The organism is Bradyrhizobium glycinis, assembly GCF_016031655.1.
Lineage (GTDB): Bacteria > Pseudomonadota > Alphaproteobacteria > Rhizobiales > Xanthobacteraceae > Bradyrhizobium > Bradyrhizobium glycinis.
This window is the reverse complement of sequence record NZ_JACCHQ010000001.1, coordinates 57,173-510,944: the sequence shown is the minus strand read 5'-3', so window position 1 is coordinate 510,944 and position 453,772 is coordinate 57,173. Positions and strand designations below refer to the sequence as shown.

The following is a 453,772-nucleotide window of genomic DNA, read 5'->3' as shown; positions in this document are numbered from 1 at the left end:
GACCCTCTTGACCTCATCTTTGCCGCGCCTAGGTCGATTTTGCCGGCGGCCGGTTCCGCCCCGGTTTTTATGACATCGCTGAATTGTAGGGGAGGATGTGCATGCATTTCCGTCCATTGCATGATCGCGTGCTGGTGCGACGCATCGATGCCGAGGAGAGGACTGCTGGCGGCATCATCATTCCGGACACCGCCAAGGAAAAGCCGCAGGAGGGCGAGGTGATCGCCGCCGGGCCCGGTGGCCGCAACGAACAGGGCCAGCTGGTGCCGCTCGATGTGAAGGTCGGCGACCGGGTGCTGTTCGGCAATGGTCCGGCACGGAGGTGAAGATCGACGGCAAAGAACTTCTCATCATGAAGGAGAGCGATTTGCTGGGCGTGGTCGAGAAGACCGCCGCGACGAAGAAGGCCGCGTGAAGCGCTGACACTCATTGAAGGGGAAAGGAGAGAACGTCATGGCTGCCAAGGACGTCAAATTCTCGACGGAAGCCCGCGACCGCATGCTGCGCGGCGTCGATACGCTGGCAAACGCCGTCAAGGTGACACTCGGACCGAAAGGCCGCAACGTGGTGCTGGAGAAATCGTTCGGGGCGCCGCGCATCACCAAGGACGGTGTCACCGTGGCCAAGGAGATCGAGCTCGAAGACAAGTTCGAGAACATGGGCGCACAGATGGTGCGCGAGGTGGCGTCCAAGACCAGCGACATCGCCGGCGATGGCACGACGACTGCGACCGTGCTGGCGCAATCGATCGTCAAGGAAGGCGCCAAGTCGGTTGCCGCGGGCATGAATCCGATGGACCTCAAGCGCGGCATCGACCTCGCAGTCGAGGCGATCGTCAATGACCTCAAATCGCACGCCAAGAAGGTCACGGCGAACGACGAGATCGCCCAGGTCGCGACGATCTCCGCGAATGGCGACACCGAGATCGGCCGCTTCCTCGCCGAGGCTATGAAGAAGGTCGGCAACGAAGGCGTCATCACGGTGGAGGAGGCAAAGAGCCTCAACACGGAGTTGGAGGTGGTCGAGGGCATGCAGTTCGATCGCGGCTATGTGTCGCCCTATTTCGTCACCAATGCCGAAAAGATGCGGGCGGAACTCGAAGACCCCTACATCCTGATTCACGAGAAAAAGCTGTCCGCACTGCAATCGATGCTGCCGCTGCTCGAATCGGTGGTGCAGTCGGGCAAGCCGCTGCTGATCATCGCCGAAGACATCGAAGGCGAGGCGCTGGCGACACTGGTCGTGAACAAGCTGCGCGGCGGGCTGAAGATCGCGGCCGTCAAGGCGCCGGGCTTCGGCGATCGCCGCAAGGCGATGCTGGAGGACATCGCGATCCTCACCGGCGGCACGATGATCGCCGAAGATCTCGGCATCAAGCTCGAGAACGTCACGCTCAACATGCTCGGCCGGGCCAAGAAGGTGGTAATCGACAAGGAGAACACGACCATCGTCAATGGCGCCGGCGCCAAGAAGGACATCGAGGCGCGCGTTGCCCAGATCAAGCTGCAGATCGAGGAGACCACCTCGGACTACGATCGCGAGAAGTTGCAGGAGCGGCTTGCCAAGCTCGCCGGCGGCGTGGCCGTAATCCGGGTCGGCGGCGCCACTGAAGTCGAGGTCAAGGAGCGCAAGGATCGTGTCGACGACGCGATGCATGCGACCCGCGCCGCGGTGGAAGAAGGCATCCTGCCGGGCGGCGGGGTGGCGCTGTTGCGTGCGCTCAAGGCGCTTGAACACGTCAAGACCGCCAACGCCGACCAAAAGGCGGGGGTCGATATCGTGCGCCGGGCGATCCAGATGCCGGCCCGCCAGATCGTCGAGAATGCCGGCGAGGACGGTTCGTTGGTGGTCGGCAAGCTGATCGAGAAGAGCGACTACAATTGGGGCTTTAACGCCGCGACTGGCGAGTACCAGGATCTGGTGCGGGCCGGCGTGATCGACCCGGCCAAGGTGGTTCGCACAGCCTTGCAGGATGCCGCGTCTATCGCCGCCCTTCTGATCACCACCGAAGCGCTCGTCGCCGAGAAACCGAAGAAGGCAGAAGCCCCAGCCGCGCCGCAGATGGATTTTTAGCCTGGCAAGTAACGGACCAACGCCACGAACCAGGAAAGGACAGATCGACGTTACCAGGAGCTGTCAGATGAGCAGAGATCGTCAGCAAAGGCTGCGTAGAAACGGAGCGGCGGCCGTGCACAGGCTGATGTTCACCCTCAGCTGCGCCACGATCGCCTGGATCAGTCTTTTTCGAACGATAGGAGGATGAGATGGTCACCGATCAAATCATCATCTCCGCTCGGGCGGAGAAATCCCGGGTAATGCTCGCGCAACGCCTAGTCCGCCGGATACTCGAGACGTCCATCGCTGCGATCCTCCTGCTGCCGTCGCTGGCAACCTGGGGAATGGATCGTGTGCCGGGCAAACTCCTTCCGGCCGACGCGTTCGAAAAGAAGATCGCGCTCCCACCGATTCCTCATCTTGAGTCGATGCCATGGATGAACTGGAACGATAGCGTGAATGCCAAGGTCGATACCTTGATGCCGGCGCATACGCCTTCATACTGGTTCATGGTGGCACCGCGCGAGCTTCCAGCGTCGTCGTTTGGCTCTTGAACCCGAAGATCCCCGGCGTTGGTGAACTCCGCGGCCGGGATTGCTTGCAGCCTCGACGCTATGATCACTGGCTGCAGCGGCCCTGAAACGCCCGCCTGCGGAATGAGATCGCATGCTTGCCTTGAGCCCCGCCGAGAACTCACGGGGACGGCTCGGGCGACTGCCGGCGCCCCCGCCAATTGCGTCCGTGTAGCAGGCCGACAACCCTCCTTGGCCGCGATTGGAATTAAATACTAGACTAAATTCTAGGACAGAGCTGCGTCTGGAGGAACCCGATGTCGTATTTTCCACCCGGACAGGACCGGGACTTTCGCATCTGCAAGGTCCTCGCGGACGTTTTTTGCGCGATCTTGCTCGGGACCTTCGCCGTCGTCTTTTTCGGCTGGCTCGGCGGCATTGCCGCCTTCGTCATCCTCGAAGCTGGCCTGGTCGGAGTCGATTGGCTCATTCAGAGCAGCGATGACGCGGCCGGCGTCGTTCGCTAACGGTTTAGACCAACCCCGGCCGCCGTCAGCCCGGCTTGATCCAGTGCTCCCGAAAGGCCGTTCTCAATTCGCCAGCTGGTCGCTCGTCACTCCCAGCTCTGCGTCGGCCTGACTTGCAGGTAAATCCATGTAAGCGATCAGCCGATCGAACTGGCTCGCCGTGAAGTCGTACCTCCGCCCCTCGATCCGATTGTAGAAATGATCGCCGGCCGGCAGCGGTGTCTTCAGCAGCTCGCCGCCGAAGAGCTCGTGGATCAGCAACGCCGTGACGTTGCATTGTCCCGCGGCCGGATTGTCCGCCACCAGCTGGCTGTTGTCCGTGCTCCCAGTCGCGCTATCTTCTCCGGTCTAGCCATTGGTCGAGCTGTTCCAACCATCCCCACATCGCCAGCGTCCGCGGTCGGTTTTTGGCTGACCACTCCAGGACGGCCTGGAGCGAACGCTCAGCACCCTCCGGGTCAGATTCCATCAGGATCTTCAGCAATCGCTTGCCCAGCTCGGTGTATCGTTCGGACACCAGAGCATAAAAGATCACCAATATCGCCGGGACAATCAACGCCAGAGGACCTGGCCACGAGACGTTCTGAACAAGGAATATCGAGCACGCGACCAAGGCCAAGGCGAAGCCCGAAACGATCAGGCCCTCAACCTGCTTGCCGTGGTGTCTGATCGCCAGGGTCGTATAGTAATCGAGATCGGCGAATCCCTGGGTCCTGACGTCGGCACGCATCATGGCGAAAATCATACTTCTGGTTTCTTGAAGGTGCTTGGGCAACGCATTGTCCAGGCCCTGCAGGGGACCGTCGTCGTAGACCGGCCCGACATTGTCGGCAGTTCGAAAGAAGCCGGCCCTGGCCAGGTCGTGCGTTGCCTCCAGGGCGAAATGATCGGCTGCGACTTCGGCTTGAAGGGTTTCCTCATGATAGCAGAACATTGAGGCCCAACAGGCGAATGCGATGATCAACGGCAAAAGCAGCCAGTGCACCGGATGCGCAAACGCCACGACCAGGGCGGCGGTCGAGATGTAACCGAAGGAATTGCGGGGAGCGAACGCAATTGCTCGCGTGTGAAGGCCGCCGACATGACCGAATTCATGCAGCAATGGGTAGTACCGATATGGATTCCCGAGCATTTGATCGGGGCCGGAATGGAATGCAATGATCGCGCGATCTTTCCTCACCGGCACGGCAACCGGCACGCCCAGTGTGGGGACGACGATGAGCGATACCGAGACCGACTCGCCGTTCGACCAGATATCCTCTGTCTGCGATCCGGGAAAATAGTCCGTCGGTTCACACACCCGAATTTGGGACTCGCGCTCAATCCGCCCGATCAACCAATTTACGAGGTGATATGCAGCGCTCGCGTTCGCGGTCTCGCGAACGAGCCACCACATGCAAACGCAGGACACTGCAACGAGCGCCGCCAAGCTCCATTGAGCGTTGAGAGCTGCAGCTGGCAGAAGGATCAGCAGCGCCGGCTGCCTGACCAGCGGTCGAATCCAATTCAGGACGTGGTATGCTCTACCGTTGATCGATTGAAGAACGCGCCGGAGCGACATTGCTAAGGCAGAGCAAGCTTGACCGCGTTCTCAATCGCAGCGCGATCGTATGTCACCACTATGTTCTCTTGAACGAGGCGCTCCACGACTGCATCGGCAATCTCCGTAACGCTTGGTTTCTTCTCGGGAGTCAACGCCTTCTTGATATTCAGCGTATTGCTTACAACTGATACGACTGCCGAAACGACGGGTAGCCATTTCACCACTTCTTCCACCAGAGGCCACAAGTTCAGCTCCAGTGCAGGACCGCCGCTTCCTGACGTCGGGTTGTTTCCTTTGACGAGGTCGTTGATCGTCGCATCACTCAACGCTGCAGCATCCGGCCGCGTCCGCAGAAGCAGTTCTCTCACCGCCAGTTCGTGCTCTGAAAGGCTCGCCATGAATTCGTCCTCAGGTTGTAAAGCCATAGCATACCCGATCTCCGGGTCGGTCTACTACCCAGAGATTTTGCTTGCCAGGTCATTTTGATGTCACGGACGACAACGTTCGACGTGACGCGCCTTCGCTTCGAAGAGGATTTATTTCCCAACTGTCGCCACTGGCAGGCGATTGATCGCGACCTGCCGGTCAAACCGATCCCTGGCGCGCCGTGAAGTCGTATCTCTTGCCTTCGATCCGATTTGTAATAATGGTCGCTGGCCGGCAGGGCGTCTTCAGGCGGTCGCCGCCGAAGAGCTCATGAATGAGCAGCAATGAGCAGCGCAGTGACGTTGCACTGCCCGGCCGCGGGATTGTCCGCCGTCCATTGACTGGCTGTCGCCAGCGACCAAGCCTGGCGCAATGCGCTCTGAATTCGATCGGGATCGAAGCTCATCGGATCCCCTAGGCCGGGCATCGAGCCGAAATTCGGATTATGCGATCATAGGCTTCTACCACTGTTTTGCCCGACGCAACAAGTGAGTTCGGCAATTCAGCAAAGCTCGCGCTAGGCCGCCAAGTCATTGATAAACCTGTCCCCGTCTACTGTGCATGGGGTTGTTTTCCAGGTTTTTGTTTGGACGCGGTCCCGCATGTCAACGACAGCGCCCCGGAGCCTTCGCTCCGGGGCGCTGCATGCGATGGACCGGGCGATCAGCTCTGCGAGCGCCGCGCCATGAAGATGTCGTAGCCGACCTCGGCGACCTGGAACCAGGAGTAGCCGTCGCTCGTGAACTTGGCGAGCGAGTCGTGCACCTTCTTGAAGTTCGGGTTGGTCGCAGCGACTTCGGCGTGCAGCTCCTTGGCGGCCTTGTAGCAGGCATCCATGATCGCGGGCGAGAAGGCGTGCAGCTTGGTGCCGCCCGCCAGCAGCTTCTTCAGCGCCAGCGGATTGGCGTTGTCGTAGCGCGCCATCATGTAATTGTTGGCGTAGTGGCCGGCCTGCTCCAGCACGCTCTGGTAATATTTCGGCAGCGCGTTCCATTTGTCGAGGTTGACGAATGCCATCAGCATCGGTCCGCCTTCCCACCAGCCGGGATAATAATAGTGCGGCGCGATCTTGTAGAAGCCGAGCTTCTCGTCGTCATAGGGCCCGACCCATTCGGCGGCGTCGATCGTGCCCTTCTCCAGCGCCGGATAGATATCGCCGCCGGCAAGCTGCTGCGGCACCACGCCGAGCTTCTGGAGCACGCGGCCGGTGAAGCCGCCGATGCGGAACTTCATGCCTTTGAGATCGTCGGGCGTGTTGACCTCTTTCCTGAACCAGCCGCCCATCTGGCAGCCAGTGTTGCCCGCGAGCAGCGAGACGACGTTGTAGCCCTTGTAGAACTCGTTGAGCACGTCGCGGCCGCCGCCCAGCATGTACCAGGCCTGGTTGATGCGCATGTTGGGACCGAACGGCACGGCCGAGCCGAAGGTGAAGGTCGGGTCCTTGCCGAAATAATAATAGGACGCGGTGTGGCCGATCTCGCAGGTGCCGTTCTGCACGGCGTCGAGCACCTGCAGGCCCGGCACGATTTCGCCGGCCGCGAAGATCTGGATCTGGAATTTGTTGTCGGTGGCCTCGGCGACCATCTTGCACATCATCTCGGCGCCGCCAAACAGCGTGTCGAGCGATTTCGGCCAGCTCGTCGGCATGCGCCATTTGATTTCCGGCATCGACTGCGCGATCGCGGGCGCCGCGAGCGTGGCGGCGCCGGCCGCACCAAGTCCTGTGACCTTGATGAAGTCTCTTCTCTTCATGATTTCCTACCCTGATGGATCTGATTGTGGAGCCTTTCTTGCCGAGGCTTGCCGACAGAATGGAACATCACGGGACCGAATGCCATCCCGATCGCACTGCGGCAAAGAAAAAGCCCAGCCTCGCGAGCGAGGCCGGGCTTTCCGGTCTTCCGACTTCAGCCGTAGATCAGCCGCGGGTGCGCGCGCGGATCATGAAGGTGTCGTAGGTGTATTCGGCGACCTGCCACCAGAGGTATTCGTCGGAGCGGTAGGCCTGCATGGCGTCGATCGACTTCTTGAAGTCGGCGTTCTTGGCCGAGACCTCAGCCCACAATTCGTTGGTCGCCTTGAGGCAGGCTTCCAGCACCTCGTTGGTGAACGGACGAAGCTGGGTGCCGCCGGCGACCAGGCGCTTCAGCGCCGCCGGGTTCTGCATGTCGTAGCGCGCGGCCATCCAGCTGTTGGCGTTCGCCGTCGCATTGGTGAGGATCGCCTGGTAGCTCTTCGGCAGCGAATTGAACTTTTCCAGGTTGGCGAAGGCGTGGACGGTCGGACCGCCCTCCCAGAAGCCCGGATAATAGTAGTACTTGGCAACCTTGGCGAAGCCGAGCTTCTCGTCATCGTAGGGGCCGACCCACTCGGCCGCGTCGATGGTGCCCTTCTCCAGCGCGGGATAGATGTCGCCGCCGGCGAGCTGCTGGGGCACGACGCCGACCTTCTGCAGCACCTGGCCGGCGATGCCTCCGATGCGCATCTTGAGGCCGGAGAGGTCGGCAACAGTCTTGATCTCCTTGCGGAACCAGCCGCCCATCTGGGTACCGGTGTTGCCGCAGGGGAAGCCGATCACGTTCGACTTCTTGAAGAACTCGTTGGCGAGTTCGTTGCCGCCGCCCTGATACAGCCACGAATTCTGCTGGCGCGCATTGAGGCCGAACGGCACCGAGGCGAAGATCGCGAACGTGGGGTCCTTGCCGACGTAATAGTACGAGACGGTGTGGCACATATCGACCGTGCCGTTCGAGGTCGCATCGAGCGCCTGGAGGCCGGGGACGATTTCGCCGGCGGCGAACACCTGAATCTGGAACTTGTTGTCAGTCATCTCGGCGACGTACTTCGCCACCTGCTCGGCGCCGCCATAGATGGTGTCGAGCGACTTCGGGAAGCTCGAAGTCAGGCGCCACTTCACCTCGGGCGAGGATTGTGCGATCGCCGGCGAGGCCACCGCGGTCGCCGCCGCGCCTGCTGCCGACACTTTGAGAAAATCACGACGCTTCATCTTCAGGTCTCTCCTTGCTGGGGCGTTTCCCCTTGGCTTCTCTTATGCCGCCGCGCTTTCCGGCGACGCGTTGAGGTCGCGTCGAACCGAAGGGGCTTGACTGCCGTGGGCCTTTAACACGGCCAGCCCGGTTTCGGAACGCGACAATGGCATAACGGGACTCTACGAAAGTCGCATGTCCCCGGAGCTTGCTGCGGCGACCGGTCAGGCCGCGCCAATGACGCCCTTGAGCTGGTCCCGGACCTGGCCGGCGATGGCGCGGTAGATCGCCGCATGAGGGCCGTCCGGCTCGCTGTCGACCACGGGATTGCCGGCGTCCGAGGTGGCGCGAATCGCCATGTGCAGGGGGACCTCGCCGAGGAATGGCACCCCGAGCTTCTCGGCCTCATGTCGGGCGCCGCCATGGCCGAAAATGTCGGACCGCGTGCCGCAATGCGGACATTGGAAGTAGCTCATGTTCTCCACAATCCCGAGCACAGGCACATTGACCTTCTTGAACATGACAAGCCCCCGCCGCGCGTCGATCAGGGACAGGTCCTGCGGGGTCGAGACGATCACGGCGCCCTTGAGCGGCACGTTCTGCGCCAGCGTGAGCTGGGCATCGCCGGTGCCCGGGGGCATGTCGACGACCAGCACGTCGAGCTTGCCCCATTCAACGTCGCGCAGCATCTGCGTCACGGCCGACATCACCATCGGGCCGCGCCAGATCATCGCGGTCTCCTCCTCGACCAGGAAGCCGATCGACATGATGGCGAGCCCGAAGCGCCGAAGCGGAATCATCTTGCGCTCGTCGTTCAGCTCCGGCTTGTCGCGCAGGCCCGTCAGGCGCGGCACCGAGGGGCCGTAGATATCGGCATCGAGCAGCCCGACCTTGAGGCCGAGGTCGCGCAGGCCGAGCGCCAGATTGAGCGCCGTGGTCGACTTGCCGACGCCGCCCTTGCCGGAGGCGACCGCGATCACGGCGGCTACGCCGGGAATTTCCGATTGCCGCGCCATCGGCGACCCAGCGCCCTGCGGCGGTTTGTGGGCATGGGCAGGCTGCACGCCGGGCGCGCCGCGGCTCGGCTGCGGGGGTGGCGGCGGCGCGGAGCCCGGCTTGCGCTCGGCGGTCAGCGCCACCATGACGGTGGTGACGCCGGGAATGCTGCGCACGGCGGCCTCCGCTTCGGCCCGGACGGATTCCCAGGCCCTTGCCTCGGCGGCGTCGACATTGATCGAGAAGAACACCTTGCCATCAGACGCGCTGATCGCGCTCAGCACATTGGCCTGGGGAAGCGCGACCCCGCGGGGCGACTTGACCCCCTTGAGGCTGTCGAGAACCTGTTGCTGCGTCACGCTCAAAGCGCATCTCCTGGAGTTGAGGATGCCCCATTAGAGCGGAAACGCCCAAAAGGCTACTGTCTGCCGATATCGTCCGCCTTTTCGGCCGGCGCCGCCCCCTGCTCCCGGGCGGCCTCGTAGTTCAGCTCGATCATGACCCCGTTGGGGTCGTGGACGAAGATCTGCCAGAGATCGCCGCCGGGCACCTGGCGGGACTCGAACTTCATCCCCTTTGACGCCAGCCGCTGTTTCATGCCGTCAAAGCCGCGGCTGATGAAGGCCACGTGGTGGACAACGCCGGAATCCGGCTTTTGTGGCTCGTCGGTCGGAGAAATGTCGACGAGATGCACCACCGGCCTCCCCTCGCTGTACATCCAGGCGCCCGGGAAGGCGAAGTTCGGCCGCGCGCCTTTTTCCAGGCCCAGCACGTCTTCGTAGAAGCGGACGGTCTCGGCCAGATTCCGGGTCCGGATGTTGAAGTGATCGAGGACGCCCACGCTCACGCCGCCCATGCTTCTCGCTCCCTTGTTTTGAAGTCCTTGGGTCGCCAGCCTAGCACAGGAGCCCGCCAAACGAAGCCGTTGCCCTCTGGCCTCAAGGGTTTATGGTGCGCCTCCGGTCCGCCCTCACCGCGGAACCCAGGCGTCCCCCGCCTGGCAAGAACCGTAAACCCGAACTACGGACAAGGTACCACAATGGCTAAAGTCGCTTTCCTCGGTCTTGGCGTGATGGGCTTCCCCATGGCCGGACACCTCGTGAAAAAAGGGGGCCATGAGGTCACCGTCTACAACCGCACCGCGGCCAAGGCGAAGGAATGGGCGGACAAGTTCGGCGGCAAGACCGCACCGACGCCGAAGGCCGCCGCCGAGGGTCAGGATTTCGTGATGTGCTGCGTCGGCAACGACAACGATCTGCGCGCGGTCACGATCGGCCCCGACGGCGCCTTCGCCGGCATGAAGAAGGGTGCGACCTTCGTCGACCACACCACCGCCTCTGCCGAGGTCGCCCGTGAGCTCGATGCCGCTGCCACCAAGGCCGGCTTCAAATTCGTCGACGCCCCTGTCTCCGGCGGCCAGGCCGGCGCCGAGAACGGCGTGCTGACGGTGATGTGCGGCGGCGCACAGGAGGCCTATTCCGGCGCCGAGCCGATCATCACGGGCGCCTATGCCCGGATGTGCAAGCTGCTCGGGCCCGCCGGAAGCGGCCAGCTGACCAAGATGGTCAATCAGATCTGTATCGCCGGTCTGGTGCAGGGCCTCTCCGAGGGCATCCATTTCGCCAAGAAGAGCGGCCTCGACGTCGCCGCGGTGATCGAGACCATCTCGAAAGGGGCGGCGCAGTCCTGGCAAATGGAAAACCGCTACAAGACCATGAACGAGGGCAAGTACGATTTCGGCTTCGCCGTCGAATGGATGCGCAAGGACCTCTCGATCTCGCTGGCCGAAGCCCGCCGCAACGGCGCCAATCTGCCGGTGACCGCGCTGGTCGATCAGTTCTATTCGGAGGTCGAGAAGATGGGCGGCAAGCGCTGGGATACGTCGAGCCTGCTTGCGCGCCTGCAGCGCTGAGGAACGCCTCGACGGTCGCGGCCGGGCAGTGCGACCGTCACCAGCCTCTGCACGGTGCCTGCGCCGCGACGAGGCCGCATCGAGCTGAAGAACGAATTCCGGGGGATTGATTTGCTGAGCGTGATAGCCGCCGTTTTCATCGTCGCGTATGCCGCCATCGCGCTCGAACATCCGCTCGGCATCAACAAGAGCGCTTCGGCCCTGCTGGGAGCAGGCCTGCTCTGGACCATCTACGCGCTATCCGTCGGCGACGCCTCGCTCGTCAACCACCAGCTCGACGAATCCGTCGCCTCGACCGCGCAGATCGTCTTCTTCCTGATCGGCGCCATGACGATCGTCGAGGTCATCGACGCCCATAACGGCTTCGAGGTCATCACCTCGGTCATCCGCACCACGAAGCAGACCACGTTGATGTGGATCATCGGCTTCGTGACGTTCTTCCTGAGTGCGATCCTCGACAATCTCACGACCACGATCGTCATGATCTCGCTGATCCAGAAGTTGATCGGCAGCAAGAGCGATCGCCTGCTGTTTGCATCCATCATCGTGATTGCCGCCAATGCCGGCGGTGCCTGGACCGTGATCGGCGACGTCACGACGACCATGCTCTGGATCGGAGGCCAGATCACTCCCGTCAACATCATGAAGTCGGTGTTCCTGCCGTCACTGCTGAACTTGTTGATACCGCTGCTCATCATCGGCTTTTCGCTCAAGGGCAAGGACATCGTCCCGCCGCCGCAAGGGTCGGTGCAGGCGCTCAAGGTCGAGCTGTTCGAACGCAATCTGATGTTCTATCTCGGCCTCGGCACCTTGGTTGCCGTTCCAGTCTTCAAGGCCTTAACCCACCTCGCCCCTTTCATGGGCGTCCTGTTCGGGCTTGGCATTCTCTGGCTGGTCGGCGAGATCGTCCACCGCCACAAGGACGAGGATGTGCGCCGTCCCCTCACCCTCGTCCATGCGCTGACGCGCATCGACATGAGTTCGATCGTGTTCTTCGTCGGCATCCTCATGGCCGTGGCGTGCCTGGAACATGCCCGTGTCCTGGAACTGCTGGCAAAGTGGCTCGGCGCCACCGTCGGCCGTCTCGACATCATCGTCATCCTGCTCGGGCTCCTGAGCGCCGTTATCGACAACGTGCCGCTCGTCGCGGCGACGATGGGCATGTACAATCTGGTGCAGTACCCCCCGGATAGCTTCATCTGGGAGTTCATCGCCTATTGCGCCGGCACCGGCGGCTCAATCCTGATCATCGGCTCGGCCGCGGGCGTCGCCGCTATGGGCCTCGAGAAGATCGAGTTCTTCTGGTACGCCCGCCGCATCGCAGGCCCCGCGCTCGTGGGCTATCTGGCGGGAGCGATGGTCTACATCGCGCAGCACGCAGCGCTGCATTGAACGGAACCGGCGAGGTCTAAATTAACGCCGCGTTAACGTAATTCTTTAGCTCCTTAAGTCAGCTCTTAAGGATTTCTTGCCAGAGATAGACAATGCAGAAAGCCCGCGTCCGGCGTGGGCAGGAATCCGTGTTGCTTGATGAGTAACCCCGCTGAAAAGCCCGAGGTCGTGCAGCTGCCGGCCGAGCCGGTGAGCGCGCCATCGGCGAGCAGCCGAAGGGCTGCGGCGCAGCGGGTGCGCGAGGCGCGCGACAAGTTAACGTCGACCAGTGGAACCCGGCCGGCGTTCGACGCCGAGATGCTGGGGCAATACGCCCAGACGCGGTTGTCGGCCTCCTATGTCGTGATGCTCCTCGTGGTGGCGACCGGGCTGCTGTTCGGGTTATGGATGCAGCCGATCCCGGCCGCGGCCTGGACGGTTGGCATGCTCTGCATCCACAGCGCCATGATCCGCAGCTGCCGGCGCTTCCTGACCGAGCCCGCCTCGCCCGCGGCGACGCGCGCATGGCGGACACGCTTCGTCGTGCTCGACCTGCTCTATGGCCTGTGCTGGATGGCGATTCTGATCCATCCCGTGCTCGACATGGTCACGGAAACGCTGATGATGTTCTTGATGCTGCTTGTGATCGCAGTATCGAGCATGCTCGCGGCCAATCTGCCGATCGCAGCCCTTGCCGCCACCGCACCGGTCGCGGTTGCGATGGCGCTGAGCTTCGTGACGACCGGATCGCTGGACAATTACATCCTGGCAGCGCTGGCGCTCGCCGCCGAAGGCTATTTCGTCCTGCTGGCGCACCGCCTGCACTCCTCCACCTTCGCCACGCTGGAAGCGCGTGCGGAAAAGGACGCGCTGATCGGCGAGCTGGAGCAGGCCAAGGCAATCTCGGACGAAGCGCGCCACCGCGCCGAAGCCGCCAACGTCGCCAAGTCGCGCTTCCTCGCGCAGATGAGCCATGAGCTGCGGACGCCGCTGAACGCCATCCTCGGCTTCTCAGAGGTGATGAAGAGCGAGATTTTCGGCGCGCATGCGGTGCCGGTCTACAAGGAATATTCCGCCGACATCCATAATTCCGGCGTGCACCTGCTCAACCTCATCAACGAGATCCTCGATCTGTCGCGGATCGAAGCCGGCCGTTACGAGCTCAACGAGGAAGCGGTATCCCTGGTCGGCATCGTCGCCGATTGCCATCATCTGATGAAGCTGCGTGCCTCGAGCCGCGGCATCACCATCCGCGAAGTGTTCGAGCAGGCCATGCCGCGGCTCTGGGCCGACGAGCGCGCGATCCGCCAGGTCGTGCTCAACCTGCTCTCCAACTCCATCAAGTTCACCCCACAGGGCGGCGAGATCTGGCTCAAGGCCGGCTGGACAGCCTCCGGCGGACAATATCTCTCGGTGAGGGATTCCGGCTCCGGCATTCCCGAGGACGAGATCCCGGTCGTGCTCGCCTCGTTCGGCCAAGGCTCCAGTTCGATCAAGTCGGCTGAACAGGGCGCCGGCCTCGGCCTGCCGATCGCCAAGAACCTGATCGACCTGCACGGCGGCACGTTCACGCTGAAATCGAAGCTGCGCATCGGCACCGAGGTGATCGTCACGTTCCCGCCGGAGCGGGTGATGAGCGCGCTTGCCCCACTCTCGGACGATTCTCCGCCGCTCCAGCCGGAGAGCTCCGTTGTGCCGGACGAGAAACGCCGGCCGCGGCACAAGCCGATCATGAGTGCTGGCACAGGCTCTTAACGAGATGCTTGCAGACATGCCCGATCATCCCTCACTATGTCCGTATGAGCAAAGAAACGCCGTGCGTCGCCGTGTGCATGATCGATCCCAAGACCAAGCTGTGCTTCGGCTGCGGCCGCACCTTGCCCGAGATCGCACGCTGGCACGCCATGGAGAGCGCGGACCGGCGCGCGATCATGGCCCTCTTGCCGGAGCGCATGACGGAAGCTGGACTGGTGCCGATCGTGGGATCCCCAAAGCACGTCTGATCCGCCTGCGTACCCTTGGAGGCGCGCGATGATCCGCTTCCTGCTCGTCCTGATCATGCTCGCCGGCACGGCAGGTGCCGTCGTCGCCTATGGCGATCCCGACCAGATCGCGCGCGCCAGCCACAAGGTCTCGCATATTTTTCGTGCACAAGCCGCCTCCCCGGCGCCGGCCGTGCAAATCCCGCGCGGCCAGGGCGGCGAATTCACGCTGCGCGCGAAGATCAACGGCGTCACTGCGCCGATGGTAATCGATACCGGCGCGACATCGGTGGTGCTGACCTGGGAAACCGCCAAGGCGATCGGGCTGCCGCTCGAGATGCTTGAATACGACGTCGATCTCGAGACCGCGGGCGGCCACACCAAGGCGGCCCGGCTCACGCTCGACCGTCTCGCCGTCGGCAAGCTGGTCGAGAAGTCGGTGCCAGCCCTCGTCGTGCAGCGCGGCCAGATGAAGACCAATCTGCTCGGCATGAGCTTCCTTGACCGCCTGGAAAGCTGGGGCGTCCGCGCCGACACGCTGATGCTGACAGGGTATCCGGAGCTGCAGGCCAACCACCGTCGCGCGCGTACGGCGGTCGACTAGCTCACTTAGGCCGCCTCAGCCGGCGCGCGGGGGGCTCCGACAAACGTGATCGCCTCGCGTAGCACGTCGAGACCGGCGCCGGGCTTCACACCCTGCTCAGCCAGATGCCGACGGAACGCGCGCGCGCCGGGCACAGCGTGAAATGCGCCGACGAAATGCCGCGTGATCGCGTGCAGCCGCGTGCCGTGCGCGAGTTGCTCTTCGATGTAGGACATCATCGCCTCGAGCGCGTCCTGCATGGTGGCGTGCGGCACCGGCCCGCCGAAGATTTCGCGATCGACCGTGAGCAGCCGCCACGGTTCCTGATAGGCGGCGCGGCCGAGCATCACGCCGTCGACATGGGCAAGATGCGCCTTTGCCTCGTCGACGCTCCGAACACCGCCATTGATGATGACGGGCACATCGGGCATCGCGCGCTTGAGCCGGTAGACGCGATCATAGTCGAGGGGCGGGATGTCGCGGTTCTCCTTCGGCGACAGGCCGTTGAGCCAGGCCTTGCGGGCGTGTACGATCAACGCATCGCAGCCTGCGGCGACCACCGCCCGCGCGAGCGCATCGAGCGCGACCTCCGGATCCTGATCGTCGATACCGATGCGGCACTTCACCGTGACGGGAACGGCGACCACGCGCTTCATCGCGTCGACGCACCTCGCCACCAGCTCCGGCTCGGCCATCAGGCAGGCGCCGAAACGGCCATCCTTCACACGATCGGACGGGCAGCCGACATTGAGATTGATCTCGTCATAACCAAAGTCCTCGCCGATCCGTGCCGCCGCCGCGAGCTCGCGCGGATCCGATCCGCCGAGCTGAAGCGCAACGGGGTGCTCGACCGCGTCGAACCCAAGCAGCCGCTCCCGGTCGCCATGAATCACGGCGCCGGTCGTCAGCATCTCGGTATAGAGCAATCCCCGCCGCGTCAGGTGACGATGGAACACCCGGCAATGCCGGTCGGTCCAATCCATCATGGGCGCACAAGAGAATTTCCAGTGTAAAGCATTCATTTCGTTAATCTATTCCGCCTCTACCCAATCCCATAGCGGACTGGTCCGATGGGAAATCCGGCGCGACCGAGCCTTGATATATTGTGTTTCTTTCTGGGATCCTATCCCCCGGTTGGAAGCCGAAACGCGCAATCGGCATCCTAAGTGCACACATAGTGCACACGAAAACCCGAGTGCACACGGACGGCGGCGTCCATTCAGTCGCCTCAGAAAATTGGCCGCCTTGTCGCCGGAGCCATTTCTTTCTCCATTCTCGTTGCAACGCGAGCGACACAAAGAAAACGCCAAGAACGACGCACGTTCAACCGAAACCAAGAATCGGCTTTGGCAAGGAAGTCAACGTTGATCCAACGCTGCGAGCGTAAGTCACATGCACCCCAACGTGCACGCAATTGAGGAAAAGCCTCAACAAAGCGTGACGGACATGATGAACCTGGATCACACACCCGGCCAATCCGACGGCGTCACATAATGGGCTCGTCCGAGCCGGCGCCTGGGACGGACAGGAAAATAGCCGCCTAACGCCTCATAAAAGAAGCCGTGTCCGAGGACACGGCAAGTTTCAGGGAGGGTGAACCGGGAAAACTCCCGATGCATGCGTGAGGCGGGGCCCCCGGCCGATCATCCGCCGGAGCGCGATCGAAAAACTCAGCAGCCGTTCGCAGCCGCCTTCACCATTTCAACGCAGCCGTGCGCACGGGATGGTCCCACAGCGCGGTTGTCTCAGCATCGAGCAGGCTGACAGTGAGCGAGCACCCGGCCATGTCCAGAGAGGTTACGAAGCTGCCGACCAGCGAGCGAGCGATGCGCAAACCGCGCTTCTCAAGCCTCCGACGCGCCGCATTGTACATCAGGTAGAGCTCGATTGTGGGCGTGCCGCCAAATCCATTGACGAGCAGGAGCGCCTCGGCCCCGTCGCGCGCGTCGAGATCCTGTGTGATGGCCGTCGTCATCTCCTCCGCGATCGCATCAGCCCGCTCCAGCTTGACGCGGCGGCGTCCCGGTTCGCCGTGAATACCGACGCCCATCTCCATCTCGTCCTCGCCAAGCGAAAAGGTTGGCGTGCCCGCGGCCGGCACCGTGCAGCTCGTCAGCGCCACGCCCATCGAGCGCGTGCACGTATTGACGCGCTCGCCGAGTGCAACGCAGGTCTTGAGGTCGGCGCCCGTCTCGGCGGCCGCGCCGACGATCTTCTCGACGATCAGGGTGCCGGCCACGCCGCGGCGGCCGATGCTGTGGATCGAATTCTCGACCGCGACGTCGTCATCCGTGACGATGGTCGCCGTGCGGCCCTCGGCAATCTCGGCCGCCATCTCGAAGTTCATGCGATCGCCCGCGTAGTTCTTCACGATGAAGAGCACGCCGGCGTCTCCGGCGACGCCTTGCGCCGCCTCCACGATCTGATCCGGCGTCGGGGAGGTGAAGACCTGTCCCGGGCAGGCCGCATCCAGCATGCCGTAGCCGACGAAGCCCGCATGCAGCGGCTCATGCCCGCTGCCTCCGCCCGAAACGAGGGCGACCTTGCGCGGATTGAGGTCGCGGCGCCTCACGAATTTGCGCCGCGCCCCGAGCGTCACGAGATCTGCATGCGCAGCCGCAAAGCCGTCCAGGCTCTCCGCGAGCACGCCGTCGACCGAGTTGATGAACTTTTTCATTGTCTCCTCCCCCCTCCGTCCCTTTGCGCCTCGCGGCTATTTTTCTCGCATGATGGCAACGAGACGCCGCGCGAACTCCTGCAGCAGCGCGTCCAGCTCGGCGTTCTGCTTGGCACTGCCGAGGTCCGGCAAATGCAGCGTCAAAGTCCGTTCATGCGAGCCTTCTGTCAGCCGCCCGATCCGGCGCGGGTGCGCGCGCGCATAGGCGCGCAGGAAGGCGGCCTTGGCCGGCGGCGGGAAATGGCAGACATCGAAGATCGTGTTGAGATGCTGCACGGGGATCGGCACTGGATAGGCCGGATTGCTGATCTGGCTGACGAAGCTGCGGTTCTTCCCCATCGCGTGTGCAAGGCGTAGCCGCATGCCCGACGGACGGCTCTCCAGCACCTCCTTGAAGATGCGCTTGTAGACCGCGACAGCGCCGGCCTCGGCCGGCTCTTCGATCGCCGTGTCAGCCAAGTGCGCCTCCACTGCTCAACCGGTCGATGGTCTGCTTGATCTGCGCAAGCGCCGCGGCGTTCACGGACAGCTCGCGCAGGCCGCAGTTCAGGAGCGCAGGGACGCAGCGCGGATCGCTGGCCATGTCGCCGCACAGGCTGACGCTGGGGCCGGCGCGCCGGCCATGCTCGGCGGTCCGCGCGATCAATTCGAGCACAGCCGGATGCAGAGGATCCATCAAGGGGGCCAGAGCTCCGTTCGAACGATCGCAGGCCAGGACATATTGCGCCAGGTCGTTCGAGCCGATCGAGAAGAAGGCTGCCTTGAACGTCGCAATCGCCAGGGCCGCTGCGGGGACCTCGACCATGATTCCCAACTCGGGCAGCATTGCGGCTATGCCCTCGGCCCGCAAGCGCTGCACGATGTCAGCAAACAGCTTCCGCCCGGCCTCCAGCTCGTCCGCCGAGGTGACCATCGGGAACATGACCTTGAGGTTGCCGCGCACGGCCGCGCGCGCCAGGGCGCGGAGCTGGACCGCGAAGATCTCGGGGCGAGCCAGGCAGAGCCGCAAGCCGCGGAGCCCGAGGAAGGGATTGGCCTCGCCTTCGATCGTGAATCCCGCCACCGGCTTGTCGCCGCCGGCATCGAAAGTGCGAATCGTCACTGGGCGCGGACCGGCCCAGCGCATGACGGCATCATAGGCTCGAAACTGCGTCTCCTCGTCAGGCAGGCCGCCCCGCTCGCTGAGCAGGAACTCGGTTCTCATCAACCCGATGCCGTCGGCATATTGCGCATCGGCGTGGTCGAGATCCTCGACGCGCTGGATGTTGATCAAGAGCTTAATCCGCTCGCCGCGCCAGAACGCCGTCGGCCGCCGCAGGATCGCTCGGGCCGACGCCCTGCTCTTGCGGTGCATCTCCCGCCGCTTCTCGAACAGGCGGAGCTGCTCGCCACTGGGATCAAGCTCAAGGGTCGCCCCTTCGCCGTCGAGCAGCGCCATGGTTCCGGCGTGAGGGATGGCGCCGAGCTGCACGACCATGGGAATGCCACGCGCACGGGCCAGCATGGCGACGTGGCTCGTGGGACTGCCGCGCAAGAGCGCCAGACCGCCGCCGTCGGACCAGTCGATCTCCAGAAATCGCGAGGGCGGAAGATCATCGGCGCAAACGATCGCACCGCCCGGAACCTTCAGGGGCAGGCCCGCGCCTCCGCGCAGGACATTGATCACGCGGTCGCGGAGGTCAGCGAGGTCGGAAGAGCGCGCCTTGAGATATTCGTCCTCTGCCGAATTGTAGTCCGCGATCTGCGCGTCGAGCGCCGAACGCCAGGCGACATCCGCCGCATTTCCCTCGCCGATGGATGCGAAAATGGTCTCGATGAAATCCTCGTCGTCCAGGAGCGCGACTTGGAATTCGAGAATCTGCGCGGCTTCGCCGCCGGCGACCCCGGCCAAATCAGCGATCTGCCCGCTTGCCGTCTCAATCGCAGCACGAAGAGCAAGCGCTTCTTCAGCCAGGTTACCCGCGACACGCTCGCCACCGGCATCAGCGTCGACCCGGACGAACGGACCATGGGCAAAGCCAATCGAGGCGGTCCTGCCGCGGTAGGCCAGTCCGTTAGCGCCGCCCTGCATGCTATGACGCCTCGTCGGAAAAGTCGGTTGCGATCAGGTTGACCAGCGCCTCGACCGCAGCCTCTGCATCGCTGCCGGAAGCCTTGATCTCGATCGTGCTGCCGTGCGCCGCGCGCATCGCCATGATTTTGGCCACGCTCTTGGCATTGATCCAATCCGGAGCACCCGCGACCCGGACCGAAATGTGCGCCTGGAACCTCTTGGCGAGCTTGGTCAGCTTGACCGCCGGGCGCGCATGCATGCCGACCGCGTGCACCAGCCGCACACTGCCGTTGAAGATCTGTTCGTCCGCTTTATCCAGCATCGTCATATTCCGTCATCGCTTCGCCGGCATCTCAGTCGGCAGAGAGTTCCTCGGCCACGGCCTTCACCTGGGCCAGCGAGCTGCCGCCTGCCGCCTCGGTCGCCGCCATCACGGCGCCCTCCACGATCGGCGCGTTGCATACGACAACGAGATCGCGCCGTGCGGGCTCCAGCATTTCGACCGCCATCTCGCTGTTGGTTTCGGCGCCGCCAAGATCGACGAGGATCGCGACGCCCTTTGTGGACCAGGCATTATTGATGGCGTCGATGATCAGGGAGACGCTGGTGCCCAATCCGCCGTCCGGATTGCCGCCACAGAAGGCCACCTTGACCTCGCTGCCGACCATCTGCCGCACCATGTCGGCGGTGCCCTTGGCGATATCCTTTGAATGCGAGACGATCACGATACCCACAGTGTCGGTCATTGTTGTCCCTCCAAGCTCGCGCAGACCGCCTGCACGAGTACGCAGCTCGAACGTGCCCCGGGATCGACATGTCCGACGCTGCGCGGTCCGAGGAACGACGCTCGCCCCTTGGTGGCCTGCATCGGTGCGGTCCGCTCGACCGCTTCGGCCGCGGTGGTGCGGACCCGCGCGATCAGATCCGGTTGGCCGGCCGCCATCCTCAACGTTTCCAGGACTGGAACAAGCACGTCGAGCATTGTCTTCTCGCCGGCCTGCGAGCGCCCCCGCGCGCTCACCGCATTCACGCCGCTACCAAAGACATCCGCAAGATCGTCCGGCAAGTGCCTGTCATGCGAGAGCGCTTCGCCCGCGGCAAGAAAGAAACTGCCGTAAAGCGGCCCGGAGGCGCCTCCCACGGTCATCACCAGGGTCTTGCCGATCATCTTCAGCGCCTCGTCCAGCGGTTGCGCCGAGATGGCATCAAGCTTGCCGAGCACTGCCTCGAAACCGCGCTTCATATTTGTCCCATGGTCACCGTCGCCGATCGCCTGATCCAGGGTCGTGAGTTCCGGCGCGCTCGCGATGACCTGCTCTGCGGCCACCTTGACCAGGGTCTTGATCGTCTCGGGTTGTAGCGACATCGAGTTGATCCTCTAGTGAACCATTGCAGGGATGCGTTGTCCCGCGCGATCGAAACAGAGCGGATGCACCAGGTGCAGTTCGACTTCCTGGCCGGACTGAAGTGGCTGGCGCGGATCCGCAAGCGTCACCAGCATCTCGCCCTTATAATCCAGGTGAACGTGATTCTGCTCACCGAGGTGCTCGACGCGGTGCACCCGGCCGACCATCCGTCCTCCATTGCGCGCAGCGATTTGCAGATGCTCGGTTCGGATGCCGACCGTCTCCGTTCCCGGCGGCACCGGCACGTCAGACAACAGATGGGCCGGAAGGAAGTTGATCTGGGGCGAGCCGAGGCGCGAGGCGACGTAGCTGCTCGACGGGCTTTCGTAGATCTCCCGCGGCGTGCCGCACTGAAGAAGCTGGCCGTCCCTGATCACGCCGATCCGGGATGCCATGGTCATGGCCTCGACCTGATCGTGGGTCACGTAGAGAATAGTTGCGCCAAGTTCGAGCTGGATCCGCTTGAGCTCAAGACGAAGCTCCGCTCGGAGCTTCGCATCCAGCGACGACAGCGGCTCGTCCATCAGGTAGATCGAGGGATCGCGAACCAGCGCGCGGCCGATGGCCACCCGCTGCATTTCGCCGCCGGACAGGCGGGTTGCACGGTTGTTCAGCTTGCTTGCGATATGCAACAGCTCCGCTGTCTGCTCGACGCGCTTGCGGATAATTGGCTCGGGTACGCGCCGCGCGGGGGAGCGCAACGGAAACGCCAGATTGTCATAGACCGTGAGGTGCGGATACAGCGAATATTGCTGGAAGACAAAGGCTATATCGCGTGATCCTGGCGGATCGTGCGTCACATCGCGGCCGTCGATCATGACCGAGCCGGCGTCGGGGGTCTCGAGCCCGGTGATCAGCCGCAACGTCGTGGTTTTTCCGGCACCGCTCGGCCCGAGCAGGACCAGGAATTCCCCATCATTCACCGCCAGCGATAGTTCGCGCACGGCCTCAACCGTGCCGAAGCGCTTGCTGATGTTGCGCAGGATGACGTCAGCCACGGCGCGCGCTCCGTTCATTGGCGGTCCGAATAGCCAAACCGCTGCCGACATCGAACAGCGCGAGCCTCTCGGAGTGGAATTCAAGACCTACCGTCTCGCCGATCCGCACCGACGCGCTGGAGGGCAGCCGCGCCGCGACGCGTCCATGCGCCGTGTCGACGGTGACGATCTGCGTGGTGCCGAGATATTCGGCGCCGAACACCTCGCCGCGGACGGGTGCCGCGTCGGCAAAGCGAATGTGCTCCGGACGTATCCCGAGCGCCAGCGGTGCGCTCGCACGATCCTCGCGGATCTCTGGGACTTCGACGCTGACGCTATGGAAGGCGACAGCCCGATCCCCCGACCGCAGGCCGCTTTCAAACCGGAGGAAATTCATCGGGGGCGAGCCGATGAAATCGGCTACGAACATGCTGGCGGGCCGGTCATAGACCTCTTGCGGCGAGCCGATCTGTTCGATGCACCCCTTATTCATGACCGCGATCCGATCCGCCATCGACATCGCCTCGAGCTGGTCGTGCGTCACGTAGACCGTAGTTGCACCGATGCGATCATGGAGGTCACGGAGCTCGCCGCACATCAGATGCCGAAACTCGGCGTCGAGCGCCCCGAGCGGCTCGTCCATCAGAAAAGCCTTCGGCCGCCTGACCATGGCACGCCCCAGCGCGACCCGCTGCCGGTCGCCACCCGACAGCTTTGACGTCTTGCTCGACAAGAGATGCTCGATCCGCAAAAGCCGCGCCGTCTCCTGCACGCACTCGCGAATCTCGCGCCTCGCCATGCCCTGGCACTTCAGCGGAAAGCCGATGTTTTCGGCGACGTTCATGTGCGGATAGAGCGCGAAGAGCTGGAAGACGAAGGCGATGTCGCGCGCGGCGGCGCGCCGGAACGTCACGTCCTCGCCGTTGAGCATGATCTTTCCATCGGTCGGCAACTCGAGGCCGGCGATCATGCGCAACGTGGTGGTCTTGCCGCAGCCCGACGGGCCGAGCAGCGCAAAGAAGGCGCCGTCGTCGATGGTGAAGTTCGAGCCTTCGACGGCCGTGAACTGATCGAACGACTTGCGCAAGTTTTCGACGCGGATTTGTGCCATAGCTGCCGCCCTATTCCGGAAAATGGCTGACGATGACATAGCCAACCGTGCCGGCGAGGATCGTCACGAAGGAATAGCTGTACAGATCGATCGACCACGGCTGCACCAGCATGATGATGCCGCCCCCGATCAGGGTCATCGCGCCGGCCTCCCAAGGCCCACGAAGGAACCAGCGACACATTCCGCTTTTGGCAACCGCAGAACCGCTCATTTGCGCACAGCTCCGAAGGTGATGCCGCGCAATAGATGCTTGCGCAACAGCACGGTGAACAAGACGATCGGTATGACGAACAGCGTGGTCGCCGCAGCAACCGCCGGCCAGTCTTGCCCGCCCTCGCCGATGATGAAGGGAATGAAGGGCGGCATGGTCTGCGCCTCGCCGCTCGTCAGGAGAACTGCGAAAGCATACTCGTTCCACGAGAAGATCAGACAGAAGATTGCGGTTGCCGCAATTCCCGTGACGGCCTGCGGCAATACGACCTTGCGCAGCGCCTGCAGCCGCGTATAGCCATCGACAAGGGCGGCCTCCTCGTATTCGCGCGGGATCTCGTCGATGAACCCCTTGAGCAGCCAGACCGCGAGCGAGACGTTCACGGCGGTATAGAGCAGGATCATTCCGAGCCTGGTGTCGGTCAGGTTGAGCTGCCGGTACATCAGATAGATCGGGATCGCCACGGCAACGGGCGGCATCATGCGCGTCGACAGGATGAAGAACAGGAGATCGTCTGCCAGGGGAATGCGGAAGCGCGAGAAGGCGTAGGCTGCGAGCGTGCCGAGAAAGACGGCCAGGAAGGTCGAGCCGAACCCGATGATCAGCGAGTTGACGAAGCGCGGCACGACCTTCGACGGTCCGGCAATGACCATGTCGCGCTGTCGCACGAGCTTGTCGTACCACGTCTCCGGCGGCGGCAGCTTGGCGATGAAATCCGGCGTCTGGCGGGTGCGCACCGTAAAGAGGTTCACGTAGCCTTCGAGGGTCGGCTCGAAGATCACCTTGGGTGGATAGGCGATGGCGTCGCTCTGCGACTTGAATGCGGTGGCGACGATCCAGAGCAGCGGCAGGATCGTGATCACCGCATACAGGATGACGAGACCGCCAGCTACAATCTTTGCGCGCGGCGAGGCTTCGACGATGGAGTGAGCGGAAGACTTGGTGAGGACAGCGGTCATCGTTGCTTCACCTTGTTGAGCGCTTTGACATAAATGTTGGCGGCACCGAACACGGTGACGAACAGGATGATGGCGAGCGCGGAGGAATAGCCGGTGCGCCATTTCTCGAACGCCGCGCGCTTCAGCGTGATCGATACGAGCTCCGTGGTAGATCCCGGCCCTCCCGACGTCAGGAGATTCACCATGTCGAACATCTTGAAGTTCTCGATCGCGCGGAACAGCACCGCGAGCATCAGGAACGGCACCGTCATCGGCAGCGTGATCGACCAGAACTGCCGCCAGGCCGAGGCGCGATCGACTTCGGCCGCCTCATAGATGTAGTCGGGAATGGAGCGAAGCCCGGCGAGGCAGATCAGCATGACGTAGGGCGCCCACATCCAGGTGTCGACGAGCACGATGGTCCAGGGTGCGAGCGAGACCTGGCCGGTCATGCTGAACGAACTCGGCGGCACACCCGTGAACAGGCTGATCAGGTAGTTGAACGGACCGATCTGCGGCTGCAACAGCAGCGTCCAGAAGTTGCCGACCACCGCGGGCGACAGCATCATCGGCAGCAGGATGATCCTGGTCCAGAAGCTGTGGCCGCGGAACTGGCGGTTGATCAGCAGCGCGAGGCCAAACCCGATGATCACCTGCAGCGTCACTGACCAGATCACGAATTGCGCCGTGGTCTGGAGCCGGAACCAGACGTCCTCGTCGGTGAGGATGTCGGTGAAATTGTCGAGCCCGACGAACCGCAGCGGCAGATAAGACATGCTGAGGTTGAGGCTGGTGAAGGACAACCGGATCATCCACACCAGCGGAAAGATGTTGATCGCCAGCAACAGCGCGATCGTCGGCGCAACGAACAGCCAAGCGATGGTCCGGTCCGACAGGCCGCGGACGCGCCGCGTGGCACGAGATTTGGCGGGCTCGCTCACGCCGGGGATCATAGTATCATCGGGTTGAAGGATCGTCGTCATCTGGTCCATCGGCTGGCTGGTTCGGCTTCCCCGGGATACACCCGGGGAAACCGGTTCAGTTGATGCGAGCGCCGCGCCTATTGCGACGCGACCTGCTTGCCCTGCTCCTTGAAGACCTTGGTCCAGTCCTTGACCAAGAGATCGAGCGCCTGCTGCGCCGTGCCCTTGTCGGCAACGACGTAGTCATGCACCCGCTTCTGCATGTCGAGCAGCAGTTGCGCGTAGGACGGCTCGGCCCAGAAGTCCTTGACGATGCCCATCGACTCCAGGAATTGTGGTGCGAATGCCGCGCTCTTCGGGAAGTCGGGCGCATCGACCACCGCCTTCAGGGCCGAATAGCCACCGAGCTGCCACCATTTCTGCTGCACGGCAGGCTGCGCGAACCACTTGATGTAGGCGAGCGCGTCGTCCTTGCGGTCGGAGGTCGCCACCACCGAGATGCCCTGTCCTCCGAGCTGGGTGAAGTGTCCGTTCGGACCGGCCGGGTTGACGAAGAAACCGATCTTGTCGCCACCGACATTCGGATCCTTGTACAGGCCGGGGAAGAAGGCGAACCAGTTCATCTGCATCGCCACCTGCCCGGACTTGAAGGCGTCCAGCCCCTCCTGCATGTAGGCATTGGTCATGCCCGGCGCGGTGCAGCACTTGTAGAGCTCCTTGTAGAACTCGAGCCCCTTGGCCGCTTCCGATGAATTGACGACGCTCTGCATCTGGTACGGCTTCTTGGGATTGTCGTAGCTGAAGCCGTAATTGTAGAGCACGTTGGTCACGCCCATGGTGATGCCTTCGGAGCCGCGCTCGGTGAAGATGTAGGCACCGTAGACCTTCTTGCCGTCGATCTCGCGGCCCTGGAAGAACTCAGCAACCTGCTTCAGCTCGTCATAGGTCTTCGGCGGCGCCAGGTCGCGGCCATACTTGGCCTTGAACGCGGATTGAATTTCGGGCCGCGAGAACCAGTCCTTGCGATAAGCCCAGCCTACCGCATCGGCCATAGCTGGCAGCGCCCAATAGTTCGGCGAGTTCTTCGGCCACTGCGAGTAGCCGACGACCGTCGCCGGGACGAAGTCGTCCATCGATATCTTCTCCTTGTCGAAGAAATCGTTGAGCTTGACGTACCACTTGTTCTCGGCGGCGCCACCGATCCACTGGCTATCGCCGATGATCAGGTCGCAGAGCTTGCCGTGGGAGTTGAGCTCGTTGAGGAAGCGATCGGCATAGCTCGTCCACGGGACGAACTCGTATTTCATCTCAATGCCGGATTGCTTGGTAAAGTCCTTGCCGAGCTCGACCAGCGCATTGGCCGGATCCCATGCCGCCCAGCACAGCGTGAGCTGCTTCCCCTGAGCTGCGGCTTCGCCTCCGCCAAATATCCCCAGCAGCGCCGTCCCGAGGACCGTGGTTGCCGTCGAGCTTCTTAGCCAATTGAATGTCCGCATATCCGTTTCCTCTCTCGTTGAAGCATCTAACCCGCTCGGCGCTCCCTGCCGGAAAGACGCCAAGATCCTGAAACCGAGTTTGAGGAGCGATGAGTGGAGAACGAGACTGACCATTTCCGGAAACGGGTCCGGAAGGGCTTGGGCTCCTCCCACACATCGGCTCGATGCGTGATGTTTAGGTTTTTTGTAGAACTAAACGTATTACTAAATTTTGGAAGCCGTCAAGCCGGCTTGTCGTTAGCCTGGCGAAAAGATTCGCGACGTTCGCGCGCGCAAGCGGGATGTTCGCAGCGCAGCAAAATGCCTGGCTTTTGTCGGAAGCTTCGATTGCCGATCTGACGCCGCGGAGCAATCCAGCTGCCCGGATAACCGGCGAGCCAGAAGTTGGCCATCGCCAAGCATGTTTAGCAAATGGCTTTACTGAACGTTCAACAAAGCGATCAAGAGCGTGAGCGGTCTCCTCATCGGCCGAAACCTGCTGTCGCCGCGGACCACACCTGTTTCGCCCCAGAAACGACCTCGCCAAAGCGCAGCTAACCCAATCGAACTCAAGCAATGGGCGCAGCAAGTTCGACCAGCGGGGCTGCACGGAGCGGGATGAGAGGGTGGCGCCTCATGTTTCCGCCAACTGATGCTGATCGTCAGCACTCACCTATCTCGCTGCCCTCGGAAACAATGGACGTGCTCTTTCCGCTGACCCGAGGCAGCCCAATCTCATCTCACGAGGTCTGCTCACATTGGCTGTGACGAGATTTTTCTTGATCTCCCGGTGCACACGTCGTGCACACGCCGTCTCTTAACCACCTGAAAATATTGAACTCTCGTTCCAGTCCATCATCGGAGCCACAGAAAAGCGATAGTCTTGCGATTTCAAGCTTTTACCATGTCTTCTTTGCATTCGCTCCCGTTACTATTTCCGCGAAAATAGTATAGCAGCAGGGTGGCGCGCGTGATCGCAGGCGCCCACTACCAGAACGAGCTATCGCCTCTGGGGTCAGTACATCACGCCGTCGAGCCGAATTGATAGAGCGCCGAAAAAACGTGCGTCAGTCTCGCCGCGGGCCTGCGGCCGACGCCTTCGTCAGCGCGGGACGACGGCCGTCGCTTCGATCTCGATACGCGAGGATGGCTCGACGAGACGCACGATCTGCACCAGCGCCATGCTGGGGTAATGGGTGCCAATGACCTCGCGATAGACTTTGCCGAGCGCTTTCAGGTTCGACACATATTCGTCCATGTCCACGACGTACCAGGTCAGGCGCACGAGATGGTCCGGCCGCGCGCCACCCTCTGCCAGGATCGCGACGATGTTTTCGAGCGTCTGGCGGACCTGCGCAACGAGTCCGTCGGCAAATCGCCCGGCGACGTCCCAACCGACCACACCACCCGTCACGATGAGTCGTCCTTCAGCCATGACGCCGTTCGCATACCCCTTCGGCTGCGGCCAGCCGCTGGGCTGAAGCAGTTGCAGACCACGCGTCGCGGGGACTTCCGGCTTTCTGCTCGTATTCATGCCTAGTTCTCAATCCCTTCAGCGCGGCTTCAACAACTCGCGGGCGACAATCAATTTCTGGACCTCGGTCGCGCCCTCGTAGATGCGCAGCGCACGGATTTCGCGGTAGAGACTTTCGACGACCTCTCCCTTGCGCACGCCGCGGCCGCCGAACATCTGGACGGCACGGTCGATGACGCGCTGCGCGGTCTCGGTGGCGGTCAGCTTCGCCATGGCAGCTTCGCGCGTCGTCTGAAGCTTCTGCACATCGCGGCGCCAGGCCGCGCGGTAGGTCAGCAGCGCCGCGGCGTCGGTGTCGGTCGCCATGTCGCCGAGCGCGGCTTGTGTCAGTTGAAGATCCCCCAGCGTCGCACCGAACATGTTTCGGCTGCGCGCATGCGACAATGCCTCGTCGAGCGCGCGACGGGCAAAGCCGAGGGCTGCGGCGGCGACCGATGCGCGGAAAATATCCAGCGTCTGCATCGCAAGCTTGAACCCGCCGCCGGGCGCGCCGAGCCGACGGCTCGCGGAAACCCGGCAATTGGTGAAGCGCAACGTCGCTAGCGGGTGCGGCGCGATGACGTCGATGCGCTCGGCGATGCTAAAGCCGGGATCATCCGGAAAGACGACGAAGGCCGAAATGCCGCGGGCGCCCGGCGCCTCGCCCGTTCGCGCAAACAGCGTATAGACGTCGGCAATGCCGCCGTTCGAGATCCAGGTCTTCTCGCCGTCGATGACGTAGTTGTCGCCGTCGGCCCGCGCCGTGCAGGACATCGCCGCGACGTCCGATCCCGCCTCCTTCTCGGACAGCGCGAAGGCTGCGAGCCATTCGCCGGAACGCACTTTCGGCAGCACGGCCTTGCGCAGCTCCGCCGAGCCACCTAGTGCAATCGCTCCGGAGCCGAGCCCCTGCATAGCGAAAGCGAAATCGGCGAGGCCGTCGGCATAGGCAAGCGACTCGCGCGACAGGCAGATCGAGCGGGAATCGATCGACGTCGCATCGCCATCGGGCGCTGCGACCGCGCAATCGAGCAACCCCGCCTCACCCATCGCGCGCACAAGCTTGCGACAGGCACCATCCACATCATTGTGATCGATCTTGTCGAGGGCTCCCGACTGCACGAAGCGGTCGAGCGCCTCGCCGATCGCATGATGGCGGGGCTCGAAGAACGGCCAGTCCAGCCATTCGCGCCGGATCATCTTTACCACCGAGTTCATCCGATCCCTCCTCCGCTCACTGCGCGGCCACAGCAGCGGCGCGCGCCAGATTGGTTTCGTATTGTCCCTTGGCGGACAGATATTGCTTCGGCCAGTTGACCGCCGTGATGCCGATGCGCGCGGCTTCGTGCAGCGTCCAGGCCGGGTCGGCGAGATGCGGCCGCGCAATCGCGCAGAGGTCCGCGCGGCCGGCCGCGAGAATTGAGTTGGCGTGATCGGCCTCGGAGATCGCGCCGACTGCAATCGTCTCGATGCCGACTTCGTTGCGGATCAGATCCGCGAATGGCGTCTGGAACAGGCGGCCGTAGATCGGTCGTTCCTCCTTCCAGACCTGTCCCGAGGAGCAATCGATCACGTCTGCTCCCGCCTCCTTGAACATCACAGCGAAGATCGCAGCGTCCGCCGGCGTGTTGCTGCCTTCGGTCCAGTCATGGCAGGACAGCCGCACCGACATCGGCCGATCTGATGGCCACGCCGCGCGCGTCGCCCTGAACACCTCCAGCGGAAAGCGCGCACGATTTTCGTGGTTACCGCCATATTCGTCAGTCCGCCGGTTGGTCAGCGGCGAGAGGAAGCTCGACAGCAAATAGCCATGGGCGCAATGAAGCTCGAGCCAATCGACACCGGCGTCGGCAGCACGGCGCGTTGCGGCGACGAAATCGTCGCGGACGCGGTCCATGTCGCTGCGGTTCATTTGCCGCGGCACCTGGCTGTGCGGCAGATAGGGCAGCGCGGAAGCCGAGATCAGCGGCCAATTGCCTGAAGCCAGCGGCTGGTCAATCCCCTCCCAAGCGAGCCGGGTCGATCCCTTCCGCCCGGCATGGCCGAGCTGGATGCCCACCTTGGCGTGTCCGAGGCTATGGATCAGATCGACCAGCCGGCGCCATTGCGCCGCTTGCTCATCGTTCCAGAGCCCGAGACAGCCCGGCGTGATCCTGGCGTCCGGTGAGACGCAAGTCATCTCGGCAAAGATCAACGCGGCGCCACCCATCGCGCGCGCTCCGAGGTGGGCGATGTGGAAATCGTTGATGAGCCCGTCCTTCGCCGAATACATCGCCATCGGCGAGACCATGATGCGGTTGGCCAGCGTGAGGCCGCGCACGCGGTGCGGCGTCAGCATCGGCGGCGGTACCCGTTCGCCGTCCTCGACGGCGATGCCCGAGCGCGCGGCAAACCATCGCTCGAATCCTTCCAACCAGGTACGGTCGCGCAGGCGCAGGTTTTCATGGCTGATGCGCTGCGAACGCGTCAGCATCGAATAGAAGAATTGCGGCGGCTCGAGCGTATCAGCATAGCGCCGGCCGACCACCTCGAACCATTCCATGGCATTACGCGCGGCGTTCTGGATGCGCGCCACGTCGACGCGGCGCACTTCCTCGTAGGCCTCCAGCACGGTCGGGATGCCGTCTCGACCGTGACCATGGCGATCGAACTGGTTGGCGAGCTCGATGGCGTCGTCGAGCGCGAGCTTGGTGCCCGACCCGATGGCGAAATGCGCGGTGTGCGCGGCGTCTCCCATCAGCACGACATGGGAGCGTCCGTTGAACACGCTCCATTTGCCGCAGATCAGACGGCTGAAATTGAGCCAGGCCGAGCCGCGCAGATGGCGGGCATTGGTCAAAAGCTTCGCACCGTCGAGCGTCTCGGCAAAGATCTTTTCGCAGAAATCGATCGACCCCAGCTGATCGAGCTCGCCCAGCCCGTGAGCATTGTAGGCTTCTTCCGTGGTCTCGACGATGAAGGTCGAGGTCTCCGCATCGAACTTGTAGATATGTGCCTGGAACCAGCCGTGCTCGGTCCTCTGGAAATCGAACGTGAAGGCGTCGAACGCTTTCTTGGTGCCGAGCCAGATGTAGCGGTTCGGCCGGATCACCATGTCCGGCTGGAACTGTTCGGCATGGCGGGCGCGAATCCTGGAGTTGACACCGTCGCAGGCGACGATCAGGTCGGCGTCGGGGAATTCGAGATCGGACTCCACCTCACGCTCGAACGCGAGCTCGACACCCAGAGCCTCGCAGCGCCTCTGGAGAATGTTGAGCAGATGCTTGCGACCAATGCCGATGAAGCCGTGACCGGTCGTGCGCTGGCGCGTCCCCTTGAAGACCAGCTCGATGTCGTCCCAGTGATTGAAGGCGTTCTCGATCTCGGCCGCGCTCTCGGGGTCGGCAAGGCGCATCGCAGACATCATGGCATCGGAGAACACCACCCCCCAGCCAAACGTATCGTAGGGCTTGTTGCGCTCGACGACCGTGATGACATCTTCTGGATGTCGACGCTTCATCAGGAGGCCCAGATAGAGGCCGGCCGGCCCGCCGCCGATACAGACTATGCGCATGATCCCTCGCTTTCGCGCGTCGCGCCGAGCTCTCACCCAAATCATTTTAAGTATAAAATATTTCCTCGACGCGTGCCTTGTCAAGGCGGTTCTGCAAAGCCCCGGAGGGCATGCCCCTCAGCGCGGCACCAGTCCTGAAATTCAGTGTAAATCGGACAGACGGCGGCGCCGGTTCCGGATCCCTCGGACCCAGCCTTGAATTTACTTTTGGCACGAACTATCTTGCCAATGTTCACGAGAGCTGCGCCAGCTTTCACAAGCCACGAAGCCCGGGAGATTCGATTGGCACTCGCGAAGGAGTCCACGCCTGTTTCGACCAGGAATGAGACGGATCAGGAGGCTGAGTACAGGGCTCAAACACGCCTTTGGCTCCGACTGCTCGCCTGCACGACCCTAATCGAAGGCGAGTTGCGGCGCCGGTTTCGCGAAGAGTTCGACTTCACGATGCCCCGCTTCGACGTTCTCGCCCAGCTCGACCGCGAACCAAGCGGACTTGTGCTGGGAGAGCTGCCCAAGCGCCTGATGGTCTCGGCCGGGAACCTCACGCCAATCGTCGACCGCCTCGTCGCAGATGGATACATCACCCGCACGGCGTCGAACCTCGACCGGCGCGTGCAGATCGTCTGTATGACGGTCGAAGGTCGCAAGATCTTCAGGCGAATGGCCAAGAGCCACGGCGCATGGCTTGCCGAGCTGCTGGCGGATTTCCCGGCAGATCGGTTCGATGGATTGATCGGCGAGCTCGACGAACTCAAGGCCGCCGTCAGGGACGCCTTGCAAAAACCTTAAGCGAATACAACCTCAGCGTCGTATCTTCACTCCGGCCGCTTCGCGATCCCATGTATCCGTAGTGATGCCGGCATCGCGCAGCACGCCCTTCTTGACCTTGCCGTTCTCCGTCAGCGGCATCTGACTGAGGATTCGCACATAGCGCGGAATGGCGAAATAGGCGATCTGCCCTTCGCAATGCCTGACGATGTCGACGGGCTGTAGCACGTGGCCCGGTTCCAGCAGAATTGCAGCAGCAACTTCGTCCTCACCCAACTCCGACGGCAGCGGGTAGATCGCGCAGGCAGCGACCGCGGGATGCGACTGGATGGCCTGCTCGACCTCCCACGAGGACACGTTCTCGCCACGCCTGCGGATGGAATCCTTCATGCGATCGATAAAGCGATAATGCGCGTCGGAATCGCGAACGACCCGATCGCCTGAGTGGAACCACAGATTTCGCCAGGCCTCCACTGTCTTCTCCGGCATGCCGAAATAGCCGGACGCGAACGCAAAGGGTTCTCTCGCGCGAAGCACGAGCTCGCCGGCCTCTCCGTCAGCCAGCGCGGAATCATTCTCGTCGACGATCCGCGCCTCGATGCCTTCGGCCAGATAGCCCATCGTCCCCGGCCGATCGGAGGGAATCGTGCCGGCGAACACAAAATTCGTCTCGGTCGAGCCGTAGCCGTCGACCAGTGGCACGCCAAATCGCTCGCGGAACGGGCCGTGGATTTGCGGCGGCACGCCGCCGCCAAGCGCGACACGAAGACGATGCATGGACTCGTCTGCGCTCTTCGGCTGCGCCAGGAGCATCGACGCCATCGCACCGAGCAGATAGCCGACCGTCGCATTGTGCTGTCGCGCGGCAGCCCAAAAGCCGGAAGCAGAGAATTTCGGCTCGAGCACGTACGTGCATCCGTTCAGCAGCGCCTGATAGAACGCATTCAGCGCGTTGGTGTGGAACAGCGGCAGCGTCGTGAACAGCACATCGCCCTCGCGGATTCCGAGCGCCCGCGCCGAATAGATACCCCACCAGAACAGCTGCGCCTGCGGACAGCACACACCTTTCGCAGGTCCCGTGGTGCCCGACGTATAGAGGATCGCAACGGTATCACCGGGACGCACGGCGCCCGCCGGGACTGCGGCGCCAAGAGGCGGCAGCGAGACCGCGGAAAGCCTGGCATCAATTGCGTCGGCGGCAGCTCCGATGATCCAGGTCCGAGGCGGCAGCTCGACACCCGCCTCGACACTCTCGACCGCGCTAACGAACTGAGCCTCGACGACGAGAAGCGCGGGACGCGAGTTGCGGAAGATGTGGGACAGCTGGAAGCCGCGCAACGCCGTATTGATCGGGACCGCAATCGCCCCTAGCCACCCACAGCCGAGATAGACCTGCAAGAACTCCGGACGGTTCGAGCACATCAGCGCGACCCGATCGCCCGGCTTGATCCCGGCATCAACCAGCGCCTGGGCCGACGCGGCCGCGATCGCCGCCGCCTGTGCAAAGCTCCAGCGCGCCTCTCCGGCAACGAGCAGAAGGCGATCGTGGTAGCGCTCCGCCTGCCGCGTGAGCATCGTCGAGAGGATGCGCTCAGACGGCGGAAAGGACGCCATCGCGCGCTCCCAGGCAGGCGTCACGTTCTCACCGCCGATCACGTCGGTGATGTTCGCTGGCTCCATTGCGACCATGCTCGCACCTCAAGGCAACAACTTGTACTTGCCATCCTCGATCTGGACCATGATGCGCGAGCGATCGTCGACTCCATGCCGGTCCGCCGGCGTGTAGGTGTAGATGCCCTGCGTCCCGACGACCTCCTTGGTGGTGAACAGCGCCTGGCGAATCGCGGTACGGAACTCAGGTGAGCCTGGCTTGGCACCGGTCGCCATCGCACGCTTGGCGGCGTCGGCGAAGATCAACCAACCGTCGAAGGAATAGGACGAGAATGAATCCGTCGGCGCCTCGCCGTTGGCCTTTTCAAAGGCCAAGCGGAAATCCAGGGCGACCTTCTGGATCGGATTGCTGGCCGGAAGCTGCTCAGCCGCGGTCACAGGTCCCGTCGGGCACATGATGCCGTTGGCGGCTTTGCCAGCCAGACGAAGGAAATCGGCGCTGATCAGCCCGTGATTGCCATAGAGCGGTCCCTTATATCCACGCTCGGACAGAGCGATGACCGGCAGCGCGCCTGGCGTGCCCGTGCCGCCGAGCATGATGGCGTCGGGACGCGCGGAGAGCGCGCGCAGCACCTGGGCCGTCACCGAGGAGTCCGACCGGGCGTAGCGTTCGTTGGCGATGACCTTGATGCCGGCGGCCTTCGCACTCTGCTCGAGCGAATTGTACATGAGATCGCCGAACGCATCGGAGAAACCGATGAAGGCGACGGTCGTCAGGCCCTTCGCCTTCATGTGGTCGACGATTCCTTGCACCAGAAGCGGCGTCGGCTGCGGCGTCTGCACGACCCAGGGACCGCCGTCGCCTGATGGCACCGGTGCGATCGGCGACACCGCGATCATCGGAACCTTCATCTCGATGGCTGCGGTCGCCATCGCGAGCGTCTGGGGAGCGCCGGACGTGCCGATCAGGATATCGACCTTCTCCTGCTCGACCAGCTTGCGCGCATTGCGTGCCGACGCGGTCGGATCAGAGCCGTCGTCGAGCTGGATGACCCGCAGCTTCTCGCCGCCGATTTCGCCGATATAGGCCTGACCTGCCGCGATCCCCTTCGCGTTGGGAATACCGATCGATGACACCGGCCCGCTGAGGCCGGTAACGAATCCCACGAGAATCTCGGCCTGCGCGAATTGCGGACCGGCAAGCAGCAATGCCGTGGAAGCCACCAGGCTCTTGATCAAGTTCATGGCACCTCTCTTTCGGGAAAATTTCTTGTTCTGATTGGCAAGCGCCATGGACTGGGCTCAGGTCGACGACACCAGAGCGATGACTCGAAGCGGGCTGCCGGAGCCGTTCTGGATCTTCAGTGGCGAAGCCACGATGACGACGCCGGTGGCCGGAAGCTGATCCAGGTTACACAGGCATTGCAAGCCGTAGCGGCCCGCGCCGTGCAGGAAGTGATGCGCCGGATAAGGCGGCTCGAAGTGTCCGGCCTGCCCCGCATCCGTGCCGATGGTTTCGGTGCCGAAACCGATGACACCGCGCTCCTCCACCAGCCACTTCATCACCGCCGGGTTCGGGCCCGGCGTATGCGCGCCGTCGTCCCCGAGATTGGAGTAGTCGCGCCAGCCCTTCTTCGACCAGTCGGTCCTGAGCAACACCCAATTCCGCTGGGGGATACGGCCGTGCCTGGCTTCCCAGGCTTCGACAATCGGGACGGTCAGCAGGAAATCGGGATCCTGCGCCGCCTGCACCGAGCAGTCGATGACACAGGCCGGTGCGATCATGTCCTTGGCCGGCATCGTGTCGACGGCATTGTTCGGCAGGTTCTTGCCGGTGAACCAGTGAATCGGCGCGTCGAAATGCGTGCCGGTGTGTTCGCCGAACGTAACGTTGTTCCAGTACCAGGCCGGACCGCGACCATCGTATCGCGATATCTCCTGGATGCGGACAGGCGCGGCCTGGCCGAACTCCGGCGGGAGGACGATGACCGGAAAGTCCGGACTGAGTGTAAAGGTCAGATCGACGACGCGCACCGCGCCGGAAGAGATCGCACTCGCCAGCTCCAGGAGACCTTTGCTTTGCATCGTCACGTCCTCCAGCTCGGTTGAAATCCGCTTGTTATCTGTCGAGCTCGCGCTCGAGCGCTTTCGGATTGGCCGCGAGACGTTGCCGGATCTCCTCGGCGACATCTCCGACATACATCTCTTCGAGCCCGTTCCTGAGGCCCGACACGATTGCCTGCGCGATCACGCGCGGCGCGACTTTCGGCGGCGGCACGGTCTGGAACCATTCGGTGTCGGCAGGGCCGGTGAACAGGTTCATCACCCGGACCCCGCCGGGCCGCAGCTCCGCGCGCAAGCAATGCGACAACGACAGACAGGCGGCCTGCGAGGCCGAGTAGGCGCCGAAGGCAGGCCAGTTCGCCAGTGCATAGACCGAGAGAATATTGACCCACGCCGCGCTGCTGTTGATACCGTCGGCACCGCGCGTCCGCATGGCCGGGCCAAAGGCTTGAGCGAGATTGATGAAGCCGAGATAGGCCTGATCGATCTCGTCGCGTGCAATGCTCGTGCCCCTGCGGTCGAGCAGGCCGCCCGGCCGGACATATTCCGTCGTGTTGACGAGAATATCGACCTTGCCGCCGATGTCAGCCGCAACATCGGTAGCCGATTTTTCGTCAGCCGCATCAAGAGTCACGATCTCGATCCCGTCCTGACCGCGCAGCCGCTCCTCGCCGGCGAACGGTCGCCATGGTTCGGCAATGCCGACGAACACCGTCTTGGCGCCCGCCGCTTTCAAAGCGGCGACGGCTTCCTGACCGATGACGCTGCGGCCGTTGGTGACGAGCGCGCGACGGAATTTCGGATCGGCCGTCATTTCCCGCCACTGCCTGTCGTCTGCCATGTTGGGAGTCTCCGCTTCGGGATGGGCAAAGGCCACCGCCTGGCCGCTCTTGTCGAGTTGCAACGACATCCTGACGGCCGCACCCTCTGCGCAGTCGGCATGGAGATGTGCGACGATCGTCGGACCGCAATCCATCTTGATGAGGCCGATCCGCCACGGCGCCCGTTCGCGGAAATAGACGTCGCTCGGCACCCGTGCCGTTGTCTCGGCAAGCAGTACACCTCGCCGCGGCGCATCGACGAAAGCGAGGCCGGCCGAAAGACAGGACGGGCAGGCTTCGCGCGCCGGATAGGCAAAGGCGCCGCAAGCCTCGCAGCGCTGCAGCATAAAGCGGCCTTCGGCGGCTGCGCGCGTGAACCCGTGCGACATCCTGCTGCGCGGTCGCGGTGGCGAGGCCGGTAGCCGCGTCCGCAGCAGCGGGTTCTTGCGCCGGGACGGCTTGATCGGCTCAATCATCGCGAAGGTCCAGCAAGGATCGCGGCACCCGAGGCGAGACCACGATCATAGTTGATCATACCGAACCCCGAGGCCAGAGCGAGGCTCGCATTCCTAACCTGCGTGGGACCGGCAATGCCTAGAACCTGCCGCAGCCCTTCAACGAGACCGAGATAGGCGCCGGCGGCACCGGCCTGCCCGACCGAGAGCTGTCCGCCCGAAGTGTTGTGCGGGAAGTCGCCGTCGATTGTGAGATCGTGTTGGCGCACGAACTCAGCGCCCTCGCCCTTGTTGCAGAAGCCGAGATCCTCGAACTGCATCATCGTGATGACGGGATAGTCGTCATAGGTCTGCACGATATCAAGATCTTCGGGCTTCACGCCGGCCATCGCATAGAGCTCGCCGACGTCCATCGCCCAGCCGCCGCGCACCTGCATCGGATCGTCGGCAAAAGCGTTATGCCGCTCGATCGTCGACAGCAGTCGTGCGGCTGACAGCCCCAGCGAGGCTGCGGTCTCGTCCCGCATCACGAGGAAAGCCTCGGCGCCAGCGCATGGCATCACGCAATCAAACAGATGGATGGGATCGGAGATTGGCCGAGCCGAGAGATACTGCTCCATCGTCAGCGGCGCTTTCATCAGCGCGTGCGGATTGCGCAGAGCATTGGCGCGCTGGGCAACTGCGATCCTGCCGACATCCTCACGAGTCACGCCGAACGTCCGCATATAGTTGCGCGCAATCAGGGCAAAGCTGGCATTGGCGCCGCCCGCGCCGTAAGGATAGACGGCGTCCTGATTGAACCGCGAGAAATTCTCCAGCGTCAGCCTGAACGAGTCGACGTGATTGGTGTCGCCAGCGACGCACGCCACGATGTCGGCATCGCGCGCCTGAACCGCGCGCGCCGCCTTGCGCAGCGCCGCGATGGCGCTGGCACCGCCGAGCGGGATCGTGTCCAACCACCGGACGCAGATCCCGAAATGCTGCGTCAATCCGATGCCACTGTCCGTGCCCATGGTGAAACTGGAGACGCACAGGCCGTCGATGTCGGAGGCCTTGATGCCGGCCTGCGCAACGAGCGCGCTCAGCGCCCGCCCGATCCACCACTGCGCGCTCTCGATGGAGTAGCGCACATAGGGAATCGTGACGGGAGCCGCGATCACGACGTCGTCGTACGGTCTGCGCAAACTAATGGTCACCGACCGCCCTCGTTCATCCGCCTCAGACCACCGTCAGTTTCACGTCAATATTGCCGCGGGTTGCGTTCGAATAGGGGCAACGCTCATGCGCGCCGGCAACGACCTCTTCGGCCACAGCCTTCTCGACACCGGGCAGGTTGACCTTCAGCTCGACAGCGATCGCATATCCGACGGGCACCGGCCCCATCGCAACCTTCGCGGTCACGGACGGCTCGGCAGAGGGCACCACCTTCCGCGTGCGCGCAACGAGCTTGACCGCGCCGAGAAAGCAAGCGGCATAGCCGGCAGCAAAGAGCTGCTCGGGATTGGTGCCTTCGCCACCGGGACCACCCATCGATTTCGGCAAGGACAGGGACACCGACAATAGACCGTCAGCGCTGGCGGCCTTGCCATCCCGACCACCGGTCGCCGTCACCTCGGTCTCGTACAGGATCTTTTCGGGGATCATCACGACTTGTTCTCCAGGAACGGGGTTTCGAGGACTAGCGGCCGTTACGGGCAAGGAGCGCGCGGAAATCATCGCGGGCCTGGGCGCTGGCCCGCCTGAAGCTCGGCCCGCGGCTGGGCTCGGTGCCATTGAGCTTGCGGAGCTGCACCCACATCTCGGCACTCTTGAGCGCCACGGCCGCGCAGTTGACCACCGGAGCGTGGCCGACCTTCAGGCCATGCTCCCGCCCGATCAAAAGGCCTGGCAACACGCCGGCCGGGATCACGACATCCGCGCCGCGTTCCACCAGCGGGAGCGCGCAGGCGACGAAGTCCTTGATCATGCGGGCTTGCGCAGCAGCGTTTCCGGCGAACGCATCGGCAAAATCCTCCGGCCTGCAGCCGAGGCCGGTCACATGGACGAGGCGATCGCCGAGGCCGTAACGCTCGGCCTGCTCATAGTGCCAGACCTCGAAGACGGGATCGAGCGTCACAAGACCCAGCCGCCGCCCGAGTTGTGAAGCCGCCAGCAACGTCGCCTCGCCGGTCCCGATCACGGGAATGTCGAGCGCCGAGCGCAGCTCGTAGAGTCCGGGATCCTGAAAATGCCCCATGACGAAGGCGTCGAACCCACCCTCCTCCGCTGCGATGCCGTTATCGATTGCCTGGACCGCACAGCGCAATTCCGCGAGCCGTCCGAACTCCCGGTCCGGCGGACTGATGCCCTGGACTTGAACCGTCGTGCCTGGCGCCGCGATGTCGTTCAGGTATTCCGACAGCCGCGCCATGTAGGGCGCATTCACGCTCGCATCAACAAAGCTCTGCCAGAAGATGCGCATCGGTCCTTCTCCTCAAGCGGTGATCGGAGGATCGGTCGTCGGCTGCCGATGAATATATTTCAATCATAAACTAATTCACACGTCAAATGCGCGCGGCGGCGACCGCGACCAGTGCCGTCTGGGCCAAGGCGAGCACGGCGTTTTCGATCGGTTGGGTAGCGCAGAAGCGCCGCACACTGACGAAATTGTATGCAACAACATTTTTTCTGACAACCCCGTGACACGTGTTGACGACGACGCCGGAGATACTTTAGGCTTTAAGTAATTCCTCGCCGGTCAAGGACCGGTGGCCATGACAATGATGTTGCAGGGCACCGATTTTGAGAGACTCGATCGTGTGGACAGTCGCCGTGCTCGAACAGCCGGCCTTAGCAGCAGCATCGCCGGCCGCGCATCGCGGCCGCACCGACGACCTTTCATCGCTCCGGAAAAGGCCCGCTTGCATGTGCCGGTGGGCCTATCGTTCGCGCGGCACGCAACATCATGGCTGCTGAGCGTCCGGGCGAGCACACTCTCTTCGGTCGCGCCCAGCATTTGGCGCCGCAGCAATGTTTTCAAGGGGTCGGTTCGTCGTTCGGGGAGCCCGCGCGGCAGCATCGAAGCATTCCTATCCAGCATCAACGGAGGAGAACGCATATGCGCAAGACTCTGAGCTTACTTGCACTTGCCGCCGGCATCGTCACAGCCCCCGCCGCGCAGGCCGATATCACCATCGGCTTCGTCACCTCGCTCAGCGGCAACGGCTCATCGATCGGCATCCCCTACGGGCGCGGCATCAACGCGGCCTATGAATACAAGAAGACCGTCAACGGCGAGACCATCCGCCTGATCCAGCTCGATGACGGCTCCGACCCGTCGGCCGCGACCCGCAACGCGCGCAAGCTGGTGGAAGAAGAGAAGGTCGACCTCCTGATAGGCACCGCGACGGCGCCCTCGACCATCGCCATGGCGGCGGTGGCGAGCGAATTGAAAGTGCCGATGATCGCGGTCTCGCCGATCGGCAAACTGCCGGAAACACCCGAGCAGTGGGTGGTCTCGGTGCCGCAGCCTGCATCCCTCCTCGTCAAGATCATCGCCGATCGCATGAAGCGCGATGGCATGAAGAACATCGGCTATATCGGCTTCTCCGACGCGTGGGGGGATCTCGTCTACAACGGCGCCAAGGCGGCGGAGGCCGCCGGCGACGTCAAGATCCAGACCAACGAGCGCTATGCGCGCACCGACACTTCGGTCACCGCGCAGATCCTCAAAGTGCTAGCGGCGCGGCCGGACGCCGTTCTGGACGGCGGCTCGGGGACGCAAGGCGCGCTGCCTCTCCTCAGCCTCGCGGAGCGCGGCTTCAAGGGAAACACCTACGGCACGGTGGCGCTTGTCAATCCGGACTTCGTCAACGTCGGCGGCAAGGCGGCCGAAGGCATCCAGGTCTCCGCAGGCCCCGTCATCGTGGCCGAGCAGCTGCCCGACGAACACTTCGCCAAGAAGATCGCGCTGGATTTCCGTAGCGTCTACCAGAAGGTCCATAACATCCCTACCACCGACGGCTTCTCCGCCTACTCCTTCGACGCCTGGTTGATCTTCGCCAACGCAGCGGAGCGCGCGCTCAAGACGGCGAAACCCGGCACGGCGGAATTCCGCACCGCCCTGCGGGACGCGATCCTCAGCACCAAGGAACTGCCGGGCGTGCATGCCATCTACAACTTCAAGCCCGGCTCGGTGACCGGCGTCGATGAGCGCGCGCTGGTCGTGGTGCGCCTGACGGGCGGCGCCTGGAAATACGCGCCGTAGTCGGACGGCAGCAGGCCACCAGAACAAGGGGGACGGCGTTCTCAATGACGAGCGACATCGCAGCCATTCTTGCGATCGACGGGATCGCCACCGGCGCAGTCTACGCGCTAGTGGCGATCGGGACCGTCCTCATCTTCACCGTGACACGGGTCATCTTCATTCCCTTTGGCGACATCGCGGCCTTCACGGCCCTGACGCTGGCGGCGCTCGACGCGAAGCGCTTTCCGGGCACGGGCGCGCTGGTCGTCATCCTTGCGTGCATCGCAACCCTGATCGAAATCATCTCGCTGCTGCGCAACGGCGAGCTTCGGCTGCTTCCGCGCGCTCTCTTCTTCTACCTCGCATTGCCGCTGGCCGTGGTTGGCCTCGCCTGGCTGACCATGCGCGCCGAGCCGCCGCTCGCCATAAGGCTCGTGCTGGCCCTGATGCTGATCACCCCCATCGCCCCGCTGCTGGACCGGATCGTCTTCCGTCCCATTGCCGACGGAACGGTGCTGCTGCTCCTGACCGTCTCCGTCGCCCTGCACTTCGCGCTGGTCGGCCTTGGGCTGCTCTTCTTCGGTCCCGAGGGTGTCAGGACCGAGCCGCTGACGTCATTGTCGACCGAGTTTGCCGGCGTGCTGATCTCGGGCCAGACCATGCTGATCGTGATCGCAGCCCTCGTCTTCTCTGGCCTGCTCTATCTCTTCTTCGACTTCACGCTGGTCGGTAAATCGCTCCGCGCCACGGCCGTGAACCGGACTGGCTCCCGCCTGATGGGCATACGTCCCGCCCGCGCCGGCACCATTGCTTATCTCCTGGGTTCACTGATGGCCGGCGTCTCCGGCATCCTGATCGCGCCCGTCAACACCGTATTCTATGATTCCGGCTTCCTGATCGGCCTCAAGGCCTTCGTCGGCGCCATCGTCGGCGGCATGACCAGCTACCCCGGCGCAGCTATCGGCGCCGTCGGCGTCGGTATCCTCGAAAGCTTCGCATCCTTCGAGAGCAGTGCGCTGAAGGATGTCATCGTGTTCTCGCTTCTGATCCCGATCCTGATCTGGCGATCCCTCGCGTCACTGCATTCCGAGGAGGAGATCGAGGAATGACGCGCCTTCACGTTCAGCTCGCGGCGGTGGCGGCGGTAGCGTGCCTCGCGCTCGCGCCACTCGTCCTCAACCCCTTCAGCATCACGCTGATGAACTATATCGGCATCTATTCGCTGGTCGCGATCGGCCTTGCCCTGCTCACCGGCGTCGGCGGCATCGTCTCCTTCGGACAGGCTGCCTTCGTCGGCGTCGCGGCCTATGCTACCGCCTGGGTCTCTGCTCTGAATGGATATTCCCCGTGGCTCGGCCTCGTGTTCGGGGTGGCGCTGACCTGCGGTGTCGCGACCGTCCTCGGCGTCGTCACCTTGCGGCTCCAGGGCCATTTCCTGTCGCTCTCGACCGTGGCCTGGGGGCTCGCCATCGGCTTCCTGTTCGGCAATGTCGAGGGGCTCGGGCGCTTCAACGGCATCTCGTCGATCCCGCCGATCAGTATCGGATCGTTCGCGCTCGTCTCGAGCGCCCAGATCTATTTCCTGATCTGGGGCATCGTCGTCGTGGTGCTTTTCCTCGGCTACAATCTCCTGGACTCCCGGCTCGGCCGCGCCATGCGCGCGCTGCGCGGCGGCAACATCCTGGTCGAAAGCCTCGGCATCAATGCCTTCCGGATCAAGCTCGTGACCTTCGTGATCGCGGCCTTCCTCGCCTCGCTCTCCGGCTGGCTCTACGCCCATATGAGCCGCTTCATCAGCCCGGGCCCGTTCGATGCCGGCATGGGCATCGAATATCTGATGATGTCGATGGTCGGCGGCGCAGGCAGCCTGCTCGGCGGGGTCGTGGGCGCCGCTATCGTCACCTTGCTCAAGAACAGCGTGCAGGACTATCTGCCGCTGATCGCCAAGGGCGCGTCAGGCCAGCTCGAGATCGTCGCCTTCTCCGCGCTGTTCATCCTGTTCCTGCAATGGGCGCGGCAGGGCATCGTGCCGTTCGTCGCGCGCTACTTACCGAAGATCAAGCGCGAACGGCCGCAAGCCGCCCCGCCCCTGCCCCGCCGTCCGCAGCCGACACCGGGCGAACTGCTTCTGAAGGTCGACGGCGCGGAGCGGCGGTTCGGCGGGCTCGTCGCGGTCAACAATGTCAGCTTCGAGGTCCGCTCCGGCGAGATCCTTGCCGTGATCGGCCCCAACGGCGCCGGCAAGAGCACGATGTTCAACTGCCTGACGGGTGCGCTCAGGGTCAACAAGGGCGAGATCGTCTTTGCCGGACGCGCCATCACGCGCGATCCCCAATCCCGCATCGCCAAGGACGGAATCGCCAGGACCTTCCAACATGTGAAGCTGCGGCCGCGCATGAGCCTGCTCGAAAACGTCATGCTCGGCACCTACGCGCGCACCAGCACGGGCCTGTTCGCCGGCGCCTTCCGCCTCAATCAGCGCGAGGAAGCCAGCACCCGGCACGAGGCCTTGACGCAGCTCGAACGCGTCGGGCTCGGCGACAAGCCATTCGAGCTCGCGGGCAATCTGCCGCTCGGCAACCAGCGCATCCTGGAGATCGCGCGCGCGCTCGCCGCAGACCCGGCGCTGCTGGTGCTGGACGAGCCGGCCGCGGGCCTGCGCCGCCAGGAGAAGCTCAGGCTTGCGGAGCTGCTCCGCTCGCTGCGGTCGGACCATCTAACCATCCTGATCGTCGAACATGACATGGAGTTCGTGATGTCGCTGGTCGACCGCATCGTCGTGCTCGACTTCGGCTCCAAGCTCTGCGAGGGCGCGCCCGCCGCGATCCGCAGCGACGAACGGGTTCAAGAGGCCTATCTCGGAGGCGTCGCGTGAGCGAGATGTTTTCCATGACGGATGTGACCGTCTGCTACGACAATGTCGAAGCGGTCCGCAACGTCTCGCTGTCGGTCGAGGAAGGCCAGATCGTCACCGTGATCGGCCCGAACGGCGCCGGCAAGACCACGCTGCTGATGGCCGCCATCGGGCTGCTCGCCTCCCGCGGCCGTCTCGTGTTTCAGGGCAACGACATCGGCAGGATGTCCGTCGAGGACCGCGTCGAGCGCCGGCTGTGCCTCGTGCCGGAGAAGCGCGAGCTGTTCTCCGACATGTCGGTCGCCGACAATCTCCTGCTCGGCTCCTACAGCCTGCGCGACCGCTCGGGCATCCAGAAGACGCTGGACGAGGTCTATGATCGCTTTCCGCGCCTGAAGGAGCGGCAGCGCCAGGCCGCCGGCACCCTCTCCGGCGGCGAGCGCCAGATGCTGGCGCTCGGGCGCGCGCTGATGGCCAAGCCAAAGCTGCTCATGCTCGACGAGCCGAGCCTCGGCCTCGCGCCGCTGATCGTGCGCGAGATCTTCCGCACCATCGCCTCGCTGCGCGATCTCGGCGTCTCGATCCTGCTGGTCGAGCAGAACGCCCGCGCTGCGCTGGAGACGGCCGACTACGGCTATGTGCTCGAGACGGGCGAGATCGTGCAGTCCGGCCCCGCCAAGGATCTCATCCACGATAAGAGGCTGATCACGGCCTATCTCGGCGGACACTAGCGCCGGCCAGGATCAGGCCGGCTCGCTGCAAAACAAAAACGCCGAAAACAACCCCATGCACAGTAGCCGGTGACAGCGATTTCAACGACTTGGCGGCTTCAATGACTTGGCGGCCAGTCTTACGGATTTTACGAAACCGGGTTGATCCGTCGGGCAAAACAGGGGCATAATGCCATCATCGCCTCTCGCCTATCTAGGACCTCGCCCCCACCACTCTTGTCAGCATCGGAAAATGCTTGTTGCCGCCTGCGAATGGTGGGAATTTCACGAAGTCCGCACGCATGTGCTTGATCACGTCGGAGCCGAGTGCGTGCGCGAGGGCTTGCGGGCTGTCGAACACCAGCTTGTTGCGTTGCATATGCTCGACGCGCTGCGATGGCAGCCGGTCGACCCAGTCGATGCGGGTGTAGATCTCGATCTGTCGGACGTCTGGGAAGGTCCGCATGATCGACGGGTGGTGCTCCAGATAATGCAGGTTCCAGGCGTTCATATCCTCGGCTGGGCCGGGATAGTGCACGAGGTAGCTGCACGGAGTCGTCGTTCCTGCCGGATGCTCCGCGACATCGACGGGATACGCGCGCGTCAGCATCACCTGGTGTGTGACATCGAGTCCGGTGAGGCCGGATAGCCCGGCCCCTGTTGCGAGGCTGGCAAGGACGCCGCCGCGGTCCATCGCCGCCTCGCAGGCGAACAGGTCGGGAAACCGGAGTTGAAGTGCAAAGGCGGGGCCGGCGCCGTCGGCCTTGTAAGGATGGTCGACCGACCGTTCGAGCGGCGTGAACAGCAGGGCCTCGGTCATGTCGGGGATCGATCCGACGAGCTCCGCCACAGTGCCAACCTCATCAGGACGAACTCGCCGTTCGCCTGTGGAATCGGAGAATGTCATGAACAGCGAGATCATGCGGGCGCTGCCTCGGTCCCCTCGCCCACGCTCACATGCGCAATCAGTGCGAAGCGAATGTCATCGGGCCACGGGATCGCATGATGATCGACCAGCGAGGTCGCAGCAAGGACCTGGCGCGCGCGCCATCGCGGGCCATTCGCGCCGGAGATAACATGCTCGAGATGGAGAGACGATCCACCGACCCTGATGATGCGCAGGTTGAACGTCAGCAGATCGCCGAACATCGACGGCCGGGAGAAATCGCAATTCAGGTGCACCGTGGGCGTTCCGATCTTCCGGACCGTGATCAGCTCCGGCCATGGAAAACCGATCCGCGCCCAAAAATCTTCGACGACACCGTTGAGAATGTTCAAATAGGACGGGAAGTACGCGATCCCCGAGGGATCGCAGTCTCCGAACCTGAGCTCGCGATCGAACGAAAAATTCGTCATCAGATCGCAACGACGGGGTGGCGGATGACACCGACGCCGTCGACGCCGGCCTCGACCACGTCGCCCGGCCAAAGCCATTCCTGCGGGCTCATGCCGGCGCCGACGCCCTCAGGCGTACCCGTGGCGATGATGTCGCCCGGCTCGAGCGTCATGCCCGACGAAATGTCCGATATCAGCACCGGAATGTCGAAGATCATGTATTTGGTGTTGGAGTCCTGCTTCATGACCCCGTTCTTGGTCAGCCACAGCCGCAGATCGTGTGGATCGGGAATCTCGTCCGCGGTCACGATGCAGGGGCCGAACGGCGCATAAGTGTCCATGCCCTTGGAGAAAATCCACTGTCCGGCGCGGCGATTGTCGCGCGCGGAAATGTCGATCATCACCGAATAGCCGAAGACGTGGTCCATCGCCTTGTCGGTCGCGATGCGCGTTGCGGTCTTGCCGATGATGACGGCGAGCTCGACCTCCCAGTCGAGCTGCTGCGTCATCTTCGCATTGTGCTGGATCGCCGCGCCCGGGCCGATCACGGAGGTCGGCGGCTTGGAGAAGACGACCGGCTGCTTCGGCAGGTCCTTGTCCGTATCCAGGCTCTTGGCGGATTCCGCCACATGCGCCCGGTAGTTCAGCCCGATGCCGAAGATGTTTTTCCGAGGCCGCGGGATCGGCGCCTGCAGCTTTACATCCTCGACCGCAACCGCCGAGCCGGCCGGGAAGCGGCCATGGGCGTCCGCCAGTGCATCCTTAAGCGCAGGCAGCAGGGTCACGCTGTTGTCGATGAACGACAGCATATCACTCGGCCATGTCACGCCGCTGGACGCACCAAGGTGCTCGACATCGACGACCAGTCCATTGACCAGGGCTCCAAGACGGGCACCGCTGGAGCCCAAGGTGTAGGTGACGAGACGCATGAAAGCTTCTATCCGGCTGTTCTGGTTGAATTCTGCAAGGGCATGTCAGGCGGCAACCGACTGGTAACCGCCATTGTCGCCATAGGCCTCTTCCCGATAGAGCCCGAGGCCTTCGATGACAGGCAGGTCGTTGAAGCAGAACAGGCAGGCATCCTCGCTCGCTGAGGCATTGCCATGCTCGTGCCAGGCCCAGGAGGGAACGCAGAAGATGTCGCGCTCTTCCCATTCGAGCCGCTTGCCGCCGATGATCGAATAGCCGCGGCCCTTGGCGACCTGGTAGATGAAGCTGCCGGTGTGCCGGTGCGACTTGGTCTTCTCGCTGGGGCGCAGCAGCTGCATGCTGGCACCGATCGTCTGCATCACGTGCCCGCCGGTGATCGGGTTGACGTAGTTCATGAGAATGCCGTCATAGGGCGAGCCATCGGTCGCGGCCGCATATTTCTGCAAGGACTCGTAGGTCGGCTCCCACTCATATTTGAACATCGGCGAATAGCCCTTCGACCAGCGCGAGTCCGCCGGCCGAAGACCGGGATTGCCCCAGGTCCGGGTCATGTCGTCCACGGGATAGCCGGACGGCTCCTGCTGGATCTTCGGATGCACGACGAAGAAATTGGCTTCCAGCGCGTTGACGAGCGGGATGTCCAAGCCGTCCTGCCAGATGCAGACCGAGCCGTCGCCTTCGACGCCATGCTCGTGCCAGGTGCCGTTCGGCGTCAGCACGAAATCCCGCGCGCCCAGCGTCATCTTGTGACCATCGACGATGGTGTAGGCGCCCGCGCCCTCCATGATGAAGCGCAGCGCCGAGGCCGAGTGGGCGTGGGCCGTGGCGACCTCGCCGGGATGCATCACCTGCAATCCCGAATAGAGCCAGCCGACCGCGGCCGACACGTCGCGCCGTCCGGGATTGTTGAGATAGATCACCCGCCGGCCGGCTTTCTCGGGCGAGACCAGCTCGACTGAGCGCAGCACGTGCTCGCGCAGATCCTTGTAGCGCCAGAGCACGGGAACTGAGGCCGATTGCGGCGCCCAAGGCTCGATCTTGTTGGCGACGGTCCAGAGCGCTCCGGCTTCGTACTTTTCGAGATCCTTGTAATAGGCCTTGAGCTCGGGGGTGTCCTCGACATTGGCCCGGCCGATCACGTTCTTGCGCATCCTATCCTCCAAGTCTCGTGTCGCCTCTTTCCTAGGGCATGATGAAGTGCGGCCGCTTCCTCGCCGTCATGGCCGGGCTTGTCCCGGCCATCCACGACCTTTCCCGCAGCACGAAGAACGTGGATGCCCGGGACAAGCCCGGGCATGACGAGTTTGTGGTACGACCATTCGCAACAACCATTCCCATCATTCCGATCGCAGCGGGACCGGGGTGAAGCTCTGCTCCGCGGCATCGCCCTCGCCTGCGAGGCCCAGCGGCGCTAGGGGACGTCGATTGATGCGCAAGTCAAACACGTCGAACCGGTTATAGTGCCCGACGATGTCGTGCATCTGCTTCGGCTGGATGCAGCGCTCGAGGTCGATGTCGGCATAGACGATGCCCTCGTCGTCGATCAAGGGATCGCCGACCACGCGCCCGTCCGGCCCGATGATACCGGAGAATGCGCTCGACTTCCGCTGCAAACGTGCGCGTGCGTCGGGGACGACAGTCTCCATCGCCGCGATGATCTCCTCCGACACGGTCGAGCAGGAGACGATCGTAAAGATCTTGCCTTCGAAGGAGTGGGCAATCGCGCGCAATTTGATCGCCTCCGCCATGTCATAGTCGGGGGGCGCGACAGGAAGCGAGATGTAGCTGGCGACGTGCACGAGTTCGCCCTGCCCGAGCAGCGCAAAGCGCGCGAGCGTGTTGGTGTTCTCGCCGCAGGCCAGGCCTCCGAGACGCCCGATCTCGGTATCATAGACGCGCAGGCTCGACCCGTCACCGCCGGTCCAGGTCAGCTTCTCTGCCCAGGTCGGCACCAGCTTGCGATGCTTGCCGAGCAACGCGCCGTCAGGCCCGATGAAAACCAGCGTATTGTAGATCGCGCCAAGCGAGACCGGGCTGCGCTCGTTCACGCCGAGCACGACGTGGCATCCCGTATCGCGCGCGGCTTTTCGGACGACGTCGACCTCCGGCCCCGGCACCAGCACCGACGCCTTGGCGAGCTTCTCGAACCATGCACTGCCCGTGACGGGATCGGTGATCCAGTTCCAATAGGGATAGCCGGGAACGAACACTTCGGGGAACGCGACGAGCTTCGCCCCATTGGCTGCGGCCTCACGGACCAGTGAAGCCGCCTTCTCCGCGGTCGCGCTCGCGTTCAGATAGACTGGTGAAGCCTGGACGGAGGCAGCTTTAAAGCGAGGCAGCTTCAGCATCAGCCCTACCCTGTCGCTGGCTCATGACCGCCTTGGCGGAGGAAGGATCCGCAAGCGTGATAGCATGGCGCGGCGTTGACTTACTTCACATGTAAACGTATGCTATCGCATATTTCTGGAGGGTGCAATGGCTGAACGGTCTTTTGCTCGCGAGGTCGAGGATCTCAGGCTCGGCAATGGCGACACGTTCCGCGGCGAAGGCATCCTCGCCATCACCAAGGCGCTGCTGCAATCGGGCGTGGCCTATGTCGGCGGCTACCAGGGCTCGCCGATCTCGCACCTGATGGACGTGCTGGCCGACGCCAAGGACGTGCTCGACGATCTCGGCGTCGTATTCCAGAGCTCGGCCAACGAAGCCGCCGCCGCGGCGATGCTCTCGGCATCGGTGATGTATCCCCTGCGCGGCGCGGTTGCGTGGAAGTCGACCGTCGGTACCAACGTCGCCTCCGACGCTCTTGCCAACCTCGCCTCGGGCGGTGTCACCGGCGGCACCATGATCATCGTCGGCGAGGACTATGGCGAAGGCTCCTCCATCATGCAGGAGCGTACCCACGCCTTCGCGATGAAGTCACAGATGTGGCTGCTCGATCCCCGCCCCGAGCATGAATGCATCGTCAATCTGATCGAGAAAGGCTTCGAGCTCTCCGAGGTCTCCAACACGCCGGTCATGCTGGAGGTACGCGTGCGCGCCTGCCACATGCACGGCAGCTTCGCCTGCAAGGACAATGTCAGGCCGGCGCACACCATCAAGGATGCGCTCAATAATCCCAAGCGTGACGTTGGCCGCATCGTGCTGCCGCCGGCGGCCTATGAGCACGAGCAGGAGAAGATCAAGACGCGAATGCCCGCGGCTGTCGGATTCATTCGGGACAACAAGCTGAACGAGCGGATGGGGCCGAAGCAGGGCAAGGTCGGCATCATCATGCAGGGCGGCATGTACAACAACGTGATCCGCGCGCTGCAATATCTCGGGCTGTCGGATGCCTATGGCAACACGCAGATCCCGCTCTACATCATGAACGTGACCTACCCCGTGATCGACACCGAGGTTGCGGAATTTTGCGTCGACAAGGACGCCGTGCTCGTCGTCGAGGAAGGCCAGCCGGAATATCTGGAGCAGGCGATCAATACGGTCTTGCGCCGCAAGGACATCCAGGCGCGCGTGCACGGCAAGGACGTGCTGCCGATGGGCGGCGACTACACCGCGCAGGTGCTGCTCGGCGGCGTCAGGGAATTCCTGGAAAAGACCGAGCCGCGGCTGCTCGGCAACCGGCCGCCGGCGCCGGACGCAGCGCCCGTGCTCAATCACCCCGCGGTCGAGAAGCTCAAGCAGGTGGTGCCGGCGCGCCCGCCCGGGCTTTGCACCGGCTGCCCGGAACGGCCGATCTTCGCCGCCATGAAGCTGGTCGAGGAAGAGCTCGGCCAGCACCACGTCTCCGCGGACATCGGCTGCCATCTGTTCTCGATCCTGCCGCCGTTCAACATCGGCGCGACCACGATGGGCTTCGGCCTCGGCCCGGCCTCGACCTCGGCCTTCAACGTCAAGGCCGACAAGCGCTCGATCGCGGTGATGGGCGACGGCGGCTTCTGGCACAACGGACTGACCAGCGGCATCGGCAATGCCGTGTTCAACAAGCATGACGGCGTGTTCGTCATCGTCGACAATTACTATACCTCGGCGACGGGCGGTCAGGACATCCTGTCCTCGCGCGCGGTCAACAAGCGCCGCAAGACCAACAATTCGATCGTGCAGGCGGTGAAGGGCATCGGCGGCCAGTGGGTGCGCCAGCTCGACCGCACCTACGACGTCGGCAAGATGCGCGACACGCTGAAGGAAGCGCTGACGACGAAAGAGGAAGGCCCAAAGGTCATCGTCGCTTCCTCCGAATGCATGCTGAACAAGCAGCGGCGCGTGAAGCCGCAGATCAACAAGGCGATCAAGGACGGGACCCGCGTCGTCAAGGAGCGCTTTGGCGTGGACGAAGACGTCTGCACTGGCGACCATGCCTGCATCCGCCTCTCCGGCTGCCCGTCACTGTCGGTGAAGCAGCTCGACGACCCCTTGCGCGACGATCCGGTCGCGGCAATCGACAATTCTTGCGTCGGCTGCGGCAATTGCGGCGAGGTCTCCGAGGCCGCCGTGCTCTGCCCTTCGTTCTATCGAGCCGACGTCATCCACAATCCGACCCGCTGGGACATGTTCAAATCCAAGGTCGCCATGAGCGTGATCGGCTGGCTGCAGCGTCGGCGCGACCGCCGGCGGCCGGCACTCGAGGCACTGGCATGAGAGACGAGACGGTCCGGCTGGCTCTCCCCGCCGCAGGCGAAGCGACCGAGCGGCCGATCTCGATCGCGATTGTCGCGATGGGCGGCCAGGGCGGCGGCGTCCTGACCGACTGGATCGTTCAGCTCGCCGAGAATCATGGCTGGGTCGCGCAGTCCACCTCGGTGCCCGGCGTCGCCCAGCGCACCGGCGCCACCATCTACTATATCGAGGCGATGCCGCCGCTCGACGGCCGCAAGCCGATCCTGTCGCTGATGCCCACCCCGGGCGACGTCGACGTGGTGATGGCGGCGGAATTCATGGAAGCCGGGCGATCGATCCTGCGCGGCCTCGTGACGCCGGATCGCACCACGCTGATCGCGTCCAGCCACCGGTCGTTTGCGATCGGCGAGAAGATCGCACCGGGCAACGGCATTGCCGACGGCGGCGCCGTGACCGGCGCCATCGGAATTGCGGCGAAGACCGAGATCATCTTCGATCTGAACGCGCTGGCGATCGCGCATGGCAGCGTCATCTCGGCCGCGATGTTCGGCGCGCTCGCAGGCGCAGGCGTGCTGCCGTTCAGCCGCGACAGCTATCTCGACGTCATCCGCGCCGGCGGCAAAGGCGCGAAGGCCAGCGTCGAGACTTTCGAGGCCGCCTTCGAGCGGGTCAAGGCCGGCCCGACCGAAGTTGCAGCGCCCGCGCAAGCCAAACCGGCCGACAATATCCCCCCTTCCGCCACGCCCGATCCGCAGCTCGGCGAGCTTGTCGCAAGATTGAATCAGGAGCTGCCCGAGCCTGCACTCGGCATGGCTCGTGCCGGTTTGCGAAAGGTCATCGACTTCCAGGACATCGCCTATGGCGGCGAATATCTCGACATCCTCAAGACGTTGCACGCAGCCGACCGAAACGCCGGCGGTGGCGCACATGCCTATGCCTTCACGGAAGCCGCGGCAAAGTACCTCGCCAACGCCATGACCTATGACGACGTCATCCGCGTCGCCGACCTCAAGACGCGCGCCGGCCGCCGCGCGCGCATCGAGCGCGAGCTCGAGATGTCGAACGGACAGGTGCTCCAGACCACCGAGTTCATGCATCCCCGCATGGAGGAAGTGATGGGCATGCTGCCGGCAGGCTTCGGCCGCTGGCTCGGCACGCGGCGGCGCCTGCTCGGCTGGCTCGATCGCCGCATCAATCGGGGACGCCGGGTGCGAACCTACTCGCTGCCCTGGTTCCTGGCCCTCTATGTCATCGGTGGGTTGCGCGGCCTGCGCCGCCGCTCGCTGCGTCACGCTGTCGAGACGGCGCACCGCGATTCATGGCTCAATGCCGCAACCGAGGCGGTCGGCACCAATTACCAGCTCGGCATCGAGATCCTGCAATGCCGACGCCTCGTCAAAGGCTATTCAGATACCCACAGCCGGGGGCTGTCGAAATTCGACAGGACGCTCGCGGCGATCAAGCTGGTGGAGCGCCGCGAGGATGCCGCCGACTGGGCGCGCCGCCTGCGGGAGGCCGCGCTGAAGGACAGCGCCGGAACGGCGCTCGACGGGGTGATCCAGACCATCAAGACTTTCGCATGATTCCACGGGCGCCGGACGCGGGATTAGATTGCCGTTCGCCCCGCATGAGGTCAGGATCAGATCGCTTGACTACGATTCTCAGGTTGTTAATCGGAGCGAAAGACCCGCGGTAATTCCCCTCACTCGACGAGACATTCTGTACTCGATGGTCATGCGATGCCGGCAGCACTCAAAGAGAACATTGTTCCCGTCCCTGGGCAAATCGAAACCCGGCTCTGGCTCCAATTGCTGTCGCTGCATGGTGAGCTGTTCGCGTCGCTCAATTCGATGCTCAATTCGGAGTTCGGCCTGTCGCTGGCAAAATTCGACGTGCTGGCCCAGCTCGATCGTTACCGGGACGGCCTCGCGCTCGGGCAATTGTCGCAAAATCTGAAGGTGACCGGCGGCAATGTCTCGGGGCTCGTGCAACGTCTTCTCGCCGACGACCTCATCAGCAGGGAGATGTCGAGCGAGGACCGGCGGTCCTTCATCGTGCGCCTGACGCCGAAAGGCGAAGCGCTGTTCCGGAAGGCGGCCGAGATCCACAAGAAGCATCTCGCCAAACGGCTCGAGAACGTCTCGGCCCGGGAGCTGGACACCGCGCTGTCCGTGCTGAAATCGCTTTCCTCAAAACTTGATACCGAGAGCAAGAAGCAAAGTCGCAAGAGATAATGGCCAGAGAATCCAAGAGCAGATGGAAGTCGGGTCCGCCGAGGACGAGGGACCAGCTGCAAACCTATATTCCGTATCTGTTCAACCGGCTCGCCAATCGCTGGAACCTCGACCAGAACCGCGATTTGAGCGAACACGGCATCAACAATGTCGTGTTCCGGACGCTGTCGGTGCTGTTCATCTACAAGACTCTCACCGTCAACGAGATCGCGGTTCTCGCGGTAACCGAGCAGTCGACCGCGAGCCGCATGGTCGAGTCCATGGTGTCGTCGGGCCTCGTCAAGCGCGAGATCGCCGAGGAGGACCAGCGCCGCCGCGTCGTCGGCCTGACGCCGGATGGCGAGGCGCTGCTGCGCAAGATCTGGCCGATCATGGCGAACAATTACGACAAGCTGGTCGAGGGCATCGAGCCCGAGGACATCGAGGTCTGCGCGCGCGTGCTGGCCAAGATGGTCGAGAATATCCGCCAGAACCAGATCTGATGAGCTCTTGTTTGGAGCATGATCTCTTCGGAAAACTGCTTCGTACTTTGCGCTAACGCAGCCCTCCGGATCATGCTCTACGGCCCAAGGCCGACGAGGCTGGTACCGCCGCAGACATAAAGCACCTGGCCTGTGACGAAATCGGAGTGCTCGTCGAGGAAGAACGAGATGGCGTGCGCGACATCCTCGCGCGAGCCGAGCCGCCCGATCGGAACGTTGCGCGCCATCCGCTCCTGCTGCTCGGAGCCCTTCGGGATGATGCCCCAGAAATTGTCGGTCAGGATCGGCCCCGGCGCGACGACATTCACGGTGATGCCGCTCGCGGCAAGCTCGAGCGCCCAGGTCCTTGCCATGCCGTGCACGCCGGCCTTGGTGGCCGAATAGGCCGAGCGCATCGCCGCGCCCATCGCGGCGCGCGAAGACACGAACACGATGCGCCCGAAGCGGCGCGCACGCATCCCTTCCAGCGCCGCCTGGGTCAGGAGCATCGGCGCGCCCAGATGCAACTGCGCCAGCATCAATATGTCTTCCGGCTTGGCGTCGGTCAGCAGGTTCGGCAGGATGATCCCGGCATTGTGGACCAGGCTGTCGACGGCGTGATCCCGGCAGATCTCCTGCGCGATCGCACGAGTCTCCTCGATATTGGTGAGGTCGGCGCAATAGGCCGCGAGCAGATCATGCGTCCAGTCGGGCTTCTCCAGTCCGACCGAGACTACGCGCTGCCCGCGCTCGACGAGCTTCTTCGCCAGGGCCTCGCCGATCCCTGAATTGCCGCCGGTGATGAGGGTGGTGCGGATCTCGCTCATGATCAGACCTTCTTGATCAGACTTGCCGCATCAGACTTGCCGCTTCTTGAGGTCACGCAGATCGAAGAACGCGCCCTCGCGCATCAGCTTGCCGACAAAATCCTTCAGCCCGCCGCGCTGGATCTTCTCGGTCGCGGTCAGCGGCAGGCTGTCGGCGAAGCAGATCCACCCCGGCGCCTTGTAATAGGCCATCTGCCCAAGACTCCAGCGCACGATCTCTTCGGCGAGCGCACGGTCCGCGCCGGCCTTCTCGGTGATGATGACCGCGGCAACCTCGTCGCCGCGCACCGGATCCGGCGTCGCCGCGACCGCGGCCTGCCGGATCGCGGGATGGCGGTTGAGCACGGATTCGACCTCGACCGCGGCAATGTTCTCGCCGGAGCGACGGATCACGTTCTTCTTGCGATCGACGAAGTGCAGGTCGCCGTCCGCATCGCGCGACACGATATCGCCGGTGTGCAGCCAGCCGCCGGCCCACGCCTCGGTGGTGGCAGCCTCGTTCTTGAGATATTCGCGGAAGAATCCGTAGCGCGGATCGGCGCCGGCGCGCCGCACCAACAGCTCGCCGGGCACATCCACCGGCGCATCATTGCCGCCGTCGTCCACGATCCGAATCTCGATCTCGGGGGCCGGGCGACCAAAACAGCTGGTGCCGACCTTGCGCGGCTCGACATTGGCGGCGATGACGCCGCCGCTGCCGGTCTCGGTCATCGCCCAGGCTTCCAGCAGCGGAAAGCCGAAGCGCTGCTCGAACGTGGCATGCAGCAGCTTGTCGACGCCGGCGCCGAAGCCGAAGCGCACGCTGTGCGCGCGGTCCAGCTCCGATGGCGGCGCGCTCATCAGCATCGAGGGCATCACTCCGAGATAATGCAGGCAGGTGGCACGGCTGTCGCGCACCGAGGCCCACCAGCTGCGCGGGTGGAAGCGATCGAGCATGGTCAGGCTGCCGCCGACCGACAGCATCGCCATCAGAGACACCGCCATCGCGTTCATGTGGAACAGCGGCAGCGGCGTGATCATGCGCTCGCCGTCTGGCTTGAGGTCGATCAGCCCGCCGACGTCGCGATACCAGTTCCCGCAATGCAGGAAATAGGTGTTGGTGAGGACGCAGCCCTTGGGCTGGCCCGTCGTCCCCGACGTATAGAGCAGCGCGCATTCGCTCCCCTCGCTTGCCGAGCTCGAGGGCCGCGCACCGCCGAAGGGTGCGGGAACCTCGTCCTGATCGTCCACGACAGGGATCGGGCGGCCGGCCTGACGCGCGGCCAGCTCCACCTCCCCGCGCCGGTCAGCGAGGACGAACGCAGCATTCATCTCGGAATGCGAGATGATGTATTCGAGCTCGCTGAGACGGAGGTCCGGATTGATCGGCACCACCGAGACGCCGAGCGCATTGAGCGCGAACCACAGCTCGATGAAGACGGGCCTGTTCTGGAGCAGCAGCCCGACCCGGTGGCCTTCGCCGTAACCGCGGCGCGCAAACGCCCCGCGCCAGCGCTCGACCCGCTCGAGCATCGCCCGGTAGGAAATCTCGCCCGCCGCAGTGCCGTAGATGCCTGCCGTCTCCGGCAGCACATTGAGGAAGGCCGCTTCGCCACGGCGGAGCGCGGTTTCTTGAAAACGAGCATGGACAGTGGGCGCAGCGATCAAGGCAGTCTCACATGAAAAGCTGGATGTTGCCGAACGGCGCATCGAAATTGACGAGATCGACGCGCTTGAGCTTGATTTTCAGGGCATCGCCGACCTGCACGAGCTCGTGCGAGGCCCATCCCGAATATCGCTCCAGCATATCGCCACGCGTCTCGGTGTAGATGTAGGCGGTCCGTGCCTTGAACACGCCGGCAGCAGGATCGCACGTGACGATCCGCGGGGCCTGGAGCAGATGATGGCAACGGCTCTTCGGCTTCTGGCTGAAGGTGCGCTCGCCGGCGAGCCGCTCGACCCGCACCTTCAGCAGCAGCAGGTCCTCGTACATCAGTGACGGCTGCAGCACCGGGTCCTGCTGCTGCCATTCGAGCGGCATCCAGTAACGCCCTTCGGGGTGAAACAGATCGAGCCAGGTCTGCCACTCCATCGTGTCGAGCAGCTCGGCCTCGCGATAGATGAAGTCCGTGATGGTCTTCTCGCCGATCATTCCGCGGCCTCGATGCGCTTGTCCATGCCCATGGTGATGAATTTCGCCCAGGCGTGAAACTGGTTTCGCATCTGCCGCTCGGACGTGCCGTTGATCACCGCCGTGACGTCCTGCTCTTCATGGCCGTCGTAGAGCCGCCGCAGATTGACCCATTGATTGCCGTTGGACTTCAGTCCCTCCTGCGCCCGCTCATACATCTCGAGATCGTCGTGGCCGACGATCGAGGTCGGCGCGTTGATGAAGCGGTTGTACATCAATGCGCGCTCGTAGAGCTTGTCGGGCGCGCCGACCAGGCGATAGACCCAGCTCTCGACCAGCGTCTTGTCGACCGCGATCGGGATGAAATTGCGCAGGATCTGGACAGCGCCCTTCACCATGATGTTCGGGAAGTAGACGGTGTTATGCCTGATTTCGCCAAGGATCTCATGCGCGCGCTGCTCGCCATAGGCCGCGACCATCTGGTCGAGATAGCCCGGGATATCCGAATAGTTCGAATGGATGGAGTTGGCGACGCCGGTGTGGCCGTGACCGTTCGGCCAGATCCGGATGCCGCTCTGCTCGTAGAACTCGTAGGGGCTCATGAAGGGACCGTAGAGCTGCACCGCCATCGGTGTTTCCGTGGAATCGCCCTGCTCGCGCTTCCAGACCTTGACGGCGGTGCCGGCCGAGCTTTCGTGCGCCACCATCGGATGGCAGGTGTCGGTCTGGTTCTCGACCAGCATCTTCCAATTGCAGGTGTGCATGTAGCGGATCGGCGTCGCCTGGACTGCGAGCTTCCCTTCGGGCGAGCGATCGACCATGTTGTCGATGGTCGAAAGACTTTCGCCGAAATAATCCTCGAAGGAGACGCCGTTAGCGCTCAGGCGAGCGAAGATGAAATCGCGGTAGATGACGACGTTCCTGACCTTCGACAGCCCCTCATTCGCCTGGGTGTCGCCGAAGCCAGTGCCCTCGTAGCCCTTCTTCAACGGGATCGCGAGCAGGGAACCGTCGGTCTTGAAAGACCAGGCGTGATAAGGGCAGCGGAAGAACTTACCGGTGTTGCCGCAGGGCTCGGACGCGATCTTCACGCCCTTGTGCGGGCAGCGATTGTAGAACACATGGATGGAGCCGTCGGTATGGCGGCTGGCCATGACCGGCTGCCGGCCGATATTGGCCGTGATGAAATCGCCGGGCTTTGCAAGTTGACTCGCATGGCCGACATAGACCCAGCTGTTGGGAAACAGGTGCGCCATCTCGAGCTCGAAGATCTCGGGGTCGACATAGACGTCGCGATGCACCTCGGCCTCGCGCACCAGCGCCGCAATCGCGCGGGCATTCCCGCCGTATCTTTTCATGGCGTCCCTCGTCTCCCCTAGAGATCCAGCACCAGACGTTCCGACTTCGCGCGTGACACGCAGATCTGCATGACCTTGTTGGACGCCCTCTCCTCGTCGCTGAGGATGACGTCGCGATGATCGGGGACTCCCGCGATCACGCCGCACTGGCAGATGCCGCAATCGCCGCGCCGGCAGTCGTAGAGCACGTCGAAACCAGCCGCCTCCAGCGCCTCGATGATGGTCTGCCCCGCCGCAACGCCGACGACCTGCCCGGTCGACTTGATCTCGACCTCGAACGGGCGGTCAGGCGACAACGGCTTCTCGGACTTGAAGAGCTCGTAATGAACGCGATCGGCTGACGCGCCGGCGGCGGCCGCAGCGGCCTTCACCGCGTCGATCATGCCCGAGGGGCCGCAGACATAGACGTGGGCGTTTGCTGCGGCATCGCCGAGCGCCGCGACAATGTCGAGGCGGGATTCATCGCTGTCGTAGTGGATGGACAGCCTTCCGGCGCAGATCTCCTGCAATTGCGGCAGGAACGCCAGCAATCCTTGCGTGCGCCCGGCATAGTGCAGGCGATATGAGCTTCCTCGCGCCGCGAGCTCCGCCGCCATCGACAGAACAGGCGTGATGCCGATGCCACCGGCAAACAGCAGCGCCGGCGCTGCTCCCTCGTGCAGTCGAAAATTGTTGACCGGCGCGCTCGCCTTCACGACGTCGCCGACCTTGAGCGCGTGCATGAACTGCGAGCCGCCGCTCGAAGCCTCCTCCCGCAGGACACCAAGCGCCAGCGCATCTTCGGGAAGACCCGGCAACGCCATCAGCGAGTACGGCCGGTCTCCGCCATTCGGGAGCGCCACGCGGAGATGCGCGCCTGCCTGCCATTGCGGCACGACGCCGTCCTCCACACCAAACACAAGGCTCCGTATGAACGGCGTCTCCGCGACACACGACCTGACCTTGAGCTTGAGCGGATGCACGTCCATTCAGGCATCTCACGGAATGTATGAATTTGCATATTTTTAGACGTGTAATAATTCGCTGTCAATCGTCAGCGCGGGGGCAGGTCCGGATGATGCAATCAATGGACCGCCAGCGGGTTCTCAGGGTCGCTCCCGCTGGGCAACGTCGGTGGTGCCAGCCTCGGGGGCTACTACCGTTTTTTTGCTCCCGGCCGCCAGGTCCGGCGCATCAAGCGCTGTCCTGCGTTCGGCAGCGGCTTAGAGTACGCCGGCAGTTCGCAGTGCCAGCTCGAGCCTCTTTAGCTCGGCCGGCGTCGCCGCCGGCTGCGGCGGCCGCGCCGCATCGCATGACAGGCGTCCGAGCAATTTCAGGCACGCCTTGAGCCGCACGGTCGCCCGCCCTCCGGGTGCCTCACGATAGATCGCGACCGCCAGCGGATACAGCTTCTCATGGGCGGCGCGCGCCCGCTCCCAATCGCCGGCCTCCGCCGCAGCCCAGAGGTTCACGACCAGCTCCGGAACGACGCAGGCAAGGCTGACCTGGCTGCCGGCCGAGCCGACGAGATAGCTCGTCAGCAGATGCTCGTCACCCGAGCCAAGCACGACGAATTCTGGTCGCAGTTTCCGGATCAACCTGAGGTTCTGCTCGTACGTCGCGACCTCCCAGCTGCCCTCCTTGATCGCAACGAAGCGAGGGTCCGCCACGAGCCGTTCCAGCAGCGATGGCGCATAAGACATGGCTCCCGCGCCGACGGGCGCAGCATAGAGCATCAACGGCGCGGCCGTCGCATCGCGGATGCGGCGGTGATGCTCGATCACGCACTCATCGGCGTGGCCTAGCGCCCAGCTGTTGGGGGGAAACACCAGCAGCCCGTCCGCGCCGGCCTGCTCCAGCGCAGCCGCCTCGCGCGCGGCCTCCAGGCTCGATTCATGGTTGACCCCGGACACGATCAGGCAGTCCTTCGGTGCGTGCCAACGCGCCAGCTCCACCACGCGTCGCTTCTCGGCCAGCGACAGCACGAAATTCTCGCCGGCGTGACCGTTGACCAGGAGCCCGTTGATGCCGGATGTGGATGCCACCGCGGTGAAATGGGCTGCGAGCTGCGCCTCATCGATCTCGAAATCGGCCGTCATCGGCACGATGGTGGCGGCATGGATGCCGCGCAGGCGATCGCTGAATGTCCGCATCTCCACGGGCATCTAGTGAATGATCTGGTCGAGGAACGTCCGCGCCCGCTCGGACTTCGGATGCTTGAAGAACTCCTCCGGCGCGGCCTGCTCGACCACCCTGCCCTCGTTCATGAATACGATGCGGTCGGCGACCTCGCGGGCAAAGCCCATCTCGTGAGTCACGCACAACATGGTCATGCCCTCCTCCGCAAGCTTCTTCATGGTCTCCAGCACTTCCTTGACCATCTCGGGGTCGAGCGCGGAGGTCGGCTCGTCGAACAGCATGATCTTGGGACGCATGCACAGCGCACGTGCGATGGCGACGCGCTGCTGCTGGCCGCCCGAGAGCTGCCCGGGGAATTTCTCGGCCTGATCCGGGATCCGGACTTTTGTCAGGAAATGCATGGCGAGATCCTTGGCCTCGGCCTCGCTCATGCCGTTCGCGGTCATCGGCGCCAGAGTGCAGTTCTCCAGCACCGTCATGTGCGGGAACAGATTAAAGCTCTGGAACACCATGCCGGTGTCCCGCCTGACCGCATCGATATTCTTACGCTGATGATCGAGCTCGACGCCGTTGACGTAGATCAGCCCTTCATCGTGCTTCTCGATGTGGTTGATGCAGCGAATGAGCGTCGATTTGCCCGAGCCGGAGGGACCGCAGACCACGATCTTCTCGCCCTTGGCGACCTTGAGATCGACCTCGTTCAACGCGGTGAAGTCGCCATAGTGCTTGTAGACCGCCTCCATGCGGACCGCAGGCACCTCGCGGAGCTGCGGCTGCACTGTTGCACCTTCGGCCCTAGCCATCGATCTCTCGCTCATGCACGGGCCTCCACACTCGCCTGCGCAACCGGCGCGCTCGCTGCGACCCGCCTGGTTTTCGCGGCACTCGATCGACCGAAATGCTTCTCGAGCCGGCGCTGAACCGCATCCCATACAGAGGTGAGGATCAGGTAATACGCGGTCGCAGCCGCATAGACCTCCAAGATCTGGAAATGCTCCTGCATCAGCATGTCGCTGCGGCGCATCAGCTCCTCAACCGAGATTACGGAAGCGAGCGATGTTGCCTTCAACAGCGAGTTGATGGAGTTGCCGAGCGGCGGGATCATCAGCCGGAACGCTTGCGGCAGGGTCACGCGGCGGAACGTGACCCAGGGTGACAGGCTGAGCGCCCAGGCCGCCTCACGCTGCCCTGCCGACACCGCCATGAAGCCGCTGCGCACGATCTCGGCGAGATAGGCGGCTTCGTTGAGGATGAGGCCGACGAGCGCACAGGTGATTACGCTGAACTTGATGCCGAGCTGCGGCAAGCCGCTGTAGATCACCACGAGCTGGATCAGGAGGGGCGTGCCGCGAAAGAACCAGATGTAGAAGCGTGCGGCACCCGCGAGCACCGGATTGGACGACATGCGCAACAACGCGATGCCCATGCCGAGGATCAGTCCGCCGACGACCGCCGCCACCGTCAAGCCGATGGTGACGAGCACTCCCTTCATCAGGAAGTAGTTGAAGAAGTAGCTGACGGCGGCCGTCGGACTGAAGAGGCTCATCGGCTCGTCTCCGTAGGTTTCAGGCCGGACCGGGGCCGGCGATCGCGAGCGGCTGATCGGCCGGCATGGCGGTCAGGCCGAACTTGTCGAACAGCGCCTGATAAAAGCCGTCGGCGCGCATCGCGTTGAGCGCCTTGACCACGGTCTCGGCGACCGTCTTGTTGCGGAAACCAAGCGTGGTCCTGGCGGTGCCGAGCCCGCTCAGGACTTCCTTCACGCGACCACGGCCGACGAGATCGCGTGCGACGCTGTCGACCAGCAGCGCATTGTCGACCTGGCCCGCAAGCAGCGCGGCGACGACGTTGGTCGCAGTCGGGAACGTCCGCATCTCGACGGCCGCTCCGCCTTTCGCCACGCTGGCATCGCTGAGCTTCTTGAGCCAGTTCATCTGATAGCTGCTGACCTCGACGGCGGATGATTTTCCGATCAGATCATTTTCGGTAGCAATTTTTGTGCCGCTGTCGGGTGCGACCACGACCGAGATCGCCTGAATGGCATAGGGCACCATGTACATCAGCTTCGAGCGTTCCTCGGTCCAGAACATGCCGGTATTAACGCCGTCGATGCGCGCTGCGCCCAAGGCGGGAATCATGGCCGGAAAATCCATCCGGACGAGTTCTACGGGAAGACACAACCGCTTGCCGAGCTCGGCGGCGAGCTCGACGTTGAGGCCCTGCAGCTGACCATCCTTGTCAACGAATTGCTGCGGCGGATTGGTCGGGTTGATGGAGAGCTGCAATTTGCCCGGCGCGATCAGATTGTCGTCGGTGATTGCGGGCGTGCAGGCGGCATGCACCGCCGTGGATGCGAGAACGAGTGCGGCAGCCGCACCCAAGCGAAACAATGTCGAGACCATGGATACCTCCAGTAAGACGCCAATGACCGATGCAGTTCCTCGCGCGGGATTCCCTCGATGCTTGTTGGATGCGGCCGGCCGGATCTCGCGACACGGCAGGCAGCATCGTCTTCGATCTGCTCAAGCCGGTCCCGACATCGGCCTGAGCTGGATGCGCATGAAATTCTTCACCAGGGATTCGAACGGACCAAAGCCCTTCACCTTCAGGAATTCCGGCGTCTCGAACGCCCACCTGCCCGCGACCTCGTACATTGCGGCATATTTCGGCCCGTCATTGACGGAGACGAAGCGCTTCGCAGAAAGCCAGCCGGGACAGGCGAGCAGATCGGGGAAATGCGTCTGCTCGTACCAGGCGTTGAACGCAGCCTCATGCTCGGGGTCGATGTCGACCCGCACGATATGGATGAAGGCTTCGTCCGCCATCGGCGCGTTCCTCACGCTAAGTGCGGATGTCGCCGGCCGCGCGCGCCGCGCCGACGGTCGTTGCGATGGCATCGCACAGCGCCGGCAGAACCGGCAGCAGCGGCGGCCGCGGATCGGCGTTGCGGATCAGGCCGAGCGCCTTCAGCCCGACCTTCATGCGGGTGTGCATGTCCATGATCGGCGCAGGCCCGTAGATGGCGCGGACGATCGGATAGAGCCGTTCGTTGACGGCGCGCATCGCCTTGAGGTCATCGGCGAGCGAGGCCTGCCAAAGCGCGACGAACAAATCCGGCGCGAGGCTGACGAGGCCGGAGAGAATGCCGTCGCCGCCAACGGCGAGCTGCGGCAGGAACCAGTTGAAGTTCGACGGCAGGATCGCGACGGAAGCGTCGGCCTGCTTCACCGCCCGCCGGTTCTCGTCATAGGCCAGCATGGTATCGCTGCCTTCTTTGACGGCGATCACGCTGTCGAGCGCTGCGATCTTCGCCAGAGTCTCCGGCGAGTAGCCGAAGCCGGATGTCAGCGGATACTGGAAGATCGAGACGGGAATTCCGATCGCGGAGCTGACCGCCTGCACGAAAGCCAGTGGCGCGCGTGAGGTCGCCGACGCACCGCCGCCGAGCGGCGCGGGCGGGAACAACACGGCGCAATCGGCGCCGGCAGCTTCCGCGAGTTGGGCCTGGTGGATCGCTTCCGCCGTCGAATGCGCGATGATGCCTGAAAGCAGCGGCTTGGCGCCGATCTGCCGGCGCGTCCGCTCGATCACGGCCTGACGCTCGTCATCCGAGAGCGATCCGCCCTCGCCGGCATGGCCATTGACGAACACCGCCGCGACTCCATCCGGGCACGCGCAGTAGTCCAGCACGCGGGCATAGCCGTCCCAGTCGATTGAGCTGTCGTCCTTGAAGGGCAGCACGGTGGCGACCGTGACGCCGCGCAGATCCGGTTTCTTCATCGCCTTGTTCATGACGGTTTCGGTCGCGGAAATTTCAGGCTCGCGCGCGCCTTCAGCACTTCGAGGCCGCCCTCGTTGCGCGCGCTCGCCTCCCAGATGATCGTGCGGGTCTCGTCGTGCTGCTCGGCGATCCAGACGTCGAAGGTGAGCGTGTCGCCGTAGAACACGGGACCTGTGAACCAGAATCGGTCCTCCACCGAGACGCCGATGGTGCCCACCAGCTCAGAGGTGAGGATGCTGGTGCAGAGCCCCGCGACCATGATCCCCGGCGCCAGTCGGCGGCCGAAGCGCGTCGCGCCGGCATAGACCTCGTCGACATGAACGGGGCCGAAATCGCCGGTCGCGGCGATATAGAGCGCACCATCGGCCTCGGTGATGGTCTTGCTCAGGCTGACCCTGTCATTCACCTTGAGATCGTCGAAGGACTTTGGCTCGTACATGGCTCAGGCCTTCGTGAAGGGAACCAGCGTTGCGGTGCCGTCCACCACCGTCACGCCTGAGGGCGACAGCGTGCAGGTGACCCGGCAGACCGCCTCCTCCCCCGCAACCGAGACGATCTCGGCCCTGGCTTCGACGGACTCGCCGACGATCACGGGCGCGGTAAAATTCAGCGCGATGCTTCCGATCCGCCGCGTCGGTCCGCCGAGCTGGCTGAGGCACGTCGTGGCGAGCCCGCCGACCGCGAGTTCGAACGCGACCATGTTCGACGCGCCAGCTTTCCTGGCGCGGACGGCATCGACGTAGAGGCCGCCGATATTGCCGCTGATGCCGGTGAACATCGCCTGCTCGGCGACCGTCATGGTCTTGCGGAAGGCGAAGGCAGCGCCGGGCTTGAGAGGTGCGTGAGCCATCGATCGCTTCCCTAGAGCTGCAAGCCGTTCTTGATGGTGCTGCGCGCGACCAGCATGCGGTGGATTTCGGAGGTGCCGTCATAGATGCGGGTGACGCGGGCATCGCGATACATCCGCTCCAGCGGCAGGTCCTTGCTGAAGCCCATGCCGCCGAACACCTGGATGGCGCGGTCGACGACGCGGCCCTGCATCTCGGATGCCGCAACCTTGATCATCGAGACCTTGTCGCGCGCATCCTTGCCCTGATCGATGTCCCAGGCGGCGTTCATCACCATCATCTTCACGCCAAAGAGCTCGGTGGCGGAATCGGCGATCAGCTTCTGCACCATCTGGAAATCGCCGATCAGCTGGCCGAACTGGCGCCGCTCGCCGGCGTGCCTGCGCATCATCTCCAACGCGCGCTGCGCCATGCCGACGGCGCGCGCACCGATATGGGCGAGACGGATCTGGAGCACGCTCTGCATGATCAGCTTGAAGCCGCCGCCAACCTCGCCGAGCACGGCCGCTTTCGGGATGCGGCAGTCCTCGAAGGTCAGCTCGGCATGGCCGTAGCCGCGATGGCCCATCATCGGCTGGGTGCGCGCGACCTTGAAGCCGGGCGTGCCGCGATCGACCAGGAACAGGGTGATGCCGCCGCGGGCACGCTTCTCCTTGTCGGTCAGTGCCATCAGGATCACATAGTCGGCGATGTCGCCGTCGCTGATGAAATGCTTGGTGCCGTTAAGGACCCACTGGTCGCCATCGAGCTGAGCCGTCGTGCTGATCGACGCAGCATCCGAGCCGGCGCCCGGCTCGGTGATCGCCATGGCGCAGATCTTGTCGCCCTTCACCGTCGGTAGCAGATAGCGCTCGACCTGGTCGCCCTTGCAGGCCATCAGCATCGGATAGACCTGGCCGAATACACGGCGGATCAGCGCATCCGAGGTCTTGCCAAATTCTTCCTCGACCAGGCAATGCTCGACGCAAGTTAGGCCGCCGCCGCCGACATCCGCCGGCATGTTCATGGCGTAGAGGCCGAGCTTCTGTGCCTTGGCCTTGGTGACCGCAAGCGCCTCGGCCGGCACCGTGGCCGTCTGCTCTACGACGTCTTCGAGCGGCTGCACCTCCGTCTCGACAAAGCGGCGGACGGTGTCGACCAAGAGGCGCGTCTCTTCGGGGATTGAAAAATCGATCATCGCGCCACTCCGACGGCCTTACCGGCGACCATCGCGTCGATCTCCACTGCGTCGTAGCCGATCTCGCCGAGCACCTCGCGCGTCTGTGCACCAAGGCGCTGCGGCACCAGCCGCACCTCGGGCGTCTGCCCGTCGTAGCGCGCGGGATGCGCAACCATGCGGATCGGCGCGCCGCCTGCACTCTCCGCGCTCTTGAACACGCCGAGATGGTTGAGCTGGGGATCGGACTCGAGATCGCGATAGTCTTGTACCGGCGCATGCCAGATGCGCGCCGCTTCCAGCGCCGGCAGCCAATCGGCCGTCGGCTTCTGTTTCAGCCTGACAGCAACGATCCGCGTGATCTCCTCGCGCTTCGAAAAACTGTCGGTGTCGCCGAACTGCTTCAGCTCCTCGGTGTCCAGCGCGACCGCGAGCGCCTTGGGGGACGCCATCGAGATCGCCATATGGCCGTCCGCCGTCGCGTGAACGCCGTAAGGCCCCGGGCTGAACCAGGCCGCGATGCCGGCCGGACCGCGCGACGTCGGCGACGGCGCCCCGTTCAGCCAGGCCGTCAGCGGCTCGACCTGAAGATCGAGCGCGGCCTGATAGAGGTTGACCTCGACGAGCTGGCCCTTGCCCGTCTTCGTTCGTGCGAACAATGCCGCCAAAATGCTCATGGCATAGAGCGAGGCGGCGTGCTGATCCACGATCACCGCGCCTACCGCCGTCGGCTCGCCATCGGCGCGCCCGGTCCGCATCGCAAGGCCGGACATCGCCTGGAGCAGAAGATCCTGGCCGGGGCGATCCTTGTACGGCCCGTCCGATCCGAAGCCGGTGGCGACCGCATAGATCAGGCCGGGGTTGATCGCTTTCAGCGTGTCGTAGCCCAGGCCGAGCTTGGCCATGGTGCCGGGGCGAAAGTTCTCCATCACGACATCGGCGGTCGCGACCAGCTTCTTCACCGCGGCGATGCCGTCCGGATGCTTGAGATCGACGGCGAGGCTGCGCTTGTTGCGCCCGGTCGCCAGATGATTGACGCTGTCGCCTGCGACGAAGTGGTTCGCGACTGCCCAGTTGCGCTGGAACGCGCCCTCGATCGGCTCGACCGCGATGACGTCGGCGCCGAGATCGGCGAGCGTTTGCGCGGCCAGCGGGCCCGCGAGGTAATGATTGAAGCTGAGGATCTTGACGCCGTCGAGCAGATTCACCGGGGTACTCCTGACCTAAGCAGCCTGATTGGACGCACCGCGCCACGTCAGACCGAAGGTTTCGACCAGATTGCGGGCGGCCGCATCCTGTGCTGCAGGGAGCGGCAGGCGCGGAGGACGCGGATGGCCGGCTGCAAAGCCCATATGGCCGAGCAGCGCCTTGCTGCCGGCGACATAGGCCTGGCCGCCGACGAATTCGATCACCGGCAAATATTTCAGATAGAGCTCGCGCGCTTCCTTGATCGCGCCGTGGTCAGCGACGAGGCTGAAGATGCGGGCCATCTCCGCCGGGACCACGTTGGAGGCCACGGCCACCCAGCCCTGCGCACCCTCAACGAAGGACTCGAAGCCGAGGATGCCGCCGAACACGGTGATCCTGTCGCCGCAGAGGCGGATGATGTCGCGCACCCGCGTCACCTCCAGCGTCGACTCCTTGATATAGAGACAATTGTCGATCTCGGCGATCCGCGCCACGAGCTGCGGCTTGAGATCGACATTGGCGGTCGCCGGATTGTTGTAGACCATGATCGGCAACGCGATTGCGTCGGCTATGGTCCTGTAATGATGGACGAGCTCGTCATCGGTCGGCGTCGAATAGAACGGCGGGATGATCATCACGCCGTCAGCGCCCAGTTTTTCGGCACGGCGGCTGAGACGCACCACCTCGCGCGTGTCCTCCGCGCCGGTGCCGATCAGCACCGGCACGCGGCCTGCGGCCTGGCGAATGACGACTTCCGCGACGAGCGCCTTCTCGTCGTCGTCCATGGACAGGAACTCGCCGGTCGAGCCGAGCGGGATCAGCCCGTGAATGCCTTCCGCGATCTGCCAGTCGACGAAGGCGCGCAAGGCCGCAACATCGACTTCGCCCGCCGCCGTGAACGGGGTGATCATGACGGTGTAGGTGCCGCGGAACGACTTCATCAAGGTACTACCGGGCGCTCGGGTGAATTCGGACGACGGGCGCCGCCTGCGGAATATCCGCAAGCTCTATGCAATCGTTTGCATAAATGGCTCTGCATTGGGCAACACCATCCATTTTTTGAGCTTGATCAGTGTGAAAGAAGCTCTTAGCGTTTCTGCAATCGTTTGCAGTTTATCGGCAGGTTTGATGAGCGTCACGCTCAAAGATGTGGCACAGGCGGCCCGCGTTTCAGTCAGCACAGCTTCGCGGGCGCTGACGGGAACCGGCCTGACCAGCGAACGTACGCAGCAGCGCCTGGTGCGCATCGCGCGCGAGCTCGGCTATCGGCCGAACCCGATCGCGCGCGGATTGAAGACCGGCCAGTCGCGGCTCGTGGCTCTTCTCGTCCACAATCTCACCAACGCCTCGTTCCAGGTGATGGCAGAAGTGGTGCAGGCGCGGCTGAAGGCGCTGGGCTATCAGATGCTTCTATGCATCGGCGGCGACGATCCGCAAGCCGAGAGCGACACCCTCACCACGCTGGTCGACCACCGCATCGATGGGCTGATCGTGGTGCCCACAGGCAAGAACGGCGCGCAGCTCGAGACGCTCTCCAAGGACGTGCCCATCGTCTGCCTGGTGCGGCGCGACGACGCGACCGATCTCGAGACCGTGCTCGCCGACGATCCGCAAGGCGCATATCTCGGCACGCGTCATTTGATCGAGCTCGGGCACAAGCGCATCGGACTGATCGTCGGCCGCCAGGACACCACGTCCGGCCGCGAACGGTTGTCCGGCTATGTCCGCGCGCTGCGCGAGGCCGGCATCGCCAGGGACGACGCGCTGATCCATGCCGGCCACTACGTACCCGAGACCGGCGCGACCTGCGCGCGCAAGCTGCTCGACCTCCGCCGCCCGCCGAGCGCGATCTTCGTCGCCAATCACGAGGCAACGCTCGGGGTGTTGCGCGTCACCGCGGAACGGAACATCGCCATTCCCGGTGATCTCTCGCTGCTCTGCTACGAGGACATGCCGTGGTTTGAATGGCATCGCCCGGCGATCAGCATCGTCGACAACGGTGCACGTGATCTCGCCAACCTCGCCGTCGACCGGCTGCTGCATCGCATGGATGCCAAGGGAAATAGCAAGGGCAATGGCAGTGACGGCGTGCGCGAATATCGCGTCGGCGCCCGGCTGATCCAGCGCGACTCCTGCCGCCGGATAGACGCCACGGCCCCCGCGAGATCCGCGAAATCCAAACCGTCTTCATCCAAATCGTCTGCGGCCAAATCCGCGAAGGTCTGATCAATGCCCTATGTCGAAGTGCTCGCCCCGCAAGCTCCAGCCCAGCGCAAGGCCGCACTGGCGCGGTCGGTGACCGACGGCCTGATGTCGGCGTTCGGCGTGACAGCTGACACGGTCACGCTCTATTTCCTGAACATTGCGCCGGATGACTACGCCCATGCCGGCAGGTTTGGCGCCGAGGCCACCGGCCAGCGCATCCTGCTGAAGGTCCACGCCTTCCGCCGCAGCGAGGCCGAGCGGCGCGCCGCCGCCATCGCGTTAACCCGCGCCGTATGCAGCGCCTATGGCGTGCCGGGCGACGACGTCGCGGTCTACTTCTGCGATCGCGACCGCAGCGAAGTCTCCCACGATTCCAAGCTCGCCAGCGACTGACGGGAGCACGCCATGGACCGCTTCTACAGCCAAGACCAGAAGGCCCTGCGCGAGACCGCCCGCCGCTTCGCCGAGGCAGAGATTTTGCCGCGCGCCGCCGCGATCGATCGCGAGGACCGGTTCGATCGTGCCCTCTACAAGGGCATGGCCGATCTCGGCCTGTTCGGCATCTGCCTGCGCGAGGGCGCTGGCGGCGCCGGCCTCGATGCGGTCGCGGCCTGCATTGCCATGGAGGAGCTGGCACGCTGCTCCGGCGCGGTCGCCAACGCCTTCGCAATCCCGGTCGAGGCCGTGCTGTTCTTCGATCATCACGGCACCGAGGCACACAAGGCGCTGATCCCAAAAATCCTGAGCGGCGACATCATTCCCGCGACCGCCGTCTCCGAGCCCGATCACGGCTCCGACGTCGCTGGCATCCGCACCAATGCGGTGCGCGAGGGCAATGGCTGGCGGCTCAACGGCACCAAGGCCTGGGTGACGCTCGGCGGCGTCGCCGACCGCATCATGGTGTTCGCGCGCACCGGCGCGGATGCGGGCCACCGCGCCATCTCCTGTCTTCTCGTCGACGGCGCCCTGCCCGGCATCGCGCGCGGCAAGAACGAAGAGCTGCTCGGCATGCACGGCCTCGATGACTGCCAGATCACCTTCTCCGACGTGCGCCTGCCCTCCGACAGCGTGATGGGCCCGGAGAACCAGGCCTTCAAGATGGCCATGAGCAATTTCAACTTCAGCCGACTGATGATGGCGTCCATGGCGCTCGGCATGGCGCAGGCCGCGTTCGAGGACGCGACGGCCTATGCCAGGGACCGCAAGCAGTTCGGTCAGGCCATCATCGGCTTCCAGGCGGTGCAGTTCATGCTTGCGGACATGTCGACCGACATCGCGGCTGCACGCCTCCTGATCCACCACGCCGCGCGCTTGCACGATGCTGGCGAACCGATCGCCAAGGAAGCGGCACAGGCCAAGCTGTTCACCACCGACATGGCGATGAAGCACGTCTCCAACGCGCTGCAGATCCACGGCGGCAACGGCTATTCGCGCGAATACCGCATCGAGCGGATCTTCCGCGACGTCCGCCTTGCCCAGATCTACGAGGGCACCAACCAGATCCAGCGGCTGATCATCGCCCGCCAGGTCGAGAAGGAGGCCGCGTGATGCGGGAAGTGCGCTCATGCTGAGCATCATCACGGCGAAAGAGGCCGCAGGCCTCATCCGGGACACCGACACGCTGATCGTCGGCGGCAATGGCGGCACCGGCGCCGCCGAAGCCATTCTCGAGGCGCTGGAGCAGCGTTTCCTTGGCGGCCAGGGCCCGCACAATCTGACGCTGATCAACATCACCGGCGTCGGCGCCGTGACCGAGAAGGGCCTCTGCCATCTCGCCCATGAAGGCCTGATCGCGCGCGTCATCGGCGGCAATTTCGGGCTCCAGGTGCCGTTCATGCGCCTCGTCCGCGACGAGCTGATCGACGCCTACAATTTTCCGCAAGGCGTGATGAGCCAGCTCTGCCGCGCCATGGCCGCCAAGCATCCGGGCGTGCTCACCCATGTCGGCCTCAACACCTACATGGACCCGCGCCAGGACGGCGGGCGCATGAACAAGCGCACTACCGCGCCGCTGGTCGACCTGCTCGAGTTGCACGGCCAGTCCTGGCTGCTCTACCGCGTCCCCAACCCGCCCGACGTCGCTATCATCCGCGGCACCTCGGCCGATGAGGACGGCTATATCAGCATGGAGCACGAGGGCACGACGCGCGAGGATCTCTCGATCGCGCAGGCCGTGCACAATGCCGGCGGAACCGTGATCTGCCAGGTCAAGCGCATCGTGAAGCGCGGCTCGATCCATCCGCAGATGGTTAAGATCCCCGGCTTCCTGATCGACCACGTCGTGCTCGAGCCCGAGCAGATGCAGACCTACGGCACGACTTACGACCCCGCGCGCTGCGGCGAGACGCGGGTTCCTGTCGCGATGATCACACCCGACCCGCTCACCGAACGACGGGTGATCGCGCGCCGGGCCGCCTTCGAGCTGCGCCCGCGCGACGTCGTCAATCTCGGCGTCGGCATTTCCGCGATGATCCCGAATGTCGCGGCCGAGGAAGGCATCTCCGACCTGATCACGCTGACGGTGGAGTCCGGCGTCGTCGGCGGCGTGCCCGGGCACGCCCGCGAATTCGGCACCGCGATCAATCCGCGCGTCATCCTCGACCAGGCCTATCAGTTCGACTTCTACGACGGCGGCGGCCTCTCCTGCGCCTTCCTCTCCTTCGCCGAGGTGGACGCAACAGGCAACGTCAACGTCACCCGTTTCGGCGAGCGCCGCGACGGCTCCGGCGGCTTCATCGATATCACCCAGAACGCCAAGCGGCTGATCTTCAGCGGCACCATGACCGGCGGCAAGTTCGACATCGGCGTCGAGAACGGGCGCCTCGCGATCCGGCGCGACGGCGCCTTCCGCAAGTTCGTGCCTGAGGTCGGCCAGATCAGCTTCAGCGCCTCGCTTGCCGCGCAGCGCGGCCAGCATGTCAGCTACATCACCGAGCGCGCCGTGTTCGAACTGGAGAGCGGCCACGTGACGCTGACCGAGATCGCGCCCGGCGTGCGGCTGGAAGAGGACATCCTCGCCCATATGGGTTTCAAGCCGCGCATCAGCCCGCATTTGAAGGACATGGACCCGCGCATCTTCCGCTCCGGGCCGATGGGAATCGCGCAGAGCTTCAAGGCGCTGCCGGCGCGGCCGCGCAAGGTCGCCTGAGGATCAACATGGACACGAGCACCCCGATCAATCTCCGCTTCGAGGACATCGCGCTCGGCGCGGAGTTCGAGACCGCCGTGCACACCGTGACGGAGGCCGATATCGCGGCCTTCGCCGACGTCACGCGCGACCATCATCCGCTCCATGTCGATGGCACCTATGCGCGCTCCCGCGGCTTTCCTGCGGTGATCGGCCACGGGCTGTACGGCCTGTCGCTGATGGAGGGGCTGAAGTCGGAGCTGAAGCTGTATGAGGAGACCTCGGTCGCCTCGCTCGGCTGGGACGAGGTGAAGTTCAAGGGCCCCATCGTCGCCGGCGACAGCTTGCGCGTCCGCTTCCGCTTCGTCGAGAAGCGGCCGACCAAAAACCCCGCGCGCGGCATTGTCGTCGAGACGCTCGACCTCCTCAACCAGCGCGACGAGGTGGTGACCGCAGCGCGCCACATCTCGCTGATCCTGACCCGGCAAGCCGGTGCTGCGGCGGCCACATGACGAGACAATGAAGAAGACTTGGACCGGAGAACGGCTCCTCTGCCACCCACGATTTTGATCGGAGTATTCGGATGCGATTTCCCAAAACCTTCTCCGCCCTCGCCGTTCTGGCCGGCCTGACGCAGGCCGCCGGTGCCCAGACCTGCACGCCGAAAGTGCCGGCCTCCAGCCTGATCGAGCCGCCAAAATGGCAGATGTCGATCAACCCGACGCTGCCGCCGCAGCAATTCGTCGACGACAAGGGCGAGCTGCAGGGCCTCAACGTCGAGCTCGCCCGCGAGATCGCCAAGCGCATCTGCGTCGAGGCGGTGTTCCTGCGCATGGACTTCCCGCCGATGATCCCGGCGCTGCGCTCCGGCCGGTTCGATGCCATCAACACCGGCCTGTTCTGGACCGAGGAACGCTCGAAGATGATGTACCTCGTGCCTTACGCGCAGCAGGCGATCAGCATCTACACCGACCCCTCCTCCAGCCTGAAGCTGGAGAAGTTCGAGGACCTCGCCGGCCGCGTGGTCGGCGTGGAATCTGCGACCTACACCGAGCGCAAGGCGCGCGAGTTCAGCACGGCGATGGAAGCCAAGGGCCTCAAGCCGGTCGAGCTGCGCACCTTCACCACCGTCACCGCCACCTCCGCGGCGCTGCGCGCCGGTCAGCTCGAGGCCGCGCTCAACATCAACGAGACCGCCAACTCGCTCGAACAGAAGGGGATCGCCAAGATCTGGGTCCGCGATATCGCCGGCACCGACATCACCTTCGCCTTCCGCGACAAGCAGCTCGCCCAGGCGGTGGCCGATGCCCTCACCGCGATCCGCGCCGACGGCACCTATGACAAGCTGTTCGACAAGTTCGGCATGACCAGGCTCAAGGCGACGACATTCGCGATCCGCGGGGATGGGCCGACGAACTGACAGGGCTGCATCGCCTTGATAGCATCGGGTATTCCAGGGATTTATCACATACTTACGGGGGACTAGAGCGGGACCAGGTGCACACATGTGGGCTCCAACCGGGATGCGCGTTCAGATCGCAGGGCCGGGCACTGCCGCTCGGCGGCCAGTAGCACGGAACTTGCATAAAATCTGGGCGACATGGACGCCGCATGAACCTCATCAGCCTCGACATCCGCATGCTCCGGTCGCTGATCTCGGTGGTGGAGACCGGCAGCATCACCGAGACCGCGCGCCGGCTGGGCCGCACCCAGCCGGCGATCACGCTGCAATTGCAGCGATTGGAGGAGCTCACCGGCAAGCAATTGTTCGAGCATGGCGGCCGCAGGCTGACGCTGACCGATGACGGCACCACCGTTCTCACCTACGCCAAGTCCATCCTGCGGTTGCATGACGAGCTGATCTCGCAATTGGCGTCGCAGGAGATCGAGGGCCAGGTCGTGCTCGGCACGCCCGACCTCTATGCGGCGTTCATGCTGCCGTCGATCCTCAGCGTGTTCCGAAAATCCTTTCCGCGCGTGCAGGTCGAGCTCAACTGCGCGCTGTCGACGCCGCTGGTCGGCCTCGTCAAGCGCGGCGATGTCGACATCGCGCTCGTCACCCGTATGAATGATTTCACCGGCGGCCAGGTGGTGCGGCGCGAGCAACTGGTGTGGATGACCGGCGAGCAGTCCGCCGCGCATCAGGAGCGTCCAATTCCGCTGGCGCTCCTGCCGCCCGGCAACATCTATCGCGACTACGCCATCGACACGCTGGAGCGGGCGAATTTGCGCTGGCGCATTGCCTGCGTCAGCGAAAGCGTCGGCGGCCTACAGGCCGCAGCCTTCGCCGGCATGGCCGTCACCGTGCTCGGCCGCAGCGCGCTGGTGCCGGCGATGCGCGAGATCGGGCCGAAAGAGGGGCTGCCGCCGCTGCCGAAGATCGAGCTCTTGCTCTACAAGTCGAGCGGCGCGACCTCGAAAGCAGCGACCGCGCTGCACGATTATCTCGCGCACTATCTGCGGCTCGATGAAGAGCTGAGCGGCCGCGGCGCGCCGATCGAGCTGTCCTAAAGTGCGATGAGACTAGGATAAATCGTCATCGCGCTTTAGGTTATTGCTTGAGCATGATCTTCTCGGAAAACCGCCACACACTTTTCCGGATCATGCTCTAGCTCACGCTTTCCGGCGCAGCGCCAGCTGCGGCCAGAACTTCGCCCAGGGTTGTGCCGCTTCGAACGCGGCGGCGATGCGGAAGATGGTGGGCTCGTCGAGCCATGGCGCGACGATTTGAAGCCCGATCGGCATTCCGTCGCGGTCGAATCCGCACGGCAGCGTTGCCGCCGGAAGGCCGGCGAGATTGATCGGCCAAGTGAAGGGCGACCAGCCGAGATGCGGATCGACCTCGCGCCCATCGATCTTGCCGACGCCGATCTGGCCGGCCTCGAACGCAGTCACCGCGACAGTCGGCGTCACCAGGGCATCGACGCGCTCGAACAGTTTGACAAAGGCGTTGCGCGCCTGCCCGCGGCGATAGCCTGCCTCGACGTAGTCCGTGCCGCTGTAGCGCCGGCCGATGCCGACGACATCGCGATAGGCGGCCTCGGAGCCGGCGAGATCGGCCGTGGTCCTGCCCGCGACGGCCGCCGCCTGCTCGGTGAAGGCGATCGGCTTCAGCGTATGCTCCAGAATGCCGGGATCGAGACCGGGGCCATCCATGGTGACCTGCGCACCGCAGGAATCGAGAATGGCGAGCGCCTTGCCGAATGCGGCCGTCACGTCGGGACTGACGGCGGCATAACCGAGATCGACGCTGGCGGCGACGCGAACGCCGTTCAATGCTGCGGCGCCGGTATCGAAGCGGCGGGATGGCACGGGAAGGCTTGCGGCATCGCGCATATCGTAGCCGGCGATGATCTCCAGCGTCAGCGCAGCGTCTGCCACCGTACGTGTGATCGGCCCGGTATGCGCGAGCGAGGCCCAGGACGGCGGCGAGAAGCCGGGCGAGCGTGGGACGAGCCCGAAGGTCGGCTTCAGGCCGAAGACGCCGCAGAACGACGACGGCACGCGGATCGAGCCGACGCCGTCGGTTCCGATCGCGATCGGGCCGCAGCCGGCCGCAACGCCTGCCGCCGCGCCGCCGCTCGATCCGCCGCTGGTGCGGCCGAGATTCCAGGGGTTTCGCGTGGTGCCGGTGACCGGGCTGTCCGCCGTGAGCTTGTAGCCGGACTCGCAGGTCGTGGTCTTGCAGGTGATGATGGCGCCGGATGCTTTCAACGCGGAAACCACGGCGGCATCGACCTCGGGCACGAACGCCGTATTCATGGGCGAGCCGGCATAGGCCGGCACGCCTGCGACAAAGACCAGATCCTTGATCGTGACGGGCACGCCGGCCAGCGGCCCCATGACTTCGCCCGCGCGCATCTCCTTGGTGAGACGATCCGCCTCCGCCCTCGCCTGCACGTACATCGGGGTGACGATTGCGTTGCAGGCTTCGTTTGTCACCTCCAGTGCGGCGATGGTGTCGTCGACGACATCGCGCGGCGTGAATGCCTTGCGCCGATAACCGGCTACGATCTCGGTTGCAGAGAGCGCGCCAAGGCCAGTCGGCGCCGGCGGGAAGGCCGTTCGGCCGGAAGCATCAGTCATCATGAACCCTAAGAGAGCTAGCTGAGCGCCGCTTCGACGGCGCGTTTGGCCATGACCGTAACGAGATGCGCACGGTAGTCGGCTTCGGCATGGATGTCGGAGGCGAGGCCGTCGGTGTCGATCTTGATCGCCGCGATCGCGGACGGATCGAAATGACCCGACAGCGCTGCCTCCATCGGCGGCACGCGGAACACGCCGGGCCCGGCGCCAGTGACTGCGACGCGAACGCCATCGGGAAATTTCGCGACGAACACACCGACCAGTGCGTAACGCGATGCAGGGGCCTTGAACTTCGCATACCCCGCTTTGACCGGCACGGGAAAGCGGATCGCGGTGATGATCTCTCCAAGCTCAAGCGCGGTCTCGAACAGGCCGAGGAAGAACTTGTCGGCCGCGATCTCGCGCTTGCTGGTGATAATGGTGGCGCCCAGGCCGAGTACGCCCGCGGGATAATCCGCGGCCGGATCATTGTTGGCAACGGAACCGCCTATGGTGCCGCGACTGCGCACGGCGGGATCGCCGATCATCGAGGCGAGCGCTGCGAGCCCTGGGATCTTTGTCTGTATCAACTTGGACGCTGCGACCACCGCGTGCGGCGTCATCGCGCCAATCGTGATCGTCGCGGCGTCGTCTGTGATGCCCTTCAGCGACCCGAGTTTCGACAGATCGACGAGCGCGGTTGGACTGGCCAGCCGCTGCTTCAGCGTCGGGATCAGCGTCATGCCGCCGGCAACGAGCTTGCTGTCCTCGATGGAGGTCAGGAGCTTGGCCGCATCCGGAATCTGGTCCGGCTGATGATAGGCAAATGGCTTCATTGTTGTCCTCCCTATTCCGCGGCGACCGGCAGCGACGCGTTCTGCAGCAGGCGCCAGATCCGGTTCGGAGTCGCCGGCATGTCGACATGGGTGACGCCGAGATGCGACAGCGCATCGACCACCGCATTGATGACGGCGGCGGGCGAACCGATGGTGCCGACCTCGCCGCAACCTTTCACGCCCATCGGCGTGTGCGTGCATAGCGTCGAGTGGGTCGCAACCTTCATCATCGGCAGATGGTCCGCGCGCGGCATGCAGTAATCCATCAGCGAGCCCGACAACAACTGGCCGGAGCCTTCGTCATAGACTGCGTTCTCGAACAGCGCCTGGCCGACGCCCTGCACGATGCCGCCGTGCAGCTGACCCTCGACGATCATCGGGTTGATGACCGTGCCGACGTCGTCCACCGCCGTATAATTCACCAAGGTCACTGTGCCGGTCTCGGGATCGACCTCGACCTCGGCGATATGGCAGCCGCCGGGATAGGTGAAGTTGACGGGGTCGTAATAGGCCTGCTCCTCGAGCCCCGGCTCCAGCACCTCGAGCGGATAATTGTGCGGAACGTAAGCTGCGCCCGCGATCTCCTCGAACGTCTTGATGCGGTCCGTGCCGGCAACGGAAAACTTGCCGGCCTCGAATTGGATATCGGCTTCAGACGCTTCGAGCAGATGCGCGGCGATCTTCTTGCCCTTGACAATCACCTTGTCGGTCGCCTTCGAGAGCGCGGCACCGCCGACGACCAGCGAGCGCGAGCCATAGGTGCCCATGCCGAACTGGACGCGATCGGTATCGCCGAACACGATGTCGACATTCTCGAACGCGACGCCGAGCTTGTCCGAGACGATCTGCGCGAAGGTGGTCTCGTGGCCCTGGCCGTGATTGTGCGTGCCGATCATGACCGTGACCTGGCCGGTCGGATGCACCCGCACCGTGGCGCTCTCATAGAGGCCGCCGCGCGCCCCTAACCGTCCTGCGAAGCGCGACGGGGCAAGGCCGCAGGCCTCGACATAGGTGGAGTAGCCGAGCCCGCGGAACTTGCCTTTGCGGGCGGATGCCGCCTTGCGCGCGCCGAAATTCTTGACGTCGGCCGCGACCAGCGCGCCGTCGAGACAGCCCATGGGATCGCCGGAATCGTACTGCACCAGCACCGGCGTCTGATACGGATAAGCCTCCTTCGGGATCATGTTGCGGCGGCGGATCTCGACGCGGTCGATCCCCATCTCGCTGGCTGCGACATCGACGATGCGCTCCAGTACGAAGGTCGCCTCAGGCCGGCCCGCGCCACGATAGGCGTCGACCGGGACGGTGTTGGTGAAGACCACCTTCACGTTGCAGTAGATCGCCGGCGTGGTGTAGACGCCGCCGAGCAGCGGCCCATAGAGATTGGTCGGGATGTTCGGTCCGAAGGTCGAGAGATAGCCGCCCATATTGGCCAGCGTGTTGACGCGGAAGGCGAGGAATTTTCCGGTCTCGTCGAGCGCGAGTTCGGCCTCTGTGACATGATCGCGACCGTGGCGATCGGAGACATAGCCTTCTGAGCGGCTCGCCACCCATTTCACCGGCCGCCGCACGCGCTTGGCGGCCCAGGTGATCACGGCTTCCTCGCCGTAATGGAACTGTTTGACACCGAAGCCACCGCCGACATCGGGCGCGACCACGCGCAGCTTGTGCTGGGGAATGTTCAGCACCAGCGCGCCCATCAGGAAGCGCACGACGTGCGGGAACTGGCTGGTGGTCCACAGCGTGTAGCGGTCGGTGCCCGGCTCGTATTCGGCGATGGCCGCGCGCGGCTCCATCGGGTTGCCGATCAGGCGGTTGTTGACGAGGCTGAGCCTGGCGACATGCGCCGCCTTCTTGAATGCAGTTTCGACCGCGGCCTTGTCGCCGAGCTCCCAGTCGCAGCAAATGTTATTCGGCACGTCCTCGAACAATTGCGGCGCGTCGGGTCTGACGGCTTCCAGCACACCGACCACGGAGGGCAGCACCTTGTAGTCGATCTTCAGCAGGTCGGCCGCCGCATTGGCCTGCTCCGGAGTTTCTGCGATGACGAAGGCCACCATGTCGCCGACGAACCGCACCTTGTCCTGCGCCAGCATCGGGAACGGCGGCTCCTTCATCGGCATGCCCTTGGCGTCGGTGATGCCCCAGCCGCAGGGCAGCGACCCCAATCCATCATCGGCGACATCGTCCCCGGTCAAGACCGCGATAACGCCGGGCGACGCCAGCGCATCGCTCTTGTCGATGCCGCGCAGCACCGCATGGCCGTGCGGCGAGCGCACGAACACGCCGGCGGCCATGCCGGGGCGCTTGATGTCGGAGACGTAATTGCCACGGCCGGTGAGGAAACGTTGGTCCTCTTTCCGTTTCGGTGCGGCGCCGATGCCGATCACATTGCCCATGGTCACTCTCCCTTGGCGGCGTGCATGGCGGCAGCGCCGGCCATGACCGAGATGACGATGTTCTGGTAGCCGGTGCAGCGGCAGATATTGCCTTCTAGGCCATGACGGACATCGGCCTCCGTCAGGTCCGGCTTTTCGGTCGCAAGCGCGACCGCTGTCATCAGCATGCCGGGCGTGCAGAAGCCGCACTGCAGCCCGTGGTGCTCGCGGAAGGCCTCCTGCATCGGATGCATCTGGTTCGAGCCGGGTGCGCCTGTCAGGCCCTCGATCGTGAGTAAGGTCGCACCGTCGAGCGCGGGCGCGAGCAGCGTGCAGCTCTTCACCGGCAGGCCGTTCAGATGCACGACACAGGCACCGCACTGGCTGGTGTCGCACCCGATATGGGTCCCCGTGAGATGGAGCTGCTCGCGCAAGAGCTCGGCGACGAGCGTTGCCGGCTCGACCTCGACAGTGGTTGGCCGTCGGTTGAGGGTGAAGGATATCTGCACGGTCATGCTCCTGTGCGCGGCGGGTCTTTAGGCGAGTGGAAGTGCGCTGCCGGTGGCCCATGTGGCCATCACGACGTCGCCGACGGTGAAGGGATCCGCGAAGAAGGCCTTTTCCGGCACATAGGCGACGAATTCGTCGTCCGGCACGGTATCCAGCATGACCTTGACGAAATAGCCCTGGTATTCGATCGCCAGCACGCGGCTCGGCAGCGACGTGGTGCAGCCCGGCGGCAGCTCCTTGCCGGGCCGCACCAGCGCGACGTCGTCGCGTCGCACCGCGATATCGACCTTGTCGCCGACGCTGACGGTCGGGCGGGCCTGAAGCGGCACCTCGATGCCATCAGGCGCGGCCTGCGCGAGCGTGAAGCTCGCACCGTTCACCTTCTCCACCCTGCCCGACAGCACGTTCTGGCCGCCCATGAACTCGGCGACATAGCGGTCGCGCGGATGGGCGTAGACCTCGCGTGCCGGCCCGGCCTGCTTGATCCTGCCCTGCTCCATCACCACGACGAGATCCGCAAGCGCGATCGCCTCGAGCTGGGTGTGGGTGACGTGAATGAAGGTGATGCCGAGCTCCTGCTGCATCCGCCTGAGCTCCTGGCGCATCTGGACCCGGAGCTGCTCGTCGAGCGCCGACAGCGGCTCGTCGAGCAAGAGCACGCGCGGCTCGGTGATCGCCGCGCGCGCCAGCGCCACGCGCTGCTGCTGGCCGCCGGAAAGCTGGGCCGGCAGGCGGTCGGCGAAGCTCGTCAGCCGGACCTTTTCGATCATGGCATCCGCGGCGCGCAAACGATCCGCCTTGGACTGGCCGCGCACGCGCAGCGCAAAGGCGATGTTCTCTCGGACCGTCAGATGCGGAAACAACGCGTAGGACTGGAACATCATCGCGGTGCGGCGCTGCACCGGCGCGAGCCCGACGACGTTCTGCCCACCGATCACGATCTCGCCCGCCGTCGGGTCCTCATGCCCGGCGATCATGCGCAATATCGTGGTCTTGCCGCAGCCGGAGGGGCCGATGAAGCAGCAATAGGCGCCATCGGCGATCTCGAGATTGACGCCGTCAACGACGTTCGTGACGCCGTCAAAGCTCTTGCAGACGCCTGCCAATTCGATATCGCCGCGATCGTTCTTCATTCCTATCTCTTTGCCCGGCTGCCGCGCTTCTTCTGGATCAGCACGATGGTGCCGAGGCTGGCACCGATCACAATGAAAGAGACGATGGTGGTCACCGTGCCGAGCGCGTAGAGCGAGGGCGAGGTGACGTTCAGCGTCATGCTCCAGATTTCCAGCGGCAGGGTGTTCAGCGAGCCCGCGGTCTGGAGGCTGCGGGCGAACTCGTCATAGGACAGCGTGAAGCCGAACAGCGCCACCGCGATGAGGCCGGGGGCCAGGACCGGGATCATCACCAACCAAATTGATTGCCAGCGGCTTGCGCCGAGATCGTAAGCCGCCTCCTCCCAGGCATGATTGAAGCGCGACATCACCGCGAACATCACGAGCACGCCGAACGGCAGCGTCCAGGACAGCTGCGCGCCGAGCGCCGAGGTGTACCAGCTGGCATTCAGCCCGAGCGCCTGAAACAACAGGCCAGTACCGAGGCCGAGCACGAGGCCGGGCGCGACGAGGCTGCCGATCATCATGTAGAAGACGATCGTGTCGCCGCGAAAGCGGCGGCGGAAGCCGAGCCCTGCGAGGAACGACACCACCACCGTAATGATGGTGACGATCACGGCGAGCTTGATGGAGCGGTCGAACGAGCCCTTGACGTCGCCGGTGCGCACCTGGGTGAAGAGATCGACGAACCAGTGCAGCGAATGGCCCTTCATCGGGAAAACGAGGCCGCCGCGGATGTCTTGGAACGACAGGATGTAGATGCAGAACATCGGGCCGTAGAGCGCGAGCACGTAAGCCACGAACAGCGCCGCCAGCACATAGAACGTCCAGGGCCGCCCACCCTTGCTCGGCGCGATCGCCTTGCTGGTTGCAGGAGCAATCGTCTTGGACGTTTCGGTCTTGGCCCTTTCGGTCTTGGACATATCGGCGAGAACCGCGCTCATCGCGTGATCTCCTGCCTGATATCGACCGTGCGCAGGATCAGCGAGACGATCGCAACCAGCACCAGCGTCAGCAGCACGGCGCTCGCCGCGGCGGTCGGATATTGCAGCACGCCGACGTCCTCGTAGAAGGCGCTGACCACCGAGGCGGAACCGCCGCCGGACATCACCTTGACCACAAAGAAATCGCCCATGACGATCGAGACCACGAAGATGGTGCCGAGCGCGATGCCGCTCTTGGACATCGGCACCACGATCAGGCGCATGATGTCGAAACGGCTGGCGCCGGCATCGATTGCGGCCTCGATCAGCTTCTTGTCGATCCGCGCCATGGAATTGAAGATCGGCACGATCATGAAGATCGTGAGCTGGTGGACATAGGCGATGACTACCGCAAGATCTGAGAACAGGAGTACCTCCAGCGGCTGCCGGATCACACCGAGCGCGAGCAGCGCCTGGTTGATCAGGCCTTCCTTGCCGAGCAGCGGGATCCACGAGATCATCCGGATGATGTTCGAGGTCCAGAACGGCACCGTGCAGAGCAGGAACAGGCCGATCGCCAGCAACTGGTTGCGAACGTGAAAGACCAGGAAATAGGCAACGAAGAAGCCAATGATCAGGGTGAAGATCCAGGTCAGCACCGTGAACTTGATCGTCGCCAGATACAGCTTCAACGTCAGCGCCGAGTGCAGCACCTCGACGTAGCTCGCCAATGTGAAGCCCGGCGTCAGGCCGCCGAAACCGTCGGTGGCGAAGAAGCTCGCCGCCAGCACCACCAGGATCGGCGCCACGAAGAACGGCACGAGCACCAGGACCAGCGGCGAGACGTAGAGCCAGCCGGCCAGATTGGATCGCGATGGCGTTGGACTTTGAGCTGGACTTTGAGCTGGAATTGGCTGCATGTCGGCGAATGCCTCGACGTCGATCTCGTCCGCCGGCGCGTCGCCGCGCCGGCGCCTTTCGTCAGGGAAAGCAGGTTTCAGGCCACCTTGAAGTCGTTCCAGCGCTTGTTCATGTAGGCGGCCTCGTCCATCAGCGTATTCCAGCAGGAGATGTTCTTGACGCGGTCGAGGAACGAGCCGCCGTCACGCTTGGTGCCGGCCTTCTCCATCGCAACGCCATAGGGATCGTTGACCACCTCGGGCGCGGGCTGGCCCTCGTACCAGAACGCCCATTCCGCCGGGGTGAGGAATTTCTTCGCGGTCGAGGGCACCGGGCTGTAATAGCCGTAGCGCGCGACAAAGCCGCCCTGCCAGCCCGAGAGGTACCAGTTGAGATACTCGTAGGCAGCGTCCAGCTTCTTGCCGGAGAGATGCTTCATCAGGCCCATGCCGTTGCACCAGCCGCGATAGCCTTCCTTGCCGTTCTTGACGTTGACGGGGGCGTAGACGCAAGGAATTTCCTTGACGCGGACGGCGGCCACCGCCGGCGACCACATCGACTGGATGATCACCTCGCCCGCCGCCATCAGCTGCACCGACTGATCGAAGGTGGTCCAGGTCGCGCGGAACTGGCCCTGCTTCTTCAGCTCGATCAGCTTGTTGCAGGTGAAGTCGATCTCCTCCTTGGTCATGTTGCCCTTGTTGCCGTACTTGATCAGCCCGGCGCTCTCGAAGCAGAGCGCGGCATCCATGATGCCGATGGCGGGCACGTCGAGGATGGCGGCCTTGCCCTTGAACTTGGGATCGATCAGGTCCTTCCACTCGGTCACTTCATGGCCGACGAGATCCGGGCGATAGCCGATCGAGTCGGCGTTGTAGACCTGCGGCAGAAAGGTCGCCCATTCGGTGACGCCGTCGTTGAGGTCGGTCGCATCGGGCTTGGCGATGTACATGGCCTCATAGGGCGAGATGCCTTGGCGCGGGATCTTGTGGCCGTCGATCTCGCCCTTGGTGAAGATCGGCAGGATGTTGTCGAACTCCTTGATCTTCTTGACCTCGATGCCCTGGATCACGCCGCGCTTCGCCGCCAGCTTGGCCTGCCAGCCCTCGAGGTCGGCGATGTCGACCGTATTTGGCTGGCTTATGAAGCGGTTGATGGACGCGGAGGTGTCGAGGTTCTGCATCGTCACCTTGAAGCCGAGGTCCTTGGCGGCCTGGTCGCCGATCGCCTTCACCACCGAATAGGACACGCCGACATGGCGCAGCTCGATGTCCTTGATCTCCTGTGCCCAGATGGTCGGGAATCCGCGGATCGCATCTGCCCCGGCGGCCGCGCCGGCAATTGCTGCGGCACCCTTCAACAGCGTACGGCGGCTCAGCTTTTTTGCTTCCCCCGGCTTCGTTCCGGCGTGGCCGGCAACAGCATTCCCCTTATCCCTGTCAAGCATGGCAACCCTCGTTGGTTACGATGAGCGGCCGCAACGACCTTCAGCGATCCCTGCGGATGTGATCAGTTGCGCTTGAGGCTATTGGCAGGATTTTGCGAAGTAAAATTGGAAGTAAAAATTCGCGACATAAGCGCGACTAATGACCCATCTCTCTGCATTTCATCTCGGCACGCAGCTTAGGAAGGCGGCAGGCGGTATACCGGGCGCGACGAATGCAAACTTCGTGGACTCAATAATTCGGCACGCCCGAAACTTACAGGCGAGACACGCCTGACAGCGCCGCTCGTCCGCACGTGAGGGCAACCAAGATCAAGCAGCAGCCGCCTGATATAGACACTCGCGAAGCCAAGCGTGGCCCTTGTCCTCCTGATTGCGCGGATGCCACAGCGCGACGATGCGAGCGGGCGGCAGATCGAGCGGAGGAAGGGTGAGATCGAGCTCGTGGGCGAAGCGGATCAGGAAACGCCGCGGAAGAGTGCAGATGCAGTCACTGTGCGCAAGGATGACCGGCGCCAGCGCATAGGTCTGGATCGAGACGGCGACGCGCCGGGAGCGGCCGAGCGCCGCCAGCGCATCGTCGACGAGGCCCGAGAAGCCGCCGCCGTCGGCGGAGATCAGCAGATGATCGAGCGCGCAGAAGCTGTCGAGATCGAGCGGGCCGTTGCCGCGGGGGTGACCTTTGCGCTGTGCAGACAGGAAGCCGTCCTCGAACAGCGGCCGCTGCATCAGCTCGCCATGCGCGCGGTCGGCTCCCGTCACCAGGATGTCGATCTCACCCCTTTCGAGCTGATCCACGACATCGCGCGCGGGGTGAACGAGAGCGAGCCGCGCCCGCTCCGCCATCGCGGTCAAGCGCGCGACCAGGCCGGGCGCCAGTGTCACGGCCGGATTCTCGTGGATGGCGACGACGAAGGTGCGCTGGCTGCGGGCGGGGTCGAACACAGCCGGCCCCTCCACCATGCGACGGAGCTTGCCAAGCACATCCGCAAGCTCCGTCTGCAGCTCCACCGCCCGCGTCGTCGGCACCACACCGCGCCCGCTCGCCGCGGGCACGAATAGCGGATCGGAAAAGATCTGCCGCAGCCGGTTCAGCCGCGCTGAGAGCGCAGGCTGCCCGATATTGAGCCGGGAGGCCGCGCGCGTCACGTTCCGCTCACGCAGGAGAGCCTCCAGAGCCAGCAACAGACCGAGGTCGATCTCGGCGAGATCGTTATCGTCGGCCGGCCGACCCCGACCGTGTTCCGCATCCTGCATCGGTGCCACCTCCGTTTAGGGCACATCGCGACTCCGGTGAGCCCCGATACGAGGGTTAGGGCCAAAACGGCCGCGTGAAAAGCTGGGCGAGGGTGCCTTCCGATATCGACAATGTCGATGGGACCTATCGAGCCCGCGGCTCTCCCGAAGGCACGGCGCGCTTCGTACCTCACGGTGACCGCAGCGCGGGCTGTCACCCCTCAGCCGCGCCCAGTGGAGGAGATCTTGATGATTCAATCGGCCAAAACCTATCACGTCGGCGAAGCATCCATCACGCGGATCGACGAGTTGCGGCTTGCCGCATTCAAGTTCGACGCGCTCTACCCGGGAAGCGAGCCGCAGGCGCTGGAGCGCCATCGCGACCGCCTGGAGGCGGGCTCGTTCGATGCTGCGACCGGGACCTTCATCCAAAGCATTCACAGCTGGCTGGTCAGGACGCCGCACCACACGATCCTGATCGACACGGCCACCGGCAATGACAAGAACCGGCCGGAGATTCCGCCGCTGCACCGGCTCAACGAGCCGTTCCTGGCGCGGCTGGCGGCAGCGGGTGTGACGCCGGAGCAGGTCGATTACGTGCTGCTCACCCACGTGCATGCCGATCACGTCGGCTGGAACACCCGCCTCGTCGACGACCGCTGGGTCCCGACCTTCCCGAATGCGACCTACATCTTCTCCGCGATCGAGCAGGCCTATGGCGAGAGCCTCGCGACGGGCACAGAGCCGAGCGGAGCGGCCCGCCCTGCCCCGGCCCTCGGCCCCGCACTGCGCAAGCCGGCCGACCGCGTCTATGACGATAGCGTCCGGCCGGTGATCGAGGCCGGGCTTGCCAGGCTCATCGCGGTGGACGGAAACGAGGCTATCGAGGGCATCTCCTTCATTCCGACGCCCGGCCACAGCGTCGATCACGCCTCCATCCGGCTCGTCTCGCGTGGCGAGGAGGCGCTCTTCGCCGGAGACGTGATGCACCACCCGCTCCAGGTCTATGAGCCTTCGCTCAATTCCTGCTTCTGCGAATTCCCGGAAGCCGCGTTGCGCTCGCGCGGCTTCGTGCTGGAGGACGCTGCCGAGCGGGGCGCAACCATCTTCACCACCCATTTCGCACAGTCATCGGTCGGCCGCGTCAGCCGCACCGGAGGACGCTTTACCTGGCAATTCATCTGAACGGAGAACGATCATGAACCAGCACGCCAGCGCGCGCGCCGACAGGTCCGAGATCGTGGTCGAGGATCTCATGATTCCGAGCGACACGGCCGGGATTTCGCTTCACTTACGCAACAAGCGACCCGCGGCGCTCGAGACCTTCTCCGCCGAGCGAACCATCCTGATGATGCACGGCGCGACCTATTCATCGGAAAGCCTGTTCGATCCGCCGCTCGGCGGCGTCTCGTTCATGGATTATCTCGCCGGCCATGGGTACGACGTCTTCGCGCTCGACGTGCGCGGCTATGGCCAATCGACCCGCCCGCCCGAGATGGACGCGCCCCCGGAGCAGTCCGAACCACTCGTGCGCACCGAGACCGGCGTTCGCGACCTCGCCAGCGCCGTCGCGCACATCCTGAAGCTACGCAAGATCGCGCGTCTCAATCTGGTTGCCATGTCCTGGGGCGGCTCGGTGGCCGGCGCTTACACCGCGGGCAACAACGACAAGGTCGTCAAACTCGCGCTGGTCGCGCCGCTCTGGTTGCTGCAGGGTCCGGCCCCGATCGATGCAGGCGGGCGCCTCGGCGGCTATCGCAAGGTTCCAGTGCTGGACTTCAGGACGCGCTGGCTTTCTGCTGCGCCGGAAGCGGCACGATCGAGCTTGATCCCGGCAGGCGGCTTCGAGCTCTGGGCCAACATCTCGCTCGCAACCGACCCGCAGGGCAGCGCGCAGGCGCCTGCCGTCATGCGAGCGGTCAACGGCCCGATCCTGGACATTCGCGAATACTGGGCCGCCGGCAAGACGCTGTATGATGCCGGCGACATTCGCGTGCCCGTGCTCCTGGTCCACGCGGAATGGGATCAGGACGTGCCCATCGCCTCGGCGCAGGACTTATTCCTTTCGCTGAAGCATGCGCCGTACCGGCGATGGGTCGAGATCCGCGAAGGCACGCACATGGTGCTGCTGGAGAAGAACCGTCCGCAGGCGTTCGACGCGATCAATCAGTTTCTCGCCGAAGATTACGGCTAGCGCGGGCGCCCTGCTGCACCGCGAAAATTACTCGCGCCGCAACATTCAAAAATGAGACTGCCAGTCAAGCCGAGCGAGGCCGCGATGGGTGCAGCGCATGCGACTTCGGCTAGCTTTCCTCCAAAGCCGCGGGCTTCGAGAGCCACGGGCATCGCACGGTTCGTCGCGGCAACAAGCGATGACACAGGGGAGGAGCACATGTCGAAATGCAGCATCGGACTGCTCGCGTTGAGCAGCCTGTTTCTTTCGGGCGCGGCGATCGCCCAGGAAAAGATCAAGGTGGGCGTCACCGCAACCCTCGAGGGCACCTACACGGTGCTCGGCGAGGACGGCATGCGCGGCCATCAGACCGCGCTCAACGTGCTGGGCAAGAAGATCGGCGACAAGGAACTCGAATTCATCGTCGCTTCGACCGATGCAACGCCGGACTCCGCCGTGCGCGCCGTGCGCAAGCTGATCGAGCAGGACAAGGTGCAGATCCTGCTGTCGCCGCTCTCCGGCGACGAAGGCATCGCGGTCAAGAATTTCGCCAAGACCCATCCCGAACTGACGTTCATCAATGCCGCATCCGGTGCGCAGGAAACGACCTATGTCGACCCCGCTCCGAACTTCTTCCGCTTCAACATGGACGGCGCGCAGTGGCAGGTCGGCCTCGGCAAATACGCCTATGAGGAGAAGAAGTACCGCAAGATCGCGACCGTCGGCGAGGACTATTCCTTCATCTACACCCAGGTGTTCGGGCTGGTACTCGAGTTCTGCGGCATGGGCGGACAGGTCACCAACCGGCAATGGGTGCCGCTGGGAACGAAGGACTTCGCCTCCGTCATCGCCGCCCTGCCCGACGACGTCGATGCCATCTATCTCGGGCTCGGCGGCGCCGATGCCGTCAACTTCCTCAACCAGTATCAGCAGGCCGGCGGCAAGGCGCATCTGATGGGCGGTTCCATCATGATCGACCAGACCATCCTGTCGTCGAAGGGCAACGCCAAGAACGCGCTGATCGGAACCATCGCGGCGAGCGGCCAGGCCGACACTTGGGAAGATCCGGGCTGGCAGAAGTTCGTGAAGGCCTATCAAGACGCCTTCCCGCCCAACAAGCGCTTCCCGAGCCCATCGCTGCTCGCCACCAACTACTACAATTCAACCATGGCGCTGATCCTCGCACTGCGTCAGGTCAACGGCGATCTCTCCAACAACCAGGCCAAGTACAAGGAAGCACTGGCGAAGATCGAGCTCGACGCACCGAACGGCAAGATCAAGCTCGACTCCAACCGCCAGGCGATCGGCACCAACTTCGTCACTGAAGTCGTCGACGACGGCAAGGGCGCGCTGTTCAGCAAGGTCGTGAAGGTCATCCCGAACGTGAACCAGACGCTCGGCTATGACCCGGCGGTGTTCTCCAAGATCGGGCTGCCGAGCCGCACCGTGCCGGAATGTAAGAAGTACTGACGCATCACATCAGGCAGACGCAACCGGGGGAGCGACTCGCTGACGCGGTCGCTCTCTCCTCTTGCAATCTCCGCGGCGTTGTTGAACGCTGGCCGAAAAGACAAGAACATTCGGGAGGGGAAGGCATGAGCCGTGCGCTCGCCGTCTTCCACGGCCGCTTCGGCCGGGCGACGGTTTATCAGTTGAACCGCCCTTTCAATATCCACGCCCATCGGGAAGGTCATCTGATCTTCCATGTCGGCGGCATGCCGGCATGCATCGATGTATCCGACGGACATTACGATCTCACCGAGACGTCGGTCGTCGCCGTCAATCCCTGGGAACCGCACAACTTCCTGCCGACCGATCTCGACGGCGGCGCCATCTTCTTCGTGCTCTACGTCAACGCCGAATGGTTTGCACCGGATGCCTCCGGCTCCGACCGGTTGCGCTTCGGCCGCACCCAGTTCAAGCGTACGCCTGCCCTCGACAAGCACATCAGGCGGACCGCCGCGCTCGTGTGCGGCGCACCATCGCTCTCCAGCCTCGATTCCGAGCTGAGGCGGCTGATCGACATCTGCTACGACGAAAGCTGGCAGCAAGCCGAGATCGCGCGCGATCCGCGCGCAGGCGTTGCCGTCACCGACTTTCGCGTGCGCAAGTGCATCAAGATGATGTCGGAGAGCCCCGGCGCTGAAATCGAGCTCGACACAATCGCGCGTGAATCCGGCCTGTCGCGACCGCATTTCTACCGGCTCTTCCGCGTGCAGACCGGCGTCACGCCGAACCTCTATCTCAACACGCTGATCATGGAACAGGCGCTCGAAGCGCTGGTGGCGAGCGAGACGCCGATCGCCGATATCGGCTTCGATCTCGGCTTCTCCTCGCAGAGCGGTTTCACGCGTTTCTTCGCCGCCAATGTCGGGATGGCCCCGACCGATTATCGTCGCGCCGCCAAGGTTTTGCGCGCCTGAGCGCAGGCCACGAAAAGATACTCACGATCAAACGTCGCCCTCGCTGCCTGGCTAGGATGCCAGCAACGCGATCCCGAAAGAGGATCGCTAGTCCAGGGAGGACGTTCGTCCATGGCAGCGCCAGCAGCCGGCAACGGCTTGCATGCCCCCTCGCCCCACTTGCAGGGAGAGGGTTGGGGTGAGGAGGAGTCTCCGCAAGCGCGGTTGCAATTTGACTCGCGGGGAATCCCTCTCACCCGGCGCTACGCGCCGACCTCTCCCCACAAGCGGCAGGGCAATCGCATATGGTGCGCACGGTGCGGCGGCATCGGCACTGGGCTCCCTCCCCCGCTTGCGGGGGAGGGTTGGGGAGAGGGTGTTTCCGCGTCGGGATTGTTGAGGATTGCGGAAGATTTCCCTGCGCGGCGAGAGCCCTCACCCGCCGCGCTCTGCGAGCGCGTCGGCCTCTCCCGCAAGCGGGAGAGGCGGAGCAAACCCGCGGACAATCCCCGTGATGTCCATATGCGATTGCCCTGCCGCGAGCGGGGCGAGGTGAAGCCATGAACCGCTTCGTCGAACGCCATCCGGCCTGGGCGCTGATTGCGATCATCGCGATCGCGGTCGCGCTCTGGCTGATCTTCGCGGTGTGGCCGCCGGGGCTGGAAGAGGCGATCGGCCGCAAGCGCGTTTTCCTCAACGCGGTGTTCAATGGCATCACGCTCGGAGGTCTCTACTTCCTGGTTGCCAGCGGCTTCACGCTGATCTTCGGCCTGATGCGCAACGTCAACCTCGCGCACGGCTCGCTCTATCTGTTCGGCGGCTATATCGGTTACGCCATCAGCACATCGACCGGCTCGTGGATTCTCGGCTTCATCGTGGCATTCGTCCTGACCGCTGTCGTCGGCGTGCTGCTGCAGGTGATCGTGTTCCGCCGGATGGAGGGCCAGGATCTCAGGCAGACCATGGTGACGATCGGATTGTCGATCGTGTTTGCCGATCTCATGCTGTGGGCCTGCGGCGGGGACTTCTACCAGATCCAGACCCCAAACTGGCTGATCGGGCCCATCGAGCTGCCGCTGGTGACGGCGATCAAATCCTCGGGCGAGCCGGTCTATCTCAGATATCCGCTGGTCAGGCTCGTGATCTTCGTGGCCTCCGTCGTCATCGGCATCGCCATGTGGCTCGCGCTCAACCGCACCAGGATCGGCATGATCATCCGCGCTGGCGTCGACGATCGCGATATTCTCGCCGCGACCGGCGTGCGCATCCAGCTCGTCTTCGTCGCCGTGTTCGCCTTCGGCGCGGGGCTTGCGGGCATCGCCGGCGTGGTCGGCGGCACCTTCCAGTCATTGTCGCCCGGCGAAGACATCCGTTTCCTGCTGGCGTCCCTCGTCGTCGTGATCGTGGGCGGCATGGGTTCGATCCCGGGCGCCGCGCTCGGCGCGCTGATCATCGGCCTCGCCGAGCAGCTCGGCTCGGTCTACATCCCGACTTACGCCATCGTCGTGACCTTCCTGATCATGGTGCTGGTGCTGGCGATCCGGCCGCAAGGCCTGTTGGCGAGGCGCTGAGATGTCGCTCGCCCACGATGCCCAGCTCACCGTCGGCCGCGCCACCAAGGCGCAGCGCCCGGCCCGGACCTGGCCCGAGATCAACAACCCCGCGGCCTGGGCCGTCGCGGCCATCCTCCTGATCATGCCGCTGATCGCGAGCGGCTTCTTCCTGATCGAGATCTTCGCGACCACGTTGATCCTCGGCACCATGGCGCTGAGCCTGATGTTCCTCGCCGGCTATGGCGGCATGGTCAGCCTGATGCAGCTCACCATTGCGGGCTTCTCGGCTTACATGGTCGCCGTGTTCGGCGTCAGCGGCAACGCCAATATCAGCCTGGGCTGGCCGTGGTGGCTCGCAGTGCCGATGGCGCTGGCGCTGGCGACCGCCTTCGGCACGCTCGGCGGCGCGCTCGCGGTGCGCACCGAAGGCATCTACACCATCATGATCACGCTCGCCATTGGAGCTGCCTTCTACTATTTCACCAACCAGAACTGGGCAATCTTCAACGGCCATACCGGCATCAACAACGTGGCCACGCCGCACTTCTGGGGCGTGAACTGGCGCGCCGACATTCCCTTCTACTATGTCGTGCTCGCGGTCGCCGCACTCTGTTACTTTGCCGTCGAGTATCTCTCGCGCGCCCCGTTCGGGCTCGCCCTCCAGGGTGTGCGCGACAATCCGCGGCGCATGGCGGCGCTCGGCTTCAACGTCAATGCGCACCGTGTCGCGGCCTATGCCTTCGCGTCTTTCGTCGCTGCGCTGGCCGGCGTGCTCCAGGTCTGGAACTATCGCCAGATCTCGCCGGGCTCGGTCAGCGTCGGCGCCTGCATCGACGTGCTGATCATCGCCGTCGTCGGCGGCATCACCCGTCCGATTGGTCCGTTCATCGGCGCGCTGATCTTCGTGCTGCTGCGTACCTTCGCGCTCGACTTCCTGGTCCGGCTCGGACTCGACGGCAACCGCTTCCGCCTGCTGATCGGGCTCGGCTTCCTCGCCATCGTGTTCTGGTCCTCGGACGGCGTCATCGGCCTGTGGCAGCGCTGGCGTCAGCATCAACGGCGCGAGGTGAGCCGCTCCGGCGGAGGGCGCGGCCATGGATAGCGTCGCCCAACGCCTCTCCGCCGTCGGTGCCGGCGCGGCGCTGGAGCTGCGCGGGGTGACGCGGCTGTTCGGCGCGTTGGCCGCGCTGACCGACGTCACCATCACCGTCCGGCCGGGCGAGCGGCGCGCCGTGCTCGGCTCGAACGGTGCCGGCAAGACCACGCTGTTCAACTGCATCACGGGCGACTTCCCGCCCTCCTCCGGCACCATCCGCTTCTTCGGCGAGGACGTCACGCATTTCCCGCCCTATGAGCGCATCCGCCGCGGGCTGCGCCGCACCTACCAGATTTCGGCGCTGTTCCCCGGCCTCACCGTGCAGGACAACGTCTATCTCGCCTGCCGCGGCGTCTCGCGCGGACGCTTCTCGTTCCTGCGTCCGGGACAGAACGATGCGCTGATGCATGCGGCCGACAATCTCGTGCAGGCTGTGCACCTATTCGCCGTGAAGGACCAGCGCGTGGCCGAGCTCGCCCACGGCCAGCAGCGTCAGCTCGAGATTGCGCTCGCGCTCGCCGGCGCGCCGCGCTTCGTATTGTTCGACGAGCCGGCGGCGGGCCTGTCGCCGACGGAGCGGGCCGAGCTGATCGAGATCCTGACCTCCCTGCCCGCCCATATCGGCTACATCATCATCGAGCACGACATGGACGTTGCCCTGCGCGTCGTCGAGAGCGTCACGATGATGCACAACGGGCGCATCTTCAAGGAAGGCCTGCCGCAGGAGATTCAGTCCGACCCCGAGGTGCAGGAGCTCTATCTCGGAGGCGGCCATGAATGAGGTCCGCCGCAGCGGTGCCGCGCTCGAGGTCCGCGGCCTCGACGTCTATTACGGCCACTCGCACGCGCTGCAGGGCGTCGATCTCACGTTGGAGAGCGGCGTGTTCTCCGTCGTCGGCCGCAACGGCATGGGCAAGACCACGCTGTGCAAGGCAATCATGGGGCTCGTCGGCGTGAGCGGCGGCTCGATCCGCGTCCGCGGCGAGGATGTCACGCGGCGGCCGCCGGCCCAGATCGCCCGGCTCGGCGTCGGCTACGTGCCGCAGGGCCGCCGGCTGTGGCGCTCACTCAGCGTCGACGAGCATCTGCGGCTCGCCGGCGGCCTGCGTTCGGGCGCCTGGACGGTCGAGCGCATCTACGACACCTTTCCTCGACTCGCCGAGCGTCGGGATCACGGCGGCGGCCAGCTGTCCGGCGGCGAACAGCAGATGTTGGCGATCTCGCGCGCGCTGCTCACCAATCCGCATTTGCTCATCATGGACGAGCCGACCGAAGGGCTCGCGCCCGTCATCGTCGCGCAGGTCGAGGAGATGTTGCTGCGGCTGGGCGACGACGGCGACATGTCCGTGCTCGTGATCGAGCAGAACATTGGCGTCGCCACCGCGATCTCGCGCAACGTCGCGATCATGGTCAACGGCCGCATCAACCGCATCATCGATTCCGCGCGCCTGGCCGCGGACCGCGAGCTCCAGCAGCGCCTGCTCGGCGTCGGGCTTCATGCGGAGCTCGAACCGGATATCGACGCCGCCGCATCCGGCGTCGACACGAAACCGGCGCCGGCGCCACGGCGCGACGGGCCGGTGCGCATCTACATCTCCAACCCGACGCTGCCGACGCGATGGTCGCAACCGGTGCCGATCGCGCGCATCGAGGCCGCGGCGCGGACGCTCTCGACGCAGGTCGCGCGGCTCGACGAGACGGCGCGGCGCAAGCGCGAGCCGGCGACGCAAGCCTCGGGCCCGCCGGTGGTGCTGGTCGTCGGCACGCTCGACACCAAGGGCCAGGAGCTGCGCTACATCCGCGACATCATCGCCGAAAGCGGCCTGCGAACGCGGCTGGTCGACGTCTCGACCAGCGGCAAGCATTCATCCTGCGATGTCTCCGCGCAGGAGATCGCCCTGAACCACGGCCGCGGCGGCTCCGCCGTGTTCGGCACCGACCGCGGTGCCGCCGTCACCGCAATGGCAGATGCGTTTGCCAACTGGCTGCGGCGTCAAGGCAATGTCGCCGGCGTGATCTCGGCGGGCGGCTCCGGCGCGGCCTCGCTGGTCGCCCCGGGCATGCGCGCCCTGCCCGTCGGCGTGCCCAAGCTGATCATTTCCTCGGTCGCCTCCGGCGATGTCGGGCCCTATGTCGGCCCGGCCGACATCACCATGATGTACTCGGTCACCGACGTGCAGGGGCTGAACTCGATCTCGCGCACGGTACTCGCCAACGGGGCCAATGCGCTCGCCGGCATGGTCAAGGCGCGGCTCGACGCGCGTGCCGCAACGACGCGCGAGGCCGGCGGACTGCCCGCAATCGGCATCACCATGTTCGGCGTCACCACGCCGGCCGTGCAGAAGATCGCGGCCGAGCTGCGCGAGGATTTCGAATGCCTGGTCTTCCACGCCACCGGCGTCGGTGGGCGCTCGATGGAGAAGCTCGTGGAGTCCGGCCAGCTCGCCGGCGTGATCGACCTCACCACGACTGAAGTCTGCGACCTCTTGATGGGCGGCGTGTTTCCGGCGACCGAGGACCGCTTTGGCGCGATCATCCGCAGCCGCCTGCCCTATGTCGGCTCGGTCGGCGCGCTCGACATGGTCAATTTCGGCGCGCCCGACACCATTCCCGAACGCTATCGCGGCCGCAAGTTCCACGTCCACAATCCGCAGGTGACGTTGATGCGGACGACAGTGGAAGAGAACGAGCGCATGGGCCGCTGGATCGGCGAGCGGCTGAATCAGATGGATGGCCCGGTGCGTTTCTTCCTGCCTGAGGGCGGCGTCTCTGCCCTCGACGCAAGAGGCCAGCCGTTCTGGGATCCGGATGCCGACGCTGCGCTGTTCCGCACGCTGGAGCGGACCGTGCGGCAGACCGGAAATCGCCAGCTCGTTCGCATCCCTAAGAACATCAACGATCCCGATTTCGCCGCCGCCATCGTCACTGCGTTCCGAACCCTGTTCGGGCGCACCGGCGCGCGCCGGAGAGTAGCGAGGTGACCGATGGCCAGGTTTGAACGCGCGGCGCTGCTGAAAAGGTTTCGCGACATGGCAAGGCGCGGCGAGCCGATCGTCGGCGGCGGGGCCGGCACGGGGCTGTCAGCCAAATGCGAGGAAGCCGGCGGCGTCGACCTCATCGTCATCTACAATTCCGGCCGCTACCGCATGGCCGGGCGCGGCTCGCTCGCGGGCCTGATGGCGTATGGCGATGCCAATGCCATCGTGCTGGAAATGGCGAACGAAGTACTCCCCGTGGTCGGCCAGACCCCGGTGCTTGCGGGCGTCAACGGCACCGATCCGTTCCGAGACATGGACGTCTTTCTCGACCAGCTGAAGGCGCTCGGCTTTGCCGGCGTCCAGAATTTTCCGACCGTCGGCCTGATCGACGGTACCTTCCGCGCCAATCTCGAAGAGACCGGCATGTCCTATGCGCTCGAGATCGACATGATCGCCAAGGCGCACGACAAGGACATGCTGACCACGCCCTACGTGTTCAGCGAAAAGGAAGCCGCGGCGATGGCGATCGCCGGCGCCGACATCATCGTCTGCCACATGGGCCTGACGACCGGCGGCACGATCGGCGCGCAGACCGCGCCAAAGCTCAAGGACTGCCCGGCGCGGATCGACACCTGGGCCACCGCCGCGCTCAGCGTCAATCCGGACATCCTGGTGTTGGCGCATGGCGGTCCGATCGCCGATCCCGCCGACGCCGATTTCATCATGAAGAACACCCGTCATTGCCACGGCTTCTACGGGGCGTCCTCGATGGAGCGGCTGCCGGTGGAGCGGGCGCTGACGGAACAGGTGCGGCAATTCAAGGCGATCGGCGCGCGATAATGCCTGAGAGGTTCGAGGGAGGGAAAGATGTCAGGGATGTTGGTCGGTGAATTGATCCTCTGGCTGATCGTCGCGATCATCGTGATCGTGGTTGGCGTCTATATCGTGAACTGGCTCTACCACCGCTCCTCCAAGGAGACATCGTTCGTCCGCACCGGCTTTCTCGGCGAACGCGTGGTGATCAATGGCGGCGCCTTCGTGCTGCCGTTCATCCACGACTACACGCCCGTCAACATGAACGTGCTGCCGATGGGCATCGTGCGTTCGAAGCAGGATGCCGTGATCACGCGCGACCGCATGCGCGTCGACATCGAGGCCGACTTCTACGTCCGCGTGCAGCCGACCCGGGAGGCCGTCTCGATCGCCGCGGCGACGCTCGGCCGCCGCACCATGGAGCCGGAGCAGCTGCACACGCTGCTGGCCGGCAAGTTCATCTCGGCGATCCGCTCGGTCGCCTCCGAAATGACCATGGAGGAGATGCACGAGCGGCGCGGCGACTATGTCGCGCGGGTCAAGACCAATGCGGCCGAGGCGCTCGCGCAGAACGGACTCGAGCTGGAATCGGTCGCGATCACGGATCTCGACCAGACCGATCTGGAGTTCTTCAACCCCTCGAACCGCTTCGACGCCGAAGGCTTGACGCGCCTGATGGAGGACATCGAGGCGAAGCGGAAGCTGCGCAACGACATCGAGCAGGATTCGATGATCAAGATCCGCTCCCGCAACCTGGAGGCCGAGCGGCAGGCGCTGGAGATCGAGCGCGAGAGCGAGACCGCGCGGCTGGAGCAGGAACGCGATATCGAGGTGCGCCGTGCACTTCAGCGCACCGAAGTCGCCCGCGAGCGGGCGCTGCGCGAGACCGAGGCCGAACAGGCGCAGATTTCCGCCCGCGAGGCCATCGAGCGCGCCCGCATCGCCAATGAGCAGGCGATCGCCGAGGCCCGCATCGCCTCCGAGCGCGAGACCCGCCAGAAGGAGATCGAGCGGACCCGCACCATCGAGGAAAAGGAGCTGCTGGCGCGCGAGGAGATCGAGAAGACCCGGATCGCCAACCAGCGCTCGATCGACACCACCCGCATCGCCTCCGAACGCGAAGTCCGCCAGCGCGAGATCGAGCGGATGCGGACGGTCGAGGAAGCCGAGATCGCCGCGCGCGAGGCCATCGAAAAGGCCAGGATCCAGCAGGACCGCGTCGTCACCGACGCCCGCATCGCTAACGAAGAGGAGACGCGCCGCCGCGAGATCGAACGGACGCGCGCGGTGGACGAGGCCGAGATTGCCGCACGCGAGGCCACTGAAAAGGCCCGCATCGCTCAGATGTTGATCGTCAATGTCGAGCGCATCTCCTCCGACGAGCGGACCCGCGCGCTGGAGATCCAGCAGGTGCGGACCATCCAGGAGGCCGAGATCGAGGCGCAGCGCGCGGTTGAGGCCGCCCGCATCGCCCGGGAGCGGACGCTGGCTGCCGAGCGCATCGCCGCCGAGCAGAACACGCGGCAGCTGGAGATCGAGCGCAACCAGGCCCTCGACGTCGCCGGCATCGCCGCGCGCGAGACCACGGAAGCCTCGCGCATCGCGCAGGAGGAGCGCGTGCGCTCGCTGGAGATCGCCCGCAACCGCGCCGTCGAGGAAGCCGACATCGCCTCGCGCGAGGCGATCGAGGCGGCCCGCATCGCCCAGGAGAAGGCGGTTGCGGCCGAGCGCATCCAGGCCGAACGCGAGACGCGCGCGCTGGAGATCGAGCGGACCGGCATCCTGGAGGCGGCCGAGCTGAAGCGGCGCGACGCCATCGAGCGGCAGCGCATCACGGTCGACCTGGCGCTCGAGGCCGAGCGCATCAATTCCTCCAAGAAGCGTGAAGTGCTTAACATCGAGCAGAAGAAGGCGATCGAGATCGCTGACGAGGACCGCGTCATCGCGCTGTCGACCAAGAAGTCCGAGCGGATCGACGCCGACCGCCAGGTCCGGCAGGCCGAGATCGTCGCGCGCAAGGAGGTCGAGACCACCGACGTCTCGCGCGAGCAGGCACTGGAAGCGGCGCGGATTGAGCGCCGCCGTGCGATCGAGCAGCTCGAGGTCGCCCGCGTGCAGTCGCTCCAGGAGGCCGAGATCGCCGCGCGCGAAGAGGTCGAGCGTGCCCGCATCGCCTCCGACCGTGGCCTCGACGAGGCCCGCATCGGCCGCGAGCGCGAGCTGCGCAAGCTCGAGGTTATCAGAGAGAAGGACGTCGAGACGGTGCTGATGGAGAAGGCCATCGCGATCCATCAGAAGTCGCTGGAGGAGTCGGCCGCGCGCGCCGCCGCCGAGGAGGCACGGATCCGGGCGACCGAAGCCGCCGAGCGCGTCGTCACCGCACGAGAGAGCGAGATCGCCAGGCGGCGCAAGACTGTCGAGGTTCTGCTGGCGGAAAAACAGGCGGAGGAGACCCGCATTGCCGCCGAAGCCGAGCGTGTGCGCGCCGCGGTCGAGGCGGAGGCGCAGCGCATGCTGAACGAGGCCGAGAACGTGCTGACCGACCAGGCACGCTACTCGCTGTTCCGCAGAAAACTGCTCGACCGCATCGAGGGCATCGTGCGCGAGAGCGTCAAGCCGATGGAGAAAATCGAGGGCATCCGCATCCTCCAGGTCGACGGTCTAAACGGCAACGGCCACGGCAACGGCAACGGCAATGGGGGTCGCAGCGCCACCGACGAGGTGATCGATTCGGCGCTGCGCTACCGCGTTCAGGCGCCACTGATCGACTCCATCCTGTCCGACATCGGCGTCGAGGGCGGCAGCCTCGCCAAGATGCCGGGCCTGATCCGCGAGGCCCGCGACATGCAGGGCATCAAGGATGCCGCGCGCAAGGGTAGCGGCGGAGGTGGTGGCGGTGGCGGCGACAAAACCGCGGCCTCTCCGCCTGCGACCGAGGGCGGCGAGCCCGCGGCCGAACGCGGGCCGCGGAAGAAGAGCTGAGGTTTGAGCGATGGCCCGCGTCTACGTCTCTACCGTCGTCAACGCCCGCAACGACCGCGTCTGGGCCCGGGTACGCGATTTCAATGGCCTGCCGAACTGGCATCCGGCCATCGCCGAAAGCCGGATCGAGGGCGGCGAGCCCTCCGACAAGATCGGCTGCGTCAGGGATTTCCGTCTGCGCAACGGCGACCGCATCCGCGAGAAGCTGCTCGGCCTCTCCGACTACGACATGTTCTGCACCTACTCGATCCTGGAATCCCCGATGGGCGTCGAGAACTACGTCGCGACCCTGCGGCTGACGCCCGTCACCGACGGCGACCAGACATTTGTGGAATGGACCGCCGAATTCGACTGCGCCCCGGAACGGGAGACCGAGCTCGTCAACAACATCGGCGGCGGCGTGTTCCAGGGCGGCTTCGACGCCCTGAAGCGCGTGTTTGGAGGCTAGCCGTGCCGCATATCGTCAAGAGCACGATCCTGAACGCACCGACCGACGCGGTGTGGGACGTGCTGCGCGATTTCAACGGACACGACCGCTGGCACCCGGCTATTGCGACCTCCGCGATCGAGCGCGCGCAGTCCGCCGACAAGATCGGCTGCGTCCGGCGGTTCAAGCTGAAGGACGGCTCCGAGCTGCGCGAGCAGCTGCTGGCTCTGTCCGACCTCGAGCAGACCTTCAGCTATTGCCTGCTCGATACGCCGATCCCGATGTTCAACTACGTCGCCCATGTCCGGCTGCTGCCGGTGACCGACGGCGATCGCACCTTCTGGCACTGGGAATCGCGATTCACGACGAAGCCGGAGGACAAGGACCGCATCACCCACATGGTCGCCGAAGACATCTATCAGGCCGGATTCGAAGCGATCCGCCGCCATCTGAGGGAGGCAGCTTAAGCCATGGCCGTGACGGTAAAGACTTTTGCGAATGCGAGCGAGGCGGCTGGCGCGCTGTCGTCGGACCGTAGCGCGCGCTATCTGGGCGGCGGCACGCTGGTGATGCGTGCGCTGAACGAAGGCGACGTCTCGATCTCGACGATCGTGCGGGCGCAGGACCAGGCGCTGACCCGGATCGAGGCGTCCGGTCCGCGCATCACGATCGGCGCCGGCGTCACCTTCGCGCGCGTGCTCGCCGAGCGCGACCTCGCCTTCCTGCATGCCCCTGCGCGCTCGATCGGCGGTCCCGCCGTGCGCAACATGGGCACGGTCGGCGGCAATCTGTTCGCGCCTAACCCTTACGGCGATTTCACCGTGGCGCTGCTGGCGCTGGATGCCACTATTGCCGTGCAAGGCGGCTTCGGCTCGCGCGATATTCCGATCGAGGAGTTCTTGCAGGGGCGCGAGCGCCAGGCCGGGACTTTGGTGCTGTCGGTGTCCTGCACGCGGCCGGCCAGCAGCGAGGCGTTCCGATATCGCAAGATCGCGCGTATCAAGCCGAAGGGCGGCTCGGTGATCACGGTCGCGGCGCATCTGCCGGTCAGCGGTGGACGGATCGCGGGTGCGCGGATTGCGCTGGGCTCGATGGCGCCGACGCAAATCCGTGCTCGCGCCGCCGAACGCGCACTGGAGGGCCGCTCGCTGGATGCGGCGACCATCGCAGCCGCAGCCGCTGCGGCAACGGAAGGAACATCGCCATCCGACAACGCGCTCGGCAGCGCCTGGTATCGCCGCGAGATCGTCGGCGTGCATTTGCGGCGCCTGCTGTCGGGACAGGAATAGCCATGACAAAAATTCCCCTGCAGTTTCGTCACAACGGCCGCGACGTTGCTATCTTCGTCGACGGCGGCACCAATCTGCTCGTCGCGCTGCGTGAATTGATCGGCGACATGACGCCGAAATTCGGCTGCGGCCAGGGTGGTTGCGGCACCTGCAGCGTGCTGATCGATGGCGAGCTTCACCTCTCCTGCCTGACGCTCGCCGAGACCGTCGCGGGCCGCTCGGTCGAGACGCTCGACGGCATGAAGCAGGGTCCGAACCTGCATCCGCTGCAACGCGCCTTTGCCGACAATTTCGCCGCCCAGTGCGGTTATTGCACGCCGGGCATGCTGATGGCCGCAAAGGCGCTGCTCGACCGCAATCCGTCCCCGAGCCGGACTGAGGTGATCGAGGCGATTTCCGGCAACATCTGCCGTTGCACCGGCTACGAGCCGATCATCAATGCCATCCTCGCCGCCGCAGGCGGCCGGGCCAGCGCCTGAGGTCAGACCATGCTGGAACTGCGCAAGGACATCTTCGCCGACGAGCGCGACGATAACCTGAAGGAAATCGGCAAGGGCACGCAGCGGCAGGACATGCTCGGCCACATCACGGGCACGTCCAGCTATTTCAACGACCACAAGCTGCAGGGCATGCTGCACCTGAAGGTCGTGCGCTCGACCCAGGCCCATGCAAGGCTGCGCCGCATCGATACCAACGAGGCCGAGCGCTCGGCCGGCGTCCGCCGGATCATCCGCGGCGCGGACGTACCGCGCAACCTCAACACGCTGCTCAGCCTGATCAACTTCGGCAAGGACGACGAGCCGTCGCTGGCCGTCGACAAGGTCCGCTACAAGGGCGAGCCGATCCTCGCCATCGTCGCCGACAGCGAGCGCGAGGCATTCGAGGCGATCGCAAAGGTCAAGATCGACTACGAGCCGCTGCCAACCGTGTTCGACGTCGAGGATGCGCTGAAGCCGGGTGCGCCTGTCGTCAATGAGACCTATCCGAAGAACGCCTTCATCTACCACGACGTCTACGATCACCAGCGCCTGCGCTTTGGCGACGCCGATGCCGCGCTCGCGACCGCCGACCACGTGCTCGAGCAGCGCTATCAGATGTCGCCGATCGAGCATGCACCGACCGAGACCAACGGTGCGATCGCCGCGCCCGACACCAACGGCCGCTACGTCGTCTACACCTCGACGCAGGCGCTGTTCTTCTCGGTCGACACCTGCGCCAAGATCCTGGACGTGCCCTCCAACACCTTCCACTTCATCGGCGGCACCGTCGGCGGCGGCTTTGGCGGCAAGGTGGATACCCTGACCGAACCGCTCGCGATCCTCGGCGCCATGCTGACGGGGCGTCCCGTCCGCTACATGTTCGGCCGCGAGGAGGAGATGCAATACGGCCCGCCGCGCGGCGCCGAGCGCATCTACATCAAGGACGGCGTGATGCGCGATGGCCGCATCGTCGCGCGCAAGATCCGCGCCTATTTCGACAGCGGCGCCTATACGCGGCTGTCGAGCTACGCCGCCGTGAAATGCGCCGCGCACCTGCCGGGGCCCTACACCATTCCGAACGTCTATGGCGACGTCTATTGCGTCTTCACCAACCGCACGCCGGCGACCGCCATGCGCGGCTTCGGCGTCACCGCGATGGATTTTGCCATCGAATGCCAGATGGACAAGCTGGCCAACCTCGTCGGCATGGACCCGATGGAGTTCCGGATCCTGAACGCCTATCGCGACGGCGACATGAAGGCGCACCGGCGCGAGGCCAAGAACACCGCGCTGATCGAATGCGTGCAGGTCGCGGCCGAGAAGGCCAAATGGCCAATCCGCGACGAGTTCAGGCGCGCCTCCTCGCGCAAGGACGGCGGCGGCAGCCGCGCCGTGATCCCGCCGACGCCGACGGATCACCGGGCGCGGCCGACCGCGCCCGCGCAGCAGCGCACGACCTATGACCGCACGCCGATGACCGCGACGCGGGAGCCGCCGCGCGAGCCACCGCCGCCGGCGCCGCCTCCTCCCCCGCCGCGCCCGGCCGCGCCATCGCACGGCGCCACCCGGTTCTCATCCGTGTTCGGCACCAGGAGACGCTGAGATGACCAGGCATCGCGGACGCGGCATGGCGTCGATCAATTATCCCATCGGCATGAATCTCGGCGGCGATCCGAGCCAGGCGCTGGTGCATTCCAACCCCAGCGGCAAGTTCACCGTGGCGCTATCGTCGATCGACCTCGGCCAGGGCATGAAATCGGTGACGCGGCAGATCTGCGCGGAGACGCTGGGCGTGCCGGTCGAGGACGTCTATGTCGACACAGCGGATTCCGACACCGGTCCGCACTGCATGGGCTCGTTCGCTTCGCGCGGCACCCATCGCGTCGGCAACGCCGTGATGGCCGCGGCCCGGGAGGCGCGCGGCGTGATGATGGAGGCGGCCGCCGAGGAGCTCGAGGTCAACGCCGCCGATCTCGAGACCGACGGCCGCGGCAACATCCATGTCAAAGGCGCGCCGCACCGTTCGATCTCGACCAAGGACGTCGCCATCGCCGCGCAGTTCAAGCAGGGCAAGACCATCTCCGGCCGCGGCATCTTCCTCGTGCCGCTGTCGGACGTCGATCCCGAAACCGGCGAGATGTCACCGGCGACCTGCTATGCCCATGCCTGCCTCGTCGCCGAGGTCGAGGTCGATGATGAGACCGGCGAGGTCGCAATGGTCAGGATGGATTCCGCCTATGAGCTCGGCCGCGCGCTCAACCCGCGGCTGGTCGAGCAGCAGCTCGTCGGCGGCGCCTGGATGGGCGTCAGCCACGCGCTCTACGAGACGCCTGAGCCATACTATCCCGATCCCGTCCACGGGCCCCGCGACTTCGTCGAATATCTGATGCCCGGTCCCGGCGACATCTGCCCGCACGATATTGCCGTGCTGGAGCGTCCCGCCCCTGATGGTCCGTTCGGGGGAAAAGGCCCTGGCGAGATGTGCGCCAATCCGGTGCTGCCGGCGGTGGCGAATGCGATCTTCAACGCCGTCGGCGTGCGCATCGACGATCTGCCGATCACGCCGGAAAAGGTGCTGCGCGCGATCAAGGCCCAGGGCGGCGCGCGGCCGCAGGCGCGGCGCTAGAGGATCGGCCGTGGCAGTCCGCAGCAACATCGTCGGCATCGACAGCCCCGAGGCGCTGGAGAAGGCGCTTCGGGCAGCCTATTACCTCGCCGACGAGGGACTGGCGACCGCCGCCTATCTCGGACTCGCGCTCGGCAAGCCGCTGCTGCTGGAAGGCGCGCCCGGTGTCGGCAAGACGGAGGCGGCAAAGGCAATAGCTGCCGTGCTCGGCCGCCGCCTGATCCGCCTGCAATGCTACGAGGGCATCGACGCGTCTGCCGCGCTCTATGAGTGGAACTATCCGCGCCAGATGCTTGCGATCCGTCAGGCCGGCGATGAGAGCATCGACATCTATGGCGAGACATTCCTGATCGAGCGGCCGATGCTGGCCGCGCTGCGCGCACCCGATTCCACCGTGCTCCTGATCGACGAAATCGACCGCGCCGACCAGGAGTTCGAGGCGTTCCTGCTCGAATTCCTCTCCGACTTTCAGATCTCCATTCCCGAGCGCGGCACGGTCCGCGCGGCCGAGCGGCCGGTCGTCGTGCTCACCTCGAACCGGACCCGCGATCTGCACGAAGCTTTGCGCCGCCGCTGCGTCTATCACTGGATCGACTATCCCAGCGCCGAGCGGGAGGCCCGAATCATCATGATGCGCGCATCCAGCGTCGCCGAAGCCACGGCGCGCGCCGTCGTCGCGGCCGTCGAGAGATTGCGGCGCGAACCGCTGAGCAAGGCTCCCGGGATCGCGGAAGCCGTCGATTGGGCCGAGGCCGCGACCCTCCTCAACAAGGGCGGCGCGCGCTGGCCGGATGCCTTTAAGCGTTCGATCGGCATGGCGCTGAAGGACGAAGAGGACCTGCACTTCATCGCGCCGCGGCTCGATGCCATGCTCACGGAGGCGACCGCATGAGCACCGAGCTGCAGCTTCCGCGCGCTGCCCGCACCTTTGTTTCGTTCGTCGCGCTGCTGCGCGCCAACGGCTTCGCGGTTGCGCCGGAGCAAACCACCGCCTTCCTCGCCGCGATCGCGCTGCTCGGACCGCGCAAGCTCGAGGACATCAAGCAATCTGCGCTCGCCACCCTCGCCCCGCCGCCCGAGCGCCGCGCCACCTTCGACCGGCTGTTCGACCTGCATTTCCGCGGCAGCGAAGCGATCGAGCATGCCGACGGCGAGGACGACGAGACCGTCCGTCTGCAGGATGAAGGTCGCGGCGACGAGGAGCCCCTGCTCTCCGACGACGCCAACGAGTCCGGCCTGACCGCATCGCGCACCGAGGCTCTGGTCGAGCGCCGCTTCGCGCAACTCTCCACGACCGATGCCCTCCGACGCCTGGCCCGCGAGGCCCCGCGGCGCCTGCCGCGGCGGCGCGGCCACCGCCGCATGCGGGCGCGCCGCGGCCCCTTCGCCGACCTCCGCCGCACCTTGCGCGACAGCGTCCGCAGCGACGGCGAGATCCTGCGCCTCGGCCACATGAAGCGGCGGCAACGGCCGCGCAAGATCTTGCTGCTGATCGACGTCTCCGGCTCGATGAAGGGCCGCACCGAGGAGAACATGAAGCTCGCGCATGCGCTGGTGCAGGCGGCACCCAATGTCGAGGTCTTCACCTTCGGCACGCGTCTGACCCGTGTCACCCGCGCGCTGCGGCTGAAACGCCGCGAGCAGGCGCTGAGCGCCGCGGCACATCTGGTCAGCGACTGGGACGGCGGCACCCGGATCGGCGACGCGCTGCAAGCCTTCCTGGCGGTCCCGCGGTTCGGCGGCTACGCCCGCGGCGCCGCCGTGGTCATCCTATCCGACGGGCTCGAGCGCGGTGAGCCGGACGCCCTTCGCGACGCCATCGCGAAATTATCGCGGCGGGCCTGGCGCCTGAGCTGGCTGACGCCGCTCGCGACAGGCCCCGGCTTCCGTCCGCAGACCGAAGCGCTGGTCGCGATCGAACGCTTCGTCGACGATCTCGTGGACGGCGGGTCGAGCGCCTCGATCGTCGCCCACGTCCTGGCACTGGGAAGGAGAGCTGCGTGAACGGTATTGTCGACGGCCATCATCACATCTGGCAGCAGGCCGACCTGCCCTGGCTGACCGGCCCCATGCAGCCCCGCATCTTCGGACCGTACGAGCCGATCCGGCGCGATTATCCGATCCAGGAATATCTGGACGATCTCAAGGACAGCGGCGTCACCCGTTCCGTCTATGTGCAGACCAACTGGGCGCCTGAGCATTTCGAGGAGGAGGCAGCCTGGGTGCAGCGCACGGCCGACGAACACGATTGGCCGCACGCCATCGTCGCCTACGCCAATTTCGCGGTCGACGACGTCCGCCCGCAGCTCGACCGCCTCAAGCGTTATCCGCTGCTGCGCGGCGTGCGCATGCAGCTGCACTGGCACGAGAACCCGCTCTATCGCTTCGCAACGCGTCCGGATCTCTGCGCCGATCCCGTGATCCGTCGCAACGTCGCGCGTCTTTCCGATTACGGCTGGAGTTTCGACCTGCAGGTTTTCACGCCCCAGATGCCGGATGCCGCCCAGCTCGCCGAATCCTGTCCCGGCGTGACCTTCGTCCTCCAGCACGCCGGCATGCTCGAGGATCTCTCGCCGGCGGGACGGGCGGCCTGGCGTGCCGGGATGGCCCGGCTCGCGACCTGTCCGAACTTGGTCTCGAAACTGTCCGGGCTCGGCACCTTCATCCATCGCAACGATCCCGCGCATATCGCCGCCGTGCTCACTGATACCGTCGCGATCTTCGGCGCCGAGCGCTGCCTGTTCGGCTCCAATTTTCCGATCGAGAAATTGTGGACCACTTATCGCGAGCTCGTCGCAGCCTTTCGCGCAGCCGCTGCCCCGTTCAGTGCGGAGCAGCAGGATGCGATCTTCAGGACGACGGCGAGGCGCGTCTATCGGCTTTGACGGACAAGAAACGAGACAGGAGGAGAACGAATGGCGCTGGAGATCAAGATCCTGGACTACGGCGATATCGAGCTGGAATCGAGCTTCCTGGTGCTCGGCCGAGACTGCGGCCGCACCCGCCGCGTCCTCACCCTCGGCTTCCTGATCCTCGGCGGCCCATATCCGGTCGTGGTCGACACTGGCTATCGCTCCAACCAGATCATGGAGACGCTGGGCATGCGCGGGCTCCAGTATCATGAGAACATGATCGAGAACCAGCTTGCGCGTCACGGCGTCCGCATGGGCGATGTTCGCTTCGTCTGCCACACCCATCTGCACATCGACCATGCCGGCAAGGACGATCTTTTCCCGATGAACACGACCGTCGTCGTCAACCGCCGGGAGCTCGAATATTCCGTCTCCGGGCTGATGCATCCGCAATATCCGGCGCCCGACATCAAGCACCTGATCGATCGCCTGCACACCAAGAGCGCGTTGCGCTTCCTCGACCTCGAAATCACCGGACCGATCGAGCTGATGCCCGGCGTCTATTGCGATGCCGCCAACGCTCACACCGAGGGCTCGATGAACATCATCGTCCACACCGCCGACGGCATCGCGACCATCTGCGGCGATGTCATCTACGACTTCAACGACCAGATCGTCACGCCCTTCCATGAAATCCAGGATTGGGAGCCGCGCACCACCGGCAATCATGGCACCAGCAAGCGCGCAGAAAAGGCGGCGATCAAGAAGCTGCTCAGCAATTCGCGCTACCTGCTCCCGGTTCACGACCGGCCCGCCAAGATCGAAGGCGGCAACGTCGTGGGGCGACTACATGATCAGGTCCCCGGCCCGATCGTGCAGTCGCTGCCCGCACGCAACTGGTTCCCGGCTTGAGGTCGAGGACGGACCAATGACCCATGTGACGTTGCGAAGCGAGTTCGAGACCCTGATCGACCCCTATGCACCGGTCGCACAGATCGGCACCGGCTTCGACTTCACGGAAGGACCGATCTGGCACCCGGTCGATCATTATCTGCTGTTCTCCGACATGCCGGCCGACGTGCGGCGGCGTTGGGATGCGCGGCGCGGCGTCGTCGAGGTCAAACGTCCGTCGAACAAGTGCAATGGCATGACCTATGACGCCGAGCTCAATTTGATCGTTTGCGAGCACGCGACCTCGTCGCTGGTGCGCGAACGCACCGACGGACGGCGCGAGGTGCTGGCTTCGCATTTCGGCGGCCAGGAGCTCAACAGCCCGAACGACGTCTGCGTGCACTCATCCGGCGCGATCTATTTCTCCGATCCCTGGTATGGCCGCATGCCGGTCTATGGTGTCGAGCGGCCGCGCCAGCTCGGCTTCCAGGGCGTCTACCGCCTCGTGCCGGGCGGCGAGCCGAAGCTCGTGGTCGAGCGCAACCTGTTCGACCAGCCGAACGGGCTGTGCTTCGCTCCGGACGAGAAGCGGCTTTATATCAACGACACTGTGCAAGCCCTGATCCGCGTGTTCGACGTCAACAGCGACGGCTCGCTGTCCAATGCACGCGTGTTTGCGAGCGGCATCAAGTCTGAGCTCGAGCCCGGCCTACCCGACGGCATGAAGTGCGATCAGCACGGCAATGTCTGGGTCACCGCACCCGGCGGCGTCTGGGTCTATTCGCCGCGCGGAGAGCTGCTCGGCAAGGTCCGTGTGCCCGAGCTGGTCGCCAACCTCGCCTGGGGCGGGCCGGATTTCCGCACGCTCTATCTCACCTCGACACACTCGGTGTACGCGATCCCGACCAGGGTCGGCCCGCGGCATGAGCCCTATATGAGCGGTCGGCGCGCCGGCGGCGGAACAAGCTCGAGCTCATCGCCAGCTTCGCCTATTCTGACCGAGGGCGAGATGCGGCTCGATCCGCAGCGCTGCGCCATGATCATCCAGGATCTGCAGAACGACGTCATCATGGACGGCGGCGCCTTCGCCGAGTCCGGCGCGCCCGGTCACGCCAAGCAACAGCATGTCGTGGAGAATGTACGGCGCCTGGCGGAAGCCGCACGCGCCCGCGGCGTCACCATCATCCATGTCTGGTTCGTGGTCGAGCCCGGCGCGCCCGGCGTCACGCTGAACGCTCCGCTATTCGAAGGTCTCGTCGACAGCAAGGCGATGGTGCGCGGGAGCTGGGGCGCGGCCCCGGTTTCAGGCCTCGAGCCACGGCCCGGCGATTTCGTCGTCGAGAAGATGCGGATGAGCGCCTGGGAAGGCACGCGGCTGGAGACGATCCTCAAGGCGACCGGCCGCGACATGATCATCAATACCGGGGCCTGGACCAACATGTCGGTCGAGCATACGGCGCGGACCGGTGCCGACAAGGGCTATTTCATGATCGTGCCAGAGGATTGCTGCTCGACCATGAATGCCGACTGGCACAACGCCTCGATCAACTTCGCCATGCAGAACGTCGCGGTCGTGACCAGGGCCGATGCCGTGATCAGAGCGCTGGGATGAGTTGTGGCAAAGCTCCTGCACTTGTCCTGCTCGCCGCGCGCCGAGTCCGAATCGACAGCCGGCGCGCGCGTTTTCCTCGACGGCTTCCGTCAGACTCGACCGGATTGGGACATCGATGTCGTGGACATCTGGCGTGAGCGGATGCCGGAGTTCATCGGTCCGATCGTCGAGGCCAAATATGCGCGCATGAAGGCTCAGGCCTTCACCGACGCGCAGCGCGACAGCTTTGCCGAGGCCGAGCGAATGGCGCTGCGCTTCTCGCTCGCCGATCGCGTGCTGATCTCGACGCCGATGTGGAACTTCGGCCTTCCTTACAAGCTGAAGCAGTGGTTCGACATCGTCGTCCAGCCCGGTCTCACCTTTCGGTTCGATCCGTCGCAGGGATATCTCCCGCTGCTCAAGGACCGGCCGACGCTGGTGATCATCGCCAGCGGCAGCGATTTTGGCACCGGCATGAACCGCGGCCGCATCGATATGGCAACGCCCTACTTGCGGGAAATCCTGCGCTTCATCGGGATCAGCAATGTCCGCTTCGTCCTGATCGGTCCAACCACGGGACCGCAGCAGCCGATCGATGCCGCCCGCGAACGGGCCCATCAACGGCTCGCTGCAATGGCCACGACCTTCTGAGGCGTGATGAGATGGGGATCAGATCAGGCTCGATTTGCCTCGGCTCAGCACTTGGCCTGCACCTTTGGTGCCGACGATCCGACCCTGGCTGCAGACCACCTCTCCCCTGGCGATTGTCGTCACCGGCCATCCCGTGACCTCGAAACCTTCCCAGGGCGTGTAGTCCGCGCCGTGATGCAGATCGGCCTGCCGGATCGGCTTCTTCAACTTGGGATCCCAGAGAACGATGTCGGCATCGAAACCGACGCCGATCGAGCCCTTGCGCGGATAGAGGCCATAGATGCGGGCGTGGCTGGTCGCCGTCAGCTCGACGAACTTCTGCAGGGTGATGCGTCCCTTCGAGACGCCCTCGGAGAACAGGATCGGCAGCCGCGTCTCGACGCCGGGGATGCCGTTCGGTACCCAGCGGAAGGAGGTACGGGCGTTCGGCGTCAGCTTGCCCTGGGGATCGTCGTAGCGGAACGGGCAGTGATCGGACGAGAAGGTCTGGAACACGCCTGATGTGATGCCTTCCCAGATCGCCTGCTGGCTCTCGACGTCGCGTGGCGGCGGCGAGCAGACATATTTCGCGCCCGTAATGTCCATGTTGAGGCCCTTCATGTCGTCGGCCGTCAGCGTGATGTATTGCGGGCAGGTCTCGGCATGAACGGGCAGGCCGCGCTGCTGCGCCCAGCGCACCTGCTCCATCGCCTCACGTCCGGAGACGTGCACGATCATGATGGGAACGCCGATCACCTCGGCATGGCTGATGGCCCGGTGCGTCGCTTCGCGCTCGACCGCTTGCGGCCGCGAGGTGCCGTGATAGTACGGCGCGATATGACCTTCGCGCTCCAGCTTGCTGGTGAGGAAGCGGATGGCGTCGTAGCCCTCGCAATGGACCATCACCAGCGCCTCCTCGCGGCGCGCGACGTCGAACACTTCGAGCAGCTGCTTGTCGCTGAGCACGAGGTCGTCATAGGTCATGAACACCTTGAACGAGGTGTAGCCGTCCTTGACGAGGGCCGGCAGCTCCTGCCCGAGCACCACAGCAGTCGGGTCGGAGATGATGAGGTGGAAGGCGGTGTCGATGTAGCACTCGCCTTCGGCGAGCTTGCGATAGTTCTCGACACAGGTGCGCAGCGAGGTGCCCTTCTCCTGCAACGCGAAGGGCAGCACCATGGTGTTGCCGCCGGCCGCCGCCGCGCGTGTCGCCGAGGCAAAATCGTCGGCCATCACCACGTCGGGGCCCGAGGGCTGGGAGATATGGACGTGGCTATCGATGCCGCCCGGCAGCGCCAATAGGCCCGTCGCATCGATCTCGCGCGCCGCCCCCTCGATGCGATCGGCGATGCTGACGATGCGGCCTTCGCGAATTCCGATGTCGGCGCGAAACTCGTCGCTGGCCGTCACGATGGTGCCGCCGCGGATGGCGAGGTCGAGCTGCGTCACTGATGTCTCCGTCACCTGATATTTGGCATGGTCTGGAAGATCCGCCCCCATTGCGCAAGGGCCGTCACATCGCCGCCGGCGAGACCCAAGGTCCGCCACAGCGTCACCGCGACCGAGTCGAGCACGGCGATGTCCAGCTCCCGCTCCAACGTGGCCGCAAGCGCCGCACCATCGAGATTGGTGCAGAGGATGACGATCGCGTCAGCCCCCTCCGCCGCTACGGCCCGGATCATGTCCGTGATCGTCGCCGGCGCGACCTCGCCAAAGGAAAAGTTGTCACGCAAGCCGAGATGCCGCTCTGCATACGGGGCAACGCCCTCCTCGGCCCAGACGTCGGCGATGCGCCGCTGCACATCATCGGTATAGGGCGAGACCAGGCCGACGCGCCTCGCGCCGAGCGCGCGGGCGGCATCGATGCAGGCGAGCGTCGACGTCGTCGCCGGCACATTTGTGCGGGCCGTGATCGCCTCGCACAGAGCGCGGTCGCGGCCAATGCCGAGCCAGCTTGCGGACGTGCCATTCCAGGCGATTGCGTCGACCCTGGCATCCGCCAGTAGATCGGCCGCCGGCAACATCACCGAGGCATCGAACTGGCTCAGCGCGGCGGCATCGAGCGCAATCTCGGTGACGCGGAAGCGCGCGAAATGCGCGGTGATGCCGGAGACATCGGCCAGCATGGCGCTGGTGACGGGCTCGAGCACCGAGTTGGAGGACGGCGTGATCATGCCGAGGCGTTTGCGCATGGCGATACCTTACGACGCCTGCGCAAGCCGCGTCGACTCCTCCCGGATCAAAGCCAGGATGTGGCGCTTGGCGTCGTTGAATTCTGGGCTGGTGATGTCGCGCGGGCGCGGCAGGTCGAAATTGACCGCCTCGCGGATCCGGCCCGGCCGCCTGGTCATCACCACGATCTTGTTGCCGAGCACCAGCGCCTCGTCGACGCTGTGGGTGACGAACACGATGGTGCAGCGGCGCTTCTGCCAGATCGCAACCAGCTCCTCCTGCATTTCGAGCTTGGTCTGGGCGTCCAGCGCCGCGAACGGCTCGTCCATCAGGATCACGCTGGGGTTCATCAGCAGCGCGCGAGCGATGCCGACGCGCTGGTTCATGCCGCCCGACATTTCGGAGGGATGATGGTGCTCGAAGCCGCGCAGGCCGACGAGCTCGATGAACTCCATCGCCCTGTCGTAGCGCTCGGCCTTGGCGATGCCCTTGAGCTTGAGGTGGAAGGCGATGTTGTCGATCGCGGTCAGCCACGGCATCAAGGTCGCCTGCTGGAACACCACGCCGCGGTCCGAGCCCGGCCGCTCCACCTGCTTGCCGTCGACCAGCGTGCGGCCGGACGTCGCCTGCTCGAAACCGGCGATGATGTTGAGCAAGGTCGACTTGCCGCAGCCGGACGGGCCGAGCAGGCAGACGAAGTCGTTGGCCTCGATGTCCAGATTGATGTTGTCCAGCGTCAGGAGGTCGCGGCCGCGCCGCTTGTCGGAGAACACTTTGACGATGTTACGAAGCTCGATTGCCGCCATCAGCCCACCCTGCCCTGCACCGTGGTGGTCTGCTGCCAGCGCAGCGTACGCGCCATGATTGCCTTGAGACCGAGGTCGGAGAGATAGCCGAGCAGCCCGATCGAGATCATCGCAGCCAGCACGATGTCGTAGCGCAGGAAGTAATAGGAATCCCAAAGCACGTAGCCGAGGCCGCTCTTCACCGCGACCATCTCCGCCGTGACCGTCAGCATCCAGGCCGAGCCGACCGCGATGCGAAGCCCCGCAAAGATCGCGGGTAGCGCCGCCGGCAGCACGATGTCGGTCAGCATCTGCCGCCCATTGGCACCCATCATCGCGCCGGCGCGGACCAGATTGTGGTCCACGGTCTTCACGCCATGGATGCTGTTCATCAGCACGGGAAAGAAGGCGCCGAGGAAAACCAGGAAGATCGCCGGCTTGTCGGCGATGCCGAACCAGATGATGGCGAGCGGAATCCAGGACACCGGCGGGATCGGCCGCAGCATCTGCAGGGTCGGCTCAAGCGTCTTCTCGAACAGGCGCGACCAGCCGATCGCGACGCCGGCGAGGACACCGAAGAAGCTTGCGAGTGCAAAGCCGCCGAAGACGCGAAGCGCGCTGGCGAGCGCGTCGCGCAGCCAGTGCCCGGAATAGGTCTGCGTGGTCTCATCAAAGCCGAACACCCAGTCTCCGAGCGCATGCAGCACCGCGCTCGGCGCCGGCAGCAGCGCCGGCGGCAGCATGCCGCTGCAGGCAAAGGCCTCCCAACCGGCGACCAGCAGCGCCGGCACGACCAGGCGTTCGAGCCCCTGGAATGCCCGCGTCAGCCGAAACGCCGGCCTGGCGGGCGAGACGTCAGTAACCGAGGTCATTCTTGGTTTTTCCGGTGGCCTGCTCCAGGAACGAATAGTCCATGTTCTTCGCCGCCTCGGTGGAGACGTCCTTCGAGATGTATTTGAGGTCGCGCATCATCGCGGCGATCGCCAGCGTCTGCGAGCGATGGATCGCGGGATCTGGCGATGCATTCTGCAGCGCCTCAGTCGCCACGTTCTTGTCGAGGCCGGTCAGTTTGTTGATGACCTCGATCCAGGGCGCCTTGTCCGCGATCAGCTTGTTGTCAAGCTCGACCACGGCGCTGACGACGCCCTGGACGCCGGCGCGCTGGCTCGCGATCACGTCGGAACGGGTGACGATCAAATTAGTAAGGTTGCCCGCGGCCTGCTCGTACGGCAGCACGAAATGCTTGCCGGCGCCGGCGAGCCGGATCTGCGAGGCGAACGGCTCGACCGAACAGATCATGTCGACCTCGCCGCGCTGGAGCGCTGCGAGATGGTCGGACGGATTGGGAATGTTGATGAACTGGATGTCCTTGTTGGGATCGACGCCCTGCTTGAGGAACGCGCCGCGCATGTGGATGTCCTGCGCATTGCCGCGGGAGGCCGCGACCTTAAGCGGCTGACCGTCGCTCTTCGCCTTCGCAACGGTCGCCTTGAACGTGGCCCAATCTTCCGGGGGAAGGCTCAGCTTCGCAGAGGAGAGGCATTCCGAGCCGCCATTGATCTGCCCGGAGACCGCAACGACGTCAAAACCTTTGTCGAGCGCGGTGATGTAGTGGAGATAGGTGACCTGTGCGACGTCGATGCTCTTCGACACCAAAGCGGTGAGCACGTCATTGCCCGAGTTGAAGCCTGTGGCCTCGACCTCGACGCCCTTCGCGATCCCGGGGATGAGCGACATCGGCAGGCAGTGCGCACATTTGGCGTAGCCGAGCTTGATCTTCGCGGCTTGCGCCGAGACGAGATCGCTTCCGCCAAGCACCAAAGCCATCACCACGAGGCCCAGTCGCACACTCGTCCGCATCGCTCACTCCGTTTCGAAACCGCGGCATCCCGCGCGTCGGGAGCGATCATCCGCCGGCCTTTGGCGCAGCGCAATCCAGTTTTTGCATGCTGCATACAATTTGCGCGGTATGCCATTGTTTTCAGCCGGATGCGTCGGTATTTTGGGCAAGCAGACGGGCCGGAAATGGCTAGGATCGACGTGAGAAATGAGGCACGCGTGCAGGCAAGATCGGAAGCGCCAAAGGGACGAAAGTCGCCCAAGCTCAAGCGGATGGGCCTGCATGAGCGCGCCGCCGCGCGGATGCGGACGATGATCATTCGCGGCGAGCTGCCGCCGGGCTCGCAGACTCAGGAGACCAAGCTGTCGAAGGAGCTCGGCGTGTCGCGCACCCCCCTGCGCGAGGCGATGAAGGTGCTCGCGGCGGAGGGCTTGATCGAGCTCCGTCCGAACCGCAGCCCGCGCATTGCCGATATCGCGGTCGACGGCATCTCGGAATTGTTCGAGGCCCTCGCCGGCATCGAGCGGCTCGCCGCAGAACTCGCCGCGGAGCGCGCCACCGAGCGCGATCTCGCCCGCCTGCGCACGCTGCAGACCCGGATGGAGGGTCATCACCGCAGCGGCAAGCTCGACGATTATTTCGCCATCAACGGCGAGATCCACAGCACCATCGTCCGCATGGCGCGCAACACGCCGCTGCGCGAGGCGCACGAGACGCTGATCTCGCGCGCCGAGCGTGCGCGTTATCTCGCGCTCGGCGCCGACAGGCGCTGGAGCAATTCGGTCGACGAGCACGCCGACATCCTGGCCGCGCTCGAAGCGCGCGACGGCGAAGCGGCCGGCCGCCTGCTCGGCGCGCATGTCGCGCGGACCGGCACGGCGCTGCTGGAAGTCCTCGCCGCCTCTCAGGCCAAGCGGCCGGCGGCATGATCATGAAGCTGCTGCTGCTCAACCCCAACACCAGCACCGAGGTCACGCAGCTGATGCTGGGCGTCGGGCAGCGCGCCGCCTCAGAAGGCACCGAGCTGATCCCGTGCACCGCGACCCGCGGTGTGCCCTATATCGCCACGCGCACCGAGGCGCAGATCGGCGGCGCCATCGCGCTGGAGATGCTTGCCGAGCAGCACGAGAAGGTCGACGCCGCGATCATCGCGGCCTTCGGCGATCCCGGCTTGTTCGCCGCGCGCGAGACCTTCGACATTCCCGTGATCGGCATGGCGGAGGCGGCGATGCTGACCGCGTGCATGGCCGGACGCCGCTTTGCCATCGTCACTTTCGCGCAGGCGCTGGGGCCCTGGTACGAGGAATGCGTCCGCTCCCACGGACTGTGGGAGCGCTGCGCCGGCATCCGCATGCTGGATACGCCGTTTCAGGCGATCTCCGAGGTCGGCAACGAGAAGGAGGACATGCTGGTCGAGCTCGCCCGGCGCGCCATCGTCGAGGACGAGGCCGATGTGCTGATCTTTGCCGGCGCCCCGCTCTCGGGCCTTGCCGAGCGCGTCTCCGACCGGATCCCCGTCCCCGTGGTCGATCAGGTCATAGCGTCAGTGAAGCAAGCCGAGACGCTGCACGCGCTGCGTTTGCGCAAGGCCATTGCCGGCACGTTCCGCCGTCCCGCCGCCAAACCGACCATCGGCCTTGCCGATGCGCTCGCCGCCCGGCTCGAGCATCGCGACAGCTGATCAGAGAGGCGGCCGGCGATGCGAAAAACCCAGTTCGTTCTCGAGCATGCGGCCGAAGGCAAACAAGCGGGATTCGCATCCCGGCGGCGCGATGATCTGGATGCCGAAGGGCAGCTCATGCTCCCCGCGTGGCACCGGGAGGGTCAACACCGGGAGGCCGACCAGCGACACAATGAAGGTCACGGCGAGGTAGTCGATCGGCGTCTCCAGCGCAGCCCCGTCGATGGCAGTGACATCGGCGATCTCATTCGGCCAGGGCAAGACGGACGCGGCCGGTGCGACCAGGACATCGGCGTGAGTGAACAGCTCGCGAAAGCTGCGGTAGATCGCGGTGCGGCGCCGCTCGGCGTTGAGGTAGTCCTGCGCGGACAGGTTTGCGCCGGCTTCGATATTCCAGATCACCGTCGGCGTGAGCTCCGCACGCCGCGTCCTCAGCAGTTCGCCATAGCTGCTCGCGATGTTCGCGGCGCGGAGCGTGCGGAAGGCTTCGATCGCCCCGCCGCAGTCGGGCGAGGATGGCACGAGATCGGCAACACGCGCGAGCGCCTCGCAAGCCGCAGCGAGGCGCGCACGAACCTCGCGCGCGACGGGCGCGACGCCGAAATCGGGCGTGACGGCGATCCGGGGGCGGCCAGCGATGGAGTGATCATCACCGACGCTGCCGAGCGAGAGCGGATCATTCGCATCGCCTCCGGCGCAGACCGACAACGCGAATTCGAGATCGTCGACGTTGCGTGCGAGGAAACCGTGGGTCGCCAGCATGTCCCAGCCGAACGGCCGGCGCGGCGACGGGATGCGGCCGGGTGTCGGCCGGATCGAAGCGACGTCGCAGAAGCTGGCGGGCGTGCGTACCGAGCCGCCGAAATCAGTGCCATGCGCCAGCGGCACCATGCCGGATGCGACCGCGACGGCAGAGCCGCCGGACGATCCGCCGGAGGTCAGCGCGGAATCGAACGGATTGCGTGTCGGTCCGCACAATCTGTTGGTGCAGACCGCCCCGAAGCCGAACTCCGGCGTGTTGGTCTTGCCGAGAATGATCGCGCCGGCGCGCCGCAGTCGCGCCACCACGAGATCGTCCTCGCGCGGGACGTGATCACGGAACAGCACCGATCCGTAGGTGGTCGTAAGTCCCGCAGTGTCGGTGAGGTCCTTGATTCCAACGGGCACGCCATGCAGCGGTCCGATCGGCGCAGATGCCGCGTCGCACATCTGCGCGGCGCGGCGGGCGCCGTCCGCATCGACCGTCACGAACGCCGCCAATCGGGTGTCGCGGTCTGCAATCCGCGCGAGATGCGCTTCAACGGCGTCACGGGAGGACAGCTCGCCCCTCACAATGGCGCGCGCAAGCTCGGTGGCGGTGAGGTCGCATATCGATCGATCCGATGTCATGGGACCACCATGCCAAAACACACGCCGAAAAGCGACAGGCGCGGGCACGAGACTTGCTTTCTCCTCTGGGGCAACGGGAGGCAACACCATGGTTGATGCGCCAAGCGGCCGATCGCTCGTCGTCGACGCGGTCACCCACCGGTATCCGAGTGGCGCGCTTGCGGTCGAGAACATCAATCTCGACATCAAGGGCGGCGAGATCATCGCCCTGCTCGGTCCGTCCGGCTGCGGCAAGACAACGCTGCTGCGCATCATCGCCGGCTTCATCGCGCAGACGCAAGGCAGGATCATCATCGGCGACGACATCGTCGATGCGTTGCCGCCGAACAAGCGCGCCGTCGGCATCGTGTTCCAGAACTACGCGCTGTTCCCGCACCTGTCGATCAGCGAGAACGTCGCCTATGGCCTTGCCGCCCGCGGCATCGACAAGGCGACGCGCCAGCGCGAGGCGCAACGCCTGCTGGAGCTGGTGCAGCTGCCGGCCATGGCCGAGCGGCTGCCGCGGCAGCTCTCCGGCGGCCAGCAGCAGCGCGTTGCGCTCGCCCGCGCGCTCGCGATCAAGCCGTCGATCCTGCTGCTCGACGAGCCCTTCGCCGCGCTCGACAAGAATTTGCGGCTGGACATGCAGATCGAGGTCAAGCGGCTGCAGCGCGTCTCCGGCATCACCACGCTGATCGTCACGCACGACCAGGAAGAAGCGCTGTCGATGGCCGATCGCGTCGCCGTGCTGAGCCATGGCAAGCTCGAGCAGTTCGGCTCGCCATCGGACGTCTATGACCGTCCGCAGACGCTGTTCGTCAACACCTTCGTCGGCTCCACCAACCGCTTGCCCGGTGTCGTGGTCTCGGCGGATCGCACGGAGGCGAAGGTGCGCCTCGATGCCGGCGCGGAGATCATCGCGCGTCCCGCAGGCGGTGCGCTCAGCGAGGGCGGCCGCGTCACTGTCTGCATCCGGCCCGAGCATCTGCAATTCGTCGGCGACGAGACCGGCTTTGCCGGTGTGGTCGGCATGTCGCTGCCGCTGGGCGCCACTGTCGTGCATGAAGTCACCACCGCCGATGGCTCCGGCGTCAAGGTTTCTCAGGCGCGCATCGGCGAGACGCGCGCCTTGGAGAACGGTGCTGCGGTGCGCCTCGCGCCGCTCGCCCCATCGCTCGCCAACGCCTTTCCCGCAACGCTTTAGATCCAATCTTTGTCCAGAGGGGAGTTTGATATGATCATGAACCGCAGAAGCCTGCTGACCACGGCGCTCACGCTCGGCGCCATGAAGGCGTTTCCAGGCCTGAGCTACGCCCAGGCGCGCCCGCTGGTGTTTGCGACCTTTACCGGCAGCTGGGAGGAAGCGCACAAGGCCGTGCTGGTGCCGGCGTTCCGCAAAGCCAATGCGGACGCCGCGATGGTGCTCGATCCCATGCTCTCGGTCGACCAGATCGCCAAGGTCAACGCAGCGAAAGCAAATCCGCCGATCGACGTCATGCTGCACGATCCGGGCCCTGCCCTCGTCGCCGTCGGCCAGGATCTGGTCGAGCCCTATCCGGTCGAGAAGAGCGCGTACTACAAGGACCTGATCGCTGAGGCACAGGAGCCGATGGGCCCCGCCCCGTTCTTCCAGGTCGTCGGCCTCACCTACAATCCGGAAGCGGTCAAGACGCCGCCCACGTCATGGGCCGACCTCTGGAAGCCGGAGTTCAAGGGCCGCGTCGGCATCACCAACCTCAACTCGACGCTCGGCACCGGCTGGCTGGTCGAGATCGCCAAGATGCGCGGCGGCTCGGAGGCCAATGTCGATCCGGGCTTCAAGGCGCTGGAGGAGCTCAAGCCCAACCTCGCCGCCGTCGCCGCCAATCCCGGCGCGCTCGCGACCCTGTTCCAGCAGGGCCAGATCGACATCTCGCCCGGCAATTTCAACGCCATCCAGATCCTGAAGGCGCGTGGCGTGCCGGTCGAGTTCGTGGCGCCGAAGGAAGGCGCCATTGCCTTCAAGACCACGATCCACATCGTCAAGAACTCGCCGAACCGCGAGCTCGCCTTCAAGCTGATCGAGGCGGCCTTGATGCCGGAGGTGCAGACCACGCTGATGAACCCGCCCTATCTGATCGTGCCGACCAATTCCAAGGTGGCGATGGGTGGCGAGATCGCACGCGTGCTGGCCAAGGACACCGCCGAGCTGAAGAAGAAGTTCGTGTTCCAGGACTGGAAGAAGATCAACGAGCAGCGCTCGGCCTGGATCGAGCGCTTCAACCGCGAGATCAAGATCTAAACCATGGGCGCAGCACCGGCAGCACGGGACGTGACGTCCTACGGAATGGGATTGGCTGCGCCGCTGGCGCTGTTCTTCCTGGTCTTCTTCGTCGCGCCGCTGCTGCAATTGTTCTGGCTCTCGCTGCACAATGACACGGCCGGGCTCCATTGGGGGCTCGGCCAATACCTTCACTTCCTCACTGATCCGTTCAGCCTCGGCGTGCTCGGCTCGACGCTGCTGCTGGGCGCCGAGGTGACGGCCGTCTGCCTCGTGCTCGGCTTTCCCATCGCCTGGCTGTACCAGCGGGTCGGGCCAAAGCTTCAGACCGTCATCATCCTGATCGTGCTACTGCCGCTTCTGACCAGCGTCGTGGTCCGGACCTTCGCCTGGATCGTCATCCTCGGGCGTCAGGGCATCATCAATGCGACGCTGCAATCACTCGGCCTAATCGATACCCCGCTAAAACTGCTCTACACCCAGTTCGGCGTGGTGATCGCGCTGGCACAGGTGCAGATGCCCTTGATGACGCTGCCGCTGATCACCGCGCTCGGCCGCATCGATCCCAATCTCGACGATGCCTCCTGCTCGCTCGGCGCCGGAAGCTGGCGCACCTTCTTCCGAATCGTGCTGCCGCTGTCGCTGCCGGGCGTCATCGCCGGCTGCACGCTGACCTATGCCGCCTCGATCACCGCCTTCATCACCCAGTCGCTGATCGGCGGCGGGCAGATGCTGTTCATGCCGATGTATCTCTACCAGCAGGCCTCGACGCTGCAGAACTGGCCGTTTGCGGCCGCGATCTCGATCATCTTCCTGCTTGCCGTGCTCGCGGTCGTCTCGGTCTTCACCACGCTCGGCCGCATGTCGCGCGGCTATGGAGGCGCATGATGAGCGGCCGCAAGCGCACGCTCGAGGCGATCAGCTTCGAGCTCGTCATGACCGTGATCGCGGTGATCGCGCTTCTTATCATCATCGCCCCCTCGCTCGTGGTGCTGATCGTCTCCTTCACCAGCGGCTTCTCGCTGCGCTTTCCGCCACCCGGCTATTCGCTGCGTTGGTACGTCGAGCTGTGGAATGCGTGGCAGCTGCACTTCGCCGCCAAGAACAGCCTGATCGTCGCGCTGTGGGCGACCGGCTTGTCCGTCGTGCTCGGCGTCGCCGCAGCGCTCGCGATCTCGCGGTCACGGACGCTGTCGGCGCGGCTGCTCGATTCCCTCTTCATGTCGCCGCTGGTGCTGCCCGCGCTCGCCTTCGGCCTCGCTGCGCTGATGCTGTTCTCGCTGGTCGGCCTGCCGGTGTCGCCGCTGACGCTGGTGATCGGGCATACCGTGGTCTGCGTGCCCTATGTGGTGCGCAACACGGTTGCAGCGCTGGCCCAGCTCGAGCCGACCCTGCTCGAAAGCTCGGCCGTGCTCGGCGCGAGCCGCCTCTACACGTTCCGGCGCATTGTGCTGCCGCTGATCCGGCCGGGCATCATCGCCGGCGCCTTCATCGCCTTCATGTCGTCGTTCGACAACGTGCCGGTGTCGCTGTTCCTGCGCGATGCCGCCACCGACATGCTGCCGATCCGGATGTGGCAGGATCTCGAAGGCAAGCTGGATGTCACCATCGCGGCACTCTCGGGCGTGCTGATCATCGCCACCATCGCGCTGGTCGCGGTCATGGAGCGCGTCACCGGCCTGTCGCGGCGGCTGACCAACTGATCAGGCGCCGCGGAACAGCGAATAGCCCCAGCGCGTGAATTTCAGCGGCAGATGAAAATGCTCATCAACGTTCTTGATGCGAAAGCGGAACGGCGTCACGGTGAGGAAGCCGTCGCGCTCGCCAAAGAACTCGCCGAGATGAAACAGCACCTCGTACTCGCCTTCCGTCACACCGGCACCCTGCGCGACGGCATGATCAAGCACGCCGCTCGCGCCGAGCCGCCCGTCGGCGATGCGCTGGGAATCCGGATCGATCCGCCAGATCTCGACGCGCAGCCCCTGCGCGGGCCGTCCGCTCGCGACGTCGACTGCGTGAATGGAAATACCGCCTGCCACAATGTTCCTCCCATGAGCACGCCGCCATGGTAGACGGAAACACGGCCGCTCGGCCAGCACCGGCATTGCTGCCGGCCCTGTTGCCTGCTTTGGGGGCGATGACCGCGCTGCAGGCCCTGGTCGCGCTGGCCTTGTTCGCGCCCGGCGTGGTCGCCCCGCGCGCCCATATCGAGGTCTGGCAGCTCTCGATGTTCTCCGCCGCCGTATTCGCGGTCGGCATCCCCGCCTCGTTCTGGGGCGGCGGCTTCATCGCGCGCCTTGGCTCGCTGCGGATCGCGAGCCTGTGCGCGGCGGCCATCGTCGTCGGCATGGCCCTGGCTTCGCTCGGAACGAGCGCCGCGCTGCTGGCCGCGGGCGTCTGCATCGGCCTTGCCATGGGGCCGGAGACGCCGGCGAGCGCAGCGCTGCTGGCGCGCCTCGTGACCGCCGAGCGGCGCGCCTTCGTGTTCTCGGTGCGCCAGACCGGCAACCAGATCGGTGCGGTCTGCGGCTCGCTGGCCCTGCCCGCGATCGCCATCGCGCTCGGACCGGTCTGGTGCTATGCGGCCGTTGCTGCCTTGGCGCTACTGGCGATCGCGCTGTTCGAACGGTTGCGGCCGGCCTATGCCGGCAAAGTCGCCCCGCCGCCGAAGCTCGATCTCCAAGCGCGGCTGGCGCTGGTGATCGCAGACCGTCGGATCGCGATGCTGGCGCTGGCCTCGATGCCGTTCAGCGCGATGCAGGTGTCGCTCAACACGGTCTTCGTCACGCTCGGCACACGCGAGCTCGGCCTCAGCCATATCGAAGCCGGCATGGCGCTCGCCTGCGCACAAGCCGGCGGCCTCGTCGGCCGTCTCGGCTGGGGCTATGTCGCCATGCGGCTCGATGCCTCGCGCGCCGTTCTCGTCGTCATCGGCCTCGGCATGGCCTTCTGCGCCGCGCTGCTCGGCCTGAATGGCGCTTCACTCGGGCGCAGCGGACAATTCATCATTGCCGCATTGTTCGGCCTGACGGCGTCCGGCTGGAACGGCGTCTTCGTCGCCGAGATCGCGCGCCTCGCCCCGCAAGAGCGGATCGGCGAGACCACCGGCGCGGTGCTGACCGCGTCCTATGCCGGCCTCCTTGCCGCACCCGCGCTGGTGTCGGTCCTGGATGGCGTGGCGAGCCTTGGCGCGGGCTTCTTCGCCCTGGCGTGCCTTGCCCTCGGCGGCACATTGGCATTGATGTGGGGAGGCCATGACGACGCGGACAAATAGCGCGCGCGAGATCGCTGCCGACGTCAGCGCCGGGCGGACCAGTGCTGTCGAGATCGCGAAGGCCGCGCTCGGCCGCATCGAGGCCGCCGAGGCCTTGAACGCGGTCGTCACGATCGCTCCGGCGCGCACGCTGGCGGATGCTGCGGAGGTCGATGACCGCCTGCGCATGGGCGAGACCATGCCCCTCGCCGGCGTGCCGGTGATCGTCAAGGACAACATCTGGATCGGCGGCTGGCGCGTGACGCAGGGCTCGCGCCTGTTCTGCGAGTTCATCGCACCGCGCGATGCCATCGCGGTCGAGCGGCTGCGCAAGGCCGGTGCGGTCGTCGTCGGGATCGGCGCGACCTCGGAGTTCGCCTGCAAGGGCGTCACGACCTCGCAGCTGTATGGGCCAACCCGGCATCCGCTCGATCCCACTTTGACGCCCGGCGGTTCATCGGGCGGCCCGGCCGCAGCGGTTGCGGCCGGCCTGGTGCCGCTCGCGATCGGCACCGATGCAGGCGGCTCCAGCCGCAGGCCGCCGGCCCATGTCGGCGTCGCCGGCTTCAAGCCGTCCTACGGCGCGATCCCCTATGGGCCCGGCTTCGCCGAACCGTTCTTCGGCCTCTCCGTGGTCGCGCCGATCGCAACTGATACGGCCGACATCGCGCTGGCGTTTGAAGCCATGGTCGGCGCCGATCCGCGCGATCCGGAGTCTGCCGTCGTTACGCAGCAGGCCAAAGACATCGGCAGTCAGCGCATCGCGTTCTCGCCGCGCCTTGGTCTCGACGTCGCGGTCGACGACGTCGTCGCGAATGGCCTCGCCGCCGCCGTCGACCGGCTCTCCGCAGCAGGTCTGCGCATCACACGACGCGATCCCCTCTGGCCGGCAGGCGCCACGGAGGATGCGATCATGCCGCTGCAGCATGCGGGTCTTGCGGCACTCCACGGCGATACCTTTCGCAAGGATCCGACTGTCTTCGATCCTGACATCGCCAAGCAGATCGAGCGAGGTCTCACCTGGTCGGGTGCGGAGGTCGCTGCAGCGCTGCTTGCGAGCACCGCGATCGCCAACGCCTTCGCCGCCTTCTTCACCGAAATTGACCTGCTGCTGGCGCCGACCGTCCCGTGCGTCGCCTGGCCGCTGATGCAGCTCGGCCCTGATATGATCGGTGGAAAACCCGCAAGCCCGCGTGCCCATGCGGTGTTCACGCCCTTCGTCAATCATGCCCGCCTGCCGGCGATTTCGATTCCGTGCGGAACGGATCGGCGCGGGCTTCCCTTCGGCCTTCAGATCATCGCGGCGCGCGGACAAGACCGCTCGCTCCTCGCAGCAGCGCAAGAGATCGAAGCGATCTTGAGAGCGTAGTGCCTGACGCAAACGGAGACTCCTATGGTTGAGAACGCTCATTCGACAATTCGGCCGCTCGACCCCCGCGATCGCTGGACCGAGCTGTCCCGGGCGGAGCGTAGTGCGGCCTATGACAACAACGCGGCGGTCAAGAACAGCCCGGCCCTGATCGCCGAGCGCAACGAAGCCTCAAGCCGGCTGCGGGGCACGCTCAAGTCTCATCTCGACTTGCCCTATGGCGAGCGGCCCAACAACAAGATTGACCTCTACCCGGCCGCGGAGCCTGAAGCGCCCTGCCTGGTGTTCCTGCATGGCGGCTACTGGCAGCGCAATTCGCGCGAGCTGTTCGCCATGCTGGTCGAAGGCGTCGCCGCGCATGGCTGGTCGGTTGCGATCCCCGGCTATTCGCTGGCACCCGAGGTGTCCCTCAGCGACATCGTCGCCGAGATCCCGCGCGCGCTCGACTGGCTCGCGGCGCATGGCGCGTCCTACGGCGTTGCCGGACCGGTCGTGCTGTCGGGCTGGTCCGCCGGCGCCCATCTTGCTGCGATGGCGCTGGATCATCCGCGTGTCCATGCGGGGCTCGCGCTCTCCGGCGTCTACGATCTCGCGCCGATCCGCGATACGGGATTGAACGACGCGCTGAAGCTGACGGACGAGGAGATCGCCACGCTGTCGCCGCTGCGCCTGCCCGTCACCCGGAAGCGCCTCGACATCGCCTATGGCAGCAGCGAACTGCCGGCGCTCGTTTGCGATTCAATCAATCTCTCCGACAAGCGCGAGGCGGCGGGAGCGCCGGGCAAGCTCATCTCGGTCGAGGGCGCCGACCATTTCACCATTCTCGAGGCTCTGCGCCGACCGGACGGAGTCCTGGTGGAGGCCGCGCGGCGGCTGCTGGACTAAAAGCGCGAAAACAACCCCATGCACAGTAGCGATGCCGTTGTTTCCAAAGACGAATTTTTTTGAGGATCAATCGACATAGCCGCCACCGCTTTGACTCGTCGGGCAAAACAGGGGCATGATGTCATCATCGCCCAGGCTGCCGCTCCTGCAGCTCGATCCAGATTCGCTCGCCCATGATCCGAGCTGGATAAAGCCGCAGCGGCCGGCTCGGCCAGCCCGCACTGATCGCGCCGTCGCGCAAATCGAATGATGCCGCATGGCGGGGACAACGGAGCCGCCCTGCCGTCACCTGCCCCAACGCCAGATCCGCCTGTTCGTGCGGGCACGCCCGTTCGCAGGCGACGACGTCGCCCTCGTTCCAGATCACGAGCAGGTCGCGCCCGGCGACGCAGACGATCGCCTCCGCCTTCAGCCGGTCGAGATCGCAGACCGGAATCCACCCGGCGTCGTCACCCACCGAGATAGGCCTTGCGCACATGCTCGTTCGCGATCAGCTCGGTCCCGGCGCCCGACAGCACGATGCGGCCGTTCTCGAGCAGATAGGCATGATCGCACATTTCGAGCGCGGCAAACGCGTTCTGCTCGACCAGCAGCACCGTGGTGCCGGCATCGCGAATGCCGCGGATGATCGCAAAGGTGCGCTCGACGATATTGGGGGCGAGCCCGAGCGACGGCTCGTCGAACATGATCAGGCGCGGCCGCGACATCAGCGCGCGGCCGATCGCAAGCATCTGCTGCTCGCCGCCCGACAGCGTGCCCGCTGCCTGCCGGCGCCGCTCGGCGAGCCGCGGAAATTCCGAGTAGATGCGGTCGCGATCGGCAACGATCTCGCCGGAACCGCGACGGAGGTAAGCCCCCATGTCGAGATTTTCCTCGACGCTCATATGCGGAAACACGCGCCGCCCTTCCGGGCAGTGCGCGATGCCGCTCGCCAGCACGCGCGGCGGCCTCGCGCCGGTGATGTCGATGCCCTCGAACTTCATCTGGCCCGAGCGCGGCGGCACCAGGCCGGAAATCGCGCGCAGCGTCGTGCTCTTGCCGGCGCCGTTGGCGCCGATCAGGGCGACCAGCTGGCCGGCTTTCACGTCGAGCGAGATGCCGCGCAGCGCGGTGACGCCACCGTAGCCGCAGACCATGTCGCGGATCTCAAGCACGTCCTGCTCCATGTCCAAGATAGGCTTCGATCACCGCAGGATCGTTGCGGATCACCTCCGGCGTCCCTTCCGCGATGATGCGGCCATAGTTGAGCACCACGATGCGATCCGAGACTGTCATCACCATCGGCATGTCGTGCTCGACCAGCAAAATTGTGATGCCGCGGTCGCGGATGCCACGGATCAGCTCGACGAAACGGTGCGTCTCCGAGGCGTTCATGCCGGAGACGGGCTCGTCGAGCAGCAGCATCGACGGCTCCGCCGCCAGCGCCAGCGCGACACCGACCAGGCGCTGCTCGCCGTAGGAGAGCGAACCCGCCGCATCGTGGGCGCGGCGTTCGAGCCCGACCCATTCGAGCAGCTCGCCTGCCCGCTGCCGCAGCTTGCGCTCCGAGGCGCGGGCGCCTGGCAGGCTGAGGATCGCGTCGAGCAGCCGCACCCGGCCCTGCCGGTGCAGGCCGATCAGGAGGTTGTCGTAGACGGTGTCGTTCGGGAATACGCTGGTGCGCTGGAAGGTGCGGATCAGGCCGAGATCGGCGATCTCGTGCGGCTTCAATCCGGCGAGCGCAGTGTTGCGATAGGCAACGCGGCCCGCGCTCGGTGTCAGGAAGCCCGTCATGACATTGAAGGCGGTGGTCTTGCCGGCGCCGTTCGGCCCGATCAAACTGACGATCTCGCCCTCGCCGACCTCAAAGCTCATGTCGGAGATCGCGACCAGCCCGCCGAAGCGGACCGCGACCTGATCGATGGTCATGGCGATGCTGCGCGCCGTCATCACGCCGGCTCCTTGGCGCCGGTTTCAGTGAGCGTCACCGGCGCCAGCGCTGTCGTCCCGCTCCGTCGCCGGGTCAACCGCTGCGCCAGAGACGGCACGATGCCGCGCGGCAACACGAACAGGATGGCGATCAGCACACCGCCATAGGCGATCCATTGCGCCTCCGGCGCCATCACCGGACGTAGCGCCACCGGCAGCAGGCCGAAGATCAGGCCGCCGACGACGGGCCCCGCCAGCGAGCCCTTGCCGCCGCTGATGACCATGATCACCATGGTGACGGTGTTGATGAAGGCGAACACTTCGGGATCGATGATCCGGATGTAGTGCGCATAGAGGCTTCCGGCCGCACCGGCGATCGCGGCCGAGATCACTGCGGCAATCGTCAGCGTCCTGGTCACGTCGATGCCGACGGAGACGGCGAGCGTTTCATTCTCCATCAGGCCACGCATGGAGCGGCCGAAATGGGAATGAACGAGGCGCGCGATCAGGAGATAGGCGATGAGCGCGACGACCAGGACGAGATAGTAGTTCTGCATCTTCGTGCGGAGCGTCAGCTCGCCAAGGCCGGGCAACGGCAGCGCGATGAACGGGATGTTGGTCAGCGCCAACGGGCCCTGCGTCAGCTCGACCCAGTTCAGCGCGACCAGCCGGACCACCTCGGCAAAGGAGATCGTCACGATGACGAAATAGGCACCGCGGACACGGAACGACAACAGACCGACGAAATAGCCGCACAATCCTGCAATCAGGATCGCCAGCACGAAGCCTAGGATCGGCGGCCAGGGCGTGTGAACCAGCCGAAAGCCTCCGGGCAGGCCGATGTCGAAGCCGAGCGATGTCAGTGCGCTGACATAGGCGCCGATGCCGAAGAAGGCGATATGACCGAGGCTGAGCTGGCCAGTGAAGCCGAGCAATAGGTTGAGGCTCATCGCGCCGATGACGAAGATGCCGGTCGTGATCAGCGCGTTGAGCAGATAGGGATCGCGCAGCCAGAGCGGCACCGAGGCCAGCGCCGCGACGGCGAGAATGGTGACAGCGGCCCTCATCCGACGCGCTCCGCGCGCGCGAACAGGCCGGTCGGCCGGAAGATCAGGACCGCGATGATGATCACGAAACCCATGGCATCGCGGTAGCCTGACGAGACGTAGCCGGCGCCGAGCTCCTCTGCCAGCGCCAGGATGAAGCCGCCGATCACCGCGCCCGTGATGTTGCCGAGGCCGCCGAGGATGACGATGGCGAAGGCCTTGACCGCGGCGAGATCGCCCATCTGCGGGAAGATCACGTAGACCGGCCCGAGCAGCGCGCCCGCGGCGGCGGCCAGGCTGGAGCCGATCGCGAAGGTCGAGGTGTAGATCATGTCGACATTGACGCCCATCAGGGATGCCGTGTCGTGATCCTGGAAGGTCGCCCGCATCGCGCGGCCGAGGCTGGTCTTGTTGATGAGCAGATACGTCACCAGGATCAACATGGCCGCCGCGGCGAGCACGAACAGGCGCAGCCATGAAACGGAGACCGGCCCGAGCACCAGCGGCGCCTCCGGGAATGGTGTTGCCACAGATTTGGCGACTCCGCCCCAGATCCACAGCGTGCCCGACTGCATCGCGATCCAGGCGCCGATCATCACCAGCATGGTGGTGTCGATGTCGGAGCCGCGCAGCGGGCGCAGCAAGGTCAATTCGATGGCCGCACCCAGCAGCCATCCGGCCAGCACGGCCACGGGGAGCGCGAGAAAGAAGTTCAGCCCGAGCTGCTGCACCACGATGAACATGATGTAGGCGCCGAACGTGTAGAGCACGCCATGCGTGAAGTTCACGACGTTCATGATGCCGAAGATCAAGGTCAGCCCGATGCCCAGCAGCGCATAGGTGCCGCCGAGCACGAGCATGTTGATCAGATGCTGGAGGAATTCGCTCAAGGCTGTTCCTGGATATTCTGGATGCCGGCGAGGGCCGCAACGTGCCGCCCTCGCCCGGGATTGACTGAGGCTAAAGCGGAATGGCTTTAGGTTGGATCGATTGCCACAGGCTCGGTGCAACCTCTCCCGCTTGCGGGAGAGGTCGCGCCGAAGGCGCGGGTGAGGGCTTTTTCCTCTTGGGGATGGTCCCGTTGCGGAGACACCCTCTCCCCAGCCCTCTCCCGCAAGCGGGCGAGGGAGCGCACCTCCTTCGTTGCTGCATCGAACCTGATCTCATCGCGCTTTAAAGGGTCTTCATCTCGATCTTGCCGTCGTTGATCTCGATGAGATAGACGTTCGGCTGGCTCTGACCGCTCTCCTTGCCCTCGGGGCCCGACTTGCGGAATACGATGTCGCCGTTCAGCCCCTTGATGTTGATGTTCCAGAGCGCCGCCTTGATCGCGGCGGGCTCGGCCTTGCCGGCCTTCTCGATCGCGGCAGCCACGGTGCGGATGCCGTCATAGCCGCGGAAACTCTCGGTGCAGCCCGCGAACTCGAAGCCGCGCTTCTTCCATTCCGCGATGAAATAATTGGTGGCTTCCGGGTTCGGCGTCTTGTCCGGGAACCAGGGCAGGAAGGTCGTCAGATGCATGGTGCCGTTGGCGGCCGCTCCCGCCTGAGCGATGATCTGGTCCGGGTTCTGCGAGCCGCCGGTGGTGATGATGCGCTTCTTCAGGCCGAGCGCGGCGGCTTGCTTGAAGATCAGGGTCAGCTGATCGACTGCGGTCGTCACGATGACCGTCTCGGAATCCGAGCTCTTGATCTTGGAAAGCTGCGCGCTCATGTCCTGCGCGCCCTGATCCATGGTTTCGACGAGGCCGATGGTGATGCCCTTGTCCTTCATCATCTTGCTGAAGTCCTCGGCGGTGCCGCGCCCCCAGTCGTTGTTGATGACGAGGAAGTCGACCTTCTTGAGCGCGAGCTTGTCGACGATGTTCTTGAACGCGGCCGCCTCGACCGCCGAGGGCGGCGAGATGCGGAAGATGAAGGGATTACCCGTCGTCGTGATCTTGCCGGAGGACGAGGTCTCCACCACCATCGGCGTCTCGTATTCCATCAGCTTGGGCATCACCGCGAGCGTCAGGCTCGAGCCCCAGGCGCCCATCAGGACCGGCACCTTGTCGCTGGTGATGAGCTTCTCGGCAACGGCGGCGGCCTCCGTCGGGTTGCTCTTGTTGTCCTCGATGACGAGCTCGATCTTCTTGCCGAGGACGCCGCCCTTGGCGTTGATCTCGTCGGCGGCGATCTTGGCGCCGTTGACCACATAGGTCCCGGAGGCCGCGAACGCGCCGGTGAGCGGCTCGTTGATGCCGATCTTGATCGTCTGCGCCCCTGCCGTGCCGCCGAACAAGGCCGTCGCAAGCGCGATGGCCGGAACCAGTCCGAGTGCTCGTGTCATGTTGTCTCTCCAAATCCCACGCTGTTGATATCCACGGTCGTCCAAAGCTTCGTCACTCCAAGGCTTCGTCACTCCGCGGCGCCGGCGCGCCGATCATTCCGCGCCACCTCTTCCGAAGGCGCGGCGAAATATTTGAGCGAGCCGGGCTCGCAAGACGTCCGATGCAATCGACCGGAAGCTGAGCTCCGCCGGAGCTGCCTGCCCCGACGAGGCGCCGGACATGTGGCGATCGAGATTGGCGGCGAACTCCGCGACGAGACGTTTTGCAAGGTCTCGCACTAGGCCGGGACGACCGACCTGAGCCAGCATTCCCGTGAGCGTGTAGCCGATCGACAATTCGACCGCGGTCGCCGCACCGCCTTCGAGCGGCAGCAGGCGGTAACGGATCTCGCCCTGCGTCGCCGAATGGCTGCGCTGGTCGGTGCCGATGCCGACGATGCGCCCCGAGAGTGTCGCGGAATCTCGCTCGACGCGTGCGGCGCCCTCGAAGCTCGCGGCGATCGGCCCGAGCCTGACGCGGATTGATCCTTCGACGCGCTCCGGCCTTGGCGGCGACTTCAGTGACACGCCGGGAAGGCAGGCGGCGATGCCTGCGATATCCTCGAACATCGCGAACACCTTTGCCGGCGGATGCGGCAGGGTGAAGCGCTGATCGAGCATTGTTGCCGGTATGAAGTCGGGGATGCTGCTTGGGGTGGCACCTTCCGATGCCGGAGCTGGCGCGTGCCGCGCAGGCCGCACCTCGTTCCGGGCGGTCGCCGCTCGCCCCGAGCCGGCAGGACCAAGGACGGTCCGACCGCCATCGGACTGCGGGGCGACGTTGCGCGCGCGCCTTGCCTCGATCACGGACTGCACCGCGCGCACGATGCCGACATAGCCGGTGCAGCGGCAGAGATTGCCGCTGAGGCCGACGCGGATGCGGCGCTCGTCGGCGACGGGCAGACGCAGCACCAGGTCGCGCGCCGAAACCAGCATGCCCGGCGTGCAATACCCGCATTGCAACGCGTGTTCGCGGGTGAAGGCAGCGCGCAGCTCGGTGGTGATCTCGTCCTCGTCGAGGCCTTCGATGGTGGTAACATCGGCACCCTCGCAGGCTGCCGCATAGGTGATGCAGGAGCGTGCCGGCACGCCATCGAGCAGCACGGTGCAGGCGCCGCAGACCCCATGCTCGCAGCCGAGATGCGTGCCGGTGAGATCGAGCTTGTCGCGGACGAAATCGGCAAGGCTGGTGCGCGGCTCGGCGGGCAACTCCACCGCGCGGCGATTGACCTGAAGCGCGATCGTGGTCATGCCGAGGCCTCCTGGACGGCGCGCTTCAGCACGCTGACATGGATGTGGCGCTGCGCGGCATCGCCGATGCCCGCTTTCGCCAGGAGCGCATTAGCGGCGCCTGCATCGAAACGCTGCTTGTAGTCGGCGGTGATCCGGCCACCGAATAGCGCTGCGGCATCGGTGACGACGATCGGCGCGGTATCGATCGCACCGATCACGACACGCGCCGAAGCGGCGGCGGGATCGATCAGCACCGCGCCGAGGGCATGGGCGAATTCGCCGGTCTTGCGGCAGCTCTTGGCGTAGCCCCAATGCCCCGACGCCGAGCGTGCCGGCACGTGGACCGCCTCGACGATTTCGCCGGCACGCAGCGCGGATTCCAGCGCACCGACGATGAAGGCTTCGATCGCCAGGGTGCGCGCACCGGCAAGGCTGCGCAGCGTCACGCGCGCGCCCAGGGCCGCCAGCGCCGAAATCCAGTCCGCGGCGGGATCGGCATGACTGAGCGAGCCGCCGATCGTGCCGCGGTTGCGCACCGCGCGATAGGCGATGTTGGCCGCGACGCCGCGCATGGCGCCGCGGGTGACGTCTGCGGTGCGGCCGTCCTCGATATCGGCATGGGTGACGAGAGCGCCCAGCACGAGTTCGCTGCCAGAAACCTCTGCGCGCTTGAGCTCGGCAAGGCCCGAGATGTCGACGATTAGCTCCGGCTGCACCAGACGCAGATTGAGCATGGGGCCGAGCGACTGTCCGCCGGCGATGATCTTGGCCGATCCATTGCTTGCGGCCAGCATCGACAGGGCCGCATTGAGGTCGCGCGGGCGCTCGTAAGCGAAGGGCGCCGGTTTCATGCCGCGCTCCTCTCAGCCGCACGCGCGGCCAGCACCGCCGCGACGATCCGATGCGGCGTGATCGGCGACTGCATCAGCTCGACGCCGAGCGGTCGCAGCGCGTCGTTGACCGCGTTGGCAATCGCGGCGGGCGGTGCGATGGCTCCGCCCTCGCCGATGCCTTTCACGCCGAATTGCGTATAGGGCGACGGCGTCTCCATGTGGTCGAGGCGCGCGGCCGGGACCTCGGTCGGTCCGGGCAGCAGGTAATCCGCAAGCGTCGTCGCCAGCGGCTGGCCGGAGGCGTCGAACGGCATTTCCTCGTAGAGCACGGTGCCGATGCCTTGCGCGAGGCCGCCATAGATCTGGCCGTCGACGACGAGCGGATTGACCAGCACGCCGCCGTCCTCGACGATGACGTAGTCGAGGATCTCGACCTCGCCGATATCGGGATCGACCGCGACGATGGCTGCATGCGCGGCGTAGCTGAAGGTGCCGCTGTCCCGCAACGGCTTGTAGCCCTGCGTGACCTCGAGCCCGCCGGGATCGACGTCTGGCGGCAAATCCTGCGGGCGGCGGTACCAGGTGTGGGCGATCGCCTTCAGGCTGACGCTGCCGTTGACGCCGCGCACCTCGCCGTTCTGCAACACCACGGAGGCCGGATCGTGCTGCAAGAGTTTCGCGCCGATGCGGCGCGCACGTTCGCCGAGCTCGCGGCAGGCGGTCGCGACCGCACCACCCGCCATCACCATCGAGCGCGAGCCCCAGGTGCCGGTCGAATAGGGCGTCATCGCGGTGTCGCCGAGCACGATGCGGATGTTCGCGACATCCACGCCGAGGATTTCGTGCGCGACCTGGGCGAGCGTCGTCTCCATGCCCTGCCCGTGCGAGTGCACGCCGACGCGGAGTTCGAGGCCGCCGTCCGGCGTCAGGCGCGCCGAGGCCTGTTCATGGCCCGGCACCATGGGGATGCCCCAGCCGGAATAGACCGAGGTGCCGTGCGCGGCCTGCTCGCAATAGATTGAAACGCCGACGCCGATGCGACGGCCGTCGGTCTCGCCCTGCTTTTGCCTGGCGCGGATGGCGTCGATGTCGATGGCCGCGAGCGCGCGGCGCATCGCTTCCGGATAATCGCCACTGTCAAAATGCTTCCTGGTGATGTTGTCGAACGGCATCTGCTCGGGGCGCACCAGATTGCGCAGCCGCACCTCTCCGGGCTCAAGCCCGGCTTCGGCCGCCACGAGGTCCAGCATCAATTCCAGCGCAAAGCAGACGCCGGTGCGCGCGACGCCGCGATAGGGCAGGATCGGGCATTTGTTGGTGGCGACCGAGAAGGTGCGGCAACGATAGGCCGGCATCTTGTAGGGACCGGGCAGGATGCTGGCGACCTGCGCGGCTTCGAGACAGGCGGAGAACGGATAGGACGAATAGGCGCCGGAATCCACCGTCGCTTCGCAGTCGATGCCGCGCAAGCCGCCGTCGCGGTCGGCATAAACCGTGATCTTGTAATGATGCTCGCGGCAATTGGAGCTGGCGACGAGATGCTCGCGGCGGTCTTCGAGCCAGCGCACGGGATGGCCGCAGCGCATCGTCAGCCAGGACAGGCAGACCTCTTCGGGCAGCAGAATGCCCTTGTGGCCGAAACCGCCGCCGACGTCGGGCGAGATGACGCGGATCTGGCCCTCCTCCATGCCGAGGCATTCGGCAAGGCCGCTGCGCGTGATGTGCGGCATCTGCGCCGCCGAATGCAGCGTGAGCTGGTCGAGTCTCCTGTCGAAGGTCGCGACCACGCCGCGGCCTTCCAGCGGCGACATGCATTGCCGCGCCGTCGAGATCTCGCGCGTCACCTTGATCGGCGCGTCGAGCGCGGCGGAGATGTCGACCTCGTAATTGGTCTCCAGGAAGACGTTGTCGCCCCAATGCTCATGCACCAGCGCCGAGCCGGGCTCGCGCGCCTTCAGCATGTCATACACCGCAGGCAGCTCCTCCAGATCGAGCGTCACGGAGGACGCGATGTCCTCGGCCTCGGCGCGCGTCGGCGCAAGGCACATCGCAACGAGCTCGCCGACCTGGCGCACCTTGCCGGTGGCGAGCACCGGTTGTTCGGATATCTTGAAGCCCGGCAGCCCCGACACCGCCCGGATCGGCTTGATGCCAACGAGATCGGCCGCCGTGAACACGCTGCCGCGATGACATTCGGGCACATGGATGCCGTGGATGCGTGCATGCGCCAGCGGGCTGCGCACGAAGGCGACGTCCTGAAGACCGGCGAGCCTGACGTCCCCGACATATTGGCCGCGGCCGCGCATCAGGCGGTCGTCTTCCTTGCGCGGCAGCCGCGCGCCAACGCCTTGCCCCGCCTTTCCGTGCGGAAATTCTCGCTCGTTGCGCAACGCGGCGTTCTCCTGCACTGCCGGGCCTTATGCCGCGACGGCCTGCGGCAGGATCGGCGCGACCGCGTCGAAGCGGGTGCCGGCGCGCAGGCAGAAGGCCGGCTGCAGCAGGCGCTCGGCAATCACCTCATTCTTCTCGTTGTCCTTGAGGACGAAGCGGCCATTCTGCTCCGTGAGCACGGAGACGTCGGCGTCCATGCCGATCTTGAGCGCACCGATCACCTCGCTGCGGCCGAGCATCTTTGCGGGATTGGAGGTGACCATCGGCACCACCTGCTCCAGCGACAGGCCGAGTGCCATCATCGAGCTCATCGCCTGGACCAGGCTGAACTTGGCCTGGCCGGCGAAGGGATGGTTCTCGTCGTCTTCGTGCTGGTCGGGCGTTCCGGCCGGCGCGGGCACATGGGTGTTGTAGCCGTGAATGTCGGCGCCGAGCGTGGTCGGGATGATGCCGGCAGCGATCGCTTTTTTCGCGAGCCGATAGGAGAAATGGCTGCCGTGGCCGACATCGACCTTCAGGCCGCGGTCGAGTGCGGCCTGGATCACCGGATGCACCTCGCCCTCGCGATTGACGAAGCCGCCGGGATGTCGCGTGAAGGGATGAGCGAGGATGTCGTCCTCGCGCAAGAGCGGAATCACCCGGGTGAGGATGGTGTCGGCGTCCTCGCCATTGGCCCCGCTCTCGGGCAGGCCCCAGAGCTGGCCGAAATGCACATAGACCGGCAGGTCGGCACGCTTGCCGATCTCGGCCGCCATCTCGATGACGCGAATGCCCCAGCGCGCGAAGCCGCCGATCTCGGCATGAGCCTTGATGCCGCGCACGAGATCGAGATTGGCGGTCGCGGCCTTGACGGTCGCATCGATGTCGACGCCGTCGGGGCTGTAGAGCTGCGGATAGAAATGACCCTCGAGGCCGCCGACGAGATAGGCGGAGAGAAACGCATAGACGCGCGAGGCCGAGGCTTCCGCGATGAAATGGCGGAAGCCCGGCAGCGTCATGCAGGACGGACCACCCTGATCGACCAGCGTCGTCACGCCGGACTGCACGCCCACCATGTCGGGGTTCATGCCGAAGCGGCCCGAGACATATTGATAGACATGGGCGTGGGTGTCGATCAGCCCGGGCAGCACGAGCTTGCCGCCGACATCGACGACCTCCTTCGCGCTGGTCGGCAGAATGTCGGATGCAACCGCCGCGATCTTGCCGTTGCGAATGGCGACGTCCTTGACGCCATCGACGCCGGAGGCCGGACAGATCACGCGGCCACCTCGCAGCAGAAGATCGAAGCTGGCAGTGACGGACATGGCGCTCTCCTTGACTCTTGCGCAGGCGGTTGCCCCGCTCTCGAATTACGAAGCATGCTTCGCATTTGGATAAAAGCAAGCTTCGTGCCATGATCCTGTTGTGGCGAGCGCGTTCGAATCGAGCTAAGCGCGAACGGTCTGGGGTTGGGAGAGCGTGCATTGCGGCAAGCCAGGAAAAGTCGCAGCGGGGGCAAGCACCGCCCCTGGCCATTGTCGGAACGGCCCGGCTATTTGATCCGCCGGCTGCACCAGATTCACGTCGCGCTGTTTCAGGAAGCCTGCGGCGAATTCGAGGTCACGCCGCTGCAATACAGCCTGCTCTCGGCGCTGGCGGTGCGCGAAACCGCCGATCAGACCACTTTGGCGGCCGATATCGCGCTCGATCGCACCACGACGACCGGCGCATTGAAACGCCTCGCTGCGCGCAACCTGGTCGAGCGCGCGGTGAACAAGGACGATCGGCGCGCGCGATTGTGTCGCCTGACGCCCGCCGGCGCCGCGCTGCTGGTTAAAATCGAGGGCGCGGCACGGCGGGCGCATCGCGCAACGCTCGGCGATTTGAGCCAGCGGGAACAGGCGCTCTTCATCGAGATGATGCAGCGCATCGTGGCCGGCAATCCCAGTCGCGACAGCGCCGCTGCCCTATTCGACTAGAGGCGAGTGCTGCGCTTTTGAGTTGGGCTGCTCAATTTATCATCGTACCGCTGCCCGGCCGTGCATCGATCGCCACCATCCGGCGGCAGATCCGGTGTGCCGCGGCAGGCCGGCGCGTCAGCATGGCCCGGGCTTGAAAACGCAGTCGCATCCGGGAGGAGCCTCACTACGTTCGACATCGAAACGCGCCCTGCCCGGCCGCTCCGCAACCCATGGCACGATTTATGCTGCGATGATGCGAAGCGTGCTTCGTATTGGGGGATGTCATGACGGATACCGAACTTCGCGCTGATATTCACAGCATCGAGCCAATTCCCGACGCGGACCGGGACTCCAGCGGGCCGCAGCAGATGTGGATCTGGGCCGGCGCCAACATCGCGCCGGTGAACTGGGCGCTCGGCGCGCTCGGCATCATCCTCAAGCTCGGCCTGATGGAGACGATCGCGGTCATCGTGTTCGGCAACATCGTGGGCTGCGCGATCTTCGCGACCTTCACGGTGATGGGACACAAGACCGGCGTCAATCAGATGGTGCTGAGCCGGTCCGCCTTCGGCGTCCGCGGCGCCTACCTGCCGAGCATCCTGATGTTCCTGATGACGCTGGGCTGGATCGGCGTGAACACCTATTTCCCGGTCAAGGTCTCGATGGGCATCCTCGGCCAGTTCGGCGTACCCGACACCTGGCTGGTCGAGATGATCGTCATCACGCTGGTGATGGCAGTGCAGGTGCTGATCGGCGTCTACGGCTTCTACGCGATCCGCACCTTCGAGAAGTACACGGTGCCGCCGACCATCGCCATCATGGTGCTGATGAGCGTGCTGGCCTGGACGCGGCCCGGCGTCGTCAACTGGGGCCTGACCACCTCGCTGCCGCCCGGCGCGCATCTGGCGATGCTGACGATGCTGATGACCGCAATCGGCGTCGGCTGGGGGATTTCCTGGGTCACCTGGGCGTCCGACTATTCGCGCTTCGTGCCGCGCTCCACGCCGTCGAAAGCCGTGTTCTGGTACAGCTATGTCGGCATGTTCGTGCCGACGGTCTGGCTCGGCATTCTCGGCGCGACCATTGCCTCGACGACGCTGGACACGGACCCCGCCAAGATGGTCAGCGCGGTGTTCGGCGGTCCGGTCAGCATCCTTGTCCTCCTGATGGTGCTGCACGGCCCGATCGCCACCAACATCCTCAACGTCTATTCGGCGGCGCTGGCGGCCCTGAGCGCGGGGCTGAAACTGTCGCGCTTGTGGCTCACCGTCATCGTCGGCGTCGCCGGCTATCTGGTTACCCTCTACTTCATCTTCGCGCCGTCGTTCGCGAAGGCGTTCGACCATTGGATGATCAGCCTGCTGTTGTGGATGAGCCCGTGGGCCGGCGTGGTGCTCGCCGACTTCTTCATCAAGCGCAAGGGCACGATCGAGGTGGCCGAGCTCTATCGCTCGCCGGAGAGCAGCGCCTATGGCGACATCAACTGGGCCGGCATGATCGCGTTCTTCGCCGGCCTCGTTGCCGGATGGCTGGTGCAGGACGGGCTCGTCAGCGCGCTGCAGGGGCCGATCTCGATCTATCTGCTCGGCGGTGCCGATCTGAGCTGGTTGTTCGGAATCGGCGTGGCGGGCCTCGTCTACCTCGGGCTCGGCAAGTTCGCGACCTCCCCCACACCGGCCGTCGCGAGCCGTGCCGGCAGCTAGCCGCAGAGCGCTGACCTCGTCTCTCGTCAGCGCTTCCGGCCAAGACTCACGATCATGTCGCCGGGCCCAAGTCCTCCGGCGACATCACGGTGCAATCGCCACAGGCTCTCCCCATCGACCAGCGAGGGCATCGGGAGTTCGTGGTCGGCGAAATTGGCGACGATCTGCAGAACGTCGCCCTGTTCGGTCTGCCAGCGTACATCCACGCCGCCCATGCGGGAATCCGCGCCCAGCAGCTGTCGCTGCGCCGAAACGAACCCACGTTTGATCAGCGGCACGATCTTCTCGCGCCGCATCTTCAACAACTGCGCCGTTAGCGCTCGGAATCTGGTGCCCGAAGGCGATTGCTCGATGCTGGTCCAGTCCAGCCTGGAGGCGAGGAAGGTTCTTTCGTCGCACGGGTCGGGGATACCAGCGCGCGTTTCGGGCGTCGCGAACGCCTTGAAGTGCGAAAACTCCCTGCGGCGGCCCTCGCGTGTCAGTTCGGCAGCTTCGCCCGTCCAGTCGGCGAAGAACAGGAAGGGCGTTTCGACTGCCGCTTCCTCGCCCATGAACAGCATTGGAATGTGCGGGCTGAGCAGAACCAGCGCGAGGGCCAACTCCAGCTTGTCCGGACCGACCAACCGCGACAGCCGTTCCCCGAAGGCGCGGTTGCCGACCTGATCGTGGTTCTGGGCGAAGAAGATGGTCGCTTCGGGCGGCAGATGAGCACTCGGCTCGCCGCGCGGCGCCTCGTGCAGAGGAAACACCTCGCCCTGATAGGCAAAGCCCTCGGTCAAGGAACGCGCCAGATGTTCGAGCGGCTTGTCCGCAAACGCCCGGTAATAACCTTCGTCCTCGCCCGTGAGCAGGACGCGGAGCGCATTGTGGAAATCGTCGCCCCATTGCGCATCGTAGTACGTCGCTCGTCCCTGTGAACGCGCGAGCAGGTGCGCCTGATTGGCCTCGTTCTCCAGCATCAGATGGATGCGCCGGCCCGCCAGCTGACTGCGCAGGGTCTCGGCGAGCTCGACCAGGAAATGCCGGTTCGAGTCGTCCTTCAGCGCATGAACGGCATCGAAGCGCAGGCCGTCGAACCCATAATCGCGCAGCCACATCAGGGCATTCTCGATCAGAAACCCACGCACGAACGCGCCGTCGGCTCCTTCGAGGTTGACGGCCGGCCCCCAGCCCGTGGTGTGGCGTGGGTTGAAGAAATTCTCCGCATAGACATGCAGATAGTTCAGCTGCGGCCCGAAATGGTTATAGACGACGTCGAGATAGACCATGATGTCGAGGGCATGCGCGGCGCGCAGCAGCCGCTTGAGATCCTCCGGCCGGCCGTAGCGGGCATTCGGCGCGTTCAGGAGCACGCCGTCGTAGCCCCAATTGTGCCGGCCGGGCACGTCGTTGAGCGGCATCAGTTCGATGGCGGTGATGCCCAGATCGCGAAGATAAGACAGCCTCTTCTCGACGCCGGCATAGGTCCCCTCTTCGCTGAACGTGCCGACATGCAGCTCGTAGATCACGGCCTCCGCCCAGGGACGGCCCGGATAGAGCACCGGGTCCCGCAACGCGGCCGTATCGACCACCTCGCTCGGCGCGCCGACGTCGTCCGGCTGGAAGCACGAGGCGGGATCGGGCACGACGAGATCGTCGTTGATCCTGAACTGATAGTGCGTGCCGGCGCGCGCGGTTTGGCTGAGCAGCTGATACCAGCCGTCCGCATCGCGCGACATCTTCCGTGGCGGCTGGCCGATTTCGAGCAGCTCGACGAAGCGCGCCGTCGGCGCCCACAAGTTGAACGAGACCCCATGATCGACGATCTGAGGACCATGGCGCCGACCTTGCTCGGCCATTCCCAGTCTTTGGCTCAAGCCCGTCCCCTTTCGCCGCATGCTCCGCCTCGGCATGCTTCAAGATCGCTTGCGCGTCGGGACGACAAAGCGGAGCCGTGTGCGTTCGTTCCTCCATGGCGCCGACACGGGACATTTGCAGCGCGACGGGAACGGAATCAGCGGCACGACGGTTAGGGTCCCACACAGGAGCTGCCGCCATGCGCCGCCCGAAGCCGCAACCGATCCGTAACAAGCTCGACCTGACCGACCGCACCCAGGTGCGCCTCATCAAGAAACGGCTCGGACTTTCGGACGCTGAGCTGATCACGATCGTCGGACGGATCGGCAACTCCATTCCCGCCATCGGCAAGGAGGCCGCCTTGCAGAGAGCCAGCGCGCTATCCAAGCCGGCCGATGTGGCGCCTGTCCCCGCGACGGCGCCGACGTCCTGACGGGCACCTCGGGGGCAGAGATGGACCAACCAGCACATTCAGACGACGCCCTGACGCGGGCAGCCTCGAGCCTGCGCCGCACCCGGATCACCGAGGGCAGACCATTCCCGCTCGGCGCCACCTGGGACGGCCTCGGCGCTAATTTCGCGCTGTTCTCGGCCCATGCCACCAAGGTCGAGCTCTGCCTGTTCGACGATGCCGGCGAAACTGAGCTCGAGCGCATCGAGCTTCCCGAATATACCGACGAGGTCTGGCACGGCTATCTGCCCTCCGCCCGCCCCGGCACCGTCTACGCCTATCGCGTCCATGGCCCTTACCAACCCGACGCCGGCCACCGCTTCAATCCCAACAAGCTCGTGCTCGATCCCTATGCCAGGCAGCTGGTCGGCCAGCTCCGCTGGGGACCTGAGCTATTCGGCTACCAACTCAACCATGCCGACAAGGACCTCTCTTACGACGACCGCGACAGCGCGCCGTTGATGCAGAAATGCCGCGTCATCGATCCCGCCTTTACCTGGGGCGCGGCGCGGAAGCCGGAAGTGCCGTGGGAACGCACGATCGTCTACGAGATGCACGTCAAGGGCTTCACCCAGCTGCATCCGCTGGTGCCGGAAGCCGACCGCGGCACGTTCTCAGGCCTGGCACATTCGGAAATCCCGGCTTACTTGCGCTCGCTCGGCATCACCAGCGTCGAGCTGCTGCCGATCCATGCCTTCGTCGACGACAGCTATCTGATCGAGAAAGGCCTGCGCAATTACTGGGGCTATAATTCCATCGCCTTCTTCGCTCCTGATCCGCGCTACCTGAAGGCGACGTCTGCGAACGAATTCAAGGCCATGGTCAACCAGTTTCATGCCCATGGCATCGAGGTCATTCTCGACGTCGTCTACAATCACACCGCCGAAGGCAACGAGCTCGGCCCGACCCTGTCGTTCAAGGGCATCGACAATGCCAGCTACTACCGCCTGCTGCCGGACAAAAAGCGCTACTACATCAACGACACCGGCACGGGGAATACCGTCAATCTCTCGCATCAACGTGTGCTGCAACTCGTCGCAGATTCCTTGCGCTACTGGGCGACCGAGATGCGGGTCGACGGCTTCCGTTTCGATCTCGCCACCATCCTGGCGCGCGAACCCTATGGCTTCGATGAAGGCGGCGGCTTTCTCGACGCCTGCCGCCAGGATCCCGTGCTCTCCAGCGTCAAGCTGATCGCAGAACCCTGGGATATCGGCCCCGGTGGCTACCAGGTCGGTCAGTTTCCGCCGGGCTGGGCCGAGTGGAACGACAAGTTCAGGGACACGGTACGCGCTTTCTGGAAGGGCGATCCGGGCACGCTGGCCGACTTCGCCAAGCGCGTCTCGGGCTCCGGCGACCTCTTCAACAAGCGCGGACGCCGGCCCTGGGCCAGCGTCAATTTCGTCACCGCCCATGACGGCTTCAACCTCAACGATCTCGTCTCCTACAACGACAAGCACAATGAGGCGAATGGCGAGGATAATCGCGACGGCCACAGCAACAATCATTCCTGGAATTGCGGCGTCGAAGGGCCGACCAACGACCCGGAGATCACCGCCTTGCGCGAGCGCCAGAAGCGGAACCTGCTGGCCACGATGCTGCTGTCCCACGGCACACCGATGCTGCTCGCGGGCGACGAGTTCGGGCACACCCAGAACGGCAACAACAATGCTTACGCCCAAGACAACGAGACCACCTGGCTCAACTGGATGGGCATCACCGCGAACGGCCGCAGCCTGCGCGAGTTCGTGCGCAAGCTGATCGCCACCCGCAAGGCGTTTCCCATCCTCTACCGCAGCCGCTTCCTGGTCGGCTCGCACAACGAGGAGCTCGACGTCAAGGACGTCACCTGGCTGTCGCCATCCGGCGAGGAGATGGCGACCGAGCAATGGCAGGACGGCAATGCCAAATGCTTCGGCATGCTGCTCGACGGCCGCGCGCAGGAGACCGGGATCAAGCGCCGCGGCTCGGATGCGACCATGCTGCTGGTCTACAACGCGCACCACGACGTCGTGAACTTCACCTTGCCGGAGGTCACCGAGGGACGCAGCTGGCTCGGCCTGATCGACACCAATCGGCCCGACGCGCCGATGGCCGAATTCGAGTTCGGACATGCTTACGCGGTGACCGCGCGCTCGCTCGTGGTGTTTGGCCTTGCGAACGACAGCATCGCGACGCGGCGCCTCCGTCAAGGCCTCGGCGCGCTGATGGACATCGCCGACACGCCTCTGCCCGAGTAGCCGCGTCCCGCCCGTTCGCGATCAGCGATCGACTTCGCCGAACACGATGTCCAGCGAGCCCGGGATGCTGAGACGTCCGCCAGCAAATGCCCCTTGCAGAGAAATCCATCGCAACCCGGGCGACCTGATCTTGCACCGATAGGCGGTGTTGGTCCCATCGGCTATGCGCCGCGAGAGCCTTAGGAACACCGCATCAAGAGCTGCGTTCAATGTCGAGATTGGAGGTTTGAGAGGAGATATCGATTGCTCCCCGCCGCTCTTGTGATCAATCCCCGCTGCCGCTATGCGCGCCGTTACAGGGGCACCCTGACCACCCGACCGGCAACTGGCGCCCGTCTTGACGGACCGTGCAGCTGAGCCAGGCGGCGCGACCGCAGTCGAGCGTGCTCTCACGGCCGTCGTGTTCTCCGGCGGTCTCGGTCTCGGCGCCTATCATGGCGGTGTGTTCGAAGCACTCACTTCGCTTCGGCTGCCAATCGACTGGGTGACCGGTTCGTCGGCAGGAGCCATCACGGCCGCGCTGATCGCGGGGAGCGCGCGCGACGACCGGCTGCGGAATTTGCGCCGCTATTGGCATGCGCCAAGCAGTCCAGCCGAAGTGCCGAACGCGGGCCGCCATGCGTTTGCGTGGCTGAGCTCGATCAATACGCGCCTGCTGGGTCATTCGGGTTTCTTCCACCCCCGCCTCCCCATTCCGTCTTCTCGTTACGGCGGCCTCTACGATCTCGGCCCGACCCGCCAACGCCTGCAGCGCTTGATCGATTTCGGACGTCTGAACGGTGGCCATGTGCGGATCACGATCTGCGCCACCGATGTCGAGAGCGGCGATGCCGTGTTGTTCGACTCCGCATCGGAGCGGATCGAGATGGACCATATCCTGGCCAGCTGTGGCTTTCTCCCCGAATTCGCTCCGGTGCAGATCGCCGGCCGCTGGCTCGTCGACGGCGGGTTCTCGCTGAACGCGCCGTTCGATCCGATCCTCGAAACTGCAGGCCCGCTCCGCCTCTATGTGATCGATCTATTTCCGCGCGACGGCAAGGTCCCCAATGGGCTCGAGGCCGCGTCCGAACGCAAGAGCGACCTGACCTTCGGCAACCAGACCTTCCAGCGCCTTGGCTACGCGCTGGAGGCCCGTCAGCTCCGCGCCGAGCTTCAGGACCTCCACTACGAGGACAAGGTCTATCTCCTGAGCTACCGCCCGGGCCGCGAGGAGGCCGGGCCGGAAAAATCCTTCGACCTGTCGGAGACGGCCATGGCGCAGCGCTGGCGCGCCGGCTTTCTGGACATGCAATATGCCGCAAGCCTCACGCCGGCCCCGAACGAGATCTGCAGCGTGCGGCGGCCCTAGCGATGTCTCTTTGTGTCAGGACCCGCGCTAGGCGCGGTCTTGCCTCCCAGCCGCTCGCGAATGTCGCGCAGCAGCCGCTTGAGACCGTCATCGGCAGTCATGCCGTCGGGCGGGGCGATGGTGGTAATGCCCCAGTTCGCGAGTACGGCCTCCTGCACCGGATTGCGCTGCGCGACGAACACGAAGGATCGCGGCCGATCCTGGCTGTGCCCGGACTCGTCCCAGATCTGCCAGATCCGGTGCAGCAGCAGCCGGATGTTCGGATCGGACATGCTGTATCCGACGAACAGCAGCGTGCTTCCCAGCGCATCGGCGCGAAAGCGGATATCGAGCGGGGAATTGAAGGCGAGCCGGTTGAGAAAGTCGGTCTCGGTCAGAACCAGCGAGGCATCGTCGTCGAAGTCGCCGTGGAATTTGATGATGTGGGTGACACCGGCACGAGCGCTCGCGATCTCCTTCGCGTTGCTGATCTTCGCAAAGGGCTTCTTCAGCACGTCGAACGCGGTTTCGAGGTTGCGATCGTAATTGGTGGTGTAGATGACCGGAAAATCCAGCTCGACGATCATCCGGTGTAGCTCTGAAGCGGCGATCTTCTCAGGATCGACACGCCAATTGCGGTCGAGCCAGCTGCGCAGCGGGCCGATCCCGCCGCGCTTGATCCGATAATATTCCGCGAGCATCTGATAGCCGCCGTGCATTCCGTCGATGACGTCCTGTTCGAGGCCGAGATCGTCCAAGAGATGATCGATCAGAGACTGCCAGGACGGCAAGCCGACCGCCATCGAAATACCGGCGCCCACGAACAGGACCGCGCGGCGTCGCTCGATCGCTGCTGCCAGGATTTCGTGAGGCGGCCGCTCCTCCGATATGAGGCCTGTCGTTTGTTGGTCCATCACGCTTGAATGATCGGGCGAGCGGCGGGTTCCTAATCCTGGCCCGAACCTCAAGGGGTCAGCGGCGAGGATGCCTCGCGGGCCGTCTGTGCCGCGAACCGGGCGATCAGGCGCCGAAGCTGCGCCTTGTGCACCAGGCGCGCCGCCGTCTTGGGCGAGACCCAGATCGCTTCCCGCTCTCCCTTCTCGGGCCACCAGCGCTCCCGCCCGTGTACCTTCATCGCGAAGACGGCAACGTTCATGGTCCGCTTGCGATCGCCTTTTCGCTTGCGGTGCTTGAAGCTGCCCAGTGCGCGCGTGGCCACGACGCCGACCAGGCCCGCCTCCTCATACGCTTCGAGCGCAGCCGTCAGGTGCGGCTCCTTGTTGCGCATCGACGAGCCCTTCGGGACGCTCCACCTGCGCTTGCGCCTGGTCGTGATCAGCATCACCCGCAGCTCAGACTTGTCCAGACGAAACGGCAGAGCGGCAAATTGTTTCTTTCCCATCAGGCGCCTCCAACTCGCGTCTGATAAGCGGGCGCCGCAACCATGGTTCCTGTTTTGCGCAGTGGCGCGTTAAGGCGAGCGAGCCATTCGTCGGCACGGGTGCGCGTTTGGGTGTTGAATTCATTCACCCCTAGGAACGTTCGACATCACGCTGCGTCTGTCGTCCACATGTTGGAGCTGCACATGCTGAGAAGATTGTTCTTGCTTGCTTTGGGTGGCCTCGGATTGTCGACCCTGAGCAACCTCCGCGAAATCGCGTAAAGCGTGGCGACGAAAGCCAGAGAGGCGATCATGGCATACGCCCTGTTCAAGGACGGAGAGAAGGTGAGCCGCACGTTTCCGACCAGGGAGGAAACGTGGGAAAAAGCCGATGAGGCGGGGCTGATCGAACATACCGAGGGCCAGCGGGTGCTCGAGGACGAGTTGAAGATCAGGCCTTGCCCTGCCGACCCCGAGCCTTGCGACGATGCGGACCTGGACTGGGCGCCGGACAAGCCGACGTCCTGATCATGGGTTCAGCATCATAGGCTCAGCATCCCCTGCAGATGCCTTTGATCTTTCGATCCGCCTCGGAGTCGCGGGAGCTCTCCGAGCGAATCTGGTCGTCGCCCTGCAGCGAAGGTCCGGACGTGACCGTCCCGTCGATGCGTCCGATATTCGTGCCGCCTGCCGGATTGCCGGGGCGCCCGACCGTCGTCGATCCCCGGGGGGCCGCGCCGCCACTCGACTGAGCCGTTCCAGCCGAATTCGTGCCCGGAGCCGACGACGTGCTGCCCCCCGCGCCGCCGCCGGCGCTTCCGCCCCCACCACCGCCACCGGACTGTGCCAATGCCGGTCCGGCGGAGGCAGCCGCCAGCACGGCGACGAGCACGAGACCCGTCACGCGCATCGAACGTCTCTCACTGCATCCGCGTAAGTCCATCATCGATCCTGCTGATAGCCCTGATTGGTCGTGTTCTGCTTGATGTTGCCGTGGCGGCCCTGGGTGTCGAAGTTCTCGCGGTCGGGCACACGTTCTTCCACTTCGGTCGCCGGCTCTGCGCCGGGCCCCTTGTTGCTTCGCTGCTCTTCGGGGACGGGAGGCATTTTTGACATGTCCTGCTCCTGTATCGCTTCGCGATTCTGACATGGAGCAATGCACTGGCTCCCGGCGTCGTTCCTGAGCCGATCGCCGCAGCCGGAACCATGACGAAGCCGCTGGAACGAGCGGATGCTGCTGGGGTTGTTGCCCTATCGGCACCGCGCAAGTCCCGGGAGGAACACATGCCAAAGGCGACCGAACCTGCAACCGATCCGCGAGAGACTCCGCTTGATGATCCGCGCCGGCAGACGGACATGCCGACGCACCGGCAGACGAACAAGCCTTGGCAGGGCAATCCCGAGAAGGACCAGATCGATCCGGACCGGCCGCCGGTGGATCTGGAGCGCTGGCAGAAATCGAAGACACACTAGGCAGCGGTCGCTGGCTTGGCGTCAGATCCTGTCGAGATCATGAATGACGGGCCGCAGCGGCCCGCCGGAATCGAGCTCCAACGTTGCGAGCGTAATCGGCAGCTTGAAGCGTCGTTTCCCTGCGCCGCCTGGATTCAGATAAAGCACGCCGTTGACGGTTTCGATCCGCGCGCGGTGGGAATGCCCTGAGACCACGACATCGATCCCGAGCTCGGCAGGATCGATCGTCAGCTCGTTGAGGTCGTGCAGGACGTAGAAGTTGCGGCCGCCAAGGCGCAGCGTTTGTGTTTCAGGAAAGCGTTCAGCCCACGTGCCCCGATCGACATTTCCCCTGATCGCGGTGACGGGTGCGATGCGGCAAAGCCCGTCCATCACCACCTGGGCGCCGATGTCGCCGGCGTGGATGATGTGCGAGACGCCGGCGAGGCAGCGCTCCGCCTCGGGCCTCAGCAGTCCATGCGTGTCGGCGATCACCCCAATCGTGAACGTCATGTCAGATCACGGCTTCAGTGCACTACATCCAGCGGCATCCGGCCGATTTCCTCACCGTCCTCGTTCGTGACGAGGATCGAGAAGTGGCGGCCCTTGAGCTCGGGTCGCTCCTCGAGCAGGCGCCGCGCAATCTCTTCGGCGACATCCAGAGCCTTGATGTCGTCCGGCAAATCGGCACCTCCTTCGTCGGCTACGGTTTCAGAATCCACCAAATCAAAATGATAGCGCGGCAACGTCTGGTCCTCGTGTGTTCCCGCAGGAACGCGCCGCCTCGAGGCTTCGTTCCGGCGTGGGAGCCATCTGCGGTCCGGCGGGCGGCGGCGCCTCCGATCCTTGGCGCGAGATTGCGATGGACTCACGCGCGGCGCCGCCGCGTCCGCGCGCGCGGGCGCGACGAACGGCCGGTCCTCGATGCGGCGAATGCCAGGCCCGCAGCGATCCCAAGCACCACCAGCCCCTTGCTCAGCACAGCGGCTGGCGGAACCTGCTTCCGCACCAGCCAACTGCCGTCGACCGACGTACCCTGCGGACCCGCTTCGAGCAAGGTGCCTGCGTTCCTCGCTGCGGGACGCGCGCGCGACAGCAGCCAGCGGAATGCTGCTCCGAGGACACTCTCGGTGATCTCAGGGGCAATCGCATAGGCCAGTTGGCCGGCGCGCGCCGGCCACCCGACGGCCACCTCGTCACGCGGCGCGCGGACGAGGCTGACGAAGGTCTGGGCCACGTCCTCGGATTGATATAGCAGCGGACCAGGATCGAGCCTTCGTCCGGAGGTGTTGGCGCCGTGGACGAAGCCCGGCGTATCGACCATGGACGGGAAGACGCCGCAGACGTGAATGTCGGGACGAGCACGGAGCTCCTGACGCAAGCTTGCGGTGAAGCCGCGCAGGCCGAACTTGCTGGCAGTATACGCTGCGGCAAAGGGCGTCGGCGCCCAGCCGCCCAGCGAGATGTTGTTGATCAAGACACCGCGGTTCTGGCGAAGGAAAATCGGGAGCACCGCGAACGCGCCATGCATGGTGCCGAGCAGATTGACCTCAATGGTCCGGCGATGAAACGCGATATCTGCATCCTGATAGGCTCCGAACACGCCTGTACCCGCGTTGTTGATCCAGACGTCGATGCCGCCGAAGGCCTCGTCCGCCGCACCGGCCAGACGCTGCACCGCCTCCGCATCAGTGACGTCGGTCGGCACGGCCAGGGCACGGCCTCCAAGCGCCTCACACTCGGCAGCAAGCCGCATCAAGACCTCGCCGCGGCGTGCCGCGAGAACGACGCTGGCGCCCTTGCGGGCGAAGGCCAGCGCCGCGGCACGTCCGATTCCACTGGAGGCCCCGGTGATGACGACGCGCGTGCCGACTATCTGCCCGTGCTCGCGGCCCGAGACGTCCGCCGGAAGCAGCCAACGCAGGGATCGCCGCAGCCGCGCCGTTCCCTGCGTTTCGAACCAGTCGCCATGCGCAAAGATCACCCGTTCCGGAGCCAGCTTCACGAGCCGCTCGGCCGCAGCCCGCGCCGAACGGCCGCCGAGGCGCAGCAGCAGCCGCAGATAGACCGGGGCCTTTCCGTCCGGCTTGGCAATGCCGAGCAGGTTCGCCGCAGCCGCATTCGAGGCGCTGAGGTGGTGGGGATCGAGGTTCTGCACGATATCGGTCAGAACCAGCGTCCGGCTCCGCCTGTCGAACAGCTCGACCTCCGAGAACGTCGGAGCGTTCACCGACACCGTTTCGAGATCGGCGGCCCATTCCTCCGGCGTCGTGTCTCCAAGCTCGCAATCGATGCGGAGGCCGGCCGCCCGCACCTGCTGGCGCGCCGCAAGGCCGCGCGCGGCAAAGATCGCGGCCTGCGGCAGCTGCCTTTGCCATTCGGGCAGGAACATCCAATGGGCAATATTTGGCGCCAGCAGGTATCTGATCGTACCCAGCCGCTCCAGCTCCTGTCGCAGACCCGGCGAATATCTCACCGGCGAATGCAGCACGAGATCGCCATTCGACAGGCGGATGACAGTCATCCGCACGGGCAGTTGCAGGCCGGCGGCGCTGATCGGCTTGTCGTCCAGGATCCAGATATCGTCTGTCACCCGCGACAGGCTGGCGGTCGACACACCGGCGTCGGAACTTTGCATGAGCGTCTTTCCCTTGCGCGGGCGTTGCACCAAAGCGCGTGGGCGGCGCTCGTTCCTCATCAATGTCTTGGAAGAACGTTCTGGAAATCACACCGCCGCGGTCATTCGACCTGCTTCGAGGCGTGCCTGTAGCGCGTTGCCGACGTCGGCGACGACATCGCCCCAATCGCCCGGCCGTCTTTGGTGAAACAGCCGTAGGCTCGGATACCAGAACGAGCGCGCACCGGATGGAGGCCAGCGCCAGTCGCAATCGGCATGCAGCAGGACCCAGGCCCCGCATCCGAGCGCGCCCGCAAGGTGCGCGACCATGGTGTCGACACAGATGATGAGATCGAGCTGCCGCAGGCGATGGCCGAGAGCGACGATGTCGGGCGTGCTGATGTCCCGCGCCCCGATCGCCGCGAGCTCTTCGGTGCTGACGCCACGCTGGAGCGAATGGAGCGTCACGCCGGGTCCTGCGAGACTGCGCAGCAAGGCGGCCGGAACTTCCCGGCGCTTGTCCCATTCACCGACTTTCCAGACCAGGCCGACGGCCAGCCCTTGTTCTTGCCGAAGCGGCTGAACGGCAACAGGAGGGAGCGCCAGGTAGGGAACGTGCATCTCGACCTGATCGCGGCGCGCTCTGATGGCGTGCGGCACTTCCATGATCTCGATGTCGACCTCGAAAGCGATCTCGGGCGCACCATCGTGCAGCGGAATCGCGCGATCGACGCCGGCGGCGCCCTCGACCAGCGGCAGCAGCTCGGGTTGACACCACAGGGTCACGCTGCGCGCGATCGCGCGAAGCGGCTTCATGAAGCGCAGGAACTGGATGGTGTCGCCGAGTCCGTGATAGCAGCGCACCAGCACGTGCTTATCCTTGAGGTCCTCGCCGCGCCAGATCCGCTGCAGATGGCGCGGTCCGGTGTGCTTGGGCGGATGCGCGATCTCCAGCAGATCAAGATCGTTGATCATCCAGGCGCGCGCAAAATCGCCCGCCCTGATCGCTTCCGCCCAGCCGCCAGCCATGTCGCGGTCGCTAGTGTCGCACGAACTTGTGGAATCGACTGAGCTTGCCGTCCTTGGTTCGATCCTGATGCAGGAACGCAATGCCGGATTCATCGAACTTTTCGAAGAACTCGTCCCAGCTGATGCGGTCCAGCGCTTCGTCCGGCGGATCGAAATCAATGCGCAGGATTCCGGCGTGGCCACCCTCCTCCGTCGCCTTCACGGTCGCCGGTTTCCCGCCGCGCTCTTCGGCCCATTTCCGGATGATGTTATGATCGGTGGTCTCGTGGGCTTCGCTGCTTTGCGTCTTGGACGTCATGTTACACCTCGTTGACTAGTCGGGCTATGAGCCCGGCACATCGAACCCTCCGCCGACAAACGCTGGGCGGAGTGATTTGTTCTTTCGCGCAGATGCGAAGCGGTCGCGCGAGGCGAGCATCATCTTCTTCATCTTCATCATCAAAGCCGTTCGTTCCCGGCTGGCGGTTCGGGATTTTATCCCATGTTAAGCTCGTCGCATTTTGTCGCGATGAATCGCCCATGGCCTGCCGCTCGCATCTCCTTTCCAGGAACGAACATACCTTTCACACGTTCGCCGACGTACTTACACCGACTCTTGCACCGACGCCGCCGCGCGTTTTCCGGAGGGCTTCATTCCATGCATTCTCGTCTCCAAGACAGGCGCCGCGTGCGCGTCGGACTCGTCGGCGTCGGCAATTGCGCGAGCTCCTTCGTCCAGGGCCTCACCTACTACCGCAACGCCGAGTCGAACGAGCCGGTGCCGGGACTGATGAATGCGGACCTCGGCGGTTACCACATCAGCGACATCCAGATCGCTTCGGCGTTCGACGTCAACGCCAACAAGGTCGGCCGCGACGTCGCCGATGCGATCTTCGCCCCGCCCAACAACACGCACCGCTTCTCCGACGTCGCTCCGACAGGCGTGATCGTGCAGCGCGGACCGGTCCTGGACGGCATCGGACATTACCTCACCGACGACGTTCCGATTGCGGAGGTGCCGGAGGCCGACGTGGCCGAAGTGCTGGCGACCTCCCGCACCGACGTTCTGGTCTCCTATCTTCCGGTCGGCTCGCAGCGCGCCAGCGAGTGGTATGCGGCGCGCGCCATCGAGGCCGGCTGCGGCTACGTCAATTGCATTCCGGTCTTCATCGCCTCCAATCCGGAGTGGCGGCGCCGCTTCGAGGAGGCCGGCCTGCCAATCGTCGGCGACGACATCAAGAGCCAGGTCGGTGCCACCATCCTGCATCGCGTGCTCGCCAATCTGTTCCGCGAGCGCGGGGTGCGGCTCGACCGCACCTACCAGCTCAATGTCGGCGGCAACACCGATTTCAAGAACATGCTCGAACGAGAGCGGCTGGCCTCGAAGAAGATCTCCAAGACCCAGGCCGTGACCAGCCAGTTCGACGTCCCCATGGACCCCGACAACATCCATGTCGGACCGAGCGACCACGTGCCGTGGCTCACCGATCGCAAGCTCGCCTTCATCCGCCTGGAGGGAACGACGTTCGGCGGTGTTCCCCTGAGCGCCGAGGTCAAGCTCGAGGTCTGGGACTCCCCGAACTCGGCAGGCGTTGTGATCGACGCAGTGCGCTGTGCCAAGCTCGCCATGGACCGCGGCCAGGCCGGAGCGCTGACGGGCCCTTCCAGCTATTTCATGAAATCCCCGCCACAGCAGTTCACCGACGAAGAGGCCGGACGGCGGACACGCGCCTTCATCGACGACAAGGCGTTTGCGTGATGGCTGGGATCATCCATCTCGTCCGGCACGGTCATCATGCCCTGCTCGGCCGCGTCCTGTGCGGCCGGATGAAAGGCGTCGAGCTCGACGATCTCGGCTGCGAGGAGATGGCGCGCTGTGCGGGGACCATCGCGCGGCGGCCGTCACTCATTCAGTCCAGCCCGCAACGGCGCTGCATGCAGTCGGCCTGCATCCTCGCGGCGCATTTCAGGCTGCCGGTCGAGATCGTCCCCGCACTCGACGAGATCGATTATGGCGAGTGGACCGGGCGATCGTTCGACGACCTGGCGCCGGATCCCCGATGGTCGCGCTGGAATGGGCGACGCGGCACCAGCCGCCCACCCGGCGGCGAGAGCATGCGGTCGCTTCAGAATCGGGTGGTTGCTCATCTGGAGCAGCTGCGCGGCGATCGCAATCTCGACGCCGTCGTCGTCGTCAGCCACGCCGAGCCGATCCGCGCCGCGCTGCTGCACTATTCGCGCAAGTCGCTCGACCAGTTTCTCTCGATCGAGATCGATCCTGCCAGCATCAGCACGCTCCGCGCCGACAGAAGCGGCATGAAGATCACCGGAATCAACCAGCGGGTGCCGGCGTGAAGATCGTCATCTTCGGCCTGACAATCTCCTCGTCCTGGGGCAACGGTCACGCCACCTTGTGGCGCGGCCTCTGCAAGCATCTCGCGCGTTCGGGACACAGCGTCGCCTTCTTCGAGCGCGACGTGCCCTATTATGCTGGTGCCCGCGATCTCTACGAATTGCCGGGCGGCGCGCTTCGGCTGTTCGCGAACTGGGACGATGTGCGGCAGGCGGCAAGCACTGAGGTCCGTGACGCCGACGTCGCGATCGTGACCTCCTATTGTCCCGATGCGATCGCCGCGACCGAGCTGATCCTCGCCGAGGGTCGTGCTGTTCCCGTGTTCTACGACCTTGATACTCCGGTCACGCTGGCAAGGCTCATCGGCGGCGAAACCGTCCCCTATATCGGCCCGCGCGGCCTGCGGGACTTCGCGCTGGTGCTCAGTTTTACCGGCGGACCTCACGTTGCGGACGAATTCCGCAACAGGCTCGGGGCGGGGGACACCCGGCCGCTTTATGGGCACGTCGACACAGACATCCACCATCCGGCCACACCGCAGCCGCATTATCGCGCCGACTTGTCCTATCTCGGCACCTATTCCGAAGACCGCCAGCGCACGCTCGAGGCGCTTTTCGTCGCGCCGGCGCGGGCGCGCAAGGATCTCCGCTTCCTGATCGGCGGCGCGCAATATCCGGACGATTTCCCGTGGTCGCCCAACATCTATTTCGTGCGGCACCTGCCGCCGTCCGAGCATGCGCCGTTCTTTGCCTCGTCGCGGCTGACGCTCAACGTCACCCGGCGGGCCATGGCGGAGATGGGCTGGTGCCCGTCCGGCCGGCTGTTCGAGGCCGCGGCCTGCGGTGCCCCGCTGCTGAGCGACGACTGGCCCGGAATAGCGGACTTCTTCGCGCCTGGAGAGGAGATCCTGATCGCACGCGACGAGCACGATGCGCTCGCCGCGCTTGCGATGCCGGATGCCGAGCTCAGGCGCATGGCCCGGCGCGCTTATGAGCGCACCATGGACCAGCACACATCCGACAAGCGCGCCCGCGAACTGATCGCGATGCTCGAGCAGATAACCTCGAGCCGGATCAGCCGGCAACAAATCGAGGAGGCCTGATCATGTGGGGCATCGTTCCGGCCGCGGGCCGCGGCAGCCGTATCCAGCCGCTCGCCTTCTCGAAGGAACTGCTGCCGGTCGGGAGCCGGCATGACGACGGTACCGACCGTCCCTGCGCCGTCTCCGAATATCTGCTGGAGCGCCTCATTCTCGGCGGCGCCGACAAAATCTGTTTCGTGATCTCGCCCGGCAAGTCCGACATCCTCGAATATTTCGGCGACCATTACGGCAGCGCCGAGCTCGCTTATGTCGTGCAGCCCGAAGCCTCCGGCCTGTGCGATGCCGTGTTCAGGGCAAGCACCGTCGTCGGGCAGCACGAGGATGTCATGGTCGGCCTGCCCGACACGGTCTGGTTTCCCAAGGCGGCCCTGCAATCCCTGCCCGAGGCAGACCTCTCGTTCCTGCTATTCCCGGTCGAGCACCCCGAATTCTTCGATGCGGTCGTGCTGGACGGCGAGCAGGTGACGGAGATCCAAGTCAAGCAGCCGAATGCAAGCTCGCGCTGGATCTGGGGTGCTTTCAAGATGTCGGCACATGGCTTCCGCCAGCTCCAGTCGCTGTGGCACGCACGCGAACGCCGCGACGAATATTTCGGGACGCTGGTCAACGCCTATCTTTCAGCCGGCGGCAACGGCATCGGCGTCAAGGCCGGCGAATCCTACGTCGATGTCGGCACCATCGACGGCTATCGCACGGCAATGGCCCTGCTCGCCGAGGGCGTCGAGGGCCGTTCCAAGCTGCGGGCCCGCGCCTCATCGGACGGGGCCCGTCCGGTTCCAGTGAACAACGGAGCGATTGCATGACCAGAGGGGTCCTCTCCCGCGAGGAAATCCGCCAGCGCGTCGATGCGCTGGGGCCATGGTTCCACAATCTCGACCTCAAGGGCGTGCCGACGGCGCCGTCGCACTTTCTCGGCGACTACCCCAATGTGAAGTGGCAGCGCTTCTCCGGCATCATCCCGGACCGGCTCGAAGGCAAGACCGTGCTCGATATCGGCTGCAATGCCGGCTTCTACGCCATGGAGATGAAGCGGCGCGGCGCCGAACGCGTGCTCGGCCTCGACACCGACGAGGAATATCTGGCCCAGGCCCGCTTCGCGGCCGAGGTGAACGGGCTCAGAATCGAATTCCGCAAGATGTCGGCCTATGATGTCGGGCAGCTCCGTGAGAAGTTCGACCTCGTGATCTTCATGGGCGTGCTCTATCACCTGCGACACCCACTGCTGGCGCTGGACCTGATCCATGAGCACGTCGCCGGCGATCTCCTGCTGTTCCAGTCGATGCTGCGCGGCGACAGCCGGGTTGATGCGATCGAGAAGAATTACGACTTCTGGACCACCGATCAGTTCGATTCCTCCGGCTACCCGAAGCTGCACTTCATCGAGCACAAATATGCCGACGACCCCACCAATTGGTGGGTGCCCAATCGCGCCTGCGTCGAAGCCATGCTGCGCAGCGCCGGCTTTGCCATCGCAGCCCATCCGGAAGAAGAGGTCTATCTGTGCAAGCGCACGGCGCGGCCGCAGACTGACGGGCCAGTCTATCCGTCCCGGGAGGCGAGCCGATGATCGAGGCTGCCAAGATCTGGAACGAGCCCAACAACAAGTCGCATTGGGACCTGCTGATCGACCCGGACTGGACGATGTTCGCAGACCTCGCGCTCGCAGCCGGCAAGGCCATCCGCAGCGCGCACCCGACCTTGCCGCGCGTGCTCGGCGGCATCTCGCCGATCGACCCGTCCTTCATGCGCAATATGCAGGCGCGCGGCGTGCTCGATCACGTCGACGCCGTCGCCGTGCACGGCTTTCCGCTCGACTGGAATCTATGGCAGATCGGAGAATGGCCGGCCAAGATCGAGGAGATCAGGGCCGTCACCTCGCTCCCGGTCTGGGTGACCGAGGTCGGCGTCTCCTCGTTCGGCGCCGAGGAGGTGCAGGCCTGGGGCCTGTCGCGCACCGCTGATCTTCTGATCGGCCGCGCGCCGCGGATCCACTGGTACAGCCTCTATGATCTCCCTTCGGCCTGGGAGGCGACCACCCGGCACAAGGAGGCGGAAGGGTCCTCCTACTACCGGCATTTTCACATGGGCCTGCTGCGCGAGGATGGAACGCCGAAAGCCGCGGCGGAGTTGTTCGGGCAATATGCCGCCGACATGGGCCTCTGCCAGTGGTTTCACTTCGAGGACCATCGTCTCGATGATGCCGTGCGCTGGATGCGCCGCTTCGGCGTGCGGCACTTGCGGACCGGCCTGTCCTGGGCCGACAGCTTCCGCCCAAACGCTCTGGACTGGTTCGATCGCCAGATGGATGCGCTGGCCGAGTTCGAGGTCACCGTGACGTTCTGCTTCACGCCGGAACACCGCGGTCTCGAACCGCATCACACCAGCCCGCCGCTCGACGTGAACGAGTTCGCCGATTTCTGCGCGCAGATGGTCGAGCGCTATTGCACGAAGACCGGTCTCGCCTCCTCTATTGGCGCCTCCCCGCCGATCAGGGAGCCGACATGCGTGCCCTGATCCTGGTGATGGACTCCGTCGGAATCGGCGCGGCGCCTGACGCTGCCAAATACGGCGACGAAGGTGCCGACACCGTCGGCCACATCGCGGATCGGTGCATGGCCGGGCGTGGCAATAGTCCGCAACGGGAGGGCCCGCTGCGCCTGCCCAATCTCGTGGCGCTCGGCCTCGGCGAGGCCTGCCGCCTCTCCACAGGCCGGATCCCGCCCGGGCTCGACGGCCGCACTCAACATGCCCGCTATGGCTGCGCCAGTGAGATATCGAGGGGCAAGGACACGCCGTCCGGCCATTGGGAGATCGCCGGCGTGCCTGTCGCGTTCGACTGGGGTTATTTTCCCAAGGTCCAACCCTGCTTCCCGCGCGCTCTGGTCGAGAAGCTGTGCGAACGAGCCGGACTGCCCGGCATCCTCGGCAATTGCCACGCTTCCGGCACCGACATCATCGCCGAATTCGGCGAGCGCCACATGCGCAGCGGCGAGCCGATCTGCTACACCTCGGCCGACAGTGTGTTCCAGATCGCGGCGCACGAGGAGACGTTCGGGCTCGAGCGGCTCTACGACGTCTGCACGATCGCGAGGCGGCTGGTCGATCCCCTGAACATCGGCCGCGTCATCGCGCGTCCGTTCGTCGGAACGAACGCGGACAACTTCAAGCGCAGCTCGCACCGGCGCGATTTCTCCGTGCCGCCGCCCGAGCGAACCATCCTGGACCTTGCAGAAGCTGCCGGCCGCGACATCGTGACGATCGGAAAGATCGACGACATCTTCGCTCATCGCGGCACGGGGCGAAACCTGCGCGGGGACGGCAATGCGGCGCTTTTCGATGCCACGCTCGATGGGCTGAGAGGCCTTGCAGAAGGAGGATTTCTATTCGCCAACTTCATCGATTTCGACACGCTCTACGGCCACCGCCGCGACGTCGCCGGCTACGCAGCGGCGCTCGAAGCCTTCGACGCTCGCCTCCCCGAGCTGCTGGGCCGGCTCCGAAGCGACGATCTCCTCATCATCACCGCCGATCATGGCTGCGATCCGACCTGGAGTGGCACCGATCACACGCGCGAGCAGGTCCCGATTCTGGCGTGGACCGCGCAGTCAACGGCTCCGATCGGCCGGCGCGCCGGCTTTGCCGACATCGGTGCGACCATTGCACGACATCTCGACCTGCCGGCGCCGCTTCACGGCGCTCATTTCTAGCCGGGATTCACCTGGGTTATTGATCCAGGTTAGAGAAACTTTCGTTTGTAGGTTTCGTAGGAACGAACATTCCTTGCACCGCTTCTAACTTCCAGACGTGACTGGCGCGCAGGTCGCCCGACCAAGCAAAGGCGCGCTTCAACTCTCATCATCGACCGGTCCCGCACGGATCGGTTCCATGCGGCACGGAGCGGTGAATGACGCGAGTATTGATGACTGGGGGCGCGGGATTCATCGGTTCGCACACGGCCGACGTGCTGCTTGCGGCCGGTTACGATGTCCGACTTCTCGACAATCTCTCTCCGCAGGTGCATGGCGGTAACCGTCAGCGGCCTGCCTATCTCGCCGATGACGCCGAGCTCGTGGTCGGCGACGTCACTGATGCCGCGGCCGTCGAACAGGCCTTGCGTGGGGCCGACATGGTCCTGCATCTCGCCTCCGCCGTCGGCGTCGGCCAGAGCATGTACGACATCGAGCCCTATGTCCGGACGAACGAGCTCGGCACCGCCGTGCTGTTGCAGGCGCTGGCCAAGCGTCCGGTCGCACGGCTGGTGGTGGCGTCCTCGATGAGCATCTATGGCGAAGGCCTCTATCGCGATGCCGTCGGCAGCGTCGTCGCTTGCGACGAACGACCGATCGCGCAGCTTCGCCAAGGAGAGTGGGAATTGCGGGATCATGCAGGCCATGCGCTCGATCCCGTGCCCACGCCTGAGACCAAGCAGCCGTCTCTGAGCTCGATCTACGCGCTGAACAAATATGCGCAGGAGCGCATGTGCCTGATCACGGGCAAGGCCTACGGCATTCCGACCGTCGGATTGCGCTTCTTCAACGTGTTCGGTCCGCGGCAAGCGCTGTCGAATCCGTATACCGGCGTGCTGGCCATCTTCGCCGCCCGACTGCTCAACGGTCGGCCGCCGCTCGTCTTCGAAGACGGCCTGCAGCGGCGCGATTTCGTCCACGTGCACGACGTCGCGCGCGCCTGCCGCATGGCGCTCGAATCCGACCATAGCCAGGACGTCTTCAACGTCGGCTCGGGCCAAAGCCGCACCATTCTGTCGGTGGCCGAGGATTTGGCCCAGGTGATGGGACGGCGCGAGATCGCCCCCGAGATCACGCGGAAATACCGTGCCGGCGACATCCGCCACTGCTTTGCCGACATCGGCAAATCGCGCGACCTGCTCGGCTTCGAGCCGCATGTCGCGTTCAAGGACGGCCTTGAAGAGCTCGCCGGGTACCTCGCCGACCAGATCGCCGACGATCAGGCGGAGCGGGCGACCCGTGAGCTGTTGCAACGAGGGTTGGTCGCGTGATGAGTGAACAAGACAACAGACCCGTCCTGGTCACCGGCGGCTGCGGCTTCATCGGCTGCAATCTCGCCGACCGTCTCGCCGAGCGCGGCGACCGCGTGCTGGTGCTGGACAATCTCGCCCGCGCCGGCGTGCGCGAGAACGCGCAATGGCTGAAATCCCGTCACGGCGACCGCGTCACCATCACATTGGCCGATGTCCGCGACCCCATTCCGGTGATCGACGCCGTGCGCGAGGCGCGGGCCGTGCTGCACCTCGCGGCCCAGGTCGCCGTCACCGACAGCGTCAGCGACCCCTCGTCCGATTTCGAGATCAATGCGCGCGGCACGCTGAACGTGCTCGAAGCCGTCCGCCTGCACAACGCCTCGGCTCCGGTGATCTTCGCCTCGACCAACAAGGTCTACGGGCGCCTGATCGAGGACAGCGAGATCGCACTCACCGGCCGCCGCTACACGCCGGTCAATGATCTGCTCGCTGGCGGCATTTCGGAGAACGCCCCGCTGGATTTCTACAGCCCCTATGGTTGCTCCAAGGGCACCGCCGATCAATACGTCCACGATTATGCCAGGGTGTTCGGGCTGCAGACCGTGGTGATGCGCATGAGCTGCATCTACGGGCCGCGGCAATTCGGCACCGAGGACCAGGGCTGGATCGCACACTTCCTGCGCAGCGCCATAAGCGGCAATCCGCTGACGATCTATGGCGACGGCAAGCAGGTCCGCGACGCGCTGCACGTGTCGGACGCGGCGAGCGCCTGGCTCGCGGCGCTCGACCACATCGCCCTGGCGCGCGGTCGCGTCTTCAATCTCGGCGGCGGTCCGGCGAATGCGGTCAGCCTGCTGGAGTTGATCGACCAGATCACCGAGCTGACGGGCCGCAAGGTCAGCTATCGCTTTGCGGACTGGCGACCCGGCGATCAGCCCTGGTACGTGACCGACACGCGGGCGCTCGCCACCGCGCTCGGCTGGACGCCGCAAATGCCCCTCGCCGACGGCCTGCGCTCGCTCCACACCTGGCTCGACAGCCGCTTCGGATCACAGAACAGAAGCGAGGCCCTGGCATGACGCGAGTCGCCCTCATCAATCCGAACTGGGATTTTTCGGGCAGCATCTATTTCGGGTGCCGCTCGCCTCACTTGCCGCTCGAGCTCGGTATCTCCGAGCACTATCTGAAGGCGGCCGGCCACAACACGCTGCTGCTCGATGCGCATATGTTCGATCTCTCCCTGCGCGACATCGAGGCCGAGCTGCGCGCCTTTCGTCCCGACCAGATCGTCTTCACCACCGCACCGACCTATCTGTTCTGGCGCTGCGCGCCGCCCGAGCTGCGCGTGCCGCAGCAGCTCGCGATCGCGGTGCGGGACCTTGCGCCGACGCTGACCGCGGTGGGCCCGCACGGCTCGACCACGCCGAAGACCGCTTTGAAGAAGCTCGGCGTCGACATAATCGTGATGGGCGAGTGCGAGGCGTCCCTGCTGCGTCTCGCCAATGGCGAGCGGGACTTTCCCGGCCTGTGCTTCGCCGACGGCGCGTCGCTCCGGGTCAATGGCGGCCCGCAGGCAGTCGCGTTCAACGATCAGCCCGCGCTCGATTGGCCCGACGAGATGATCCGGCGTCACCATCACCACCATCACCGCTTCGAGGCCGAGCCGACGGCGCCGGGCGCGGAGGTGGAGGCCTCACGCGGCTGTCCGTACAATTGCACGTTCTGCGCCAAGGAGAATTTCCGCAACGCCTATCGCAAACGGCCCCCCGCCGTCATTCTTGACGAGATCGATCGTCTGCGCCGTCACAGCATCGAGTACGTCTACTTCATCGACGAGATCTTCCTTCCCAATCGCGAGCTCCTCGAGGGCTTGACGACGCGCGGGCTGAAGTTCGGCGTGCAGACGCGGATCGATCTGTGGAAGCCGGACATGCTCGCCCTGCTCGGCCGCGCCGGCTGCGTCTCGATCGAAGCCGGCATCGAGAGCCTCACGGTGGAAGGGCGCGCGGCCCTCGCCAAGAACTGCAAGATGACGACGGATCAGCTCGCCGACCGGCTGGTCGAGGCTCGCCGCCACGTCCCCTTCGTGCAGGCCAATCTGATCGAGGTGCCCGAGGACGACGATCCCATCGTGCAGCGCTGGCGCCGCACGATGCAGGATGCCGGCGTCTGGGCCAACGATCCGGTGCCGCTCTATCCCTATCCCGGCTCTCCCGACTACCGCAAGCTCTGGGGCGAGCCCGACGATGTCGCCTGGGAGCGCGCACACCGGCACTATCTCGCGATGTTCGACCAGTTCAGCGACGTGCAGAACGATCGCCCGGTCCCGCTCGACAGCCTCGAACTGCAGGTGGCCTCATGAACCGTGGCGCCGACATCAGGATCATGATGACGACCGACACGGTTGGAGGCGTATGGACCTATTCCTGCGCCCTCGCTACGAGTCTCGCTGCGTCCGGTGCCGACGTCACGCTCGTGACGCTGGGCCCGCAGGCACGCGCCGACCAGCGTCAGATGCTGCACGAAACCAGCGTGCACCTGGTCGAGACGGACCTCGCACTCGAATGGCAGGACCCTGAGGGGCGAAACGTTTCCGACGCAAGGCGCGTGCTTGCGAAGCTCGAAGCCAGCTTGATGCCCGAAATCGTGCATCTGAACAGCTTTCGCGAAGCGACCTTTGCCTGGCAGGCCCCGACGGTGCTGGTGGCGCATTCCTGCGTGAACTCCTGGGCCCACGCCTGCCACGATACAGCCTGGCTTGGCGAGCCGAGATGGCGCCGCTACAGCGAGCAGGTCGCCGCGGCGCTCGACATAGCGCAGGCCTGGGTCTGCCCGAGCCGGGCCTTCCACGACGACATCACGGCGATCTACCAGCCGCGATCGCGCGGCGCGGTGATCTGGAACGGAATGACGCCGCGCGCCCCTTCTGGACGGAAGCAGGATCTGATTTTCGCGGCAGGACGGCTGTGGGATCGTGCCAAGAACATCGAGGCGCTCGCCGCCGCCGCGCCCGGGCTGGATTGGCCGGTCGAGGTGGCCGGTCCCATCGACGCACGTCTGCCAGCGGGTATCAACTGGCTCGGAGAGCTGCCGCACGAGGCCCTGGAGACGCGGTTACAGCATGCCGCGATCTTCGTCAGCCCCGCGCTCTACGAACCGTTCGGCCTCTCGGTGCTGGAAGCAGCCGCCGCGGGCTGCGCGCTGGTCCTCTCCGACATCCCGACGTTCCAGGAATTGTGGCGTGGCGCCGCCTTGTTCGTCGATCCGGCCGACAGCGAGGCACTGCATCGGACTCTCGCAGAGCTTTGCGCTGACGATACGGGGCGAGCAAAGCTGCAGCGCGCCGCCTATGAGCAATCCCTGACGTATTCGTTGACGCGCATGACGAGCGCCTATCTCGGTCTCTACCAGGACCTGATCGCATCGCACAGGACGCGCGCGGCGGCCAGCCAGATCGAGGTGCGCGCATGAAATGCGTCCTGTTCTATCATGCCTTCACCTCCTGCTGGAACAACGGCAACGCGCATTTCCTGCGTGGCTACGCGCGCGAGCTCCATGCGCTCGGGCACGAGGTCGTCGTGTTCGAACCCATCGACGGCTGGAGCCGTCTGAACGCGATCCGAGAAGGCGGCGGCCATGCCATGGACGACATTCCGGCGCTCTTTTCCGGTATCGACATCCGCCGCTACGATACCAACCTCGATCTCGCGCGTGCGGTTGATGGTGCGGATCTCGTCATCGTGCATGAATGGAATTCGCCCGATCTGATCGCGCAGATCGGGCGCAAGCGGGCGCAAGGCGGGTCCTTCACCCTGCTGTTTCACGACACCCATCACCGCGCGGTCAGCGCACCTGACGAGCTTGCGCAATTCGACCTCGACGGATTCGACGGCGTGCTCGCCTTCGGCGAGGTGCTTCGGCAGATCTATTTGAAGCTCGGCTGGGCCGACCGGGTCTTCACCTGGCACGAGGCCGCCGATGTCGCGCTGTATCATCCGCTACCGCAGGTCGAGCGGACCGACGATCTGGTCTGGATCGGCAATTGGGGCGACGGCGAGCGCAGCGCCGAGCTGAACGAGTTCCTGGTCAAGCCCGTGGCGGAGCTGAAGCTCCGCGCCAGCGTCCATGGCGTCCGTTACTCCGATGACGCACTCCACACCATCAGGAGCGCAGGCATCCGTTATGGCGGCTGGCTGCCGGCGCACTGGGCCCCCGTCGCCTTCGCCGGCGCGCGCGCGACCATCCATGTGCCGCGCGGGCCTTACGTGGCCCTGCTGCCGGGCATCCCGACGATCCGCGTGTTCGAGGCGCTGGCCTGCGGCATTCCCCTGATTTCAGCACCCTGGTCGGATGAGGAAGGCCTGTTCCCCGAGGGGGCCTATATCAGCGTTGGCGATGGCGAACAGATGAAGCAGGCGCTTCGCGCCGTCATCGACGAACCGGAATTCTCTGCCGCGATGGTGGAGACCGGCCTCAAGGTCATCAGGGATCGTCATACCTGCCGCCACCGCGCCGAGCAGCTCATCGACATCGTCACCGACCTCAGGGATTCGGGCCGTTCGGCACGGCCTCAGCACGACATCGGAGCCGTTGCATGAAGATCTGCTTCTTCGGATCCAGCCTGGTCTCGTCCTATTGGAATGGCGCCGCCACCTACTACCGCGGCATGCTGAAGGAGATCGCGGCGCTCGGCCACGAGGTCACCTTCTACGAGCCCGACGCCTTCGAGCGCCAGTCGCATCGCGATATCGACGAGCCGGATTGGGCCAGGGTGGTCGTCTACCCCGCAACCTCGGACGGCTGGCGCCGCTCCCTCGACGAGGCCGCACAATCGGCCGACATGCTGGTCAAGGCCAGCGGCGTCGGCGTCTTTGATCTCGAGCTGGAGAACGCCGTCGCCGCGCTGACGTCGCGGCTGACTCGGATCTATTGGGACGTCGATGCTCCCGCCACGCTCGAGGCGATGGATGGCTATCCGCAGCATCATCTGCATCGCGCGATCCCGTGCTACGATATGGTCCTGACCTATGGCGGCGGCGAGCCCGTCGTATCCGCATATCGATCGGTGGGCGCGCGGGACTGCGTGCCGATCTACAACGCGCTCGATCCGGCCACGCATTTTCCCTCGCCGCCCAATCCGCGCTTCGCCTGCGATCTCAGCCTGCTGGCGAACCGCCTGCCTGACCGCGAGAAACGTGTCGAGCATTTCTTTCTCGACGTTGCACGCCGCCTGCCCAAGAAGTCCTTCGTGCTCGGCGGCTCCGGCTGGGACGACAAGGACGCCTCCGCCAATCTGCGCAAGGTCGGCCATGTCGGCACCGCCGATCACAACGCGTTCTTCGGCTCCGGGCTCGCCACGCTCAACGTCAATCGCGACAGCATGGCGCGCTACGGTTTCTCGCCGCCAACACGGGTGTTTGAAGCGATCGGTGCCGGCGCCTGCCTGATCACCGACCAATGGGCCGGGATCGATCATTTCCTCGAACCCGGCCGCGAGGTGCTGGTTGCCGCTGACGGGGCCGAGGTGGCAGAGCACCTCGCCGCGCTCAACCCGGAGCGGGCCCGGTCGATCGCCCGCCGCGCCCGCGCACGCATCCTCAGCCAGCACACCTACCGGCAGCGCGCCCGCCAGTTCAACGATCTCTTCGTCGCCAACAGCTCCCGAATCGAGGCAGCAGAATGAATCTCTCCATCGTCGTCATCGGTCTTTCGGTCACTTCGTCCTGGGGCAACGGTCATGCCACGACCTACCGCGCCCTGATCGAAGCCTTGGCGCGACGAGGTCACCGCGTCACGTTCCTGGAACGGGACGTGCCCTGGTATCGGGATCACCGTGACCTGACCAAGCCCTCTGCCTGGACTGTCGAGCTGTACCAATCGCCGAAGGATGTTCCGCGCCAGTTCGGCAAGCTGATCCGCGATGCCGATCTGGTGATCATCGGCTCCTATGTCCCCGACGGCATCGCGCTCGCCGAATGGACGACGACCCATGCGAGGGGCGTCACGGCGTTCTACGACATCGACACGCCGGTCACTTTGGCGCGGCTGGAGCAAGGCCTCGACTATCTCTCGGCGGCAATGATTCCGCGCTTCGATCTCTATCTGTCGTTCAGCGGCGGACCGGTGCCCGTCATGATCGAGCAGGGCTACGGCAGTCCGCTCGCACGTGTGCTCTATTGCAGCGCGGACGCGGAGATCTACGCACCGAAGCAGGCACAGCCGAAATGGGCGCTCGGTTATCTCGGGACCTACAGCGAGGACCGGCAGCCCGTTCTCGACGAACTGCTGCTCGCACCGGCGCGCACGCTATCGTCCGACCAATTCGTCGTCGCCGGCGCGCAATATCCGGACAATATCGCCTGGCCCGCCAACGTCGCCCGGATCGAGCACCTCTCGCCGAAGCAGCATCCGGAGTTCTACGCGGCGCAACGTTTCGCGCTGAACGTCACCCGCGCCGACATGAAGGCACTGGGCTTCTCCCCGAGCGTCCGGCTGTTCGAGGCGGCCGCCTGCGGCACGCCGGTGATCTCGGACCGCTGGCCCGGGATCGAGACGATCTTCGCGCCCTCGAAAGAAATCCTGCTGGCAACCGGCCCACGCGAGGTCGTCGAGATCCTGCGGGACATGCCAGAGGAGCAACGGCGCACGATCGCGCACAACGCGCGGCGGCGGGTTCTCGCCGAGCACACCCCCGACCATCGCGCGCGACAGCTGGAGACCTATTACGCCGAGGCCGCCGCGCGGCGTCGCCGCAAGACGGCCCCCCTCCCCGTCGTTCGCCCCATGCAGGTCGCCCAACTCTGAAAGGTCATATCATGACGCTCCAGACCCGCATCCACGCATCCCGCCGCTCGCCGACGGTCCTCGTCGCCGGCGGCGCCGGCTTCATCGGATCGCATCTCTGCGACGCGCTCCTGCAACGCGGCAGCACGGTGATCTGCCTGGACAATTTATTCACGGGGACCACCGACAACATTCGGCCCCTGCTCAACCATCCGAACTTCCGCTTCATCGAGCATGACGTGCGCGATCCCATCGACATCGAGGGCGAGATCGATCGGATCTACAGCCTCGCCTGCCCGGCTTCGCCCCGCCACTATCAAGTCGATCCGGTCGGAACGATGAAGACCTGCGTGCTCGGCTCGATCAACCTGCTCGAACTAGCGCGGCAGAAGGCCTCCCGGATTCTCCAGGCCTCCACCAGCGAGGTGTACGGCGACCCGGAGATGCATCCGCAGCCGGAATCCTATCTCGGCAACGTCAATCCGATCGGGCCGCGGGCCTGCTACGACGAGGGCAAGCGCGCCGCGGAGACGCTGATGTTCGACTACCGGCGCATGCACGGGACCGAGATCAAGGTCGCGCGCATCTTCAACACTTACGGGCCGCGCATGCTCGAGAACGACGGCCGCGTCGTCTCCAACTTCATCGTGCAGGCCCTGCGCGGAGAGCCGATCACGATCTACGGCAAGGGCACGCAGACCCGCAGCTTCTGCTTCGTCGACGATCTCGTGCGGGGGCTTCAGCTCCTGATGGAGAGCCCCGCCTCGGTCACCGGCCCGTGCAATCTCGGCAATCCGCACGAGGTCACGATCGAGGCCATCGCCCGTGAAGTGCTGGCATGCACCGAATCGGCCTCCCCGCTGCGCTTCGAGCCCTTGCCAAAGGACGATCCCAAGCGGCGCAAGCCCGTGATCGATGCCGCCGAGAAGATTCTGGGATGGCGTCCGAGGGTGGCGTTGAAGGACGGCCTTCAAGCGACCATTGCCTATTTCGCGCTCCGTCTCGCCGGGGAATCGCCAACGCTCGTGCCGGCCATCGCCGCGCGCAGGACGCGGCATCCAGCACGCAGCCGGCTGACGATGTCCGAGCAACGGTGAAGGAGGATCCTTTGGTAGGCTCGAAAACGCCGCCGCGATGAGCGGGCTCAGGCCGCCTCGGTCGCATCGGCGCATTCCAAGACTTTCGTGCCGGCGCGGCGACGGTCTTTCGCGAACATGCGGCGATAGAGCACGACCGAGGCGAGCCATGCGACCGCGAACAGCGCGATCACGACAAAGCCGACATTGGCAAGCGACTCGTTGAGGTCCTCGACCAGCGCCCATGCGCCGCCGGAGAGGCCAAGCCGATCGCTGATCAGGCCAAGCGCCTCGATCCCGCCGATGAACAGTGCAACCGCCACGGAGGCGCCGGTGATCGTGAGATTGTACCAAAGCTTGCGCAAGGGATCGACGAAGGCCCAGCGATAGGCACTCACCATCAGCGCGGAATCGGCCGTGTCGACCAGCGCCATGCCTGCAGCGAACAGCGCGGGGAAAACCAGCACATCAACGAGCGAGGCGCCGCGCGCGGCTTCGCTGGCGGAGATGCTGAGCAGGCTGATCTCGGTCGCGGTGTCGAAGCCGAGTCCGAACAGGAAGCCGAGCGGATACATGTGCCAGGGCTTCGTCACCAGGCGGAACATCGGGCCGAGCAGCCGCGCCAGGACACCACGGCCGGCAAGCAGCGCATCGAGCTGCGCAGCATCGTGAACGCCCTCCCGCGCAGCGCGAAACGTCCGCCACAGGCCGGCGAAGATGACGAGATTGATCGCGGCAACCGCAAGCAGGAACAGCGCCGAGACCGAGGTGCCGATGAGACCGCCGACCTCCTTGAGGAGGCTGTCGCCGCCAAGGCTCACGACGCCCAGTGCCAGCAGCATGGTCGCCACCACGACAACGGTGGAATGGCCGAGCGCGAAATAGAGGCCGACGCTGCGCGGCGTCTCTCCGCCATGCATCAGCTTGCGCACGACGTTGTCGATCGCGGCAATGTGGTCGGCGTCAACGGCGTGACGCAGGCCGAACACCCAGGCCAGCAAGGCGGTCGCCATCACCGTCGGGCGCTCGCCGAACAGCGTGAAGGCCCAGGCCCATGCGGCGAGGTTGACGGCGACGAGCCCGCCGAGCAGCGCCACCGTTCCGGGCTCGACCGCCCGCAAAGTTCGCATCGCTACTCGTTCCATTCGCCCGCCTTTACAGTATGACGTTTATCAAAAACTCTCATACTGGCAAGAGCAAGAGCCGGACCAGTTTCGCGCTGCCCCTGACGAGCCGACGGAACGGAAGCCAAATGACTGGCCTGATGGAGGAATTCGGCGTCAACCGATCACAGCGCCAGGTGCGGGATGGGGCGCTGCCATTGGCAAGCAGATATCCACCTTGACGACGAAGTTGACGCTCGCCAGGGGGAGCTCGGGCCGCCCGCGCAAATGGAACCGATCGCTGTGAAGCGGTTCACATCCGATTCGACGATCCGGATGTACCCCTCGTGCCGGGTGGAGATGGCAGACGGAGACGCGCATGAAACTCCTCATGCTCTCGCTTATTGCAGCCATGCTTCTCGCCGGTGCGGCCAATACCGTGTTCAGGCCATATGCAGTATCTCATGTCGGTCAGCCCGGCATGGCGTCCATTCAAGACATGCAAACGGGCCAGGCCGACAAGCTTCCCGAGCAGGAGCTGCAGGACCGCTCCGTCTTGTTTGCGAAAGAGCCGCGGTAGCCGGCAGGCTCGCCCTATTCGGCCGCTGCGGTCGCGGGTTGCGGCTGCCCGTCGTTCGGTCCCGTTCGCGCCATCTGCTCGTCGAGCCAGAGGCTGTGGTGCTCGCGCGCCCAGTTGACGTCGACTTCGCCCGAGCCCATGGCCTCGAACGCGCCTTCCATCCCGATCGTGCCGATATAGATGTGCCCAATCATCGCCGCGACGAACAGGACCGCCACGATGGAGTGGACGATCTGGGCCATTTGCATGCCCTCGATCCCCGTGCCGTAGAACGGGAACATCAGCGCGTAGCCCGAAGCTGCGACCAGTCCACCGCCGATCACGACGATCCAATAGATCATCTTCTGGCCGGCGTTGAAGCGGTAGGCCGGCGGATGGTCATGTCCGATCATGCCGCCCCCGCGCTTGGCCCATTCGATATCGACCTTGTTCGGGATATTGCCGCCGATCCACATCAGGAAGATCAGGACGACGCCGAGCGTGAATGGGAAGCTCAGATAATTGTGGGCGTACTTGGCCCATTGCGACCATTCCGAAAACGCCTCGAAACCGATCAGCGGCAGCAAGAGCGGCCGGCCGAACGTAATGTTCAGCCCGGAAATGGCCAGCACGATGAAGCAGGTCGCCGTCAGCCAGTGCACGAACCGCTCGAATGCGTTGAAGCGCACGATGGTGCGGCCGGACCGTCCGGCTTCGAGACGCACCATCCCGACGGTGAGATAGAAGATCACGATGGCCACGATCATGCCCAGGATGGCGATGCCGCCGATCCAGCGCAGCGTCACGTTACGGAACTCCCGCCATTCCCGTCCCTGCGGCTGCTCGAGCACGCCGGAGCGCTGATCGGGAATGCTGACGCGGCCCTGGATCCGGTTGAGCTCCTGCAGAAGCTGCTGCTCCTTGACCGAGCTCGCGGTCGGATTGACCTGCTGAGCGCTCGCGGGCGCCATGCTCACCAAAAGAAGCAGCGCCCAGGCGCCCAGCGCCAGACGAATGAACCTTCCAAACGACGCCATCACGTCCTCCCCGGTCTTGCGCACCCTTCGGCTGCCCACCTCAGGACTCGATTGTCTCGCGATATGCGGTCTTCCAGCCCCATGCACCCGAGCCGTAACCGCGCTTCATGACGCGCTCCTTGTAGATCTGCGCAATGATCTCGCCGTCGCCGGCAAGCAGGGATTTGGTCGAGCACATCTCGGCGCACAGCGGCAGCTTGCCTTCGGCCAGCCGGTTCGCACCGTATTTCGCGTATTCCTCCTTGCTGCCGTCGGCCTCCGGGCCACCGGCGCAATAGGTGCATTTGTCCATCTTGCCGCGGGAACCGAAGTTTCCGACCTTCGGATATTGCGGCGCGCCGAACGGACAGGCGTAGAAGCAATAGCCGCAGCCGATGCAGAGGTCCTTGGAGTGCAGCACCACGGCATCGGCCGTGGTGTAGAAGCAGTTCACCGGACACACCGCTGCGCAAGGGGCGTCCGTGCAGTGCATGCAGGCCATCGAGATCGAGCGCTCGCCCGGCTTGCCGTCGTTGATGGTGACGACGCGCCGCCGGTTGATGCCCCAGGGCACCTCGTGCTCGTTCTTGCAGGCGGTGACGCAGGCGTTGCACTCGATGCAGCGATCAGCGTCGCAGAGAAATTTCATCCGAGCCATGTGCTTGCTCCTCTCAGGCTGCGACGATCTGACAAAGCGTGACCTTCGGCTCCTGCATGCCCGTTGCGGGATCGTAGCCGTAGCTCGTGATCGTGTTGGCGCTCTCGCCCAGCACGATCGGATCGGTGCCGGCGGGATAGTTCTTGCGCAGGTCGTTGCCGCCGAGCCAGCCGCCAAAATGGAACGGCATCCAGGCGACGCCCTTGCCGACGCGTTCGGTCACCAGCGCCTTCATCTTGGCCCTTGAATTGTTCTCGGCGCCGCTCACCCAGACCCAGCCGCCGTCCTTGATGCCGCGATCGGCGGCATCAGCCGGGCTGATCTCGATGAACATGTCCTGCTGCAATTCGGCGAGCCACGGATTGGTACGGGTTTCCTCGCCGCCGCCTTCGTACTCGACGAGACGCCCGGAGGAGAGGATCAGCGGGAACTGCTTGGCGATCCCCTTCTCCACCGCCGCCTTCTGCACCGAGAAGCCGATGTTGGGCAGCCGGAATTGCTTGGCATCGGGCAAGGTGGGATACTTCTCGACGAGGTCGACGCGCGGCGTGTAGATCGGCTCGCGATGCACCGGGATCGGATCCGGCAGACCGAACGCATTCATGCGCGCCTTGCCGTTGCCGAAGGGCACGCAGCCATGCTTCAGCGCGACGCGCTGGATGCCGCCGGAGAGGTCGAGCGCCCAGGACACCGCATCCGGATTGGCCGGGTTGACCCGCTGGATCGTCGCCATCTCAGCCTCGGTGAGATCCTTGTCCCAGCCGAGCTTCTTCAGGCTTGCCAGCGTGAACTCGGGATAGCCGTCCTCGATCTCCGAGCCCTTGGAGAAGGACTTGTCGGCGAGCAGGCTCACCTTCCGCGTCGTGCCGTCGGCCAGCTTCTCCTCGCGCTCGATGCCGAAGCGCGGACGGAATGCGCCGCCGCCGTCCATGACGTGCAGATTGTTATTGTAGAGGAGCGGCGAGCCGGGATGCTTCACCTCGGGTGAGCCCCAGCACGGCCAAGGCAGGCCGTAATAATCGCCGCCGACTTCCGGATCGTCCTTGGGGGCGCGCAACGTCACCAGGTCGAACTTGTGCTGGTTCTTCATATGCGCCTTGATGCGCTCCGGCGACTGACCGCAATAGCCGGTCGACCAGCTTCCACGGTTGATCTCGCGCAGCACGTCCTCGGCGACCGGGAGATTGTTCTCGACCTTGATGTTCTTGAACATCTTGTCGGCGAAGCCGAGCTTCTTGGCCATCAGATAGATGATCTCGAGGTCGTCCTTGGATTCGAAGATCGGCTTGACGATCTGCTCGCCCCACTGCATCGAGCGGTTGGATGCGACGCGCGATCCCGTGCATTCGAACTGCGTCGCCACCGGCAGGATATAGACGCCGTCCTTGCGTCCGGCCTCGACCGCCAGAGACGCCCAGGTGGTCGGGTGCGGATCGGCGATCACCAGCAGCTCGAGCGCCTTCAGGCCCTTCAGCGATTCGGGAATGCGCGTGATGCTGTTGCTGGCGTGGCCTTGCACGAACACCGCCTTAACGTTGTCCTTCTGTGCGACGTCGGTCTTCGGCAACAGCGCGGCATCGAACCAGCGCGTCAGCGGGATGCCTGGCGTCTCCATCTGCTTCTTCTCGTCGAAGCGGGAGACGAGATAGTCGTAATCGACCTCCCAGACCCGGGACCAGTGCTTCCAGGCGCCTTCAGCGAGGCCGTAATAGAACGGCAACGTCACGATATCGAGGCCGACGTCGGTCGCGCCCTGCACGTTGTCATGGCCGCGCAGAATGTTGGCGCCGGCCCCGGCCTTGCCGACGTTGCCCGTCATCAGCAGCGCGATACAGCTCGCCCGCACGTTGGCGGTGCCGACCGTGTGCTGGGTCTGGCCCATGCACCAGATGATGGTCGCGGGCTTGACCGTCGCGAACGTCTTGGCGACGCGCTCGAGCTGCGCGGCGGGCACACCGGTGACGCGCTCGACCTCCTGCGGATTCCATTTCTCGACCTCCTTGCGCAGGTCGTCGAAGCCGTAGACGCGCTGGGCAATGAATTCCTTGTCCTCCCAGCCGTTCTTCAGGATGTGCCACATCATGCCGTAGAGCACCGGAATGTCGGTGCCGGGACGGATCCGGACATATTCGGTGGCATGCGCCGCGGTGCGGGTCAGGCGCGGATCGAAGACGATGAAGTTCGCCTTGTTGAGCTCCTTGGATTCGAGCAGGTGCTGCATGCTGACCGGATGCGCTTCCGCCGCGTTGCTACCGATGAACAGCATCGTCTTGGAGTTGCGCATGTCGTTGATACTGTTCGTCATCGCGCCATAACCCCAGGTATTGGCGACGCCGGTGACGGTGGTGGAGTGGCAGATCCGCGCCTGGTGATCGGTGTTGTTGGTGCCCCAGAACGCGCCGAACTTGCGGAACAGGTAGGCTCCTTCGTTGGTCATCTTGGCCGAGCCGAGCCAATAGACCGAATCGCTGCCCGACTTCTCGCGAACCTGCAGCAGCTTGTCGCCGATCTCGTTTACCGCCGTGTCCCACGACACGCGCGTCCACTGCCCGTTCACCAGTTTCATCGGATAGCGCAGGCGGCGATCGCTGTGCACGAGCTCGCGCACTGACGCGCCCTTGGCGCAATGCGAGCCACGGTTGATCGGCGAATCCCAGCTGGGTTCTTGCCCGATCCAGACTCCGTTGAGGACTTCCGCCGTCACCGTGCAGCCTACGGCACAATGCGTGCAGATGCTCTTCTTGACGGTGGCACCGGCCGTGAGCGGGCCGGCGGCGGCCGCCTCCGCCTTGCGCACGTTGCCGACCGGCATGGCCCCGAGCGCGGCCAGAGCGCCGCCCGCCAGACCGGACTTGCGCAGGAATGTGCGGCGATCAAGTCCCCCGCCCTGCCCCGCAAGGGATTCGGCGACGGAACCTCGGCGGTCGGAACGCTGATGTGTTCGCTTGATAAGCACGGGCAGCCTCCCTCTCAGGCCGGATAGCGATTGACGCGGTAGAACGTCTTCACGTGATCGGATTCCTTGTAACGCGCCTTGCGCTTCTCATCGTTGGTTTCGCTGTCGGCCTGGGCGGACCCGACCAACGGCGTCGCAAGCGCCGCGCCGGCACCGGCGGTACCCAAGCCGACCTTGCGAAGAAAATCGCGGCGTCCGACCTTTGCTTTCGTCTCGTCACTCATCGCGTCTCTCCCGGACCGAGGCAGCTCGGTCAGCTGGCGAATGTGAATGCTTCCGTCTCGATTTCGATGAAGGTGCGGCCCAGCGCGCCGACTGCGCGATAGAAACCGGCATCCCCCGATTTCTCCATGTCGGCGAACAGCCGCCCCATCCAAGGCGACACATGCTTTTCGAAGAAGGCGCGCTGCGCCTCGTGCGAGGCGTCGAAGCGGCCATCGGCAAGGCCCGACATGATCTCGCACAGGATGGCGGCGTGATCTTCGGGTTCGGAATTGTTGGCGATACGCTCGATGCCGAGCGTCATCAGGTCGCCGCGCAGGCGCGACAACGGCCGTTCGTTGAGGAAACCCGTGAGATAATACGAGGCATAGGGCAGCAATTCGCCGCGGCCGAGCCCGACGAACAAGTCGAAATACTCCCGCTCAACTTTCGCCGGGACGGCGCTCGAGGCGGCCTCGGCGAGCGCCGCATGCGCGCGCCCGAGCGGCGTCGCGTCTCCGCTGAGCGCGGCGAGCTGATCGAGCAGGCGCTTCGACGGAGGTGCAGACAGCAGCACCGCGAGTAAGGCGTATTCCCGCGCGCGCGCCGCGTCGATGGGATCGACGAGCTCGGCCGAGCCGGCTTGCTCACCGTAAAGATCGGGCCGCAGGTCGTTTCGGGAGACGCCGGTCGCCGTTTCGACTGCAATCACCCGTTGTGCGGGTACACGGGTCCAATTCGACACGGAGGGCTGGCTGATGCCTATTTTACGTGCAAGATGACCGATGCCGCCCGCAGCATCGATCGCGCGATCAAGTCCATCATCCCGCACGTGGACCTCCCATCCAAGTCCCGTCTGCTTGATTATCGCTTTTGTTACAAAGCAGTAGGTAGCGTAATCCGGGTTCCAGCGCCGGTCAATCGCCTGCCATAGCCTGTACCTATAGCCTTTGGTCGTGGTTCAGCGCGGCAGTGCACCACCATGCGAGCGGGACCTCACGGGCTCCGCAGAATCCGCAGGTCTTTCACCCACTGTCGGTTGCACCGCAGCAGGGATTGCCAGGTGCTGCGTCTCATCGGGCGGCTCAACGACATTGGAAACAAGGGCCACATCGGCTTGATGCGATTCCGCCGGAGAATCCGCCGTTTCGATCGATGCTTCGGCAAGAGATTGGGCCGCCTCGCGCACGCCGCCGACAATGCGATCGACCAGTGCGGCCAGCTCTTCCGAGGAGCAATCCAGCGGGCCAAATCCCGGCATCGCCGTCGGGTCGTTGAAGTCCCATGCATTCTCCGCGAGCCCGACGAAGTCGCGAATCGCGGGATCGGTCGCCCAAGCGCGGCGAAGGGCCGCACGGCTCAACTCGCGGGGAATCCCCTTGCTGAGGAACGCCGTGATGTCGGTGGCAGCATTGATCTCGTCGATCGACGGCAGACTCGACAGATCGAACTCCGTCTCGTCCTCTTTGGTCTCGGACGGCGCCATCGGCTGCGCCGGGGCAGGCTTCGCCGGCTCCGCTCGCGACTGCTGTTTGCGGCGGGACCAACGCGCAAGGAAGTCCTCCTCACTCATTCCTGTCCGCCTTCATGTTCGCGCCGCGCCAGCGCCTCCGGGTCGGCACGGCGCCGCTTGCGCTTGACGAATTCCCGCTCGACATGGTGCTCGGCCACGAAGCTTTCAATCGCTTCGCGCAGCACTTCCGGCATCGGCACGGCCTCGACGAGATTGTCGGCGGCTTCGGTAAAGCCTTCGCCCTCGGCGGGGTCGGCGGTCACCGCGGTGACGGCATAGGGCCAGGCGCCTTCCGAGGGCGACAGCACGGTCCAGACGCTCGGACGGCCGGAGGTGAGATTGTCGCGATAGCGCGCCGTCTCCGAGGGATAAAGATCGATGGTCGCTCTTCCGGCATAAAACAGGGTCGTGCCGTCCTGCTCGCGAAGCACGGTCCAGGGTTGCGTCGACGGCTCGTCCGGCAGGACAGCAATTCCGCGCCAGATGAAATCGACCCAAGGCGAATCGGCCTTGCGCCGCTCGACCACGACGCCGACGGCAATCGAGAGGGACGGCACTGCCGCGGGGCTCATGTCGCCATCTCCAGGTGCTTCACCGGCAGTCCGGTTAAGAGATTCTGTGGCTTCATCCGGAGCTTCTGATCCGCAGTCATCGATAGGATCAGGTAGACCGGTTCATCCCCGACATCGTCGAGGGCACGGCTGGCATCCGCAAAGGTCAGCCGGAACAGTGCGAGCACGCGATCGGCCTCGCGCTCGCCGAGCTCTTCGCCGTGCCACAAACGGTCGCCGAGCCTCGTGGCATCGGCATCGAGCCCGACATACCAGGTCAGCTTGGCCTCGCGCAGCGCCCGTAGCGGTTCGATCACGACGTCGATGCCGAGCAGATGGGAGACCCAGCGCGTCATCACCTGCGCCAGCGCTAGAGGTCCGCGGCCGTCCGCGGTCAGGTCGAGAGCCATGTCGAACTGATCGCTCCGGTGCCAGTACGCCTCGGCATTCTCCTCGCCCAACACCTCCACCACGGCATCGGTGGTGGCCCCGAGCATCGACATCAGCGAGAGCACCGGGGTCGGGCTCCGGCCGCCGACGACTTCCTCGTCTCCCAGCAACAAAGCGTGCTCATGCGGCAGGACGCGCTGGGTCCGGAAGAACAGTTCGGCCGCTCGGAGCACGAGCGGGTCGTCACAGCTATCCAGAGCGTTGCGCAGGATGACGTGGACGAGCTGGTTGACGAACAGCGGCGGCAGATCGTTCGCCCCTGATCGCACCCAGGCAAGATAGGCGGCTTCGAGCGTCGGATGCCGCAGCAGAAGATCGCGAAACGCCAGCACGAACTGCCAATTCTCCCGGGCATCCGCATCGGCAATCTCGGCGATCTCGCCGGCGCTGACCGCCTGACGCGGGTCGGCGAGCAGTTCGCGGTGCAGCCGGCGTTCGACCGGGCACGCGTCATCCGGCGGCATCAGCTCGGGACGCGCAAAATAGGCTTTGAGAAATTCGTCCGTGACGCGCAGCCCGCCGCCCTCGTCGCGATCGAGCAGATGATGACCACAGGCGATCCAGAAATCGTTCATCTGACGGTCGGCTCCCGGCCAAGATCCGCAAGCCTGAGATCGCCGTCCGGCTGGACGTCGTCCTCCATCTCCATGAACGAGAACGCCTTGCTATGCCCCTGTCCTTCGCGGAGCTGCAGCCGGCGGAAGGACTCGCGGACCTCACCGTCGCTCGAGGTGCGGTGCACTGCAATAAGCGAGCTGATGGGATGGCTGCAGAGCGACTGGGCGAAAGCGACCTCCTCTTCCGCAGCCGTTTTCGCTGCCGCCATGTCCGGCGCGCCGAAACGGTCGACGAGTTGCCTCGCGAGGAGATCGACCAGGCCGTGGTAATCGTCTGCGGTCGCCGGAACGATCTGCGCCAGCGTCGACCAGCCCCAGGATTGCACCCCGAGGAAACCACCGCGAAACGCCGCGCGTGCCTTGCCCTCGAGCTTCGCGCCATCACAATCCCAGAAGCGGAAAGCGCCGGAGACGGCCCATTCGCCCGGCTCTGCCGCCACATCGAACACGAAGGTGTCCGAGGGATCGAGCGCGATCGTACGCAGGAGCTTCACAGGCGCGGTCCTCCGAGGGCCGGATCGAGCCAGGACGGCGCCGCGAGCGCCCGGACGAGGTCGCTTCGTTCGATCCTTTCCGTCCCGATGCGGCGCGTCAGAAGGTCGCCGCAATCATCGATGCGCTGCACCGTCTGCCTTTCACGCGGAATCCGCGTGAGATAGTCGCGCGCGACACTGTCAAAGCCGTCGACCCGCCAGCCGTCCAGCGCCAGCATCAGGTGCCGGGCGAAACTCTCCGTGATCTGCGCCGCGCCCGCCTCGCCAAAGCCTTCCTGGTCGAGCGCCGAGGCCAGCGGGTGGACGCCTGGATCGTCTTCGTTCATGGCAACCGTCCGTATCATCGCGCCGAAGACCAGCCAGGGCGGCGGCGCGTCCTCACTGGCTTCGGAAGGCCAGCCCAACCGTCCGCCGCCGACCAGCCCCCCGTCGATCCTGATCGCATCCGGCCAGCCGATCGTGATCGGCTTGCTCGGCGGCGCGTAGGCGCGAAGCGCGTCGGTGAGCGCGACCATGCCTGCATAGAACGCGCGCCGCGCGCTGCGCAACGGCTCGGCCGGCTCGAGCACCACGGCGAACTCGGCGAGATCGAAGCGGCCGACATAGACGAGCGTTCCGGCGCCGCTCTCCGGTGCGATGCGGCATGCATGGGCAAAAGCGTCGCCGCTCTCGCGCAACCGCACCAATGTGAAAGGCGGCGGCAGGTAGATCGGTTCCGCCGCGGAAACATGGCTCACTGGGATCGACGGCAGGCCGTCCTCCGCTTTCCTTTTCTTCCCGATGGATAATGTCTATACGAGGCGAAGGGCCGGCGCGAGTCCGTCGTCGGCGTCCGAATGGCGGAGAGGTTAACCTGGAGCGGCCGTCGAAGACCATCCTGATCTGCTCGTGCGAAGACACGATGCCCCTCGACGTGGCTGCGATCCGGCGCGGATGTCCGAACAGCGAGGTCAGGAGCTTTCGCCATCTCTGCGGGGCGGAGCTCGATCATTTCCGCAAGATGGCCGCGGCAGAAGGCGAGTTGACGGTCGCCTGCACGCAGCAGGCAGCGCAGTTTTCGGACGAGGCCGGCGAGCGGTCTGATGCGATCAGCTTCGTCAATATCCGCGAAACGGCCGGCTGGTCCCGCGACGGTGCGCGCGCCGGTGCAAAGATGGCCGCCCTGCTCGCATCCGCCTCCATCCCCGCCCCGGACTATCCGCTCGTCACCTTGTCGAGCGAGGGCGTCATCCTGATCTACGGGCGCGATGAGGCCGCGGTCGAAGCCGGCCGCCTGCTCGCCGATCACCTCGACGTCACGGTGATGCTGAAGCAGCTCGACGACACGGTGCCCCCGGTTGCCACGGTGTTCCCGATCGTGAAGGGAACCATCCGCTCCGCGAAGGGACATTTCGGCGCATTCGAGCTTGTAATCGACGATTATGCGCGTCCCCGCCCCTCCTCGCGCGATCGCTTCGTGCTCGACCCGCCGCGGAGTGGGGTGACCTCGCGTTGCGACATCGTGCTCGATCTTTCCGGCGGCCCGCCACTGTTTCCCGCCCACGACCTGCGGGACGGCTATCTCCGCGCCGACGCAAAAGATCCCGCCGCGGTGCTGCGCGCCGTGCTGACCGCGCGCGATCTCGTCGGCAGCTTCGACAAGCCCAGATATGTCGAGGTTGCGCCCGCGCTTTGCGCCCATTCGCGCTCGAAGCGCACGGGCTGCCATCGCTGTCTCGATCTTTGCCCGACCGGGGCGATCACGCCCGTCGGCGATCATGTCGCCATCGATCCGAACATCTGCGCGGGCTGCGGCCAATGCGCGGCGGCCTGCCCGACCGGCGCGGTCTCCTACACGCTGCCGCCCGCCGATACGCAGCTCCAGAGACTTCGCGCCATGCTGCTCGCCTATCGCGAGGCCGGCGGCGCGAATGCGGTGCTGCTCTTTCATGACAGCCCGCACGGTACGCCTCTGATCGACGCGCTCGCGCGGCATGGCGACGGCCTGCCGGCGAACGTGCTCCCCTTTGCCGTCAACGAGCTCACGCAGGTCGGGCTGGAGGCGATCGTCGGCGCCTTCGCCTATGGCGTCTCTGCCGTGCGCTTCCTACTCCGTGGCAAGCCGCGCCACGACGTGACCGGATTGACGCAGACGATCGCGATGGCCGACGCGATCCTCGGCGGCCTTGGATTTGCGGGCCGTCGCCTCGCCACCATCGAAACCGACGATCCGGACGCGCTCGGCCAGCATTTGACTGATATCGGCGCGCTCGACGCAATCGCGGCGCCGGCAACATTCAAGACCGTCGGCAAGCGGCGCGACCTCCTGCGGTTCGCGCTCAGCGAGCTGCACCGGCTGGCACCGCAGCCGGTCGACGTGATCGCGCTGCCGCAAGGTGCGCCGATCGGCGCGATCAGCGTCGACACCGACGGCTGCACGCTGTGCCTCTCCTGCGTCTCGGCGTGCCCGACGGGTGCGCTGCGCGACGATCCCGAGCGGCCGGTGCTGAAATTCATCGAAGATGCCTGCGTGCAGTGCGGCCTGTGCCAGAGCACCTGTCCGGAAAAGGTCATCAGCCTCAAGCCGCAGATCGATTTCCGCGCGGCGCGCGCGCCCGCCGTTGTCATCAAGGAAGAGGAGCCCGCACTCTGCGTCCGCTGCGGCACGCCCTTCGGCGTCAAGAGCACGATCGACCGCATCGCCGCCAAGCTCGAAGGCCGGCACTGGATGTACCCGACCGGCGACAAGCGGATCGAAGCGCTCAGGATGTGCGCAGACTGCCGCGTCGTGGTCATGAGCGAACAGCAATTCGATCCGTTCAAGGGCGTTCCGGAACGAACGCCGCCGCGAACTACGGATGATTATCTCCGCCAGCGGGACGGCAAGGACTAGACGAAGCGGACATCGTCGCAAGGCCGGAAGAGCCAATCATCGCGAGGTCGCGCGGGCCAGAAATTCGGTGAGCGCGCGCCGGTCCTCGGCCGAGCCGATGCGCTGCTCCGGCATCTTCGTGCCGGGGGTGTAGGCATTCGGCCCGATTTCGAACAATCGTGCGACGGTTTCCGGCGTCCAGACGATGTCCATCGTCTTCAGCGCATCGGAGAAGCGATATCCCGGCAGCGAAGCGATCTTGCGGCCGTAGAGTCCTGCAAGTGTGGGACCCGCACGCTGAACCTCCTTGTCCGAGAGCGTGTGGCAGGCAACACACGCCCGAAACACATCGGCGCCATGATCGCCGGCGTAGGCAGCAAGCGGGTCGGCCGGTGTGCCGATCAGGCTTGAACCGATGGGATCGCCGGTGCGCGCATTCCAGCGCCTGATCCTGCCGTCCGCTCCACCCGTCATCAGTGTCTCGCGATCGGCAAGGAAGGCGACCGCCCACACCGGCAGCCCGGGCCCCACCAGGGTGCGCAGCAGGTTGCGCGACTTGCGATCGATGATCGCCACGGTGCCGCCGATCCCGGCCGCAGCGATCAGTGCGCCGTCCGCCGACATGGCCAAGGCGACCACCGGTGTCGGACCGGCCGCGACCTCGCCGCTGACCTTGCCGTCCGTCGTCAGCATGCGCAGCCTGCCATCGACCGCGCCTGTGACGATTTCACCATCCGGCGCGACAGCCACCGCGTTCAGCGGCGCCGGCAACGTCACGATCTCAGACCGGCCCTCCGGCAAACGCCAGATGCGCAGCGCGAGATCGTAGCCTACGCTGACGAGCCTGCCGTCCGGCAGGAAAGCGACGCCGTTGACGTTCTGCGTATGCCCCTCGAGCACGCGGGACGTGCCGTCCGACAGCGACCACAGACGCACCGTCCGGTCCCATGACGCCGATGCGAGAAGCGCCCCATCGGGCGACGCAGCAAGTGCGGCGATCGGAGCGACATGTCCCTCCAGCACCCGGTCCGGCTCCGGCCGGCCCGCCGTCCACACCGCAATGCGCGCATCGGCGCCGGCCGTGATCATGCGGCCGTCCTTGAGAAAGACGACGGCATTGATGCCGTCGGCATGATACCGCAGCACTTGCTCTGCCGTGTCCGTCCTGAGCGACCAGCGGATGACGGCGGTGTCGAAGCTGCCGGAGAGAAGGCTGTCGCCATCGGGCGAAATGGCGAGAGCCCGTATCGGGCCACCGTGTCCGACCATGTCGGCATGCCCCGACGATGCGACAAAGACGGTCCACAGCACTGCGGCCACCTTCGTGCACAGAGCTGATCTGTTCATTCCTGGCCGCCTGCTGAGATTCACCCGCTCGAGATTGCCAGAACAGGCAACGGAAATGAACATCCTGAAACGGTCTACTTGGCCGGTGCCGTCGTGGTCTTGGACGACCCCTCCGGCGCGGCCTGCATGCCAGGCGGACTCTGGCCCTGGGGACTTGCGGGCGGCGCACCGCCCGAGCCGGTATTGATCGGGCCGGTCCAACCTTGCGGCTGGAGCTGGCCCTTGTCCTCGGGAGGCGTTTGCGCCGCCGGCGAGTTGGTTTGCGCCGGCTGGGCCAGGGCACCTTCGACAATGCAAAGTGCTGCAAAGCACAGGATCGTTCTCGGTAATTTCACGCAAGGCCTCCGATGCGCTCACTAGGCTTGCAGCAAACTTGCAAGACGCGCATCCGTTCCGGATCGTGCAGCGCAACAGCCAGCTCGCGGAATCCTCCGCGTGAACGGCGATCGCCTCGACGAGCTTGCTCGCTGCAAGCCCTGTCGTATAGATGGCGTGGTCCAATCGAGGGAGGCTGAGGATGAAGGCTTTTTTGCTTGGCTGCGTTGCGGCCGTGGTGATCGCGGTTGCCGGGATGGTGATCCTCGATCGCGTGCAGGAGCCCGCCGCGCAGGCGTTTGCCACCACCGGGGTGCGCCTCTGAGAGGCCCTCACTGGCGCTTGAGCCCGATCTGGTTGAAGATGGGAGCGAAGGGCACGAGCTCGACCTTGCGAACCGTAGCTTTCCTGCAGCTGAGGATCAGAGATCGCCGCCCTGCGCTGTGCGGACAATGGCGCCGCGCAAGGCGCTCTCCAGCGCAATATCCGCGTCCGGCATTTAAGACTCTGGTAACCATACGAGCATGGTTGAACGCATTGGCGCAAATCGCGCGGCGGCAGTGTCTGACTTGTAACGGCCTTGGTATAAGCGCAGCTACGGTTCGAGCGACGTTCGCGGATGATCCCGGTTTTCTTGATTGCGCATGAATAAGCCCAGCAACACGTTCGACATCGCCATCGAGCCGTCGTTCGACTTTCTGTCTCCGGAATATGCAGAGCTGTTCGATCGTTCGGCTGCCACTGCCTTCCAGCATCCGGTCTGGTTGCATAGCCTGTACACCAGGCTCGCGCCTGAAACGGGAGCAACGGCTCTGGTCGTCGTGGTGCGCTACCGCGACACCGGCACCCTTGCGATGGTGCTGCCGCTGCTCCGGATCCGGCGCGGTCCGATACGAACCGTCGAGTTCGCCGACCTCCGCGTCTCCGACTATCTGGCACCGGTTTGCAGCCCGGACGTGTTTTCACGATTGCTCGACGATACGGCTGCATGCGCGCAGATTCGGCGCCTTGTCCGCCCCTTCGATCTGCTCCGAATGGCCAAGCTGCCCGACGGACGGCTTCCGATCGAGAACCTCCTGGCCACGTCCCGCCGCGTCTCGATGAACACCAATGCCTACGCCACGGTTCTGGTCGCGCCGTACGAGCAATGGCGGGCCAGTGCGATGGATCGCTCCTACCAGAAGGAGCTCGCCAAGAAATATCGTCAGCTCCAGAAGAAAGGCGCGCTGAGCTTCTCATGCTGCAGCGACGGCGCCGCCGTGCTCGAGGCGATGGACGTGATGAGGAAGTTTCGCGGCCCGCGCTTTCACGCACAGGGCGACGGAGACCTGCTGCAGCGCCCGGAATATTACGGCTTCTATTCCGACGTCGCCGTTCGGGGCCTCGGCTCCTTCGTCCGCCTCTATGCCATGAAGATGGACGGTGAAGTGATCGCCGCCGTGCTCGGATTGTGCCACCGCGGCAGCTTCCTCGTCATCATGAGCGCCTTCGACATCGCCGGCTACAAGAGCCAGTCCATCGGCGCGCTGATGTTCGAACAGGTGGCGCGGGATTGTATCGAGCGCGGAGATCAGATGCTCGACTTCACCATCGGCGACGAGCCATACAAGAAATCCTTCGGCGCACAGCCTTCGCCGGTGTGGGAGGTCACGCAGGTCGGCAGCGCCGTAGGCGCCATCGTCCTCTTCGGGCTCAAGCAGGCGCCTTGGCTCAAGCTGGCGGCCAAGCGGCTCTCGGACCTGAAGGTTCAGCCCGCCCACACCGCGACGCCCACGCGCTGACCGGCGGGGTCGCAGAGTTCAAGCCCGCAACGCGCCGCGGACACGCCCAAGCCAGCCCGGATGCATCTGATCGACGCGGTGTGCAAGACTGCGCCGCAGGAAATGCAACCGTCGCCGCACGTCCCAACCGATATCGTTACGAGAGGTCAGCGCCTGGCGGAAGCGTGCCATCTTCAGCGACTGCTGATCCGCCGCAATCTTGTCGCGATCAGCATAGAATTGCGAGATCTTCTCCAGGCCCATACCTGCCGTCGTGAGCCATTGCGGCACATATTCGGTGCAGAGACGATCGACGTCCACAAGCAGGCGGGCGACACCCGTTCCGGCCGCGGGACAGTTGGTCTGGAACGCATCGCCGATGAGCACGATGCCGGGCCGGAGATGCCCCTCGACGACAGTCAGATCCATCACCCAGTTTTGGACCCGGTCGGTCACACGGAAATCGCCGAGATAGCTCCGCAATCCCGGTAGCAGGCGCAAGACTGTCGCCTCCGGCTCGCGGCGCAACTCGCGCATGATCGGATCGGTCGGATCGCGGAACATGAAGAGATTGGCACGCATTCCGGCGCGCACGGGAAACAGGCTGAGATAGTCGATGCCATCCGCGGTGCGTTCGCCGTAACAGGTCAGCGCCTCGAAATCGAACGGGGTGCCATCCTTGCGCGCGATCGTGAAACCGAACGACACCGAATGGCGCTCAGCCAGAACCCGCCGCCTGATGCCGAGCTTGTAGCCCAGGCCCGCCGCCATGCCCGTGGCCAGAACGACAAGGCGGGCAGTCACGCGCCGCCCGGAGGCCAGCTCGAGATGTTGGACATCGCCGCTGCTGCAAATCGCTGTGACCTCGTCGACGATCAGGTTGGAGGGATCCGGAAGCTGGCGACGCGCCATGGCGACGAGATCGGCATAGGCAAATCCGTAAGCCCTGCCGACGCTGACATCGACCACCTTGCCTTCACGGATGTTGAGCACTTGATCATATCGGCACGCGACATCTTCGAGCGCATCGAGAAAGCCGAGCTTGCGGAACAGCTCCAGCTGATGGCCGCCGATCTTCTCGACCCGAAACTCGTCCGGATGGACCGCCCGCTTGTCGACGAGAGCGACGCGACGCCCTGCCCGCGCCAGCACGGCCGCCGCAAGCGATCCCGCAAGGCCGCCACCGACAATGGCGACGTCCGAGTCGATGGTTGTGGTCTCGTCCCCGTCGACCGGCTCGGTCACGGTTCTCGTCATGGCTACCGGCTCCCACGGTTAACGAGGTCTGCAGTGCAAATCCCTCGCCTGATGTCGCATCGTAGGGCCGGGTGCGAACATTTCCTGAGATTGAGGTTAATGACCGCACGCCCGAGTTTGCCGCCTCGGAGCGGCACGCGTCTTGCTGCCCGAAATCCATTCTGCGCGCGAGCCCCAGATCTCGCCTTCTCAGTCGTCGATGCGGCGCTATGTCGTCAGTCGCGCGAGTTGGAAATTGCAGAGCTTGGACAATGGAGACAGCGATGTTCCAGAACGACGCAGCCGGCATCACCGCGACCACCGAAATCCTCCACTCGTCCATTAACACTCGCGATTTCTCGACATGCTAGGTTGTCGCCGGTATCGGAACATGTCTCGTCAGGGGAGCGCAGCCCCTTAACCCATCCCATGATCGCATCCATTCTCCAGTTCATGCGGCGCGACGTCACGCGCGGTGTTGCCGGGACCATCCTGCTCAAGGTCGGCAGCGGCGTGCTCGCGTTCGCGTTGTTCTCGCTGGCGGCGCGGACGATGTCGCCTGACGGCTTCGGCATCTTTGCGACCTGGCTGTCGGTCGCGCAGATCGCAGCCGTCGTGGGACTGGTCGGCCAGGAATCCCTGCTGGTGCGATTCCTGAACGAATATCAGGTCGGCGAAAGACCGGACCTTACCAAAGGCGTCCTCCAATCGAGCTTGAAGATCGCGTCGGTCGCAATGCTGATCGTGATCGGCGTGATCGCGATCGTCGCGAGCATGAGAGGCGACTGGTGGGTGCTGATCGTTGCGGTGTCGGCCTACACGGCCGTCAATGCCGGATTGATGCTCGGCAGCCAGATCGCGCGCTCACTTGTCAGCATCCTCATGGGCGAAGGAAACCGCGAGTTCCTTTGGCGGGCCATCGTCGTCCTGTTCCTGCTCGTCATGCTGCTCGGCCATCGCCAACTCGATCCGGCCGAGATGTTCGTGGCGATGACGATCGCCATGTCGGTTGGCCTTGTTGCGCAGATTGTATCCGTCGCCCGCGTGCTGCCGGATCTGCGCAGTACGCCGGCGCGCTCGGAGACGTCACGCTGGCGATCGAGTGCCCTGCACTTCTGGATCGCATCGATCCTCGAAGTCGCCAACCAATATCTCGACGTCATTCTGGTCTACTGGATGCTGGATCCGACGACCGCGGGAATCTACTTTGCCGCCTCGCGCCTCGCCAACATTTTCGCCATGGTGTCCGCGGCGCTTTACACGTTCGGTGCGCGCCGGCTCCCGTCGCTGTATTTCAGCAAGAACCACGGGGAGTTCGAGCGGACCTCGCGCTTGATGGCGGAAGTGACCGCGCTCTGCGTCGCCGCCGGCCTCGCCACGATCTGGATCGGCGGCCCCTATCTCCTCAACCTGTTCGGACCTCATTTCGCCGAGCAGCATTCGGTCCTGATCGTGCTCGCAATCGGAACCGCCATCCAAGCGGCGGGCGGCCCGTCTGCTGCGATCCTGCAGCTGACCGGCCATGAACGAATCTATGTGCCGGTTGTCGCCGCCAACGTCGCGCTGCGGCTGGTCGGATTTCTCGTCCTCATTCCCTTCCTCGGCGTGCTTGGCGCGGCGATTTCGACGACCGTGTCGCTCGCGCTCGCGACCATCGCGCTGAACGTCCTCTGCCGCCGGCGAAGCGGGGTGGATCCTTCCGTTCTCGTGCTCTTGCGCTTCCCTGCATCGAGGCGCGGCAATTATGCCGTCCGCAGCGCGGAATCGCATGACTAGGTGCCATCACGCGCCGCTGGGGTCAACGCGCAGGACCGATTGGTTAACGCGCCAGCCGGAAACCATCGGAAATGCTGCGCGAACGACGTCGTTCGCCTTGGAGCCGTATTAACTCCGTTTGTTGCTAGCCGGTGTCCGCGGGATGCCCGCATGATAGGTACGGAGTTAAGAAGGTGAACATTTCCTTTCTTTAGCGGGTCGGGGTCCGTGCTCCATTATCAGCCGAACAAGGACTTGGGCGAGACGAGCGCGACGGCACCTGCGCGGTCGAATAGCGGCGGGCGAAAACTCCACGTGCTTCTTGCGCAAACCCAGGCCGAGAACGCCGGTGCACAAGAGATCTCCCGGTTGCTCGGCGCCGGGCTGACCGCGCGCGGTTACCGCGTCACCAACCTGTTCTTCTTTCGCAAATCGGATTCCTTCGATGAGCCGCCCGAGACGCTCTACTGCGCGCCGAGCCGGCCGGGAAATCCGCTGGCGCTGCTGCGGATGCTGTGGACGCTCGGCCGCCACATCACGGCTACCAGGCCCGACGCCGTCCTGACTTTCCAGCATTTCGGCAACGTCATCGGCGCCGGTGTCACGCGCCTCGTCAGCCGTGCACCCGTCGTCGCAAATCAGGTTTCATCCGCACTGGCGATGAGCTGGCCGGTCCGAACGGCCGACATCGCCATGGGCAGCCTCGGCTTCTTCGACTGCATCACGCTCAATTCGCAGGACATGGAGCGCGAATATGCGCGCTATCCCGCCGCCTACCGGTCGCGCATGGTGCATGTGCCGCACGGCTTCGACGACAAGGCCCTCACCCTCTCGAAGGAGGCTGCACGAGGTCAATTCAATCTGCCGCCGGACCGCGTCCTGCTCGGCTGCGCGGCACGGCTGCATCCGCACAAGCGGCTCGATCTGGCGATAGGTCTGCTGCCGGATCAACCGTCCTGGCATCTTGCGCTTGCCGGCCAGGGAGCCGACGAGGTCCGGCTGAGGCAGCTCGCGAACGACTTGAACGTCGCGGACCGTCTGCATTTGCTTGGTGAGATTCCTCCCGGCCGGATGGCGGACTTCCTTGCTTGTCTCGACGTGTTCGTCTTTCCGACCCAGGCCGAGACCTTCGGTCTGGCCGCAGTCGAGGCCGCCAACGCCGGAGTTCCCTCCGTCGTGACCGATCTTCCCGTCCTGCGCGAAGTGCTGTCCTACGAAGGCAGACCGACCGCGCTCTTCGTCGATGCCTCCGATCATGCGAAGCTCTCCGTGGCGGTATCCAGGCTGCTGACCGACAAGCGATTACGGGACGAACTGCGACAAAACGCCAAAGGCCTGCGGCTGCGCTATTCGGTAGATGCGATGGTTGAGGAATACGTCCGAATTCTCGACCGGGTCGTTTGACCTCATACGTCGGAACAGATTGGCTCGACATGATCATCGAGTTTCGCTGTGAACGTGACTACGCGCGACGCTGGATGGACCGCAGGACGCTGCCGGTCGACGGCCGCGACGTGCCGGTGCAGGTTGCCTGGACGGCAACGGCCGAGCCGCGTCCGGCGGGTCTCGATGCCCTGTTCGAGCTCGAACGCATGGTGTTGCACAAGGGCAAGCAGAGCGGCGCCGACAGGCTGACGATCGGCTCCGAACCAGCACGGGCCAATGTCGTCGGCACGGCCGACGTGATCGTCGATTTTACGAGTGCCCCGCGCGATCCGGCGAGCCCTGCCCGGCTCTATTTCCGGCCGCTGTTCAATGGCGTCGCAGGCGAAAATGCCGCGCTCGGCGCCATCCTCGCCGGCGACCTGCCCGTGATCGAGATCGTCAACGATATCGACGGCTCAGTCCTCGATCGCGGCCATCCGTCCGGTGAGATCGCCGCGGGCCTCAGCGGCGCGCTCGAAACGGTCATGGCGCGGACCCTGACCATGCTTTCGGCGATCCTGTCGGGAAGGCCGCGCATCGTGCCGCAGCTGCCGCGCCCCGCTGCCAGTGGCCGGCGCCGCGGCCCCCTTGGCTACGTTGCGCGCGGCCTTGCCGTGTCAATCGCCAAGGAGATCTATCGCCTCTGCTGCTATGCCCCGCATTGGCATGTCGGATGGCGCTTCAACGACGGCCCGGGCGTCTGGCAGACGGGAGACCTCTCAGGTCCAAGCTGGAACGTTCTGAGAGATCCTGGAAACCACTTCTACGCCGATCCCTTTCCCGTCGCGTGGCAGGGACGGACATTCGTCTTCTTCGAGGATCTCGATCATCGCGTTGGAAAAGGCATCATTTCGGCGATCGAGTTCAACGATGCGGGGCCGGTCGGCGAGGTGATGCCGGTGCTTCAGGAGCCCTGCCACCTCTCCTATCCGTTCGTGATCGAGGACGATGGCGAGCTCTGGATGATCCCTGAGAGCTCAACCCGCGGGGACGTCGCCCTCTATAAATGCGTTCGGTTTCCGGACAAGTGGGAGCGATACGCAACGCTTCTTTCCGGCCTCGAGCTGGCCGACGTCACGATCACGCGCCACAACGGCCTGTATTATCTGTTTGGCGCCTGGCGCGACGGAACGGCTGGTTATTCGGATTCGCTGGCGATCTATTACGCCGATCGCCTCTTGGGACCCTGGTCGCCCCACGCCAGCAATCCCGTCTTGATCGACCGCGCCAGCGCGCGGCCCGCAGGAAACTTCGTCACGCTCAATGACAAGCTGTGGCGACCGGTCCAGGATTGCACCGACGGATACGGCGCAGCGCTTGCCCTGGCAGAAGTGGTCGAACTGTCGCCGACGGCATTCAAGCAGATCGTCCGCCACGCTCTGAAGCCCGGACCGGCATGGCCCGGCAGGAAGCTGCATACCTTGAACCGCTGCGGCCGGCTCGAGCTGATCGACGGATCGCGCGTCCAACCCAAGACCAGTCTCTTCGCGAGCGCAATTCCATCGGCCGTGTCACCTGCGCGAACCAATCCTTCCGCCGCGCGCTAGTTGCCGCTCGCCAGCCGCACGTCTTCGCTGGCACCGCGCCCGAGTGCGCGGTCAAGCACACGTGAGATCGTTCCGGCCTGCGATGCGTTGGCGCGCCAGGCCACGATCTGGTCGGGACGTATCAGGGCGAGATCCGCCTCGTAGAGATCGCGCAACGATTTGGGTAGCGTGACGAGCTTTACATCGGCCCCGATCGCGCGGACGGTCTCGGCGAAGGACGCATGGGCCGACATGACATCCCCAAACTGAAGCAGGGTCCATTCGAATCCGAACAGGTCGTACAGGGACATGCCGTCCTCCAGCCACGCATGCGGGGCGCGGCCGCCGGGACAGGCGGTGGGAACGTAGACGTTGGCGGAATCCGGCGGCGGCTCGCTGCCGTCGGGGACGATGATCGGCGAGCCGTCGTAGCGCCCGCCGAAGGTGACACCGGGGATGTTGAACTCCGCACGGGCATGCCGATTGAGATAGGCGCCCGCAATCCGCCGCGCTTCGTGGCCGGCATCCGTCGCATCCTCGATCTCCGGGGCCGGCGCGAAGAGGCCAAGCGAATCGGCGAAGCGCCGCGCATAATCGGTGTTGCGGAGCGCCACCGGACGCCGCTCGACCTCGTAGCTGTCGAGCAGCGCCGCCGGGCTCACGCCCTTGACGACGCTTGCGAGCTTCCAGCCGAGATTGACCGCATCCTCGATCGCGGTGTTGTAGCCGAGCCCGCCGGTCGGCGTGAACAGATGCGCCGCGTCGCCGCCGAGGAAGACCCTGCCCCGCTGCATCCCATTCGCGACCAGCGCGTGGCCGGCGGTCCAGGTCAGAAAGGACAGGACATCGCAATCGATCGGCGCACCGCAAGCGCGCTGGAACGCGGCTTTGGCCTCGTTGATCGTGATCGCGCTTTCGTCCTCGCCCGGTCGCAACTGCGTGTGGAACGCAAATTCATCGCGGCCGTTCACCGAGGCCATGAAGGCGCGGCGGTCGCCGTTGAAGCAATTGTACATCCACGCTTTCGCGTGGGGGACGCGCGCGTAGAAATCGGGCGAGCGGAGATAGACCGCCAGCATGCGGCCGCCCATGAAGTCGCGCTGCGTTCCGGTCTCGCCGCCATAGCCAATCCCGAGCGATTGCCGGACCATGGAGCGCGGCCCGTCCGCCCCGACCAGGAAGGCGGCGCGGACCCGGAAGCGGCTGCCGTCGTCGAGACATTCGATTTCGCCGACGACACCGTCATTGCTTTCGGTGTAGCCGATCAGCCGGTGACCGTAGTTCAGCGTGATTCCGGGGAGCCGTTCGGCGTGGCGGCGCAGTACCGCCTCGACATATTTCTGCGAGACCCGATGCGGCAGCTCCGCCGCGCTCCAGGAACCCGACAAGCCCTTGATCAGCCCGCCCGCCCGCGACGCTGACGGCAGCGCGAAGCGCGCCAGCTCGTATCCGGTATAGCGCGTGAAATATGCGACATCGGTCGGGTAGTCCGCGGGCAGACCTTCGCGCCTGATCTCGTCGGCGAAACCCAGCCGTCGATAATGCTCCATCGAGCGCGCCTGCGTCGCGTTGGCCTGCGGATTGAAGGCCGTGCCTGGCTTTTCGTCGACCAGGATCGCGGACACCCCGCGGCGGCCGAGCTCGTTGGCCAGCATCAGCCCGCAAGGGCCGCCGCCCACAATGAGCACCGCGGCCGTCATACGAGTTTCCAAGACGCTCCTCCTCACCAGCATCAACTTACATGGTAAGGCTACCTGACAATTTCGTCAAGATACCTTACTATTTAGGATCGTGGAGCGTGTCGAACTCCTTGCCATACACCGCGAGCCCCTTCAGGATTGCATCCATCGTGGCCTTGCCGAGCTCGGCGCGCATCTCCCGCTCGGCGATGTCGACGGCATCGCGGAACGCATGGAGCCATTCGCGTCCGGCCGGCGTGAACACGACGATGCGCGCGCGGCGGTCGGTCGGATCGGCGATGCGATCGACCAGGCCGAGCTCGGCGCATTGATCGACCAGCTCGCCCATCGCCTGCTTGCTCATGGAGGCGCGGCGGGCGAGCTCGGTGAGCCGCGTCCCCTCCACGTCGAGATTGCGCGTGAGGCTGACATGAGCGATGCGCATCTCGTCGTGGCCGCGCTCGCTCATCAATTCGAGCACGCGCCCTTCGAAGCGCCGCACCGCGTTATTGAGCAGGCGGCCGATATTGGCATGCCGCCACGCCGTGCCTGACGTCCTGGATTTCACCGGATCTGCTTTCCGAATCGAGCGATCGACATCGTGGAAAGCTAACACAGGTGTCGGTGCGTACTACCGATCAGCACGGTGGTACCAGCGCGGGCGGCGCGATCGAACCGCCGCCCGTCAACTCTCATGCTTCGAACGCAACCAGCAGCGGACGATGCCCTACTGGGAGCGATCCGAGGTCCAGCCCTTGTACTCGGCGACGTTGTCCCTGGTCACGAGCTTGGACGGCAGCAGCTCGACGGTCGACGCCGGCTTCTGGCCGTTGAGAATGCCGACACCGACCTGCACGGCCCGCCGCGCCATGAAGAATGGGTCCTGCGACGCAGACGCCTGGATCTGCGGCGACTGCGGATCTTTCAGCGCGGCCTCGATATCGGGCGCGCCGTCGACAGCGGTGATGATCATGCCGGTTCGGTTCTGCTGGCGCGCTGCAAGGTCGGTGCCGATCGCCTGCGGATCGTTGATGGCGAAGATGGCGTCGATCTTGGGGAAACGGGTCAGATAGCCCTGCGCGACGGTGAGGCCACCCTCACGCGAGCCCTTGCCGTCCTGGTCGCTCGACAACACCTTGATGCCGGGATTCTTCGCGAACACGTTCTTGCAGCCGACCACACGGTCGATCACGGCGGAGACCTGCGGCCCGTTCTCGATGATGACGTCGCCCTTGCCGCCCAATTTGTCGACGATGTACTGGCAGGAGATTTCGCCGGCCTGCACGTTGTTCGTGGTGACGGTGGCATCGGCGCCCTCGGCCGCGGTGTCGACCGCGACGACGACGATGCCTGCGGCTTGCGCCTTCTTGATGGCCGGCCCGATCGCCTTGGGATCGCCGGGATTGAGCAGGATCAGGTCGACGCCGGCGGCGATGAAATTGTCGATCTGGGTGACCTGCTTGCCGAGGTCGTATTCGAATCCGACGGTCGTTATCTTCACGTTGGGATTGGTCTTCTTGGCCTCGAACTCGGCGCCCTTCGACAGCGCGACGAAGAACGGGTTGCCCATCGATCCCAGCGAGACGCCGATCGACTTGAGCTCCTTGGCGAAGGATGGTGCGGTGGTCAGGGCAAGCGCCATGGCGGCGCCGGCGAGCATGATGGTCTTCAACATGGACTTCCTCCCTGGTCTGTCTTCGTCCCCGGCGCGGCAGACCAGTTGCCGCAACGGAATCTCGTCTCGAGCCACGCGCACTACCCTCGCGCGCCAGGCTTTCAAGTTCTCGCGGAGCCTTGCAGCCGGTAGCGGTCCAGCGCCACGGCGCCGATGATCACCAGGCCCTTGATCACGTATTGCCAGATGTCGGACACTCCGATCAGGATGAGGCCGTTGGACAGCACGGCGATGATCAGCGCGCCGACCAGCGTGCCCCAGATCGAGCCGATGCCGCCGACGAAGGAGGTGCCGCCGAGGATCACGGCGGTGATCGCATCGAGCTCATAGGACTGGCCGAGCTGGAGGCCGTTGGCCGCGTAGAGCCGCGCCGCCTGCATGGCGCCGCCGAGCCCGGCGAAAAGTCCGGAGATGCCGTAGACGAAGATCAGGACGGCCCAGACCTTGATGCCGGCAAGCCGCGCTGCACTCTCGTTTCCGCCCACTGCATAGATATGCACGCCGAGCACGGTCCGGCGCAGCACCAGCCAGGAGACGAGAATGACGAGCAAGGCGATCACCGAGAGCCACGGGATCGACGCGACGCCGGGAACGAGCGTCAGCGAACCGTTGCCGATGAAAGCGTAGGGAATGGAGGGATTGAACACGGTGGTGTCGGCCCCGAGCAGCCGCGCCAGGCCGCGCACCGCGGTGAGCGAGCCGAGCGTGACGATGAAAGGCGGCAGCCGAAGCAGCGCAATCAACGCGCCGTTGACGATGCCGAAGCCGAGACCGGTGAGCAGCGCAGCCGGCAGCCACAGCATTCCGAGCTCCGGCACCTTGGAGAGCGTCAAACCCGCCATCGCGGAGGCCGCCAGGATCGAGCCGACCGACAGGTCGATGCCGCCGGTAAGGATGACGAAAGTCATGCCAGCGGCGAGCACGGTGTTCACAGCGGCCTGCTGCAATACGATGCCGAGATTTTGTCCGGTGAAGAAGCGGCCCTCCGACAGCACGTTGAAGCCGATGCAGAGGATCAGCAGCACCGGCAACATGCCCAGCGCGCTGATCAGCATCCTCATCCGCTGGCGCCTTGTTTCCGCGGCGGCGCCGTTGGTCGTCGTCGATGCCGGCTTTACCCCCACAGCACCATTGTCAGGCATCGAGATGCTCCATCCCCGTGGCAAGCCCCATGATGTCTTCCTGCGCCAGCGGCGAATTGGGGCCGCGGCTGACCTCGCCGGCGATGTGTCCGGCACGCATCACGATGACGCGGTCGCAGATGCCGATGATCTCGGGCAAATCGGACGAGATGACGAGGATCGCGGTGCCGGCCTTGGCGAGGTTATCGATGATCGAATAGATTTCCGACTTGGCACCGACATCGACGCCGCGCGTCGGCTCGTCGAGAATCAGGACCTTCGGTGCGATGGCGAGTAGCCGGGACAGCAGCACCTTCTGCTGGTTGCCGCCTGACAGCCCGCCGGCGGGAACGCCGACATTGGCGGCGCGGATGCTGAGGCCTGCAAAGGCGCGGTCGGCGCGCTCGCGTGCCTTGTCGCGATCCAGAAACCAGCCGAGCTTCGCATCGCGGCCGAGCACGGCGAGGTTGATGTTGTCCAGACACGACATGTCGAGAAACAGGCCGAGCGCCTTCCTGTCTTCGGTCAGATAGGCGATGCCGGCCTCGAGCGCCTCGCCCGGCGTGCGGATCTCGACCGGACGTCCCTCCAGCTCGAGCCGGCCGGAGGTTTTCGACGACGCACCGATGATGAGATGCGCAAGCTCGGTGCGACCGGCGCCGATCAGGCCGGCGAGGCCGACCACCTCACCCGCATGCACGGTGAGCGAGCAGCCCTTGACGCGCCCGCCATCGGCCATGTCGATCGCCGCGAGCACGGGATGCCCCCGCCCCGCCTTCGGATCATGGTCCTTCTTGTAGAACGAGGAGACGTCGCGACCGACCATCAGGCGCACGATGGTGTCGGCGCGGATCTCGGGCTTGTCGAGCGAGCCGACCAGGCGGCCGTCGCGCAGCACGGTGACGCGATCACCGAGCGCATAGACCTCGTCCATGCGATGCGAGATGTAGATGATGGCAAGGCCTTCGGCGCGAAGCTGGCGGATCAGCGCGAACAGCCGCTCGCTCTCAGCGGCCGACAACGAGGTGGTCGGCTCGTCCATGATGAGAATTTTGGATCTGGCGTGCAGCGCACGCGCGATCTCGACGAGCTGCCGCTGCCCCATGGACAGATGCGCCACCAGCGTCGAGGGCAGGAAGTCCGCGCCCAGGCGCTTCAGGATCGGGCCGACGCCCTCGCGCATCGCGCCGCGCGACAGCAGGCCGGATCGCGATATCTCCCGTCCCAGATAGATGTTCTCGGCAACGCTGAGATTGGGAGCGAGCGACAGCTCCTGATAGATGATGGAGATGCCCGCTGCGCGGCCGCCGAGCGGGCCTTCGATCCGCACCGGCCTGCCCTCGATGCGGATCTCGCCGCCCGGGTCGGGCCGGTAGGCGCCGGACAGGATCTTCATCAGCGTCGACTTGCCGGCGCCGTTCTCACCCATCAGGGCGTGAATTTCGCCGGGATAGACGGTGAGATCGACGGCCCGCAGCGCTTTGATCCCGAAGAAGGTCTTCGAGACCCCGCGCATCTCGAGGATCGGATCGTTCATCGTGCCTCCCGGCGCACAATGCGTTTCCCACCCGCGTCTCGTTTCTCGGCAACGCGGTTTGGTCATTAAACAAAAGCGGGTGACGCAGGGCAATACCGAAGGCGAGTATACCGAAGTATGCGAACCAGATTGGGCCAGCTAGTGGCGCGGCCGATACAGTTCGCGCCAGGCGGGAAGCCGTTCGGCGTAGGCATCGACCAGTGCAGCGTCGGGCTCGAATGTTTCGATGCGCTGCGGCCGCATGCATACGTCACCGATTGCCTCACCCGTGACAGCAAGCCGCCCCAATCTCGCCGCACCGAACGCGGCGCCGGTTTCACCTCCAGCAAAGCGGTGGACCGGAACGTTCAGCACGTTCGCCAGCACCGAGAGCCAGAAGGCAGAGCGTGAACCGCCGCCAATCACGTCGGCTTCCGCAATTCCGATGCCGGCATCCGCGAGCGCGTCGCGGCAATCGGCAAGCGCGAAGGCAACGCCTTCGAGCACCGCCTGCACGATCGCCGCGCGATCGGTGCCATGGCTCAGACCATCCAGCATGCCGCGCACGACGGGGTCGTCGTGCGGCGTCCGCTCGCCGGCGAGATAAGGCAGGAAGCTCACCGGCGACGGCGCCCGCGGCCGTGCTCCGAGCAGTGCCAGCAGCTCGGCCTCGGTGGCGCCGAACAGGCGCGCGAGCCAGGCGAGGCAGGAGGCCGCCGAGAGGATCGCGCCGGCCTGAATCCACATGCCGGGAATGGCATGGCAGAACGTGTGCACGACGCGGTCGGGATTGGCGGCGATCCGGTCGGTCGGGGCCATCAGCGCACCCGAGGTTCCCAGCGACACGAAGGCGGCTCCCGGCCGGATTGCGCCGATGCCGACGGCGCCCGCGGGATTGTCGCCGGCCCCACCGGCGATCATCGGTTGGCCCCTCATGCCCCAGCGCCGCGCGAGCTCGCTGCGCAATCTCGTTGCGGGCGCGCATCCCTCGACCAGGCGCGGCATGTGCTCGCGCGACAAGCCGGTCGCGGCCAGCGCTGCGTCCGACCAATCGCGGCGCGCCGCGTCGAGCCATAGGGATCCCGAGGCATCCGAGACGTCCTCGACGGCCTCGCCCGAAAGCACCAGTCGCAGATAGGCCTTTGGCAGCAGAACGAGTCTCGTCGCCGCGAAGATCTCGGGCTCGTGCGCGGCGATCCAGAGCAGTTTTGGCGCGGTAAAGCCTGGCATGGCCTTGTTGCCTGTCACCGCACGCAAGGCGGGCCAGCGTTGCTCCAGGATACGGCACTCGCTGGCCGATCGTCCGTCGTTCCAGAGAATGCAGGGCCGCAGCGGCTTCGAGCTCGCATCGAGCAGCGTGGCGCCATGCATCTGGCCGGACAGCCCGATGCCCTCGACCGCTGCCAACGCATCGGCGTGCGATGCCTTGAGGGCATCCAGCGTGGCAAAGGTCGCATCGATCCACTGCGCCGGATCCTGCTCGGAATAGCCCGGTTGCGGCGAGACGGTCGCGAGCGACCGGCTCTCGCTTGCGATCACGTGCTGGGCGTGGTCGACGAGAACCGTCTTGACCGCCGACGTGCCGAGATCGATGCCGAGATACATGGCTGCTTCCCGCTCACTTCGCCGCGTCGATCCAGATCCCCGGCTCCGAATGCTCCCGGATGTAGCTGACAAGGAAATCGGAGAACACCCTGATCTTGGCAGGCAGCCTAACGCGGTTCTGATAGGCGATGTTCATGGTGAGCAACGGCAGCTGCCAATCCCTCAGGACAGGCACCAGCCGGCCGGCGGCGATATCGCCCTGCACGATATAGAGCGGCTGGATCAGGATGCCGAGCCCCGCACGCGCCGCACCGCAGATGATCTGGCCGTCATTGCTGTCGAGCGTCGGCGCGATCCGGATCGTCTGCGTCGTGCTGCCCTGGCTCAGCCGCAGCGAATAGGGATCGTTGGCGAGGTTGTAGATCAGCATGTTGTGACGGGCGAGATCGGCGGGATGTTCGGGCCGGCCGTGCTTCTCCAGATAGGAAGGAGCGGCCGCGAGCACGCGGTGCATCTGACCGATGCGGCGGACGACGATGTTTGAATCCGGCTCGTGCTCCCGGGTGCGGATCGCGACGTCGATGCCGGCTTCGATGAAGTCCAGATAGCGGTTTGCGCTGATGATCTGCACGCTGAGATCAGGATAGAGCGCGCGGAAGGCGGGCAGCATAGGCGCGAGATAGATCATCGCAAAGGAGAGCGAGCTCGTCACGCGCAGCATCCCTTTCGGCGACAGCGCGCGGTCGGAGACCGCGTCCTCGGCTTCGGCGAGCTCGTTCAGAAGCGTGCTGCAACGCTGCAACAGCTCCTGCCCGGCTTCGGTCAGCCATTGCCGGCGCGTGTTGCGCTCGATCAGCCGAACCGCCAGCCGCTCCTCCAGCGCACTTAGATGGCGGCTCGCGGCCGCGTTCGACATCCGCAGGATTTCGGCGGCCTTGGAAAGGCTGCCGAGCTCAGCGGTTTTGGAGAAGACCTCGAGTTGGAGCAGCCGGTCCATTTTTGCAAAATGAGGAAAAGAGAGTTACAAATTTTGACCTTTATTTCCGTTTTCTGCAAGGCAAAATGCCGCCAACAAAGCACCATTGCAGGCGAGGAAACAGGGAAATGTCGGGCCCGATCAGGCACATCGTGATGTGGCGGCTGCGCGGGGATACGCCTGCGGAGCGCTCCGCCGCCCGGCTCAAGGTCAAGACCCTGTTCGAGGGCCTCAAGGGCCGGATCGACGGCCTCACCCATATCGAAGTCGGCATGGACGTCAGCGCGGTCGATTACGCCTGCGACGTGGTGCTGTTCTCCGAATTCATCGACCAGGCGGCGCTCGCCGCCTACGCCAACCACCCGGAGCATCTGCGCGTGCGCGAGGCGCTGGGCGACTTGCGGATCGGGCGCTTCCAGGTCGATTATCCCATCAAAGAGACCGGCGCATGATCGGCTCGTTCACCTTCGAAAACCTGCCCTGCCGCGTCGTGTTCGGCAGCGGAACGTTGGCGAGCGCCAGGGCCGAGGTCGAGCGGCTCGGCGGCAAGCGTGCGCTGGTGCTGACGACGCCGCAGCAGGAGGCGCAAGGCAAGAGCTTGGGGGCCGCGCTCGGCCCGCTCTATGCCGGGATCTTTTCCGGCGCCACCATGCACACGCCGGTCGAGGTCACGGAACGCGCGCTCGCGGCGATGAAGGCATGCGAGGCCGATTGCGTCGTCTCGCTCGGCGGCGGCTCGACCACCGGCCTCGGCAAGGCGCTGGCCTTGCGCAGCGGTGTCAACCAGCTCTGCATCCCCACCACCTATGCCGGCTCGGAGATGACGCCGATCGTCGGCCAGACCGAGAACGGGCTGAAGACCACGGTGCGCGATGCGGCCGTGCTGCCGGAGACCGTGATCTACGACGTCGACCTGACGCTGACGCTGCCGGCGAGCCTCGCCGCAACCTCGGGGATCAACGCGATCGCGCATGCGGTCGAGGCGCTCTACGCGCGCGATGCCAATCCCGTGACGTCGCTGATGGCGGAAGAAGGCATCCGCGCGCTGGCGCGCGCTTTGCCCGCCATTGCCGCCAAAAGCGACGATCGCGAGGCCCGCACCGAGGCACTCTATGGCGCCTGGCTGTGCGGTGTCTGCCTCGGCACGGTCGGCATGGCGCTGCACCACAAGCTCTGTCACACGCTCGGCGGCACTTTCGATCTGCCGCATGCCGAAACGCACACCATCGTGCTCCCGCACGCGCTGGCCTACAACGCCCCTGCAGTACCCGATGCGATGACGCGCATCGCGCGTGCGATCGGCGCGGCGGACGCATCGCAGGGACTCTTCGATCTTGCGAAGCGGCTGGGTGCGAAGGTCGCGCTGCGCGACATCGGCATGCCTGAGAGCGGCATCGACAAGGCGGCCGATCTCGCCGTCACCAACGCCTATTGGAACCCGCGCCCGCTCGAGCGTGGCGCCATTCGCGACCTGATTGCACGCGCCTGGGCCGGCGAGCCGCCAAGCGCCCTCGAAGCGGCGGCGTGAGACGATGCGGCGCACGCTGATCAAATCGGCCAGCATCATCAGCATGGATGATGCGATCGGCGACCTCTCGACCGGCGATGTGCTGGTCGAGGGCAGCCGGATCGCCGATGTGCGCCCGTCGATCGACGCTGCGGCCGATACGGAGGTCGTCGACGGCACCGGCCGCATCGTCATTCCGGGCTTGATCAACGCACATATGCACACTTGGCAGACCGGCTTGCGCGGCTTTGCCGCGAACTGGACGCTGCTGGAATATTTCCGCCGCATGCATGCGGGCCTCGCCACCGTGTTCCGGCCCGACGACATCTACATCGCCACGCTCGTCGGCGCGCTGAACCAGATCAACCACGGCGTCACCACGCTGGTCGACTGGTGCCACAACAACCCGACACCCGATCATACCGACGCCGCCGTGCACGGCCTGATCGAAAGCGGCATCCGCGCCGCGTTCTTCCACGGCTCGCCGAAGCCCGAGCCAAAGCCGGGCGAGCCGCATTTCTCGGAAGTGCCGCATCCGCGCCGCGAGGTCGAGCGGCTGCTGGCAGGCCCCCTCGCCGACCGCGACGCACTCGTCACGCTCGGGCTCGCCGTTCTCGGCCCGCATTATTCGACGCTCGATGTCGCCATGCACGATTTCCGCTTGGCGAGGGAGCTGAACCTGATCGCCTCGATGCATCAGGGCGGCGGACCCGCCAAGACGCCCGGCGGCTGGGAGAAGCTGCTCCAGGCCGGTCTCGTCGGCCACAGCATCAACATCGTCCATGGCAACGATCTGCCTGATGATCTGCTCGATCGTCTCGTCGATCTCGGCGTGTCGTTCTCGGTGACGCCCGAGAACGAGATGATCCAGGGCCATGGCTTTCCGATCACCGGCCGCCTCCTGATGCGCGGCGTACGGCCGACGATCGGCATTGATCTCGAATCCGTGCTCGCCGGCGATCTCCTCTCCGCCGCGCGCGTTGCGCTCTCCATGCAGCGGGCGCTCGACAATGCGGAGTCGCGAAAGGCGAGCGGCACGATTCCGGCGACGACCACCATTCCGCTCCGCGAAGCGCTGCGCTGGATCACGACGGAAGGCGCCCGCATGCTCGGCCGCGAGCACCGGATCGGCTCGCTGACGCCGGGCAAGCTCGCCGACCTCGTCATCATCAACGCCTCCGATCTCAATCTCCATCCGGTGCATGACCCGATCGCAACCGTCGTGATGCAGACGAGCCTTGCCAACATCGAGGCCGTCATGATCGGCGGCACCTGGAAGAAGAGAAATGGCCGGCTGCTGGTCGAGGGACTCGAGACGAAGAAGGAATTGCTGGCGCAATCCGGCCGGCGGCTGGTGCGGGACATCGAACGACAGGGACGCGCCGCCTGAAGGCGCCAATGGACGAGAACAATGACTGACGCTCTGAAGAAAGTTGCTTTCATCGGGATCGGCAAGATGGGCCTGCCGATGTCGGTGCTCGTCGCGAAGGCCGGCTACACCGTCACCGCGTTCGACCAGAGCGCGGCCCGCATCGACGAGGCACGCGCGCAGGGTATTGCGATTGCCGCTTCGCCGGCCGAGACCGTGAGCGGCAGAGCGACCGCTATCACGTCTCTGCCTGACGACGCCGCTTTGCGCGGCGCGTTGCTCGGCCCCGCCGGCCTGATCGCCGCGATGGCACAAGGTGCCGTCTTGATCGAAACCAGCACTGTCAGCGTCGAAGCCTCGGCTGAGGTTGCGGCCGCCGCGCAGGCGCGTGGCATTTCCTATCTGCGCTCGCCGGTCTCCGGCAATGCCAGCATCGTTCATACCGGCGCGCTGACCTGCTTCGTCTCGGGGCCGAAGGACGCCTTCGAGAGCGCAAAGCCGCTGTTCGCAGCCTTCACCCGCGCCCAGACCTATCTCGGCCCCGCGGAGGAAGCGCGCTACGCAAAACTCTCGGTCAATCTGATGATCGCGGTGTCGGCGGCGATGATGGCCGAGAGCCTGGCGCTGGCGCGCAAGGGCGGCATCGCCTGGCAGGACATCCTTAAAGTTCTCGACGACAGCGCGGTCGCTTCCCCCATGGTGAAGTACAAGACCGCGCCGCTGCGGACCCGCGATTTTCAGTCCACCTTCTCCTGCAGGCAGATGGCCAAGGATCTCGACCTGATCCTGGGTGCCGGCCATGCGGTCGGCGTGCCGCTGCAGCTCGCGGCACAAGTGCGCGAGACCTATGGCGCGCTGGTCGCCCAGGGCGACGGCGACACCGACTTCATCGCGACGGTCAAGCACCTCGAACGGCTATCTGGCCTCGGCGAGCCAAAACTCTGATCGCGGAGATACACATGCGCAATTTCAACGAAAACACGATCACGGACGCCGTACTGGAGCGGATCGCGGGCGCGACCGATCCGCGCATCAAGCAGGTGAGCGAGGCGCTGGTGCGGCATCTTCACGCCTTCGTCCGCGAGGTGCGGCCGACTCAGAAGGAGTGGGAGTACGGCATCGACTTCCTGACCCGCACCGGGCAGATGTGCACCGACAAGCGCCAGGAGTTCATCCTGCTGTCGGACACGCTCGGCGTCTCCATGCTGGTCGATGCCATCAACCATCCGGTGCCCGCAGGCGCGACCGAGACCACGGTGCTCGGGCCGTTCTTCGTTCAGGCCGCGCCGGAGAAGGACAGCGGCGCTGACATCTCCGGGCCGATGGATGGCGATCCGATGCTGGTCACCGGCTCGGTCTCGGCCGTGGACGGAAAGCCACTCGCCGGAGCGACCGTGGACGTCTGGCACTCCGACGACGATGGCTATTACGACGTGCAGCAGCTCGACAAGATCGGCGATCTCGCGATGCGCGCCCGCTTCCACACCGACGCCAATGGCCGCTTCCATTTCTGGTCGATCAAGCCGGCCGCTTACCCGATTCCGCATGATGGACCAGTCGGCGAGATGCTCGAAGTGCAGGGACGCCATCCCTGGCGCCCGGCGCATGTGCACTTCATGATCTCAGCGCCAGGTTTCGAGCAGCTGGTGACGCACGTGTTCGTTGCCGGCGATCAATATCTCGACAGCGACGTGGTGTTCGGCGTCAAGGACAGCCTGATCCGCGAATTCGTCCGTCATCCCGCCGGCCGTGCGCCGGATGGTCGCATGGTGGAGCGCGACTATTTTCATCTCAACTATGATTTCGGCCTGAAGCAGGTCGCAAGCAACGCTAGAGCCGCTTAAGCTCAACGACGGACTAACAAGAGTCCGTAAAACAGGGACGGGAGCTGAGGATGGGACCGCGGGTCAGCACGGGCATTTTGGCCGAGCGCCTCACCGGCATGATCGGTCCGCGCGCGAGCGTCGCGCGCGGCGTGCTTGATCAGCACGGGCAGAGCGAGTCGCACTATCAGAGCCTGCCGCCCGACATCGTCGTCTTCCCCGAGACCACGCAGGAAGTCGCCAAGATCGTCAAGCTGTGCGCCGACGCGGGCATGCCGATCGTCCCGTTCGGCGCCGGCACTTCGCTCGAAGTCAATGCTGCCTCGGTCGCGGGCGGCGTCTGCTTCGACTTCGCGCGCATGAACAAGGTGCTCAGCCTGCACGACAGCGACATGGATGTCGTGGTGCAGCCCGGCATCACGCGCAAGCAGCTCAATGCGGAACTGCGCAATACCGGCCTGTTCTTCCCGATCGATCCCGGCGCCGACGCCTCGATCGGCGGCATGGCCTCGACGCGCGCCTCGGGCACGATGGCGGTGCGCTACGGCACCATGAAGGACAACGTCATGGCGCTCGAGGTCGTGCTGGCCGACGGGCGCATCATCCGCACCGCCCGGCGCGCGCGCAAATCGGCGGCCGGGTATGATCTGACGCGTATGTTCGTCGGCGCGGAAGGCACGCTTGGCGTCATCACTGAGATCACGCTGAAGGTGCACCCCGTGCCGCAGGCGATCTCGGCCGCAGTCTGCAGCTTCGACACCCTGCACGAGGCCGTCGACACCGCCATCTCCGTGATCCAGTCCGCGATCCCCGTGGCGCGGATCGAGCTGCTCGACGACGTCATGATGCGCGGCATCAACGGCTACGCCAAGCTCGGCTATCGCGAGGCCCCCACCCTTTTCTTCGAATTCCATGGCTCGGAGACATCGGTCGCCGAGCAGGCCGAGGCCGCGCAGGCGATCGCGGCCGAGCACGGCGGCCATGGCTTTGCCTGGGCCAAGGCACAGGAAGACCGCAGCCGGCTCTGGCACGCCCGCGACAACACGCTCTATGCCGGCCTCGGCCTGCGGCCCGGCGCACGCGCCGTGATCACCGACGTCTGCGTCCCGATCTCGCGTCTGGCGGAATGCCTGACCGAGACGCGGCGCGATGCGGACGAGCATGGCTTCACCGCGCCGATCGTCGGCCATGTCGGCGACGGTAATTTCCACATGCTGATCCTGATCGACCCGACAAGACCGGAGGAGGCCGAAGGCGCCAAGGCGCTGCAGGCCCGCATGGTCGCCCGCGCCATCGCCATGGACGGCACCTGCACCGGCGAGCACGGCATCGGGCTCGGCAAGATCGATTATCTCACCGACGAGCTCGGCGAGGCCGTAGATGTGATGCGATCGATCAAGGCAGCGCTCGATCCTAACGGATTGATGAACCCCGGAAAGATCTTTGCTGGCAGAGCCAAAACATGAGCAACAAGCCATGAGCGACGCGCTCCCGATCGAGGTCACCTCGCCCACGCCGCTGCTGGAGCTGCGCGGCATCAGCAAGGAGTTTCCAGGCGTCAAGGCGCTGGACGACGTGTCCTTTGCCGTCTACCCCAGCGAAGTGCACATGCTGCTGGGCGAGAACGGCGCCGGCAAGTCGAGCCTGATGAAAGTGCTGTGCGGCGCCTATCGCGCCGACGCCGGAGAATTCTACCATAAGGGAGAGAAGGTCGCGATCTCCTCGACCGCCGATGCGCAGAAGCTCGGCATCGCCGTGATCTTCCAGGAATTCTCGCTGGTCCCCTATCTCGACATCGCCCAGAACATCTTCCTCGGCCGCGAGCCGAAGGGCCGCATTCCCGGCACCATCGACCGCCGCAGGATATTGGCCGACGCAAGGCGCGTGCTCGACACCATCGGCTTCGACATCGATCCCTCCACCACCGTCGACAAGCTCGGTGTCGCGCAGCAGCAGATGGTCGAGATCGCCAAAGCGATCAGCCAGAATGCCCGCATCCTTGTTATGGACGAGCCCACCGCGGCACTGTCCGACCGCGAGACCGAGCTCTTGTTCGCGCTGATTGCGCGGCTGAAGGCTGACGGCGTCTCCATCGTCTATATCTCGCATCGTATGGCCGAAGTGTTCGCGCTCGGTGATCGCATCACCGTGCTGCGCGACGGCCGCCGCATCGACGGCGTCCGGCCTGCCGACGTCACGCCGGACCAGCTGGTGCGCATGATGGTCGGCCGCAACGTCGATATGACCTATCCGCGCCATTTCGCCGACAAGCCGGGCGAGGTGCTGCTCGAGGTCAAGGGCCTGAGCGCGCCCTCCGGCATTTCCGACATCAACATCGAGGTGCGGCGCGGCGAGATCGTCGGGCTATGCGGCCTGGTCGGCTCCGGCCGCAGCGAGGTCGCCCGCGCGATCTTCGGCGCCGATCCCGTGACCTCGGGTGAGATTATCTTCGACGGCAAGAGCATTTCCGGCGAGCCAGATCTCGCCGCCCGCCGCGGCATCGCGCTGATCCCGGAGAGCCGCAAGAGCGAAGGTCTCGCGCTGCTGCGATCCGTCAGCGACAATCTGGTGGTGTCGGCGCTGAAAAAGCTGTTCCCGAGCGGGCTGTTCGACCAGCGCTCGGCCCAGCGTACCGCCGACGGACTGATCCGGCAGCTCCGCATCGCGACGCCGAGCGCACGCCAGACCGTCGGCCTGCTCTCGGGCGGCAACCAGCAGAAGGTCGTGATCGGCAAATGGCTCGCCGCCGGCTCGAACCTCTTCATCTTCGATGAGCCGACGCGGGGCATCGACATCGGCGCCAAGTCGGAAATCTTCGCGCTGATCGACCGCCTCGTCGCGGAAGGCGCGGCGGCGCTGATGATCTCGTCCGAGCAGGTCGAGATCTGCCATGTCTGCGACCGCGCCTATGTGATGCGCGAGGGACGCATCGCCGGACACCTGACACGCAACGAATTGACCGAGGAGAACATCGTGCGATTGGGGATGCATCATGCGTGAGGTCGCAGTCGCTTCGGAGCCCAATCCGCTGCAGCGCATTCCCGGTGTGGCCATGGTGCTGGTGCTGCTGATCGCGCTGTTCAGCGTGATCGCGCCCGGCTTCCTCTCGGTCGCCAACCTCTCCAACGTGCTGGTGCAGTCGACCATCCTGACCATGCTCGCGCTGCCGATGACTCTTATCATCATGACGGAGGGGCTGGACCTGTCGATGGGCGCGGTGCTGACGCTGACCTCGCTCTGCGTCGCGATCGTGTCGCTTGCGACCAAGTCGATGTTGCTGGGTCTCGGCGCCGGCCTTCTGGTCGGCACGGCCTTTGGTGTTGCCAACGGCTGGCTGGTCGCCATTCTCGGCATACCGCCCTTCGTCGCGACCCTCGGCACGCTCGGCATGGCGCAGGGCCTGTCGCTGATCGTCAGCGACGGCCAGAGCGTGGTCGGCATTCCCCACAGCGTGCGTGACATCTACTCGGCGACGCTGCTCGGCATTCCCGTGCCGATCGTGATGGCGCTGGTGACTTATGCGGCGTTTCACGGCCTGCTCTATCACACCCGCTTCGGCACCTACATCTTCGCCCTCGGCGGCAACCGCGAGGCACTGCGCTATGCCGGGCTCTCACCCAACAGGCTGCTGATCGCGGTCTACGCGATCGGCGGCGCCATGGCCGGCATCGCAGGCCTGTTGATGACCGCACGCATGAACTCCGGCCATCCGACCGCCGGCCTCGGTCTGGAATTCGATGCCATCGCTGCCGTCGCCGTCGGCGGCACCTCGTTCGAGCGCGGCAACGGCTGGCTGCTCGGTACGCTGCTCGGGGTTCTCTCCGTCGGCGTGTTGCGCAACGGGCTGAACCTGATCTCGCTGCCCTCCTCGGTGCAGGTCGCCAGCGTCGGCGTGCTCGTCATCGTTGCCCTGTTCCTCGACGGCCTCAGGAGCCGCACATGACCGACATCACCAAGGGCGCCATCGCGCCGCCCCGCTCCTTCCTGTCGCAGGACGCGGTCCAGCTGTTCTATCGCCTGCTCGCGGCTTTCCTGATCTGCGCGGTGCTCGCCGTGCTCAGCGATTCCTTCCTGAGCCTCGGCAACATCCTCAACGTGCTAAGGCAGGCGAGCCTGACCTTCTTCATCGCCTCCGGCCTGACGCTGGTGGTGCTCACTGCCGGCCTCGATCTCTCCGTCGGCGCCAATGTCGCGTTGTCCGCCTGCCTCGCCGGCACCGTGATCCACAAGACCGGCTCGCCGGCGCTCGGCATCCTCACCGGGCTTGCCTGCGGCGGCATCGTCGGCCTGCTCAACGGCGTCATGGTCACAGCGCTCCGCATCCCCTCCTTCATCGCTACCTATGGCATGCTTTGGGTGCTGAACGGCCTCACCTACTGGTACATGGCCGGTGAGACCCTGCACGGCTTCCCCGCAGGCTTCCGCCAGATCGGCAGCGGCTATCTGTTCGGCCTGCCCATTCCGATCTATCTGCTCCTGGTGTTCCTCGGCATCGGGACGTTCTTCGCGCAGCGCACGGTCTGGGGCCAGGAGATCTATGCGATCGGCGCCAATCCTGTCGCCGCGCGATTATCAGGCATTCCCGTCGCGCGGCGCCTGCTGCTGGTCTACGCGGTATCAGGCACCATGGCGGGACTTGCCTCGATCATCTTCCTGTCGCGGCTCAATTCGGCAGAGGCCGATATCGGCGAGAGCCTGACGCTGCCGGCGATCGCGGCCGTTCTGATCGGCGGCACCTCGCTGTTCGGCGGCGTCGGCACCGTGTTCGGCACCTTCATCGGCGCGCTGATCCTGACCTTGGTGCTGAACGGCATGAACCTGCTCGCGGTCAGCGCCAATTGGCAGCCGCTCGTCACCGGCGTCATCGTCATTCTCGCGGTCTGGCTCGACATGAAAACCCGCCGCCGCGCGCAATGAGTCATGGAAATCCAACAAGCAAAATGAGGGATGGAGGCAACATGAAACAAGGACTGGGCTATCTGGCGCTGCCGCTGCTGATGGCGGCCGCATTCACGAATGGGGCACGCGCCGACGGCGAGACCATCGCCGTCTTCACCAAGAACCAGACCAACCCGTTCTTCCAGACGGTGCGGGTCGGCGCCGACAACATGGCGAAGACGCTGAACGCGAAAACGCTGCAGTACATCCCGACCAAGCCGGACTCGATTCCCGAGCAGCTCAGCCAGATCGAGGACGTCGTTGTGAAGAAGCCAAGCGCGATCGTGTTCACGCCCGTCGACTACAAGGCGATGGTCCCTGGGGTCGAGAAGATCAACGAAGCCAAGATCCCGGTCGTCAACATCACCGACCGTTCTGCTGGCGGCAAGTTCCTGTCCTTCGTCGGCGCCGACGATTACAGCCTTGGGCTGGAGACCGCGCGTTTCCTGCTCAAGACGCTCGGCGGCAAGGGCAACATCGTCATCATCGAAGGCGTCAAGGGCTCGCTGACCAATGTCGACCGCGTGCGCGGCTTCAACGACGCGCTGAAGGAAGCGCCCGGCGCCAAGCTGCTGGCCTCGCAGCCCGGCAATTATCAGCGGCTCCAGGCGCTCCAGGTCATGGAGAATTTGATGCAGTCGAATTCGCAGATCGACGGCGTGTTGGCGGCCAACGATGCCATGGCGGTCGGCGCGATCGAAGCGCTCGACGGCGCCAACCGCAAGGCGCAGGTGATCGGCATCAACGGCACCAAGGAGGCGATCGACGCGATCAAGTCCGGCAAGCTGCTCGCCAGCGGCGACTACAACGGATTTGCGCAAGGCTGCCTCGGCACCATGATGGCGATCCGCGCCTTGCGCAACCAGCCCGTCATCAGCGAGATCGTGCTGAAGCCGACCGTGATCACCAAGGACAATTACGGGCCGTTCGACGTGCCGCTGGAGCAGCGGACCTGTCCGACCTTCGAGGACGCCGGCAAGCTCAGCGCGAAGTAGACGACGCGACCACACCAAACCCGGACGGCCGCAGCCCGCGGCCGTCCCAAGAAGCTAAGCAAGAACGGAGACACCATGCTGTTCGCCATTCACGCCGTCGACCGCGCCGGCGCGTTGCCGACCCGGCTCGCCAATTACGATGCCCACAAGGCTTTCCTCAGCGACACCTCGCGGTTCGGCGTCAAGATCGTGATGTCGGGACCACTCGTCTCCGACGATGGCCAGAGCATGATCGGTAGCCTGTTCCTGATCGAGGCTCCCGGCCGCGCCGAGGTCGAAGCTTTCAACCGTACAGATCCCTTTGCCGCGGCCGGCATCTGGGAAAAGGTCACGATCACCGGCTTCCTGCGCCGGCGGGGATGAGCTCGTACGGCACTTCGTCGAGGTGACAGGCCACCCACTGCTCGGCTCCGACCGCGCGCAGCGTCGGCTCCTCGCTCCGGCAGCGGTCGAACACGAACGGGCAACGGGTGTGGAAGCGACATCCCTTCGGCGGATTGATCGGGCTCGGCACGTCGCCCTTGAGGATGATGGGATTGCGCTGGGCTCCGGGCTCCGGAAGCGGCACGGCCGAAAGCAGCGCCTTGGTGTAGGGATGCCTCGGCGCGGCGAAGATCTCGCGGCGCGGCGCCACCTCGACGATCTTGCCGAGATACATCACCGCTACGCGGTGCGTCATGTGCTCGACGATGGCGAGATCGTGGCTGATGAACAGCAGCGCGAGGCCGAACTCGCGTTGGAGATCCTGCAGTAGATTGACGATCTGCGCCTTGACTGAAACGTCGAGCGCGGAAACCGCCTCGTCGCAGACGATCAGCTCGGGCTCGGCCGCAAGCGCCCGCGCGATACCGATGCGCTGACGCTGGCCGCCGGAGAATTCGTGCGGCCTGCGGTTCAGGGCCTCGCGCGGCAGGCGCACCGTGTCCATCAGCGATGTGACACGGACCTCGAGATCCTCTGCGGACTTGGCGAGGTCGAAATTGCGGATCGGCTCGGCGAGAATGTCGCGCACGCGCATGCGCGGATTGAGGCTGGAGAACGGATCCTGGAATACGACCTGCACGCGGCGGCGCATCTGGCGCATCGTGCCCGGCGCGGCGTCGTCGATCCTCTGGCCATCGAGGATGACCTGGCCCGAGGTGATCTCGAACAGCCGCAAAACGGCGCGGCCGACCGTTGATTTTCCGCAGCCGGACTCGCCGACCAGCGACAGCGTCTCGCCGCGCGCGATCTCGAAGGAGACGCCGTCCACCGCGTAGACGAATTCGGACTTGCGGCCGAACAGGCCGCGCTTGACCGGAAAATGCTTCTTGAGGTCGTTGACCTGGAGCAGCGGAGGACTCATGCCGCGACGGCCCCCTTGGCAGCGTAATGGCAGGCGGCGACGTGGCGCGGGCCCTTCTCTTCCAGTCCCGGCGCATATTGCCTGCAGACATCGGTCGCAAGCGCACAGCGGCCGGCGAAGACGCATCCGGTGATCGGCTTGCGGAGATCAGGGACCTGCCCAGGAATCTCGGCAAGGCGGGTCGCGGTGCCCGCGAGCGAGGAGCCGAGCTTCGGCACTGCGCCAAGCAGGCCCTGCGTATAGGGATGACGTGGCGAACGGAACAGCTCGGCCACCGCATGCCGCCGGACAGCTGGTGCGGATACTCGCCAACGCGCCGTTTCGGCTCGGGAATGCCGACCAGCGTGAGCATCTCGACCGCGTGCGCCTCCGCCGCCTGCTTGTCGAGGCCCTGATGGATCATCAAGGTCTCGCGGATCTGGCGGCCGACGGTGAGCACCGGGTTCAGGCTCGTCATCGGTTCCTGAAAGATCATCGAGATGTCGTTGCCGCGGATCGCGCGCATCTCGCGGTCGGACAGTTTCAGGAGATCCTTGCCGGCGAAGCGGATGCTGCCTGCGATCCGGCCCGGCGGCTCCGGAATCAGCCGCATCAAGGACATCGACGTCACCGACTTGCCGCAGCCGGATTCGCCGACGATGGCGAGCGTCTCACCCTCGTTGACATGGAAGGATACCCCGTCAACCGCGCGGTTGATGCCGCCGGGCGTGCGGAAATGGGTTTGGAGGTTCTCGACTTCGAGCAAAGCCATCGCAATCAGCCTCGATCCATCAGAGACTCTTGGCCATGCGCGGGTCGAGCGCATCGCGAAGGCCGTCGCCGAGCAGATTCACGGCGAGCACGGTGACGGACAGGAACGCCGCCGGGAAGAACACGATGTAGGGCTTCACCTGCCACAGCGCGCGGCCCTCGGCCATGATGTTGCCCCAGGACGGGATGGTCGGCGGCGTGCCGGCGCCGATGAAGGACAGGATCGCCTCGGTGATCATGGCGCTGGCGCAGATATAGGTCGCCTGGACCAGCATCGGCGCAACCGTGTTGGGCAGGATATGGCGCAGGATGATCATCGGCGTGCGGGTGCCGCAGGCCACCGCCGCGTCCACATAGGGCTGTTCGCGCAACGACAGCACCACGCTGCGGACGAGGCGCGAGACGCGCGGGATCTCGGCGATGGTGATCGCCAGGATGACATTGCCGACGCTGCCACGGCGCGCGGGTACGCTTGGCGGGCGCAAGCGCGGTCGGGTCGACCGTGCCGAGGTAAGGCGCAAAGATCGCGATCAGCACCAGCATCAGCAGCAGCGCGCCGCCGATCGCGACGGTCGGATGGCCGCGCAGGAGGCCGACGAAGCCGCGCCGTATCCTGACCGGCCGCAGGATCTCGGGCAGTTGCGGCGCGACGACCAGGCCGGCCGGAAGCGATTGCGGGTTGACGGTGGTGTCGGTCAATAGCGGATCCTCGGGTCAACGAGCGTGTAGACGACGTCGATCATCAGATTGACGAGGACGTAGACGAAGCTGAACAGCAGCACGATGCCCTGGATCACCGGGTAGTCACGGCGCAGGATGGCGTCGATGGTGAGGCGGCCGAGACCGGGGATCGCGAACACGCTCTCGGTCACGACCGCGCCGCCGATCAGGAGCGCGATGCCGATCCCGATCACGGTGACGATCGGCACCGCCGCGTTCTTCAGGGCATGGATGAACAGGATGCCGCCCTGCCCGAGGCCCTTGGCCTTGGCGGTGCGGATATAGTCCTGCTGCAGCACTTCGAGCATGGCGGCCCGTGTGATGCGTGCGACCAGCGCGATATAGACGCAGCCGAGCGCGACCGCCGGCAGGATCAGGTTTTCCAGCCACGGCCAGAAACCCTGGGCCCGCGGCGTGTAGCCCTGCACCGGCAGCCATTCCAGCTCCAGCGCGAAGATGTAGGCGAGCATGTAGCCGACCACGAAGACGGGCAGCGAGAAGCCGAACACGGCAAAGCCCATGATGACGCGATCGATCAGGCTGCCGGCCTTCCATGCCGCCACCACGCCGAGCGGCACCGCCACCACGATCGTGAGCAGCAGCGTGACGATCATCAGCGACAGCGTCGGTCCGAGACGCTGCCCGATCATCGCCGAGACCGGCAGGTTGGTGAAGATCGAGGTGCCGAGATCGCCGTGCAGGATGCGCCAAACCCAGCTTCCGAACTGGACCAGGAAGGGCCGGTCGAGGCCGAGGCTCTGGCGAATGCGCTCCACATCCTCCGGGCTCGCCTGGTCGCCCGCGATCACCACGGCCGGATCACCGGGCGCGATGTAGAGCAGGCTGAACACGAACAGCGCGACGATGGCCATGACTGGCAAGGTCGCGACGATGCGACGGAGGATGTAGGAGAGCATCTGGCCTCAGCGCGCGATCATGCGGACTTCGACACGCCCCAGAAGAACGGCAGCGGTCCCTTGGCAACGCCGGAGACGTTCTTGCGCCACGCGGTGTAGCTCAGGAAGAAACCGGTCGGCGCGTAGACGACGTCATCGATCGCCGCCTTGTTGAGGCGGCCGATGGCGGCCTTCTCCTCGTCGATGTTCTTGGCCTCGAACCACGAGGCGACCTCCTTTTCGGTGGCCGCGCTGGTGGGCCAGCCGAACCAGGCCTTGTCGCCGTTAGCACGAATGGCGGTGTAGGGAGCCGGATTGACGCAATCCGCGCCTGCGTGCCAGGTGTGGAACATGTTCCAGCCGCCCTGTCCCGGAGGCGTCTTCTGCGCGCGGCGGGAGCCGACCGTGCCCCAATCGGTTGCGACGAAGTCGACATTCATGCCGAGCTTCTTGAGAAGGTCGGCGGTGACGTCGCCCATCGCCTTGGTGATTGGCTGGTCCTGCGCCACGAGGCACGTCACCGGCTGGCCGGAATAACCGCTCTCGGCGAGCAGCTTCTTGGCGGCGTCCAGATCGCGCTTGCCCTTCAGGATCTCGCCGCCCACTTCGGTGTAGAGCGGCGTATCCGGCGTGAAGTAGCCGGGCAGCGGCTTCCACAGCGAATTGTCATCGCCGACGATCGCGCGCATGTAGTCTTCCTGGCTGAGCGCCATCAGCACGGCACGCCGCGCCTTGACGTCGTTGAACGGCGGATAGAGGAAGTTCATGCGGAACGAGCCGATATTGCCGAGGGGATCGCCGATATCGACGTTGATGTTCTTGTTCTTCTTCAGAACCGGAACGAGATCCGCGATCGGGTTCTCCCACCAGTCGATCTCGCCGTTCTGCAACGCGGCCGCCGCGGTTGCCGGATCCGGCATGATCACCCACTCGATGCGGTCGACCATCACCTGCTTGCCACCGGCCAGCCATGACGACTTCTCCTGCCGCGGTGAATAGTCGGCGAATTTCTCGAACACGGCCTTCGCACCGGGGACCCACTCGCTCTTGGCGAACTTCAGCGGACCGGAGCCGATATATTCAGAAATCTGCTTGAACGGATCGGTCTGCGCGATGCGCTCCGGCATGATGAAGCTGCAAGGCGAATTGTTCTTGCCGAGCGCGTAGAGCAATTTCGGGAAGGGCTGCTTCAGCACCCATTTGAAGGTGCGGTCGTCGACGGCCGTGAGCTCCTGCTGGAGCGCCTTGATCATCAGGCCCATCGGATCGCGCGCCGACCAGCGCGTCAGGCTTGCCACCACGTCCTTGCTGAGCACCGGCTCGCCATCGTGGAACTTGAGGCCGGGCCGCAGCTTGAACGTCCACGTGGTGCCGTCGTCGGTCACTTCCTCGGACTCGACCATCTGCCGCTGCGGCCGGAACGAGGAATCGATGCCGTAGAGCGTGTCCCAGACCATCGCGGCGGCATTGCGCACGACATATTGCGTGCCCCAGATCGGATCGAAATTGGCGAGATTGGCCTGAGGCACGAAACGCAGGGTGCGCGCCGCGGCACCCTGGGCGATCGCCGGGGCCGACAGGCCACCCGTCAACGCCAAGCTGCCCGCGCCAGCCAATCCCTTCAATACCGTCCTGCGATCCATGAAGTCCTCCCAGAAATGCCGTGATGCCAGCTGTTCATTGGCAAAGGGCAAGTGAAACCGAACCCATTTGCAAGCAAATGGTATGCCACTAAATGCGGCTTCGCCAGCGGGATCTCACCGCCATTTGGGCTGATCCCGGCCTCAAAGAGCGGCCGCCAGCGTCGGCCCGGTCTCGATGTGGGGGATCGCCTCGACCAGTTTGCGCGTGTAGTCGGTCTTTGGATTATCGAACAGCGCCCGGCTCTCGCCCTGCTCCACGATGCCGCCGTTGCGCAGCACGATGGTGCGGTCGCACAGCATGCGCACGACGTTGAGATCATGGCTGACGAACAGCAGCGCAATGTCGTTCTCGCGCCTGAGGCGATCGAGCAGTTGCAGCACCACCGCCTGCACCGAGACGTCGAGCGCGGCGGTCGGCTCGTCCAGCACCAGAAGCCGCGGCCGGCAGGCGATGGCGCGGGCAATGCCGACGCGGGCCTTCTGCCCGCCGGAGAGCTGATGCGGAAACCGCGGCAACAGATCGAGCGGCAGCCCGACCCGCTCGGCGCATTCTTCCACCCGTTTGCGCAGCGCCTCGCCCGCGCGCATGCCGTCGAGCCGCATCAAGGGATGGGCGATGCAATCGAACGCCGTGAAGCGCGGGTTGAGGCTCTCGTTCGGGTCCTGAAAGACCATCTGGATGTCTTTGCGCAACGGCGAGCGGTGGAAATCGCGCGCCGCCACGTGCCCGATCGACTGCCCGTCGAACACGATGTCGCCCTCGCTCGGATCGATCAGGCGGCAGATCATGCGCGAGGTTGTGCTCTTGCCCGAGCCGGATTCGCCGACGAGCCCGACGCTCTCGCCGCCCGCCATCGTCATCGAGAAGTCGGCCACCGCGGCAGAGCCCTGATCGAAACGCTTGGCGAGCTTCCGCACTTCCAGGAGCGGCGGCGTGCCATGCGCTCGCTCCTGCCTGGGCTTGGTGACGACAGTGGCGTAACGCTCGCGCTCCTCCTCCGTCACGAGATCTTCGATCCGCGACGTCGCCGTGGGCGACGCCGCAACCAGGCGCCTCGTATAGGCGTGCTGCGGCGCGCTGAAGAGAATACTGGGGCTCGCCTCCTCGACGATGCGGCCGCGCTCCATCACGGCGATACGGCGGCAATAGCGCGCCGCAAGGCCAAGGTCGTGCGTGATCAGGATCGTGGCCATGCCTCGCGCGGCCGCAATGTCCGCCAGGAGATCCATCACCACCTTCTGAGTGGTGACGTCGAGGCCGGTGGTCGGCTCGTCCGCAATCAACAGCGCAGGATTGCAGGAGATCGCGATCGCGATCATGACGCGCTGGCACATGCCGCCGGAGAGCTCGTGCGGATAGGCGTTCATCCGCGCCTCGGGATCGCGGATCTGAACGGCGCGCAGCAACTCCAGCGCCTCGGCACGCGCGGCCTCTTTCGAGATACGCTTGTGGGTGAGGATCGCGTCCGCGATCTGCAGGCCGATCGCGCGGATCGGATTGAGCGCCGCCCGCGGATTCTGGAAGATCATCGACATCGCCGCGCCCTGCAGCTGTCGCAGATCATCGCCGCGGAGCTTGGTGACGTCCTGCCCGCGGAAAAGGATCTTGCCGCCGGTGACGCGGCCGGCTGCATCGAGCAGGCGCGTCGTCGCAAATCCGGTGACCGATTTGCCCGAGCCGCTCTCGCCGACGAGGCCGAGCATCTCTCCGGCCTTCACCGTGAGCGTAACGCCGCGCACGGCCTCGACCGTTCCCCGCCGCGTCGAGAACGCGACGTGGAGGTCGTCGATCCTGAGCAGGTCCTCGCTCATGTGCGCATCCGGGGATCGAGAATGTCCCGCATCCCGTCGCCGAGGAGGTTGAAGCACAGCACCGCCAGCATCAGCGCAAGGCCGGGAAAGGCCACCAGCCACCACCGTCCGGTCGAGATGAAGCGCGCCCCTTCCGCGACCATGATGCCCCATTCCGGCGTCGGCGGCTTGACGCCGAGGCCGATGAAGGACAGGCCGGCGGCATTGAGAATGGCCCAGCCCAGATTGAGCGAGATCTGCACCGCCATCGCCGGCAGGATGTTCGGCAGCAGGAAGCGCAGCACCACCGAGAAATGGCTCTCGCCGCAGGCGCGCGCGGCCTCGACCCAGCCGACATTGCGGCGGACGTGGACCTCGGCGCGCGCGAAACGGATATAGAAAGGAAGATTGATGATCGCGGTCGCGATCACGATGTTCTCGATCCGATTGCCGAGAGCGGCGACCATCGCCATCGCCAGCACGAACAGCGGGAAGGCCATCATGACGTCGACGAAGCGGCCGACGGCACGATCGAGCCGTCCGCCGGCATAGCCGCAGAACGCGCCGACCACGGCGCCGATCACGAAGGAGATTCCGACCGCGGAGACTGCGATGGCAAGGTCGAGCCGTGCGGCGATGATGAGACGGCTGAACACGTCGCGGCCGAGCTGGTCCGTGCCGGCAATATGCGCCGCACTGGGCGGCAGCAAGGCCTCCGACACGTTCGAGGCGACGGGATCGTAGGGCACGATCCACGGTCCGAAGATCGCGACCAGGACGAACAGCATCACCCCGGCCGCGGCCACCGCCGTGAGCGGATTGCCGCGCAGGATCCAGACCGAATGGCGGAGTGTGCCGCTGGTCATTCGATCGACACCCTGGGATCGGCGATGCCGTAGCAGATGTCCACGACGAGATTGACCAGCACGAACAGGCTGGCCATCAGCAGCACGAAGCCCTGCACCGGCGCATAGTCGGACGATAGCAGCGCGTCGAGCGCGTAGGAGGCCACGCCCGGCCAGGAGAACACCTTCTCCACCAGCACGTTGGCGCCCAGCATGGTCGAGAACACGATGCCGGCGATGGTGATAACCGGCAGGATCGCGTTGCGCAGCGCATAGGTGACGACCACCTTGCGCCAGGACAATCCGACTGAGCGCGCGGTGCGCACGAAATCACTGCCGAGCGAGACCAGCATCGAGGCGCGGGTGATCCGCGCCAGCGGCGCGATCACGAACAGCGCCATGCTCACCGCCGGCAGGATCAACTGCCTGCAGGCTGCCCACCAGCCCTCGAAGTCGCCGGCGAGCAGGAAATCGATCGAGAGGAAGCCGGTGCGCTGCGGCGGCAACGAGGTGAAGACGTCGATGCGCCCGGTCGGATCAGGGGCCAGCCCGAACAGATAGTAGAAGACGTAGATCAAGAGCAGGCCCGAGACGAAGGTCGGCACGCAGACGCCGAGCGCGCAGAACAGCCGCACGCCGTGATCGATGATCGATCCCGGCCGCAGCGCCGCCAGCACCCCGAGCGGCACGGCCGCGATCAGCGCGATCAGCAGTGCGGCGAAGGTGAGCTCCAGCGAAGCCGGTAATCGCTCGCGCAGATCCTTCAGCACCGGCTGCCCCGTCATCATCGAGCGCCCGAGATTGCCGCGGCCGATGTCGGAGAGGTAGAACACGAGCTGCTCCGGCACGGATTTGTCGAGCCCCATCTGCTTGCGAATCTGCTCGATCTCCTCCTTGCCGGCATTGGGCCCCGAAGCGAAGAACACCGCGGGGTCGCCGGGCAGGACGCGCATCAACAGGAAGGTGAAAACCAGCACACCGAACAGCGCCGGCAGCGACGACAAGAGCCGCCTGCCCGCCCGCACCATCGTTGCACCAAGACCGGTCGTCACCATTCAGTGTCCCTGCTGGCCGCGGATGTCACTTGCGGCTGATATCGCGATAATCCACCTGGCGATGGAACTCGTAAGTGTAGCCTTCGATCGACGGCGCCATCACCGCGTCCTGATTGGGTTGCCACAGCATGATCTGCGGCATCAGGTCGAAATGCATCGCGTTGAGCTTGCGGCCGGCTTCCTCGTACTTGGTCTTATCCGGCTCGAAGCGGGCCTCCTGCGCAATCGCGGCAAGGTCGGGGTTGTTGATCGAAGAGTAATTCCAGCGCTGACTGCCGGTGTAGAAGTTGCGGTAGAAATAGTCGGTCGAGGGCAGCCAGGCGACGATACCTTCGGTGAAGAACGGCAGCTTCTTCTCGTTGATCTGCGTCGACATCTGCGCGTCCGGCAGCTTCTGGATGTCGACCTTGATGCCGATCTTGGCGAGCGATTCCTTGACGAGGGCGGCCATCGGCTCGGCGGTCGCGGCCTGGCCGACATTGAAGCTGAAGGTGGTCGAGAAGCCTTCGGGAAGACCGGCGGCTTTGAGGTATTCCCTGGCCTTGTCGAGATCGAGCTTCAGCGGCTGCTGGAACGGATAGATACCGTTCGCCGGCTTGCCGTCCGCCCAGGTCGCGCCGAATAGCGGCGAACCGCGGCCGAACAGCGCCGCCTTGAACATGTCCTCATAGGGCAGCGCGTAAGCGATGGCGCGGCGGACATTGACGTTGTCGAAGGGCGGGATCTGGTTATTCATCGAGACGTAGGTGATCGCATTGTATTGCGGCGTCGAGATCACCTTGAGCTTGCCCTTGGCCTCCAGCGACTGCACGTCGCTCGCCTGCAGGTCGAGCACGAGATCGGCATCGCCGCGCTCGACGAGGTTGGCGCGGGTCGCAGGCTCCGGCACGGATTGTATGATGACGCGCTTGAAGAACGCCGGCTTGCCGGGCGATCCGCGGTTCCAGGCCTCATTGCGCTTGATGATCACCTGCTCGCCCGGCTTGAAGCTCTCGACCGCGTAGGCGCCGCTGCCGGCGGTGTGCTCCTTCAGCCAGGCCGTGGCCCAGGGATCGTCGGCCGTCGCGTGCTCCTTCGCCACTTTCGAGTTGATGATCATCGGATAGACGGTGGCGAGATTGGGCAGCGCAAGCTTGTCGGGTTTCGGAAGCGTCACCTCGATGGTGAGCGGATCGATCACCTTGAACTGGTCGGCCGACGTCAGCGAGCCCGTCAGCAGCTGCGCCTTGCCGAGGATCGGCGCGGTGACGCAGCGGTCGAGCGACCACTTGACGTCTTCGGCCGTGACCGGCGAGCCGTCCTGGAACTTTGCATCTTTGCGCAGGCGGAAGGTGATCTTCAGGCCGTCGGGACTGACGTCGTAGGATTCCGCGAGCTCGCCGGTGATCGTGTCGAGGTCGAACACCCATTTGCCATTGAGCTGCTTGCGGCCGAATGCCACCAGCCGGTCATAGGTGCTCATGCTCAGCGCGAAGGATTCGCGGGTCGAGCCGGGAATGTTGGGATCGAGCGTGTTGACGGATGCGCCGGTGACGTAACGCAATGTCTCTGCCCGCGTTTGCGCTTGCGACGGCGCGGCGGCGATGAGCAACAGCGCGGTGGTAGCGAGAACTGAGGTCGCCAGTCTGAAAGACACAAAACGCATTGGTTTTTCCCTGAATTTCGAGCGAGAACGCCAGCAAGGCAAGTTCAGAAGGAAGCAAGTTGCGCGCCAGTCCGATCGGACATTTCGAGGGGCGCGACGTCGCGACGGCGCATGGGTGATCACAGCGATTCCCCCATTTCTCGCGCCTGACGCGTCACCACGGCCTGCGGCACGTCATAGGCGCTGAGCGAAGCCCAGTGGCATTCGATGTCGGCGCGAAACAGGCCGCGCGTCAGGCCGTGGACCAGCTTTGGAACGGCGGTCGTCATCGCATTGATCGACGATCCCGACGGACCGAAGCTCATGGTGGAGGCGATGGCGAAGAGATGGATATCGGAGATCCACGGCGTCTTTCCCGGCACGCGCTCAGTGAAGGAATAGTCGTCGGCGAGATAGGGAAAGCGGCCAAGCCGTTCGTTGCGTTCGTTTTCCGGCGGCTGGTAGCGGTCGGCCCAGGTGGCGATGTTGCCGGCACATTGGGCGAGCTCGCCGCGGCCGGCAAAGTTCATGTCGATGCCGGTGCCGCAGATGATGAAATCGGCGGTGATGGCGCCGCGTGGCGTCCGGAGTTCAACGCCTTTGCCGGTCTTGCGCGCGGCTTCGACCGGCGCAGCCTCGTGCAGTGTAAAATTGGCGTGACGCGCGCAGCGATCATAGGTCGGTTGCGGAAATCCTTCCCGCATCTCGAGGATCTTGCGCATGAAGCGCCAGCGCCAGGCATCGTCGAGATCACTGAGATGACGCAGGAAGCCGCGGAACGTCAGCCAGCGATAGGGCTGGATCAGTTGGATCTGGGCACGGCGACACAAAAGGTGCACCTCGGCGGCCCCCGCCTCCAGCGCAGTCGCCGCATTGTCGAAGGCGGAGGCGCCGGCACCGATGACGGCCACGCGCTTGCCGCGCAGGCTTGCGAAATCGATGTCGTCGGCGACGGTCGCAACTGAGCTCGCCGGCAGATCCACCAGCTGCTCCGGAATCATCCAACCGCCCATACCCTCCTGCCCCGTCGCCAGCACGATCTTGCGGGCATGGAGCGTTTCGACCTCTCCTGCCAGCTTCACGCGCGCAGCGAGGAGGCCGTCAGCCGCCGGCGCGATCTCCAGCAGCTCGCAAGCGTTGCGTACGGGTAAGCCGACTATGCGACGTAGCCAGAGCAGATACTCCGCCCAATGCTCGCGCGCGATCAGGCCGAGCTCCTGCCAGCTCGCCTTGCCGAAGCGGGCCTCGTGCCAGGATTGGTAAGTCAGGCTCGGGATATCGAGATCCGGGCCTGTGTAGTCCTTCGGGCTGCGTAGCGTCGGCATCCGGGCATAGGTGAGCCACGGGCCTTCCTTCCCCTCCTCGGCCTTGTCGATCAGCAGGATGTTGCTGACGCGCGAGCGCAGCAGGCCGAAGCCGATGGCAATGCCGGACTGACCAGCGCCGATGATGAGAACATCCAGCGCCGGCTTGCTGTCTGGCCCCGTCTTCGGCTCGAGCCACGCCGCGCCGGGATGCGCGATCCGAGCGAGATCGGCGTGAATGTCGGCTTCGAGCTGGGTGAGCGCCTCATTCATGCCGCGAGCCAGCCTCCGTCGACCACCATCACGGTGCCGGTCGTGAACGACGAGGCATCGCTGGCGAGATGCAGCGCGGTCTGCGCGATCTCCTCGGCCTGACCGAATCGCTTCATGGCGTGACGGTTGCGCGAGGCTTCACGCACTTGCTCGGAATTGGCGTGACGGGCAAAGCTGCGGCGAAGCATCGGCGTGTCGATCGCGCCGGGCGCGATCGCGTTGACACGGATGCCGTCCGTTGCGAAATCCACTGCCATGGTCCGCGTCAGGCTGATGATCGCGCCCTTGGCGGCGATATAGGCGCTGTTGCCCTTGCCGCCGGCAATGGCGAGCTGCGAGGCCAGTGTGATGATTGAGCCGCTGTTCTGCCGCTGCATCTGCGGCACCGCGGCCCGCGCCCACAGCCAGGTGCCGCCGACATTGGCGCGGAACACCGCATCCCAGTCTTTCAGGCTCGTCGTCAGCACCGTGCCGCCGCAGGAGAAGCCGGCTGCCGTCATCAGGATATCGAGCCGGCCGTGCCGGGCCACGACGTCACCGACAACGGTCTCGGCGAAGACGGCATCGCCGACATCGCCGACATGCATCGTTGCTTCGCTGACCAGGCTCAGCGTTTCCTGAAGGCCCGCGGCATCACGATCGACCAGCGCGAGGCGCGCGCCCTCCTCCGCGAACAGTTTTGCGCTGGCGCGGCCAATGCCCGAGCCCGCGCCGGTGATGACGGCCGTGCGCCCCTGCAGCCGCATGTCAGATCCCCTCCTTGTGCTGCATCCACCAGGCGCTCATCGCGGCTGCCGACTCCGCGCAGCCGAACCGCGCGCGCCAGCCGAATTCGTCGGCCATCCGCGCGACCGAGAGCGGCGCGCGATCGCCACCATGGAGCTTGATGAAGGTCTTCTCGCCCGGCTTCGCCAGGCGACACTCCAATCCGGGATGCAGCGCCGCGAACGACTCGCCCCATTGCAGCGCCGACCAGGCCACGCCGCTGGAGATATTGTAGAGCCGATGCCGCGGCCGCTCGGCCTCGATCAGCACGGCGACGGCTTCGGCGGCGTCTGGCGCGTAGGTCCAATCCTTGATGCCGGGCGCAGGAAGCAGCGCCGGCTCGCCGCGCGTGAACTCCGCGAGAATCTGAAACTGGAGGCTCGGCGTGTCGCGCACAGAGCCGGGCCGCTCCCACGGGCCGAACACCGCGCTGAGCCGCACGCTCAGGAAATCGCCGCCAAAGAGCTCGGCATGGCGCGCGACGGAGCGTTCCGAGGTGAACTTGCTGATGGCGTAGAATGAAACGGGATCGCAGGGCGTTTCCTCGTCGAGGACCTCAAACCGCTCGCCCGATGCGCCGTAAGCCGATGCCGACGAGAGATTGACGGCGCGGCGAACGCGATGGCGGATCGCGGCTTGCAGGATCGGGATCTGCGCCATAACGTTGATCTCGAGAACGCGCGCCGGCGATGCCCGCTCAAGCTCATTGCCGGCCGTGACCGCCGCGCCGAGCACGATCGCATCGCAACCCTTTGCGATAAGGGCATCGATGATGTCGGCGTCGGTGATATCGCCCTGCACGTTCGTGAGCCGAGCGCCGTAGTCAGCCAGAGATCGCTGCGCACTCGCCGGCAACGCCGCCCGGTCATACAGCGTCACCTCGTGCCCACGCGCGAGCAGCACCTCGGCGAGATTGAGGCCGACAAAGCCGGTGCCGCCGAAGATGACGATCCTCATCGCGCGCGATCCACCATCACAGCAGCTTTGCCCCAAAATTCCGCTCGGGATCCATGTCGGCAACCAGCCGGCCGGTCGGCCTGGCCGCCTCGCCGCCGCTGCGCGCCAGGAATTTTCCGCTGCCGGCGCTCGCGAGGCACTTGTTGCCCTCGATGATCACGCCGCCGCGCGAGAGCACCGACACCGGCCAGCCCTTGAGCTTGCGGCCCGCGAACGGCGTGTAACCGGCGAGGTCGTGCATCATCTCGTCGGCGATGGTGACCTCGCGGTTTGGATCCCAGATCGCGATATCGGCGTCGGCGCCGACCGCGATCGAGCCCTTGCGCGGATGCAGGTTGTAGATCCTTGCCGGCGCGGTCGCGGTCAGCTCGACGAATTTCTCCAGGCCGAGCCGTCCCTTCGACACCATCGCGTCGAACAAGAGCGGCAGCCGCAGCTCGAGGCCCGGCAGGCCGTTGGCGACCTGCTTGAAGTTGGGATTGGGGCCGGCGCGCAGCTTGCCGGTCTCGTCATAGCGATAGGGAGCATGATCCGACGAGATGGTCTGGAGATCGCCGAGCGAGAGCGCCTGCCAAAGCGCCTCCTGATCGGCATGCGTGCGCGGCGGCGGGCTGCACATCCATTTGGCGCCCTCAGCTCCGGGCTTGTCGAGATCAGCAGCGGTCAGGAACAGGTATTGCGGGCAGGTCTCGGCGAAGACCTTGAGCCCCTGCCCGCGCGAGTCGCGGATCACCTTGGCGCCCTCGGCTGTCGAGACATGGAAGATCATGATCGGCTGGTCGATCAGCGCCGCCATGCCGATCAGCCGGGTGAAGGCTTCCGCCTCCGAGACGCGGGCGTGGCTGACGGCGTGGTATTTCGGCATGGTGTAGCCGCGTGCGAGCAGGCGCTTCACCATCCAAGCGATGATGCCGTGGTTTTCGGCATGCGCACACAGCATCGCACCGGACTGGCGCGCCGCGAGCAGGATGTCGAGCAGCGGCTCGTCGTCGACCTTGAGGCGGTCGTAGGTCATGAAGATCTTGATCGAGGAATGGCCCTGCTTCACCAGCGCGGGAATGTGTTCCTCGACCGTCTCCTTGGTCGCGTCCGCAATGATCATGTGAAAGGCGTAGTCGATCACCGCACCCTTCTTCGCCAAAGCGTGATAATCCTCGACCACCTGTGGCAGCTTCATGCCGACATGTTGAGCCGCGAACGGAATCACCGTGGTGGTGCCGCCGAAGGCGGCAGAGACGGTGGCGCTCTCGAACGTATCGGCGTTCATGATGCCGGCGGCCGACAGCTGCTCGATATGGGCATGGCTGTCGACCCCGCCGGGCAGCACCAGCTTGCCGCGCGCGTCGATCTCGCGCTTTGCGGGCGGAAGCCCGCGGCCGATGGCCACAATGGTCTCACCGGAGATGGCGACGTCGGCCTCGAAGACGTCGGTCGTGGTGGCGACGCGGCCGCCGCGGATGATCAGGTCGTAAGCGGGTTCAGTCATGAGGCACTCCGTGATAGGCTTAAGGCACGTTCGCTTAATCTCGCAGGAAGATCATCATGTCCCGGCCGCGCATTCTCGTCATCAACCCGAACTCCAACCGCAAGGTCACGCAGGGGCTGGAGGATGCGTTGAAGCCGCTCGATTTCGAGGGCGGGCCGGAAGTGGTCTGCCAGACGCTGGCCGAGGGTCCGTTCGGCATTGAAAGCCAGGCGGACGCCGACAGCGTTGCGATCCCGCTGCGAAAGCTGGTCGAAAGCGACAACAGCTCGGCCGCCTTCGTCATCGCCTGCTACAGCGATCCCGGGCTGCAGGTTTGCCGCGAAGGCACCGACCGTCCCGTATTCGGCATCGCCGAGTGCGGCGTGCTGACGGCGCTTTCCCGTGCGGAGACCTTCGGCGTCATCGCGATCGCGCAGCGCTCGATCCCGCGTCACATGCGCTACCTCAGGCAGATGGGCCTGACCGACCGCTTTTCCGGCGAGCGGCCGCTGAACATGAGCGTCGCCGAGACCGCCTCCGGCGAAGGTACGCTCGCCAGGATGATCGAGGTCGGCCGCGCGCTGCGCGACGAGGACGGCGCCCGTGCCATCGTGATGGGCTGCGCCGGCATGGCGCGCCATCGCCGTGCGCTGGAAGACGAGCTGCGCATTCCCGTCATCGACCCGACCCAGGCGGCCGTCACCATGGCGCTGGGTACCGTGCGGTTCTCGGCTCACTAGGCGTCCTTCAGCTCTTTGATTTCCTGGCGCGCGAGCCATTGCGCATGGCTCTCGCGGACAAGCGCAAACGTGTCGCGCTGCGTGGTGTAGAGATTGCCGAACATGCGGCCGATCGGCCGGTAGGCCTCGAGATCGACGTACATGTGGGCGGTATCGACCAGGCCCTCGCGGGCGTGAACCCGCAAGACCTCGCCGACCAGCAGCTCGCGATCCGGCGAGAAGGTCAGCACGACGTGGCGCCGGCATTCCAGCGCGAAGGGCGCCGCGGCGAGGCGCGGCACCTTCACGTCGACCGAAGGAAGCGTTGCCAGGCCCGTCGCGGCGACCTCGCTGTCGCCGGAGGGGAAATCGACCGCGCAGTCGTTCATGGCGACCGACAGCGCCTCGTCCACCATGTGCACCACGAACTCGCCGTCGCGATGGATGTTGCGGGTGGTATCCTTCGGCGAGTGATCCGGCTTGTGCTGGAGCCCGAGCACGATCAGCGCGGGACTTTCGGAGAACACGTTGAAGAAGCTGAAGGGCGCGGCATTCACCGCCCCGTTCTCGTCCAGCGTGGTCACCAGCGCGATCGGCCGCGGCACCACCACGCCGCAGAGCAGCTTGTAGCGATCGCGCGGATCGAGCTCACGCAAGGAGATGCCTTTGTCAGCCATCGGCGTCACTTCTCCGGCGGCGGCACCGCGCCGGTCTGGCTGGTGATCAGGCCGTAATGCTCGATGCGGCGATGCCGGGCGAAATCGAAGATCGTGGTCTTGCCGAACGTCGTGGCATCGAGGTCGCAAGGATGAACCAGAACCTCGTCGCCATCCGTCTTGGCCTCGGCGACGATCTCGCCGTTGGGATCGACGATCAGGCTGCCGCCGAACAGGGGATGACCGTCCTCGACGCCGGCCTTGGCCACCGCGACCACCCAGGTCGCGTTCTGATAAGCGCCGGCCTGCACCGAGAGACGGTTGTGGAACAAGCGCTTCTCGACGCCCTCCTCGCGCTTCTCGGCATTCACGGACGGCGTGTTGTAGCCGATCAGCACCATCTCGACGCCCTGCAGGCCCATGACGCGATAGGTCTCGGGCCAGCGGCGATCGTTGCAGATCGCCATGCCGATGATGCCGCCGAGCTCGCGCCAGACCTTGAAGCCGAGATCGCCCGGCTCGAAATAACGCTTCTCCAGGTGCTGGTGCGAGCGCTTGCTGTCGTATTCCACATGGCCCGGCAGATGCACCTTGCGGTATTTGCCGACGATTCTGCCGGACTTGTCGGTCAGGATCGCGGTGTTGAAATGATGACCGTCCGGCGTCAGCTCCGCATAGCCGAAATTCATCGCCATTCCGTGCTGCGCCGCGCGCTCGAACAGCGGCCTGGTTGCCGAGTTCGGCATCTCGCGTTCGAACCAGATGTCGAACTCGGAGCGATCCTCGACGTACCAGCGCGGGAAGAACGTCGTCAGCGCCAGCTCGGGATAGACGATCAGGTCGGCGCCTTTCGCTTTCGCCTCGTCCATCAGCGCGATCATGCGCTTGACCACGGCCTCGCGGCTGTCGGCTTTCTGGATCGGGCCCATCTGGGCGGCGGCGACATTGACGATGCGCATCAGCGAATTCCTGATTTCTTGAATTTCTTGGCGAGGCTAGGGATCGCAGCTTCAGGGGCGTGTTGGCGCACGCAGCATATCGCAGCCTCGCGCTGTTTTTCCAGCCAAGCAGCTTTCATGCCGTCCGCCCCCATTCGGCATCCTGCAATAGCCGCCAGTTGATCTTGTTGCTGGCGGTGCGCGGCAAGGACTCGACGAAGACGACGGCGCGCGGCGCCTTGTAGCTCGCCATCGCGCCGCGTGCCCAGCCGACGATGTCGCCCTCCGACGTCGTCGCGCGCGCGGCGTCATCGAGCACCACCAGCGCCTTGACGGTCTCACCGCGATAGCCGTCCGGCGCCGAAATGATGCAGCATTCCCGGATGGCGCGGTTCTGGTACATCGCCGCCTCGACCTCGGCCGGCCACACCTTGAAGCCGCTGACATTGATCATCCGCTTGAGGCGATCGACCGCGAAGAAATAGCCGTCGGCGTCGCGGTAGCCGAGATCGCCCGTGCGCAGGAACCGCTTGCCGTCGCGTTCGATGAAGGCTTCAGCATCCGCCTCCGGCCTGTTCCAGTAACCCTGCAGCACCTGCGGCCCATGCACGACGATCTCGCCGACGACGTTATCGTCGAGCTCGATCAGGCTTTCCGGATCGATCACCCTGGCGTCGGTCTCGTGCACGGCGATGCCGAGGCACTGCCGCTTCGGTGCCGCCATCGGATTGAGATGCGTCGGCGACATCGTCTCGGTCATGCCGTAGCCTTCGACGAAGTCGAGGCCGAACCGCTCCTTGAGCCGTTCGGCCACCGCGGTCGGCATCGCCGCGCCGCCGCCAGTCAGCACCTTGAGCTTGGCAAAGCATTTGTCGCGGAAACTGGCGCTGGCGAGGACGTCGACGATCATGGTCGGCGCGGCGTTCCAAAACGTGACGCCATAGGTCTCGAACAAATCCGGCAGCAGATCCTTGTCCCAGCGCGCCATCAGCAGCAGCGTTGCGCCGGAGACGATGGCGGCATTCATCGAGCCCTGCATGCCCGCGACATGGAACAGCGGCATGAAGCCGGTCATCACGTCGCTGCCATCGAGCCCGTACCAGCGCGCCTGCAACACGGCGGTGAACAGCGCGCTGCGATGGGTATGCATGCACGCCTTGGGCTTGCCTGTTGTCCCTGAGGTATAGGGCAGGATCATCAGATCGTCCGGCCCAGCTTCCATCGCACCCGGCAGCGGGCCTTGCGCGATCGCGAGCGACCAGGAGTGCCAGGCCGGCGATGACGGCACTGCCGACGGCGCTTCGGTCACGCATGATGGCAGCGTGTAGGGCGTCGCGGCTGGAACCTCGTCGCGGTACTGCGCGACAATCGCATGCGTAATCGCCTCGCCGACCAGCGGCGCAAACACATCGCTCAGCTCGCTGCCGATGATCGCGACCCTGGCGCCGCTATCCGCTGCGAGATACGCGATCTCGGCGGTCTTGTTCATGGGGTTGACCGGCACGATCACGGCATCCGCCCGCATCGCCGCATAATAGGCGATGACGTATTGCGGCGAGTTCTGCAGCATGATGATCACGCGGTCGCCGCGCTTCACGTCGCAAACACGCTGCAGGAAGCCGGCCATGGCATCGACCCGGTCGCGCAGCTCGGCGTAGCTCAGGCTCGCCCCGTAGAACACTGTCGCCGGATGCGTTGGCCGTTCACGTGCAGCACGCACCAGCGCGTCGTAGAGCGTCCCCTCCGGCATCGCGAGATGCCAGGGCTCATCCGCCGGCCAGGCCGGTGACACCAGGGACGTTGTGTGGTTCACCCGTGCTCCTCGTCAGCGACGTCAAGACCGTGGTCGAGCGCGTCCAGAAGCTGGTTGGCCTCCCACTCGGACATCACCAGCGGCGGTGCCAGGAACAGCGAGGTCTGCTCGCCGCTGGTCCCGATCACGGCGCCGGCTTCCAGCGCGCGTTCCGCGACGCGCGAGGCGATCGGTACTTCGGTGGTGTCGGCGTGCCATGTGCGCCAATCCGGGCCGTGGAGCTCCACCGTCCAGTGCAGCCCCTGCCCCGCCAGGCGCTGCACGCTCGGATGCTTTTGTGCGATCGCGAGCAGGCGGCGGGCGAACAACTTCTCCAGACTTTGCACGTGGTCCAGAATCTTGTCCTCACTGACAACCTTCAGATAAGCGCTCACCGCAGCCATGCTGATCGGATGGCCGCGCAGCGTACCGTAGTTCTGCCAGCTTGTGCCCTTCAGCCGCTCGACGATGTCTTTCGACACCACGACGGCAGCCACAGCAGCCGCACCGCCGCCGAGCGACTTTCCGAGCGTCACGATGTCGGGCCGGCTCTGCGCGCCCTGGAACGCAAACCAGCGGCCCGCGCGGCCCGCGCCGGTGACGACCTCGTCCGCAATCCAGTAAGAGCCGGCCTGCCGCGCACAGCGCGCGACCTCGTCCTGATAGGCGCCGTCGTAATAGATGCCGCCTTGCGTGTAGTCGATGATCGTCGCCGCCGTGTCCGCGAGCAGGCGCGTGGCGTCCGCGAGATATTCGCTGGGCGGGGTATTATTGGCCGGCGCGCCATAGATCGCCCCATCCGGCGCCGGCAGGATCCGCACCGGCGCCATCGGTGCCGGTAGTTTCGAGCCGCCGGCGTGCACGGCGAGTCCGCCATGCCATTGCGGCTGCACCGTCATGCTGCGTGATAGGCCGGTGATGCCGTGATAGGCGCGCTCGCGCGTTGCCAGCGCCGAACGTTGCGTCAGCGCTTGGCACAGCGACAGCGCCATGTCGTTGGCCTCACTACCGCTGATGCAGAAGCGCACCGCGCCGACCCAGTCCTCTTCGCCCTTGAAGGCGATGGCCATCAGATCGTCGGCGGCCTGCTCGCGACCGACCCAGGTCCACCCTTCGTTGACGACGGGCGTATTTGCCGCACGGCGGATCGCCTCCACCATTGCGGGATGACGGTGGCCGAGACCGCCGCCGGTGTTGCTGCCGTCGATCAGCTTGCGGCCGTCCGCAAGCTGAAAGTAGACGCCCTCGCCGCCAACCACGGCCATCGGCGCAGCCTCGCCCGCATTCAGCCCGGTTCGCAACAATCTGCTCATCGCCACTGCCTCACTCCGCCGGAACGGCGCCGTAGCCGCCGCCGCCGCACATCTCGATCGTGACGAGATCGCCTTGCTGCAAGACGAGGTTCGACTTGCCGTCGATGGCGACGTTCGCGCCCTGTCGCACCAACGCGATGCGGCAGGCCTTTCCCGATTCGCCACCCTGCATGCCCCAGGGCGCCATCACCATGCGTTCGACGCACGTGGTCAGGTGCATCGAGGGCGCCAGGATGCGGTAGGTGCGGACGGAGCCGTCACCGCCGCGATGCGCGCCCGCGCCGCCGGAATTCCGGCGGATGGCCTGCTGCTCGAGCCGGATCGCGTAATTCGCCTCGATCACCTCGACCGGCGTGTTCGAGGTATTGGACAGATGCACGCGGGTTGCGGACGTGCCGGCCCGATCGTGCCGCGCACCTTCGCCGCCGCCATGGACTTCATAGAGCATCTTCCAGGAACCGTTCGGCCGCGGCTCGGCGAAGAACAGCACGCCCGCGGTGGTCGCCCCGCCCGCCGACAGTCGCTCGGGAATGGTGTCCTGCATGGCACGGAAAATCGCATCGACGATGCGCATGGAGGTCTCGTGATTGCCGGCGGCCACAGAGGCGGTCCAGCCGGGCTCGAGGATCGAGCCCGGGCGCGTGATGATGGTCAGCGGCCGCAGCGCGCCGGCATTCTGCTGCATGTCGCGTCCGCTCATGATGCGCGCGGCATAGGCGACCGCCGAGCGCGCCATGAACGGCGTCGTGTTGCAAAAATTGGAGACGCGATCGCAGCTTCCGGAGAGGTCGAAGGTCGCTTGATCCCCGCGAATGGTGATCTTCACATGGATGCGCGCCGGCGCATTGTTTGCGCTGCCGTCGTCGAGATAATCCTCGCCCTCGTAGACGCCGTCCGGAAGATCGCGCAGCGCTTCCCGCATCTCGATTTCGGAGAGGTCGTGCAGGCGCGACTGCGCCGCCATGAAGACCGCCTTGCCATGCTCGCGGCAGAGCTCGACAATGCGCTTCTCGCCGGCCTTGGTCGCCGCGATCTGGGCAAGAAGGTCGCCCTCGCAGGACTCGGCGTCGCGAACGTTGGCCTTGAGCAGTTGCACGATCGGCGTGTTGAGGCCGGCCGACGTCGCGATCAGCACCGGCGGAATCCGCATCGCCTCCTGGAACGTATCGACTGCCTTGGCGAAATAGCTGCCGGGCCAGGTGCCGCCGATGTCAGGCCAATGCGCGAGGCTGACTGCGAAGGCGACGATCTCGCCCTCGAAGAAGACAGGACGCACGACCTTGACGTCGTTGAGATGGTTGCCGCCGAGCGCGCCGACATTGTAGATGACGACGTCGCCATCGTTCAGGCCATCGCGCGGCATCACCTTCAAGAGTTCGGGGATGGTATACGCCATCGCGCCGAGATGGATCGGGATGTCGCGGCCCTGCCCGACCAGGCCGCCGTAGCCGTCGGTAATCGCCGATGACAGGTCGCCGGCCTCGCGCAAGAGCGGTGAGCGCGCCGAACGCGTCATGACGAGACTCATCTCCTCCGCCGCGGCGGAGAGCCCGTGCCTGATGACCTCGACGACGAACGGATCGAGCTTCATGCCGCCCTCCGCGTCAGGAACAAATTGCCTGATGTATCGGGCCTCGCCTGCCAGCCCGGCGGCACCACCACGGTCGACCAGGCGTCTTCGATGATGGCGGGACCAGCGACGGTTTCGGCGAGCGAAGCGCGGTCGATGATTGCGGTTGCCACGTCATGGCAGCCGTCGAACGAGCAAGTGCGCGTAGCCGTAGACACCGCCCGCGCCGCAGTCGCCGGCCGGCTCACGATGGTCGTCGACGGGCGACGCGCCTGCACCCGCACGGACTCGATCACGCAAGGCTCGCCTGTGGCATAGCCGAACAGCTCGTGATGCCGCGCCAGGAAATCCTGCTTCAGCCTGGCAATATCGAGCGGCAGCGTGAAGGATACCGGGATGGCGTCGTTCTGCGCCGCATACCGCATCAAGGCCACTAGCTCGATCTGGATCTCCGCTCTTGCAACATCGTTGGCGAGAAGCGGCGCCGAGGCGTCGGCAATCAGCGCATCGATCCGTTCCGAGACGCGGGCGAGATCGATGCCGTCAAGCGCAGCGCGAAGGGTCTGCTGCTGCAGGAAGCTGAAATCGGCGGTGAGGCAGCCAAGCGCCGAGAATGCGCTCGAGGCGCTGGGCACGACCACCTCCGGAATGCCGTAGAGATCGGCGAGGCCCGCGGCATGCATCGGGCCGCCGCCGCCGAAGGCCAGCAGTGTGCAGTCGCGTCCGTCGATGCCGCGCTCGACCGTGACGCGGCGGAGCGCGCGGGCCATGGTCGCGTTCGCGACCTTGATGATGCCGAGTGCCGTCTCAGTCAGGCTCAGCCCGAGCGCGCGGGCAATCGGCGCGATGACGCGCTTTGCGGCCGCGATGTCGATGCCGATGCGGTCGCCAAGCTTGGTCTCGGGATTGAGATAGCCGAGCACGGCATTGGCATCGGTGATGGTGGGCTCCGTGCCGCCACGGCCATAGCAGGCCGGGCCCGGCTCGGAGCCGGCGCTCTCCGGCCCGACCGTCAGGCCGCCGGGACCGTTGCGCACGATCGATCCGCCGCCCGCGCCGATCGAATGCACCGCGAGCATCGGCTGGCGCAGCGGCTTGTCCCCAAGCATGCGGCCGTCGGTCATTTCGGCGTGGCCGTCGACGATCAGGCACACGTCCGTCGTGGTGCCGCCCATGTCGAAGGTCAGCATGCGCGAGCAGCCGAGCTGGCGCGCGATGCTGACCGAAGCCGAGACGCCCGCCGCCGGCCCCGACATCGCCATCACCAGCGGACGCCGCTTCACCGCCGAAATCGGCACCATGGCGCCGGCGGAGTGAAACACCTGCAGGCCGGGCCCGATCGGCAGCCGCTGCTCCAGCTCGCTGAGATACTCCACCGCGATCGGCATCGCGGCCGCGTTGAAGACCGTCGCCGAGGTTCGCTCATATTCGCGCGCCTCGGGATTGACCTCGTGCGAGAGCGAGACATGGGCGACGACGCCCCTGAGCCGCTCGCCCAGCATCTTTTCATGCACTGGATTGGCATAAGCGTGGAGGAGCGCGACCGCGACGCTCTGAACGCCGGTCCCCTTCAGCCACGCCACCAGGCGCTCGATCTCCGCTTCGTCGAGCGCCTTCAGCACCCGCCCCTCATGGTCGAGGCGCTCGGCAAGCCCGAAGCAGCGTTCAGGCGGCACCAGAGGCGGCGATTTCGGCGGAATGTCGAGCCGGTAGAGATCGCGCCGGCGGTAGCGCGCGATCTCGAGCACGTCGGCAAACCCTTCGGTCGCGACCAGCGCCACCTTCGGCAGCCGGTTCTCGACGATCGCGTTGGTCACGCGCGTGGTGCCGTGGACGAAGCGCTTGACCTCGCTCTTGCGCAGGCCGACCGCCTCGATCGCCTCCAGCATCGCTTGCACCGGTGCGTCGGGGCGCGACGGCACTTTTGCGATCCGCGCCTCGGAGGAGTCACGCCGGATCGCGATGATGTCGGTGAAGGTGCCACCGATATCGGTGCCGACCTCCCAATGATTGTCGGAGTAGCTCATCTGCATAGTCAGCTACGCGTGACGTCCGGATCGGACGCCGGGTCCTTCCCCGCCATCGCCGCGTCCAATGCCAAAGCGAGCACGCTCATCGTCATTCCCTGTCATGCCATCACGTGAAAGCGTGCGACAGAGCGATGGCCGCGGGATAGGGTCGAGGTTGTCGCAAGCCACCGGGCCAGCAAGCCACCGGCATTGCGCGGCGCAGCATCGTGCACGTTTTGGTGCAGCGCTGCTCGCGAAGAGAGCAGACGGATACGAAGCCGGAATGTGCTGCGCACCCGTGGATTCTTCGACAAAATAGATGCGCCTGGTGCATTGCAACCGGATCCCCCAAGGCCGCTTGTCTAATTTGCAGGCGATCGAACCGCGGTGCGGGAGAGATGACTGATTAGGAGCTATGCACGCAGGTCGGCTCAGCCTCTCTTTATTGTACGGTCAGTAAGCGAGGACATCACCGGCCTCAGGCTGCGAGCAAGGCCCGCAAGCGTCGCCAACCGATGACGACGCCGGTGATGGAGAACATCAGTCCAAGCGTACAGAGGCCGATAATGAGAGCGTCACGCAGCCGCGCATGAGCCAGCAGAATCGGGAAATCAAGCGTGTGCAGCGCACTGTAGAGCCAGCGATAGGCGCGCCGCGACGGGTCCAGTCTTTGCAGCACCTTGCCATCGGCGGCATCGACATCGAACCAGAGATCGCCGCAGGTCGTTCGGTAGACGGGAGCCCCCGGAATAGCGGATTGCGCCGGATAGTTTTCGTTGCCAGCGAGCGGGAACGGAGCGGTGCAGCCGGCGCCAAGGCGTGCCGTCAGATTCCCGATCTCCTCCATCGCCAGGTATGCCGCCTGTCCGTCGCGCGGCGCGTCTCGTACCCCGATCAAAGTCTGGTGGCCGAGGGCGATCCGATCACGCCGATAGACTTTGCCGTCGAAGGCGAACCATTCGACCTCGCGAGCCGAGGGGGACAATGGCAGGCGATCGAGCTTTGCAGCTTCTCGCCAATCCGGCACAGCGTTCATCACGCCGGCCTCTGCCGGCGTCAATTGCCCGCGCGAGAACAGCCGGCCGTGATCCATCGACAGCCAGCCGCTGAAGATCCAGCTCAGCACGAACAGCGTTGCCGCAAGGCCGATCAGGTGATGCAGGGCGTGCCAGCCACGGTAGGGCGAGGAGATTTGACCTTTGCGAAACCTGATCCGCACGATTCCGAGCACCGCGCCAAGCAACGCCGCGATCAGGGCCAGCAGCGACAGCGTCCAGACCACGCGATCCCACAGCGCCCAGCTGCTGCGCAGAACCGTCGGATAGATCCAGTGCAGCACGCCGCCGGCCCAGTTCCAGGCGCGCTCGCTGCGCGTCGTATCCAGGACGACTTCGCCGGTCAGCGACGAAACGTAGACCTCCGTTCCAGGGGCATCGCCGAGAGCGGCGCGAAACAAGGGGCGATGCCCATCAAAACCGTTCGGCACGCTCCATTGATCGTAGTCCGACCGCGCGGCAATCGCGGCGCGTAGCGCGTCGAGCCCGCGCTGACGTGAGTAAGCTTGCACGATCCTGAGCGCGACATCCGCGGACGTCACCGACGCGTCTGCTCCATCGGAGGCGCGGACCGCTCGCAAGCCTGCGGGGCCCGAGACGACGTAAACCGGTCCATCACTCCGCCGGATCAGCCGAACACGCGTGGCATCGGGAATCCCGCTCGCCGCAACGGCGTCCGCGACCGAGATCCTCGCCTCGTCGCGATCGGCCGGCACGAGTCCGGCAAATCGCTCCGCTTCCGTCAACGACGGAAACGGAACGAAGTGCATCACGATCCCTGTCGCGAACCACATGGCGAACAGCAGACAGAACGCGATCCCGAGCCAGCGATGCGAGAGGACGATCGCGTCCATCATGCGAAGGCCTCACCATTTGAACGCGGCCGAGATCTCGTAGGTGCGCGGCGCGCCCAACAGGATCTGGTCGGGATAGAACGGATCGCCCCAGATCGCGTAGCGCTTGTCGGCGATGTTGCGGACACGGAAGGTCAGGCGGGCCTGGTCGACCGCATTGAACACGGTCTTGGGGATGTCCACGAAGGCATAGACGTCGGCCACGGTATAGGCCTTCATCGTCACGACGTTGGCATCGGTGTTGTAGCGGTCGCCGACATGACGACCGGTGATGCCGAGCTCCACCGGCCAGGGCGTGAAGAACCGGTACGATGCGCCGGCGTTGGCGACGATACGCGGCACGTTCGGCGGCGTATTGCCGGAGAACGAGCCGCCGGCAAAATTGTAGTCGGCATAGCGCGCATCGACATAGGCGATGTTGCCCCACAGCCGCAGCGGCTCGATCAGGCGCACGGAGGCGGCAAGCTCGACGCCCCTGGATTCCTGTCGCCCGGCGATGTTGAGCGCCTGCCCGCCGGCCGCCGCATAGACGTTCTTGCGCAGGATGTCGTAGGCCGAGAACGACCACTCCGCCCTGTTGTCCCAGAACAGATGCTTGACGCCAGTCTCGTAGGTGCGCGCGGTGGTCAGGTCGAGCGGCTGGGTCGGCCCCAGCAAAAAGACATTGTTGGCTGCGACGTCGGCACCGGTGGCGTACTGGCTGAAGAAGGTGAGGCCGGGTACGGCCTCCCAGGTGTAGCCGATGCGGCCCGTCACCGGCGCCCAGTCTTTCGTGAATGGAAAGCCCGCCTTCACGAGTCCCGCAGAGTTGGTCGAGTTGCGGTCGAGCCCGATATGCTCGACACGCAGCCCCCCGATCAGCGCGAAGCTGCGCGTCAGCTTCACCCGGTCCTCGAATGACAGCGCCTCGTTGTCGATGCGCGCGGTCTGCTGCTGTGTCGTGAGCAGGCCGTAGAAGCCGCGGTTGGGGTTGACCAGTGAAACGGAATCGCCGGGAAAGTTTGCTGCGCCGGGCCTGACGAAGTCGAGGTAGCTCGACGAGAGCGTCGTGACCAGCCGGTTGTCGAAGCCCGCAATATTTGTGTCCCAGATCAGGTCGGTGATGGTGCCGACCAGCCGCTGGCTGTGGGCGACATAGAAGCGCTCGCGATCGACGAGGTTCGTGGTGGAGTTGAACGCCTCGATCTCGTTGTTGAACCAGGTTCGTTCGGCACCGTAACCATAGGCCTGGCTTTTCAGCGTCAGATCAGGCGCGAGCTTCAGCTCAAAGCCGCCGCGCAGCCAGACCTCCTGGGCGACGTTGCGGTTGTCCAGGACGTTGTAATTGGTATTGAAGGTGCGGTCGTCGATGGTGACAGCACCAAGATTGGTGCTGTTGTAGTTCGAGACGTAATTGCCGGAGACGATCCCCGTCGTTGCATGCGAACCGCTGAAGGCCACCGGCACCAGCGGCGCGCCCCAATAGGCCTTCGAGCGGTCTTCGCGATACTCGACCGCGCCCCAGATCCTGAGGCTGTCGGAGATACGGTAGTTGAGCTGGCCGGATGTGCCGAACGTCTTGACATTGGTGTCGTCGGCAAAGCCGTTGAGCGTGGAACGGCTGATGTCGAAGCGATAGTCCAGCCCTTGTACATTGGTGCTTCCGCCGGAGCCGTAATGGGCACGGAACGAATTCAGCGAGTCCCAGGAAAAATCAGCTTCGTTGCTGACAGCTCCGGTGTGCGGCTGCTTGGTGACGAAGTTGATGGCGCCGCCTGCGGCGCCCTCGCCCGAGATCAGCGAGGCCGGGCCTTTCAGCAATTCCACCGCTTCGAGATTGGCGGTATCCACGATCCGCGAGGTCATGTTCTGCGGACCGATCTTGATGCCGTTGTAGAGCGTGTTGATCTGGCTGTTGGTGAAGCCGCGCATGGAGAAGGCCGAAGGCTCGGCTGGGTTGTCGCCGGAGGTGACGCCGACGGCGCCCTGCGCCACCTCGGATACGGTGCGATAGCCCTGCTCGCGCATGGTTTCGGCGGCGACAACTTCGACGGTCGCGGGCGTCTGCCGCACCGTCAGGCCGAGCCGCGAGGCGCTTTCGGCAACGGCATTGCTGTTGAGCGGCGTCTGCGGCGTCGAATCCGCCGTGACAGGTTTTGGCGCTGCGGATGTTGCCGCCGGCCTGCGCGCTACCGCGCGGCGTGCGCTCTGCGCCACTCCTGCTGCCGGTTTGGCCGGCTTGCGCGCCTGGGCGGGCGACACCTCGACGGGCGGCAGCGACTCTCGGGCCTGCTGCGCCAGAGCGGCAGGCAGACCGAGAGCGAAGGACGTGAACGCGGCGGAAACCAGCAGGACGCGGCACGGTCGTGCGATACGGATGGAAGACACGGTACAAAACCTCGGTATGACGTCAGTGGCACGTCACAGCGAACGAGGTTTCACCTTTGGCCTTGCAGCCGTCCGATGAAGCCGAATGTCTGTACTCCCCGACCGACATCTTCGCGTGTGACCACGGCTGACGGCAGGTCTCCTGGCTCGCGGGTCATGACCGCTTCGTCGCCTTCCCGGGACCGAGGACCCAGTGGCTCGTGACGAAGGATTCACCGCTTACAGTTGCGGGGGCAGCCGCGGCATTGGGGACAATTTTCCCCGCACCGCATTCCCTTTTCATTCCCTCTCGGGAAAACCGTCGCGAGCATCTAGGATTACCACCAAGACAGAGTCAATGTGCCAGTTGCGGCGTTGTGGCCACAGCAACCAACTTCCTTGGAGATGAGCATGGAAGGCGAGACCTTCCTCTGGTTGATCAGGCATGCGGCCGTCGTTGGCGTAGCGGGGACGATCCATGCGGCCGATGCGCGGGCCGACCTCGGCGATCACGCGGCATTGGCGGCTCTCAGGCAGCGCTTGCCCGCGGATGTCGCCGGCTATGCCAGCCCGGCCCGTCGCACGGTCGAGACGGCGCGCGCGCTGGGGCTCGAACCGGAGCTGGTCAGCGAATTCCGCGAACAGGATTTCGGCGACTGGACCGGCCATCGGCATGACGAGCTCGCCGCGACCGGCGGCGAGGCCTATGCGCAGGTCTGGCGCGATCCGGCGCACGGACGGCCGCCGAACGGCGAAAGCTTTGCGGATCAGGTCGCGCGCGTCCACCTGGGCCTGTCGCAGATTAGGGCGGGCTCTGCGGCGCTGGTCGTCCATTCCGGCACCATCCGGGCCGCGCTCTGCATCGCACTCGATCTCACACCGGAAGCCGCGCTGCGCTTCGTGGTCGATCCGCTGTCGCTGACCCGGATCGACCGGCTCGCGGGCGGCTGGCGCGTCGACTCGGTCAACCAGCGCGTGGCCTGAGCCGCATCAAGCCGGGCGATCCGGTACGTTGGCCTGCGCGAACGTCGCCATGCCGTTGTGAAGCGCGCAGGCAGAGCGGACCAGCGGCAGCGCAATGGCCGCGCCCGATCCCTCGCCGAGCCTGAGATCGAGGCTGATCAGCGGCTGCACGTTCAGCGCGCGCAACACCAGCCGATGTCCCTGCTCCGCCGATTGATGCGAGGGCAACAGGAACGGCTGGCAGGACGGGTTGAGGCGCGCCGCCGCGAGCGCCGCGACCGACACGATGAAACCGTCGATCAATACGGGAATGCGACGCTGCGCGGCCGCGATGATCGCGCCCGAGATCGCCGCGATTTCGAGGCCGCCGACCGCGCACAGGATGTTCTCGACCGAGGCCCCAGTGATGCCGTGGCGCGCGATCGCCGCATCGATCACCCGCGCCTTGTGCGCGCGGCCGGCTGCATCGACGCCAGTGCCGCTGCCCGCGATCTCTTCGGCGCTCACACTGAGCAGGCCCGCAGCAATCGCCGCCGACGTCGTGGTGTTGCCGATGCCCATCTCGCCGAAGATCAAGAGATCAGGCCGGCCGGCCTCGGCGCGCACCACCGCGCGCTGGCCGGCCTCGAAGGCGAAAGCCAATTCCGCCGGCGTGAGCGCGGCCTCGACGCTGAAGTCGCGCGAGCCGCTCCGCGGCTTGTCGGTGACGATTCCCGCGATCTGCTCCTCGGCCAGCGTGCCGGCGTCGACGACCTCGAGGCTCGAACCCAGCTCGCGCGCCAGCACCGAGATCGCAGCGCCTCCGGAGGCAAAATTCGCCATCATCGCGATGGTGACGGCTTGCGGATAGGCCGACACGCCCTGCGCGACGATGCCGTGGTCGCCCGCGAAGATGATGATCGGCACCCGCGCGGCGCGCGGCTGCTCGGTCGCTTGCAAACCCGCAAGCTCGATTGCGAGTTGCTCCAGCCGGCCCAGCGCGCCGGTCGGCTTCGTCAGTTGCGCCTGCCGCGCAATGGCCGCCTCGCGATCACCCACGGAGACCTCGGGGCAGTTCTGATAAACCCATTCGGGAAGCATGCCGCCTCGCTCAACGCCTGCGCTTGATGATGTAGCTGTCCATGATCCAGCCGTGCCGCTCGCGCGCCTCTTGCCGCAACGCGACGATACGCGGGCCGACCTCGGCCAGCGCGCCGGACATGAGGATCTGATCGGGCATGCCGAGATAGGCACCCCACCAGATGTGAAGTCCCGCCGGATCGAGCGACTGGAACGCCGTGCCGCCGTCGAGCATCACCACGACCGTATCGACATCCGCCGGCCAGCCGCTATCGCGCAAGCGCCGCCCCGTCGTGACCAGGAACGGCTCGCCGATGTCGTTGAGCGGCAGCGCATGCGCCGCGCACAGCGCCTGGATCGAGGTGATCCCAGGCACGACTTCGATTGTCGGCAACGGATGCAATCGCCGCGCAATGCGCAGCGAGGAATCATAGAGCGACGGATCGCCCCAGATCAGCAGCGCGACCTTGCCGTCACCTTCGAGGTGCCGTGCGATCGTCTGCGACCAGGTCGCGGCCACCGCATCGTGCCAATCGTCGACGCCCTTGCGGTAGTCCGCCTCAGTCGCGTCGCGCGCGGGAAGATCGAATTCGGCGATGCGCCTCGTCTTGTCGGTGAGCACGCCGGCGCAGATCGTTCGCCTGAGATCGGCGAGATCGGATTTTGCGCTTCCCTTGCGCGGGATCAGGATGAGATCGGCCGCGTTGATCGCGCGGGTCGCGGCGCGCGTGAGCTGCTCGGGATCGCCGCAACCGATGCCTATCAGGGAGAGCTTGAGCATCGGGCGTGTGGGGCGGCCATGACGGCCGCCCCCTTGTCTCTTAAGCCGCGTTGTGCAGGCGCGGCGTGACGAGGCCGGGCGCGGTGACGCCACGCAGCGACTTCGCCAGCGCCAGCACGGCGAGATCGGCGAGCGGCTCGATCACGATCACCAGCGCATAGGACGCAGCGAAGGTCGCGATGCTGGCGAGGTTGCTCATGGCGAAACCGGAGCCATAAAGCGCCCAGAACGCCACCCAGGCGATCACGCCGGCCTGGTAGGTCGTCGAAAGCGCAAGCGCCTGCCCGTACTTCAAATCGACATAGGCGGTGTTGCGGGCAATGATCCGCGTGGCGACAGCCTGGATCGCGAACAGCGGCACCAGCAGCGTGGTCACGTTCATGCCGTATTGCGGCAGGTCGGCCGGCTCAAACAGCGTGCCCTGCAGCAGCAGACCGAACGCAAGACCGAGAGCGGCAGGCGCGGCGCCGAACAGCAGGAACAGCGTGGAGCCGAGGATGAAGTGCACCTCTGATACACCTACCGGAAAGTGCGGCAGGATCTCGAAGAAGACGAACACGAGACCCGTGGTGGCGAGCGTGCGCGCCGCGAGCGAGCCGACGCCCTGCTCGCGCACGGTTTCGGCCGCAAGCTTCAAGGCAACGCCGCCTGCGGCGATGCCGGTTGCGTAACTCAACACGAGCTTGGCGCCCGTCACGATCCCGGGTTCGATATGCATGGCTCAATTCCTTCCTGCCGTCACACCCGACGGCCTTGGCCTCAATACGTGCACGGCCGGTCTCCTGGCTCGCGGTTCACTGGGTTCTCCGGCCTTCCCGGACCTTGCGGTCCAGTGGCGGTTCGGAGCCCCTCACCGCTTACAGTCGCGGGGGCGGCTGGGGTTTTGGGCGCCGCAACTGGGTCCGCCCATCCCCATTCCCGATTATGCTCCGGCGCTTTGCGCCGCGTCGAGCACCATGCCGCTCTTGTGTGCCCCTTTCGTATCGCGGGCGTCAAGGGGCGAACCGCTGCCGGAGCTCTCATGCCGGATATTCTCCCGCCAGCGCGCCGAACAGGATGACGGCGGCGGTGGAAGCGGCGCCGCCGCGCCCAAGCTGCTCGGCAAGCTCGGCAATCGTGGTGCGGACCAGCCGTTCGTCGGGACGCCCGAGAGATTCCGCGAACAGCGCCGGGGTGCTGGGGGCGAGGCCGTGCGCGATCAATTTTGCGGCAAGCGCCGGAAAAGTGCGCCGGCCCATATAGACCACGGTCGTGGCCTCGGGATCGGCCAGCGCCGGCCAATTCAGATTGGGCGGCAGCTCGCCGGTGACGTCAGCCCCGGTGATGAACTGCACCCGGCGGGAGGTATGCCGCCGGGTCAGGGGAATGCCGGCCTGGGCCGCGGCGACACAAGCGGATGTGACGCCGGGAACGATCTCGTAGCCGATGCCGGCTTCGCGCAGCGTTTCCAGCTCCTCCTCGAGCCGGCCGAAAATGCCGGCATCGCCGGACTTGAGCCGCACCACGCGCGCGCCTGTTGCGGCATAGTCGACCAGGAGACGGTTGACATGGTGCTGCTTGGTCGAAGGACGCCCGGCCCGCTTCCCTACCGCGACGAGATTGGCACCGGGCCGCGCGAGATCCAGAATCGCGCCGGAGGCAAGATCGTCATAGAGCACGACATCCGCCTCGCGCAGCCGCGCGGCGCCCTTCACCGTGAGGAGCTCGGGATCGCCGGGACCGGCGGAAACGAAAGAGACAAAACCGCTCACCGGTCCTCCGCGATCAGGTGGAAGAACGTGCCGGTGGCGTGGCCACGGCGCGAGCCGGTTTCGGCAATGACCGCACCGGTGGCATCGTGCACGACCGCGAGCGGCGTATCAGGTTGCGCGAGGATGGTCGAATAGTGGAACTCGTGACCGCGCAGGCGCGCGCCACGCTGATGCCCCGGCATCGCCGCGGCGAGTTCGGCCAGACGATAGCCGAGATGCATGCGGCGCTTGGCAAAGCTAGTCTCGAGGCCCAGCAGCCCCGTCATCTCATGGCGGACGCCTTCGGCGTCGGTGAGGCCTGCGCCCAGCACCATATAGCCTCCGCATTCGCCATGCACGGGTCGCGTTTCGGCGAAAGCGCGCACGCCGCTGCGAAAGCGCGCATTGGCCGCGATCTTTCCCGCATGAAGCTCGGGATAGCCGCCCGGCAGCCAGCACACGTCGGCGCTCGCATCGGGCGCTTCATCGGCCAGCGGCGAGAACGGCACGATCTCGGCGCCCGCCGCGCGCCAGGCTTCCAGCATATGCGGATAGACGAAGGAGAACGCCGCATCGCGCGCCAGCGCGATGCGCTGGCCGGGCGGCGTCACGTTCAAGCCGTTCGCAGCTTGCGGCGACCATTTGCCTGCCGAGTGGAGCACTGCATCGAGATCGACGTGCTCGGCGACAAAGCGCGCGGCCTCGTCGATCAGCTTGCCGATCTCGGCCTGCTCCTCGGCCTGCACGAGGCCGAGATGCCGCTTCGGCAGGCTGATCTCGGCGTGACGCGGCAGCGCGCCGAACACTTTGATGCCGGCCTCGTTCAGCGCGCGCCGCACCAGATCCTCGTGGCGCGCGCTGGCGATGCGATTGAGCACGACGCCGCCAAGGCGCACGCCGGCGCGGTAATCGCGAAGGCCCGCGGCGATCGCTGCCGCAGTCTGCGCCTGGCCGGAGGGATCGATCACCAGAACCACCGGCCAGCCCAGCATCTCCGCGATGTCGGCGGTCGCTCCCGTGCCGGAGACACCGCGCGCGGCGACGCCGTCGAACAGTCCCATCGATCCCTCGGCGAGCACGACATCGGCATCGGCCCCACGGCTGACGAGATGCCCGATGGTGTTGTGATCCATCGCCCAGCTGTCGACGTTGACCGAGGCGCGCCCCGTGGCCGCGGCGTGGAAGGCAGGATCGATGTAATCGGGTCCGCTCTTGAAGCACTGCACGCTCAAGCCACGATGGCGCCAGGCGCGCGCGAGCGCCAGCGTCAGCGTGGTCTTGCCGACGCCGGAGGCCGGCGCGGAGATGACGAGGCTCGCCGGCATCACGACGCCTCCGGAAAGCGCGGCTCGGCACCGACCGGCCGGTAGCGGCGGTCGTAGTCGGCGGCATAGAGGCGGCTCTCGTCGAAATCGGCAGCGCCAAGCGTCTTGCCGACCAGGATCAGCGCCGTGCGCTCCATCTCGCCACCCACGGCCGCATCGAGCGTCGCCAGCGTCGCGCGCACGATGCGCTGCTCCGGCCAGCTCGCGCGCCAGACGATCGCGACCGGGCACTCCGCGCCGTAATGCGGCGTCAGCTCGGCGACGACCTGATCGAGCAGATGGATCGACAGGTGGATCGCGAGCACCGCGCCTGTCGCAGCGAACGCGGCGAGCTTCTCGCCCTCGGGCATCGCGCTAGCCCGGCCCGGCGTGCGCGTCAGCACGACCGTCTGAGCAAGACCGGGCAGCGTCAGCTCGGCCTCCAGCGCGGCCGCGGCAGCCGAGAACGAGGGAACGCCGGGTGTCACCGTGTAGGGAATCCCGAGCGCACGCAAACGGCGGAGCTGCTCGCCCATCGCCGACCAGATCGAGAGGTCGCCGGAATGCAGCCGGGCGACGTCCTTGCCGTCCGCATGCACGGCGGCAATCTCCTCGATGATCTCGTCGAGCGACATTGGCGCGGTGTTGACGATGCGCGCACCGGGCGGGCAATGCGCCAGCACGCCCTCCGGCACCAGCGAGCCGGCATAGAGACAGACCGGACAGGCCGCGATCAGATCGCGGCCGCGCAGCGTCAGCAAATCCGGCGCGCCGGGCCCGGCTCCGATGAAATGCACCGTCATGCGCCGTCTCCCTCCGCGATCGCGGCGGTCGCGGTGCGATCCTGCGAGACGACCCGTGTTGCAATCAACCGCGCGCGCGGACCGGCCGCGAGGAGCGCCGCAGCTTCGGCGACCGAACCGGTGCCGAACTTCTCGGCGACGAGCTTTGACTGCGTCGGCGTATCGAGCTTCGCAAGAACATCGGCCGGGACAGCCTTGATCGGCACTCCACATTCGCGCGCGAGCTGCTTCAGCGCTTCGGCGTCGGCCTTGTCGCTGACGGTTGCCACTGCCGCAAGCCCTTCCGCACCGCCCGCAGCGAGCAGCGCTTCGCGCAGCGAAGCCAGCGTCACATCGCGCTTGAAGCCGAGTCCGGCGACCTTCATCGCACCACACTCCACTGCACCACGGGCCTCGCCGCCTCCCACGACCGATAGCGGCCGAGCGGGGCGGCATACGAAATTTCGGCCCGCATCAGCTCGCCGCCGTGGCGCTGGTGGAGCTCGCCGAGTAGCGCTTCCGTCTCCAGCGTGACCGAATGTGCGACGAGCCGCGCTCCCGGCGAAAGCTGCGTCCATATCGCATCAAATAACACTTCGTCGAGACCACCGCCAATGAAGACGGCATCCGGCGCTTCCAACCCGGCAAGAGCTTCCGGCGCCCTGCCCGTGACGACTGTGATCCGATGCGCCAGACCGAAGGCGGCTGCATTCTTGCGGATGTTCGCGGCGCGATCCTCGCGCGCCTCGACCGCAATCGCCATCCCACCACACAGCGCCCACTCCACCGAGATCGAGCCTGAACCTGCGCCTATATCCCACAGCCGCTCGCCGGCACGCGGCGTCAGCGCCGAGAGCGCAAGCGCGCGCACCGGCCGCTTGGTGATCTGGCCGTCGTGAACGAAGAGATCGTCCGGCAGGCCAGAGCTGCGCGGCAGGCCTTGCCCTCGCTCCGCCTCGAGCGCCACCGCGATCAGATTTCCGTCCGGCGCACGCCCATAGCTTTCAGCGCGATATTCTCCGACGCTTTCATTCGGCCCGCCAAGCGCGGCGAGAGTCCAGAATGCAGAAGCGCCCCAGCCGCGTTCCGTCAGCCATGTCGCAAGATCGCTGGCGGCCTTGCCATCGCGCACCAGGCCGATGATGCGCGCACCGTGCGCGAGATGCGGCACGAGACGTTCGAATGGCGCGGCATGGAGGCCGATGCACGTCACGGCCTCGAGGCGCCACCCCAGCCGCGCGGCGGCGAGCGAGAAGGTCGAAGGCGCGGGGTGCGCGATCCACTCGTCGCCCTCGAGCTTCTCGGCGAGGCTTGCGCCAGCGCCATGCCAGAACGGATCGCCCGAGGCGAGCACCACCGTCGGCCTGCCGCGGCAGCTCAGCACGACATTCGCATCGAACGGCACCGGCCACGGACGGCCGCGGCTGCCAATTTCGGCAAGCGCAAGATGGCGCTCGCCGCCGAACACGGTTTCGGCCCTGGCAAGCGCCTTTCGGCTTGCCTCCGACAGCCCGGCGAGGCCATCTTCGCCGATACCGATGATGGTCAGCCAGGGATCAGACATGATGCGCGCCCTCATTCTGGGCGGAACGGCCGATGCGAGCCTGCTCGCAGCGGAGATCGCGCGCGCCGGCATCGACGCCGTCTACTCCTATGGCGGCCGCACCCGCGCGCCGGCCGATCAGCCGCTGCCGACCCGCATCGGCGGGTTTGGCGGCGTGAGCGGGCTGGCCGACTACATCCGCCGCGAAGGCATCACGCATGTGATCGATGCGACACATCCCTTTGCCGCGGAAATGAGCCGCAACGCGGTCGAGGCATGCGCGCAGACGGGCACGCCGTTGCTTGCGCTGGAGCGCGCGCCCTGGATCAAGGCGTCCGACGACACCTGGATCGAGGTCGCGGATGTCAACGCTGCCGTCGCCGCGCTGCCGGATACACCCGCAAACGTGTTCCTCGCCATCGGCCGCCAGCACATCGCGCCGTTCGCGACGAAGCCGCAGCACGCCTACACGCTGCGCTTCGTCGATCCGCCCGACGCGCCGCTGCCCTTCGCGGCCGATGTGATCGTGTCGCGCGGACCGTTCACGCTTCATAGTGAGCTGGAGATGATGCGAACGCGCGGCATCGCGTGGATCGTCGCCCGCAATTCCGGCGGCGACGGCGCACGTGCGAAGATCGACGCGGCCCGCAGGCTGGGCCTTCCCGTAATCATGATCTCGCGACCAGAGCTGCCCGAGCGCCGACGGGTCGAGCGCGTCACTGACGTGATGCAATGGCTTGGTCATTCTGCCCGCCTCGGCGCATAGACCCAGCGGCCGACGCGGCGTGTCAGCGAATTACCGAGGATCACCAGCGTGCGCATGTCGGCCATCTCGGGCGTCGCCTGGTTCAGCGTCACGATCTCGATCTTTTCGTCAGCGGCGCTGATCGCGCGCGCGAAGATCATGAGACGCTCGCCGCAGCCGGCCTCGCGAAGCAGCGCCAGCGCACGGCCGAATCCTTCCGGCCGGCTGGCCGAGCGCGGATTGTACATCGCGATCGCAAGATCGGCTTCCGCCGCGAGGCGCAGGCGTTTCTCGATCACGGTCCATGGCTTGAGATTGTCGGACAGGTTGATCGCGCAGAAATCATGGCCGAGCGGCGCGCCGGCGCGTGCCGCCGCCGCCAGCATCGCGGTGACGCCCGGCAGCACGCGGATCGGCAGCTCCCGCCATCGCGGCGCCTGCTCGAGTGCCTCGAACACGGCAGATGCCATCGCGAACACGCCGGGATCACCGGAGGAGACGATCACGACTTGCCCGCCTTCGGCGGCCAGACGCAAGGCTTCGCTCGCGCGCTGCAGCTCTTCGCGGTTGTCGGATGGATGCAGAGTGAGCCCAGGCCGCGGCGGCACGCGCGCGACATAGGGCGCGTAGCCCAGAATGTCGGTCGCCGTCGCAAGTGCCGCCGTGACTTCCGGCGTCACCAGCGCGTCGCTGCCCGGCCCGAGGCCCGCGATGGTCAGGGTGCCCGTCATTCGGCGGCGTCCAGATGCCGGCCCTTGCCGTGCACCAGCACGATCGCGAAATAGGGACACTCGGCCGCATCGATCTCGGCGAGCCGCACCACGCGCTCGCCCGGCATGGTGCCGCGCTCGACCAGCCAGGCATCGTCCAGCCGCCCGGCGGCGGTGAGCGCGCAGCGCACCTTTGCGAGATTGCGGCCGGTCTTCATGATGACCAGCGCATCTGAATCGCGCATGCGGCGTTCGAGCTCGGCCTCGGGGAGCGTCCCCATCAGCACCGTCGTGACGTCGTCGCCGAGCGCGATCGGCTGCCCGACGCCGTTCCAGCAGCCGACCATGCCGGGAATGCCGGCGATCACCTCGATCTCGACGCGGCCCTGCAGGCGCGTGTGCAGATGCATGAACGATCCGTAGAAGTAAGGATCGCCCTCGCAGAGCACGACGACGTCGACGGCGCGCGAAAGCCGCGCCAGGCGCTCGGCCCATTCGTCGTAGAAGCCGGCGAGCAGCTGCACGTATTCCGGGCTGTCGAAAGCGATCTCGGTCGTCACAGGATATTCCATCGGATATTCGGTGACGCCGGCCGCGAGCAGACCATCGACGATGCGGCGCGCCTGGCCTGGCCTGCCCTTCTTGCGGAAATAGGCGACGTGGCTGGCGCCTCGGACCGTGCGATCGGCACGCACACTCATCATATCAGGGTTGCCGGGGCCGAGACCGCAGCAGATGATGCGTCCCATATCTATTCGCTCCGGCTTGCCAGCGCGTTCACGGCAGCAACCGTGATCGCGGAGCCCCCGAGGCGGCCTTCGACAGTCAAGGCAGGGGCCGGCGGATCGGCCATCAGCGCGGCCTTGGATTCGGCCGCGCCGACGAAGCCGACGGGGCAGCCGATGATCGCCGCCGGCCGCGGGCCGTCGCGATCCTCCAGCATGTTGAGCAGATGGAACAGCGCGGTCGGTGCATTGCCGATCGCGACGATCGCACCATCGAGATGCGGCCGCCACAGTTCCAGCGCCGCGGCCGAGCGCGTGTTGCGCATGGACTGCGCCAACGCGGGCACGGCGGGATCGCCGAGCGTGCAGATCACGGCATTGGCGGCTGGAAGTCTTGCACGCGTAATGCCTTCGGAGACCATGCGCGCGTCGCACAGGATCGGCGCGCCCTTCTGCAAGGCCGCGCGCGCGGCTTTCGCCATATCAGGCGTGAAGCGGATATGCGCTTCCAGGCCGACCATGCCGGCGGCATGGATCATCCGCACCACCACCGGCTCCTCGTCCGGCGTGAAGCGTGCAAGATCGGCCTCGGCCCGGATGGTGGCGAAGGATTGCCGGTAGATCGCCGCGCCGTCGGTCTCGTAGGTGTGCATCAGTTCCCTCCGACTAGGATGGAGGGATCGCTGACGATGTCGGCGCCGCTCAGCCCGCGCAGCACCGGCGCGTCCCGGGTCGAGCCGTCGCGGACGAGATCGAACCCGGCGCGCGTCGCGATCAGCGTGACCGCAGAGTTGCCGGAATGGGCGCAGCCCTTGCCGCAGCCGGAGACGTGCAGCCGCGCATCGGCAGGCATGCGCGGCGCCAGCGCTGCCGCGAGCGCGCGCGTATCGGCATGGGCTTCGCGGCAGCGCGGCGCACCGCTGCAGGCGATGACGCGCAGCGCCGGATCATAGGGCTCGCTGATCAGCCCCGCCCCGCTCGGGATCTCGCGCTTGCCCTCGCTCAGCACCATCCGCCACGGCGTCATGCGCAGCGCATGGCCGCAAGCAGAGAATTGATGAAGCGTCGCGTGCAGCATCTGTCCGAACGCGACACCGACCATCGCGCCTTCCGGATAATGTCCAGGCCGCACCGCGGCCATCACCGGCGCCGGCTCGGTCTCGCCACGCAACGATTGAGGCAACACGGCGCCGGATGCGATGTGGGCTGCCATGCGCCCACGCCCGCCCTTCGCGCCGCCGGAGATGAGGAACCAGCTTGCGAGCGCCAGCGCCGCGCTCACGGCCTGTCCGCGCTCGACGGAGCGACCGAGCCTGGCACCATCGGCCCGCACCAGGAGACCGCCCGCGCGGTCGCGCTCGATGCGGATGTCGGCGGAATCTCCAGCCAGAACCCGCGACCGCCCGTCGTCGATGGCGAAGCCGAACTTGGTGGGCAGCGCGAGGCCGGAATCGGCAAGCGCCTCCTCGAGCTCAGCGGCAAGCGACTGTGTTTCGTCGCCGCGGCTCCAGAACGGCGTCACCAGGATGTTGCGCCTGGCTTCGATGTCGGCGTCGGGATCGAGCAATGCCAGTCGCGCAAGGCCATCGAGCAACGGCCGATGGCCATCCTCCTGGACGCCCCTGATCTGCAGATTGGCCCGGCTCGTGACGTCGACCAGACCATTGCCGAAGCGCTCGGCGAGTTCCGCAAGCCCGGAGATTTGCGGCGCTTCAAGGCGGCCGCCGAACGGACGCACGCGCACCACGAGCCCGTCGCCCGATTGCATCGGGCGCAGCGCACCGGGACACCAACCCTTGACTGTGGCCGCGCTCATGAGGCCTCCCGCAGCGCCGCCGCGATCGAATTGCGGCGGGTTCGCCAGAGCGAGGCTTCGTGCAGGCGCGCGAAGCAGGTTTCCATTGCGGCGAGTGCGGACGGATTTTCGCGCGCCATGAAGGCACGGACGTCGTCGTTGCCGAGCGTCGCGTCGTAGTAGAGATCGAACAGATGCGGCGGCACGGCGCCGGCGAGATGCGCGAAGGCGGCCATGTGCTCCAGCGTCGCGGTGATCTCGGCGGCGCCGCGAAAACCGTGCCGCATCATGCCGGCGATCCAGGCCGGATTGGCCGCGCGTGCCCGCACGACACGCGAGATCTCCTCCGTCAGCGTCCGCGCATGCGGCTCGCCGGGCCGTGTTGCATCGAGATGATAAAGCGACGGCGCGCCTGCCTCGAGATGCGCGGCTGCCGCAGCAACACCTGCCTCGTGCGCCGCATAATCGGCGGCGAGCAGCAGATCGGTTTCGGGCAGGTCCTGGACATGGACAAAAGCGTCGGCGGACTTAAGACGCTGTTGAATACCTGCGCGATCCGGCTGCATCGCGCCATCGGCAGAGAACGCCCATGATGATGCCGACAGCCAGGCTTCGCCTGCGGCCTCGCGCGTCTCCGGCGTGAAGGCATCCGGGATCGCCGAGAGACCGACGCCGTATTGTCCTGGCCGCGGCGCGAACACGCGGGACGCACGGTGGCGATAGGGATTCTCGTCGCCCTCCTCGCCGCGCGCGGCGAGCGCCTCGGCCGCGGCTTCGAACAATTGCGCGAGCCCTGCGAAGACATCGCGGAACAGGCCGGATACGCGCAGCGTGACGTCGATGCGGGGGCGGCCGAGCTCAGCCGGCGCGATGATGTCGTAACCGGTAACGCGGCCGGACGCATGATCCCAGCGCGGCGCGAGGCCGGCCAGATGCAGCGCCATCGCAAACTCTTCGCCTGCGGTGCGCATCGTCGCCGAGCCCCAGAGGTCGATGACGAGGCCCTTCGGCCAGTCGCCATGGTCCTGCAAGTGGCGGCGCAGCAGCTCTTCGGCGAGTTTTATCCCCTGCGCATGCGCCGACGGCGTCGGCACCGCGCGCGGATCGACGGCAAAGAGATTGCGCCCGGTCGGCAGCACGTCCTGGCGGCCGCGATACGGGGAGCCCGAGGGTCCCGGCGCAACGCGTTTGCCGGCGAGCGCGGCACGCAATGCGTCGCGCTCGGCTTTGCCGCAGGCACCGCGGCCGAACACGTGCAGGCCGTCGCCGAACTGGCTTTCCTTGAGATCGCAGACGAAGCGGTCGATCCGTGGGATCGCTTCGGCCGGTGCTGCCGAGGCATCGAGACCGAGATCGTCTTCGAGACCCGCCGCACGCGCTTCATCGCGGATCGCCGCGATCAGCCGCTGGCGACGGGCGGGATCGAGACCGTCAGCGGTCGAATATTCATCGAGCAGCCGTTCGAGCCGACGCAAACCTTCGGGCACCGCGGAAGTTTCCAGCGGCGGCGGCAAATGGCCGATGGTGACGGCGCCGATGCGCCGCTTGGCCTGCGCGGCCTCGCCGGGATCGTTGACGATGAAGGGATAGATGACGGGCAGATCGCCGATCAGCGCTTCTGGCCAGCACGCTTGCGACAGCGCCACGGATCTGCCGGGCAGCCATTCCAGCGTGCCATGCGCGCCCATATGCACGACGGCATCGATCCCCTGCTCGCGGAGCCAGAGATAGAACGCGACATAGGCGTGGCGCGGCGTGCGGGCGAGATCGTGATAATCGGCATCGCGCGTGGCCGCATCGCCGCGCTCGGGCTGAACTGCGATGACCGACTGGCCGCATTGAATCGCGGTGAAGTGGAACGCGCCGTCGCGGCAGCTCGGGTCGTTTTCCACCGCGCCCCATGCGCGCGCGAGATCCTCCTGCAAGGATTGCGGCAAGCGCGACAGCCCCGCGCGATAATCGGCAACGCTCCAAGCCAAACTCTGCTTCAACAGCGTCTCGCCGAGTGCATGGACTGGCGCAACATCGAAGCCGGCATCCGCCAGATTGGATACCAAGGCCTCCACTGAAGCCAGTGCATCGAGCCCGACCGCGTGCGCGATCTGGTGCGGCCGACCCGGATAATTCGACAGCACGATCGCCAGCCGTTTCTCACCGACCGGCTTCTCCGCGAGGCGCCGCCAAGCGGCAATGCGCGCGGCAACGGCGTTGACGCGCTCCTCGTCGGGCCTGTGCACCAGATGCGAAAACTGCAAATCTGGATCGCGCATCCCGGCCGATTTGAAGCTCACCACGCCGGCGAACAGGCGGCCGTCGACCTCCGGCAGCACCACGTGCATCGCGAGATCGCCGGGCGACAGGCCGCGCAGCGATTCCGCCCAATCCTCGCGCCGCGCCGTCGAGAGCGCGACCTGGAACACCGGACAGGACGCGGCATCGAACGGTGTCGTGCCATCATCGCCCAGGGCCGAGAACGCTGTCGCATTGACGATCGCGGCCGGAGGATGTTTTGCCAGATGCGCGCGTAACCAGCCGGCAACGCCTGGCGCCTTCAGCGAGGTGACGAACACGCCGTAGGCGTCAAATCCCTTCTCGCGCAGCGCGGCGATCAGGGCGTCGACCGGCCCCGTATCGGCGGCCGTGAGATAGGAGCGATAGAACGTCACGAGCGCACGCGGCTTGCCCTCGCCGCCCGCCGGCGCGGCAATGACGCCGCGCGCGGGATCATAAAATCCCATCTCGGGCACGGTCATCTCGCCGATGACCGGGCCGGCATAGAGGCCTGAGGCCAGCGCGAGCTGCGCGATCGCGGCTTGCGCGGCGACCGGGCCACCGGTGTCGCAGAGCACCTTGAGTCGGCGCAGCGTCGAGACCGGCAGGGTCGAGTACGCATCCAGCCGCGTGTCGTCGCGGCCGTCCGCCGGCAGCACGGCGAGCACGATTTTGCGGTCTTTCGCGAGTTGCTGGAGCGCCGCGAGCCCGTACGCCCAATAAGATTCCCCGCCGATCAGGCGCACCAATATGCCGCGCGCCTGCGACAGCGTGCGCTCGATGTAGGTGTCGACCGACAGCGGATGCCGTAGTTCGGCGAGATTGGCGAGCCGCAGCGACGGTAGGCTGCCCCGGCCGCGCCGCCAGCCGGCGGCGAACGCGGCAAGGTCGGAATCCGAATACGAGAGCACCACGAGATCGGCCGGGTCCTGGCCGATGTCTCTTGGCGTCGCGGTCTCCTCGAGACCGCGGCTCTCGCGGAAGACGACGTGCATCAGATACCAAGTCCTGCCTTGATAGCGGCTTCGTCGATATCGCCATGCTCGCCGATCACGACGAGCTTGGACTGCCGGTGACCCGCGCCCCATGGCTTGTCGAACTGGTGGCGCACGCGCTCGCCGACCGCCTGCAGCAACAGGCGCATCGGCTTGCCCGTAACCGCGATGTAGCCCTTGGCACGCAGCACGTTCTGCTCGCGCGCCAGCTTCTGGACCGATGAAATCAGCGCATCGACGTCAGCAACCTCTGGAAGGTCGATCACGACCGAAGCAAAGTCGTCGTGCTCGTGCTCCTCCTCGCCATCATGATGGGAGGGCCGCGCGGCGAGATCATTCTCGGCCGCCGCGCCGAGGCCGAGGATGACGCGCGCATCGATCGCACCGTCGGTGACGGGCAGCATAGGCACGCGGCGCGGCATCTCGGCGGTGATCGCCGCCTTTGCGGCTTCGATTCCCGCGGAGCCCGCAAGATCGGCCTTGGTCAGCAGCACGATATCGGCACAGGCGATCTGGTCCTCGAACACCTCCGACAGCGGCGTCTCGTGGTCGAGATTGTCGTCCGCCGCGCGCTGCGCTTCCACCGCAGCCGGGTCCGGCGCGAAGCGGCCGGCCGCAACGGCCTCTGCATCGGCGAGCGCGATCACGCCGTCGACCGTGATGCGCGAGCGGATCTCCGGCCAGTCGAACGCCTTCAAGAGCGGCTTCGGCAATGCCAGGCCCGAGGTCTCGATCAGGATGTGATCGGGCCGCACCGGGCGCGCCAGCAATTGCTCCATGGTCGGAATGAAATCGTCGGCCACCGTGCAGCAGATGCAGCCATTGGCGAGCTCGACGATGTTCTCCTCCGGGCAGTTAGCATCGGCGCAGGACTTCAGGATCTCGCCGTCGACGCCCTCGCTGCCGAATTCGTTGACGAGCACCGCGAGCTTCTTGCCGCCGGCATTGCTGAGAAGATGCTGGATCAGCGTCGTCTTGCCGGAACCGAGGAAACCGGTGACCACCGTGACCGGGACTTTTGCGAGCGAGTTCATTCAGCGGCCTCCGGCACGACGGTAACAGGGGGAATGCGGGCAAGCGATTGCTTGCGGAAGATTTCGGGACGGCTACGCCATGGCACGATTCCGTCCGGCGCGGCCGCGTAGGCCGCGGCGCCCGCGACCACGTCCTGCGCATTGGCATCGGACAGGCGGCCATAGACATAGGACCAGCGGCCCGGCGCGCTGAGCGCGACCGAGCAGCCTTGGCTGCAGGCCGACAGGCATTCGACGGGAACCACGCTGACGCCGTCGGGCACGCCGGCCTCGAGGATAGCGCCATGCAGGCGCTTGCCGGGCGTCGTCTCGCCCTCGCCAAGCGTCTGGCCGGCTCGGCAGGTGATGCAGACGTGAAGTGTGACGGTCATTCGCCTCTTCCAGGATAAACAGCGGGAGGCGATGAGGCGCACGGACCATTCTCCTGAAGGCCCGCTTCCCCGTCGCGGAACACCCCGTCCGCCGGTCCAAAACTCGTCCGCGCTGGCAGGTCTCCCGGCTTGCGGAGCAGAGCTTTCGCCCTTCGATCCCCGCCTTCCCGATCCCAAAAGGAATCAGTGGCTTCGGGCATCTCTCCGGTCACGGTCGCGGGGGCGGCTGCAGTTTGGATCCAGATCTTGCGGATTCGGACCCTATCGCATTCCCTCTTCGCCTGTCATAGGACAGGAACCAACGCCGGGCCACCATTTGCCGGTGGCCGCCACTTGTCAAGCCGAAGGACCGGGCCCCATGACACCTGAACCGGATACCCAAACACCCGAGAACACCGACATCAGGCACGCCCAGAAAATGGCGAAGAAGAAGGCCGCCCGCGACAAGATCATGGCGACCAAGAGCGGCCAAAAGGGCCTCATCATCGTCCATACCGGCGCAGGCAAGGGAAAATCCTCCTCTGCTTTCGGCATGATCGTCCGCTGCGTCGCGCATGGCTTCCCCTGCGCGGTGGTGCAATTCATCAAGGGCGCCTGGGATACCGGCGAACGGCGCCTGCTCACCGGCCATTTCGGCGATCTCTGCCAGTTCCACGCGATGGGCGAAGGCTTCACCTGGGAGACGCAGGACCGCGCCCGCGACATCGCCGCCGCGCGCGCGGGCTGGGAGAAGGCCAAGGAGCTGATCCTCGACGAGCGGCTGCGCATGGTCGTGCTCGACGAGATCAACATCGCGCTCCGCTACGATTATCTCGACATCGCCGAAGTCGTCGGCTTCCTGACGACGCAAAAGCCTGCGATGACACATGTCGTGCTCACCGGGCGCAACGCCAAGGACGAGCTGATCGAGATCGCCGACCTCGTCACCGAGATGACGCTGGTCAAGCATCCGTTCCGTTCCGGCATCAAGGCACAGGCCGGCGTCGAGTTCTAGATTCGATGGCACGCGCATTGATGATTCAGGGGGCCGGCTCGGACGTGGGCAAATCGCTCATCGTCGCCGGCCTCGCGCGCGCCTTCACGCGCCGTGGCCTGCGCGTGCTGCCGTTCAAGCCGCAGAACATGTCGAATAACGCCGCCGTCACCGTCGACGGCGGCGAGATCGGCCGCGCCCAGGCGCTGCAGGCCCTCGCCGCCGGCGTCGAGCCGCACACCGACATGAACCCTGTGCTGCTCAAGCCCGAGACCGATGTCGGCGCGCAGATCGTCGTGCACGGCAAGCGCATCGCGACGGCCCGTGCGCGCGACTACGCGGCCATGAAGCCATCGCTGATGGGCGCGGTGCTGGAGAGTTTTGAGCGGCTAAAGGCGCGGGCCGATCTGGTGCTGGTCGAAGGCGCCGGCAGTCCGGCCGAGGTGAATTTGCGCAAGTCCGATATCGCCAATATGGGCTTCGCGCGCAAGGCGGATGTGCCGGTCGTGCTGGTGGGCGACATCGACCGCGGCGGCGTCATCGCCCAACTGGTCGGCATCAAGACGGTGATCGACCCCGCCGATGCCGCAATGATCTCTGGCTTCATCATCAACAAGTTCCGCGGCGATCCGACGCTGTTCGACGACGGCTACAGGCTGATCGAGCAAAAGACCGCATGGCGTGGCCTCGGCGTGCTGCCCTGGTTCACGCGTGCCGGCGAGCTGCCGGCTGAGGATGCGCTCGGCCTGCGCGACGCGCGCAAGCCGGGCCAATGCAAGATCGCCTGTCTCGCGTTGTCGCGGATCGCCAACTTCGACGATCTCGATCCGCTCAAGCTCGAGCCAGGCGTCGATCTTGTGATGGTGCGGCCGGGCGAAGCGATCCCGGGCGATGTGCGTCTCGTCATCATTCCCGGCTCCAAATCCACCCGCGGCGACCTCGCCTTCTTGCGCGAACAGGGCTGGGACATCGATCTGCTCGCGCACCACCGCAGAGGCGGCCATGTGCTCGGCCTCTGCGGCGGCTATCAGATGCTGGGGCGTAGCGTCGCCGACCCCGAAGGCATCGAGGGACCTGCAGGCGATACGCCGGGCCTCGGGCTTCTCGATGTCGAGACGGTGATGAGCCCGCAGAAAACCCTCACGCGTGTTGCGGCCGTGCACGCGGCGACGGATCGGCCGATCCAGGCCTACGAGATCCACATTGGCCGCACCGACGGCCCGGATCGCGCCCGCCCCTTCGCGACGCTAGGCGGCCAGCCCGAAGGTGCCGTCTCGCGCGACGGACGTGTGCAGGGCAGCTATCTGCACGGCCTGTTCACGTCGGATGATTTCCGCAAGGCATACCTCGCCAAGCTCGACATTCCCGCAGGCGACGAGCCCTATCACGCCAGGGTCGAGAGCGCGCTCGACGCCCTTGCCGATCACATGGAAAAGCATCTCGACGTCGAAGGCCTGCTCGCGCTAACCCGCTAGAGATGACTTTAGGTTGAATCGATAGCCGCGGCTGGTTCACCTCTCCCGCTTGCGGGAGAGGTCGGCGCGAAGCGCCGGGTGAGGGCTTTCTCCTCTTGGAGATTGTCCCGTTGCGGAAACACCCTCTCCCCGACCCTCTCCCGCAAGCGGGCGAGGGAGCGCACCGTCGTTGCCGCGATCAAGCCCACGTTCACAATGCTCGGCTGAGGCGCGCCCATTCGGCTTCGCTGCCGGGAAGCCCGAGGCGCAGCCATGTCGGCTGCTGCGCGAAGACGCGGGACCAGATGTGGGCGCGCGCGAGCTTGTCTTGAGAGGCCCGCGCGTCAGGGGTTTCATACAAGCGAAACAGCGGCGTGCCGCCGATGAGCCGCCAACCTTGTGAATGCGCCATCGCGTCGAGACGAACACAATCGCGCGCGAGCCGCGCCGACGTTGCCGCGGCCCAGGCCTCATCGCGCAAGGCACGGCAGCCGATTTTGATCGCCGCGCCCGAAACAGGCCATGGACCCGACATCGCGGCAAGCCTGTCGATGTCGGCGGCATCACCGATGGCGAAGCCGAGCCGCAGGCCGGCCAAGCCATAAAACTTTCCGAAGGAGCGCAGGATCAGCAGGCCCGGCCGATCCGCTTCGGCTGCAAGCGACAATTGCGGAACGGCATCGGCAAAGCTTTCGTCGATCACGAGACGGCCGACGCGCGGCAGCAACGCGAGCAGATCCTTGCGCGAATGGCACCGCCCGTCTGGATTGTTGGGATTGACGACGATGGCGAGGTCCGCCCCCGCCAGCGCATCGAACTCCGCAACCTCCTGAACGTCCCAGCCCGTGGCCGATAGAACTCCGGCATATTCATTATAGGTCGGCGCGAGGATACGCGCGCACCCGGTCGCCGCGAGTTGCGGCAACAATTGGATGGCGGCCTGTGCACCACCCACAGCAACAACCGGCGCGCTCGTGCGATAGGCCTGCTGCGCGGCTCGATGCAGAGCCTCGATCTCGGCGCGCGAGGGCAGCGCGCTCCACGCGCGCGCGCTCACCTCGGCCACGGGATAGGGCAGCCGGTTGATGCCGGTCGACAGGTCGATCCAATCCTCCGCGCGGCCGCCAAACCGCTGCCGGGCCTGATCCAGATTTCCACCGTGCTCGCGCATGCCCCGTTCTTTCACGCGAAAGCCAGGATCGCAAGCACGCCTGCGACCAGCAGCATGGCGCGACGGTGGACGGTCAGCGCCTCCGCGATGTCAGCGGCGCGCGGATCGCGCGCGCCTTCGTTCAGCCAGGGCTCGTCGGTCGCGCTGCCGTGATAGATGCGGGGACCGCTGAGCCGCACACCGAGTCCGCCCGCCATCGCCGCTTCCGGCCAGCCGGCATTGGGCGAGCGATGACGGCGCGCATCGCGCGTCATGCACGCCAGTGCCTCCGACCGCTGCGGTGCCAGCAGCACGAACAGGAATCCGGTCAGCCGCGCCGGGATGAAATTGGCGACATCGTCGATGCGCGCCGCCGCCCAGCCAAAGGCTTTGTGGCGTTCGCTGCGGTGGCCGATCATGGAGTCCAGCGTGTTGATCGCCTTGTAGCCGAGGATACCGGGCAAGCCGAACAGCGCGCCCCAGAACACCGGCGCGACGATGCCGTCGGAGGCGTTTTCGGCAAGGCTCTCGATCGCAGCGCGCGCGATGCCGGCTTGATCGAGGCTTGCGGGATCGCGGCCGACGATGCGCGAGACCGCTTCGCGCGCCGCGGCGACGTCGCCGGCCAGCAAGGGCGTGGCCACCGCAGCCACATGATCTTGCAGCGAGCGCAGCGCGACCAACGGCCAGGCCAGGATGCCAATCAGCACGATCTGGATCCAACCCGACGGAAACAGCGATTGCAGCGCCCAGCCGAGTGCCGCGGAAAGCGCGATCACCGCAAGCGCGCCGGCGACGCCGGCGGCTCGACGCAAAGCCGGCGGATCGGACGCGCGATTCCAGGCGGTGTCGATGGCGGCGATCAGCCCGCCGAGCCAGGTGACGGGATGGCCGATCCGCGCGAACAGCCACGCCGGCCAGCCCAGCAGGGCATCCACCGCCATCGCCACCACCATCGCGCCCGCAAAGTTCACATCTAGCTCCTGTGCCGCCCCTGTTGCGCAAGACGGCGGCCGAGCGCAAGCCCCTCGCCGCCTGATTTCGGCTTTGTCTTTGGCCGCGTTTGATGATTAGTGCTCATCGCAGGAGACCTTCATGGCCGTCATCTTGATCACCGGTGGGGCGCGATCGGGCAAGAGCACCCGGGCGGAAGCGCGCGCGCGCAGCTGTCCCGGCCAGCCCGTCTACATCGCGACGGCCGAGGCGCTCGATGGCGAAATGCAGGAACGCATCGCAAGACATCGCGCGCGCCGCGGAAGCGATTGGATCGAGCGCGAGGTGCCGCTCGATCTCGTGCCCGCGCTGCTCGCAACCGAAGGCGGCGGCGCAAGGCTCGTCGATTGCCTGACGCTGTGGCTCTCCAACCTGATGCATGCGGCGCGCGATTGGGAGCGAGAGGTGAGAGAGCTCGCCGACGCCCTGCCCCGCCTCGACAGCCCCGTGGTCTTCGTCACCAACGAGGTCGGCCTCGGCATCGTGCCCGACAACGCGCTGGCGCGCAGCTTCCGCGATGCCGCCGGGATCATGAACCAGGTCATTGCCGGTGTCGCCGACGAGGTCGAGTTCGTGGTCGCCGGCCTGCCGATGAAGCTGAAATGATGCCGCGCGCCGAAATCTTGCGAGACGCCGTCGCCGATCTCCGCATCGCTGCATCGTTCGTGACGATCCTGCCCCTGGGTCCGCCAAAACCCGCCGGTGACGGCGCGATCGCGCGCGCGACCTGGGCGCTGCCGGTCGCGGGACTGCTGGTCGGCCTCGCCGGCGCCCTCACTTACAAGATCGCCATTCGCTTCGGACTGACGCCGAGCCTTGCCGCTCTGCTCGTGCTGGCCACCACCGCCCTCATCACCGGCGCGCTGCACGAGGACGGCCTTGCCGACACCGCCGACGGACTCGGCGGCGGCCGCACCCGCGAGCGCAAGCTCGAGATCATGCGCGACAGCCGGATCGGGACCTATGGCGTCTGCGCACTCATCCTGTCGTTCGGCCTGCGCTGGGGCGCGCTTGCGACGATCGCAAATCCATGGGCCGTCATGCTCGCGCTGTGCGCGGCGCACGCTGCTGCCCGCGCCGGCGTGCCCGCCTTCATGTCGCTGGTGCCGCCTGCGCGACCGGATGGGCTGTCGGCCAGCGTCGGGGCGCCGCCCGGCCGCAGCGTGGCGATCGCCTTCGCACTTGGAACGCTTGCGCTTGCCCTGGCGTTGGGGCCGGGCGAGGCGCTGGCCGGCCTGATCCTGCTGTCGCTGGCCGGCCTGCTGCTGGCGCGGCTTGCCATCCGCCAGATCGGCGGGCAGACCGGCGACATTCTCGGCGCGTTCGAGCAGACGGGCGAGATCCTGATCCTGCTGGTCGCCGCGTCCTTCCAGATGGGGCGATGACCTCATGGTCGAGTTCGACGACACCTTCCGCCAGCACTTGCGCGAGCTGTTCGTCTGGCGCCGCGACGTGCGCCGCTTCCGCAGCACTCCATTGCCGCAGGGTGCGATCGATCGCCTGATCGAGACCGCCTGCCTCTCGCCTTCGGTCGGCCTCAGCCAGCCCTGGCGCTTCGTCGTCGTCGAAGACGCTGCACGTCGCGGAGCGATCACCGAGGATTTCAAGGCGTGCAACGCCGACGCCTTGAGTTGCTATTCCGGCGAGCGCGCGGCGCGCTATGCCACGCTGAAACTGTCGGGCCTCGAACAGGCGCCCGGCCATCTCGCCGTGTTCGCCGACAAGGCCAGCGACATCGGCCACGGCCTCGGCCGCGCGACCATGCCTGAAACGACGGAATATTCCGTGGTCGCCGCGATCACTGCGATGTGGCTCTCCGCGCGTGCCGAGGGCATCGGCCTCGGCTGGGTATCGATCCTCAATCCGGATCGCATTCACGCCATCCTCGACGTGCCGTCATCGTGGAAATTCATCGCCTATCTCTGCATCGGCTATCCCGAGCTCGAGTGCGACCGGCCCGAGCTGGAACAGGCGAAATGGGAGCACCGGCGAAGCGTGGACGCGTTCACGCTGCGCCGCTAGTGGGTGCGAACGAACGTTCACATGCGCCTTTGGTCGATTGCGCAGCGATCCCGCACCGGCTCGGCCAGCACGCCACGATCGCCAGGAAAGGCGCTTCCGCCGTCGCGCTCGCCCGCGATCAGGCCTTCGATGTCATCCTGATGGATCTGCACATGCCCGACATTGACGGCGTCGAGGCGGCCTCGCGGATCGGCTGGTCGAGCGGAAAGATCAATCCTTACGTCTCCAGCCGTTCTTCAGCAGATTGCCCGGCCGGCAATGTGTCTTCCGACCGGGCCAACGCGCCACGCAAAGGGATCAACTGCCTTTGTGCGGAATCTGATAGCATTCGCTGTTCACGAGCCCGAAGTTTTGACGACGAGCTTTATATTTAGCAGGTTGACGCCTTTGAACGGGTTCGGTGCGCTTTCGATTGTTCCCGTACCCGTGGCGTTCGCATAAGCACCTGTGCCGGACAGGATGGTGTATTCGCCCGTTGATTTGCCGTCTTTGGCCGAACCAGTGTAGCGCGCCGTGATCGAGCCCTCCTCGAACGTGTAAGTGCTATAGCCGAAGAAGGGACCCGACCCTTTAAGCAAGTCCGAAGTATTCACGAACTCTTTCACTCCGATACGGCCATCGCTGAAGACGGCAACCCCAAAGAACTTACCGGACACAACAGTCTGTCCTTCGACGTTTGCGGCCTCGATCACCTTGAGGTCGATCGGCTTCGTGATCAGCTTGAACTCAAGCACCCGCTCGCCGGCGACGGCAGGTGACGCCGCGACGGCCAATGCCAGACCCGAAAGGAAAAAGGTGAGAGACTTCCGCATAGGCTCCTCCTTCGCTTGTTGACATCAAGTCGAGAAGTGCCGGCGAGCCACACATCGTGCCGCCGCTTTTCGCTGCGGCATGCAAGAGAGCCCTCGGCGACGCCCCGGCAGCGGCTGAAGCTCTCTGGTCCTAAGGCGCGAAGCCGGGACGCAAGTATGAGTCCGAGCGATCGGAGGAAAGTTCAGGTTTCCCTTGCGGTATAATAGTGTCCAACCATCTGGGTGCTGATATCGGCGATCTCATCGAGCTGACCAAAACCTGCTTCGAACGCGCTCTTCGCCGTCTGGCCCAAGCTCGACCTGTCTTACGCTTTCCGGCAAGATCACTGACCTCTTCCCTCTAGCGGGTCGCGCTGCGCCCGGCGGCTTCGTCCACGTCGCGCCCAAACCGCTCCACCAGGAAATCGATGAACAGCCGCACCTTCACCGACAGGTGCCGGGTCGGCGGATAGACCGCATAGAGCGCGAGCGGCGGCGCCGAATAACCATCCAATACCGTCCGCAGCTCTCCCTTCTTCAACGCATCGGCCGCAATGAACTCCGGCAGCAGCGCCAGGCCCCTGCCCTTGATGGCGACGTCGCGCAGCACCTCGGCATTGTTGACGCAGAGCGACCAGGCCGGCTGGATCCAGTGATCGCCGTCGCGGCCTGTGAGCTTCCACTGATTGCCCGTGAGCAGGAAGCCGTAGGTCAGCGAGGCATGCTCGCGCAGATCCTGCGGATGCTTTGGCGTGCCGTGCCGGGCGAGATAGTCCGGCGAGGCGCAGATCATGCGCGCGACCGGCATGATCTTGCGCGCGATCAGGCTGGAGGATTCCAGCTCCGCGATCCGCAACGTCACGTCAAAGCCGTCCTGCACGGGATCGAGCAGATCGTCGCTGAGCACGATCTGCAGCTGAAGCTCCGGGTAACGCGCCATGAAATCGGCGAGCACCGGCCCGAGCCGCATCGTGCCGAACGACATCGGCGCGTTGACGCGCAGCAGCCCCCGCGGCGCCGATTGCGCCTGCGTCACCGCCTGGTCCGCCGCCTCGATTTCCGAGAGGATCACGACCGCGCGCTCGAAATAGCGCTGGCCGTTCTCGGTCGGGCTGGCGTGCCGCGTGGTGCGGTTCAGGAGCTGGACGCCAAGGCTCTCCTCGAGGTCGGCGATGTATTTGCTGATCGCCGAGCGCGACAGCCGCAGCTGCCGGCCGGCCTCGGCAAAGCTGCCGCTTTCCACCACCTTCACGAAGGCCCGGAGGCTGCCGAGCTTATCCAAGGCGTCGCCTCGTCGATTGTTTCCAAATCGTAGACATAGCCGTCATATTTGCATGGATTGTCTCCAATCCAAAGCGGAACGATATTTCCGGCCAGAGCAAGACCGCTCCCCGAATCCTGGAGGACGACCATGTCTGGACTGCACCATGTCACCGCGATCGCCGGCGATCCCATCCGCAATTTCGGCTTCTACACGCGGGATCTCGGCCTGCGCTTCGTCAAGAAGACGGTCAATTTCGACGATCCCGGCACCTACCATTTCTACTATGGCGATGAGACCGGCCGCCCCGGCACCATCCTGACCTTCTTTCCCCGGGCTGGCGTCTCGGCCGGGCGCCGCGGCGTCGGCGAGACCCACCAGACCGCCTTCCGCGTGCCGCAGCGCTCGCTCGGCTATTGGACCCAGCGCTTCACCGAGAAGGGCATCGCGTACGAGGCGCTGGAGAAGCGTTTTGGCGAGTCCGTGCTGCCGTTCACCGATCCTGACGGCATGGCGCTGGCATTGGTCGGCGTCCCCGGTGCCGAGAACGAGCCGGGCTGGAGCAATGGCGACGTGCCGGCCGAGCACGCGATCCGCGGCTTCCACGGCGTCACCCTGCTGCTCGACAGCGCGGCGAAGACGGCGGCCGTCCTCACCGACGTGTTCGGCTTCAAGGAGACCGGGCGCGAGGGCTCGGTGATCCGCTTCAAGGCGCCTGGCGACGCCGAAGGCAGCGTCGTCGACATCTACGAGGCCAAGGGATTCTTGCGCGGGCACCAGGGCGGCGGCTCGGTGCATCACATCGCCTTCCGCGCGGCCGACGATGCCGAGCAGGGCCAGATGGCGCAGAAGCTCGTGAGCAATCACGGCCTGCACCCGACCGAGCAGCGCGACCGCAACTACTTCCGCTCGATCTACTTCCGCGAGCCCGGGGGCGTGCTGTTCGAGATCGCGACCGACATCCCCGGCTTCGCCGTTGACGAGCCCGTGGCGAGCCTCGGCCGCGACCTGAAGCTGCCTGCTTTCCTCGAACCGCACCGCACGCAGATCGAGGGCGTTCTGCCGAAGCTGGAAGAGACCGCGTCATGACCGAGACCGCATTCATCCATCGCTTCGAGCCCGCAGGCAACGCGGGCTCCCCTCCGCTGCTGCTGCTGCACGGCACCGGCGGCGACGAGAACGACCTGCTTGGGCTCGGCAAGATGATCTCGCCCGGCTCGGCCCTGCTCTCGCCGCGTGGCCGCGTGCTCGAGCACGGCATGCCGCGCTTCTTCCGCCGTCTGGCCGAAGGCGTGTTCGACGAGGAGGACGTTGCCCGCCGCGCGCACGAGCTCGGCGACTTCGTCGCGGAAGCGCGGCAGCGCTACGGCATTGCCGCGCCGATCGCGGTCGGGTTCTCCAACGGCGCCAACATCGCGGCGGCACTGTTGCTGCTGCAGCCGGACGTGCTTGCCGGCGCGATCCTGCTGCGCGCTATGGTGCCGTTGTCGGATCCGCCCGAGGCTGCGCTCGGCGGCAAGTCGGTGCTGCTGCTCTCCGGCCAGGCCGACCCGATCGTGCCGGCGAGCAATTCGGCACGACTCGCAGCGTTGCTGTGGCAAGCAGGTGCGAGCGTCACCCATAAGGTGCTGCCGGCAGGCCATCAATTGTCGCAGGCCGACGTGACGCTCGCTCGCGACTGGATCAGCGAGGCCGACGCCCGGGCCGCATGATCGAGCAGCGGCGCATCGTTTAAACAATGCGCCGCTGCCATCACTCGAACCAGCCGCGCCGCTTGAACCAGATCAGCGGCAGCAGGCCGCTCGCGATGATCGCGAGCCAGGCCAGCGGATAGCCGAAGGTCCAATCCAATTCGGGCATGTGCTTGAAGTTCATGCCCCAGATACCGACCATGATGGTCGGCGGCACGCCGACGACCGACACGATCGTCAGGATCTTGAACAGCTCGTTCTGCTGGATGTTGATGAAGCCGAGCACGGCATCGAGCAGCAGCTGGATCTTGTCCGACAATCGCGTCTCGTAATCGCTGAGCGAGACGACGTCCTTGGACACGGCCTCCAGGCGCTTCTTCGACGACGCCGTGATCCACTCGCTGCCGACGTCGCCGGCAAACGCGGCAACGCGGCCCACCCCGAGCAGGACATCGCGCGCCTTGGCGAGCCGGTCGGCCAGCTCGCCGAGATTCTCCAGGGCCTCCCGCATCCTGCGGCTGGAGCGCACCGGGCGCTGGGTGCGCACCAGGCCACCCTTGAAGACCCCCCGCGAAAGCTGATCGACCTTGCTGCCGAGATGCTCCAGGACATCGGCACCGCGATCGATCATGGCCTCGAGCAGGCTGACGAACACGCACATGCCGTTCTCCAGGCTGTCATCGGAGCCGACGCGCTTGCCGGTCTCGTCGAAGATCGGCAGCTCTGCAAAGCGCACCGTCACCAGCACGTGCGGACCGATGACGAAGCCTACGGGCGTGATCTCGGCTTCGTTGGCCTCGGTGACCCGCACCGCGGGCGAACTGAGATAGAGCGTGCCGCGGTCGAAGATCAGGCGGCTCGACGCCTCAATCTCGCTGAGCGAGTCTTCGGTGGGAATGCGGATGCCGAGCAGCCGTTCCACGAACTGCTTTTCCTCGTCGGTGCCGTCGAGGAGATCGGCCCAGATGATCTCCGAGGGCATCTCTGCGCCGATGCCGTGCCAGTCGTCGGACGGCCACCTGTAAAGTCTGAGCAAGAACCGAACTCCGTGGCCGCCTCGTCATGCCGGATGGCGCATGTCTCTCACCCGCCGACTAACGCATGAGAGTTCCAAACGTTCAAGACCTCCAAGTGACAGCTGTATTCACGCCCTCTTCACCGATGCTTCCGGGGAGCTCGGAGATACCCATCGGAACACGGTCGAGCGATGCACGTTGAACGGACGCGCGGGTGATCCATGGATACGCGTAGTGCATCCCGACATGACGACTTTCCTGGGTGTTGAGGCCTGCGACTTGACCGCCGCACTGCCGGCGGCCGACGCGATCCTGTTCGGCGCGTCGGATGCCACCCCGTACGTTGCCGGTCAGACCAGCCATGCCTCTCAAGCGCCGGACGCCATCCGTCGCGCGCTGCGTCACTATGAGAGCGACCTCACCCGTTGGGATTTTGACCAGGACGCCGAGTTGCTCGATCCGAGCAAAACGAGGGTCTTGGACGGTGGAAACGTGCCGACCGACCCAATGACGCCGGAGAGCAACCGTGATGCGATCAGAGCCGCCACGCAAGCCGTCCTTTCGGTTGGCGCCGTTCCGATCCTCCTGGGCGGCGACGACTCCGTCCCGATCCCGTTCTTCAAGGCGTTCCAGGAAAGCAAGGGACTGACCATCCTGCAGATCGACGCCCATCTTGATTGGCGTGATCAGCGCCACGGGTCGGGCTATACCTTCTCCAGCACGATGCGGCGCGCCAGCGAACTGCCCTGGGTCAAGCGCATCGTGCAGGTCGGCTTGCGCGGCATCGGCGGCTCCGGTCGTGCCGAATTCGACGATGCAAAGGCGTGGGGCGCCAAGATCTTCACGGCAAGACATGTCCAGCGTTACGGCATCGCAAGCGTGCTCGACGCGATCGTTGATGACGGCGAGTGCCTGATGACCATCGATTGCGACGGTCTCGATCCATCGGTCGTCCCGGGCGTGCTCGTCCCACAGCCCGGCGGCCTATCCTATTTCGACGTGGTCGATCTCATACGAGGCGTCGCGGCAAAGTCGAGAATAATCGGCCTGGACATCGTCGAATATGTTCCCGAACGCGACGTGCAGAACCTCGGAGCGATTGCGATCGCGCGGATCATCTGCAATGCGCTGGGTTGTGTTGGGGGGCGGGCCGCATAGCTGCTAGAGCTTCCGCTAAGCGCAGTCACGACGGCTGGCCCCACGCCGTGTTCGGGGCCAAAACCTCTCTCTCGCCCCTACAGGAGGAGGGCTGTCGCATATGAATCGCGGCGGCGGCCTGCCCGGGTCGGCAATCCGTCAGGGACGTTGCGCATGACGGTGCCGACGCCGATCGGCCGCTTCTTCTTCCGTGAGATCTTCGCCGAATACACCCGCCGCTATCCTGATGTCCGGCTGGACGTCAGTTTCACCGAACAGTTTGTCGACCTGATCGAAACTGGGACCGATCTTCCGATACGGATCGGGAGCCTCAATTCGAGTTCGTTGGTGGCGCGGCGGGTGGGCACCATTAAGCGCCTGCTGGTGGCGGCGCCCGGGCTGCTTGCGCGTCATCAGGTCCGTTCGCTGCCGGATCACCTGCGCCGCATGCCCTGCGTCACCTACTCACGCCTGTCGCAGAAGAATCAGTGGATGTTCGAAACCGGCCGTTACGTCGTGGACATCGCGCCGGCGATGACCTGCGACGATGCGGACGTGATGACGCTGGCCGCATTGGAGGGGATAGGCGTCGCGGTGCTGCCCAACTGGTGCACCGTGGAGCACATCGCGGCCGGCCGTCTCGTCCATGTGCTGCCCGACTTCGTCGTGCCGCCGCTGCCCATGCATGTCGTCTATCCCGATCCGCAATGGATGTCACACCGGGCGCGACTGTTCCGCGATCTGATCATCGAACGTGCGGACGTCTTTGCGCCCACTGATCGCTTTCGAAACGCTGATCTCGCCCCTTCGGCAACCACGGAAACTGGCTCGCTCCGTTGAGTGTTCGACGTCTGGAAAGGATCACAGGCGGTAGTCGAGGTAAGCACGGCTCCGCGTCCGGTCTACCCCTGAGGGCCAACATTGCCATAGCCTCAGCATTGTTCGGCTCAGGGCCAATTGCTGCCGTCATGTACTTGCGCACAGTTGATTGTGCTGTGTACTCCGCGTACACTCCGGGTTGCGGTGGCTGGGGGACCGGATTATGAAGTGCAAGAGCGCGACGATTGGGGCATTCCTGGCTGTTGTCGCCATACATGCATGCGCAACGAGGGCGGAAACACAAGAGAGCCAGGCGTCGGTCTGGCCCACAAACATGTGGGAAGTCTCGACGCCGGAAGAACAGGGGATGGACTCGCGCGCGGTCGCCCGCTTGATCGACGATGTCGGCACCTACAAGCAGGACAGCGTGCTGATTGTCCGGAATGGCAAGATCGTTGCCGACGCCTATTTCGCGCCCTACGTCGCCGGAATCAGGCATGACCTGCGCTCGGTGACCAAAAGCTTCTTGAGTACCGTGATCGGCGTCCTGGTGCAGCAAGGAAAACTGGAGAGTGTCGACCGTCCGGTGCTCGATTTCTTCCCGGACAGGATCATTGCCAATCTCGATGACCGCAAGAAGGCAATCTCGGTTCAAAACCTTCTCGACATGGCCTCTGGCATCGATTGGGTGGAGCGGGTTTACACACCGGACGAATCCCTTGCCAGGATGTACGCGAGCCCGGACCCGACCGGGTTCGTGCTCGACCAGCCGATGTCCGATCCACCAGGAGAAAAGTTCTATTACAAGGGCGGCGATACGTATCTCCTCTCTGCGCTGGTCAACAAATTGACCGGGCAGAACGCGCTTGACTACGCCAGAAAGGAATTGTTCGCCCCGCTCGGCATTACCGATGTCCGCTGGGCGCCCATCGATAAGCAAGGCATCGTGACCGGTGAGGCCGGAATGCGACTGACCCCTCATGACATGGCGAAGCTCGGCTATCTCTACCTGCGCGACGGCCTGTGGGATGGAAAGCGGATCATCCCGTCCGCCTGGGTTGACCGGGCGAGGAGCGGCAAGCTTGTGACCAATTTCGGCAAGTACGCAAATTTGTGGTGGTCGATTCCGGAAAGAGATGTGTTCATGGCGTTGGGGCGGCACGGCCAGGCGATAGTCGTGTTCCCGAGACTCGATGTCATCGCCGTCCTGACCGGCGTCGTGCCTGACAACGAGAAGCGCTACCCCGTGTCTGCGCTGATCGAGCGCATCCTTGGTGCGGTCCGGTCGGATCGACCGCTGGCGCCCGACCCCGAAGGCGAGGCGGCTCTAAAGGCATCTCTGCTCAAAGCGGCGACCGAAAAGGCGGCGCCCCTTGGTACGGCCTCGGAACTGGTGGACAGGCTGTCCAGCAAGACCTGGCGCTTTGCCGATAATAAATTGCGCATCAGGGCGGTCGGTCTGAAGCTGGCAGGCGAAAATCCTACGTTCGAGCTTACGGTTTATCCCGAGAATTCGCCTGACCGGGATATCTTCCTGCCGGAGCCTGTCGGGCTCGATGGCCGTACGCGCACCAAGCGCACCAACTATGCCGTAGTCGCCAACAGGGGGAACTGGCAGGACAGTCAGACCTTCGCGCTCGAGCGCCGCTTTTTGGGCAACGGCGAAATGGTGTACTGGACCTTTCGCTTCGAGGGCGATCAGCTTAATCTTCGATTCAGAAACACGGATGGATACGAAATCGAGCTGCGTGGCGAACCAGTGAACTAACATTGATTGAAGCGGCCCACCACGTACGTCAGCTCCGGGTCAGAATGCGAAGAACCCAAGCCGAGCAAATCTCGTCCGCTCTGACGCAGCGAGCGGACCTCCGTCGCCCGAGCGCAATTTCGCAGATGGGCCAAAAGCGGAAATCAGGTGTTTAGCCTCATCTCGTACTTCACGCCGCTGTCGCCGATCACCGAAAACCCCAACCTTTCGTAGAGTCGCCTTGCGGGATTGCTTTTGAGAACTGTCAGAAGAACCGGCTTGGCCGTCGCTCTCCAAGCCGGCAATAGGCCTCGCAGGACCTCTGTGCCGATGCCACTACCTTGCTGATCCGGCGCAATGAAGAATTGAAGTAGATGGACGTCTGTGTGGCTCTCTTGAACTTGAAGCCAGCCGACCTCCCTGCCATCGACCGCGACGATCCTGACCTCTGACAACTTCCACAGTGTGGCAAAACTAGCCCGTTGCTTGGCTTCATCCCACACCATGAGTTCTTGGGTGTAAGGCCGCATTGTCGATAGATACAGTTCGAGCGCAAACTGGTAGTGCGCTGCGGTCGCAGCATTTAGCTGGATGCTTCTGTCCATGTTCGGCACCGTAGCACTTGCTTGCCTCCAAAGTCAGCTTTGGGTCAACAGCGCCCTTTTGAGCGGCGGTGGGGCGCTTCCGCTTTGCCCCGACCCCGGACATCTCGCCCCAACGGGCTAACGGAAGCGATGGGCCATAAGCAGAAGAACTTTCGCTGGTAGTGGCGCATGAGACAGGTCATCATTGGCTTTGCATGACCCGGCTCTTTTGCAACATATGGTCCAAAATTGTGATCGTCGAAGGGATCATGGGGTCCGGCAAGTCGACGACCGTACGGCGAATTGCTGATCGGTTGAAGGCTTCCGGTGTGTCCGCCCTCGGCATTACCGAGGGCACCAGCCCACATCCGATCCGCTTTGATTGGGACGTGCCATGGGAGGACATGCCGGCAACGCATCTGGCGAAGTCAGCCGCTGCGCGTTGGAGTGCCTACGCCAATTCTGCCGCGACGTCGGCGAGCATCACGGTTGTCGACGGACAGCTTTTCCATGGGAATTTAACGTCGCTGTTTCTGCTTGATGCCGACATCGCCCTGATCCGCAGCTACCTTCGTGAGGTGGTAGCCACTATCAAGCCGCTACATCCTTTGCTGATCTACTTTCATCAAGACGACGTTGACCGAGCGATTAGAAGGATTTCCGCTGAGCGGGGGGACTCATGGGTGACATATCAGGTCAATTGGAAGCTGACGTCGCCGTACGCCGTTAGGCATGGCTACGCCGGTCTTGGGGGACTCATCGAGCTCTATCGTGATTACCGGCGGCTTACCGACGGTCTCTACGCGGAGCTCGACATCCCGAAGATCAGCATCGAGAACTCCGGAATGGAATGGGCGAAGTATGAAGAGACCATAGTTTCCGTCTTGGTGAACCCGGCCAGCGACGGGGGCAGCAATTCTTGATCGCTCTATGACTGAGCCAGAGAAGGTGCTTGCGTGCTGAGCGAGTGGCGACAGGCGGCGCTGGTCTGCTCCGGGTCGCAAAGCGCCCTTCCCAGGCCAGAACGGCGCGTCCGCTGTAGAGAACAGACAGCGCATTTGTCAGCACATGCCATCGGCACAGACCGGCGCACGCACACTGCTCTAAAGCGCCGGCAAGCCGGGCGGCGGCTTGCGCTTGGCGGAGGCCTGCTCATATGCGTAGGCCAGGCGGAGCAGCTTGTGCTCGCTCCAGGCGCGGCCTGCGAAGGTGATTCCGAGTGGATAGTCAGGCGTGTCCTTGCCGTCGTCTGTCCCCGAAACGAATCCTCCAGGCACCATGACGCTTGGATAACCTGCCTTGGCCGCGATCGACGCACCCATAGCGCCAGGGAACAGCACGGCGTCGAGCTTGTGCTGGTTCATATAGGCATCCATGCCGCGCGTCTTGGCGGAGAGTAGATCCATGGCGCGCGCGGATTTGTATTCACGCTCGCTGAGATCGCCCCTGGTCATCCCCGCGGCGAGAAAGTGGTCCTGGCCGAAACGCAGCGCCCTGTCCGCATTCGCTTCGTTGAAGGCGACGATGTCGGTCATGGTCTTGATGTCCGTGTTGGTCGCCCACTCCTCCAGATACAGATTGAGGTCGTGCTTCAGCTCGTACAGGAAAACAACCGGCGGTCGTGCGATCGTGCCCTTGTGGCGGCTCAACGGGTTGCGGTTGAGCACGGCCATGGTCGTGCCCGGCCCGCCGATCCAGCCTGCTGTCGGCATGCTGGCACGCACGATGACGGCGCCGAGATCCTCCAGCACCTGCATCGCTTCGGCCATCAGCTTGGTCGACCTTGGCGGCAACTTGCCGTAATAGCAATCGTTCAGCGGATCAGCAGGGTCGCTCGGCACGCCGATGCGCGCGCCGTTCATCGCATCGCGCGCGAGGCCTTCGGTGTAATCGGCCGGCCGCCGCTGCTTCTGCGTCGCCGGATCGAGCGGGTCCTTCGCAGCGAGCACGTTGAGCAGCAGCGCCGCGTCGCGCACCGTTCGCGTCATCGGTCCCGCGGTGTCCTGGCTGTGCGCGATCGGCACGATGCCGGCACGGCTGATCAGCCCGACAGTCGGCTTGACGGTGACGAGGCCGTTCTGGCTGGCGGGAAACAGCAGCGAGCCCGAGGTCTCCGTGCCGATCGAGGCCGCACACAGGCCTGCCGCCACCGCGACCGCTGAACCCGCGCTCGAGCCGCCCGGGGGCACAATGGGGATGCCGTGATCGTCCATCAGCGCGGGTGCATAGGGGTTCTTGACCTGGCCGCCCAGCGACGAAAAGCCGTGGGACATGTCGATTGCGAGCATGTTGGAAAACTCGGTCAGGTTGGCCTTGCCGAGGATCACCGCGCCGGCCTCGCGCAGCAGCTTGACGAGCGTGGCATAGTCCCGTGCGCGCGCGCCTTCCAGCGCCAGCGCGCCTGCCGTGGTCGGCTGAGCGTCGCCGGTCGCGATATTGTCCTTCACCATGATCGGGATGCCGGCCAGTGGCCGTTTGGCCGACGGCTTGACGCTATCGAGCTTGCCCGCGATCGCGAGCGCGTCGGGATTGAGCGCGCGTACCGCGTTGAGCTTGGGCCCGTCGCGGTCGTAGGCTTCAATGCGCGCGAGATAGGCTTTGACCAGCGCCGTGGCAGTGACACGCCCATTGGCCAAAGCATGAGCGATATCGCTCAGTGACGCATGATCGAGCCTTGCATGATCGAGCTTTGGGGAGATCGGCGCCTCGGCGCTGACGGCCGCCGCGGCAATGCCGGCATCGCGGCGGGATGGCTTCTTCACGGCTGCCTCGCCTTGCGACGCGTCCCCGACCACGAGACCGCGACGATGCCATCATGCCAGTGTTTTGCCCGACGGGTCAACGTCGGACCCATCGCGTCGACCACGCACGGCGCAACGCGCAAGCCATTGAAATGACTAACCCCGGCTACTGTGCATGGGGTTGTTTTTCAGGTTTTTGTTTTGGCGCTGCCCTCCCCAACGCGTGGAGAGGGCACAGCAACGGACGCCGCCTACTCCCAATACCACGTGGAGAAGTCGTTCTCGAATTGAGGGACTTCCTTCCAGACGCCCTTCAGCTTCTTGTTGATGACAGTCGGCCATTGCGGCTGGAATAGGTAGGCCGAGACTGCATCGGTCGCCAGCATGCGCTGGGCGTCGCCGAGCAGCTTGGCGCGGCCGGCTTCGTCCGGTGTCGAGACAATCTGCTTGTAGAGCGCGTTGAACGCCTCGTTGTTGTACCCGATGTAATAGTCCGACTCGGTGAGCTTGACGAGGTCGAACGGCTCGACATGGCTGACGATGGTGAGATCGAAATTGTGCGGGCCGTTGCCGGCGAACACCTGCGACAGCCACTGCGCCCATTCGACGTTCTCGATTTTGGCGATGATGCCGACCTTGGCGAGCTGGGCCGCGACAATCTCACCGCCCTGCCGCGCATAGGGCGGTGGCGGCAGCTTCAATGACAATTCCAGCGGCGTGGTAACGCCGGCTTCAGTCAGCAGCTTCTTGGCTTTCTCAGGGTCGTAGGGGTTGATGCCGGTGGTGTCGACATAACCGAGTGATCCCGGTGTGTAGAAGCTGCCGATCGGCGTGCCGAACCCCTCGACGGCGCCGTCGATCAATGCCTTGCGGTCGATCGCGGCGAGGATGGCGCGGCGAACGCGGACGTCGTCGAGCGGCTTCTTGCGATGGTTGATGGCCACGATGGTCTTGGCCCTGGAGCCGCCGATCAGCACCGTGAACCGCGGGTCGCTCTTGAACTGAGCAACCACGCGGGTCGCGATACGCGGGAACGCGTCGACGTCGTTCGAGAGCAGCGCCGCGGCTTGCGCGGCCGGATCGGAGATGAAGCGGATCGTCACCTTGGACAGCTTGATCGCAGCGGCGTTGCGGTAGTCGGCCCATTTGTTCAGCGTGATCGAGGAGCCCTTGGCCCAGGCCCCTAACTGATAAGGTCCGGTCCCGACCGGCTGCGTGACATTGGTGGCCGCGCTCTTCGGCTCGACGATCGAGCCGCCCGCCTGTCCGAGCAGGAACGGCAGGTTCGGCTCGGAATATTTCACGGTGATCACGACGGTGTCGGCGTCGGGCGTCTCGACCTTCTCGAAGGCCTGGTACAGGCTCTTGTCCTTGTTGGTGCTGGTCGGTGCCGCGTTGCGCTCGAACGAGAACTTCACCGCAGCGGAATCGAACGCTTCGCCATTGTGGAATTTGACGCCCTTGCGCAGCTTGAACGTATAGGTCTTCAGATCGGGCGAAGCGGTCCAGCTCTCGGCCAGCAGCGGCGAGGTGGAGCCGTCCTCATTGATCTTGGTCAGCGTCTCATAGATGTTGTAGAGCGTGACCTCGGCGATCGCGGCGGCGGCGGCGTTAGTGGGGTCGAGGCCCGGCGGCTCCAGCGTCATCCCCATGACCACGCTGTCCTTCTTGCTCTGCGCCAGCACCGGCAAAGGCGCCGCGACGAGCGCAGCGGCAAATGCGACGATCGATAGTTTCCTGAACATGCGCGAACTCCCCGGCCAATCCTGTTTCCAGCTTTACGCCAATCCTGTCCCGAACACTAACCTTCCATGGCCGCCTGCGGCAACGCCATGACGGCCTCGGCCTTGTGGCAGGCGGCAAGGTGCCCCTCGCCCACCTTGCGTAACTCGGGCGAAACCTCGCGGCAATGCTGGTCGGCAAGGGCGCAGCGTGATGCATAGGGGCATCCGGCCGCCGCCGCCGATTGCGAGGCGATCGCCTGGGCCCCGCGCCGCCGCCGGCCACCACCGGCGCGGGCCCGCGGCACCGCATCCAGCAGCGCCCGCGTATAGGGATGGGCGCCGCGCTCGAACAGATCCTCTGGCCGTCCCTGCTCGACGATGCGGCCGAGATACATCACCGCGACCTCGTCGCAGAGATAGTCGACCACGGCGAGGTCGTGGCTGATCAGGATGTAGCTCAGGCCGAACTGCTCCTGGAGATCCTGCATCAGGTTCAGCACCTGGGCCTGCACGGAGACGTCGAGCGCCGAGACCGGCTCGTCGGCAACGATGAGCTTCGGCTGCGTGATCAGCGCACGCGCAATCGCGATGCGCTGGCGCTGGCCGCCGGAGAACTCGTGCGGATATTTTTCCATGTCCGCATCGCGCAAGCCGACCTGGCGCAGCACCGCGGCGACGCGGTCGCGGAACGTGGTGCGGTCCGCACCCTCCAGCACGGTCAGCGGCTCGGCGACGATCCGGGCGATGGTCTGGCGTGGATCGAGCGAGCCATAGGGGTCCTGGAACACCATCTGGAAATCGCGCCGGGCGCGACGCAGCTCATCGGCCGGCAAGCGGTTGAGATCGCGCCCGAGCAGCGCGACGTGTCCTGCGGTCGGCCGCTCCAGCGCCATCACGACGCGCGCGAAGGTGGACTTGCCGGAGCCGGACTCGCCGACGATGCCGAGGCTCTTGCCGGCCCGGACCTGCACACTGACACCGTTGAGCGCGCGCACCTGCCCCGGCGGACGGAATAGGCTCTCGCGCGGCAGCGTGTAGCGCTGTTCGAGATCCCTGACGTCGAGAAGCGGGGCGGTGCTCATGCGGTCAGCGCTCCGACGCGTTCGGCCATCGACACGTCCGTTCGGATGCAGCGCGCAAAATGGCCGGGGCCGACATCCACCATCGGCGGCAGCGCGGCACGGCACTGGTCGATCACCAGCGGACAGCGATCTGAAAAGGTGCAGCCGGACGGCAGGTCGGCGAGCTCCGGCACCGTGCCCGAGATCGTCTTCAGCCGCGTCCCCTTGCGCGCGCCGAGCTTCGGCCGGGCACGGAACAGGCCCTGGGTGTAGGGATGGCCCATGCGACGGAAGACCTCGCCGGTCGGGCCGCTTTCGACCACGGTGCCGCCATACATCACCATCATGCGCTGCACGTTCTCGGCGATGACGCCGAGATCGTGCGAGATCAGGATCATCGACATGCCGCGCTCCTCGACGAGGTCGGCGATGAGGTCGAGGATCTGGCCCTGGATGGTGACGTCGAGCGCGGTGGTCGGCTCGTCCGCGATCAACAGGTCCGGCTCGCAGGCGAGCGCCATCGCGATGGTGATGCGCTGGCGCTGGCCGCCGGAGAACTGATGCGGATAGGCATCGACGCGCCGTGCCGGATCGGGCAGCCCGACGCGATCGAGCAAGGCGATTGCTTCTTTGCGCGCCTGCGCCGCCGAATAATTCTTGTGACGCCGCAGCGGCTCGGCGACCTGGTTGCCGATCGTGTGCATCGGGTTGAGCGCGGTCATCGGCTCCTGGAAGATCATGCTGATGCGGTTGCCGCGCAGGCGGCAATAGTCGGCATCCGCAAGTCCGACGAGCTCGTCGGCATCCAGCTTGATGCTGCCGGTGACGACGGCACTGTCCGGCAGCAGCCCCATCAACGACAACGCCGTGACCGACTTGCCGCAGCCGGACTCGCCGACGAGCCCGAGCGTCTCGCCGCGCTTCAGCGCAAAGCTGACACCGCGCACGGCCTGCGCCGGCCCACGGCTGGTGTTGAGGCGAACGCCGAGATTTTCGACCTCGATCAGCGGCGTGTCGGAGCGCTCGGCCATCGTCATCGCTCCCGCGCCAGCCGGGGATCGAGCAGGTCGCGCAATCCGTCACCGAGCAGGTTGAGGCCGAGCACCGAGATTGCGATCGCAACGCCCGGATAGACCGCGAGCATCGGCGACTGGAACAGCAGCGTCTGCGCGTCGTTGAGCATCCGACCCCAGGACGGCTGCGGCGGCTGGGTGCCGAGGCCTAGATAGGACAAAGCGGCTTCGGCGAGGATGGCGAGCGCGAACTGGATGGTGACCTGCACGATCAGGATCGACAGGATGTTCGGCAGCACATGCTCGATGGTGATGCGGAAGCGCCCCTTGCCCGCCGCCCGTGCCGCGAGCACGAATTCGCGCGCCCAGATCGCGTTGGCGGAGCCGCGCGTCAGCCGGGTCAAGGTCGGGATCTGGAAGATGCCGATCGCGACGATTGAGGTCACCATGCCGGGCCCGACGACCGCCGCGAGCATGATCGCGGACAGCACGGCCGGAAAGGCGAAGGTGAAATCGGAAAAGCGCATGATGATTTCCTCCGTCCAGCCGCGCCGGGCCGAGGCGATCAGGCCCAACGTGACGCCGAAGGTGAGACCGATGCTGACGGCGATGACACCGACCATGATGGTGGATCGGGCGCCCGCAAGCAGCAGCGAGACGATGTCGCGGCCGAAGGAATCGGTGCCGAGCCAATGCGCCGCCGAGGGCGGGCGGAGCTTTGCGGCGATGTCGATCTCGTGAGGCGACCACGGCGTCCATACCAGCGACAACAGGGCCGAAGCCAGCACCAGAAGGCTCAGCGTGCCACCGAGGACGAAGCTGCGGTGGCGCAACGCGCGGCGCCAGAACGTGCGCGCCGGCAGGGGACGCGGTGCGACGGGTGCGTCGATGACGATGGGCGCGCTCACAGGTCGTGCACCTTGATGCGAGGATCGATGAAGGCATAGAGGACATCGACCACGAAATTGACGATCACGACCATCGCGGCGAGCAGCATCACGCAATTGCGCACCACGATCAGATCGCGGTTGGCGATCGACTGGAAGATCAGACGGCCGAGGCCCGGCAGGTAGAACACGTTCTCGATCACGATGGTGCCGGCGAGCAAATTGGCGAATTGCAGCCCCATCACGGTCATCACGGGGATCATGGCATTGCGCAGCACGTGGCTCCACAGAACCTCGCGCTTGCCGAGGCCCTTTGCGCGGGCGGTGCGGACGAAATCTTCGCGCAGCACTTCGAGCACGGCCGAGCGCGTGACGCGCGCAAGGATCGCGGCCTGCACCACCGCGAGCGAGATCGCGGGCAACAGCAGCGACTTGAGCCCCGGCCAGATGCCGTCCTCCCACCCCGCAAAGCCGCCCGCCGAGAGCCATTGCAGTCGCACCGAGAACAACAGCACCAGGAGAATCGCGAACCAGAAATTCGGCAGCGCGATGCCCACTTGCGTCAACGACATCACGCCGACATCGCCGAGCTTGTTGTGGTTGGCGGCGGTGTAGATGCCGGCCGAGAGCGCCAGCGTCACCGTGATCGTCATCGCCATGATCGCGAGCGGAATGGTCAGCACCAGCCGCTCGGCGATCAGGCTGCCGACCGCGGTGCCGTAGACGTAGGAATTGCCGAGATCGCCGACGGCGAGGCCCTTGATCCATTGCATGTAGCGAACCGCCAGCGGCTGGTCGAGCCCGAGTTTGATGGTGAGCGCGCGGACCGCATCCGGCGAGGCGTCGGCGCCCATCAGCATCTGCGCGGCGTTGCCGGGCAGCGCATCGAGCACCAGGAAGATGATCAGCGATGCGCCGACCAGCGTCGCCAGCAGGGTCAACAGACGTCGGAGGACAAAGACGCTCATGCGTGCTCGGCTTCAGGGCTCACCCGCGGCACGATCAACATGTCTGGACGCCGGAGGCAAGTTCTTTGCACATAACCCCTTTGCGGCATGCCCATCTCCTCAAGCCGGCCAGCGGGACAGAAGATCGCTTGACGCTTCGAACAGAGCGCTCACGCGCAGCAATTCCGCGTCAGCCCGGAAACGGCCGACCAGCTGAAGCCCGATAGGCAAGCCGTCGCGGGCAAAGCCGGAGGGAAGGCTGACGGCGGGATGGCCGGTCATGTTGAACGGCATGGTCCAGGGGAACCAGTGCGGCCGGACGCTGTCGAAATGCCTGCCGTCGATCTCGATGCTGCCGAACAGATCCTGCTTGATCGGCAGCGCGGTGCGCGTCAGCGTCGGCATCGCCAGGAGGTGACCGCGCGCAAGCAGCGATTGCACGCGGCGGAACAACGCGGTGCGCGCGAACATCGCCTCCTGATAGTCGACGCCGCTGACCTCGCTGGCGAGCGCGAGCTGGTTGAGGAAGGCCTCGCTCAGTTCGTCCCGATGCTCGGCTGCAAGCTTGGCAAAGCGCGTGCGCCAGACGGTGTGGTTAATGGCGCGCCAGATCGGCTCGATGTCGAACCCCTCGCCGGAGAATTCCTCGAGCTCGGCCCCCAACCCGGCCAGCCGGTCGAGGCTCACCTTGAAATTGGCGGCGACCTCGGCTGACACCGGACGGCCCGGCGGCGTCAGGCAGTACAGAATCCTTAAGCCGCGTAGATCGCCGCGCGGGGCGGCGGTGCCGATGAAGTCAGGCACGGGCACGCCGATCGACCACGGATCGCAAGGATCCTCGCCAGCCATCGCCTGCATCATCAATGCGGTGTCGGCGACGGTGCGGGTGGTCGGCGTGACATAGGTCTGGTTGCCGAACACATCGAGCGCCTGGCTGTGCGGGATCACGCCGTTGCTCTGCTTCAGGCCCACTACGCCGTTGCAGGCGGCTGGAATTCGCGTCGAGCCGCCGCCGTCGGTCGCAATCGCCAGCGGCGCGATGCCGCTCGCCACGGCGACCGCCGCGCCGCCGCTGGAACCGCCGGAGGAGCGGCAGGCGTCCCACGCATTGCGGGTCCGACCGAACAAGGGTGAATCGGTGAGGCACTTGCTGCCGAACTCCGGCGTCGTGGTCTTGCCGATCAGGATTGCACCCTCGCTGCGCAGCCGCGCGACGGCGACGGCATCCTCGGTCGGCACATTATTCTTGTAGGGAACGGCGCCGAACGTGGTCTTGACCCCCTTGGTATTGACGATGTCCTTGACGGTTACGGGGATGCCGTGCAGCAGGCCGAGCGGTTCGCCCGCCATCACCTTGCGCTCGGCTTCGCGCGCCGCAGCGATCGCCTCGTCGCCGCACAACGTGATGAAGCAATTCAATTCGGGCTGGAGGGCCTCGGCGCGGGCAAGCACCGCGCGGGTGAGCTCGACTGGCGAAATCCGCTTTGCCGCGACGAGACCGCGCAGCTCGGTTGCGGACAACAGACAGGGATCGCCATTCATCGTCACATCACGCTCCGAAGCGAGCCGCCATTGGCCCGTAGACATTGACAGCGAGAATGACAGTTTTGTTAACTCGCCGTCCAATACGATTTTTGTCGCCAACCCATACGCTCTCGGTATGCCAATGGATCTTCGCCGGCTCCGCTATTTCGTCGCCGTCGCCGAGGCCCGCAGCATCGGCAAGGCGGCCGAGCAGCTCCGGATGGCGCAGCCGCCGCTTTCGGTCCAGATCCGCAAGCTCGAGGCCGAGATCGGCGCGCCGCTGTTCCGCCGCGGCACCCGTGGCATGGATCTGACCGAGGCGGGCCAGGCGTTGCTGGCGCGCGCCAGCGAAGCGCTGGCGTTGGCGGCCGACGGCGCCGAAGCCGCGCGCGCGGTTGCTTCGGGACGGCGCGGCCGGCTGTCGGTGGGTTACATGTTCGTGCTGGCGAATGCGATGCTGCCGCGGCTCATCCCCGAACTGCGCCGCGCGGTTCCCGGCGTCGACCTCAGCTTTGTTGAGCTCAGCGCCTCGACGCGCGAGGCCCGCGTGCTCGACCGCAGTGTCACGGTCGCGCTGTGCATGCCCGCAATCAATCATCCCGAGATACAGGTGGCAAAGATCGGTGCACAGCCTTTCATGCTGGCCATGCCGATCCGCTCGCCACTCGCCCGCTTGAGCTCCGTGCCGATGGCCCGGCTGCAGGGTCGCCCGCTGATCGCACTTCCGCATCCCGACCATGGGCCCGCCTCCTCCGCGGTTGTCCCTTTATTGCGTCGGCACCAAGTGGTGATGCCGATCGCCAGCCGGGTGGAGACGGTGCATTCGGCGATGAGCCTGGTCCTGGCCGGCGAAGGTCTCGCCATCCTGCCGGCCTGCGCACGACTCGGCGCGCCACGCGGAGTCGTGTTCAGACCGCTGCGCGACGTCGCTGACTCCCTCGACATCGCAGTCTGTTGGCGGCGGGACTCCCACAGTCCGCTGATCGGAACCTTCGTCAAATGTGCCGAGAAGGCCGTCGCGCGGATGTGACGTGGACTACCAGCTCCAATTGATCTCGTGGCTCCAGGGGGGATCGGCGCCCGGACGGGTGCAGGTCAGGCCCGCACAATTGGCGGCGAAGGACAGGGCACGGCGGAGTTCGTCCGCGCCGATGTCCTGCAATCTCGGTCGGGCGATGTGACCCTGCTTGTACAGGGCGAACAGCAGTGCCGCCTGAAAGCTGTCGCCGGCGCCAATCGTGTCGACGACCTCGACCTTTGGTGCTTGCACTTCGATCTGCCCGGCTTGCGCATGCCACGCGATGGCGCCGTTGCTGCCGCGGGTGATGACGATAAGGCTTGTGCCCTGCCGCAGCAATGTGCTCGCGCGCTGCTGATAAGGCTCCTCGCCGAAGAGATAGGCGAAATCGACATCCGACATCTTGATGAGATCGGCTCTTCCGGCGAACTCGGCCATACGGCCGAGATAGGCTGGCTTGTCCTTGACGAGGTTCGGTCTGCAGTTCGGATCGAAGGAGATCGTGGACGACGGCCGCGCGTCTGCGATCAGGGCCTTGGTCTCGGCCGCACCCTGGTCGTTGACCAGCGTAGTCGAGCCGACATGGACGGCCTCGACCGTATCGAACGGAATGGACCCATGCCGATAAGTCCAGCTCCGCGTCGCGGTTTCGGCATCGTAGAAGGCGTAGTGCGACTCGCCTTCGACAATGCGGACAAAGGCAAGCGTGGTCTGGTGGTCGCTGCGGGTGGCGAGATCGAGGTCAACATTGGAGGCTGCTGCGTGATCGGCGATCATGCGGCCGAACAGGTCGGTCGAAATGCCGCCGACAAAGCCGGTCGGCGCGCCCAACCGCGCCATTCCGATCGCGACGTTCAGGCAGGAGCCGCCGACCGCGGGCATCACCGCTTCGCGCCCTTCGACGCTTCGCGTCGGCACGAAATCGATCAGCGCATCGCCGCAGGCAATCAGCATGTCCTTCAACCTTTCGCGACGCTGCGCATCGCGGCACGGCTGCCGCGATCGAGCTCGCGCAGCAGCTTGTAGACCTCGCGCTTGCGGGCGTGGAACGCGGCCATGTCCGGCGCGGTCGGCTCGCTCTTGCGTCCAAGCGCCGACATCTTGGCCATGGTCTCGTCGATCGAGGCACAGGCGCCACCGGCGACCGCCCCGAGCATCGCGGCGCCCAGCAGCACCGGCTCTTTGGTCTGCGGCAGCGCGACGGTGAGGCCGGTGGTGTCGGCCATGATCTGGCGGACCAACGGACTGCGGCTGGCACCGCCGCCCATGATCATGATGCTGGACCGGACCCCATGCGCGGCAAAAGCCTCGATGACCTCAGCAAGCCCATAGGCAAGACCACAGAGGCCGGCGACGAACAGCCGCTCCATCGAGGCGATGTCGGTGTCGAGATCGAGGCCCGCGATCACCGCGCGCGTGTCGGGATCGGCATGGGGCGAGCGATTGCCGATGAATTCCGGCAGCACGTGGACGTCGTGCGCCAACAGCGCGGCACGGCTGGCATCGCCGGCACGCGCGATGATGCGGCGCTCGAGGAAATCGATGAGGTCGAGGCCTTCGCCCCGCGCCGCCGCGCTCGCCTCGCCATGGCCAGGATGCGACTTGAGGAGATGATCGATCGCAGCGCCCGCGGCGGACTGCCCGCCTTCATTGAGCCAGAACTCCGGCACCATGCCGGAATAATACGGGCCCCAAACGCCCGGCACGAAGCACGGCTCCTTCGTCGTCGCCATGATGCAGGCCGACGTTCCCATGATGTAGGCGAGACGGTCGCTGACATCGCTCGCGCCGCCCGCCCCGTCACGGCCGCCGATCGCACCGATGCCGCCGGCATGGGCATCGATCAGGGAGGCGCCGACCGGAGTGCCCGGAGGAAGGCCGAACTCGGCCGCGGCTGCCGGCGTGAGCCCGGCGCCGAGGCGCGTACCGGGCGCAACGATCTCGGTCCCGATCCGCGCGTATTTCTCGGCGACGAAGTCGGAGAGGCCGATGCGCTTGAAGAACGGCGCGCTCCAGCCGCCGCCGTCATGGGCGAGATAGTTCCACTTGCAGGTGACGGTGCAGGTCGAGCGCTGCAGCGCGCCGGTCGCCCGCCAGGTCAGATAATCGGCCAGATCAAAGAAGTGACCGGCGGCATCGAAACTTGCGCGCAGATGCCGCTTCAGCCAAAGCAGCTTCGGCATCTCCATCTCCGGCGAGATCGAGCCGCCGACATAGCGCAGCACAGCATCCTCGGTCTCGTTGATCAGCCGCGCCTCGGCCGTGGCGCGATGGTCCATCCAGACGATGACATTACGCTGCGCCTCGCCGGAGGTGCTGACGGTGAGAGGCTCGCCTTGCGGATCGAGCGCCACGAGGGAACAGGTGGCGTCGAAACCGATGCCGCCGATGCTGCTCGGCGCAATCGCTGCTTCCGCCATCGCCGCGCGCACCGATTTGGCGCAGGCCTGCCAGATGTCCTCTGACGACTGCTCAACGATGTCGCCGGCCTCGTGCCAGATCCTGATCGGATGCCGGGCCGTCGCGAGCAGCGTGCCGGCCTCGTCAAACACCCCTGCCCGCGTGCTCGTGGTCCCCACGTCGACGCCGATATACGCTCGCGGCATGGTCTCTCCCGGTCGCCTTCCGCCCGTTTTGACGGTGAGCCTACCAGCAAGTGTAGCCGCCATCCACCAGCACGATGCTGCCGGTCATCAGGCTCGCGGCCTCGGACGAGAGGAACAGCACGACGGAGGCGATCTCCTCGACCTGCCCCATGCGCGCCATCGGGGTTCCACCGATCCAGGCGTCATACATTTTCGGATTGCTCTTCACGAAGGCGTTGAGCGGCGTCTCGATATAGGTCGGCGCCACCGCGTTGACGCGGATGCCGCGCGCGCCCCATTCGGCGGCCAGCGACTTGGTCAGATGGTGCACGGCAGCCTTGGAGGCGTTGTAGAAGCACTGCTCCTGCGGCTTGTTGACGATGAAGCCGCTCATCGAACCGATATTGACGATGGCGCCGCTTCCAGCCTTCAACATGTGCTTGCCGAACTCGCGACAGCACCAGAAGGTGCCGTTGAGATTGACATCGATGACATTGAGCCAATGCTCGTCGGTAACGGTCTCGGCCGGCGTCTCGCTCCGCGCGATGCCGGCATTGTTGACGAGGATGTCGACCCTGCCATGGCGGGCGACGAGATCATTTGCCACCTCCGCCACGCGTGTGGTGTTGGTGACGTCCATGACCGCAGTCTCGATGTCGTAGCCCTTCGCTCTCAGGCTGGCTTTGGCGCCGTCGGCGACCTTGCCGTCGAGGTCGCCAATGATGACCTTCGCACCGGCCTCGGCCAGCGCCTCCGCGCAGGCGAGGCCGATGCCCTGGCCGCCGCCGGTGATGAACGCGGTCTTGCCGCTCAGCCTGAATTTTTCCAGATACATGATCGTCTTTCCGTTTTCTTGCCGTTTTTTGTCAGCCCCGAAGAGCGTTGCCGCTCTCGTCGAAGCGGTGAATGCGCGCAGGATCCGGCATCAGCGACACCCGGTCGCCGGCATGCAGGCTCAATTCGCCGATGTAGCGCGCCGTCAGCATGCCGAGCGCGCCGGCATCGACGTAGAGGAAGGTGTCACTGCCGAGATGCTCGGCCACCGCAATGGTGCCCTGCCAGCCGCTGGCGCCATCGCGTTCGATCTTCAGATGCTCCGGCCGGACTCCGATAGTGGCCGCGCCGCGTTGCAGGGCATTCTCGCCGGTGACGAAATTCATCTTGGGCGAGCCGATGAAGCCGGCGACGAAGAGATTGGCGGGTCGCTCGTAAAGCTCCAGCGGCGAGCCATACTGCTCGATCTTGCCGCCGTTGAGCACGACGATCTTGTCGGCCATGGTCATGGCCTCGACCTGATCGTGGGTGACGTAGATCGCGGTGGTGCCGAGCTGCTTCTGCAGCCGGGTCACCTCGATGCGCATCTGCACGCGCAGTGCGGCATCGAGGTTGGAGAGCGGCTCGTCGAACAGGAACGCCTTGGGCTCGCGCACGATGGCCCGGCCGATCGCGACGCGCTGGCGCTGGCCGCCCGAGAGCTCGCGCGGCTTGCGGTCGAGGTAGGACGTGAGATTCAGCGTCGCGGCGGCCGCCTCGACCTTGCGGTTGATCTCTTCCTTCGGCAGGCCCGCCATCTTGAGGCCGAAGCCGATATTGCCGCGCACGCTCATATGTGGATAGAGCGCGTAGGACTGGAACACCATCGACAGTCCGCGCTTGGCAGGCGGCGTATCGACGACGTTCTTGCCATCGATCAGGATCTTGCCGCCGCTGACGTCCCCGAGCCCCGCGATCAGCCGCAGCAGCGTGGTCTTACCGCAGCCGGAGGGACCGACGAATACGACGAAGGAGCCGTCGGCGATATCGAGGTCGGCGCCCTTGATGATGTGCACCGGGCCGAAGGATTTCTGCACGCCCTGAAGTGTGATCTGACCCATGATCCGGCAGCCCCCTATTTTACCGCGCCAAAGGTGAGCCCGCGCACGAGCTGTTTCTGGCTGAACCAACCGAGGACGAGAATGGGCGCGATCGCCAGCGTGGACGCCGCCGACAGTTTTGCCCAGAACAGCCCTTCGGGGCTCGAATAGGAGGCGATGAACGTGGTGAGCGGCGCAGCGCTCGAAGTGGACAGATTCAGCGTCCAGAACGCCTCGTTCCAAGCCAGGATCAGATTGAGCAGCAGCGTGGACGCCAGCCCCGGGATCGCCATCGGCGTCAGCACGTAGACGAGCTCGCGACCGATCGTGGCGCCGTCCATGCGCGCGGCTTCGAGGATGTCGCGCGGGATCTCCTTGAAATAAGTGAAGAGCATCCAGATGACGATCGGCAAATTCCCGAGGCACAGGATGAAGACGAGGCCGATGCGGGAATCGAGCAGCCCGAAGCTCTTGTAGATCAGGTAGATCGGCACCAGCACGCCGACCGGCGGCATCATCTTGGTCGAGAGCATCCAGAGCAGGATGTCCTTGGTGCGCTTGGTCGGCGAGAACGCCATCGACCAGGCCGCCGGAATGGCGATCAACAGCGCAATGAGCGTCGAGCCGCCGGCGATGATGATCGAGTTCATCGCGTGGTGCAGGTAGTCGCTGCGCTCCTGCACGGTCGCGTAATTTTCCGTGGTCCAGTGGAAGAACAGGAAGGATGGCGGGATCGCGAATGCCTCGAGCTCGGTCTTGAAGCTCGCCAGCCCCATCCACAGGATCGGAAAGAAGATCAGGAAGCCGAACAGCCAGGCCGCCGCCGTCGATATCATCACCCGCCGCGTCGTCGCCATCCGCGCCATGTCAGGCCTCCAGGTTGCGGCCGACGATGCGGACCAGGAAGAAGGCGACGATGTTGGCGATCACCACCGCGACGAGCCCACCCGCGGAGGCGCTGCCGACGTCGAACTGGATCAGCGCCTGCGAATAGATCAGGAAGGCGATGTTGGTGGTCTGCAGGCCGGGCCCGCCGCCCGTGGTGACGAAGATCTCGGCGAACACCGTCAGCAGGAAGATGGTCTCGATCAGGATCACCACCGTGATGGGACGCGCAAGGTGCGGCAGCGTGATGTAGATGAAGGTCGAGACGGCGCTCGCACCGTCCATCTCGGCGGCCTCCTTCTGCTCCTCGTCGAGCGATTGCAGCGCGGTGAGCAGGATCAGGGTCGCGAACGGCAGCCATTGCCAGGTCACGATCAGAATCACCGCGAGCAGCGGCACGTCGTTGAACCAATCGATCGGTGTCAGGCCGAACAGCGAGGCGAGCCAGGCGAACAATCCCGACACCGGATGCATCAACAGATTCTTCCAGACCAGCGCGCTCACCGTCGGCATCACGAAGAACGGCGCGATCACCATCAGCCGCACGAAATTGCGGCCGATTACGGGTTGGTCCATCAGCAGCGCCAGGGGAATGCCGAGCAGGATGGTCAGCGCCAGCACCGAGCCGACCAGCACCAGCGTGTTCTGGAGCGAGGCCAGGAAGGCAGGATCGGTGAGGAAGTAGCGGAAGTTTTCGAGGCCGACGAACGATTCCGAGCCGGGATCGAGCAGGCTGTAATGCAGCGTCGAGAAGTAGATCGTCAGCGCCAGCGGGACGATCATCCAGATGAACAGCAACCCGACGGCGGGGGTCAGGAGCGACCGCGCAAGAAGCTGCGTCTGCCGGGTTGCCATTCTTGGCGCTCCGCTCGGAGGAAGAAGGGCGGCCATCCAGCAAGGATGGATGGCCGCAATTTTGAGCTCAGGGAGAGCTCGGGCTCACTTGATGTAGCCGGCGCGCTTCATCTCGCGCTCGGTAGCAGACTGCGCAGCCGTGAGCGCTGCATCAACCGTGGTCGATCCCGCAAGCGCCGCCGAGAACTGCTGGCCGACCTGCGTGCCGATGCCCTGGAATTCAGGGATCGCGGCGTATTGCACGCCGACGTAAGGAACGGGTTTCACCGTCGGCTTGTTGGGATCAGCGGCGTCGATCGAGGCCAGCGTCAGTTTCGCGAACGGCGCGACCTTCAGGTACTCATCGTTCTGGTAGAGCGAGGTGCGCGTGCCCGGCGGCACGTTGGCCCAACCCTCCTTCGACGCAACCAGCTTGGTGTAGTCCTTGCTGGTTGCCCAGGCGATGAACTTTTCTGCGGCTTCCGTCTTCTTGGAGCCGGCGGGAATCGCGAGATTCCAGGCCCACAGCCAGTTGGCATTCTTGCCGAGCCCGGTGTTGGGCGCGAGCGCGAAGCCGACCTTGTCGGCGACCTTGGACTCCTTGGGGTTGGTGACGAAGGACGCCGCGACCGTCGCGTCGATCCACACCGCGCATTTGCCGGCGTTGAACAGCGCCAGATTCTCGTTGAAGCCGTTGGAGCTGGCTCCGGGAGGGCCGGCTTCCTTCATCAGGTTGACGTAGGTGGTGAGTGTCGTCTTCCATTCCGGCGTGTTGAACTGCGGCTGCCACTGCTCGTCGAACCAGCGCGCGCCGTAGGAATTGGCCATCGCCGAGAGGAACGCCATGTTCTCGCCCCAGCCTGCCTTGCCGCGCAGGCAGATGCCGTAGGTGCCGGCGCTCTTGTCGGTGAGCTTCTTGGCCGCATCGATCACGAAATCCCAGCTCGGCTTTTCCGGCATCTTCAGGCCGGCCTTCTCGAATAGGTCGGTGCGATACATCACCATCGAGCTCTCGCCGTAAAACGGGGCGGCGTAGAGCTTGCCGTCGGCGGAGACCGCGTCCTTGATCTTGGGCAGGAGGTCGGCGACGTCGTAATCGGCGCCGAGGTTGGCGAGCGGCACCAGCCAAGCCTTCTTGGCCCAGATCGGCACCTCGTACGTGCCGATGGTGAGGACGTCGAACTGGCCGCCCTTGGTGGCGATGTCGGTGGTGACGCGCTGGCGCAGCACGTTCTCCTCCAGCGTCACCCATTTGACGGAAATATCAGGGTTCTTCTTGGTGAACTCACTCGTCAGCCCCTGCATGCGGATCATGTCGCCATTGTTGACGGTGGCGATGGTCAGGGTCGTTTCGGCCATCACTGGGACAGCCAGCATCAGGCAAGACGCGCCGCACACGGCGCCCAGGACATGTTTCACGGTGACCTCCCCTCAATTCGCGTTTTGGGCATATGCCCACGCGTTGGGCGTATGTTCAGCGCAAGCGTGACGGGTTGTCAAGCAGCCGCGTGGGGGTTTGCGCGACTTATGAGTGCTGCGGTGCGGGAGGGATGGAATATCCCCGGCACGGGAGCGACGGCAATTGTTGGGAATGAGCGCCGCGGCTTGCTCCACCTCTCCCGCAAGCGGGAGAGGTCGTATCGCATCGAAGATGCGATACGGGTGAGGGCTTTCTCCTCTTGGGGATTCTCACTGAGGAGGCACCCTCTCCCCAGCCCTCTCCCGCAAGCGTGAGAGGGAGCGCACTGTCCATTGCCGCGCGAACCGCCCTACCGCTCCAGAATTGCCCTTGCCGTCGCCTCGTCCGTGATCAGCCCGTTGATCAGGCCACCATTCAGTGCCGCCGCGATGGCCGGAACCTTGGCCGCGCCCACCGCCGCACCGATCGTCGTGGTCTTCGCCGGCACTTCCGGAGGGATGCTGGTGAGGCGCTTGTTGGTGCCGGCCTTGAGCAGGCGGCCCTTGGCGTCATAGGCCCAGCCGGTGATCTCGCCGATGGCGCCGAGCCGCATCATCTCGAACAATTCGTCCCGGGTGACGAAGCCGTCGATGTGCACCTGCGCCTTCTGGTCCATCTGGCCGATGCCGACGAGGCGCAAGTCGGCCCTGGCCGCGACCGCCTTAACCTTCGCGATCGGCTCGATGCGCACCATCTTGTTGCGCTCGTCCTCCGACGACATCAGGAACGGCAGCGGCATCGGATAGTGCCGCGCGCCGGTGCGGTCGGCGAGCCGGCCTACGGTGTCGTAGAAGCTCGCCGAGCCGTCGGCGGAGATGTTGCCGACCAGCGAGACGATCTGGTGATTGGGCCGCTCGATCGGCGTGACGCGTTCGACCGCAGCGCGCACCGCCCGGCCCGTCCCGAGCGCGACGATGACGGGTGTCTCCGAGCGCAGCGTGGAATCGAGCAGATTGGCGCAGCGCTCGGCAATTCCAGCCACCGCCTGCGGCGCGGCAGGATCGGCCGGTACCACCTCGCAGTGAACGAGGTCGAACCTTTGCTTCAGGCGCGCCGCCAGCTCCATGCACGCCGCGATAGGATGTTCGAGACGGAAGGTGATGAGCCGCTCGGCGAGGCACAGCGAGACCAGCCGCTGCGCCGAGGCGCGTGAGACCTGCAGCATCTTTGCGATCTCGTCCTGGGTGTGGCCGGCAATGAAATAGAGCCAGCCGGCGCGCGCGGCGTCATCGAGTCTCGACTTGTCGTTCTCGGCGGCCATGCGCGCTCACACCTCCCAGAGATCGCTCATATGCGCGAAGACCCGATCAGCCCCGGCAGCGGATAATATAGCCCGGCCGTCGCGGCCGCGATAATGGACGCCGCCGACAAATCCCCAGACGGTCATGCCGGCCGCCTTGCCTGCCTGCACGCCGCTGACGCTGTCCTCGATCACCAGCGTGCGCGAGGGCGGCGTGCGCATGTTCTCGGCTGCGTGGAGAAAGAGATCGGGCGCCGGCTTGCCATGCCTAACCATCTGCGCAGTGTAGATCCGATCGCCGAAATATGCCCGAAGACCGGTGACGTCGAGCGAGAGCGAGACGCGGTCGAGGTCGCTCGACGAGGCCACACAGAACGGCACGGTCAGCCCGGAGATCGCCGCCTCCACCCCGGGGATCGGCGCGAGCGAGGTGGCAAACGTCTCCAGCACGCGCGTCTTCAATCGGGGCAGGAATCCATCCGGCACGACCTGATCGAGATCGCGATAATGTTGTTCAATGGCCTTGGTGCTGCGCCCAAGAAACAGCTCGAGCGCCTGCTCCTCGCTGAGCACGAGACCGAATTCGGCCAAGACCTCGGACAGGCAGCGGCAACTCAACAGTTCGCTGTCGACGAGCACGCCGTCGCAGTCGAAGATGATCAGATCGGGTTCTCGCGGGCCGTGGTCCATTCCACTATTCGATCATATGCCCGCGACATGAGCAATAGCTCACCAGAAAACCGTGCGACACCGGTGCCGCATCAATGGGCCACCTGCCGGTAGATCGCCGGCAGCGCCGCCGGCAATCGCTTGATGTTGCCGACGATGGCATAGCCGGTCCGCCCGAACAGGGGTCGGAAAATATGATTGCGCCGCCGCGTCGATCGTCACGCCGAACACTGCAATCCCGAGCCTGCGCGCTTCCTGCACGGACTTCCTGGTGTCTTCGACCGCAAAGCGCCCTTCATAATGGTCGACATCGTTCGGCTTGCCGTCGGTGAGGACGAGCAGCAACTTCTTGCGCAGTGGCTGGCGCGCAAGCCCGGCGGCGGCATGGCGCACCGCCGCGCCAATGCAGGGGCCATTGCGACGCTGCACAGCAGGAGGCACCTGCTGTTCATGGTCTCAGACAGTTCCATTCCCAGGTCTTGGCTTCCTTGCCTCGTGCGCTAGTATTGCACTCCACCCGACTGGATGAGTTGGCCATGCCAGAGATCATCAACCTTGGCGCGCTGCAATTAACATTCCTACAGAGCAAGGACGACACCGCGGGCGGCCTCGATCTGTTCGAGATGACATTGCAGCCGAACGCGCGCATGCCGATTCCGCATTATCACGATCGCTGGGACGAAACGATCTATGGACTTAGCGGCATCTCGACCTGGCGGATCGAAGCAAAGGACATTGACGTCGCGCCGGGCGAAAGCCTGTTCATCAAGCGCGGCGTGGTGCACGGCTTCATCAACCGTTCGCCGCGACCGGCGACCTGCCTGTGCATCCTCAGCCCCGGCGTACTCGGCCCACAATACTTCAGGGACATGGCGGGTCTGCTATCGGCCGGCTCGCCTGATCCGGCCAAAATGAAGGAAACGATGCTGCGTTACGGGCTGGTTCCGGTGATGCAATCCTGAGGATGAGTGCGGCGCAAGAAGCCGAACGTTCGCATGGCTACGGTTCGATCGCGCGCTTAGCCCTTCCATCGGCGTCGCTGAAAATGGTGGGCACGGCGCGTTGCGCCTTTGCCCACCCTCCAGGACCGTCGGTGCGGCTATCTCCGCTGATTGTACACGTCGATGCACACCGCGCCGAGCAGCACCAGACCCTTGATGACCTGCTGATAGTCGATGCCGATGCCGAGGATGGACATGCCGTTGTTCATCACACCCATGATCATGGCGCCGACCACGGCGCCGCCGACCCGCCCGACCCCGCCATAGGCCGAGGCGCCGCCGATGAAGCAGGCGGCGATGACGTCGAGCTCGAAGCCGAGGCCGGCCTTAGGCGTTGCGGTGTTGAGCCGCGCGGCGAAGACGAGGCCGGCGAGCGCGGCGAGCACGCCCATGTTGACAAAGGTGAGGAAGGTCAGCCGCTCCGTCTTGATGCCCGACAGGCTCGCCGCTTTGGCGTTGCCGCCGACGGCGTAAATCTGCCGGCCGATCACGGTGCGGCGGGTGACGAAGCCGTAGAGTGCGATCAGGGCACTCATGATCACGAGCACGTTGGGCAGGCCGCGATAGGTCGCGATCAGATAGGTGAAGTAGAGCACGGCGCAGGCCAGCACGATGCTCTTGCCGAGAAAGAACCCGTAAGGCTCGACCTCGATGCCGTGCGACTGCTCGCGCGACCTTCCCTTGGCACTCGCATAGACGAGGCCGAGCGCGAGCAAGGCACCGATCAGCATGGAGGTCGGATGCAGCGTGCCGGCCTCGGGCAGCAGTTCCGGGATAAAACCTGAGGACAGCTTCTGGAAGGTCGCCGGGAACGGCCCGAGTGACTGGCCCTGCAAGACCGCGAGCGCCAGGCCCTTGAACACGAGCATGCCGGCCAGCGTGACGATGAAGGACGGGATCTTGAAATAGGCCACCCAATAGCCCTGCGCCGCACCGATCGCGGCGCCGAGCGCGAGGCAAGCGATGAAGGCGAGCGTGTAATCGACCTTGTAGGTCACCATCAGCAAGGCCGCCACGGCGCCGATGAAGCCTGCGACCGAGCCGACCGAAAGGTCGATATGGCCGGTGACGATGACCAGCAGCATGCCCAGCGCCATGATGACGATATAGCTGTTCTGCAGCACCAAGTTGGTGAGGTTGAGCGGCTGCAGCAGCGTGCCGCCGGTCACGACCTGGAAGAACAGCATGATCGCAACCAGCGACATCAACATGCCGTAATTGCGCAAATTGTTCTTGATGAAGCTGCCGTGCCGGCGCTCCTCGGGCAGCGAAACCGTCTTGTCGGTCATGGCTGCGATCCTCCCATCTCCGCGGCCGCGGGCGCGGCGTTTCCAATGCTTCGTTCGTTGCGCATGATGGCGCGCATGATCTTTTCCTGTGTCGCCTCTGAGCCCTTGAACTCGCCGACGAAGGCGCCGTCGTTCATGACGCAGATGCGGTCGCAGATACCGAGCAGCTCGGGCATCTCCGAGGAGATCACCACGACGCCGCGACCGGCTTCCGCAAGCTCGTTGATGATACAGTAAATCTCATATTTGGCACCGACGTCGATACCTCTCGTCGGCTCGTCCAGGATCAGGACCTTGGGGTCGGTCATCAGCCATTTCGACAGCACGACCTTCTGCTGGTTGCCGCCGGAGAGCTGGCCAGTCTCCTGGTAGACGTCGGCGCAGCGGATGCGCATGCGGTTGCGGTAGTCGCTGGCGACCTTGAGCTCGGCGATGTCGTCGATCACCCTGCTAGGCGCGACCTGGTCGAGGCTCGCGAGCGTAATGTTCTTGCGGACGTCGTCGGCGAGGATCAGGCCGAGCTGCTTGCGGTCCTCGGTGACGTAGGCAAGGCCGGCGTCGATCGCGGCGGCGACGCTCGGCAGCGCGATCTCACGGCCTTCGAGCCGGATAATGCCGCTGATATTGGTACCCCAGGAGCGGCCGAACAGGCTCATGGCGAACTCGGTGCGCCCTGCCCCCATCAGCCCGGCAATGCCCACGACCTCGCCGCGCTTGACGCCGAAACTGACGTTCTTGATCACCTGCCGCTCGGGATGGATGGGGTGATAGACCGACCAGTTCTCGACGTCGAGCACCGGCTCGCCGATCTTCACGTTGCGCTCCGGGAAGCGGTGCGCCATATCGCGGTTGACCATGCTGCGGATGATGCGGTCTTCCTGGATCGGCTCGGCATGGCAGTCGATGCTGTCCACCGTGCGGCCGTCGCGCAGCACGGTGATGTGGTCGGCGACCTTGGCGACTTCGTTCAGCTTGTGCGAGATCAGGATCGAGCCGATACCCTGCTCGCGGAATGCCATCAGGCGTTCGAGTAGCGCGGCGCTGTCGGCCTCGTTGAGGCTCGCGGTCGGCTCGTCGAGGATCAGCATCCGCACCCGCTTGGACAGCGCCTTCGCGATCTCGACCAGCTGCTGCTTGCCGACGCCGAGATCGGTGATCAGCGTATCCGGCGATTCCTTCAGGCCGACCTGCGCCAGCAGCTCGCGCGTGCGCCGGTAGACCTCGTCGCGGTCGATGACCCCGAACTTCGACGGCGGATGCGACAGGAAGATGTTCTCCGCAATCGACATCAGCGGGATCAGCGCCAGCTCCTGATGGATGATGATGATGCCCAGCGCCTCGGAATCATTGATGTCGCGGAAGCGGCGCTCCTCGCCCTCGAAGATGATGGTGCCCTCGTAGCTGCCGTGCGGATAGACCCCACTCAGCACCTTCATCAGCGTCGACTTGCCGGCGCCGTTCTCGCCGACGAGCGCATGGATCTGCCCGGCGCGAACCGAGAAGTTGACGTCGCGCAACGCCTGCACGCCGGCAAAGCTCTTGCTGACGTTGCGCATCTCCAGCATGGCGGTCATGGCCATCGTTTCCTTGAAAAAGCTTATCCTTCCGCCGTCATTCCGGGGCGATGCGCCGGGGCCGCGAAGCGGGCCTGGAGCATCGAACCCGGAATCTCGAGGTTCCGGGTTCGATGCTTCGCATCGCCCCGGAACGACGGAGCACTCACTTACTGGAACTGCGACTTCTTGTAGTAGCCGCTGTCGACCAGCACCTTCTCCCAATTGTCTTTGTAGACCACAACCGGCTTGAGCAGGTAGGACGGCACGGTCTTGACGCCGTTCTCGTAGGTCTTGGTGTCGTTGACGGTGACCTCCTTGCCCGCGAGCGCGGCGTCGACCATGTCAGCGGTCACCTTGGCGAGGTCGCGGGTGTCCTTGAAGATGGTCGAGTACTGGTCGCCGCGGAGCATGGCCTTGATCGAAGGCACTTCGGCATCCTGGCCCGAGATGATGGGCATCGGCTGGCCGGCACTGCCGTAACCGACGCCCTTCAGCGAGGAGATGATGCCGATAGAGAGGCCGTCATAGGGCGACAGCACGGCGTGGACCTTCTTGTTGCCGTAGTAGGCGCTGAGCAGATTGTCCATGCGCGCCTGCGCGGTGGCGCCGTCCCAGCGCAGGGTCGCCACCTTGTCCATGCCCATCTGACCGGACACCACGACGAGCTTGCCGCTGTCGATATACGGCTTCAGCACGCTCATGGCGCCGTTGTAGAAGAAGTAGGCATTGTTGTCGTCGGGCGAGCCGCCGAACAGCTCGATGTTGAAGGGACCCTTGCCGTCCTTCAGGCCGAGACCTTGCACGATCGACTCTGCCTGGAGCACGCCGACCTGAAAGTTGTCGAAGGTCGCGTAATAGTCGACGTTCGGCGTGCCGCGGATCAGGCGGTCATAGGCGATCACGGTGATGCCTTTTGCCTTCGCCTGCTTGAGCACGTCGGACAAGGTGGTACCGTCGATCGCGGCGATCACCAGCGCCTTGGCGCCCTTGGTCACCATGTTCTCGACCTGGGAGAGCTGGTTCGGGATGTCGTCCTCGGCATATTGCAGGTCGGTGTTGTAGCCGCGTTCCTTCAGCACCTTGACCATGTTGTTGCCGTCGTCGATCCAGCGCGCCGAGGATTTTGTCGGCATGGCGATGCCGACCGTCGCCTTCTGGGCGAAGGCAGTGACGCCTGTAGCCATCGTGGCGGCACCGGCCAGCGCCAGCGCGAGAAATGTCGTCTTCAGTTTCAGCATGTTTCACTCCCTTTGGGTGTCAGACTTTCTTCGTAAGTTCGAGAACGACGGTCGTGTACGGCTTGGGCCTCCTATGCGAGCTTGACGTCGGGTTCCGCGCGTCCGCGCGCGGTTGCTTCGAGCAGAAAGGTGCAGCCGGCTTGCGGATCGGCAGCGCGTGCCGCATCGTCCATGTCCTGCCAGGCCGACGTGACGAGCAGGCGCGACAGGTCGGGGCCGACGAAGGCGGGGCAGCTCGCCTGCATCGCCGGCACGCTGAGCGACCGCAGGCGCTCGCCTTGCGGCGAGTAGACGTCGATCCGGCTCGCCCCCCAGCACGCATTCCAGATCTGCCCGTCGGCGTCGCATACCGAACCGTCGAGACCGCCTATGCCGCTGTGGCGCAACAGCACCTCCGGCTCGCCACGCGGCAGGCCGGTCGCGGGGTTGAGCCGCACGGCATAGAGCACCGCGCGCGGCGTATCGGTAAAGTAGCCGGTGGCGCCGTCCGGCGAGAAGCAGATCGAATTGGGAATGCTGATGCCCGGAAACAGCGTCGATATCTTGCCGCGATGAAGCGCGTAGATCGCGCCTGCCTTCGGCTCGGCTTTCTTGCCCATGGTGCCGATCCAGAACGTACCGGATTGATGCACGCGGCAATCGTTTGAGCGCGTCGCCGGATTGTCCGCTTCGAGCGGACAGAACAGCGTCATCGCACCATCAGCGAGCTTGCGGATGTAGAGGCCGTCTTCGGCGACGATCAGCTGCCGCTCGGCGTCGATGCGCCCCAGCGCGCTCGCCATCCGACCGAGCGCGTGGATGCGGACAGAACCGCTGCTGAGTTGCGCCTCGAACAGCTTGGCTTCGCGAATGTCGAACCACCAGGCCGTGTCGGTGGTCACGTCATAGGTCGGGCCTTCGCCGAGATGGCAAGGATGATCCGAGAGGACAGTCGTTGGCACCTGCTCCATCATGGCGACCTCACCGAAAAACGATACACCGTGTGATGGCGATAGACCTCGCCGGAATCGAGGCGCGGGCTCGGAAAGTCCGGCCGGTTCGGAGCGTCGGGCCAGATGTGCGGCTCGAGGCACATGGCGTCCGATTGGCGGATCAGCTTGCCACCCTTGCCCGACATCGTCCCGTCGAGATAATTGCCGGAATAGACCTGAAGTCCAGGCTGATTGGTGAGCAGCTCCATGATGCGCCCGGAGCGCGGCGCCTCCAGCCGCGCCGCGAGCGCAAGCTTGCCGTCGCGCCCGAGGCAATAGGTGTGGTCGTAGCCCCTGCCGTTTTGCAGTTGTGGGTCGCCTTCGCGGATCCGCTCGCCCACTGCCCGCGATTTGCGGAAATCGAACGGCGTGCCGGCCACGCTGCGCGGCGGCTCCGGCAGCGGAATGGCGGTGGGATCGATGGCGAGGAACTGCTCGGCGGCGACCAGCAGACGGTGATCGAGAATGGACGTCCCCGACGTCGCACCCTCGAGGTTGAAGAAACTGTGGTTGGTCAAATTGACGATGGTCGGCCGGTCGGTCCGCGCTTCCATCAGCAGCGACAACTCAGTCGGGCCGGTGATGCGATAGGTCAGGCGGACGTCGAGCCTGCCCGGATAATTCTCCTCCCCGTGCGGGCTGACATAAGTGAGCGTCACGGCGGGCTCGGCGCCCTCGTCGATGTCCGCGATTTCCCAGAGCTTGCGATCAAAACCGTCGAGCCCGCCATGCAATGCATTTGGTCCGTTGTTGACGGCAAGCTGCACCGTCTCGCCTTGAAGCGAAAACTGTCCGCTGGCGATGCGGTTGGCATAGCGGCCGACGGTGGCGCCCAGAAACTTCCGTTCGGCGAGATAGCCGGCGAAGGCATCATGGCCAAGCACGACATCGTCGTATTCGCCCTTGGCATCCGGCGCGATCAGCGCTTGCAGCACCGCGCCGTGGCTGATGATGCGCGCCTCGAAGCCGCCCTGCCCACGCAGCACGACGCGCTCGACCTTTCGGCCGTCGGGCAGCGTCCCGAACACGTCCCTTGTGATTGTTGATGCGGCCATGCTCAATCCACAAACGGTTCGACGATCGTGCGCTTGCCGAGCAGGAAGGCGTCGGCGACGAGACGGAGCGGCGTCAGATCGACGTCACTTGCGCCGGTCGCTGCGAGCGCGACGAAGCGTCGGTAGAGTCCGCGATATTCCTCATCGGGCCCTTCGGCAACCACCTTGCCGCCGACGGCCATGCGCGCGCCACCGCTGGACAGCGTCAGCCGGCCCTGATCGGTATCGATGAGAATGTCCCAGCTCTGCGGCCCGGTCTGGCGGAAGTCGAACTCGGCGGTCACGGGCAGGCCGCTGATATCCGTCAGGTTCAGGTTCGCCGCGATCGGCGCCTGGCAATTGGCTGGAAAGGACAGCTCGGCCGCGGTGACGAACACGGGCTTCGGCAGAATCCTGGTCAGGATCGACAGCGCGTTGATACCGGGATCGAACACGCCGAGGCCGCCGGGCTCCCAGATCCAGCCCTGCCCGGGGTGCCAGACACGGACGTCTTCCTTCCAGCTGATGTGCACGGATTTGATGTGCCGCTCGGCGAGCCATTGCCGGGCCGGCTCGACCGCCGGCGCATAGCGCGAATGCCAGGTCGCAAACAATGTCCGCTTCGCACCCGCCGCCATCGCGATCAGCGGATCGAGCTCGGCAACGCCGGTGCCCGGCGGCTTCTCCAGCATGACATGCTTGCCGGCGGCGAGCGCCGCCGCGGCCTGGGCCCTCCGCACCTGCGGCGGCGTGCAGAGCGAGACCGCGTCGATCGGCGGCCCTTTCTGAAGCAATTCCTCGATGGTCGCGAAATGCGGTACCGCCGGCAGCGAGGCGTTGCGGCTCGCCACGGCGGCGAGCGTTGCACCCGGTGTGGCGGCGATCGCCCCCACATGCTGGTCCCGCGCGATCTTGCCGAAGCCGACGATGGCGATGCGAAGGTCTGTCACGCTTGTTCTCCAGTGTCGGTCGACGGCAGCGGCTCGGCCGGGGCGATCTCGATCGCCGTGCTGTCATGGCGGCGCATGCCGTTGTGAATGACATAGACCATGGCCTCGGATGCGGCGTCGGCATCGCCCGCAGCGATGGCATCGACGATCTTCTGATGCCAGAGCAGCACGGTCTCGCGGTCCTCCGACTCGACCGGAGCGCTGAGCAGGAAGGAGGCGCGCAGCGCTGCTTCGATGACATGCCCGACCGAGCGCATGAACAGATTGCCCGAGGCACGCGCCACGGCCACATGAAGCGCGAGATCGGCGTCGGCGAATCCGACCGAGTCGGAGGCTTCATGCCGCATGCGATCCATACAGCGGCGCAGCTCGCTGATGTCCTGCTCGGACCGCTGCGTGGCCGCCAGCATCGCCGCGCGCGGCTCGACGGCCAGACGTATCTCGGCGAGGTCGTTGAGGAAGCGCTTGTCGATACCGGCGTCGAGGTGCCAGGCCAGCACGTCCGCGTCGAACATGTTCCAGGCACCGCGCTCGCGCACGACGGTGCCGACCCGCGCCTTGGTGGTGAGCAGCCCCTTGGCGACCAGCGTCTTGACGCTTTCGCGCAGCACCGGCCGCGAGACGCCGAACATTGCGATCATCTCGGCATCCCCCGGCAGGCGCGTGCCTTCCGCATAGCGGCCGGCGATGATGTCGACGCCGATCGAACGCGCCACCTCCGCATGATTGGAATGGGCCCGCCGCGTCGGGATGACGACGATCCGCGAGGTCATGACGCCGCTCCCGCAGGTTTTGCCGCCGGCCGGCGCGCGACCAGCCCCTGCTGCGGGGCGATGAAGGCGAAGAAAAGCACGCCCGAAGTGCGGGGGATCAGCAAGAGCTTTGGCGCGGTGCGCGCGTTGCAGGAGGTCGACTTCACGTTGAGACGGACGTCTCGGCCGCGCGCCAGCCGGATTCCGATCCGATCTGCGAAAAGCCGATCGTGAGCTGGCCGGCGCTGGCCGGCGCCGCGAGCAACAAGGCGGCTATGGCGCTGGCCGCAAAGAGGGCGTTAGGGGTCATCAGGCGTGTCTCCCGAGATGTTTCTTTCCGGGGCACCGATTGGTAGCATGGCACCCACAGGCGGGCCTTCAGGCCAGCGGCGGGCACTATTTCACGGAAGTTAAGTTCCGACTAGTCATATTATTTGACTATTTGGAGGAAAATGCACGAGCGGCGGCAAGCTGACTTATGACACGCTGAGCGCGACTTTGTTCCCCTAGCACAACGAGGAGATGAAGAAAATTATGGGGTTTTTTCGCAAGGACGGTGACAGACGGCTCCTCCCAGTCATTGCGATCCAGAATCCCTTCGCGGAAAGACTCTGGATTGCGTCGCTGCGCTCGCAATGACGGTGCGGATAAAACTCTGCGCCTACCGACCAGATCGACTCGTCGCGAGTCCCTCCTCACCCGCCCACGCTTCGCGTGTCGGCCTCTCCCCGCGGGCGGAGAGAGGCGAGAGGCAGCAGCGCTAGATCAGCTTCCGTTGCGCCAGGTTCTTCATCAGTGCGCCGATGCCGAACGTCCAGGGCTCGCACTCGTCGCTGGTACGCATGCGGTTGACGAGCTTGCCGAGCTGAGGCGCCGCGATGGTGACGATGTCGTCGCGCTTATGGGTGAATCCCTGCCCCGGCGCATCGCGATCCTTCACGGGAGCGAACATGGTGCCGAGGAACAGCACGAAGCCGTCAGGATATTGATGCACCTTCCCGATGATCTGCGCGACGAGATCGGTCGGCTCGCGGCTGATCTTGCTGATCGAGGAATGGCCGTCGAGAACGAAGCCGTCCGTACCCGTGACGTTCAGGCTGATGTCCAGCCTGCGCGCGTCGTCGAGCGTGAAGGTGTCGTCGAACAGGCGCAGCAGCGGGCCGATCGAACAGGACGCGTTGTTGTCCTTGGCCTTCGACAAGAGCAGCGCCGAGCGGCCCTCGAAGTCGCGCAGGTTCACGTCGTTGCCGAGCGCCCCCCCGACGATCTTGCCGCGGCTGGAGACGAACAGCACGAGTTCCGGCTCGGGATTGTTCCAGGTCGATTTCGGATGCAGGCCGGCGTCCATGCCGGTGCCGACCGACGACAAGGTGGGCGCCTTGGTGAAGACCTCGGCATCCGGACCGATGCCAACCTCGAGATATTGGCTCCAGGCGTTCTGATCGATCAGCACCTGTTTCAGGTGCATCGCCTGGTCCGAGCCCGGCTTGAGCTTTGACAGATCGTCGCCGATCAGGCGCGTCACTTCTTTCCGGATCGCTTCGGCCGAGGCCGGGTTGCCCTTGGCGCGCTCTTCGATGACGCGCTCCAGCATCGAGATTGCGAAGGTGACGCCGGCCGCCTTCAACGTCTGGAGATCGACCGGCGCGAGCAGCCAGGGCTTTTGGCGATCGCGCTCGTCCGGCGGGGTGTTGGCCACGATCGCCTCGAGATCACCGATGCGCTCGCCCTTGGTGGCGGCAAGCGCCTTGGCGGGATCGTCCGTCTCGCAGAGCGCGCTGATGGTCGGAAATTTTGCCGTGACGTCATACACACCGTCACCGCGCACGGCGGCGACGGCCGGACCGTTGACCTGCGGCAGCCAGACGCGGCCGACCAGCGTCCCCTTCGTGCCGTCCTCGGGGAGAAGGTCCTTTACAGTCAATGTCGTCATGGCCGCGTCCTCGCTGTTTCTAAGGACCGGCCGCATTCGCGGCGGCCGTTCCCGTTAGCGAAGACCAATAAACGTCTGGCGCTGGAAGTCCAGAGCGGCGGCGCGCCGTGCAGTTATGCCCCTGCCCGCGCCTTTCGCGCCGCAATCTGGTGCAGTGCCCAGCGCGCATTCTTGCGGACATCAGGATCAAGATCGTCGGCGATCACGGCCAGGAAAGCCTCACCGTCGGGATGGCCGATCTCGCCTAGCGCAGCGGCGGCCTCTTTGCGCAAATTCGCCTGATCGTGATTGACGCAATTGCCGATCGGCCGCACCGCGCGTTCGATCTTCATCTTGCCAAGGCTGCGGATCGCCTTCAGCCGCACCTGCCAGAACTCATCCGCGAGGCAAGCGACGAGCTGATCAGCCGCGATTGCACCATTCACGTTGAGGCCCAGCGTCTCCGCGGCCATCTCGCGGACCATCCAGTCGGCATCCTTCAGCGCGCGGGTGATGTTCTCGGCCGCCGGCTTCATCTGCGAAAAGGCCAATGCACTCACGGCGGCGCGGCGCACATGGGCATCGGGATCATTGATCAGCGCGGTTAGCGCCGGAATGGATTCCTCCAGCTTGAGGAAGCCGATCACGCCGATCGCCTGCACACGCACGGCGGCGTCAGGGTCCTGGAGCGCTTCCAGCGCGGGCTTGAGTGTATCCCTGCGGCGCAGTTCCTTCAGCGCGCGCAGAGCGCCCATGCGGACGAAGGCGTGGGTATGCCTGACCAGCGGCAGGATCGCGTCGGCGCAGGCGGGATCCTTGAATTCAGCCATGCTGTCGGCCGCAGCCGCCGCGACGATCCTCTCGGGATCGACCAACAGCTTCACCAGCGCGCTTGCTGCCTCCGGCCCGTCGAACTCGCCGAGCGCCATCGCGACCTGCTGGCGCACACCGGCATCGGGATCGGCGACCATATTGGCGAGATGTGCGACCGCGGCGGGATCGCCGGAATGGCCGAGCGCGATGATGGCGACGCGGCGTTCGGCGGGATCGGCCGCTTGCAGCCGCTCGTCGGCGTCTTCGAGATCGTCGTAGGATTCGAACGGGCTCGACATGATCACCTCAACAGATAGGGAATGTTGACGGTGACGGCGCCGGTCGGACAATCCGCTTCGCAGGGCATGCAATACCAGCACTCGTCATAAGCCATGTAGGCCTTGTTGGTCATGTCGCTGATGCGCAGCACGTCGAGCGGGCAGACATCGACGCACACTGTGCAGCCCTTGTCCGCGATGCATTTGGCGTCGTCGACCACCACCGGAACCGATGTCTGATAGGACGCGAGAGGCATGTGATGTCTCCTGTTGGCTATGTTCTGTTGGATCAGGCCGAGGCGCGAATGCGCTGCTTGTAGTAGAGGTCCTTCTCGTCGTCCGCGATCGGCACGACATAGGGCTCGACTGCGCGCTTCTCGCTGGTCATCTTGCCGTCCTGCTTGGAGACCAGCGTGTGGCAGAACCAGTTCTCGTTGTCCTTCTCCGGGAAGTCCGTCCGCCAGTGGTAGAGGCCCCAGCGGCTCTCTTCGCGGTAGAGCGAAGCGTGTGCGGCCATATCGGCACAGTCCATGATCGACTGCACTTCGAGCGCGCGCAGCAGTTCGTGTGCGTTCCGCGCGATCATGCGCTCCTGCATATCCTCACGCGCTTCGGCGAGCCGCCGCATGCCGAGCTCATATTTGCGCGTGACCTTCGGCGGCTGGAGATAGTCGTTGACGAGGCGCCGGGTCTTGTACTCGATCTGGTTCGGTGGAATGCCGTCCTCGCGCTTGGTCGGCGCCATCACGCGGTCGCGTTCCATGGCGACGTCGGCCGCGTCGAACTCCGCGAAGTCATGGCTGTCGGCGAACTCCATCGCGTCGATGCCGGCAACCGAGCCGTTGGTGAAGGCGCCGAGCATGTAATTGTGCGGGACGCTCGCCATGTCGCCGGCGGCATAGAGCCCGGGCACGGTGGTGCGGGCATTGTCGTCGACGAACACGCCTGACGCGCTGTGGCCGGAGCAAAAGCCGATCTCCGAGATATGCATCTCGATGGACTCGCTGCGGTAGTCGACCCCGCGCCCCTGCTGGAACAGGCCGCGCGTCGGACGCTCGACCTTGTGCAGCGTGGATTCGATCTCGGAAATGGTGTCGGGGTGGAGATGCTTGAGCTGGAGGAACACCGGACCCTTGCCGGAGAGGAGCTCGTTGTAGAACTCCAGCATCATCTGGCCCGACCAGTAGTCGCATTCGATGAAGCGCGAGCCTTCGTTGTTTGCCGTATATGCGCCGAATGGGCCGGCGACATAGGCGCAGGCCGGGCCGTTATAATCCTTGATCAGCGGGTTGATCTGGAAGCATTCGAGGTTCGCGAGCGCCGCGCCGGCGTGATAGGCCATGGCGTAGCCGTCGCCGGAATTGGCGGCGTTCTCATAGGTGCCGAACATGTAGCCGGAGGTCGGCAGGCCGAGGCGACCGGCAGCCCCCATGCAGAGGATCACGGCCTTGGCCTTGATCACCAGCATCTCGGCGGTACGCGTATTGACGCTGATGGCCCCGGCAATGCGGCCGTCGGCCGATTTGACCAGGCGCGTCGCCATGTAGCGGTTAGAAATGAGGATGCGGGCGCGGCGGAGCTGACGATACAGCGCCTTCTTCACGGTCTCGCCGTTCGGCATAGGCAGCACATAGGTGCCGATGTGATGCACCTTCTTGACGGCGTAGTCGCCGTTCTCGTTCTTCAGGAAGCGGATGCCGAAGCTGTCCAGTTCCTCGATGATCTTGTAGCAGTTCTGGGCGTATTTGTAGACCGCCTTCTGATCGACGATGCCGTCATTGGCGATGGTGATTTCCTTGGTGTACTGCTCCGGCGTCGCGTAACCGGGGATGACGGCGTTGTTGAGCCCGTCCATGCCCATCGAGATCGCGCCGGAGCGCTTGACGTTTGCCTTCTCGAGCAGGACGACATTGGCCTTCGGGTTCTTCAGCTTCGCCTTCAGTGCCGCCATCGGGCCGGCTGTGCCGCCGCCGATCACCAGCACATCACAGGAAACCTCCGAAAGTCCGTCGACGATCTGATCTAGTGCCATCGCTTGCTCCTGGTTCGCCGATCCCGGCGCCTTTGCGTCAGATTTGTTCAGGGGGCGTCGCGGCGATAGCAATTAGTTGTCGCTGGGACGCGATTTGTAGCTCAGCGCTCGACGAAGGCTTTTTCGATGACGAAATGGCCGGGCTGGCTATGGTTGCCCTCGACAAAGCCGCGCGCCGAGCACATCGCGTGGAGTTCCTCGAGCATCGCCGGGCTGCCGCACAGCATGATGCGGTCCGTTTCGATGTCGAGGCTCGCTTGTCCGATATCCTCGAAGAGCTGGTTCGAGGCGATCAGGTCGGTGATGCGGCCGCGATTCCGGAACGGCTCGCGGGTGACGGTCGGGTAGTAGACGAGCTTGTCGCCGATCAAGGGGCCGAAGAATTCGTGATTGCGCAGACCCTCGATGAGGTGCTCGCCATAGGCGAGTTCCGAGACCTGGCGGCAGCCATGGGCGAGCACGATGGTCTCGTAATTCTCATAGACATCGGGGTCTTTGATCAGGCTGGCGAAGGGCGCCAGGCCCGTTCCGGTTGAGAGCAGCAGCAGGCGTTTTCCCGGAATGAGGTTGCCGGTGATCAGCGTGCCCGTCGCCTTGCGCCCGACCAGGATGATGTCGCCTTCCCTGATCTTCTGAAGGCGCGAGGTCAGCGGGCCGTCCTGCACCTTGATCGAGAAGAATTCGAGCGCCTCCTCGTGATTGGCGCTGGCCATGCTGTAGGCCCGCATCAACGGCTTCCCCTCGACCTCCAGACCAATCATTGCGAACTGGCCGCTCTGGAAGCGGAAGCCGGGATCGCGGGTCGCGGTGAAGCTGAACAGGGAATCGGTCCAGTGCCTGACCGACAGAACCGTTTCCTTCTGAAATGCACTCATCGTCTCTCCTTGGTCATCGATGACGCGCAAGGTTTCGGAGAGAGGAGAGTCCGGCAATTCGGAAGTGAAGTTCCCGGTCGATTAGTTTCACATTTCGCGTGGGTTGCTCGAAGGGCAGGCTCGCGATCCCGCCCGCACCGGCAATTAGTTGCTATTCGTGCGTACCTGCCTCGACGTAGAATGAAGGTCAGAGGTTCGTCATGACAATGACATTGGTGGCACCGACCGTTGCCGGCTACGAAGCCAGCGCCGATCTCGCTTCGCTCCTGGTCCGCACCGTGCAGGACGATGCGCTCAGCGTTTCTGCCGAAACACTCCGCCTCTCCTGCAAATGCGCCCATTGCACCCGCGCCCGCTTCGACGGCCGCTTCCCCAAAGCGTTTCCGGGGATCGCGATCACCGATATCAGCGATCTCGGATATGGGCTGAACATCTCGTTTTCGGATGGGCACAACCGGGGAATATATCCGAAGTCGTATCTGCTGAACTTGGCGGGGCGGTGACCCGCTATTCGGTGTCATTTCCCCGCGCGAGGCATCTGCCACCATCTGGCACGGACATTGCTCCTCTTTAGAACGATTTGAACGTTCGGGAGGCAGGCGATGTTGCAGGCGGCGAATGCGGTGCGCGGGGCTGTTCCCGCAGCGATGCGGCCTGCCGGCAACTCCTCGCTACTGCTCACCGAGAACCAGCAATGGATCGGCGGTCCACCACCGTTGATGGACAAGCTCTCACCGCGCGAGCGGGAGTTGGTGCTGAAGCAGGGCCGCCGCAAGGTGCTCAACCGCGGCCAGACGCTGTTTAGCCAGGGCGGCAAGCATGACGGCATCTGGCTGATCGAGAGCGGCCGCATCCGTGTATTCTACACCTCGCCACTCGGACGCGAGATCACGCTGGCCTATTGGCATGTTGGCAATTTCGTCGGCGGTCCCGAAGTGTTCGAAGGCACCGTGCATCAATGGTCCGGCGTTGCCTCCAGTAATTGCAGCGTCGTGCACCTGCCCGGAAAGGAACTACGGTCCCTTGCCGCAGAGATCCCGAACCTCGCGATTGGCCTGATCGAAGGCCTGACGTTCAAGGGTAAATGCTATTCGGCGCTGGCCCAGATGTTGGGGACGCGCTCGATCACCCAGCGTCTCGCCCATCTCTTGCTGCATCTCGTCGAGCTCTACGGCGTCGCAGATGCCGACGGCACCGTCATCGCCGCGGCCTTCACCCACGCCGACATCGCCCACATGGTCGGCGCCACCAGGCAATGGGTCACGATCAGCCTGAAGCGGATGCAGGAGAAGGGAATCGTGCTGACCAAACGGTCGCAGATCGTGGTCTGCCGGGCGGACATTCTGGAAGAGATGCGCGGCCAGGCGGCGGATTGAAGGGCGCCCGCGACCACAGCCGGTGCACAGGCAAGCGGCTTTATAGTGCAGGACTGCCCAAGGAGTATGCAATCAGCTTTTCCCGGCAACTAATCGACTGGGGCGGCCACTCCGGATTTGCCCTGCCTGCGCCCTCCCCCAATCATGGCACCCACAGCACATCCAACCGAATGAGGATGAGAATGGTCAGCCATCTTCCCACGCTCTCGATCGCGATGTCGGTGACGTCGCTGGCGCTGCTCGTCACGCAGCCGGCTTCCGCGGAAACCGTCAGGCTCGGCATCGGAACGCAGGATACCACGACCAACACGGCCACCGCAGGCGTCGTCATCCGCCAATTGCAGCTGCTCGAGAAATACCTGCCGAAAGACGGCAAATACGCCAACATCAAATTCGAGCTGGAATGGCAGAACTTCACCTCCGGTCCGCCCGTCACCAACGCGATGATGGCGAACAAGCTGCAGATCGGCATGATGGGCGACTATCCGCTCATCGTGAACGGATTCACCTTTGAGAGCAATCCGGAGAGCAAGAGCCGCCTCGTCGGCATCGCCGCCTACAGCCTGTCCGGCTCGGGCAACGGGCTCGTCGTCCACAAGGACTCACCCTATTACGACCTCGCCGATCTCAAAGGTAAGCTCGTCAGCGTGCCTTTCGGCTCCGCCGCGCACGGCATGGTGCTGAAAGCGATGCAGGATCGCGGCTATGCGTCGGATTTCTTCCAGCTCGTCAGCCAGAGCCCGGAGGTCGGTTCGACCAATCTGCAGGAGAAGAAGATCGACGGGCACGCCGATTTCGTCCCCTTCGCCGAGCTGTTGCCGTTCCGCGGCTTCGCACGAAAGATCTTCGACGGCGTCGAGACGAACTTGCCGACCTTCCATGGCATCGTGGTTCGCACCGACTTCGCCGAAAAATATCCCGAGGTCGTCGTCGCCTATTTCAAGGCGCTGATCGCCGCCAACCAGTGGCTGCGCGAGGATCCCAAGCTGGCCGCGGAGAAGATCCAGGAATGGACCGGCATCAACAAGGAGGTCGTCTACATCTTCTTGGGGCCCAGCGGCAATATGACGACCGATCCCACGATCAAGCCGGCGCTGATCGATGCAGCCACGACCGACGTCAAAGTGCTGCAGAATCTTGGCCGCATGAAGGAGTTCGATCCGAAGAAATGGGTCGACGACAGCTACATCCGCAAGGCCTATGCTGAAATGAAGCTCGACTACGACGCGCAGCTCGCGAGCACCAAGAACTATGAGATCGCGGGCGAGGACAGCTTCTGCAAGAAGCCCATCACCGATCCGCGCAAGGCCGGCGAGGTCTGGGTCGACGGTGCCGGCATCATGCCCTTCTCGTCCGCCAGCTGCACGCTCGGCGCTTATGCCGACTACAAGGCCAAGGGCAAGAAGATCAACGTCGCCTACGTCTTCGATACCACGCGCGGCATCAAGCTGTTCGCCGATCAAGCCTTCTTCGCGGTCGGCAATGGCGATGTCGCGCCCTTTCTGCTGAAGAAGGACGCCGAAGCCTACGCCGCCAAGATCAGCGGCAAGGTGCTCGGCTTCGATGATGCGATGAAGACCGCCGTCGGCGGAGGCAAGACGTGAGCAGCCCCGCCCTCGTCAGCCAGCCCGAAGACAGCATGCCGGCGACAGCCGTTGCAGAGGCAGGCCCCTCGCCCGCCGCCGTCGTCCGGCCCACCACGCCGCCCTCCTTCGGCACACTCGCCTTGCGCTGGTATCGGCTCAATCGGGCAGGTCTGCGCGCGACCGCCATCGGCGTGATTTCGCTGCTCGTCTTCCTGCTGGTCTGGCACCTGCTCACGACCTATCGCGTCGTGTTCTTCGTGCGCTTCACCAACGTGCCTTCGCCGCTCGCGGTCTATGACAGCTTCATAAAGGCGATCCACGATCCAAAATTCCTGATGCACATCCTGCTCAGTTGCCGGCGCATCTTCATCGGCTTCTCGCTCGCGGCGATCATCGGCGTGCCGCTCGGCCTGATCATGGGACGCTTCAAGCTGGTGCATGAGGTGATTTTCCCGGTCGCCGAAGTGCTGCGGCCGATCCCGGCAATCGCCTGGGTGCCGATGGCGATCATGCTGTGGCCGACCAACGAGCAGAGCATCGTCTACATCACCTTTCTCGGCTCGTTCTTTCCGATCCTCGTCAACACGCTGCACGGTATGTCGCTGGTCGACCCCGTGTTGGTGCGCGCCGCGCAATGCCTCGGCGCGCGCGAACGCTCGATTTTCCGTGAGGTGTATTTTCCGGCATCGCTGCCGCACATCTTCACCGGCCTCACCGTCGGCATGGGCGTCGCCTGGGTCTCGCTGATCGCCGCCGAGATGATCTCGGGCCAATACGGCATCGGCTATTTCACCTGGGAGGCCTATTCACTGGTCCAGTACGCCGACATCGCGCTCGGCATGATCGCGATCGGGGTGCTCGGCCTCGGATCGAGCCTGCTGATCCGGGGCGCGGGGCAGTTGGTGATGCCGTGGAGATCGACATGAGCGAGACGATTGCGACGACCCCGAAGGGCCATATCGAGGTCAAGAACTTCTCCCTCGCCTATGAGACCATCGAAGGAGCGGTGCAGGCCGTCACCGACACGCAAATCCATGTGCAGCCCGGCGAGTTCGTGTCGATCGTCGGCCCGTCCGGCTGCGGAAAGTCGACGCTGCTCAATGCGGTCGCAGGCTTCCTCAAGTCGACGACCGGTATAGTTACCGTCGACGGCGAGCGGGTAAACGGTCCGAGCGCCGAACGCGGCATGGTGTTTCAGCAATATTCTCTTTTTCCGTGGAAAACCGTGCGGGAGAACGTCGAGTTCGGCCTGAAGATGCGCGGCATGCCGCGCTCGCAGCGCGAACGCGCCGCGCGCACGCTGCTGGGGCTCGCGGGACTCGAAGCGTTCGAAAAGCACTATCCGGAAAAGCTCTCCGGCGGCATGAAGCAGCGCGTCGGCATCGTCCGCGCGCTCGCGACGGGACCGAAAGTGCTGTTGCTGGACGAGCCCTTCGGCGCGCTCGACGCGCAGACGCGCGTTATCATGCAGCAGATCCTCACCAACATGTGGCAGCGGCTGAAGATCTCGGTGCTGTTCGTCACCCACGACATTGATGAAGCCATCTTCCTGTCCGACCGCGTCTATTGCATGACCGCGCGGCCGGGCTCGATCAAGGCGGAGATCCCGATCCCGCTGGAGCGGCCGCGGCAGCAATCGATGATGATGTCGTCGGAATTTTTGGCGCTCCGGCGCGGGCTGATGTCGCTGATCCGCGAAGAGAGTCTGAAGGCGATGGGCGGCGAGATCAACGACTTGGGCATGCAAGGGCTGAACATCGAGCTGCACGGCCACTCGCTCGCGGACGTGATTTAGCTTACCTCGCCCGCCTGCCAGGAGAGGGAGCGCGAGAGGTCACGTCTCTAACTTGAACCAGTCTCGTAGGGTGGGCAAAGCGAAGCGTGCCCACCATTCTTTCGTGTCGTATAGAACTCGTGGGCACGGCGCTTGGCGCCTTTGCCCCCTACGGCAGCTCGCATCCATCACTTGAACCAATGCACCAGCGCGATGCTGATCCCCAGCAGCAGGATCAGCGACAGCGTCACGGCGGCCGTCACCCGGCCGCCGACATTGGCGAGCACGCGCACGTCGACGCCAAGGCCGAGGGCGGCCATCGAGACCACCGTGAGAAAGCTCGTGATCTTCGTCACGGGCCCAACCACTGTAGCCGGCACGATCTCCAGCGAGCGCAGGGTCGCAAGCGCAAGGAAGCCGAGGATGAACCAGGGGACCAGGCGGAAGAAGCCGACGCTGGTTTTCCTGGCATCGCTCTGCCAGCGCGAAGCGACCAGCGACAGGCCGACGACGACCGGGCCGAGCATCAGGACACGCATCAGCTTCACCAGCGTGCCGATCTGGGTCGAGACGAGCCCTGCCGGCACTGTCGCGGCAAGGACCTGCGGCACCGCGTAGACGGTGAGCCCGGCGAGAATGCCGTACTGCGTTGCGGACAATTGCAGCAGCGGGATGAGCAGCGGCAGGCCCAGCACCATCATCACGCCAAGGATCGCCGTGAAGGAGATCGAGGACGCAATCTCGTCGTTGCTGGCGCCGATGATGGGCGCCACCGCAGCGATCGCGGAATTGCCGCAGATCGAGTTGCCGCAGGCGATCAGGATCGACAGCCGCGTCGACAGCCCCAGCAGCCGGCTGAGGCCGAAGGAGACGCAGAGCGCGATCACGACAACCGCGGCAATGGAGGCGAGCAGCGCAATACCGGAAGCCGCGATCGCGGCAAAGCTGATGGAGGCCCCGAGCAGCATCACCGCGACTTCCAGCAGCTGCTTGGCGCTGAAGGCGATGCCGGCTTGCCAGCGCGGGGCCGGCTTCCAGAAGCTGCGCACCGCCATGCCGAGCAGGATCGCCATGACCAGCGCCTCGACATAGGGATGCTCAAACACGCCCAGTTCGGCCCGCTCGAGCAGGGCCGACACGCCGGCGATCGCGATACACAGTAGAATGCCCGGAATCAGCGCCGCAATGCGGCCCGCGGCGGTGACCGGCTTGGTATCGGCCGGGCTGGATGCTTGATTCTGCGACACAAATCTCTCCAGAAGGAGAAAGATTTATACGCAGCGCAGCTCAATTGGGAAATATGTTTTCGACATGTCAGGGCCGAGAGAAGTTCTGTCCTCAGCCCGGAATAAACGGCCTCAGAAGATCAGGTTCTTGGCCAGCGAGGCGACGCGGCTGAAACCGTCATAGATGCCCGGTTCGAAGAAGGCTGCACGGGCGAGCACGATGCCCGCGACCAGCGACCAGAACAGTGTGGTGCCGGCCCGCAGCAGGAGCTTCGAGGCACCCGACTTCGCCTGTGTGTCCGTTGCGGACACCAGTTCCTCGCCGAAGGGCTCAAATCCCGTACGTTCCATGGCTGCCGATCCACCAATTGCTGGCGGAAATGTCGTCGTTTCGGCTCCAAACAGCAATGGAAGCGATTGGCGTTTTTGCCCTCGTAAGGGAAAACTCCTTCCTCCTGACAGAGCTGTGGCAATAGTTTTCTTCTTTCCGCCTGTTTGGACACCGCCGCTCCAGTTAGAGCGCCCTTACCGGACTGGGATTCCCCGGCTCGGAGCACGGCGACAGCCCTCTTTCGGTCGGTGCACCGCACCGGCGGTACCCCATCTCGCTAAGCCGCCAGCCCGCTCTCTACTGGCGCAAACTCCAGCCCCAGACTCTCCGCTACCGCCTTGTTCGTCACCCGACCGCGATGCACGTTGAGCCCGTTGCGCAGATGCGGATTCTCCAAGACCGCCGCAAAGCCCTTGTTCGCGAGCATCAGGCCGAACGGCAGCGTCGCGTTGTTCAAGGCGTGGCTCGAGGTCACCGGCACGGCGCCCGGCATGTTGGCGACGCAATAATGCACGACGCCGTCGACCTCGTAGGTCGGCTCCGCATGCGTGGTCGGGTGCGAGGTCTCGAAGCAGCCGCCCTGGTCGATCGCGACATCGACCAGCACGGCTCCGGGCCGCATCGATTTCAGCATCGCACGGGTGACGAGTTTCGGCGCGCTGGCGCCGGGCACCAGCACGGCACCGATGACGACGTCGGCGGCGAACACCTCGTCCTCGACCGCCTCGATGGTCGAGAAGCGGGTGCGTACGCGTCCGGCAAAGAGATCGTCCAGTTCGCGAAGGCGCGGGATCGAGCGGTCCATCACGGTGACTTCGGCACCTAAGCCGGCGGCCATGCGTGCCGCCTGCGTTCCGACCACGCCGCCGCCGAGCACGACGACGCGTGCCGGCTGCACGCCGGGCACCCCGCCGAGCAGCAGACCGCGGCCGCCGGCCGAGCGCTTGAGCGCGGCGCCGGCGGCCTCGATGGCGAGGCGGCCGGCGACTTCGCTCATCGGGGCGAGCAGCGGGAGGTGACCGCTCGCGTCCGTGACAGTTTCATAGGCGATTGCAGTGCAGCCGGAAGCAAGCAGGCCCTTGGCCTGCTCGGGATCCGGCGCAAGATGAAGGTAAGTAAAAAGGATCTGGCCTTCCCGAAGCTGAGTCCATTCGCTCTTCTGCGGCTCCTTCACTTTCACGATCATGTCGGACTTTGCAAAGATCTCGCGAGCGGTCTCGGCAATGGACGCCCCCGCCCGCCGGTACACCTCGTCGGACGCACCGATGCCGCTGCCGGCGCCGCTCTCGACCGTCACCTGGTGCCCGGCGGCGACATATTCACGGACCGCGCCTGGGGTGAGCCCCACGCGATATTCCTGCAGCTTGATCTCCTTGGGGACTCCGACGCGCATCTTGATCTCCCTCGCCAATGCTTTGATTCCATTGTTGATCGTAGCGAGAGGGTCGGTTTGGTTTCGTGCAAATATCCGCTACCTTGGCGGCGCCCGCGCCGGTTTCCGGCGCGAAATCGTCCTTTGACGCTGGAAACGAAACCTTGGCCCTTGACCGGAAAGACCTCGCCATCCTCGCGGAACTCACGACCAATGCGCGAGCCAGCCACACCGAGCTTGCGAACAAGATCGGCTTGTCGAGCACCGCGCTGGCGCGGCGGCAGAAGGCGCTGGAGGATGACGGCTACATCCAGGCCTACCAGGCCGCGCTCGACCTCGGCCGGTTCGGCCTCACTACGACAGTGCTGGTTCGTATCGCGCTGGAGAGCCAGAGCGACGAGGCGCTGAAGGCATTCGAGGCAGAGGTGACGAAATGTCCCTCTGTCGTGCGCTGCTTCCTGATGTCGGGGACGGACGACTACATCCTGATCGTGCTCGCCCGCGACATCCAGGATTTCGAGCGCATCCATCGCACCGAGCTGTCCCGCCTGCCGCGCGTCGCTCGGGTGCAGTCGAGCTTCGCGCTGCGCGAGATCGTGAACCGCGCGGTGCCGACTGTGGTGTTCGGCGAGACGAAGCGCTGATCTCGTATATCCGATCGGGAGAACCGGTCGGGAACCAAGCAACCCGTCATCCGTTGGGCGCTATTGGCCAGCGGCGGCAACGCATTCTCGCGTCACTTCCACAACTTGCCCAGCTCGGCCTTTCCGCAGGGAAAATAGAATATGGCCGACCTTACGATCCCCGAACGCATTCCGATCAACCTCGTCGTCAATGGCGAAAGGCGCGCGCTCGAAGTCGTGCCGTGGACTACGCTTCTGGACGCGCTACGTGACCGTCTGGAGCTGACCGGCACCAAGAAAGGCTGCGATCACGGCCAATGCGGTGCCTGTACCGTGCTGATCGACGGAAGACGGGTCAATTCCTGCCTGACCCTCGCCGTCATGAAGGATGGCGCCGAGATCACGACGATCGAAGGCTTGGCAAAGGACGGCACGTTGCATCCCCTGCAGCAGGCCTTCATCGATCACGATGCCTTTCAGTGCGGTTATTGCACCCCGGGACAGATTTGCTCTGCCGCGGGCCTGTTGGCCGAAGGCCGTGCGCGCGGTGCGGATGAGATCCGGGAGCTGATGAGCGGAAACCTCTGTCGCTGCGGTGCCTACCCCAACATCGTGGCTGCGATCGAGCAGGCAATGAGCCGGTCATGAACAACTTCCAATATTCCCGCGCGAGCGACGTTGCCGACGCCATCCGCCTTCTCGCCGCCGATCCCGGCGCGAAGCTGATTGCCGGCGGCACTAACTTGATCGATCTGATGAAGGAGAATGTCGAACGGCCCTCGCGCCTGATCGACATCTCCCGTCTGCCGCTCCGCGACATCGAGGAGACGGCGGACGGCGGTCTGCGCATCGGCGCCTTGGTGCCGAATTCGGACCTCGCCTACCACCCGTTGATCGAGCAGCGCTATCCCCTGCTTGCCAGTGCCATCCTGGCCGGCGCCTCCGCGCAATTGCGCAACATGGCCTCGGTCGGTGGCAATCTGATGCAACGAACGCGCTGCCCTTACTTTTATGACACCACGACACCCTGCAACAAGCGAAGCCCCGGCGCGGGCTGCTCGGCAATGGATGGCCTCAACCGCAACCACGCGATCCTCGGCACCAGCACATCCTGCATCGCGACCAATCCATCCGACATGAGCGTGGCGCTGGCCGCGCTCGGCGCGCTCGTGCATATCGCGCGCCCCTCGGGGCAGCGCACCATCGCGCTGACGGATTTCCATCGGCTTCCCGAGGACAAACCCCATCTCGATACCAATCTCGGCAGCGGCGAGATCATTACCGCCATCGAGCTGCCGCCGCACGGCTTTGCCCGGAACTACAGTTATCTGAAGATCCGCGACCGGCTCTCCTACGCCTTTGCTCTGGTCTCGGTCGCAGCCGCGCTCGAACTGGAGGGCAACGCGATCGGCGAAGCGCGCCTTGCGCTCGGCGGCGTAGCTCACAAGCCCTGGCGAAGCCTCGAGGCCGAAGCCGCATTGCGCGGTCAGGCGGCAACACCGGATCATTTCGGGCGGGCCGCCGACCTGCTGCTGCAGGGAGCGACGGCACGCTCCCATAATGGGTTCAAAATCGATCTGGCGCGCCGAGCCATCGTGCGGACGCTGATGCAGGCCGCAAGCGCTACGCCGCAATCACAAGCTCACAAGAAGATCGCATGAGGGCCCGATGAACGCCTATGTCGGAACATCAACGTCGCGCGTCGACGGCCGCGCCAAGGTCACCGGGGCCGCCAAATATGCCGGCGAATTCGCGGCAGACGGTCTTCTTCACGGCTTCGTCGTCGAGGCCACCATCGCGCGCGGTCGCATCGCTCGTCTCGACACCAGCGAGGCGCTGAAGGTGAAGGGCGTGGTCGACGTGCTTACCCATGCCCGTCGGCCGCCCCTCGCCGACAAGGACGAAGCCTGGAAGGATGAGGTGGCGCCTGAGAAGGGCTCGCCCTTCCGTCCGCTCTATGACGACAGGATCAAGTTCAACGGCCAGCCGATCGCACTCGTCGTCGCGGAGGACTGGGAGACCGCCAAGTTCGCCGCAACTCGCGTTCGCGTCGAATATGAGCAGGAGGCGTTTGCGACCGATCTCGAATCCGAACGCGACAAGGCCGAAAAAGTGGATCAGCCGCACAAGCCGCGTGGTGATGCCGCAGCAGCCCTGACGCGGGCGGCCGTGCGCCATGAGGCGGATTACGTCCTTCCGAGCGAGCACCACAATCCGATGGAGCTCTTCGCGACGACGGCGGTCTGGGACGGCAGCGGTGGGCTCACGGTCTACGACAAGACGCAAGGTGTCCAGAACGTCCAGAAGTTTCTCTGCAGCGTTTTCGGCAAGAAGCCGGACGACATCCGCGTGATCTCGCCCTATGTCGGCGGTGCCTTCGGTTCGGGCCTGCGGCCGCAGCACCAGGTGGTGCTGGCAACCCTTGCCGCGCTCGCCCTGAAGCGGTCCGTCCGCGTCGTGCTGACCCGGCAGCAGATGTATGGCCTGGGCTATCGTCCCATGACCATCGAGCGCGTTGCGCTCGGCGCAAAGCCGGACGGCACCCTCGATGCGATCAAGCACGAAGCCATTGCCGTGACCTCACGTTATGAGGATTTTTCACGCAACGATACCGGCTGGGCCGAGCAGCTTTACAAGAGTCCCAACAGCAACTTTTCGCACAAGCTGGTCGACCTCGACGTCTCGACACCCTGCGACATGCGCGCGCCGGGTGCGGCAACGGGTGTCTGCGCGCTCGAATGCGCCATGGACGAATTGGCGGTCGCGCTGAAGCTCGATCCGGTCGAGCTGCGGCTGAGGTGCTACTCGGATCGCGACCAGAGCGAAGACCTGCCTTACACCAGCAAGCAGCTGCGCGAATGCTACGCCCGCGGCGCCGAAGCGTTTGGCTGGAGCCGGCGCAATCCGGCACCGCGCTCCATGCGCGATGGCAAGGAACTGGTCGGCTGGGGTATGGCGACTGGGGTATGGGAGGCGCTGCAGATGCCGGTCGCCGTCCGCATCGTGCTGACGGCCAACGGCCACGCCGAGGTCTCCTGCGCAGCGTCCGATATCGGCACCGGCACGTATACCATCGTGGCGCAGGTCGCGGCCGATGCCCTCGGGCTGCCGATCGAGAATATCAGCGTCCGGCTCGCCGATTCGACCCTGCCGCAAGCCCCCGTCGAGGGCGGCTCCTGGATGGCGGCATCAAGCGCGCATGCGGTCTTGGGAGCGGCCGAAGAGATTCGCCGGGAGCTCGCACGTCTCGCCAAGGCCATGTCTGGCTCACCGCTCGCTGACCTCGACGCCGCCAACGCCACCCTGACTGACGGCATGATCGCCAGCAGCGAGGGGCGCGGGGCTGCCGTCTCGATTGCGGATGTTATGCGCCACAGCAAGCTCGAGCGGATCGAAAAGGAGAAGCTCAACCAATTCGCGGAAGATAAATCGCATGCCCGAAACACACACTCGGCGGTATTCGCAGAGGTGAAGATCGACGAGGAGCTGGGAATTATCCGCGTCACCCGGATCGTGAATGCGGTCGCGGCCGGGCGCATCCTGAACACCAAGACCGGCCGCAGCCAGATCATGGGCGGGGTGGTCTGGGGAATTGGAATGGCGCTGCACGAGGAGACGGTGATGGATCACCGCTTCGGCCGCATCATGAACGCGAACATTGCCGAATACCACATTCCCGTGAACGCCGACGTCCACGACATTGACGTCATTTTCGTCGACGAGCCCGACGACCGCATCAACCGGTTGGGCATCAAGGGGCTCGGCGAAATCGGCATCGTCGGCGTGCCGGCCGCGATTGCGAACGCCGTCTATCATGCCACCGGCAAGCGCATCCGGCGCTTCCCGATCACGCTGGACAAGCTACTGGAGTGAAGCGGCAGGCTAACGTTGCCGCAGCACTCGGGCATGTCATCCAGATGTCATCGAATGTGCAGAGAGCTGTATCTTCCTGCACATTCGGGACCCGCCATGGACTATTTCAAGCGCTTCAACTTCCTGTTCGCCGCACCTGTGTTCGACGCCGACGATCTCGAAGGCGTCCGCTTCAACCAGATCATCGAGGAGATCCAGCGCTCCGGCTTCGAGGTGGTCCGGGCCCGCAAGCTGGAGGATGCCGAGATGGCAGTGCAGACCGACGCCGCGATCGGCTGCATGGTGGTGGACTGGGGCAAGAAGGGCCTGGAAGGCAAGACCTCGGCGCTGATCAATCTGATGCGCCGGCGCGGCCTCGACTTCCCGATCATCCTGCTGATCCGGCGCAAGCGGTTCGAGGACCTACCGGTCGAAGTGCTCGATTTCATCGACGGCTATGTCTTCCTGTCCGAGGAGACGCCGCCCTTCATCGCCAAGAACCTGATCAGCCGTCTGAAGCAATATGCCGAGACGCTGAAGACGCCGTTCTTCGGCGCGCTGGTCGACTATGCCGAGGAAGGCAACCAGTTATGGACCTGCCCAGGGCACAATGGCGGCGTGTTCTACAATCGCAGCCCGATCGGGCGCGTGTTCGTCGAGCATCTCGGCGAGTCCGTGTTCCGCGACGACCTCGACAATTCCGTGCTCGACCTCGGCGACCTCCTCACCCATGAGGGCCCGGCGCTGAAGGCGCAGAAGGAAGCGGCGGCGATCTTCGGCGCGGAAAAGACCTATTTCGTGCTCAACGGCACCTCGACCTCGAACAAGGTCGCGCTGGGTGCCCTCGTCACTGACGGCGATCTCGTGCTGTTCGACCGCAATAACCACAAGGCCGCCCATCACGGCGCGCTGATGATCAATGGTGGCATCCCGGTCTATGTGCCGACCGTTCGCAACGCCTGGGGGCTGATCGGCCCGATGCGCTGGGACAGGCTCGACGAGAAGGCCCTGCGCGAGGCGATCCGCAACCATCCTCTGGTGAACGATCGCGACGCCTGGCGCAAGGAGCGGCCGTTCCGCGTCGCCGTGGTCGAGCAGTGCACCTATGACGGCTCTATCCACAGCGCCGAGATGATCATCAAACGCATCGGCCATCTCTGCGACTACATCCTGTTCGACGAGGCCTGGGCCGGCTTCATGAAATTCCACCCCCTTTATGCCGGCCGCTTCGCCATGGGGCTGGCAAATCTTCCGTCCGATGCCCCCGGCATCATCGCGACGCAGTCGACCCACAAGCAGCTGGCAAGCTTTTCGCAGGCCTCGCAGATCCACATCAAGGATCGCCACATCCGCGGCCAGAAGCGCCGCGTCGAGCACCGCCGCTTTAACGAGAGCTTCATGCAGCACGCGTCGACCTCGCCGTTCTACCCGCTGTTCGCCTCGCTCGACGTCGGCGCGCAGATGATGAAGGGCCGGTCCGGCGAAGTGCTGTGGGACGACACGATCCGGCTCGGCATCGAGCTGCGCAAGAAGATCCGCGCGATGCGCCGGGAGTTCGAGGAGAACGAGCAGAATCCGGATCGCCGCTGGTTCTTCGAGCCGTTCGTTCCCGATCGCGTCGCCATTGCCGATGTCAGCCGCCCCGGCGCGGCGCACAATGTCGCCTGGGAGACTCTCTCGACCGACGAGCTCGCCACCAACTCCGCGCTGTGGCAGCTCTCCCCGGATACCAACTGGCACGGCTTTCCCGATCTCGCGGAAGGCTTTGCCATGACCGATCCGAACAAGCTGACGCTGCTCACGCCCGGGTTCGATCGTGCGACCGGGGCCTATGCCGAGCACGGCATTCCCGCGCCGGTCGTCGCGCAATATCTGCGCGAGAACCGCATCGTCCCCGAGAAGAACGACCTCAACTCCCTGCTCTTCCTGCTCACGCCCGGCGTCGAGGCGAGCAAGGCGGGCACGCTGATCTCCGGCCTCGTCGCGTTCAAGAGGCTGCACGACGAGAATGCGCTGCTGGCCGACGTGATCCCCGAATTCTATCAGCGGCGGCAGGCGCGCTACGCCGGTGCGCGGCTGCGCGACCTCTGCGGCGAGATGCACCGCTTCTTCCGCGCCGCCGATGTCAGCGCGCTCCAGGCGCGGCAGTTCATGCCCGAGCACATGCCCGAGATCGCGATGTCACCCCGCGATGCCGCGCGCCATCTGTTCAAGAACGACGTCGACTACCTCCCGATCGAGGCGATCGCCGGCCGCATCGCGACCACGCCATTCGTGGTCTATCCACCCGGCATCGCCACCATCGTGCCCGGCGAGCGGCTGACGGAACGGGCCAGGCCCATGATCGATTATCTCAAGATGTTCGAGACCTGCTTCAACACATTTCCGGGCTTCGACGTCGAGATACAGGGCGTCTACAAAGAGGTCGATGCGAATGGCCGCATCGGGCTCTACACTTATGTCGTGACCGAGTAGGTGCCGATGAACGAAGCAGCTGCGTGCGCGAGTGATGAACCCGTCCTGGTTCGACCGTCACGCGAGAGCGACGTCGAGGCGATGCTGGCGATCTACCGCCATCACGTCCGCAACGGCGTGCCGCGCGATATCGAGGGAACCGGTGCGCCGGAGCCGGACGATCTGCGCGACCGTCGCAAGAACCTGAAGCAGACCCGCCTGCCGCACCTGGTCGCGACCTGGCGCGGCGAGGTCGTCGGCTATGCCTATGCCGTGCTGTTCCGCAAGCGGCCGGCCTATCGCTACACGGCCAAGCACTCGATCTATGTCCACCACGCCCATCTCGGCCGCGGGGTCGGACGGATGTTGCTGCAGGAATTGATCGACGCCTGCGCGGCGGCCGGCTTCCGCAAGATGATCGGCTACATCGATGCAGATAACACGCCCTCGCTGGCGCTGCACGAGCGGTTCGGCTTCGCACGCGCCGGCCTGCTCAGCGGCGTTGCCTATCGCCACGGCCGCTGGTCCGACACTGTCATGGTGCAACGCTCGCTCGGCGCGGGGACGACGACGCCCCCGCCCGTCACGGCACCCGGGCGTTAGGCCCTAGGACGGGAAGTCGGCCGGTCTGACATGGATGCGGTCGGCATGCAGTGACCAGTGATGCAACGCCTGGTCCTTGCAGAACCTCGCTTTCGCACGTTCCCTGGCCTCGTCCTCGTCGGCGGCGTCGATCTCGAGCGTGCCCTGGCAGACCTCGCACTGCCGGCCGTATTCGCCGAGCACGTCCTTCATGAACCTGACGACATAAGTTGACATGGGACCTCCCTGCCTGCCCGCCGGCACTTTAGTCCCATTTAGGCCGGACGGGGAAAGGAGATTTTGACGCGGATCAAGGCCGGGGCTCGGTTCCCCGGCCGTCATCCAGAGCGCTTGGTGCGCCCTACCCCGGCGTCACCCCGAAGGCCTGCTTGAAGCGCTCGGCATAGCGCGGCCAGGCTTCGGGATTGATGATGCGCGGCGGGCGCTTGCCGTCGAGCACATCCAGGACCTGCTCGGCGGCGATCCGGCCCATGTTCTGGCGCGCCTCGATGGTGACGCCTGCCGTGTGCGGGCTCGCCAGCACGTTGTCGAACTGGAGCAGCGGATGCTCCGGCGGCGGCGGCTCCTTGGACCAGACGTCGAGGCCGGCACCGGCGATGCGCTTGTCGCGCAGCGCCTGCAGCAGCGCATCTTCGTCATGAATGAAGCCGCGTGCAGTGGTGATGAAATAGGCATGCGGCTGCATCAGCGCGAATTCGCGCGTGCTGATCAAGTTGCGGCTGCCCTTGTTGAGCGGGCAGGAGATCGAGACGAAATCGGCGCGGCGCAACAGCTCGTCGAGCTCGACCTTCTCCCCGCCCCGCTCGGCCATCACCTCGGCCGACAAATAGGGATCGTAGGCCAGCACCTTCATGCCGAGCAGGCCCTTGCACAAGGCAGCGATGCGCCGGCCGACATTGCCGAGGCCGATGATGCCGACGGTCTTGCCCTCGACCTCGTTGCCGACGAGATCGTTGCGGTTGACATCGCGCTCGCGGCGCAGCCGGCGATCCGACTGGATGATGCGTTTGGACAGCGTCAGCATCATCGCCAGGGCGTGCTCGGCGACCGAATGGGCATTGCCGCCGGACTGGTTGACGACGACGACCCCGGCGGCCGTGCAGGCCTCGACGTCGACCGGGTCGAAGCCGGCACCGTTGCTGGAGACCAGCAGCAGGTTCGGCGCGCGCTTCAGGAAGGCGGCATCGACATGGAAATGCGGGGCGAGCTCATCGCGGGCGGCGCCGACCTGGTAGACGTGGGCAGCGCCGAGGAGCGGGCCATAGACATCCTCAGGGCTTGCGTTTTCGATGCGATCGAGCCGCACGTCGGGCCGGGCCTTCAGGATGTCGATATAGATCGGATTGGCCAAATAATTGGAGTAGACGACGCGCTTGTTATTGACGGACATCAGGACCCTTCCGGCTCTTTCGCGGGAGATCCGCAAGGTCAGCGCGATGCGCGCCTGTCCGTGCCCCTCCCGTGTTCTGGTTATCGCCGCTTATGCCATGGCGGTGCCGGCCACGGCAGGCCTGCTGGCGCAGATCATGGTGCCGGCGCGGACATGTTGACAATCCCGCTGCCCGCGTCAAGTTCGGCAGACCGCCGCGACGGCCAGAACCAAGAAGCATGCGCGGCTCAAGGGAGAGCGCAATGGCGATTGCGGAACAGCAGCCGCAGGGGAGCAGCGACGGAAGCTGGCACGGCATCGTGCTGCAAACCCTGAAGCGGAACGAGATCAGCCTGATTCCTTACGTGCCGGACCGCGTGCTCACGCCTCTGATCAAGAATCTGCACGCCGATCCCTACTTCACCACCTTCGCGACCGCCCGCGAGGAAGAGGCTGTCGGCATCGTCGCCGGGGCCTGGATGGGCGGCCGGCGCGGCGCGGTGCTGATGCAGACCTCCGGCTTTGCCACGCTCGCCAACGTGCTGGCCTCGCTCGCAGTGCCCTACCAGATTCCGCTGATCATGTTCGTGTCCGAGCGCGGCACGCTGGGCGAGTTCAATTACGGCCAGTCGCTGGTCTGCCGCACCATGCGACCGGTGCTGGATTCGCTGGCCCTGGAGCACCACACCATCACCCGGCTCGACGAGCTCGAATTCATCACCGACCGCTCGATCAAGCAGGCCGTCACCACGCAGGCTCCGGTGGCGTTGATCCTCAACCCGCTGCTTACGGGCGGCAAGGTCTTCGACAAATGAGGCCGGCGATGAACACGCGTAACACCAAGGTGGTGAACCGGTTTGAGATCACCTCGCGGCTGATCGCGAAGCTGAAGCACGAGGAAGCCGTGATCGGCGGCATCGGCAACACCAATTTCGATCTGTGGGCCTCCGGCCACCGTCCGCAGAACTTCTACATGCTGGGCAGCATGGGGCTCGCCTTCCCCATCGCGCTCGGCGTGGCGCTGGCGCAGCCCGACCGCCGCGTCTTCGCGCTGGAAGGCGACGGCTCGCTCCTGATGCAGCTCGGCGCACTCTCGACGATTGCGGGCTTGAAGCCGAAGAACCTCACGATGATCGTGATGGACAACGGCATCTACCAAATCACCGGCGCGCAGCCGACGCCGGCAGCGAACGTTGCCGACATCGTCGCCATCGCCATCGGCTCTGGTCTCGCGCGTAGCGCCTGGGCCGCGGACGAGGAGGATTTCGAGCGGCTGGTCGACGACGCGATGGCTGCATCGGAGCCGAGCCTGATCGCGGTCAGGATCGACGACAAGCCCGGCGTGGGCACCACCCGCCGCGACCCCGTGCAGATCCGGGAACGTTTCATGCATGGCCTCGGCGTGCGCGATCCGCTTTAACATTTTGTCATTAACTACACGGCGATCTGATACGAGCGTCGCGACAACCCGACCAAATTCGTGCTAAGCGACCCGGATGTTCATTCGAACCTTTGCCTGGCTGCTCGCCGCTGCCGTTACGTTCGCCACCCTCGGTCCTCCCGGCCTTCGCCCCCATTCCGACCTCGGTCAGGATGGCGAACATGCGCTTGCCTTCGTCATGGTGGGGTTAGCCTTCGGCCTCGCCTATCCACGCCGGCGTCTGCTGATTGCAGCGGCCGCGGTCGTCCTGATTGGCGTGCTCGAGCTGATGCAATTTTGGGCACCCGGCCGCCACACGCGGTTGGTGGATTTTCTGGTCGATGCTGGAACCGCGTGCCTCGGCTTTGCGCTCGCAGCCGCGGCTGATTGGCTGCTCTGGCGCCTTCGCACCAGCTCCGCCACAATCGAAGGCCCCGCGGAGTGATGCTCCGCAGGGCCCTGCTCAGAACAAGGAATTGCGTCGATCAGTCGATGATCTTGACCACGCGGCGCGTGCGCGGCTCGACGATCACACGGCGATCGTTGACGACCGCATAGCGATATTCGGTGTAGTTCGGCACGGGCCGCAGCACCACGGTCGGAGGCAGCGGCTCGCCGACCACGACGCGCTCGTGGACCACGACGGAATCATCGCGCGGGATACCGCCGAGCACCGCGTTCGGGATCTCCAGGCCAGCGCCGACCGCCGCACCGACGGTGCCGCCGACCATCGCACCAATCGGGCCGCCGATGTCGCCGCCCGCACGCGCGCCTTCCGCAGCGCCTTGTGCGGTGGTGGATTGTGCAAAGGCTGCGCTCGACGCCAGCAGCGACGCGGCAGCCAACGTAATCGCAAGACGGGTTTTCATATCCTTACGTCTCCAGTGATTGTTATGCGGCTTCAACCCGCGGGGCCGGAGCATTGTTCCGGTTCCCGACGAAAGATGCATCACTGGAGACTGTTACCCGGTAACAGTTCAGGCCGTCGCGATCTCGTGCCCCGCCATCAGTTCCAGCGCCCGCACCATGGCGGAGTGATCCCAGGCCTTGCCGCCATGTGCGGCGCAGGACGAGAACAATTGCTGCGCCACGGCCGTGCTCGGCAGCGACAGGCCGAGTGCACGCGCGCCTTCGAGCGCGAGGTTGAGATCCTTCTGGTGCAGCTCGATGCGGAAACCCGGATCGAAATTGCGCTTCACCATGCGCTCGCCATGCACCTCCAGAATGCGCGAGGAGGCAAAGCCGCCCATCAGCGCCTTGCGCACCAGCGCGGGATTCGCACCAGCCTTGGATGCGAACAACAGGGCCTCGCTCACGGCTTCGATAGTGAGCGCGACGATGATCTGGTTGGCGACCTTTGTCGTCTGCCCGTCGCCGTTGGCGCCGACATGGGTGACGTTCTTGCCCATCTTGTCGAAGACCGGCTTCATGGTGCCGAAGGCCCGCTCCGGCCCGCCGACCATGATGGTGAGGCTCGCAGCTTTCGCGCCGACCTCCCCGCCCGACACCGGCGCATCGAGGTAATCGGCGCCGAGCGCCTCGATCCTCTTCGCGAATTCCTTCGTCGCCAGCGGCGAGATCGAGCTCATGTCGACGACGATCTTGCCCTTGGAAGTGCCGCTGGCGACACCGTCCTTGCCGAACAGCACGGCCTCCACATGCGGCGTATCCGGCACCATGATGATGACCGCGTCCGCGCCCTCCGCGACCTCCTTGGCCGATGTGCAGGCGATGCCGCCCGCGGCGACCAGTTCGCGCGCGATCGGCGCAACGTCATGCAGGAGAACGCGGTGGCCCGCGGCCAGGAGGTGGCCGGCCATCGGCCGCCCCATGGTGCCAAGTCCGATGAAGCCGATGTTGGTCATGTTGCCATTTCCTCTGCATGACATCTTGGTAAGTCTGTCCACGTGCTTGGTGCACCTCTCCGCTTGCGGGAGAGGAAGCGAACCGTCGTCGCGGCCGCATCTGGCCCTAAATCTCAGGTCTCAAACGTCTGCGCTGCATGCCACGACAGGCCCTCCAGCGTCGTGGTGCGCGGCTTGTATTCGCAGCCGATCCAGCCGCGATAGCCGATCGCGTCGAGGTGCCGGAACAGGAAGGGATAATTGATCTCGCCGGTGCCCGGCTCATGGCGGCCGGGATTGTCAGCAAGCTGGATGTGGGCGATCTGCGGTAGATATTCCTGCATGGTGCGGGCGAGATCACCCTCCATGATCTGCATGTGGTAGATGTCGTACTGGATGAACAGGTTGTTCGACCTCACCTCGGAAATCAACTGCACCGCCTGCTCGGTGGCGTTGAGGAAGAAGCCGGGAATGTCGAGCGTGTTGATGGGCTCGACCAATAGCTTGATGTTCTCTCGCGCCAGCGTCGAGGCCGCAAAGCGCAAGTTACCGACCAACGTCTCCTGAAGCTCCCGCGGATCGGAATCAGCCGGCGCGATGCCGACGAGACAGTTGAGCTGCTCGCAATCGAGCGCCTTGGCATAGTCGATGGCGCGGAACACGCCGTCGCGGAATTCGGCGGTGCGGTCGGGCAGGATCGCAATGCCGCGCTCTCCACCGGCCCAGTTGCCTGCGGGCAGATTGTGCAGCACCTGCGTCAGCCCGTGGGCCTCGAGCTGCTCGCGCAGCTGCGCCTTGTCGAAATCATACGGGAAGAGATATTCGACCCCTCCAAAGCCCGCCGCCTTCGCTGCCGCAAAGCGGTCGAGGAACGGCATCTCGTTGAAGAGCATGGTGAGGTTGGCGGCAAATTTCGGCATGGTGCTTCTTCCCCTATTCCGCCGGCTGCAGCACGCGCGTGATCTCCACTTCGTCGAGCGGAAGGTCCAGCACCTCCTCGAACTCGACGATGTTGTCGATCTCCGTGCCCATCGCGATGTTGGTGACGCGTTCGAGGATGAATTCGACGACGATAGGCACGCGGTGCTTGGCCATCAATTCGCGCGCGGTCGCAAACGCTGCCTGCGTGTCCTTCGGATCGGTGACGCGGATGGCCTTGCAGCCGAGACCTTCGGCGACCGCGACGTGGTCGACGCCGTAGACGCCGATCTCGGGCGCGTTGATGTTCTCGAAGGAGAGCTGGACGTGATAGTCCATGTCGAAACCGCGCTGGGCCTGGCGGATCAGGCCGAGATAGGAATTGTTCACGACGACGTGGATGTAGGGCAGATTGAACTGCGCGCCGACCGCGAGCTCCTCGATCAGGAACTGGAAGTCGTAGTCGCCGGAGAGCGCGACGATCTCGCGCTCCGGACACGCCGCGCGCACGCCGAGCGCGGCCGGCAGCGTCCAGCCGAGCGGTCCCGCCTGCCCGGCATTGATCCAGTTGCGGGGATTGTAGACGCCGAGAAACTGCGCGCCGGCGATCTGCGACAGGCCGATCACCGTGACGTATGTGGTGTTGCGGCCGAACGCCTTGTTCATTTCCTCGTAGACGCGCTGCGGCTTGATCGGAACATTGTCGAAATGGCTCTTGCGCAGCATCGTCTTCTTGCGGTCGCGGCAGGCCGCAGGCCATGCCTGGCGCTCGCGGAGCCTGCCTGACCGCCGCCACTCGCCGGCGACGGCGACGAACAGCTCGAGCGCGGCCTTAGCGTCCGAGACGATGCCGAGATCCGGATTGAACACGCGCCCGATCTGCGTTGGCTCGATGTCCACGTGAACGAATTTGCGGCCCTTGGTGTAGGTCTCGACCGAGCCGGTGTGGCGATTGGCCCAGCGATTGCCGATGCCGAGCACGAAGTCGGACTCCAGCAGCGTGGCATTGCCATAGCGGTGGCTGGTCTGGAGGCCGACCATGCCAGCCATCAGCACGTGATCGTCGGGGATCGCGCCCCAGCCCATCAGCGTCGGCACCACGGGCACGTTGGCGATCTCGGCGAACTCGACCAAGAGGTCCGAGGCGTCGGCGTTGATGATGCCGCCGCCCGCGACGATCAGCGGCCGCTCGGCGGCGTTGAGCATCTCCAGCGCCTTCTCGACCTGCCTGCGGGTCGCAGCAGGCTTGTAGACTGGCAGCGGCTCGTAGGTCTCGTCATCGAATTCGATCTCGGCGATTTGCACGTCGAGCGGCATGTCGATCAGCACCGGCCCCGGACGCCCCGAGCGCATGATGTGAAACGCCTGGCTGAACACACGCGGTACCAATGCCGGCTCGCGCACCGTCACCGCCCATTTGGTCACCGGCTTAGCGATCGACTCGATGTCGACGGCCTGGAAGTCTTCCTTGTAGAGCCGCGCGCGCGGCGCCTGCCCGGTGATGCAGAGGATCGGGATGGAATCGGCGATCGCCGAATAGAGCCCCGTGATCATGTCGGTGCCAGCCGGCCCGGAGGTGCCGATGCAGACCCCGATATTGCCGGCCTTGGCGCGCGTATAGCCCTCCGCCATGTGCGAAGCACCCTCGACATGGCGCGCCAGGATGTGGCGGATCGAGCCGCGCTTCTTCAGCGCCGAGTAAAGCGGATTGATCGCAGCGCCGGGAACTCCGAAGGCCGTCGATATGCCTTCCCTCTCCAGGATACGCACGGCCGCATCGACAGCTCGCATCTTCGCCATATCGGACCTCGCTCAATTGCATCAGCGAGCGAGATCATCAGATGCGCAGAAGCCGATCTCAACGAGATCGATTTTATTTTCCACGATGCGGCAGCCCCGAAAAAACCGCGGCGGTCTCAATCGGTTAAATCGAGGAATGCGTGAAAGCAGATCACTCGAACAGGGGCGCCAGCTTCATCTGCGGCACCAGCACGAGGCCCCTGTCGGTGATGCGAATTTCCGGAATGACCGATAGCGGAATCAAATTGAAGCCCATGTATGGGATGGTGCAGCCGGCCTCGGCCCATTCCTTCTTCAGCGCCTTGACCTCTTCGGCCACCTCCGTGACGCGCTTGTCGGAGAGCAGGCCCGCGATTGGCAGCGGAACCAGCGCCCTCACCTTGCCGTCGGCGACAACGCAGACGCCGCCCTGCTGCTCCCTGATCGCGGCGATGGCGACCTGCATGTCGCCCTCGTTGGTGCCGGCAACGATGAGGTTGTGGCTGTCGTGACCGACGCTGGAGGCGACCGCGCCGCGCTTCAGGCCAAAATCCTTCAGGAGGCCATGGGCAACGTTGCCGGCGGATTTGCCGTGACGCTCGACCACCGCGACGAAGCAAAGGCCGTAGCGCGCGAACAGCGACGGCCAGTCTCTTGCGGGTTCGATCTCCACTTTCTGGTGGATCAGCGTGATGCCAGGCAACGCAGTCTTGATGGCGTTGACGGTGCAGGCCTTCACGGGCAGCTCCGGCGTCAACTTCATCTTCTCCGGCAGCTTCACTGTGACGTAGGCTGACCTCGGATATTGGTAGCGCTGCGACAGCGCCTGATCGAGACGCGGGGTGATCTTGCCGTGCTCGACCACGAGCTCGCCACCATACCAGGTGCATTGCGGCTTGAGCTGATCATCCATCAGCACGAGATCGGCGCGGCGACCGCCGCCCAGCCCGCCGATATCCCCTTCCATGCCGAAGCGCGTCGCGCCATGCAGCGAGCCCATTGCCCAGGCCTGCTCGGGCGACAACCCCGCCTTCACCGCTTCCCTCACCACCCAGTCGAGACCGAACAGCAGGAGATCGTCGGCGTCACGGTCGTCCGTGCACACTGCGGTGCGCTTGTGCGAGGCCCCGAGCTCGGTGATCGCTCGGATCGCTTGCGGCAGCAAATGCCAGGGCGTGGTCGGCGGCCCGCCGCGCAAAAACACCCAGACGCCGGCATCGAGCAGGTCATCGGCAATGTCGCGGTCGATCGCCTCATGGGTGTCGGTGACGCCGGATGCCGCGTAGGCCGCGACGAATTCGCGGCCGTAGACATGCCCGGAGACGGGACGGCCGCGCTTCAAGGCAGCCGCGAGGATGGCATGGCTGCGCTCGTCGCCCATCGTGACAGGCACGAAATCCATTTTCTCGCCAAGCGCCACCGCCTCGGGCCAGCGGTCGAACAGGCCGGCGATCTTGTCCGGCGTGAGGTCGCCGCCCGCCGTTTCCAGCTCCGCCGAAGTCGCAGGGACGGTGCTCGGCACGGTCAAGAAGATCGAGAGCGGCGCCTCGCGCGCATCTTCCAGCATCGCCTCCACACCGGCGACGTCCATGACGTTGCCGATCTCGTGACTGTCGCAGAAGATCGTCGTGGTACCGTTGAGCAGCGCGGCCTCTGCATAGGCGCAGGCCGTCACCATGGAGGATTCGATGTGAATGTGCGGATCGACGAGGCCCGGCGCGATGATGCCGCCGGCCGCGTCATAAAGCGGGACATCGCCCCAGGCCCTCTTCGCTGTACCGGCCGGCTTCACGGCCGCGATGCGGCCGCCGGTGATCCAGACCTCCCGCCCCGGATGGATGCGCTCCGAATAGGTCGAAAGCAACCGGGCGCCCGATATAACGAGATCCGGCGCGACGCGGGCCGAGGCGACGTCGGCGAGGCGCCGCGTCATGCTGTGTAGCGGCGCGACGGTGAAGCGGGTGAGCTTGGTCATGGCGGGCGCTCGCGGAGATTGGACAGCCCGGCGATGGTTGCCCCCGACGGCGGCAGGGGCAACTCAAATAAAACGGCATCTCTGCTTACGCATTGGGCAAACACACACCCCTTGATGAGTTCCGCTAATCCTCGTTCGCCTTGAACCGGCCGAGCCCCTTCAAGACGAAGGGCGCGACCAGCGCGATCAGCGCGATGCCGAGCAGCGTCGCGGAAATCGGGCTCTGCAGCAGCGTCATGGGATCGCCGAGGCTGATCGCGAGCGCGCGGCGGAGCTGGCTTTCGGCGATAGGACCGAGGATCAGGCCGACGACGACGGGCGCGATCGGGAAATCGAACCGGCGCATCAGGAAGCCGAGCACGCCGAAGCCGGCGAGCATCGACAATTCCACCACCGATGGTTTTGCCGCGATGGTGCCCATGGTCGCGAACACGAGGATGCCGGCATAGAGCCAGGGCTGCGGGATCGCGAGCAGCCGCACCCACAGGCCGACCAGCGGCAGGTTGAGCACCAGCAGCATCATGTTGGCGATGAAAAGGCTGGCGATCAGGCCCCACACGAGGTCGGGCCGCTCGGCGAATAGCAGCGGGCCCGGGTTGAGGCCGTATTGCTGAAAGCCCGCCAGCATCATCGCTGCGGTCGCCGAGGTCGGCAGGCCCAGCGTCAGCAGCGGCACCAGCGTGCCGGCAGCGGAGGCATTGTTGGCGGCTTCGGGGCCGGCGACCCCTTCGATCGCGCCCTTGCCGAACTCTTCGGGATGCTTCGTCAGCCGCTTCTCGGTCGAGTAGGACAGGAAGGTCGGGATCTCCGCGCCGCCGGCCGGCAGCGCACCGATCGGGAAGCCGAACATGGTGCCGCGCAGCCAGGGCTTCCAAGAGCGCTTCCAGTCCTCCTTGGTCATCCATAGCGAGCCGCGCACCGGCTCCAGCTTCTCCTCGGTATGATGGCGGCGCGATGCGACATAGAGCGCCTCGCCCACCGCGAACAGGCCGACCGCGAGCGTTGTGACTTCGACGCCGTCGAGCAACTCGGGGACGCCGAACGCAAGCCGCGCTTGACCTGTCAACTTGTCGATGCCGACAAGGCCGAGCGTCAGACCGATGAACAGGCTGGTCAGGCCGCGGATCGGGGAATCGCCAAAGGTCGCCGACACCGTGACGAAGGCAACGCACATCAGCGCGAAGTAATCCTCGGGGCCGAAGCGCACGGCGATATCGACCAGCCATGGCGCGAGGAAGGCCAGACCAATCGTGGCGATGGTGCCGGCGACGAAGGAGCCGATTGCGGCGGTCGCGAGCGCCGGCCCGCCGCGGCCGGCCTTGGCCATCTTGTTGCCTTCGAGCGCGGTCGCCATCGAGGCGCTCTCGCCGGGCGTGTTGATCAGGATCGCGGTGGTCGATCCACCATACATGCCGCCATAGTAGATGCCGGCGAACATGATCAGTGAGCCGCCGGGGTCGAGCTTGTAGGTCACCGGCAGCAGCAGCGCGACCGTCAGGGCCGGGCCGATGCCGGGCAGCACGCCCACGGCCGTGCCGAGGAACACGCCGATCAGCGCGTAAAGCAGGTTCATCGGCTGGACGGCGACCGCCATGCCGTGAGCCAGCGCGGCAAAGGTATCTATCACAGCAATCGCTCCAGCGGGCCGGCAGGCAGGCTCAGCGTCAACAACCGGTCGAACGCGAGGTAAATGAGAGTCGACATCACCAGGGCGATGATGGCGTCGATGAGGATGGCACGGCGTCCGAAGGCCGCCGAGGTCGTCACGAACAGGGCCGAGGTCGCCAGGATGAAGCCGCCGCCAAGGCCGATGATGGCAATCAGCAGCGCAAGGCCCACGAGAATCAGAACCACAGGCACGGGATCGGCGCTCTCGCGAGCCGGCAAATTGCCGCGTAGCGCGTCGATGAAATTGCCGATCGCCAGCAACGCAAGGCCGCAGGCGATCACGACCGGCATCGCCTCCGGTCCCATGCCGTACATCGCGGCGGATTGCAGGCGGCGCGCGTCCCAGACCAGCACGACGGCGAGCACCGCAAGCAAGGCCGCGATGACGAGGCCGGCGCGGTCGACACGCCGCTGCGGCTGGACGGGATCGCCCGAGGTCATGATTTGACGAGGCCGACCGATTTCAGCACGTCGGTGACGCGGGCCGTTTCCTTCTTCAGGAAGTCGGCGAAAGCGTCGCCGCCGAGATAGGCGTCCTCCCAGCCCTTCTGCTTGAGGATCTCCTTCCAGGCGTCAGACTTCACCATCTTTTCGACCGCATCGCTCAAGGTCTTGCGCTGCTCCGGCGTGATGCCGGGAGGCGCGACCACAGAACGCCAGTTGGCGATCACGAGGTCGATGCCCTGCTCCTTGAACGTCGGGATGTCACTGCCTGCGATGCGCTTCTCGGAGGTCACGCCGATCGCGCGCAGCTTGCCGGACTTGATCTGCCCTTCATATTCGCTCAGCCCCGAAATGCCCGCCGTGACCTTGCCGCCGAGGATCGCCGCCAGCGACTCGCCGCCGCCGGAGAACGGGATGTAGTTGATCTTCTTGGCGTCGGCACCGACGGCGCCGGCGAACAAGGCCGCCATCACATGGTCGACGCCGCCAGCCGAGCCGCCGGCGAAGGTCACCTTGGCGATATCCGCCTTCACCGCGGCGGCCAGGTCCTGCGCATTCTTGATCGGCGAATTCGCGGGAACCACGATCACTTGGATTTCCTCGGTGAGGCGCGCGATCGGCGTCACCTGCTCCAGCGTCACCGGCGACTTGTTCATGGCGAGCGCGCCGACCATGACGAAGCCGTTGACCATCATCTGGTTGCCGTCGCCCTTGGCGCCGTTGACGAATTGGGCGATGCCGACGCTGCCACCTGCACCGGGAACGTTGGTGACCTGCACGCTGCGGGCGACGCCCGCAGCCACCAGCGCCTGCTGCATCGAGCGCGCGGTCTGGTCCCAGCCTCCGCCCGGAGCCGCCGGCGCCATCAGCTTGAGCTCGAGCTGCTGAGCAAAGCCTGGATTGGCGGCCGCCAGGGTCAACGCGACGGCTGCGCCGACAAGGCGCATGGGAAATCGAAACATGAGGGCATCTCCAGGCTCATGCGGACGTTTGCCGCATTGTGTCGTTTGGCCGCATATCAACCAAAACGGCCGATGCTGTCCAGTGACATGCCTCAGGGTTTTGGGTCAGCGGGCGCCGGGATCACCCCGCCGAGCGCGGCGGTCAATTCGGCCGCGACTTCCCGGACGATCTGCCCGATCTCCGGCAACCGTTCGTCGGTGACGCGGCTGGTCATCCCGGATACGGAGATCGCGGCAAGCGGTTCGGACAGCGCGTTGTATACCACCGCGGCGACGCAGCGCAGACCGATCTGCGCCTCCTCATCGTCGACGGCAAAGCCCTGCTTCCGGATTTTCTCGAGCTCCCTGAACAGGTCGCTCGGGCGCACGATCGACTTCTCGGTCAGGCGGGGCATGCCGTGATGGCGGATGACGGCGCCGACGTCCTCGTCTGAATAGGTTGCGAGCACCGCCTTGCCTACGCCGGAGGTCACCATGGGGACGCGACCGCCGACCTTGGTCAGCGAGCGCATGATCTCGCGACTTTCCATACGGGTCAGCACGATGATGAATTCATCGTCGACCACGGCGAGATTGGCCGTTTCGCGGGTGAGATCGCGCAGCTTGCGCAAATATGGAATTGCCTGCGCGGAGAAGTTGCGTCGACGCGCAAAGCTCGCGCCGACCGTGAAGCTGCGCACGCCGACATGCCATTTGGATTCGCCACGGTCGAACTGCACGAAACGGCGGCTTTCGAGCGTTGCAAGCAGCCGGTGCACGGTGGACGCCGACAGGCCGGTGCGGATCGCGAGATCGCTGAGACGATAGCCTTCGTCGTCCTCGGCCAGCGTCTCGATGATCGACAGCGCGCGATCGACCGACTGCACGCCACCGTCGCGGCCCTCATGATCGGCCTCCGCCGCCGATTTGGGCTCGAGCGATTTGCGCCGGATCACGTTCTTGCTCATCGCGACCTGCTTGCCAATCGGACAAGACGCGAGCCGCCTCTTCTCCCTCTCCCCGTTCCTACGGGGAGAGGGCTGGGGTGAGGGGCTATGTCCGCAAAGACGGTGAGAGACGGATTGGTGGAGAGTCCCCCCTCACCCGAATTGCTTCGCAATTCGGCCTCTCCCCGCAAGCGGGGAGAGGTGAAGTCGCAGCTCAGAGCAGCCCTGCTCCGCGCGCCCACTTGTACTTGGCACCGAGCACCTCGACCGGCAGTTCGGTCGAATAGGCGTAGGCCGGGATGCCGTTCTGGTAGAGATATTCGGCGGCTTCCTCGACCTCGACGTCGCCGGCGAGAGACGCGACCATCGGTTTCACGAAACCCTTGGCCTCCATCTCCTTCTTCACCTCGACCATGTTGCGGGCGAACACCATCGGCGGGGTGACGATGGTGTGCCAATAGCCGAGGATCAGCGCGTGGATGCGCTCATCCGACAGGCCGAGCTTCACGGTGTTGACGTAGGTGATCGGCGGCTCGCCTCCGGTGATATCCACGGGATTGCCGGCCGCGCCGAACGGCGGGATGAACTTGCGGAAGGCCGCATCCAGATCCGGCGGCATCGACATCAAAGACAGGCCGTTGTCGACGCAGGAGTCCGACAGCAGCACGCCCGAGCCGCCGGCGCCGGTGATGATGAGCACGTTCTCGCCCTTCGGCGTCGGCAGCACCGGCACGCCGCGGGCGAATTCGAGCAGCTGACGAAGTGAGCGGGCGCGGATCACGCCGGACTGCTTGAACACGTCCTCATAGATGCGATCGTTGCCGGCGAGAGCGCCGGTGTGGGAGGACGCCGCCTTCGCACCGGCTGAGGTGCGGCCGGCCTTGAGCACCACCACCGGCTTCTTCTTGGAGACGCGCTTTGCGGCTTCCGCGAAGGCACGGCCGTCCTTGAGGTCTTCGCAATGCTGCGCGATCAGGTTGGTGTTCGGGTCCTGCTCGAAGAAGGCGAGCAGATCGTCCTCGTCGATGTCCGACTTGTTGCCTAGGCCGACGATCGCCGACACGCCCATTTTCGCCGAGCGCGAGAAGCCGATGATGGCCATGCCGATGCCGCCCGATTGCGACGACAGTGCCGCGTGACCCTTGACATCATAGGCGGTGCAGAAGGTCGCGCAGAGATTGGCGGGCGTATAATAGAAGCCGTAGATGTTCGGCCCCATCAGGCGGATGTCGTACTTCTTGCCGACCTCGACGATCTCGGCCTGCAGCTCCGGCGCGCCGGCTTCAGCGAAGCCCGACGGGATCAGCACCGCGCCCGGGATCTTCTTCTCGCCGCATTCGGTCAGCGCAGCGGCGACGAATTTCGCGGGGATCGCGAACACCGCGACGTCGATCACGCCAGGCACGTCCTTGACGCTCTTGTAGGCCTTGTAGCCGAGGATCTCGGCGGCCTTGGGATGGATCGGGTAGATCTCGCCCTTGTAGCCGCCGTTGATGAGGTTCTTCATCACGGAATTGCCGATCTTGCCGTCCTCCGCGGAGGCGCCGACCACGGCGACCGCCTTCGGCTGCATGATGCGGTTCATCGCCGCGACGATCTCTTCGGTCGGACGCGGCTTCGGCTTCGGCTTGTAGGCGAAGTCGACGACGATGCGGACGTCGGCGGCCGTGGCATCTTTCGGCGTTGCGAACACCGGGTTGAGGTCGAGCTCGACGATCTCGGGGAAATCGGTGACAAGCTGCGAGACCTTGACGATGACGTCAGCGAGCGCGTTGCGGTTCACCGGCTCGCCGCCGCGCACGCCCTTCAGGATCTCATGCGCCTGGATGCCGTCGAGCATCGAGAGCGCGTCTTCCTTGGTCGCGGGCGCAAGACGGAAGGTGATGTCCTTGAGCACTTCGACGAGCACGCCGCCGAGGCCGAAGGCGACCAGTTTGCCGAACGAGCCGTCGGTGATCGAGCCGACGATGACCTCGGTGCCGCCGGCCAGCATCTGCTGGACCTGGACGCCCTCGATCTTGGCATCGGCCTTGTACTTCTTGGCGTTGGAAAGAATGGTCTCGTAGGCCTTCTCGGCCTCCTCGGCCGTCTTGAGGCCGACGATGACGCCGCCCGCTTCGGTCTTGTGGAGGATGTCCGGCGAGACGATCTTCATCACGACCGGGAAGCCCATCGAGGAGGCCATCTTGCCGGCCTCGCCGGCCGATTTCGCCACGCCTTCCTTCGGGACCGGAATGCCGTAGGCGTCGCAGACCAGCTTGCCTTCCGGCGCCGTCAGGCTGGTACGGTTGTCCGCCTTGACCTGGTCAAGCACCTTGCGGACGGCATCTTTGGAATTGGACATGTGGCTTCTCCCTTGACCTCAGTTCGTTCTTTTCAAAGCGCGCGCGCGTTTGCGGCTGCCCGTGATGCTTGCCATTCGCCGCGCTCTGTTCCATGCGGCGGAACGGAGTGGCATAAGGCTTAAGGCTAAAGACTACTCCGCCGGCTTGGATCAAAAATGGCTGGCGATGGCATTTGGTATGCCAGAAGCCAACTTGTCAAGCTGGTGCATGCCTGAGAAGCCCGGAAAAAATGGGCAGCTTGACATTCTGGCATGTGGTATGCCAAAAACCTTCCCGTTAATATTCCTGTAAAAGACGACTCCCCACTGGAGGAGATTCGTCGTGTCACTACGGAAACCAACCAAGGCGTTGCCGAACATGGCCGAGGCAGACATCGCAATCGTTCGTATTGCCCCGGAGAGCAGCTTCAAGAACAAGGCGTATGACGCCTTGAAGGACGCCATCCTCAAGATGGACATCTATTCGACGCCCGAGCCGGTGATGCTCGACGAGCGCGCATTGTCCGAACGGCTCGGCGTCAGCCGTACCCCGATCCGCGAAGCCATCGCGATGCTGGAGCAGGACGGTTTCGTGAAGACCGTTCCTCGCCGCGGCATCATGGTGGTGCGCAGGACCAAGAGCGAGATCGTCGACATGATCCGCGCCTGGGCGGCGCTGGAGAGCATGGCCGCCCGCCTCATCACCACCACCGCGCGCAAGAAGGACATCACGGCGCTGCGCGACTTCTTCAAGGATTTCGGCAAGGACCGCCTTCCCGAGGATCACGTCGAGGAATATTCGCGCGCCAACATCGCCTTCCACCAGGCGCTGATCTCGCTGTCGGAATCGCCGGTGCTGGTCGATCTCACCAACGATCTCCTCCTGCACGTGCGCGGCTATCGCCAGCTGACCATCGGACGCAAGGACCGCACCGCGACGTCACTGCCCGAGCATCTCGGCATCATCGAAGCGCTGGAAGCGCGCGACACCGAGCTTGCCGAGAAGCGCGCCCGCGATCACACCCTCGGCCTTGCTGCTTATGTGGAAGCGCACGGCCAAGAACTGTTCACGTAACTCTTCACTTAAGCAACGTTCACCAGAAGGGCGAACCATTCGCCCCCAAAAGCCTAAAACGGCACCTTGAGACCAGGGAGACAAGGCCCATGCTGAATACCGCGACCAAGTCCGAAGCACCGGGCACCGAGCAGGAACTGACGGATGGCTTCCATCTCGTCATCGACGCGCTCAAGCTGAACGGCATCAACACCATCTATAATGTGCCGGGCATCCCGATCACGGATTTGGGGCGCATGGCGCAGGCCGCGGGTATTCGCGTGATCTCGTTCCGCCACGAGCAGAACGCCGGCTACGCCGCCGGCATCGCCGGCTATCTCACCAAGAAGCCCGGCGTCTGCCTCACGGTCTCGGCGCCCGGCTTCCTCAATGGTCTCACCGCCCTCGCCCACGCCACAACCAATTGCTATCCGATGATCCTGATCTCGGGCTCTTCCGAGCGCGAGATCGTCGACCTGCAGCAGGGCGACTACGAGGAGATGGACCAGCTCGCGATCGCAAAGCCGTTATGCAAGGCCGCGTACCGCGTGCTGCACGCCCAGGACATCGGCATCGGCTTCGCCCGCGCCATCCGAGCCGCGGTCTCGGGCCGTCCGGGCGGCGTCTATCTCGACCTGCCGGCAAAACTGTTCGGCCAGGTCATGAACGCCGATGCCGGGCAGAAGTCGTTGGTCAAGGTGATCGACGCGGCGCCGGCGCAGATCCCCTCGCCGGCTTCGGTCAAGCGCGCGCTCGACGTGCTCAAGAGCGCCAAGCGCCCCCTTATCATCCTCGGCAAGGGCGCGGCCTACGCGCAGGCCGATGAGGAGATCAAGAGCTTCGTCGAGAAGAGCGGCGTGCCGTTCCTGCCCATGAGCATGGCCAAGGGCCTGCTCCCGGACACCCATCCGCAGTGCGCCGGCGCGGCTCGCTCGACCGTGCTGAAGGAGTCCGACGTCGTCATGCTGATCGGCGCGCGGCTGAACTGGCTGCTGTCGCACGGCAAGGGCAAGAGCTGGGGCGAGGCGCCGAAGAAGTTCATCCAGGTCGACATCGAGCCGAAGGAGATGGATTCCAACGTCGAGATCGTCGCGCCCGTCGTCGGCGACATCGGCTCGGTGGTCTCCGCCTTCAACCAGGCGATGGGATCATCCTGGACCGCCCCGCCCGCTGAATGGAGCAAGGCCGTCTCGGCCAAGCGCGAAGAGAACGTCGCCAAGATGGCGCCGAAGCTCATGAACAACAAATCGCCGATGGACTATCACGGCGCGCTCGGCGTCTTGAAGAATGTCATCAAGGACTATCCCGAGGCGATCCTCGTCAACGAAGGCGCCAACACGCTCGACCTCGCCCGCGGCGTCATCGACATGTACCGCCCGCGCAAGCGTCTCGACGTCGGCACCTGGGGCGTGATGGGCATCGGCATGGGCCAGGCGATCGCGGCTGCGCTCGAGACCGGCAATCCCGTGCTGGCGGTGGAAGGCGATTCGGCGTTCGGCTTCTCCGGCATGGAGGTCGAGACCATCTGCCGCTACAACCTGCCGATCTGCGTCGTCATTTTCAACAACGACGGCATCTATCGCGGCACCGACGTCAATGGTGCGAACTCGGATCCCGCGACCACGGTGTTCGTCAAGGGCGCGCGTTACGACAAGATGATGGAAGCCTTCGGCGGCGTCGGCGTGAACGCGACCTCGCCGGATGAACTGAAGCGCGCCGTCAACGAGGCCATGAAGTCCGGCAAGCCGACGCTCATCAACGCGGTGATCGATCCCGCCGCCGGCTCGGAGAGCGGCCGCATCGGCAACCTCAATCCGCAGAGCGTTCTGCAGAAGAAGAAGTAAGTCCACCCCTAACCCATACTCCCTGCGGGTGCAGGGGCAGACAGAGTACGGAGCAAGATGATGACCAAAGCGCTCGAGGGCGTTCGCATTCTCGACTTCACCCACGTTCAATCCGGACCGACCTGCACGCAGTTGCTGGCATGGTTCGGCGCCGACGTGATCAAGGTGGAACGCCCCGGCGTGGGTGACATCACCCGCGGCCAGCTGCAGGACATCCCGAACGTGGACAGCCTGTATTTCACCATGCTCAACCACAACAAGCGCTCGATCACCCTCGACACCAAGAACCCCAAGGGCAAGGAAGTCCTGACCGAGCTGATCAAGAAGTGCGACGTGCTGGTGGAGAATTTCGGCCCCGGCGTGCTCGACCGCATGGGCTTTCCCTGGGAGAAGATCCAGGCGATCAACCCGAAGATGATCGTCGCCTCGATCAAGGGTTTTGGCCCCGGACCGTACGAAGACTGCAAGGTCTATGAGAACGTCGCCCAGTGCACCGGCGGCGCCGCCTCCACCACCGGCTTCCGCGACGGCGTGCCGCTCGTCACCGGCGCACAGATCGGCGATAGCGGCACCGGCCTGCACCTCGCGCTCGGTATCGTCACCGCGCTCTACCAGCGCACCCACACCGGCAAGGGCCAGCGCGTCACCGCCGCGATGCAGGACGGCGTGCTCAACCTCTGCCGCGTCAAGCTGCGCGACCAGCAGCGCCTCGCCCACGGCCCGCTCAAGGAATACAGCCAGTTCGGCGAAGGGGTGCCGTTCGGCGACGCTGTGCCGCGCGCCGGCAACGATTCCGGCGGCGGCCAGCCCGGCCGCATCCTGAAGTGCAAGGGCTGGGAGACCGATCCCAACGCCTATATCTACTTCATCACCCAGGCCCCGGTCTGGGAGAAGATCTGCGACGTCATCGGCGAGCCCTCCTGGAAGACCGATCCCAACTACGCCAAGCCGGCCGCCCGCCTGCCGCGCCTCAACGAGATCTTCGCCCGCATCGAGCAATGGACGATGACCAAGACCAAGTTCGAGGCGATGGAGATCCTCAACAAGGACGACATCCCCTGCGGCCCGATCCTGTCGATGAAGGAGATCGCCGAAGACCAGTCGCTGCGCGCGACGGGCACCGTGGTTGAGGTCGACCACCCCACCCGCGGCAAGTACATCTCGGTCGGCAACCCGATCAAGCTGTCGGATTCTCCGGCCGAAGTGACGCGCTCGCCGCTGCTCGGCGAGCACACCGACGAGATCCTGCGTTCGGTGCTCGGCTTCTCGGACCATCAGGTCGCCGAGATCCACAAGTCCGGCGCGCTCGACCCGCCGCAGAAGCAGGCGGCGGAGTAAGCGGCCCCACATTGCACGAGACGAAAGGGCCGCCCGAAGGGGCGGCCCTTTTTGCTTGTGAAGGCGTGCAGTCGCGGAGCTCAAAATAGAAAATGGGAAAAACAACCCCATGCACAGTAGCCATCCCGTTGGTCCGCAACGATATTTCTGATTCGACGAAAAAACTCTGACCCGTCGGGCAAAACAGGGGTATTATGCCATCGTGGATGTCGTGCCGGCAGCGCACTCGGGGCGCTGGCTGCTGCCAGTTGGAACGGGTCCCCGGCCACACGCCATTCCTGAAAAGGGGCTGCAGAGATCTGGAATCCAAGGCCAGTTATCGGACGTCAGCGCGAGGCGCAAGGACGTCAGCGATGAGCCAAAAGCGGCAACACAAGCTTCAGCATTCCGCTGGACGGCGATGGGCCATGCCCTTCGACGCTACTCGGAAGCCTACGTCGCAGAGGAAGAGCAGGCGCGAATGGCGCGCAGGGCTCAGGCCGGAGCTTTTATCGCACCCTGGGATTGGAGGCATTGACCCTTTTGGGGACCTTGTCCGTGCCAATCGATGCGCAGCCGACGAAATGAGCGGTGGCGTCGAACCGGATTTCGTCGGCTCGCGAATGGCGGCCAAGAGGGCTGGCAACACGCGACAATTATAGTAGCGTTGTTGCAAGAAGAAGCGCACGGCGGCTGAAGCCGGGCGCTACACATAAGACAGGGAGGACTTTCGATGCAATTCCTCAAGGCTGCGATTGCGGCTGGGCTTATACTTGCGACCTTTACGGGCACCTCGCTTGCGCAGAGCAAGCCGTCGGAGCTCAAAATCGGCATCACGACCTTCCTGTCAGGCCCGGCGTCAGTCTTCGGTGTGCCGGCGAAGGCCGCGGCGGAGATGATCGCGGAGGACCTCAACAAGAAGGGCGGCATCGGCGGCGTGCCGGTCAAGCTCTCCTTCATCGACGAAGGGGCGGGAGGCGAAGCGCTCGTCTCGAACTACCGACGCGTGGTGCAGGACGAAAAGGTCGATGCCACGTTTGCTTCGATTTCGTCGGGCAGCTGCACCCAGTTGGTGCCGGTCGCCGAAGACCTCAAAGTCATGAATTTCATGTGGGACTGCGGTGCGGCCTCCATCCTCGAAACCAAGAAGTACCGGTACAATTTCCGGACTCAGGCGAACGGCACGCCGGAAATGCTGGCCGTGCTCCTTTACCTGCTCAAGACCAAGCCCGACTTTAAGACGATCGCGGTGGTCAATCAGGATTATGCCTGGGGTCGGGAGAGCTGGGAGATCTTCTCGACCGCGCTCAAGGCGATGAAGCCGGACGTGCAAGTCGTCGCGGAGCTCTTCCCGAAGTTCGGCGCACCGGACTACTCCACGGAGATTTCCCGTCTGTTGGCGCTCCGGCCGGATGTGGTTCTGACCACGTCTTGGGGCGGAGATCTCGACACGCTGGTCCGCCAGGCCGGTCAGCGCGGCCTGTTGCAGCAGTCGACCTTCGTGCTCGGGATCGGCGAATCATCGATCCAGCGGTTGGGCAAGGACTTGCCTGAAGGCCTGATCGTCGGCGCGCGCGGAGACCACTGGTTCCTGCATCCCGAGAAGAAGGACGACGCGGCCTTCAAGGCGTTCAATGAAGCCTTCAAGGCGAAGACCGGTGCATGGCCGATCTACCCGGTCTATCACATGGCGCAGGCGTTCAAGGCCCTGCAGACGGCCTACGACAAGGCGATCAAGTCCAACGGCGGCAACTGGCCCACGCGCGAACAGGTCGTCGACGCGACCGCGGGCATCGAGTTCGCCACCGGCTTCGGCCGTCCGATTACGCTGCGGCCCGAGGACAACCAGGGTCTCGAAGCTCAGCTGGTCGGCGTCACCAAGTCGGTTCCGGGATACGACTTCAAGCTGCTCGACAACATTATGATCTTCGATCCGAGGATGATCACCAACCCGGCTGGCGTACGGTCGGTTGAGTGGCTCAAGACGCTCAAGCCGGACTTCGTCAAAATGGACGTGCCGACCTTCAAAGCTCCGTAACGGCACGCTCGACTTTTGATCCCCGTCCTCCGAGCCGCGTCCCGGAGGACGGACCTCTTCCGAAGGCCATCATGAACTCGACACTCGCTATTTTGGCTATCCTCGATGGGATCAGCTACGCCGCACTGGTGTTCTTGGTCTCGGTCGGGCTCAGCCTGATTTTCGGCGTGCTGCGCGTGGTCAACGTCGCGCACGGTTCGCTGTACGCGTTCGGCGCCTACCTGGCTGCGACGTTCAGCCTTGCAATCGCGCCGATCTCGCCTTGGCTCACCTATCCCGCGCTGCTGGCCGCCTCCATCGTGATCGGCGTCGCGTGCGGCGGTTTCATCGAACGGTTTCTGCTGCGACCGCTCTCCGGACAGGAGGACGTCCTCCAGCTTCTGATCACTTTCGCCGCCTTCATGATCATGGACAACCTGCAGCGTCTGATCTGGGGCGTGCAGCCCATCTTCGCCGCGGAGCCGTTGAGACTACTTCCCAACGTCGCCGTGTTCGGCGTCAGCTACACGTCGTACCAGGTCATTCTCCTGCCCGGCGTCGCATTGGCGACGCTGCTCGGGCTCCGCTACTTCCTGCGCAGGACGCTGTCGGGAGCGGTGATCCTTGCGGTCACGGAGGACCGCGAAGCTTCGACGGCCATCGGGATTGACGCAAAACGCGTATATTTCGTCACCTTCGTCATCGGCGCGAGTCTGGCCGCGTTGGGAGGCGCCCTTGCCTCGCCGACCACATCGCTGGTCCCCGGAATGGGCGCCGATATGATCGTGCTTTCCTTTGCCGTCGCTGCGACCGCGGGTCTCGGCCAGATCGAGGGCACCGCGCTCACCGCGCTGATGATCGGCCTGACCCGTGCCTTCGTGATCTATCTTCAGCCGGAATTCGAAGTTCTCGTTCCCTATCTGCTGATGGTGCTGGTGCTTCTGATGCGCCCGTTCGGCCTCTTCGGCGCCGTGCAGGTAAGGAAGATATGATGAGCGGTCGCATCAAGCCGGTCACCACGATCGCGATCATCTTCTTTCTGGTCAGCGCCGTCGCGCCCCTTTTGGTATCGAGCTGGGCGACCTTGTTCGCGTTGATCCTCGCGAAGGGCATCGTCGTTCTCGGTATCATTCTTCTGCTGCAGGCGGGGCAGGTGTCGTTCGGACATGCAATGTTCTTCGCTACCGGGGCATATACCGCGGCGTTCTGGGGCAAGTACGTCGGTGGCGGCGACATCGTGCTCTTTATCGCGCTGGGCGGCATAACCTCCGCCGTCTTCGGCCTCATCGTCGGGCTCTTCGTCGTGCGCTACCGGGAGATCTTTTTCGGAATGCTGAATCTGGCGTTTTCGATGGTGCTGTGGTCGCTGCTGGAGAAGATGTTTCATTACACCAACGGCGCCGACGGCATCCGGGTCCCTCGTCCGGCCCTGTTGGGGCTGTCGTTTACGCCCGAAACCTTCCAGTACGTCATTCTCTACGTGAGCCTCTTGATTGCGGTCGTCGCCTTCTACGGCGTGCAACGCTATCTCGATAGCCCGCTCGGACATATGCTGCGTGCAATCAAATCGAACGAGACCCGGCTCGAGTACCTCGGGACGTCCGCACGGCGCGTGCTTCTGATAGGCTACGTGATCTCGGCTTTTCTCGGCGGCATCGGCGGCACGCTGGTGGCGATCATCCAGCAGATCGCCACGCCTGAGTTCGGGTTCTGGACGAAGTCGGGCGAGTTCGTCTTTATCGCGATCCTCGGCGGCAGCGCCCACGCTTTCGGAGCGTTCGCCGGCGCGGCGATGTTCGAGTGCGTGCGCTTCTATGCGGCGGCCCACCTGGTCGACACCTGGCAGTTGATCCTCGGCGTGGTCTTGATCGTCATCATTCTCTATGCGCCCAACGGACTGATAGGTCTCAGGCAGCGCTACGGTCAGGCGAAGCAGGGAGGACATTGATGGCCAACGTCCTCCTTTCCGCGAAGGGCATCAAGATCCGGTTCGGTGGCGTCGTCGCCGCAGACGGTATCGATCTGGACGTTCTCCAAGGCGAGAACCTCGCGATCATCGGACCGAACGGCGCCGGAAAGACAACCTTCCTCAACATCTCAACGGGTTATCTGCGGCCGCAGGCCGGAAGCATCACCTTCCTAGGCCAGGAAATCACGGCGCAGCTCCCGCGCACGATCACCAAGCTCGGCATCGCGCGGGCCTTTCAGATACCGCAGCTTTTTCTCGATCAGACGGTGATGGAGAACATGCTGATCGCGGCGGCCTCGCGGCTGGGAAGCCCTTCCGGCTTTAGGGCTCTTTCCGCCCTGCCTGAGCTGCCTGAAATGGAGCGCCTTCTGGATCTCGTCGGCGTCAAGTTGTACGCGTCTCGCAAGGCGAGGGAGCTTCCCGAGGGACAACGCAAGCTGGTCGACATCGCTCTGGCGCTCGCGCTGAAGCCCAGACTGCTGCTGATGGACGAGCCCACCTCGGGCGTCGCCTCCGCCGAAAAGCTGGAGATCATGGACATCCTGACGTCCGCGCTCGCCAAGGAAAATGTAACTTCGGTCTTCGTCGAGCACGACATGGACATGGTGGAGCGCTATGCCCACCGAGTCGCGGTGTGGAACGTCGGGAAGATCCAAAAGGTCGGCACACCGGCGGAGGTTCTGGCCGATCCCAAGGTCCGTGAACAGGTGATCGGCATATGACGGCGATGCTGGACTTCGAGAACGTCAACGTCGCGATCGCCGATGCGCCGGTGCTGCGCAGCGTCAGCTTCTCGCTGCAGCCGGGCGCGACCGCCGCGCTCATCGGGCGAAACGGCGCCGGCAAAACCACGACGGTACGGACCATCATGGGCTTCACGAAGGCGAGCGGCACCGTGCGCCTGGGCGGTCAGGACTTGGGCCATGTTCCTCCGCACCGCCGGCCCTTCTTAGGCATCGGCTACGCCCCCGAGGACCGTCGTCTCTTCTCGGCCTTTACGGTGGAAGAGAACATTCTTTTGCCCGGTCGCGTCGCGAAACTTAGCGCGGACGAGGCGCTCCGGCGGCTGGAGCGAGCCTACTCCGTCCTGCCGGAACTCGAGGAACTAGCGAGTCGCCCGGCGGGCTCCGTCTCGGGCGGCCAAGGGAAGATGGTCGCCCTCGGGCGCGCCCTGATGCTAGGCACCCGCCTCGTCATTCTGGACGAGCCGTTCCAAGGCCTCGCCCCTGTGCTGGCGCAGAGGTACGCCGAGGCGCTGCGTCGGCTTCGCTCGCAGGACCGGGACATTACCCTGCTGATCACGGAGTCGAACCCGAAGCTGCTCGAGACCTTCGCCGACGTGACGCTGACGATCGAGCGCGGCGAAATCGAAAGCAGGGTTCTTGCGTAGCGCTCGCCCGGTTTGACGCGCAAAACTGATCACCTTCAACTTCTAAGCCGTCGGAAACTGACGCTTCCTTCCTCGTCCTGCCACAGGTCATCCCCGAAATGCCTGTCACTGTAATTATCGTGTCTCACTTCAGGGGTGCAGTCCGCGCTGTAGCGGAATTGTGGCTCGGCCTTCCAAGCTGACACACCTTGCCGCCGCTCTCGACGTTGAGGCAGATTGACCGCAAAGCAGGGAGGTCAGCATGTCACTGCTGGGCAAGGCCGCCGTCGCAGCGCAGCGAGTTCGGCGATTGGCATTCGCACGAGCACTTTCCCGAGCGGATGAGCATTCCCGGCTTCCGACGCGGATCGCGCTGGACCAGCACGACGGACGCGGAAGGTTTCTTCGTGCTCTATGAGCTAGCGGAGTATGAGGTTCTCACCTCGAAGGGCTATCTCGACCGGCTCAATGCGCCGACGCCGTGGTCGACAAAGATGATGCCGCATCATCTCGGCATGGTGCGCAGCCAGTGCCGGATCGTCGGGAGCTTCGGCGGTGGCGTGGCGGGATCGCTTGCGACGATCAGGCTGTCGCCACAGGCCGGGCGGGAAGCGGAGTTGCAGGCGCGCCTCATCGACACGCTCGCCGCATTGGCACAGCGGCCGGGGGTGACAGGTGCCCACCTCCTCGTCATGGACACGCCCCGCATGGGCGCGCCCACCAGGGAGCAGCAGATCCGCGGCGGGGACGGCGCAGCCGACTGGATCGTGCTGCTGTCGGGTACGATGCCGATGCGATGGAGGACGTGATCGCCGAACGGTTGTCGCCCTCATCGCTTCACGGGATCGGCGCTTGCGAAAACCCAACCAACGGCCGCTATAGGTTGGCATACACGATGACGCCGCAGGACGTGGCGACGTAGGCCGAGCCTGGCATACCGCTCGTTGAGTCTTGCTTCCTCGCCGCGGCTTGAGGTTTGCGCCCATCGTTTGGCCGTAGACCGAACGATGAGCGAATCCCAAGCTTACTTCGACATCGTGCCCTTCTTGGAAGATTGTCCGCCAGGGGCGCTGCTGCCTGAGCTATCCGCGGCGCCGGCGTCAGTCGAAGACGTTCCTGTCGTCACGCCGCCTTTGGTTTTGCCGCTGTCCTTCGTGGTGTCGCTTGTCCCGCCCACCCCAGCTTGCGCACCTCCCTGTGGCTGACTGGGCTGCGCCATTCCAGCGGATCCCATCATCGACGCGATCACCGCACCCAGCATGAGCTTCCTGATCATCTGACCCGTCTCCTGTTGTCACCGCGGACAACAAGCCGATACGCCCCCTGTTCCTCACCCAGCGGTCAAATTCGAGCAGAGTTCCAGCAGTCGGCTGACGATCGCTCGCACAATCATCTTGACGTCGCGAACGCCCGCCAGGCGTGATGGGCAGTCCGGCAGGCCGGCACCCGCGACAAAAAGTTCGTAAGGCCCCTGTCGGATCGGCAGCATCCCGGTCGTCCTCGTGACATGAATGGGCCATAGAGGCCAGCTCGGGCCCATCAACACTGAGGATAACAACCATGCCCAACACCGTCCGCCTGCACCGCGTTCTCGCCACCAGCCCGGAGAAGGTCTATCGCGCCTTCCTGGAAGCCGACGCGATGGCGAAATGGCTTCCGCCGAACGGCTTTACCTGCACCGTGCATCATTTCGAGCCCAAGGTCGGCGGCACGTTCAAGATGTCGTTCCGGAATTTCACGACGGGCAACGGCCACTCGTTCGGCGGCGAATTTATCGAGCTCGTCCCGAACGAACGCCTTCGCTACACCGACAAGTTCGACGACCCCAACCTGCCGGGCCTGATCGAGGTGACCGTGATCCTGAAGAAGGTCTCGGTCGGCACCGAGATCGACATCACGCAGTCCGGCCTGCCCGACGTCATTCCCGTCGAAGCCTGCTATCTCGGCTGGCAGGAATCGCTGCGCAATCTGGCGAAGCTTGTCGAGCCGGAGATCAACCAGTAGCAACGACATCAGCGTCGTAGGGTGGGCAAAGCGCAGCGTGCCCACCAACGCTCTCTCAACCTCGAACAAGATGGTGGGCACGGCGCGCGAAGAGCGCGCCTTTGCCCACCCTACGGCACCGCGCACATCGTCATTGCGAGCGGAGCGACACAATCCGGAGTCCCTCAGCAGAACCATTCTGGATTGCTTCGCTGCGCTCGCAATGACGGAGAATGAGAACCCTCCGAGAAGAAAATGGCTCACATCGAGCCTGCAGATATATCTGCACGGCCGCATTGAACCGCAGCTGCCAGCGAAGCAGATTCGACCGATGGCGAACGATCGTTACGCGCCCTTCGGCTTGACTTCCCCGCCCACCGTCCAGCGGTCCGGATCCGGACTGTGCCCGATCAGCGCCAGGCCATAGGCGATCGACTCGAACTGGTCGCCGGACATCAGCCGCTCGTTGCCGAAGCGGTCGGCGAACAATTTTCGGACCGCAGGCACGAACGAGGTGCCGCCGGTCAGAAACACCTTCTCGACCTCGCGCGAGGCGATACGGGCCTCGGCCAACACCTTGTCGACGGTGGCACCTAACCGGGCGATGTCGTCGGCAATCCAGGCTTCGAATTTCTTCCGCGTGATGGCCGCGCCGATGTCGACGCCGCCGCCCTTGAAGCGGAAGTCCACCTCGTCCTGCGCCGAGAGCGCGACCTTGGCGTCGGACACCGCGCGGTACAGCGCAAAGCCGAGGTCGAGATCGACGATAGTGATGAAATCCTCGAGCAGCTCCGGCTTCAGCGCGGTGCGCTGGAGCTCGCGCAGCTCCCGCAGATCGCCGTTGCTCTTCATCATCGCAAGCTGATGCCAGCGCGCGAGATTGGTGTAATGGCCCGTCGGAACCGGCAGCACCTTGTCGAACGAGCGGAAGCTGGAGCCCTTGCCGAGCCGCGGCGACACGATATGGTCGACGATGCGATAATCGAAGGTGTCGCCGGCAACGCCGATACCGGCGTGGCCGAGCGGCTCGGCCCGAAGAACGCCGCCCGCACGCGAGAAACGCATCACGGAGAAATCGCTGGTGCCGCCGCCGAAATCGGCGACCAGCACGGTGGCATCGCGCTCCAGCCTGCGGGCAAAGGAGAAGGCCGCGCCCACGGGCTCGTAGACATAGCGCGCGTGGCCGGCGCCCAAGCGCTCGAACGCGGCGCGGTAGCGCTGCATCGCCAGCGCCTCGTCCGGATTGCCGCCGGCAAAGCGCACCGGGCGGCCGACGGTGATGTTCGCCGCCTCGAAGTCGAACTTCTCCCCGCCATGGCGCGCCAGCGTGCGCAGGAACGCCGCCAAAATGTCCTCGAATTTGTAGCGCTGGCGGAAGACCTGCGTGGTGTTGAAGCTGGCGCTCGCGGCGAACGTCTTGAACGATTGCAGGAAGCGGTAGACGTGGCGCCCTTCGAGAAACTGCTCGATCGCCCACGGCCCCCCCTCGGCCTGGGCGCCAGCGCCCGGCCGATCCTCCCAGAAGCACAGGGCCGACACGTAGACGCTGTAGCGCTGCCCGCCGTGGTCAAAGCGAATAGCCTCGACCCGGCGGTCGTCCGCCGCCAGCGCAACGACCGTGTTGCTCGTGCCAAAATCGATGCCGATCGAGACGGCGGGCGAGGCGCTCGCCATGAACCACTCTGAATGATGACCGGAAAGAGGGGCAAACCACTAGCGGCTTTGCACTGCCCTGCCAAGCCTCCGGTCCATCATGGCCGCTCGCTGCGCAAGCAGGGTCGCCGAGCCGCGCAACGACCGCGGCTTATCAGCGTGGCGGCGCTTGCACTCCCGTCTCCCATCGCTTGACGAAGCCGCTCTTGCGCTCCTGCTCAGTCCACGTGATAACGCGACAGCGCGCGATGGGGCGGCATTCTCCGCCAAGGCAGAGCTTGCCGGAATCGCCTGAGATCTCGAGCTGACCGGTGCCCTGCGCCTCGAGCCCTTGATCCGGCGCGCCAGCAAAGATCTGACAGCTCAGCTCCGAGGTGCAACGCAAATGCAGGATGGGCTGAGGCGGCTCGGAACTGCCGACCTCGAAAAAGACGATCAATCCATCCGCGCCGATCCTGATCGGGCTCCTGACGCATCTTTCCCTGGTGATTTCAGCCGGCTCGTTCGGCGGTCCAAAATTGCCGAACCACAGGCCGGCGATCTTGTCAGGCAGCCTCGCCGCCGCGAGCTTCGTCCACATCACCGTCTCGGCACCCCCTCCTGCGAAGATGCGCTGACCGTCCGGGCCGAACGCAATGGTTGCCGTGGCAGAATGATCGCCCTTCAGCACCGCGATTTCACCGCCACCGCCGGCATTCCAGAGCCGCGGGCTTCGATCACCGGATGCGGTGGCAATGCGCGCGCCATCGGGGCTGAAGACTGCATCGTTCACGTCGCTCTCGTGCCCCTTCAGGACGGCGAGCTCGCGGCCGGTGGCGGCGTCGAAAACACGCGCCTCCTTTCCGGCGCTCGTGACGATGCGCGTGCCGTCCGCGCTAAAGGCGACGGAGCGGACCGGCGACTTGTGCCTGAGGACGCGCAGCGCGCGACCGCTTGCGGCATCCCAGATGCGCGCAGTGTTGTCCTCGGACGCAGTGACGATGCGTGCACCGTCCGGGCTGAAGCGCGCCCTGATGGCCTTCGCGTCATGCCCGATCATGATCGCGATCTCGCGGCCGGTGGCGGCGTCCCACATGTGAACCGTATTTTCCCAGCAGGTCGTGACGAGACGTTTGCCGTCAGGGCTGAAGGCGGCGAAGATGACCGGCGACGGAGGCTGGAGCACGGCAATCTCGCGGCCGCCTGCAACATCGAAGATGCGTACGACATAGTCATTGGTTGACGTGGCGAGCCGCGTGCCGTCCGAACTAAAGGTGGCGGAGGCAACCCGCGATGGGTGCTTGAGCGCGGCGAGCTCGCGACCGCCGGCGATGTCCCATAGACGTAGCATCCGGTCGTCGGATGCCGTGACAAGGCGCGTGCCATCCGGACTGAAGGCGACGAAGCGGATGAGGTCGTCATCCCCACCGCGCGAGCTCGGCGCAGCGAGCGACGCGATTTCGCGGCCTGTGGCTGTTTCGCAAATGCGGACAATGCGTCCCTCGGTGGCGTTGGCGACCCGTGCTCCGCCCTCGCTGAATGCAGCCGTCGATATTGTGACGCTTTTGGTGCCGCCTTGCTCCGGAACCCCGCAGAAGGTGAATTTGGTCATTTGGTAGATTTCATTCGCGCTGGCAGCCGGACCCCCAGCCGCGACGCCGACTCCCACCAGAACGGCGACCACCCATACCGCCAATCGGAGACGTTGCATCTGCTTCTCCTCGGGCATGCTATTCCAGGCGAAGATTGGACGCAGTCGCCGGCCAGCGTCGACGGAAAAATGCGTGCCAAGGATTGCATTGGCCGGTTCCCACGCGCGTTGAGGGAGCATTATGCTGCAATGCAAGGCGACGGATGCTGCTATGCAAACAAAGTGATGGCTTTTGGCATCTGGTATACATAGATTGTTCCCAGAAATGAGACAACAAGGCTGACCGTCTCGAGAAAGGGAATTCCGATGTCCAAGACCGCTTCCGTCGCTCTCGCGCCCTCCAGCTCCCTGCTCGCGCGTCTGGTCGCCACCATCGACCGCCTGCTGATGGCGAGCGCCCAGATCTCGCTGCGCAACGGCGACCTCCCCCGTTTCGGGCTGTAATAATGGCTGGCGGCCCCGCGCGACGGCGGGGTCGCAGACCACCCGAGACCCGATTTTGATCAAATGGCCCCGCATGTCGGGGCCATATTTGTTTAACGCCCTACCACGCGCGCGATCGCAGCTGCGACGATTCGTCCACCGATGGGCCCGCCGATCCGATTGTTTGCCCCTTGGCATCTCGCATACCATTTGACCAGCAAGATCGATTGAACAACCAAAAGTGTAAGGCCAGGGAGGACTTAGCGCGGCGTGAGCGGCCGAGGGGCACATTTGCACCAACCTTGGCCAGGCTTAGCCGAAAGGAGCGGATGCCGCGCGTTGTGCCTGCTCATAAGCTTCCACCGGGACTGCCTTGGGAGAATCGGCCGCAAGGGCGACACCAGGCATCTGAATCGAGATGGGCTGACGCAAGCCGACAAAGAGCGGCTGCGTTGAGGTTCGACAGGGAGTGAAACAAGATGAAGCCATTCTTTCTGAATGTCGCGCTGGCGGCAATGGCGATGTCGTGCGCGAGCAGCACCGCAAGCCGTGCCGCCTGGGAGCCGGTCCGTCCGGTCGAGTTCATCGTGCCCGCGGGCACCGGCGGCGGCGCCGATCAGATGGCGCGCACCATCCAGGGCATCGTCACCAAGCACAATCTGATGAAGCAGCCGCTGGTCGTCATCAACAAGGCCGGCGGCGCCGGCGGTGAAGGCTTCCTCGACGTGAAGACCTCGTCGGGCAATCCGCACAAGATCATCATCACGCTGTCGAACCTGTTCACGACGCCGCTGGCGACGGGCATCCCCTTCAACTGGAAGGATTTGACTCCGGTCGCGATGCTGGCGCTCGACGAGTTCGTGCTCTGGGTCAATGCCGAGAAGCCGTACAACTCCGTCAAAGACTATGTCGAAGCCGCGAAGAAGGCTCCAAGCGGCACGTTCAAGATGGGCGGCACCGGATCCAAGCAGGAAGACCAGATCATCACGGTCGGCATCGAGAAGGCGATCGACGTCAAGTTCACCTACATTCCCTACAAGGGCGGCGGCGAAGTCGCCGTCCAACTCGTCGGCAACCACGTCGATTCCACCGTCAACAACCCGATCGAGGCGGTCGCGCAATGGCGCGGCGGCAAGCTCCGTCCGCTCTGCGTCTTCGACGCCCAGCCGATGGCCTATGACGAGCCGATCGCCGACGGCAAGGCCTGGAAGGACATTCCCACCTGCAAGTCGCAGGGACTTGCGATGGAATATCTCATGCTGCGCGGCATCTTCATGTCGCCCAAGGTCACGAAGGATCAGACCGAATACTATGTCGAGCTGTTCAAGAAGGTCCGCGCCACGCCGGAATGGCAGGAGTTCATGAAGAGCGGCGCCTTCAACACGACCTTCCTGACCGGCGCCGACTACGCCAAGTGGGTCGAGGCGGAGGAGAAGCGGCACGAAGGTCTTATGAAGGAAGCCGGCTTCCTCGCATCGAATTGAGCCACGGCATCGATGCCGGCCGAGGATGCTGGGCGTCCTCGGCCGGCAGCGACTGGAAAGACCGCATCTCCGCCTGGAGGCCTCATGACTGAACGATCCCGATCCGAAACCGGCCCCGCACACAAGACGCTGGAGACCGGCATGGCGCTGCTGATCGGCGTGTTCGGCCTCATCGTGATCTTCGGCAGCCTGAAGGCCGGCATCAACTGGGGCGCGGAGGGGCCGCGCGCCGGCTTCTTTCCGTTTTACGTCGGCACCGCAATCGTCGGTGCGAGCGCCATCAATCTCTGGCATGCGCGGCGCGACGACGATGGCCGGCTGTTCGCAGAATGGGGGCAGCTGCGCCAGGTCATGAGCGTCGTCGTGCCGACCGCAATCTATGTCGGCTCGATGCCGTTCATCGGTCTTTACGTTGCCTCGATGGTGTTCATCGCCTGGTTCATGCGCTGGCTCGGCGGCTATCGCTGGCTGACCGTCGCCGCGGTCGCGATCGGCATGCCGGTCGTGACCTATCTCGTTTTCGAACGCTGGTTCCTGGTCCCGCTGCCCAAGGGGCCGCTCGAGGAATGGCTCGGCCTGTGAGAGCCGCGCATTCATTCAATTGCTGCTGCAGGACGTTTTGACATGGAAGAGTTGGCCAATCTGTTTCACGGCTTCGCGGTCGCCCTGCAGCCCTACAACATCATGCTGATGGTGATCGGCATCACGCTCGGCGTCATCATCGGCGTGCTGCCGGGGCTCGGCGGCGCCAATGGCGTGGCGATCCTGCTTCCGCTGACTTTCAGCATGCCGCCGACGTCGGCGATCATCATGCTGTCCTGCATCTACTGGGGCGCTCTGTTCGGCGGCGCCATCACCTCGATCCTGTTCAACATCCCCGGCGAGCCATGGTCGGTAGCGACCACCTTCGACGGCTATCCGATGGCGCAGCAGGGCAGGCCCGGCGAAGCCCTGACGGCGGCCTTCACCTCCTCCTTCGTCGGCGCGCTGTTTGCCGTCATCATGATCACGCTGGTGGCACCTCTCGTCGCAGGCTTTGCGCTGCGATTTGGTCCGGCGGAGAAGTTCGCGGTGTATTTCCTCGCCTTCTGCTCCTTCGTGGGCCTCAGCAAGGAGCCGCCGTTCAAGACCATCGCGGCGATGATGATGGGCTTTGCGCTCGCGGCCGTCGGACTGGACTCCATCACCGGGCAATTGCGGCTGACCTTCGGCGTCACCGAACTGCTCAACGGCTTCGACTTCCTGATCGCGGTGATCGGCCTGTTCGGAATCGGCGAGATCCTGCTGACCATGGAGGAAGGGCTCGCCTTCCGCGGCGGCAATGCCAGCATCAACCTTCGTGTCGTGCTCCAGACCTGGCGCGAGCTGCCTGCCTATTGGGTGACCTCGCTGCGGTCCTGCCTGATCGGCTGCTGGATGGGCGTCACGCCCGCTGGCGCCACGCCCGCCTCCTTCATGAGCTACGGCATCGCCAAGCGCCTGGCGCGGCGCGGCAACAACTTCGGCAAGGGCGAGATCGAGGGCGTGATCGCGCCGGAGACGGCCGCACATGCCGCCGGCACCTCGGCGCTGCTGCCGATGCTGTCGCTTGGCGTGCCGGGCTCGCCGACCGCCGCCGTGCTGCTCGGCGGATTGCTGATCTGGGGCCTGCAGCCCGGACCCATGCTGTTCGTCGAGCAGAAGGAGTTCGTCTGGGGCCTGATCGCCTCGATGTATCTCGGCAACCTCGCCGGCCTCATCGTCGTGCTCACCTGCGTGCCGATATTCGCCGCGATCTTGCGCGTGCCGTTCGGCATCATCGCGCCGCTGATCCTGGTGCTCTGCGCGATCGGCGCCTATTCGGTACACAACAGCACATTCGATGTGATGCTGATGCTGGTGTTCGGGGTGCTCGGCTATCTCCTCAAGAAGTGCAATTACCCGCTCGCGCCCCTGGTGCTCGCCATCGTGCTCGGCGACAAGGCCGAGGAAGCCTTCCGCCAATCGCTGCTGGGCTCGCAAGGCTCGCTGGGGGTGTTCTTCTCCAACGGCCTCGTCGGCACCATCATGGCGCTCGGCCTGGTCGCCCTGTTCTGGTCCGCGATCCAGGAAGGCTACAGCCGGCTGCGCACGGCGATGGCGTGAGGCGGGATCTGCGCAATCCGCATCGGTGCCGACGCCAAATTGCCGCACTCCAATTTCTGGAATATAGAATTCCAGGGATTTCGCCGTCACCGACCGACTGCGCATCGGCGGCCGCGACCAGTGCAGGCGCGGAAAATCTCCGCGCACACAAGCTTTCGACAACCGCCCCGCGACATCCCTGAACCAGGATAAGTACCGCAAAAACAGTTAGTTAGCTTGGATCAAATGTAATCGCCGCCGTCACGCCGACAGCGATCGGGCTTTACAATCCTGCATTCCTGGCGCATGTGAATAAGCCTGCGCTATTTTGCCGCACCCTCCCGTCCTCGCTTGAATATTGGCATATTGCATACCAGGATGCGCGCCAGCGCATGCATAAAAATGATCGGCGCGTTCGGGAGGGTTTTTGATGACGGACATGGTGCAGTCGGCAGCAGCGGCCCCTAGTGCCGCACGCGTAAGCGACGCCTATCGCTGGGCGCAATTGGCGACCGGTGTGGCGGCGATGGTGATGATCGCCAATTATCAATATGGCTGGACGTTCTTCGTCCCCGACATCCAGAAGACGTTCGGCTGGGATCGCGCCTCGATCCAATGGGCCTTCACGCTCTTCGTTCTGTTCGAGACCTGGCTGGTGCCGGTCGAAGGATGGTTCGTCGACAAATACGGCCCGCGCATCGTCGTGCTGGTCGGCGGCGTGCTCTGTGCCATCGGCTGGGCGATCAACGCGTATGCGACCTCGCTGAACGGCTATTATCTCGGCATGATCATCGCAGGCATCGGCGCCGGCGGCGTCTACGGTACCTGCGTCGGCAACGCGCTGAAATGGTTTCCGGACAAGCGCGGTCTTGCGGCCGGCATCACAGCGGCCGGCTTCGGGGCGGGCTCTGCGCTGACAGTCGCGCCGATCCAGGCCATGATCAAGGACAGCGGATTCCAGACCACCTTCCTCTATTTCGGCCTCGGCCAAGGCATCATCATCTGCATCCTCGCCTTTTTCCTGCTCGCGCCGAAGGCAGGCCAGGTGCCGAACGTGGTGGCGAATGCCAATCTGCTGCAGACCCGGCGCAACTATCAGCCGACCGAGGTGCTGCGTCAGCCGATCTTCTGGCTGATGTACTTCATGTTCGTGATCGTCGGCGCCGGCGGCTTGATGGTGACGGCGAACCTGAAGCCGATCGCGGCCGACTGGAAGGTCGACAACGTCCCGGTCACACTGATGGCGGTGACGATGACGGCGGTGACCTTCGCGGCCACGATCGACCGCGTGCTCAACGGCCTGACGCGTCCGTTCTTCGGCTGGATCTCCGACATGATCGGCCGCGAGAACACGATGTTCATCGCCTTCGGCATGGAAGGGTTCGGCATCTGGATGCTCTACCTCTGGGGCCACGATCCGGTCTGGTTCGTGCTGCTTTCGGGCTTCGTGTTCTTCGCCTGGGGTGAGATCTACTCGCTATTCCCCTCGACCTGCACCGACACGTTCGGCGCCAAGTTCGCGACCACCAATGCCGGCCTGCTCTACACCGCGAAGGGCACCGCCGCGCTGCTGGTGCCGGTCGCAAACCTGATGCAGCAGTCGTCTGGCACCTGGGACAGCGTGTTCATCATCGCCGCCGGCGCCAACATCCTGGCTTCGCTGCTTGCGATCGCGGTGCTCAAGCCCTGGCGCAAGGTGGTGGTCGCGAAATCGACGATCTGACCGGCGTACCAGTTCAGCAAGCACGACGCCCGGCCTCACGGCCGGGCGTTTTTGTTTGGCCATCGCCCCTATCGCCTCGCGATACTCGGGCGGACCCCACCAAGGGGTGACAAGTTAGGGCTTGCAATCTGGAATATCGTATACCAATCTCCGCATCGCGCCTGCGACGATAAGCCACAACACTTGCGACATCAGGTCGTCTTGCGATCCTGCGTCACAGACAATCAGGCGCGTTGGGAGGTTCTTTATGATTTCCAGCCCGGACGGCGCCGTGACCGCCGCGCCGCTTCGCACCGGTTTCCGCTGGCTCCAGCTCGGCATGGGCATCGCCTGCATGGCGATGATCGCCAATCTGCAATATGGCTGGACGCTGTTCGTCGATTCGATCGATGCCGCCCACCACTGGGGGCGCGCCGCGATCCAGCTCGCCTTCACCATCTTCGTCGTCACCGAAACCTGGCTGGTGCCGGTCGAGGCCTGGTTCGTTGACAAATACGGCCCGCGCATCGTCATCATGTTCGGCGGCGTGATGATCGCGCTGTCCTGGATCCTCGACGCCTACGGCGACAGCCTCACCCTGCTTTATGCGGCGGCGATCGTCGGCGGCATGGGCGCGGGCGCGGTGTACGGCACCTGCGTCGGCAACGCGCTGAAATGGTTTCCCGACCGCCGCGGCCTCGCGGCGGGCGCGACCGCCGCCGGCTTCGGCGCGGGTGCCGCGATCACGATCGTGCCGATCGCGAGCATGATCGCCTCAAGCGGCTATCAGCACGCCTTCCTCACCTTCGGCATCGGCCAGGGCCTCGTCGTGTTCGTGCTCGCCTTCTTCATCCAGCCGCCGCGCCTCTCCATTCCGCCGAAGAAGAAGCAGCTCAACCTGCCGCAGACCAGGATCGAGTTCACCCCGCCGCAAGTGCTGCGCAGCTCTGTTTTCTGGGTGATGTATCTTGTCTTCGTCATGGTCGCTTCCGGCGGGCTGATGACTGCGGCGCAGATCGCCCCGATCGCGCACGACTTTGGGATTGCGGACACGCCGGTGACGCTCGCCGGCTTCCAGATGGCGGCGCTGACCTTCGCGATCTCGCTCGATCGCATCCTCGACGGATTCGGGCGCCCCTTCTTCGGCTGGGTCTCCGATACGATCGGCCGCGAGCCCACGATGTTCATCGCCTTCGGCACCGCCGCCTTGATGCTGCTGATGCTCTCGGCCTATGGCCGGGTGCCTGTCGTCTTCGTGCTGGCGACCGCGGTCTATTTCGGCGTGTTCGGCGAGATCTATTCGCTATTCCCCGCGACCTGTGGCGACACCTTCGGTGCGAAGTTCGCAACCACCAACAACGGCATGCTCTACACTGCGAAGGGCACGGCCTCCCTGCTCGTCCCGCTCGCGAGCGTGATCTCGACCGCCTATGGCTGGAAGGCCGTATTCGTGGCGGCGGTGGCGCTGAACGCCATGGCGGCGCTGATGGCGCTTTTCGTGATCAAGCCGCTGCGCCGCGCCTTCATCCTCGGCCAGGTAGCCGAGCGCGCGGAGACCGCGACCGGCACTGCCAAGACCGAGACGGCGTAAGCCGCCGCACCTTGCCGGCTTTAAGAAGGGGCGCAGCGATGCGCCCCTTTCTTTTTGGGCAGGGCGAATAACGTCAGCACTCCTGTCGCAAGATTTTTCGGATCCCCCAAATCCAGCGCTTGACGATTGGCATTATGTATACCACACTTCCTCAACACTCACCCAGGGAGGTTGCAATGCTGGTCGGAGACATTCTGCGCAAGAAGACGCCGCGCGTTGTCACGGTGCGGATGAACGAAACGGTGGGGATCGCGGCCAAGCTGATGCGCGCCAACAATATCAGCGCGCTGGTGGTCAAGGATGTGGTCCGCTCCGAAGGCAACACCGCGGTCGGCATGTTCACCGAGCGCGACGTGGTGCGCGCCGTCGCCGAGCACGGCGCGGGCGCCGTCAACGTCAAGGTCTCCCAGCTGGTCTCGGTGCAGCAGCTGGTGTCCTGCACCTCCTCGGACACGATCGAGCACGTCCGGCATCTGATGAACCGTCATCACATCCGCCATCTGCCCGTGATCGACGATTACAGCCTGGTCTCCGTCATCAGCATGCGCGACATCGCTGCCGCTATCGACGAGGCTCTCAACGGCGCGCCGCAAGCGGCAGCCTAAGAAGCGGCAAAACTTCCCCTGCGACTGCCGGCCCCGGCTCGGATCTCTCCGAGCCGGACCGGATCTTTCGTCCCAAAATCCGGTCTCTGCTCGCGAGGATTTCATGAAGATCTGCATCTACGGCGCCGGCGCGATCGGCGGATATCTCGGGGTTCAGCTCGCGCGCGCGGGCGCCGACGTCAGCCTGATCGCGCGCGGCGCGCACCTCGCCGCCATGCGCGAGCGCGGCTTGACGCTGCTCGCGGGCGAGGAAAAACATACCGTTCATCCGCGCTGCACCGATGATCCCACCGAACTCGGCGTGCAGGACTTCATCATCATCACGCTGAAGGCGCATTCGATCACCGGCGTGATCGAGAAGATGCAGCCGCTGCTCGGGCCTCACACCCGCATCGTCACTGCCGTCAACGGCATTCCCTATTGGTACTTCTACAAGCACGGCGGCCAATACGAGAACTCGACGCTGGAGAGCATCGACCCCGGCGGCCGGCAGTGGCGCGAGCTGGGGGCCGAGCGCGCCATCGGCTGCATCGTCTATCCCGCCACCGAGATCGAGGCGCCCGGCGTGATCCGCCACGTCTACGGCAACAACTTTCCGCTCGGCGAGCCCTCGGGCGAGATCACCTCGGACGTAACGCGCCTCGCCGATCTCTTCGTCGCCGCCGGCCTGAAAGCTCCGGTGCTCGACCGCATCCGCGACGAGATCTGGCTGAAGCTCTGGGGCAATGTCTGCTTCAACCCGATCAGCGCGCTGACCCACGCCACGCTCGACGTGATCTGCACCGATCCCGCCACGCGCGCGCTGTCGCGCGCAATCATGGTGGAGACGCAAGCCATCGCCGAGACCTTCGGCGTCAAGTTCCGTGTCGACGTCGAGCGCCGCATCGAGGGGGCGCGCAAGGTCGGCGCGCACAAGACATCGATGCTGCAGGATCTCGAGCGCGGCCGCCCGATGGAGATCGATCCGCTCGTCACCGTGGTGCAGGAGATGGGCCGGCTCACCGGCATCCCGACGCCCGCGCTGGATTCGGTGCTGGCCATGGTGACGCAGCGCGCCCGCATCGCAGGTCTCTATGACGGCGTCTCGACGCCGGCTGATCCGCGCGCACTGGCGGTGGCGTGATGACGAGCGTGACCAAATGGCTGCGCTTCCGCCATGCCGGCACGACGAACTTCGGCACGCTAACGTCCTCGGCCATCACCGTGCACGAGGGCGAGATGTTCGGTCACAACGCTGCAACGGGCAAGATTTTGGCGCTCTCGGACGTCGAGCTGCTTGCGCCCTGCGTGCCCAGCAAGATCGTCGCGCTCTGGAATAATTTCCACGCGCTCGCGGCCAAGCTGAACCAGCCCGAACCGCAGGAGCCGCTCTACCTGCTCAAGGCCACCACCAGCATCGCCGCACCCGGTGCCGTGATCCGCCGCCCCTCTTACTACGACGGCAAGACCACCTACGAGGGCGAGCTCGGCATCATCATCGGCAAGACCTGCGCCCGCGTGTCGCCTGGCGAAGCCGATGCCTTCATCTTCGGCTACACCTGCGTCAACGACATCACCGCCAACGACATCCTGACGCGCGACCCCACCTTCCCGCAATGGGCCCGCGCCAAGGGCATCGACGATTACGGCCCGTTCGGCCCTGTGATCGCGACCGGTCTCGATCCCGCAAAACTCACGGTGCGCACCATCCTCAACGGCGCGGAGCGGCAGAACTACCCGATCTCGGACATGATCTTCCGCGCGCAGGATCTGGTCAGCAGGATCTCCCACGACATGACCCTGCTGCCCGGCGACCTCATCGCGGTCGGCACCTCTGTCGGCGTCGGCGTGATGAAGGAGCCCGTCAACACCGTGACCGTCGCGATCGACGGCATCGGCGAGCTCACCAACGAGTTTCGGCTGTAGACTTTCTCGTCGCCGCAGCGCAGCAACATTGATCCGGCGCAAAATTGATCCGGCGCAAATCGGCCGTCGCGGCCAACGCTATCCTCCCGGCAAAAATTGATTTCTGATGCAAGGGAGGACGCAATGACGAATGCCGGTAACGCACTTCTGTGGACGGTGCTGTACTTCGCTCTCTCGTTCGCCGCGATCTTCGTGGTCTGGTTCGCCGACAAGATCCGTTCGAACTTACTCGGCAAGCAATAGTCCGGATACGTTGGTACGTCTTGGCGCTGGCGGCTGGCCTGGGTGCAAGTGGGCCGGCACAGGGACACGCGCATCACCTCGCGTCTTTCCGCAGCGCCTGGCATTGACGGAATCCCGGTGTTGCGCGCTCCGGCGATGCATTTCGCAAGACATCGCGGCATCTTCGCGACGATCCGGAATAGTTTGAACCGGAGCGGGTGAGTGCAGCTGCTGAAGCCCGAATGAGCGTTAGCGACATCCGGGGAGCAGGCTGCCCTAAACACCCGGATATCGCTGCGCTCATCCGGGCTAGGACCGTCGCCCCCCCCCGAACATCCAGACACATCACATCTTCGCGCGCCCGATCAATGCCGCCAACATGTCCCGTGCGCGCCGCAACTTGGACGCATTCGGTCGCCCTTTTGGAAGGCGTGTCTGGGGGCACGGCATGACCGTGTTTGGACCAAACCTTCTAGGGGTATCGCTGTGAAGAAGATTGTATTTGCTCTGGGTGCCACGCTTGCTTTTGCGACGGCTGCAAACGCTGCGGATCTGCCGCGCCGCCAGCCCGTGCCGGCCTATCCGGGCGAGCAGGCGCCGATCGGCAAGATGCCGATTGGCAAGAGCCCAATTGGAAAGGCCCCGATCGGCAAGGCGCCGGGCCCGGTCGCGGCGCGCTACTGACGCGCAGCGAAGTACGCGCCACATTTGCGGCCGATGGTCGAGGGGGAATAGCGTGACGAACAAAGCTGGTCGATCGGGATCCTGCATCCTCGCGGGCTTCGCTCTCGCGGCCATGCTCTCGTGTACGACGCCCTCGGCCTCGGCCCACGAGGCCGACAGGCGCGTTGCCGATGCGAACGCGCTTGCTACGACCGACACCGCCCCGCGGCCTCAGCCGCAATCGACGCGGCGCTCCGTGGCGCGTGCGGAGAAAGGTCCCTATTACGTCGACTTCCGCGCCCGCACGGCTGCGAGCTGGGGCCATGCCTTCGTCTGGTACGGCAAAACGAGTGAGAAGGCCGTCGAGGTCGCGGGCCTGACGCCGGCCGGCGACACGCTCGCCTACGTGCTCGGTCACATCACCTTTGTGCCATCCGAGACCGGCGCCAGCTACGGCGATCTCGATCCGGAATATCTGACTGCGAGCTATCGGGTCTACCTGAACGAAGCCGACGCCAAGCGCGTGTTCGCCTATATCAAGGAGTTGCAGGCCAGCTCTCCGGTCTGGAATGCCGAGACCGTGAACTGCACCGGCTTCATCGGCGACATCGCGGAGTTCATGGGATTGAAGGTCCCCCATCGCTGGCAGCGCCCGGAAAACTTCGTCAACAGCCTCAAGGAAATGAACGGCGGGCGCCAGATGGTGCGACTGTCGGCGAAGTAGGCTCGGCCGTCATTGCGAGGAGGGCAGCGACGAAGCAATCCAGAGTCCCTCCGCGGAAAGGCTCTGGATTGCTTCGCTGCGCTCGCAATGACGATGTGGAGACAGCGGCGCCCCAATAGTCCGCCCCACGGAATCTCCTCGCGTTCCGCATGATCGACCGGACGGCTGCGCAATAGACTTTTCCCACCCCCAGCGGCATCCTCCCGGCCAGTCAATGGAGAACAGAGCGCCACGCGGGGCGCGGGGGACACAGATCATGTTGCAGACACGCTTCACCAAACTCGTCGGCGTCCAGCACCCGATCGTTCAGGGCGGCATGCAATGGGTCGGACGCGCCGAGCTGGTCGCCGCGGTCGCCAATGCCGGCGCGCTCGGCTTCATCACGGCGCTGACCCAGCCGACACCGGAGGATCTCACCAAGGAGATCGCGCGCTGCCGCGACCTCACGGACAAGCCGTTCGGCGTCAACCTCACCATCTTGCCAGCGATCAAACCGCCGCCCTATGCCGAATACCGCGCCGCGATCATCGAGAGCGGCATCAAGGTGGTCGAGACCGCCGGCAACAAGCCGCAGGAGCATGTCGACGAATTCAGGAAGCACGGCGTCAAGGTCGTGCACAAATGCACCAGCGTCCGTCACGCGCTCTCGGCCGAACGCATGGGTGTCGACGCCATCTCGATCGATGGCTTCGAATGCGCCGGCCATCCCGGCGAGGACGACACGCCCGGCCTGATCCTGATTCCGGCCGCTGCCAACAAGATCAAGATCCCGATGATCGCCTCGGGCGGCTTTGCCGATGGCCGCGGCCTCGTCGCGGCGCTGGCGCTGGGAGCCGAGGGCATCAACATGGGCACCCGTTTCATGGCCACCAAGGAGAGCCCGATCCATCAGCTCATCAAGGAGAAGATCGTCGCCAATGACGAGCGCGAGACCGAGCTGATCTTCCGCACCATGCGCAACACCTCGCGCGTCGCGAAGAACGCCGTCTCGACCAAGGTCGTCGCGATGGAGAAGGAAGGCGCCAAGTTCGAGGACATCCGCGAGCTCGTCGCAGGCGCCCGCGGCAAGATGGTCTATGCCACCGGTAATTCCGACGAAGGCATCTGGTCGGCCGGCCAGGTGCAGGGGCTGATCCAGGACATCCCGAGCTGTGCCGAGCTCGTCTCCCGCATCGTGCGCGAGGCGGAGGCGATCATTCGCAGCCGGCTGGAGGGCATGATCGTTCAGCCACAACGCGAAGCAGCGGAATAGTCACTGCAAGACGCGAGAGTATTGCATGAAAGCCTACGTCTACGGCCCTGAAGGCGCTCGGATTTTCGACGCCGCTCAACCGAAACCGAAGGGCACGCAGGTGCTCGTCCGCGTCCGCGCCTGCGGCCTCAACCGCGCCGACACCGGCATGCGCAAAGGCCACGCCCATGGCCCGGCAGGCGGCGTCGGCACTGTCCTCGGCATGGAATGGGCCGGCGAGGTTGCCGAGCTCGGTCCCGACGCGAAGGGCGTGAAGGTCGGCGACCGCATCATGGGATCGGGCGGTGCGGCATTTGCCGAATATACGCTGGCCGATCACGGCCGGCTGTTCCACGCGCCCTCGAACATGAATTTCGAGGAGGCCGCCACCCTCCCCGTCGCGCTCGCGACCATGCACAACGCCGTCGTCACGATCGGCGGGGTGCAGGCTGGGCAGAGCGTGCTGGTGCAGGGCGCGAGCTCCGGCGTCGGGCTGATGGCGATGCAGATCGCCCGGCTCAAGGGCGCAAAGCTCGTGATCGGCTCTTCCACCGATGCCTATCGCCGCGGCCGGCTCAAGGAGTTCGGCGCCGACCTCGCCATCGACAGCTCCGATCCGAAATGGGTCGACGAGGTGCTGAAGGCCACCAATGGCGAAGGCGTCGACCTCGTCATCGACCAGGTCTCGGGCAAGGTCGCCAACCAGAACCTCGCCGCGACGAAGATCAAGGGCCGCATTGTCAATGTCGGCCGCCTCGGCGGCACCCATGCCGACTTCAATTTCGACCTGCACGCGGCTCGCCGCATCGACTATGTCGGCGTCACCTTCCGCACCCGTACCATCGAGGAGGTCCGCGAGATCTTTGCCGAGGTCCGCAGGGACATCTGGGGCGCGGTGGAATCGCGCAAGCTGCAACTGCCGATCGACAAGGTGTTCGCGTTCGACGACATCGACCAGGCGTTCGAGCACATGGAAGCGAACAAGCATTTGGGGAAGATTGTGGTGACGGTGCCGTAGGGCGGCGGGCGGCTTGGCCTCTCTCCGTCATTCCGGGGCGATGCGAAGCATCGAACTATGGTGCGCAGTTGCGCACCTGAGAATCTCGAGATTCCGCGTTCGCCTTCGGCGCCCTGGAATGACAGCCCGTCAAGCCCCCGCTCCTGCAACTCACTCGCGACTGCAGCTGTGGATCATCGCTTGATGTCCCACACGGGGCTGCTAAATCCCCGCCATGACCTCCCAGCACGACAAAACCTCGGTCGCGGCCATCTCGATCTTCGCCAGCGGCGGCATGGCGGCGGCCAAGTTCGTGGTCGGGATCGCGATCGGCTCGCTGGCGCTGATCTCGGAAGCCCTGCATTCCCTAATCGACCTGGTCGCGACCATCATCACCTGGGCGGTGGTGCGGGTGTCCGACAAGCCCGCGGACGAGGAGCACCATTACGGCCACGGCAAGCTGGAAAGCATCTCTGCGCTCGGCGTCACCGCCCTGCTCTACGTGCTCGCCGGCGGCATCCTGGTCGAGGCCTATAGCCGGCTGCGCGAGGGAACCCCGCCGCCAACCATCTCGGCTGTGCCATTCGTGGTGCTGGTGATCGATATCGCCGTCAATCTCTGGCGCGCCCGCGCCCTCCACCGCGCCGCGCGGGAGACCAGGAGCCAGGCCTTGGCGGCCGACGCGCTGCATTTCGCCTCGGACGTGATGGGCTCCTGCGCCGTGATCGTGGGCCTGATCCTGGCTGGGCTCGGCTTCTGGTGGGGCGACACCGCGGCAGCCGCGGCGGTTGCCGTGATGATCGCAGCGCTCGGCCTGCGCATGGCCGGATCGACCGTGCAGACGCTGGTCGATCGCGCCCCCGAGGGCGCGCAGGAGAAGGCCACGGCGGCGATCCGCAGCGTGCCCGGCGTGATCGACGTCGAACGCTTGCGCGTGCGCATGGTCGGAGCGACCACCTTCATCGACGCCATCGCGAAGGTGCCGCGAACCTATCCCATCGACCGGGTCGAGGACATCAAGCGCAACGCGCAGGCCGCCGTCGCCAAGGCTTTCGGCGATGCCGACCTTACCTTCGCAGCAGTGCCCGTCGCGCGCGACAACGAGACGGTGCGCGACCGCATCATGGTGATCGCGCGCAATTCCGGGCTCGCCGTCCACCACGTCACGGTGCACGATCTCGGCGCCAAGCTGATCGTCGGCATCGACCTCGAGGTCGATGCCAACATGCAGCTCGAGGCCGCGCACGACATCGCCAACACGCTGGAGCGCAACATCCAGGAGGAGTTCGGCGAGGACGTCGAGGTCGACGTTCACATCGAGCCGCTGGAACCGGAACTTCCGTTCGGGGTCGATGCTACGCCGGACCGGGTGCGGACCATCGCCGCCGCGCTGACGGAATATGCCGCCGGCAGCGAGATCCACGACATCCACAATGTGCGGGTCCGCAACACCGACGCCGGCGAGATCGTCAACTTCCACTGCCGCGCAACACCCTCGATGAGCGTGATCAAGGTGCACGAGCATGTCGACGCGATCGAGCGCGCCTTGCGGCGCGCGTTCCCGAGTGTGAAGCGCGTCATCAGCCACGCCGAGCCGCCGCGCGCGTGATGAAGAATGCGCGGCGAGTCACACGTTCTCGTTTCGGACTCGTTGCACCCGTGCGTTTGAGGACGCGCGATGCACAAACTGCGCGTTGGATAAGAATAATTTCGCGTTAACGATTCGTTGACTCTCGACAGCCCGCGAAAACTGGATTCAAATCGGTGTGATTCGGAAGCGATGTGGGGCTGCTTCCGGACCTCAGTTGCAAGCTGGTTTTCAGGGGGCCGAAGGCATGTCGCGTGCAGACGCCGCGAACGCGTGCGTCCAATCCGATTCGATCAAGGGATTGGCGCAATCGATCGCGAAACCTGCCTATCACCGGCTCCTGATCGCGGAGCCAGCGCTTCGTCGCGCAGTGCCGACTCTCATCATCGCCTTCCTGATCACGATCTGCCTCGGTGCCTTCGTGCAGGTGGTCGATCAGACGCGCCAGAAGCGGCTGGTGATCCGCCACGACATTTCGGCCCTCGCCGACCTGCTCGCCGAGCGCATCGATCGCCTCACCTCGGTTCGGCAGGAGCGGCTCAAGACCATCGAGAGCCTGCCGACGCTGCTGCCCGATCTCATTCCGTCCTGGGCCACGGCCTCGGGCCGCCACGTCATCGTCACCTCCGCCGGCATCGACCGCCGCATCCTCGCCCGCATCCCGGCCGACAGCGACCCCTCAGGCAATGATCGCCTGCTCGATGCGATCACCACCGCACAGCTGATCGCGGCGCCGCCACGCGACGGCGACATCGCCGACATGACGCTGCCGAGCGGCAACGCGGCGATGGCGACCTCGCGGCAGATCAAGTCGCTGCCCGGCTTCGTCACCGTGATCCAGGAGCGCAACGAGCCGATCTGGGGCTCGGACGCCGCGCTCTCGGTGACGCTGTCGGCGACCACGGGCTTCGTCGTCCTAATCCTGGGCTTCGCCTTCCACTGGCAGTCGACCCGCGCCCGCGAAGGCGATCTCATCAACGACGCGGTGCGCGGCCGCATCGACACCGCGCTCAACCGCGGCCGCTGCGGGCTGTGGGACTGGGACCTGTCGCGCGGCCGGATCTTCTGGTCGCAGTCGATGTTCTCGATGCTCGGCCTCGACGGCCGTCACGAGCTCCTCACCTTCGGCGAGGTCAACGCGCTGGTGAAGTCCGACGACATCGACCTGTTCGCGATCGCCGACCAGCTCATCTCCGAGAAGATCGACCACATCGACCAGACCTTCCGCATGCAGCATGTCGACGGTCACTGGATCTGGCTCCGCGTCCGCTGCGAAAAGACGCGCGGGGCGACCGATTCCAGCGTGCACCTGATCGGGATCGCCGTCGACATCACCGAGCAGAAGAGCCTTGCCGAAAAGACCGTGGAAGCCGACCTTCGCCTGCGCGACGCGATCGAGACCATTCCGGAGGCCTTCGTGCTGTGGGATGCGAGCGACCGCCTGGTGCTCTGCAACTCGCACTTCCAGCGCCTGCACAAGCTGCCCGACACCGCGGTCATCCCCGGCACCTCCTACGAGACCGTGCTCGAGGTCGGCCGCATGCCGGAGGTGCGCACCCGCCACAACGAGACCGCGGCACAAGGCCCGGGCGCGCGCACCTTCGAGGCGCAGCTCGACGACGGCAGCTGGCTGCACATCAGCGAGCGCCGCACCAAGGACGGCGGCTACGTCTCGGTCGGCACCGACATCACCCGCATCAAGGAGCACGAGCAGAAGCTGGTCGACAACGATCTGCGCCTGCGCGCCACCGTCATCGACCTCAAGCGCTCGCAGGCCGCGCTGGAGCGCCAGGCCGTCGAGCTCGCCGACCTCGCCGAGAAGTACCAGCGCGAGAAGACCCGCGCCGAGGAAGCCAATCAGACCAAGTCGAAATTCCTCGCCAACATGAGCCACGAGCTGCGCACGCCGCTCAATGCCATCATCGGCTTTTCCGAGATCATGGGCTCGGGCATGTTCGGCGAGCTCGGTAGCGAGAAGTACCAGGAATACTGCCAGGACATCCTGACCAGCGGCCATTACCTGCTCGAGGTCATCAACGACATCCTCGACATGTCCAAGATCGAGGCCGGTCGCATGAAGCTCGATATGGAAGAGCTCGACCTGTCGCAGACGCTGGCGGAATCCTTGCGGGTCGTCACCGGCCGTGCCCAGGACAAGCACCTGACGCTCGATGCCGACATCGCGAAATCCATCTCCGTCGTCGCAGACCGCCGCGCCACCAAGCAGATCATCGTCAACCTGCTCTCCAACGCCGTGAAGTTCACGCCGGACGGCGGACGCGTCGTGGTGCGCAGTCGGCAGCTCGACGACAGGATCGTGCTGATGATCGCCGACACCGGCATCGGCATCGCGCCGCATTCCCTGGCGCGGCTCGGGCGCCCCTTCGAGCAGGTCGAGAGCCAGCTCACCAAGACCTATCACGGCTCGGGCCTCGGCCTTGCCATCGCCCGCTCGCTGGCGCAGCTCCACGGCGGCTCGATGCGCCTGCGCTCGAAGATCGACGTCGGCACGGTTGTGCGCGTGACCCTGCCGCGCGACGCGATCAAGGCGGCGAGAGTTTCGGCGGCGGCCTAAAGAGGAATAGGCTCAGGTTGAGTCAGGTGGCCGCAGGCTCGGTGCACCTCTCCCGCTTGCGGGAGAGGTCGGCGCAGCGCGCCGGGTGAGGGCTCTCTCCTCTTGGGGGTTCTCGATTGCGGAGACACCCTCTCCCCAACCCTCCCCCGCAAGCGGGGGAGGGAGCGCACCTCCCTCGTTGCTGCATCCGAACCTGATCTCATCATGCTCTGGAGCCTCGCTCGAAACGCTATGGCCCCTACGATTGCAGCGTCGGCGCGACTTCGCGCGCGACGTTGACCAAAGCTGCGATCAGCGGCGTCATGGGATCGCGCTGCGGGATCACCAGGCCGATGCTGTAATTGACCTCGGGATCGACGATCGGTATCGAGCGGACGGTGTCGGACAGGCCGAGCGTCTCGGCGAGCTTGGCCGGCATCACGCTGGCCCAGCGCCCGGTCTTGACGTGCGTGAACAGCACCAGCAGCGAGTTCGAGGTCAATGTCGGCGTCGCCTCCGCGCCGACAGATCGCAGCGCGCGGTCGATGATGCGGCGGTTTTGCATGTCGGGCGTCAAGAGGCACAGCGGCACCTGCCCGACCTCGGTCCAGGTCACCGTCTCGCGGTCACCGAACATCGCGTCCGGCGCGGTGAGCAGGCGATAGCTCTCGTTGTAGAGCGGAATGGTGCGCACCTTGCCGATCGGCTCGTTCTCGATATAGGTCAGCCCCGCATCGACCTCGAGATTTTCGAGCAGCCCCAACACCTCGGACGAGGTGGTGGACTGGATGCGGAAGCGCACCTCGGGATGCCGGGCACGGAACGGCGTCGTCAGCGCGGCGACCATGCCGAGCACGGTCGGGATCGCCGCGATGCGGATCTCTCCGGAGAGCTGATGCTTCAGCCCGTTGATCTCGTCGCGCATCGCGCGGGCATCGCCCACGATCCGCCGCGCCCAGTCGAGCGCCCGCTCGCCTTCGGGGGTAAATCCCTGAAAGCGCGAGCCACGCTGGACCAGCATCACGCCGAGAATCTCCTCGAGCTGCTTCAGCCCGGTCGACATCGTCGGCTGCGTCACGCCGCACGCCTCGGCCGCGCGCCCGAAATGCCGCTCCTTCGCCAGCGCCAGCAATAGCTCAAGCTTGTCGATCAACCGGCCGTCCCCTCGAATTCCATCGTGGCACGCAAGTTAGCACGCCGGGCCTGCACCAACACGCAAAAACCGGCTCCCGATCCAACTTTCATTACCAATCCATATCGATCGATTGGGGCCGCAAATCGATCTGCGCTTTCCCCTGTTGCTCACCACCGGCCGCATCCTCAGCCAGTACAATGAGCCTGATGTGCGCGAGGCCATTACCGCGCTGAAGCGGACGACGACCCTTCCAGCAGCGCCCTGAACACCCGCCGCACCTCGCTCTGCGTCTCCTTCACCCGCGCCTCCAGCGAGGAGAAATCCGGAGCGTCGCCGGCACGCGCCATGACGCGCTGCAGGTCGGTGCCGGCGGTTTCCGGCTTGAAGCGCTCGCTGACGCAGAGCCGCAGGATCTGCGTCAAATCGTGATAGAGCCGCGCCGCGGCCCGCAAGATCTCCGTCTCCGATTGCGCGAGCACGCCGATCCTGCAGGCATTCTCCAGCACCTGCATGGTGCTGACGTCGAGAATCTCGGGCTTGTCGTGCGCATGCACGAGCTGCAGATATTGCGCGATGAAGTCGATATCGACCATGCCACCGGCGGCATGCTTGAGATCCCAGCAATCGCCCTCGCCCTTCTCCTGCGCGATCGCGCGCCGCATGTCGGCGACATCGTTGGCGGTGATGGCGGGATCGCGGCGGCGAGTAAGGACATCGCGGATGACGCGCTCGATCCGCTCCCGGAATTCGGGCGAAGCCGAGACCACGCGCGCGCGCGTCAGCGCCATATGCTCCCAGGTCCAGGCCTCGTTGGCCTGATAGTCCGCGAACGAGACGAGGCTCGAGGCCACCGGACCCGCGCGTCCCGAGGGCCGCAGCCGCATGTCGATCTCATAGAGCACGCCGTAATTGGTGCGGGTCGTGAAGGCGCTGATCAGGCGCTGGGTGAAGCGGGCGAAATAGTGCGCGCCGTGAAGCGATTTCACCCCGTCAGAGTCCGGACTATCGCCGTCGAAATCGTAGAGCAGGATCAGGTCGAGATCGGACGAGGCCGTCATCTCGCGGCTGCCGAGCCGGCCCATCGCGACGATCGCGGTCTGCTGCCCCTTGATGCGGCCGTGCTGGGCGGCGAAGCGATCGGCAACGAGGCCATGCACGGTATGGACGATTCCCTCCGCGACGTCGGCGAAGGCCGTGCTCGCCTGCTGCGCCGAGACGGTGCCCGAGAGGATGCGCGTGCCGATCAGGAACAGGCTCTCCTGTCCGAACAGGCGCAGGCGATCGAGGAACTCCTCGTATGAGCCGGCATCCTGCACGGTGGCAGCTAACCGCCCGGACAATTCCTGCCTGTCGGGCATGGCCCCGAAGAAGCGCGGATCGATCAGGCCATCCATCAGCTGGGGCTGCCGCGCCAGCATGTCGCCGAGCCGCGGCGCGGCTCCCAGCACCAGCGCCACCAGCGCGACGAGATCGCGGTTCTGGCCGAGCAGCGTGATCAGCCGGCCGCCCCGCTGCAGCGCGCCGAGGAAATGATCGAACGAAACGACGGCGCGATCCGGCTCTTCGGCATGGGCAAGGCCGTCGATCAAGGCCGGCACGAACTCGACGAAGGCGCTTCGCGTCGCCTCAACGCGGAAGACGCGGTAGTCGCCGGTGATCCAGTCGTGCACGGTCTGCGCGACCGCCGCGGGCTTCTTGAAGCCGAGCGTCGCGAGGTGCTGCAGCAGGCGCGGATCGTCGGGGCCCGCGCCGTAGTCCAGCGCCGGCAGCTTGGCCGTGCCGGTGGGGTCATCGCCCTCGAACAGTTTTTCGTAATGGCCCTGGACGATCTGGAGCTGGTGCAAGAGATCGCGCGCAAAGGCCTCGCGAGTCCGATAGCCGAAGAACCACGCAAAGCGCTCGACCGCTTGCTTGTCCTCCGGCAGCGTGTGGGTTTGCTCGTCGGCGATCATCTGCAGGCGATGCTCGACCCGGCGCAGGAATTCGTAGGCGGTCGTCAGCTCGTCGCGTGCCGCCACAGTGATCCAGTTGCGGGACGCGAGTATGTCGAGCGCCCTCAGCGTCGGCCGCACCCGCAATTCCGGATGGCGGCCGCCCGCGATCAATTGCTGGGTCTGCGCGAAGAACTCGATCTCGCGAATGCCGCCGCGTCCGACCTTGACGTTGTGGCCCTCGACCGAAACCTCGCTCTGACCGCGATAGGTCTGCATCTGCCGCTTCATGTCGTGCACGTCGGCGAGTGCGGCAAAGTCGAGATGCTTGCGCCAGACGAACGGCGCGATCTCGGCGAGCAAGGCCTCGCCCGCCCTGAAATCGCCGGCACAGGTCCGCGCCTTGATCATCGCGGCGCGCTCCCAGGTGCGCCCTTCCCGCTCGTAATAGTTCAGCGCGGCGTCCCGCGAGATCGCCACCTGCGTCGAGGACGGATCGGGCCGCAGGCGCAGATCGACCCGGAAGACGTAACCGTCATAGGTCCGCTGCTGCAGGATGCGCGCCACGCCCTGCGTCACGCGGACGAAGAACGGCTGCGGCTCGATATCGGGCGCGAGGGTCGTGGCATTGGGATCGAAGAACACGATGAGATCGATATCGCTGGAATAGTTCAGCTCGCCCGCGCCCATCTTGCCCATCGCGAGCACGATCAGCCCGCAGCCCTCTTCCGGTGCCTCGGGATTGGGCGGTGAGAGCTTGCCGCGTGCGGCTTCCTGCCGCAGCAGATATTGCAGCGCCGCCCGCACCGAGGACACCGCGACGTCGGTCAGCGCCGCCGTCACCCGCATCACCGGCCAGACACCGCCGATGTCGCACAGCGCGATCAGGAGCGCAGCTTCCGCCTTCATGCGGCGGAGCTGCCGCATCACCTCGGCCTCATCCGAGGCCGCGAGCACCGCGCCGCGTGCCTCCGCGATCAGCGCCGTCAGATGCGCATCCGGATCGCATTCGAGCAGCCGGATCAGGCGCAAGGCATCGGCGCGCACCAGTTCGAACAGATAGGGCGAGAATTCCGCAATCCCGGTCAGGATGTCGCGGGCGAAGGGATGGCGGAGGTGCGTTTCGAGACGGGCCGATTGCGCCGGCTCGAGCTCGGCCAGCCAGCTTTCGAAACGGCGTTGATCGGTTGTGGAAGCGGCAATATGGGGAGCCTCCGCGAAGCGTGCGGCCAGCCTCTCACCATGCTTGTCCGCGTTTCCCGGCGCGGAGTGGTTCATGCCACCTTCTGTGGCACATCCGGTATTGGCGGAGCAACCCTGTCGCCGGCACCCGCGCGCGCCGGCAGCACGAGCGTGGCGACGAGGCCGGGATGGGCATCGCCCAAGCGCAATTCGCCGCCGTGCAACGTCGCCACCGCCGAGGCGAGGCTGAGACCGAGGCCCGAGCCCGGCAGCGTGCGGCTGGCCTCCAGCCGCACGAAGCGCTCGATGACGTGCTTGCGGTCGGCTTCGGGGATGCCGGGGCCGCGATCGGTGACGCTGAGCAGCACCTGGTCGCCGTCGCGCCTCGCCTCGATCGTGATTTGCCTCGCGTCCATGCTGACCACGGTTCCCGCGGGCTTGCCGTATTTGATCGCGTTCTCGACAAGATTGGCGAGCGCCTGGCTGATCAGCTCGCGATTGGCATGAACCGGCGTCGGCTCGCACTTGACCTTCAGGGTCATGCCGTCGTCCTCGGCGAGCGGCTCGTAGAGCTCGTGGATGCCCTCCGCGACCTCCGCGGCATCGAAGTCGTCCATGTTGCCGCGCGCCTGTCCGGATTCCGCGCGCGCGATCATCAGCAGCGCGTTGAAAGTCCGGATCAGCCCGTCGGATTCCTCGATGGTCCGCTCCAGCGCGGCGCGATAATCCGCCTCGCAGCCCGATTTCGCCAGCGCCTCTTCGGCGCGATTGCGCAGCCGCGTCAGCGGCGTCTTGAGGTCGTGGGCAATGTTGTCGGAAACCTCCTTCAGCCCCGCCATCAGCGCCTCGATCCGCTCGAGCATGGCGTTAAGGTTCTCGGCGAGGCGATCGATCTCGTCGCCGCTGCGCCCCACGGGCAGGCGCTCGCTGAGATCGCCGGTCATGATCCGCTGCGCCGTGCCGGTCATCGCGTCGATACGCCTCAGCACCCGCCGCGCGACGAAGATGCCGCCGCCGAGGCCGAGCACGACGACGATCAGGACCGAAAACTGCGCCGCCTTGGCGACGATGCCGAACAGGCGCCGCCGCTCGGCAAGGTCGCGGCCGATCAGAAGCCGGAAGCCGTTCTCCAATTCGGTGACGCGAACGAGCGCGCGATGATCGCGGTCATCGCTGTCCTCGATCCGTCGGTAGGCCGTCTCCGACCAGCCGCGCGTCGCCATCACGCCCGGCGCCAGCGAGCCGACATTGCCGGCGATCGCCTGGCCCGTCGGCGTGGTCACGAGATAGAGGTTGGCGCCCGGCCGCAGAGCCCGATACTCGATCGTGCGCACCAGGCGAACCATGCCGCCGCGGTCGTAGATCTCGTTGATCTCCGAGGTCTCGGCGTTGACGGTCTGCGTGATCTCCTCGGTGATCAGCCGCCGCGTATTCCAGGCGAAATAGGCCAGCAGCGAGGCCGCGAACATCGCGAACAGCAGCAGATAGACCAGCGTCAGCCGGAACGCCGTGGTGCGGACGAGTTTACCGAATGCCGTCACGGATCATGTATCCGGCGCCGCGGATCGTGTGCAGCAGCGGGCGCTCGAAGCCCTTGTCGATCTTGGAGCGGAGCCGCGAGATGTGCACGTCGATGACGTTGGTCTGCGGATCGAAATGATAGTCCCAGACGTTCTCCAGCAGCATGGTCCGCGTCACCACCTGGCCGGCGTGCTTCATCAGGTATTCGAGCAGGCGGAATTCGCGCGGCTGCAGCGTCAGCTCGTCCTTGCCGCGGGCGACGCGATGCGAGAGCCGGTCGAGCTCGAGATCGCCGACGCGATAAAGCGTCTCCTCGGCGGGACCGCCGCGGCGGCGCGACAGCACTTCGACGCGGGCCAGCAGCTCGGCGAAGGAATAGGGTTTCGGCAGATAATCGTCGCCGCCGGCGCGCAGACCCTTGATGCGGTCATCGACCTGCCCGAGCGCGGAGAGAATCAGCACCGGCGTCGTGTTGCCCTTGTCGCGCAATGCGCCGATCAGCGACAGGCCGTCGCGCTTGGGCAGCATGCGGTCGACCACCAGCACGTCGTACTCGCCGCTCTCGGCCATGGCGAGGCCTTCCTCGCCGTCAGCGGCGTGGTCGGCGATGTGTCCGACTTCGCGAAACGCCTTGGCGAGGTAGTCGGCGGATTCGCGGTCGTCTTCGATGATGAGGAGGCGCATCGTGCGTTCGGCGGCGGTCAAGGAGGTCAACCTTCTCTAAACATGGCGCGAGCGGCAACCGCATGCAAGCCGAGCAGGAGAGGCTCGAAGCGGGAAAAAGGCGGGCGGTGAAGCTGGGGGGACCTCACCGCCCTAGGCCTTCCGACGGAGGGGGGCGTAATTCCATCGGAAGGTTGATGAGGGAAGCCAGCGTTGCGCTGCTTCCCCGAAGGGCACCGGCGGCGGGGGCGACTGATGCCGACGATACCCTTCATCTCGTAGGCCTCCTGAAGGCCTCAGCCCTTGGCGAGGGGCACCGCGACGAAGCGCGACTGGCCGCCGCTCTTCACGCGCATCAGGACGCTGTTCTTGTTGTCGGTCCGCGCCGCGTTGATGGCGTCGCGGACTTCGCCGGCGGTCGCCACGCTCTTGCCGCCGACCTCGAGGATCACGTCGCCTTCCTTGAAGCCGCGTTCGGCCGCGGCGCTCTTCGGATCGACCTCGGTGACCACGACGCCTTCCTTGCCGGCGCCGGCCACGGTATTGGCGGGCGCAACCGTCATGCCGAGCTTGGGCACGTCGGTGCCCTTGCTGGCGCCCTTGCCGGTGTCGGTGTCGGCCTTGGCCTCGACCGTGTTCGGCAACTGGCCGAGGGTCAGGTTGATGACCTTGTCCTGGCCCTTGTGCAGCACGTTGAGCTTCACGGTCGCGCCAGGGGCCATGCCGCCGATGGTGCGGGCGAGCTCGCGGGCGTCCTTGACGGGCTCGCCGTTGACCGCGGTGATCACGTCGCCGGACTCGATGCCTGCCTTCGCGGCCGGACCGTTCGCCTGCGGCTCCGCCACCAGCGCGCCTTCGGCCTTCTTCATGCCGAGGCTGTCGGCGATGTCGGAGGTGACGGGCTGGATCTGGACGCCGATCCAGCCGCGGCTGACCGAGCCCTTGTCCTTGAGCTGCGCAACCACGCTCTTGACGGTGTTGGCCGGGATCGAGAACGCGATGCCGACGCTGCCGCCGGAGGGCGAGTAGATCGCGGTGTTGACGCCCATCACCTCGCCGTTGGTGTCGAAGGCCGGACCGCCGGAATTACCCTTGTTCACGGGCGCGTCGATCTGGATGAAATCGTCATACGGGCCGTTGCCGATGTCGCGGCCGCTCGCCGAGACGATGCCCGCGGTCACGGTGCCGCCGAGACCGAAGGGATTGCCGACCGCGAGCACCCAGTCCCCGATCCGCGGTTTGCTGTCGGCGAGCTTGGCGAACGGGAAGTTCGTGCTGCCTTCGACCTTGATCAGCGCGAGGTCGGTGCGCTGGTCGGTGCCGATCACCTTGGCGGTGTAGGTCTTACCGTCGTCGGTGGTGACCTCGACCTTGTCGGCGCCGTTGACCACGTGGTTATTGGTCACGGCGTAGCCGTCAGCCGAAATGAAGAAGCCGGAGCCCTGCCCCTGCACGACGCGGCCACGACCGCCCTTCAGGCCGGGGATGCCCTCCGGACCGCCGAAGCGGCGGAAGAAACGCTCCATCGGCGAGCCCGGCTGGAACGGTGAGGTGGAATCGTCGCCGTCATCGTTGCTCGCGGTCTTCTCCTTGATGTTGACCTTGACCGAGATCACCGACGGCTTCACGCGCTCGACGATGTCGGCGAAGCCGATGGGACGCTCGACTTTGCGGACCTCGTTGTTGACCTGCGCATGCGCCGGGCTCGAGAACAGGTCGGCCGGCGAGGTGGACGGGCTGAAACCATAGACGGCCGCGCCGAGACCGGCGACGACCGAAGCCATCAGCGCAAGCTTGCGCGCGGAAAACACCGACCGGCGCGGCTGCCGGTAGGACGGGAGGTTCGAAAGGTCGATGCGGTCGGTCATGCAGAAATCTCCAGGGCCTTGAATTCCTTTTGGTGCCGGATGTCGGCACCTTGCGGACCTGAAGATGGGGACTCCCGCCTTACCGCGCGCTGGCGGCGGGGTTAAACTTTCGTAATGAAGTGCGGAGGCAGATGCGGCAGTTTAGCACAGGCTGAAAATCGTTGCTGTACAGGAACTTAATCGAGTCCCCCAACAAGGCGGCGGGCGCGAATTCTGGCCGTCAGCTCGCCCTGACACTGACGATGAACTCCTCGACTTCGCGCTTCAAAGTCTCGGCCTGCCGCGACAGATCGACCGCCGAATCCCTGGCCTCGGCGGCCATGCGGCCGGTCTCGGCCGAGGTGGAGGTGATCTGGACGATATGGTTGGAGACGTCGAGGGTTCCGCGCGCGGCATCCTGGGCGCTGCGCGTGATCTCCTGCGTGGCGTTGCGCTGCTGGGCGGTGTCGATCTCGATGCCCGACATGATGGACGAGATCTCTGACAACGTCCGCGAAATGCCGTCGATCGCGCCGCGGGTCTCCGCGGTGATGCCCTGAATGCTGGCGACCTGGGAGGTGATCTCCTCCGTCGCCTTGCTGGTCTGATGCGCAAGATTCTTCACTTCCGAGGCGACCACCGCAAACCCCTTGCCCGCTTCGCCGGCCCGTGCCGCCTCGATGGTGGCGTTGAGCGCCAGGAGATTGGTCTGCGATGCGATCGCCTGCACGAGCTGGACGACCTCGCCGATCTTTTCGGCGGCATCCGACAGCGTGTGAATGGTATCGCGGCTCTTCTCCGCCTGGCTTGCAGCGCCTTCGGCGCGCTGGGTCGCGTCCGTGACGCGGCGGCTGATCGTGCCGATCGAATTCGTCATCGCCTCGGCAGACCCTGCGACCGTCTGCACGCTGGCGCTGGCCTGGCTAGCCGCGCTCGCGACCGCATTGGCCTTGGTGCTGGTGTCGTTGGCAGTGCGCGACAGCGTCTCCGCGTTTGTCTTCAGATGCACGGCCGATGACGCGACGCTAGCGACGACACTGGCGACGAGATCGTTGAAGCGCTTGATCCGGTCGTCGAGGAATTTCGACCGCTCGGCCTGATGCTGCGCTTCATGCAGCTGCTGCTCGGAGAGGCGGCGCCGCTCGATGCCGTTAGTCTTGAACACCTCCAGCGCACCGGCAAGCAGGCCGATCTCGTTGGTGCGGCCGAGCCCCGGAACGGACGTGTCGAACTTCTGGTCGGCAACCTCGCGCATGGCATGCACGATGGCCGCGAGGGGATTGAGGATGCCGTTGCGCACGGCGAACCAGGTAGTGAAGCAGATCGCGAAAGCGACGACGGCGATCACGCCGCAGGCGACCAGGAAATAAGAAAACGCGGTCTGCGCCTGCTGGTAGATCTGCATGGCATGGTCGCGCGCCGGGCCGCTCAGCGCGGCGAAGTCCGAGGACAGGCTGGTGATCTCGTTGTTGAGATAGAGCACCGCGATGAAGCCGGTGCCGCCTCCGATGCCAAGGAGGAACAATAACGCAGCGACGACGGCGCCGACCAGGAAGCGGATCGTCAGATTGCTGTTCGCGAACATCGGGGGACTCAGGAGCTGGAATCAATCTCGCGACAAGCTTCCAGACAAAGGTCAATTTAGCATGAACCACGCAGCCGCTGCCGCGGACTGCGCGGCACCACGTAGCTCGACGGTTTCAGAACGATTGCCTTCAGGGCGATTTGGGTTCGTCCGACATCAATGCCGCGAGCCGCGCCTGTTCGTCGGGCGTGAGCGGCGGCGCTGGTACATCCACACCACTTCGCGAGCGGCGGCGGATTTGCAGCCACAGCGCCAGGCCGCCGCCGATCAGCAGCACCGGCCCGAGCAGCCACAGCAGCACGGTCTGCCGCTCGAAGCGCGGTTTGAGCAGCACGAACTCGCCGTAGCGCGCCACCAGGAAATCGAGCACCTGCGCATTGCTGTCGCCGGCCGCGATGCGCTCGCGCACCAGCAGCCTGAGATCGCGTGCCAGCGGCGCATCGGAATCGTCGATCGACTGGTTCTGGCAGACCATGCAGCGAAGCTCGCGCGACAATTCGCGCGCGCGCGATTCCTTCACCGGATCCGACATGATCTCGTCGGGCTGCACGGCGTGGGCCGCCGGCAAAGCCAGCAGCAGCAAGGCGACGAACGCGGCCATCATCCGGCGCATCGGATCATTCCGCGGGCTGCAGGCGCTGCTTGGCCCGCGCCGGTTTCGGCGCGCCGACCCGCAGGCGGCGGTCGGACAGCGAGAGCGCGCCGCCGAAGGCCATCAGCACCGGCCCCCACCAGATCAGGAGAACCAGCGGCTTGTGATAGATGCGCACGGCGATGGCGCCTTCGGCGGTGGCGTCGCCGAGCGAGACGTAGAGCTGGCTCGCCCCGCGCGTCAGCAGCGCCGCTTCGGTGGTCGACGAGCCGCGCGTGGTGAAGCTGCGCTTGGACGGCGTCAGCACCGTGACCGCCTCGCCATCGCGGCTGATCTTGAACTCTGCGATCATCTCGCGGTAGTTCGGGCCCTGGCGTTGAAACAGCCCGTCGAGCTTCAGATCGTAGCCGGCGACATGGGCGACCTCGTTCGGTTTCATGGTCGCGATGTATTCGCTGTTCCAGGTGGTCTCGCAGACGATCCCGATCAGCGCGACGCCGAGGCCGGCATGCGCGAATGCGGTTCCCCAGGCCGAGCGCGGCTGGCCGCGCGCCCGGTGCAGCACCGTTGCGAATGGCAGGCGCACCAGGCCCGTCCGTTCGACGAGGTCGGTGACCGCGCCGGCGATGACGAAGACACCGAGCCCGATCGCGAGCGGCGCCAGCGCGCTGCCGCCCCGCACCCAGGCCCAGACGATGGCGACCACGACCAGCCCGGCAACGCCGGCCGCCAGCAGGCGCTGCATCACGCCGAGCAGGTCGCCGCGCTTCCACGCCAGCATCGGCCCGAACGGCACCGCGAGCAGCAGCAGCGCGAACAGCGGCGCGAAGGTGAGATTGTAGAAGGGTGCGCCGACCGACATCTTGAAATCGGCGAGCATCTCCATCGCGAGCGGATAGAGCGTGCCGAACAGCACCACCGCGCAGGCCACCGTGAGCAGGAGATTGTTCAGCACCAGCGCGCCCTCGCGCGAGATCGGCGCGAACAGGCCGCCCTGCTTCAGCGAGGTGGCGCGGCCCGCGAACAGCGACAGGCTGCCGCCGATGAACAGGCACAGGATCAAGAGGATGAACACGCCGCGGGTCGGATCGGTGGCGAAGGCGTGCACCGAGGTGATGACGCCCGAGCGCACCAGGAATGTGCCGAGCAGCGACAGCGAGAAGGTCAGGATCGAGAGCAGGATGGTCCAGACCTTCAGCGCGTTGCGCTTCTCCATCACCAGCGCCGAATGCAACAGCGCGGTGCCGGCGAGCCAGGGCATCAGCGAAGCGTTCTCCACCGGATCCCAGAACCACCAGCCGCCCCAGCCGAGCTCGTAATAGGCCCAGTACGAGCCCATGGCGATGCCGAGGGTCAGGAAGATCCATGCGACCAGCGTCCAGGGCCGCACCCAGCGCGCCCAGGCAGCATCGATCCGGCCCTCCATCAGCGCCGCGATCGCGAATGAGAACGAGATCGAGAAGCCGACATAGCCGAGATAGAGCATCGGCGGATGCACGGCGAGACCGATGTCCTGGAGCACGGGATTGAGATCGCGTCCCTCGATCGGCGGATTGACGATGCGCAGGAACGGATTCGATGTCATCAGGATGAAGAGGTAGAACGCGCTGGCGATCCAGGCCTGGACGGCCAGCACATGCGCGCGCAGCGACAGCGGCAGATTGTTGCCGAAGCTCGCGACCAAGCCGCCGAACAGCGCGAGGATCGACACCCACAGCAGCATCGAGCCTTCATGGTTTCCCCACACGCCGGTGATCTTGTACAGCAGCGGCTTCATCGAGTGGGAATTCTCGTAGACGTTGGCGACGGAGAAATCCGAGTTCACGTGCAGCATCACCAGCGCCGTGAACGAGGCGCCGACGAACAGCAGCTGCGCCAGCGCGGTCGAGCGCGCCATGTTCATCAGGGCGGCGTCGCCGAGGCGCGCACCGATCAGCGGTACGACGGACTGGATCAGTGCCAGAGCGAGCGCCAGCACCAGCGCGTAATGTCCAGACTCCGCGATCACCGCACCGCTCCCTGCGGATTGCCCTGCGCGGTCGTCGCCGTGGGTTTGGCGGGACCGGAGGCTTGGGTACCGGAAGCTCGGGTACCTGAGGCTTGGGCGCCGTAATCGTCCTTCCAGTGCCCCTGCTTCTTCAGGGCATCGGCGACGTCCTTGGGCATGTAGGTCTCGTCGTGCTTGGCAAGCACGGTATCGGCCTTGAACACGCCGTTAGCGTCGAGTGCGCCTTCCGCGACGACGCCCTGCCCTTCGCGGAACAGATCGGGCAGAATGCCTTTGAAGGCGACCGGCAGCTTGGCGTTGCCGTCGGCGACCTCGAACGTCACCGCGAGATTGTCGCCGCGCTGGAGCGAGCCGGGTTGCACCAGGCCGCCGAGGCGAAACCGCTTGCCGGGCTCGACATGCTTCTCTGCGACCATCGTGGGAGTCGAGAAGAACACGATGGAGTCGCGCAGCGCGTTGAGCACCAGCGCGGCCGCGAGCGCGAGCACGGCGAGCGATCCGCCGATGATGGTCATACGTCGCTGCTTGCGCGTCATGGCGTATCCGTTCTCCGCATCTCTCGCCCCGAAACCGTCATCCGCCGATCCCGAGAGTCCTCAGGCCTTCGTTGAGCTGGCGCAGCCGCTCGGCGTTGCTGGCAACCGCCTGCCGGGCATCGGCCGAAGCGCCCATTGCCTTGTCCCGCTCGCCCATCACCAGATAGGCGCGCACCAGACGCAGCCAGCCCTCGACATCGTCGCCGTTCTGCTTCAGCCGCGTCGCCAGACGATCGACCATGCCCCGCACCATGGCATTGCGATCGCCTTCGGCCATGTCCTTGGAGGCAGCAATCGTCTCGTCGGACAGCGCCGGCATCGTGCCGCCCCCACCGACTCGCGCGAGCGAGGACTGCACCAGGGCGCGCCACGGCGCATCCGCGGGCGCTTTCGCAAGAAGCGCGCGCCAGATATTGGCCGCATCGTCCTTGCGGCCGTCCTGCTCGGCGGCGAGGCCCAGGAAGTAGTTCGCCTTGGGATCGTCGGCGTTCAAGGCGTGTGCGCGCTCGAATTCGGCCTTGGCCTCGGCAGTCACCACGCCGCCGGCGGCGGCCGAGATCGCTTCGCCGAGATCGGACCGGCGCTCTGCGCTCTCGCCATTGTAGGTGAGCGAGTTGCGATAGGCGCGCACCGCGTCGTCGAAGCGGCCGAGCCGCTCCAGAACCGGCGCGAGCACGTTCCAGCCGCGCCCGTCCGTCGGATTCTTTTCCAGATGCTGCTCGACCTGCACCACGAGATTCTCGAGCGACTGCGCCATGCCACCCCCGCGCTCTCGCTGCGCAAGAGGAAAGTCCTGAAGCCCGGGTGAGCCGAGCGGCATGTAGACGCCGGCCGCGATGAGCGGCAGGCCGGCAAGCGCCAGCACGGCCGCCGCACGGCGCCATTTGACGTTCGATGTCGGCGCCGTTGCCGGCTCGCTGGCCGCCGCGGCGAGCAGCCTGCGGCTGATCTCGACGCGCGCGGCCTCGGCCTCCGGCGCCAAGATCAACCCTGCGGCGAGATCACGCTCAATCTCGGCCAATTGGTCCTTGTAGACCGCGACCTCGCTGCCCTGTTCCTGCGCGCGGCTGGTGCGGCCAAGCGGCCAGAGCACGGCGAAAATCGCCGCGACCGTCATCAGCGCGAACACGAACCATAGCGTCATCTGGCAAGCTTCCGGCGGCGCCCGAACCGCGCCTATAGGTGCCTTTACACCACGGCCGGACGATGCGGCAATTGACAATTGTCAAGGCAGCGCAACCGCATGTAGTGCCGAAAAGGTGAAAACCCAACGGCTTAGCCGATCTCGAAGTCGACACTTTGCGCGGCCTGCTCGCCGTGCCCGTTGAAGGCCTTCAGGAAGTATGTCCCCGGCTTGATTGCATCCGGCAATCTGATGCGCAGCGCCCCGACCGGAACCCGAGATGCAACCCTCGTGACGGTCTCGGGCAGATGCCGATCGCTGGCCTTCTCGACCAGCACCACCTTGGCTCCAACCATCAGCCGATGATACTTGGCCACGATGACGCGGTTCTCGATTTCGATCGAGCTGATAACGGGTTTCATGCGCCCACAGATAGAAAATTCCAGACTTGCACCGGAAAAGTACGGCGCGTCATCGGTGCCGTCAACTTCAAATTGTGATTGAAAAAAATGCGCGCCGATCAGCCTGCGCGCGACGATTTGCGCTCGCCCGTGAGTGCATTTTCGGCGGCCCTGCTCATCAATGAGGCGTAATCGTCGCCGAACAGCACCTGGCAGAAGCGGATCGCGGCCTGCACCTGCTGCTGCCGATAGGTGCGGACCTTGTGATCGGCGGCGCGCAGCGACTGCACCAGCTGCTCGGTCGACCGTTCTACATATTGCTGGAGATCGGAAAAGGTACGCAGCGTCACCTCGTTGATCGCGAGCTCACTCGCATAGTTGCGGCACGTCGCGACGAAGTCGATCAGTGCCACCGTTTCCTCGACTTCGGTGCTGTCGATCCGCGCGCCCGGCGGAATGTCCTTTTCGGGACGCTGGCGCAGGATGCGGCGGACGCGGCCGGGAACACTGTCGATCTCGGACTGCAGCGCATTGGAGATGTCGGCCCGGATCGAGGTCAGTTGCTTGCCCCAGGCCGAGTCGTTGCGCAGGTCGAGCTCGGTGCGCAGTCCGCGCACCCCGTCGTGCAGCGTCTTGAGGTTGCTGGCGACATTGTCGAAATGGCCGCGCTTGATGTCCATGCGCAGGACCGCGGCGACGCAGGACAAATCGTGCAGGGCGATCGTGACGGCCATACCATAGGGCGTCGCCGCGACGCGGATCTCGTCATCGGACGCCGCTATCTTGACCGCTAGGCGGATGATCTGCCAGGGCGCGGTCATCCGCTGCACGACGATCGACAAGGCGAAAGGCAGCATCTGCGGCGTCTGAAGCGCCGGAATGTTGAGCGCCGATGTCACCGAGGCGATCTGGGAATCCCCGAAGGCCCGCAAGGTGCGCGGCAATTTCTCGTTCAACGTCGCGATGGCGTCCCGGACCTGGAGCACCGCACCGATCGAATAGAGATCCTCGATCACGTTGGGCGGTCCGACCCGGGCCAGCGCCCGCGACTTGTCGCCGCCGCCCGGCCCCGTCAGCGCGAAGATGGCGCCCGCGGCCACGGCCTGAAGCTTCTGCGCCAGGGCTTCGACCTGCCCTGCACTGTCCGCCGGCATGCGCGCCAGCGCCGCCTCGAATTCGTTCACCTTGTCCGGTGCGCCGTCACGGCCAAGCCACTGCCAGATCGGCTGCAGCGAGGAGCGGCGAATCTGGCCGACCCTGACAGGAGTGCCCGCTTCAACAAGGAACGGTTCCAACACCTGGAACAGCAGCCGCGACAGATCGTCCGTGCGCGGCGGCAAAGCCTCGTCGGCCTCGCTCTTGCGGACGATCTTGCGTAACTGCTCGAGCACGAGGGTGGCCACCGCCGTGTCCTGGCCGCGCTCCAGCGCACGCTCGAACTCCCGCATCAGCAGTGCCTGCGACTGCGGCGGGAGCTGCGCGAGATATTCCCTCAGCCGCTCGATCGATGTCTGGCTCATGCGCCCGGGTCATGCACGGTAAAATGGCGGACATGGAATGGGTCCGGCGCGATCATAGGGGGGCCCCACTTAAGAAGCCGTTTAGGAAGCTGCCTTGAATGCCTCCCATGCTTCCCTGGAGGAACCGCGGCCGCGCCGGAAATTGCCGTCCAAACAAGGGATTATAGTCCGGGAAGAACCAGCTCGGCGCGCAGGCCCCCAGTCGGGGCGCTGCCGAGCGAAAGGCTGCCGCCATAGAGGGCGGCGAGGTCGGTCACGATCGACAGCCCCAGTCCCGACCCGGGCTTCGACTCGTCGAGGCGCTGGCCGCGCCGGGCGACCTGAGCGCGCTCGGCTTCCGACAGGCCGCGGCCGTCGTCGTCAACGATGACCCGCAAACGCGGGCCGGCGCCGGCCCGCTGTGGCGGCTCGACCAGGACATCAATGAGGACGCGCGAGGCCGCCCATTTGCAGGCATTGTCGACGAGATTGCCGACCATCTCCTCCAGATCCTGCCGCTCGCCCCGGAACTTGGCGGATGGATCGGCCTTGGCCTCGACCACGATGCCGCGGTCGCGATGGATCTTCTCCATAGTCCGCCGCAGCCCCTCGATGGCAGGCGCCACTTCCGTCACGGTCGCGACCACCGAGACCCGTGCCGCGATGCGGGCGCGCTCCAGATGATGGGCGACCTGGTCGCGCATCACATCCGCCTGCTCCATCACTTTCTCCGCGAACGGATCGGTCGCATGCGCGCTGGCTTCGTTGACGATGACCGACAGCGGCGTCTTGATCGCATGGGCGAGATTGCCGACATGGGTGCGGGCTCGCTCGACGATCTCCCGATTGGCATCGATTAGCGCGTTGGTCTCGCGCGCCAGCGGCGCGATCTCGACCGGGAATTCACCCTCGAGCCGTTCCGCCCGCCCGGAGCGGATGTCGGCGATCGCTTCCGAGATGCGCTTGAGCGGTGCAAGGCCGAAACGGACCTGGAACACGGTCGTCAGCAGCAGCACGATGCCGAGCGCAGTGAAGGTGCCGCCGAGATAGTAGTCGAAGCTGCGTGTCTCGTCGAAAATCTCGGTGTCGTCCCCCGCGACGCTGACCAGAAATTTCCCGTCGGCACCGAGATCGACCGGCCGTTCCACCATGCGCAGATTCTGCCCTTCCGGCCCGTCGACATAGGCGAGGCGGATGCCCGCGGCGGTGAGCTCGGCTCCCTGCTCCTCCAGCTTCGGCAGCTTCTTGTCCCAAAGCGAGCGCGAGGAGCGCACTTCCGGCTTCTCAGTGTCGGTCCGCGTGATCTGCCAGTACCAGCCGGAGAGCGGCAGCTCGAACAGGGGCTCGCCAAGCGACTGGAACTGGCGGTCCGGCGGCTCGTCGGGGGTCGCGACCTCGGCGATGAGGGTGCGCAGATAAAGATTGAGCCGGCGGTCGAAGGCGCGCTCGGTGGCGTTCTTGTAGACCGACGACAGCACCACGCCTGTGATGGCCAGGATCACCACGAGCCAGGCGGTCGCCGACAGGAACAGTCGGTTCGCAAGCGAGCTAGCGGCCATCGGAATGATCCCCGGCGGCGCAGGATGGCAGGTGGTCGGACGTCATAACCGGACCAAGGGCCCTGTTCGGCCTCCCGTCAAGCCAAGATACTAAAAGGCCGGAACGCCTCAGGCGCCCGGGGCCGGCGGCGGGGTCAGGAGATAGCCGAGGCCGCGGACGGTCTGGATGATGTCGACGTCGAGCTTCTTGCGGATGCGGCCGACGAAGACCTCGATGGTATTGGAGTCGCGGTCGAAATCCTGGTCGTAGAGATGCTCGACCAGCTCGGTGCGCGAGACCACCCGCCCGGAATGGTGCATCAGGTAGGCCAGAAGCCGATATTCGTGCGAGGTCATCTTGACGGGATTGCCGGAGACACTGACCCGGCCCGTCCGGGTGTCGAGCGTAACCGGGCCGCAGGTCAATTCGCTCTGGGCATGGCCGGTGGAGCGGCGCAGCAGGGCGCGGATGCGCGCCAGCACCTCCTCAAGATGGAACGGCTTTGCGACATAGTCGTCGGCGCCGGCATCGAAGCCTTGCACCTTGTCGCTCCAGCGGTCGCGTGCAGTGAGGATCAGGACCGGCATGGTGCGGCCGTTGCGGCGCCAAGCTTCTAGCACAGAGATGCCGTCCTTCTTCGGCAGGCCGATATCGAGCACCACGGCGTCATAGGGCTCGTTGTCGCCGAGATAGTGCCCCTCCTCCCCGTCGAAGGCCCGATCGACGACATAGCCGGCGTCGGTCAGCGCCTTGGTGAGCTGGCGATTGAGATCGGGGTCGTCCTCAACAACGAGCAGGCGCACGCTTCTCTCCAAGGATAGGCTGCAAGAACAGGCGACATGAACACCGCCAGAGATGAGCAATTCCGGCGTGAACTGAATATGAACGCAGGGAACCGGGCCAGGTTACTTTTTGGTCATATACGACCCGGCGCGCGCAAATGCGACTGCGCCCACCATGCCGCCAGACGGGCCGGCGGCATGGTGGGCGCAACGTGCCGCATCGCGCGGCGAGCCGGAAGGTGCCGGCGTGCTGATCCGGCCGTCAGGTCCGGAAGAACACGAACCAGACGACGGCGAGGATCAGGATCGCAAGCCCGGTCGAGATGGCGAGCAGCGCCGCCACCGAAGGCCCGGGCTCGCCCTGACGCGCCTCGGTCGGAGTTTCGACGATCCGATTCTGCTCTCGCGTGGTTGCCATGGTGACCTCAATCTGTGGCTGTCGCGTCGATGGCCGCGACCTCCTCGCGGCGATGAACTGCCGGGGCAACGCGTCATCTCGGGCGATGTTCCGGTCCATGGGCCGCCTACAGGCAAACACGGCGCAGGCGGCGATTAACGCCGTTGCACGATTCCGCGCCAGCGGTTGCTATGATTCGCAACTGGGCGATGGTATCCTCAGAGCTTGTCCTCTGCTGCGTCTGGAGTAACCCATGGCCCCCCGCGCCAATTGGAAGGGTTTTCTGCGTCTGTCGCTCGTGACCTGCCCGGTCGCGCTCTATCCGGCCACTTCGGATACCGAGAAGGTTTCGTTCAACCAGATCAACCGCAGGACCGGCCACCGCATCAAATATCTCAAGGTCGATGCCGAGACCGGCGACGAGGTGACCTCCGAGGACATCGTCAAGGGCTACAAGGTCGACACCGACACCTATATCGAGGTCACCAAGGACGAGCTGGACGACATCGCGCTCGATTCCACCCACACGATCGAGATCGATGAGTTCGTGCCCAAGGCCGACATCGACAACCGCTATCTGATCCGCCCCTACTACCTCGTGCCGGACGGCAAGGTCGGCCACGACGCCTATGCGGTGATCCGTGAGACCATCCGCAGCATGGACAAGGTCGCGATCGGCCGCGTGGTGCTGACCAACCGCGAGCACATCATCGCGCTGGAGCCGCTCGAGAACGGACTGATGGGCACGCTGCTGCGCTACCCTTACGAGGTCCGCAGCGAGAAGGAATATTTCGACGACATCCAGGACGTGAAGCTGACCAAGGACATGCTCGACCTTGCCAAGCACATCGTCGAGAAGAAGTCCGGCGCGTTCGAGCCCGAGCTGTTCGAGGATCATTACGAGACCGCTCTGATCGATCTCATCAACAAGAAGCGCAGCGGCATGCCGATCACCGCCAAGGCCGCACCGAAGACGGGCGGCAACGTCATCAGCTTGATGGACGCGCTGAAGAAGAGCATCGCGAACGAGAAAGACGCTGCTCCCGCGGCGAAGGCCGTCAGGGACACGGCCAAGGAGACCGCCAAGGACACAGCCAAGGCCAAGAAGCCGAAGAAGCGCGTCGAGGGCCAGCGCGAGATGCTGCTGCCGATCTCAGGCAAGGGCGGCAAGGAAGCTGCGGCGAAGGCTGCGACCACGCCGAAGAAAGCCGCCGACAAGCCGGTGCGCGCGCCCGCGCGGGCAAAGAAGGCTGGCTAACAGCACCACACCCCGCGAATCGCGCCGTGATGTCTCTCCCCGCCGATCGGCCGGCCTGACATGCCTTGGTCGACGGCGTTCGACGATCCCGTTCGCGTGAGCAACAAGCGCAAGCTGCTCACGCTTCAAGAAGCAGCCGACTACATCATGCAGCTGCCCGAGGACGCCCAGCACGAGGCGCATTGGCAGACCGCGATCGAGACGTTGATCAACGCGGCCGAGACCGGCGGCGGCTGGGTGATGTTCGCGCGCATCGCGATGTTGCGGGCGCTGAATGCGGACGACCGGCGCGGATGAGCGCGATCGAGACATCCTTGCCGATAGGTTGACGAACAGGCTCAACAATCGGTTAAGCGGCCAAGCCACGATGGGCAATTTGCCGAGCAGCCTGCGCCGGGCTGTCGCTTTGACTTCATTTGAACGGGTCGACGGAACCTTAATTTAATGAATGCCGTCGTACGAGGTAAGGTGCGATCGCCCTGTTTTGGCGCGCACGAAGACTTATTCGATCGATTTGCAAGTCCGATAACGACGCGACCATCCATCGGATCGGATGAACAGGAGTTGGCAATGCGTCTGCTTAGGTCCTTCCTTGCCGATGAGAATGGCGCAACCGCAATCGAGTACGGCCTGATCGCCGCAGGGATCGCTCTGGCAATCGTGACCATCGTCAACAGCACGGGCGCTGCGCTGCTCAACAACAAGTTCAACTCGGTCAGCTCGGCGATGAAGTAACCGCCGACCTGGCCCGCCCGCACCCGATCGTAGCCGGACGAAGCGCAGCGAAGTTCGCAGCCGGCGAAGGCGAATACAATAATCCGGCTGCGCTTCGCTCCATCCAGGCTACGGCGCTTTGACGGCCCTCCGAGTGCTGATATTCTTCAGCGGACCCGACGAGCCATGCTGTCGATCGATCAACCAGCGCTGCCGAGAGGATGCGGATGAGAAACGTGACGCTCTTGGCTCTCGGCCTCATGTTTGTCGGCGCCTGGCCCCACGACGGCGCGAGGGGCCAGACTTCGGCCGCGCCGCCGGTTTCGCTTGCTCCGCCCGATGCATCGCCGCCACATGAGGGCGCCAATAAATCCAAACCCAAGCGCGCGCCGGCTACGGTAACGAACAAAAGAACCCCGACGGCCAGAGAGCCGACTCCACCCGTGATCGGCGGGCCTGCGGCGATGCCAAATCCGGCCGCCGACTATGACGGCTTCAGCGCGAGCACTGACGGCAACGATGCGCCGAGCCAAGTGACGCCACCTGCGAGGTCGAGCGCCGGCAAGGGCTCTAGCATCGACTCCCAATCGTTGATCGATCAGGACGACGAGGCGTTGAAGCGCAAGCTTACGATTTGCAAAAACTGCAAATAGGACGTTCGCCAAACCTGTATCCCGGATGGAGCGAACCTCCATCCGGGATACCGGAGCGCATTGCATAGCTGACCTACCGCTGCCCTCGCATCCCCGCGCTTTACCGCTCCAACATTTCCTGGTCCTCTCTCCTGCAACGGCCGGATCAACCGGCCTTGCCAGGGAGAGAGACGCCATGAAGCTCGGCACCGCTATTGCGGAAATCATGAGGCGCGAAGGGATCGAGATCCTCTGCGGCTATCCGGTCAACCATCTCATCGAGCACGCGGCCAAGGCCGAGATCCGGCCCGTGATGGTGCGGCAGGAGCGCGTCGGCATCCACATGGCGGATGCGATCTCGCGGGCGACGTCGGGGCGGAGCATCGGCGCCTTCTGCATGCAGCACGGGCCGGGCGCGGAGAATGCGATGGGCGGCGTCGCGCAATGCTTTGGCGAATCCGTCCCCGTGCTGGTGCTGCCGATGGGTTATCAGCGCAGGCTGGCGCATATCGAGCCGAACTTCAATTCCAGCGAGGCGATGAAGCCGTTCGCGAAATCGTCCGAGCCGATCATCCTCGCGACCGAAGTCGCCAACATTTTTCGCCGCGCCTTCACAAAGCTGAAGAACGGCCGCGGCGGACCCGTCATCGTCGAGATCCCCTCGGACATGTGGAACGAGGAGGTGCCGGAGCCGCTGAACTACACGCCGGTGCTGCGCACCCGCTATGGCGCCGACCCCGTTCACGTCAAGGAAGCCGCCAGCCTGCTGATGAACGCAAAGCGGCCGGTGATCTATGCCGGCCAGGGCGTGCATTATGCGCAGGCCTGGCCGCAGCTGAAACGGCTCGCCGAGCGGCTGGCGATCCCAGTCACCACCAGCTTAGGCGGCAAATCATCGTTTCCAGAGACGCATCCGCTATCGCTCGGCTCCGGCGGCCTTGCAGTGCCGCGCGCGGTGCCGAAGTTTCTGGCCGAGGCCGACGTCATCTTCGGCATCGGCTGCTCCTTCACCGAGACCAATTTCGGCATCGCGATCCCAAAAGGGAAGGCCATCATTCATTCGACGCTCGATCCCAATCATCTCAACAAGGACGTGGAAGCGAAGATCGGCCTGGTCGGCGATGCCGGCCTCGTGCTCGACGCGCTGCTGGAGGAGATCGGCAAGACGGTGACCGCGGATCGCGATGCATCGGCCGTCGCGGCCGAAATCGCAGCCTCGCACAAGGAATGGCTGGCGAAATGGATGCCGAAGCTGACCAGCAATGACGCGCCGCTCAGCCCCTATCGCGTGCTGTGGGATCTCCAGCACACTGTTGACATCGAGAATACGATCATCACCCACGATGCCGGCAGCCCGCGCGACCAGCTCTCGCCGTTCTGGAAAGCAGTAAAGCCCCTCACCTATCTCGGCTGGGGAAAAACCACGCAGCTCGGCTATGGCCTCGGTCTTGCGATGGGCGCCAAGCTGGCAAAGCCCGACAAGCTTTGCATCAACGTCTGGGGCGACGCCGCGATCGGCTTCACCGGCATGGATTTCGAGACCGCGGTGCGCGAGCGCATCCCGATCATGTCGATCCTGCTCAACAATTTCTCCATGGCGATCGAGCTGAAGGTGATGCCAATCTCGACCGAAAAATATCGCTCGACCGACATTTCCGGCGACTACGCCGCGATGGCGCGCGCCTTCGGCGGGTACGGCGAGCGGGTGACGCGGCCGGAGGACATCGTCCCCGCGATCGAGCGCGGCATCGCGAAGACGAGGGAAGGCGTGCCGGTGCTGCTGGAGTTCATCACCAGCAAAGAGACCGAGGTGTCGCGACCAGGTACGTGAGTGGGGCCCGTGCGGGGGCATGGCGGCAAGCGCTGGCTCCGGCCGCAGAAGTTGTGATAATCCGGCCCGGTGCCGCGCACGCCGCGGCATCAAGCTGGATGAGGAATGACCACCGCTTTGCACGAAATCGAGGAACTCGAGCGCCGATTGCAGTCGGCTGCGGCCGAGAATGCGCAGCTGCGCGCCGAGCTTGCGACTGCGCGGGATCGCCAGAGCGCGAGCGCCGAGATCCTGCGGACCATCGCGACCTCGCCGTCCGATGCGCGGCCGGTCTTTGCGGCAGTCGCCTCCAGCGCGAAGCGCCTGCTCGGCGGCTTCTCCGCCACCGTGCTTCAGTTCATCGGCGACGAGCTCCACCTCGTGGCGTTCACGCCGACCAGCCCGGAGGCGGACGCGGGGCTGAAAGCGTCGTTCCCGCGCAAGATCGCGGACTTCCCGACTTTCGCCCTCGTGCGGGACGGCCAGACGATCCAGTTTCCCGACAGCGAGGCCGCCGAGGTCCCGGAGCCAAACCGGGAACTGGCGCGGCTGCGCGGCTTCCGCAGCGTGTTGTTCATGCCGTTGATGAACCGGGACGCGCCGGTCGGCATGATCAGCGTCACGCGCGCCGAGCCAGGATCATTCGCGGCCGACCTCGTCCAGCTGCTGCAGACCTTCGCCGACCAGGCCGTGATCGCGATCGAGAACACGCGCCTGTTCAACGAGACGAAGGAGGCGCTGGAACGCCAGACCGCGACTGCCGATATCCTCAAGGTGATGGCCGCCTCCCCGTCCGACGTGCAGCCGGTGTTCGAGGCCATCGCCACCAACGCCAACCGGCTGATCGGCGGTTTCTCCACCGCAGTGCTGCGTTATATCGACGGCGCCGCGCACCTTGCGGCATTCACCCCGACCGATCCGGCCGGCGATCGCGTGCTCCAGGCCTCGTTCCCGGTGCCGTTCGCGCAGTTTCCGCCCTACCAGCTCGTGGCCAATGGTGCCGCGGCACAATTGCCCGACACCGAGCTCGAGCCTGCCGCGCGCGACATCGCGCGCGCCCGTGGCTATCGCAGCATGCTGTTTGCGCCCTTGATGAGCGAAGGCGAGGCCATCGGCATCATCATCGCGACGCGCCGCGCGACCGGCAACTTCGCCGAGCATCATGTGCGCCTGCTGCAGACCTTCGCCGACCAGGCCGTGATCGCGATCAAGAATGTCAGCCTGTTCAATGCGACCAGGGAAGCACTGGAACGTCAGACTGCGACTGCCGATATTCTCAAGGTGATCGCGGCCTCACCGTCCGATGTCACGCCGGTGTTCCAGGCCATTTCCGACAGCGCCAAGGCGCTGATCGGAGCGCATTCCTCCACTGTCACCCGCGTCGTCGACGGCATGCTGCATCTGGCCGCCTTCACGACCGACAACGAGGCCGGCAATGCGGATCTGCTGAGCTCGTTTCCGACGCCGCTGTCCTCGTCGGGCATTCACAGCCGGGTGGCGAGGAGCGGCGAGTATGCCTACCGCAGCGACATGCAGAACGAGCCTGATCTTACCGAAGCCATGAAGGAGCTGGCGCGAACGCGAGGTTACCGCAGCATCTTGGTGGTGCCGATGCTGCGCGACGGGCTTGCGATCGGCACCATCGCCGTCACGCGGCGGGAGCCCGGTCATTTCCCGGACAAGGCCATCAACCTGCTCAAGACCTTTGCCGACCAGGCCGTGATCGCGGTCGAGAACACGCGCCTGTTCAACGAGGTTCAGGACCGTACCAGCGAGCTCGCCAGATCGCTCGATGATCTCCGCGCCGCGCAGGACCGCCTGATCCAGACCGAGAAGCTGGCGTCACTGGGCCAGCTCACGGCCGGCATCGCGCACGAGATCAAGAACCCGCTCAACTTCGTCAACAATTTCGCCTCGCTGTCTGCCGAGCTGACCGAGGAGCTGAATGAGGTGCTCGCGCCGGTCCCCCTCGCCGAGAGCGTCCGCCGCGAGGTCGACGAGCTGACGGGACTTCTGCAGGACAACCTCGGCAAGATCGTGCAGCACGGCCGCCGCGCCGATTCGATCGTCAAGAACATGCTGCTGCATTCGCGCGAAGGCGGCGGCGAGCATCGCTTAAGCGACATCAACGCGCTGGTCGAGGAGAGCCTCACCCTCGCCTATCACGGCGCACGCGCCGAGAAGCCGGGATTCCAGGTGACGCTGAAGCGCGCACTCGATCCCGCGGCCGGACATGCCGAAGTGTTTCCGCAGGAAATCACCCGCGTGCTCCTGAACCTGATCTCGAACGGCTTTCACGCGGTCACCCGGCGCAAGGTCGATGGCGCGGCCGGCTACGAGCCGACGCTGATCGCCGCGACACGCGATCGCGGCGACGACGTCGAGATCACGATCCGCGACAACGGCACCGGCATTGCCGACGATGTGAAGGAGAAGATGTTCAATCCGTTCTTCACCACCAAGCCGGCCGGCGAAGGCACCGGTCTCGGGCTGTCGATGACCCACGACATCGTCGTGAAGCAGCACGGCGGCACAATCGACGTTGCAACGGAGCTTGGTGCCTTCACGGAGTTCACGATCCGGCTGCCGCGGAAGAGCAGCTTCCCGGACGCAGGCCGCTGAGCCTTACTCGGCCATTTCCACGGGCTGCTTGGCCGAGGGTCCGGCCAGCGGCCGCTCCTCCATCGCGATCAGGCACAGCGCAGCGACCGTCATCAGCGCGGTGGCGGCGCCGAACACGTAGCGGAAGGCGTGCCGCATGTCGTCGGCAGGTATCGCGACGGCGCCCGCGGCGTGATGCTCGCCGGCGAGCGGGATGTCGGTGCCGAGCGCGATGAGCAGGATCGCGGCGAAGGCCGCCACCGTGAACGAGGACATCAGCGAGCGGAAGAAGTTCATCGCGCCGGTGATGGTGCCGACTTGCGGACGCGCGACCGAGTTCTGCAGCGAGACCACGCAGACCGGGAAAGTCGTGCCGAGACCCAGTGCGAACGCGGCCATCAGCAGCAGCAGGCCCCAGAGCGGCAAGGTGGTGACCGTGAGGGCGAGACCGCACAGCGCGGCCCATGACGTGCCGACGATGGCGACGCGCTTGTAGTGCTTGGCCCGCGCCATGGTGCGGCCGGCGACGGCCGCGCCAACGGTCGAGACCGCCGCGAGCGGGATCAGCGCAAGCCCCGCCTCGCTGGCGCTGAGATGATAGACCTGCTCGTAATAGAGCGGCAGCTGCACGGTGAGGCCGGTGATCGCCCCGAGGCCGCAACCGCCCGCGGTCAGCGCGAAAGGCGCCACCGATCCCGTCAGCAACGGCAGCGGCAGGAACGGCTCGTCGGCAAGCCGGGCGTGCCACACGAACGTCACCGCGAGCGCGACGGCACCGCCGACCATCGCCAGCACGGTCGGCGACAGCCAGGCATAGCGCGTACCGCCCCAGGTCAGCACCAGCATGAAGACCACGGCGGCGGCCATCAGCAAGACGCCGCCGAGCCAGTCGACCTTGCGCTTTCGGTGGAACACCGGGATCTTGCTCATCTTGGGCAGCAGCAATGCGAGCGCCGCGGCCGCAAGCGGCAGGTTGATCCAGAAGATCATCGACCAGTGCAGATGCTGGGCGAACACGCCGCCGATGACCGGGCCGAGGATGCCGCCGATCATCCAGACGCTGGAGAAATAGGCCTGGTACTGCCCGCGCTCGCGCGGGCTCACCACGTCGGAGATCACCGTCTGCACCACCGGCATGATGCCGCCGCCGCCGAGGCCCTGAAGCCCGCGCGCCAGGATCAGCATCGGCATGTTCGGCGCGATCGCGCACAGCACCGAACCCGCGACGAACAGGCTGAGCGAAATGATGATCATGACGCGGCGGCCGTAGATGTCGCTGAGCGTGCCGAACACCGGCGCGACTGCCGTCGAGGCGAGCAGATAGGCGGTGATCACCCAGGACAGATTGGAGACGTCCTGGAACTGGCGTCCGATGGTCGGCAGCGCCGTCGCCACGATGGTCTGGTCGAGCGCGGCCAGGAACATCGTCAGCATCAGGCTGATGACGATGGTGCGGACCTCGTCGGAGCTCAGCGGCACCGGCGGGGCGATCGACGGCGCGTCGTCGACGCTGATGACCTCGCTCGGCAGGCGGGACAGCTCTTCGGCAATATCGTCGGGCAAGGCCTGGATGTCGGCAGAATTGCTCTGCCGGTCGAACTTGTTCATCTCGATCGGGCGTCGTGATGCGGCGCAACACCGCGAAGGATTCGTTCTATGCAGCCCAATGTAGAGGGGAAATTTCTTCCTGGGCAGGCACCGCGGCGCATGGGTGCATCCCGCCGACGCATCCTCGCGGTTCCGTGATCGACAGGCGGAGCGGCGCCGTATTGAGGTACTGCTTGGAGCCTGAGCGCCCAATCCCACTAAAGCTCGATGGAGTCGAGCAAGTTGATCAGATGCGGTTTGCCGGGATCAACGATGACCACTTTCTTGCCGAACTTGGGATTGCTCTCGAACAGGGCGCCGAGGCTGTGCTTTTCCGGCGACCAATTTTCTCTGACCGGCTTCTTGGTCGCCTGGTTCTTCTTCTTGCGAGCCTTCTCCTTGGCCTGCTCCTTTTCCCAGTCGGCTTGGCGCTCGATATCAATCTCGTCGATCGGGTAGGTCAGGTGGATCGTGTATTCGGCGGCGTCGCCCCGTGCTTCCAGCAGCATTTCCAGCGTCTCACGTTCCGGATTGCCGTGTTCGCCATCACCCGAAAAGACGTAGTGGTCGGCAGGCAGGCGCTCGAAAAAGACCTTTTCCAGATTGTTGGAGCTGCCGTGATGCGGCACCTTGAGCAGATTGACGTGGCGCGTCTTTCCCGGTGCCAGCAACCCGGCCAGCTCAAGTCCCTTCAAGACCTTGTCGCCACGGGCGTCACCGGTCAGCAGCATGCTCTTGCCGCCCATTTCAGCCAGAACGACGATGCTGGAGAGATTGGGCACTGACTTGTCGACGAATGCCGCCAGCATTGCTTCCGAGCTTTTCTTCCCCTGCTTCTGCTCCTTCAGCCATTTGTCATGGGCCTCCTGAAGAGCCAGCAATTCCGGCTGCATCGGTCCGGCCACGGTCATCTTGAGACCGCCATCCAACGTCACCGCTTCCGTATCCTCGGTCGCGAGGATCAGCTCGCCGTCATCGTCGCGTCCAACCGTTTCAGACGTGTCGGCACCGCCGCAAGTTGCAATGTACGCTCGAAAGGACACGGCAGGGCATCGGCCAGCGCGTAGTCCGCGATGTCGGTGCGGATGCCCCAATAGGCGCCCTTGCGCGTCCCCGACTTGAAGGACTCGATGACCTGGCGCTTGCGCAGCGATCGCACCTGATTGTCGATCAGATTGAGGATGCGATAGGAATGCCGCGGCCAATCCGTCTCCGGCTCCTCCTCCGCTTCGGTCTTGCCGCCGGCATCGCTGACCAGAACGGTCTGATGCCGCTTCCATGCTGTCTCAAGCCCGAGATTGTGAGACCCCACCGTCGCTGAGAACGACGCGCGTCGTAAATGGCGGCCGTTGAAGATCGAGCCCTGTACCGGGCACGAAATCGCTGTCCTTGAGGCGCAATTCGAAGGGAGAGAGGACCGGGGGAAAAGCGGAGGACGCCGCCACGGCTTGCGCCAGCGGAATTCTGGGATTCTTCACCTCGCCGACGCGGTAGTCGCGCATATAGGGCTTCATGAAGCGCCAGAGAGCGCCTGACTGCACGTTCGTCGCATTGATCACGAAGCGCGGCTCGTCAGGCATGTCCTGCAGAGTCTTGCCGCGAAACAGGTGATCGTCATACGCGTCGGCGATCCGGTCGCCGATGCTGCCTGGCAACAGCGCGCCCAGGATGACCGACTCGGCATCGATCGTGATGCCGGCGAAGGTGCGCAACGGCGTGACGAATTTCGGAATGAAATCGCTATCAATGCTGTCGGGTGTGAAGCTGAGGCCGGGCCACGCCAGCGCCAACATGCCGGCAGTGATCGACCCGCCGGAAACGCTCGATATGCGCCTGACGTTCTTCAGCAGCCCCGTTTCATATAGGCGCCACAGGACGCCGACATGAAACACCATCGCGCGATATCCTCCGCCGGAAAGGCAAAGCGCAGTTGTTGGTTCCAGCGGCTTGTTCTCGTCGTCCGTCGGTATCGGGTGAACCGGATCGGTAATCATGGGCCCCCCAAAAAATCCTAGGGTACCTTCAGAAATTCAAAACAACCTAAATATAGCCAGAGCAAAATCTACAACCAGCTTAGCACCTCAACCCCAGAATGTGAAGCGCATCTGCATGCGACCGCTGCGCACAGCTGTTCAAGGTCGTTTCTTCAGACGGGCTCGCTTCGGCAAGGTCGCTGGCCATTGCACGATGTGGTCCTCGAGCTCCTCGTCCGGGACCTCCTCCTCGCTGCCCTCGACCCGGCCGCGCACGGAGACGCCGGCTTCGTGCACGGTGTTGGGGTCACCCGAAACCAGCGGATGCCACCAATAGAGGTCGCGCCCTTCGGCGACGAGCTTGTAGCCGCAGCTCGGCGGCAGCCAGTTCAGGGTGCGGACATTGGCCGGGGTCAGACGGACGCAGTCCGGAACCTTGTCGGAGCGATTCGGATAGTCCTTGCAGGCGCAGCTGGCGCCATCGAGCAGCTTGCAGCCGATATGGGTGAAGTAGATCTGCCCGGTGTCCTCGTCCTCGAGCTTGTTCAGGCAGCAGCGGCCGCAGCCGTCGCAAAGGCTTTCCCACTCGCGCTCCGACATCTGTTCCAACGTCTTGGTTTTCCAGAAGAATCCTTCCTGGCCTTGAGATCGTTTGGGAGCTGCGGTCATGCGTCTCAACAAGAGTTCAAAAGAGCTACGGCAACGTCATCTAGGGCGCCCGGCGGCAATGGTGCAAGCGAGGCCCCTTTGAGGCCCGTAATGAACCGGGGTCAATTAGGCCTGTTGTTCAAAATAGCGAGCGTGACCATTGGTTTATGGGCCCCGCTCGGCTAGAAGGAACAGCAAGTCCCTCGGATGCTGGCCGGGCGCCTTGGGTTTGCCGCAACATTCCCGCAAGACGTCTCGATGCCGTCCCGGCCGGGTGCTTGAACGCTTTCGAAGCAAGCCGCAAGGGTTCTAGGTGCGCCAGATCATACCACCGCATTGGAAGCAGAGGATCCGGAATTTCTTCCTGGATCTCGATGCGCGCATCGACTCCTCGCTGTTCTCCTCGGCCAAGGGCATCCGCGAGCTCTACGAGCGCTACTCGACCTTCATGGACCGCTTCTATGTCGGGCGGTGGAAGCGCTGGGTGTTCATCGAGCCGCTGTCGGAGGCTGCAACCCTCGGGCTCGGCGGCCTCGTCGTGATGCTCGCCCTCGCCATTCCCGCCTTCCGCGAGACCGCGGACGAGGACTGGCTGAAGAAGTCCGATCTCGCGGTGAGCTTCCTCGACCGCTACGGCAACCCGATCGGCAGCCGCGGCATCAAGCACAACGACTCCATTCCGCTGGAAGACTTTCCGGACGTGCTGATCAAGGCGACGCTGGCGACCGAGGACCGCCGCTTCTACGAGCATTTCGGCATCGACATCGCAGGCACCGCGCGCGCGCTCGTCACCAACGCGCAAGCCGGTGGCGTGCGCCAGGGCGGCTCCTCGATCACCCAGCAGCTCGCCAAGAACCTGTTCCTGAGCAACGAGCGCACCATCGAGCGCAAGGTCAACGAGGCCTTCCTCGCGATCTGGCTGGAATGGCGCCTGACCAAGAACGAGATCCTCAAGCTGTATCTGGACCGCGCCTATATGGGCGGCGGCACGTTCGGCGTCGACGGCGCGGCGCATTTCTACTTCAACAAGTCCGCGCGCGACGTGACGCTGGCGGAAGCGGCGATGCTCGCCGGCCTGTTCAAGGCGCCGACCAAGTACGCCCCGCACATCAACCTGCCTGCCGCCCGCGCGCGCGCCAACGTCGTGCTGGACAACCTCGTCGATGCCGGCTTCATGACCGAGGGCCAGGTGTTCGGCGCCCGCCGCAATCCGGCCTTCGCGGTCGACCGCCGCGACGAGGCCTCGCCGAACTATTATCTCGACTACGCCTTCGACGAGATGCGCAAGCTGGTCGACACCTTCCCGAAGTCCTACACCGAGCGCGTCTTCGTGGTCCGCACCGCCATCGACACCAACGTGCAGAAGGCGGCGGAAGACGCGATCGAGAACCAGCTGCGCCAGTTCGGCCGCGACTATCACGCAACGCAGGCGGCGACCGTCGTCGCCGATCTCGACGGCGGCATCCGCGCCATGGTCGGCGGCCGCGACTATGGCGCCAGCCAGTTCAACCGCGCCACCGACGCCTATCGCCAGCCGGGCTCCTCGTTCAAGCCTTACGTCTACGCCACGGCCCTCTTGAACGGCTACACGCCGAACTCGGTCGTGGTCGACGGCCCGGTCTGCATCGGCAATTGGTGCCCGCAGAACTATGGCCATTCCTATTCCGGCTCGGTGACGCTGACGCAGGCGATCACCCGCTCGATCAACGTCGTTCCGGTGAAGCTCTCGATCGAGATCGGCCGGAAGAACGAGCCGAAGGCGCAGAACCCGGCCAAGGTCGGCCGCGCCAAGATCGTCGAGGTCGCGCGCCGCTTCGGCCTCAAGGCCCCGCTGCCCGACACGCCGTCGCTGCCGATCGGCTCGGACGAGGTCACCGTGCTCGAGCACGCGGTCGCCTACGCGACCTTCCCCAACCGCGGCAAGGCGGTGACGCCGCATGCGGTACTGGAGGTGCGCACCGGCGCCGGCGATCTGGTCTGGCGCTGGGACCGCGACGGACCGAAGCCGCGGCAGGCGATCCCCGCTTCCGTCGCCGCCGACATGGCCGGCATGATGAGCCACGTCGTCAGCGAAGGCACCGCACGGCGCGCCGCGCTGGACGGCATTCCGACCGCGGGCAAGACCGGCACGACCAATGCGTATCGCGACGCCTGGTTCGTCGGCTACACCGGCAATTTCACCTGTGCGGTATGGTACGGCAACGACGATTACTCGCCGACCAACCGCATGACCGGCGGCTCGCTGCCGGCGCAGACCTGGCACGACATCATGGTCGTCGCCCATCAGGGCGTCGAGGTTCGGGAGATCCCCGGCATCGGCATGGGCCAGAAGCTGCCGCCGCAGCATGTGAGCAACGCGCAGGCCAACGCGGCGCCGAAGGTGCTGGAGACCAAGCCCGGTCCGCCGCCGGTGCTGACCAAGCGCGGCGCCGACATACTGGTGCGGGTCGAGAAGCTGCTGGATGATGCGGCCAAGGCCGCGAACAAATCGACGGCGAATGACAGCAAGCCGGCCAGGCCATCCTCGTCGACGAGCGCGCTCGCCTTCCCGCAGAATTATGCGGAAGAGAACGCCAACGCCTCCGCCCCGCGCAAGAACTGATCGAAAGCAAGTGCGGCTGATCCTGATCACATTGACGGCGCTTCTTCTCGCGACAGTCGTCGGCGTCGGCGCGACGTGGATGACCACGACGCGCGGCACCGAGATCGGCGCGCTGACCATCGGCGCCTGGACCGCACGGCCGCGCACCGGCACCGCCGACGTCGATCCCTATTCGCGCGCCACCATCGTCCGCAACGGCGAATTGCCGATCGGCACCGGCGACGGGGTCGCCTTCACCGCCACCACCGACGACAGGAAGAAGGCGCTCGACGGCCGCTGCGACGTGATCGTCTCCGGCGTGACGCCGCCGGCGCGGTTCTGGACGCTGACGCTCTACGACCGCAAGGGCCATCTCGTCGCCAATTCGCTCCAGCGCTACGGCTTCACCAGCCAGGAGATCGTGCGCGCGTCCGACGGCTCGTTCGAGATCCGGATCGCCTCGCGCTCGCGCGCCGGCAACTGGCTGCCGACCGGCGGCATCGAGCGCTACGCCTTGATGCTGCGCCTCTACGACACGCCGGTCGGCGTTGCGACGCGCACCCAGCGCGATGCGCCGATGCCGAGCATCACCACGGTGGGCTGCTCATGATCCGGCTCGTCTTCACCGTCCTTGCCGGCGTGGTGCTGGGCCTCGTGGTCCATCTCGTCAGCGTGCTGGCGCTGCCGCGGATTGCCACCCAGGATGCCTATTCGCGGCTGACGCCGATGACCAAGGTGAACGCCGTCACCCAGCTTCCCCTCGCCGATCCCAGCAATTCGCCGATGCCGTTCATGGATCCGGCCTTCGCGCTGGCGATCTGTCGTTATGACCTGTCGGGCGGGCCGATCAAGCTCACCGTGCCGGTGAGCCAGGCCTACACCTCGGTGTCGTTCTACACCCGCAACGAGATCGCCTATTACGCCATCAACGACCGCTCCGCCGGCCGCAAGGTGATCGAGCTCGACCTGATGACGGAAGCGCAGCATAGCGAGCTGCCGGAGGACGAAGAGGTCACCGCGGCCGACCGCCTGATCATCGATTCCCCGACCACGACCGGCCTGATCCTGATGAAGGCGCTCGCCCCCGAGCCCGGCCTGATGCAGCAGGCGCAAAGCTCCCTTCAAGCTGCGACCTGCGCCCCACAGACCGAGCCGCCGGCCAAGGCCGAGGCGCCGCGCAGCCGGCGGTGAGCGCGGCCGTTTCGGCCACGCCAAACACAAGTTGCGAAAACAACCCCATGCACAGTAGCGGGGGCATTGAAATCATTATGCTCTTCGGTCAGCGACGACGAAGCTACCTGGCGACGCGTACGCCCCTTCGACTCGTCGGGCAAAACACCGGCATACTGGCATCATCGAAAGTTCGTCACACCCGCGCGGAGCCGTCCGCCGCGGGTGTTTTCGTTGCGGAGGTCTTACGAGGCGTCGCCCATCTCACGTAATTGACTTTGTTGCCAAGCTTAACTCTAACGCTCCCCTTGACCATTGGCAGTACTGTGTGCTCCCCCGTCCCTGTGCTCGATAACGACGCCGTTGCCGCATTCCCTGCTCGCAACTGCGGACCTCTCATCGTATTGCTGGACAAGTACGCCCATGACCCAAGATCACCAACGGGAAGGGTGAAGTCTTGGAAGAACCAAATCTCATTTATGCCTACTCCCACATCGAGCAAAGCACGCGCGGTTTGCGACCCGGTATATAGCTCCTCAGGTGCACTTAGAATGCTGTTCTTCTGTTCCAAAGATACAAGGGCTTGCCCCAAGTCGGAAGCCTCGTGGCCATTCACGACGCTGGGTTCACCGTCCATACCGTCTTCGCCCAGACCCCAGAACTTCAGCTTCGACCTAACATCTGACCAGGCCATTTGCGTCCCCTCTCGCGACGGATTCTATGAACGTGATTATTTCGAAAGCGACTTCTGCCGCTCTCGTTCAAACTTGGTGATCTCTTGCTGCCACTCGCGGTACTTCTCCGTGCTTATAGGAAAGCCGATAAGATGAACCCGAAGTGGTCTTCGTACATCGCGACAAAATACTCCTGCGCCAGCTGACGCGGAGTGCTGGGGCCTCGAGCATAGCTGCGATATAGATCGTCTCCACCGCCGAACGTAACGTCTATCTGATCTCGCTCTGGCCGCTTGCCACTGATAACATCAAGCACCTGTAACCAAGCTGCCCAGGGCTCGCGGGGGCTATCGTGCGATGGTTGCCCGGATTGGTCCACCCCAACGAGATATGCAGGACGCCCCAGCACCCGCACCTTGGCCAAAATGACCTGATCCGTCGATGACACGACCTTGGACTTCGGAATCTCGCGAGGCTCCTCAACCGAAAAGTAAGTGAGTGGCCCGTCGGCTGCCTTCACGATAGGCATTGTCCAAATCAAGATAGCGCAGATTAGACCCCCGCCGATCGTCTGAACTATTTTCGGGAGCGACGCGATCGCTGAACCAACTGTCGATGGCTTGCTCATGTAAACTCAGCCAGGCTTGATTGTCGCAATAGATTTGCTTCTTTGGCCTTGTAGCTCAAGGTCAGCGGTCTCCTGCAACCACTCTGAAACGAACGAGCTCCACTAAGATCCATCGATGCTTTTCATCAGCCAGATGTCTTCGCCGGCAGTGGCCGCGTCCAGCATGGCCCGGGCGATAGCGGAATGACTGTAAAGATCGTCAAGCGCAGCCGGGATGGCAGCTTTTTCCCTTGGGACCGTAGACCCGCTTTCGGTTGAAGTGGAAAATGCTAAACCGTACGGTGTCACGCCGTTGACGGTCGTCGGCATCATCCAACCCCGTTGGGTTGCCCAAATCGTCAGTGTCCGGGCCAAAGAATTTAATCCTACTCTTGACGTCAGACCAACCCATGCCCCCCACCTTTCGACGATTTATTTCCTGTACTGCGACCGCCAGTACTCTGAGCGTTTATCCAGCCACTCTCGATGCTGCGCGCTGTTGACCGGAAACCCGACGAGCCGGCGCTTTCCGTCTGTCGGGTCGGAATACATGACGACGACGTAGTCGCGTGCGAGTTGATCCGGGGTGAGCGGATAGATCATCTCACGACCCCAATCACCAAAGTAGACTTCGTATATCTTGCCGACCGAAGCATTTCCGCTTCGCACTTCAAGCACCCGCATGCGGACAAAACGCTTGTCGCGAGAACGATGGGCGCCAGCCTCGTCTCGATTTCCTAGCCACACTGGAGAATCGAGCGCCCGCACCCTGGCAACCGCAACGTCCGTTCCGCCACTCGGGACAGTTGCCGGGTCGAAATCAGCCGGAAGTTCATCCAGAAAGTACGCGAGAGGAGGCTGATAGTTCACAGCGATCGAACCTTCGTTGTGCAAGATGTTAGCCCCTAAGGCTCCGCTGCCGCAGGACGGCCCGAAGCACGCCGCCGCCAACTCGTGACAGGTTGTCCGATCGCAAGACTTCGCTTCGGCTGCAGTAGCAAGAAAGTGAAGAGTAACCAGTACGCATACCCACGCCTGCCATCCGTAGCGGATGGTAAGCCTCAGAAGTGTTGGGCAGCTAGCTGCCATCGAATATCCGCCGGGTGAGAGGTAGGCCGAATGCCGCTCAGAATGACGCTTTCCTACCGAAGATAAAACAGAACAGATAGCTGTATATCAAGTACAGATTGTGTCTATAAACTTTTATCGTGTTGCACGAACCGCAACGCGAGCTGAATGATAAAGACAGGAGCTACAAATCCTCGCGGACAAGCGGATAAGGCAAACCGCGCTAACGGTATGAACGGGCCAAGCCTACGCCTTACGCAGGAGGGTTATTCTTCCGGGCCACCTCATTCGTCTCAAATCCATCTCTTGGTCGAGTTACGTGAGCGACAACGAAACGCGCGCGCGACCACTCGCCACGCAAACGCGTTCGAAAAACAAGCTATGCAACCCGCACGGAGCCGTCCGTCGCGGGTGTTGTCATTTGGTCAATACGTGTTTGCAACATGCAAAATTCCGGACTACGCTTCAGCTCAGCCCCACGCCCTGCCGTAAGCAGGTGTGAAGCTCCCCGCCACGACGGATTACGGGCAAGTTTGATTTTGCGCATTCGCGCATCTTTCCGTCGTGTCCATGCGAAACAATCCTGCAGCGTTCGGCTCGGGCGCAATCATCGGCACTCTGGGCGGGTTGATCGGTCTCGGTGGCGCGGAATTTCGGCTCCCCCTGCTCATCAGCCTGTTCGGATTTCGCGGCCTCGAGGCCGTGGTTCTCAACAAGGCGACGAGCCTGATCGTGGTGGCGAGCGCACTGCCGTTTCGCGCACGCGCCGTTCCGTTCGCGGAGATACATGCCCATTGGCCGATCATCCTGAACCTGCTGGCGGGCAGCCTCGTCGGCGCCTATGCCGGGGCATCCTGGGCGACGCGTCTAAAGTCCGGGACGCTCTACAAGATCATTGCCGCCCTGCTGCTCCTGATCGCCGGCATGCTTCTGTTCGCACACGGTAACGAGGCGGCAACCACACCGGCGCTGATAGGCGCAAGCCTGATCATCGCGGGCATAGCAGCGGGCTTTGCGATCGGGATCGTGGCATCGTTACTCGGCGTTGCCGGAGGGGAGTTCCTGATCCCCACCTTGATCCTGTTGTTCGGCGCGGACGTGAAGCTGGCTGGCAGCCTCTCGCTCGCGGTGAGCCTGCCGACCATGCTGATGGGATTTGCGCGCTATAGTCGCGATCAGAGCTTTTCCGTGCTCCGCGCGAATTGGCAGTTCATGCTTGCGATGGCCATCGGATCCATCACCGGCACTTTCATAGGCGGTCTGCTTCTCGGCGTCGTCCCAAATTCGATTCTTCTGCCGGGATTGGCTGTGATCCTGGTCATTTCGGCAGTGAGAATCTGGCGGCATGAGTAGGCTGGTCCGAATCAATGCCGCAACCGGCGACGCACCCTCGATCGGTTCGCAGATCGAGACGGATCGCTAGTGGATGATCTGCCCGAGGAAATCCCTCGCCCGCTCCGTCCTCGGCGCGCGGAAGAAGGTTTCGGGGTCAGCTTCCTCGACGATGCAGCCGCGATCCATGAACACCACCCGGTCCGCGATCTCGCGGGCAAAGCCCATCTCGTGCGTGACGCAGACCATGGTCATGCCGTCTTCCGCGAGCTCCACCATGGTGTCGAGCACTTCCTTGACCATCTCCGGATCGAGCGCCGAGGTCGGCTCGTCAAACAGCATGATCTTCGGCTGCATGCACAGCGCACGCGCGATGGCGACGCGCTGCTGTTGGCCGCCGGAGAGCTGCCCCGGATATTTGCTCGCCTGATCGTGGATGCGCACCTGCGCAACAGGCCGATCGCACGCTCGTGCGCCTTGGCGCGGGAAAGGCCCCGCACCTTCATCGGCGCCAGCATGCAATTCTCGACGATCGAGAGGTGTGGAAACAGGTTGAAGCTCTCCGACAGAGGTGGACAACTTCTATTTGGTCTCACCATATGTCAGATCATCGAACAAGGTCACACTATCTGCCTTGGTCCACAGACCGATCATGCCGGGATCCGTGATTGTGGCGTCCTCCACCTCGAATAATAGCTTTCCGTCAAACGTCACCTTGAACCGATTTCCCGCGAAGTCGCAACGCAGCGCGTGCCATTGCCCGGACGGCACCGGCGTCTTGACGCCGTAGCCGCCCTTGCGACCGACAATCTCCAGCGAGTTTCGTATGCCCTTGATCGTCTTGTAGAGCACCACGTTGTCCTCCAGCGCGTTTGCCCGGACGACGTAATAATTGTCGGCGTCTTTGGCACGCCAGATGATTCCCGCGGCGCGATCCTCGGACCCGGACACCGCCTTGAATTTCACTTCAACGAAGCCGTCTTTGATGCTGGTATCGCTTTTGATGGCGACAGGAAACGTCGCGCGTCCGGATTGCTTGAGAACGTTCGGCTTGCTCGGCGCTGTCGGCTCCGCTTCGACGCTCCATTTCGGTTCACCCTTGCCGGTCATCGTGAGAGTCCACCCTGCCGGGGCCTTTCCAGTAGGCGCGTTGTCAAAAGTCAGGGTCTCGGACATAGCGTTCCCTCCCATTAGCAAAGCCAGCATAAGCCCCAGGACGAGACTGGCCCCTGCCAACGGCCGCGATGGAACAGCCAAAGCGGCGCATATCGTCGGCTGTCCCAACGTCTGACATTCAATCATTGAACGCCTCACGGTATTTTATGCCCTGGCTCAGCTCTTGGTGCTGGCGGTCTTCTCGATCGCCGCACGCAAACCTTCAGCAAGCTTGACTGCATCGTCGTTGGCCCAGAAGTGCATGAAGAAGAGTCGCGGCTGTTCGTTCAGCATATGGCTGTGCAGCGCCGTCACCTCGATGCCATGCGTCCGCAGCGCCACGATGACCGGATTCACCTCGTCGCTGGTCAGGACGAAGTCGCCCGTGACGGCCGCTTTTCCGCCGCCGGTCGGCTGGAAATTGATGGCGGTCGCGACGCCCATCGCGCCGACCGGCGTCAGCAGCATGCCATCGTCGGAGACAGGATCTCGCCGTTTGACGTTGAACTGGTAGACGCCGCCATTGGCCTGACCCTTGACGCCAATGATCTGATCCAGCTTCGCCGTGTCGAGATCGATAGAGGGCGAGTTCCCTGCCGCGGCGACCGTCAGGGGCGTCTTGCTTTCGGCGAGGGCATCGTGGATGGCCGACGCCAGCTTGACGGGGTCGCCGTGTCCGGCGACGTGCATGTAGAAGGTCGCCGGGCTTGCGCGCAGCAGATGATTGTGCACGGCGGTGATCTCGAGACCGCTCGCAATCATTTTCGCCATCACAGGGTTGACCTCGCCCTCAAGCAGCACGAGGTCACCCATGACCATGGTTCCGCCATGCGCAGGCTTGAACGCGAGCCAGCCGCCAAGCGCCAGCGCCGGCTTGATCGTGACCCCGTCCAAAGTCACCGTGAGATCGGTGCGCGGAAAGCCGTAGCGATGGACATCGTCCGCAACCATGGGCTTGCGGCCCAGTGTCTCATCGACCTTTTGCCAGTCGATGCCCTGCGCGTGAGCGCTCGTGATGAAGCAGGCAGCGACGCCGATCAGTGCCGAAACAGTCTTATGCATGGATCAGCTCCCTTGAGCTCTGGGTGTGTCCCCGCCCCAGGTGACGTCGGATAGGTGAGGCCGGCTCCGGCCGCGCCCGGCGGAGGCAGAGGCTTTGCCGCCGAGCGCACGTCATGGCGGTTCGGCGGCCGAATGCCGGCAAGTCGGGAGGATTGTGGAATGGAGCTGCGGTGTGTGATGACATGCTGCGCCCTTGGTGATCAGGACGCGATGCTTGGGCATGTCGCCTCGCGGGGAGATCGCACATCCCCGTCGCGCTGACTAAAAACCTGGAAGACCGAACTGTCAACCGGCGCACGTCCGCGCCACGTCACGAAGAGTTCACCCTTCGAAGGAACCCGCCAGCCACCATCTTGAAACGACGAGGCGGTTTCACTTACATTGTCGGCACGGGGACGATGCAGACTCCCCGTGAGACCCAGGTCCAAGTTCTGCGCAGCACGCAACGACGTGGAGCTTGCGCATGGACACCGAACGTCACCCCTCCTCCCGCCAGACAATAGCCATCCTCTCGCGCGGCGACGCGGCCGCTCGGCGCGAGGCGACGGCGCAGAACAGCCGCTTCGTCCGCGTGTTCGAAGCGCTCGCTGCCGCAGGCATCGACGCCTTCCCGGTGATCTACGACGAGAGCTTTGCGGGCGCGGTCCGCGACCAATTGCTCGGAGCCGACGGCGTGCTGGTCTGGGTCGACCCGATCCACCAGGGCAAGACCCGCGCCGAGCTCGACGACCTGCTGCGCGACGTCGCAGCGCGAGGGCCGTGGGTGAGCGCGCATCCGGAAATCATCCTGAAGATGGGCGTCAAGGAGGTGCTCTACCGGACACGGCGCCGACACGCATCGCTACGATAGCGCAGCAAGCTTCCGCAGCCAATTTCCGGCGCGCCTTCGTGCCAGCGGCCCGCGCGTGCTGAAGCAGAACCGCGGCAATGGCGGCCAGGGCGTCTGGAAGGTGGAGGCCCTGCCCGACACCCAAGGCATGGTTCGCGTGCTGCATGCGCAGCGCGGCAGCTTGCCGGAGGACATGCCTATCGATGCCCTGCTCGCGCGCTGCGAGCCCTATTTCGGCTGGGGCGGCTGCATCATCGACCAGGCGTTTCAGCCGCGCCTGTCCGACGGCATGATCCGCTGCTACATGAGCGGCGCCAAAGTCGCAGGCTTCGGCCACCAGAAGATCAAGGCCCTGATCCCGCCGCCGCCGGAAGGACCGGAAGCGCCTGAGGCGCAGCCCGGGCCGCGGATCATGCACGGGCCTGATGCTGCGCAATTCCAGGCGCTGCGAGGAGCGATGGAGGACGAATGGACGCCGCAGATGATGGCAACGCTCGGCATCGATGAGCCGTCGTTGCCGGTGATCTGGGACGCGGACTTCCTGTACGGGCCGAAAGACGCGGCCGGCGCAGACACCTACGTGCTGTGCGAGATCAACGCGAGCTCGTGCTTTGCGATCCCCGAGGAGGCGCCGGCTGCGATCGCGCAGACGGTGAAGCAACGCCTGCTGGTACCTGAGCGCACACGGGCGCGAGGATAGCCTGTCGGCAGAGCCGCAGCTGCGCGCGCCCGCGGCTCCGCCCGGCTTGCGGCCGGCCGCTCGGCTTGCCTTCATCGCGGTTCCCGACAAATCACGCAATGGCAGCAGCTGTCAGGCGACAGTAGGACGCAATCTCGAATTGGTTGCGTTGTTGAAGCCACGGGGCTCGAGAGCTATCGATCTGAAAAGTTACTTCGATCGGAGGAACGCATGAGCACCATCACGGGCGGCTGTCACTGCGGCGCAATCCGCTATGAGGTCGAGGGCAAGGCAATCGTGCACGCGCTTTGCCACTGCCGCGATTGCCGGCTTCACGCCGGCGCTCCGGTCGTCGGCTGGACGATGTATCCGGACGGCGCCGTCAAGGTGACCAAGGGCGAGCCGAAGGTTTACCGCTCCTCGGAACACGGGCGGCGGCACTTTTGCGGCGCGTGCGGAACCGGACTGTTCTACGTCAATGCCAACATGATGCCGGGGATCATCGACATCCAGAGCGCGACCTACGACGATCCCGATGTCGTGCCTGCCACGATGCAGATCCAGGTCGCCGAGCGCCTGCGCTGGATGGAGCGTGCGCACGAACTGCCGGCGTTCGAGCGCTATCCGCCGCAGCCATAGTGGCGGTTGCGCATCGCGCAGCGCCGTCGCCGCTATCCTCGCGCAGCCCGGCGCATCATTGACGCCGGTATCTCGGAGCGCTCCTTCATCAATCAATCGCCTGCGCGCCGATGAAGCGCATGAACGGCTTTTGGCCGTCGCCGCCGAACAGCACGACCTCGTAACGCTGCGGCTTGCCGCCTTCCATCCCGGGCGATCCCACGGGCATGCCCGGCACGGCGAGCCCCTTCGCGTTTGGACGCTCCGCGAGGAGGCGCCGCACGGCCGCAGCCGGCACGTGCCCCTCGACGACATAACCGGCGACCTCTGCCGTGTGACACGCGACCAGGTTCGCGGGGATGCCGAGACGAGCCCGGATCGGCTCGAGGTCGGGCGTCTCCTCCACCTGGACGGTGAATCCCGCGTCCCGCAGATGCTGCACCCAGCCGGCGCAGCAGCCGCAGCTCGGATCCCGGTGCACCGTGAGCGTGGCTGCGTCGGGCGCCGCCGCGGCGGGCCTTGCAAGAGCTGCCGCGGCCATCAGCCCGACAAGTGACCGGCGCGTCATCAGATATGCGCGTTGCTTCATCTTCGGCTTCCTTTCGTTTCAACGTTGCATCTCAAGTCGGAGCGCGCCACAGGCATCAACGAGGACTCGCTTGGCCCTCGTACATGAAGGTCATCGGCTTCAGACCATTCATATATCCGGTACGCATCTCGTCGATGTGAAAGCCGTTCCGGGTCAAGACGTCGGCAATGTCCCTGTTGAGATGACAGCCGCCCGAAATGCGCATCCACGCCGGGGTCAGGCGATCTTGCCACCAGCGCACGTGCGGTTCTGGCGCGCGGCCATGTTCGACGAAGACCAGCTTCCCTGACAGCCTCAGCACACGTCGCGCCTCTGTCATCGCGAGATCGACGTCCGGAATGCTGCACATGGTCCAGGTCGTCACGACCGTGTCGATGCTGCGGTCATCGATCGGAATTGCCTCGGCCGAAGCTTCAACAAAGTCAACCGGAGTGTCCGGATGGGGAGCGCTCCGCGCCATCTCGAGAAGCTTCGGACCGGGTTCGAGCCCCACAACCTGCTTCACCGCAGCCCCGTAGAACGGCAGGTTGCGGCCGGACCCGATGCCGATCTCGAGGACACGGCCCCGAGCCGCACGGGTCGCCCGTTGCCGGTAGGGCGCAAGCTCCTTGTTGCGCATCGCTAGGTCGCAAAGCCGTGGAAGAATGACGTCGTTGTAGAAGCCCATGCGCGCATCTCCTAGCATCGCCGCTCAATAGCCTTGCTGATCTCTTCAGGTGACGCAAAAATCACATCCGCACGGTCGCCCATCATGCCGGCAGGTACCAGGGCCGGGGCGCTACCTTGTGGACCATCTTTGCCGGAATCCGTCTTCAAGCGCAGATTGCGCTCCCAGAAGGCGTGCGTCTTGCCGTCCGCAGTCGTAACGCGATAGGTGTCGTGGCAATAGGTGATGCCCTTCACCTGCATAGCCGCCTCCAGACTTTTCAAATTGGGATCGCGTCCACCGCCACCCATCATTCCACCCATTCGATCTTCGACGCCCGACTGCGGCTGAGCGCCCGGCTTGTGTGCCGTGATCAACCCCATCGTCCCGAACATTCCCGACATCATGGCTCACCTCATTCCGCAGGCTCCACTACGCGCAATCTGGCGCCGATCGGCTTTGGCATTTCGGCCGGTCGTCCTTTGTCCTCACGCTTCGGCGGCAGGCGGACACCCTTCACCAACCCGAAGATCGCCGGGATCACGATCAGCGTCAGCAGCGTCGACGATATCATACCGCCAATCATCGGCACCGCGATGCGCTGCATGATCTCCGACCCGGTCCCTGTGCTCCACATGATCGGCAGCAGGCCCGCCATGATGGCAACGACCGTCATCATCTTGGGACGGACGCGCTCGACCGCACCCACCATGATGGCCTCCTGGAGATCCAGCCGGGTGAAGCCCCTGCCCTCGGCGTTGCAGGTCGCCTTCATCTCGGCCAGGGCATGCTCGAGGTAGATCAGCATCACGACGCCGGTCTCGGCGGCGACGCCGGCGAGCGCGATGAAGCCGACGGCGACGGCGACCGACAAATTGAAGCCGAGCCACCACATCATCCAGATGCCGCCGACCAGCGCGAAGGGCAGCGACAGCATCACGATCAGGGTTTCGGTCATGGCCCTGAAATTCAGGTACAGCAGCAGGAAGATGATCGTGAGCGTCACGGGCACCACGATCTTCAGACGCGCCGCGGCGCGCTGGAGATATTCGTACTGGCCGCTCCAGACCACGTAATAACCGGGCGGGAACTGGATGCTGTCACTCACGGCGCGTTGCGCATCGGCGACGTAGCTGCCGATGTCGCGATCGCGAATGTCGACATAGACGTAGGTCGCGAGCTGGCCGTTCTCGGTCCGGATTGAGGTCGGCCCCCGCGCCGGCTCGACCTTCGCGACCTCGCCGAGCGGCACCGCGCCGCCTGCGGGCATCGGCACCAGGATATCGCTGGCGATCGCCTTGGGATTGTCGCGCAGGTCGCGCGGATAGCGCATGTTCACCGTGAAGCGCTGCCGCCCCTCCACCGTCGTCGTGACGGTCTGGCCGCCGAGCGCGGCCGCGATGGTATCCTGAACGTCCTGGATCAGGATGCCATAGCGGGCGAGCGCCTCGCGATCCGGGACAATCTCGAGATAGTAGCCGCCGATGCCGCGCTCGGCATAGGCCGATGAGGTGCCCGGCACCGTCTTGATCACGCGTTCGACCTGCTTGGCCAGCCGGTCGATCTCGACGAGGTCGGTGCCCATCACCTTGACCCCGACGGGGGTGCGGATGCCGGTGGACAACATGTCGATGCGCGCCTTGATCGGCATGGTCCAGGCGTTGGAGACGCCTGGAAATTGCAGCGCCTTGTCCATCTCCGCGATCAGGCTGTCGATGGTGAGGCCGGGGCGCCAAAGCTCCTTCGGCTTCAAGCTGACCACCGTCTCGAACATCTCGGTCGGCGCCGGATCGGTCGCGGTCGCCGCCCGCCCCGCTTTGCCGTAGACCGATTCGACTTCCGGAAACGACTTGATGATGCGGTCCTGCGTCTGCATCAGCTCGGCCGCCTTGGTCACGGAGATGCCGGGCAGCGTCGTCGGCATGTAGAGCAGCGTGCCCTCGTTCAGCGTCGGCATGAACTCGGTGCCGAGCTGCCGCGCCGGCCAGATCGTGACGGCGAGCACGACCAGCGAGGCCAGGATCACCAGCGTCTTGGCGCGCAGCACGCCCTTGATGACCGGCCGGTAGATAAAGATCAGGAAGCGGTTGATGACGTTCCTGCTCTCGGGAACAATCCTGCCGCGGACGAAGATCACCATCAGCGCCGGGACCAGGGTGACGGACAAGAGGGCCGCGGCCGCCATCGCGAAGGTCTTCGTGAACGCCAGCGGGCTGAACAGCCGCCCCTCCTGCGATTCCAGCGTGAAGATCGGCATGAACGAGACAGTGATGATGAGCAGGCTGAAGAACAGCGCCGGGCCGACCTCGGATGCCGCGTCGATCAGGATCTGGACGCGCGACTGACCGGGCTCGGCGCGCTCAAGGTGCTTGTGCGCGTTCTCGATCATGACGATCGCGGCATCCACCATGGCGCCGATCGCGATCGCGATGCCGCCGAGGCTCATGATGTTCGATCCCAGGCCCAGCAGCTTCATGGCGCCGAACGCCATCAGCACGCCGACCGGCAGCATCAGGATCGCGACCAGGGCGCTGCGGACATGGAGCAGGAACACGATGCAGACGAGCGCGACCACGATGCTCTCCTCGAACAGCGTGTGCTTGAGCGTGTCGATCGCCGCATAGATCAGGCCCGAGCGGTCGTAGACCGGGACGATCTCGACCGATTTCGGCAGGCTGCTCGCGATCTCCTTGAAGCGCTTCCTGACGTTTTCGATGACGTCGAGCGCGTTGACGCCGAAGCGCTGCAGCACGATGCCACTTGCGACCTCGCCCTCGCCGTTCAGCTCGGCAATGCCGCGCCGCTCGTCGGGTCCGAGCTCGACATTGGCGACGTCCCGGAGCAGCACCGGCGTGCCGTTGCTCGTCTTCAACACGATGTTGCCGAGATCGTTGATGCTCTTGATGTAGCCCTTGCCGCGAATGACGTATTCGAACTCCGACAGCTCGACCGTGCGGCCGCCGACATCGGCGTTGCTGGCACGGATCGCCTCCCGGATCTTCTGCATGCTGATGCCGCGGTCGCGCATGCGCTGCGGGTCGAGCACCACGTTGTACTGCTTGACGAAGCCGCCGATGCTGGCGACTTCGGCGACGCCCTCGGCCTTGGCGAGCGCGAATTTCAAAGTCCAGTCCTGGATCGCGCGCGTGTCTGCGAGGTTCAATTCTTTCGACATCACGGCGTATTGGTAGACCCAGCCCACGCCAGTCGCATCGGGCCCGATGGTCGGGGTGACGCCGGATGGAAGCCGCGACGTGGCGCCGTTCAGGAACTCCATCACCCGCGAGCGCGCCCAATAGATGTCGGTGCCGTCCTCGAAGATCACGTAGACGAACGACACGCCGAAGAAGGAGAAGCCGCGCACCACCTTCGATTTCGGCACGGTCAGCATCGCCGTCGTCAGCGGATAGGTGACCTGGTCCTCGATCACCTGCGGCGCCTGGCCGGGGTATTCGGTGTAGACGATGACCTGGGTATCCGAGAGGTCGGGGATCGCATCCAGCGGCAGATGAAGCAGCGCGTAGAAGCCGGCGGCCGCCGCAAAGCCGGTGCCGAACAGCACCAGCAGCAGGTTGCGCGCCGACCAGGCGATGATGCGGGAGATCATTTGTGCTCTCCCGTCGCATGGCCCGCGTCCGATGCTTGAGGCGTAGCCTCAGCAAAGCCTTTGAGCGCGGCCTTCAGGTTGCTTTCGGCATCGATCAGGAAGTTGGCAGATGTGACCACCGCTTCGCCTTCGGCAAGGCCGTCCCGCACCTCGATAAAGCCGCCGCCGCGCCGGCCGAGCTTCACCTCGCGCGGCTCGAAGCGCCCCTCCCCCTTGTCGACGAGGACGGCCTGTCGCGTGCCGGTGTCGAGCACCGCGCTGTCCTGGATCGCCAGGACGGGCGCGCCATCTGCCGTATCGACGTCGGCATCGACATACATGTCCGGAAGCAGCATAGCCTCGGGATTGGCGAGCTCGATGCGGACGCGAACCGTCCGGGTTTCGCGGTTCACCTGCGGATAGATCACCGCGATCCTGCCCGTGAAGCTTCGGCCGGGAAAGCTGCGCGCGCGCACCGCAACGGACTGCCCGACCGCGATGTTGCCGAGATCGCGCTCTGCGACGTCGACCAGCGCCCAGACCAGCGACGTGTCGGCGATGCGAAACAGCACGTCGCCGGAATTGGCGCGCATGCCTTCGATTGCGTTGCGCTCGAGCACGATCCCGTCGCGCGGCGCCGACCAATGGATGGTGACGGGCGCAACATGCGTCCTCTCCATCTCGGCGATCACCCGCTCGGGGACGTCGAGATTGATCAGCCGTTGCCGCGAGCCGCGGCCGTAGATCTCGACACCGCCGACGGTCTTGGAGGTGATGGTCGCGAGATATTCGGCCGCCGCGGAGGCGACCGCCGAACTGTAGATCTCCATCAGCGGCTGGCCCGCCTTCACGCGGGAGCCGGTGGTGACGTCCGCGATCTTCTGCACGAAGCTCTCGGCGCGCATCGCGATCACCGAGACGCGGCGCTCGTCCAATTGGATCGTGCCGGGCGCCTTGACCAGGACCCGGACCGGTCGCCGCGCCACCGGCTCGGACTTCACGCCGCTGCGCTGGATCTTGCCGGGCGACAGCTTCACCGTGCCGTCATCGACGTCGTCGCCTTCGTAGACGGGGATATAGTTCATCCCCATCGGGTCCTTCTTCGGCACCGGGGAGGTGTCGGGCAAGCCCATCGGATTGCGGTAGTAGAGGATTTTTCGCGATGAAGCCGCCTGCGGTGGCTTCGGCTCTGCCTGGGCGGCCTTGTTGTCATCGTAGACCGGCAGATAGTCCCGCCCGCGGTCATCCTTCTTTGGCCCGGCCGACCAAAGCGGCGCGCCGCTCGGATCGCGATAATAGAGCGGAGTCCGATCCGCTGGCGCCGCAGCCGGGGTCACCTCGGCATGGACGGGCCAGCGTACGCCGTTCATGACCCAGAAGGCGCCCAGGGCGAGGCCACCGGTAAGCGCGAATGCGGTGAGAAGACGCTGCGTGTTCATCGTCAGATACCGCGCGCTCGGAGCGCGCGTCCATGTGAATGGGAAAAGAGAAGTTCGGGCGCCATCCGGCGGCGCCCGAAAGCTCACTTGGTCGCCTTGACGATGACCTTACCGGTGACCGTCTCAGCCTCGCCCTGCACCTTCGCCGAGAGCGTGACCTGATAGCGGCCGGCCATCGGCAGGTCCGTCTTGAAGGCGTAGACGCCCGGCTCCTTGGAGGGCAGCGGCGCGACCGCCGATTCCATCTCGGCCATGCCGTCCGGCGCCATGTCGACGCGCGTCTTGAAGATGACGGCATCACGCACCGGCTTGCCGGTCTGCTTGTTGGTCAAGCGAACGGCGAGCGTGACGTCGTCACCCTTCTTCATCTCGGGATTGACCGGCTCGAAAGCATAGTCGCCGGCGCCGGCCAGGGCGGCCGAGGTGACGAGCGAAAGGGTGGCGGCAACAGCCGCAGTGCTGAACTTGGAAAGCATTGTCCTGTCCTCATGAAATTGATCTCGACCGTGACGCAGGAACGCGCACATCAGTCATCGCCGCGCGGGGCGTGGCCGCGCGCGTCTTTGGGGAGATCAAGTTCGAGGAGGCCGGAAGGGAGGACTGCCGCCGCGAGAGGCGACGACCTGATCGGCAGGAATAACCGTTTCCGCTGCCGCGACGGCAACGAATTCGAAAGCCAGGGGACGAATGTCCGCGAGTGCGACGGTGCCGCCGACACAGCAGAAGCCCATCCCGCACTTGTAGCCGCTGTCGGAGCCCGGTCCCTTCATGTCGGGACAGCAATCGTCCATCGCCATATCGCCGTCGCCGCCGACCTGCATGGCCGCCTGCATGTCACCCGACGACATCGCGAGGCTGGAAGCGGACGCGCCAGCCGGCAGCATCGCCAGGGATATGGCGATGGCGAGAGCCAGGATGGTCCGGACGATCCGCATTAGACGTGCATTTACCTTTTGGATACCTTTTGGAACTGCAACGCAGCTTGAGTAACATAGTCTGCGGCCGAAAGCATTCCTTGATCCGGGTCAACCATGCCGACCGAAGCGCAGATCGCGGCCAGCGGCCCTTTGACATCCCAGCTTCGAGCGCTATGACAACGAAGCGGACCTGCTTGTATCCGGTATCCGGTCGTCATCAGGAAGGCACGCGGGGCTGCAGGATTTCAGATTGACGCTCACGCGTTAATTCCATAAATCTGGATATATGGAAACAGAGGAAGCCGTCCTGGCGCTCGCCGCGCTGTCTCAACCGACCCGTCTGGAGGCGTTCCGGACGCTGGTCAGGCACGAACCTGAAGGTCTTGCGGCCGGCGACCTCGCGCGCCTCTTGGAGGTGCCGCAAAACACGCTGTCGGCGCATCTGTCGATTCTGAGCCGCGCCCGCCTCGTGTCTTCCGAGCGGCACAGCCGCTCGATCATCTATCGCGCCAATCTCGTCGAATTTCGCGACGTCGCGCTCTTCCTGCTGCGCGATTGCTGCGGCGGGCGGCCTGAAGTTTGCGAGCCCGTCGTCGAGACTTTGCAATCGTGCTGCTCGCCAAGACGAAAGGAGCGAGCCGGCTGATGGACAAATTCGATCTCTCGCGGCGCCTTGCGGCCGAAGCGCTCGGCACAGGCATTCTCGTCGCCACCGTGGTCGGCTCCGGCATCATGGCGGAGACGCTGACCAAGGACGTCGCCCTTGCGCTGCTCTGCAACACCTTGCCGACCGGCGCCATCCTGGTTGTCCTGATCACGGTGCTCGGCCCGATCTCCGGCGCACACTTCAATCCCGCAGTGACGCTCGTCTTCACCGGCAAGCGCGAGCTTTCGGGACATGAGGCTGCGTTCTATATTGCCGTGCAGATCGCCGGCGGAATCGCGGGAACGATGGCGGCGCATCTGATGTTCGGCCTGCCGCTGCTCGAGCTCTCGACGAAGGTCCGCACCGGAGGGCCGCAATGGTTCGCCGAAGCGGTCGCGGCCTTCGGCCTGGTCGCGACGATCCTGGCCGGCATCCGGTTTCAGCGGACGGCGATCCCCTGGCTGGTCGGCCTCTACATCACTGCGGCCTATTGGTTCACGGCCTCCACCTCGTTCGCCAATCCGGCGGTGGCCATTGCGAGGTCCCTGACCAATACGTTCTCGGGGATACGCCCCGCCGACCTGCCCGGCTTCATCATTGCCGAGCTGTGCGGAGCGTTCGCCGGCATGCTGCTGATGCACTGGCTGCTCGGACGCTCACGCGCGTCCGCCTCGATCGCAATCACGGAGACAGTTCGATGACCGTCACGATCTATCACAACCCCGCCTGCGGCACCTCGCGCAACACGCTGGCGATGATCCGGCAGAGCGGCACTGAACCCGTCGTCGTCGAATATCTCAAGACGCCGCCCTCGCGGGACAAGCTCAAGGAGCTGATCGCGGCCATGAGCATTCCGGTTCGCGCGCTGCTGCGCGAGAAGGGAACGCCCTACAAGGAGCTCGGCCTGGACGATCCCAAATGGAGCGATGACGAGCTCCTCGATTTCATGGTCGCCCATCCCATTCTCATCAACCGCCCGATCGTGGTGACGCCAAAGGGCACGCGCTTGTGCCGGCCGTCGGAGGCCGTGATCGATCTCCTGGACAATCCGGTCGGCCGCTTCGTGAAGGAAGACGGCGAAGTGGTGGAAGCGCGATAGGCCGGCAAGCGCGCTTCGGAAGGTTCAGCTATCCCAGCAAGCCCTTCAACCCCGCATAGATCGAGCCTATACCGGTCGCGGCAACGCCGGCCAGCGGCCCCAAGGTCTGCATGAGGTTCTGCATCAAGCGGGCGCGGCGGCGCAGCTGCTCCTCCCCGACATGCTGCCCCAGCAGACGCGCCATGCGGAAGGCGAACGCGTTCGGCTTGCCGCCCTGGGTCAGCACGCGCGGCACTGTCTGGAAGATCACGACACTGAGAATGTTGCCCGAGACGAAGGCGAGCAGGATGCTGGCGCCATATTCGAACACCTCCCGCCATTCGATCCATACGGTCGGAAGGATCGGAACATGATCGTGGAGCCCGGTGATCGTCAGCATCGCCAGGATGCTGACACAAGCGGTGAGAAGCGCGAGCACGAATGCCGCCAGGAAGTAGACCCTGTGTAGCGGATAGGCGATCAATCCGAACAAGAGCGGCACAGCGATCGAGGCGATCCGAAGCGGGATCGGGGAGAGGTTGAAGGTGATGGTTACGAGCACATGCGCGATCACCAGCAGCAGGGATGGGATCGCAACATAGAGCACCGCATGCGTTCCGTAGTAGCGCAACGGATTGTTGTAGCGCTCGAGACGGACGTTGACGCGATCGAGATCCCGCCTGAGCTTGTCCAGCTCGGCCACGATCTCGTCGATCTCGAGAAGGGTCGGCCGTACGACGCGCAAGTCGCGCGAACAATGCTTGCACGCGATGGCCTCGTCCTTGATCGTCTCGGCGCAGAAAGGACATTCCATCGCTAGCGCGACTTCCTTCGCCTTGTGATGGTTTCGATCTCGTCTCTGGCCCGTTTCAATTCATCGCGCAGTTCGTCGCGCTTGCGCAAGAGATCGTCGCGCTCGGCAAGCACCATGGTGGGAATGGCGATATCGCGCCCGCACGAAGCGCAGACCAACGCACCCTCGGCACTTTCGGACCGGCAGTAGGGGCAGGTCACTTGGACGCACGTCACTTTGGCGCGACCTTCAGGGTGAAGACGGCCGTGCCCGGCCGGCCATCGCTGTCCTTGATATCGACGCGCACCGTGTATTCGCCAGGCGGCAGCTCCGCATCCTTCATGTTGATGCCGTCAGCCTGCACGAAGGGCTTGACCCTAGGGGTCAGGTCGACATTCGGCGTGCGGAGGAAGATCACTTTGACCGAGTCCGGGTCGATCTTCGCCCCGCCATAGGACAGAAATTTCAACACCAGCGGCAGCGGCGAGCTTGCCGCCTTGCCCGGCGAGACGAACTCGACCTTGGGGCCCCGCAGGATACCGCGCTGTTCGACGGCAACCGCTCCCTTGGGAGGCGGCAGCTTGGCTTCCTCTTCCGTGATCAACAGCGTGGCACGCGATGGCGCAGAGACGAGCAAAGCTGCAGCCACAAACCCGAGCAACATATTCCGCTTCATTTCCCTGCCCCCCTTTCCCATCCCGTCAACGCAAGCCGCCATCGCCGATGATCGTGTACGGCGCCCAGAACAGCGGATGCGCATAGGCAAACTCGGTCTTGCCTTCGCCGTTGAGATAACCCGGGCCATCGACGAGCGCCATCGCGGCCTGGCGCAGCGCCTCGCTGCGTGACAATTTGGGATCGTCGGCCTGCCGCTTGAACAGGTCGGTCACCAATTGCCGCGCCGACTGTGAATGCACCGACCAGTTCGTCACCAGCAGCGCGCGCGTTCCGGCGTAGAAGAAGGCGCGCCCGAGCCCGGATGCGGCCTCTGCACCGGCGCCGGCTCCTGCCCCGGTGTTGCAGGCCGACAGGATAACCCAGTCCGCGTCCAGCTTGAGGCCGAGAATCTCCTCCATGGTCAGGAGACCGTCGCCGCCCTCGCCCGTCACCGCCGGCGACGACAGAGCGAGTGCCGGCTGCGTCAGCCCGTTCAGCTCACCCGGGACGAGCCCATGGGTGGCAAAGGCCAGGATCCTGAAGCCGGACAGATTCATGGTCTTCACCGCGCTCTCGGTCGCACTCTTGCCGAGGAACAGCACCTTGGAAGGGTCCGCCTGCAGTGCCAATGCGATCGATTTCAACTCGTCGGCGGTGTCGGGCAAACGGGGCAACAGACCGAGCTCGGCGCTGTCGATGCCTTCGAGCTTGGGACTGTTGCGCCGCTTCAGCGGACCGCCGCGCGTGATGTTGCCGCCGGCGTCGGCGAGCTGAACCTTCTCTCCGCCGCCTTCCGCCTCGGCCTGCTGCTCGCCGTTGAAATAGGGATCGCCAAAGGCCACGAGGTCGGCGCGGCCGGGCTTGCCCGGCGGCAATTGCCGCAACGTGCGCAACGCCGCAGCCGAGGGCACCGTCGACACGGCATGGGTTCGCGCCAGCCAAGGCACGTTGCGATAGCCGACGAAGAGCGGGTCCTCGTCGGCGGCCACCTCCGCCGGTGCCGTCGGCAACAAGGACAGCGGCAGAAGTCCGAGAGCGCCGTTGGTCACGACGATCAGGTTCTTGGCCGGCTTCCATCCGCTCTCGACCGGCTTCAGCAGCAGCTCGTAGAGCTCGTAGCCGAGCTTGAGATCGAACGGCGGAATGTCCGAGATCATCGCCGCCTGCGGCTCGAGCGCCTCGCGCAGCTTGCGGATCTTGGTCTCGATATCGCCGATCCTGGCGTTGACCGCGGCGAACGCCACCGGGCCCGATTTCGGCACGGCCCAGACGAAACTGCCGCTCTGGCCGAAATAGAACGACAACATCGCCTCCCCATCGGCGAGCGTCGCGCGGATTTCGGCGACGCTGGGCGGCTTCGGGGAGACGAGATCGGCGTAGACCGGAAACTTCTGCTTGATCTCCTGGCGCGCCCTGTCGCGTTCGGTACGCAAGGCGGCGATCGAGGCCTGGATCTGCTGCACGCTCTTCTCGTCCCGCTCGGTTGACGGAAGCGCCAGCACGTTGTTGAGCGTCCCAAGCTGCGCATTGACCTGCTTGGTCAGATCCTGCTCCTTGCGCACGAGTTCGGCGAGCGCGGGATCCTTTGCTGCCGCGCGCGCACTGGAAGCCGCCAGCGCCTGCTGGACCGAACGGCCGCGGACGGCGTCCGCGAGACTGAAGGTCTCCTCGCCCACCCCGCCGCTTGCAGCTTCGGTGCGTGCAAGCAGCACGAAATAGCTTTCCACGATGCTCTGCAGGCGCTGGCTGCGCGCGGCGACCACGGTGGTGTTCTCGTCGTCGGCGTTTTCCCGCGCACTCGCCATCATGACCGGGATGGCGGCCTTGAATTCGCGGATCGCCTCGGCATCGCGCCGCGCCCGCATCAGACCGACCGCCAGCGTGCCGCGCGCCGAGGCCGCATCGAAATGATTTTCGCCGACGCGCCCGACCTGCTTCTTCACCAATTGCTCGGCCGCGGCGATGCCGGCCTCGAGCTGGCCGGACGAATAGAGCGAGAGAATGCGCGACGGATTGAGCTCGAACACCTGGCGGCGCTGCGGCTCCCAATTGGCAATCGCCTTGTCGATCGCCGCGTATATCGCGTTGGCTTCAGCCACCTTGCGCTGGAGCGTCAGGATGCCGGCCAGTTGCGACAGCAATTGCACGGTGGATTGAGAATCGTCGGGAACACCGACGGTGTTGTTGATCTCCAGGGCGACGCGGCCGAGCTGCTCGGCTTCCCCATAGCGGCCCTGTTCGACCAGAATGCCGGCAAGGCCCATGACGTAGCGCGGCGTCACCGGATTGTATTTGCCGGTGTCCTTCAGTCGCGCCAGCAGAGCGCGGCGGGCATCGACCTCGGCTTCGGCAAGCCGGCCTTGCCGCGCCTTCATGCGGGCCTGACTGAGCACCAGGTTGTCGACCGACTGCAGGAAGACGGTTTCTGCCGGCGGATTGTCCGAGTCCATCACGCCCTTCATGCCGGCCCGCTTGCGCTGCTCGGCCACGCGATAGGCGGCCTCGGCCTCCGCGAACTGCCCGCGCGCTTCGAAGATCATCGCCCTGGTCGCTTCGAACTCCGCTTCCCAGTTCTGCCCGAGGCGCGCATAGGAGGCGCGCCACCCCGGATGACCGCTTGTGCGCGCCTCCTGGATTGCGGCCTGTGTGCGACGCAGATACGCTTCCGCCTGGGCGACATCGCCCATCTGGATGAGGTTGCCGACAACGGACCGGTTGGCGCTCAATTGGTATCCTTTTGCGCCTTTCTGGGTGGCGGTCTCACGCAACAACCTCTGGATCACCTCCATCGACCGCTTTGGATCGCCGGCTGCGGCGTATTGCAGCGAGAGGAGCTGCTGCAAGCGGCCCATCAGCTGAGGCTCGACCGCGCCGCGGCCGACCTCGACGGCCTTGCTGGCATCCGCAATGGATTCAGCAAGCCGACCAAGCTGCGCACGCGCATTGGCGCGATCGAAATAGAACTGGGCGAGATCTGCGCGCGATTCCTTGCCCGTGGGCGTGGAATCGGCGTCCGCTTTCAGCTCCAAAATCAGCTTCTCGTTCGGCTTCTCGCTATCGAGGATCGCCGTGATGTCGGCGATGGTGCGGGGCGGCGCGATGAAGCCCTTCGGCAGTGCGGTGCCGGGCTCCAGCTTCGGCGCCGCTTCCTTCGGCAGCTCGACGGCGACATTGGCCCGGCCGTTGGCGGCATTGAGTGCCGCCATCACGCAGGCCCTGACCTGCGGCGAGGCCTTGGCGCGGCACCCCTCGATGTCGGCGCCGGCCTTGCGACCGCCTTGGGCCTGCATGCAGGCTTGCACGATCGGCTTGCCCACGGTCATCCGGCAGTTCTCGACCGCGGCCTCCTTGGTCAGCGCGGCGGCCGAGCCGGCCGATCCCAAGAGAATGGCAAGAACCAGCACTTTTCGCGCAGGCGTGGAGTTTCGACGGACCTCAAGCCGCATCCCGGAATTGCTGCTCATCGCAATAGACCTTCGTGCAAAATGACTTGGTGGTAACAGTGCAATCCTATCGATATGGCCGGGAAGAACAAGCGCCAATCAGGGCGATTCGGCCTTAGGCTGAACGGTGAGCGCCACAGCTGGCATAGGTTCGGCAGCCCTGTTCCGGCGGAACTGGGCGCGACCCCTCAGCCCTTCGAGACCACCGCGCGACCGTAGGGCGGTTGCCCCTGGACCGGCGGATTGGCGGTCTGGGCGGCGAGCTCGCCGATCAGGCGGTCGGCATCGGCGGCCATGCCGTCAGGTGCCTGGATCACCAGGCGCTCCAGCGCCCAGCGGTAGGACGAGATGCGCTGCTCCAGGCATTGCTGCACCCACTGGATGATCAGCGAGTTCTCCTGCATGCGCGCGACCGCGTCGTCTCTCTCCCTTGGCGAGAGCGCGGAGACGCGCGCCATGCTGGCATCGCGCTTCCTATCGAGATCGATGACGCGGATCGCGGATGCGAAGAACGGTTCGAAGCGGGTGATGTCGTTGCGCACGTCCTCGATCAGCTGCGCATAGCGCGAGGAATGCGAACGGTGCGGCTCGTCGATCAGCGTGCGCCCATACATGGTGCGGTCGAACACGACCTTCTGCCGCCACGGCGAGGGCAGCGTCTTGTAGTCGCCGAACACGCTCTTCCATGCGGGGCGCGACAGCGGCGGCTCGATCATGGGATAGGCGAGATCGCGAAGCTGGCGCTCTTCGTCGGTGAGCTGGAATTGCGATGGCTTCAGGCCGACGCTGGAGGTGACCTCCGCACCGAGCCAGCGATGCATGTCGTCGCTGCGCATGCTCTCGCGGGTGCGGCCGAAGTCGCCGCCGCTACACGCCGCGAGCAACGCGCCTAACAGCGTGAGCAGGACGGCCGACAGGACAGGCCGGATCTGGCGGATGAAGTCCGACATTGCATGAAGCCGGATGTCAGCGACGGCGACGACGGCGCCCCGGCGCTGTGCCCTGCTCCGGCCCGCGATCGCCACTGGTTTCGTCCGCCTCACGCTCGATACGGATCACGGGAAGGATCACGACCGTTCCCATGTCCGCGCGCGGAGCGACATCCCCGGACGAGCCCACCCGGCGACCGGCCGGAAATTCGATGATGGTCCCCATGTCAGCTCTCTTCAATTGCCGCGCGACCGAACGCGCCCCAGCAACATGCATTCATTAAGATCAGCTCATGGTTAACGGGGTGTAAACGCGCCCCTTCGACCGTAGCCGCACGGACCGCGCCGCGCCGTCCCGTTGCGGCACGACAACGGCTCAAATTGCAGGGCCGGCTTCACGCCTCGTTTTCCTTAACGAGGCTTTAAACGAAGCTGCGGTAGGCTCGCCCCAAGTCTTTCCCGAGTTGCGTACGCCTCCATGACCAAGTCGCTGTTTCCCGGATTCGACGGGCTGATGACCCTGTCCCGTCGCGAAGGTGTCGATGTCCGCCCGACGCTGCTGCGCGTGCTGACCGACCTTTACGTCCAGACCAGCACCCACAGCGACGACGAGCAGCGGCAATTCGTCGAGCTCGCCACGCGGCTGATCGACCAGGTCGACGACGCGACGCGCGCAGCCGTCAAGGCGCGGCTCGCGGTCTATCCGCAGACGCCCGTCCCGATCCTGCAGAAGCTCGGCCTGGTCGCGAGCCAGGAAGGCCCCAGGATTCCACTGGCCCGGGAGATCCCCGCCCCGCCGGTCGCGCCCGCTCCAGCGCGCGTGCCGACCGAGGCCGAGCAGCGCATGGCCGCCAACATGGCGATGCAGCCGAAGGAAGCGGCCGAGATCCACGACATGTTCTTCCGCGCCGACGCCTCCGAGCGCACGCTGATCCTGCACAATCTGGCGCAGACCCCGCTGAAGGCCGCCCCCCGTATTCCGACCGTGCGCGCCAAGCGCGCGATCCAGATCCTGGAGATGGCGGCGATCGCAGGCGATATCGAAAACTTCACCTTCGAGCTCGGCGACAGCCTGATCCTGCCCTCGCGCGTCGCAGCCCAGATCGTCGATGATGCCGGCGGCGAGGCGCTTGCGGTCGCCGCGCGCGCGCTCGACATGCCGAGCCCGGTGTTCCAGCGCATCCTCTTGTTCTTCAAGCCGGAGATCGGAACGTCCGTGAACGCCGTGTACCGTCTGTCGCGGCTCTACGACCGCCTCGCCGAGCGATCGGCGCTGGTGATGCTGGCGGCCTGGCGCGGCTCGACGCTCGCGGTCACCCGCGCGAAGTACCAGTCGGCGCTGCATGACGGCGAGCGCCAGCGCGCCCGCGCAGGCGCGAGCCAGACGCGACCGGGCGTGCAGCCCGGGTCCAGCCCAGCGGTGCGGACGGGGACTGGTTCGTCGGATCGCTGATTTGCTTACGCGGCATCAATAGGCGGCGACGCTGAGCGCTGGGCACGAAACGAGCTCCAACCTCGTCATTGCGAGCGCAGCGAAGCAATCCAGAGTCCCTCCGGGGAAAAGTTTCTGGATTGCTTCGCTGCGCTCGCAATGACGGTGGGCCCATAGCTACGCCTTCGCCAATTCCAGAAAATGCCGCCCGGCGCGGTCCTCGGTCTCGACGATCCAAGCATCCGGATCGAAGCGGATTTCCTTGATCAGCCGCTCCTCGATCGTGTGCTCCGGTAGAGGCTGCGGCGCGACCGGCACGAAGAAGCGATCGATGGGGCGACCGTCGTCATAGACGGTCTGCGGCGCCGGCGCATACAGCATGGCATTGCCGTCCAGCAGCGACACCTTCACGAACACCGCGCCTGCCTCCTCGGCACCGCGACGCCGCACCGCGCCGAACACGCCTTCGGTCTGGCAGCGGCGGAGGTAAGCCGCCACCCATATATTGGATTTCAAACGCATGAATCGCACGATAGGCCAGTGCCACCATCAGCACCAGCCTTGCGCGCGAGCGTGACAATCATTCGACCGGGTGGCCGATCGCAGCGGCGAGCTCGCGCAGCAGGCGGTCGGAGACCTGCCCGGTGACCTGCATCTTGTGCTCGCGCTCGAACTTCTGGATCGCGGCCTGGGTCTCGCTGCTCATGCTGCCCGTGATCTTCAGATTGCCGTAGCCATATTCGGACAGCGCGCGCTGCACGCCGGCAATGCGGCGTGCGGCCGGGCTTTGCGCCGGGATCGGCGCCGGCGGACGCAGGGCCGCGGGCGGTGTCGAGGTGGTCGCCTTGACCAGATTGGTCATCGGATCGTTCGAGCGCGTCGAGGCGGTCGCGTCGACCGGCTTTTCGGCCGGCTTCTCGGCGGCACGCTCGGCAGGTTTTGGCTCGGCAGGTTTGGGCTCGACGCGGAACTCGGTCGCGCGCGGCTCGAGCGGCGACGTATCGGCGCCGACGGGGCGCGGACGCGGCATGGGATTCGACAGCGGCACGGACGACGGCGCGGGAAGATTGATCACCGTGCCGAACATCGGCGCGGGGTGCCGGCCGGTCTGGAGGAACAGCGCATTGGCAACGATCGCGGCGATCGCAGCGACGGCGACGAGGCCTGCCATCGTGTCCTTGGGGCTGTGCAGCAGCACGCGCATCACGAGGTTGCGCTCGGTCTCGACATCGATGACCGCAGCCTTGGCACTGTCCTTGGCGCCACGGCGGCGCGGGGCGGCTTCGTCCTTGGCAGACTTCTTAGGCACTTTTCTTCACCAGAGCGGGTTGGTCCTGAGACTGATCGTGAGCTTGGTCTTGAAGGTCCTGACCTTGAAGATCCTGGCGCAGCACAGGCGTCAGCGTCGCAATCTTGCGCTCGGCCGGCTTGACTTGCGGCGGCGTGTAGACGAGCGGCAACTTGACGGTGACCGCCGTGCCCTCGCCTAACCTGCTTTGTACCGTCAATTCACCGAGATGCAACGCCACGAGACTCTTCACGATCGAAAGTCCAAGGCCGGTGCCCTCGTGACGGCGCTGATAGGTCGTGCCGGTCTGGAAGAACGGCGCGCCGATGCGCTTGAGATCGTCGGGCGCGATGCCGACACCGGTGTCGCTGACGCGCAGCGTCAGCTGCGAGCCGGACACCGCGGCCGAGACGCAGACCTGACCGCCGCGCTCGGTGAACTTGATGGCGTTGGCGACGAGGTTGAGCACGATCTGCTTGAAGGCCCTGGGATCGCCGGTCATGACGGGCAGGTCCTGCGGCGCGTCTGTGATCAGGTCGATGCCGTTCTCCCGCGCCTTCAGCGCCAGCAGATTGCAGCAATGCAATAGCGCAGCGCGCGGCGCGAACGGCTCGGACGCAATCTCGAAATTGCCCGATTCCATCTTCGACATGTCCAGGATGCCGTTGACGACCGACAGCAGATGCTGGCCGGAATCGTTGATCAGCTGGGCGTATTCCTTGCGCTGCGCAGCACCCAGCATCAAGGCCTGCTCCTGCGCGATCATCTCGGAGAAGCCGATGATGGCGTTGAGCGGCGTGCGCAGCTCGTGGCTCATGGTGGCAAGGAAGCGCGTCTTGGCGGCATCGGCCGCCTCGGCGGCGCTGCGCGCCTGATCCAGCGCCTGCTCGAAAAGCTTGCGGTCGGTGACGTCGCGCATCACCGCAACGACTTCGGCTTCGCTCGTGACGTCACGCGCCCTGTCCTGATCGAGCGGGCGGCAGCGCATCTCGACCCAGATGAAATCGACCTGACCGCGCTCGGCGACGGGCTCGCGCCGCAGCCTGAACTCGACGCTGCGCACCTCGCCGCGCGCCGCGTCGGATAGGGCCGTGAGATAGGCCGGCCGATCGGCGACATGGACGCGGTCGAACAGGCCGTGGCCGAGCAGTTGCGCCACCTGCATGCCGAGCATGGCCTCCACCGCCGGCGAGATGAATTGCACCGCACCGTTGCGCTGATGCCGCGAAATGACATCGCTCATGTTGCGCGCCAACAGGCGGTAACGCTCCTCCTCGCGCGACAGAAGCGCGACACTGGTGCGCGCGAGCGATTCCGCGCCGAAGGCGAGGCCGGCGGCATAAAGAGTGGCAGACGCGACGCCGAAGGCCATCAGCACGCCGCGCTCGGCGGCACTCGGCTCAACCACCGGCAGCCAACCGAGCTGGCTGAGCAGGATCAGCATTCCCGCGCAGGACAGCGCGAGCAGCGAGGCGAACGCCGCGACGCGGCGCGAAGCCGACAGCGCAGCTTCGAGCGGAACCACGACCAGCCAGACCGCGGCGAAGGATTCGATGCCGCCCGTCGTGATCGCGACGGCCATGATCAGGCCGGCGAGCGCCAGCGATGACAGCACATGCGCGCCCTCGTAACGGCCGGTGCGCGACAGGAACCAGGACAACATGATCGGCGCGATCAGCCAGGCAAAGGCCGCGACCTCGATCCCGCTCGGCGCGCCGCGCATGGCGAGATAGACCGGGAATGCGGCGAAGGCGGCGAGGCTGCCGAGCAGCCGCGGTGCCATGAAGGCGCGATGGCGCGCGCGCATCAGCGCATCGTAGCGCGCGGAGGGATGCAGCAGTGCATCGAGACAATCGCGGATGATACTCAAAACTGTCACGGGTCTCGCGCTTCGGCTCAATCGTCTCTTGGAAGACGCGCCGGAACGCCTCCTTGTCGTTGAGCCACCGTGTCAGAGCGACCTTAAACGAGTGCTAAGGCGGCACAGCGTGTGGCCGGACACCGCGTTATCGCGGAGCTTTTTAGACGATTTGGCGACGTCTTCGCTGCGAATGGTGAACGCAGGGTTTCACCGCGCTCCGCATGGTTTCGAATTGGTGGATGCGGGGCAGTCGGCAGAAACACCGGTGTGGGCGTCAATCGAAAATTTACCGGAACGTCGCTCCCGAAGAATCTTGCGTCAATTTTCCGCGAATTAAGCTCAAGGCAATCACTTGCGATTTATCGAGGATTGCTAGGTCCGACATCCGCGGGAGATCGCCGCGGGCGGAGCCTAACGGACAGGTCGATAAGATGCGCTTTCTGCTTCGCATCACATTCTGGCTCGGGCTGGTGCTGGTGCTCCTGCCGCGGGACAAGACGCCCGAATCGGAGAAGCTGCCGCAGATCGGCGCCGCCGATGCGGTACAGGCCGCGACCGCGGCCGTTTCCGACGTGACCCAGTTCTGCAAGCGCCAGCCGGCGGCCTGCGAGGTCGGCGGCCAGGCCGCGACCATCATCGGCCAGCGCGCCCAGGACGGCGCGAAGAAGCTCTATCAGATCATCAACGACAAGAAAGAGCAGATCACCAACGACAAGAACGATGGCGGCAAGAACGACAACAAGAAGGCGCCCGACCATACCGGCTCGATCGCGCTGGCCGGCGAAGGCGATCTTGCCGCGAGCGAGGCGCCGCGCGATACCCTGACCCAGGACGACCTTGCGCTCGAATGGCGCGGACCAGGGCCGGCGAATTAGCGTCCAAGCCCTATCGATTTCAGGGCTTCGCGTCCCTATATTGGCCTTAACGGGAACTGCGGGCCGATATGACGACGATCGACGAAATCAGGGATAATTTCGAACTTCTGGACGAGTGGGACGACCGCTACCGGTACGTCATCGAGCTCGGCCGCACTTTGGAACCGATGCCGGAGGCGGAACACTCGGCCGAGAACAAGGTGCAGGGCTGCGTCAGCCAGGTCTGGCTGCAGAAAACGGTCGATCGCAGCAATGGCGAGCCGGTCCTGAAATATCGCGGCGACAGCGACGCTCATATCGTGCGCGGGCTGGTCGCGATCGTGCTGGCGCTGTATTCGGGCCGCACGCCGCGGGAGATCCTCGACACCGACGCGATCGCCGTGTTCAACGAGTTCGGCTTCCGCGACCATCTGACGCCGCAGCGCTCCAACGGCCTGCGCTCGATGGTCGAGCGCATCAAGACCGATGCGCGAGAGGCGCTCGCCGAGGCGTCATAGCAATCTTACTTCCGCTTCCGCTGCTGCTGCCCCAGGCCCATCTGCTTGGCCAGCTGTGAGCGCGCCACCGCATAGTTCGGGGCGACCATGGGATAGTCGGCCGGCAAGCCCCACTTCTCGCGGTATTGCTCCGGCGTCATATTGTACTGCGTGCGCAGATGGCGTTTCAGCGACTTGAAACGCTTGCCGTCTTCGAGGCACACGAGATAATCGGGCGCGATCGACTTCTTGAGCGAGACCGCAGGCTTGGCCGGCTCCAGCGGCGCGGTCTCGGTGCGGCCTGACGAGACCCGCACCAAGGCGCCGTGCACCTGACTGATCAGGTTCGGAATCTCGGTCGCCGGCGTCGGATTGTTGCTGAGATAGGCCGACACGATGCTGGCAGTCAGCTCGATGAAATTCTTCGCCCCCGCATCCGACATGCGCCCCTCCCTCGTCCGCTCGTGGCTACGGGATTGACGACACCGAAGTATTCCCTGTCAAGAATACATTCGGCTGATACACGACAACTGACGACGATGCGCTGATTACTGGCGAAAGGCGCCGCTTTACTTCAGCGCGGACCGCCTCAAGCGCGCTGGTCGAGATGGGCGCGGAGCTCGTCGATCGAGGCAAAGCGCATCATGCCCTCCGGCATCTGCGCCTCGATGGAACCATCGGAATAGAGCGAATAGGCCATGCCATCGACGACGCCGGACTTGAGCACCGTCACGGGTGCGGGCTCCACCGGCGGCGGCTCCGGTGCCGGCGCAGGAGCGGTCTCCGCGAACGTCGACGGCGAGCGCGGCGGCGGAGTCGGACGGCGCGGAGCGGCCGGCGGCTCCGGCGGGCGCGCACGATCCGGCTTCGGCCAGGCCACGTCGAAGCTCGCAGGTGGCGAAAGGTTCGGGGCCTCACTGGCCTCCGCGGGCGGCGGGCCAATTTCAGTGGATTCTGCCTCCGCGCGCTCGCGCGCCTTGCGCGAGGTCGAGGCGAACAGCAGGTTGCGCCGGCGCGGCGCTTCCGGAGCGGGAGGCGGTATCGGGGCTTCCGGCTCCTGCTGCGGTGCCTCGGCACGCGGACGCTCGCGCGGTGCAGCTTCGCTTCGCCATGGCGGCGGACTTGCGGGCGGTGGCGGCGGCGCCGGCTCGGCTCTCGCCGCCGCAGCGGGCACGGGCTCGGGCGCGACTGCGCCAGGCACGGCGAGGCCCGGAAGCGCCGGCCTGACCCGAACCTCGGAGGGCGCGACCGCACCGGCCAGCCGGCGCGCGATGCCCCTGAGCTCGAGCAGCACCAGATGCAGGCCGACCAGTAACATTCCGGAGCAGACGCCAATGGTACCGGAGATTATGAGGGTCCCACCGAGGGTGAATTCCCTGATCGTCATGCCGAAAATCACCGCGAGGAGACCCGCCAGCACGGCGCAAATCCCCACGATCAGCAATGCCAAGTTCATCGAACTCACCCCCGGCCGCGCATCACGCGCGAGAACCGCTACGCCACGATACCGTCTTACGCTGTTCCACGCCAACGGCCAATTCTGGGCGGTGTTCCTAAAGGGAAGGAAATCAGGGACTTATTCACATTCCCTTCAGCCGGGGCTCGCTACTGCTAAAGCTGCTCGCAAGTCGTCTGAATTGGTGCCAACCGGAATTGCTGCGTCGCATCAGGAATTTAGCCATAATGCCCAATTACTTGGTAATGGAACTGCGCTATAGGGAGTCCGGGGTTGAGGCCCGCGCGCGCCAGCAGGGCCAAAAGGGGATTCCGGGGCACCGATAGCCATGACATCCATCACGACTTCGGCGATCGACACGCCTCAGCGGCGCTCGATCGAACGGACTTGCGACGATCTCGCCATACTGGTGCTGGCCGCGGTCGCCGTCATTGCGGGCTTGACCTTCCGCGATTACGGGCTCGGCTGGGACGACTACACCCACGCCGAATATGCCGACCTGCTGCTGCGCATGTTCGGTTCCGGTTTCAAGGACACCGCGGCGCTCTCCTTCGCCAATCTCTACATGTATGGTGGCGGCTTCGACATGGTCGCGGCCCTGCTGCACAAGGTCATTCCGCTCGAGCTGTTCGAGACCCGCCGTCTGGTCGGCGCCATCGTCGGCGTGATCGGGCTTGCCGTAACGTGGCGGCTCGGCCGCCGCATCGGCGGACCACTCGCGGGTCTTGCCGCGCTGCTTCTGCTTGCGCTCTGCCCGATCTTTTACGGCCACATGTTCATGAACCCGAAGGATGCACCCTTCGCGGTCGCCATGATCGTCCTGATGCTCGGCCTCGTCCGGCTCGCCGAGGAATATCCGCAGCCATCGCCGCGCACGATCCTGATCGTCGGCTTGGGGGCCGGCCTTTCGCTCGGCTGCCGTGTTCTCGGCGGACTTGCGCTCGTCTACGCCGTGGTCGGCTTCGTGCCGCTGTTCCTGGAGGAATTGCGCACCGAAGGTCTGCGCGAGTCGGTTCGCCGCTTCGCCCACGTCGTCTATGTGCTGCTGCCCGGCCTCGTGCTCGGCTACCTCGTGATGGGCCTGATCTGGCCGTGGTCGATCATGGAGCCCGGCAATCCCTTCGAGGCGCTGACCTACTTCTCGCATTTCTTCGAGAAGCCGTGGAAGGAAATGTTCGACGGTGCGATCGTGTCGGTGCCCGACATGCCCTGGTCGTATCTGCCGACGCTGTTCGCCCTGCAGCTGCCCGAGGTCATGCTGGTTCTGATGGGCGGTGCGATCGTCAGCACCTTCGCCATGCTGCCGCGGCGCGAGGTTCCGGCGCGCCGCAAGACCATCCTCCTGATGTTGACGCTGGCTGCGACCCTGCCGCTCGCGATCGCGATGGTGAAGCGCCCGGCGCTCTACAACGGCATCCGCCATTTCGTCTTCGTGATCCCGCCGATGGCGGTGCTCGGCGGCGTCGCCTTCGCCTGGACCATGGAGCGCCTGCGCGCCAATCACCGCACCTGGCAGCCGGTCGTGCTCGCCACCTTCTGCTTCGGCCTCGCGCTGTCGCTCGCCGAGATGATCCGGCTGCACCCCTATCAGTACACGCACTTCAACCACATTGCCGGCACCGTGCGCGGCGCCGACGACCGCTTTATGCTGGATTATTGGGGCCTTGCCTTGAAGCAGGCCTCCGACGGATTGCGCGAGCAGCTCGTCGAGCGCCAGGAAGTGCCGCCCGGCAACCGCAAATGGAAGGTCGCGGTGTGCGGTCCGCAGCGCCCGGCCCAGGTCGCGCTCGGGCCCGACTTCACCATCGGCTGGGATTCCAACGCGGCCGATTTCGCCATGACGCTCGGCGAATTCTACTGCAAGGGCCTCACCGCCCCGGTCATGGTCGAGATCAAGCGCGACGACGTGGTGTTCGCGCGCGTCTACGACATCCGGGGCCGCAGCATTTCCAGCCTACTGTCGATCCCGGCGCCGTAATAATCTTCTCTCGACCGTGGCCAGGATGGAGCGCAAGCGAAATCCGGGATCGCTCGTGAGGCCCCGCATTCCGCTTCGCTCCATGCGGGCTACGCTTGACAGCCACGCTCCTCGCGCCTTGCCGCAAGCCTCCCCCGCGACTACGCTCCTGTTCCGCAACAACGAGGTTCGGAGAGATCAGCCATGTCGCCAGCAGAAGCTCGCCTGAGGGAAGTCCCCTCCAACATGACGGAGGCGGAGTGGCAGCAACGGGTCGATCTCGCCGCATGCTATCGCCTGGTCGCGCTGTACGGCTGGGACGATCTGGTCGACACCCACATCTCCGCGCGCGTGCCCGGTCCCGACCATCACTTCCTCATCAATCCCTACGGGCTGATGTTCGAGGAAATCACGGCTTCCAGCCTCGTCAAGGTCGACCTGCACGGCAATCAGCTCTCCGAGAGCGAGTACAGCATCAACCCCGCCGGTTTCACCATCCATTCGGCGATCCACGAGGTGCGCGAGGACGCGATCTGCGTGCTGCATCTCCACACCCTCGACGGAACCGCGGTGTCGAGCAGCGCGGAAGGCCTCTTGCCCCTGAACCAGACCGCCCAGCTCGTCACCCACGACCTCGCCTATCACGACTATGAAGGCATCGCGCTCGACCACGAGGAGCGGCCGCGGCTGCAGAAGGATCTCGGCGACCACAACCACATGCTCCTGCGCAATCACGGCACGCTGACGGTCGGCCGCTCGGTCGCCTCCGCGTTCGAGCGCATGTACCACCTCGAGCGCGCCTGCTCGATGCAGGTGCGCACGCGCGCGCTCGGCACGCCGGTCTATCCGGTCGACGACACCGCGATCGAGAAGAACACCGAACTCTTGTCCAACCGCGACCGCGCCGAGCTGCGCGCCACCAATCTCGTGTGGCCGCCGTTGCTGCGCAAGCTCGACCGCGTCAATCCCGGCTACAGGTCTTGAGATTTTCACGAAATTGAGGTAGTGTTTCCGACGAACTACCTCTGCACGTATTGGAATGAAACGCCGCCCAATTCCGGGCGGCGTTTTTATTTGAGTCGTTATTGCGAGCGGAGCGAAGCAATCCAGAATTCCTCCGCGGAGACAGTCTGGATTGCTTCGCTGCGCTCGCAATGACGGGGATAGAGTCTTCGTGCAAATGCTCTCATAGGGTGGGCAAAGCGAAGCGTGCCCACGTTTTCTTCCTTCGTCATCTCAGAGAGGTGGTGGGCACGGCGCGTTGCGCCTTTGCCCACCCTGCGGCACCGTGCCTATTTCACCTCCGCCAGTGCGGCGAGGATCCTTGCCCAGGAGCGGATGCCTTTCTGGAAGCTCTGCAGGTCGTATTTCTCGTTCGGCGAGTGGATGTTGTCGTCGTCGAGGCCAAACCCCACCAGCAGCGAGTCGAGGCCGAGCGTACGTTTGAAGTCGGCGACGATCGGGATCGAGGCGCCCGAGCCCATCAGTACGGTCTCCTTGCCCCATTCCTCGGTGAGCGCCTTGCTGGCGGCGGCGAGCGGCTTCATGGTCCAGTCGAGCGCGACCGCAGGCGCGGCGGAATGGTCGCCGAACTCGACCTTGCAGTCGCCGGGAATGCGGGCCGTCACGTAATCGCGGAAGGCCTTGCGGATCTTTTGCGGGTCCTGGCCCTGGACCAGGCGGAACGAGACCTTGGCCGAGGCATGCGAGGGGATCACGGTCTTGGAGCCCTCGCCGATATAGCCGCCCCAGATGCCGTTGACGTCGCAGGTCGGGCGCGTCGAGGCCTGCTCGACCAGCAGCCTGCCCTTCTCGCCGGCCGGGAGCGACAGCCCGACCGGCTTGAGAAAGGTCTCGGGCGTGAAATCGAGCTTCTTCCACTGCTCCAGGATGTCGGGCGGCGTGTCCTTCACGCCGTCATAGAAGCCGGGGATGGTGATGCGGTTGTCGTCGTCGAACAGGCCGCCCAGGATTTTCGTGAGCAGGCGGATCGGGTTCATCGCGGTGCCGCCGAACACGCCGGAATGCAGATCGCGATTGGCGGCGGTGATCTTGAGCTCTTCATAAAGCAGGCCGCGCAGCGAGGTCGTGATCGCCGGCGTGTTGCGGTCCCACATGCCGGTGTCGCACACCAGCACGTAATCGGCCTTGAACTCGTCCTTGTTGGCCTCGATGAAGGGCACGAAGTTCTTCGAGCCGACCTCCTCCTCGCCCTCGATCAGGAAGGTGACGTCGACCGGCAGCGAGCCCGTCACCTTCTTCCAGGCGCGGCAGGCCTCGACGAACGTCATCACCTGCCCTTTGTCGTCCTCGGCGCCACGCGCGACGATGATCTTGCGACCGTCGGCATGATCGGTGACGACGGGCTCGAACGGCGGACGGTGCCAGAGATCGAGCGGGTCGACCGGCTGCACATCGTAATGGCCGTAGAACAGCACGTGCGGCCGCGCGCCCGCGCCGGTCTTGCCGACGACGGCGGGATGACCCGCGGTCGGCCTCACCTCGGTGGCAACACCGAGGCTGGCGATGTCCTTGGCGAGATGCTCGGCGGCAGCCTTGCAATCATCGGCGAAGGCGGGATCGGCCGAGATCGATTTGATCCGCAACAACGAGAACAGGCGCTCCAGGCTGTTATCGAAATCCTTGTCGATGTGGTCGAGCACGGATTGGAGCTGCGCGTTGGCCATGATTGCTATCCTGGTTGTTGAGGCTTCAAGAGGTCCCGGGTTTTAGCGCCGGTGCGGCCTCGGGGCTAGCCGCAAGCGGCGGATGCCGGATGTGCCAGGCGAGACACCCTGCGAGGATGGCGGTCGCAGCGAGGTTGTTGCCCCAAGCCTGGAAGGCGATCGCAAACCACGGCAACGACAGCAGCATGAGGATGCCGGCCGCAGCCAGGGCGAGGCAGGTTCCCAGGCGCACATGCGCTCGCTCGTCGAAGGCGGCGCGATGCATCAACACCGTCACCGGGAAGTACAGCCACATGAAATAGTATTGCCGGGCCAGAGGCGAGGCTACGGTCATGAGGCAGAACAAGATGCCGAGCTCCTCGGCATCCGAGCGCGCCATCCGCCGCGCCTGCCGCGGCATGATCGCAACGAAGCCGAGCCCGAGCAGCGCCGACAGCGCAAGCACGATCCAGTTCGCCGTCCTGTAGTCGACGTCGATCACATTCATGGTGCGCGCCGGCTTGTTGGGATCGTCCTGATTGTAGTTGATCGGCCGGACCAGACGATGCGTGACGGCAATGAGGGACTGGTTGACCCACGACCAGTTCTGCTCGCTGCGCTGGCCAAAGCCCTTTTCCGAGCTGGTCCCGACCATGCCCTGGTACCAGGTGCCCAGCTCGGCCGCGTTGCGCTCGAAGCCACGGATCGGTGCCGGCACGACATAGAGAAGAATGCCGGTGAAGACGATCGTGCTGACCAGGGCCGCCCATTTGCGCCGCCACGCCAGATAAGGCAGCACCGCGATCGGGAACACCTTGATAGCGGCGGCGAGTGCGAACATGAAGCCCGCGAGCCACGAATGCTGGTGCCGCAAGCTCCAGAAGCCGTAGAGCATCATCGCCAGCAGGAGGAGGTTCGGCTGGCCGAGGTCGAACATATCGAACACGAAGGCCACGGTCACGACGACCGGCAGCGCCTCGAGCCAACGACCCGGCGCGCGGTCCGAGCCGGTCATGACCTGGGAGAACGCCGCGGTGTACCACCACGCCACGGCGTTCAAGATCGACAGGACGACATAGAGCGGGATCTTGCCGAACCAGCTCGGGATCGCCAGCAGGATTGCCGGCAGCGGTGGATAGATGAAATCGAAGTGCTCGACGGGCGAGGCAGGATAGAGCGGCCCGCCCTGCAAGACCTGCTGGCCGGCCCAGTACCAGAGCGAGTAGTCCTTGGTCTTGCCGCGGCCGAAAATCTCGGGGACGAGCACGTCGGCCGCCAGGAGGACGCAGCAGAACAGAAAAAGCAGATCCAGCGGCGCACGCAGCGACGGGCGTCTGGGTGCGTCAGGCTTGGCCAATTGGGCGGACGGGGTCACGGTGTGGTCCTGAGCGGCGACGACACAGGACCTAGCAGACCGGCAGGAGCTTGGAGAGTCCCCTCACCTGGATGTGTGACGTTCGGCCTCTTGCAGACCGCGGACAAGGTCGGCCCATTGCCTTCCCGTGGGGCGCTCTGCCTAACGCCGCAGCAATCCGCCGAGCGCGCCGCGGACCAGCGTACGGCCGATCGAGCCGCCGAGCTGGCCGCCGATCGACTTGCCGATATTGGCGGCCATCCCGCCGATCACCTGGTTGGTGACCGATCGCGTCACGTCACGGGCAATGACCTGGCCGGTCGACAGACGTCCTCGCTTGACGTTGGTGCCGAAGATGGTGCCGACGATCGAGCCGATCTGACCGAGAACGCCGCCACCGCCTCCGCCCGCCGGGCCGTCGGCGGTCGCCGCCGTGCCGGCAATGCGCTTCTGGATCATCTCGTAGGCGGACTCGGCATCGACCGCGGTATCGTATTTGCCCTTCACCGGGCTCGCCGCCATGATCGCCTTGCGCTCCTCCGGCGTGATCGCTCCGATGCGCGCCGACGGTGGCCGGATCATCACCCGCTCCACCATCGAAGGCGTGCCGTTGCCCTCGAGGAAGGACACCATCGCCTCGCCCTTGCCGAGCTCCGTGATCACCTTGGCTGTGTCGAGCTTCGGGTTGGGCCGGAAGGTCTGCGCCGCGGCGGCGACCGCCTTCTGGTCCCGCGGGGTGAAGGCGCGCAATGCGTGCTGCACGCGGTTGCCCAACTGTCCGAGCACGCGGTCGGGCACGTCGATCGGGTTCTGCGTCACGAAGTAGACGCCGACGCCCTTGGAGCGGATCAGGCGGACCACCTGCTCGATCTTGTCCAGCAGCACCTTGGGCGCGTCATTGAACAACAGATGCGCCTCGTCGAAGAAGAACACCAGCTTCGGCTTGGGCAGATCGCCGGCTTCGGGCAGCTCCTCGAACAGCTCCGACAACATCCAGAGCAGGAACGTCGCGTACAGCCTGGGGCTCTGGAGCAGCTTGTCGGCGACCAGGATATTGACCATGCCGCGGCCGTCGCGATCGGTCTTCATGAAGTCCTTTAGCGCCAGCGCCGGCTCGCCGAAGAATTTGGTGCCGCCCTGGTTCTCCAGCACCAGGAGTTGGCGCTGGATGGTGCCGACCGTCGCCTTGGTGACGTTGCCGAACCCCTGAGCGGCCCTGCGGATCACGGCGAGCGGATCCTCCTGCGCGTCCGCAGACTTCTTTCCGCTGTCGGGCACGATCGCGTCGAGCAACGCCCGCAAGTCCTTCATGTCGATCAAGGTCAGGCCGTTGTCGTCGGCAACGCGGAAGGCGACGTTGAGCACGCCTTCCTGCACGTCGTTCAGATCGAGCATGCGCGCGAGCAGCAGCGGCCCCATTTCCGTGACGGTCGCGCGCACGGGGTGGCCCTGCTCGCCGAACACGTCCCAGAACACCGTCGAGAACTGATCGGGCTGGAATGTCAGCCCCATTTCGGTGGCGCGCTTGACGATGAAATCCTTGGGCTCGCCGATCTGGCTGATGCCGGAGAGGTCGCCCTTGATGTCGGCCGCGAACACCGGAACACCGGCGCGCGCAAATCCTTCCGCCAGCACTTGCAGCGACACGGTCTTGCCGGTTCCGGTTGCACCCGTGACGAGGCCGTGGCGATTGGCCAGCGCAAGCGTCAGCCAAGCCTGCTCGTCTCCCTTGCCGACGAAGATCTTGTCAGCGGTATCGCCGAGCTTGCTGTCCTGTGCGGTCATTGTTCTCTCTGATCTCTCTGCCGAGTTTCGCGTATTGAAACTCAAACCAGTTCCGTAGTTTAACGCATCTCGCGCGCCGATTAAAACGGTTCAGCGGCTCCTGCGCATGCGACATTGTCGGACACGGACGGACGAGATTCAGCCGAAAGTAGCAACGAGGCGTTCGCATAGCGGCAATTTTTCGCCGGCTCGTTCTGGGCTCTTGCACGGCGGCAACACTTTTCGCGCGTTCGCGCCGGCGCATGCGTTCATCGCTTGTATTTCACATCACACCGGCTCAAGATCATTTTCGAAAGCAATATTCCGGCATGCAACCGGCTGAGGGGCGGGCCTTATGGACGAGCTGATCGGACGGCTGGCGACAAACGCCAGCATAGATGGTGCTGTGGCTGAAAAGACCGTCGGCATTATCCTGGCCTTTCTTCGCAGCGAGGGCCCTTCCGAGAGCGTGCAGGCCCTGATCGACCAGATCCCCGGAGCGGAAGCTGCGATCGAAGCGTCCAGGAGCGGTGGCGGCCTGTCGCGGCTGATGGGCAGCGGCTTGATGGCCGTCGGCACCCGCCTGATGGGCTTGGGGCTTGGCATGTCCGAGATTCAGAACGTCGCCCGTGAACTTTTCCGCTACGGGCGAGACAAAATCGGAGCTGCTCAGATGGGCAAGATCATCGCGGGGACGCCGGGCCTCAGCCAGTTCGCCTGAGCGACGCTTTTCATATCAAGCATCATGACATATTCGATCTCCGAGATTGAGGGCCTGCCGACCTTTGCCGCCAACAAGTTGAAGGCGCAAGGAATCCGCACCACCGACGCGCTGCTCGAGGCGGCCTCCACCGTGAAGGGCCGCAAGGCGCTTTCGGCCAAGACCGGCATCAGCGAGCAGCAATTGCTGGAATGGGCCAACGTCTCCGACTACATGCGCATCCCCGGCATGGGCAGGGCTAAGGTCGGGCTCGTCCGCGCCGCCGGCGTCACCACCGTGCGCGAGCTCGCCTATCGAAATCCGGCGAGGTTGGCGCAGAGCATGCGCGAGGCCAACGAGAAGAAGAAGCTGGTCCGCGTCCTGCCTTCCGAGAAGTCGGTCGGCGACATCATCGCCAAGGCCAAGAAGCTGCCGCCGAAGATTACGTATTGATCGCCAGATAGGGCACCGCTACTCCCAAATCGTCATTGCGAGCGCAGCGAAGCAATCCAGAATCTTTCCGCGGGGACAGTCTGGATTGCTTCGCTGCGCTCGCAATGACGGAGTGTGGGCGAGAACATCGCTTCCTCTTGGCCGTCTGCGCGCATCGGAATGGCCGCGATCGCCCCCAATCCGTCTTGACACCCCCTTCGCGACCGCGCAAAGCGGGCCGCATGAATGCCTCGCCCTCCCCTTCCGTCCCGCCGGCCGGCTCGGCCGGGATCGGCGCACTGCGGACGCTCGTGGGCCGACCGCTTCCTGCGGTGATGGGCGTGCTCAACATCACCCCGGACTCCTTCTCCGACGGCGGCGCGTTCATCGCGCCGGCGCGGGCGCTGGAGCAGGCGCGGGCGATGATCGCCGCCGGCGTCGACATCATCGATATCGGCGCCGAATCCACCCGGCCCTACAAGGGCGCCCGGCCGGTCACGGCGGCGGAAGAGCTCGCGCGGCTAAAGCCGGTGCTCTCGGACGTCGTGGCGCTCGGTGTGCCCGTCTCGATCGACAGCATGAAAGCGGAGGTGGTGGCCTTCGCGCTCGACCAGGGCGCGGCGATCGCCAACGACGTCTGGGGCCTGCAACGCGACTCCGGCATGGCACCGCTGATCGCCGCGAGGGGCGCGCCCGTCATCGTCATGCACAACCGCGACAGCGTCGATCCCGCCATCGACATCGTCGCGGACATCAAGACTTTCTTCCTGCGCTCGCTGGATCTTGCCGCAAAGGCCGGCATCGCGCGCGACAAGATCGTGCTCGATCCCGGGATCGGCTTCGGCAAGACCGCCGAGCAGAGCATGACCGCGCTGGCGCGCTTGCGCGAGCTCGACATGTTCGGCCTGCCGGTCCTGGTTGGTGCCTCGCGCAAACGCTTCATCGCCTCGGTGTCGCCCTCGGAGCCATCGGAGCGGCTCGCCGGCTCCATCGCGGCGCATCTGATCGCCGCGCAGCGCGGCGCCAAGATCATCCGGACCCATGACGTCGCCGAAACCCTGCAGGCCCTGCGGGTGGCGCATGCCATCGAGAGCAAGCAATGACCGACACGATCTTCGTCACCGGCCTGTCGATCCATGCCCGCCACGGCGTGATGGATCACGAAACCGAGGTCGGCCAGCGTTTCGTCATCGATCTCGAGCTCTATACCGACCTGTCGGAGCCTGCGCGCAGCGACCGGCTCGCAGACACAGTGTCCTACGCCGATGTCGTGGCGACGACGACGGCGGCGTTCAAGAACACCAATTACAAGCTCCTGGAGCGCGCGGCCGGCGCGGTCGCCGATGCCATCCTGTCGCACTTCCCCCGCATCCGCGCCGTGAAGGTCACCGTGCACAAGCCGCACGCGCCGATCGCCGCGATCTTCGACGATGTCGGCATCGTGCTGACGCGCTCGCGGCACCCCTGATGGCGAGCGTGCTGATCGCGCTGGGCGGCAATGTCGGCGACGTCCGCACGACATTCAAGAAGGCGATCGCGCATATCTGCGGCATGGCACAGGCGGCGCTGATCGCGCGCTCGTCCGACTATACGACCCCGCCCTGGGGCGACGAGGACCAGGATCCCTTCATCAATGCCTGTATCGAGATCGAGACCAGCCTCGATCCGCATGCGCTATTGTTCGTGCTGCAGAAAGTCGAGCAGAAGTTCGGCCGCACGCGAACCAAGGCGCGGCGCTGGGGCCCGCGCACGCTCGATCTCGACATGATCGCCTACGACGATGTCTCCTTGCAGAAGCCCGACCTGACGCTACCGCACCCGCGCCTGTTCGAACGCGCCTTCGTGCTGGTGCCGCTGGCCGAAGTCGCGCCTGACCGCGTGATCTCGGGCATTCGCGTTCGTGACGGGCTCGCCGGCGTCTCGACGCAAGGCATTGAGCGGCTTCCGGATACCGGTTAACCAAAAACAACCGTTTGCAGGAACTGTCCGCCGTGGCAATTTCGCCTGCGAATAACAAGACGTTTGGGAGCCCCGCGCCGCATGACCTCCGTGACTGACGACCTGCCGCTGGCGGCGGATTTTCCCAAGGCCACGCTAGAAGACTGGCGCAAGCTGGTCGACGGCGTGCTGAAGGGCGAGCCGTTCGAGAAGCTGGTCGGCAAGACCTATGACGGCATCAAGATCGAACCGCTCTATCCGCGCGCGAAGGGCGTTGCGCCGGTAGTGGGCCGGCCGCCGGCCGCGCCGTGGCAGGTCGTGCAGCGGATCGACCACCCCGATGCGGCGCTCGCGAATGCACAGGCGCTGCAGGATCTGGAGAACGGTGCGACCGGGCTTGCGCTGGTGTTTGCCGGCGCCAATGGCGCACGCGGTTTCGGCCTGGAACCGTCGGCCGAGGCGGTGGCGAATATCCTGAAAGACATTCACCTCGACGCCGGCATCGGCATCGAGCTCGAGATCGGACCGCAATCGCGGATGGCCGCGATCCATGTCGCGGAATATGTGAAGAGCAACGGCCTCGATCCCGGCGCCTGCAACATCCGCTTCGGGCTCGATCCGCTCGCGGCTGGCGCGGTGTGGGGCCACAGTCCCTATACTTGGGACGAAATCGCCCCCGCGATAACGGGCGCCATCAAGGGCCTCGCCGGGCTCGGCTTCAAGGGGCCGTTCGCCTCCGCGGACGGCCGCGTGATCCATGATGCCGGTGGCTCGGAGGTGCAGGAGCTCGCTTTCGTGCTCGCCTGCGGCGTCGCTTACCTGCGCGCGATCGAAGGCGCGGGCATTCCCCTCGAGCAGGCGCAGGGCATGGTCTATGCGCGGCTCGCCGCTGACGCCGACCAATTCCTGACCATGGCCAAATTTCGCGCGCTGCGGCTGTTATGGGCGCGCATCGAGACCGCGTGCGGGCTGACGCCCAAGCCACTGTTCATCGCTGCGGACACGGCGTGGCGCATGCTGACGCAGCGCGATCCCTATGTGAACATGCTGCGCGCGACCATGGCGACGTTCGCCGCGGGACTTGCCGGCGCCAACGCCATCACCGTGCTGCCGCATACGCTGGCCCTCGGCCTGCCCGATCCGTTTGCGCGGCGCGTGGCGCGCAACACGCAGCTTCTGCTGCTGGAGGAGAGCAATCTCGCCAAAGTCAGCGATCCCGCGGCAGGCAGCGGCGGCATCGAGACGTTGACGGCGCAGCTGTGCGAAGCGGCCTGGGGACTGTTCCAGGAGAGCGAGAGCGCCGGCGGCGCGTTCGCCGCGCTTCAGCAGGGTGTGTTCCAAAGAGAGGTCGCGGCCACGCGCAAGGCGCGCGAGGCCAATATCGCAAAGCGCCGCGACGTCCTGACCGGCGCGAGCGAGTTTCCGAACCTGAACGAGAGCGAAGCCACTGTCCTGAAGGCAACGCCGATCGCGCTTCCGCCCTACGGCGAACAGACATACAAGTTCGAGGCGCTGCTGCCGATCCGTCTGGCGGAACCGTTCGAGGCGCTGCGCGACAAATCCGACACGATGTTGAACGCGCGGGGCACACGGCCAAAGGTGTTCCTGGCCAATCTCGGCACGCCCGCCGATTTCACCGCGCGCGCGAAGTTCGCGAAGAGCTTTTTCGAGGCCGGCGGCATTGAAGCCGTTGACAGCGAAGGCTTTGCCGATCCGGCCAAGCTGGCCGCGGCCTTCAAGGCCTCCGGCGCCGAGCTGGCCTGTCTGTGTTCCAGCGACAAGGTCTATGCGGAACACGCCGACGCCGCGGCAAAGGCCCTGCAATCGGCCGGCGGGCGACATATCTATTTGGCGGGCCGCCCGGCTGAGGCCGAGGCGGCGCTGCGGGCCGCAGGCGTCACGGGCTTTGTCTTCGCCGGAGGCGATGCGCTTGCCACGCTGCAGGACGCCTACCGACGGATGGAGCAGCAATGACCGACACCAGCAAACCCGTTCTCACCGGCGGCTGCCAATGCGGAGCGGTGCGCTTCGGCGTCACGACAGCGCCGAACAGGGTCTCGATCTGCCACTGCCGGATGTGCCAGAAGGCGAGCGGCGCGCCGTTCGCCTCCTTTGCCGACATCAACAAGACGGATTTCGCCTGGACCAAGGGCAAGCCGTCGTTCTTCCGCTCTTCCACGATCGCCGAGCGCGGCTATTGCGCCGCCTGCGGCACGCCATTGAGCTTTGGCCGCATCGACGGCGACCGGATCGAGATCATGACCGGTACCTTCGACCACCCCGATCGCGTCATCCCGACGCGGCAGTTCGGCACAGAATCCCGCCTCGGCTGGGTGGTCGGCATCGCCAATTTGCCGAGCCAGACCACGCAGCAGAATTACGGACCGGAGAAGATGGCGACCATCGTCAGCTATCAGCATCCGGATCATGATTGAGCGCCTACGATTGGTTGAAGCCATGACTCGCATTCCCAATTTCGCCGACGTCACTTTCGAGCGAGCCGCCACCGCCACTCCTGCCGCCAGCGCCGAGCCGTGGCTGACGCCGGAGGGCATTCTGGTGAAGCCCGCCTATGGCGAGGCGGATCTCGCCGGGCTCGATTTCCTCGAGACGTATCCGGGCATCGCGCCCTATTTGCGCGGCCCCTACCCGACCATGTACGTCCACCAGCCCTGGACGGTCAGGCAATATGCCGGCTTCTCCACGGCGGAGGATTCCAACGCGTTTTATCGCCGCAACCTCGCGGCGGGGCAAAAGGGTCTCTCGGTCGCCTTCGATCTCGCCACCCACCGGGGCTACGACTCGGATCATCCGCGCGTCGGCGGCGATGTCGGCATGGCCGGCGTTGCGATCGATTCCATCTACGACATGCGCACGCTGTTTGCAGGGATTCCGCTCGACCAGATGAGCGTGTCCATGACCATGAACGGGGCGGTGCTGCCGATCCTCGCGCTCTACGTCGCTGCGGCCGAGGAACAGGGCGTGCCGCCGGAGAAGCTGTCGGGCACCATTCAGAACGACATCTTAAAAGAGTTCATGGTGCGCAACACCTACATCTATCCGCCGGCGCCCTCGATGCGGATCATCTCGGACATCTTCGCCTACACCTCTCAAAAGATGCCGAAGTACAATTCGATCTCGATCTCCGGCTATCACATGCAGGAGGCCGGCGCGACGCAGGATCTGGAGCTCGCCTATACGCTCGCCGACGGCGTCGAATATCTTCGTGCCGGTCTCGCCGCCGGCCTCGACGTCGACCGCTTCGCACCGCGCCTGTCGTTCTTCTGGGCGATCGGCATGAACTTCTTCATGGAAGTCGCCAAGCTGCGGGCGGCGCGCCTGCTCTGGGCGAAGCTGCTCAAGCCGTTCAATCCGAAGGACCCACGCTCGCTGTCGCTGCGCACGCACAGCCAAACGTCCGGCTGGTCGCTGACCGCGCAGGACGTCTTCAACAACGTGATGCGCACCACCGTGGAGGCGATGGCGGCGACGCAAGGCCACACCCAATCGCTGCATACCAACGCGCTCGACGAAGCGCTGGCGCTGCCGACGGATTTCTCGGCGCGCATCGCGCGCAACACCCAGCTGTTCCTGCAGCAGGAGAGCGGCACCACCCGCATCATCGATCCCTGGGGCGGCTCGTATTATGTCGAGCGGCTCACGCGCGACCTCGCCGCCAAGGCCTGGGGCCACATCCAGGAGATCGAGGAGCTCGGCGGCATGGCGAAGGCGATCGAAGCCGGCGTGCCGAAGCTGCGCATCGAGGAGGCCTCGGCCAAGACGCAAGCACGCATCGACGCCGGCAAGCAGGCGGTGATCGGCGTCAACAAGTACAAGCCAACCGACGAAGACAGAATCGAGATCCTGAAGGTCGACAACACCAATGTCCGCCGGCTTCAGATCGACAAGCTCAAGCGGCTGAGAGCCGAGCGCAACCAGCAGGAGGTCGATGCCGCCCTCGCCGCGCTGACGCGCTCGGCTGGCGAAGGCAACGGCAATCTGCTCGCGCTCGCAATCGACGCGGCACGCGCCAAGGCGACGGTCGGCGAGATCTCGGAGGCGCTGGAGAAAGTGTTCGGCCGGCACCGCGCCGAGATCAAGTCCATCACCGGCGTCTACAAGCGGGAGGCGTCCAGCATGGGCACCCAAGTCGAGAAGGTTCAGGCGTTGATCGACGCCTTCGAGGAGGCCGAGGGCCGCCGCCCGCGCATCCTGGTCGCCAAGATCGGCCAGGACGGCCACGACCGCGGCCAAAAGGTGATCGCGTCGGCATTCGCCGACATCGGCTTCGACGTCGACATCGGGCCGCTGTTTGCCACCGCCGACGAAGCCGCGCGGCAGGCGGTCGAGAACGACGTCCATATCCTCGGCGTCTCCTCGCTGGCGGCCGCCCACCTCACCGCGGTGCCGGAGCTGAAGGCCGCGCTGAAAAAGCAGGGCCGCGACGACATCATGATCATCGTCGGCGGCGTGGTGCCGCCGCAGGATTACGATGCGCTCTATGCCGCCGGCGCCGAGGCGATCTTCCCGCCCGGCACGGTGATCGCGGACGCCGCCGAGGAGCTGATCCGCAAGCTGAACGCCCGGCTGGGGCATAGCGAGGCGGCGGAGTAGCTTCGCCGTCGAATTTCCGAGAAGAAGGACTTTGCGTGATGCTTCTCGCGCCAACGTTCATGCGCGCGCTCGCTGCCGCTGCGGTTTACACTGCGCTGTCCAGTCCCGCTCACGCCGCCGACCCCAAGCCCGACGCCGTCGTCAAGACCAAAAGCATCGAGGCGCGCGTGTTCCTCGACGACAAGATCAAGGCGAATGCGGCGCTGGCGGCGGACTGCCTCGCCGAGGGCAGGAAATGGCTCGACAAGAATGCCGCCGAAGCCGCCGCCGCGCGCAAAGCCGATCCGCAATTCTTTAAGGAGAGCGGCTGGGACTTCGAACGCAAATATGAGATCCGCTCCGTCGTTGCCGACCGCTATGTCAGCATCCTGCGCAACGACCACATGAACACAGGCGGCGCCCACCCCAATTCTGGCGTCAACACGATCCTGTGGGACAAGGCCGACAACAAGCGCATCTCGATCCGCCCGTTCTTCGCCGAGACGGCCGACAACGGCGCGACCATGAAGGCGATGGTGAAGGCCATCATCGCCTCGCTGAAGGCTGAGAAGAAGAAACGCGAGGCCGGCGAGACCGCAACCGACGAATGGTTCAAGGGCGTCGCGCCGAGCCTGCTCAAGATCGGCGCGGTGACGCTCGCGCCCTCCACCGAGGCCGGCAAGAGCTCCGGCCTCACCCTTCACTATCCGCCCTATGCCGTCGGTCCCTACGCCGAAGGCGAGTATGTCGCCTTCGTGCCGTGGGAGACGCTGAAGCCTTACCTCACGGCGGAGGGCGCGCGCATCTTCGGCGGCGCGCGGCCGAAAGACGACGAAGAGGTACAGTGAGCGTCGCTGAAGCGCGATGAGATTTGGATGAATCGTCATCGCGCTTTAAGTCTTTGTTGGAGCATGATCCTTTCGGAAAACCGCTTCACACTTTTCCGGATCATGCTCTAACTGGATCGCGGACGGGTCCGGGCCAATGTCCGTGCCAGGGATTCCGTCCAAGCGGGAATCCAGGAGGCAAACAGGGCCTTCCAGCGCTCGGCGTCCGCAGGTTCAGTTTCTAGCGCAACCGACCATTCGATGAGGGTGCGGTCGCCTTCTATGATCGGACGCAGATGCATGGTGCCTTGGTAGCGCGTCGGCGCCGGACTCGGGCCGCCGTCGTCTTGCGGATAGGATATCGCTTCGAGACCAGCATAGGTCAGGGTGTGCCGCCGGTCCGAGTGATCGACCAGGCGCTGGCGGATCCAGTTTCCGAGATAGCAGAAGCGCCTGATGGCGCCGACTTCATCGCCGCGCCTGTTATCTTCGATCTCGCTCTCGCTCACCCCGTCGATATAAGCGGGATAGTTGTTGAAATCGCGGATCAGCGACCAGACGTCGTCGAGCGGGTGGTCCAGCACGGCACTGTAATACGCTTGGGTCATCGATGGCTCGCCTTTGGTTTCGTTACGCGCAGAGGTTGGCTACCCGCGCGGACAAAACCCACCCGATTTCCGACCGCCCATTCGACGGGTCGTCTGCTTTCACACAACATGGCACTTCCAGTTGGTAGCGCTACCTTGCGGCGGCGACGCAAAGCCGACTAGAATGCCGGAGTTGACAAGAGCGCCCGGCATCACGGGCGCCGCTGGGAGGCATTCAATGTCCAAGATTTCGCGCCGCACCTTTGCGGCTTCCACCGCCGCTATCGCGGCCTCCGCCGCCTTCGGCTTCAAGCCCGCGCTAGCACAAGCCTATCCGGCGCGGCCGGTCACCGTGATCGTGCCCTGGGGCGCCGGCGGTGGCACCGATGCCACCGCGCGCATCGTCGCGGCGCTGCTGGAGAAGGACCTCGGCCAGCCATTCAACGTGGTCAACCGCACCGGCGGCTCCGGTGTGGTCGGCCATAGCGCGATCGCGACCGCGCAACCCGACGGCTACACCATCGGCATGCTGACGGTCGAAATCTCGATGATGCACTGGCAGGGCCTCACCGATCTGACGCCGAAGAGCTACACGCCGCTGGCGCTGATGAACGAGGATCCGCCCGGCATCCAGGTCTCCTCCTCCTCGCCCTACAAGACGGTCAAGGAGCTCGCCGATGCGATCAAGGCGGCGCCTCCCGGCAAGTTCAAGGCTTCCGGCACCGGCCAGGGCGGCATCTGGCATCTGGCGCTGGTCGGCTGGATGCAGGCGATGGGCCTGCCCGCCAACCAGGTCGCCTGGGTGCCGTCGAATGGCGCGGCACCCGCAATGCAGGATCTCGCGGCCGGTGGTGTCGACCTTACCACCTGCTCGGTGCCGGAGGCGCGCGCCATCATCGAGGCCGGCAAGGCCAGGAGCCTTGCCATCATGGCGCCCGCGCGCAACCCGGTGTTCAAGGACGTGCCGACGCTGAAGGAGGCCATGGGCATCGACTACGCAACCGGCGCCTGGCGCGGCATTGCCGGGCCGAAAAGCTTGCCGCCGGAGATCGCAACGAAGCTCACCGCCGCGCTGAAGAAGGTCTACGACTCCGCCGAGTTCAAGGACTTCATGAGCAATCGCGGCTTCGGCACCGTTTGGGGCGATGCGGCCCATTTCGCGGCCTTCATGGACAAGGGCGATGCCCAGATGGGCGAGGCGATGAAGGCCGCGGGCCTGAGCAAGGCGTAATGTTTTCACCTCTCCCGACTGCGGGGAGAGGTCGAATTCGAGCTTTGCTCGAATTCGGGTGAGGGGGAGTCTCCGCGAGTCCAGCTCTCACCGTTCGCGCGGAAAGTCCCCTCACCCCAACCCTCTCCCCGTAAGAACGGGGAGAGGGAGAAGAAAGCCTACAGGACTCCCCTATGCGTCTTCCCGACTCCATCACGGGATCGTTTCTCGTCGTGCTCGGCGCGGCTGCCGCCTATGGCGGCTACATCCTGCCGCCGGTACCGGGGCAGCCGGTCGGCCCGAACGTCTTTCCGCTCGTGATCGGCTGCGGCCTTGCGCTGTGCGGGCTCGCCATCGTGTTCGGCATCGGCCATTCCTTCGAGGAGGAGGAAGAACTGGTCCCGTTCGAGGACGGTCAGGCGGCAGCCCCGCCGCCGCAGAGCAAGCTCTACGGCCTGCGCGCGCTGCTGCCGCCGGCGCTGCTGCTGTTCTACGTCTTCGCCGCGGACCGGCTCGGGTTCATCATCACCGCGGCGATCATCGTCTACCTGACCTCGACTGCGCTCGGGGCGAAATGGAAGCTGGCGCTGCCGCTCGCGGCACTCTCGCCGTTCGCCATTCATCTCATCTTCGGCAAGTTGCTCCGCGTGCCGCTGCCCGCCGGCCTGTTGCCGACGCCCTGGTAATCCCATGCTGAAGACGCTGGTTGATGCATTCGCGCTGATCTCCACCTGGGAGGTCATCATCTCGATGTTTGCCGCCTCGGTTTACGGGCTGGTGATCGGCTCGCTGCCGGGCCTGTCGGCGACGATGGCGACCGCCCTGCTCGTCCCCGTCACCTTCTATCTGTCGCCGATCGCGGCGATCGCGACCATCGTCGCGGCCTCCTCGATGGCGATCTTCTCCGGCGACATTCCCGGCGCGCTGCTGCGGATCCCGGGCACGCCCGCCTCCGCCGCCTATGCGGATGAAGCCTACGCCATGACGCGCAAAGGCCAGGCCGAGCTCGCGTTGGGCGCCGGCGTCTGGTTCTCCGCCGTCGGCGGCATCGCCGGCGTGCTGTCGCTGATGATCCTGGCGCCGCCGCTGGCCGAGATCGCGCTGTCGTTCTCGACCTTCGAATATTTCTGGCTGGCGCTGCTCGGCCTGATGTGCGCCACCTTGGTGGCGCGCTCGTCGCCGGTGAAGGCGATCGCCGGCATGTTCATCGGCCTGCTCGTTGCCTGCATCGGCATCGAGAATCCCGGCGGCGTCCCGCGCTTCACCTTCGGCCTCACCGATCTGTTCGGCGGCATCGAGCCGATCCCGGCGCT

422 protein-coding genes, 10 pseudogenes and 3 riboswitches (1 of these 435 only partly in view) are annotated in these 453,772 nt (G+C 65.0%); of the genes and pseudogenes, 185 read left to right on the top strand and 247 right to left on the bottom strand.

Translation table 11 applies throughout. The features are described from left to right. Positions 1-101 precede the first annotated feature (101 nt). The 4 genes and pseudogenes from groES to HZZ16_RS02375 all read left to right on the top strand — a co-directional run bounded on the left by groES (position 102) and on the right by HZZ16_RS02375 (position 3,094). Positions 102-415, top strand: a pseudogene (gene groES, locus HZZ16_RS02390) (co-chaperone GroES). Between the two features lie 38 nt (positions 416-453). Beyond that, a complete protein-coding gene (gene groL / locus HZZ16_RS02385) occupies positions 454-2,073 on the top strand; it encodes a chaperonin GroEL (protein ID WP_197946898.1) in 1,620 nt (539 codons plus the stop codon). 191 nt (positions 2,074-2,264) lie between these two features. After that, entirely contained in the window at positions 2,265-2,609 is a 345-nt protein-coding gene (locus tag HZZ16_RS02380) for a hypothetical protein (RefSeq protein ID WP_197946897.1), read from the top strand. A gap of 275 nt (positions 2,610-2,884) precedes the next feature. Then, complete coding sequence (locus tag HZZ16_RS02375) at positions 2,885-3,094, top strand: hypothetical protein (protein ID WP_197946896.1); 210 nt, start codon at positions 2,885-2,887, stop codon at positions 3,092-3,094. A gap of 63 nt (positions 3,095-3,157) precedes the next feature. On the opposite strand, the gene HZZ16_RS02370 is transcribed toward HZZ16_RS02375, so the two are convergent. The 8 genes from HZZ16_RS02370 to HZZ16_RS02335 all read right to left on the bottom strand — a co-directional run bounded on the left by HZZ16_RS02370 (position 3,158) and on the right by HZZ16_RS02335 (position 9,902). Beyond that, the gene (locus HZZ16_RS02370) at positions 3,158-3,397 is read right to left on the bottom strand and encodes a YunG family protein (RefSeq protein ID WP_246509918.1); all 240 of its coding nucleotides are present in this window, start codon (positions 3,395-3,397) and stop codon (positions 3,158-3,160) included. A gap of 31 nt (positions 3,398-3,428) precedes the next feature. Further along, positions 3,429-4,490: a hypothetical protein gene (locus HZZ16_RS02365; RefSeq protein ID WP_197946895.1), complete on the bottom strand. Its 1,062-nt coding sequence runs from the start codon at positions 4,488-4,490 to the stop codon at positions 3,429-3,431. A gap of 167 nt (positions 4,491-4,657) precedes the next feature. Next, a complete protein-coding gene (locus HZZ16_RS02360) occupies positions 4,658-5,035 on the bottom strand; it encodes a hypothetical protein (protein WP_197946894.1) in 378 nt (125 codons plus the stop codon). A 296-nt stretch (positions 5,036-5,331) separates the two neighbouring features. Beyond that, the gene (locus HZZ16_RS38560) at positions 5,332-5,469 is read right to left on the bottom strand and encodes a YunG family protein (protein ID WP_446479840.1); all 138 of its coding nucleotides are present in this window, start codon (positions 5,467-5,469) and stop codon (positions 5,332-5,334) included. Positions 5,470-5,726: 257 nt separating this feature from the next. Continuing rightward, entirely contained in the window at positions 5,727-6,815 is a 1,089-nt protein-coding gene (locus tag HZZ16_RS02350) for a TRAP transporter substrate-binding protein (RefSeq protein ID WP_197946893.1), read from the bottom strand. A gap of 166 nt (positions 6,816-6,981) precedes the next feature. Then, complete coding sequence (locus tag HZZ16_RS02345) at positions 6,982-8,070, bottom strand: TRAP transporter substrate-binding protein (protein WP_197946892.1); 1,089 nt, start codon at positions 8,068-8,070, stop codon at positions 6,982-6,984. A 204-nt stretch (positions 8,071-8,274) separates the two neighbouring features. Continuing rightward, positions 8,275-9,411, bottom strand: coding sequence for an Mrp/NBP35 family ATP-binding protein (locus HZZ16_RS02340; RefSeq protein WP_197946891.1), 1,137 nt, complete (start codon positions 9,409-9,411; stop codon positions 8,275-8,277). A gap of 53 nt (positions 9,412-9,464) precedes the next feature. Then, complete coding sequence (locus HZZ16_RS02335; protein ID WP_197946890.1) at positions 9,465-9,902, bottom strand: VOC family protein; 438 nt, start codon at positions 9,900-9,902, stop codon at positions 9,465-9,467. Between the two features lie 183 nt (positions 9,903-10,085). On the opposite strand from HZZ16_RS02335, the gene HZZ16_RS02330 reads away from it, so the two are divergent. The 5 genes from HZZ16_RS02330 to HZZ16_RS02310 all read left to right on the top strand — a co-directional run bounded on the left by HZZ16_RS02330 (position 10,086) and on the right by HZZ16_RS02310 (position 14,915). After that, a complete protein-coding gene (locus HZZ16_RS02330) occupies positions 10,086-10,958 on the top strand; it encodes an NAD(P)-dependent oxidoreductase (RefSeq protein ID WP_197946889.1) in 873 nt (290 codons plus the stop codon). Between the two features lie 111 nt (positions 10,959-11,069). Then, positions 11,070-12,350, top strand: a complete 1,281-nt coding sequence (gene nhaD, locus HZZ16_RS02325) for a sodium:proton antiporter NhaD (RefSeq protein WP_197946888.1) — start codon at positions 11,070-11,072, stop codon at positions 12,348-12,350. A gap of 138 nt (positions 12,351-12,488) precedes the next feature. Next, positions 12,489-14,084 carry a sensor histidine kinase gene (locus tag HZZ16_RS02320; protein WP_197946887.1) on the top strand — a complete coding sequence of 532 codons (1,596 nt, stop codon included), beginning with the start codon at positions 12,489-12,491 and terminating at the stop codon, positions 14,082-14,084. A gap of 44 nt (positions 14,085-14,128) precedes the next feature. Then, positions 14,129-14,332: a DUF1289 domain-containing protein gene (locus tag HZZ16_RS02315; protein ID WP_197946886.1), complete on the top strand. Its 204-nt coding sequence runs from the start codon at positions 14,129-14,131 to the stop codon at positions 14,330-14,332. Positions 14,333-14,360: 28 nt separating this feature from the next. After that, a complete protein-coding gene (locus HZZ16_RS02310; protein ID WP_197946885.1) occupies positions 14,361-14,915 on the top strand; it encodes a TIGR02281 family clan AA aspartic protease in 555 nt (184 codons plus the stop codon). A gap of 5 nt (positions 14,916-14,920) precedes the next feature. On the opposite strand, the gene dusA is transcribed toward HZZ16_RS02310, so the two are convergent. From dusA to HZZ16_RS02230, 16 genes are all read right to left on the bottom strand, one after another. Then, positions 14,921-15,916 (bottom strand): tRNA dihydrouridine(20/20a) synthase DusA, encoded by a 996-nt coding sequence (dusA, locus tag HZZ16_RS02305; protein WP_197946884.1) that lies wholly within the window; start codon positions 15,914-15,916, stop codon positions 14,921-14,923. 671 nt (positions 15,917-16,587) lie between these two features. After that, positions 16,588-17,571 (bottom strand): dihydroxyacetone kinase subunit DhaK, encoded by a 984-nt coding sequence (gene dhaK / locus HZZ16_RS02300; RefSeq protein ID WP_197946883.1) that lies wholly within the window; start codon positions 17,569-17,571, stop codon positions 16,588-16,590. A 36-nt stretch (positions 17,572-17,607) separates the two neighbouring features. Then, positions 17,608-18,030: a hypothetical protein gene (locus HZZ16_RS02295; protein WP_197946882.1), complete on the bottom strand. Its 423-nt coding sequence runs from the start codon at positions 18,028-18,030 to the stop codon at positions 17,608-17,610. Further along, entirely contained in the window at positions 18,023-19,642 is a 1,620-nt protein-coding gene (ptsP, locus tag HZZ16_RS02290; protein ID WP_197946881.1) for a phosphoenolpyruvate--protein phosphotransferase, read from the bottom strand. The genes HZZ16_RS02295 and ptsP overlap by 8 nt, the downstream gene beginning before the upstream one ends. A 1-nt stretch (position 19,643) precedes the next feature. Then, positions 19,644-19,946 carry an HPr family phosphocarrier protein gene (locus tag HZZ16_RS02285; RefSeq protein ID WP_246509916.1) on the bottom strand — a complete coding sequence of 101 codons (303 nt, stop codon included), beginning with the start codon at positions 19,944-19,946 and terminating at the stop codon, positions 19,644-19,646. Positions 19,947-19,977: 31 nt separating this feature from the next. Beyond that, complete coding sequence (dhaM, locus tag HZZ16_RS02280) at positions 19,978-20,370, bottom strand: dihydroxyacetone kinase phosphoryl donor subunit DhaM (protein ID WP_197946879.1); 393 nt, start codon at positions 20,368-20,370, stop codon at positions 19,978-19,980. Further along, positions 20,367-20,990, bottom strand: a complete 624-nt coding sequence (dhaL, locus tag HZZ16_RS02275) for a dihydroxyacetone kinase subunit DhaL (RefSeq protein WP_197946878.1) — start codon at positions 20,988-20,990, stop codon at positions 20,367-20,369. The genes dhaM and dhaL overlap by 4 nt, the downstream gene beginning before the upstream one ends. Before the next feature lie 12 nt (positions 20,991-21,002). After that, positions 21,003-22,028, bottom strand: coding sequence for an ABC transporter ATP-binding protein (locus tag HZZ16_RS02270; RefSeq protein WP_197946877.1), 1,026 nt, complete (start codon positions 22,026-22,028; stop codon positions 21,003-21,005). Beyond that, entirely contained in the window at positions 22,021-23,118 is a 1,098-nt protein-coding gene (locus HZZ16_RS02265; protein ID WP_197946876.1) for an ABC transporter ATP-binding protein, read from the bottom strand. The genes HZZ16_RS02270 and HZZ16_RS02265 overlap by 8 nt, the downstream gene beginning before the upstream one ends. A gap of 10 nt (positions 23,119-23,128) precedes the next feature. Further along, positions 23,129-23,257, bottom strand: coding sequence for a hypothetical protein (locus tag HZZ16_RS38235; RefSeq protein ID WP_371419431.1), 129 nt, complete (start codon positions 23,255-23,257; stop codon positions 23,129-23,131). 68 nt (positions 23,258-23,325) lie between these two features. After that, positions 23,326-24,288, bottom strand: coding sequence for a carbohydrate ABC transporter permease (locus HZZ16_RS02255; RefSeq protein ID WP_197946874.1), 963 nt, complete (start codon positions 24,286-24,288; stop codon positions 23,326-23,328). Next, entirely contained in the window at positions 24,285-25,220 is a 936-nt protein-coding gene (locus tag HZZ16_RS02250) for a carbohydrate ABC transporter permease (protein WP_246509951.1), read from the bottom strand. Before HZZ16_RS02250 ends, HZZ16_RS02255 begins: the two co-directional genes overlap by 4 nt. A gap of 107 nt (positions 25,221-25,327) precedes the next feature. Beyond that, a complete protein-coding gene (locus HZZ16_RS02245; RefSeq protein ID WP_197946872.1) occupies positions 25,328-26,686 on the bottom strand; it encodes an ABC transporter substrate-binding protein in 1,359 nt (452 codons plus the stop codon). A 1,081-nt stretch (positions 26,687-27,767) separates the two neighbouring features. Beyond that, a complete protein-coding gene (locus HZZ16_RS02240; protein ID WP_197946871.1) occupies positions 27,768-28,199 on the bottom strand; it encodes a RidA family protein in 432 nt (143 codons plus the stop codon). A gap of 18 nt (positions 28,200-28,217) precedes the next feature. Next, positions 28,218-29,396 (bottom strand): acyl-CoA dehydrogenase family protein, encoded by a 1,179-nt coding sequence (locus HZZ16_RS02235; protein WP_197946870.1) that lies wholly within the window; start codon positions 29,394-29,396, stop codon positions 28,218-28,220. Positions 29,397-29,412: 16 nt separating this feature from the next. Continuing rightward, positions 29,413-31,731, bottom strand: coding sequence for a bifunctional salicylyl-CoA 5-hydroxylase/oxidoreductase (locus HZZ16_RS02230; RefSeq protein ID WP_197946869.1), 2,319 nt, complete (start codon positions 31,729-31,731; stop codon positions 29,413-29,415). A 282-nt stretch (positions 31,732-32,013) separates the two neighbouring features. Between HZZ16_RS02230 and HZZ16_RS02225 the strand changes: the two genes are divergently transcribed. Beyond that, positions 32,014-32,520 carry a MarR family winged helix-turn-helix transcriptional regulator gene (locus HZZ16_RS02225; protein WP_197946868.1) on the top strand — a complete coding sequence of 169 codons (507 nt, stop codon included), beginning with the start codon at positions 32,014-32,016 and terminating at the stop codon, positions 32,518-32,520. Positions 32,521-32,532: 12 nt separating this feature from the next. Here HZZ16_RS02225 and HZZ16_RS02220 read toward each other — a convergent pair whose 3' ends face one another. Genes HZZ16_RS02220 through HZZ16_RS02190 form a run of 7 tightly spaced genes read right to left on the bottom strand, consistent with a single transcriptional unit; the run spans position 32,533 to position 39,911 of the window. Next, on the bottom strand, positions 32,533-34,179 hold the full coding sequence (locus HZZ16_RS02220; protein ID WP_246509915.1) for an ATP-dependent acyl-CoA ligase: 1,647 nt from the start codon (positions 34,177-34,179) through the stop codon (positions 32,533-32,535). A gap of 18 nt (positions 34,180-34,197) precedes the next feature. Then, a complete protein-coding gene (locus HZZ16_RS02215) occupies positions 34,198-35,355 on the bottom strand; it encodes an ABC transporter substrate-binding protein (RefSeq protein ID WP_197946866.1) in 1,158 nt (385 codons plus the stop codon). Between the two features lie 57 nt (positions 35,356-35,412). Next, positions 35,413-36,195 (bottom strand): cyclase family protein, encoded by a 783-nt coding sequence (locus tag HZZ16_RS02210; RefSeq protein WP_197946865.1) that lies wholly within the window; start codon positions 36,193-36,195, stop codon positions 35,413-35,415. Positions 36,196-36,229: 34 nt separating this feature from the next. Continuing rightward, positions 36,230-37,471, bottom strand: coding sequence for an SDR family NAD(P)-dependent oxidoreductase (locus HZZ16_RS02205; protein ID WP_197946864.1), 1,242 nt, complete (start codon positions 37,469-37,471; stop codon positions 36,230-36,232). Further along, entirely contained in the window at positions 37,468-38,646 is a 1,179-nt protein-coding gene (locus HZZ16_RS02200; RefSeq protein WP_197946863.1) for a thiolase family protein, read from the bottom strand. The genes HZZ16_RS02205 and HZZ16_RS02200 overlap by 4 nt, the downstream gene beginning before the upstream one ends. Positions 38,647-38,668: 22 nt before the next feature. After that, a complete protein-coding gene (locus HZZ16_RS02195; RefSeq protein ID WP_197947261.1) occupies positions 38,669-39,094 on the bottom strand; it encodes an organic hydroperoxide resistance protein in 426 nt (141 codons plus the stop codon). Positions 39,095-39,128: 34 nt separating this feature from the next. Then, positions 39,129-39,911 (bottom strand): aspartate/glutamate racemase family protein, encoded by a 783-nt coding sequence (locus HZZ16_RS02190; protein WP_197946862.1) that lies wholly within the window; start codon positions 39,909-39,911, stop codon positions 39,129-39,131. A 636-nt stretch (positions 39,912-40,547) separates the two neighbouring features. On the opposite strand from HZZ16_RS02190, the gene HZZ16_RS02185 reads away from it, so the two are divergent. From HZZ16_RS02185 to HZZ16_RS02170, 4 genes are read left to right on the top strand one after another with little or no spacing between them, the layout of a single operon-like run. Beyond that, positions 40,548-41,696, top strand: a complete 1,149-nt coding sequence (locus HZZ16_RS02185; RefSeq protein WP_197946861.1) for an ABC transporter substrate-binding protein — start codon at positions 40,548-40,550, stop codon at positions 41,694-41,696. Between the two features lie 44 nt (positions 41,697-41,740). Further along, entirely contained in the window at positions 41,741-42,784 is a 1,044-nt protein-coding gene (locus HZZ16_RS02180) for a branched-chain amino acid ABC transporter permease (RefSeq protein WP_197946860.1), read from the top strand. Next, complete coding sequence (locus HZZ16_RS02175) at positions 42,781-44,550, top strand: branched-chain amino acid ABC transporter ATP-binding protein/permease (RefSeq protein WP_197946859.1); 1,770 nt, start codon at positions 42,781-42,783, stop codon at positions 44,548-44,550. The genes HZZ16_RS02180 and HZZ16_RS02175 overlap by 4 nt, the downstream gene beginning before the upstream one ends. Next, complete coding sequence (locus tag HZZ16_RS02170) at positions 44,547-45,260, top strand: ABC transporter ATP-binding protein (protein WP_197946858.1); 714 nt, start codon at positions 44,547-44,549, stop codon at positions 45,258-45,260. Before HZZ16_RS02175 ends, HZZ16_RS02170 begins: the two co-directional genes overlap by 4 nt. A 193-nt stretch (positions 45,261-45,453) precedes the next feature. Here HZZ16_RS02170 and HZZ16_RS02165 read toward each other — a convergent pair whose 3' ends face one another. The 5 genes from HZZ16_RS02165 to HZZ16_RS02145 form a co-directional block, all read right to left on the bottom strand. After that, positions 45,454-46,089 carry a hypothetical protein gene (locus tag HZZ16_RS02165; protein WP_311973613.1) on the bottom strand — a complete coding sequence of 212 codons (636 nt, stop codon included), beginning with the start codon at positions 46,087-46,089 and terminating at the stop codon, positions 45,454-45,456. A gap of 68 nt (positions 46,090-46,157) precedes the next feature. Next, entirely contained in the window at positions 46,158-46,595 is a 438-nt protein-coding gene (locus HZZ16_RS02160; RefSeq protein WP_197946856.1) for an acyl-CoA thioesterase, read from the bottom strand. Next, the gene (locus tag HZZ16_RS02155; protein WP_197946855.1) at positions 46,595-47,503 is read right to left on the bottom strand and encodes a fumarylacetoacetate hydrolase family protein; all 909 of its coding nucleotides are present in this window, start codon (positions 47,501-47,503) and stop codon (positions 46,595-46,597) included. The genes HZZ16_RS02160 and HZZ16_RS02155 overlap by 1 nt, the downstream gene beginning before the upstream one ends. A gap of 45 nt (positions 47,504-47,548) precedes the next feature. After that, positions 47,549-48,655 carry a cupin domain-containing protein gene (locus HZZ16_RS02150; RefSeq protein ID WP_197946854.1) on the bottom strand — a complete coding sequence of 369 codons (1,107 nt, stop codon included), beginning with the start codon at positions 48,653-48,655 and terminating at the stop codon, positions 47,549-47,551. A 186-nt stretch (positions 48,656-48,841) separates the two neighbouring features. Then, positions 48,842-49,855, bottom strand: a complete 1,014-nt coding sequence (locus HZZ16_RS02145; RefSeq protein WP_197946853.1) for a carbon-nitrogen hydrolase family protein — start codon at positions 49,853-49,855, stop codon at positions 48,842-48,844. A gap of 127 nt (positions 49,856-49,982) precedes the next feature. On the opposite strand from HZZ16_RS02145, the gene HZZ16_RS02140 reads away from it, so the two are divergent. From HZZ16_RS02140 to HZZ16_RS02125, 4 genes are all read left to right on the top strand, one after another. Then, positions 49,983-52,142 (top strand): thiamine pyrophosphate-dependent enzyme, encoded by a 2,160-nt coding sequence (locus HZZ16_RS02140; RefSeq protein ID WP_197946852.1) that lies wholly within the window; start codon positions 49,983-49,985, stop codon positions 52,140-52,142. After that, positions 52,139-53,704, top strand: coding sequence for an indolepyruvate oxidoreductase subunit beta family protein (locus HZZ16_RS02135; RefSeq protein ID WP_197946851.1), 1,566 nt, complete (start codon positions 52,139-52,141; stop codon positions 53,702-53,704). Before HZZ16_RS02140 ends, HZZ16_RS02135 begins: the two co-directional genes overlap by 4 nt. A 156-nt stretch (positions 53,705-53,860) precedes the next feature. After that, positions 53,861-54,355 carry a MarR family winged helix-turn-helix transcriptional regulator gene (locus HZZ16_RS02130; RefSeq protein ID WP_197946850.1) on the top strand — a complete coding sequence of 165 codons (495 nt, stop codon included), beginning with the start codon at positions 53,861-53,863 and terminating at the stop codon, positions 54,353-54,355. Beyond that, entirely contained in the window at positions 54,355-54,837 is a 483-nt protein-coding gene (locus HZZ16_RS02125; protein WP_197946849.1) for a MarR family winged helix-turn-helix transcriptional regulator, read from the top strand. Before HZZ16_RS02130 ends, HZZ16_RS02125 begins: the two co-directional genes overlap by 1 nt. 77 nt (positions 54,838-54,914) lie before the next feature. Here the strand turns inward: HZZ16_RS02125 and HZZ16_RS02120 are convergent, their stop codons facing one another. The 16 genes from HZZ16_RS02120 to dapA form a co-directional block, all read right to left on the bottom strand. Continuing rightward, positions 54,915-55,643 (bottom strand): SDR family NAD(P)-dependent oxidoreductase, encoded by a 729-nt coding sequence (locus HZZ16_RS02120; protein WP_197946848.1) that lies wholly within the window; start codon positions 55,641-55,643, stop codon positions 54,915-54,917. Between the two features lie 30 nt (positions 55,644-55,673). Further along, on the bottom strand, positions 55,674-57,290 hold the full coding sequence (locus HZZ16_RS02115) for an ATP-dependent acyl-CoA ligase (RefSeq protein ID WP_197946847.1): 1,617 nt from the start codon (positions 57,288-57,290) through the stop codon (positions 55,674-55,676). A gap of 7 nt (positions 57,291-57,297) precedes the next feature. Further along, positions 57,298-57,774, bottom strand: coding sequence for an aromatic-ring-hydroxylating dioxygenase subunit beta (locus tag HZZ16_RS02110; protein ID WP_197946846.1), 477 nt, complete (start codon positions 57,772-57,774; stop codon positions 57,298-57,300). After that, a complete protein-coding gene (locus tag HZZ16_RS02105) occupies positions 57,771-59,111 on the bottom strand; it encodes an aromatic ring-hydroxylating dioxygenase subunit alpha (RefSeq protein ID WP_197946845.1) in 1,341 nt (446 codons plus the stop codon). Before HZZ16_RS02105 ends, HZZ16_RS02110 begins: the two co-directional genes overlap by 4 nt. A gap of 17 nt (positions 59,112-59,128) precedes the next feature. After that, positions 59,129-60,079: a PDR/VanB family oxidoreductase gene (locus tag HZZ16_RS02100; RefSeq protein ID WP_197946844.1), complete on the bottom strand. Its 951-nt coding sequence runs from the start codon at positions 60,077-60,079 to the stop codon at positions 59,129-59,131. A gap of 234 nt (positions 60,080-60,313) precedes the next feature. Continuing rightward, complete coding sequence (locus HZZ16_RS02095; protein ID WP_246509914.1) at positions 60,314-61,243, bottom strand: dihydrodipicolinate synthase family protein; 930 nt, start codon at positions 61,241-61,243, stop codon at positions 60,314-60,316. Positions 61,244-61,255: 12 nt separating this feature from the next. Further along, positions 61,256-62,047, bottom strand: a complete 792-nt coding sequence (locus tag HZZ16_RS02090) for an amino acid ABC transporter ATP-binding protein (protein ID WP_376707546.1) — start codon at positions 62,045-62,047, stop codon at positions 61,256-61,258. Next, positions 62,044-62,775 carry an amino acid ABC transporter permease gene (locus HZZ16_RS02085; RefSeq protein ID WP_172784534.1) on the bottom strand — a complete coding sequence of 244 codons (732 nt, stop codon included), beginning with the start codon at positions 62,773-62,775 and terminating at the stop codon, positions 62,044-62,046. Before HZZ16_RS02085 ends, HZZ16_RS02090 begins: the two co-directional genes overlap by 4 nt. 19 nt (positions 62,776-62,794) lie before the next feature. After that, a complete protein-coding gene (locus HZZ16_RS02080; protein ID WP_197946842.1) occupies positions 62,795-63,631 on the bottom strand; it encodes an ABC transporter substrate-binding protein in 837 nt (278 codons plus the stop codon). Positions 63,632-63,751: 120 nt separating this feature from the next. After that, a complete protein-coding gene (locus HZZ16_RS02075; RefSeq protein ID WP_197946841.1) occupies positions 63,752-64,054 on the bottom strand; it encodes a DUF4286 family protein in 303 nt (100 codons plus the stop codon). Positions 64,055-64,070: 16 nt separating this feature from the next. Further along, positions 64,071-65,021 (bottom strand): dihydrodipicolinate synthase family protein, encoded by a 951-nt coding sequence (locus tag HZZ16_RS02070; protein WP_197946840.1) that lies wholly within the window; start codon positions 65,019-65,021, stop codon positions 64,071-64,073. Continuing rightward, positions 65,018-65,449, bottom strand: coding sequence for a MaoC/PaaZ C-terminal domain-containing protein (locus tag HZZ16_RS02065; protein WP_197946839.1), 432 nt, complete (start codon positions 65,447-65,449; stop codon positions 65,018-65,020). Before HZZ16_RS02065 ends, HZZ16_RS02070 begins: the two co-directional genes overlap by 4 nt. Positions 65,450-65,452: 3 nt before the next feature. Beyond that, positions 65,453-65,860, bottom strand: coding sequence for a MaoC/PaaZ C-terminal domain-containing protein (locus HZZ16_RS02060; RefSeq protein ID WP_197946838.1), 408 nt, complete (start codon positions 65,858-65,860; stop codon positions 65,453-65,455). An 11-nt stretch (positions 65,861-65,871) separates the two neighbouring features. Next, the gene (locus HZZ16_RS02055; RefSeq protein WP_197946837.1) at positions 65,872-67,035 is read right to left on the bottom strand and encodes an acyl-CoA dehydrogenase family protein; all 1,164 of its coding nucleotides are present in this window, start codon (positions 67,033-67,035) and stop codon (positions 65,872-65,874) included. Beyond that, the gene (locus tag HZZ16_RS02050; protein ID WP_197946836.1) at positions 67,032-68,222 is read right to left on the bottom strand and encodes a CaiB/BaiF CoA transferase family protein; all 1,191 of its coding nucleotides are present in this window, start codon (positions 68,220-68,222) and stop codon (positions 67,032-67,034) included. The genes HZZ16_RS02055 and HZZ16_RS02050 overlap by 4 nt, the downstream gene beginning before the upstream one ends. A 15-nt stretch (positions 68,223-68,237) precedes the next feature. Then, positions 68,238-69,146 (bottom strand): 4-hydroxy-tetrahydrodipicolinate synthase, encoded by a 909-nt coding sequence (gene dapA / locus HZZ16_RS02045; protein WP_197946835.1) that lies wholly within the window; start codon positions 69,144-69,146, stop codon positions 68,238-68,240. 184 nt (positions 69,147-69,330) lie between these two features. Between dapA and HZZ16_RS02040 the strand changes: the two genes are divergently transcribed. The 7 genes from HZZ16_RS02040 (at position 69,331) to HZZ16_RS02010 (ending at position 76,045) form a co-directional block, all read left to right on the top strand. Continuing rightward, positions 69,331-70,428: a LacI family DNA-binding transcriptional regulator gene (locus HZZ16_RS02040; protein ID WP_197946834.1), complete on the top strand. Its 1,098-nt coding sequence runs from the start codon at positions 69,331-69,333 to the stop codon at positions 70,426-70,428. A gap of 3 nt (positions 70,429-70,431) precedes the next feature. Continuing rightward, entirely contained in the window at positions 70,432-70,800 is a 369-nt protein-coding gene (locus HZZ16_RS02035; RefSeq protein WP_197946833.1) for a tautomerase family protein, read from the top strand. A gap of 12 nt (positions 70,801-70,812) precedes the next feature. Continuing rightward, positions 70,813-71,955: an acyl-CoA dehydrogenase family protein gene (locus HZZ16_RS02030; protein ID WP_197946832.1), complete on the top strand. Its 1,143-nt coding sequence runs from the start codon at positions 70,813-70,815 to the stop codon at positions 71,953-71,955. A gap of 16 nt (positions 71,956-71,971) precedes the next feature. After that, positions 71,972-73,555, top strand: a complete 1,584-nt coding sequence (locus HZZ16_RS02025) for an acyl CoA:acetate/3-ketoacid CoA transferase (protein ID WP_197946831.1) — start codon at positions 71,972-71,974, stop codon at positions 73,553-73,555. An 8-nt stretch (positions 73,556-73,563) separates the two neighbouring features. Beyond that, complete coding sequence (locus tag HZZ16_RS02020) at positions 73,564-74,046, top strand: MaoC family dehydratase (RefSeq protein ID WP_197946830.1); 483 nt, start codon at positions 73,564-73,566, stop codon at positions 74,044-74,046. Between the two features lie 71 nt (positions 74,047-74,117). Beyond that, complete coding sequence (locus tag HZZ16_RS02015; RefSeq protein ID WP_197946829.1) at positions 74,118-74,954, top strand: ABC transporter substrate-binding protein; 837 nt, start codon at positions 74,118-74,120, stop codon at positions 74,952-74,954. A 191-nt stretch (positions 74,955-75,145) separates the two neighbouring features. After that, positions 75,146-76,045, top strand: a complete 900-nt coding sequence (locus HZZ16_RS02010) for a LysR substrate-binding domain-containing protein (RefSeq protein WP_197946828.1) — start codon at positions 75,146-75,148, stop codon at positions 76,043-76,045. 102 nt (positions 76,046-76,147) lie between these two features. Here the strand turns inward: HZZ16_RS02010 and HZZ16_RS02005 are convergent, their stop codons facing one another. The 9 genes from HZZ16_RS02005 to HZZ16_RS01965 form a co-directional block, all read right to left on the bottom strand. Continuing rightward, positions 76,148-77,620, bottom strand: coding sequence for an amidase (locus HZZ16_RS02005; protein ID WP_197946827.1), 1,473 nt, complete (start codon positions 77,618-77,620; stop codon positions 76,148-76,150). Positions 77,621-77,637: 17 nt separating this feature from the next. Continuing rightward, positions 77,638-78,435 carry an FAD binding domain-containing protein gene (locus tag HZZ16_RS02000; RefSeq protein ID WP_197946826.1) on the bottom strand — a complete coding sequence of 266 codons (798 nt, stop codon included), beginning with the start codon at positions 78,433-78,435 and terminating at the stop codon, positions 77,638-77,640. Positions 78,436-78,446: 11 nt separating this feature from the next. Beyond that, entirely contained in the window at positions 78,447-80,834 is a 2,388-nt protein-coding gene (locus tag HZZ16_RS01995; RefSeq protein WP_197946825.1) for a xanthine dehydrogenase family protein molybdopterin-binding subunit, read from the bottom strand. Between the two features lie 2 nt (positions 80,835-80,836). Continuing rightward, positions 80,837-81,328 carry a (2Fe-2S)-binding protein gene (locus HZZ16_RS01990; RefSeq protein WP_197946824.1) on the bottom strand — a complete coding sequence of 164 codons (492 nt, stop codon included), beginning with the start codon at positions 81,326-81,328 and terminating at the stop codon, positions 80,837-80,839. A gap of 21 nt (positions 81,329-81,349) precedes the next feature. Further along, positions 81,350-82,456, bottom strand: coding sequence for an ABC transporter ATP-binding protein (locus tag HZZ16_RS01985; protein ID WP_197946823.1), 1,107 nt, complete (start codon positions 82,454-82,456; stop codon positions 81,350-81,352). Between the two features lie 2 nt (positions 82,457-82,458). Next, positions 82,459-83,379 (bottom strand): ABC transporter permease, encoded by a 921-nt coding sequence (locus HZZ16_RS01980; protein WP_197946822.1) that lies wholly within the window; start codon positions 83,377-83,379, stop codon positions 82,459-82,461. Then, the gene (locus tag HZZ16_RS01975; RefSeq protein WP_197946821.1) at positions 83,376-84,278 is read right to left on the bottom strand and encodes an ABC transporter permease; all 903 of its coding nucleotides are present in this window, start codon (positions 84,276-84,278) and stop codon (positions 83,376-83,378) included. Before HZZ16_RS01975 ends, HZZ16_RS01980 begins: the two co-directional genes overlap by 4 nt. 77 nt (positions 84,279-84,355) lie before the next feature. Further along, positions 84,356-85,705 (bottom strand): ABC transporter substrate-binding protein, encoded by a 1,350-nt coding sequence (locus HZZ16_RS01970; RefSeq protein WP_197946820.1) that lies wholly within the window; start codon positions 85,703-85,705, stop codon positions 84,356-84,358. Between the two features lie 309 nt (positions 85,706-86,014). Further along, a complete protein-coding gene (locus HZZ16_RS01965; RefSeq protein ID WP_197946819.1) occupies positions 86,015-86,959 on the bottom strand; it encodes a LysR family transcriptional regulator in 945 nt (314 codons plus the stop codon). Between the two features lie 228 nt (positions 86,960-87,187). On the opposite strand from HZZ16_RS01965, the gene HZZ16_RS01960 reads away from it, so the two are divergent. The 22 genes from HZZ16_RS01960 (at position 87,188) to HZZ16_RS01855 (ending at position 111,741) form a co-directional block, all read left to right on the top strand. Beyond that, positions 87,188-88,123 carry an MBL fold metallo-hydrolase gene (locus HZZ16_RS01960; RefSeq protein WP_197946818.1) on the top strand — a complete coding sequence of 312 codons (936 nt, stop codon included), beginning with the start codon at positions 87,188-87,190 and terminating at the stop codon, positions 88,121-88,123. Positions 88,124-88,136: 13 nt separating this feature from the next. After that, positions 88,137-89,132: an alpha/beta hydrolase gene (locus tag HZZ16_RS01955; RefSeq protein ID WP_197946817.1), complete on the top strand. Its 996-nt coding sequence runs from the start codon at positions 88,137-88,139 to the stop codon at positions 89,130-89,132. Between the two features lie 198 nt (positions 89,133-89,330). Then, positions 89,331-90,581: an ABC transporter substrate-binding protein gene (locus HZZ16_RS01950; RefSeq protein ID WP_197946816.1), complete on the top strand. Its 1,251-nt coding sequence runs from the start codon at positions 89,331-89,333 to the stop codon at positions 90,579-90,581. Positions 90,582-90,706: 125 nt separating this feature from the next. Continuing rightward, complete coding sequence (locus tag HZZ16_RS01945; protein ID WP_197946815.1) at positions 90,707-91,534, top strand: helix-turn-helix domain-containing protein; 828 nt, start codon at positions 90,707-90,709, stop codon at positions 91,532-91,534. A gap of 539 nt (positions 91,535-92,073) precedes the next feature. Beyond that, positions 92,074-93,084: a branched-chain amino acid ABC transporter permease gene (locus HZZ16_RS01940; RefSeq protein ID WP_197946814.1), complete on the top strand. Its 1,011-nt coding sequence runs from the start codon at positions 92,074-92,076 to the stop codon at positions 93,082-93,084. Between the two features lies 1 nt (position 93,085). Next, on the top strand, positions 93,086-94,168 hold the full coding sequence (locus HZZ16_RS01935) for a branched-chain amino acid ABC transporter permease (RefSeq protein WP_197946813.1): 1,083 nt from the start codon (positions 93,086-93,088) through the stop codon (positions 94,166-94,168). Further along, positions 94,161-94,943, top strand: coding sequence for an ABC transporter ATP-binding protein (locus HZZ16_RS01930; RefSeq protein ID WP_197946812.1), 783 nt, complete (start codon positions 94,161-94,163; stop codon positions 94,941-94,943). Before HZZ16_RS01935 ends, HZZ16_RS01930 begins: the two co-directional genes overlap by 8 nt. Further along, positions 94,936-97,143 carry an ABC transporter permease gene (locus tag HZZ16_RS01925; protein ID WP_197946811.1) on the top strand — a complete coding sequence of 736 codons (2,208 nt, stop codon included), beginning with the start codon at positions 94,936-94,938 and terminating at the stop codon, positions 97,141-97,143. The genes HZZ16_RS01930 and HZZ16_RS01925 overlap by 8 nt, the downstream gene beginning before the upstream one ends. A 3-nt stretch (positions 97,144-97,146) precedes the next feature. After that, entirely contained in the window at positions 97,147-97,980 is an 834-nt protein-coding gene (locus tag HZZ16_RS01920; RefSeq protein ID WP_157282399.1) for a phosphoenolpyruvate hydrolase family protein, read from the top strand. 27 nt (positions 97,981-98,007) lie between these two features. After that, positions 98,008-100,935, top strand: coding sequence for a flotillin family protein (locus HZZ16_RS01915; RefSeq protein ID WP_197946810.1), 2,928 nt, complete (start codon positions 98,008-98,010; stop codon positions 100,933-100,935). 10 nt (positions 100,936-100,945) lie between these two features. Beyond that, entirely contained in the window at positions 100,946-101,383 is a 438-nt protein-coding gene (locus tag HZZ16_RS01910) for an SRPBCC family protein (protein WP_097659057.1), read from the top strand. Between the two features lie 2 nt (positions 101,384-101,385). Continuing rightward, positions 101,386-101,829: an SRPBCC family protein gene (locus tag HZZ16_RS01905; RefSeq protein ID WP_197946809.1), complete on the top strand. Its 444-nt coding sequence runs from the start codon at positions 101,386-101,388 to the stop codon at positions 101,827-101,829. 3 nt (positions 101,830-101,832) lie between these two features. Next, entirely contained in the window at positions 101,833-102,651 is an 819-nt protein-coding gene (locus HZZ16_RS01900) for an FAD binding domain-containing protein (protein ID WP_197946808.1), read from the top strand. 2 nt (positions 102,652-102,653) lie between these two features. Beyond that, positions 102,654-103,130 (top strand): (2Fe-2S)-binding protein, encoded by a 477-nt coding sequence (locus HZZ16_RS01895; RefSeq protein WP_197946807.1) that lies wholly within the window; start codon positions 102,654-102,656, stop codon positions 103,128-103,130. A 9-nt stretch (positions 103,131-103,139) separates the two neighbouring features. Next, on the top strand, positions 103,140-104,732 hold the full coding sequence (locus HZZ16_RS01890) for a xanthine dehydrogenase family protein molybdopterin-binding subunit (protein WP_197946806.1): 1,593 nt from the start codon (positions 103,140-103,142) through the stop codon (positions 104,730-104,732). Position 104,733: 1 nt separating this feature from the next. Beyond that, complete coding sequence (locus HZZ16_RS01885; protein WP_036023767.1) at positions 104,734-105,756, top strand: xanthine dehydrogenase family protein molybdopterin-binding subunit; 1,023 nt, start codon at positions 104,734-104,736, stop codon at positions 105,754-105,756. 10 nt (positions 105,757-105,766) lie between these two features. Next, positions 105,767-106,648, top strand: coding sequence for an AAA family ATPase (locus HZZ16_RS01880; RefSeq protein ID WP_197946805.1), 882 nt, complete (start codon positions 105,767-105,769; stop codon positions 106,646-106,648). Then, complete coding sequence (locus HZZ16_RS01875) at positions 106,645-107,760, top strand: vWA domain-containing protein (protein ID WP_197946804.1); 1,116 nt, start codon at positions 106,645-106,647, stop codon at positions 107,758-107,760. Before HZZ16_RS01880 ends, HZZ16_RS01875 begins: the two co-directional genes overlap by 4 nt. Next, entirely contained in the window at positions 107,757-108,641 is an 885-nt protein-coding gene (locus HZZ16_RS01870; RefSeq protein ID WP_197946803.1) for an amidohydrolase family protein, read from the top strand. The genes HZZ16_RS01875 and HZZ16_RS01870 overlap by 4 nt, the downstream gene beginning before the upstream one ends. Positions 108,642-108,671: 30 nt before the next feature. Further along, a complete protein-coding gene (locus HZZ16_RS01865) occupies positions 108,672-109,520 on the top strand; it encodes an MBL fold metallo-hydrolase (RefSeq protein WP_197946802.1) in 849 nt (282 codons plus the stop codon). 16 nt (positions 109,521-109,536) lie between these two features. After that, a complete protein-coding gene (locus HZZ16_RS01860) occupies positions 109,537-111,111 on the top strand; it encodes an isochorismatase family protein (RefSeq protein ID WP_197946801.1) in 1,575 nt (524 codons plus the stop codon). A gap of 3 nt (positions 111,112-111,114) precedes the next feature. Then, entirely contained in the window at positions 111,115-111,741 is a 627-nt protein-coding gene (locus HZZ16_RS01855; RefSeq protein ID WP_197946800.1) for an FMN-dependent NADH-azoreductase, read from the top strand. Between the two features lie 18 nt (positions 111,742-111,759). Here HZZ16_RS01855 and hydA (HZZ16_RS01850) read toward each other — a convergent pair whose 3' ends face one another. From hydA (HZZ16_RS01850) to HZZ16_RS01830, 5 genes are read right to left on the bottom strand one after another with little or no spacing between them, the layout of a single operon-like run. Beyond that, positions 111,760-113,220, bottom strand: coding sequence for a dihydropyrimidinase (gene hydA / locus HZZ16_RS01850; protein ID WP_197946799.1), 1,461 nt, complete (start codon positions 113,218-113,220; stop codon positions 111,760-111,762). Then, positions 113,181-113,912, bottom strand: coding sequence for a maleate cis-trans isomerase family protein (locus HZZ16_RS01845; protein ID WP_197946798.1), 732 nt, complete (start codon positions 113,910-113,912; stop codon positions 113,181-113,183). Before HZZ16_RS01845 ends, hydA (HZZ16_RS01850) begins: the two co-directional genes overlap by 40 nt. 9 nt (positions 113,913-113,921) lie before the next feature. After that, positions 113,922-114,698, bottom strand: coding sequence for an ABC transporter ATP-binding protein (locus tag HZZ16_RS01840; RefSeq protein WP_197946797.1), 777 nt, complete (start codon positions 114,696-114,698; stop codon positions 113,922-113,924). Continuing rightward, positions 114,698-115,549, bottom strand: coding sequence for an ABC transporter permease (locus HZZ16_RS01835; RefSeq protein WP_197946796.1), 852 nt, complete (start codon positions 115,547-115,549; stop codon positions 114,698-114,700). The genes HZZ16_RS01840 and HZZ16_RS01835 overlap by 1 nt, the downstream gene beginning before the upstream one ends. Further along, entirely contained in the window at positions 115,533-116,537 is a 1,005-nt protein-coding gene (locus tag HZZ16_RS01830; protein ID WP_197946795.1) for an ABC transporter substrate-binding protein, read from the bottom strand. Before HZZ16_RS01830 ends, HZZ16_RS01835 begins: the two co-directional genes overlap by 17 nt. 165 nt (positions 116,538-116,702) lie before the next feature. On the opposite strand from HZZ16_RS01830, the gene HZZ16_RS01825 reads away from it, so the two are divergent. Together HZZ16_RS01825 and HZZ16_RS01820 are read left to right on the top strand one after the other, a co-directional pair. After that, positions 116,703-117,446, top strand: coding sequence for a GntR family transcriptional regulator (locus tag HZZ16_RS01825; RefSeq protein ID WP_197946794.1), 744 nt, complete (start codon positions 116,703-116,705; stop codon positions 117,444-117,446). A 2-nt stretch (positions 117,447-117,448) separates the two neighbouring features. After that, positions 117,449-118,198, top strand: a complete 750-nt coding sequence (locus tag HZZ16_RS01820) for an aspartate/glutamate racemase family protein (protein WP_197947259.1) — start codon at positions 117,449-117,451, stop codon at positions 118,196-118,198. Here HZZ16_RS01820 and HZZ16_RS01815 read toward each other — a convergent pair whose 3' ends face one another. Beyond that, complete coding sequence (locus HZZ16_RS01815) at positions 118,199-119,587, bottom strand: amidase (protein ID WP_197946793.1); 1,389 nt, start codon at positions 119,585-119,587, stop codon at positions 118,199-118,201. It lies immediately after the preceding gene. Positions 119,588-119,675: 88 nt separating this feature from the next. On the opposite strand from HZZ16_RS01815, the gene HZZ16_RS01810 reads away from it, so the two are divergent. The 4 genes from HZZ16_RS01810 to HZZ16_RS01795 are packed head-to-tail and all read left to right on the top strand — an operon-like array spanning position 119,676 to position 123,529. Then, positions 119,676-120,770 carry an ABC transporter ATP-binding protein gene (locus HZZ16_RS01810; protein WP_197946792.1) on the top strand — a complete coding sequence of 365 codons (1,095 nt, stop codon included), beginning with the start codon at positions 119,676-119,678 and terminating at the stop codon, positions 120,768-120,770. Between the two features lie 30 nt (positions 120,771-120,800). Beyond that, on the top strand, positions 120,801-121,847 hold the full coding sequence (locus tag HZZ16_RS01805; protein WP_197946791.1) for an ABC transporter substrate-binding protein: 1,047 nt from the start codon (positions 120,801-120,803) through the stop codon (positions 121,845-121,847). 3 nt (positions 121,848-121,850) lie between these two features. Continuing rightward, entirely contained in the window at positions 121,851-122,714 is an 864-nt protein-coding gene (locus tag HZZ16_RS01800; protein WP_197946790.1) for an ABC transporter permease, read from the top strand. Then, entirely contained in the window at positions 122,714-123,529 is an 816-nt protein-coding gene (locus tag HZZ16_RS01795) for an ABC transporter permease (protein ID WP_197946789.1), read from the top strand. The genes HZZ16_RS01800 and HZZ16_RS01795 overlap by 1 nt, the downstream gene beginning before the upstream one ends. On the opposite strand, the gene HZZ16_RS01790 is transcribed toward HZZ16_RS01795, so the two are convergent. Further along, complete coding sequence (locus HZZ16_RS01790) at positions 123,530-123,865, bottom strand: hydroxyisourate hydrolase (protein WP_197946788.1); 336 nt, start codon at positions 123,863-123,865, stop codon at positions 123,530-123,532. Between the two features lie 26 nt (positions 123,866-123,891). Between HZZ16_RS01790 and HZZ16_RS01785 the strand changes: the two genes are divergently transcribed. From HZZ16_RS01785 to HZZ16_RS01775, 3 genes are read left to right on the top strand one after another with little or no spacing between them, the layout of a single operon-like run. Continuing rightward, a complete protein-coding gene (locus HZZ16_RS01785; protein ID WP_197946787.1) occupies positions 123,892-125,100 on the top strand; it encodes an MFS transporter in 1,209 nt (402 codons plus the stop codon). Continuing rightward, entirely contained in the window at positions 125,081-126,448 is a 1,368-nt protein-coding gene (locus HZZ16_RS01780; RefSeq protein ID WP_197946786.1) for an amidase, read from the top strand. Before HZZ16_RS01785 ends, HZZ16_RS01780 begins: the two co-directional genes overlap by 20 nt. A gap of 24 nt (positions 126,449-126,472) precedes the next feature. Next, complete coding sequence (locus HZZ16_RS01775) at positions 126,473-127,333, top strand: alpha/beta hydrolase (protein ID WP_197946785.1); 861 nt, start codon at positions 126,473-126,475, stop codon at positions 127,331-127,333. A 124-nt stretch (positions 127,334-127,457) separates the two neighbouring features. Here HZZ16_RS01775 and HZZ16_RS01770 read toward each other — a convergent pair whose 3' ends face one another. The 10 genes from HZZ16_RS01770 to HZZ16_RS01725 form a co-directional block, all read right to left on the bottom strand. After that, complete coding sequence (locus HZZ16_RS01770) at positions 127,458-127,790, bottom strand: Rieske (2Fe-2S) protein (RefSeq protein ID WP_376707545.1); 333 nt, start codon at positions 127,788-127,790, stop codon at positions 127,458-127,460. Beyond that, positions 127,783-128,487, bottom strand: coding sequence for an ABC transporter ATP-binding protein (locus HZZ16_RS01765; protein WP_197946783.1), 705 nt, complete (start codon positions 128,485-128,487; stop codon positions 127,783-127,785). The genes HZZ16_RS01770 and HZZ16_RS01765 overlap by 8 nt, the downstream gene beginning before the upstream one ends. Beyond that, positions 128,480-129,262, bottom strand: coding sequence for an ABC transporter ATP-binding protein (locus tag HZZ16_RS01760; RefSeq protein WP_197946782.1), 783 nt, complete (start codon positions 129,260-129,262; stop codon positions 128,480-128,482). The genes HZZ16_RS01765 and HZZ16_RS01760 overlap by 8 nt, the downstream gene beginning before the upstream one ends. After that, on the bottom strand, positions 129,262-130,308 hold the full coding sequence (locus tag HZZ16_RS01755) for a branched-chain amino acid ABC transporter permease (RefSeq protein ID WP_197946781.1): 1,047 nt from the start codon (positions 130,306-130,308) through the stop codon (positions 129,262-129,264). The genes HZZ16_RS01760 and HZZ16_RS01755 overlap by 1 nt, the downstream gene beginning before the upstream one ends. Next, the gene (locus HZZ16_RS01750) at positions 130,305-131,177 is read right to left on the bottom strand and encodes a branched-chain amino acid ABC transporter permease (protein WP_197946780.1); all 873 of its coding nucleotides are present in this window, start codon (positions 131,175-131,177) and stop codon (positions 130,305-130,307) included. Before HZZ16_RS01750 ends, HZZ16_RS01755 begins: the two co-directional genes overlap by 4 nt. Before the next feature lie 283 nt (positions 131,178-131,460). Then, positions 131,461-132,615 carry an ABC transporter substrate-binding protein gene (locus HZZ16_RS01745; protein WP_197946779.1) on the bottom strand — a complete coding sequence of 385 codons (1,155 nt, stop codon included), beginning with the start codon at positions 132,613-132,615 and terminating at the stop codon, positions 131,461-131,463. Between the two features lie 93 nt (positions 132,616-132,708). Beyond that, positions 132,709-133,905, bottom strand: a complete 1,197-nt coding sequence (locus HZZ16_RS01740) for a xanthine dehydrogenase family Fe-S subunit (RefSeq protein WP_197946778.1) — start codon at positions 133,903-133,905, stop codon at positions 132,709-132,711. After that, a complete protein-coding gene (locus HZZ16_RS01735; RefSeq protein WP_197946777.1) occupies positions 133,902-134,738 on the bottom strand; it encodes an FAD binding domain-containing protein in 837 nt (278 codons plus the stop codon). The genes HZZ16_RS01740 and HZZ16_RS01735 overlap by 4 nt, the downstream gene beginning before the upstream one ends. Next, complete coding sequence (locus HZZ16_RS01730; protein ID WP_246509948.1) at positions 134,735-137,026, bottom strand: xanthine dehydrogenase family protein molybdopterin-binding subunit; 2,292 nt, start codon at positions 137,024-137,026, stop codon at positions 134,735-134,737. Before HZZ16_RS01730 ends, HZZ16_RS01735 begins: the two co-directional genes overlap by 4 nt. Positions 137,027-137,137: 111 nt before the next feature. Then, entirely contained in the window at positions 137,138-138,415 is a 1,278-nt protein-coding gene (locus HZZ16_RS01725; protein WP_197946775.1) for an amidohydrolase/deacetylase family metallohydrolase, read from the bottom strand. Positions 138,416-138,625: 210 nt separating this feature from the next. Between HZZ16_RS01725 and HZZ16_RS01720 the strand changes: the two genes are divergently transcribed. Together HZZ16_RS01720 and HZZ16_RS01715 are read left to right on the top strand one after the other, a co-directional pair. Next, positions 138,626-139,069: a MarR family winged helix-turn-helix transcriptional regulator gene (locus HZZ16_RS01720; protein WP_036005014.1), complete on the top strand. Its 444-nt coding sequence runs from the start codon at positions 138,626-138,628 to the stop codon at positions 139,067-139,069. 266 nt (positions 139,070-139,335) lie between these two features. Then, positions 139,336-140,754 (top strand): cytosine permease, encoded by a 1,419-nt coding sequence (locus tag HZZ16_RS01715; RefSeq protein ID WP_197946774.1) that lies wholly within the window; start codon positions 139,336-139,338, stop codon positions 140,752-140,754. A gap of 26 nt (positions 140,755-140,780) precedes the next feature. Here HZZ16_RS01715 and treZ read toward each other — a convergent pair whose 3' ends face one another. Beyond that, complete coding sequence (gene treZ, locus HZZ16_RS01710) at positions 140,781-142,610, bottom strand: malto-oligosyltrehalose trehalohydrolase (protein ID WP_246509912.1); 1,830 nt, start codon at positions 142,608-142,610, stop codon at positions 140,781-140,783. Positions 142,611-142,789: 179 nt separating this feature from the next. Here treZ and HZZ16_RS01705 point away from each other — a divergent pair, with 179 nt between their 5' ends. Both HZZ16_RS01705 and glgX read left to right on the top strand, forming a co-directional pair. Further along, positions 142,790-143,023, top strand: coding sequence for a DUF3606 domain-containing protein (locus HZZ16_RS01705; protein ID WP_197946773.1), 234 nt, complete (start codon positions 142,790-142,792; stop codon positions 143,021-143,023). Between the two features lie 20 nt (positions 143,024-143,043). Continuing rightward, positions 143,044-145,281, top strand: coding sequence for a glycogen debranching protein GlgX (glgX, locus tag HZZ16_RS01700; RefSeq protein WP_197946772.1), 2,238 nt, complete (start codon positions 143,044-143,046; stop codon positions 145,279-145,281). 21 nt (positions 145,282-145,302) lie between these two features. On the opposite strand, the pseudogene HZZ16_RS01695 reads toward glgX, so the two are convergent. After that, a pseudogene (locus tag HZZ16_RS01695) lies at positions 145,303-145,446 on the bottom strand (NADH-quinone oxidoreductase subunit D-related protein); the annotation flags it as partial. Positions 145,447-145,618: 172 nt separating this feature from the next. On the opposite strand from HZZ16_RS01695, the gene HZZ16_RS01690 reads away from it, so the two are divergent. Further along, on the top strand, positions 145,619-146,629 hold the full coding sequence (locus HZZ16_RS01690; RefSeq protein WP_197946771.1) for a patatin-like phospholipase family protein: 1,011 nt from the start codon (positions 145,619-145,621) through the stop codon (positions 146,627-146,629). Here HZZ16_RS01690 and HZZ16_RS01685 read toward each other — a convergent pair. Together HZZ16_RS01685 and HZZ16_RS01680 are read right to left on the bottom strand one after the other, a co-directional pair. Continuing rightward, a complete protein-coding gene (locus HZZ16_RS01685) occupies positions 146,626-147,522 on the bottom strand; it encodes an SIR2 family NAD-dependent protein deacylase (RefSeq protein WP_197947257.1) in 897 nt (298 codons plus the stop codon). The genes HZZ16_RS01690 and HZZ16_RS01685 overlap by 4 nt on opposite strands. A gap of 50 nt (positions 147,523-147,572) precedes the next feature. Beyond that, positions 147,573-148,010 (bottom strand): NUDIX hydrolase, encoded by a 438-nt coding sequence (locus HZZ16_RS01680; protein ID WP_197946770.1) that lies wholly within the window; start codon positions 148,008-148,010, stop codon positions 147,573-147,575. 291 nt (positions 148,011-148,301) lie between these two features. On the opposite strand from HZZ16_RS01680, the gene HZZ16_RS01675 reads away from it, so the two are divergent. After that, positions 148,302-148,517 carry a hypothetical protein gene (locus tag HZZ16_RS01675; RefSeq protein ID WP_197946769.1) on the top strand — a complete coding sequence of 72 codons (216 nt, stop codon included), beginning with the start codon at positions 148,302-148,304 and terminating at the stop codon, positions 148,515-148,517. A gap of 22 nt (positions 148,518-148,539) precedes the next feature. On the opposite strand, the gene HZZ16_RS01670 is transcribed toward HZZ16_RS01675, so the two are convergent. Together HZZ16_RS01670 and HZZ16_RS01665 are read right to left on the bottom strand one after the other, a co-directional pair. Then, positions 148,540-148,899: a hypothetical protein gene (locus HZZ16_RS01670; protein WP_197946768.1), complete on the bottom strand. Its 360-nt coding sequence runs from the start codon at positions 148,897-148,899 to the stop codon at positions 148,540-148,542. 32 nt (positions 148,900-148,931) lie between these two features. Next, positions 148,932-149,105 carry a hypothetical protein gene (locus tag HZZ16_RS01665; protein WP_197946767.1) on the bottom strand — a complete coding sequence of 58 codons (174 nt, stop codon included), beginning with the start codon at positions 149,103-149,105 and terminating at the stop codon, positions 148,932-148,934. Positions 149,106-149,273: 168 nt separating this feature from the next. On the opposite strand from HZZ16_RS01665, the gene HZZ16_RS01660 reads away from it, so the two are divergent. Next, positions 149,274-149,462, top strand: coding sequence for a hypothetical protein (locus tag HZZ16_RS01660; protein ID WP_197946766.1), 189 nt, complete (start codon positions 149,274-149,276; stop codon positions 149,460-149,462). Between the two features lie 21 nt (positions 149,463-149,483). Here HZZ16_RS01660 and HZZ16_RS01655 read toward each other — a convergent pair whose 3' ends face one another. From HZZ16_RS01655 to HZZ16_RS01635, 5 genes are all read right to left on the bottom strand, one after another. Further along, a complete protein-coding gene (locus HZZ16_RS01655; protein WP_197946765.1) occupies positions 149,484-149,954 on the bottom strand; it encodes a metallophosphoesterase family protein in 471 nt (156 codons plus the stop codon). Positions 149,955-149,968: 14 nt separating this feature from the next. After that, a complete protein-coding gene (locus tag HZZ16_RS01650) occupies positions 149,969-150,187 on the bottom strand; it encodes a DUF6894 family protein (protein ID WP_057029921.1) in 219 nt (72 codons plus the stop codon). Between the two features lie 122 nt (positions 150,188-150,309). Further along, positions 150,310-152,079 (bottom strand): SDR family oxidoreductase, encoded by a 1,770-nt coding sequence (locus HZZ16_RS01645; protein WP_197946764.1) that lies wholly within the window; start codon positions 152,077-152,079, stop codon positions 150,310-150,312. A gap of 87 nt (positions 152,080-152,166) precedes the next feature. Continuing rightward, a complete protein-coding gene (locus HZZ16_RS01640) occupies positions 152,167-153,087 on the bottom strand; it encodes a glycosyltransferase family protein (protein WP_197946763.1) in 921 nt (306 codons plus the stop codon). 10 nt (positions 153,088-153,097) lie between these two features. Next, positions 153,098-153,385 (bottom strand): hypothetical protein, encoded by a 288-nt coding sequence (locus HZZ16_RS01635; protein ID WP_197946762.1) that lies wholly within the window; start codon positions 153,383-153,385, stop codon positions 153,098-153,100. A gap of 339 nt (positions 153,386-153,724) precedes the next feature. On the opposite strand from HZZ16_RS01635, the gene HZZ16_RS01630 reads away from it, so the two are divergent. The 15 genes from HZZ16_RS01630 to HZZ16_RS01560 all read left to right on the top strand — a co-directional run bounded on the left by HZZ16_RS01630 (position 153,725) and on the right by HZZ16_RS01560 (position 169,400). Further along, the gene (locus tag HZZ16_RS01630; protein WP_197946761.1) at positions 153,725-154,825 is read left to right on the top strand and encodes an inositol-3-phosphate synthase; all 1,101 of its coding nucleotides are present in this window, start codon (positions 153,725-153,727) and stop codon (positions 154,823-154,825) included. Further along, positions 154,825-155,421 (top strand): histidine phosphatase family protein, encoded by a 597-nt coding sequence (locus HZZ16_RS01625; RefSeq protein WP_197946760.1) that lies wholly within the window; start codon positions 154,825-154,827, stop codon positions 155,419-155,421. Before HZZ16_RS01630 ends, HZZ16_RS01625 begins: the two co-directional genes overlap by 1 nt. Continuing rightward, positions 155,418-156,521, top strand: a complete 1,104-nt coding sequence (locus HZZ16_RS01620; RefSeq protein WP_197946759.1) for a CgeB family protein — start codon at positions 155,418-155,420, stop codon at positions 156,519-156,521. The genes HZZ16_RS01625 and HZZ16_RS01620 overlap by 4 nt, the downstream gene beginning before the upstream one ends. 2 nt (positions 156,522-156,523) lie before the next feature. Further along, positions 156,524-157,324 carry a sugar phosphate nucleotidyltransferase gene (locus HZZ16_RS01615; protein ID WP_197946758.1) on the top strand — a complete coding sequence of 267 codons (801 nt, stop codon included), beginning with the start codon at positions 156,524-156,526 and terminating at the stop codon, positions 157,322-157,324. After that, the gene (locus HZZ16_RS01610; RefSeq protein WP_197946757.1) at positions 157,321-158,088 is read left to right on the top strand and encodes a TIGR04290 family methyltransferase; all 768 of its coding nucleotides are present in this window, start codon (positions 157,321-157,323) and stop codon (positions 158,086-158,088) included. The genes HZZ16_RS01615 and HZZ16_RS01610 overlap by 4 nt, the downstream gene beginning before the upstream one ends. Then, positions 158,085-159,035 carry a glycoside hydrolase 5 family protein gene (locus HZZ16_RS01605; RefSeq protein ID WP_197946756.1) on the top strand — a complete coding sequence of 317 codons (951 nt, stop codon included), beginning with the start codon at positions 158,085-158,087 and terminating at the stop codon, positions 159,033-159,035. The genes HZZ16_RS01610 and HZZ16_RS01605 overlap by 4 nt, the downstream gene beginning before the upstream one ends. Continuing rightward, positions 159,023-160,228 (top strand): phosphopentomutase, encoded by a 1,206-nt coding sequence (locus tag HZZ16_RS01600; RefSeq protein ID WP_197946755.1) that lies wholly within the window; start codon positions 159,023-159,025, stop codon positions 160,226-160,228. Before HZZ16_RS01605 ends, HZZ16_RS01600 begins: the two co-directional genes overlap by 13 nt. Before the next feature lie 197 nt (positions 160,229-160,425). Further along, positions 160,426-161,538: an NAD-dependent epimerase/dehydratase family protein gene (locus HZZ16_RS01595; RefSeq protein ID WP_197946754.1), complete on the top strand. Its 1,113-nt coding sequence runs from the start codon at positions 160,426-160,428 to the stop codon at positions 161,536-161,538. Next, positions 161,538-162,599, top strand: coding sequence for an SDR family NAD(P)-dependent oxidoreductase (locus HZZ16_RS01590; RefSeq protein ID WP_197946753.1), 1,062 nt, complete (start codon positions 161,538-161,540; stop codon positions 162,597-162,599). The genes HZZ16_RS01595 and HZZ16_RS01590 overlap by 1 nt, the downstream gene beginning before the upstream one ends. Then, on the top strand, positions 162,596-163,882 hold the full coding sequence (locus HZZ16_RS01585) for a TIGR04295 family B12-binding domain-containing radical SAM protein (protein WP_197946752.1): 1,287 nt from the start codon (positions 162,596-162,598) through the stop codon (positions 163,880-163,882). Before HZZ16_RS01590 ends, HZZ16_RS01585 begins: the two co-directional genes overlap by 4 nt. Then, the gene (locus HZZ16_RS01580; protein ID WP_197946751.1) at positions 163,879-164,991 is read left to right on the top strand and encodes a glycosyltransferase family 4 protein; all 1,113 of its coding nucleotides are present in this window, start codon (positions 163,879-163,881) and stop codon (positions 164,989-164,991) included. The genes HZZ16_RS01585 and HZZ16_RS01580 overlap by 4 nt, the downstream gene beginning before the upstream one ends. Continuing rightward, complete coding sequence (locus HZZ16_RS01575) at positions 164,988-166,118, top strand: CgeB family protein (protein WP_197946750.1); 1,131 nt, start codon at positions 164,988-164,990, stop codon at positions 166,116-166,118. The genes HZZ16_RS01580 and HZZ16_RS01575 overlap by 4 nt, the downstream gene beginning before the upstream one ends. Further along, the gene (locus HZZ16_RS01570; protein ID WP_197946749.1) at positions 166,115-167,203 is read left to right on the top strand and encodes a CgeB family protein; all 1,089 of its coding nucleotides are present in this window, start codon (positions 166,115-166,117) and stop codon (positions 167,201-167,203) included. The genes HZZ16_RS01575 and HZZ16_RS01570 overlap by 4 nt, the downstream gene beginning before the upstream one ends. Further along, a complete protein-coding gene (locus tag HZZ16_RS01565; protein WP_197946748.1) occupies positions 167,200-168,324 on the top strand; it encodes a CgeB family protein in 1,125 nt (374 codons plus the stop codon). Before HZZ16_RS01570 ends, HZZ16_RS01565 begins: the two co-directional genes overlap by 4 nt. A gap of 11 nt (positions 168,325-168,335) precedes the next feature. Further along, positions 168,336-169,400: a UDP-glucuronic acid decarboxylase family protein gene (locus tag HZZ16_RS01560; RefSeq protein WP_197946747.1), complete on the top strand. Its 1,065-nt coding sequence runs from the start codon at positions 168,336-168,338 to the stop codon at positions 169,398-169,400. Between the two features lie 47 nt (positions 169,401-169,447). On the opposite strand, the gene HZZ16_RS01555 is transcribed toward HZZ16_RS01560, so the two are convergent. Beyond that, on the bottom strand, positions 169,448-170,509 hold the full coding sequence (locus HZZ16_RS01555) for a HoxN/HupN/NixA family nickel/cobalt transporter (RefSeq protein WP_246509910.1): 1,062 nt from the start codon (positions 170,507-170,509) through the stop codon (positions 169,448-169,450). Positions 170,510-170,861: 352 nt separating this feature from the next. Here HZZ16_RS01555 and HZZ16_RS01550 point away from each other — a divergent pair, with 352 nt between their 5' ends. Continuing rightward, on the top strand, positions 170,862-171,062 hold the full coding sequence (locus tag HZZ16_RS01550; RefSeq protein WP_197946743.1) for a hypothetical protein: 201 nt from the start codon (positions 170,862-170,864) through the stop codon (positions 171,060-171,062). Between the two features lie 14 nt (positions 171,063-171,076). Here HZZ16_RS01550 and HZZ16_RS01545 read toward each other — a convergent pair whose 3' ends face one another. The 10 genes from HZZ16_RS01545 to HZZ16_RS01500 all read right to left on the bottom strand — a co-directional run bounded on the left by HZZ16_RS01545 (position 171,077) and on the right by HZZ16_RS01500 (position 180,234). Further along, positions 171,077-172,078, bottom strand: a complete 1,002-nt coding sequence (locus tag HZZ16_RS01545) for a formate dehydrogenase subunit gamma (protein ID WP_197946741.1) — start codon at positions 172,076-172,078, stop codon at positions 171,077-171,079. 40 nt (positions 172,079-172,118) lie between these two features. Continuing rightward, positions 172,119-172,715, bottom strand: a complete 597-nt coding sequence (gene fdh3B, locus HZZ16_RS01540) for a formate dehydrogenase FDH3 subunit beta (RefSeq protein WP_197946740.1) — start codon at positions 172,713-172,715, stop codon at positions 172,119-172,121. A gap of 13 nt (positions 172,716-172,728) precedes the next feature. Continuing rightward, positions 172,729-175,671: a formate dehydrogenase subunit alpha gene (locus HZZ16_RS01535; RefSeq protein WP_197946739.1), complete on the bottom strand. Its 2,943-nt coding sequence runs from the start codon at positions 175,669-175,671 to the stop codon at positions 172,729-172,731. Between the two features lie 14 nt (positions 175,672-175,685). Continuing rightward, on the bottom strand, positions 175,686-175,895 hold the full coding sequence (locus HZZ16_RS01530) for a twin-arginine translocation signal domain-containing protein (RefSeq protein ID WP_036005112.1): 210 nt from the start codon (positions 175,893-175,895) through the stop codon (positions 175,686-175,688). A 29-nt stretch (positions 175,896-175,924) separates the two neighbouring features. Further along, the gene (locus HZZ16_RS01525) at positions 175,925-176,704 is read right to left on the bottom strand and encodes a molecular chaperone TorD family protein (RefSeq protein WP_197946738.1); all 780 of its coding nucleotides are present in this window, start codon (positions 176,702-176,704) and stop codon (positions 175,925-175,927) included. Positions 176,705-176,833: 129 nt separating this feature from the next. Next, positions 176,834-177,445: a DUF3306 domain-containing protein gene (locus HZZ16_RS01520; protein WP_197946737.1), complete on the bottom strand. Its 612-nt coding sequence runs from the start codon at positions 177,443-177,445 to the stop codon at positions 176,834-176,836. After that, a complete protein-coding gene (locus HZZ16_RS01515) occupies positions 177,442-177,957 on the bottom strand; it encodes a DUF3305 domain-containing protein (protein WP_197946736.1) in 516 nt (171 codons plus the stop codon). The genes HZZ16_RS01520 and HZZ16_RS01515 overlap by 4 nt, the downstream gene beginning before the upstream one ends. Then, positions 177,954-178,961: a DUF6352 family protein gene (locus HZZ16_RS01510; RefSeq protein ID WP_197946735.1), complete on the bottom strand. Its 1,008-nt coding sequence runs from the start codon at positions 178,959-178,961 to the stop codon at positions 177,954-177,956. The genes HZZ16_RS01515 and HZZ16_RS01510 overlap by 4 nt, the downstream gene beginning before the upstream one ends. Then, on the bottom strand, positions 178,958-179,497 hold the full coding sequence (locus HZZ16_RS01505) for a DUF6505 family protein (protein WP_197946733.1): 540 nt from the start codon (positions 179,495-179,497) through the stop codon (positions 178,958-178,960). The genes HZZ16_RS01510 and HZZ16_RS01505 overlap by 4 nt, the downstream gene beginning before the upstream one ends. After that, positions 179,494-180,234: a biotin/lipoate--protein ligase family protein gene (locus HZZ16_RS01500; protein WP_311973593.1), complete on the bottom strand. Its 741-nt coding sequence runs from the start codon at positions 180,232-180,234 to the stop codon at positions 179,494-179,496. The genes HZZ16_RS01505 and HZZ16_RS01500 overlap by 4 nt, the downstream gene beginning before the upstream one ends. Before the next feature lie 164 nt (positions 180,235-180,398). On the opposite strand from HZZ16_RS01500, the gene HZZ16_RS01495 reads away from it, so the two are divergent. Beyond that, entirely contained in the window at positions 180,399-182,369 is a 1,971-nt protein-coding gene (locus tag HZZ16_RS01495; protein WP_197946731.1) for a 4Fe-4S binding protein, read from the top strand. A 36-nt stretch (positions 182,370-182,405) separates the two neighbouring features. Here the strand turns inward: HZZ16_RS01495 and HZZ16_RS01490 are convergent, their stop codons facing one another. Further along, a complete protein-coding gene (locus HZZ16_RS01490; protein WP_197947255.1) occupies positions 182,406-183,695 on the bottom strand; it encodes a c-type cytochrome in 1,290 nt (429 codons plus the stop codon). A 74-nt stretch (positions 183,696-183,769) separates the two neighbouring features. Beyond that, complete coding sequence (locus HZZ16_RS01485) at positions 183,770-184,030, bottom strand: hypothetical protein (protein ID WP_197946729.1); 261 nt, start codon at positions 184,028-184,030, stop codon at positions 183,770-183,772. Positions 184,031-184,212: 182 nt separating this feature from the next. Between HZZ16_RS01485 and HZZ16_RS37850 the strand changes: the two genes are divergently transcribed. Both HZZ16_RS37850 and HZZ16_RS01480 read left to right on the top strand, forming a co-directional pair. After that, entirely contained in the window at positions 184,213-184,335 is a 123-nt protein-coding gene (locus HZZ16_RS37850; protein ID WP_283815744.1) for a hypothetical protein, read from the top strand. A 319-nt stretch (positions 184,336-184,654) separates the two neighbouring features. Continuing rightward, the gene (locus HZZ16_RS01480) at positions 184,655-185,791 is read left to right on the top strand and encodes a GNAT family N-acetyltransferase (protein ID WP_197946727.1); all 1,137 of its coding nucleotides are present in this window, start codon (positions 184,655-184,657) and stop codon (positions 185,789-185,791) included. A gap of 18 nt (positions 185,792-185,809) precedes the next feature. On the opposite strand, the gene HZZ16_RS01475 is transcribed toward HZZ16_RS01480, so the two are convergent. Continuing rightward, complete coding sequence (locus HZZ16_RS01475; protein WP_197946726.1) at positions 185,810-187,027, bottom strand: FAD-dependent oxidoreductase; 1,218 nt, start codon at positions 187,025-187,027, stop codon at positions 185,810-185,812. Positions 187,028-187,435: 408 nt separating this feature from the next. Between HZZ16_RS01475 and HZZ16_RS01470 the strand changes: the two genes are divergently transcribed. From HZZ16_RS01470 to HZZ16_RS01460, 3 genes are all read left to right on the top strand, one after another. Next, positions 187,436-188,782, top strand: a complete 1,347-nt coding sequence (locus HZZ16_RS01470) for a lipopolysaccharide biosynthesis protein (RefSeq protein WP_197946725.1) — start codon at positions 187,436-187,438, stop codon at positions 188,780-188,782. A 207-nt stretch (positions 188,783-188,989) separates the two neighbouring features. Then, positions 188,990-190,165 carry a glycosyltransferase family 4 protein gene (locus tag HZZ16_RS01465; RefSeq protein WP_197946724.1) on the top strand — a complete coding sequence of 392 codons (1,176 nt, stop codon included), beginning with the start codon at positions 188,990-188,992 and terminating at the stop codon, positions 190,163-190,165. A 29-nt stretch (positions 190,166-190,194) separates the two neighbouring features. After that, complete coding sequence (locus tag HZZ16_RS01460; RefSeq protein WP_197946723.1) at positions 190,195-191,733, top strand: glucosamine inositolphosphorylceramide transferase family protein; 1,539 nt, start codon at positions 190,195-190,197, stop codon at positions 191,731-191,733. On the opposite strand, the gene HZZ16_RS01455 is transcribed toward HZZ16_RS01460, so the two are convergent. The 7 genes from HZZ16_RS01455 to HZZ16_RS01425 all read right to left on the bottom strand — a co-directional run bounded on the left by HZZ16_RS01455 (position 191,730) and on the right by HZZ16_RS01425 (position 200,245). Next, positions 191,730-193,445, bottom strand: coding sequence for an FAD-dependent oxidoreductase (locus tag HZZ16_RS01455; RefSeq protein WP_197946722.1), 1,716 nt, complete (start codon positions 193,443-193,445; stop codon positions 191,730-191,732). The two genes, HZZ16_RS01460 and HZZ16_RS01455, sit on opposite strands and share 4 nt — an antisense overlap. Positions 193,446-193,491: 46 nt before the next feature. After that, entirely contained in the window at positions 193,492-193,959 is a 468-nt protein-coding gene (locus HZZ16_RS01450; RefSeq protein ID WP_197946721.1) for a MarR family winged helix-turn-helix transcriptional regulator, read from the bottom strand. 159 nt (positions 193,960-194,118) lie between these two features. After that, positions 194,119-195,066, bottom strand: coding sequence for an ABC transporter substrate-binding protein (locus HZZ16_RS01445; RefSeq protein ID WP_197946720.1), 948 nt, complete (start codon positions 195,064-195,066; stop codon positions 194,119-194,121). 101 nt (positions 195,067-195,167) lie between these two features. Beyond that, positions 195,168-196,208: an ABC transporter permease subunit gene (locus HZZ16_RS01440; protein ID WP_197946718.1), complete on the bottom strand. Its 1,041-nt coding sequence runs from the start codon at positions 196,206-196,208 to the stop codon at positions 195,168-195,170. Then, on the bottom strand, positions 196,201-197,724 hold the full coding sequence (locus tag HZZ16_RS01435; protein WP_197946716.1) for a sugar ABC transporter ATP-binding protein: 1,524 nt from the start codon (positions 197,722-197,724) through the stop codon (positions 196,201-196,203). The genes HZZ16_RS01440 and HZZ16_RS01435 overlap by 8 nt, the downstream gene beginning before the upstream one ends. Before the next feature lie 138 nt (positions 197,725-197,862). Continuing rightward, positions 197,863-199,308 (bottom strand): xylulokinase, encoded by a 1,446-nt coding sequence (xylB, locus tag HZZ16_RS01430; protein WP_197946714.1) that lies wholly within the window; start codon positions 199,306-199,308, stop codon positions 197,863-197,865. 13 nt (positions 199,309-199,321) lie between these two features. Then, a complete protein-coding gene (locus HZZ16_RS01425) occupies positions 199,322-200,245 on the bottom strand; it encodes a LysR family transcriptional regulator (RefSeq protein WP_157282638.1) in 924 nt (307 codons plus the stop codon). Between the two features lie 107 nt (positions 200,246-200,352). Between HZZ16_RS01425 and HZZ16_RS01420 the strand changes: the two genes are divergently transcribed. The 11 genes from HZZ16_RS01420 to HZZ16_RS01370 all read left to right on the top strand — a co-directional run bounded on the left by HZZ16_RS01420 (position 200,353) and on the right by HZZ16_RS01370 (position 211,219). Next, positions 200,353-200,676: a Dabb family protein gene (locus tag HZZ16_RS01420; protein WP_197946713.1), complete on the top strand. Its 324-nt coding sequence runs from the start codon at positions 200,353-200,355 to the stop codon at positions 200,674-200,676. After that, positions 200,673-201,752 carry a maleylacetate reductase gene (locus tag HZZ16_RS01415; RefSeq protein WP_197946711.1) on the top strand — a complete coding sequence of 360 codons (1,080 nt, stop codon included), beginning with the start codon at positions 200,673-200,675 and terminating at the stop codon, positions 201,750-201,752. Before HZZ16_RS01420 ends, HZZ16_RS01415 begins: the two co-directional genes overlap by 4 nt. A gap of 4 nt (positions 201,753-201,756) precedes the next feature. Beyond that, the gene (locus HZZ16_RS01410) at positions 201,757-203,121 is read left to right on the top strand and encodes an amidohydrolase family protein (protein WP_197946708.1); all 1,365 of its coding nucleotides are present in this window, start codon (positions 201,757-201,759) and stop codon (positions 203,119-203,121) included. A gap of 21 nt (positions 203,122-203,142) precedes the next feature. After that, on the top strand, positions 203,143-204,045 hold the full coding sequence (locus HZZ16_RS01405; RefSeq protein ID WP_197946706.1) for an NAD(P)-dependent oxidoreductase: 903 nt from the start codon (positions 203,143-203,145) through the stop codon (positions 204,043-204,045). A 14-nt stretch (positions 204,046-204,059) separates the two neighbouring features. Beyond that, on the top strand, positions 204,060-204,944 hold the full coding sequence (locus HZZ16_RS01400) for an intradiol ring-cleavage dioxygenase (protein ID WP_197946704.1): 885 nt from the start codon (positions 204,060-204,062) through the stop codon (positions 204,942-204,944). A gap of 50 nt (positions 204,945-204,994) precedes the next feature. Next, on the top strand, positions 204,995-206,389 hold the full coding sequence (locus HZZ16_RS01395) for an FAD-linked oxidase C-terminal domain-containing protein (protein WP_197946702.1): 1,395 nt from the start codon (positions 204,995-204,997) through the stop codon (positions 206,387-206,389). A 10-nt stretch (positions 206,390-206,399) separates the two neighbouring features. Then, positions 206,400-207,923 carry a sugar ABC transporter ATP-binding protein gene (locus HZZ16_RS01390; protein WP_197946700.1) on the top strand — a complete coding sequence of 508 codons (1,524 nt, stop codon included), beginning with the start codon at positions 206,400-206,402 and terminating at the stop codon, positions 207,921-207,923. Next, positions 207,916-208,866 (top strand): ABC transporter permease, encoded by a 951-nt coding sequence (locus HZZ16_RS01385; protein WP_197946698.1) that lies wholly within the window; start codon positions 207,916-207,918, stop codon positions 208,864-208,866. Before HZZ16_RS01390 ends, HZZ16_RS01385 begins: the two co-directional genes overlap by 8 nt. Further along, positions 208,863-209,840 carry an ABC transporter permease gene (locus HZZ16_RS01380; RefSeq protein ID WP_197946696.1) on the top strand — a complete coding sequence of 326 codons (978 nt, stop codon included), beginning with the start codon at positions 208,863-208,865 and terminating at the stop codon, positions 209,838-209,840. Before HZZ16_RS01385 ends, HZZ16_RS01380 begins: the two co-directional genes overlap by 4 nt. A 41-nt stretch (positions 209,841-209,881) precedes the next feature. Next, complete coding sequence (locus tag HZZ16_RS01375; protein ID WP_197946694.1) at positions 209,882-210,856, top strand: sugar ABC transporter substrate-binding protein; 975 nt, start codon at positions 209,882-209,884, stop codon at positions 210,854-210,856. A 75-nt stretch (positions 210,857-210,931) separates the two neighbouring features. After that, the gene (locus HZZ16_RS01370; protein WP_197946692.1) at positions 210,932-211,219 is read left to right on the top strand and encodes a YciI family protein; all 288 of its coding nucleotides are present in this window, start codon (positions 210,932-210,934) and stop codon (positions 211,217-211,219) included. Here the strand turns inward: HZZ16_RS01370 and HZZ16_RS01365 are convergent. The 3 genes and pseudogenes from HZZ16_RS01365 to HZZ16_RS01355 all read right to left on the bottom strand — a co-directional run bounded on the left by HZZ16_RS01365 (position 211,191) and on the right by HZZ16_RS01355 (position 213,581). Next, positions 211,191-212,201 carry an ABC transporter ATP-binding protein gene (locus HZZ16_RS01365; protein ID WP_197946690.1) on the bottom strand — a complete coding sequence of 337 codons (1,011 nt, stop codon included), beginning with the start codon at positions 212,199-212,201 and terminating at the stop codon, positions 211,191-211,193. The genes HZZ16_RS01370 and HZZ16_RS01365 overlap by 29 nt on opposite strands. Continuing rightward, positions 212,198-212,952: pseudogene (locus HZZ16_RS01360) on the bottom strand (ABC transporter ATP-binding protein). The gene HZZ16_RS01365 and the pseudogene HZZ16_RS01360 overlap by 4 nt, the downstream one beginning before the upstream one ends. A gap of 19 nt (positions 212,953-212,971) precedes the next feature. Next, positions 212,972-213,581, bottom strand: a pseudogene (locus HZZ16_RS01355) (ABC transporter permease). On the opposite strand from HZZ16_RS01355, the gene HZZ16_RS37835 reads away from it, so the two are divergent. After that, positions 213,528-213,653 carry a hypothetical protein gene (locus HZZ16_RS37835; RefSeq protein ID WP_283815747.1) on the top strand — a complete coding sequence of 42 codons (126 nt, stop codon included), beginning with the start codon at positions 213,528-213,530 and terminating at the stop codon, positions 213,651-213,653. The pseudogene HZZ16_RS01355 and the gene HZZ16_RS37835 overlap by 54 nt on opposite strands. Here the strand turns inward: HZZ16_RS37835 and HZZ16_RS01350 are convergent. The 10 genes from HZZ16_RS01350 to hydA (HZZ16_RS01305) all read right to left on the bottom strand — a co-directional run bounded on the left by HZZ16_RS01350 (position 213,647) and on the right by hydA (HZZ16_RS01305) (position 226,310). Next, on the bottom strand, positions 213,647-214,588 hold the full coding sequence (locus tag HZZ16_RS01350) for an ABC transporter permease (protein WP_197946689.1): 942 nt from the start codon (positions 214,586-214,588) through the stop codon (positions 213,647-213,649). The two genes, HZZ16_RS37835 and HZZ16_RS01350, sit on opposite strands and share 7 nt — an antisense overlap. Positions 214,589-214,605: 17 nt before the next feature. Continuing rightward, on the bottom strand, positions 214,606-216,210 hold the full coding sequence (locus tag HZZ16_RS01345) for an ABC transporter substrate-binding protein (RefSeq protein WP_197946688.1): 1,605 nt from the start codon (positions 216,208-216,210) through the stop codon (positions 214,606-214,608). A gap of 141 nt (positions 216,211-216,351) precedes the next feature. Continuing rightward, a complete protein-coding gene (gene nikE / locus HZZ16_RS01340; protein ID WP_197946687.1) occupies positions 216,352-218,022 on the bottom strand; it encodes a nickel ABC transporter ATP-binding protein NikE in 1,671 nt (556 codons plus the stop codon). Continuing rightward, the gene (locus tag HZZ16_RS01335) at positions 218,019-218,867 is read right to left on the bottom strand and encodes an ABC transporter permease (protein ID WP_197946686.1); all 849 of its coding nucleotides are present in this window, start codon (positions 218,865-218,867) and stop codon (positions 218,019-218,021) included. Before HZZ16_RS01335 ends, nikE begins: the two co-directional genes overlap by 4 nt. After that, positions 218,864-219,898: an ABC transporter permease gene (locus tag HZZ16_RS01330; protein WP_197947254.1), complete on the bottom strand. Its 1,035-nt coding sequence runs from the start codon at positions 219,896-219,898 to the stop codon at positions 218,864-218,866. Before HZZ16_RS01330 ends, HZZ16_RS01335 begins: the two co-directional genes overlap by 4 nt. 28 nt (positions 219,899-219,926) lie before the next feature. Then, positions 219,927-221,546 carry an ABC transporter substrate-binding protein gene (locus HZZ16_RS01325; protein WP_197946685.1) on the bottom strand — a complete coding sequence of 540 codons (1,620 nt, stop codon included), beginning with the start codon at positions 221,544-221,546 and terminating at the stop codon, positions 219,927-219,929. 119 nt (positions 221,547-221,665) lie between these two features. Next, entirely contained in the window at positions 221,666-223,102 is a 1,437-nt protein-coding gene (locus tag HZZ16_RS01320) for an NAD(P)-binding domain-containing protein (protein WP_197946683.1), read from the bottom strand. Further along, the gene (locus HZZ16_RS01315; protein WP_197946681.1) at positions 223,099-223,848 is read right to left on the bottom strand and encodes an SDR family oxidoreductase; all 750 of its coding nucleotides are present in this window, start codon (positions 223,846-223,848) and stop codon (positions 223,099-223,101) included. Before HZZ16_RS01315 ends, HZZ16_RS01320 begins: the two co-directional genes overlap by 4 nt. Position 223,849: 1 nt before the next feature. After that, positions 223,850-224,824 (bottom strand): NAD-dependent epimerase/dehydratase family protein, encoded by a 975-nt coding sequence (locus HZZ16_RS01310; protein WP_197946679.1) that lies wholly within the window; start codon positions 224,822-224,824, stop codon positions 223,850-223,852. A 16-nt stretch (positions 224,825-224,840) separates the two neighbouring features. Next, positions 224,841-226,310 (bottom strand): dihydropyrimidinase, encoded by a 1,470-nt coding sequence (gene hydA / locus HZZ16_RS01305; RefSeq protein WP_197946677.1) that lies wholly within the window; start codon positions 226,308-226,310, stop codon positions 224,841-224,843. Between the two features lie 56 nt (positions 226,311-226,366). Between hydA (HZZ16_RS01305) and HZZ16_RS01300 the strand changes: the two genes are divergently transcribed. Continuing rightward, positions 226,367-227,029 carry an aspartate/glutamate racemase family protein gene (locus HZZ16_RS01300; RefSeq protein ID WP_197946674.1) on the top strand — a complete coding sequence of 221 codons (663 nt, stop codon included), beginning with the start codon at positions 226,367-226,369 and terminating at the stop codon, positions 227,027-227,029. Here HZZ16_RS01300 and HZZ16_RS01295 read toward each other — a convergent pair. From HZZ16_RS01295 to HZZ16_RS01260, 8 genes are all read right to left on the bottom strand, one after another. Beyond that, positions 227,026-227,685, bottom strand: a complete 660-nt coding sequence (locus HZZ16_RS01295) for a flavin reductase family protein (RefSeq protein ID WP_197946672.1) — start codon at positions 227,683-227,685, stop codon at positions 227,026-227,028. The two genes, HZZ16_RS01300 and HZZ16_RS01295, sit on opposite strands and share 4 nt — an antisense overlap. Positions 227,686-227,690: 5 nt before the next feature. Next, positions 227,691-228,623, bottom strand: a complete 933-nt coding sequence (locus HZZ16_RS01290) for an N-carbamoyl-D-amino-acid hydrolase (protein ID WP_197946669.1) — start codon at positions 228,621-228,623, stop codon at positions 227,691-227,693. Between the two features lie 115 nt (positions 228,624-228,738). Further along, positions 228,739-230,415: a long-chain-fatty-acid--CoA ligase gene (locus tag HZZ16_RS01285; protein WP_197946667.1), complete on the bottom strand. Its 1,677-nt coding sequence runs from the start codon at positions 230,413-230,415 to the stop codon at positions 228,739-228,741. Then, positions 230,412-231,707: an aminotransferase class III-fold pyridoxal phosphate-dependent enzyme gene (locus tag HZZ16_RS01280; RefSeq protein WP_197946665.1), complete on the bottom strand. Its 1,296-nt coding sequence runs from the start codon at positions 231,705-231,707 to the stop codon at positions 230,412-230,414. Before HZZ16_RS01280 ends, HZZ16_RS01285 begins: the two co-directional genes overlap by 4 nt. A 10-nt stretch (positions 231,708-231,717) precedes the next feature. Next, on the bottom strand, positions 231,718-233,298 hold the full coding sequence (locus HZZ16_RS01275) for a hydantoinase B/oxoprolinase family protein (RefSeq protein WP_197946663.1): 1,581 nt from the start codon (positions 233,296-233,298) through the stop codon (positions 231,718-231,720). Further along, on the bottom strand, positions 233,295-235,304 hold the full coding sequence (locus HZZ16_RS01270; RefSeq protein ID WP_197946661.1) for a hydantoinase/oxoprolinase family protein: 2,010 nt from the start codon (positions 235,302-235,304) through the stop codon (positions 233,295-233,297). The genes HZZ16_RS01275 and HZZ16_RS01270 overlap by 4 nt, the downstream gene beginning before the upstream one ends. A gap of 460 nt (positions 235,305-235,764) precedes the next feature. Beyond that, positions 235,765-237,198 (bottom strand): PepSY domain-containing protein, encoded by a 1,434-nt coding sequence (locus tag HZZ16_RS01265; protein ID WP_197946659.1) that lies wholly within the window; start codon positions 237,196-237,198, stop codon positions 235,765-235,767. A 9-nt stretch (positions 237,199-237,207) separates the two neighbouring features. Continuing rightward, positions 237,208-239,562 carry a TonB-dependent receptor gene (locus tag HZZ16_RS01260; RefSeq protein ID WP_197946658.1) on the bottom strand — a complete coding sequence of 785 codons (2,355 nt, stop codon included), beginning with the start codon at positions 239,560-239,562 and terminating at the stop codon, positions 237,208-237,210. Between the two features lie 115 nt (positions 239,563-239,677). After that, positions 239,678-239,880, bottom strand: a riboswitch (cobalamin riboswitch). 72 nt (positions 239,881-239,952) lie between these two features. Here HZZ16_RS01260 and HZZ16_RS01255 point away from each other — a divergent pair. Continuing rightward, positions 239,953-240,525: a histidine phosphatase family protein gene (locus tag HZZ16_RS01255; protein ID WP_197946657.1), complete on the top strand. Its 573-nt coding sequence runs from the start codon at positions 239,953-239,955 to the stop codon at positions 240,523-240,525. 6 nt (positions 240,526-240,531) lie between these two features. On the opposite strand, the gene cobT is transcribed toward HZZ16_RS01255, so the two are convergent. The 8 genes from cobT to cbiE all read right to left on the bottom strand — a co-directional run bounded on the left by cobT (position 240,532) and on the right by cbiE (position 247,724). Beyond that, a complete protein-coding gene (cobT, locus tag HZZ16_RS01250) occupies positions 240,532-241,584 on the bottom strand; it encodes a nicotinate-nucleotide--dimethylbenzimidazole phosphoribosyltransferase (protein WP_197946656.1) in 1,053 nt (350 codons plus the stop codon). Between the two features lie 10 nt (positions 241,585-241,594). Further along, positions 241,595-242,344, bottom strand: a complete 750-nt coding sequence (gene cobF / locus HZZ16_RS01245; RefSeq protein ID WP_197946655.1) for a precorrin-6A synthase (deacetylating) — start codon at positions 242,342-242,344, stop codon at positions 241,595-241,597. A gap of 40 nt (positions 242,345-242,384) precedes the next feature. Then, on the bottom strand, positions 242,385-243,062 hold the full coding sequence (locus HZZ16_RS01240) for an energy-coupling factor ABC transporter permease (RefSeq protein ID WP_197946654.1): 678 nt from the start codon (positions 243,060-243,062) through the stop codon (positions 242,385-242,387). 37 nt (positions 243,063-243,099) lie between these two features. After that, a riboswitch (cobalamin riboswitch) is annotated at positions 243,100-243,318 on the bottom strand. A gap of 45 nt (positions 243,319-243,363) precedes the next feature. Further along, positions 243,364-244,095: a uroporphyrinogen-III C-methyltransferase gene (cobA, locus tag HZZ16_RS01235; protein WP_197946653.1), complete on the bottom strand. Its 732-nt coding sequence runs from the start codon at positions 244,093-244,095 to the stop codon at positions 243,364-243,366. Further along, positions 244,092-245,399, bottom strand: coding sequence for a cobyrinic acid a,c-diamide synthase CobB (locus HZZ16_RS01230; RefSeq protein WP_197946652.1), 1,308 nt, complete (start codon positions 245,397-245,399; stop codon positions 244,092-244,094). The genes cobA and HZZ16_RS01230 overlap by 4 nt, the downstream gene beginning before the upstream one ends. Beyond that, positions 245,399-246,181: a precorrin-4 C(11)-methyltransferase gene (gene cobM / locus HZZ16_RS01225; protein WP_197946650.1), complete on the bottom strand. Its 783-nt coding sequence runs from the start codon at positions 246,179-246,181 to the stop codon at positions 245,399-245,401. Before cobM ends, HZZ16_RS01230 begins: the two co-directional genes overlap by 1 nt. Next, entirely contained in the window at positions 246,178-246,546 is a 369-nt protein-coding gene (locus tag HZZ16_RS01220) for a cobalamin biosynthesis protein (protein WP_197946649.1), read from the bottom strand. Before HZZ16_RS01220 ends, cobM begins: the two co-directional genes overlap by 4 nt. Next, a complete protein-coding gene (cbiE, locus tag HZZ16_RS01215) occupies positions 246,543-247,724 on the bottom strand; it encodes a precorrin-6y C5,15-methyltransferase (decarboxylating) subunit CbiE (RefSeq protein WP_197946647.1) in 1,182 nt (393 codons plus the stop codon). The genes HZZ16_RS01220 and cbiE overlap by 4 nt, the downstream gene beginning before the upstream one ends. On the opposite strand from cbiE, the gene HZZ16_RS01210 reads away from it, so the two are divergent. Beyond that, positions 247,723-248,469 carry a cobalt-precorrin-6A reductase gene (locus HZZ16_RS01210; RefSeq protein WP_197946645.1) on the top strand — a complete coding sequence of 249 codons (747 nt, stop codon included), beginning with the start codon at positions 247,723-247,725 and terminating at the stop codon, positions 248,467-248,469. The two genes, cbiE and HZZ16_RS01210, sit on opposite strands and share 2 nt — an antisense overlap. On the opposite strand, the gene cobJ is transcribed toward HZZ16_RS01210, so the two are convergent. The 7 genes from cobJ to HZZ16_RS01175 are packed head-to-tail and all read right to left on the bottom strand — an operon-like array spanning position 248,445 to position 256,349. Further along, positions 248,445-249,179 carry a precorrin-3B C(17)-methyltransferase gene (gene cobJ, locus HZZ16_RS01205; protein WP_197946643.1) on the bottom strand — a complete coding sequence of 245 codons (735 nt, stop codon included), beginning with the start codon at positions 249,177-249,179 and terminating at the stop codon, positions 248,445-248,447. The two genes, HZZ16_RS01210 and cobJ, sit on opposite strands and share 25 nt — an antisense overlap. Next, positions 249,176-249,907 carry a precorrin-2 C(20)-methyltransferase gene (locus tag HZZ16_RS01200; protein WP_197946641.1) on the bottom strand — a complete coding sequence of 244 codons (732 nt, stop codon included), beginning with the start codon at positions 249,905-249,907 and terminating at the stop codon, positions 249,176-249,178. Before HZZ16_RS01200 ends, cobJ begins: the two co-directional genes overlap by 4 nt. A 2-nt stretch (positions 249,908-249,909) precedes the next feature. After that, on the bottom strand, positions 249,910-250,539 hold the full coding sequence (locus HZZ16_RS01195; RefSeq protein ID WP_197947253.1) for a precorrin-8X methylmutase: 630 nt from the start codon (positions 250,537-250,539) through the stop codon (positions 249,910-249,912). Beyond that, on the bottom strand, positions 250,536-251,699 hold the full coding sequence (gene cobG, locus HZZ16_RS01190; protein WP_197946640.1) for a precorrin-3B synthase: 1,164 nt from the start codon (positions 251,697-251,699) through the stop codon (positions 250,536-250,538). The genes HZZ16_RS01195 and cobG overlap by 4 nt, the downstream gene beginning before the upstream one ends. After that, entirely contained in the window at positions 251,696-254,944 is a 3,249-nt protein-coding gene (gene cobN / locus HZZ16_RS01185; RefSeq protein ID WP_197946639.1) for a cobaltochelatase subunit CobN, read from the bottom strand. The genes cobG and cobN overlap by 4 nt, the downstream gene beginning before the upstream one ends. Continuing rightward, positions 254,944-255,978 (bottom strand): cobalamin biosynthesis protein CobW, encoded by a 1,035-nt coding sequence (cobW, locus tag HZZ16_RS01180; RefSeq protein WP_197946638.1) that lies wholly within the window; start codon positions 255,976-255,978, stop codon positions 254,944-254,946. The genes cobN and cobW overlap by 1 nt, the downstream gene beginning before the upstream one ends. After that, complete coding sequence (locus HZZ16_RS01175) at positions 255,975-256,349, bottom strand: DUF1636 family protein (protein ID WP_197946637.1); 375 nt, start codon at positions 256,347-256,349, stop codon at positions 255,975-255,977. The genes cobW and HZZ16_RS01175 overlap by 4 nt, the downstream gene beginning before the upstream one ends. Before the next feature lie 97 nt (positions 256,350-256,446). Beyond that, a riboswitch (cobalamin riboswitch) is annotated at positions 256,447-256,667 on the bottom strand. A 40-nt stretch (positions 256,668-256,707) separates the two neighbouring features. Between HZZ16_RS01175 and cobO the strand changes: the two genes are divergently transcribed. Together cobO and HZZ16_RS01165 are read left to right on the top strand one after the other, a co-directional pair. Then, the gene (cobO, locus tag HZZ16_RS01170; RefSeq protein ID WP_197946636.1) at positions 256,708-257,343 is read left to right on the top strand and encodes a cob(I)yrinic acid a,c-diamide adenosyltransferase; all 636 of its coding nucleotides are present in this window, start codon (positions 256,708-256,710) and stop codon (positions 257,341-257,343) included. Positions 257,344-257,348: 5 nt separating this feature from the next. Further along, positions 257,349-258,797, top strand: coding sequence for a cobyric acid synthase (locus tag HZZ16_RS01165; protein ID WP_197946635.1), 1,449 nt, complete (start codon positions 257,349-257,351; stop codon positions 258,795-258,797). 190 nt (positions 258,798-258,987) lie between these two features. Here HZZ16_RS01165 and cobD read toward each other — a convergent pair whose 3' ends face one another. Next, positions 258,988-259,947, bottom strand: a complete 960-nt coding sequence (cobD, locus tag HZZ16_RS01160; RefSeq protein ID WP_197946634.1) for a threonine-phosphate decarboxylase CobD — start codon at positions 259,945-259,947, stop codon at positions 258,988-258,990. Between the two features lie 11 nt (positions 259,948-259,958). Further along, the gene (gene cbiB / locus HZZ16_RS01155; protein ID WP_311973578.1) at positions 259,959-260,900 is read right to left on the bottom strand and encodes an adenosylcobinamide-phosphate synthase CbiB; all 942 of its coding nucleotides are present in this window, start codon (positions 260,898-260,900) and stop codon (positions 259,959-259,961) included. A gap of 121 nt (positions 260,901-261,021) precedes the next feature. Between cbiB and cobU the strand changes: the two genes are divergently transcribed. The 4 genes and pseudogenes from cobU to HZZ16_RS01135 form a co-directional block, all read left to right on the top strand. Continuing rightward, positions 261,022-261,525: a bifunctional adenosylcobinamide kinase/adenosylcobinamide-phosphate guanylyltransferase gene (gene cobU, locus HZZ16_RS01150; protein WP_197946633.1), complete on the top strand. Its 504-nt coding sequence runs from the start codon at positions 261,022-261,024 to the stop codon at positions 261,523-261,525. Next, entirely contained in the window at positions 261,522-262,304 is a 783-nt protein-coding gene (gene cobS / locus HZZ16_RS01145) for an adenosylcobinamide-GDP ribazoletransferase (RefSeq protein ID WP_197946631.1), read from the top strand. Before cobU ends, cobS begins: the two co-directional genes overlap by 4 nt. A gap of 4 nt (positions 262,305-262,308) precedes the next feature. Further along, entirely contained in the window at positions 262,309-262,941 is a 633-nt protein-coding gene (bluB, locus tag HZZ16_RS01140; RefSeq protein WP_197946629.1) for a 5,6-dimethylbenzimidazole synthase, read from the top strand. 44 nt (positions 262,942-262,985) lie between these two features. Further along, a pseudogene (locus HZZ16_RS01135) lies at positions 262,986-263,135 on the top strand (response regulator); the annotation flags it as partial. Positions 263,136-263,276: 141 nt separating this feature from the next. On the opposite strand, the gene HZZ16_RS01130 reads toward HZZ16_RS01135, so the two are convergent. Together HZZ16_RS01130 and HZZ16_RS01125 are read right to left on the bottom strand one after the other, a co-directional pair. Next, positions 263,277-263,753, bottom strand: a complete 477-nt coding sequence (locus HZZ16_RS01130; protein ID WP_197946627.1) for a hypothetical protein — start codon at positions 263,751-263,753, stop codon at positions 263,277-263,279. A 340-nt stretch (positions 263,754-264,093) separates the two neighbouring features. Beyond that, positions 264,094-265,014 (bottom strand): LysR family transcriptional regulator, encoded by a 921-nt coding sequence (locus HZZ16_RS01125; protein WP_197946625.1) that lies wholly within the window; start codon positions 265,012-265,014, stop codon positions 264,094-264,096. Positions 265,015-265,143: 129 nt separating this feature from the next. Between HZZ16_RS01125 and HZZ16_RS01120 the strand changes: the two genes are divergently transcribed. Next, positions 265,144-266,082 carry a ring-cleaving dioxygenase gene (locus HZZ16_RS01120; RefSeq protein ID WP_197946624.1) on the top strand — a complete coding sequence of 313 codons (939 nt, stop codon included), beginning with the start codon at positions 265,144-265,146 and terminating at the stop codon, positions 266,080-266,082. Further along, the gene (locus tag HZZ16_RS01115) at positions 266,079-266,705 is read left to right on the top strand and encodes an alpha/beta hydrolase (protein WP_197946623.1); all 627 of its coding nucleotides are present in this window, start codon (positions 266,079-266,081) and stop codon (positions 266,703-266,705) included. The genes HZZ16_RS01120 and HZZ16_RS01115 overlap by 4 nt, the downstream gene beginning before the upstream one ends. 40 nt (positions 266,706-266,745) lie before the next feature. Here HZZ16_RS01115 and HZZ16_RS01110 read toward each other — a convergent pair whose 3' ends face one another. Further along, complete coding sequence (locus HZZ16_RS01110) at positions 266,746-267,720, bottom strand: magnesium transporter CorA family protein (RefSeq protein WP_197946622.1); 975 nt, start codon at positions 267,718-267,720, stop codon at positions 266,746-266,748. A 178-nt stretch (positions 267,721-267,898) separates the two neighbouring features. Here HZZ16_RS01110 and HZZ16_RS01105 point away from each other — a divergent pair, with 178 nt between their 5' ends. The 3 genes and pseudogenes from HZZ16_RS01105 (at position 267,899) to HZZ16_RS01095 (ending at position 271,424) form a co-directional block, all read left to right on the top strand. After that, positions 267,899-268,858 carry an arginase family protein gene (locus tag HZZ16_RS01105; protein ID WP_246509908.1) on the top strand — a complete coding sequence of 320 codons (960 nt, stop codon included), beginning with the start codon at positions 267,899-267,901 and terminating at the stop codon, positions 268,856-268,858. A gap of 117 nt (positions 268,859-268,975) precedes the next feature. Next, positions 268,976-269,677, top strand: a pseudogene (locus tag HZZ16_RS01100) (substrate binding domain-containing protein); the annotation flags it as partial. Between the two features lie 202 nt (positions 269,678-269,879). Continuing rightward, positions 269,880-271,424 (top strand): serine hydrolase domain-containing protein, encoded by a 1,545-nt coding sequence (locus HZZ16_RS01095; RefSeq protein WP_197946621.1) that lies wholly within the window; start codon positions 269,880-269,882, stop codon positions 271,422-271,424. Between the two features lie 143 nt (positions 271,425-271,567). Here the strand turns inward: HZZ16_RS01095 and HZZ16_RS01090 are convergent, their stop codons facing one another. Beyond that, positions 271,568-272,008 (bottom strand): GNAT family N-acetyltransferase, encoded by a 441-nt coding sequence (locus HZZ16_RS01090; RefSeq protein ID WP_197946620.1) that lies wholly within the window; start codon positions 272,006-272,008, stop codon positions 271,568-271,570. 194 nt (positions 272,009-272,202) lie between these two features. Here HZZ16_RS01090 and HZZ16_RS01085 point away from each other — a divergent pair, with 194 nt between their 5' ends. Then, positions 272,203-272,910, top strand: a complete 708-nt coding sequence (locus HZZ16_RS01085) for a P-loop NTPase family protein (RefSeq protein ID WP_197946619.1) — start codon at positions 272,203-272,205, stop codon at positions 272,908-272,910. Positions 272,911-273,090: 180 nt separating this feature from the next. On the opposite strand, the gene HZZ16_RS01080 is transcribed toward HZZ16_RS01085, so the two are convergent. The 7 genes from HZZ16_RS01080 to HZZ16_RS01050 all read right to left on the bottom strand — a co-directional run bounded on the left by HZZ16_RS01080 (position 273,091) and on the right by HZZ16_RS01050 (position 281,902). Next, complete coding sequence (locus HZZ16_RS01080) at positions 273,091-274,749, bottom strand: amidase family protein (protein WP_197946618.1); 1,659 nt, start codon at positions 274,747-274,749, stop codon at positions 273,091-273,093. Between the two features lie 230 nt (positions 274,750-274,979). Beyond that, on the bottom strand, positions 274,980-276,473 hold the full coding sequence (locus HZZ16_RS01075; protein ID WP_197946617.1) for an ABC transporter substrate-binding protein: 1,494 nt from the start codon (positions 276,471-276,473) through the stop codon (positions 274,980-274,982). A 56-nt stretch (positions 276,474-276,529) separates the two neighbouring features. Next, a complete protein-coding gene (locus tag HZZ16_RS01070) occupies positions 276,530-277,534 on the bottom strand; it encodes an ABC transporter ATP-binding protein (RefSeq protein WP_197946615.1) in 1,005 nt (334 codons plus the stop codon). Beyond that, a complete protein-coding gene (locus HZZ16_RS01065; RefSeq protein WP_197946613.1) occupies positions 277,531-278,544 on the bottom strand; it encodes an ABC transporter ATP-binding protein in 1,014 nt (337 codons plus the stop codon). The genes HZZ16_RS01070 and HZZ16_RS01065 overlap by 4 nt, the downstream gene beginning before the upstream one ends. 2 nt (positions 278,545-278,546) lie before the next feature. Further along, a complete protein-coding gene (locus HZZ16_RS01060) occupies positions 278,547-279,434 on the bottom strand; it encodes an ABC transporter permease (RefSeq protein ID WP_197946612.1) in 888 nt (295 codons plus the stop codon). Beyond that, positions 279,431-280,381: an ABC transporter permease gene (locus HZZ16_RS01055; RefSeq protein ID WP_197946611.1), complete on the bottom strand. Its 951-nt coding sequence runs from the start codon at positions 280,379-280,381 to the stop codon at positions 279,431-279,433. Before HZZ16_RS01055 ends, HZZ16_RS01060 begins: the two co-directional genes overlap by 4 nt. 99 nt (positions 280,382-280,480) lie before the next feature. Beyond that, positions 280,481-281,902, bottom strand: coding sequence for an amidase (locus HZZ16_RS01050; protein ID WP_197947250.1), 1,422 nt, complete (start codon positions 281,900-281,902; stop codon positions 280,481-280,483). Positions 281,903-282,026: 124 nt separating this feature from the next. On the opposite strand from HZZ16_RS01050, the gene HZZ16_RS01045 reads away from it, so the two are divergent. After that, the gene (locus HZZ16_RS01045) at positions 282,027-282,914 is read left to right on the top strand and encodes a LysR family transcriptional regulator (protein WP_197946610.1); all 888 of its coding nucleotides are present in this window, start codon (positions 282,027-282,029) and stop codon (positions 282,912-282,914) included. A 6-nt stretch (positions 282,915-282,920) separates the two neighbouring features. On the opposite strand, the gene HZZ16_RS01040 is transcribed toward HZZ16_RS01045, so the two are convergent. From HZZ16_RS01040 to HZZ16_RS00995, 10 genes and pseudogenes are all read right to left on the bottom strand, one after another. Continuing rightward, complete coding sequence (locus HZZ16_RS01040; protein WP_197946609.1) at positions 282,921-283,856, bottom strand: carbohydrate kinase family protein; 936 nt, start codon at positions 283,854-283,856, stop codon at positions 282,921-282,923. A gap of 5 nt (positions 283,857-283,861) precedes the next feature. Further along, on the bottom strand, positions 283,862-285,508 hold the full coding sequence (locus HZZ16_RS01035) for an FGGY-family carbohydrate kinase (protein ID WP_197946608.1): 1,647 nt from the start codon (positions 285,506-285,508) through the stop codon (positions 283,862-283,864). A 40-nt stretch (positions 285,509-285,548) separates the two neighbouring features. Then, positions 285,549-286,322 (bottom strand): SDR family NAD(P)-dependent oxidoreductase, encoded by a 774-nt coding sequence (locus HZZ16_RS01030; protein ID WP_197946607.1) that lies wholly within the window; start codon positions 286,320-286,322, stop codon positions 285,549-285,551. A gap of 31 nt (positions 286,323-286,353) precedes the next feature. Then, positions 286,354-287,361: an ABC transporter ATP-binding protein gene (locus tag HZZ16_RS01025; RefSeq protein ID WP_197946606.1), complete on the bottom strand. Its 1,008-nt coding sequence runs from the start codon at positions 287,359-287,361 to the stop codon at positions 286,354-286,356. 14 nt (positions 287,362-287,375) lie between these two features. Further along, positions 287,376-288,206, bottom strand: coding sequence for a carbohydrate ABC transporter permease (locus tag HZZ16_RS01020; protein WP_197946605.1), 831 nt, complete (start codon positions 288,204-288,206; stop codon positions 287,376-287,378). A 1-nt stretch (position 288,207) separates the two neighbouring features. Further along, positions 288,208-289,080 (bottom strand): carbohydrate ABC transporter permease, encoded by an 873-nt coding sequence (locus HZZ16_RS01015; RefSeq protein ID WP_197946603.1) that lies wholly within the window; start codon positions 289,078-289,080, stop codon positions 288,208-288,210. 84 nt (positions 289,081-289,164) lie between these two features. After that, on the bottom strand, positions 289,165-290,478 hold the full coding sequence (locus HZZ16_RS01010; RefSeq protein ID WP_197946601.1) for an ABC transporter substrate-binding protein: 1,314 nt from the start codon (positions 290,476-290,478) through the stop codon (positions 289,165-289,167). 350 nt (positions 290,479-290,828) lie between these two features. Continuing rightward, positions 290,829-291,779, bottom strand: coding sequence for a sugar-binding transcriptional regulator (locus tag HZZ16_RS01005; protein ID WP_197946600.1), 951 nt, complete (start codon positions 291,777-291,779; stop codon positions 290,829-290,831). Positions 291,780-291,785: 6 nt separating this feature from the next. Then, a complete protein-coding gene (locus HZZ16_RS01000) occupies positions 291,786-292,448 on the bottom strand; it encodes an HAD family hydrolase (RefSeq protein WP_197946598.1) in 663 nt (220 codons plus the stop codon). 71 nt (positions 292,449-292,519) lie between these two features. Next, positions 292,520-292,832, bottom strand: a pseudogene (locus HZZ16_RS00995) (VWA domain-containing protein); the annotation flags it as partial. Between the two features lie 131 nt (positions 292,833-292,963). On the opposite strand from HZZ16_RS00995, the gene HZZ16_RS00990 reads away from it, so the two are divergent. Further along, on the top strand, positions 292,964-293,389 hold the full coding sequence (locus HZZ16_RS00990) for a cupin domain-containing protein (RefSeq protein WP_172784321.1): 426 nt from the start codon (positions 292,964-292,966) through the stop codon (positions 293,387-293,389). Positions 293,390-293,526: 137 nt separating this feature from the next. On the opposite strand, the gene mmsB is transcribed toward HZZ16_RS00990, so the two are convergent. The 13 genes and pseudogenes from mmsB to HZZ16_RS00925 all read right to left on the bottom strand — a co-directional run bounded on the left by mmsB (position 293,527) and on the right by HZZ16_RS00925 (position 307,128). Then, complete coding sequence (mmsB, locus tag HZZ16_RS00985; RefSeq protein ID WP_197946596.1) at positions 293,527-294,717, bottom strand: multiple monosaccharide ABC transporter permease; 1,191 nt, start codon at positions 294,715-294,717, stop codon at positions 293,527-293,529. After that, positions 294,714-296,291: a multiple monosaccharide ABC transporter ATP-binding protein gene (gene mmsA, locus HZZ16_RS00980; protein WP_283815743.1), complete on the bottom strand. Its 1,578-nt coding sequence runs from the start codon at positions 296,289-296,291 to the stop codon at positions 294,714-294,716. The genes mmsB and mmsA overlap by 4 nt, the downstream gene beginning before the upstream one ends. Positions 296,292-296,440: 149 nt before the next feature. After that, the gene (gene chvE, locus HZZ16_RS00975) at positions 296,441-297,511 is read right to left on the bottom strand and encodes a multiple monosaccharide ABC transporter substrate-binding protein (RefSeq protein WP_197946592.1); all 1,071 of its coding nucleotides are present in this window, start codon (positions 297,509-297,511) and stop codon (positions 296,441-296,443) included. A 71-nt stretch (positions 297,512-297,582) separates the two neighbouring features. Continuing rightward, entirely contained in the window at positions 297,583-298,461 is an 879-nt protein-coding gene (locus tag HZZ16_RS00970; RefSeq protein WP_197947249.1) for an SMP-30/gluconolactonase/LRE family protein, read from the bottom strand. Further along, on the bottom strand, positions 298,461-299,537 hold the full coding sequence (locus HZZ16_RS00965; protein ID WP_197946590.1) for an aldose epimerase family protein: 1,077 nt from the start codon (positions 299,535-299,537) through the stop codon (positions 298,461-298,463). The genes HZZ16_RS00970 and HZZ16_RS00965 overlap by 1 nt, the downstream gene beginning before the upstream one ends. 2 nt (positions 299,538-299,539) lie before the next feature. Next, positions 299,540-300,466, bottom strand: a complete 927-nt coding sequence (locus HZZ16_RS00960; RefSeq protein WP_197946588.1) for a Gfo/Idh/MocA family protein — start codon at positions 300,464-300,466, stop codon at positions 299,540-299,542. Further along, a complete protein-coding gene (locus HZZ16_RS00955; RefSeq protein WP_197946586.1) occupies positions 300,463-301,239 on the bottom strand; it encodes a FadR/GntR family transcriptional regulator in 777 nt (258 codons plus the stop codon). The genes HZZ16_RS00960 and HZZ16_RS00955 overlap by 4 nt, the downstream gene beginning before the upstream one ends. 148 nt (positions 301,240-301,387) lie before the next feature. Continuing rightward, positions 301,388-301,528, bottom strand: a pseudogene (locus HZZ16_RS00950) (sugar ABC transporter substrate-binding protein); the annotation flags it as partial. Between the two features lie 450 nt (positions 301,529-301,978). Beyond that, positions 301,979-303,151: a fumarylacetoacetate hydrolase family protein gene (locus HZZ16_RS00945; RefSeq protein ID WP_197946584.1), complete on the bottom strand. Its 1,173-nt coding sequence runs from the start codon at positions 303,149-303,151 to the stop codon at positions 301,979-301,981. Positions 303,152-303,264: 113 nt separating this feature from the next. Beyond that, positions 303,265-304,242 (bottom strand): HEAT repeat domain-containing protein, encoded by a 978-nt coding sequence (locus HZZ16_RS00940; RefSeq protein ID WP_197946581.1) that lies wholly within the window; start codon positions 304,240-304,242, stop codon positions 303,265-303,267. Positions 304,243-304,244: 2 nt separating this feature from the next. After that, complete coding sequence (locus HZZ16_RS00935; protein ID WP_007593252.1) at positions 304,245-304,478, bottom strand: 4Fe-4S dicluster domain-containing protein; 234 nt, start codon at positions 304,476-304,478, stop codon at positions 304,245-304,247. 32 nt (positions 304,479-304,510) lie between these two features. After that, positions 304,511-306,253 (bottom strand): fumarate reductase/succinate dehydrogenase flavoprotein subunit, encoded by a 1,743-nt coding sequence (locus tag HZZ16_RS00930; RefSeq protein ID WP_197946579.1) that lies wholly within the window; start codon positions 306,251-306,253, stop codon positions 304,511-304,513. Positions 306,254-306,354: 101 nt separating this feature from the next. Next, on the bottom strand, positions 306,355-307,128 hold the full coding sequence (locus tag HZZ16_RS00925) for a ferredoxin--NADP reductase (protein WP_197946577.1): 774 nt from the start codon (positions 307,126-307,128) through the stop codon (positions 306,355-306,357). A gap of 206 nt (positions 307,129-307,334) precedes the next feature. Here HZZ16_RS00925 and HZZ16_RS00920 point away from each other — a divergent pair, with 206 nt between their 5' ends. The 5 genes from HZZ16_RS00920 (at position 307,335) to HZZ16_RS00900 (ending at position 311,885) form a co-directional block, all read left to right on the top strand. Continuing rightward, positions 307,335-307,631 carry a gamma-butyrobetaine hydroxylase-like domain-containing protein gene (locus HZZ16_RS00920; protein ID WP_197947248.1) on the top strand — a complete coding sequence of 99 codons (297 nt, stop codon included), beginning with the start codon at positions 307,335-307,337 and terminating at the stop codon, positions 307,629-307,631. Positions 307,632-307,730: 99 nt separating this feature from the next. Then, positions 307,731-308,504 (top strand): Crp/Fnr family transcriptional regulator, encoded by a 774-nt coding sequence (locus HZZ16_RS00915; protein ID WP_197946575.1) that lies wholly within the window; start codon positions 307,731-307,733, stop codon positions 308,502-308,504. A 182-nt stretch (positions 308,505-308,686) separates the two neighbouring features. Then, entirely contained in the window at positions 308,687-310,108 is a 1,422-nt protein-coding gene (locus tag HZZ16_RS00910) for an ABC transporter substrate-binding protein (RefSeq protein ID WP_197946573.1), read from the top strand. Further along, positions 310,105-311,016, top strand: a complete 912-nt coding sequence (locus HZZ16_RS00905) for an ABC transporter permease (RefSeq protein ID WP_197946571.1) — start codon at positions 310,105-310,107, stop codon at positions 311,014-311,016. The genes HZZ16_RS00910 and HZZ16_RS00905 overlap by 4 nt, the downstream gene beginning before the upstream one ends. Continuing rightward, a complete protein-coding gene (locus HZZ16_RS00900) occupies positions 311,013-311,885 on the top strand; it encodes an ABC transporter ATP-binding protein (protein ID WP_197946569.1) in 873 nt (290 codons plus the stop codon). The genes HZZ16_RS00905 and HZZ16_RS00900 overlap by 4 nt, the downstream gene beginning before the upstream one ends. A gap of 167 nt (positions 311,886-312,052) precedes the next feature. On the opposite strand, the gene HZZ16_RS00895 is transcribed toward HZZ16_RS00900, so the two are convergent. The 3 genes from HZZ16_RS00895 to ald form a co-directional block, all read right to left on the bottom strand. Beyond that, on the bottom strand, positions 312,053-313,111 hold the full coding sequence (locus tag HZZ16_RS00895; RefSeq protein ID WP_197946567.1) for a YeiH family protein: 1,059 nt from the start codon (positions 313,109-313,111) through the stop codon (positions 312,053-312,055). Between the two features lie 111 nt (positions 313,112-313,222). Then, complete coding sequence (locus HZZ16_RS00890) at positions 313,223-313,441, bottom strand: hypothetical protein (RefSeq protein WP_197946565.1); 219 nt, start codon at positions 313,439-313,441, stop codon at positions 313,223-313,225. 257 nt (positions 313,442-313,698) lie between these two features. Beyond that, positions 313,699-314,814 carry an alanine dehydrogenase gene (gene ald / locus HZZ16_RS00885; RefSeq protein WP_197946563.1) on the bottom strand — a complete coding sequence of 372 codons (1,116 nt, stop codon included), beginning with the start codon at positions 314,812-314,814 and terminating at the stop codon, positions 313,699-313,701. A gap of 143 nt (positions 314,815-314,957) precedes the next feature. On the opposite strand from ald, the gene HZZ16_RS00880 reads away from it, so the two are divergent. The 6 genes from HZZ16_RS00880 (at position 314,958) to HZZ16_RS00855 (ending at position 322,325) form a co-directional block, all read left to right on the top strand. Next, positions 314,958-315,437, top strand: coding sequence for an Lrp/AsnC family transcriptional regulator (locus tag HZZ16_RS00880; protein ID WP_197946561.1), 480 nt, complete (start codon positions 314,958-314,960; stop codon positions 315,435-315,437). Positions 315,438-315,578: 141 nt separating this feature from the next. Beyond that, positions 315,579-316,064, top strand: a complete 486-nt coding sequence (locus tag HZZ16_RS00875) for a (2Fe-2S)-binding protein (RefSeq protein WP_197946559.1) — start codon at positions 315,579-315,581, stop codon at positions 316,062-316,064. Continuing rightward, positions 316,061-317,077: an FAD binding domain-containing protein gene (locus HZZ16_RS00870; RefSeq protein ID WP_197946558.1), complete on the top strand. Its 1,017-nt coding sequence runs from the start codon at positions 316,061-316,063 to the stop codon at positions 317,075-317,077. The genes HZZ16_RS00875 and HZZ16_RS00870 overlap by 4 nt, the downstream gene beginning before the upstream one ends. Positions 317,078-317,084: 7 nt before the next feature. Continuing rightward, positions 317,085-319,289: a xanthine dehydrogenase family protein molybdopterin-binding subunit gene (locus HZZ16_RS00865; RefSeq protein ID WP_197946557.1), complete on the top strand. Its 2,205-nt coding sequence runs from the start codon at positions 317,085-317,087 to the stop codon at positions 319,287-319,289. Positions 319,290-319,385: 96 nt separating this feature from the next. Further along, positions 319,386-321,743 carry an Orn/Lys/Arg family decarboxylase gene (locus HZZ16_RS00860; protein WP_197946555.1) on the top strand — a complete coding sequence of 786 codons (2,358 nt, stop codon included), beginning with the start codon at positions 319,386-319,388 and terminating at the stop codon, positions 321,741-321,743. A 6-nt stretch (positions 321,744-321,749) separates the two neighbouring features. After that, positions 321,750-322,325 (top strand): GNAT family N-acetyltransferase, encoded by a 576-nt coding sequence (locus HZZ16_RS00855; RefSeq protein WP_197946553.1) that lies wholly within the window; start codon positions 321,750-321,752, stop codon positions 322,323-322,325. Positions 322,326-322,328: 3 nt separating this feature from the next. On the opposite strand, the gene HZZ16_RS00850 is transcribed toward HZZ16_RS00855, so the two are convergent. Together HZZ16_RS00850 and HZZ16_RS00845 are read right to left on the bottom strand one after the other, a co-directional pair. After that, entirely contained in the window at positions 322,329-322,541 is a 213-nt protein-coding gene (locus HZZ16_RS00850; protein WP_036005605.1) for a hypothetical protein, read from the bottom strand. Positions 322,542-322,665: 124 nt separating this feature from the next. Further along, positions 322,666-323,715, bottom strand: coding sequence for a hydroxyacid dehydrogenase (locus HZZ16_RS00845; protein WP_197946551.1), 1,050 nt, complete (start codon positions 323,713-323,715; stop codon positions 322,666-322,668). Positions 323,716-323,957: 242 nt separating this feature from the next. On the opposite strand from HZZ16_RS00845, the gene HZZ16_RS00840 reads away from it, so the two are divergent. The 3 genes from HZZ16_RS00840 to HZZ16_RS00830 all read left to right on the top strand — a co-directional run bounded on the left by HZZ16_RS00840 (position 323,958) and on the right by HZZ16_RS00830 (position 325,559). After that, positions 323,958-324,509 carry a thiamine pyrophosphate-binding protein gene (locus HZZ16_RS00840; RefSeq protein WP_197946549.1) on the top strand — a complete coding sequence of 184 codons (552 nt, stop codon included), beginning with the start codon at positions 323,958-323,960 and terminating at the stop codon, positions 324,507-324,509. An 8-nt stretch (positions 324,510-324,517) separates the two neighbouring features. Next, positions 324,518-325,114, top strand: a complete 597-nt coding sequence (locus tag HZZ16_RS00835; RefSeq protein WP_246509907.1) for a thiamine pyrophosphate-dependent enzyme — start codon at positions 324,518-324,520, stop codon at positions 325,112-325,114. A 76-nt stretch (positions 325,115-325,190) separates the two neighbouring features. Next, on the top strand, positions 325,191-325,559 hold the full coding sequence (locus HZZ16_RS00830) for a VanZ family protein (protein WP_197946545.1): 369 nt from the start codon (positions 325,191-325,193) through the stop codon (positions 325,557-325,559). Positions 325,560-325,599: 40 nt separating this feature from the next. On the opposite strand, the gene HZZ16_RS00825 is transcribed toward HZZ16_RS00830, so the two are convergent. The 10 genes from HZZ16_RS00825 to HZZ16_RS00780 form a co-directional block, all read right to left on the bottom strand. Then, on the bottom strand, positions 325,600-325,983 hold the full coding sequence (locus tag HZZ16_RS00825) for a DUF1236 domain-containing protein (RefSeq protein ID WP_197946543.1): 384 nt from the start codon (positions 325,981-325,983) through the stop codon (positions 325,600-325,602). Positions 325,984-326,091: 108 nt separating this feature from the next. Then, positions 326,092-326,979 (bottom strand): 2-hydroxy-3-oxopropionate reductase, encoded by an 888-nt coding sequence (locus HZZ16_RS00820; protein WP_197946541.1) that lies wholly within the window; start codon positions 326,977-326,979, stop codon positions 326,092-326,094. Between the two features lie 113 nt (positions 326,980-327,092). Next, positions 327,093-327,878, bottom strand: coding sequence for a hydroxypyruvate isomerase (gene hyi, locus HZZ16_RS00815; protein ID WP_197946539.1), 786 nt, complete (start codon positions 327,876-327,878; stop codon positions 327,093-327,095). Positions 327,879-327,891: 13 nt separating this feature from the next. Next, complete coding sequence (gcl, locus tag HZZ16_RS00810; RefSeq protein ID WP_197946537.1) at positions 327,892-329,676, bottom strand: glyoxylate carboligase; 1,785 nt, start codon at positions 329,674-329,676, stop codon at positions 327,892-327,894. A gap of 151 nt (positions 329,677-329,827) precedes the next feature. Further along, a complete protein-coding gene (locus HZZ16_RS00805; RefSeq protein WP_197946535.1) occupies positions 329,828-331,630 on the bottom strand; it encodes an adenine deaminase in 1,803 nt (600 codons plus the stop codon). 124 nt (positions 331,631-331,754) lie between these two features. After that, entirely contained in the window at positions 331,755-333,224 is a 1,470-nt protein-coding gene (locus tag HZZ16_RS00800; RefSeq protein WP_197947247.1) for a tripartite tricarboxylate transporter permease, read from the bottom strand. Positions 333,225-333,253: 29 nt separating this feature from the next. Beyond that, positions 333,254-333,739 (bottom strand): tripartite tricarboxylate transporter TctB family protein, encoded by a 486-nt coding sequence (locus HZZ16_RS00795; RefSeq protein ID WP_197946533.1) that lies wholly within the window; start codon positions 333,737-333,739, stop codon positions 333,254-333,256. Further along, positions 333,736-334,704 (bottom strand): Bug family tripartite tricarboxylate transporter substrate binding protein, encoded by a 969-nt coding sequence (locus HZZ16_RS00790; protein ID WP_197946532.1) that lies wholly within the window; start codon positions 334,702-334,704, stop codon positions 333,736-333,738. The genes HZZ16_RS00795 and HZZ16_RS00790 overlap by 4 nt, the downstream gene beginning before the upstream one ends. 92 nt (positions 334,705-334,796) lie before the next feature. Further along, positions 334,797-335,651 (bottom strand): IclR family transcriptional regulator, encoded by an 855-nt coding sequence (locus tag HZZ16_RS00785; protein ID WP_197946530.1) that lies wholly within the window; start codon positions 335,649-335,651, stop codon positions 334,797-334,799. Positions 335,652-335,844: 193 nt separating this feature from the next. Beyond that, the gene (locus tag HZZ16_RS00780) at positions 335,845-337,974 is read right to left on the bottom strand and encodes an acetate--CoA ligase family protein (RefSeq protein WP_197946527.1); all 2,130 of its coding nucleotides are present in this window, start codon (positions 337,972-337,974) and stop codon (positions 335,845-335,847) included. 64 nt (positions 337,975-338,038) lie between these two features. Here HZZ16_RS00780 and HZZ16_RS00775 point away from each other — a divergent pair, with 64 nt between their 5' ends. From HZZ16_RS00775 to HZZ16_RS00730, 10 genes are all read left to right on the top strand, one after another. After that, positions 338,039-338,266, top strand: coding sequence for a hypothetical protein (locus HZZ16_RS00775; protein WP_197946523.1), 228 nt, complete (start codon positions 338,039-338,041; stop codon positions 338,264-338,266). A 66-nt stretch (positions 338,267-338,332) separates the two neighbouring features. Then, the gene (locus HZZ16_RS00770; protein WP_197947246.1) at positions 338,333-339,028 is read left to right on the top strand and encodes a GntR family transcriptional regulator; all 696 of its coding nucleotides are present in this window, start codon (positions 338,333-338,335) and stop codon (positions 339,026-339,028) included. Positions 339,029-339,117: 89 nt separating this feature from the next. Beyond that, positions 339,118-340,851 carry an oxalyl-CoA decarboxylase gene (gene oxc, locus HZZ16_RS00765; RefSeq protein WP_197946521.1) on the top strand — a complete coding sequence of 578 codons (1,734 nt, stop codon included), beginning with the start codon at positions 339,118-339,120 and terminating at the stop codon, positions 340,849-340,851. 60 nt (positions 340,852-340,911) lie between these two features. Beyond that, positions 340,912-342,189, top strand: a complete 1,278-nt coding sequence (gene frc, locus HZZ16_RS00760; RefSeq protein ID WP_197946519.1) for a formyl-CoA transferase — start codon at positions 340,912-340,914, stop codon at positions 342,187-342,189. A gap of 712 nt (positions 342,190-342,901) precedes the next feature. Then, complete coding sequence (locus tag HZZ16_RS00755) at positions 342,902-344,206, top strand: ABC transporter substrate-binding protein (RefSeq protein ID WP_197946517.1); 1,305 nt, start codon at positions 342,902-342,904, stop codon at positions 344,204-344,206. Positions 344,207-344,277: 71 nt separating this feature from the next. Further along, the gene (locus tag HZZ16_RS00750) at positions 344,278-345,177 is read left to right on the top strand and encodes a branched-chain amino acid ABC transporter permease (RefSeq protein ID WP_197946514.1); all 900 of its coding nucleotides are present in this window, start codon (positions 344,278-344,280) and stop codon (positions 345,175-345,177) included. Then, positions 345,177-346,133 (top strand): branched-chain amino acid ABC transporter permease, encoded by a 957-nt coding sequence (locus tag HZZ16_RS00745; RefSeq protein ID WP_246509906.1) that lies wholly within the window; start codon positions 345,177-345,179, stop codon positions 346,131-346,133. Before HZZ16_RS00750 ends, HZZ16_RS00745 begins: the two co-directional genes overlap by 1 nt. Continuing rightward, positions 346,133-346,876, top strand: coding sequence for an ABC transporter ATP-binding protein (locus tag HZZ16_RS00740; protein WP_197946510.1), 744 nt, complete (start codon positions 346,133-346,135; stop codon positions 346,874-346,876). The genes HZZ16_RS00745 and HZZ16_RS00740 overlap by 1 nt, the downstream gene beginning before the upstream one ends. Continuing rightward, a complete protein-coding gene (locus tag HZZ16_RS00735; protein WP_197946508.1) occupies positions 346,873-347,544 on the top strand; it encodes an ABC transporter ATP-binding protein in 672 nt (223 codons plus the stop codon). The genes HZZ16_RS00740 and HZZ16_RS00735 overlap by 4 nt, the downstream gene beginning before the upstream one ends. 320 nt (positions 347,545-347,864) lie before the next feature. Further along, positions 347,865-348,332 carry a hypothetical protein gene (locus HZZ16_RS00730; RefSeq protein WP_246509905.1) on the top strand — a complete coding sequence of 156 codons (468 nt, stop codon included), beginning with the start codon at positions 347,865-347,867 and terminating at the stop codon, positions 348,330-348,332. A 215-nt stretch (positions 348,333-348,547) separates the two neighbouring features. Here the strand turns inward: HZZ16_RS00730 and HZZ16_RS00725 are convergent, their stop codons facing one another. After that, a complete protein-coding gene (locus HZZ16_RS00725) occupies positions 348,548-348,799 on the bottom strand; it encodes a hypothetical protein (protein WP_197946506.1) in 252 nt (83 codons plus the stop codon). A 284-nt stretch (positions 348,800-349,083) separates the two neighbouring features. Between HZZ16_RS00725 and HZZ16_RS00720 the strand changes: the two genes are divergently transcribed. Beyond that, entirely contained in the window at positions 349,084-349,527 is a 444-nt protein-coding gene (locus tag HZZ16_RS00720) for an SRPBCC family protein (RefSeq protein ID WP_197946504.1), read from the top strand. A gap of 324 nt (positions 349,528-349,851) precedes the next feature. Here HZZ16_RS00720 and HZZ16_RS00715 read toward each other — a convergent pair whose 3' ends face one another. Beyond that, on the bottom strand, positions 349,852-351,180 hold the full coding sequence (locus HZZ16_RS00715; protein ID WP_197946503.1) for an Hsp70 family protein: 1,329 nt from the start codon (positions 351,178-351,180) through the stop codon (positions 349,852-349,854). Positions 351,181-351,313: 133 nt separating this feature from the next. Further along, positions 351,314-352,750, bottom strand: coding sequence for a WD40 repeat domain-containing protein (locus HZZ16_RS00710; protein WP_311973558.1), 1,437 nt, complete (start codon positions 352,748-352,750; stop codon positions 351,314-351,316). A gap of 941 nt (positions 352,751-353,691) precedes the next feature. On the opposite strand from HZZ16_RS00710, the gene HZZ16_RS00705 reads away from it, so the two are divergent. The 14 genes from HZZ16_RS00705 (at position 353,692) to HZZ16_RS00640 (ending at position 370,602) form a co-directional block, all read left to right on the top strand. Beyond that, positions 353,692-354,696 carry a Bug family tripartite tricarboxylate transporter substrate binding protein gene (locus HZZ16_RS00705; RefSeq protein WP_197946501.1) on the top strand — a complete coding sequence of 335 codons (1,005 nt, stop codon included), beginning with the start codon at positions 353,692-353,694 and terminating at the stop codon, positions 354,694-354,696. A gap of 84 nt (positions 354,697-354,780) precedes the next feature. Continuing rightward, on the top strand, positions 354,781-355,278 hold the full coding sequence (locus HZZ16_RS00700; protein ID WP_197946500.1) for a tripartite tricarboxylate transporter TctB family protein: 498 nt from the start codon (positions 354,781-354,783) through the stop codon (positions 355,276-355,278). A 42-nt stretch (positions 355,279-355,320) separates the two neighbouring features. After that, on the top strand, positions 355,321-356,820 hold the full coding sequence (locus HZZ16_RS00695) for a tripartite tricarboxylate transporter permease (protein ID WP_197946499.1): 1,500 nt from the start codon (positions 355,321-355,323) through the stop codon (positions 356,818-356,820). 409 nt (positions 356,821-357,229) lie between these two features. Beyond that, on the top strand, positions 357,230-358,522 hold the full coding sequence (oxlT, locus tag HZZ16_RS00690; protein WP_197946498.1) for an oxalate/formate MFS antiporter: 1,293 nt from the start codon (positions 357,230-357,232) through the stop codon (positions 358,520-358,522). Between the two features lie 247 nt (positions 358,523-358,769). After that, positions 358,770-360,092 (top strand): oxalate/formate MFS antiporter, encoded by a 1,323-nt coding sequence (oxlT, locus tag HZZ16_RS00685; protein WP_197946497.1) that lies wholly within the window; start codon positions 358,770-358,772, stop codon positions 360,090-360,092. Positions 360,093-360,268: 176 nt separating this feature from the next. After that, positions 360,269-360,697, top strand: a complete 429-nt coding sequence (locus HZZ16_RS00680) for a CBS domain-containing protein (protein ID WP_197946496.1) — start codon at positions 360,269-360,271, stop codon at positions 360,695-360,697. A gap of 103 nt (positions 360,698-360,800) precedes the next feature. Continuing rightward, positions 360,801-361,820: a 2-dehydropantoate 2-reductase gene (locus tag HZZ16_RS00675; RefSeq protein ID WP_197946494.1), complete on the top strand. Its 1,020-nt coding sequence runs from the start codon at positions 360,801-360,803 to the stop codon at positions 361,818-361,820. Then, entirely contained in the window at positions 361,820-362,602 is a 783-nt protein-coding gene (locus HZZ16_RS00670; RefSeq protein WP_197946492.1) for a fumarylacetoacetate hydrolase family protein, read from the top strand. The genes HZZ16_RS00675 and HZZ16_RS00670 overlap by 1 nt, the downstream gene beginning before the upstream one ends. A gap of 708 nt (positions 362,603-363,310) precedes the next feature. After that, the gene (locus tag HZZ16_RS00665) at positions 363,311-363,508 is read left to right on the top strand and encodes a hypothetical protein (RefSeq protein ID WP_198399686.1); all 198 of its coding nucleotides are present in this window, start codon (positions 363,311-363,313) and stop codon (positions 363,506-363,508) included. A gap of 52 nt (positions 363,509-363,560) precedes the next feature. Then, positions 363,561-364,211, top strand: coding sequence for a hypothetical protein (locus HZZ16_RS00660; protein ID WP_197946490.1), 651 nt, complete (start codon positions 363,561-363,563; stop codon positions 364,209-364,211). Positions 364,212-364,467: 256 nt separating this feature from the next. Beyond that, positions 364,468-365,463 carry an NAD(P)H-dependent flavin oxidoreductase gene (locus HZZ16_RS00655; RefSeq protein WP_157282488.1) on the top strand — a complete coding sequence of 332 codons (996 nt, stop codon included), beginning with the start codon at positions 364,468-364,470 and terminating at the stop codon, positions 365,461-365,463. Between the two features lie 25 nt (positions 365,464-365,488). Continuing rightward, positions 365,489-366,460 carry a zinc-binding dehydrogenase gene (locus tag HZZ16_RS00650; protein WP_197946488.1) on the top strand — a complete coding sequence of 324 codons (972 nt, stop codon included), beginning with the start codon at positions 365,489-365,491 and terminating at the stop codon, positions 366,458-366,460. Positions 366,461-366,674: 214 nt separating this feature from the next. Next, positions 366,675-368,048 carry a cation-efflux pump gene (locus HZZ16_RS00645; RefSeq protein ID WP_197946486.1) on the top strand — a complete coding sequence of 458 codons (1,374 nt, stop codon included), beginning with the start codon at positions 366,675-366,677 and terminating at the stop codon, positions 368,046-368,048. 226 nt (positions 368,049-368,274) lie between these two features. Continuing rightward, complete coding sequence (locus tag HZZ16_RS00640; protein ID WP_197946484.1) at positions 368,275-370,602, top strand: PAS domain-containing sensor histidine kinase; 2,328 nt, start codon at positions 368,275-368,277, stop codon at positions 370,600-370,602. Between the two features lie 238 nt (positions 370,603-370,840). Here the strand turns inward: HZZ16_RS00640 and HZZ16_RS00635 are convergent, their stop codons facing one another. The 15 genes from HZZ16_RS00635 to HZZ16_RS00565 form a co-directional block, all read right to left on the bottom strand. Beyond that, positions 370,841-371,734: a LysR family transcriptional regulator gene (locus HZZ16_RS00635; RefSeq protein WP_197946482.1), complete on the bottom strand. Its 894-nt coding sequence runs from the start codon at positions 371,732-371,734 to the stop codon at positions 370,841-370,843. 203 nt (positions 371,735-371,937) lie between these two features. After that, the gene (locus tag HZZ16_RS00630) at positions 371,938-374,925 is read right to left on the bottom strand and encodes a bifunctional [glutamine synthetase] adenylyltransferase/[glutamine synthetase]-adenylyl-L-tyrosine phosphorylase (protein ID WP_197946480.1); all 2,988 of its coding nucleotides are present in this window, start codon (positions 374,923-374,925) and stop codon (positions 371,938-371,940) included. Continuing rightward, positions 374,922-376,370, bottom strand: a complete 1,449-nt coding sequence (locus HZZ16_RS00625) for a sensor histidine kinase (RefSeq protein ID WP_197946479.1) — start codon at positions 376,368-376,370, stop codon at positions 374,922-374,924. Before HZZ16_RS00625 ends, HZZ16_RS00630 begins: the two co-directional genes overlap by 4 nt. Beyond that, the gene (locus tag HZZ16_RS00620; protein WP_042336574.1) at positions 376,354-377,034 is read right to left on the bottom strand and encodes a response regulator transcription factor; all 681 of its coding nucleotides are present in this window, start codon (positions 377,032-377,034) and stop codon (positions 376,354-376,356) included. Before HZZ16_RS00620 ends, HZZ16_RS00625 begins: the two co-directional genes overlap by 17 nt. Before the next feature lie 275 nt (positions 377,035-377,309). Continuing rightward, positions 377,310-378,881: a Do family serine endopeptidase gene (locus HZZ16_RS00615; protein WP_197946478.1), complete on the bottom strand. Its 1,572-nt coding sequence runs from the start codon at positions 378,879-378,881 to the stop codon at positions 377,310-377,312. A gap of 220 nt (positions 378,882-379,101) precedes the next feature. Continuing rightward, positions 379,102-380,445: a methyl-accepting chemotaxis protein gene (locus HZZ16_RS00610; protein WP_197946477.1), complete on the bottom strand. Its 1,344-nt coding sequence runs from the start codon at positions 380,443-380,445 to the stop codon at positions 379,102-379,104. Between the two features lie 130 nt (positions 380,446-380,575). Beyond that, positions 380,576-381,058, bottom strand: coding sequence for a cytochrome c-type biogenesis protein (locus tag HZZ16_RS00605; protein ID WP_197946476.1), 483 nt, complete (start codon positions 381,056-381,058; stop codon positions 380,576-380,578). Between the two features lie 4 nt (positions 381,059-381,062). Continuing rightward, on the bottom strand, positions 381,063-383,045 hold the full coding sequence (locus HZZ16_RS00600) for a heme lyase CcmF/NrfE family subunit (RefSeq protein ID WP_197946475.1): 1,983 nt from the start codon (positions 383,043-383,045) through the stop codon (positions 381,063-381,065). Continuing rightward, positions 383,042-383,581, bottom strand: a complete 540-nt coding sequence (ccmE, locus tag HZZ16_RS00595; protein WP_197946474.1) for a cytochrome c maturation protein CcmE — start codon at positions 383,579-383,581, stop codon at positions 383,042-383,044. The genes HZZ16_RS00600 and ccmE overlap by 4 nt, the downstream gene beginning before the upstream one ends. Before the next feature lie 37 nt (positions 383,582-383,618). Next, positions 383,619-384,725 (bottom strand): c-type cytochrome biogenesis protein CcmI, encoded by a 1,107-nt coding sequence (gene ccmI, locus HZZ16_RS00590; protein ID WP_197946473.1) that lies wholly within the window; start codon positions 384,723-384,725, stop codon positions 383,619-383,621. A gap of 131 nt (positions 384,726-384,856) precedes the next feature. Continuing rightward, positions 384,857-385,126, bottom strand: coding sequence for a hypothetical protein (locus HZZ16_RS00585; RefSeq protein WP_197946471.1), 270 nt, complete (start codon positions 385,124-385,126; stop codon positions 384,857-384,859). 98 nt (positions 385,127-385,224) lie between these two features. After that, complete coding sequence (locus HZZ16_RS00580) at positions 385,225-386,625, bottom strand: hypothetical protein (protein WP_197946469.1); 1,401 nt, start codon at positions 386,623-386,625, stop codon at positions 385,225-385,227. A gap of 161 nt (positions 386,626-386,786) precedes the next feature. Continuing rightward, positions 386,787-388,163, bottom strand: coding sequence for an ATP-binding protein (locus HZZ16_RS00575; protein WP_197946467.1), 1,377 nt, complete (start codon positions 388,161-388,163; stop codon positions 386,787-386,789). Between the two features lie 108 nt (positions 388,164-388,271). Further along, positions 388,272-388,946: a response regulator transcription factor gene (locus tag HZZ16_RS00570; RefSeq protein WP_036035233.1), complete on the bottom strand. Its 675-nt coding sequence runs from the start codon at positions 388,944-388,946 to the stop codon at positions 388,272-388,274. 241 nt (positions 388,947-389,187) lie between these two features. After that, positions 389,188-389,343, bottom strand: a complete 156-nt coding sequence (locus HZZ16_RS00565; protein WP_162832009.1) for a hypothetical protein — start codon at positions 389,341-389,343, stop codon at positions 389,188-389,190. A 232-nt stretch (positions 389,344-389,575) separates the two neighbouring features. Between HZZ16_RS00565 and ku the strand changes: the two genes are divergently transcribed. From ku to HZZ16_RS00535, 6 genes are all read left to right on the top strand, one after another. Then, positions 389,576-390,580 (top strand): non-homologous end joining protein Ku, encoded by a 1,005-nt coding sequence (gene ku / locus HZZ16_RS00560; RefSeq protein ID WP_197946465.1) that lies wholly within the window; start codon positions 389,576-389,578, stop codon positions 390,578-390,580. Between the two features lie 60 nt (positions 390,581-390,640). Continuing rightward, positions 390,641-390,877 (top strand): hypothetical protein, encoded by a 237-nt coding sequence (locus HZZ16_RS00555; protein ID WP_197946462.1) that lies wholly within the window; start codon positions 390,641-390,643, stop codon positions 390,875-390,877. A 273-nt stretch (positions 390,878-391,150) separates the two neighbouring features. After that, on the top strand, positions 391,151-391,315 hold the full coding sequence (locus tag HZZ16_RS00550) for a Flp family type IVb pilin (protein ID WP_197946461.1): 165 nt from the start codon (positions 391,151-391,153) through the stop codon (positions 391,313-391,315). Positions 391,316-391,521: 206 nt separating this feature from the next. Further along, a complete protein-coding gene (locus HZZ16_RS00545; RefSeq protein ID WP_197946459.1) occupies positions 391,522-391,947 on the top strand; it encodes a hypothetical protein in 426 nt (141 codons plus the stop codon). A gap of 25 nt (positions 391,948-391,972) precedes the next feature. Beyond that, a complete protein-coding gene (locus tag HZZ16_RS00540; protein ID WP_283815742.1) occupies positions 391,973-393,757 on the top strand; it encodes a thiamine pyrophosphate-requiring protein in 1,785 nt (594 codons plus the stop codon). Positions 393,758-393,862: 105 nt separating this feature from the next. After that, positions 393,863-396,358: a GAF domain-containing sensor histidine kinase gene (locus tag HZZ16_RS00535; RefSeq protein WP_197946455.1), complete on the top strand. Its 2,496-nt coding sequence runs from the start codon at positions 393,863-393,865 to the stop codon at positions 396,356-396,358. A gap of 3 nt (positions 396,359-396,361) precedes the next feature. On the opposite strand, the gene HZZ16_RS00530 is transcribed toward HZZ16_RS00535, so the two are convergent. The 5 genes from HZZ16_RS00530 to HZZ16_RS00515 form a co-directional block, all read right to left on the bottom strand. After that, positions 396,362-397,945, bottom strand: coding sequence for an MDR family MFS transporter (locus HZZ16_RS00530; protein ID WP_197946453.1), 1,584 nt, complete (start codon positions 397,943-397,945; stop codon positions 396,362-396,364). Positions 397,946-398,142: 197 nt separating this feature from the next. After that, entirely contained in the window at positions 398,143-398,859 is a 717-nt protein-coding gene (locus HZZ16_RS00525) for a ComEC/Rec2 family competence protein (RefSeq protein WP_197946451.1), read from the bottom strand. A 26-nt stretch (positions 398,860-398,885) separates the two neighbouring features. Continuing rightward, complete coding sequence (locus HZZ16_RS37050; protein ID WP_246509904.1) at positions 398,886-399,236, bottom strand: hypothetical protein; 351 nt, start codon at positions 399,234-399,236, stop codon at positions 398,886-398,888. Further along, complete coding sequence (locus HZZ16_RS00520; RefSeq protein WP_246509903.1) at positions 399,211-399,918, bottom strand: patatin-like phospholipase family protein; 708 nt, start codon at positions 399,916-399,918, stop codon at positions 399,211-399,213. Before HZZ16_RS00520 ends, HZZ16_RS37050 begins: the two co-directional genes overlap by 26 nt. 138 nt (positions 399,919-400,056) lie before the next feature. Beyond that, complete coding sequence (locus HZZ16_RS00515) at positions 400,057-400,566, bottom strand: YcgN family cysteine cluster protein (protein WP_197946449.1); 510 nt, start codon at positions 400,564-400,566, stop codon at positions 400,057-400,059. A gap of 292 nt (positions 400,567-400,858) precedes the next feature. On the opposite strand from HZZ16_RS00515, the gene HZZ16_RS00510 reads away from it, so the two are divergent. Genes HZZ16_RS00510 through HZZ16_RS00500 form a run of 3 tightly spaced genes read left to right on the top strand, consistent with a single transcriptional unit; the run spans position 400,859 to position 404,317 of the window. Next, positions 400,859-403,147 carry a transglycosylase domain-containing protein gene (locus HZZ16_RS00510; RefSeq protein WP_197946447.1) on the top strand — a complete coding sequence of 763 codons (2,289 nt, stop codon included), beginning with the start codon at positions 400,859-400,861 and terminating at the stop codon, positions 403,145-403,147. A 10-nt stretch (positions 403,148-403,157) separates the two neighbouring features. After that, positions 403,158-403,736, top strand: a complete 579-nt coding sequence (locus tag HZZ16_RS00505) for a DUF1214 domain-containing protein (RefSeq protein WP_197946445.1) — start codon at positions 403,158-403,160, stop codon at positions 403,734-403,736. Continuing rightward, the gene (locus HZZ16_RS00500) at positions 403,733-404,317 is read left to right on the top strand and encodes a DUF1254 domain-containing protein (protein WP_197946443.1); all 585 of its coding nucleotides are present in this window, start codon (positions 403,733-403,735) and stop codon (positions 404,315-404,317) included. Before HZZ16_RS00505 ends, HZZ16_RS00500 begins: the two co-directional genes overlap by 4 nt. Before the next feature lie 786 nt (positions 404,318-405,103). Here the strand turns inward: HZZ16_RS00500 and HZZ16_RS00495 are convergent. From HZZ16_RS00495 to HZZ16_RS00485, 3 genes are all read right to left on the bottom strand, one after another. After that, positions 405,104-405,490, bottom strand: coding sequence for a hypothetical protein (locus HZZ16_RS00495; RefSeq protein ID WP_197946441.1), 387 nt, complete (start codon positions 405,488-405,490; stop codon positions 405,104-405,106). Positions 405,491-405,700: 210 nt separating this feature from the next. Next, the gene (locus HZZ16_RS00490) at positions 405,701-405,907 is read right to left on the bottom strand and encodes a hypothetical protein (protein WP_197946440.1); all 207 of its coding nucleotides are present in this window, start codon (positions 405,905-405,907) and stop codon (positions 405,701-405,703) included. Between the two features lie 102 nt (positions 405,908-406,009). Continuing rightward, complete coding sequence (locus tag HZZ16_RS00485) at positions 406,010-406,471, bottom strand: hypothetical protein (protein ID WP_197946439.1); 462 nt, start codon at positions 406,469-406,471, stop codon at positions 406,010-406,012. Between the two features lie 744 nt (positions 406,472-407,215). Between HZZ16_RS00485 and HZZ16_RS00480 the strand changes: the two genes are divergently transcribed. Next, positions 407,216-407,998, top strand: a complete 783-nt coding sequence (locus HZZ16_RS00480; protein WP_197946438.1) for a sulfite exporter TauE/SafE family protein — start codon at positions 407,216-407,218, stop codon at positions 407,996-407,998. 66 nt (positions 407,999-408,064) lie between these two features. Here the strand turns inward: HZZ16_RS00480 and HZZ16_RS00475 are convergent. From HZZ16_RS00475 to HZZ16_RS00465, 3 genes and pseudogenes are all read right to left on the bottom strand, one after another. Further along, positions 408,065-408,540 (bottom strand): annotated as a pseudogene (locus HZZ16_RS00475) (amino acid ABC transporter ATP-binding protein); the annotation flags it as partial. Positions 408,541-408,559: 19 nt separating this feature from the next. Continuing rightward, entirely contained in the window at positions 408,560-409,153 is a 594-nt protein-coding gene (locus HZZ16_RS00470; RefSeq protein ID WP_246509902.1) for a 3-keto-alpha-glucoside-1,2-lyase-like domain-containing protein, read from the bottom strand. 156 nt (positions 409,154-409,309) lie between these two features. After that, complete coding sequence (locus HZZ16_RS00465) at positions 409,310-410,194, bottom strand: DUF1259 domain-containing protein (protein ID WP_197946437.1); 885 nt, start codon at positions 410,192-410,194, stop codon at positions 409,310-409,312. A 463-nt stretch (positions 410,195-410,657) separates the two neighbouring features. Here HZZ16_RS00465 and HZZ16_RS00460 point away from each other — a divergent pair. Next, positions 410,658-411,723: pseudogene (locus HZZ16_RS00460) on the top strand (Cj0069 family protein). Between the two features lie 210 nt (positions 411,724-411,933). Continuing rightward, positions 411,934-412,341: a GFA family protein gene (locus tag HZZ16_RS00455; protein ID WP_197946436.1), complete on the top strand. Its 408-nt coding sequence runs from the start codon at positions 411,934-411,936 to the stop codon at positions 412,339-412,341. Positions 412,342-412,429: 88 nt separating this feature from the next. On the opposite strand, the gene HZZ16_RS00450 is transcribed toward HZZ16_RS00455, so the two are convergent. From HZZ16_RS00450 to HZZ16_RS00420, 7 genes are all read right to left on the bottom strand, one after another. Beyond that, complete coding sequence (locus HZZ16_RS00450; RefSeq protein ID WP_197946435.1) at positions 412,430-412,909, bottom strand: DUF411 domain-containing protein; 480 nt, start codon at positions 412,907-412,909, stop codon at positions 412,430-412,432. Between the two features lie 55 nt (positions 412,910-412,964). Beyond that, positions 412,965-413,576 (bottom strand): class I SAM-dependent methyltransferase, encoded by a 612-nt coding sequence (locus tag HZZ16_RS00445; RefSeq protein WP_197946433.1) that lies wholly within the window; start codon positions 413,574-413,576, stop codon positions 412,965-412,967. Positions 413,577-413,587: 11 nt separating this feature from the next. Further along, a complete protein-coding gene (locus HZZ16_RS00440; RefSeq protein WP_197946431.1) occupies positions 413,588-413,962 on the bottom strand; it encodes a hypothetical protein in 375 nt (124 codons plus the stop codon). An 8-nt stretch (positions 413,963-413,970) separates the two neighbouring features. Continuing rightward, a complete protein-coding gene (locus tag HZZ16_RS00435) occupies positions 413,971-417,162 on the bottom strand; it encodes an efflux RND transporter permease subunit (protein WP_197946429.1) in 3,192 nt (1,063 codons plus the stop codon). Continuing rightward, positions 417,159-418,580, bottom strand: coding sequence for an efflux RND transporter periplasmic adaptor subunit (locus tag HZZ16_RS00430; protein ID WP_197946428.1), 1,422 nt, complete (start codon positions 418,578-418,580; stop codon positions 417,159-417,161). The genes HZZ16_RS00435 and HZZ16_RS00430 overlap by 4 nt, the downstream gene beginning before the upstream one ends. 83 nt (positions 418,581-418,663) lie before the next feature. Then, the gene (locus HZZ16_RS00425; protein WP_197946427.1) at positions 418,664-419,056 is read right to left on the bottom strand and encodes a FixH family protein; all 393 of its coding nucleotides are present in this window, start codon (positions 419,054-419,056) and stop codon (positions 418,664-418,666) included. Positions 419,057-419,152: 96 nt separating this feature from the next. Further along, complete coding sequence (locus HZZ16_RS00420; RefSeq protein ID WP_197946426.1) at positions 419,153-419,515, bottom strand: hypothetical protein; 363 nt, start codon at positions 419,513-419,515, stop codon at positions 419,153-419,155. A 268-nt stretch (positions 419,516-419,783) separates the two neighbouring features. On the opposite strand from HZZ16_RS00420, the gene HZZ16_RS00415 reads away from it, so the two are divergent. From HZZ16_RS00415 to arsC, 3 genes are read left to right on the top strand one after another with little or no spacing between them, the layout of a single operon-like run. Further along, on the top strand, positions 419,784-420,143 hold the full coding sequence (locus HZZ16_RS00415) for an ArsR/SmtB family transcription factor (protein ID WP_197946425.1): 360 nt from the start codon (positions 419,784-419,786) through the stop codon (positions 420,141-420,143). Next, the gene (locus HZZ16_RS00410; RefSeq protein ID WP_197946424.1) at positions 420,143-420,844 is read left to right on the top strand and encodes an aquaporin; all 702 of its coding nucleotides are present in this window, start codon (positions 420,143-420,145) and stop codon (positions 420,842-420,844) included. Before HZZ16_RS00415 ends, HZZ16_RS00410 begins: the two co-directional genes overlap by 1 nt. After that, complete coding sequence (gene arsC / locus HZZ16_RS00405; RefSeq protein WP_197946422.1) at positions 420,841-421,242, top strand: arsenate reductase (glutaredoxin); 402 nt, start codon at positions 420,841-420,843, stop codon at positions 421,240-421,242. The genes HZZ16_RS00410 and arsC overlap by 4 nt, the downstream gene beginning before the upstream one ends. A 28-nt stretch (positions 421,243-421,270) precedes the next feature. Here arsC and HZZ16_RS00400 read toward each other — a convergent pair whose 3' ends face one another. The 5 genes from HZZ16_RS00400 to HZZ16_RS00375 all read right to left on the bottom strand — a co-directional run bounded on the left by HZZ16_RS00400 (position 421,271) and on the right by HZZ16_RS00375 (position 427,269). Continuing rightward, a complete protein-coding gene (locus HZZ16_RS00400) occupies positions 421,271-422,035 on the bottom strand; it encodes a hypothetical protein (protein WP_197946420.1) in 765 nt (254 codons plus the stop codon). A gap of 211 nt (positions 422,036-422,246) precedes the next feature. Continuing rightward, the gene (locus HZZ16_RS00390; RefSeq protein ID WP_246509900.1) at positions 422,247-422,678 is read right to left on the bottom strand and encodes a hypothetical protein; all 432 of its coding nucleotides are present in this window, start codon (positions 422,676-422,678) and stop codon (positions 422,247-422,249) included. A gap of 37 nt (positions 422,679-422,715) precedes the next feature. Beyond that, positions 422,716-426,135: a CHAT domain-containing protein gene (locus HZZ16_RS00385; RefSeq protein WP_246509898.1), complete on the bottom strand. Its 3,420-nt coding sequence runs from the start codon at positions 426,133-426,135 to the stop codon at positions 422,716-422,718. A 167-nt stretch (positions 426,136-426,302) separates the two neighbouring features. Continuing rightward, positions 426,303-427,064 (bottom strand): hypothetical protein, encoded by a 762-nt coding sequence (locus HZZ16_RS00380; protein WP_197946415.1) that lies wholly within the window; start codon positions 427,062-427,064, stop codon positions 426,303-426,305. 16 nt (positions 427,065-427,080) lie between these two features. Then, positions 427,081-427,269 (bottom strand): hypothetical protein, encoded by a 189-nt coding sequence (locus tag HZZ16_RS00375; protein ID WP_172784191.1) that lies wholly within the window; start codon positions 427,267-427,269, stop codon positions 427,081-427,083. A 252-nt stretch (positions 427,270-427,521) separates the two neighbouring features. Here HZZ16_RS00375 and HZZ16_RS00370 point away from each other — a divergent pair, with 252 nt between their 5' ends. Continuing rightward, positions 427,522-428,496: a DUF2336 domain-containing protein gene (locus HZZ16_RS00370; RefSeq protein WP_197946413.1), complete on the top strand. Its 975-nt coding sequence runs from the start codon at positions 427,522-427,524 to the stop codon at positions 428,494-428,496. Between the two features lie 156 nt (positions 428,497-428,652). Here HZZ16_RS00370 and HZZ16_RS00365 read toward each other — a convergent pair whose 3' ends face one another. The 3 genes from HZZ16_RS00365 to HZZ16_RS00355 are packed head-to-tail and all read right to left on the bottom strand — an operon-like array spanning position 428,653 to position 431,642. Beyond that, positions 428,653-428,997, bottom strand: coding sequence for a DUF1491 family protein (locus HZZ16_RS00365; RefSeq protein WP_197946412.1), 345 nt, complete (start codon positions 428,995-428,997; stop codon positions 428,653-428,655). Positions 428,998-429,055: 58 nt separating this feature from the next. Next, the gene (locus tag HZZ16_RS00360) at positions 429,056-429,784 is read right to left on the bottom strand and encodes a peptidoglycan-binding domain-containing protein (protein WP_197946411.1); all 729 of its coding nucleotides are present in this window, start codon (positions 429,782-429,784) and stop codon (positions 429,056-429,058) included. Then, positions 429,777-431,642 (bottom strand): PAS domain-containing sensor histidine kinase, encoded by a 1,866-nt coding sequence (locus HZZ16_RS00355; protein WP_197946410.1) that lies wholly within the window; start codon positions 431,640-431,642, stop codon positions 429,777-429,779. Before HZZ16_RS00355 ends, HZZ16_RS00360 begins: the two co-directional genes overlap by 8 nt. Before the next feature lie 413 nt (positions 431,643-432,055). Between HZZ16_RS00355 and HZZ16_RS00350 the strand changes: the two genes are divergently transcribed. Next, the gene (locus HZZ16_RS00350; protein ID WP_197946409.1) at positions 432,056-432,499 is read left to right on the top strand and encodes a DUF5330 domain-containing protein; all 444 of its coding nucleotides are present in this window, start codon (positions 432,056-432,058) and stop codon (positions 432,497-432,499) included. A 68-nt stretch (positions 432,500-432,567) separates the two neighbouring features. Beyond that, a complete protein-coding gene (locus tag HZZ16_RS00345; protein ID WP_197946408.1) occupies positions 432,568-432,996 on the top strand; it encodes a SufE family protein in 429 nt (142 codons plus the stop codon). 5 nt (positions 432,997-433,001) lie between these two features. On the opposite strand, the gene HZZ16_RS00340 is transcribed toward HZZ16_RS00345, so the two are convergent. Beyond that, the gene (locus tag HZZ16_RS00340) at positions 433,002-433,418 is read right to left on the bottom strand and encodes a Ros/MucR family transcriptional regulator (RefSeq protein ID WP_007608200.1); all 417 of its coding nucleotides are present in this window, start codon (positions 433,416-433,418) and stop codon (positions 433,002-433,004) included. Positions 433,419-433,564: 146 nt separating this feature from the next. After that, a complete protein-coding gene (locus tag HZZ16_RS00335; RefSeq protein ID WP_197946407.1) occupies positions 433,565-434,431 on the bottom strand; it encodes a DUF308 domain-containing protein in 867 nt (288 codons plus the stop codon). Between the two features lie 328 nt (positions 434,432-434,759). Between HZZ16_RS00335 and HZZ16_RS00330 the strand changes: the two genes are divergently transcribed. After that, on the top strand, positions 434,760-436,409 hold the full coding sequence (locus HZZ16_RS00330; protein WP_197946405.1) for a glycosyltransferase family 39 protein: 1,650 nt from the start codon (positions 434,760-434,762) through the stop codon (positions 436,407-436,409). 183 nt (positions 436,410-436,592) lie between these two features. Next, positions 436,593-437,372: a class II aldolase/adducin family protein gene (locus HZZ16_RS00325; protein ID WP_197946404.1), complete on the top strand. Its 780-nt coding sequence runs from the start codon at positions 436,593-436,595 to the stop codon at positions 437,370-437,372. Between the two features lie 308 nt (positions 437,373-437,680). Here HZZ16_RS00325 and HZZ16_RS00320 read toward each other — a convergent pair whose 3' ends face one another. From HZZ16_RS00320 to HZZ16_RS00310, 3 genes are all read right to left on the bottom strand, one after another. Further along, positions 437,681-439,075: a M20/M25/M40 family metallo-hydrolase gene (locus HZZ16_RS00320; protein WP_197946402.1), complete on the bottom strand. Its 1,395-nt coding sequence runs from the start codon at positions 439,073-439,075 to the stop codon at positions 437,681-437,683. Between the two features lie 25 nt (positions 439,076-439,100). Next, on the bottom strand, positions 439,101-440,429 hold the full coding sequence (locus tag HZZ16_RS00315) for a glycosyltransferase family 87 protein (RefSeq protein ID WP_197946399.1): 1,329 nt from the start codon (positions 440,427-440,429) through the stop codon (positions 439,101-439,103). A gap of 141 nt (positions 440,430-440,570) precedes the next feature. Next, positions 440,571-442,193, bottom strand: coding sequence for a helicase HerA-like domain-containing protein (locus tag HZZ16_RS00310; protein ID WP_197946398.1), 1,623 nt, complete (start codon positions 442,191-442,193; stop codon positions 440,571-440,573). A 334-nt stretch (positions 442,194-442,527) separates the two neighbouring features. On the opposite strand from HZZ16_RS00310, the gene HZZ16_RS00305 reads away from it, so the two are divergent. The 9 genes from HZZ16_RS00305 to HZZ16_RS00265 all read left to right on the top strand — a co-directional run bounded on the left by HZZ16_RS00305 (position 442,528) and on the right by HZZ16_RS00265 (position 450,683). Next, positions 442,528-442,893, top strand: coding sequence for a DUF2267 domain-containing protein (locus HZZ16_RS00305; RefSeq protein WP_197946397.1), 366 nt, complete (start codon positions 442,528-442,530; stop codon positions 442,891-442,893). 24 nt (positions 442,894-442,917) lie between these two features. Then, complete coding sequence (locus HZZ16_RS00300) at positions 442,918-443,325, top strand: DUF4332 domain-containing protein (protein ID WP_197946396.1); 408 nt, start codon at positions 442,918-442,920, stop codon at positions 443,323-443,325. A gap of 221 nt (positions 443,326-443,546) precedes the next feature. Further along, on the top strand, positions 443,547-444,407 hold the full coding sequence (gene folP, locus HZZ16_RS00295; protein WP_197946395.1) for a dihydropteroate synthase: 861 nt from the start codon (positions 443,547-443,549) through the stop codon (positions 444,405-444,407). After that, positions 444,404-444,772 carry a dihydroneopterin aldolase gene (folB, locus tag HZZ16_RS00290; RefSeq protein ID WP_036005989.1) on the top strand — a complete coding sequence of 123 codons (369 nt, stop codon included), beginning with the start codon at positions 444,404-444,406 and terminating at the stop codon, positions 444,770-444,772. Before folP ends, folB begins: the two co-directional genes overlap by 4 nt. Next, complete coding sequence (gene folK, locus HZZ16_RS00285; protein WP_197946394.1) at positions 444,772-445,263, top strand: 2-amino-4-hydroxy-6-hydroxymethyldihydropteridine diphosphokinase; 492 nt, start codon at positions 444,772-444,774, stop codon at positions 445,261-445,263. The genes folB and folK overlap by 1 nt, the downstream gene beginning before the upstream one ends. Before the next feature lie 81 nt (positions 445,264-445,344). Then, the gene (locus HZZ16_RS00280) at positions 445,345-447,216 is read left to right on the top strand and encodes a methylmalonyl-CoA mutase family protein (protein ID WP_197946393.1); all 1,872 of its coding nucleotides are present in this window, start codon (positions 445,345-445,347) and stop codon (positions 447,214-447,216) included. Next, positions 447,213-447,677 (top strand): GFA family protein, encoded by a 465-nt coding sequence (locus HZZ16_RS00275; protein WP_197946392.1) that lies wholly within the window; start codon positions 447,213-447,215, stop codon positions 447,675-447,677. The genes HZZ16_RS00280 and HZZ16_RS00275 overlap by 4 nt, the downstream gene beginning before the upstream one ends. Before the next feature lie 22 nt (positions 447,678-447,699). Continuing rightward, positions 447,700-449,856, top strand: a complete 2,157-nt coding sequence (gene scpA / locus HZZ16_RS00270; RefSeq protein WP_197946391.1) for a methylmalonyl-CoA mutase — start codon at positions 447,700-447,702, stop codon at positions 449,854-449,856. A gap of 59 nt (positions 449,857-449,915) precedes the next feature. Continuing rightward, positions 449,916-450,683: a PdaC/RsiV family protein gene (locus tag HZZ16_RS00265; RefSeq protein WP_376707548.1), complete on the top strand. Its 768-nt coding sequence runs from the start codon at positions 449,916-449,918 to the stop codon at positions 450,681-450,683. Between the two features lie 107 nt (positions 450,684-450,790). On the opposite strand, the gene HZZ16_RS00260 is transcribed toward HZZ16_RS00265, so the two are convergent. Beyond that, the gene (locus HZZ16_RS00260; RefSeq protein ID WP_197946387.1) at positions 450,791-451,270 is read right to left on the bottom strand and encodes an SRPBCC family protein; all 480 of its coding nucleotides are present in this window, start codon (positions 451,268-451,270) and stop codon (positions 450,791-450,793) included. A gap of 217 nt (positions 451,271-451,487) precedes the next feature. On the opposite strand from HZZ16_RS00260, the gene HZZ16_RS00255 reads away from it, so the two are divergent. The 3 genes from HZZ16_RS00255 to HZZ16_RS00245 form a co-directional block, all read left to right on the top strand. After that, positions 451,488-452,480 (top strand): tripartite tricarboxylate transporter substrate binding protein, encoded by a 993-nt coding sequence (locus HZZ16_RS00255; RefSeq protein WP_197946385.1) that lies wholly within the window; start codon positions 451,488-451,490, stop codon positions 452,478-452,480. Between the two features lie 173 nt (positions 452,481-452,653). Beyond that, positions 452,654-453,145, top strand: a complete 492-nt coding sequence (locus HZZ16_RS00250; protein WP_197946383.1) for a tripartite tricarboxylate transporter TctB family protein — start codon at positions 452,654-452,656, stop codon at positions 453,143-453,145. Positions 453,146-453,149: 4 nt separating this feature from the next. Continuing rightward, positions 453,150-453,772, top strand: partial view of a tripartite tricarboxylate transporter permease gene (locus tag HZZ16_RS00245; RefSeq protein WP_197946382.1) — the 5' end (the start) only. The gene runs 889 nt beyond the window's last position; 623 of the gene's 1,512 nt are visible here — the first part of the coding sequence; its start codon is at positions 453,150-453,152; its stop codon lies beyond the right edge, outside the window.

Excerpts from the sequence above, each read along its gene's own strand:
- HZZ16_RS02085 (WP_172784534.1), bottom strand. The coding sequence starts at position 62,775 with ATGAGCCTCTTCAGTCCGACGGCCGCCGTCAGCTACTTCTTCAACTAC.
- HZZ16_RS01605 (WP_197946756.1), top strand. The coding sequence starts at position 158,085 with ATGATCGAGGCTGCCAAGATCTGGAACGAGCCCAACAACAAGTCGCAT.
- HZZ16_RS00480 (WP_197946438.1), top strand. The coding sequence starts at position 407,216 with ATGCGAAACAATCCTGCAGCGTTCGGCTCGGGCGCAATCATCGGCACT.
- HZZ16_RS02365 (WP_197946895.1), bottom strand. The coding sequence starts at position 4,490 with ATGTGGTGGCTCGTTCGCGAGACCGCGAACGCGAGCGCTGCATATCAC.
- cobT (WP_197946656.1), bottom strand. The coding sequence starts at position 241,584 with ATGCTTCCCGAATGGGTTTATCAGAACTGCCCCGAGGTCTCCGTGGGT.
- mmsB (WP_197946596.1), bottom strand. The coding sequence starts at position 294,717 with ATGACCGACAAGACGGTTTCGCTGCCCGAGGAGCGCCGGCACGGCAGC.
- HZZ16_RS01280 (WP_197946665.1), bottom strand. The coding sequence starts at position 231,707 with ATGAGCAGATTGTTGCGAACCGGGCTGAATGCGGGCGAGGCTGCGCCG.
- dusA (WP_197946884.1), bottom strand. The coding sequence starts at position 15,916 with ATGAATGCTTTACACTGGAAATTCTCTTGTGCGCCCATGATGGATTGG.
- HZZ16_RS00800 (WP_197947247.1), bottom strand. The coding sequence starts at position 333,224 with ATGGCGGTCGCCGTCCAGCCGATGAACCTGCTTTACGCGCTGATCGGC.
- HZZ16_RS00335 (WP_197946407.1), bottom strand. The coding sequence starts at position 434,431 with ATGAACTTGGCATTGCTGATCGTGGGGATTTGCGCCGTGCTGGCGGGT.
- HZZ16_RS01425 (WP_157282638.1), bottom strand. The coding sequence starts at position 200,245 with ATGGACCGGCTGCTCCAACTCGAGGTCTTCTCCAAAACCGCTGAGCTC.
- HZZ16_RS00805 (WP_197946535.1), bottom strand. The coding sequence starts at position 331,630 with ATGACCAAGCTCACCCGCTTCACCGTCGCGCCGCTACACAGCATGACG.
- HZZ16_RS00640 (WP_197946484.1), top strand. The coding sequence starts at position 368,275 with ATGTCGCGTGCAGACGCCGCGAACGCGTGCGTCCAATCCGATTCGATC.
- oxlT (WP_197946498.1), top strand. The coding sequence starts at position 357,230 with ATGACGGACATGGTGCAGTCGGCAGCAGCGGCCCCTAGTGCCGCACGC.
- HZZ16_RS02025 (WP_197946831.1), top strand. The coding sequence starts at position 71,972 with ATGCTGAGCATCATCACGGCGAAAGAGGCCGCAGGCCTCATCCGGGAC.
- gcl (WP_197946537.1), bottom strand. The coding sequence starts at position 329,676 with ATGGCGAAGATGCGAGCTGTCGATGCGGCCGTGCGTATCCTGGAGAGG.
- HZZ16_RS00345 (WP_197946408.1), top strand. The coding sequence starts at position 432,568 with ATGACGACGATCGACGAAATCAGGGATAATTTCGAACTTCTGGACGAG.
- HZZ16_RS00675 (WP_197946494.1), top strand. The coding sequence starts at position 360,801 with ATGAAGATCTGCATCTACGGCGCCGGCGCGATCGGCGGATATCTCGGG.
- HZZ16_RS01220 (WP_197946649.1), bottom strand. The coding sequence starts at position 246,546 with ATGAAGGTCGCCGGACTCGGCTTCAAGCGCGATGTGACGCTGGCTTCG.
- HZZ16_RS01085 (WP_197946619.1), top strand. The coding sequence starts at position 272,203 with ATGACCCGGCTCTTTTGCAACATATGGTCCAAAATTGTGATCGTCGAA.
- HZZ16_RS01415 (WP_197946711.1), top strand. The coding sequence starts at position 200,673 with ATGATCGGCTCGTTCACCTTCGAAAACCTGCCCTGCCGCGTCGTGTTC.
- HZZ16_RS00965 (WP_197946590.1), bottom strand. The coding sequence starts at position 299,537 with ATGGCCGCATCAACAATCACAAGGGACGTGTTCGGGACGCTGCCCGAC.
- HZZ16_RS01380 (WP_197946696.1), top strand. The coding sequence starts at position 208,863 with ATGACCGACATCACCAAGGGCGCCATCGCGCCGCCCCGCTCCTTCCTG.
- HZZ16_RS00340 (WP_007608200.1), bottom strand. The coding sequence starts at position 433,418 with ATGTCGGATGCGGGGGCGAAGAATTTCATCGAGCTGACTGCCAGCATC.
- cbiE (WP_197946647.1), bottom strand. The coding sequence starts at position 247,724 with ATGTCTGATCCCTGGCTGACCATCATCGGTATCGGCGAAGATGGCCTC.
- mmsA (WP_283815743.1), bottom strand. The coding sequence starts at position 296,291 with ATGACCGCCATGCTGGAGATGCGCAACGTCAGCAAGAGCTTTGCCGGC.
- ccmE (WP_197946474.1), bottom strand. The coding sequence starts at position 383,581 with ATGACGCGCAAGCAGCGACGTATGACCATCATCGGCGGATCGCTCGCC.
- HZZ16_RS00755 (WP_197946517.1), top strand. The coding sequence starts at position 342,902 with ATGCAATTCCTCAAGGCTGCGATTGCGGCTGGGCTTATACTTGCGACC.
- HZZ16_RS01550 (WP_197946743.1), top strand. The coding sequence starts at position 170,862 with ATGAAACTCCTCATGCTCTCGCTTATTGCAGCCATGCTTCTCGCCGGT.
- HZZ16_RS00365 (WP_197946412.1), bottom strand. The coding sequence starts at position 428,997 with ATGCGTTTGAAATCCAATATATGGGTGGCGGCTTACCTCCGCCGCTGC.
- HZZ16_RS00870 (WP_197946558.1), top strand. The coding sequence starts at position 316,061 with ATGAACAACTTCCAATATTCCCGCGCGAGCGACGTTGCCGACGCCATC.
- HZZ16_RS01000 (WP_197946598.1), bottom strand. The coding sequence starts at position 292,448 with ATGGACCACGGCCCGCGAGAACCCGATCTGATCATCTTCGACTGCGAC.
- HZZ16_RS01630 (WP_197946761.1), top strand. The coding sequence starts at position 153,725 with ATGCATTCTCGTCTCCAAGACAGGCGCCGCGTGCGCGTCGGACTCGTC.
- HZZ16_RS02125 (WP_197946849.1), top strand. The coding sequence starts at position 54,355 with ATGGCCAGAGAATCCAAGAGCAGATGGAAGTCGGGTCCGCCGAGGACG.
- HZZ16_RS01795 (WP_197946789.1), top strand. The coding sequence starts at position 122,714 with ATGAGCGGCCGCAAGCGCACGCTCGAGGCGATCAGCTTCGAGCTCGTC.
- HZZ16_RS02285 (WP_246509916.1), bottom strand. The coding sequence starts at position 19,946 with ATGCTGGATAAAGCGGACGAACAGATCTTCAACGGCAGTGTGCGGCTG.
- HZZ16_RS01390 (WP_197946700.1), top strand. The coding sequence starts at position 206,400 with ATGAGCGACGCGCTCCCGATCGAGGTCACCTCGCCCACGCCGCTGCTG.
- HZZ16_RS02230 (WP_197946869.1), bottom strand. The coding sequence starts at position 31,731 with ATGCGCATAGTCTGTATCGGCGGCGGGCCGGCCGGCCTCTATCTGGGC.
- HZZ16_RS01820 (WP_197947259.1), top strand. The coding sequence starts at position 117,449 with ATGAAGCTGCTGCTGCTCAACCCCAACACCAGCACCGAGGTCACGCAG.
- HZZ16_RS01920 (WP_157282399.1), top strand. The coding sequence starts at position 97,147 with ATGGCCAGGTTTGAACGCGCGGCGCTGCTGAAAAGGTTTCGCGACATG.
- HZZ16_RS01015 (WP_197946603.1), bottom strand. The coding sequence starts at position 289,080 with ATGGCAACCCGGCAGACGCAGCTTCTTGCGCGGTCGCTCCTGACCCCC.
- HZZ16_RS01655 (WP_197946765.1), bottom strand. The coding sequence starts at position 149,954 with ATGACGTTCACGATTGGGGTGATCGCCGACACGCATGGACTGCTGAGG.
- HZZ16_RS01805 (WP_197946791.1), top strand. The coding sequence starts at position 120,801 with ATGATCATGAACCGCAGAAGCCTGCTGACCACGGCGCTCACGCTCGGC.
- HZZ16_RS00605 (WP_197946476.1), bottom strand. The coding sequence starts at position 381,058 with ATGCGCCGGATGATGGCCGCGTTCGTCGCCTTGCTGCTGCTGGCTTTG.
- HZZ16_RS01965 (WP_197946819.1), bottom strand. The coding sequence starts at position 86,959 with ATGCAGGATGCGGAACACGGTCGGGGTCGGCCGGCCGACGATAACGAT.
- HZZ16_RS00385 (WP_246509898.1), bottom strand. The coding sequence starts at position 426,135 with ATGAGCAGCAATTCCGGGATGCGGCTTGAGGTCCGTCGAAACTCCACG.
- HZZ16_RS01730 (WP_246509948.1), bottom strand. The coding sequence starts at position 137,026 with ATGCGCGGCCGCGGCCAATATGTCGGGGACGTCAGGCTCGCCGGTCTT.
- folK (WP_197946394.1), top strand. The coding sequence starts at position 444,772 with ATGGCGAGCGTGCTGATCGCGCTGGGCGGCAATGTCGGCGACGTCCGC.
- HZZ16_RS01020 (WP_197946605.1), bottom strand. The coding sequence starts at position 288,206 with ATGGCGCGGATGGCGACGACGCGGCGGGTGATGATATCGACGGCGGCG.
- HZZ16_RS01890 (WP_197946806.1), top strand. The coding sequence starts at position 103,140 with ATGCTGGAACTGCGCAAGGACATCTTCGCCGACGAGCGCGACGATAAC.
- HZZ16_RS00845 (WP_197946551.1), bottom strand. The coding sequence starts at position 323,715 with ATGTCCGTCAATAACAAGCGCGTCGTCTACTCCAATTATTTGGCCAAT.
- HZZ16_RS01555 (WP_246509910.1), bottom strand. The coding sequence starts at position 170,509 with ATGCGAACTTTGCGGGCGGTCGAGCCCGGAACGGTGGCGCTGCTCGGC.
- HZZ16_RS02030 (WP_197946832.1), top strand. The coding sequence starts at position 70,813 with ATGGACCGCTTCTACAGCCAAGACCAGAAGGCCCTGCGCGAGACCGCC.
- HZZ16_RS00900 (WP_197946569.1), top strand. The coding sequence starts at position 311,013 with ATGAGCGAGACGATTGCGACGACCCCGAAGGGCCATATCGAGGTCAAG.
- HZZ16_RS02110 (WP_197946846.1), bottom strand. The coding sequence starts at position 57,774 with ATGATCGGCGAGAAGACCATCACGGACTTCATCTATCGCGAGGCCGAG.
- HZZ16_RS01960 (WP_197946818.1), top strand. The coding sequence starts at position 87,188 with ATGATTCAATCGGCCAAAACCTATCACGTCGGCGAAGCATCCATCACG.
- HZZ16_RS01845 (WP_197946798.1), bottom strand. The coding sequence starts at position 113,912 with ATGCGCAAACGCCTCGGCATGATCACGCCGTCCTCCAACTCGGTGCTC.
- HZZ16_RS01445 (WP_197946720.1), bottom strand. The coding sequence starts at position 195,066 with ATGTTGAAGACCATCATGCTCGCCGGCGCCGCCATGGCGCTTGCCCTG.
- HZZ16_RS01070 (WP_197946615.1), bottom strand. The coding sequence starts at position 277,534 with ATGAGCACCGCCCCGCTTCTCGACGTCAGGGATCTCGAACAGCGCTAC.
- HZZ16_RS00850 (WP_036005605.1), bottom strand. The coding sequence starts at position 322,541 with ATGTCAACTTATGTCGTCAGGTTCATGAAGGACGTGCTCGGCGAATAC.
- HZZ16_RS02120 (WP_197946848.1), bottom strand. The coding sequence starts at position 55,643 with ATGAGCGAGATCCGCACCACCCTCATCACCGGCGGCAATTCAGGGATC.
- HZZ16_RS00955 (WP_197946586.1), bottom strand. The coding sequence starts at position 301,239 with ATGACCTCGCGGATCGTCGTCATCCCGACGCGGCGGGCCCATTCCAAT.
- hyi (WP_197946539.1), bottom strand. The coding sequence starts at position 327,878 with ATGCCGAAATTTGCCGCCAACCTCACCATGCTCTTCAACGAGATGCCG.
- HZZ16_RS00425 (WP_197946427.1), bottom strand. The coding sequence starts at position 419,056 with ATGCTTTCCAAGTTCAGCACTGCGGCTGTTGCCGCCACCCTTTCGCTC.
- HZZ16_RS00370 (WP_197946413.1), top strand. The coding sequence starts at position 427,522 with ATGACCAAGTCGCTGTTTCCCGGATTCGACGGGCTGATGACCCTGTCC.
- HZZ16_RS02060 (WP_197946838.1), bottom strand. The coding sequence starts at position 65,860 with ATGGCTCACGCACCTCTCAAGCCCGGCGCTGCCTTCGCCTTCCGCAAG.
- dhaK (WP_197946883.1), bottom strand. The coding sequence starts at position 17,571 with ATGAAAAAGTTCATCAACTCGGTCGACGGCGTGCTCGCGGAGAGCCTG.
- HZZ16_RS02380 (WP_197946897.1), top strand. The coding sequence starts at position 2,265 with ATGGTCACCGATCAAATCATCATCTCCGCTCGGGCGGAGAAATCCCGG.
- HZZ16_RS01915 (WP_197946810.1), top strand. The coding sequence starts at position 98,008 with ATGTCAGGGATGTTGGTCGGTGAATTGATCCTCTGGCTGATCGTCGCG.
- HZZ16_RS00350 (WP_197946409.1), top strand. The coding sequence starts at position 432,056 with ATGCGCTTTCTGCTTCGCATCACATTCTGGCTCGGGCTGGTGCTGGTG.
- HZZ16_RS02140 (WP_197946852.1), top strand. The coding sequence starts at position 49,983 with ATGGCTGAACGGTCTTTTGCTCGCGAGGTCGAGGATCTCAGGCTCGGC.
- HZZ16_RS00745 (WP_246509906.1), top strand. The coding sequence starts at position 345,177 with ATGAGCGGTCGCATCAAGCCGGTCACCACGATCGCGATCATCTTCTTT.
- folP (WP_197946395.1), top strand. The coding sequence starts at position 443,547 with ATGAATGCCTCGCCCTCCCCTTCCGTCCCGCCGGCCGGCTCGGCCGGG.
- HZZ16_RS02350 (WP_197946893.1), bottom strand. The coding sequence starts at position 6,815 with ATGAAGAGAAGAGACTTCATCAAGGTCACAGGACTTGGTGCGGCCGGC.
- HZZ16_RS01800 (WP_197946790.1), top strand. The coding sequence starts at position 121,851 with ATGGGCGCAGCACCGGCAGCACGGGACGTGACGTCCTACGGAATGGGA.
- cobN (WP_197946639.1), bottom strand. The coding sequence starts at position 254,944 with ATGCACGTCGTCTTCCGCGAGAGCCGCGGTCTCGAGGAGACCGCGACG.
- oxlT (WP_197946497.1), top strand. The coding sequence starts at position 358,770 with ATGATTTCCAGCCCGGACGGCGCCGTGACCGCCGCGCCGCTTCGCACC.
- HZZ16_RS00790 (WP_197946532.1), bottom strand. The coding sequence starts at position 334,704 with ATGTTTCGATTTCCCATGCGCCTTGTCGGCGCAGCCGTCGCGTTGACC.
- HZZ16_RS01495 (WP_197946731.1), top strand. The coding sequence starts at position 180,399 with ATGCCCCTCGACGTGGCTGCGATCCGGCGCGGATGTCCGAACAGCGAG.
- HZZ16_RS01175 (WP_197946637.1), bottom strand. The coding sequence starts at position 256,349 with ATGACCGTCACACTTCACGTCTGCATCACCTGCCGAGCCGGCCAGACG.
- HZZ16_RS02265 (WP_197946876.1), bottom strand. The coding sequence starts at position 23,118 with ATGGCACAAATCCGCGTCGAAAACTTGCGCAAGTCGTTCGATCAGTTC.
- HZZ16_RS01735 (WP_197946777.1), bottom strand. The coding sequence starts at position 134,738 with ATGAAACCGGCGCCCTTCGCTTACGAGCGCCCGCGCGACCTCAATGCG.
- HZZ16_RS00265 (WP_376707548.1), top strand. The coding sequence starts at position 449,916 with ATGCGCGCGCTCGCTGCCGCTGCGGTTTACACTGCGCTGTCCAGTCCC.
- HZZ16_RS00695 (WP_197946499.1), top strand. The coding sequence starts at position 355,321 with ATGGAAGAGTTGGCCAATCTGTTTCACGGCTTCGCGGTCGCCCTGCAG.
- HZZ16_RS02150 (WP_197946854.1), bottom strand. The coding sequence starts at position 48,655 with ATGCGCAAGAACGTGATCGGCCGGGCCAATGTCGAGGACACCCCCGAG.
- cobS (WP_197946631.1), top strand. The coding sequence starts at position 261,522 with ATGATGCCGCGCGCCGAAATCTTGCGAGACGCCGTCGCCGATCTCCGC.
- HZZ16_RS00555 (WP_197946462.1), top strand. The coding sequence starts at position 390,641 with ATGCCTTGGTCGACGGCGTTCGACGATCCCGTTCGCGTGAGCAACAAG.
- HZZ16_RS02175 (WP_197946859.1), top strand. The coding sequence starts at position 42,781 with ATGACGCGCCTTCACGTTCAGCTCGCGGCGGTGGCGGCGGTAGCGTGC.
- HZZ16_RS01120 (WP_197946624.1), top strand. The coding sequence starts at position 265,144 with ATGTCTGGACTGCACCATGTCACCGCGATCGCCGGCGATCCCATCCGC.
- HZZ16_RS02245 (WP_197946872.1), bottom strand. The coding sequence starts at position 26,686 with ATGCGGACATTCAATTGGCTAAGAAGCTCGACGGCAACCACGGTCCTC.
- HZZ16_RS00390 (WP_246509900.1), bottom strand. The coding sequence starts at position 422,678 with ATGTTGCTCGGGTTTGTGGCTGCAGCTTTGCTCGTCTCTGCGCCATCG.
- HZZ16_RS00465 (WP_197946437.1), bottom strand. The coding sequence starts at position 410,194 with ATGCATAAGACTGTTTCGGCACTGATCGGCGTCGCTGCCTGCTTCATC.
- HZZ16_RS00515 (WP_197946449.1), bottom strand. The coding sequence starts at position 400,566 with ATGACCGCAGCTCCCAAACGATCTCAAGGCCAGGAAGGATTCTTCTGG.
- HZZ16_RS02335 (WP_197946890.1), bottom strand. The coding sequence starts at position 9,902 with ATGGGCGGCGTGAGCGTGGGCGTCCTCGATCACTTCAACATCCGGACC.
- HZZ16_RS01725 (WP_197946775.1), bottom strand. The coding sequence starts at position 138,415 with ATGTCCGTCACTGCCAGCTTCGATCTTCTGCTGCGAGGTGGCCGCGTG.
- HZZ16_RS00775 (WP_197946523.1), top strand. The coding sequence starts at position 338,039 with ATGCTTGCCATTCGCCGCGCTCTGTTCCATGCGGCGGAACGGAGTGGC.
- HZZ16_RS01715 (WP_197946774.1), top strand. The coding sequence starts at position 139,336 with ATGACGGATACCGAACTTCGCGCTGATATTCACAGCATCGAGCCAATT.
- HZZ16_RS01435 (WP_197946716.1), bottom strand. The coding sequence starts at position 197,724 with ATGAACGATCCGATCCTCGAGATGCGCGGGGTCTCGAAGACCTTCTTC.
- cobO (WP_197946636.1), top strand. The coding sequence starts at position 256,708 with ATGACACCTGAACCGGATACCCAAACACCCGAGAACACCGACATCAGG.
- HZZ16_RS01875 (WP_197946804.1), top strand. The coding sequence starts at position 106,645 with ATGAGCACCGAGCTGCAGCTTCCGCGCGCTGCCCGCACCTTTGTTTCG.
- HZZ16_RS01635 (WP_197946762.1), bottom strand. The coding sequence starts at position 153,385 with ATGACGTCCAAGACGCAAAGCAGCGAAGCCCACGAGACCACCGATCAT.
- HZZ16_RS00630 (WP_197946480.1), bottom strand. The coding sequence starts at position 374,925 with ATGAACCACTCCGCGCCGGGAAACGCGGACAAGCATGGTGAGAGGCTG.
- HZZ16_RS02095 (WP_246509914.1), bottom strand. The coding sequence starts at position 61,243 with ATGCGGACATTCAGCGATCGCCTGCGCGGCATCCATGCCGCCACCATC.
- HZZ16_RS00865 (WP_197946557.1), top strand. The coding sequence starts at position 317,085 with ATGAACGCCTATGTCGGAACATCAACGTCGCGCGTCGACGGCCGCGCC.
- chvE (WP_197946592.1), bottom strand. The coding sequence starts at position 297,511 with ATGCTGAAACTGAAGACGACATTTCTCGCGCTGGCGCTGGCCGGTGCC.
- HZZ16_RS02215 (WP_197946866.1), bottom strand. The coding sequence starts at position 35,355 with ATGAACTTGATCAAGAGCCTGGTGGCTTCCACGGCATTGCTGCTTGCC.
- HZZ16_RS02000 (WP_197946826.1), bottom strand. The coding sequence starts at position 78,435 with ATGAAGCCATTTGCCTATCATCAGCCGGACCAGATTCCGGATGCGGCC.
- HZZ16_RS01320 (WP_197946683.1), bottom strand. The coding sequence starts at position 223,102 with ATGAATGAGGCGCTCACCCAGCTCGAAGCCGACATTCACGCCGATCTC.
- HZZ16_RS01460 (WP_197946723.1), top strand. The coding sequence starts at position 190,195 with ATGATCATCGAGTTTCGCTGTGAACGTGACTACGCGCGACGCTGGATG.
- HZZ16_RS01055 (WP_197946611.1), bottom strand. The coding sequence starts at position 280,381 with ATGAGCGTCTTTGTCCTCCGACGTCTGTTGACCCTGCTGGCGACGCTG.
- HZZ16_RS01515 (WP_197946736.1), bottom strand. The coding sequence starts at position 177,957 with ATGAGCCCCGCGGCAGTGCCGTCCCTCTCGATTGCCGTCGGCGTCGTG.
- HZZ16_RS02345 (WP_197946892.1), bottom strand. The coding sequence starts at position 8,070 with ATGAAGCGTCGTGATTTTCTCAAAGTGTCGGCAGCAGGCGCGGCGGCG.
- HZZ16_RS00620 (WP_042336574.1), bottom strand. The coding sequence starts at position 377,034 with ATGCGCCTCCTCATCATCGAAGACGACCGCGAATCCGCCGACTACCTC.
- HZZ16_RS00420 (WP_197946426.1), bottom strand. The coding sequence starts at position 419,515 with ATGCGGATCGTCCGGACCATCCTGGCTCTCGCCATCGCCATATCCCTG.
- HZZ16_RS00250 (WP_197946383.1), top strand. The coding sequence starts at position 452,654 with ATGCGTCTTCCCGACTCCATCACGGGATCGTTTCTCGTCGTGCTCGGC.
- HZZ16_RS00890 (WP_197946565.1), bottom strand. The coding sequence starts at position 313,441 with ATGGAACGTACGGGATTTGAGCCCTTCGGCGAGGAACTGGTGTCCGCA.
- ptsP (WP_197946881.1), bottom strand. The coding sequence starts at position 19,642 with ATGCAGGGCGGCGCTAACGGACTGGCCTACCGCGGCAGGACCGCCTCG.
- HZZ16_RS00280 (WP_197946393.1), top strand. The coding sequence starts at position 445,345 with ATGACCTCCGTGACTGACGACCTGCCGCTGGCGGCGGATTTTCCCAAG.
- HZZ16_RS01780 (WP_197946786.1), top strand. The coding sequence starts at position 125,081 with ATGACGACGCGGACAAATAGCGCGCGCGAGATCGCTGCCGACGTCAGC.
- folB (WP_036005989.1), top strand. The coding sequence starts at position 444,404 with ATGACCGACACGATCTTCGTCACCGGCCTGTCGATCCATGCCCGCCAC.
- HZZ16_RS00435 (WP_197946429.1), bottom strand. The coding sequence starts at position 417,162 with ATGATCTCCCGCATCATCGCCTGGTCGGCGCGCAACCTGCTGCTGGTG.
- HZZ16_RS02055 (WP_197946837.1), bottom strand. The coding sequence starts at position 67,035 with ATGATCGATTTTTCAATCCCCGAAGAGACGCGCCTCTTGGTCGACACC.
- HZZ16_RS02180 (WP_197946860.1), top strand. The coding sequence starts at position 41,741 with ATGACGAGCGACATCGCAGCCATTCTTGCGATCGACGGGATCGCCACC.
- HZZ16_RS02185 (WP_197946861.1), top strand. The coding sequence starts at position 40,548 with ATGCGCAAGACTCTGAGCTTACTTGCACTTGCCGCCGGCATCGTCACA.
- HZZ16_RS01945 (WP_197946815.1), top strand. The coding sequence starts at position 90,707 with ATGAGCCGTGCGCTCGCCGTCTTCCACGGCCGCTTCGGCCGGGCGACG.
- HZZ16_RS01510 (WP_197946735.1), bottom strand. The coding sequence starts at position 178,961 with ATGAACGATTTCTGGATCGCCTGTGGTCATCATCTGCTCGATCGCGAC.
- HZZ16_RS00610 (WP_197946477.1), bottom strand. The coding sequence starts at position 380,445 with ATGTTCGCGAACAGCAATCTGACGATCCGCTTCCTGGTCGGCGCCGTC.
- HZZ16_RS02145 (WP_197946853.1), bottom strand. The coding sequence starts at position 49,855 with ATGCTGAAGCTGCCTCGCTTTAAAGCTGCCTCCGTCCAGGCTTCACCA.
- HZZ16_RS00715 (WP_197946503.1), bottom strand. The coding sequence starts at position 351,180 with ATGGCGAGCGCCTCGCCCGCCGTCTCGATCGGCATCGATTTTGGCACG.
- oxc (WP_197946521.1), top strand. The coding sequence starts at position 339,118 with ATGCTGAATACCGCGACCAAGTCCGAAGCACCGGGCACCGAGCAGGAA.
- hydA (WP_197946677.1), bottom strand. The coding sequence starts at position 226,310 with ATGACTGAACCCGCTTACGACCTGATCATCCGCGGCGGCCGCGTCGCC.
- HZZ16_RS01040 (WP_197946609.1), bottom strand. The coding sequence starts at position 283,856 with ATGCTGATTGCCTGCGGCGATGCGCTGATCGATTTCGTGCCGACGCGA.
- HZZ16_RS01670 (WP_197946768.1), bottom strand. The coding sequence starts at position 148,899 with ATGCGCGTGACGGGTCTCGTGCTCGTCGCCGTGCTGGCGGCTGCCTCC.
- HZZ16_RS00855 (WP_197946553.1), top strand. The coding sequence starts at position 321,750 with ATGAACGAAGCAGCTGCGTGCGCGAGTGATGAACCCGTCCTGGTTCGA.
- HZZ16_RS01665 (WP_197946767.1), bottom strand. The coding sequence starts at position 149,105 with ATGTCAAAAATGCCTCCCGTCCCCGAAGAGCAGCGAAGCAACAAGGGG.
- HZZ16_RS02130 (WP_197946850.1), top strand. The coding sequence starts at position 53,861 with ATGCCGGCAGCACTCAAAGAGAACATTGTTCCCGTCCCTGGGCAAATC.
- HZZ16_RS38560 (WP_446479840.1), bottom strand. The coding sequence starts at position 5,469 with ATGAGCTTCGATCCCGATCGAATTCAGAGCGCATTGCGCCAGGCTTGG.
- HZZ16_RS00530 (WP_197946453.1), bottom strand. The coding sequence starts at position 397,945 with ATGAACAAGTTCGACCGGCAGAGCAATTCTGCCGACATCCAGGCCTTG.
- HZZ16_RS02255 (WP_197946874.1), bottom strand. The coding sequence starts at position 24,288 with ATGACCGCTGTCCTCACCAAGTCTTCCGCTCACTCCATCGTCGAAGCC.
- cobU (WP_197946633.1), top strand. The coding sequence starts at position 261,022 with ATGGCCGTCATCTTGATCACCGGTGGGGCGCGATCGGGCAAGAGCACC.
- HZZ16_RS01385 (WP_197946698.1), top strand. The coding sequence starts at position 207,916 with ATGCGTGAGGTCGCAGTCGCTTCGGAGCCCAATCCGCTGCAGCGCATT.
- HZZ16_RS02190 (WP_197946862.1), bottom strand. The coding sequence starts at position 39,911 with ATGCGCATCTTCTGGCAGAGCTTTGTTGATGCGAGCGTGAATGCGCCC.
- HZZ16_RS00915 (WP_197946575.1), top strand. The coding sequence starts at position 307,731 with ATGTTGCAGGCGGCGAATGCGGTGCGCGGGGCTGTTCCCGCAGCGATG.
- HZZ16_RS02320 (WP_197946887.1), top strand. The coding sequence starts at position 12,489 with ATGAGTAACCCCGCTGAAAAGCCCGAGGTCGTGCAGCTGCCGGCCGAG.
- HZZ16_RS02205 (WP_197946864.1), bottom strand. The coding sequence starts at position 37,471 with ATGATTGAGCCGATCAAGCCGTCCCGGCGCAAGAACCCGCTGCTGCGG.
- HZZ16_RS00310 (WP_197946398.1), bottom strand. The coding sequence starts at position 442,193 with ATGACCGCACAGGACAGCAAGCTCGGCGATACCGCTGACAAGATCTTC.
- HZZ16_RS00990 (WP_172784321.1), top strand. The coding sequence starts at position 292,964 with ATGCCAGAGATCATCAACCTTGGCGCGCTGCAATTAACATTCCTACAG.
- cobJ (WP_197946643.1), bottom strand. The coding sequence starts at position 249,179 with ATGACGGGCACCCTGACCATCGCGGGCCTCGGGCCGGGCAGCGACGCG.
- HZZ16_RS00615 (WP_197946478.1), bottom strand. The coding sequence starts at position 378,881 with ATGACCGACCGCATCGACCTTTCGAACCTCCCGTCCTACCGGCAGCCG.
- HZZ16_RS01335 (WP_197946686.1), bottom strand. The coding sequence starts at position 218,867 with ATGACCAGCGGCACACTCCGCCATTCGGTCTGGATCCTGCGCGGCAAT.
- HZZ16_RS00875 (WP_197946559.1), top strand. The coding sequence starts at position 315,579 with ATGGCCGACCTTACGATCCCCGAACGCATTCCGATCAACCTCGTCGTC.
- HZZ16_RS00720 (WP_197946504.1), top strand. The coding sequence starts at position 349,084 with ATGCCCAACACCGTCCGCCTGCACCGCGTTCTCGCCACCAGCCCGGAG.
- HZZ16_RS00255 (WP_197946385.1), top strand. The coding sequence starts at position 451,488 with ATGTCCAAGATTTCGCGCCGCACCTTTGCGGCTTCCACCGCCGCTATC.
- HZZ16_RS00645 (WP_197946486.1), top strand. The coding sequence starts at position 366,675 with ATGACCTCCCAGCACGACAAAACCTCGGTCGCGGCCATCTCGATCTTC.
- HZZ16_RS01755 (WP_197946781.1), bottom strand. The coding sequence starts at position 130,308 with ATGAGGGCCGCTGTCACCATTCTCGCCGTCGCGGCGCTGGCCTCGGTG.
- HZZ16_RS02040 (WP_197946834.1), top strand. The coding sequence starts at position 69,331 with ATGAGCGTCACGCTCAAAGATGTGGCACAGGCGGCCCGCGTTTCAGTC.
- HZZ16_RS01860 (WP_197946801.1), top strand. The coding sequence starts at position 109,537 with ATGACCCATGTGACGTTGCGAAGCGAGTTCGAGACCCTGATCGACCCC.
- hydA (WP_197946799.1), bottom strand. The coding sequence starts at position 113,220 with ATGGGGGCGGATCTTCCAGACCATGCCAAATATCAGGTGACGGAGACA.
- HZZ16_RS01680 (WP_197946770.1), bottom strand. The coding sequence starts at position 148,010 with ATGGGAAAGAAACAATTTGCCGCTCTGCCGTTTCGTCTGGACAAGTCT.
- HZZ16_RS00940 (WP_197946581.1), bottom strand. The coding sequence starts at position 304,242 with ATGTCGAGCCCGTTCGAATCCTACGACGATCTCGAAGACGCCGACGAG.
- HZZ16_RS00325 (WP_197946404.1), top strand. The coding sequence starts at position 436,593 with ATGTCGCCAGCAGAAGCTCGCCTGAGGGAAGTCCCCTCCAACATGACG.
- HZZ16_RS02020 (WP_197946830.1), top strand. The coding sequence starts at position 73,564 with ATGGACACGAGCACCCCGATCAATCTCCGCTTCGAGGACATCGCGCTC.
- HZZ16_RS01200 (WP_197946641.1), bottom strand. The coding sequence starts at position 249,907 with ATGGGACGCATCATCTGCTGCGGTCTCGGCCCCGGCAACCCTGATATG.
- HZZ16_RS02105 (WP_197946845.1), bottom strand. The coding sequence starts at position 59,111 with ATGAAAAGATACGGCGGGAATGCCCGCGCGATTGCGGCGCTGGTGCGC.
- cobM (WP_197946650.1), bottom strand. The coding sequence starts at position 246,181 with ATGACGGTGCATTTCATCGGAGCCGGGCCCGGCGCGCCGGATTTGCTG.
- HZZ16_RS01440 (WP_197946718.1), bottom strand. The coding sequence starts at position 196,208 with ATGCCTGACAATGGTGCTGTGGGGGTAAAGCCGGCATCGACGACGACC.
- HZZ16_RS01115 (WP_197946623.1), top strand. The coding sequence starts at position 266,079 with ATGACCGAGACCGCATTCATCCATCGCTTCGAGCCCGCAGGCAACGCG.
- HZZ16_RS01420 (WP_197946713.1), top strand. The coding sequence starts at position 200,353 with ATGTCGGGCCCGATCAGGCACATCGTGATGTGGCGGCTGCGCGGGGAT.
- HZZ16_RS00970 (WP_197947249.1), bottom strand. The coding sequence starts at position 298,461 with ATGGAGCAGGTGCCAACGACTGTCCTCTCGGATCATCCTTGCCATCTC.
- HZZ16_RS00840 (WP_197946549.1), top strand. The coding sequence starts at position 323,958 with ATGGCGATTGCGGAACAGCAGCCGCAGGGGAGCAGCGACGGAAGCTGG.
- HZZ16_RS01615 (WP_197946758.1), top strand. The coding sequence starts at position 156,524 with ATGTGGGGCATCGTTCCGGCCGCGGGCCGCGGCAGCCGTATCCAGCCG.
- HZZ16_RS02195 (WP_197947261.1), bottom strand. The coding sequence starts at position 39,094 with ATGATCCCCGAAAAGATCCTGTACGAGACCGAGGTGACGGCGACCGGT.
- HZZ16_RS00655 (WP_157282488.1), top strand. The coding sequence starts at position 364,468 with ATGTTGCAGACACGCTTCACCAAACTCGTCGGCGTCCAGCACCCGATC.
- HZZ16_RS00585 (WP_197946471.1), bottom strand. The coding sequence starts at position 385,126 with ATGAAACCCGTTATCAGCTCGATCGAAATCGAGAACCGCGTCATCGTG.
- HZZ16_RS00740 (WP_197946510.1), top strand. The coding sequence starts at position 346,133 with ATGGCCAACGTCCTCCTTTCCGCGAAGGGCATCAAGATCCGGTTCGGT.
- HZZ16_RS01785 (WP_197946787.1), top strand. The coding sequence starts at position 123,892 with ATGGTAGACGGAAACACGGCCGCTCGGCCAGCACCGGCATTGCTGCCG.
- HZZ16_RS01600 (WP_197946755.1), top strand. The coding sequence starts at position 159,023 with ATGCGTGCCCTGATCCTGGTGATGGACTCCGTCGGAATCGGCGCGGCG.
- HZZ16_RS00680 (WP_197946496.1), top strand. The coding sequence starts at position 360,269 with ATGCTGGTCGGAGACATTCTGCGCAAGAAGACGCCGCGCGTTGTCACG.
- HZZ16_RS00550 (WP_197946461.1), top strand. The coding sequence starts at position 391,151 with ATGCGTCTGCTTAGGTCCTTCCTTGCCGATGAGAATGGCGCAACCGCA.
- HZZ16_RS01935 (WP_197946813.1), top strand. The coding sequence starts at position 93,086 with ATGTCGCTCGCCCACGATGCCCAGCTCACCGTCGGCCGCGCCACCAAG.
- HZZ16_RS01410 (WP_197946708.1), top strand. The coding sequence starts at position 201,757 with ATGCGGCGCACGCTGATCAAATCGGCCAGCATCATCAGCATGGATGAT.
- HZZ16_RS00945 (WP_197946584.1), bottom strand. The coding sequence starts at position 303,151 with ATGACGACATTGACTGTAAAGGACCTTCTCCCCGAGGACGGCACGAAG.
- HZZ16_RS02220 (WP_246509915.1), bottom strand. The coding sequence starts at position 34,179 with ATGGAGCCAGCGAACATCACCGACGTGATCGGCGGTGAGAACGTGACG.
- HZZ16_RS00830 (WP_197946545.1), top strand. The coding sequence starts at position 325,191 with ATGTTCATTCGAACCTTTGCCTGGCTGCTCGCCGCTGCCGTTACGTTC.
- HZZ16_RS00705 (WP_197946501.1), top strand. The coding sequence starts at position 353,692 with ATGAAGCCATTCTTTCTGAATGTCGCGCTGGCGGCAATGGCGATGTCG.
- HZZ16_RS01580 (WP_197946751.1), top strand. The coding sequence starts at position 163,879 with ATGAACCGTGGCGCCGACATCAGGATCATGATGACGACCGACACGGTT.
- dhaL (WP_197946878.1), bottom strand. The coding sequence starts at position 20,990 with ATGTCGCTACAACCCGAGACGATCAAGACCCTGGTCAAGGTGGCCGCA.
- HZZ16_RS00795 (WP_197946533.1), bottom strand. The coding sequence starts at position 333,739 with ATGACCTCGGGCGATCCCGTCCAGCCGCAGCGGCGTGTCGACCGCGCC.
- HZZ16_RS01565 (WP_197946748.1), top strand. The coding sequence starts at position 167,200 with ATGAATCTCTCCATCGTCGTCATCGGTCTTTCGGTCACTTCGTCCTGG.
- HZZ16_RS01130 (WP_197946627.1), bottom strand. The coding sequence starts at position 263,753 with ATGCGGAAGTCTCTCACCTTTTTCCTTTCGGGTCTGGCATTGGCCGTC.
- HZZ16_RS01490 (WP_197947255.1), bottom strand. The coding sequence starts at position 183,695 with ATGAACAGATCAGCTCTGTGCACGAAGGTGGCCGCAGTGCTGTGGACC.
- HZZ16_RS37835 (WP_283815747.1), top strand. The coding sequence starts at position 213,528 with ATGGCCGCGCAGGAGGCCGACGAAGCCGCGCCGTATCCTGACCGGCCG.
- HZZ16_RS00410 (WP_197946424.1), top strand. The coding sequence starts at position 420,143 with ATGGACAAATTCGATCTCTCGCGGCGCCTTGCGGCCGAAGCGCTCGGC.
- HZZ16_RS01885 (WP_036023767.1), top strand. The coding sequence starts at position 104,734 with ATGACCAGGCATCGCGGACGCGGCATGGCGTCGATCAATTATCCCATC.
- HZZ16_RS01675 (WP_197946769.1), top strand. The coding sequence starts at position 148,302 with ATGGCATACGCCCTGTTCAAGGACGGAGAGAAGGTGAGCCGCACGTTT.
- HZZ16_RS00300 (WP_197946396.1), top strand. The coding sequence starts at position 442,918 with ATGACATATTCGATCTCCGAGATTGAGGGCCTGCCGACCTTTGCCGCC.
- HZZ16_RS01740 (WP_197946778.1), bottom strand. The coding sequence starts at position 133,905 with ATGACCACGATCGCGCTTCAGGTCAATCGCCGCGCGGTGGAGTTGCCC.
- dhaM (WP_197946879.1), bottom strand. The coding sequence starts at position 20,370 with ATGACCGACACTGTGGGTATCGTGATCGTCTCGCATTCAAAGGATATC.
- HZZ16_RS01395 (WP_197946702.1), top strand. The coding sequence starts at position 204,995 with ATGGGACCGCGGGTCAGCACGGGCATTTTGGCCGAGCGCCTCACCGGC.
- HZZ16_RS01275 (WP_197946663.1), bottom strand. The coding sequence starts at position 233,298 with ATGAAGCTCGATCCGTTCGTCGTCGAGGTCATCAGGCACGGGCTCTCC.
- HZZ16_RS00700 (WP_197946500.1), top strand. The coding sequence starts at position 354,781 with ATGACTGAACGATCCCGATCCGAAACCGGCCCCGCACACAAGACGCTG.
- HZZ16_RS02005 (WP_197946827.1), bottom strand. The coding sequence starts at position 77,620 with ATGACTGATGCTTCCGGCCGAACGGCCTTCCCGCCGGCGCCGACTGGC.
- HZZ16_RS00825 (WP_197946543.1), bottom strand. The coding sequence starts at position 325,983 with ATGAAAACCCGTCTTGCGATTACGTTGGCTGCCGCGTCGCTGCTGGCG.
- bluB (WP_197946629.1), top strand. The coding sequence starts at position 262,309 with ATGGTCGAGTTCGACGACACCTTCCGCCAGCACTTGCGCGAGCTGTTC.
- HZZ16_RS01825 (WP_197946794.1), top strand. The coding sequence starts at position 116,703 with ATGGCTAGGATCGACGTGAGAAATGAGGCACGCGTGCAGGCAAGATCG.
- HZZ16_RS02240 (WP_197946871.1), bottom strand. The coding sequence starts at position 28,199 with ATGAATACGAGCAGAAAGCCGGAAGTCCCCGCGACGCGTGGTCTGCAA.
- HZZ16_RS00820 (WP_197946541.1), bottom strand. The coding sequence starts at position 326,979 with ATGACCAACATCGGCTTCATCGGACTTGGCACCATGGGGCGGCCGATG.
- HZZ16_RS01520 (WP_197946737.1), bottom strand. The coding sequence starts at position 177,445 with ATGAGTGAGGAGGACTTCCTTGCGCGTTGGTCCCGCCGCAAACAGCAG.
- HZZ16_RS01290 (WP_197946669.1), bottom strand. The coding sequence starts at position 228,623 with ATGCGCATCGTCAATGTCGCCGCCGCCCAGATGGGCCCGATCCAGAAA.
- HZZ16_RS00430 (WP_197946428.1), bottom strand. The coding sequence starts at position 418,580 with ATGAACACGCAGCGTCTTCTCACCGCATTCGCGCTTACCGGTGGCCTC.
- HZZ16_RS01835 (WP_197946796.1), bottom strand. The coding sequence starts at position 115,549 with ATGACCTCGGTTACTGACGTCTCGCCCGCCAGGCCGGCGTTTCGGCTG.
- glgX (WP_197946772.1), top strand. The coding sequence starts at position 143,044 with ATGGACCAACCAGCACATTCAGACGACGCCCTGACGCGGGCAGCCTCG.
- HZZ16_RS00500 (WP_197946443.1), top strand. The coding sequence starts at position 403,733 with ATGATCCGGCTCGTCTTCACCGTCCTTGCCGGCGTGGTGCTGGGCCTC.
- HZZ16_RS01345 (WP_197946688.1), bottom strand. The coding sequence starts at position 216,210 with ATGGATCGCAGGACGGTATTGAAGGGATTGGCTGGCGCGGGCAGCTTG.
- HZZ16_RS01955 (WP_197946817.1), top strand. The coding sequence starts at position 88,137 with ATGAACCAGCACGCCAGCGCGCGCGCCGACAGGTCCGAGATCGTGGTC.
- HZZ16_RS01310 (WP_197946679.1), bottom strand. The coding sequence starts at position 224,824 with ATGAGGATCGTCATCTTCGGCGGCACCGGCTTTGTCGGCCTCAATCTC.
- HZZ16_RS01865 (WP_197946802.1), top strand. The coding sequence starts at position 108,672 with ATGGCGCTGGAGATCAAGATCCTGGACTACGGCGATATCGAGCTGGAA.
- HZZ16_RS00910 (WP_197946573.1), top strand. The coding sequence starts at position 308,687 with ATGGTCAGCCATCTTCCCACGCTCTCGATCGCGATGTCGGTGACGTCG.
- HZZ16_RS01035 (WP_197946608.1), bottom strand. The coding sequence starts at position 285,508 with ATGCCGCGAGCGTATATCGGCGTCGACGTGGGGACCACGAGCACGCGG.
- HZZ16_RS02375 (WP_197946896.1), top strand. The coding sequence starts at position 2,885 with ATGTCGTATTTTCCACCCGGACAGGACCGGGACTTTCGCATCTGCAAG.
- ku (WP_197946465.1), top strand. The coding sequence starts at position 389,576 with ATGGCCCCCCGCGCCAATTGGAAGGGTTTTCTGCGTCTGTCGCTCGTG.
- nikE (WP_197946687.1), bottom strand. The coding sequence starts at position 218,022 with ATGAGCGAGGACCTGCTCAGGATCGACGACCTCCACGTCGCGTTCTCG.
- HZZ16_RS01840 (WP_197946797.1), bottom strand. The coding sequence starts at position 114,698 with ATGGCGGCAATCGAGCTTCGTAACATCGTCAAAGTGTTCTCCGACAAG.
- HZZ16_RS02065 (WP_197946839.1), bottom strand. The coding sequence starts at position 65,449 with ATGTACGAGCCAAAGTCCTTCGACGATCTCAAGGTGAATGACAGGGTC.
- HZZ16_RS01300 (WP_197946674.1), top strand. The coding sequence starts at position 226,367 with ATGTCCCGGCCGCGCATTCTCGTCATCAACCCGAACTCCAACCGCAAG.
- HZZ16_RS00375 (WP_172784191.1), bottom strand. The coding sequence starts at position 427,269 with ATGGGGACCATCATCGAATTTCCGGCCGGTCGCCGGGTGGGCTCGTCC.
- HZZ16_RS01210 (WP_197946645.1), top strand. The coding sequence starts at position 247,723 with ATGATGCGCGCCCTCATTCTGGGCGGAACGGCCGATGCGAGCCTGCTC.
- HZZ16_RS00320 (WP_197946402.1), bottom strand. The coding sequence starts at position 439,075 with ATGGCCAACGCGCAGCTCCAATCCGTGCTCGACCACATCGACAAGGAT.
- HZZ16_RS01545 (WP_197946741.1), bottom strand. The coding sequence starts at position 172,078 with ATGGCGTCGTTTGGAAGGTTCATTCGTCTGGCGCTGGGCGCCTGGGCG.
- groL (WP_197946898.1), top strand. The coding sequence starts at position 454 with ATGGCTGCCAAGGACGTCAAATTCTCGACGGAAGCCCGCGACCGCATG.
- HZZ16_RS00455 (WP_197946436.1), top strand. The coding sequence starts at position 411,934 with ATGAGCACCATCACGGGCGGCTGTCACTGCGGCGCAATCCGCTATGAG.
- HZZ16_RS01775 (WP_197946785.1), top strand. The coding sequence starts at position 126,473 with ATGGTTGAGAACGCTCATTCGACAATTCGGCCGCTCGACCCCCGCGAT.
- xylB (WP_197946714.1), bottom strand. The coding sequence starts at position 199,308 with ATGTATCTCGGCATCGATCTCGGCACGTCGGCGGTCAAGACGGTTCTC.
- HZZ16_RS01610 (WP_197946757.1), top strand. The coding sequence starts at position 157,321 with ATGACCAGAGGGGTCCTCTCCCGCGAGGAAATCCGCCAGCGCGTCGAT.
- HZZ16_RS00935 (WP_007593252.1), bottom strand. The coding sequence starts at position 304,478 with ATGCCTCTCGCGTCCTATCAGACATCGGTTCCGGTGGTGGTCGACGAC.
- HZZ16_RS00535 (WP_197946455.1), top strand. The coding sequence starts at position 393,863 with ATGACCACCGCTTTGCACGAAATCGAGGAACTCGAGCGCCGATTGCAG.
- HZZ16_RS01570 (WP_197946749.1), top strand. The coding sequence starts at position 166,115 with ATGAAGATCTGCTTCTTCGGATCCAGCCTGGTCTCGTCCTATTGGAAT.
- HZZ16_RS00750 (WP_197946514.1), top strand. The coding sequence starts at position 344,278 with ATGAACTCGACACTCGCTATTTTGGCTATCCTCGATGGGATCAGCTAC.
- HZZ16_RS01575 (WP_197946750.1), top strand. The coding sequence starts at position 164,988 with ATGAAATGCGTCCTGTTCTATCATGCCTTCACCTCCTGCTGGAACAAC.
- HZZ16_RS00650 (WP_197946488.1), top strand. The coding sequence starts at position 365,489 with ATGAAAGCCTACGTCTACGGCCCTGAAGGCGCTCGGATTTTCGACGCC.
- HZZ16_RS02100 (WP_197946844.1), bottom strand. The coding sequence starts at position 60,079 with ATGGACGTGCATCCGCTCAAGCTCAAGGTCAGGTCGTGTGTCGCGGAG.
- HZZ16_RS01705 (WP_197946773.1), top strand. The coding sequence starts at position 142,790 with ATGCGCCGCCCGAAGCCGCAACCGATCCGTAACAAGCTCGACCTGACC.
- HZZ16_RS00450 (WP_197946435.1), bottom strand. The coding sequence starts at position 412,909 with ATGAAGCAACGCGCATATCTGATGACGCGCCGGTCACTTGTCGGGCTG.
- HZZ16_RS01255 (WP_197946657.1), top strand. The coding sequence starts at position 239,953 with ATGGAAGGCGAGACCTTCCTCTGGTTGATCAGGCATGCGGCCGTCGTT.
- HZZ16_RS01745 (WP_197946779.1), bottom strand. The coding sequence starts at position 132,615 with ATGACACGAGCACTCGGACTGGTTCCGGCCATCGCGCTTGCGACGGCC.
- HZZ16_RS01530 (WP_036005112.1), bottom strand. The coding sequence starts at position 175,895 with ATGAGTGACGAGACGAAAGCAAAGGTCGGACGCCGCGATTTTCTTCGC.
- HZZ16_RS01315 (WP_197946681.1), bottom strand. The coding sequence starts at position 223,848 with ATGCGGCTGCAGGGGCGCACGGCCGTCATCACCGGCGCGGGCTCGGGC.
- HZZ16_RS01065 (WP_197946613.1), bottom strand. The coding sequence starts at position 278,544 with ATGGCCGAGCGCTCCGACACGCCGCTGATCGAGGTCGAAAATCTCGGC.
- HZZ16_RS01810 (WP_197946792.1), top strand. The coding sequence starts at position 119,676 with ATGGTTGATGCGCCAAGCGGCCGATCGCTCGTCGTCGACGCGGTCACC.
- HZZ16_RS02235 (WP_197946870.1), bottom strand. The coding sequence starts at position 29,396 with ATGAACTCGGTGGTAAAGATGATCCGGCGCGAATGGCTGGACTGGCCG.
- HZZ16_RS00470 (WP_246509902.1), bottom strand. The coding sequence starts at position 409,153 with ATGTCCGAGACCCTGACTTTTGACAACGCGCCTACTGGAAAGGCCCCG.
- HZZ16_RS02250 (WP_246509951.1), bottom strand. The coding sequence starts at position 25,220 with ATGATCCCCGGCGTGAGCGAGCCCGCCAAATCTCGTGCCACGCGGCGC.
- scpA (WP_197946391.1), top strand. The coding sequence starts at position 447,700 with ATGACTCGCATTCCCAATTTCGCCGACGTCACTTTCGAGCGAGCCGCC.
- HZZ16_RS01625 (WP_197946760.1), top strand. The coding sequence starts at position 154,825 with ATGGCTGGGATCATCCATCTCGTCCGGCACGGTCATCATGCCCTGCTC.
- HZZ16_RS01090 (WP_197946620.1), bottom strand. The coding sequence starts at position 272,008 with ATGGACAGAAGCATCCAGCTAAATGCTGCGACCGCAGCGCACTACCAG.
- HZZ16_RS01270 (WP_197946661.1), bottom strand. The coding sequence starts at position 235,304 with ATGAGCTACTCCGACAATCATTGGGAGGTCGGCACCGATATCGGTGGC.
- cobF (WP_197946655.1), bottom strand. The coding sequence starts at position 242,344 with ATGCTCAAGCTCTCCCTGATAGGCATCGGTTGCGGCGATCCCGAGCAG.
- HZZ16_RS01405 (WP_197946706.1), top strand. The coding sequence starts at position 203,143 with ATGACTGACGCTCTGAAGAAAGTTGCTTTCATCGGGATCGGCAAGATG.
- HZZ16_RS01375 (WP_197946694.1), top strand. The coding sequence starts at position 209,882 with ATGAAACAAGGACTGGGCTATCTGGCGCTGCCGCTGCTGATGGCGGCC.
- HZZ16_RS00330 (WP_197946405.1), top strand. The coding sequence starts at position 434,760 with ATGACATCCATCACGACTTCGGCGATCGACACGCCTCAGCGGCGCTCG.
- HZZ16_RS02015 (WP_197946829.1), top strand. The coding sequence starts at position 74,118 with ATGCGATTTCCCAAAACCTTCTCCGCCCTCGCCGTTCTGGCCGGCCTG.
- HZZ16_RS00380 (WP_197946415.1), bottom strand. The coding sequence starts at position 427,064 with ATGTCGGACTTCATCCGCCAGATCCGGCCTGTCCTGTCGGCCGTCCTG.
- HZZ16_RS01075 (WP_197946617.1), bottom strand. The coding sequence starts at position 276,473 with ATGTTCAGGAAACTATCGATCGTCGCATTTGCCGCTGCGCTCGTCGCG.
- HZZ16_RS01595 (WP_197946754.1), top strand. The coding sequence starts at position 160,426 with ATGACGCGAGTATTGATGACTGGGGGCGCGGGATTCATCGGTTCGCAC.
- HZZ16_RS01025 (WP_197946606.1), bottom strand. The coding sequence starts at position 287,361 with ATGGGTCAGATCACACTTCAGGGCGTGCAGAAATCCTTCGGCCCGGTG.
- HZZ16_RS01400 (WP_197946704.1), top strand. The coding sequence starts at position 204,060 with ATGCGCAATTTCAACGAAAACACGATCACGGACGCCGTACTGGAGCGG.
- HZZ16_RS00445 (WP_197946433.1), bottom strand. The coding sequence starts at position 413,576 with ATGGGCTTCTACAACGACGTCATTCTTCCACGGCTTTGCGACCTAGCG.
- HZZ16_RS01990 (WP_197946824.1), bottom strand. The coding sequence starts at position 81,328 with ATGACCGTGCAGATATCCTTCACCCTCAACCGACGGCCAACCACTGTC.
- HZZ16_RS00710 (WP_311973558.1), bottom strand. The coding sequence starts at position 352,750 with ATGACCAAATTCACCTTCTGCGGGGTTCCGGAGCAAGGCGGCACCAAA.
- HZZ16_RS01660 (WP_197946766.1), top strand. The coding sequence starts at position 149,274 with ATGCCAAAGGCGACCGAACCTGCAACCGATCCGCGAGAGACTCCGCTT.
- fdh3B (WP_197946740.1), bottom strand. The coding sequence starts at position 172,715 with ATGGCTCGGATGAAATTTCTCTGCGACGCTGATCGCTGCATCGAGTGC.
- HZZ16_RS01325 (WP_197946685.1), bottom strand. The coding sequence starts at position 221,546 with ATGCGTTTTGTGTCTTTCAGACTGGCGACCTCAGTTCTCGCTACCACC.
- HZZ16_RS00780 (WP_197946527.1), bottom strand. The coding sequence starts at position 337,974 with ATGTCCAATTCCAAAGATGCCGTCCGCAAGGTGCTTGACCAGGTCAAG.
- HZZ16_RS00835 (WP_246509907.1), top strand. The coding sequence starts at position 324,518 with ATGAACACGCGTAACACCAAGGTGGTGAACCGGTTTGAGATCACCTCG.
- HZZ16_RS01815 (WP_197946793.1), bottom strand. The coding sequence starts at position 119,587 with ATGACATCGGATCGATCGATATGCGACCTCACCGCCACCGAGCTTGCG.
- HZZ16_RS01685 (WP_197947257.1), bottom strand. The coding sequence starts at position 147,522 with ATGGACCAACAAACGACAGGCCTCATATCGGAGGAGCGGCCGCCTCAC.
- HZZ16_RS01365 (WP_197946690.1), bottom strand. The coding sequence starts at position 212,201 with ATGAGTCCTCCGCTGCTCCAGGTCAACGACCTCAAGAAGCATTTTCCG.
- HZZ16_RS02210 (WP_197946865.1), bottom strand. The coding sequence starts at position 36,195 with ATGCAAAGCAAAGGTCTCCTGGAGCTGGCGAGTGCGATCTCTTCCGGC.
- HZZ16_RS01230 (WP_197946652.1), bottom strand. The coding sequence starts at position 245,399 with ATGCCGGCGAGCCTCGTCATCTCCGCGCCGGCCTCCGGCGTCGGCAAG.
- HZZ16_RS01925 (WP_197946811.1), top strand. The coding sequence starts at position 94,936 with ATGAATGAGGTCCGCCGCAGCGGTGCCGCGCTCGAGGTCCGCGGCCTC.
- HZZ16_RS01985 (WP_197946823.1), bottom strand. The coding sequence starts at position 82,456 with ATGAAGAACGATCGCGGCGATATCGAATTGGCAGGCGTCTGCAAGAGC.
- HZZ16_RS01830 (WP_197946795.1), bottom strand. The coding sequence starts at position 116,537 with ATGCGGACGAGTGTGCGACTGGGCCTCGTGGTGATGGCTTTGGTGCTT.
- HZZ16_RS02160 (WP_197946856.1), bottom strand. The coding sequence starts at position 46,595 with ATGACGAATTTTTCGTTCGATCGCGAGCTCAGGTTCGGAGACTGCGAT.
- HZZ16_RS00920 (WP_197947248.1), top strand. The coding sequence starts at position 307,335 with ATGACATTGGTGGCACCGACCGTTGCCGGCTACGAAGCCAGCGCCGAT.
- HZZ16_RS01470 (WP_197946725.1), top strand. The coding sequence starts at position 187,436 with ATGATCGCATCCATTCTCCAGTTCATGCGGCGCGACGTCACGCGCGGT.
- HZZ16_RS00400 (WP_197946420.1), bottom strand. The coding sequence starts at position 422,035 with ATGGAATGTCCTTTCTGCGCCGAGACGATCAAGGACGAGGCCATCGCG.
- cobD (WP_197946634.1), bottom strand. The coding sequence starts at position 259,947 with ATGCGCGAGCACGGTGGAAATCTGGATCAGGCCCGGCAGCGGTTTGGC.
- HZZ16_RS00540 (WP_283815742.1), top strand. The coding sequence starts at position 391,973 with ATGGAGCGAACCTCCATCCGGGATACCGGAGCGCATTGCATAGCTGAC.
- HZZ16_RS38235 (WP_371419431.1), bottom strand. The coding sequence starts at position 23,257 with ATGACCCTGATCGGGGGCGGCATCATCATGCTGGTGCAGCCGTGGTCG.
- HZZ16_RS01455 (WP_197946722.1), bottom strand. The coding sequence starts at position 193,445 with ATGCTGGTGAGGAGGAGCGTCTTGGAAACTCGTATGACGGCCGCGGTG.
- HZZ16_RS00490 (WP_197946440.1), bottom strand. The coding sequence starts at position 405,907 with ATGCCGACGACCGTCAACGGCGTGACACCGTACGGTTTAGCATTTTCC.
- HZZ16_RS01005 (WP_197946600.1), bottom strand. The coding sequence starts at position 291,779 with ATGGCCGCCGAGAACGACAAGTCGAGACTCGATGACGCCGCGCGCGCC.
- HZZ16_RS02135 (WP_197946851.1), top strand. The coding sequence starts at position 52,139 with ATGAGAGACGAGACGGTCCGGCTGGCTCTCCCCGCCGCAGGCGAAGCG.
- HZZ16_RS01970 (WP_197946820.1), bottom strand. The coding sequence starts at position 85,705 with ATGCTTGACAGGGATAAGGGGAATGCTGTTGCCGGCCACGCCGGAACG.
- HZZ16_RS00735 (WP_197946508.1), top strand. The coding sequence starts at position 346,873 with ATGACGGCGATGCTGGACTTCGAGAACGTCAACGTCGCGATCGCCGAT.
- HZZ16_RS01585 (WP_197946752.1), top strand. The coding sequence starts at position 162,596 with ATGACGCGAGTCGCCCTCATCAATCCGAACTGGGATTTTTCGGGCAGC.
- HZZ16_RS02080 (WP_197946842.1), bottom strand. The coding sequence starts at position 63,631 with ATGGTCTCGACATTGTTTCGCTTGGGTGCGGCTGCCGCACTCGTTCTC.
- HZZ16_RS01590 (WP_197946753.1), top strand. The coding sequence starts at position 161,538 with ATGAGTGAACAAGACAACAGACCCGTCCTGGTCACCGGCGGCTGCGGC.
- HZZ16_RS00670 (WP_197946492.1), top strand. The coding sequence starts at position 361,820 with ATGACGAGCGTGACCAAATGGCTGCGCTTCCGCCATGCCGGCACGACG.
- arsC (WP_197946422.1), top strand. The coding sequence starts at position 420,841 with ATGACCGTCACGATCTATCACAACCCCGCCTGCGGCACCTCGCGCAAC.
- HZZ16_RS02075 (WP_197946841.1), bottom strand. The coding sequence starts at position 64,054 with ATGGCGGACGAAGCCTTCATCCATATCGTGCGGGTCGACATCGACCCC.
- HZZ16_RS01295 (WP_197946672.1), bottom strand. The coding sequence starts at position 227,685 with ATGGCTGACAAAGGCATCTCCTTGCGTGAGCTCGATCCGCGCGATCGC.
- HZZ16_RS01940 (WP_197946814.1), top strand. The coding sequence starts at position 92,074 with ATGAACCGCTTCGTCGAACGCCATCCGGCCTGGGCGCTGATTGCGATC.
- HZZ16_RS00575 (WP_197946467.1), bottom strand. The coding sequence starts at position 388,163 with ATGGCCGCTAGCTCGCTTGCGAACCGACTGTTCCTGTCGGCGACCGCC.
- HZZ16_RS02310 (WP_197946885.1), top strand. The coding sequence starts at position 14,361 with ATGATCCGCTTCCTGCTCGTCCTGATCATGCTCGCCGGCACGGCAGGT.
- HZZ16_RS00725 (WP_197946506.1), bottom strand. The coding sequence starts at position 348,799 with ATGATCAGGAAGCTCATGCTGGGTGCGGTGATCGCGTCGATGATGGGA.
- HZZ16_RS01930 (WP_197946812.1), top strand. The coding sequence starts at position 94,161 with ATGGATAGCGTCGCCCAACGCCTCTCCGCCGTCGGTGCCGGCGCGGCG.
- HZZ16_RS02360 (WP_197946894.1), bottom strand. The coding sequence starts at position 5,035 with ATGGCGAGCCTTTCAGAGCACGAACTGGCGGTGAGAGAACTGCTTCTG.
- HZZ16_RS00440 (WP_197946431.1), bottom strand. The coding sequence starts at position 413,962 with ATGATGTCGGGAATGTTCGGGACGATGGGGTTGATCACGGCACACAAG.
- HZZ16_RS01165 (WP_197946635.1), top strand. The coding sequence starts at position 257,349 with ATGGCACGCGCATTGATGATTCAGGGGGCCGGCTCGGACGTGGGCAAA.
- HZZ16_RS00260 (WP_197946387.1), bottom strand. The coding sequence starts at position 451,270 with ATGACCCAAGCGTATTACAGTGCCGTGCTGGACCACCCGCTCGACGAC.
- HZZ16_RS02070 (WP_197946840.1), bottom strand. The coding sequence starts at position 65,021 with ATGAACAAGGCGATGAAGAAACCGGATCTGCGCGGCGTCACGGTCGCC.
- HZZ16_RS37850 (WP_283815744.1), top strand. The coding sequence starts at position 184,213 with ATGAAGGCTTTTTTGCTTGGCTGCGTTGCGGCCGTGGTGATCGCGGTT.
- HZZ16_RS00785 (WP_197946530.1), bottom strand. The coding sequence starts at position 335,651 with ATGAGCAAGAACGTGATCCGGCGCAAATCGCTCGAGCCCAAATCGGCG.
- HZZ16_RS01995 (WP_197946825.1), bottom strand. The coding sequence starts at position 80,834 with ATGGGCAATGTGATCGGCATCGGCGCCGCACCGAAACGGAAAGAGGAC.
- frc (WP_197946519.1), top strand. The coding sequence starts at position 340,912 with ATGACCAAAGCGCTCGAGGGCGTTCGCATTCTCGACTTCACCCACGTT.
- HZZ16_RS02010 (WP_197946828.1), top strand. The coding sequence starts at position 75,146 with ATGAACCTCATCAGCCTCGACATCCGCATGCTCCGGTCGCTGATCTCG.
- HZZ16_RS01560 (WP_197946747.1), top strand. The coding sequence starts at position 168,336 with ATGACGCTCCAGACCCGCATCCACGCATCCCGCCGCTCGCCGACGGTC.
- HZZ16_RS01900 (WP_197946808.1), top strand. The coding sequence starts at position 101,833 with ATGGCCGTGACGGTAAAGACTTTTGCGAATGCGAGCGAGGCGGCTGGC.
- HZZ16_RS02035 (WP_197946833.1), top strand. The coding sequence starts at position 70,432 with ATGCCCTATGTCGAAGTGCTCGCCCCGCAAGCTCCAGCCCAGCGCAAG.
- HZZ16_RS02090 (WP_376707546.1), bottom strand. The coding sequence starts at position 62,047 with ATGAGCGAGAGATCGATGGCTAGGGCCGAAGGTGCAACAGTGCAGCCG.
- HZZ16_RS01980 (WP_197946822.1), bottom strand. The coding sequence starts at position 83,379 with ATGAGCGCGGTTCTCGCCGATATGTCCAAGACCGAAAGGGCCAAGACC.
- HZZ16_RS00565 (WP_162832009.1), bottom strand. The coding sequence starts at position 389,343 with ATGGCAACCACGCGAGAGCAGAATCGGATCGTCGAAACTCCGACCGAG.
- HZZ16_RS01350 (WP_197946689.1), bottom strand. The coding sequence starts at position 214,588 with ATGCTCTCCTACATCCTCCGTCGCATCGTCGCGACCTTGCCAGTCATG.
- HZZ16_RS00860 (WP_197946555.1), top strand. The coding sequence starts at position 319,386 with ATGGACTATTTCAAGCGCTTCAACTTCCTGTTCGCCGCACCTGTGTTC.
- HZZ16_RS02330 (WP_197946889.1), top strand. The coding sequence starts at position 10,086 with ATGGCTAAAGTCGCTTTCCTCGGTCTTGGCGTGATGGGCTTCCCCATG.
- HZZ16_RS00545 (WP_197946459.1), top strand. The coding sequence starts at position 391,522 with ATGAGAAACGTGACGCTCTTGGCTCTCGGCCTCATGTTTGTCGGCGCC.
- HZZ16_RS00580 (WP_197946469.1), bottom strand. The coding sequence starts at position 386,625 with ATGAGCCAGACATCGATCGAGCGGCTGAGGGAATATCTCGCGCAGCTC.
- HZZ16_RS01265 (WP_197946659.1), bottom strand. The coding sequence starts at position 237,198 with ATGATGGACGCGATCGTCCTCTCGCATCGCTGGCTCGGGATCGCGTTC.
- ccmI (WP_197946473.1), bottom strand. The coding sequence starts at position 384,725 with ATGACGCTATGGTTCGTGTTCGCGCTGATGACGGTCGCGGCGATTTTC.
- HZZ16_RS02315 (WP_197946886.1), top strand. The coding sequence starts at position 14,129 with ATGAGCAAAGAAACGCCGTGCGTCGCCGTGTGCATGATCGATCCCAAG.
- HZZ16_RS02155 (WP_197946855.1), bottom strand. The coding sequence starts at position 47,503 with ATGCGTCTCGTCACCTACACCTTGGGCTCCAGCGGTGCCCGTCTTGGA.
- HZZ16_RS01950 (WP_197946816.1), top strand. The coding sequence starts at position 89,331 with ATGTCGAAATGCAGCATCGGACTGCTCGCGTTGAGCAGCCTGTTTCTT.
- HZZ16_RS01480 (WP_197946727.1), top strand. The coding sequence starts at position 184,655 with ATGAATAAGCCCAGCAACACGTTCGACATCGCCATCGAGCCGTCGTTC.
- HZZ16_RS01640 (WP_197946763.1), bottom strand. The coding sequence starts at position 153,087 with ATGGCTGGCGGCTGGGCGGAAGCGATCAGGGCGGGCGATTTTGCGCGC.
- HZZ16_RS00930 (WP_197946579.1), bottom strand. The coding sequence starts at position 306,253 with ATGGCACTAGATCAGATCGTCGACGGACTTTCGGAGGTTTCCTGTGAT.
- HZZ16_RS01895 (WP_197946807.1), top strand. The coding sequence starts at position 102,654 with ATGACAAAAATTCCCCTGCAGTTTCGTCACAACGGCCGCGACGTTGCT.
- cobG (WP_197946640.1), bottom strand. The coding sequence starts at position 251,699 with ATGAGCGCGGCCACAGTCAAGGGTTGGTGTCCCGGTGCGCTGCGCCCG.
- HZZ16_RS01240 (WP_197946654.1), bottom strand. The coding sequence starts at position 243,062 with ATGCATATCGAACCCGGGATCGTGACGGGCGCCAAGCTCGTGTTGAGT.
- HZZ16_RS01975 (WP_197946821.1), bottom strand. The coding sequence starts at position 84,278 with ATGCAGCCAATTCCAGCTCAAAGTCCAGCTCAAAGTCCAACGCCATCG.
- HZZ16_RS01910 (WP_097659057.1), top strand. The coding sequence starts at position 100,946 with ATGGCCCGCGTCTACGTCTCTACCGTCGTCAACGCCCGCAACGACCGC.
- ald (WP_197946563.1), bottom strand. The coding sequence starts at position 314,814 with ATGCGCGTCGGAGTCCCCAAGGAGATCAAGCTGCAGGAATATCGCGTG.
- HZZ16_RS01045 (WP_197946610.1), top strand. The coding sequence starts at position 282,027 with ATGGATCTTCGCCGGCTCCGCTATTTCGTCGCCGTCGCCGAGGCCCGC.
- HZZ16_RS01760 (WP_197946782.1), bottom strand. The coding sequence starts at position 129,262 with ATGACGGCGCGCAGCATCGCCATGACCATCGATCAGGTCGCGGTCCGC.
- HZZ16_RS00770 (WP_197947246.1), top strand. The coding sequence starts at position 338,333 with ATGGCCGAGGCAGACATCGCAATCGTTCGTATTGCCCCGGAGAGCAGC.
- HZZ16_RS01475 (WP_197946726.1), bottom strand. The coding sequence starts at position 187,027 with ATGACGAGAACCGTGACCGAGCCGGTCGACGGGGACGAGACCACAACC.
- cobW (WP_197946638.1), bottom strand. The coding sequence starts at position 255,978 with ATGAACTCGCTCGCAAAAGTCCCGGTCACGGTGGTCACCGGTTTCCTC.
- HZZ16_RS01370 (WP_197946692.1), top strand. The coding sequence starts at position 210,932 with ATGCTGTTCGCCATTCACGCCGTCGACCGCGCCGGCGCGTTGCCGACC.
- HZZ16_RS01095 (WP_197946621.1), top strand. The coding sequence starts at position 269,880 with ATGAAGTGCAAGAGCGCGACGATTGGGGCATTCCTGGCTGTTGTCGCC.
- HZZ16_RS01645 (WP_197946764.1), bottom strand. The coding sequence starts at position 152,079 with ATGCAAAGTTCCGACGCCGGTGTGTCGACCGCCAGCCTGTCGCGGGTG.
- HZZ16_RS00275 (WP_197946392.1), top strand. The coding sequence starts at position 447,213 with ATGACCGACACCAGCAAACCCGTTCTCACCGGCGGCTGCCAATGCGGA.
- HZZ16_RS00415 (WP_197946425.1), top strand. The coding sequence starts at position 419,784 with ATGGAAACAGAGGAAGCCGTCCTGGCGCTCGCCGCGCTGTCTCAACCG.
- HZZ16_RS00925 (WP_197946577.1), bottom strand. The coding sequence starts at position 307,128 with ATGAGTGCATTTCAGAAGGAAACGGTTCTGTCGGTCAGGCACTGGACC.
- HZZ16_RS00520 (WP_246509903.1), bottom strand. The coding sequence starts at position 399,918 with ATGATTACCGATCCGGTTCACCCGATACCGACGGACGACGAGAACAAG.
- HZZ16_RS01030 (WP_197946607.1), bottom strand. The coding sequence starts at position 286,322 with ATGTATCTGGAAAAATTCAGGCTGAGCGGCAAGACCGCGTTCATCACC.
- HZZ16_RS00730 (WP_246509905.1), top strand. The coding sequence starts at position 347,865 with ATGAGCATTCCCGGCTTCCGACGCGGATCGCGCTGGACCAGCACGACG.
- HZZ16_RS00305 (WP_197946397.1), top strand. The coding sequence starts at position 442,528 with ATGGACGAGCTGATCGGACGGCTGGCGACAAACGCCAGCATAGATGGT.
- HZZ16_RS01050 (WP_197947250.1), bottom strand. The coding sequence starts at position 281,902 with ATGAATGGCGATCCCTGTCTGTTGTCCGCAACCGAGCTGCGCGGTCTC.